Raw genomic sequence first — 416970 nt, 5'->3', positions numbered from 1 at the left:
CCATGATCAAACTCTTCAGTTCAAACATCTTTGGGTTTTTAAGAAACCCTAAACTTGGCTCAGCAATCGTTGGTTATTCTTTGATTTCTCGCGGAGTAACTTGTGATGCTGATAATCTTGTTGACTATCAGTCTGACTCCACAAGCACCCACACGAATTGCTTGATTCAGTTGTTAAAGAGCGGTTGGTTAAGATCTTTCGTCTCAACCGAGGCGCGCATTCTACAGCAGCCTCATTTGCTGTCAAGTGATTATTTTCAGAAGCTTTCGAAGATTTCTTCAACAACTTCAACCACTTGCGCTTCCGATCTCTCGTTAGCGGGAGGCGAATTCTACAGCGTTACACGCTGCTGTCAACACCTCTTTTTCTGCGCTTTCGACCGAGAAGATCGAATCGTTAATAGCGTCAAACAACACGACCCCATCAACTTCTTCTGGGCTTCGATGAACTGAAGCAAGCCGCTGTCTAATCCTGCATAACTCTTTGTTTACCAAGGAGTTTTACGTTTCGACTGCGCCGGAAGTGGGGCGAATTATAGACTTCCAGAATCTGCCGTCAACCTTCTTTTTCACATTTCTGTCATATACCTCAAAAAAGCCCAAAACCGCAAAAGCCGGCCCGAGGGCCGGCTTTCTGCTTACTGAGCTTTACAGGCTAGGGAAAGCGAATTGCGACGCTTCATGGCTGGCCCGCTGCGGCCAACGCTGGGTGATCGCCTTGCGACGGGTGTAAAAACGCACCCCATCCGGCCCATAGGCGTGCAAGTCACCAAACAACGAACGCTTCCAGCCACCAAAGCTGTGATACGCCACCGGCACCGGCAAGGGAACATTCACACCGACCATGCCCACTTCAATTTCGTCACAGAACAACCGCGCCGCTTCACCGTCACGGGTGAAGATACACGTACCGTTTCCATACTCATGATCGTTGATCAGTTGCATCGCCGCTTCCAGGCTGCTCACCCGGACCACGCACAATACCGGCCCGAAGATCTCTTCCTTATAAATGCGCATCTCAGGCGTCACACGGTCAAACAGACTGCCCCCCAGGAAGAAGCCGTCTTCATTCCCGGCAATACTCAGCCCACGACCATCGACCACCAGCTCGGCGCCCGAAGACACACCGTCTTCTATATAACCGCTGACCTTATCCCGCGCCTGGCCCGTCACCAGCGGCCCCATATCCAGTCCACACGTCGTGCCCGCGCCGATCTTCAGCGCCTTGATTTGCGGCACCAGCTTGGCGATCAATGCATCTGCCACCTGGTCACCTACGCACACCGCCACCGAGATCGCCATGCAGCGCTCCCCGCAGGAACCATACGCTGCGCCCATCAAAGCACTGACCGTGTTATCCAAGTCGGCATCCGGCATCAGCACGGCATGGTTCTTTGCCCCACCCAGCGCCTGTACGCGCTTACCACGCTTGGTCGCTTCTGAATAAATGTACTCGGCAATCGGCGTAGACCCCACAAAGCTCAACGCCTTGACTTCCGGCGCTTCGATCAACGCATCCACCGCCCCCTTGTCGCCGTGCACAACACTCAGCACACCTTTAGGAAGACCGGCCTCCTGCAGCAGTTGCGCGATCAACAACGTCGAACTCGGATCACGCTCCGAAGGCTTGAGGATGAAGCAGTTACCGCAAACAATCGCCAGCGGATACATCCACAGCGGCACCATCGCGGGGAAGTTGAACGGGGTAATACCGGCCACCACGCCCAGCGGCTGGAAGTCCGACCAGGCATCAATATTCGGCCCAACATTGCGGCTGTACTCGCCCTTGAGAATCTCCGGCGCCGAGCACGCGTACTCCACGTTCTCGATCCCGCGCTTCAACTCACCCGCCGCATCCTCCAGCGTCTTGCCATGCTCCTCACTGATCAGTTGCGAGATGCGCGCTTCGTTCTGCTCCAGCAATTGCTTGAACCGGAACATTACCTGGGCACGTTTGGCCGCCGGCGTGTTACGCCAGGCCGGGAAGGCCGCCTTGGCCGAGTCGATAGCACTCTGAATGGTTTCGCGGCTGGCCAGAGGCACTTGGTGAATCACCTGGCCGGTAGACGGGTTATACACATCGGCACTGCGACCGCTGTCGTTGACCAACTCACCGTTGATCAAATGCTGGATAAGGCTCATGCAGGGCTCCTGAAAAGTTGTTCTATATAGAAGGAGAAATCAGTCGATCTTGTTCAGCACTTCGCCGACCGCATCGAACAGGCGATCCAGGTCCTGCGGCTTGCTGTTGAAGGTTGGCCCGAACTGCAGAGTGTCACCGCCAAAGCGCACATAGAACCCCGCTTTCCACAGAGCCATGCCGGCCTCGAATGGACGCACGATGGCGTCACCGTCGCGCGGGGCGATCTGGATCGCACCGGCCAAGCCATAGTTACGGATGTCGATCACGTTCTTGCTGCCCTTCAAGCCGTGCAGCGCATTCTCAAAGTGCGGTGCGACTTCAGCCACGCTCTGCACCAGGTTTTCCTTCTGCAACAGGTCCAATGCTGCCAGGCCAGCGGCGCAGGCAACCGGGTGCGCCGAATAGGTGTAGCCGTGGGGGAATTCCACTGCGTACTCCGGCGTGGCCTGGTTCATGAAGGTCTGATAAATCTCGCTGCTGGCAATCACCGCGCCCATTGGGATCGCACCGTTGGTGACTTGCTTGGCGATGCACATCAGGTCCGGGGTCACGCCGAAGCTGTCAGCGCCAAACATCGAACCGGTACGACCGAAGCCCGTGATCACTTCGTCGAACACCAACAGAATGTTGTGCTGGTCGCAGATCTCACGCAGGCGCTTGAGGTAACCCTGTGGCGGCACCAGCACGCCAGCGGAGCCGGCCATTGGCTCGACAAACACAGCAGCGATATTCGACGCGTCGTGCAATTCGATCAGTTTGAGCAACTCATCGGCCAAGGCGATACCGCCCTGCTCCGGCATGCCCCGGGAGAACGCATTGCTCGCCAGGAGGGTGTGCGGAAGATGATCAACATCCATCATCGCCTGACCAAACATCTTACGGTTGCCGTTGACGCCGCCCAGGCTGGTACCGGCGATGTTCACACCGTGATAACCGCGGGCGCGGCCGATCATCTTGGTCTTGGTGGCCTGCCCCTTCAGCCGCCAGTAGGCGCGCACCATCTTCACCGCAGTATCGGCGCACTCGGAACCGGAGTCAGTGAAGAACACGTGGTTCAGGTTACCAGGGGTCAGATCGGTGATCTTTTCCGCGAGTTGGAAGGACAGTGGATGGCCGTACTGGAAGCCTGGGGAGTAGTCCAGCGTGCCCAGTTGCTTGGCGACCGCTTCCTGGATTTCCTTGCGCGTATGCCCGGCGCCGCAGGTCCACAGGCCCGACAACGAGTCGTAGACCCTACGCCCTTTGTCATCGATCAACCAACTGCCTTCAGCACCCACGATCAGGCGCGGGTCACGCTGGAAGTTACGGTTGGCGGTGTAAGGCATCCAGTGGGCGTCCAACTTCAGTTGGCTAGCCAGGGACGAAGGGGCGTTTTCGGGCATGTTCATCAGCAAAACCTCGCAAGGCAAAAGGCAGCGTCGGGATTGGAAAAGCGTAGTTGCAGCTAAATTGCCACGGGGATAAAGTCGGTGAAATCCAACTCTTCTAACCTTCAGTCAGGCTTTCACTAAACTATGAGCAGCCGTCGACCCGATCCCCTGGCCCAAGTCAGCGACTTCGATATTCGCCTGCTGCGCATCTTTCGCAGCGTCGTGGAGTGTGGCGGCTTCTCGGCGGCGGAAACCGTGCTTGCCATCGGCCGTTCCGCCATCAGCCAGCAAATGAGCGATCTTGAGCAGCGGCTCGGATTAAGACTTTGCCAACGCGGCCGTGCCGGTTTCTCGCTGACCGAAGAAGGCCGCGAGGTCTACCAATCGGCCCTGCAACTATTAAGTGCCCTGGAAAGTTTTCGCACCGAGGTCAACGGCCTGCACCAGCACTTGCGCGGCGAGTTGATCATCGGCCTGACCGACAACCTGGTCACCCTGCCCCACATGCGCATCACCCACGCCCTGGCACAGTTGAAGGAACGCGGACCGGACGTACAGATCCAGATCCGCATGATCGCCCCCAATGAAGTCGAACAAGGCGTACTCGACGGCCGCCTGCATGTCGGCGTGGTGCCGCAGGCCAGCGCCCTGTCCGGCCTGGAATACCAGCCGCTGTACAGCGAACGCTCGCTACTTTACTGCGCGGTTGGCCACCCCCTGTTTTATGCCGACGACAAGCAACTGGGCGACGAGCGCATCGACACCCAGGACGCCATCGCCCCCACCTTCCGCCTGCCCGCCGATATCCAGGCCCATTACCAGGCGCTCAACTGCACCGCCAGTGCCTCGGACCGCGAAGGCATGGCATTCCTGATTCTCACCGGTCGCTACATCGGTTACTTGCCCGACCACTACGCCAGCCTGTGGGTGCAACAAGGCCGACTGCGTGCGCTGAAACCGGCTACGCGCTTTTACGATTTAAGCCTCGCATCGGTCACGCGCAAAGGCCGTCGCCCTCATTTGGTGCTGGAAAGCTTCCTGGAAAGCCTGGCGGCAACGCGCTAACTCGGGCCTTGCGTAAAAAGCTGAGCACTTGGACAGCTTTTTGCAAGGCCACAAGGACCTAGAACCGTCCGCCTCGAGTTTGCTTGCCATGCCACCAGAATCCTCCAGCCCCAGCGACCTGATCTACGGTCTCAACGACCGCCCCAAACCCGCGCCTGCATTGCTGGCCGCACTGCAACATGTGCTGGCCGCCTTTGTCGGCATCATCACGCCACCGCTGATCATCGGCTCCACGCTGGGCCTGACCGCCCATTTACCCTACCTGATCAGCATGGCGTTGATGGTGTCCGGCGTCGGCACATTCATTCAAGCACGTAGGCCATTTGGGATCGGCGCCGGGATGATCTGCCTGCAAGGCACCAGCTTTGCGTTTCTCGGCGCGGTGCTGTCGGCCGGGTTTCTGGTCAAGCAACGCGGCGGCAGCCCGGAAGACATCATGGCGATGATCTTCGGCGTGTGCTTTTTCGGCGCTGCAGTGCAGATCATTCTCAGCCGCTTTATTGGTCAGCTGCGCCGCGTGATCACCCCGTTGGTGACCGGGATTGTCATTACCCTGATCGGCATCAGCCTGATCAAGGTCGGTATCACCGACCTGGGCGGCGGTTTCAACGCACCGGACTTCGGCGCACCGACCAACCTTGCGTTGGGCCTCTTCGTGGTGCTGACAATCATCTTGCTCAACCGCTCCAACACACCCTGGGTGCGCCTCTCGGCGATCATCATCGGTCTCGCCCTCGGCAGCCTCGCAGCCTGGTTCAGCGGCAAGCTGGTCCCCCAGGCCCTGGGCGACTTGCCTTTAGTCAGCCTGCCGGTCCCCTTTCGATTCGGCTTCAACTTCGACTGGAGCGCCTTCCTGCCGATCGCGCTGATTTATCTGATCAGCAGCATCGAAACCGTTGGCGACCTCACCGCCAACTGCATGATCGCGCGCCAACCCATCAGCGGCCCTTCTTATATAAGCCGACTCAAAGGCGGCGTCCTCGGCGATGGCGTCAGTTGCATGATCGCCGCCACGTTCAGCGCCTTCCCCAACACCACCTTCGCCCAGAACAACGGCGTAATCCAACTCACCGGCGTAGCCAGCCGCTATGTCGGCCTGTACATCGGCGTGGTGTTGTTCTGCCTGGGTTTGTTCCCGTTGATCGGTGCCGTGCTGCAACAAATCCCCAAGCCCGTGTTGGGCGGCGCGACCCTGGTGATGTTCGGCAGCGTGGCCGCCGCCGGCGTGCGCATCCTCGCCCAGGCACCACTGGACCGTCGCAGCATGCTGATCATCGCCACCTCGTTCGGCGTCGGCCTGGGCATCGCCGCTCAACCGAACCTGATGCACCTGATGCCAACCCTGGTGCAGAACCTGTTCGACTCAGCCATCACCAGCGGCGGCCTGACCGCCATCGTGTTGTGCCTGTTACTGCCGGAATCCAAGGTGCCCGCTCCTGCCGCAAACCACGCGCCGGAAAGCGACACCCTGGAACCGCTTTGACGGTTTTATTGCATCGGGACTTGTCTGAGGCTTGAGGGTGGGTTATCTGTGCATACGTCGTCTCTATCGATCAGCACGGAAACCTCCATGAGCCTCGAAGTTCCTGCCCACAGCAACCACGCCGGTAAGCCCGCCAGCCGCATTCGACAAAAGAACGAACAAGCGATTCTCCAGGCTGCTGAAGATGAGTTCGCGCGCCATGGCTACAAGGGCACCAGCATGAACACCATTGCTGCCAGCGCCGGGCTGCCCAAAGCCAACCTGCACTACTACTTCACGAACAAGCTGGGCCTGTATATCGCGGTGCTCAGCAATATCCTCGAACTGTGGGACAGCACCTTCAACACGCTGACCGCCGAGGACGACCCGGCCGTGGCCCTCTCCCGCTACATTCGCACCAAGATGGAGTTTTCGCGGCGCCAGCCCCAGGCCTCGCGGATTTTCGCCATGGAGATCATCAGCGGCGGCGAATGCCTGACCGAATACTTCAGCCAGGATTACCGCGCTTGGTTCAGTGGTCGGGCGGCGGTGTTCCAGGCCTGGATCGACGCCGGCAAGATGGACCCCATCGACCCCGTGCACCTGATCTTCCTGTTGTGGGGCAGCACTCAGCACTACGCCGACTTCGCCACCCAAATCTGCCGCGTCACCGGTCGCACCAAGCTGACCAAGCAAGATATGGAAGACGCCGGGACCAACCTGATCCACATCATTCTCAAGGGCTGCGGCATCAAGCCGGCCCTCTAGACGAAGCCATTTATGTCTTTCACGCTCATCGGCCTTTGCGAGTTCCGCGAAGAAATTCGCAAAAGCCGCTTCATTACCCTGGCCGCACCGATCACCAGCCCGCAAGAAGCCCAGGCTTTTTTCGAGCAGCACAGCGACCTCAACGCCACGCACAACTGCTGGGCCTGGAAGCTGGCCGATCAATACCGCAGCAGTGACGACGGCGAACCCGGCGGCACCGCAGGGCGGCCGATCCTGGCGGCCATCGAGGCCCAAGGCTTTGATCAGGTCGCGGTGCTGGTAATTCGCTGGTATGGCGGCATACAACTCGGTACCGGCGGCCTGGCCCGCGCCTATGGTGGCGGTGCAAACAAGTGCCTGCAAAATGCCGAGCGCATCGAACTGATCAGCCGCGTGCCTTTGAGTTGCGCCTGCGGATTCTCCGAGCTGAACCTGGTCAAATTGCGTGTCGCCGAGTTGGGCGGGCTGGTGCTGGAAGAAACCTTCACCGCCAATGGCGTGGAGTTACAACTGGCCCTGGGCGAAGCCCACATCGACACCCTGCAAACCCAGCTCGCCGACCTGAGCCGTGGGCGCATCCTGCTGCAACGCTGAAACTGCTACTGTTGTCCGCTGAACACCCTGAACCGCGACTTTTAAAGGAAGCCTGCATGTCTACGCCAAAAACCGCACTGATCATCGGCGCCTCACGCGGGCTGGGCCTTGGCCTGGTCAAGCAATTGCTCCAGGAGGGCTGGGACGTGACCGCCACCGTGCGTGACCCGAACAAGGCCGATGCCCTGAAAGCCGTGGGTCCGGTGCAGATCGAGAAACTCGACATGGACGATCAGCAAGCCGTGATCGCCCTGAACCAACGCCTCAAGGACCGCACCTTCGATCTGCTGTTCGTCAACGCGGGCGTCAAGGGCCCCGCCAATCAAGAACCTGGCCATGCCACCCTGGCGGAAGTCGGGCAGCTGTTCTTCACCAACGCCGTGGCGCCGATCAACCTGGCCCAGCGCTTTGTCGGGCAGATCCGTAAGGACAGCGGCGTGCTGGCGTTCATGAGTTCAGTGCTGGGCAGCGTGACCATCCCCGACGGCTCGGACCTGGCGCTGTACAAGGCCAGCAAGGCCGCACTCAACTCCATGACCAACAGCTTCATTACCCAACTGGGCGATCACAAACTCACCGTGCTGTCGCTGCACCCTGGCTGGGTGAAGACCGACATGGGCGGCGAAAACGCGCACATTGATGTCGACACCAGCGTGCGCGGCCTGGTAGACCAAGTGAACGCCTACAGCGGCAAGGGCGGCCATCACTTCGTGGACTACAAGGGCGACACCATCGCCTGGTAAACCCCGCTGATTGAAATGTGGGAGCAAACTCCCTCCCACATTGATCGCGTTCGTTTTCCTACAGGTAGACCCGATCTCGAACTGCACGTAATCTACCCACCTCGCCCTCACCGGCGACCCTGGATCAGCAGACAGGGCATCACTGAGCTGGCAAACCTGAACCCATTATTCAGAGGAGCCGGCCAATGCCTGCGACCCGTATCTGGTTAAAAAACCCCCTCGCGATTTTCACTGCCAACGGACTCGACGCCCGTGGCGGCCTGGTGCTGCAAGACGGTGTGATCACCGAAGTGCTGGCCCAAGGCCAAGAACCCACACGGCCCTGCACCCAAGTGTTCGATGCGCGTGAGCATGTCGTCCTGCCCGGGCTGATCAACACCCACCATCACTTCTATCAGACCCTGACCCGTGCCTGGGCGCCGGTGGTCAATCAGCCATTGTTTCCGTGGTTGAAAACCCTGTACCCGGTCTGGGCGCGACTGACGACGGAAAAGCTCGCCCTGGCGTCGAAGGTGGCACTCGCGGAGTTGCTGCTTTCGGGCTGCACCACGGCGGCAGACCACCACTATCTGTTCCCCGACGGGCTGGAAAACGCCATCGATGTGCAAGTCGACAGCGTGCGCGAATTAGGCATGCGCGCCATGCTCACCCGCGGTTCCATGAGCCTGGGCGAAGCCGACGGCGGCCTGCCACCGCAGCAGACCGTGCAACAGGGCCAGGTCATCCTCGACGACAGCCAACGCCTGATCCGCGACTACCACCAACGCGGCGACGGTGCGCACATCCAGATTGCCCTGGCGCCCTGCTCACCGTTTTCCGTCACCCCGGAAATCATGCACGCGAGCGCCGAACTGGCCAATAGCCTGGATGTGCGCCTGCACACCCACCTGGCCGAAACCCTCGACGAAGAAGATTTCTGCCTGCAGCGCTTCGGCCTGCGCACCGTGGACTACCTGGACAGCGTCGGCTGGCTCGGCCCGCGCACCTGGCTGGCCCATGGCATTCACTTCAACCCGGATGAAATTGCGCGCCTGGGCGCCGCCGGTACGGGCATCTGTCATTGCCCAAGCTCCAACATGCGCCTGGCCTCCGGCATCTGCCCGACCCTGGACCTGATCGCTGCAGGCGCGCCCATCGGCCTGGGCGTGGACGGCTCTGCGTCCAATGATGCGTCAAATATGATCCTTGAAACCCGCCAGGCCCTGTACATCCAGCGCCTGCGTTACGGCGCCGAAAAGATCACCCCGGAGGGCGTGCTCGGTTGGGCTACCAAAGGTTCGGCGCAGCTACTGGGGCGTACGGATATTGGTGAACTGGCGGTAGGCAAACAGGCCGACCTGGCGCTGTTCAAACTGGATGAACTGCGCTTCTCCGGCAGTCACGACCCAATTTCCGCACTGCTGCTGTGCGGCGCGGATCGGGCGGACCGGGTGATGATCGGCGGCAAATGGCGAGTCATCGATGGGCAGGTGGAAGGCCTGGACCTGAAAGGCTTGATCGCCGATCACAGCCAGGCGGCGCGGCAGTTGATCGCCGGAACCTAAGTCAAACACCGGTCAAAATGTGGGAGGGAGCTTGCTCCCTCCCACATTGGAGTCCGCGGTGCTTACAAGCCCAACAGCGACAACATGATAAAGGTCGCAAACAACACAAAATGGGTCATCCCTTCGATGGCATTGGTTTCGCCATCGTTGAGGTTGATCGCGCTGACAATCAGCGTGATTAACACCATCACCGTTTGCACCGGCGTCATCGCCATCTGGAACGGCTGGCCGGTGTAGAGGGCCATGGCTTCCATCACCGGCACCGTCAGGATCACCGTCGACAACGACGCGCCCAGTGCAATGTTCACCACCGACTGCATACGGTTGGCCAGCGCAGCGCGCAAGGCCGTCAGAATCTCCGGTGCCGCCGAAATAGCCGCGACCACAATCGCCGTAATCACCGGCGGTGCGCCCGTGCCTTCCAGGCCCAGGTCGAGGGTCTTGGACATCACCTCGGCCAACGCACCGATCACAATCACGCCAAACACCAGGGTACCGATGGAAAACGCCAGGTTCACCGGCGGCGACTGCTCTTCATCCGGCAGTTTCTTGCGGCGCTTTTCCGGGTAGCTATAGCTGAAGAAATAACTGTGAGGCCCCACCTGCATGCGCAGGAACAAGGTGTAGAGCACCACCATGGCGCCGATGGTGAAGGCCGAGTAAATTTTCCAGTCGGCTTCGGGGATAAATTCCGGCACCACCATCGACACGCCCATGGCAGTCAGGATCATTACGCTGTAGGTGCGCGCCGAATCATCGTTGTAGGACTGTTCTCCGTGCTTGATGCCGCCCATCAACGCCGCCAGACCGAGGATGCCGTTAATGTCGAGCATCACCGCCGAATAAATGGTGTCGCGCACCAAGGTGGGTGATGGCTCGTTGCTCATCATGATCGCCAGGATCACCACCTCCACCAGCACGGCAGCCAGGGTCAGGATCATGGTGCCGTAGGGGTCGCCGACCTTTTCCGCGAGTTGCTCGGCGTGGTGGGCCACGCGCATCGACGCCACCACGATAAAACCGATCAACACCACGCCAGCCAACAGCGCCACCATTTGCCCGCTGTGCAGCATCCAGTGCTCCAACGGGTAGGCGGCGATGGCGGCAATCAGTGCCAGCAGCATGAATTTTTCTTGCTTGAGGGATGTGAGCATTCCGGGCCTTTTAGTACGGCAAATCAGTCATTGATGGGGTACAGACTGCGCCAAGCCGCTAACGTTTCGTTACACCTTAGTTCACAGGGCCCTTGCGTGAATAAATCGAATACTCTCCTGCTGGTCAGGTTTTGCCGATTATTTCAGCCATGGCCTGTAGAATGCCGCCATTGCACCTGATGAGAATTTAGAAAATGTACGATTGGCTCAACGCCCTGCCCAAGGCTGAATTGCACCTGCACCTGGAAGGCTCGCTGGAGCCTGAGCTGCTGTTCGCCCTGGCCGAGCGCAACAAAATCGCGCTGCCGTGGAACGACGTCGAAACCCTGCGCAAGGCCTACGCCTTCAACAACCTGCAAGAGTTTCTCGACCTGTATTACAAGGGCGCCGACGTCCTGCGTACCTCCCAGGACTTCTACGACCTGACCTGGGCCTACCTGCTGCGCTGCAAAGAGCAGAACGTGATCCACACCGAACCCTTCTTCGACCCGCAAACCCACACCGACCGTGGTGTGCCGTTCGAAGTGGTGCTCAACGGCATCGCCGCTGCGCTCAAAGATGGCGAACAGCAACTGGGTATCACCAGCGGTTTGATCCTCAGTTTCCTGCGCCACCTGAGCGAAGCCGAAGCCGAGAAAACCCTCGACCAGGCGCTGCCGTTCCGCGATGCGTTTGTGGCCGTGGGCCTGGACAGTTCGGAAATGGGTCACCCGCCGAGCAAGTTCCAGCGTGTGTTTGACCGTGCCCGCCATGAAGGCTTCCTCACCGTCGCCCACGCTGGCGAAGAAGGCCCGCCCGAGTACATCTGGGAAGCCATTGACCTGCTGAAAATCCAGCGTATCGACCACGGCGTACGTGCCATCGAAGACGAGCGCCTGATGCAGCGCATCATCGACGAGCAGATCCCGTTGACCGTCTGCCCGCTGTCCAATACCAAGCTGTGCGTGTTCGACGACATGGCCCAGCACAACATCCTCGACATGCTCGAGCGTGGCGTGAAGGTAACGGTGAACTCGGATGACCCGGCGTACTTCGGCGGCTATGTCACCGAGAACTTCCACGCGCTGTACGCCTCACTGGGCATGACCCAGGACCAGGCCAAACGCCTGGCGCAGAACAGCCTGGATGCGCGCCTGGTAAAACCGTAACTGGGCAGGAAGTCATCATCGCCAGGCCCATGGAGTCGAAAAAAGCCAAGGCGATGATGATAACGATCACGCAGCGGTAACCGTCGGCGCTAGGGTTGTTCGGGCATGGCCAATCGGGCGATTTCTGCCCGCCCGCTGTCGTTGAGTTGCACCGCCCGGGATTCGTTGACCAGGCTGATCCAGTTCGATTGCAGGAACAACTGCAACAGCCCCGCACCCAGCGCGCCGCCCAGGTGCGGTTGCCGCTGGCTCCAATCGAAACAGTCGCACACCAGTGGCGACGCAAGCGCCTGAGTGTAAATGCCCAGGCCCGCCAAGTGCTGCCCCCCCCTGACCGTGACCTCTATGCGTTGTTCATGACGCTCGATCCACCCCGCCGCCAACATCCGTTCATACAACCCCGCCGCCAACTCGCCACCGAGGTGGCCCTGGCACAGCCGAGCATGTCGCAATAATGGCGGCGCCACCAATACCGGCGGTGAAGCATGCGGTGCACTGCGTGCTGCGCTGGCCAGGGTGGTACAGGCCAGCGCATCGATGGCGACGCTGACATCCGTAGCCGCCACACGGAACAGCCGCTTGCCACGCCGGCCTTCGATACGCAGCAAGCCACTCCCTGTCAGCCTTGCCAGATGCGCATTGGCCGAGGCGGGTGACAATCCGGCAAGCGTTGCCAGCTCCTCCGAGGACTTGGCCGAACCGTCCATCAGGGACCAGAGCATGGCAGTGCGTTTGGGCTCGGCGAGCAAGCTGGCGATCTGACTGATGCATGGTGCTTCTTCCATCGATTCACTCCCTGTCGAATTATTTTTCTGATGCAGTGGGCGCCAAAGTATAGGTGCGCAAACCAGCGGTTCCGCAGCGTCTGACAGCGCGAATAAGGACAGGACCTGAGTGAAATTTCCTTATGTGATGGAGGCTATTACGTCGAGCCCAATCGCTCCGGCAATTGAGCGCTCAATGTCGCACAACGAGAAACGAGCATTTCCCGCAGCAGGTTGATGGGTTTGCTCAATTGGGCCCGATGGGCGCACAGCAAATTGAGGGGTGTGCGCTCGCCACGTAACTCCGGCAAGATCAGGCGCAAGCGGCCGGCCAGCACATCGGTGCTCACATCCAGCCAGGATTTGTAGGCAATGCCCACACCCGCCACCGCCCAGCGGCGTACCACATCGGCGTCGTCGCTGAAGCGGTCGCCACTGACCGTGAGGCTGATTTCGCGCTTGCCATCGTGAAAGGTCCAGTGGTCGTGTACTCGGCTGCCAAGCATGTACAGCAAGCAATTGTGCTGGGCCAATTGCTCCAGGTGTCGCGGTTCGCCGTAACGGGCGAGGTAGCTGGGGGCCGCGCACAACACGCGAACGTTGTGCGGCGCGACGGGCAGCGCGATCAGGCTCGAGTCTTCGGGCTCGCCATAGCGCAGGGCGATGTCCACCGGCTGGCGGAACAGGTCGGCAATCCGATCGCCCAACAGCAGGCGCACGGTGAGCTGCGGGTACTCGTGCTGAAATTCGTCCAGCCACGGCAGTAATTGGTTGCGGCCGAAATCCGAGGGGGCCGAGAGTTGCAACACCCCGCTGACATGGTCCTGGCCACTGGCCAACAAGCGCCGTCCTTCGTCCAGGGAGCTCAGCGCGGCGCGGGCATATTCCAGGAAGCCTTCACCTTCGGCGGTCAGGCGCAGGCTGCGGGTGGAGCGCGCCAGCAAACGCGTGCCCAGTTGCTGTTCGATACGCTTGAGCGCCGCGCTGGCCACGGCGGGCGACAGGTCCATCACCCGCGCCGCCGCCGACAAACTGCCCAGGTCCGCCGCGCGTACAAACAACTGCAAATCATCAAAACGCAGCATTCACCCACCTATTATCAAAATATTATTGAAACAGAGTGCTGTTTTAGCCGCTTTTATCTTCAGGGGAAATGGCCAATCATCTGTCCATCCCGTTCATAACGTGTCTGGAGTTGAATATGCCCACAGCCTTTAACGTCATCGCCACGCTGATCGCCAAGCCTGGCCAACAAGCCACCCTGGAAACCCTGCTGCGCGGCCTGCTGGAACCCACCCGCCTTGAAGCCGGTTGCGAGCAATACGACCTGCACCAGGACCTGCAACACCCCGAGACCTTCTACATGCTCGAACGCTGGAGCAACGACGCCGCACTGGCCGACCATGACCAGAGCGCACATATCCAACGTTTTCGCGCCAAGGCCGCTGATGTAATCGAACACTTCGAACTCAAGCGCCTGAAGTTTCTCGCCTGATCACCGCCTTTTTCCGGAGCCCCCATGAAAGCCATTGCCTACTACGCGTCACTGCCGATCAACGATGAAAAATCCCTGCAAGACATCCAACTGCCAGAGCCCGTCGCCGGCCCCCGCGACCTGCTGGTGGAAGTCAAAGCCATCTCGGTCAACCCGGTGGACACCAAGGTGCGCCAGAACGTCGCCCCGGAAAACGGCGTGGCCAAAGTGCTGGGCTGGGACGTGGCCGGTGTGGTCAAGGCCGTCGGCAGCGAAGTGAGCCTGTTCAAAGTCGGCGATCACGTGTTCTACGCCGGTTCCCTGATACGTCCAGGCGCTAACAGCGAACTGCACACCGTCGATGAGCGCATTGTCGGCCATATGCCCAAGAGCCTGGGCTTTGCCGAAGCCGCCGCGCTGCCGCTGACCGCCATCACCGCCTGGGAGCTGCTATTCGAACGCCTGCAAGTGCGTGAAGGTAAAGAGGCTGAAGGCCAGAGCCTGCTCATCGTCGGCGCCGCTGGCGGCGTGGGTTCGATCCTGACCCAACTGGCCAGCCAGCTCACCGCATTGAAGGTGATCGGCACCGCCTCGCGCCCGGAAACCCAGGAGTGGGCCAAGGCACTCGGCGCCGACCTGGTGATCGACCATAGCCAGCCGCTGAGCGAAGCCCTGAAACAAGCCGGCCACCCACAGGTGACCCATGTTGCCAGCCTGACCCAAACCGAGCATCACCTGGACCAACTGGTCGAAGCGCTGCAACCCCAAGGCAAGCTGGCGCTGATCGACGACCCCAAGGCGCTGGACGTGAGCAAACTCAAGCGCAAGAGCCTGTCGCTGCATTGGGAGTTCATGTACACGCGCTCGATGTTCGAGACGCCAGACATGATCGAGCAGCACAACCTGCTCAATCGCGTGGCCGAGCTGATCGACGCCGGCACCTTGAAAACCACGCTGGGCGAGCACTTCGGTGTGATCAATGCGGCCAACCTGCGCCGTGCCCATGCGCTGCTGGAAAGCGGCAAGGCCAAGGGCAAGATCGTGCTGGAAGGGTTCTGAAAATAACGTCTGTCAGTGTCGTCCGTTATTCGTGTGAGTGATGGACGACACCGCTAGTCAGAGAGTTGATCTTTGTCATATTTGTGAGCGTATTCAGGTTTATATTGGCCGCCTTTGCCACGATTCTTTTACGTGAGGAAGTCAGCAATGAAGATCCTGATAAAAGCGTTAGCAAAATCTCAAGGCAATAAATGGCAGGTTCGTCTCGACGGCGATGCGTTCACCTTCCGCAGCGAGGCTGAGGCCCGCGCCTTTGCCGATACCCTGCAAGCCCGTATCCAGGCTCCCCACCGTTTCCCGATCAGCCAGCAACGCTCCGCCGCTGGCTGACCTGCATTTCAGTCCTGCGCCTGCATGGCCCTTGCCCGTTGCAGGCGCTGGGTCGACATCGCAATCGTCACCGCCAATACCCCACACAAACTGATGACCATCGCCATCGGCATGGCCGTGCCGTCGTGCAGCACGCCCACCAACGAAGCCGCCCCTGCCGCCACGCCAAACTGAATGCAACCGAGCAAGGCCGACGCACTGCCGGCCCGGGCACCCTGCCCGCTCATGGCGCAGGCCGAGGTGTTGGGCAGAATGCAGCCCAAGCTGGCGATACAGATGAACAGCGGCACCAGCAACGGCCACAACGCATCGGTGCGCAAGGCCGCGATGCCCAGCAGTGACAGCGCCGCCAGCAGATAGACCCACACCGTGCGCGACAGCAGAAACGCCGGGCCACGCTTGGCCAGCAGCCGCGCGTTAACCTGGGCAACCAGGATGAAGCCGGCGGCGTTGGAGCCGAACAGCCAGCCGTAATGCTCAGCGGGTACGCCATAGAGTTTGATAAATACGAACGGGGAGCCGGCGATGTAGGCAAACATCCCGGCAATCGAAATGCCCCCGGTCAGGGCATAACCGAGGTAGACCCGATCCGACAACAGCGCGCCGTAGCGGCGCAGCGACCCGGACAAGGGTTGACGCGGCTGATGGGCCGGAAAGGTCTCCGGCAAACCGACCGCCACGGCAATCGCCGCCATCACGCTGAAGATCGACAGCGCGAGGAAAATCGACTGCCAGCCCCACAACCCGACCATCACACCACCCGCCAATGGCGCCAGGATCGGCGCCAGGCCGGTCACCAGCATTAGTTGCGAGTACACCTTGGCCGAGCCCACCGCATCACATTTGTCACTGACCACTGCGCGGGAAATCACCATGCCTGCGCAACCGCCGAGGGCCTGCACGAAACGTGCGCCAATCAGCCATTCCAGGGACGGCGCGTACGCGCAGGCAAAGGACGCCAGGGTAAACAGGGTCACGCCGCTGAGCAGCGGGCCGCGCCGACCAAAGCGGTCCGCCAGCGGGCCGTAGATCAACTGGCCGATGGCCAGGCCCGCGAAATACACGGCCAGGGTCAGCTGGATATGTTTTTCGTCGGTACCGAAGGCTGTCGCCATCGCCGGAAAGCCCGGCAGGTAAAAATCGATCGCCAGCGGCGCGAAGGCGCTCAAGGCCCCCAGAATCAGAATTATACGAAGGTTCATCAGGCACCCAAGAGAGTCGGCAGCCCGACAGTCTAGCCGGGCCTGGGTGCCTTGAACATTACGATAGCTCGCTAACTATTAAAATCAGACTGCGGCGTAGCCTTCTTCCTTGATCAACCCAATGATCGCCTCACGACTCAGTTGACTCTGCACGCTGACTTGCTTCGCCGCGAGATCCACCTTCACTTCGGCCGTAGGATCCTGGTTCTGCACCGCCTGGGTCACGGCCCGAACACAATGGCCGCAGGTCATTCCTTCAACGCTGAATACTTGCATGACGTGACTCCTTTAATGAGGTTGAACCCAGTCTCGACCTTGCCACGATGGCAAGGTCAAGTTCTGAAACTTTCGGCCGGGCTGGTATTACACGGCGGCGTCGGCCAAGCTTCACCCATCTTTGATTCAAACCACGGAGCATTCGCCATGCGCTGGTCGTTTTTTGGCCTTGTCGGCCTGATGAGCTTGTCTGCCGCTGCGCCTCAGGCCCTCGCCGCAGAAGACTATGCGGTGCTGATCATTTCCCGCGAACGCCTGGAAGTACCGACCAATTGCGAGATCGGCCTGTACATCCAGGACCAGTTGGCCGGACGCCTGTTCCAGGAACAGTCCACCTCGTTCAACCTGCCCGCCGGCAATGTGTCGTTGCGCCTGAAACTGCTGCCGGGCCAGTCACCGGGTTGCTTGCCTGGCCTGCTCGCGCCGCCGGCACAGAACATCACGCTCAAGGCCGGCGACGTACGCAAGCTGCGCATTGCCCAGGGCCCGGAAGGCATGTACCTCAAACCCGCCGCACTGGAATACTGAAGACGCTTGACCTTCCCCACAGGTCAAGGTTGATCCTAGGGGCAACTTCTCTGGAGGACTGCCCCATGAATGGATCCACCACCTTTGACCTGCCCATCGGCGGCATGACCTGCGCCAGCTGTGCCGGGCGTGTCGAGCGCGCGCTGGGCAAAGTGCCGGGGGTGCAAAGCGTCAGCGTCAACCTGGCCAACGAGCGCGCGCACGTCGAAGTGCTGGGCCAGATCGATCCGGCCGTGCTGATCGCCGCCGTCGACAAAGCCGGCTACACCGCCAGCCTGCCGCAAAGCGAAACCAAGACCGAGGCCGATCAGGCCCAACGCCTGCACCGCGAGCGCTGGTCGCTGCTGCTGGCGATTGTGCTGGCACTGCCCCTGGTTCTGCCGATGCTGGTGCAACCCTTCGGCCTGCACTGGATGCTGCCGGCCTGGGTGCAATTCGCCCTGGCCACCCCTGTGCAATTCATCTTCGGTGCGCGCTTCTATATCGCGGCGTGGAAAGCCGTGCGTGCCGGTGCCGGCAATATGGACCTGCTGGTGGCCATCGGCACCAGCGCCGGTTACGGCCTGAGTCTCTATGAATGGCTGACCGCGCCCGTGGGCACCATGCCCCATCTGTACTTCGAAGCGTCGGCCGTGGTGATCGCCCTGGTGTTGCTCGGTAAATACCTGGAGAGCCGCGCCAAACGCCAGACCGCCAGCGCTATCCGCGCCCTGGAAGCCCTGCGCCCTGAACGCGCCATTCGTGTAAAGGATGGCCGCGAGGACGATGTGGCCATCAGCGCGCTCACGCTCGATGACCTGGTGCTGGTCAAACCCGGCGAACGGTTCCCGGTGGACGGTGAAGTGGTAGACGGCCAGAGCCATGCCGATGAAGCGCTGATCAGCGGCGAAAGCCTGCCGGTGCCGAAACAACCTGGCGACGCCGTCACCGGCGGCGCCATCAATGGCGAAGGCCGCCTGCTGGTGCGCACCACCGCGCTCGGCGCCGAAAGCGTACTGGCGCGCATCATCCGCCTGGTGGAAGACGCCCAGGCGGCCAAGGCCCCCATCCAGAAACTGGTGGATAAAGTCAGCCAGGTATTCGTCCCCACCGTACTGGTGCTGGCGCTGATCACCCTGGTGGGCTGGTGGTTATACGGTGCTCCCCTGGAGACCGCGATCATCAACGCCGTGGCGGTGCTGGTGATCGCCTGTCCTTGCGCCCTCGGGCTGGCCACACCGACCGCCATCATGGCCGGCACCGGCGTCGCCGCACGCTACGGCATCCTGATCAAGGACGCCGTAGCGCTGGAGCGCGCCCATGAAGTGAGCACCGTGGTCTTCGACAAAACCGGCACCCTCACTTCCGGCACCCCGAAAATTGCCCATTTGGCGGCGGTGGATGGCGATGAAGCCACATTGCTGCGACAGGCCGGTGCGCTGCAACGTGGCAGCGAACACCCGTTGGCCAAGGCCGTGCTGGATGCGTGCAGCGAGCAAGGGCTGACGGTGGCGGACGTGAGTGCCAGCCAATCCCTGGCCGGACGTGGCATTGCCGGTCGCCTCGACGGCCGCCAACTGGCCCTGGGAAATCGGCGCCTGCTGGAAGAAAGCGGCCTGGACGCGGGTGGGCTGGCCGACTCCGCCACGGCCTGGGAAGCCGAGGGCCGCACGTTGTCCTGGCTGATCGAGCAAGGCGCGCAACCGCGTGTGCTCGGGCTGTTTGCCTTTGGTGACACACTCAAGCCTGGCGCGTTGGAAGCGGTGGCACAGCTCAAGGCCCGAAACATTGGCAGCCACTTGCTCACCGGCGACAATCGCGGCAGCGCGCGCGTAGTCGCCGAAGCGTTGGGCATCGATGACGTACACGCCGAAGTCCTGCCCGCCGATAAAGCCGCCACCGTCGCCGAACTGAAAAAAACCGGCGTGGTGGCGATGGTGGGTGACGGTATCAACGACGCCCCGGCCCTGGCTGCGGCCGATATCGGTATCGCCATGGGCGGCGGCACCGACGTGGCCATGCATGCCGCCGGCATCACCCTGATGCGCGGCGACCCACGCCTGGTCCCGGCCGCCTTGGAGATCAGCCGCAAGACCTACGCCAAAATCCGCCAGAACCTGTTCTGGGCCTTTGTGTATAACTTGATCGGCATTCCCCTGGCCGCATTCGGCCTGCTCAACCCGGTGCTCGCGGGCGCGGCGATGGCCTTGTCCAGCGTCAGCGTCGTGAGCAATGCCTTGCTGTTGAAAACCTGGAAACCCAGCACTTGGAAACAGTCGGATTTGGAGGATCAACGCCCATGAACATCGGCCAAGCCGCCCGGCAAAGCGGGCTGAGCGCGAAGATGATTCGCTACTACGAGTCCATCGGCCTGCTCAAAGCGGCCCATCGCACCGACAGCGGCTACCGCATCTACGGCGACGACGACCTGCACACCCTGGCGTTTATCAAACGCTCGCGGGACCTGGGGTTTTCATTGGAAGAAGTCGGCAAACTGCTGACCCTGTGGCAGGACCGGCAACGGGCCAGCGCCGATGTGAAAGCCTTGGCGCGCCAACATATCGATGAGCTGAACCAGAAGATCCTGGAATTGGGGCAACTGCGCGATACGTTGCAGGACCTGGTAGAGCACTGCCACGGCGATGATCGGCCGGATTGTCCGATACTCAAGGAGTTGGCGTCGGGAAGCTGCTGCGCGTGACGGAATCTATCTGAATACATGCAAAACCAAATGTGGGAGGGGCGGTGCGACGATTCGACTTGCTCCCGATAGCGGTGTATCAGTCTCAATATCTGTAACTGACACACCCTATCGGGAGCAAGTCGAATCGTCGCACCGCCCCTCCCACATTTTGATCTTCATCCAGCCAGGGATCATTGCATCCAAGGCGGCGGCGGTGGTTCTTCCGACGCTTTGCTCGGTGGCGCATCATCCGCCGCCCGAATGGCCTGGCGCCGCTCTTCATCCAGCCGCGCCGCTTCGATCTCACGGATCACACCGCCCACGTCCGCCAGCTCTTCCGGCTCGTCGAACTCGCCGGTCAATACGCTGGCCGGGTGCAAGGTGCCGGCTTCGTAGAGCGCCCACATTTCCTTGGCGTACTTGGTCTTCTTCAATTCCGGGGCAAAACGCCCGAAGTAGGAAGCCATGTTGCCCACATCCCGCTCCAACATGTTGAACGCGTGGTTGTTGCCCGCCGCATCCACTGCCTGGGGCAGGTCGATGATCACCGGGCCCGTAGGCGTGAGCAGCACGTTGAATTCGGACAGGTCACCGTGCACCAGGCCGGTACACAGCATCAGCACGATCTGGGAAATCAGGAAGGCGTGGTATTCACGCGCCTGGTCCGGCTCCAAGGTCACGTCATTCAGGCGTGGCGCAGCATCGCCGTACTCGTCGGCTACCAGTTCCATCAACAACACGCCTTCGAGGAAGTCGTACGGCTTGGGCACGCGAACGCCCGCACCGGCCAGACGGAACAACGCTGCTACTTCAGCGTTCTGCCAGGCATCTTCGGTTTCTTTCTTGCCGAATTTCGAGCCCTTGGCCATGGCCCGGGCCTGCCGGCTGTTACGGACCTTACGGCCCTCCTGGTATTCAGACGCTTGACGAAAACTTCGTTTATTCGCCTCCTTGTAAACCTTGGCGCAACGCAATTCATTGCCGCAGCGCACCACATAAACAGCTGCTTCTTTACCACTCATGAGTGGGCGCAGCACTTCGTCGACCAGACCGTCTTCGATCAGGGGTTCAATGCGTTTAGGAGTCTTCATCAGCTTTTATTGTGGGTCCTTTATTACCAAATACGCGTATGGCACTCGTTATACGGCAATCGGCTCGCTGGTGGGAGGGGCTACCGACCTCTGACCACTCAAGAATGCATCCAATATGCCAATTTCGGTGAATTCAACGTTCGATGATCGCCGTCACGCCCTGCCCGCCGGCGGCGCAGATCGAAATCAGCCCGCGGCCCTTGCCCGCTGCGTCGAGCAATTTGGCCAGGTTGGCGACAATGCGCCCACCGGTGGCGGCAAACGGGTGACCGGCCGCCAGCGAACTGCCTTTGACGTTCAGGCGACTGCGGTCGATGGCCCCTAATGGCGCGTCCAGCCCGAGGCGCGTCTTGCAGTAGTCCGCATCCTCCCACGCCTTGAGCGTGCACAACACCTGGGCAGCGAAGGCTTCGTGGATCTCGTAGTAATCAAAGTCCTGCAGCGTCAGACCATTCCTCGCCAGCAAACGTGGCACCGCATACACCGGCGCCATCAGCAGGCCTTCGGCGCCGTTGACGAAATCCACCGCCGCCGCTTCGCCATCGCGCAGGTAGGCCAGGATCGGCAAACCACGCGCCTGGGCCCAGGCTTCGCTGCCCAACAGCACCAGGGATGCACCATCCGTGAGCGGTGTGGAATTGCCGGCCGTGAGCGTGCCTTTTTCGCTGCGTTCGAACGCCGGCTTGAGCGCGGCGAGTTTTTCCAGGGTCAGGTCGGGGCGCAGATTGTTGTCGCGGGTCAGGCCCAGAAACGGCGTCAGCAGATCGTTATGCCAGCCTTCGGCATAGGCGGCAGCCATTTTCTGGTGGCTCTCAAGGGCGAGTTGGTCCTGCTCGGCGCGGGGAATCTGCCAGGTCTGCGCCATCAATTCGCAATGCTGGCCCATGGACAACCCCGTGCGCGGCTCACCGTTACGCGGCAGCTCAGGCTTGAGGTGATGGGGACGAAGTTGTAACAGGACTTTTAATTTATCCGCCATGGATTTGCTGCGATTGGCTTGCAGCAGGATCTTGCGCAGCCCTTCATTCACGCCGATAGGTGCGTCGGACGTGGTATCCACCCCACCGGCAATCCCGCATTCAATCTGGCCCAGGGCGATCTTGTTGGCCACCAGCAACGCCGCTTCGAGCCCCGTGCCGCAGGCCTGCTGAATGTCATAGGCGGGGGTTTGCGGCGACAGGCGTGAACCCAGCACGCATTCACGGGTGAGGTTGAAGTCGCGGGAATGCTTGAGCACCGCGCCGGCGGCCACCTCGCCCATGCGCAGGCCGTGCAGGTTGTAGCGTTCGATCAGGCCCTCCAAGGCCGCGGTCAGCATCGCCTGGTTGCTCGCCGTGGCGTAGGGGCCATTGGAGCGGGCGAAAGGAATGCGGTTACCGCCAATGATCGCTACACGGCGCAATTGAGTCATGGAAAGCTCCCTGTCGGTTGTGGTCTGGATAACTGAGCCTAGTCGAACGACTGCTACCCTGGGATGGTCAACCCTTTGAACCCCAGCCTTCGGAGAGCGTTCCATGTCTGACCGTTATATCGACTTCGCCAACTCAAGCCTCGGCCATCGCCTGGTCGCCGCCCTTGGCCTGCCGTCACCGGTACGCCTGGAACGCTGGCAGGCCGGGCGCCTGCGTCCGGTGGAAGGTGCATTGCTGCTGGGAGGTGGCGCGCTGGCAAGCAACGTACAGGCGTTTGCCAACAGGCTCACGGACGCCATTTACACCTACGGCGCCGAGGCGTCGACGTGGATTCCCGGCCACGGTCCCAAGCTCAAGGCCGTGGTGTTCGATGCCAGCGACCTGCAACACACCGACCAGCTCAAGCAACTGCGTGAGTTTTTCCAACCGTTGCTGAAAAACCTGGATAACAGTGCCCACCTGGTGATTCTTGGCCGCGCACCCGAGAGCCTCAGCGACCCGTTCGCCGCCAGCGCCCAGCGTGCCCTTGAAGGTTTCAGCCGGTCGCTGGCCAAGGAACTGCGTAACGGCGGCGTGTTGCAATTGCTCTACGTCGGCGACGGTGCCGAAGACCAACTGGAAGGCGCGCTGCGCTTCTTCCTCTCACCGAAAAGCGCCTATATCTCCGGCCAGGTAATTCGCCTGAAGGCCTGTGCCACGCCCGTCGAAGACTGGACCCGCCCCCTCGCCGGGCGCAAGGCGTTGGTCACCGGCGCCGCCCGTGGCATTGGCGCCTCCATCGCTGAAACCCTGGCCCGCGACGGCGCTGACGTGATCCTGCTCGACGTGCCCCAGGCCAAGGCCGACCTCGAGGCCCTCGCCGCACGCCTGGGTGCGCGCACAATCGTGCTGGACATCTGCGCCGAAGACGCCGCCGGCCAGTTGATCGAACACCTGCCCGACGGCCTCGACATCCTGGTGCACAACGCCGGGATCACCCGTGACAAAACCCTGGCCAACATGACCCCGGAATACTGGGACGCGGTGCTGGCGGTCAACCTCAATGCACCGCAAGTGCTGACCAAGGCACTGCTCGACAGCGGCACCCTGCACGACAACGCCCGTGTGGTGGTGCTGGCCTCCATCAGCGGCATCGCCGGCAATCGCGGGCAAACCAACTATGCCGCGAGCAAGGCCGGTTTGATCGGCCTGGTGCAGGCGTGGGCGCCGTTACTGGAAGAACGCGGGATCAGTATCAACGCCGTAGCCCCTGGCTTTATCGAAACCCAGATGACCGCGCATATTCCATTTGCCCTGCGTGAGGCCGGGCGACGCATGAGTTCACTGGGCCAGGGCGGTTTGCCGCAGGATGTCGCCGAAGCGGTGGCCTGGCTGGGCCAGCCGGGTTCCGGTGCGGTCAGCGGGCAAGCGCTGCGGGTGTGTGGGCAAAGTCTGTTAGGAGCATGAGCATGGACTGGCAAACCTTAGGCAGTACGCCGTTTCTGCCGCCGTTGTATTGGCGAGCGGCGCTCAAGCGCAAGATCACCGGCAACACGCTGCCCGAGCAAGGGTTGCGCTGCCGGGTGAGCGTCGACCCCAAGCAGGTGGCGGCGTACCGCAAAGTCTGCGGGTTTACCGAGAGCCCCCTGCTGCCGGCAACTTATCCGCACATCCTCGCGTTCGGTCTGCAAATGCAGTTGCTCACCGACAAAAAGTTTCCCTTCCCGCTGCTGGGGTTGATTCACCTGAGCAACCGCATCCGCATCCATCGCCCGCTGGGCGGTGTCAGCGAATTGTCCATCGGCGTGCACACGCAGAACCTCAAGCCCCACCCAAAGGGCGCGACCTTTGAAGTGGTCACCACGGTTGAAGACTCTCTCGGCCTGCTGTGGGAAGCCGAGAGCCGTATGCTGTGCCGGGGTGTAAAGCTCGAAGGCGAAGCGACCGATGATGCCCGTCCCAGCCCCGCCGAGATCAGCGAATTGACTCGCTGGAAGGCCCCAGCCGATATCGGCCGCCGCTACGCGAGAGTGTCCGGCGACTACAACCCGATCCACCTCAGCGCCCTGACCGCCAGACTGTTCGGCTTCCCCCAGGCCATCGCCCACGGACTGTGGAACAAGGCGCACACCCTCGCCGCCTTGGGCGAACACTTGCCGGCCGCCAATATCGAAATAGACGTCGAATTCAGGAAACCGGTGCGCCTGCCCAGTGAGGTGACATTGCTGGCCAGCGCCGCCGGCTCCAGCGGAGAGCTGTTATTGAAAGGGGCCGGCGATATTGAGCACATGGTAGGCACATGGCAACCGATAGCAGCGCTTGCCGCCCCTGAAGCGGGCGCGGACTGATTGTCAGCGTGGGGGATAGCTGGAGAGAATGTGGGTCACCGTCGTGCGGATCGCGTTATTACGATCCTGCGGGTTCGGCGTGCTGCTCATCATCTGTTCATCACTGCCACGCCACACCAGCTTGCCGTCCTTGCCGTCGAGCAGGTCGATCTGGAGGGTCGCCACCTTGTAGGTAATGTTGCGGGTTTCGTTGTACATCGGCCCGCCCCAGTAGCCGTTCCATGGGCCGCCCCAGGCACCGCCATAGTTGGTGGTGACTTGTTGCTGGCGGTCTTCGACGATCAGGTAAGCCTGCACGTTCAGGTCAGCCTTGGTGCCGACGGCTGCCGGGCGCAGGCCGCGCTGGTCAAGCTGTTCGCCAACGGCCTGGCGGATGCGTTGTTCGGTGAGGTCGCTCTTGATCCGCGGATCATCGGGGCGGTATTGCAGGGCCGGGTCTTTCCAGGCCCAACTGCGGTAAGCGCCGAAGTCGCGGCTGGCATCAAAATCGTGGTTGACCTGGCTGGTCTGGCAACCGCCCAGCAGCACAACAAAAGCGAGCGTAGCGATGCGACGAAACATGGTTGATCTCCAAAGAACGACCCGGGCTTTAGATGAAAATAGCTGTTAACTCGGAGGATAGGCCGTCATCGCCTTTTGCACGGCCTGGCGCAAGGCATCCGCCCGCTCGCTGAGGCTGCCCTGGCTGCCGGTTTCCGCGCTGGCACTCCACACCGGCTGGCCGCTGCGGGCGTCGAACAGGTTGACACGCACCACCACCACTTGAACTTCATAGGTGCGCACGATCGGCACCGAGTTGTACATGCCGTAGCCAGGACCGTAGCGGTTATAGCCGCCGTATCCGTAGCCATAATCGTCTTGGACTTGCTTGAGGCGCTTCTCCAGACGCACATCGGCGCTCACCAGCAGGTCCGCCGGGCGGTTGTCGTGCAAGGGGCGCAGGCCGCGTTGGTCAAGGGCGCCGCTGACCGCTTCGGCGACTTGCGCCGAATCCGCCCAGGCCGTACCGGCCGGCAACTGGCCGTTGCGCCAGGCCCAATTGCGGTAGGCGCCATAGTCGCGCACCGGCGCCGGGTAGGCGCTGGCATCGAAGGTAGTGGCCGCCTGCGCGGGCGCCGGTGGCATGGGGGCAGAAGCCGCCACATAAGGGTTAGGGCTGGAGCAGGCGCCCAGCCCGAGGGATAACAGGATCAAACAGAGACGACGCATTTCGACCTCCGCAGACTGGGCCGCTTAAACCGGACGGCAGATCCAGTGCAAATAACGCCCAAGTCCGGCAAAGCTTGGGTGACGACGGTGAGCGAGTTCCATCTCAATAAGGTCCGGTAAGTTCGCGCGGGCCTGGAATTCCACCGGCATATAGTCGTGGAATACCCGTACGCCACTTTGGCTTTCGACCTGCCAAAGCCCTTCGAGTTGCGCCGCCAATTCACGCGGGTCGAGGGGCTGTTGCGGGGTCAGGCTCTGCTTTTCGCCGGCCATGTCGTTCTTGCGCATCTTGCGGAAGTGGCCTTTGAGCAGGTTGCGATAAATCAACGCATCGCGATTGTAGAACGCCAGCGACAACCAGCCACCGGGCAGCGTCAGTTGGTGCAGCACCGGCAGGATCGCGTGGGGTTCGGCCAGCCATTCCAGCACGGCATGGCACAGCACCAGGTCGTAGGACTCGGTGAGCTGGCCGAGCAGGTCTTGCCACGGCGCGTGGATAAAAGTGGCGCTCTGTCCGGCTTCGGCGAAGCGTTGGCGCGCGCCTTCGAGCATGGGCTCGGCGGGCTCGGCCAGGGTCACCTGATGGCCGCGTTCGGCCAGCCACAGCGACATATGCCCCAGGCCCGCGCCAATATCCAGCACGCGCAACGGGCGCTCCGGCAGCGCCTCAGCCAGGTCGGCCTGGAGCACCGCCAGGCGAATGGCACCTTTTGCACCGCCGTAGATTTTCTCGGCGAAGCGCGTGGCCAATTGGTCGAAATGCCGGTCACTCATGGGCAAACCGCCGCTCGCTGTCGGCCAGTTTGGCGCGCACCACCTCATTCATATCCAGGCCCAGCTCGCTGCACAGCAACAGCAGGTACAGCACGATATCCCCCACTTCCTGGCCGGCATGGGCGAGTTTGTCGGCGGGCAACTGGCGGGACTGGTCTTCGGTGAGCCATTGGAAGATTTCCACCAGTTCGGCCATTTCCACGCTGGCGGCCATGGCCAGGTTTTTCGGGCTGTGGAATTGCTTCCAGTCATTGGTATCGCGGATGCGGTGCAGGCGTTCGGTGAGGTGTTCGAGGTTCATGCGGGGGCTCCTGAAGGTGTATAGCTTCGGGGGGATGAGCCTTGAAGGCAAGTGAATCACTTGTAGCGATTTAATCGACAACGTTGAATTCGAGCCGGGCAGTCTGGCCTGCTTCGTCGAGAACGCTGAGCTGATAGCGGCCCAAGCGTTCGAAGCTGGCATTGATACTGTCCTGATTGGCGCTATCACCCAGCGGTGCGCCATTGAGGAACCACCAACGCCGACCACTGCCGCCCAGCGCGGAGAGTTTCAGGCGCAGGGTTTGCTGGCTGGCGGCGGGCAGGCGCAGTTGGTCGCCTTCGCGCACGCCGACAATCGACAGCGGCGAAGACGCCGCCAGCGCCGGTGGTGGGCAATCGAGGTCGGCGACGGGAATCCGTGCTTCACGGCGTTCGATCCTCGGTAGCCATGGCTCCAGCGGTGCGGGCCACAGGGCGATGTTCCTGGGCACGGCGCCCGGGCAATGAGCATCCACCCTCAACCCCTTGGCGTTGACCCAGACACTTTCCATCAAGCCGACGCTCAACGGTTGGTCCAGCGCCTGCATGGTCGGCGGCGTGGTGTTGTCCAGGGTCCAGGCAAAGCGCTGGCGGCGGCAATTCGGATCGCTGCGGTTCATGGGCTGGCCCAGCGGCCAACAGATCGCCGCCACGCCGACATTGGCCGGCACCGCTAAAACCTGCGCGCTGATACCGCGCTGGCTGTCGCGATTGGTCAGCACGTCATGCACCTGCAACATCAGCGGCGCCGCCGAGGCCAAGCCAAACTGCCCCGGCACCGGCGTGCCGTCGGGACGGCCGATCCACACACCGATCAAGTAACGCGGCCCCACGCCAATCGCCCAGGCATCGCGAAAACCGTAGCTGGTCCCGGTTTTCCAGGCCAGGACCGGGCGCTGCACCAGCTCGGCGCGCGGGTCACGGTCCGGCCGCGCCTGACCGCTGAGGATGCGCCGCACAATCCAGGCAGCCCCTGGCGACAGCAATGGCCGCTCTCTCAGCGTGTCGTCCGGCTGTAATCGAATCGTTGCGCTCCGGCCGTCACGTGCGAAGGCGCTGTAGCCGCTGACCAGATCCTCCAGCCGGCTGCCCGCGCCACCGAGGATCAGCGCCAAGCTGGGTTCGGCCAACGCCGGCAAGGCCAACGGCACGCCGCCGATACGCATCTGCGCGGCAAATCGCTTGGGCCCGTAGGCTTCCAACAGTTGCACCGCCGGCAGGTTCAGCGAACTGGACAGCGCCGTGCTCGCCGGCACCGCGCCGGTAAAGCCCATGGAAAAGTTACCCGGCCGATAATCGCCATAACGCCGCGGCACATCCTGCAACAGCGACTCAGAGTGAATCAGGCCTTCGTCCAGGGCCATGCCATACAGGAAGGGTTTTAAGGTGGAGCCCGGCGAACGCAGCGCGCTGATCATGTCCACATGGCCAAAGCGCTTGGCGTCATTGATGTCCACCGACCCCAGATAAGCCCGCACGGCCATGCTTTCTTCTTCCACCACCAGGATCGCGGCAGAGGTGTGCTCCGGTAACCGCGCACGCCAGCCCAGCAACAGGTCCTCAAGACGGCGTTGCAGGGTGGCGTCCACGGTTGTGCGGATCAGCGGCGGGCTGTCGGGACGGTTCAAGCGGCGGGCAAGCAGAGGCGCCAGGCTGGGCTCCAGGCGCGGGGCGAGTAGCAACGGTTCTTCGAGGGCTTCATCCACCGCCGACTGCGGCCACACCTGGAACTCGGCGAGGCGGCGCAACACTTTGTCGCGGGCTTCCTGGGCGCGCTGGGGGTGGCGATCCGGGCGCAGGCGGCTCGGCGCCTGGGGCAATACCGCGAGCAAGGCCGCTTCGGCGTGGGTCAACTGAGCCGGGGACTTGCCCAGGTACGCCCAACTGGCGGCCGCCACGCCCTGCAACGTGCCGCCAAACGGCGCGCGGTTCAGGTACAGGGTGAGAATCTGTTCCTTGGACAGGTGCCACTCCAACTGCGCCGTGCGCCACAGTTGGCGCAACTTGCCGTGGAAGGTCCGCGAGTGCGGGTCAAGCAGGCGCGCCACCTGCATCGACAACGTACTGCCACCCGACACCACCCGCGCTCCCGTCAGGTTCTGCCACGTCGCCCGCACCAGCGCGAACGGGTTAACACCGGGGTGCTGGTAGAACCAACGGTCTTCGTAGGTGAGCAGTGCATCGAGGTAATACGGCGACACTTCGCGGGTTTGCACCGGGTAACGCCACACGCCGTTGGCATCGGCAAACCGCCACAACGGCGTGCCATCCTCGGCCAGCACCACCCGCGCCAGGTCATCCTGGGGCAACGGCAACGGCCAGATACGATCGGCCAGCCACAGCAGGGCAATCATCAAGACCAGGCTCGCCAGGCTCCAGCGGACAAGTAAACGCAAATTCAAGCGGCGAAACCTCTATGCTTCAAGGGAACTCGCCTTGTGGATAAACGACCAAAGGCTCAGTGCTGGCAATTTCGTCCACTCTTTCATCGAGACACACCTATGCAAGTAGACTTTTTCGGATGGTTGGGTCACACACTCGGTCTGATCATCCACTACATCGTCGAGTTCTTCAGCGGGCTGTTCAATATGCTCTCCAACGCTGGCGGCGACTTTGTCGGTGGCATGTCCCGAGCACTGGGCATGGACACCTCGATCATCAGCATCATCACCCTGATCGTCGGCCTGCTGTTTCTGTATTCGGCGGTACGCGCCTTCATGCGCGCCTCGATCATCATCGGGGTGATCTGGCTGATGCTTGGCTTGTGGCTGCTCAGTTGGGTCGTCCACTAAGCCTGAGAATGTCATCAATACCCTGTGGGAGGGGGCTTGCTCCCGATAGCAGTGTTTCAGTCAATGCATCTGGCAACTGACCCACCGCTATCGGGAGCAAGCCCCCTCCCACATTAGCTCCAATTCCAAGTTCAGAAATCAGCGCCCCTTGATCACCAGGTCCGCCGGCGTCTCCCCCACCGCCTGCCAGTTCGGCCGGTACATCGACTCCACCTGCGGCGGCGGCACGCGGTAAGTGCCCGGTGTCACTGCGCGCGCCAGGTACAGCAAGTGCGTGGTGCCCTCGCCATCCAGGTTCATCGCCGCCACATATCGGTCATCCCTGAACTCCTGATGCTTGAGCGACGCGTTCTGCATCGACTCGCGCCACTCTTTCACCTGGCTGCTGGCGTTTTCCAGGCTGGCAGCACTCTGGGCCAGGTTCTGGTTTTCCAGCTCCAGGCCCGCAGGCAACAGGTCCACCACCAGGGCGTCCGGCACGCGCTGCCTGGCGCTCACCGCCAGGTGCACCAGCACCAGGTCGCCGCTATTGAGGTTGCGCAGGTTCAGCGGCTGGCCATTCATGCCCAGGTATTCACGACGGATGCTCAGGTTGTCGCCACCCGGTGCCGGTGGCACCTGTGGATAACCCGAGATCGTCAGTTGCTGGTAGACCGGCACCTCGCCCTGATTGGTCAGGCTCAGATCGCCAGCAAGCAGCTTGCCTTCCAAGGCCAGCGTCGACTGTTGATTGTTCAGCTCATGCGCCCCGCCGCTGCCATTGAGCAACACCTTCCAGGCCGACTCGGGCTGGGCGAACCCCAGGCGCCCGGCCAGGAACAGCGAATTGCGCTCCTGGGTCGACAGATACGGGCTGGCCGCCAATTGGTCCGACAGGGTAAACAAACGCTCCTCACGCTTGCCCTTGGCCAAGTCATTCTCTTCCAGCAATGCCAGGATCATCGCCTGGTCGCGCAGCGGGCTGCCGTAGTCGGCCAACCATTCCTTGGCGCTGCGTTGCGCCGCCAGGCCGGCCAGCAAGGCTTGATCCGCGCGCGGCTGGTCACCCATCTTCTGCAGGGCGATGGCCAGTTGCACCAACGGCAACCCGGAGCGCGCGTCGCTGCGTCGCTCGAAGATACTGCGCAACGCGCCCAACGGCGCCTGTTGGCTGCGCGCCAATACCATGCCGGCGTAGGCCTGCACGGCAAAGCGCGTGTGGTCGGCGTTGTCGCTGTAGTCGACTTCGATCAGGTTGCGTTCCTGCACATAACGCAGCAGGCGCTCGCTGGCTTTCTTCAACGCTTCGGGCGGTACCGCGAAGCCCTGGTCACGGGCACGCAACAGGAAGTCGGTGACATAGGCCGTCAGCCAATATTCCTCTTCGCCATCCGCGCCCCACAAACCGAAGCTGCCGTTGTAGCGTTGCATGCCCAGCAGGCGCTCGATGCCCAGCTCGATCTTGCGTTTGCGCTCGGCATCCGGCTCGCCCTTGATGCTCAGGCGCTTGAGCAACGCATCGTCGGCGTACAGCGACGGGTACAAACCACTGGCGGTCTGCTCCAGGCACCCATAAGGGTAGGCCTTGAGCGCCGAGATCTGCGCGCCCAGGTTCAACGGCGGCCGGCTCGACAGGCTCACCAGCGCTTCACGCCCGGAGGCATCGAACTGATCAAGTGTGCCGACTGGCAGGCTCCACGGCTCGCTCTTGAGCACCGCGCGGTAATGCTTGAGCAGCGCCGGGTAGGCCGGACGCACACCCAGGGTCCATTCGCGGCTGAACGGCGGCAGGTTCTCACCAGGCAGGTCCAGGCCATTGACCGTGACTTTCACCTTGCCTTGACCCAACCCACCCCAGGCTTTCACCGGGATACGCAGGGTGGTGCGCTGGCCTTGCTTGAGTTCGACGGTTTGAGCGCCGCTGTTGACCAACTCCAACTGCCCTTCGGCACTCAGTTGCACATCGAGTTTCTGCGCCTTGCCCGACAGGTTGGACAGGTCCAGGGCCAGCGTCGTCTGGTCACCGCCGGCGAGGAAGCGCGGCGCCGACAGCTCGGCGATCAGCGGGGCGGCGATCACGGTCTTGCCTTCGGCCATGCCGTAGCGGTCATCGCTCCAGGCCTGGGCCATCAGGCGCAGCTCGCCGTTGAAGTCGGGGATGTTGACGCTGACTTCACCCTCGCCCTGCTCATTCAAGGTCACCGGCGCGCTTTGCAGGGCGACGATAGTCACACTGGTGTCCGGGCGCTTGCCGCCCTTGGCCAGCGCGGCGTCACCCCCAAAGGCCAGGCTGGCCAGGCGGCCCTGCCCGGCCTCGATCAATTGGCCGTAGATGTCGAACTGGTCAACGCCGTAAGCCTTGCGGCCGAACAGGCTGGAGTACGGATCCGGTGTCGGATACTCGGTGATATTGAGGATGCCCACGTCCACCGCCGCCACCAGTACATGCACCTGTTTCGGTACGCTGCCATCGGCATTTTTGGCGGCAATCTTCACCGTCAGCGGTTGTTTGGGGCGCATTTTTTCCGGCGCGGTGAGGGTCACGCCAAGCTTGCGCTGGGTGCGATCCAGCGGCAGATGCAGCAGGCCTACCGCGCGTTTAGGGGTGATATTGGCTTTGCGCTCGCCTGGGCGAATCACCAGGGCGCTGACGTAGAGGTCATGGCGCGACCATTTCGGGTCGAGCTTCACGGCAAAACTCTTGCCCTCGGCCGGCACGTCGATTTCCTGCCACCACAGCGGCCCTTCGGCGGATTCCACCAGCAGGTAGCCTTTACCGGCAGCCGGCGGCGTAACCGTGACGTTAGCGGTATCGCCGTCGCCGTACGCGGGCTTATCCAGCGCCAGCTTGACCTGATCGGGCCGCACGGCGCCGCCTTCGGTGTTGTCCTGGGCCTGGTAGCCGGCCCAGAAACGCAGGCTGCTGACCAGGCCGGTCTGCGGGTCTTCGACCTCGACGCGGTACGGGCCCCACTCCACCTGGAAGCTGACCTTGGCGGTATCGCCAGCCTTGATGTTCAGGGTCTGTTCGTCGAGGTTGAGGAATTTCTCGTTGTAGTGATAGCTCCAGCCATCGCTGTCCGAGTAGTTCCAGTAGTAGTCACGGCGCTCGCGCACCAGGCGGACCTTGAGGTTTGGCGCAGCGAGTTTCTGCCCGTCCTGGTTGGCCACCAGCACTTCAAACTCCGCCGGGCCATCACCGTTGGTTTCCTTGCCGTCAAACAGCCCACGCAGGCCCGGCAGTTGCTCGGCCGGCCAGATCGGCTGCACCAGCCGCCGGGTGATCGGCCGCCCGCCGGACTCTTGCAGACTGGCCTGCACGATCAGTTGCAGAGGGGATTTCGCGTCGGCCCATTTGCTTTCCAGGGTCAGTTCTTCCTGGCCCTTGGCGTCGAGCACACTTTCGTCCAGCTCGAAATCCTGGCTCAGCTCTTCTTCGGTGACGGAGCCGAATTGATAGCCCGGCAGCCCCTTGACCGCTTCGCGCAACGGTCGCACATAGACTTGCCCGCTGACGCGGTTGCCCGACGCCGGCGCACCATAGAGGTAGCGACCATTGACCTTAATCACCGGGTTATCCGCCGGGCTCAATGCCGTGTCGCTGCCCTTGAGTTCCAGCGCCAGGCGCTCGGGCAGGAAGTCTTCGACGAGGAACTCATACAGCTGCGGCTTGCCATCGCCCAGGTCGAACACCAACTGCCAGCGCCCGGTCGGGGCTTCGCCGGCCAGTTGCAGTTGATATTGGTAGAGGCCCGAGGCATCGGCATCCCATACAAACTTGCGGCTCACCTGTTCATCCGGGCGACGCACTTCGACGCTCACCGGTTGCGGCTTGACGGCGTTGCCGTCCTTGTCGCGCAGCAGGGCGTTGAGCAGCACGGTTTCGCCGGGGCGATACAGGTCGCGCGGGCCGAACACAAAGAACTGCAGGGGGTGCGAAGGTTGGCCGCCAATGTCGAACTCCGCCAGATCCAGCGCGGCGCTGTCCAGGCGTAGCATACTGGTCTGCTCGCCCTGTTTGGCCAGCAGCACCTGGGCCTTTTTCGGCAGCGGCAACTCTGCGTGACCGCCCTTCTCGGTCTTGCCCTGGCCCAGCACGCGGCCGTCGGCGTCAAGCACTTCCAGGTCGACACCATCCAAGGCCTTGCCACCTTCCAGCGCCTGGGTAAACACATCCAGGCGATTGGCGTAGCGGTGCACCGAAAGGCCGATATCGCTCAAGGTAAACAGCGTGGCCGGTTGCGAATAGTTGTAGGTGCCCGAAGCGCGCATCACCGCCAGGTACACGCCCGGCTGCTGCAATTGCTTGAGGCCGGCGATCGGCAGTAACAGCGTCTCGCGGGTATTGCGCGCCGGATTCAGGTCGAAACGGCCGCCGTAGACCAGGTCGGCCAGCGGCAGCAATTCACGGGATTCATAACTTTGCAGGCTGGTGTTGCGCCCCCACTGCGCCAGGAACGACGGCAGGGATTCGGGCTTGATCCGGAAGAATTCAACGTCGATCTTGTCGACGTTCAGCGCGATCACCGGCAGGCCTTCGGCCAGGCGCGTCGGCAACAGCGTGCCACGGCTGGCGAAGCCGACGGTGGCTTGCAGGTCGCGGGTTTCCAGGCGCGCAATGTACTCGGCGGCGAGCGTGTTGTCGTTGACCGCCTTCACCCCGGCATCCACCGTCAGCACCAGTTTGCGCTGGGGCTCCAGGTGGCGCAGGCGCAGTTCCATCAGGTTATCGGACAGCTCCCAGGCGCCATCGACCTTGCCGGACTTGCTGTCGACCAGATGGAGTTTGTCGGCAAACTTCTGCTCCGGATCCAACGGAATGGAAAAACTCACCGACAAGGTGCTGGCCCCGTCCAACTGCACCTCGGACACGTCCACCACACTCAACTCACGCCCGGCATAACGCTGCTTCAACGCCGCCACATCCACCGCCGCCTTGGCCGGTTTCGGCGCTGCCGCCACAGTGGGCGCAGATGGTGCAGCCGGTTTATCGGAAGAATCGCAGGCGCTCAGCAGGGCCAGCGCACAGGCCAGGAACAGTCCTTTGTTAAGCATGGGGCACTCGTAGTCAGAGGGAACCGAGGGGTGAACTATATATCAGCGTCGGCGAAGCCGATGTGGCGCTGGTCACATTGACCGACGGAGGGTGGTTTGGTTCTTAATCAGCTCATGCCAAGCCCCTCCCACATTGGCTCTGCGCCATGGTTGGGGGCCAGTTACAATGCCCCTCCCCCAAGGAGCCTGCATGTCCACCTTACTGACCGACTGGCGCGACCGCCCTACTCATCGCCGTGTATGGGCGTTGGCTGCGCCGATGATTCTTTCGAACATCTCCGTGCCGTTGGTCGCACTGGTCGACAGCATGGTCATCGGCCACCTGCCCCATGCCCACCAACTGGGCGCCGTGGCCGTCGGCGCCAGCCTCTATACCTTTCTCGCCTGGGCCATGGGCTTCCTGCGCATGGGTTCCACGGGCTTCGCGGCCCAAGCCGCCGGGCGCAATGATGGCGCGGCACTCCGACAAATCCTGCTGCAAGGCCTGTTGCTGGCGCTGGGGTTGGCGATGTTGCTGGGCACCGTCGGCATTCCGCTGAGCCATTTGGCCCTGGAGTGGATGCAGCCCTCCCCCGAGCTTAACCAACTGACCCGCGAGTTCTTCCACACCCGCCTGTTCGGCCTGCCTGCCGCGCTGGCCAGTTACGCGCTGGTGGGCTGGTTCCTCGGCACGCAAAACGCCCGCGCGCCGCTGGCAATTCTGCTAACCACCAACCTGGTGAATATTGCCCTCAACCTGTGGTTCGTGCTCGGGCTGGACTGGGGAGTGGTCGGCTCCGCCCGTGCGTCGGTGACCGCCGAGTGGACCGGCGCCTTGCTCGGCCTGGCCCTCACGCAAAAAGCCCTGCGCGCCTACCCCGGCCATATCGCCTGGGCCGCCTTGAAGCGCTGGGAAAGCTGGCGCCCGTTGCTGGCGGTAAACCGCGACATTTTTATCCGCAGCCTGGCGTTGCAGTCGGTGTTTTTCATGATCACGGTGCAAGGCGCACGCCTGGGCGATGCCACCGTGGCTGCCAACGCGCTGCTGCTCAACGGCCTGCTGCTCACCGCCCATGCCCTGGACGGTTTGGCCCACGCGGTGGAAGCCCTGTGCGGCCATGCCATCGGCGCTCGTGATCGCCAATCGTTGCGGCGCTCACTGGTGGTTGCTGGCGGCTGGTCACTGATCGCCAGCGTCGGCTTTGCCCTGCTGTTCACCCTCGCCGGCCACCTGTTTATCGCCATGCAAACCGACATCCCCAACGTGCGCGAAACCGCCGACATCTACTTGCCGTACCTGGCGGTACTGCCATTGATTGCGGTGTGGAGCTATTTGTTGGATGGGCTGTTTATCGGCGCAACGCGGGCGCGGGAGATGCGCAACGGGATGCTGCTGACGCTGCTGCTAACACTGCCCGTCGCCTGGGCATTGCAGGGCCAGGGCAATCACGGACTGTGGATAACCTTCCTGCTGTTCATGGCGCTGCGCAGCCTGACCCTGGGAGTCATCGCTTGGCAGCTCAAGCAGCGGGGTGAATGGTTCGGCCCCAGCGCTCACTGAATCTACCTGTTAGTTCTGACAGGTTACAAAGCGGCACTCCAGGCGTTGAATGGCCGTGGGTAAACCCCATTCCCTACATTCAAGGAGAGTCGGATATGAACATCAAAAAAACGCTGTGGGTCACCGCCGCTTGCACACTGGCAACCATCGCCGGATGCACCAATGGGCAAGGGCCGACCACGGTCGCGGGCACATTGCGGGTCACAAACAGCAGCCAGTCCAACCTGACGGTGATCCAAGGGACCGAATTTCATCCCCTCGCTCCAAACGCGCAGATTGAACTGCCCATCAGCAGCAGAAGTGTCACGCTGGCGCGTACCAGCGGCAATGCTGACAAGATTGACCGGGTTGCCCTTGAGTTCAACCCAGGTCAATGCTCGGTCAATCTGTGCTTGGTAGCGCACTGACCCGCAGTAAGCCCTGCGCGTCGTTCAACCAGTGTCAGGAAGACAGGTAGGAAGACCGCGTCAGCCCCAGGCGCAATGCATCCAGAAACTGCGTCCGCTCGCTGGCACTGATCTTCGCACTGGCACACTTGTCACGGTAGTGGGTCATCAACTCCTCCGGCGACAAGTGCACATAGCGCAGCATGTCTTCGATGGTGTCGTGGGTCTCGATACCGGCGCTGTACACCGAACCGTCTTCGCGCTGGTAGATGTTCACCGAGTCGGTGTCACCGAACAGGTTGTGCATGTCGCCGAGGATTTCCTGGTAAGCGCCGACCAGGAAGATACCCAGCAGGTAGTCTTCACCGTCGTTCAAGGCGTGGACCGGCAAGCTGGTCTCGATGCTCTGCTCGTCGACGTATTGCTTGATCTTGCCGTCGGAGTCGCAGGTCAGGTCTTGCAGCACGGCGCGGCGCAGCGGCTCTTCGTCGAGGCGGTGCAGCGGCAGGATCGGCAGTACCTGGCCGATGGCCCAGGTATCCGGCAGGCTCTGGAACACCGAGAAGTTGCAGATGTACTTGTCGGCCAGCTTGTCGTTGAGCTCGTCCAGCACCTGGCGGTGCGAGCGCTGACGGGCTTTGAGCGAGTTATGCAGGCGGCGGCACACGGCGAAGTAGCACTGTTCAGCCAGGGCTTTTTCGGCCAGGGTCAATTTGCCGTCGGCGTACTGGGTGGCCACGTCGCTCATGTAGTGGGTCGCGCGCCAGTAGGTTTCGGTGACCATTTCGATGTCGGTCGGGCCGAGCAGGTCCACCAGCCATTGCACGGTTTCCGGCAGGTTTTCCTTGTTGTCGATGACCGGGATTTCGTCGTTGTGTTTCTCGACGTCAGTCACCTGCACCACCAGCATGGCGTGGTGGGCGGTCAGGGAGCGGCCGCTTTCGGAGAAGATGTTCGGGTGCGGCAGGCTCTGCGCGTCGCAGAATTCCTTGAGCATACCCACGACCACGCCGGCGTAGTCATCCATGTCGTAGTTGATCGAGCTGGCGTTACGCGAGTGAGTCCCGTCGTAGTCCACGCCCAGGCCGCCGCCCACGTCGATGTGGTCTACCGGCAGGCCGAGGTTGCGCAGTTCGCCGTAGTAACGAATGGCTTCCTTGAACCCGTGCTGGTAGTCGGCCAGGTTGGCGATCTGCGAGCCCATGTGGAAGTGCAGCAGGCGGATGCCCTGGTCCAGGCCGGCCGCGCGGAAGCGCTCGACCACCGACAGCAGTTGCGCCGCCGACAAACCGAACTTGGACTTCTCGCCACCGGTGTCCGCCCACTTGCTCGACGCCAGGGACGACAAACGCACGCGCAGGCCAACCTGTGGCTTGACCTTGAGGCTGGCAGCCTCTTCGATCACCAGTTCAACTTCGGATTCTTTCTCGATCACGATAAATACGTTGTGGCCGAGCTTTTGGCCCATCAGCGCCAGGCGGATGAACTCGCGGTCTTTATAACCGTTGCAGACAATGGTGCCGCCCTTCGGCGCCAGGGCCAGCACAGCCAGCAGCTCAGGCTTGGAGCCGGCTTCGAGGCCGATGGACACGTTCTGGGTGGCGATGATGTTCTCGATCACCGCCTCCTGCTGGTTCACCTTGATCGGGTACAGCGCGGTGTACTTGCTCTGGTATTCCAGGCGCTCGATGTTGGCGTCGAAGGCACCGGTCAGTTGGCGTACCCGGTCTTGCAGAATGTCTGGGAAGCGCACCAGCAACGGCAACGACAGGCCGCTCTTGCGCAACTGGTCGACTTGCTCATAGAGGTCGACAGGCGTGCTGTTCGGGCCGTTCGGACGGACTTCAACGCGACCGGCGTCATTGATCGCGAAATACCCGGCCCCCCAATGGCGGATCCCGTAAACACTGCGGCTGTCCGCAACTGTCCATTGGCTGCCATCGTCTTTGCGTGTGCGTCGTACGGACATCGAAGTCCCCTATAAATGAAGGCGAAGGCGCCGCCTCTCGTTCGAGGCTGGCGCAGTCTAAAGAATGAAAATGACGATTTGCCTGTAAGCAAGGTCAGACCTCACTCGCAGGACAGAGTTTAGACACAGGTTGGGAAGAGGCTTTCAGCCGCCGGACTTCTTGGCCTTGTAACCGAGCTTGATCAGCTCGGCCAACAGCAGTTCGACGTGATCACCCTGGATCTCGATGACGCCGTCTTTCAACGCGCCACCGGTGCCACAGCGCTTTTTCAGCGTGGTGGCCAGTTCTTTGAGCGCGTCTTCAGCCAAGGGCACGCCGGTGATGGTGGTCACCGTCTTGCCGCCACGGCCTTTGCTTTCGCGACGCACGCGGGCAATACCGTCGCCTTCGGGAATCAGGGTTTGTTTGCAGGTACACGCATCCACGGGCTGACGACAGTCCGGGCAGTGTCGACCTGCGTCGGTGGAAAATACCAGGCCGCCGAGGGCGGCGAAGGATGCGGCTTTTTTGGCCACCGGCAATCCTCTTGGGAGGACAAAGACTGATCGGCACCCGCAAAGGAGGTCACCGACCGCGAAGCCCCACTCAGGCAGGGGCAGCGCTACCGACCCGCCAAGGCGGTTCGGGTGAAAAGTCGCGCAGTGTAACGGCAAAAAGCTTACTTGCTAAGAGCCAAATGGCGCCAATTTATGCAACTTTAGCGACGTGAGGCCAGATAACGCCGCAGGCCCTCTTGGGCGTCCGGGCAGTAAGGCTTTTGCTGCGCCTCCTGCAGGACAGTTTCGACAGGTAAAAAGCGCGCTTCCATGACTTCTTCAGGCTGCAGGCGCAGGGGTCCGTCCCAGGTCGCCGAGTAGGACTTGCACCAGAGCCGGCTGTTGCCATCTTCGAAGTAGAAATGGTCATGTTCGATCAATTCCACCCCACCAACACCCAGTTCCTCTTCCAGCTCGCGGGCCGCCGACACCGCGTAGGACTCGCCCGCCGCGACCATCCCGCCCGCCGCCGTATCCCAGAAACCCGGGTACAGGGCCTTGCTCAGGGTGCGCCGATGCACGCACAGCTCACCCTTGGAATTGAACAGGAAGATAAACGTGCAACGACCGATCAGGCCGCGCTGGCGCAGGTCGGACCTGACGAGGTGGCCGAGCAGGTTGTCCCGCTCGTCGACCCAGCAGATCAGTTCGGCATCGGAGGCTACGCGGTGCGCAGCCTCCTTTTGAGTCGCGTCCATCATCAACCCTGGTTGAGCAGTTGACGCAAATCGATCACCGCCGCGTTGGCCCGGGAAATGTAGTTGGCCATTACCAGCGAATGGTTAGCCAGCACGCCAAAGCCGCTGCCGTTGAGGATCATCGGGCTCCATACCGGCTCTTGCGAAGCCTCCAGCTCACGAATGATCTGGCGCACGCTGACGGTGGCGTTTTTCTTGGCCAGCACGTCGGCAAAGTCCACTTCGATGGCGCGCAGCAGGTGGGACAGCGCCCAGGCCTGGCCGCGGGCTTCGTAGAACACGTTATCGATCTGCATCCATGGGGTTTCCACCACTTCTTCGTCGACCTGCGGCACTTCACCCGGCGCCAGGGCCTCGGTTTTCAGTGCGGTGTTCAATTTGACCCGGCCTACGCTGGCCGACAGGCGTTGCGACAGCGAACCCAGGCGGGTGGCAACATCGCCCAGCCAGTTGTTCAGGTTGTCGGCGCGGGCATAAAACAAGGCGCCACGCTGATTCGGGTCGGACAGGCGCGCTTCATAGCGGCTCAAGGAGTTGATGCCTTCCTGGTATTCCGACTCACTGGACGGCAGCACCCAGCTCTTATTGTCGAAATTGAAACGCGGCTCGGCCTTGGCCAGATCAGCGTCTTCGGCCGACTGCGACTGGGAGCGGGCGAAGTCTTTACGCAGGGCGCGGGTCAGGTCGCGCACCTGCACCAGCACGCCGTACTCCCAGCTGGGCATGTTGTCCATCCACAGGCCCGGCGGGAAACGGTCGTTGGAAATATAGCCACCGGGCTTGTTCAGCAACGTGCCGACCACGGTCTTGAGGGTTTCGACGGTGGTATAGCCCACCACCATCTGCTTGCCTTCCTTCTCGGCCGCGATTTGCGCGTTTTGCTGGACCGGGAACAGCGCCGGCTCTTCGCTCCAGTACCAACCCAGGGCGCCGGTGACCAATAGATACAGGCCGAGCACGCTGAGCACGGCGCGGCTCATCAGCAGGGTACGAAAATAGCTGCGGTTGGCCGACTTGGGCTCAGGGGCGGGGCCTTTGGCACTGCCCGCACGGTTTTTCCAGTCCAGCATGGCGATATCCTTTCAATCACTTGAGTTCATGCACTTGAATTGAGGGCGTGCGTTCAAACACTCCGACCACAACCCTACCCCATCGTGCCCGCCCATGCGGGGCTTTTCACCAAACGGCGTAGGGGAAGCGTTCGACTATAAAGGATGCACGCTGTTTAAGCTGCGCGACCACCAGGTCATCAACTGAATATCAGTGACACGCAGTTAATTGACATATGACACTCATCCCACTGAAAAGAGGTGCTAGCATAGAGCCATCAGTTCGACCTCAGCATCCACCCTCACTAGTAGTCAGGATATGACCGAGCCAGAAGACCCCAGCCGTGAGCGTCTCAAGCAGCATTTTGCCCAGCGGGTAATTCATCAGGCACGTCAAATTCTTGAGATCTGGCAGCGCCTGCAACGCAGCGAATGGTCAGGCGCCGACCTCTCCGAACTCAGCGAAGCCAACCTGCGCCTGCAGCGCTTCGCCGAGCGCTTCGAACAGCCCGAGCATGGCCAACTGGCGCGGCACATCGGCGAGTCACTCAGGGCGGTGGATGAAAACCGCGGCCGCTTGAGCAGCCAGTTGATCACCGAACTCAACCGCTTGATGCAGCGCCTGTCCCGCACCGGCCTGCGCCAGGGCGACCAGCTGGAACAAACCTTCCTGCCGCCGATGCGCAAGCCGATCTACGTGATGCTGGCCGATCACGACCGCGCCGAGCGCCTGGCCAAGCAGCTGGAATTTTTTGGCATGAGCGCCCAGTCCCTTGACAGCGTGGCAGCGTTTCGCGCCGCGATGAGCGAGCGCCTGCCCTCCGTCATTGTAATGGACGTGGATTTCTGTGGCGCCGGCCTGGGCCTCAAGCTCGCCGCCGAAGCCCAGGAAGGCCTGGAGCATAAGCTGCCGCTGTTATTTTTCAGCCTGCACGAAACCGACACGCCCACCCGCCTGGCCGCCGTACGCGCCGGGGGCCAGGAATTCCTCACCGGCACGCTGGAAGCCTCCAGCCTGCTGGAAAAGATCGAAGTACTGACCTGCGTTGCCCAGTACGAACCGTACAAAGTGCTGATCATTGATGACTCGCGGGCCCAGGCGCTGCACACCGAGCGGTTGCTCAACAGCGCCGGCATCGTCACTCGGACCTTGATCGAGCCGATCCAGGCCATGGCCGAGCTGGCAGACTTCCAGCCCGACCTGATCATCCTCGACATGTACATGCCGGCCTGTACCGGCACCGAGCTGGCCAAGGTGATTCGCCACAATGACCGTTACGTCAGCGTGCCGATCATCTACCTGTCGGCCGAAGACGACTTGGACAAACAGCTGGACGCCATGAGCGAAGGCGGCGACGACTTCCTCACCAAGCCGATCAAGCCGCGCCACCTGATCACCACGGTACGCAACCGCGCTGCCCGTGCGCGCAACCTCAAGGCGCGGATGGTGCGCGACAGCCTGACCGGGCTGTACAACCACACCCATATCCTGCAATTGCTCGAAGACTGCAGCTTCCGCGCGCGCCGCGAGAACAAACCATTGAGCTTTGCCATGCTCGACATCGACCACTTCAAGCGGGTCAATGACAGCCACGGCCACCCCATGGGCGACCGTGTGATCAAGAGCCTGGCGCTGTTTCTCAAGCAACGCCTGCGCAAGACCGACTACATCGGCCGCTATGGCGGTGAAGAGTTCGCGATTGTGATGCCTGACACCGACCTGGAGTCGGCCTGCAAGGTGCTGGATGAGATTCGTGGACGCTTTGCCGAAATTCACTATCCGGCGCAGCCTCAGGACTTGTGGTGCACCTTCAGCGCCGGGCTGGTTGAGCTGGGTGACGGTTCCGACAGCCTGATGATGGCCGCCCAAGCCGACGAGGCGCTTTACCGCGCAAAGCATGCCGGGCGCAACCGCGTGCAAGCTGCGCGCACATCAAAGCAAAGTGCCATCTTTTCATCAGAATCCAGTGATTCCGTCATAACCCTGTAATGAAAACGCAATAACTTCAGGCACTTATCTTTTGCTGCCGGTTGATACCACGCATGCGCCTGAAGCTGCTGACCAATCTCAATACCCTCCTGCTGGTGGCCGTGTGCCTGGCGCTTGGGGCGACGCTGTGGTGGTCGCAACGGGCGCTCGAACGGCCTTATTTGCTGATGGAACGCTACCTCGGTCTGTCACAGACCTTCCAGAACCAGGCCGCGCGTAATATCGACGACTACCTGGGCAGCGGCGATGCATTGCGCTTGAGCAGCGCCAGCCAGAGCCTGGAAAGCCTGTTACAACACCTGGATGAACTGCCCGCCGACCTCGCGCAAAACCTGCGCCCCAGCCTCGCGGACCTGGATGCCTTCAGCAAGACCGACCTGCTGGCGGCCGGTAAGTTGGCGGGTGACCCACAAGCCTTGTTGCTGCAAGCCGAGCGGGAGCTGGGCGCCAACCTGGAGCAGTTGAGCCAGTACGCCATGGGCGTTAACACCGCCGAAGCGGCGCGCTACCTGCCGCCGCTGCTGGCAGCCTCCCAGCACCTGGGCAAGCTGTCCCTGGCCCGCGGCAAACTGGTGAGCAGCGGTCGCGCGGAACTGGCGGACGATGTGGAGCGCGAAGTCGGCAATATGCGCAGCCAGGCCGAGCTGCTGGAGCAACTGCCCTTGCTGGGCGTAAAGGCCAGCGCAGAATCCAACACCGATGACTTTTCAGCCTTGATGGGCCTGGAAAACACAGCAAAAACCGAAGCCCAGGACACCGGCGTCGACCTCAAGCGCGAGCTCAACGGCCTGCTGACACGCTACCCCGCCGAACTCAAGCGTACCCGCACGCAGATCCAGCAGCGTGCCGACCTGGCCGCCGCCACCCATTTGAAAATCGCCGCCGTTCAACAGGCCATCGCCGGCCTGGAGCCAGTGGTGCGTGCGCAACACGGCAAGATCCAGGGGGAAGTGCGCCTGATGCAAGGGGTGATGATCGGCCTGATCTTGCTGATCGCCCTGCTCATCGACACCCTGCAACGGCGCCTGGCGCGGGTGTTGACCAACCTGGCACCGGCCCTGTCGACCTGGGGTGAAGGCAACTTCAGCCAGCCGATCACCTTGGGTAAGACCAACCGCGAACTGCGCGACATCGAAGCATCCCTCAACCGTTTACGCGCCTACCTGGTGGATCTGGTGGGGACCATTCGGGGCAATGCCGAAGAAGTCGCCGGCAGCAGCCGCGCCTTGGCCGAACTGAGCAGCGGCCTGCACGACGGCGCCGAACGCCAGGCCGGGGATACCGCGCAGATTCGTGATTCCCTGGGCGAACTGGAAGCCACCATCCAGCAAGTCGCCGGTGATGCCAGCCAGGCTGCCGGTGCCAGCCGCAGCGCGGGCCAGGCGGTCGAGCAAGGCCAGCGTGTGATCGGTCTGAGCCTGACCGGCCTGCACGCGCTGGTGGGTGAAGTGCAGCAAAATGCGCAGATGATCGAGAAACTCGCCGAAGAGTCCGCCACCATTGGCGGCGTATTGACCGTGATTCGCTCGATTGCCGACCAGACCAACCTGCTGGCGCTCAACGCCGCTATCGAGGCCGCACGCGCCGGTGAGGCCGGGCGAGGTTTTGCCGTGGTCGCCGACGAAGTGCGCACCCTGGCCCAACGCACTGCCGGCGCCACCGCCGAAATCCAGGGCTTGATCACCGGCCTGCAAACCGCTGCGCACCAATCGGTGCAGGGCATGCGCGCCCAGGTCGAACACGCCGAGACCACCGCCCAGCAAGCCCAGGCAGCCGACGGCGCGCTGGATGAAATCGTCGACGCGATCCAGACCATTTCCGACACCGCCGTGCGGATTGCCGATGTGACGGCGCAGCAAAGCGGTGCCGTGAGTGAGATTCGCGATAACAGCGAGCGGATTCATCAGTTGGGTGAGGACAACCTGCTGCGCATCGGCCAGGGCCGCAGCCAGGGCGAGCACCTGTTGGTACTGGGTGGGCAGCTCAATACGGCGGTGCAGGCGTTCCGCGTCTGACCTGCCCCCTGAAGATCCACAATCAATGGAGATCAAAATGTGGGAGGGGGCTTGCCCCCGATAGCGGTGGGTCAGTTACAGATACTGAGACTGAGACTGACACACTGCAATCGGGGGCAAGCCCCCTCCCACATTTGATCTCCATGGGATTCAAGGGCGTATTACCCATGAACGAATCCCAGGCCCCAGTCAAAAATTTTGCGCAATCCTCGCTAATCGTGCCGCCTACTGCATAGAACTGGACAGTCACAAAGGCTTTGCGGCATAGTCGCCGGGTTCTGCCTTGCCCACATCAATAACAAGGAACAGCCGATGGCGACCTTACTGGTTCTTCACGGACCCAACCTGAACCTGCTCGGCACCCGTGAACCGGGCGTCTACGGGGCAGTGACCCTCGATCAGATCAACCTTGACCTGGAACGACGGGCACGTGAAGCCGGCCACCATTTGCTCTACCTGCAAAGCAATGCCGAGTATGAATTGATTGATCGCATCCATGCCGCGCGTGGCGAAGGCGTGGACTTTATCCTGATCAATCCCGCCGCTTTTACGCATACAAGTGTTGCATTACGTGACGCGCTGCTGGCGGTGAGCATCCCATTCATCGAAGTGCATTTATCGAACGTGCACAAACGCGAACCTTTCCGCCATCACTCTTACTTCTCCGACGTTGCGGTAGGAGTGATCTGCGGCCTTGGCGCCAGCGGTTACCGACTGGCCCTGGAGGCCGCCCTGGAACAGCTTGAAGAACAGGCCAAGCGCCCCTGACCGACCCTTGGGAGTTGATGATTCATGGATATCCGTAAAGTTAAGAAACTGATCGAACTGCTGGAAGAATCCGGTATCGACGAGCTGGAAATCAAGGAAGGCGAAGAGTCCGTACGGATCAGCCGCCACAGCAAGACCCCGGCCCAACAGTTCTACGCACCACAGATGCAGGCACCGGCACCCGCTGCTGCTCCGGCCGCCGCGCCTGCTGCCGCCGCTGCACCTGCCGCACCGGCAGCCCCTGCGCTGAACGGTTTCGTGGTCAAGTCGCCAATGGTCGGTACGTTCTACCGCACCCCGGCACCGACCTCGCCAGCCTTCGTTGAAGTGGGCAAGACCGTGAAAGTGGGCGACACCATCTGCATCGTTGAAGCGATGAAGATGATGAACCACATCACGGCCGAAAAAGCCGGCGTCATCGAATCCATCCTGGTAGAAAACGGTCAGCCGGTTGAGTACGACCAGCCGCTGTTCACCATCGTTTGAACCGCGGAGCGCCTTCGATGTTGAAACCTGCGAAGAAACTGCAAAAAGTCCTGATCGCCAACCGCGGCGAGATCGCGCTGCGTATCCTGCGCGCCTGTAAGGAAGAGGGCATCAAGACCGTCGCTGTTTACTCGACGGCCGATACCGAATTGATGCACGTGAAACTGGCGGACGAAAGCATCTGCATCGGCCCGCCACTGGCCACGAACTCGTACCTGAAAGTCTCGAACATCATCGCCGCCGCTGAAGTGACCGGCGCTGATGGCATCCACCCAGGCTACGGCTTCCTCGCGGAAAACGCCGATTTCGCCGAACAGGTGGAAAAATCCGGGTTTGCCTTCATCGGCCCGAAAGCCGACACCATTCGCCTGATGGGCGACAAGGTCTCGGCCAAGGACGCCATGATCGCAGCCGGCGTGCCAACCGTTCCTGGCTCCGACGGCCCACTGCCTGAAGACGAGGAAACCGCTCTGCGCATTGGTCGCGAAGTCGGTTACCCGGTGATCATCAAGGCCGCCGGTGGCGGTGGTGGTCGCGGCATGCGCGTGGTGCACAAGGAAGAAGAGCTGATCGAAGCGGCCAAGCAGACTCGCTCCGAAGCGGGCGCCTGGTTCGGCAACCCGATGGTCTACCTGGAAAAGTACCTGACCAACCCACGTCACGTGGAAGTGCAGGTACTGTCCGACGGCCAGGGCCACGCCATCCACCTGGGCGACCGCGATTGCTCGCTGCAACGTCGTCACCAGAAGGTGTTGGAAGAAGCACCGGCACCGGGCCTGGACGAGAAAGCCCGCCAGGAAGTCCTGGCGCGCTGCGTCAAGGCGTGCATCGACATCAACTACCGTGGCGCCGGTACCTTCGAGTTCCTCTACGAGAACGGCCGCTTCTACTTCATCGAGATGAACACTCGTGTGCAGGTAGAGCACCCGGTTTCGGAGATGGTCACCGGTATCGACATCGTCAAGGAGATGCTGAGCATCGCCGCCGGCAACGTGCTGTCCTTCACCCAGGACGACGTGAAGATCCACGGCCACTCCCTGGAGTGCCGGATCAACGCCGAAGACCCGAAGACCTTTATCCCAAGCCCTGGCCTGGTCAAGCATTTCCACGCGCCCGGCGGCAACGGCGTACGTGTGGATTCGCACCTGTACAGCGGCTACAAGGTCCCGTCCAACTACGACTCGTTGATCGGCAAGCTGATCACCTGGGGCGCCACTCGCGACGAGGCCATGGCCCGTATGCGCAACGCCCTGGACGAAATCGTGGTCGACGGCATCAAGACCAACATCCCGCTGCACCGGGACCTGGTGCGTGATGAAGGCTTCTGCGAAGGTGGTGTAAACATTCACTACCTGGAACACAAGCTGGCCAACCAGTAAGTGCTCCACCCAACAAAGCCGCCTTCGGGCGGCTTTGTTGTTTGTGGGCCCTCTACTTTTTTGAAGATGTACACCGTCAAAATGTGGGAGGGGGCTTGCCCCCGATGGCGGTGGATCGGTTACAGATGCTGAGACTGACATACTGCAATCGGGGGCAAGCCCCCTCCCACATTTGACCGGGGTGCAGTCAGTAGTGTCGTCTTCTGCCCGCCGCTGGCGTAAACTTGCGCGCTTTCGCGACCTCGCTCGTCGCACACTCATTTTTATTCAAAGGTGCCCGCCATGCCTTGGCTGCAAGTCCGTCTCGCCATCAGCCCAGAACAAGCCGAAACCTACGAAGACGCGTTCCTCGAAGTGGGCGCCGTCTCGGTCACCTTCATGGACGCCGAAGACCAACCCATCTTCGAACCCGAGCTGAACACCACGCCGCTGTGGTCCCACACCCATCTGCTGGCCCTGTTCGAAGACGGCACCGACGCCGCCGCCGTGCTGGCGCACATGGAATTGCTCACCGGCAGCCCGTTGCCCGAGCATCACAGCGAAATCATCGAGGACCAGGACTGGGAACGCAGCTGGATGGACAACTTCCAGCCGATGCGTTTCGGCCAGCGCCTGTGGATCGTGCCGAGCTGGCATGCCGCCCCAGAGCCTGATGCGGTCAACCTGCTGCTCGACCCAGGCCTGGCGTTCGGCACCGGCACCCACCCCACCACCGCGCTGTGCCTGGAATGGCTGGACGGCCAGGACCTGACCGACAGCCACGTGCTGGATTTCGGCTGCGGCTCGGGGATCCTGGCGATTGCCGCCCTGTTGCTGGGCGCCAAGGAAGCCGTCGGCACCGACATCGACGTACAGGCCCTGGAAGCGTCCCGCGACAACGCCGGGCGCAACAACATTGCTGAAGGCAAATTCCCCCTCTACCTGCCGCAGGATTTGCCCCAGGTGCAGGCCGACGTGCTGGTCGCCAATATCCTCGCCGGCCCGCTGGTGTCCCTGGCACCGCAACTGTCGAGCCTGGTCAAGCCGGGCGGGCGCCTGGCGCTATCGGGCATCCTCGCCGAGCAAGGTGACGATGTCGCCGCAGCCTACGCCAAGGATTTCGAGCTGGATCCGATCGCTAACCGTGATGGCTGGGTACGCATCAGCGGGCGTCGGCGCTAGAATGAGCGCTTGCCTGAATCGGATGGCCGCATGACCGACAGTTTCGTCACCCAGTGCCCGCATTGCCAAACCCGCTTTCGCGTCAACCACGCTCAATTGAGCGTGGCTCGCGGCGTGGTTCGCTGCGGCTCGTGCCTGCAAGTCTTTAACGCTGCTCGCCAGTTGCTGGAGCAGCGCGCCCACGCGCCTGTGCCGGAGCAGCCGACCGCGATCGAGCCCGCGCGCGAAGCAGCGCCTGAGCCACAGCGGGCAATCAGCCAGAAGCAGTGGACCGCCGAAGAGCTGGACCTGGACAACCTGGACCTGGACGAAGAACTGGCCAAGCTGGAACGCCGCGAGATTCAGCACACACTGCCCGTAGGCGCAGAACGCCGTCAGCCCGGCGCCGACCGTCGACAGAAAGAAGACGCTCTCAGCGCCAGTCGCGAAACCGTCAAGGCCGAAGAAGAAAAATGGGCCGCCAGCCTGTTCAGCGAACCGCCTGAAGAACGCGTCAACACCCCCGCAGACGAACCTGAACCGACCAAAGCCCCTGCGACCAGGCAGCGCACCGAGCCATCCATGTCGTTGCACATCGACGATGAGCCAGCACTGCGCTCAACCCCGGAAGATGAACACACCGACCCGCCGTTCACGCCCCTGACAGCGGCAGCGGATGAAGCGGAGCCCGAAGAGCGCACGCAATCGCGTCGCAAGCGCCCACGCCCCGAGGCCGGCGTCCATGACGACCTGCTCCAGGACCTGGAAGATGACCCGCTGCACCTGTACGCGCAAAAGCGCCCGCAGGGCCTGGGCCGCCGCCTGATCTGGATGCTGCTGGTACTGATCGCCGCCGCAGGCCTGGCCGCTCAGTACATTGCCTATCAATTCGACGATCTGGCCCGCCAGGACGCTTATCGCCCATGGTTCCAGCAACTGTGCCCGACATTGGGCTGCACGGTGCCGTCACGGGTCGATATTGCCCATATCAAGAGCAGTAACCTGGTGGTACGCAGCCACCCGGAATTCGCCGGGGCGCTGGTGGTGGATGCAATCATCTACAATCGCGCGACGTTCTCCCAGCCCTTCCCCCTGCTGGAACTGCGCTTTGCCGACATCAATGGCAACCTGATTGCCAGTCGTCGCTTCAAGCCCGCCGAATACCTCAATGGCGAGCTGGCGGGGGGGATCGAAATGCCATCACAGACCCCGATCCATATCTCCCTGGACATCCTCGATCCCGGCAATAAAGCCGTGAATTACAGCTTGAGCTTCCACTCGCCCGAGTAAATCGGCGCACGCACCGAAGCCTGCCGATGGATTATTGACTTGGCGCCGCCCATCCAAACCGGCGGCGATAAAGAAATAACTGTTCAGATTTTATCCAATTCAGCCTTTATCCAGTCATCGAGAGCGGGTATCATGCCAACCCTTTTTCGAACTCTAATGATCCGGCCCCACAACAGGGAAGTCCTATGTCGGCGGTACGCATCGGCCCATACACATTGCAGAACGGCTTGATTCTCGCCCCGATGGCGGGGGTTACCGACCAGCCCTTTCGTCAGCTGTGCAAGCGTTTGGGCGCGGGTCTAGTAGTCTCGGAAATGGTCACCAGCGACATGAGCTTGTGGAACACCCGCAAATCGCGGATGCGCATGATCCACGAAGGTGATCCCGAGCCTCGCTCGGTACAGATCGCCGGTGGCGATGCACAGATGCTGGCGGATGCGGCCCGGGCCAACGTCGAGTTGGGCGCACAGATCATCGATATCAACATGGGCTGCCCGGCCAAGAAGGTCTGCAACAAGGCCGCCGGTTCCGCGCTATTGAAAGATGAGCAGTTGGTTGCCGAGATCCTGCAGGCCGTTGTCGCCGCAGTGGATGTGCCGGTGACCCTGAAGATTCGTACCGGCTGGGACCGGGACAACAAGAATGGCCTGACGGTGGCGAAGATCGCCGAACAGGCAGGCATTACAGCGTTGGCAGTGCATGGTCGCACCCGCGCCGATCTTTACACCGGTGAAGCCGAGTACGACACCATCGCCGCGATCAAGCAGGCGGTGTCGATGCCGGTATTTGCCAATGGCGACATCGACTCAGCCGAAAAAGCCCGGCGCGTGCTGCATTCCACCGGCGCCGATGGTGTGTTGATTGGCCGGGCCGCACAGGGACGGCCGTGGATTTTTCGTGAGATCGAGCATTTTCTGCGTACGGGTGAAGTCCTGCCGGCGCCGGAGTTGGTCGAGGTGGAACGTATTCTGCTAGAGCATCTGGCTGCACTTCACACCTTCTATGGAGAGGTGATGGGCGTGCGTATTGCTCGCAAGCATGTGGGTTGGTATCTCGCAACCCTGCCGGGCGCCAGGGAGTTTCGCGCCGGGTTCAATCGTTTGGATGAAACGCAAGCACAGGTCACCGCCGTTCGTGAGTTTTTTGCCGAACGAGACAAGAGCCTGAGAGCAGGGGACGGAGAATGGGTGGCCGCATGACGATGATGACCGAGACTTTAGTGAGTGGAACAACACCCGTGAGCGACAACGTCAATTTAAAACAGCACCTCAACACGCCGAGCGAAGAAGGCCAGACCCTTCGCGGGAGTGTCGAGAAGGCGCTGCATAATTATTTCGCCCACCTTGAGGGCGCTTCCGTCACGGACGTGTACAACCTGGTGCTCTCCGAAGTCGAGGCACCCTTGCTCGAAAGCGTGATGAACTACGTCAAGGGCAACCAGACCAAAGCCAGTGAGCTGCTGGGCCTCAACCGTGGCACCTTGCGCAAAAAGCTCAAGCAATACGATTTGCTGTAAGCATTCAATCCAACCAGAAAGGCGCCCGCGTAAAACCGGTCGCCTTTTTTGCTGACTCCTTTGCTTTTGATGGAAATTGAAATGACCGACCAGACTACCCGCCTGCCGATCCGCCGCGCCTTGATCAGTGTCTCCGACAAGACCGGGATCCTCGAATTTGCCCGGGAGCTGGAAGCCCTGGGCGTGGAAATCCTCTCCACGGGCGGGACCTTCAAACTGCTGCAGGACAACGGCGTGGCCGCAGTGGAAGTCGCTGACTACACCGGTTTCGCAGAAATGATGGACGGTCGCGTCAAGACCCTGCACCCGAAAATCCACGGCGGCATCCTCGGCCGTCGCGGCATCGACGACGCCATCATGACCGAGCACGGCATCAAGCCGATCGACCTGGTGGCCGTTAACCTCTACCCGTTCGAAGCCACCATCAACAAGCCAGGCTGCGACCTGCCGACCGCCATCGAAAACATCGATATCGGCGGCCCGACCATGGTTCGCTCCGCAGCCAAGAACCATAAAGACGTGGCCATCGTGGTCAACGCCGGCGACTACGCCCAAGTGCTGGAAAGCCTGAAGGCCGGCGGCCTGACCTACGCCCAGCGTTTCGACCTGATGCTCAAGGCGTTCGAACACACCGCTGCCTATGACGGCATGATCGCCAACTACATGGGCACCGTGAACCAGGCGGCTGAAACCCTGTCGACCTCCGATCGCAGCCAGTTCCCGCGCACCTTCAACAGCCAGTTCATCAAGGCCCAGGAAATGCGCTACGGCGAGAACCCGCACCAGAGCGCGGCGTTCTACGTAGAAGCCAAGCCTGCCGAAGTGGGCATCGCCACCGCGACCCAACTGCAAGGCAAAGAGCTGTCCTACAACAACGTGGCCGACACCGACGCCGCGCTGGAATGTGTGAAGAGCTTCGTCAAGCCGGCCTGCGTGATCGTCAAGCACGCCAACCCGTGCGGCGTGGCCGTGAGCCCGGACGCTGAAGGCGGCATTCGCCAGGCGTACGAACTGGCCTACGCGACCGACACCGAATCGGCCTTCGGCGGCATCATCGCGTTCAACCGTGAACTGGACGCCGAAACCGCCAAGGCCATCGTCGAGCGTCAGTTCGTCGAAGTGATCATCGCCCCTTCCGTGAGCGAAGAAGCCCGCGCCATCGTGGCGGCCAAAGCCAACGTGCGCCTGCTGGCCTGCGGCGAGTGGTCGGCTGAACGTGCCGCTGCCTGGGACTACAAGCGCGTCAACGGCGGCTTGCTGGTACAGAGCCGCGACATCGGCATGATCGGCAGCGCAGACCTGAAAGTGGTGACCAAGCGCGCCCCGACCGAGCAAGAGATCAACGACCTGATCTTCGCCTGGAAAGTGGCCAAGTACGTTAAATCCAACGCCATCGTCTATGCCAAGAACCGCCAGACCATCGGTGTCGGCGCTGGCCAGATGAGCCGCGTGAACTCGGCGCGTATCGCCGCGATCAAGGCTGAGCACGCCGGTTTGCAGGTGGCCGGTTCGGTGATGGCGTCCGATGCATTCTTCCCGTTCCGTGATGGCCTGGACAACGCCGCGAAAGCCGGCGTGACTGCCGTGATCCAACCGGGCGGCTCGATGCGTGATGCAGAAGTCATCGCCGCTGCTGATGAAGCGGGTATCGCCATGGTCTTTACTGGCATGCGCCATTTCCGCCACTAACGTGGAGCTGCAAGTTTCAAGCTGCAAGCGACAAGTAGGAGCAGGACGGTGGTGCTTTTACTTTTGCTTGCAGCCTCTCTAATTCAAAGCTGGATGCTGCACTTCGGAGCGATCGCTTCTAACTTGCAGCTTGCAGCTTGTAACTTCCTCCGAAGGAGTCTGACTTGAACGTCCTCATCATTGGCAGCGGTGGCCGTGAACACGCCCTGGCCTGGAAAGTTGCCCAGGACCCACGCGTCCAGAAAGTCTTCGTCGCCCCCGGCAACGCCGGTACCGCCATCGAAGCCAAGTGCGAAAACGTCGCCATCGACGTACTGGCCCTTGAGCAACTGGCCGACTTCGCCGAGAAAAACGTCTCCCTGACTATCGTTGGCCCGGAAGTGCCCTTGGTTGCCGGTGTCGTAGACCTGTTCCGCAGCCGCGGCCTGGATTGCTTCGGCCCCACTGCCGGCGCTGCCCAACTGGAAGGCTCGAAAGCCTTCACCAAGGATTTCCTGGCGCGCCACAAGATCCCGACTGCCGACTACCAGAACTTCACCGAGATCGAGCCGGCCCTGGCCTACCTGCGTGAAAAAGGTGCGCCGATCGTGATCAAGGCCGACGGCCTGGCCGCCGGTAAAGGCGTGATCGTCGCCATGACCTTGCAGGAAGCCGAAGACGCCGTGCGCGACATGCTCGCCGGAAATGCCTTTGGTGACGCTGGTTCACGTGTGGTCATCGAGGAATTCCTCGACGGCGAAGAAGCCAGCTTTATCGTGATGGTCGATGGCAAGAACGTGCTGCCGATGGCCACCAGCCAGGACCACAAACGCGTCGGCGACGGCGACAGCGGCCCGAACACGGGCGGCATGGGTGCCTACTCCCCTGCCCCGGTGGTTACCGCCGACGTGCACCAGCGCGTGATGGACCTGGTGATCTGGCCGACCGTGCGCGGCATGGCCGACGAAGGCAACGTGTACACCGGTTTCCTGTACGCCGGCCTGATGATCGACAAAGCCGGTAACCCGAAAGTCATCGAGTTCAACTGCCGCTTCGGTGACCCGGAGACCCAACCGGTGATGCTGCGCCTGCAATCGAGCCTGGTGCTGCTGGTGGAAGCCGCACTGGCCCAGGCTCTGGACAAGGTTGAAGCGCAGTGGGATCCACGTCCAAGCGTCGGCATTGTGCTGGCAGCCGGCGGTTACCCTGCCGACTACGCCAAAGGCGATGTAATTGAAGGCCTGGACGCGGCGGCTACGCTGGAAGGCAAGGTGTTCCATGCCGGCACCGCGCTTAAGGATGGCAAGGTTGTGACCGCCGGCGGTCGTGTGCTGTGCGCTACCGCAATGGGTGCCAGTGTCGACGCTGCACAGCAACAGGCGTACAAACTGGCCGCGAAAATCGACTGGAAAGGCTGCTTCTACCGTACGGACATCGGCTACCGCGCCATTGCCCGTGAACGTGGCGAAAGCCAGTAACACAAGCTATCCGTTCGGTTAGGCAAGGGCCTCTGGCCCTTGCCGTATACAGGCCTCCCCGCGCATAGTTAACCGTGCATCAACCTACGAAGGGATTTCGCCGTGCGCTGGCTCAGGATCGCCATAGGTTTCACTGTCAGTCTGCTGACGCTGCTCTGCTTGCTCCCGGCCCAAGCCGCCGCGCAAGGCAGTGGCTGGGCAGTATTGCTTGATGAACAGGCCGACCTGCAACTGAGCGACATCCGCTCCTCACGCTACACCAATCAATTCAGCCCCATCGAACTGGACCGTATTACCGCCGCGGAACCGGACGGTGCGTTGTGGGTACGTTTCAAGCTGCAACCCGGCAAACACGAGCAAGTGCTGCGGGTATTCGCCCCGGACCTGGCGCACCTGAGCCTCTACGTGCTGGACGGCGATACTCTGGTCGAGCAACAAAGCAGCGGCACCCGCCAGCCCCAGGCGGAACGCCCGTTGCCCAGCAGCGACTTCATGCTGCCGATGCCCCAGAGCCAAAAGACCCTCGACGTCTACCTGCGCCTGGTTTCAGAACACGAACTGCGCCCCTATATCACCCTGGAACCGGCCGTGCTGGCCGCCGCCGACCAGACCCAGACGCTGATCTACGGCCTGCTGTTCGGCTGCCTGCTGATGCTGATCCTGCATAACCTCACGCGCTTCGCTTACCACCGCTCGCGCAGCAGCCTGTGGCTGGCGGCCTGCGAACTGCTGTTGATGCTCAGCCTGGCGCTGCTGCTCAACCTGGCAGGCCCATGGCTGCCGAACTGGCACGCAATCCAGACCCCAGGCGCCTACCTGGCCCTGCTGCTGACCGCACCGTGCGGGCTGATGTTTGCCTATCGCTTCTTCATGCCCCTGGGTCCGCACCCGCTGAACAAGCTGTTGATGGCCGACATCCTGTTTATCGTGCTGTGCGGCCTGTTGCTGTTGTTCGTCAGCACCCTGCCGCTGAACATCATCACCTACGCGCTGGTGGCCCTGGCGGGCCTGAGCATGCTGTTTGTCTCCGCTTATCACTGGCAGAAAGGCTACCGCCCGGCGCGTTTGTTCGTGGCGGGCATGGTGGTGTTCAACATCGGCACGCTGATCATTCTCCCGGCCTTGCTGGGGCTGACGATGGTGTCGCCCCAGGGCTTGATCGTCACACTGCTGGCGTTTATCTGTCTGAGCGGCCTGCTGATGAGCCTGGCCCTGGGCGAGCGCCAGCGTGCGATTGTCGAAGCCCGATTCAGCCTCAGCCGCGACCTGGCCGCCAGCAATGCAGAGATCGCCGCCAAGGCCGAATTCCTGGCGAAGATCAGCCACGAAATCCGCACCCCCATGAACGGCGTGCTGGGCATGACCGAACTGCTGCTGGGCACGCCGCTGTCGGTGAAACAGCGCGACTACGTGCAAACCATCCACAGCGCCGGTAACGAGCTGCTGACACTGATCAACGAGATCCTCGACATCTCCAAGCTCGAATCCGGGCAGATCGAGCTGGATGACGTGCAATTCGACCTCAATGCGCTGATCGAAGACTGCCTGAGCATCTTCCGCGCCAAGGCCGAGCAGCAGAACGTCGAGTTGATCAGCTTCATCCAACCCCAGGTACCCCGCGTCATCAGCGGAGATCCGACACGCCTGCGCCAGGCACTGCTGAGCCTGCTGGAAAACGCCCTGCACAAAACCGACGAAGGCGAAGTGCTGATCGTCGTCGCCCTGGACGACCGCAGCACCAAGCCGCGCCTACGCATAGCCGTGCAGGACAGCGGCCTGCCAATGGAAGCCGCCGAACGCGAGGCACTGCTGCACAGCGAGCTGCACAGCAAGAACTTCCTCTCGGCCACCCGTCTGAGCGGCCACCTGGGCCTGGTGATCGCGCGCCAACTGATCCTGTTGATGAACGGTGAGTTCGGCATCAAGAGCGGCAGCCATCAAGGCAGCACGCTATGGCTGACCCTGCCGCTGGACCCGGAGCGCCTGGAACACCCCACTTCCGACCTCGACGGCCCGCTCAAAGGCGCGCGCGTACTGGTCGTGGACGACAACGATACGTGCCGCAAAGTGCTGGTGCAGCAGTGCTCGGCCTGGGGCCTGAATGTCAGCGCCGTGCCGTCCGGTAAAGAGGCCTTGGCATTGCTGCGCACCAAGGCGCACCTGCGCGATTACTTCGACGTAGTGCTGCTGGACCAGAACATGCCCGGCATGACCGGTATGCAACTGGCGGCGAAGATCAAGGAAGACCCGAGCCTGAACCACGACATCCTGCTGATCATGCTCACCGGCATCAGCAATGCGCCGAGCAAGATCATCGCGCGTAACTGCGGGATCAAGCGCATCCTCGCCAAGCCGGTCGCCGGTTACACCCTCAAGACCACCCTGGCTGACGAGTTGACCCAACGCAGCAAAGGTGGCGTGCAGCCCCGCGCGCCCCTCAACGCCCCGGCGGCGGTGACCGTGCCCAGCGACTTCAAGATCCTGGTGGCCGAAGACAACAGCATCTCCACTAAAGTGATTCGCGGCATGCTCGGCAAGCTCAACCTCAACCCGGACACCGCCAGCAATGGTGAAGAAGCGCTGGAGGCGATGAAGGCCCAGCGTTATGACCTGGTGTTGATGGACTGCGAGATGCCGATCCTCGATGGTTTCTCTGCCACCCAGCAACTGCGTGCGTGGGAAGTCAGCCACCAGCGTATCCGCACCCCGGTGGTGGCGCTCACCGCGCATATCCTCTCGGAGCACAAAGAGCGCGCACGCCAGGCGGGGATGGACGGACATATGGCCAAGCCGGTGGAGTTGTCACAGTTGCGTGAGCTGGTGGAGTTCTGGGTGGCGCAGCGTCAACAGCGGCCTGAGCACGCATCCTCTTGACCTGAAATGTTTTCCCATGTGGGAGGGGGCAACCCCCTCCCACATTTGCTCTGTATCGCCTGTTAGACTCTCCACACTTCTACTGCCGCGAGCCACCCCCATGCTCCACGTGTTATTCAGCGTTTACCTGAAGATGCTGGTGCTCTACAGCCCGTTCTTCGTGCTGTCCTGCTTTATCAGCCTGACCCGTGGTTATTCGAGCAAAGAGCGGCGGCGCCTGGCCTGGAAAGTGGCGCTGGCGACCCTGGTGTCGAGCGTGTTGCTCTACCTGTTCGGCAGGGTGATCTTCAGCGTGTTCGGCATCACCGTGGACGCCTTCCGCATCGGCGCCGGCAGTGTGCTGTTTATCTCTGCCCTAGGGATGGCCCAGGGCAAGTCGGCCGTGCAAACCGACAATGTGCAGCAGGACGTGACCATCGTGCCGCTGACCATCCCTCTCACGGTCGGCCCCGGCACCATCGGTGCGCTGCTGGTCATGGGCGTCAGCCAACCGCACTGGGATGACAAGATCACTGCCATCCTCAGCATCGCCCTGGCCAGCTTCACGGTCGGCGTGGTGCTGTACCTGTCCAACCGTATCGAACGGATTCTCGGTGACCAGGGCTTGCAGATTGTCAGTCGGTTGATGGGGTTGTTCGTATGCGCCCTCGCCGCGCAAATCATCTTTACCGGCGTGCGCGGCTACCTGGTGCCTTAGATCCGGTATTTGGCAATCGCCGACTGCACCTTGTCGCCCGCGCTCTCACGCATCAGTCGGATGGTTTTTTCGTTGACCACCGAGGTATTCAGCACCAGGCAGGTCTGCCCGCTGAAGGCCTCGAACGAGGAACTGTCCCACTCCAGAAACGGCAGCCCCACCTGTTTGTTCACGCCCTGGGTGCTGTAAGTCACCAGCACCATCATCAATTCACCGTCTGTTTCGGCGCAGGACGCCAGGCCGAAATCGCCGCCCTGATGCACCGTACTGTTGCGCTTGAACAGTTCGAAAGAGCTCGGTTGCTGCTTCAGCGCCTCCAGCGCATCGGCCGCCAGTTTCGGCAGCGCCGTGATCAGCGGCCCCGAAACCGACACCCCCGCCAGCATCGCGGCGATAATATTCAGCGCCGCCAGTTGCACCGTCAGGCCCTTGCCCGAATGGGAGACCCGCTCGAAACTGCTGCGCACCGGCAGCCAGCCCAGGCTGATCATCACCTTGATAAATTCGTCGTACCAGGCCTCGGTACCTCGGTGGATCTTCAATACATCGCTGACGTAGCTGCTGGCCAGCAGATAGCTTTTGCGGATGTATTCCCGGTTCAGCCCGGACAGCCCCTCGGCAAACGAAATCACACTGTTGTTGACCACCGCCGCGTTGCAGTCGTCCTCCGTGTCGAGCGGCAATGAGGGCTGCCCACCTGGCGCCCTCGGCAATGTGTAGGCGGCAATCAACTTGCGCCGTTTTGTGTTGTTGATCCTTCGGTGGTGTCGCTCCATTTTTGGTTCTCCACAAGCACCCCAACTCGGGGCTTGTGTCCACACTAGTCCAGTCACCGGCGGCTCTTCCATGCCACAAACATCGCTTGTCGGCACGCTGCAAAAAACGCTGCCCAGCAATGACGGGGCGCACCTCGAGGCCTTCCGGTTTTCGTGACTCAAAAAAGAAAAAGCCCCGGGCGACAGCAGGTGATCACCCATTGTCATTCGGAGCTTTCGTGCGCCCCCCAGGTGGTTTTCAGGAGGCGGGTTTTGCACCGTACCAGCGCGGCGTATACACCCATTCACCACCACCGGCACGGGGGAATGTGCAGGTGGTGGATGAGCCGATCAACACCATGGTGCGCATGTCCACTTGGTCTGGCGTAAGTTGCCCCAGGGTGGTGACACGCAGGGTCTGGCCCGGGCGACCAATATCGCGGCCGAGCACCACCGGGGTTTCGGCTGTGCGGTGTTGCGCGACAATTTCCAGGGCGCGCCCCAGCTGCCACGGCCGCGAACGCGAGATCGGGTTGTAGAACGCCAGGGCCAGATCGGCCTGGGACGCGAGCTCCAGGCGCGTTTCGATAATCGACCAAGGCTTGAGGTTGTCCGACAGCGACATCACGCAGAAGTCATGGCCCAACGGCGCACCGGCCTGGGCGGCGGTGGCCAGGGAGGCCGAAACGCCCGGCAGGATTTCCAGGTCGACCTGGTGCCACGCCGGGTCGCTGGACTCGTGCAACGCCTCGATCACCGCCGATGCCATGGCGAAAACGCCCGGGTCGCCGGACGACACCACCACCACCGAACGGCCCTGCGCGGCCAGCTCAAACGCGTGGCGGGCACGTTGCATCTCTTCGCGGTTATCGGTGCAGTGCTGCACCTGATCGTCACGGAACGGCCCAGCCATGCGCACGTAGGTTTCGTAGCCCAACACATCGGTGCAGCGCGCGAGCTCGGCCTTGACCGCCGGCACCATCAACTCGGCGGCGCCAGGGCCCAGGCCGATCACGGCAAGGCGACCACGACGGCGGCCGACCTGCGACAGGTCCAGGGGCTGCTCGGCAACGCTGATAGCGATGTCTGCGCCTGGCGTCACGTCGGCAAAACGCAGCGGCACGCCCAACTGCAACGCGGCTTCATGCAGCGACGCTTCGGCCATCTGCCTGTCGCTGGCCAACAGGCACGCCAGGGATTGCACGGCGATGCCCGCCTCGTGCAACGCCGTGCGGACGCGCTCCGCCAACTGCGCACCCGGCTTGCAGGTCACGCACACATTCTTCGGATAGATCAGCAACTCGTTGGCGGCGGGCACACGCTCGGCACTGCCCACGTGGATGGCTAAATGCGCGTGCCGGTCCTGGGGCAAATTCGCCTGATCCAACCACGGCGCCGCACCTTCGATGCGCACGCTTTCGCCGGCCAGCAGGTCGGACACGAAGCGCTTGCCCAGCTCCAGGTCCGCCAGTTCATAACCCGCAGGCGGGTTGAGCAGGCAGGTACCGAAACGCAGCTCGCCACTGGTGGTGATCGCAGCCGCAACGCCCAGTGCCGCTGCGATGTCCCGCGCCATGACGTTCACACCGCCAAGGCCACCGAGCAACGGCACCACGGCGCTGCCGTCTTCCGCCACGGCCAGCACCGCAGGCTCCTCGCCTTTTTCCAGCAGCAGCGGCGCCAGCGTGCGGATCACGATGCCGGCCGCACAGAGAGCGATCAGCGGCATGCCTTGCTGGTACAGCTGACGCAGGGTCGCGCCAAATTCGTTGTAAGACTGGTCTGCCCCCTCAACTCGCCCGGCCAGACCGTGGATCAAAGCGCCAGGGTAAACCTGCTGAATCGTGCGCGCAGTGGCCAGGCTGCCCTGGCCCAGAATGACAATCGCCGGGTTCATCAACCTTGCCACCTTTCACCCGGCACGATGATCAGCGAGAAGTACGGCGAAGACATCGGCTCCACCTGGTCCAGCGGCACGATTTTCTGGTTGGCCATGGTCGCGCGTTCCACATACAGCGCGCGCTCGGCCAGGCCGAGTTCTTCGAGTACCTGGCGCACCTTGGGGAAGTTGCGCCCCAGCTTCATGATCACCGCCGCATCGGCATCGGCCAGGCGGCGCTTGAGGTCTTCGTGAGGCAGCACGCCCGACAGCACGGAGAGACTCTGGTTGCGATACACCAACGGCGCACCGAGTACCGAGGCGCCGCCGAGCATCGAGCACACGCCCGGAATGACCTGGGCTTCGTAGCGCTCGGCCAAACGGTCATGCAAATACATATAGGAGCCGTAGAAGAACGGGTCGCCCTCGCAGATCACCGCCACATCACGACCGGCGTCCAGGTGCGCGGCCACCTCGACACTGGCGGTGTCGTAGAAGTCGCTGATCACCTGTTCGTAGGACAATGGCGCCGGCAGCGCTTCGGTGGTCACCGGGTACACCAGTGGCATCAGGGTCTGCTGCGGCACCAGGTGGTCCTCGATGATGCCGAAGGCGTTGCCCTTCTTGCCCTTGGCCACGAAGTACGCCACCACCGGCGATTCGCGCAGCAAGCGCAGGGCCTTGAGGGTAATCAGCTCCGGGTCACCGGGGCCGACGCCCAGGCCGATCAAACGTCCGCGTGCCGGCATTATTCGACCTCCGTGGCGAGCGCATTCACCGCCGCGGCGGCCATGGCACTGCCGCCCAGGCGGCCCTGCATGATCACAAACGGTACGCCACGGCTATCCGCCGCCAGCATCGCCTTGGATTCGGCAGCGCCGACAAAGCCGACCGGGAAGCCGAGGATCAACGCCGGTTTCGGCGCGCCGGCATCCAGCATCTCGAGCAGGTAGAACAAGGCCGTCGGCGCATTGCCGATCACCACCACGCTGCCCGCCAGATGCGGGCGCCACAGTTCCAGGGCGGCGGCGGAACGGGTGTTGCCCAGCTCCCGCGCCAACGCCGGCACGCTGTCGTCGCGCAGGGTGCAGATCACTTCGTTATTGGCCGGCAGACGCGCGCGGGTCACGCCTTCGGAGACCATCCGCGCATCACACAGAATCGGCGCGCCAGCGGCCAGCGCAGCGCGCCCGGCCGTGCCCGCACCTTCGGAAAACTGCAGGCCGTCGATGGCCTCGACCATGCCGCACGCATGAATCACCCGCACCGCGAGTTTCTCCAAATCAGCCGGGATACGCTCCAACTTGGCTTCCGCGCGAATAATGGCGAAGGAGTTGCGATAGATCTCCTGACCGTCGCGGATGTAATCAATCATCGGTGTTGCTCCGTGGGCGAGCGCGCAGCAAGGCGCCCGCCGCTTCAATAGAAAGGTTACGCGCGTGCAGCCGGCCGAAACCTGGGTGGGCTGCCTCGCGAAAATAGAGGTCGTAGTGGCCGGGGCTCACCGCCAGCAAGGTGACAGGCGCCACGTGCGCGGCGGCGCAGGAGCGCGAGCAACCGGACAGGTGCACGTCATGGCCGGGATGCAGCGCGGCCAATTGCACGGCGTCGGCCTTGGTGTCGGCCAGGCCTTTGCCGCAACCGCTGGAACCGGTGCAGGCGATCATGTGCGCCAGCGGTTGGTCGACGGTGCAGAGGAACCCCAGTTGCGTCAGGCGTTGGGTCACGACGTGAGGTTTTTCGACATTGGGCAGTAGCACCCCTTGCCAAGGGGTGAAGCGCAATGTGCCGTCGCCATGTTCGTTGGCGAGTTGCGCGACGCCCTTGAGCATCGTCGAATCCAGGCGCCCCAAGGGTGCTATGGCTGCGACGTAGAATTGATTTTTTTGAGCCTGTGGATAACTCCCGAGGTGCAGCAAAGCGCCGCTGGCCGGGCGTTTGAAACCGTCGACCGTCAGCAGCGAGAGGCTGAGGCGGCTCAGCAACTTATCCACAGCCAGGTGGCGCATACGGGTTTGTTCTGGGGTGGCGAGGTCAAGAAACGCCTCCAGCACCGCCACCACCAACGCATGAGCCTGCTCCAGCGGCACGGCGGCTAACGGCGCATCCAGCCCTGGACAACCTGCCAGGCCGAACGCGAGGAGCGTCTCGCCATTGCGCACGAACGCCGACAGCCACAGATCATGATGATGTTCGAGCATCGCCAGGGCCTCGCCGCCATCCAGTTGCACGGCGAACTTGGCCGACAACTCATGGAAACGCGGATGATTTTGCAGGGTGGCGAGGATCTGCTCGGCGAGCGGGCGGGTGTCGAACAGCATCTGCGGATCGATACCGGCGCTGGGGCTGAGCATCAGGTTGCGTACGTCGTCACCGGCGGCATTACTCGGGCCCAGGTCGGCGGCCAACAGCATCGCGATCAACGCGTCTTGCTCGGCACCGATCCCACGTATTTGCAGATTGGCGCGGTTGGTCGCCTCGATCACCCCGCCGGCATAGGCCTGGGCCGCGTTCGCCACGGCATGGGCCTGGGCGACGCTGATCGACCCACCGGCCAATTTGATCCGGCAAATGCCGCCATCCAGCGCCTGGACGATACGCAGCAACCCCGGACAAGCCGAGGGGCGCAAGGTATTCACAGCGGGCGTTGGGTTCACGGGGCTACCGGTTGACGGGTAAAGGCGCGGTATTATGCCTGCTTTGTCCGGCGGCATGAAAAGCCTGCCCGTCGGATGTCGTTCAAGGAATTGATATGTCGCCCTGGCTGACGGTTGTAGGCATCGGTGAAGACGGCTTCAAGGGGCTGGGCAGGAATGCCCGGCATGCCCTGTTGCGCGCCACGCGGATTATAGGTGGTCAGCGCCAGTTGGACCTGTTGCCGGTGTGTATTCGCGGTGAGCGCCAGGTGTGGCCGAGTCCGTTTTCGCTTGAACCGGTGCTGGCGCGGCGCGGCGAGCCTGTGTGCGTGCTGGCCAGTGGCGACCCGATGTTCTATGGCGTGGGCGCCAGCCTGGCGCGTCAGGTGGCGGCTGAAGAACTGCTGATTTTACCGGCGCCGTCGTCGGTGTCGTTGGCGGCGGCGCGGTTGGGCTGGCCGTTGCAGGAGGTGGTGACGTTATCGGTGGTGGCTCGGCCAGCGGCGGCGATCAACGCGCATCTGGCCACGGGTGTGCGTTTATTGGTACTGAGTAATGACGGCGGCAGTCCCGCGTTGATTGCTTCGCTGTTGGCTGAATCCGGGTTTGGGCCCAGCCGACTGACAGTGTTTGAACACCTGGACGGCGCGGATGAGCGGCGCATCGACGGTTTGGCTGAGGATTGGCAACACGCCTCGGTCGCCGATCTGAACCTGGTCGCCATCGACTGCCTGGCCTCCAGCGACACACCACGTCTGTCGCGCCTCGCTGGCTTGCCCGATTCCGCCTTCCAGCACGACGGCCAACTGACCAAGCGCGACGTCCGCGCCATGACCCTCGCCCGCCTCGCCCCGATGCCCGGCGAGCTGCTGTGGGACGTGGGCGCGGGCAGTGGCTCCATCGGTATCGAATGGATGCGCGCCCATCCGAGCTGCCGCGCATTGGCGATTGAAGCAGACGAAGGCCGCCAGGGCCTTATTGAACACAATCGCGACGCCCTCGGCGTGCCCGGTTTGCAGTTGATTCGTGGCAAAGCCCCGGAAGCGTTGCACGGCCTTACAGCACCCGACGCCATTTTCATCGGCGGCGGCGTCACCCGCGACGGCGTGCTCGACACCTGCTGGCAGCACTTGCGGCCCGGTGGCCGGCTGGTCGCCAATGCCGTGACCCTGCAAAGTGAAATGACCCTGATGAACTGGCGCGCTCAACATGGCGGCGAACTGACGCGCATCCACGTCGCCCAGGCCCAGCCGCTGGGTGAATTCGATACGTGGCGGCAGGCGCTTCCGATCACCCTGCTGGAAGTGGTCAAGCCGCAATGAAACGCATCCTGCTGCTGGGCGGTGTGACCGAAGCACTGGCTATCGCGCGCACCTTGGGGCCGGCGCATATCTACAGCCTGGCGGGTGTGGGGCGTGTGCCTACCGATCTCACCTGCCAGGTGCGTGTCGGCGGTTATGGCGGCGCCGAAGGGTTGGCGCAGTTTGTTCGCGACGAACAGATCAGCCTGATCCTCGACGCGACCCACCCGTACGCGGCGCAGATCAGCCGCAACGCCGCCGAGGCTGCACGGTTGAGCGGTGTGCCGTGTTGGGCATTGCGTCGCCCCGCGTGGCAACCGCAGGCCGGCGATGACTGGCGAGAGGTCAGTGACTGGGCTGAATTGATCGAGGCCTTGAAACCCTTCAAGCGCCCATTGTTCACCTTGGGCCGCGAGCCGTTGCAGCACCTTGATGAAATCCCGACCGAGCAGTTCTGGACATTGCGCGCGCTGGATGTGTATCCGGGGAATGAGCGGTGTGAGGTGATCGGCGCGCGTGGTCCGTTTCTGCTTGAAGATGAACGCGCGTTGTTTGAACGGTGTGGGATCGATGTGCTGATCAGCAAGAACAGCGGCAGCACCGCCACCGAACCGAAGCTGGAAGTGGCGCGCGAACGTGGGGTGCCGGTGTTGGTGTTGAAGCGGCCGGTGTTGGCGGCGGTGGATCGGGAGTTCGCCACAGTGGCGGCGGTCTTACAGGCAATCCAATCTCCCTGAACAACGCAGTTCAAATGTGGGAGGGGGCTTGCTCCCGATGCAGTAGATCAGCCAATAAATCAGTGACCGACACACTGCCATCGGGAGCAAGCCCCCTCCCACATTTTGAACTGCGTTGTTAGCTGCTCGCGGCGGACACCTGCCCAACGCCGCTGTGTACCCGATCAGCCAACAACTGCGCCAGTTCGATCAACTGAGCAACGCCAAACAATTCCTCGCGTTTCGAACCTTCCAGGTCAAACGCCAGATCGCAGCTCAGCGCATTGGCCGAGGCAAGTGTTTCGCTGAGGTTGACCAGCAGGTCTTCGGTGCTGATGCCATCGGCCACGGTGAAGAGCCGAACGGGGGGATTTGGGGTGGGTTTGATCATTGTGAAGCTCCTTAGAAAGGTGGAGCTGCCACTGATTCGCCGCGACGCGATAGGGTGGCAGCTGTACGCAGGTTCGCGGACCGGTCTAAGGCATCCCGGCATACCCGAGGGTATCCCGCGCACAGCCACCATTTAGCCGCACAGTAGACGATAAAAAAGCATCAACTGAAAGCAGGCGATAGCGCTTTTGCTCTTAGAAAACCCGGGCCGCGACGCCCGTCCGCTGCGTTGGCAGCGGTGCACGGAGACTAGAGATCAAGCGTCCTAGGGACAACCTCAAAGGCTTGTCGGAAATTTCTTTTTAGACGAATAGCCAACCGGACATCCATCTATCAGGCTTGACCGTCGAAAGGCGAATGCCCCTACAAATACTTCCGAACAAGCTGGCTGGCTCAGCCAAAAGCCCCCGCCCTAACCTCCCCCCTCGCGGTTTCGCGTCAGCCATCCGCGAGGGGGACGCCTGCTTTTTGCAGCGCGTCGAAACTTGCCAACATGTATCCCAAGGGATACGATCCGAGATGATTCACTTCAAGAGATCTGATGAGTTTCAGGAATGGCTTTATTCGCTACGCAGTAAACCCGTCCATGGACGTGTGCTTACAAGATTGGACAACGCAAGAATGGGCAATTTTGGAACTGCGAAAACGTCGGAAATGGCGTATCCGAAATGCGCATCCACTATGGTCCTGGATACCGGGTGTACTTCAAGCGTATAGGTGAGGTGGTTTATCTACTGTTGATAGGTGGCGATAAATCAACGCAAAAACGCGACATCGAGCGGGCTAAAGAAATTGCCGAAGAATTTGAGAAAAAGGAGTGACCCATGACTCAATTTAAAGATTTCGACATAGCCGAGCATCTGACGACTCCTGAGGACATGGCGGAGTATCTCGAAGCTTCTTTCGAAGAGGATTCTGGTGACGGATTGCTGATTCGTTCAGCGCTCAACAACATCGCCCGCGCCCAAGGCATGACCCAAATTGCTCGCGACGCCGGCCTCGGAAGAGAAAGTCTGTACAAAGCCCTCTCCAGCACTGGCAATCCAGAGTTCGCGACTATCATGAAAGTCATGAAGGCGTTGGGCCTCAAGCTTCACGCTACAGCGATCTGATAGCACTGCGACACCAAACCACACCACCGCTTTTTACTTCTCCCCCCCGATCAGGCTAAATACCCGCCTGATCGTTTAACCCTACGGATTGTCCGCCATGGCCCGTCAACGCGTTGCAATTGCCTGGATCGCCTGCCTTGCAGTGCTGTTCAACGCCTTTGCCATGCCAATGGCCAGTGCGATGCAGCAGTCCAAGGACCCTGTGCAGCAATTGCTGTGGGGCAGTTTCTGTTCGTCCAATGGCGCCAGCCTGAAGACCATTGCCCTGGGCAAGCTGGAGATTCCGGCGCCGCAGCAGGACGATCATTCCACCATGCAGCATTGCTGGTGTTGCTCCGGCTCGGCGCCGTTGGTGGCGTTGCCGGGGCATGTGCCGCAGTTGTATCTCACGCGATTTGAGACGGTACAGCGTCAACCACACACCCCATTGCAAACCCCAACCCCGCGCCAGCAATGGCCGAGCCTTAACCCCCGCGCCTCTCCGACGGTCTGATCTTCTTCGCAAGTGAACTGCGTTTAGAACCGTTCTGGAGAACTGCCATGCTTAAATCTTCCCTGCTTCTGGCCGCGTTGCTGCTGCCGGTGTTCAGTGCTGTTAATGCCGATGACTACAAGGCCGGCGACCTGCTGGTCAGCGCCCCCTGGTCCCAGGAGTTGCCGCCGAATGCGCCGACCGTCGCCGCGTATTTCGTGATTCATAACACCGGCGCGACCCCGGACCGCCTGCTCAGTGCCGACACGCCCGTGGCCGACAAGGCCGAGCTGCATGAGCATGTGATGCAAGGCGATTTGATGAAGATGCAGCAAGTCCCCAGCGTTGCCGTACCGGCCAAGGGTGACTTGACCTTCGCGCCCATGGCGTATCACGTGATGTTGCTGGGCCTCAAGGACCGCAGCCTGCTGGCCGATGGCAAACAGTTCCCGCTGACCCTGACCTTCGAAAAAGCCGGCAAGGTTGAAGTGGACGTGTCGGTGCAGAAAACACCGCCGATGGCCGGCCACGAGCATATGCACGCCCAGTAAGCCAACCTTGATGGGCGCCCGTCGCGCCAGGTTATCCCCACACCGCCGCGTGAAGCGCGGCAGTTGGATCAGCCTGTTCGCCATGCTGATGATCTTTATCGGTCCGCTGATTTCCCAAGCGATGCCGATGGATCATCACGCCGGTATGCCGATGAGCATGTCCATGCCGATGGACATGCCAGGCGATCACGGTGAGTCCCATCACCCAAAAGCCCCCGACGAACATCACGCGCTCTGGTCGAAGTGCGGCTATTGCGACCTGCTGTACAGTTGCCCGGCCCTGCCCGGCAGCGTGTCATTCGTGGCCATCGGTACCCCGCCGCCGGCCAATGCCCTCACCCCCAACCCGCGCCTGGGCCATGCCCGGCAGAGCATTTTCCCCGGCGCGCGCAGCCGCGCCCCGCCCATCGCCTCGTAAGCACCTGACACCGTTACTTCACCCCGGCCGACTTTAGACAGACAGCCGCAGGCTGCTGGCCGTGTTGTTTACGCTTGATTGATGGAATTTGTCATGTCCAGGTTTACTGCTGACTCCCGTTTGGGAAGTACTTCTGTGCTCGCTGCCCTATGCGGCGCCCTGCTCGCACCCCACGCTCAGGCCGATGAGCACGCCGAACATGAGCTGGCGCCCACGGTGATCACCGCCATCGCGCCCAGCTCGCCGCTGACCGTGATCACCAACCCCAAGGACCCGCGCCAACCGGTGCCCGCCAGCGACGGCGGCGACTACCTCAAGACCATCCCCGGCTTCGCCCTGGTACGCAACGGCGGCACCAATGGCGACCCGGTGCTGCGCGGCATGTTCGGCTCACGCCTGAACATCCTTACCAACGGCAGCATGATGCTCGGCGCCTGCCCCGGCCGCATGGATGCGCCGACCTCGTACATTTCGCCGGAAACCTACGACAAACTCACCGTGATCAAAGGCCCGCAAACCGTACTATGGGGCCCCGGCGCGTCGGCCGGCACCGTCCTGTTCGAGCGCGAACCGGAGCACTTCGGTGAACTCGGCACACGACTTAATGCCAGCGTATTGGCCGGCTCCAACGGGCGCTTCGATAAGGTCATCGATGCCGCCGCGGGCGGGCCGCTGGGCTATGTGCGGGTGATCGGCAACCAGGCCCATGCCGATGACTACAAGGACGGCAACAACGACACCGTCGCCTCGCGTTACGACAAGTGGAATGGCGACGTCACCGTTGGCTTCACCCCCGATGCCGACACCCTGCTGGAACTCACCGCCGGCCGTGGTGACGGCGAAGCGCGCTACGCCGGGCGTGGCATGGACGGTTCGCAGTTCCTGCGCGAAAGCCTGGGCCTGCGCTTCGAGAAATCGAATATCGGCGAAGTGCTGGATAAGGTCGAAGCCCAGGTCTACTACAACTACGCCGACCACGTGATGGACAACTACAGCCTGCGCACACCCTCGGGCACCGGGATGATGGCCGGCCCCATGGCCTCCAACGTCGACCGCCGCACCCTCGGCGCGCGCATCAAGGCCACCTGGCGCTGGGCCGATGTGCAATTGATCAGCGGCCTGGATGCGCAGACCAACGAGCATCGCCAACGCAGCAGCATGGGCATCGACACCTACAAGGATCTGCCCAAGGTCAAGGACGCCAACTTCCACAACTACGGCGTGTTCGGCGAACTCACCTGGTACGCCGCCGACCGTGACCGCCTGATCACCGGCGCACGCCTGGACCGCGCCTCGGCCAAGGACTTCCGCCAGACCACCGGTTCCGGCATGAGCGCACGCACCAACCCGACCGCCGACGACACCCGCGCCGATACCCTGCCCTCGGGCTTTATGCGCTACGAGCACGACCTGGCTGACAGCCCCACCACGCTCTATGCCGGCCTGGGCCACTCGGAACGCTTCCCGGATTACTGGGAGCTGTTCTCGCCCAACACCGGAGCAGTCGGTTCGGTGAATGCCTTCGACGGCGTGAAGCCGGAGAAAACCACCCAGCTCGACTTCGGCGCGCAATACAAGGCTGACGACCTGGAAGCCTGGGCCTCGGGCTACGTCGGCCAGGTACGTGATTTCATCCTGTTCGACTACCGGGCGGGGATGATGGGCACCACCTCCCAGGCGCGCAATGTGGACGCGCGCATCATGGGCGGCGAACTGGGCGCGGCCTACATGCTGACGCAACACTGGAAAGCCGACGCCACCCTCGCCTACGCCTGGGGCAAGAACAGCAGCGACGGCAAGGCCCTGCCGCAAATGCCGCCGTTGGATGCACGTTTCGGCCTGACCTACAGCGAAGACGACTGGAGCGTCGGCGCCCTGTGGCGGGTGGTGGCGGCGCAAAACCGCATCGACCCGAACAAGGGCAACGTGGTCGGCAAGGACTACGACAAGAGCGGCGGCTTTGGCGTGTTCTCACTGAATGGCGCGTATCGCATCAACAAAAACTTCAAGGTCAGCACCGGCGTCGACAACCTGTTCGGCAAGGCCTACGCCGAGCACCTGAACCTGGCCGGCAACGCCGGGTTCGGCTACCCGGCCAACGACCCGCAGGCCATCAAGGAACCGGGGCGCACGCTCTGGACCAAGGTCGACATGAGCTTCTAAAAGCATCGGGAGCCCCCCCTCCCACATTGGAATGCATTCCACATGTGGGAGGGGGCTTGCCCCCGATGGCGGCTTGACCAACGACAAAAATTTAAGCTTTGCGGAGCATCCCTGATGACCACTCAAAAAATCTCCTTCTACAACCTGGCCTGGCGCTGGCACTTCTACGCCGGCCTCTTCGTCGCCCCTTTCATGGTGCTGCTGGCCCTGACCGGCATGATCTACCTGTTCAAACCCCAGCTCGACCCGCTGATGTACGGCGACCTGCTGACCGTCCCCGCCGCCGAACACGCACTAAGCGCCGACGAACAACTGCAACGCGCCAAGGCCGCTTACCCCCAAGGCGCAATCAGCAAATACCTGCCGCCAGCCGACACCACCAGCAGCGCGCAATTCGTGATGCACCAGGGCGGGCGCGAAGTGACCGTCTTCGTCGACCCCTATCGCGGCACCGTACTCGGTGAGCAGGATGCAAAAAACAACCTGCAAGCCATCGCCCGCGCCCTGCACGGTGAGCTGATGATCGGCACCGTCGGCGATCGCCTGATCGAACTCGCCGCCGGTTGGGGCGTGATGCTGGTGGTGTCCGGCCTGTACCTGTGGTGGCCGCGCGGCAAGTCGTCAGCCGGGGTGTTGTGGCCGCGCTTCACTGCCCGTGGCCGCGTGTTCTGGCGTGATCTGCATACCGTGGCAGGCTTCTGGGGCGCGGCGTTTTTGCTGGTGATGCTGCTCAGCGGCATGACCTGGACTGGCTTCTGGGGCAAGCAATACGCAGATCTGTGGAACACCTTCCCGGCGGCGATGTGGAACAACGTGCCGCAGTCCGATCAGCAGGCGCGGGTGCTCAACACCGCGACACAACAGACCGTGCCCTGGGCCATGGAAAACACGCCGATGCCGATGTCCGGCGACCATGCCGAACACATGAACCACGGCGCCATGCACACCGCTCCCGCTGCGCCCACGGTACGCCTGCAACAGGTGGTGGATATGGCCACGGCACGCAAGGTCGAGCCCGGCTACAGCATCACCTTCCCCACCACTGCCGAGGGTGTGTTCACCGTCGCGGTGTTCGCCAACGACCCACGCAACGACGCCACCCTGCACGTGGACCAGTACACCGGCAAGGTCCTCGCCGATGTGCGTTGGGCGCACTACGGCAATGTGGCGCGGGCCACCGAGACCGCGGTGATGCTGCACGAGGGCAAGATGTTCGGTTGGCTGAACCAACTGATCGTGCTGCTGATCTGCCTGATGATTCTGCTCAGCGCCGTGAGTGGCGTGGTGATCTGGTGGAAGCGTCGGCCCCAGGGCGGGCTGGGGGTTCCGCCGTTGCGCCATGACTTGCCGAAGTGGAAAACCGCGATGGTGATCATGCTGGGCCTGGCGATTATTTTCCCGCTGGTGGGCGTCTCGTTGATCGCCGTGTGGGCATTGGATCGCCTGGTGTTGGCACGTTTCTTCGGCCTGCGCGCGCCTTCCACGGATCAGGCATAAGTCAGGCAGTGCCAATCCCACGCTAACGCACCAGCGCGGTGCCCGTTGCGCACCATCGTCAGATCCAGGCGCCGAATCGGTGCAGGGTCTGGCACGCATCGCGGTGCGCACCGCAGGATTCAAAGGCTGATCCAAGCAGGCACAGCCTTTGCAATCACTCCAGTATCTGACCCACAACAACACTTAGGCACTCGGAGATCGCACCATGAAGCGTCGCAGCTTGATCAAGGCTTTCACTTTGTCGGCATCCATTGCCGCCATGGGCATGACCTGGACTATCCAGGCCGCCGAGACCATCAAGGTCGGCATCCTGCACTCGCTGTCCGGCACCATGGCCATCTCCGAAACGTCGCTCAAAGACATGGCGTTGATGACCATCGACGAGATCAACGCCAAGGGTGGGGTGAATGGCAAGATGCTGGAGCCCGTGGTGGTCGACCCCGCGTCGAACTGGCCGCTCTTCGCTGAAAAGGGCCGCCAGTTGCTGACCCAGGACAAGGTCGCCGTGGTATTCGGCTGCTGGACCTCGGTGTCGCGTAAATCGGTATTGCCGGTGTTCGAAGAACTTAACGGCCTGCTGTTCTACCCCGTGCAATACGAAGGCGAAGAGATGTCGCCAAACGTGTTCTACACCGGTGCGGCACCAAACCAGCAGGCGATCCCGGCGGTGGAATACCTGATGAGCGAAGAAGGCGGCAGCGCCAAACGCTTCTTCCTGCTCGGTACCGACTACGTGTACCCGCGCACCACCAACAAGATCCTGCGCTCGTTCCTGCACTCCAAAGGCGTCGCGGACAAGGACATCGAAGAGGTCTACACCCCGTTCGGCCACGCCGACTACCAGACCATTGTCGCCAACATCAAGAAGTTCTCCGCTGGCGGCAAGACGGCGGTGATCTCCACCGTGAACGGCGACTCCAACGTGCCGTTCTACAAAGAGCTGGCCAACCAGGGTTTGAAGGCGACCGACGTACCGGTGGTAGCGTTCTCCGTGGGTGAAGAAGAACTGCGCGGCATCGACACCAAGCCGTTGGTGGGCAACCTGGCGGCCTGGAACTACTTCCAGTCGGTGGAGAACCCGGTAAACAAAAAGTTCGTCGCCGACTGGAAAGCCTACGCCAAGAAACACAACCTGCCGGGCGCGGACAAAGCCGTGACCAACGACCCGATGGAAGCCACCTACGTGGGCATCCACATGTGGGCGCAGGCGGCGGAGAAAGCCAAGTCCACCGACGTCGACAAAGTGCGTGAAGCGCTGGCCGGCCAGACCTTCGCCGCGCCGTCGGGCTTTACCTTGACCATGGACAAGACCAACCACCACCTGCACAAGCCGGTGATGATCGGCGAGATCCAGTCCGATGGGCAGTTCTCGGTGGTGTGGCAGACCCAGGAGCCGATCCGGGCGCAGCCGTGGAGCCCGTACATTCCTGGCAATGACAAGAAGCCGGACTACGCAGTGAAGAGCAACTAAGTCTCACCACAGGCCAAATGTGGGAGGGGGCTTGCCCCCGATTGCGGTAGATCAGTGACAGATGCACTCCCTGCCACACCGCTATCGGGGGCAAGCCCCCTCCCACACTGTCCGCGCATGACTAGGACATTTGTTTATGCCCACTGCCCTCAATCGCTACTTCCTGGCATTGCTGCTATTGCTGCCTTTGGCGGCACATGCAGGCGACGCCGAAGATTTCCTGGCCGCCAACCCGACGCAACAAGCCAAGCTGCTCCAGGACTGGGCCGCCCAGCCCGACCCGGCGCGCATCGAGTTGGTGGACGCCCTGCAACAAGGCCAGCTCACGCTCAACGGCGAAACCAGGACCGTGCGCCTGAACAACCGCCTGCGCGGCCTGATCGATAACGTGCAAGCCAGCCAGCAACTGCTCGCCGCCGACCCCAAGGTGCGCCTGGCCGCTGCGCAAACCCTGCAAAAAAGCGCGCAACCTGCGCAGCTCAAATTCCTCGACCAGCAGGTCGCCGCCGAGACCGACGAGGACGTACACACCGCCCTCAGCCTGGCCCTGGCCAACCTGCAACTGGTCGACACCGACCCGGTTGTACGCCTGGCAGCCGTGCGTTTGCTCGGCAGCACCGGCGACCCGCTGGCCCGCACACGCCTCGAAGCGCTGCTGGCGCCCGGCGTGGAAACCGATGCGGGCGTGCACACCGCCGCCGAGACCAGCCTGGCCCAGGTCAAACGCAAACTGATGATGGGTGAGATCCTCGGCCAGGCCTTCAGCGGCATGTCCCTGGGATCGATCCTGCTGCTGGCGGCCCTGGGCTTGGCGATCACCTTCGGCCTGCTCGGTGTGATCAACATGGCCCACGGCGAAATGCTAATGCTCGGCGCCTACTCCACCTATGTGGTGCAGTTGCTGATGCAGCGTTATGTGCCACAAGCCATCGAGTTCTACCCGCTGATCGCGCTGCCGGTGGCGTTCTTCGTCACCGCAGCCATCGGCATGGCCCTGGAACGCACGGTGATTCGTCACCTGTACGGGCGGCCATTGGAAACCCTGCTCGCCACCTGGGGCATCAGCCTGATGCTGATCCAACTGGTGCGCCTGGTGTTTGGTGCGCAGAACGTCGAGGTGGCCAACCCGCAGTGGCTGTCCGGCGGCATTCAAGTGCTGCCCAACCTGGTGCTGCCGTACAACCGCATCGTGATCATCGCCTTCGCGCTCTTCGTGGTGGTGCTGACCTGGCTGCTGCTGAACAAGACCCGCCTGGGGCTCAACGTGCGCGCCGTCACCCAGAACCGCAACATGGCCGCCTGCTGCGGCGTGCCCACCGGGCGTGTGGACATGCTCGCGTTTGGCCTGGGCTCCGGCATCGCCGGGCTGGGCGGTGTGGCGCTGAGCCAGATCGGCAACGTCGGCCCGGACCTGGGCCAGAGCTACATCATCGACTCGTTCCTGGTGGTGGTGCTCGGCGGTGTTGGGCAGTTGGCCGGCAGCGTCACGGCGGCCTTCGGTTTAGGCATTGCCAACAAGATTCTGGAACCGCAGATCGGTGCCGTGCTCGGCAAGATCCTGATCCTCGCGCTGATCATTCTGTTTATCCAGAAACGCCCGCAGGGACTCTTCGCACTGAAAGGACGGGTGATCGACTGATGAACCAGCCATTGATGCTCACGGCCGCACAAAAGGCCGGCCCCAAGGTGACGATCGCAGTCGGCGCGGTGGTGCTGTTGTTGCTGCTGGCCCTGCCGTTGTGTTCGCTGCTGTCGCCGGAAAACCCGCTGCATGTATCGGCCTACACCCTGACCCTGGTGGGCAAGATCCTCTGCTACGCCATCGTCGCCCTGGCCCTGGACCTGGTGTGGGGTTACGCGGGGATGTTGTCCCTGGGCCACGGCCTGTTCTTTGCCCTCGGCGGCTACGCCATGGGCATGTACCTGATGCGCCAGGCGTCCGGCGACGAGCTGCCGGCGTTCATGACGTTTTTGTCGTGGACCGAATTGCCCTGGTATTGGGTCGGCACCGAGCACTTCCTCTGGGCCCTGTGCCTGGTGGTGCTGGCGCCGGGCGTGCTGGCGCTGGTGTTCGGTTTTTTCGCGTTCCGCTCGCGGATCAAGGGCGTGTATTTCTCGATCATGACCCAGGCGCTGACCTTTGCCGGGATGCTGTTGTTCTTTCGCAACGAGACCGGGTTCGGTGGCAATAACGGCTTCACCAACTTCCGCAGCATCCTCGGTTTCGGCATTACCGAACCGGGCACACGGGCCGTGCTGTTCGTGGCCACGGTAGTGTTGTTGGTGGCGAGCCTGTACATCGGCTGGCGCCTGGCCCAGAGCAAGTTCGGCCGGGTGCTGACCGCCCTGCGCGATGCCGAGAACCGCCTGATGTTCTGTGGCTACGACCCGCGCGGCTTCAAGCTGTTCGTGTGGGTGTTGAGCGCGGTGCTGTGCGGCTTGGCAGGCGCGTTGTATGTGCCGCAAGTGGGCATCATCAACCCAAGTGAAATGTCGCCGACCAACTCCATCGAAGCCGCCGTATGGGTGGCCCTGGGCGGGCGTGGCACGCTGATCGGGCCGTTGCTCGGCGCGGGCGTGGTCAATGGCATGAAGAGCTGGTTCACCGTGGCCTTCCCGGAGTACTGGCTGTTCTTCCTCGGGGCGCTGTTCATCATCGTCACCCTGTATTTGCCCAAGGGCGTTATCGGCCTGCTGAAGAAATGAGGAACGTCATGCTCGAACCTATTTTTGATGCGGGCAGCGGCCGCGATGCAATCGGCATCGGCCAGGCCGCAGGCACCGGCCTGAACACCCGCCACGGCACCATCCTGACCCTTGAAGACATCAGCGTCAGCTTCGACGGTTTCAAGGCGCTCAACGACTTGAACCTGTACATCGGCGTCGGCGAATTGCGCTGCATCATCGGCCCCAACGGCGCGGGCAAGACCACGCTGATGGACGTGATCACCGGCAAGACCCGGCCCAGCCACGGCAAGGCCTGGTTTGGCGAAACCCTCGATTTGACCAGCATGAGCGAAGTGCAGATCGCCCAGGCCGGCATCGGCCGCAAGTTCCAGAAACCCACGGTGTTCGAAGCCCTGAGCGTGTTCGAAAACCTGGAGCTGGCGCAGAAGACCGACAAGTCGGTGTGGGCCAGCCTGCGTGCGCGCCTGAGCGGTGAGCAAAAGGATCGTATCGATGAAGTGCTCGATACCATCCGCCTGACCACCTCGGTGCATCGGCCCGCCGGGCTGCTCTCCCACGGGCAAAAGCAGTTCCTGGAAATCGGCATGCTGTTGATGCAAGACCCGCAACTGTTGCTGCTGGACGAACCGGTGGCGGGCATGACCGACGCCGAAACCGAATTCACCGCCGAACTGTTCAAGCGCCTGGCGGGCAAGCATTCGTTGATGGTGGTGGAACACGACATGGGCTTTGTCGGCTCGATTGCCGACCACGTGACCGTGTTGCACCAGGGCAGCGTGCTGGCCGAAGGGTCGCTGGAACAGGTGCAGGCCGATGAGCGGGTTATTGAAGTGTATTTGGGACGGTGACACATCGGCCAGCTTCGAGCCAAAAGCTTCAAGCGGCAAGTTAAAGCAAAGCAGGCATCCGCCCGCTCTTACTTGCAGCTTGAAGCTTGCCGCTTGAAGCCCAACTAACGGAGTTCCAATGCTACAAGTACAACACCTGCACCAATACTACGGCGGTAGCCACATCCTGCGCGGGCTGTCCTTTGACGTGAAGATCGGCGAAGTCACCTGCCTGCTCGGCCGTAACGGCGTGGGCAAGACCACCCTGCTCAAGTGCCTGATGGGTTTGCTGCCAGCCAAAGAAGGCGTGGTGAACTGGGAAGGCAAGGCCATCACCGGCTTCAAGCCACACCAACGTGTGCACGCCGGCATCGCCTACGTGCCCCAGGGGCGGGAGATTTTCGGGCGGCTGACGGTGGAAGAAAACCTGCTGATGGGACTGTCGCGTTTTCCCGGTTCCGAAGCCAAGCAGGTGCCCGCATTCATCTACGAGCTGTTCCCGGTCTTGCTGCAAATGAAGCACCGGCGCGGCGGCGATTTGTCCGGCGGCCAGCAGCAACAGTTGGCCATCGGCCGCGCCCTGGCCAGCCGCCCGCGCCTGTTGATCCTCGATGAGCCCACCGAAGGCATCCAGCCGTCGGTGATCAAGGAGATCGGCGCAGTGATCAAGAAGCTCGCGGCGCGCGGCGATATGGCGATCCTGTTGGTGGAGCAGTTCTACGACTTTGCCGCCGAACTGGCGGACCAGTACCTGGTGATGTCGCGCGGGGAAATCGTCCAGCAGGGCCGCGGCGAAAATATGGAAAGCGAGGGTGTGCGCGGTTTGGTTACCATCTAACCTGTAGCGTCCTGACGATAAGCACAAGAAACCATGAACCTGCCCGTTTCCCCTGCCCTGTTCACCCCCAGCTGGCACGCCGAGCTGGAACTCGGCTACGCGCGTTTCGGCGACACCACACGCCCGGTGATGCGCCGCCACCTCGGCCCGCTGCGCGTGCAAAAGCACCTGTACGCCGAAGGTCCCGAGGTGTGCCAACACATCATCGTGCACCCACCTGGCGGGATTGCCGGTGGTGATCGCCTGGACATCCGCGCGCATGTCGCCGAGGGCGCCTGGGCCCAGTTGACCAGCCCCGGCGCCGCCAAGTGGTATCGCGCCAGCGGCCCGGCGTTTCAGCAGCTGGACCTGACCGTGGAAGCCGGCGCGACCCTGGAATGGCTGCCCCAGGAAACCATCGTGTTCAGCGCGGCCCAAGCCGAACTCAGCACGCGCATCGACCTGCACGGCGACGCCCGGCTGTTCTACTGGGACGTGATCGCCCTGGGGCGCCCGGCCAGTGGCGAGCGCTTCGACTTGGGGCACTTTCAATCGCACCTGGATATCCGCCGCGACGGCCAGTTGCTCTGGCACGAGCGCCAGCGCATTGTGGGCGCCGACGGTCTGCTCGACTCGCCCATCGGCCTGGACGGCCAACCGGTATTCGCCACGCTGCTGGTGACCGGCGATATAGAACCCGAATTACTCGAACACTGCCGCGCCCTGCCCCACGCCGTGCGCGGCGACCTGACCCAACTGCCCGGTTTGCTGGTCGCCCGCTGCCTGGCCAGTGAAGCGCTGCAGGCGCGGGGATGGTTGATTGATTTATGGAAATTGTTACGCCCCGCCATGTTTGGGCGAGAGGCGGTCGCACCACGAATCTGGAGCACATGAAGATCAACATGTGGGAGGGGGCTTGCTCCCGATAGCGGTGGGTCAGTGACAGAGGTATTGCCTGACACTGCCCTATCGGGGGCAAGCCCCCTCCCACAGGGGATCTGCGGTGTTTTTATGAATGATGTTTGAAGGACCTTGAACCATGGACCTGACCCCACGGGAAAAAGACAAACTGCTGATCTTCACCGCAGGCTTGGTGGCCGAACGGCGCCTGGCGCGCGGTGTGAAGCTCAACTACCCGGAAACCATCGCCTATATCTCCGCCGCCTTGATGGAAGGCGCCCGCGATGGCCGCACCGTGGCCGACCTGATGCACTACGGCACCACACTGCTCAGCCGTGAACAGGTGATGGAAGGCATCCCGGAAATGATCCCGGATATCCAGGTGGAAGCGACCTTCCCCGACGGCACCAAACTGGTGACCGTCCACCAACCCATCGCGTGAGGCACGCCCATGATTCGTGATGCAACCGAGCAGGACCTGCCGGCGATCCGCGACATCTACAATGACGCGGTACTCAACACCACGGCGATCTGGAACGAACAACTGGTGGATCTCGGCAACCGCCAGACCTGGCTCAGTGCACGCCAGGCCCAGGGCTATCCGATTCTGGTGGCGACCGAAAATGAGCAAGTGATCGGCTATGCCTCGTTTGGCGATTGGCGCGCGTTCGAAGGCTACCGCTACAGCGTCGAACACTCGGTGTATGTACGCAACGATCAGCGCGGCAAAGGCCTTGGCCCACTGCTGATGCAGGCCCTGATCGAACGCGCCAGAACCTGTGGCAAACACGTGATGGTCGCGGCCATCGAAAGCGGCAACCTGGCCTCGATCCGCTTGCATGAGCGGCTGGGTTTCGTCACCACCGGGCAAATGCCCCAAGTGGGCATCAAGTTCGGCCGCTGGCTGGACCTGACCTTTATGCAACTGACATTGAATCCGGGCGCGCAACCGCCCAAGGAGTGAGTTCGATGAATGCCGCACAACTGCGACGAGTCAATGCTGAGAGTTTTGCCCACTACCGTCGGGGCCTGATCGAGCTATTGCTGGATGCGGTCAAGCACGGTGCGTCGGTTGGTTTCATGGCCGACTTCGATGAGGCTCAGGCCCGCGCTTATTTGGAAGGCGTGCAGGCGAGCATTGAAGACGCCAGCCTGTTGCTGTGGGTGGTGGTGCGCGATGAGCAGGTGATCGCCAGCGTGCAGTTGGCGCTGTGCCAGAAAGCCAACGGCCTGAACCGCGCCGAAGTGCAAAAGCTGCTGGTGCACAGCCGCGCGCGGCGCCACGGCCTGGGCCAACAACTGATGAACGCCCTGGAACTCGCCGCACGCCAGCACAAGCGCGGCCTGCTGTACCTGGACACCGAAGCCGGCTCGCCTGCCGAAGCGTTCTACCAGTCGCTGCGCTACACCAAGATCGGTGAACTGCCCGACTACTGCCAAAGCCCGGACGGGCGCTACAGCCCGACCGCCATCTACTTCAAGACCCTGGGGCAACCTGCATGATTCCTGGCGAATATCAGATCCAGCCTGGCGAAATCGAACTCAACGTCGGCCGGCGCACCGTCACCCTCAGCGTGGCCAACAGCGGCGACCGGCCGATCCAGGTGGGTTCGCACTACCATTTTTTCGAGACCAATGACGCGCTGACGTTTGACCGCCCATTGAGCCGTGGCATGCGCCTGAATATTCCGGCGGGCACGGCGGTGCGGTTTGAGCCGGGGCAGAGCCGGGAGATTGAATTGGTGGATTTGAGTGGTGGGCGGCGAGTGTTCGGGTTTGCGGGAAAAGTCATGGGTGATTTGTAGGTCGGCTTTGAGCTGCAAGCTGCAAGCTGCAAGCTGCAAGAAAGAGCAGTTTGCGGCGCCCCATTTGCTTTTACTTGAGGCTTGTAGCTTATAGCTGGAAGCTCATAACCGAGGAACGAGGCTATGAAAATCAATCGTCAGGCATATGCCGACATGTACGGCCCCACCGTCGGTGACAAGGTCCGCCTGGCCGACACCGAGCTGTTCGTCGAAGTCGAGCAGGACTTCACCGTCTATGGCGAAGAAGTCAAATTCGGCGGCGGTAAAGTGATCCGCGACGGCCAGGGCCAGAGCCAATTGCTTGCCCATGAAGTCGTCGACACCCTGATCACCAACGCGCTGATCATCGATCACTGGGGCATCGTCAAGGCCGACGTCGGCTTGAAGAACGGCCGCATTCACGCGATCGGCAAGGCCGGCAACCCGGATATCCAGCCCGGCGTGACCATGGCCATCGGCGCCAGCACCGAAGTGATCGCCGGTGAAGGCATGATCCTCACCGCCGGCGGCATCGACTCCCACGTGCATTTCATCTGCCCGCAGCAAATCGAAGAGGCGCTGACCAGCGGCGTCACCACCATGATCGGCGGCGGCACCGGGCCGGCCACCGGCACCAACGCTACCACCTGTACGTCCGGGCCTTGGCACCTGGCGCGCATGCTGCAGGCCAGCGACTCGTTCCCGATGAACATCGGTTTTACCGGCAAGGGCAACGCGAGCTTGCCCGAGCCGTTGATCGAACAGGTCAAGGCCGGCGCCATCGGCTTGAAGCTGCATGAAGACTGGGGCACCACACCCGCCAGCATCGACAACTGCCTGAGTGTCGCCGACCAGTACGACGTGCAGGTGGCGATCCACAGCGACACCCTCAACGAATCCGGCTTTGTCGAAACCACCCTGGCCGCGCTCAAGGGCCGCACCATCCACACCTACCACACCGAAGGCGCCGGGGGCGGCCACGCGCCGGACATCATCAAGGCCTGTGGCTTCCCCAACGTGCTGCCCAGCTCCACCAACCCGACGCGGCCGTTCACCCGCAACACCATCGACGAGCACCTGGACATGTTGATGGTCTGCCATCACCTGGACCCGAGCATCGCCGAAGACGTGGCCTTCGCCGAAAGCCGCATCCGTCGCGAGACGATCGCCGCCGAAGACATCCTGCATGACCTCGGCGCGTTCTCGATGATCAGCTCCGACAGCCAGGCCATGGGCCGCGTGGGCGAAGTGATCACGCGCACCTGGCAGACCGCCGACAAGATGAAGAAACAGCGCGGCGCCCTGCCCGGCGACGGCCCCGGCAACGACAACTTCCGCGCCAAACGCTACATCGCCAAGTACACCATCAACCCGGCGATCACCCATGGCATCAGCCATATCGTCGGCTCCATCGAGGTGGGTAAATGGGCTGACCTGGTGCTGTGGCGCCCGGCGTTTTTCGGCATCAAGCCGACCCTGATCCTCAAGGGCGGCGCGATTGCCTCCAGCCTGATGGGCGATGCCAATGCGTCGATCCCCACCCCGCAGCCGGTGCACTACCGCCCGATGTTCGCCAGTTTCGGCAGCTCATTGCATGCCACCAGCCTGACCTTTATCAGCCAGGCAGCCCTGGACGCAGGCTTGCCGCAAGCGCTGGGCCTGAAGAAGCAGATTGGGGTGGTGAAGGGGTGTCGCGACGTGCAGAAAACCGACCTGATCCACAACGATTACCTGCCGGACATCGAGGTGGATCCACAGACCTATCAGGTCAAGGCCGATGGTGTGCTGTTGTGGTGTGAGCCGGCGGAGGTGTTGCCGATGGCGCAGCGGTATTTCCTGTTCTGACTTGAAACCTGTGGTGAGGGAGCTTGTGCCCTCACCACAAATCCCCTTAGAACTGCTCGCGCGGGTTAAAAGCGGCTTTTTTCGCCAGCTCCTGCCACAACGCTTTCACGTCGTCATCGCCTGCCGGTGGCATCACCGCCTTGAGCTGCACGTACAGGAAGCCACGCTGCCCGGCCTTGTTCAGCAAGCCATGGCCCTTGGCGCGCATGCGCTGGCCGTTCTGGCTGCCGGCAGGCACCTTGAGGTTGATCTTGCCGGTCAGGGTCGGCACCGCCACTTCCGCGCCCAGCGCCAATTCCCACGGCGCCAGCGGCAGGTTGATGATCAGGTTTTCGCCATCCACTTCGAATTTGGGGTGCGGTGCAAACTTGATGATCAGGTACAGGTCACCATTGGCCCCACCACCAATCCCAGGGGCGCCCTGGCCCTTGAGGCGGATACGCTCACCGTCGGCCACACCGGCCGGGATCTTCACGTTCAGGCTCTTGACGGTATTGCTGACGTGCCGGCCCGAGGGGTCGTATTGCGGCACCTGGAAGGTGACCTGCTTGGACTCGGTGGACAGCGTCTCTTCGAGGAACACCGACAGCTGCATCTCCACGTCCTGGCCTTTACGCCCGGTGGGACGGCGCTGGCCGCCACCAAAGGCATCGCCGCGCGAACCGAAGATCGAGCTGAAAAAGTCGGAAAAGTCCCCTTGGTCCTGACCGCCGCCAAACCCGCCACGGCTCTGCCAACCTGGCGGGCCCTGGAACGGCTGGCCATGCTGGCCGTATTTGCGCAGCTCGTCGTATTCAGCGCGCTTGTCCGCGCTTTTAAGCGCTTCATAGGCTTCGGACGCGTCCTTGAACTTGGCTTCGGCGTCTTTTTCCTTACTCACGTCCGGGTGATATTTGCGCGCGAGCTTGCGATAGGCGGCCTTGATTTCCTTGTCATCGGCGCTCGGCTCGACACCCAGAATCTTGTAGTAGTCTTTAAAATCCATCGGCGGTTCACCATCCTTAATCGAGATCGCACAGCCCGGGGCACAACGTGCGCTGGTTTGCAGCTGTTGAGTCGTGTGGCCTGGGGGTGTGTCAAAGTGTTATCGGCGCTTGCCGTATGCACCAGATGTGGGGGCAAATGCTGAACTTTCAAGCACGATTTAACGGATGGTCGGCCTACGCATCCGCCCTCGACTGGCATACACTGCGCGGCCGTTTTTCAACCGGAACCCGATAGACATGAAAAACCCATCCCCAGCCCGTGCCTGCGGTATCGACTTCGGCACGTCCAACTCCACCGTCGGCTGGATCCGCCCCGGCATGGAAACGCTTATCGCGCTGGAGGACGACAAGATCACCCTGCCGTCGGTGGTGTTCTTCAACTTCGAGGAGCGCCGCCCGGTCTACGGTCGCCTGGCCCTGCACGAATACCTGGAGAACTACGAAGGCCGGCTGATGCGCTCGCTCAAGAGCCTGCTGGGTTCCAAGTTGATCAAGCACGACACCAGCGTATTGGGCACGGCGATGCCATTCACCGACCTGCTGGCGCTATTTATCGGCCAACTCAAGAGCCGTGCCGAAACCACCGCCGGCCGCGAGTTCGAAGAAGTGGTGCTGGGCCGCCCGGTGTTTTTCGTCGATGACGACCCGATGGCCGACCAGGAAGCCGAAAACACCTTGGTCGACGTGGCGCGCAAGATCGGGTTCAAGGACATCTCTTTCCAGTACGAACCGATTGCCGCCGCGTTCGACTACGAGTCCACCATCGAGAAGGAAGAGCTGGTACTGATCGTCGACATCGGCGGTGGTACGTCCGACTTCTCACTGGTGCGCCTCTCTCCGGACCGCCGCCACAACGACAACCGCCAGGACGACATCCTCGCCACCGGCGGCGTGCACATCGGCGGGACCGACTTCGACAAGCAACTGTCCCTGGCCGGCATGATGCCGCTGTTCGGCTACGGCAGCCGCATGAAAAGCGGCGCCTACATGCCCACCAGCCACCACATGAACCTGGCGACCTGGCACACCATCAACTCGGTGTACTCGCAAAAATCCCAGCTGGCCCTGGGCAGCATGCGCTACGACATCGAAGACACCGGCGGCATCGACCGCCTGTTCAAGCTGATCGAACAGCGCGCCGGGCACTGGCTGGCCATGGAAGTGGAAGAAACCAAGATCCAACTCACCCACGACGACAACCGCCACGTGCTGCTGGACCGCGTTGAGCCTGGGTTGAGCGTGGACCTGAGCCGCGCACTGTTCGAGTCGGCCATCGACGGCTTGCTGGAACGCGTGCGTAACAGCGTGACGCAGTTGCTCACCGATGCTTCGGTGGCGGTGGCCCAGGTGGACACGGTGTTCTTTACCGGCGGTTCCAGCGGCATTCCAGCGCTGCGCCACAGCATCTCGGCCATGCTGCCGAATGCCCGGCATGTGGAAGGGAATATCTTCGGCAGTATTGGTAGCGGTTTGGCGATTGAAGCGAGCAAGCGGTACGGATCTTAAGCGGCAAGCTTTGAGCTGCAAGCTGCAAGTAAAAGCAAATCTGCTCCTGCTTGCAGCTTGAAGCTTGTCACTCACAGCTGCTCTTAAACCATCCCGCCGAGCTTCAGCTCACTCTTCAGGTACGCGTAGTAAATCGGCCCCGCCACCACCCCCGGCAAACCAAACGCCGCTTCAAATACCAGCATCGCCAGGAGCAACTCCCACGATTTGGCACTGATCTGCCCGCCGACGATGCGCGCGTTGAGGAAGTACTCGACCTTGTGGATCACGATCAAATAGCCCAACGCTGCCACTGCCACCCACATCGACAGCGACAACGCGACGATGGTGATCAGGGTGTTGGACATCAGGTTGCCGATCACTGGCAACAGGCCGAGCAGGAAGGTCAGCACGATCAGGGTCTTGGTCAGCGGCAGGTGAATGCCGCACAACGGCAGCACCACTGCCAGGAAGATCGCGGTAAAGACAGTGTTGAGCGCGGCGATCTTGATTTGCGCGAAGACGATGTTGCGAAAGGCCTGGACCAGCAGGTGCAGGCGGTCGAACAGCGCGGCCGCCAGGGGTTTGCGCTTGGTCAGGTCGGGCACCCGCTGCAGGGCGATGATCGCGCCGAGCACCATGCCGATCAGCAGGGTGACGAACATGTGGGCGGCGTCCTTGCCGACCAGTTGCAGTTCGCTCAGGTGCTTGCTCAGCCAGTCGCCGATGGCCACGCGGAACTCGGCGGCACTGGCGGGCAGGTAGGCATCGAGGAACGGCGGCAACTGGCCGCGCGCGCGGTCGACCACCCCCATGAACTTGTCGAGGGAGGCCCCGGGATTTTCCGCTTCGTGGAGCAGGAAGCTGATGGCGCCGGCGAAGATCAGGGCGAGCACGCTGACGATCAGGGTGCCGAGCAAGGCCACCGCCAGCCAGCGCGCGCGGCGGCCTTCGATCAGCCGTTGCAGTTGGGGGGTGAGCATGTTGACCAGTTCATAGACCAACAGGCCGGCCAGCAGGCTGGGCAGCAATTTCAGCGGCAATACCAGCAACAACCCGCCGAAAATGATGATGTAGCTGGACAGCAACAACACATGACGCTGAGAAAACGTTGGCATACAGCCTCAAAACGAACGGCGTTAAAGGATGTGTAGGAGCGAGCTTGCTCGCGAAGGTCGCCAACGATAACGCGTTTATTCTGAATAAACGCGGGTAATTGCGTTCTTCGCGAGCAAGAACTAGGCGTCCCCCTCGCTCCTACAGGTGGGCTGCGTGCGAGTGTCGCAGCCTTCTAGGGCCGGGGGCTATCAATTCTTCAGGCAGGTACTCATGAACGTTTTGCGCGCATCGCCGGTCAGCGCCTTGGTTTTCGCCGACGCATTGCAATCCTTCATCTTCTGCTGCTGCGGCGTAAGCGTCTTCGCATCATTGGCCGCCGGAGCCGACAGGCAGGTTTTCATGAAAGCCTTGCGCTCGTCGCCCTTGAGCGTCTTGGTGGTGGCTTCGGCATTGCAGGTGGTCATCTTGTTTTGCTGGGCGGTAGCGGCGAAGCCCTGGGAACACAGCAGCAGGCCCATCATCAACAGCGGAATACGCAGCATCTTCATGGAGTTTTCTCCCTGTTACCGTGCCGGAAGGCACGGCCTCCCCAGCAGTGTAGCCAAACCTTGTTACATCTTCATCGGCCGCGAATATTCGTCCGCCGGTACTGCTCCGGCGTACAGCCGGCCTGGCGCTGGAACATCGCGATAAACGCCGAGGCGCTGCTGTAGCCGAGGTCAAACGCCACATTTTGCACACTGCGCTCGCTGTCGAGGGCTTCGATTGAGGCGAGGTAGCGCAAGCGCTGGCGCCATTCGCCGAAGCTCATGCCCAGTTCGCGCACAAATTGTCGCGCCAGGGTGCGCTCGCTTACATGCACCTGCTCGGCCCAGTGCGCCAAGGGGCGATTGTCGCCGGGGTCGGCCTGCATGCCTTCCAACACGCCGAGCAACCCCGGGTGGCGGGCGTAGGGCAAGAAACACTCGTGGATCGGCGCCTGCTTGAGTTGATCGACCAGCACCTGGGCCAGGCGAATATCGGCATCGGTGTGTGGGATGTTGACGTCTCGCTGGGCGAAGTCGCTGAGAATGGCCTTGAGGATTTCGCTGATCGCCAGGGTGCAAGGCTGCTTGGGCAATTGCTCGCAGAGCTGCGGCGAAAGGCCCACCGAACGGTAGACAATCGCCTGGGCGTTGTAGGAGCTGTGTTCGGTATTGGGTGGGATCCACACCGCGTACTGCGGCGGCGACATAAAGCGGTTGCCGGCCACTTCCATGCGCATCACGCCACTGGCGGAGTAGTCCAGCGAGCCCCAGACATGCTGGTGCGGGGTGCACTCAGTGTCGGGGGCAAAATCGGAGTAACGGAAGTACACGGGGCTGGGCAGGCGGCCAAAATCCGCGAGGCGTACGGTGTGTCTGGCCATATTGTCTGGATACAGAGGTCGTTTGTCTGGGTCGCAGTATAGGCTTCGATCCAGACAAGGGATAATCCTTCCTCATCAACACACTTGGTTTCTTTCGATGCAATACGCGTATCCCCTGCTGGCCATCTTTATCTGGGCCGGCAATACCGTGGTCAACAAACTGGCCGTGGGTTCGATCTTCCCCGCTGAAATCGGCTTTTACCGCTGGTTGCTGGCAGCACTGCTGTTTACACCGTTCATGCTCAAGCCCGTCATCGCCAACTGGCCGCTGATCCGCCCGAACCTGGGCAAGATCTGCGTCCTTGGCGTGCTGGGCATGGCGGTGTACCAAAGCCTGGCGTACTACGCCGCCTCGCTGACCAGCGCCACCAATATGGGCATCATCCTGTCGTTGATGCCGTTGATGGCCTTGACGGCGGCGATCATCAGCCTGGGCCAGCGCCTGACCTTTGGCGCGCTGACGGGTGCGGTGCTGTCGTTCGCTGGGGTTGTGGTGGTGGTGTCGGCCGGCAGCCTCGACGCGTTGCTGCAGCACGGCGTGAACCTCGGCGACGCGATGATGCTGGTCGCCACCCTGGCGTACGCGGTCTACAGCACCCTGTTGAAAAAATGGCAACTGCGCCTGCCGCCGCTGGTGCTCCTGTATTTGCAAGTACTGGTGGCAGTGCTGGTGCTGTTTCCGCTGTTTCTGTTCTCGACAAAAGCCGGCCTGGGCTGGGCGAATATTCCACTGGTGCTCTATGCGTGCTTGCTGGCTTCGATGCTCGCGCCACTGGCGTGGATGCATTCGGTGAAGACCCTGGGGCCAAGCCGCACGACGCTGTTTTTCAACCTGCTGCCGTTGATTACCGCGTTGATTGCCGCCGTGGTGTTGAAGGAAGAGTTGGCGCTGTATCACCTGGTGGGGGGCTTGCTGACCTTGGGCGGGGTGATTTTGTCCGAGCGTTGGACCACACCGGTGCGTCGCCAGGTTTAAACCCCGGCCGCCTTCAGGCGCTGGGCATGCTCGACGAACAGCCGGATTGGCTCGGCGCCCTTGCCTACCAGGCCCATGGACTGGTTGACGATGTCGAAGTGGTCGAGGGCGTAGTCATCGCCGATCACCCGCCCCAGGTGCGAGCTGTAGCGTCCGACCATGCCGTCGCACTGGCCCTTCTCGCGCACGAAGCTGCGGGCGAACAATCGGCAACTTCGATTCGTCCCGTCCAGCAGGTTGCGCCCGCGATCGGTCTTGCCCGGTTGCAAGGTGCCGGACCATGAGTAATAGCGTACGCCATTGACCAACTCCGCCCCATGGCCACCCCAGGTTTGCGGCAACCCTTGGGGATACTCGCGGTTGAACAGCGCCACGCCTGCGCTGGTCAGGGAATGGTGGGAGGCGTGTAAATCCGCCTTGAAGCGCGGGCCGCGATAGCCGGTCTCCAATAGGCTCATCACCCTGGCAACCAGATGAAACAGCGCGCTCATGAGCCGGCCCTTCACGCTGTCGGCCGGATGATGGGCGTGGATATGGTCCGCCAGTTCCGAACCGTGGTTGGGCCCGGCCACCGACGTCACCGACGCCACCCACTCCGGGCGCTTGGCCGCAGCATAACGGGCGGTCAGGGCGCCCTGGCTATGGCCGATGAGGTTGACCTTGTCGGCGCCGGTTTCAAGGCGAATCCGCTCGATCTGCGTCAACAACTGCTCGCCACGCACCTCGCTGGAATCCAAAGGCGCCACCTGGATAGGAAACACCTGCGCCCCGCCCGCCCGCAGCGCCGGGACAATGCCGTACCAGTAGGGAAACAACCCCAGGCGCACGAACCCGAGCATGCCGGGCACCAGCACCAAGGGGTAACGCGTGGCTAACGACTGCGACATGAAGCGAACGTCCTTGATCAAGAAAGGATGATGGCAGGCTAGCGCAATTCCGGCGACGCGCTGATGACACTCCAGGCAAATCCAATAAAACTTTTTGCTGCGCCCGTGACTCACAACTTGGAGCGATCACGCCGACAGAGCGTGGCGTAAAACCGGATTAGCCCCAGGAGATTGAGATGACTGAAGCAAACTTGACTGACGTTGCGACCCTGCGCAGCCGCGCGCGCCAGAACGTCGAAAACGGTGCCGTGACCGAGGGCTATGACGCCGACCGCGAAGAAATCATCCGCCTGCTCAACGGCTCGCTGGCCACTGAGCTGGTGTGTGTGCTGCGCTACAAGCGCCACTACTTCATGGCCAGCGGCGTCAAAGCTGCCGTCGCCGCGCAGGAATTCCTCGAACACGCCACCCAGGAAGCCGAGCACGCCGACAAACTCGCCGAGCGCATCGTGCAGCTGGGCGGCGAGCCGGAATTCAACCCGGACCTGCTGTCGAAGAACTCCCACGCCCAATACGTGGCCGGTAACAGCTTGAAGGAAATGGTCTACGAAGACCTGGTGGCCGAGCGGATCGCGGTGGACAGCTACCGTGAAATCATCCAGTACATCGGTGATAAGGATCCAACCACGCGCCGTCTGTTTGAAGAGATCCTGGCTCAGGAAGAAGAGCATGCGGACGATATGGCCGACATCCTCGAAAGCCTGTAGTCCGAAGCATAAAAATAGGGGGAGCCGGTTAACCGGCTCCCCCTATTTTTACCTGCGATGACCGTTACTCAGTCAGAAACCAAGACAGGGCCATTCCAGCGAAGGAAGACATAGTGAGCAGGTAGGGAACTACTATCCAAAGTTTGAGACTTCTTGGAATACGTTTCACATCCTCAACGAGTACGAGGTATCTCCATTGAAAAAGCCTCGGCATAAGGATTACAGGGGCAATAGCGAAGAGACGTTTCAACTTCCCACCAAACGCTCCGAATCCAAACCTGTATTTGAACGTCACTATGAATGAGCTGAACTTGAGATAGTCTTCAGCCTCTTCAAGCCTTGTATAGATGACATATAAATTTAAGGGAAAGCTCAGCAACATCAACACACCCGACCACATACCGATGGACTCTGGCATCATTCCCCCCCTGAAACTTCATAAAGGCGGGTTCCTATTTGCTCACCCGTGTGGCTTCCTAAAGCACCCACGGCAAGGCCCCCAATGGCCCCACCCACTATGGCGCAGCCTAGCGCACTCGCTCCGGCGGTAGGGATGGCAAAAACCGCTGCACATATGGCAACCCCTGATGCCATGCCTGCGTATCCCCCGTAAGCCGCGCCACCGACTCCGAACACCAACTTCCCTCCCTCAACAAACTTCGCCCGAGTACATTCCTGCTCCCGCCCGGTTGAACACGCCTCCGTTATTTCCAACGCCGTCGCTCCAACATCCAGCGCGATACCGATATAAGTGCCCTTTTTCAACATCTGTGATGCCTTGGCGATGCGCTTGACTGTCTCTTCGTACTTGCGAATTTCACCGTGATGCCAATAGCTTTTAGTCGAAATACCCAACATCTTTTTGATCGACCCTTCATTTTTCAAGCCCGTACCCAAACGAGCCATCCCCGAAAGCTGCCCCTCCAGCTTTGCAAACAACACCCTGCGCTTAGCCAGAAACTCATCCCTCGCGGCCGTTGTGCCCTTGCTCAAGTGCTGCTTATGCAAAGCGTCGATTTCCTGAAGTGTGCTCTCGACAGCCGCAAGATGCTTACTCCAGGCACTGCTGGCACTCCCGACACCGATCGAAGCGTTGGTCATGATGACCTGTAGTAGATCGTAGTTTTTGATCAAAAACTGATCGGTTGCGGAATGCGCCAGCAACGCCTGTTTTATGTTCTGCGCTGAGCGCATCAGTTGCGCTTCTTCAGCGGTGCAAGACGCCGTGCGCGCATCAGGAATGATCACCAACTGCCCTGGCAGTACCACGACATTGCGGATGTGCTGGTTGACGATGTCGAACTTTGTTTGTGTATGGGGGTTAAGAGAAAGGCTGAGCTTGAGCAGTGGATAAGGCTGCGGCCGCTCATTGATAAATGCGTAGGCTCCCTGCATGGATTACACCTCCAAGTGACTGTGGCGGCCGACTATAGGAAGGCAACCCAGGAGGCGTAAGGGGAATCAGGGGCGGTTTTAGCGCTTCAGAAATGAGCTACACAAGACCAGGATCATACTTACGGCACCGTGATAAAAAAGGCGACCCGAGGGTCGCTCTTTCTGACAATTTCGACGATCAACCTTTCACCGTCTTCGGCGCCTTGCCTTCCCTCATCTGCTGCAACAACGGTGCACACTGGTTCGGCGCATCGGCGCTCGGTGCCACCAGCGCCAGCAGGCCCGCTGCCGGGCCGGCGATCACGCCCAGTGCCACCATGCCCGCGCCACGCAGGGCCAGGGGGATGGCTTTCACCCCCGCATTCGGTTTGATAAACGGGCCGTTGACGTACAACGGCGAACGCAGGGAAAACAGGCGGAAGCCCTTGGACTCGGGGGTGATGGTCAGGTCGAGCTGTTCGGTGGCCATGTTGGCGGTGCCATCGATATAGATGATCGCGTTCTCGGTATCGAACACAAACAAGCGCGTGGTCGCCAGGCCGGTCTTGATCCCGAAATCCGCCGCCGCGCAGTTGATCTTCACTTCCTTGTCGCCAAACAGGCGGCCCACCACATAGTTGCCGACGTTGAGCCCGGCAATTTCCATCAGGCCACGGCTGATGGCGCCGTCGTTGATCAGCATCTTCAGGTCACCGTTGGAGGTGCCGAGCAGCGCCGCGACGGAGTTACCGCGCCCGGAAATATCGGCATCGCCGTTGAGTTCACCAAAGCTGGTTTTCATCGGCTCGAAGGTCGGGAACAACTGCTTGAGCTTGAAGTTGCGCGCCGTGAGTTTGGCGCGACCTTCCATCGGCGTGGTACGGCCGTTCAAGCGGATCTGCGCATCCAGCTTGCCGCCGGCTACGCCGAATCGCAGCGGTTCCAGGCTCAGTTCGCCGTCGTTGAGCACCAGGTGGGTGTACAGGTCGTTGAAAGGCAACTCGGCACTGTGCACGATGCGTTTACCGGTGAATTCCACATCGGCATCCATGTCGCGCCAGCGCTCGGTGCGGAACTCTTCCACCGGCAGTACTTTGGTCGCCGGTTGTTTGCTCTCACCGCCACGGGCTTTTTGCTTGGCGTTGGAGTCGGCACCGATCAGGGGGGCGAGGTCGGCCATCAGCAATTGGTTGGACACCAACGCACCGCTGAGCTTGGGACGTGGCTGGCTGGCGACATAGGCGAGGTTGCCGTGAATATCGCTGTTGCCGATCTTGCCGTTGAAGTTTTCGTAGCTGAACGACGCGCCGCTGGCCTCGTGCAACTTGGCGATCAAGTGGCCGTCAGTGGAGTAGGCCGGTGAATCCGGCAGGGTGACGCCGGTCAGCGGGTAGAGGTTACCCAGGCTGCTGCCGGACAGTTTCAGGCGCAGGTCCAGGGCGCCGAGGTTCAAGGGGTCGGTCAAGGTGCCTGCCAGCGCGATGCTGGTATCGGCGATCTTGACCTGGGCTTGCAGCGGAAACGGCTTGGCCGCGTCCTGCAAGGCCAGCAGGCCACCGATCTTGCCGCTGCCGTCGAGCTTCTGGCCGTGGTACTGGCCTTTAACCTTGAGGGCGAACGCATAATCCTGGGGCGCGGAGCCTTTTTCCAGGGCCTTTTTGGCATCGGCGTCGCCGACGATTTCGCCGAACGGGATCGGCTTGCCCAAGGGGTCGATGATCACGTCCAACTGAGTCTTGAGAGTCTGGTCGTCGAGGGTCACGTGGCCCTTGTCGAAACCAATGGCGCCGATGTCCACCACCCAGCTGGAGGGCTCGGCGTCAGGATCCTTGGGGTCGAACTTGAACGTCCAGTTGGCGCGGCCATCGGCCAGGCGCTGCAACTCGGCACTCGGCTCGGTGAGGTCGATACGCGGGATCACCACACGCTGCACCAGCAACGCCAACGGCGAAATGCGCAGCTCGACCTTTTTCAGCGTGACCATCTGCGGTTTTTTCGACCAGTCGGGGTTGCCCAGGGTCAGGTCCTCGGCAATCACATGGGGCCACGGCACCCAGGCGCGCCAACCGCCTTCATCGGGCTCACGCGCCCACACCACCGCCAGGTTGCCGTTGATGGCAAACGGACGATGCAGCTCTTCGGAGACTTTGGCATTGAGCGGGGGCTTGATGCGGTTCCAGTCAAAGAACACCAGGACCAGTACCACCAAAGCGATTAACACAACGAAGCTGGCGCAGCTCCAAGTGACGATTTTACGAGTGCGCGTCATTGCACAGAACTCCTGAATACGACCGGCTGAACCAACACCTGTAGGACAGCTTATAAAACTACGACTGGCAAACCGCCCATGGGTTTAACCCAAACTCCGATTTACCCGTAAAAACCCACTTTCCTGACCGACTCGACAGATTCGATCATCCACGGCGCACCATTGTTACCCAGGTTCGTGTCGAAAATACCCACCTCGGTGCAAAAGCGCGTGCTTGAGAGGCCCGAGCTAGAGCCTCTCTCACGAACAATCAATTCTGTTGATTATTACCATTGTGTTTATGAACTTTTATATCGACTTATCGAGAGTAGCATTAGCTCCGTACCCACTTTATCGCCCTCCCAAGGAGCAACCCATCATGAAACGCCAAGTACTCGCTACCGTCCTGTTATCCATCCTGGCTTCCAGCGCCTTTGCCCTGCCAGCCGCCGAACAGGTCACCCCACAAGTCAAAGCCGACGCCGCTCACTTCAACCAGACCCTGGCCCGCAGCGGTTCGCAAGAAGATGAGAACCGTGACTACGCCAAAGGCGCTGTTGCTGAGAATGGTTCGGAACACGCCAACAAACGCGCCTACACCGAAGGCCTGACCGAAAACGGCCGTGATCGCCTGGAACAGAAAGGCCTGGTTGAAGGTGGTGCGGAACAAGTCAACGAACGTGCCTACACTGAAGGTGTTGCCGAAGGTGGCCGTGATCGTCTGGAACAGAAAGGCCTGGTTGAAGGCGGTGCGGAACAAGCCAACGAACGTGCCTACACTGAAGGTGTTGCCGAAGGTGGTGCCGATCGCCTGCAAGAACTGCATCAAGCTCAGAGCTAACCCGTGGTGGCCCAGAAAAAAGCCCGATCTGCCGATCGGGCTTTTGACTTTTTGTAGAGCCTGTCACGCAACACTCCCCCATATCCCCCGCCAAGTTCGACGTCAGCGAAGCTGTTTTGCTAGAGTGCGTCGCTGTACTTGCCGACAAAGCCCGCCCGCCCATGCTGCCCCGCGCCGAACAGAAGCAACAGACCCGCCTCGCCCTGATGGACGCCGCCCGCCATCTGATGGAGTGTGGCCGTGGGTTTGGCAGCCTGAGCCTGCGTGAAGTGGCCAAAACCGCAGGCATTGTCCCCACCGGTTTCTATCGCCACTTTGCCGATATGGACCAGCTAGGGCTTGTATTGGTGAGTGAGGTGGGCCAGACCTTTCGCGCCACCATTCGCCTGGTGCGCCACAACGAATTCGTGATGGGCGGCATTATCGATGCCTCAGTGCGGATTTTTCTCGATGTGGTTTCGGCCAACCGCTCGCAATTCCTGTTCCTGGCGCGCGAGCAATACGGCGGTTGCCTGGCCGTACGCCAAGCCATCGGCGCCTTGCGCGAAGACATCACGCGCGACCTGGCCGCCGACCTGACCCTGATGCCCAAGTTGCAGCACCTGGACGCCGAAGGCCTGCACGTAATGGCCGACCTGATCGTCAAAAGCGTGTTCGCCACCCTTCCCGATATCATCGACCCACCGGCCCAGGCCTTGCCTGCCCACCTCACGCCCCAGGCGAAAATCACCCAGCAACTGCGCTTTATCTTTATTGGCCTCAAGCATTGGCAAGGTCTGGGCAGTACGGAGTAAGCCGGTCAACCCGCAGAGTGAAAGCGCTTGGCGGTGTTGTAGTTTTTGTTCCAATAGCGATTGCTCAGTGAATCGATTCGCACCTTCTTGCCGGAACGTGGGGAATGAATGAACTTACCCTCGCCTATATAAAGGCCGACATGGCTGACCTGACCGCGCCCGTTACCGTTGAAGAACACCGCATCCCCAGGTTTGAGCGCACTACGCTTGATCGTCTTGGCGTTTGAACGGTGCATTGCCGCCGTGGTGCGGGGTATACGGATATTGGCTTCGGTCTTGAACAGGTAGACCAGCAAGCTGCTGCAGTCGAAGCCCTGCTCCACGGTGCTCCCACCCCATTTATACGAGGTGCCCAGCAATTCATGGGCACGGTCAATCACATTGTCGATTGCTGGCCGCTGTTCCAGCAATTGCAGGGGCGTCGCGATTGCAATAGGGGCTGTCGCGCGCTGTTGGATATTGGCCGATGAGGAGGGAGTGACCAGGTAAAGACTGATAATGAATAAACACACAATTGATTTAAACATAATGGAACTCGCCGTGGTTTTTTAGCACAGGGCGAATCCTAATGATCCGTCACGTAAGCAGGTGAACTCCAAATCCTGAGATCCGGTAGGACAAATCTGAAATTTCACCGTACGAAAAGGATGGAAGGCACTTCATGCAATAAACATCACCCCCCTCAACTAAAAACGCCCCATTTCAGCGCTGCAAACAAGACATCGCACCAACTTGAATCACTCAAACCACTCGCGAACGCCCCATTCGGTGGCACATCCACGCGCGCCGACAGAGAATTCCTACGCCTATACGTGATTGGCAAGCCCCTTGCTCTAGCACTTCCATCGCTCATAGCTGGAAGCTTCCTGATGCTGGTGATCCACCGCCGAATCGCCCCCCAAGCCCTCTGGGCCGCTGAGCTGCTGCTGAACTTCGAAGCACGCAGCAAGAGCCGCCTGCGCTGTTTCAGTGCCGAGGGTGAAGACGTCGGCCTGTTCCTGGAGCGCGGCCAGCCGCCGTTGCACGATGGCGAATTCCTACAAGCTGAAGACGGACGTGTCGTACGCGTGTGCGCCCGGCCTGAACAGCTGCTGCACGTCACCTGCAGCAATGCCTTTGAACTGACCCGTGCCGCCTATCACCTCGGCAACCGCCATGTGGCCTTGCAAGTGGGGGATGGCTGGTTGCGCCTGCTCGATGACTACGTGCTCAAGGCCATGCTTGAGCAACTGGGTGCCCACACCGAAACCATCGAGGCGCCGTTCCAACCGGAACACGGCGCCTATGGCGGCGGCCACCATCACTCCCGTCATGGCGATGAAGATTTCAACTACCCGCCCAAGCTGCATCAATTCGGCGTGCGTCTATGAACCCAGCCTGGGCGCTGCTGCGTCTGGCCAGTCCGCAATTGCCGATTGGCGGCTACAGCTATTCCCAAGGCTTGGAAATGGCCGTGGAGAACGGCCGCGTCAACGATGCCGCCAGCGCTCGCCGCTGGATCAGCGACCAATTGCTGCTGAACCTCGCGCGCTTCGAAGCCCCACTGTTGCTCGCCCACTGTCGCGCCGCCGCCGAGCAGGAGTGGTCAGCGTTGGCACAACTGTGCGACGCCCATCAAGCCAGCCGCGAAACCCGAGAGCTGTATCAGGAGAGCCGGCAGATGGGCTATTCCCTGCAACAGCTGCTCAATGGCCTGCCGGAACTGGACAACGTCGCCCGCGCCTTTCTTGAGCAACGCCGCGAACCGCACTTGGCCCTGGGTTGGGCACTGGCCGCACGTGCCTGGGCCATCAGCGCCGACGACGCCCTCGCCGCCTGGCTCTGGAGCTGGCTGGAGAACCAATTGGCGGTGCTGATGAAAACCCTGCCCTTGGGCCAGCAAGCCGCGCAACGCCTGACCAGCGAGCTGCTGCCACTGCTGCAACAAGCCCAGCAGGACGCCGTCCGCATCGACCCCCACCATTTCGGCAGCGCCGCCTTTGGCCTGTCCCTGGCGAGCATGGCCCACGAGCGCCAGTACAGCCGCCTGTTCCGTTCCTAGGGCTTTAAATTTTGGGCCTTTTATTTTGGAGAGTCAGATGAACACACAACCCCTGCGCGTCGGTATCGGCGGCCCGGTCGGCTCCGGCAAGACCGCCCTGACCCTGGCCCTGTGCCTCGCGCTGCGCGATCGCTACAACCTGGCGGTGGTCACCAACGACATCTACACCCGCGAAGATGCCGACTTCCTGGTGCGCAACCAAGCCCTGGCGCCGGAGCGCATCATTGGCGTGGAAACCGGCGGCTGCCCGCACACGGCGATTCGCGAAGACGCCTCGATCAACCTGGAAGCGGTGGACCAACTCAACCGCCGCTTTCCCGGCCTGGACCTGATTCTGGTGGAGTCCGGCGGCGACAACCTCTCGGCCACCTTCAGCCCGGAGCTGTCGGACCTGACCATCTATGTGATCGATGTGTCCGCCGGCGACAAGCTGCCGCGCAAGGGTGGGCCTGGTATTTGCAAATCCGACCTGCTGGTGATCAACAAGATCGACCTCGCGCCGCTGGTGGGCGCCTCGCTGGAGCTGATGAACAGCGACACCCAGCGCATGCGCAACGGCAAACCCTTTGTGTTCAGCAACCAGAAAACCGGGGTCGGCCTGGAAGAAATCGTCGCCTTTATCGAACGCCAAGGCCTGCTGACCGCCGCCTGATCAACCCATAAGGAACCTGTTTATGAGCCTCAATAAACTCCTCGCAGCCGCCGCCCTGCTGCTCGCACCTGCCCTGGCCTTCGCTCACCCTGGCCACGGCGACAACGGCCTGGTGGCCGGTATCAGCCACCCGCTGGGCGGCCTCGACCACCTGCTGGCCATGGTTGCGGTCGGCCTGTGGGCCGCCCAACAAAAGGGCGCCGCGCGCTGGGCCCTGCCGTGCACCTTTGTCGGCACCATGCTGATGGGCGGCGTGCTGGGTTTTGAAGGGCTGCAATTGCCCGCGCTGGAAAGCGGGATTGCCGCCTCGGTGCTGGCCCTGGGCCTGGCGGTAGCTCTGGCGGTGCGTCCGCCGTTGTTCATGGCCATGGGTGCGACGGCGTTGTTTGCGTTGTTCCACGGTGTGGCCCATGGCTTGGAGCTGCCGGACATGTCGAGCCCTTGGGCGTATGCCGCAGGGTTTGTCGGCGCGACCGCAGCACTGCACGCTGCCGGCTATGCGCTGGTGCGCTGGCTGCCGGCCGCGGCGGCGCCGTTGGTACGGATTGCCGGGGCGGCTTCGGCGGCGACTGGGGTGTGGCTGCTCGCCAGCTAAACGTCGCAAGCTACAAGCGGCAAGTAAAAGCCGAACCGCTCTTACTTGCAGCTTGCAGCTCACAACTTAACGCTGCCCCTCTGCTACCATGCGCGCCTACGCCCCTGCCGTGACGACGCCAGCCGATGCCCATCGCTCCAAGCTCCGCCCCTCAGCCTTCATTGAATGCCGTGCTCACGCACTTCCACACCCTGATCGTGCCGCTCTGGCAGGGCACTGGCTGGAATGCCGAATTGGCGTTGCCCTATGAGGCGCTGGACGCCGATCACCGCCCACTGCCCCCGCAACGCTACCGCGCCATGGCCTGCGCGCGGCAGTTGTACCTGTTCGCCAGCCTGATCGGCGAACCAGGAGCGGCCTTCGCTGAAGAGCGCGCAGCAGTGCTGTTCCGCTCCCTGCAACGGCATTTCCACGATGCCGAACACGGCGGCTGGTTCTACAGCATCGACCCCGCCGGCCAGCCGCTGGACAAGCGCAAAGACCTCTACACCCACGCGTTCATCATCTTTGCCTGCGCCCATTACTGGGCCAAGGTGCGTGAGCCGCTGGTGGAATCGGTGCTCAACGCCGCGCTGGAAGTGGTCGCCCAACGCTTCGCCACCGAGGATGGCCTGTACGAGGCCGTGCTGGAACGCAACTGGTCATCCCTCACGTCCGGCCCGCTGCAAAACCCGTTGATGCACCTGGCCGAAGGTTTCCTCGCCACCCTCGCGGTGCGCGAGGATGCCCCTGTGCAAGCGGCCCTGCTGGCCTTGGCGACGGCCATGCAGCAGCGTTTCATCGACCGCCCGCACGGCGTGATGATGGAAAAACCGCTGGGCGCTGTGGATAACTGGTTTGAGCCGGGGCACCAGTTCGAGTGGTTCTTTTTGCTCGAATCGTCGCCTGTGCTGCGCGGCACGCCGCTGCATGCGTCGCTGACGCGGGCGTTTGCCTACGCAGAACTCAAGGGAGTGGATAACGCGACCGGGGCGGTCAGCGGCATGTTGGCACTCGACGGTACCGTGCGCGACGGCACGCAGCGTATCTGGGCCCAGGCGGAATACCTGCGGGCACTGACCTTGCGGCCTGACAGCGAAGCAGTATTGCAACGCCAATTGCTGGCGCTGCAAAATAATTTCCTGCACGACAAAGGCTGGCACGAATGCCTGGACGCCAACGGCGCCGTGAGCCGACGGGATATGCCGTCGACCACGCCTTATCATTTAGCGACGTGCTATCAAGGTCTGATCCAGCATCTCGGGTGACCTTCAGGGACTGATCGGGGGCAAGCCTTACCTGGCCCCACGCTCAATCGCAAACCCAGCCCAGGTCTGGCTCACCGGCATCAACTCCAAACGGTTGATGTTGACGTGCGCCGGTGTGTTGAGCACCCAGAAGATGGTGTCGGCAATGTCCTGCGGCTGGATCGGCTCGGCGCCGGCGTAGGTGGCGTCGTAGCGCGCCTGGTCACCGCCGAAGCGCACCAGGGAGAACTCGCTTTCGCACAGGCCCGGCTCGATGTTGGTCACACGTACGCCTGTGCCCTGCAGGTCGCAGCGCAGGTTCAGGGAGAACTGCTTCACGAATGCCTTGGAACCGCCATACACATGGCTGCCCGGGTACGGGTAGCTGCCGGCGATGGACCCCAGGTTGATGATCCCGGCGCCACGGCCGTGAGCGATCAGGCGCGGCAGCAGCAGGCTGGTGGTGGTCAGCAGGCCTTTGATGTTGGTGTCGACCATGGTTTCCCAATCGTCGAGGTCGCACTTGGGCGCAGGGTCGGTGCCCACGGCCAGGCCGGCGTTGTTGATCAGCCCGCGCAAGGTGGCGAACGATGGCGGCAGGTTGGCGATCGCCTCTTCCATGCCTTTGCGATCCCGTACGTCCACCACCAGCCCGTGCACTTCGGTCTGCTTGGAAAGCTCTTCGACCAGCGCATTCAAACGCTCGGCACGACGACCGGTGAGCACCAGTTTCCAGCCGGCTTCGGCAAACCGACGGGCGCAGGCTTCGCCGAAACCTGAGGTGGCGCCAGTAATAAACAGCGTGTTGGACATGGTGTTCTCCTTGCGGGCATCGGGAAAAAAATCAGCCAGCAGAATGCCCTTACGCCGCAGTTGCGGCAACCGCTATGCACATAACTTCACGCACGCCTGGTCATTTTTTAACCACCACGAACAACGCCTTATAAACCGTGGCTTGCAGCTATGTGCGCGCAGGTTATCCACAGCTGCGCCCACAGTCTTTGGGGGCAAGTGCAAAACGCTTCAGACCACTGTGTACAAGGCTTCCAGGCGATTTTAGAAAGTTTTTTGCTTGACCTTGGTCAGGCCGTATGTAGGCCTATCGGCAGTGAGGAAATCAGGACGATGGCTCCAGGCCAGTCATTACGGCCTCTGCGGACGTCTTTCCAGAGTTTAGTCACAGACTTATCCACAGGCAGAAGAGACATGTTTCGGTCACATACCTGTGTCTTTAAACAGGTTGACAAACCCCTCGACAGGTCACCAAAAAGCAGCTGCTCAAAAAACAACCGCAACGCTGAAAGCCACGGAATTAAAGGCTTTCAGCCAGCTACTCCCACGTTACCCACAGCCGGTTCCACAGTGGATGGGGACAAGTCAAAACTGTGACAAAACAGGGATTTGCGGCGGCTATATGTCGCGCTTTGGAGGGTGGCTGGATTTGTTTTCCACAATTTGGTGGAGAGCTTGTGGACAGTACAAAACCAAATGTGGGAGGGGCGGTGCGACGACTCGACTTGCCCCCGATGGCGGTGGGTCAGCATCAGATGTACTGACTGACACTCCGCTATCGGGGGCAAGTCGAGTCGTCGCACCGCCCCTCCCACAGGGGTACTGCGTCGTTATTTAGATCAGTGGCCGCCGAGGTAGGCGTTGCGCACTTCCTCGTTCACCAGCAGCTCCTTGCCGGTGCCTGTGAGGCGAATCTCACCGTTGACCATCACATACGCCCGGTCCGACAAACGCAGCGCGTGGTTGGCGTTCTGCTCGACCAGGAAGATGGTCATCCCGGTGGAGGCCAGCTCGCGCAGGGTAGAAAAGATCTGCTTCACCACAATCGGCGCCAACCCCAGGCTCGGCTCATCCAACAGCAACAGCTTGGGCCGGCTCATCAGCGCGCGGGCGATGGCGAGCATTTGCTGCTCGCCACCCGACATGGTCATGGCGCGCTGGTTACGCCGCTCCTTAAGCCGTGGGAACAGCTCGAACATGCGCTGCATGTCCTCGCTGGCGAACTTGTCACCAATCGGGATGGTGCCCATCAGCAGGTTTTCCTCGACGGTCATGTCGGGGAACACCCGCCGCCCTTCCGGCGACTGCGCAATGCCGTTGGAGGCGATGTAGTGGGACGACTTGTGGGTAATGTCGACGCCGTTGTAGAGGATCTGCCCCGACTCGGCCCGTGGCTGGCCGAAGATCGACATCAGCAGCGTGGATTTACCCGCGCCGTTGGAGCCGATCAGGCTGACGGTTTCGCCTTCATTGATGTGCAGCGAGACTTTTTTCAGGGCCTGGATCGGGCCGTAGAACACGTCCAGGTCCTTCATTTCGAGGATAGGTGCACTCATACCAGCTCCTCTTCGTCCGCGCCCAGGTAGGCGGCAATCACTTTCGGGTCGTTGCGGATCGCTTCCGGCCCGCCTTCGGCGATCACGTTGCCGTGGTCCAGCACCACAATGTGGTCGGAAATACTCATCACCATGCCCATGTCGTGTTCGATCAGCACCACCGTCAGGTCGTGTTCGTCGCGCAACAGGCGAATCATCGCGCTGAGGGCTTCGGTTTCCTGGGGATTGAGGCCGGCAGCGGGCTCGTCCAGGCAGATGATCTGCGGCCGCGTGCACATGGCGCGGGCGATTTCCAGGCGGCGCTGTTGGCCGTAGGAAAGCTCGCCGGCCAGGCGGTTGGCGCAGTCCACCAGGTCCACCACTTCGAGCCAGTAGAACGCGTGGTCGAGCGCATCGCTTTCGGCCTTGCGGTAGCCCTTGGTGTTGAGGATGCCCGCCAACATGTTGCGGTTGACCCACATGTGCTGGGCCACCAGCAGGTTTTCCAGCACCGACATTTCCTTGAACAGGCGAATGTTCTGGAAAGTTCGCGCCAGGCCGGCGCGGTTAACCAGGTGGGTGCCGCCGAACATCTTGTAGTACACCCGGCTCAAGAAGCTTTTTGGCGACACGAAATCGATCGCCTTGAAGCGCTCGCCAAGCAGCTGGATCACGTTGGTCTGCTTGCCGCGAATGTTCAGTTCGATCTTGCCGCCGCTGGCTTTGTAGAAGCCGGTGAGGCAGTTGAACACGGTGGTCTTGCCCGCGCCGTTGGGGCCGATCAGGGCGAAGATCGAGTTGCGTTCGACCTTGAGGCTCACATCGCTCAAGGCCTTGATGCCACCGAAGTGCATCATCAGGTGTTCTACGCAGAGGACGACTTCCTTGCTCATGGCGCCACTCCTTTACGTGGGGTCACACCGGTACGGCTGATCCGGATCAGGCCGCGCGGTCGCCAGATCATCATCACCACCATCAACACGCCAAACAGCAGCACGCGGTATTCGCTGAAGCTGCGCAGCAGTTCAGGCGCGACGGTCAATACAAACGCCGCGATCACCACGCCGACCGTCGAGCCCATGCCGCCCAACACCACGATGGCCAGGATCAGCGCCGACTCGAAGAAGGTGAACGACGACGGGTTGACGAAGCCTTGATAACTGGCAAAGAACACCCCGGCCAAACCGGCAGTTGACGCGCCGATAGTGAAGGCCGAGAGCTTGACCAGCACGTGGTTCAGGCCCATGGAGCGGCAGGCGATCTCATCTTCGCGCAACGCTTCCCAGGCCCGGCCGACCGGCATGCGAGTCAGGCGGTGCTTGATGTACAGCACGGCCAGCACCACCAGGAACAGCACGATGTAGATGAACATGAACTTGATGTTGGGGTTGTAATCGATGCCGAAGAACTCGTGGAACGGAATCCCACCCTCCTTTGCCTTGCGCCCGAACTCCAGGCCCAGGAACGTTGGCGAAGGCACCGGCATACCGTTCGGGCCGCCGGTGAACGACAGCCAGTTATTGAGGACCAGGCGAATGATTTCACCGAAGCCGAGGGTCACGATGGCCAGGTAGTCACCGTGCATTCGCAGTACCGGGAAGCCGAGTATGCACCCCGCCAGCGCCGCCGCGATGGCTGCCAGCGGCAACACGCTCCAGAAGCCCAGGCCGAGGTATTGATAACCCAGCGCCAGGCCGTAGGCACCGATGGCGTAGAACGCCACGTAACCCAGGTCGAGCAGCCCGGCCAGGCCGACCACGATGTTCAGGCCCAGGCCCAGCAACACGTAGATCAGCCCGAGGATCACCACGGTCAGCAGGTACTTGTTGGCGAAGATCGGGAACACGATGGCGATCACGATCAGTGCCGGGATGATCCAGCGCAGCCGCGACTTGTAGTCCGGTGGCAGCACATGCACGCCGGAGCCGCTGCTTTCGAAGCCCTGCAGAATCTTCAGGCCCTTGGGGGTTTGCAGGAACAGGCTGAGGGCAAAGCGCCCGGCCATCACGATGGCGACCAACGTGGCGACGCGCGCAGGCTCCAGGTTGAAGCTGTAGCCGTCAAGGACTACGCCGACGATCGGACCGAACACGATCAGCGAAATAAGGCCGGCGAGGACCGTATCGACCACACTTTTCTTGATATCGATGGGTTTGGCAGCAGACATGTTTACACCTTCGCCACAAGTGGGCGACCAAGCAGGCCCTGAGGACGGAAAATCAGAATCACCACCAGCAGGGAGAAACTGAACACGTCTTTGTAGTCAGAGTTGATCAACCCCGAGAACAACGACTCGGAAATACCCAGGATGATCCCGCCCAGCATCGCCCCAGGCAGGGAGCCGATGCCGCCGAGTACCGCTGCGGTAAACGCCTTGATGCCGATGATGAAGCCGGCGTAGAAGTCGAACGTGCCGTAGTTGAGGGTAATCAGCACGCCGGCCAGGGCCGCCATGGCGGCACCGATGACAAACACGTAGGAGATGACGCGGTCGGTGTTGATCCCCAGGATCGAGGCCATCTTGCGGTCTTGCTGGGTGGCGCGGCACATGCGGCCGAGCTTGGTGTACTTGATGATGTAGGTGAGCAACGCCATGCCGGCAAACGCCGCCACGAGGATGAAGATCTTGGTGTACGTGAGCTGGACGAACCCACTGCCGATATCGACGCGCCAGGCGCCGGCCAGCAGGGTTGGAATGCCTTGTTGTTTCGCGCCCTGGGCGATCTGCGCGTAGTTCTGCAGGATCAGGGAGATCCCGATGGCGCTGATCAGCGGAGCCAGTCGGGTGGAGTTGCGCAGCGGTTTGTAGGCGACCCGTTCGATAACCCAACCGTACACGCCGGTGACGACCACGGTGAAGATCAGGGTGCCGAGAATGAGCAGCGGGAAGGATTCGATGCCGAAGTAAGCCAGCAGTGCCAGACTGATCGCCGCGAGGTAAGCGGAAATCATATAAACCTCGCCGTGGGCGAAGTTGATCATGCCAATGATGCCATAGACCATTGTGTAGCCGATGGCGATCAGGCCATAGACCGACCCGAGGGTCAGGCCATTGACCAGTTGCTGCAGGAAAATACCATCCATAACGCAATCTCACGCGGTGAGCACCTGCACACCAGTAGGTGTGCGGCGCTTCTGGAGGAAAAGACAGATCTCAATAACAACACGGGTCCCAATGTGGGAGGGGGCTTGCCCCCGATAGCGGTGTGTCAGTCAACAATTGTTCATCTGACCCACCGCATCGGGAGCAAGCCCCCTCCCACATGGATTACTTCTGCTTTTCCAACTGGTGGTATTTGCCGTCTTTATCCCACTGGTAAACCACGTAGTCGGAGACTTTCAGGTCGCCTTTCGCGTCCCAGGTCTTCTCGCCCATCACGGTTTTGACCGGGTGCGCTTTCAGCCATTTGGCTGCGTCTTCGCCCTTGTTGGACTTGGCGCCGTTGAAGCCGGCGGCCAGGGCCTGCAGCGAGGCGTAGGCGTACAGGGTGTAGCCTTCTGGTTCATAGCCGGCCTTGCGGAACTCCTCCACCACGGCCTTGCTGTCTGGCAGCAGGCGTGGGTCGGCGCCGAAGGTCATGTACACGCCGTCGACGTATTGCGCGCCGCCAGCGGTGGCCACCAGTTCATCGGTCACCACGCCGTCATCGGACATGAACTTCACGTCTTTGAGACCAGCTTCACGAATCTGGCGAACCAGCGGACCGGCTTCCGGGTGCAGGCCGCCGAAGTACACCACGTCGGCGCCCAGGGAGCGGATTTTGGTGACCAAGGCGCTGAAGTCTTTCTCGCCACGGGTCAGGCCTTCTTCCAGCACCGGCTTGACGCCGCGCTTGGTCAACTGGGCGGAGGTGGCATCGGCCAGGCCTTTGCCGTAGGTGTCCTTGTCGTTGATGACGGCGACTTTCTTGCCCTTGAGCACGTCGACGATGTAATCGCCGGCGACGATGCCTTGCTGGTCGTCACGGCCGCACATACGGAACATGGCGCCCAGGCCACGCTCGGTCACTGCTGGGTTAGTGGAGCCTGGGGTGATCGCGATAATGCCCGCTTCGTCGTAGACCTCGGAGGCCGGGATGGTGTTCGACGAGCAGAAGTGCCCGACCACGCCGATCACTTTGTCCTGATCCGCCAAGCGGTTGGCCACGGCCACGGCCTGCTTGGGTTCGCAGGCGTCGTCGCCGGCCACCAGTACGACTTTCTCGCCGTTAATCCCGCCGGCCTTGTTGATCACCTCGGCTGCCGCCTGGGCACCCTTCATGTACTGCTCACCGAAAGAGGCGTTGGCGCCCGTCATGGGCCCCGCTACGCCAATCTTCACATCAGCTTGAACAAACGTAGAAACACCCAGCGCCGTTGCAACGGCGAGGGCCAGAAAACCTTTCTTGTAAAACGTCTGGGACATGAGTGGTGCTCCGATATTTTTGATTTTTGGCACGACAACTTGCATTCAAACCTTTCACTGAAAGCTCAGAGCAAGCGTCGTGCCAGTACGTTTTTATTCTTCAAAAAGACACGGTGTCATTGTTATTACAGGCCTTTCGACTCCGCTCGCCAGGACGTGCAACCCCCTGGCATCAATAGGTGCAACCCAATGACCAAAAAAGTACAACCCTGGCGGGTCGCACCTGCAACCAAAGCAATAAACGATAGTTCCTACAGCTGTAACAGACTGCGTAACGGAACTGCACATTTACAGTGCGCGACTGCTACGACCTGCACCAATACAGATTAGTAGCCGGCGAAGAAAATGCAGGCTTCTGAGCGGTATTTCGCTGATCAGATCACGATCCTCAGGCATTGCCCGGCGTGATAGAGCGAAAATCCGGCTTCATACAGGCAACTGCGCAGCCCAACCCCCGCCAGCGGTTGCATGGGTGCAAACGGAATCGGCAACGCCTGGGGATTCTGGTGACACAAATAGTCGGCAAACGCCTTGCCGACCACGCTGCCGGTGGTCACGCCACGCCCGTTATAGCCGGTTACCGCAACCAGGCCGGGGGCTGGCTCGAACAGGCGCATCAGGTGATCGGGGGTGAAGGCGATGCAGCCGGTCCAGGTGAACTCCCATTGCACCGACTTGAGGTACGGGAAGTAGTGCTGCTGCACCCGATCAGCCCACGCCTTGAGGAACCACGCCGGTTTCTGGTTGCCGTTGCCCAGGCTGCCGAGCAGCAGGCGGCCATCGGCATCGCGGCGGATGCTGCTCAACACTTGGCGTGTGTCCCATGAGCCTTGGCCGCCGGGCAGAATCTGCTCGGCGGCGGCGTCGGCCAGCGGCGCGGAGGCGACCTGGTAGTAGTAGCCGGGGAAAAAATTGCGCCGCAGCTCGGTCCACTCACCTTCGGTGTAGGCATTGGAGGCGATCACCACCTGTGCAGCCTGCACAGCGCCCTGGGCGGACTGTACCGACCAGTGTGACCCCTGGCGTTCAAGCCGGGTGACCGGGGAATGGTCGAACAACTGCCCACCAAGGCCTACGGCGGCATTCGCCAGACCACTGGTGTAGGCCATCGGGTTCAAGGTGCCGGCACGCCGATCCAGCAAGGCGGCGGCGATTTTCTTCGTGCCGGTGGCGTGCTCGCAGGCTTGGCCGGTGAGCAATTGCACCGGCGCGCCGCGGCGCTTCCACTGTTCTTCACGACTGCGCAAATCCGCCTCGCCACGGGCGTTATGCGCCATGTGCAGGGTGCCCTCGCGGCGTAATTGGCAATCGATGTTGTATTTGTCGATCAGGCTGAACACCAGCGACGGTGCCGCGCCGAGCATGCGGTTGAGCTGGCTGCCCACCGCTTCGCCGAAACCGGCTTCGATCTCGTCCGGGGGGATCCACAGGCCGGCATTCACCAACCCGACATTGCGCCCCGAACCACCGTGGCCGGTGTGATGGGCCTCCAGGACGGCAACGCTTTTACCCTGTTCCAGCAAATGAATGGCGGCCGACAATCCGGTGATGCCGGCGCCGATCACGCACACATCCACCTTGACCTCGCCCTTGAGCGCGGCGCGATCGGGCCGGCCAGGGGTGAGGTGTTCCCACAAACATGTTTCGCGTAGTGCCATTGCCAGACTCCGGTGAGACCCAACAAACATCTGTTCCGAACAGCAAAGAGGTCATCTGTGGGAGGGGGCTTGCTCCCGATAGCGGTGAATCAGGTTCAAATGTGTTAACTGACACATCGCTATCGGGAGCAAGCCCCCTCCCACAGGTTTAATGGTGTTTCGACAGGAAATCAGTCGAAGGTAATGCCCTGGGCCAGCGGCAACTCCAGCGAGTAGTTCACGGTGTTGGTCTGGCGGCGCATATACCCGCGCCATGCATCCGAACCCGACTCACGACCGCCACCGGTCTCTTTCTCACCGCCAAACGCGCCGCCAATCTCCGCGCCGCTCGGGCCGATGTTGACGTTGGCGATCCCGCAATCACTGCCCACCGCCGACATGAACTGCTCGGCTTCACGCACATCAGTGGTGAAGATGCACGAGGACAGGCCTTGGGGCACGGCGTTGTTCAGGCGCAGGGCTTCGGCGAAGTCCTTGTAGCCGACGACATACAGAATCGGTGCGAAGGTTTCGGTGCACACCACATCGCTCTGCTCAGGCATTTCGACAATGGCCGGCGACACGTAGTAGGCGTTGGGGAACTTGTCTTCCAGCTGGCGCTTGCCGCCGAACACCTTGCCGCCTTCGCTCAAGGCCTGCTCCAGGGCGTCCTGCATGTTGTCGAAGCCCTGCTTGTCGATCAGCGGGCCGATCAGGTTGCCTTCCAGCGGGTGGCCGATGCGCACTTTGGAATAGGCGGCCTTGAGGCGGGTGACGATTTCTTCCTTGACCGACTCGTGGGCAATCAGCCGGCGCAGGGTGGTGCAGCGCTGGCCGGCGGTGCCGACGGCGCTGAACAGGATGGCGCGTACGGCCATGTCCAGGTCGGCGCTCGGGCCGAGGATCATCGCATTGTTGCCGCCCAGTTCGAGGATGCTGCGGGCGAAACGCGCGGCAACTTTCGGCGCTACTTCGCGGCCCATGCGGGTGCTGCCGGTGGCGCTGATCAGCGCCACGCGTGGGTCATCCACCAGCGCAGCGCCGGCATCGCGGCCGCCGATGATCACCTGGCTCAGGTACTCGGGGGCGCCGTCGAATTTCTTCAGCACGCGCTCGAACAGCGCCTGGCAGGCCAGGGCCGTGAGTGGGGTCTTTTCCGACGGTTTCCAGATCACCGCATTACCGCACACCAGGGCCAGGGTGGTGTTCCACGCCCACACCGCCACCGGGAAGTTAAAGGCGCTGATCACCCCGACCACGCCCAGCGGGTGCCAGGTTTCACGCATATGGTGGCCCGGACGCTCGGAGGCGATGGTCAAGCCGTACAGCTGGCGGGACAGGCCCACGGCGAAGTCGCAGATGTCGATCATTTCCTGCACTTCACCCAAGCCTTCCTGGGTGATCTTGCCGGCTTCCCAGGACACCAGCTCGCCCAGATCAACCTTGTATTCGCGCAGTACATCACCCAACTGGCGCACCAACTCGCCGCGACGCGGTGCCGGCACTTTGCGCCAAGCCTCGAATGCATGCTCGGCGCGACTGACCTGTTGCTCCACCTCGGCGGCACCCTCCCAGTGCACACTGCCGATACGGCTGCCATCAATCGGCGAATGCACGGGTTGTTTACCCGCCTGGTATAGCGCAGGGTTTACCCCGAGACGATCAAGCAATGCGGCAACCATGGGTCACTCCTTCAATCTGCAAACAAAAAATCGCACCGTGTCACGCACGGCGATCCAGGCCTTATTTGTAGCTGGCCCAAGACTTGCCAACAAACGACGATTAGGCGAGATATCATTCCGTTTATTCATGCAAAGAATAAAAAGAGGCGTGCCGTGCTGAACAAAAGACATTTGCCCTCGATCACCGCCTTGCAGTGTTTCGAGGCCGCCACCCGCCACCTGAGCTTCACCCGCGCCGCCGAGGAGCTGAACCTCACGCAAAGCGCCGTGAGCAAACAGGTCGCGCAGCTGGAAGAACTGCTCCAGCACCTGCTGTTCCGCCGCGTACGCCGGCGCTTGCAGATGACACCGGCGGGCGACCTGTACCTGGTGGAAGTGCGCAAGATTCTCACGCAGGTGGAGATGTCGACCCACTACCTGCGCTCCTACGGCGGCGAGACCGAAGTGTTGCGCGTGTCCACGCCCTACACGTTTGGCGCGCGCTGGCTGGTGCCACGCCTCAAGGGCTGGCGCCTGCGCCACCCGCAGATCCACTTGGACCTGTGCAACGAACAGGAGCCGGACGAACTGCTGCAAGGCAAGGCCGACATGGCCTTCTACTTCGGCCAGGGCTCGCGCCCCGGCACCGAGAGCCTGAAGCTGTTCAGCGAAGAGCTGGTGCCGGTATGCGCCCCAGAAAGCCTGCCGGCGCAGCCGTTCACCGACCCCACGCAACTGAGCGACCTGGTGCTGCTGCAAAACGCCTCGCGCCCCCAGGGCTGGCACGACTGGTTTGCCGACCAGGGTTATCACACCGAGCACAGCTACCACGGGCCACGTTTCGACACCTTTTATATGTGCATTCGTGCGGCGCAGGTGGGGTGTGGTGTGGCACTGCTGCCGCGCTTCCTGGTGGAGGAGGAACTGGCCGACGGCAAGCTGGTGATCCCGTGGCAGCATGCGATGCCGAGCCAGGATGCGTATTACCTGGCGTATCCCGAGCATTCGGCAGAGGTGCCCAAGGTGCGGGAGTTTGTGAAGTGGATGATGGAGCAGGTTCTTTAGTGCCTGGAATACCGCTATCGGGAGCAAGCCCCCTCCCACATTTGAAATGCATTCCACGTGTGGGAGGGGGCTTGCTCCCGATGAGGCCAGTGGCCTAACCGAAAAAAATCACTGGCAAAACCCCACAGGTCTATGCGCCACTAGCCCCCTTCCTTAATTGTGCGTAAAGGTCGGCACCCATCGCCGACCCGTCTGGAGATTCCCGTTATGAGCGAGAGTGTGTTTGCCGATCGCATCGTGCAGAACTTGCTCGACACCGACTTCTACAAGCTGACCATGATGCAGGCGGTGCTGCACAACTACCCCAATGTGGAAGTTGAATGGGAGTTTCGTTGCCGTAACAGCGAAGACCTGCGCCCGTACCTGGCGGAGATCCGCTACCAGATCGAGCGCCTTGCCGAACTGAGCCTGAGCCCGGACCAACTGGGGTTCCTGGAACGCATCAGCTTTATGAAGCCGGACTTCCTGCGCTTCCTCGGGCTGTTTCGCTTCAACCTGCGCTATGTGCAGACCGGCATCGAGAACGGCGAGCTGTTTATCCGCCTGCGCGGGCCGTGGCTGCATGTGATCCTGTTTGAGGTGCCGATGCTGGCCATCGTCAGCGAAGTGCGTAACCGCTACCGCTACCAGACCGTGATCCTCGAACAGGCCCGCGAGCAGCTGTACCGCAAGTTCGACTGGCTGACGGCCAACGCCAGCAGCGAAGAGCTGTCCGAGCTGCAAGTGGCCGACTTCGGCACGCGCCGACGCTTCTCATACCGCGTGCAGGAAGAAGTGGTCAGCGTGCTCAAGCATGACTTCCCCGGACGCTTTGTCGGCACCAGCAACGTGCACCTGGCGCGCGAGTTCGATATGAAACCGCTGGGCACCATGGCCCATGAATGGATCATGGCCCACCAGCAACTCGGCCCGCGCCTGATCGACAGCCAGATCGCCGCCCTCGACTGCTGGGTCCGCGAATACCGTGGCCTGCTCGGTATTGCCCTGACCGACTGCATCACCACCGACGCCTTCCTCGGCGACTTCGACTTGTACTTCGCCAAGCTGTTCGACGGCCTGCGCCATGACTCCGGCGACCCGGTGCAGTGGGCCGAAAAAGCCATCGCCCACTACCACAAGCTGGGCATCGAGCCGATGAGCAAGACCTTGGTGTTCTCCGACAGCCTGTCGTTGCCCAAGGCCCTGGAAATATTCCGCGCGCTGCGTGGTCGCATTAATGTGAGCTTCGGCATCGGCACTAACCTGACTTGCGATATTCCAGGGGTGGAACCGATGAGCATCGTGCTTAAAATGACTGCCTGCAATGGCCAGCCCGTCGCGAAGATCTCCGATGAAGCGGGCAAGACCCACTGCACCGACCCGAACTTTGTCGCCTATTTGCGTCACGTTTTCAAAGTACCTGCCATCTCTAGCAAGGAGTGAATCATGCAAGCCGTACAGCGTGAGATTGCTGAACAGCTCAAGGTCCAAGCGCCGTTCAAGGACCAGGCCGCCCTCGAGGCCGAGGTTGCCCGGCGTGTGGCGTTCATCCAGGACTGCCTGCGCAATTCCGGGCTCAAGACATTGGTGCTGGGCATCAGCGGCGGCGTCGACTCCCTGACCGCCGGCCTGCTGGCCCAACGCGCGATGCAGGAACTGCGCTCCAGCACCGGTGACGAGGCCTACCGCTTTATCGCCGTGCGCCTGCCCTACGAAACCCAGTTCGATGAAATCGATGCCCAGGCGTCGGTGGACTTTATCGAACCGGACGAACGCCACACCGTGAACATCGGCCCGGCGGTGAAATCCCTGGCCAATGAAGTGGCGGCGTTTGAAGGCAAGGCGGCGGTGTCCCGCGACTTCGTGCTCGGCAACACCAAGGCACGCATGCGCATGGTGGCGCAGTACACCATCGCTGGCGCGGCCAGCGGCCTGGTGATCGGTACCGATCATGCGGCGGAAGCGGTGATGGGCTTTTTCACCAAGTTCGGTGATGGCGCCTGCGACCTCGCGCCGTTGAGCGGCCTGGTGAAAAACCAGGTACGCGCGATTGCGCGGTTCTTTGGTGCGCCGGAGTCGTTGGTGGAGAAGGTTCCTACGGCCGACCTTGAAGACCTGTCGCCAGGTAAGCCGGATGAAGCGTCACATGGCGTGACGTATGCCGAGATCGATGCGTTCCTGCACGGTGAGCCGGTGCGGGAAGAGGCGTTTCGGATTATTTGCGAGACGTACCGCAAGACCGAGCACAAGCGGGTGATGCCGTTTGCGCCGTGAGGTGAGCCAGATAGTGTTGTGCTGATTGGCAGGCCGCCATCGGGGGCAAGCCCCCTCCCACATTTGAATGTGTTCACAACTCAAGTGTGGGAGGGGGCTTGCTCCCGATGAACGATAACGCGGTCTTACTTGACGACCACAGTGCCTTTCATCATCGAGATGTGGCCTGGGAACGAGCAGAAGAACGCGTAATCCGTACCGGCGGCCAGTTTCGACACATCGAAGGTCACCGAATCTTTCTCGCCGGCACCAATGATCTTGGTGTGGGCGATGATGCGATCGTCACCCTCTTTCAGGTAGTTCTTGTCGATGCCAGCGGCCATGCCATCAGTGGCAACCGGCTGCATGTTGGCGGCGCTGGTCAGCACCCAGTTATGACCCATGACGTTTTTCGGCAAGCTGCCGGAGTGAGTCAGCTCGACGGTGAACGTCTTGCAGCTCTTGTCGATCGTGATTTCCTTGGTGTTGAAGGACATCTGGTCAGTGGAGTCGACGGTGACCTTGCACTCTGCAGCAAGCAACTGACCGCTAGCCAGAGTCAGCAGGGAAACAGCAACGAGTTTGGCAAACATGTGAATCTCCAAGGCAGGGTTTAAACAACGCGTAATGCGACAAGGGTGCCTGAGGCAGGCAGAAATTCTTATGACCTGAATCAACAGATTGTATACAACTTTAGGCTATCAGACTTATCGACACAATCAACCAGCCAAAGTGCCGCACGTTGCCTATGATCGGCCCATCACCCACTGGAGTCCGAGCCATGCACCTCAACCAACTGTTCAATGGCCTTCTGGCCGCATACGCCTGCGGTAAGTGAAGGCCAAGCGCCCCTTGAAGCTGCTACCATGTCGTCCCAAGGCAGCTGCGCGCCGCCACCCTCACCTTCGACCCTAGAGGATCGCCCATGGCCAAACCTAATTACTCCTTCGCCAAACGTCAGAGAGACTTGGCCAAGGAACAGAAGAAAGAGGAAAAACTGCAACGCAAGAAAGCCGCTGTCGATGAAGAAGCGGGCGCACTGAACCCGGACGCGGAAGGTGAAGTGGCAGCAGACGAGACTGAAACCCCGAAAGACCCGGCTGAATAAATTCTGTTGTGGTGAGCAGGCCCCCCTGTCTCACCACAATCCACCGTTATTCCAGCGGCATCACCGTCACCCGCACCTCCGGGTCATGGCTCCCTCCCCCCAGAATCACCCCGCGCAACGGCGATACATCGGAGAAATCCCGGCCCCAGGCCAAGGTGATGTGCTCCAGCGCCGGCTGCACATTGTTTGTCGGATCGAAATCCACCCAGCCCGATACGGGGCAATACACCGAGACCCAGGCGTGGGAGGCATCGGCGCCGATCAGCCGTGGCTGGCCGGGCGGTGGCTGGGTGAGCAGGTAGCCGCTGATGTAACGCGCCGCCAGGCCGCGCGAGCGCAGGCAGGCGAGCATCAGATGGGCGAAGTCCTGGCACACGCCGCGTCGGCGCTCCAGCACTTCCACCAGCGGCGTGGCGACCTGGGTGGCTTCGGCATCGAAGGTGAATTCACTGAAGATCTTTTCCATCAACGCCTGCACACCCAATAGCAATGGCGCGCCAGGGGGGAAACAGCTTTCCGAGAACTCGACGAAGGTTTTCTTCAGGTGCACGTAGGGCGATTCGAAGCGATAGCGACAGGCTTCGATCAACTCGGGCGACAGCGGCTGGCTGCTGTAGGTCAGGCTGTCGCGGGTCTGGTCCCAGGCTGGCGACTGTCGGAAATCCAGCACAGGCCGCGCCAGCACTTCCACGGTCAGCCCGGCATTGACCAACAGTTCATCGTGGGGCCGTTCGAACGCCAGGCGGGTGATCGGGTTGCCGAACACGTCCAGCTCGTCCCGGCGTGAAGACGGCTGCGGGCTGATATCCAGTTGCTGGTCGCTGCAACGCTGCCAGGCGCACGGCCGCGGCCATAAATGCGCCAGCTGCTGGGCCAGGGACACCGGGCTGTCGTAGTGGTAATGGGTATCGTGGAAAATCTGGTAGCGCGCACTCATCACACCGACACCGTTTGCTGGCTGACATCATCCACATGGGCAAAGTGGCGCAAGGCCAAACGATCCGACACTTGCCCACTCTCATCGGCGACCGCTTGCAGCAGGTCGGCCAGGCCCTCCAGTGCGGCACGCACGCTGGATTCGCCAAACAACGGGTTCTCCAGGCAAGCCAGGTCGAAACGCGCCAGGCGCTCCACCAACGGCGCCAACCCGGTCTCCCGTGGCACAGCAAAATCATCATTAAGACGGCGCAGGGTACGGCTCACCAGTTTCAGCTGGAACAGCACCGCGTGGGGGTTCTGTTCGTCCAGCAACAACAAATCCAGGACCGGGATCAACTGCGGCACCGCCAGGTAGCGCGAGCGGTAGGTGATGCTGCTGTTGCCGAGCTCCAGCAACCACTCCAGTCCCGCTTGGTCGAACACCGCCACGCCGCGCAGGAATGCCGCCAGGCTGCTGCTGAGAAATTGCAGACGCTCGATGCGCCGGCCCATCATCAGGAAACGCCAGCCTTCGTCGCGGGTCATGTCGTCCAGGGCAAACCCGGACAACGCGGCCAGGGACATCACCAGGCGGTTGAGGAAATCCAGCAACTCGCCAAAATCCGGGCTTTCACTTTCCAGCTCCAGGGCTTCGCGTTGCAGCTCCACCAGGGCCTGCCAGTTCTCACGGGACAACTTGCCGCGCACCTGGGACGCCGCCCACTGCAAGCGTTGCAGGTTGGCGCGCAGGCTCGACGGCCAATCATCGCCGAGCAAGGCCGCCTGCAAACGCTCGGGCAACTCGCCCTCCTCCGGCAGCAGCCGCAGGTTTTCACCCAACTCGATTGCCGCCTGCAACGCCAGGGGGTCGTCGCCGTCGACATAGCGCGCCAGCACGATCCGCAGCCAGCGTGCACTGTCGTCGCAGCGTTCGCAGTAACGGCCGAACCAGAACAGGTTTTCCACCACGCGGGACGGTAGATAAGGGTCGCGGCGCACCAGGTCGTGTGCGCCAATCGCGCGCTGGGCGCGCCAATGCTCGCCACTGCTGGCGCGCTCACCCAGCACCCAGGTGTCCTTGCTGGCGCCGCCGCGCTGCATCGACACCACTTCGGCATCGGCATCGGCCGCCACGCGGGTCAGGCCGCCGGGCAGTACACGGTAGCCCTCCGCGCTGGCCACGGCATACACCCGCATGCCGATGGCACGGTGTTGCAAGTGATCTTCCACGGTGTGCCACACCGGTGCCTGGGACAGTTGCGCCAGCTCCTGGGCGACGTAGGCGTACGGCCGTGCACGCATGCGTTCGGCCAGGGCCTGGCGTTGTTCGTCGTTCAAGTCGCGACCGAATACCGGGGTAAAACTTTGCGATGGAAACGCCGGTTTGATCAGCAGCTCCGGCAGTTTCTCCAGGGCTTCGGCGAGCACCGGCGCCTCACCGCACCACCAGGTGGCGATGGACGGCAGGATCAATTCTTCGCCAAACAGGAACTGGTTGATCTTCGGTAGAAAGCCCAGCAACCCGGGGGATTCCAGCACGCCGCTGCCCAAGGCATTGGCCACCAGCACATTGCCCTGGCGCGCAGCGTCGAGCAGGCCGGGTACGCCGAGGGCGGAGTCAGTGCGCAGCTCCAGCGGGTCGCAGAAGTCGTCGTCGAGGCGACGCATGATCGCGTGCACCCGGCGCAGGCCGCTGAGGGTTTTCAGGAACACCGTGCTGTCGCGCACCGTGAGGTCGCCGCCTTCCACCAACGGGTAGCCGAGCTGGCGCGCGAGGTATAGGTGTTCGAAATAGCTCTCGTTGAAACGCCCAGGGGTGAGCAGCACGATCAGCGGCGGCTGGTCATCGCTCGGTGCCTGGCGGGCCAGGGTTTCCTGGAGCGTGCGGAAGAAACCGGTGAGGTGCTGCACCTGCAGATCACGGTACAGGTCGGGGAAGGCGCGGGACACGATGGTGCGGTTTTCCAGCGCATAACCTGCGCCCGAAGGCGCCTGAGTACGGTCGGCGGTGACCCACCAGCGACCATCCGGGGTACGCGCCAGGTCCACGGCATACAGGTGCAGAAACGCACCGTCAGGCGGTTGGATACCCTGGCACGGCCACAGGAAATTGTTATGCCCGAACACCAGCTCGGCCGGCAACAGGCCTTCCTTGATCAAGCGTTGCGGCCCGTAGAGGTCCGCCAGTACGGCGTTGAGCAAGCGCGCACGCTGGGCGATACCGGCTGACAGCTGCTGCCATTCATCGGCCGCCAGCACATGGGGCAGCAGGTCCAGTTCCCACGGGCGATCGGCGCCCTTGGGGTCGGCGTAGACGTTATAGGTCACGCCGTTTTCCTGGATCTGCCGGGTCAGCAGCGCCTGACGCTGGGCCAGTTGCGCGGGTGTGCTGCGTTGCAGGTGATCAAGCAGGCGCTGCCAATGGGCGCGCACCGCGCCACTGTCGTCCAGCAGTTCGTGATAAGTACCCGCAGTCAGCGGGTATTGGTCGAGCAAGTCGGGCATGGAACGCTCGGCAGAGGCAAAGGGGCTCAGATTAACCTAACAAACACTGCAAATCCCCTGTGGGAGGGGGCTTGCTCCCGATCGCGGTGGGTCAGTCAACCTATGTATCGGCTGATTCACCGTAATCGGGAGCAAGCCCCCTCCCACATTCTGATCGCATTTAGTCATTCTTATTGGGGTGACGCCGCAGATCCAAGGTCATCGGGAATTCGTCATTGATCACAACACTCGGCACGGTGAGCTTCCCAGGCGTGTGGCCGAGACGGAAAAACCGCGCCATGCGCCGACTCTCAGCCTCATTGGCGTTCACCGGCAAGCTGTCGTAGTTACGCCCACCCGGATGCGCAACATGGTACTGGCAGCCGCCCAGCGAGCGTTGCATCCAAGTGTCCAGCAGGTCGAACACCAGCGGCGCATGCACCGGGATGGTCGGTTGCAGGCAGTTGGCCGGTTGCCAGGCGCGGTAACGCACGCCGGCGACGAACTCACCGATGCGCCCGGTCGGTTGCAGCGGCACCGGGATGCCATTGCAGGTCAGCAGGTAACGTTGCGGCGGCAGCCCGCTCAACTTCACCTGCAAACGCTCCAGGGACGAATCCACATAGCGCACCGTGCCACCCACCGCGCCCTCTTCGCCCAGTACATGCCAAGGCTCCAGGGCCTGGCGCAGTTCCAGCTCGATCCCGCTGACGGCGTAATCGCCAACCTTGGGGAAGCGGAACTCCAGGTGCGCGGCAAACCATTCGGCCCGCAACGGGTAACCGGCGGCGTTCAACTCGACGATCACGTCGGCAAAATCCTGCTCGATAAAGTGCGGCAACAGGAAGCGGTCATGCAGCTCGGTGCCCCAGCGCGCCAGTTTCGGCGGCGCATAGGGTTCGCGCCAGAAGCGCGCCACCAAGGCCCGCAGCAGCAATTGCTGGGTCAGGCTCATGCGTGCGTGGGGCGGCATTTCAAAGGCACGCAACTCGAGCAAGCCCAGGCGGCCAGTGGCACCGTCGGGCGAGTAGAGTTTGTCGATACAGAATTCGGCGCGGTGGGTGTTGCCCGTCACGTCGATCAACAGGTTGCGCAGCAGGCGATCCACCAACCACGGCGGGCATTCTTCACCCGGCTGCGGCATTTGGGCAAAGGCGATTTCCAGCTCGTACAGCGCATCGTTGCGGGCTTCGTCCACCCGTGGTGCCTGGGAGGTCGGGCCGATAAACAGGCCGGAAAACAGGTACGACAGCGACGGGTGGTTGTGCCAATAGCTGATCAGGCTGCGCAGCAGGTCGGGCCGGCGCAGGAACGGTGAATCCTTGGGCGTCGCGCCCCCCAGCACAAAGTGGTTACCCCCGCCGGTGCCGGTGTGACGCCCGTCGATCATAAACTTCTCGGTGGTCAGCCGGGTTTGCCGCGCCTCCTCGTAGAGGAATTCGGTGCGCTCCACCAACTCGTCCCAGGTCGCGGACGGCTGCACGTTGACCTCGATCACACCCGGATCCGGCGTGACGCGGAAGTTGCTCAAGCGCATATCGAACGGTGGTTCGTAGCCTTCCAGCAGCACCGGGCAGTGCAGTTCCTCGGCGGTGGCTTCAATGGCGGCCACCAGCTCCAGGTAATCCTCGACGCGCTCCAGTGGCGGCATAAACAGGTACAGGCGGCCTTCCCGCGCTTCGGCACACAGGGCGGTGCGGGTCAGCCAGTCGGCGGACTCGTCGACCTCGGGCACACGCTCGTCGCTCGGCGCGGGCTCGCCATGGCTTTGCAGTTGGGTGCTGGTCGGCAGCTCCGGCTGATCCTGGTTAGGGTCGGTCGGGTGCACAAACGGATACTCCGCCGCCGTCACCCACGGCTGCGAGGCCAACGGCAGGCGATAGCCCAGCGGTGAATCCCCCGGCACCAGGCGGCAATGGTTATCGCGCAGGTACCAGCGCCCGCTCTGCCAGCGATCATTGGCGGCGGTGCGTGCCAGCGGCAGCACCTGGCCGATGACTTTATCCAGGCCTTGGCTGAACACTTTGCGCAGGCGTTCGCGCTCCAGGTCGTCGCTCAGGCGCGGGTCCTGGGCGGTGACGTTTTGCGGCAGCGCACCTTCGCGCCACAGGTAGTAGAAATTATCTTCGAAGGCCGGGAACACAAAGCGCGCCGGCAACTTCAGACGCTCGGCGACGCTGGCCAGGAAACGCCCGGCCATTACGCCATCGGCGCCGTAGTCCTGTTGTTCATCGGCGATCAGCGCGCTGTTGTGCCAGATGGGCACGCCGTCACGGCGCCAGTAGCAGTTAAGCGACCAGCGCGGCAATTGCTCGCCGGGGTACCACTTGCCCTGGCCGAAGTGCACCAGGCCCTTGGGTGCGTAGTGCTTGCGCATGCGCTGGAACAGTTCGGCGGACAAGCGACGCTTATCCGGCCCGAGGGCTGCGGTGTTCCACTCGGCGCCATCAGGGTCGTCGATGGAGACGAAGGTCGGCTCGCCGCCCATGGTCAGGCGCACATCATCCTTGAGCAGGTCGCCATCGATCTGCCGGCCCAGGGCCTGGATCGCCAGCCATTGCTCTTCGGTGTAGGGCTTGGTCACTCGTGGCGCTTCCCAGATGCGCTCAACCGACATCTCGTGGGTAAATTCGCACTCGCACGGTTCCACCAGCCCACTGATCGGCGCGGCTGAGGATGGATCAGGACTACAGGCCAACGGGATATGCCCTTCACCGGCGAACAGCCCGGAAGTGGCATCCAGACCGATCCAGCCGGCACCGGGCAAATACACTTCGCACCAAGCGTGCAGGTCGGTGAAGTCGACTTCGGTGCCGGAGGGGCCGTCGAGAGCTTTGACGTCGGCGGTCAGCTGGATCAGATAGCCGGACACAAACCGCGCCGCCAACCCGAGGTTGCGCAGCAATTGCACCAGCAACCAGGCCGAATCACGGCAGGAGCCGGAAGCGTTTTCCAGGGTGAATTCCGGGGTTTGCACGCCCGGTTCCATGCGGATCAGGTAGCCGATGTCGGCGGCCAGGCGCTGGTTGAGGCCCACCAGGAAATCCACGGCCGGCAGCGGCGTACGGTCGATGCCCGCCAGGTAGGCGGCAAACTTCGGCGTCAGCGGCAGGGTTTCCAGGTACGGGGCCAGCTCGCGCTGCTCATCGGCGGCGTAGCTGAAGGGGATTTTTTCGGCGTAGGGCTCGAGGAAAAAGTCGAACGGGTTGAACACCGCCATCTCGGCGACCAGGTCGACCTCGATGCGCAGTTCATCGGTCTTTTCCGGGAACACCAGACGCGCCAGGTAATTGCCCTGGGGGTCTTGCTGCCAATTGATGAAATGCTGCTCGGGCAGCACTTTGAGTGCGTAGGACAAAATCCGCGTGCGGCTATGGGCAGCCGGGCGCAGACGCACGATCTGTGGGCCGAGTTCGACCGCGCGGTCGTAGCGGTAATGCGTAACGTGGTGCAACGCGACATGAATCGACACGGCGGCCTCCTGCGAGCCAGGGCATGGACACAAAGCGCGCAAGACTTATGCCAGAGCGGCGGTCATTGCGCTTTATCGTAAGACCCGGTGCAGTACAGCACCAAAACGGCGCCAACGGCGGTGTCGTGGTGCAGGCGCCGCACATATTTGTGGCGTTAATGTGAGGATGGGTTGCGAATCTACCCAATCAACGGGTTTTGCGCTTTGCGATTACGGCTTGGCGCAGGTGGCGTATCTCGGACAGTTTTTTGCGCATTTCGCGGTGGCGTTTGCTATTGAGCAGCAGTAACCCCAACAGCGGAAAGAGGACAGCCGAGCCAGAGACCAGCTTGTTGAGATCATATTGAATCATTGGCAGTACGAACAACAGACAAGCGCCCAAGTAAGCCGCCACCAGCCGCGTAGCCCAGGGATAGCCGCGTGCGATCATGACGTTGCCAAAGACCAGCACCGCCACTAGCACCAGGATCGCGCCTACTGAATAGTTGGCCTTGAGCGCGGGATCAAGACCGCGCAAATAGGTCACGCCAGCCATGGAAACCGAGGCTGAGCCGGAGAAGATCGCCATGAAAATCGTCCCCATGAAGACCGGGAAATAGCGCGCGAGGAAACCGTTTATCGAAGGCGGCTCCTTCACATGCGACTACTCGATCTGACGGTTGATTTAACCGCCTGCCGAATGCGACGGATTCCCACGAGTTTCGTGCGCATCTCTCGTTGAACCTTGCTGTTAAGTGTCAATAATCCGAGCAATGGGAATAACAGCGCCAACCCATAAAGGACTTTGTGAGGCTGGAATTGAACCATCGGAACTACAAACAGTAGACAGGCGACATAGATACCGACCATTACCCACACCCAGGAGGGTCGGCCCCGCAAAATCATAAAGTTGCTATGGACCGTCAACAGAATGAGCAGCGCCCCGGCAGACATGATCTTGAGCCCCACTTGAGCCATCGGCGCATCACGAAAATAGGTGATGAACGCCAGCGCCACAGCCAACGCCAAAGAAAAACACGCAGCAAATACGCCACCCATAAACGTCAGAAAGTATTGTCTGAAAAAGTCGCGTAGCGTCATCAATTCGCTCATTCGCTTACCTCCTCGTACAGTCCAATCGCGATGGTGTTGACGTTTCCGGAGTAGGCACTCCCGCCAAACCCAACGCTTGCGCCCAGGACGTCTTTGATCTGGGTAGTGGTGCTGTGCTTGAGCTGCGTAGGGGTGAAACGCTTGGTGAGTTCGCCCGACGCCTGCCTCAATTTGATCATCTTCGCGGTCAAGCTGGGATGGTTGATGCTCAGCAGCTCTTTCGTCAGCTTGGCTCTTTCCTGGCGATTCAAACCGCGAAGCACATCACGCAGGCTCTTGCCCGTCGATGCTTTGGCGGCCCTGACCAGCTTGACCGTCGTCAGGGCCGAAGCGCCCACGCCTGCCAGTGATACGGCGTCCAGCACGATGGACGCATTCTGGTACCAGCCTTCACTGTCGAGCGCATCCTTGACCTCAGGTTTGGCGACTTCCAGCGCTGTTCGGGCAATGCCGTTGAAACACTGAAGCGTACTTGCGCCGGCAGCCGCATACCCCACTACAACGATGACGGAACTGGCGCCAGCGCTGAAAGGCACCAGAATTGTTCCACTGGCGATCGCAGCCCAACTGATGACCGCCCCCAAGCAGGAGATTCCGGTATTCACGGCTTCGCCAATCAGTCGCGATTCTCGAGGATTGCTCACGACATGTTGAGCAAACTGTGTTGGCGCAATGTACTTCTGCGCTTCACGCAAAATGATGCGCTTGGGCTTGATGCTGCAGATGGGCTTGAATTCGCGCAGGGTAATGACATTGAAGTCAGCGTCGATATACACCACCCCCGCGCCGACGATGCCGGGGTCGGCGTCGATGGCCGCGAACAGCCGTGGCAAGTTGATCTGGCTTTCGATGCGCTGGCGCGCCATGAACTGGGAGCGGTTGGAGTCCATGCCGAGCAGGGGGTTGCCCATGGGGGTGTTCTTCCTTGAAGGGGTGATGACTGGACTGACGCTATCGGGGGCAAGCCCCCTCCCACACTTGATGTGTGAATACATTCAAAATGTGGGAGGGGGCTTGCCCCCGATAGCGATTTAATGGCGGCCACCTTAACAAACAGACGCCCCAGCGCCTAGAAAGCAAAACGCCAGCACGAGGCTGGCGTTTTGCATATTCAGGCTGCGATCAACGCGGCACGACCGGCTTGCGGGCGGGCTTGCCGCCCTTGCCCTTGGCCGCATCGCTACGTTCTTTAGCAGCCTGCTTGTTACGTGCCTGCGCCGCAGCCTTGGCTTGCTCACGCTTGTCCCACGGGTTGCTGCCGTCGCTGCCACGGGGTGGCAAACCGGTGTGCTGGGTGAGGATCTTCGTAGTAGTTTCCTTGGCGACCTTGTGGCTGCCGGCCGGCGTCGAGTTCTTGCGACGGGCGCTCTGGTAGCTGTCGGTGGACGGCTGATGCAGCGGGATCAGTTGGTCCTTGCCCGGCCCGATCAGGTCGGCACGGCCCATGCGGATCAACGCTTCACGCAGCATCGGCCAGCCTTTCGGGTCGTGGTAGCGCAGGAACGCCTTGTGCAGGCGGCGCTGCTCCTCGCTCTTGACGATGGTCACTGCGTCGCTCTTGTAGGTGACCTTGCGCAGCGGGTTCTTGCCCGAGTGGTACATCGCTGTGGCGGTGGCCATCGGCGACGGGTAGAACGCCTGCACCTGATCGGCGCGGAAGCCGTTGCCCTTGAGCCACAGGGCCAGGTTCATCATGTCTTCATCGGTGGTGCCAGGGTGGGCCGCGATGAAGTACGGGATCAGGTACTGCTCCTTGCCCGCTTCCTTGGTGTACTTCTCGAACATGCGCTTGAACTTGTCATAGCTGCCAATGCCCGGCTTCATCATCTGGTTGAGCGGACCTTCCTCGGTGTGTTCCGGGGCGATCTTCAGGTAGCCACCGACGTGATGGGTCACCAGCTCCTTGACGTATTCCGGCGACTCGACCGCGAGGTCGTAGCGCAGGCCGGAAGCGATCAGGATCTTCTTCACACCCGGCAATGCACGGGCGCTGCGGTACAGCTGGATCAACGACGAATGGTCGGTGTTCAGGTTCGGGCAGATGCCGGGGAACACGCACGACGGCTTGCGGCACGCGGATTCGATTTCCGGGCTCTTGCACGCAATGCGGTACATGTTTGCGGTCGGGCCGCCGAGGTCGGAGATCACACCGGTGAAGCCTGGAACCTTGTCGCGGATCTCTTCGATTTCGCGAATGATCGACTCTTCGGAACGGTTCTGGATGATCCGGCCTTCGTGCTCGGTGATCGAGCAGAAGGTGCAGCCGCCGAAGCAGCCACGCATGATGTTCACCGAGAAGCGGATCATGTCGTAGGCCGGGATCTTCTCCTTGCCGTACGCCGGGTGCGGGACACGGGCGTACGGCATGCCGAACACGTAGTCCATTTCTTCGGTGGTCATCGGGATGGGCGGCGGGTTGAACCACACGTCCACTTCACCGTGCTTCTGCACCAGGGCGCGGGCGTTGCCTGGGTTGGTTTCCAGGTGGAGTACGCGGTTGGCGTGGGCATACAGCACCGAATCGCCACGGACTTTTTCCACGGACGGCAGACGAATGACCGTCTTGTCGCGAGTCATGCGCGGGCTGGCCAGGATCTGTACGACCTTGGCTTCTTCCGGGTCTTCAACCGGGCCCTTTTCCTGCTCGATGGCGCAGGCCTGGGTATCCTGGGTATTCACGTACGGGTTGATGATCTTGTCGATCTTGCCCGGACGGTCGATACGGGTGGAGTCCACCTCGTACCAGCCTTCGGGTGTGTCACGGCGAATGAACGCGGTACCGCGCACATCGGTGATGTCTTCGATCTTGTGGCCCCACGACAGGCGCTGGGCGACTTCGACGATGGCCCGCTCGGCGTTGCCGTACAGCAGGATATCGGCGGTAGCGTCGATCAGGATCGAGTTGCGCACGCGGTCCTGCCAGTAGTCGTAGTGGGCGATGCGGCGCAGGGACGCTTCGATGCCGCCGAGTACGATCGGCACGTTCTTGTAGGCTTCCTTGCAACGCTGGCTGTACACCAGGCTGGCGCGGTCCGGACGTTTGCCGGCCATGCCGCCTGGGGTGTAGGCGTCGTCGGAACGGATTTTCTTGTCGGCGGTGTAGCGGTTGATCATCGAGTCCATGTTGCCGGCCGCGACGCCGAAGAACAGGTTCGGCTCGCCGAGCTTCATGAAGTCGTCTTTGGACTGCCAGTTCGGCTGCGCAATGATCCCGACGCGGAAACCCTGGGACTCCAGCAACCGGCCGATGATGGCCATGCCGAACGACGGATGGTCCACGTAGGCATCACCGGTGACGATGATGATGTCGCAGGAATCCCAGCCAAGCTGATCCATCTCCTCCCTGCTCATCGGCAGGAATGGCGCAGGACCGAAACATTCGGCCCAGTACTTGGGATAGTCAAATAACGGCTTGGCTGTTTGCATGACGGTGACCGGTGTTGAGATGAAAAATCGCGGGCGCGGAATATAGCACAAATTTTGACCAATTCCGACGGTAATGGTCGGCTTTTAACCTGAGAGCCTGTCGTAGCCACTTGCGCCCCCGATTGGCCGCGCTCACAGGGGCTATTCCGTTAGCCGATAGTCAAAAAAATCATGGGTAAGCTGCCTTCCATCAACCACAGCCCTTGATGGCCTATCCAATGAATACACGCTCCACCCCATCGTCCAGCAACCATCCGCCAGCGTCTTCCCTTCCTGCACACCACGCCTTCATCAAGCCGAAATTACCGTCTTGGCTGAGCCAGGCGCCTGCGTCAGCGCTCACGGATTTTCGCGACAGTTTGATTAGCAGCAATCAGGCCAGGCATGACCTCAAAGCGCTTCTGGACGAGCTTAAAAGCCCTGAAGATTTTGCCCGACCGCTGTTGCGCGAGGCGCTCAGTTCAAGGTTTTTCGGCCTGGTTAACGATGAAAACGCCATTCTGGTGCGCGAATGGAAAAACCACCACCTGCTAGGGCTCATCAAAACCCATGCCCGAACCACTCGACAGACCTTGCTGGAAGCGGCCCTGCAAAACTTCGAGGCCTCAGAAGCAGAAGACGGAGGCATGGAAACCGGCACGACCCTCTACAACGTCACGCGGGATCGCGAGGTGGAAAGCCTTGCATCTGCCACCTCATTTGCAGAGCTTTGCCGCACTCAAGACCTGGGAGGCAAGTACCTTGCGCATATCAGCAGTGTCCTTGAACCAACCTCCGAGACCACCCCCTCTCGCAATGCCACTGAGGTAATCCGTTTGTTCCGCGCCCAGGCACAACACGCCTTCGGGGTCGCATTGCATATCGCCTACATGCGCCAGCAGTTCACCCCCAAACAGCACCTGCAGTTGAACAGCCTCCAGCGCTCAGGATCGCATCTGGATATTCAAATCAATCACCTGACAATCAACTGTGTCGTACTGCCCGGGGTCCTGGTGATTCAGGCTCCTACGATCAGTATCTCATTCATCCTCTATACCCCCGAAGACCCAGACGAGCCACTGCGCCAATACACCTCCATGGCCAACCTCCAGCGGGATTTGGCTGAACGTCTGCTAACCGAAAGTTATCGGGAATTCTTCAATCGCCTTGTACCCTTGCAACATCAGTTCAACCTATTGGAAGTGTCTGCTACTCAATCGGGTTCACCTGCGCTTGCCATGGGCGGAAGAATCTATACTGACCCAGCCCATCTGAAACAACCGATCAGTCTTACCCCGATCACCACCGACGTGTTCCGGGCCATCGCACAGCATAAAATCGACCAGATCAAGAGCGACGCCCGCACTCTGGTCGTCCCCACCGCCGACGCGGACCTATTGAGCAGGCAGAAGCGCCTCCAGAGCTACATCGACCTGGGTAAATCCTTGCTGTTCTTTGCCGCGTCGTTCATTCCGGTTGTCGGCGAGGTGCTCCTGGTCGTCACCGCCGCTCAGCTGATCGGCACGGTTTATGAAGGTTTTGCTGCCTGGAGCCGTAACGACAGCGACGAGGCCCTGAACGACTTGATGGACGTGGTTGACAGTGTTGCCCTGGCTGCGGCGACAGCCGGCGCCATCAAGACGGCGGGCTTCACCGCCAACCTGATAAAGGTCCAGGTGCGCAACAAAGGCTGGCGCTTGTGGCACTCAGACATGAAGCCTTACCGCCACACCAAGGAGTTGCCCGAACACCTTGTCGCCAACAAACAAGGTTTATATCAGTACGAGCAACGTAGCTATCTGAAGCAGGATGATCACGTCCATGTTGTCAAACGTGCTCCCGATGGCAAGCAATGGGAGCTGTCGCACCCCACCGACCCGCTTGCTTATGCCCCCCCTTTGCTCAGCAATGAAGTGGGAGGCTATCGGCACTTGCACGAAACACCAAAGGACTGGGACGACCTGAAACTGATCAAGCGCCTGGGGCCCGATGCAACCAATATCAAGCAACCTGCGGTCGAGCCTATCCTGCTGCTCAGCGGCGTGGATAAAACTGCCCTGCGCCAGCTCCACCAGGAGATGGTGCGCCCTCCTCCCTTGCTGCTCGACACCGTCAAACACTTCAATCTGGAGCAGGAAATAAACGACTTCAACCTGGCTCGCGCCGAAGGCACTTCGGTCACCCCTCACTCGCCACTCATTCAGTTCCATCTGTTGGTTTCGTTGCCCGAATGGCCTGCAAACCGGGCATTGAAGATTGTTGATGAGCAACAGCAAATCGTGATGACTCATGATACGGGTACTGCTGAAATCAAGATAAGCGAGGCGCGATTCAGAAAAGGGGAATTGTTGCATGCTGTAGAGGAGCAACTGCCACAAGCTGAGTTCAACAGACTGATGCCCACCCTGAGCATCGACTATTTCACCAAAGTTGAAAATCTTGCCATGCGCTTGGAAACAGAAGCGGAGCAGCAAAAACAGCGGCTGCTTTCCTTGCTCAACGAACCCGGTGAACGAGCCATCACTTCAGCCGAGAAAAGCATTCGCGCGATCATCCCGGAACTCTCCAAGCGCCACCTGGAAGAAATGGAGTCCACGCTTTCCGGGCAAGAACGCCAACGCCTGCAAGAGGAAAAGACCTTGCCGCCCGTGCAGCAATGGGAAGCAGGCCATTATCGCGATGCAATACAGATGACGCGCTTGAAAGAAGGCCTCTTTCTCCACGCCGCAAGCAGCCGCAAGAGCGTGCCTTTGGTTCTGTACATCCTGGAGCAGACTCCCGGCTGGCCGGCGTCGCGAAAGCTCGATGTATATGACGGCAGTCACGAAGGCCCTCTACTGGGCAGCATTGGCGAGGCAAATGCCAGCAACCAACATGTAGTGATCCGGCAAGGAGAGCTGTATGCAATCTACGATGCCCAGAACGGGCACACGAGCTCACTCACTGATCTTCCGGGCGCCATCGAGCGCACGCTTTCCGAATCTGAGCGCAGCACCATCCTTAGCCAATCGGGCACCAACTCCCTTGAGCAATCACTGCAAAAAACCGGCCTGTCGCTGATGGGTGAGCGCCGCGCGCCTGTTCGTGCCATGCCCCCTTCAACGCAGGCAGCAGGCACGACAGGCTTACCACTCGACCCAGCATTCTGTGAAACAACATCTCCCACGGGGCTGACAGTACGTGCCGACGGCACCTACCAATCCGCGCCTCTTCCCGATGGGAGTTATCGTTATTACATACAGGACAACCAGAAATACTATCAGGTCAAATCCGATGCCATAGGTTGGCGACTGATCGACGCCCGTAGCCGCTTCAGAGCCTATCAGCCCTATGTGCGACCAAAGGCCGAAGGCGGCTGGGAAATTGATCAGGCCAAGGGAGCATTACCGGGTGGAAGAGGCTCGCCCCTCTTGTCACTTGAAGGCATGGATTCCAGTGATGAGTTTGAGTCGGCTCACTCTTCCAGCGAATACGAGTCGGCCGAAGAAGGTAGCGTGAGACCTCAATACACCGTTCAGGAATTGAGCTACATGCGTACCCAACGAAGCTTTCAACACAGCCAAAACTACCGTGGTATTTATGACCGAGCCAACAATGGCCGCTATCCGCTACGCGACATTGAGGGGCGCCCCATGCGAATCAGGCACATACAGAGCCAGGGGAAGTCGTTAACGTCCGACACCTGGTTCAGAAACAGCGCGCTTCGCCCTTACATTCAATGGGAGGGTTATGAAAATGTCGCCCGTTTGTATGAGGACAAGCTTGAGGTTACCACCTTCACCCAAGCCCATCTGAAGTTCCCCCAAGAGGCTTCACTGATCGGCCAAGCCACGGTCATCACCCGGCGCCCCGTTTTAAAAGGCGAAGCACTGGGTGTCTACGGTGGAGAACTATTACATTTCTACGTTGCCAGGGCTCGACTAGACCCCTATCTGATACCGATCAAAGACTTCAGGCCGACCTCACGGTATGCCGTAAACATGCAGCTGGTATTGTCCGGAGACAATGCGCTGTCGAGAGTAAACACGGTTTTTGAATATGACGGGGAGTTCCCGGTCAGGCAGGCCAGCACAGGCTACAACGTGGAAGCCACACAGTTCCGGGTGCAAACAAAAACAGACGACAACCCACCGGAGCAACTCATACTCACTGGACTCTTTGCCAGCGAGGACATTCCAGCAGGCACCGAGTTACGCTGGAATTACCAATACGACGAATCGACCATCCGCAGCCTGTTTCCCAGGCCCTAGGAGCGACTATTCGTCGTCGTCGAAGTTGTAGCTGCCCGGCGCAAGGTTCTCGAAGCGCGTGTATTTGCCGATGAACGCCAGTCGAATAAAGCCGATCGGCCCGTTACGCTGCTTGCCGATGATGATTTCGGCAATGCCTTTGTGCTCGGTCTCGGGGTGATACACCTCGTCGCGGTACACGAACATGATCACGTCCGCATCCTGCTCGATCGCTCCGGATTCCCGCAAGTCGGAGTTCACCGGGCGCTTGTTGGGGCGTTGTTCCAGGGAACGGTTGAGCTGGGACAGGGCGACTACCGGGCAGTTGAATTCCTTGGCCAGGGCTTTGAGGGACCGGGAGATTTCGGAAATCTCGTTGGTCCGGTTATCGCCGCTGGAGCCTGGGATCTGCATCAACTGCAGGTAGTCGATCATGATCAGGGCGATGTCACCATGCTCACGCACCAGGCGGCGGGTACGCGCACGCATCTCGGACGGGCTGATACCGGCGGTGTCATCGATAAACAGCTTGCGATCATTGAGCAGGTTGACCGCCGAAGTGAGGCGCGGCCAGTCGTCGTCTTCCAGGCGGCCGGCACGGACCTTGGTCTGGTCGATACGGCCCAGGGACGACAGCATACGCATGATCAGCGATTCGCCTGGCATCTCGAGGGAGTACACCAGCACAGTCTTGTCGCTGCGCAACACGGCGTTTTCCACCAGGTTCATCGCAAAGGTGGTCTTACCCATGGATGGACGGCCGGCGACGATGATCAGGTCGGACGGCTGCAGGCCGCTGGTCTTCTCGTCGAGGTCGGTGTAGCCGGTGGAAATGCCGGTGATGGCGTTATCGGTGTTGAACAAGGTGTCGATGCGGTCGATGGCCTTGGTCAGCAGGTCGTTGACGCTGACCGGGCCGCCTGTTTTCGGGCGCGCTTCGGCGATCTGGAAGATCTGGCGCTCGGCTTCGTCAAGGATTTCGGCGGCGGTGCGGCCTTCGGGGTTGAAAGCGCTGTCGGCGATTTCGGTGCTGATGCCGATCAGCTGGCGCAGGGTGGCGCGTTCGCGAACGATCTGGGCATAGGCCTTGATGTTGGCGACAGACGGCGTGTTTTTTGCCAGTTCACCCAGGTAGCCCAGGCCACCGACCTGGGAAGTCTGGCCTTCCTTGTCCAGCTGTTCCGCCAGGGTCACCACGTCGATTGGCGAGTTCTGGTCGGCCAGCTTGGCGATGGCGCGGAAGATCAGGCGGTGGTCATGACGATAGAAATCACCGTCCGAGACTTGATCCAGCACGCGTTCCCAGGCGTTGTTGTCCAGCATCAGGCCACCGAGCACGGCCTGTTCGGCCTCGATGGAATGCGGCGGCACCTTCAGGGCAGCGGTTTGCAGATCGTATTGCTCAGGAGCTGAAATATCGTTCATGGCCACTTGGAATTAGGGGATTGTAGAAAAACAAAAGGCACGACCTGTAAACAGGATCGTGCCCGATGTTAACTGTCTGACACGCGAGGTGCCAGTCAGTTAGGTGCTGCTTAAGCTGCTACCACGACAACGCGTACGGTGGCTTCAACTTCGGCGTGCAGGTGCACGGCTACGTCGAATTCGCCTACGTTGCGGATGGTGCCGTTCGGCAGACGAACTTCGCTCTTCTGCACTTCAACGCCGGAGGCGGTCAGTGCATCAGCGATGTCGTGGGTGCCGATCGAACCGAACAGCTTGCCTTCGTCACCGGCGGTGGCAGTGATAGTCACTTCCAGCTCAGCCAGTTGGGCAGCGCGAGTTTCGGCCGAAGCTTTCTTGTCTGCTGCTGCTTTTTCCAGCTCAGCACGACGCTCTTCAAACGCAGCCAGGTTGGCAGCGGTTGCAGCGGTGGCTTTGCCGTATGGCAGCAGGTAGTTACGACCGTAGCCGGCCTTAACGTTCACTTTGTCGCCCAGGTTGCCCAGGTTGGCGACTTTTTCCAGAAGGATCAGTTGCATGTGAAAATCCTCTAACTTTTAACCTTCACCGTTCGCGTTATCGGCGTCTTTCGGCGCAGAACGTCCGCGAAAATCAATCAGGCTGTCGACAATGGCCAAGACCACGAGTAACGGACCGATCAAGTGCATGAGCGGCAGGACGGTAACGTAGATCCCCACCAGCCAGAAACTGGCCAGTCTTTTCTGCGCGACCAGCCCGTGAATCAGGGACAAGCCAGCGAAGAACAGCGGCACACCGCACAACGGCAACAAGATCAAGGTGTGCCACCCGATAAACGGAGCAACACACATGACGGCCAGCAGTGACAGCGCAACGCGCTTGGGGATCCGGATTGCGCGAAACTCGCTTCCGAAACCGCCGGGGTTATACAACAACGCCTGCCAATAGCGCCCAAGAATCAGGCACAACACACTAAAGATCTGCACCGAAACCGCTGTCGAAATGATCAACATCGGAACTGCCAATGAAGCGAGCGCTGCTTTCTGGTCTGCCGAGAACTTCTCGTAAGACTCACCCATCACCAGCGGCAAGACGTGTTGAAACGTCTGCGCCAAGGATTCGATGAAGGAACCGAAGACGGTCCCCAGGCTCACTGCACACAACAATCCCACGGCCGTGCTGACCAGCAGCACGCGATTCCAGGAATGCCCAGCGCGCAAAACCAACGCCAGGCTGCAACTCCCGAGCAGCACCAGAAGCGCTGTCGGATCCTGCAGGAAATGCCAGCTCACCAACACTGACAAGAATCCCAGACCCAGGACGCTCAAGGCGTCCGAACCGCGCCGCAGGAGCACAAGGCAACCCGCGGCGGCACCTAACCAGAACAACAACGGCAACACTGCACATCCAGCCACTACCAGAGTGGCCTGCACACGACCGCGCATGATGAACTCAGCTAAGGCGCGCATGCATTCAATCCCTTACTACTTGTCGACTGCCCGGTCTCAGCGGCCGTGGCTGTCGGTGTAGGCCAGCAGGGCCAGGAAGCGGGCGCGCTTGATAGCGGTGGCCAGCTGACGCTGATAACGTGCTTTGGTACCGGTGATACGGCTTGGAACAATTTTGCCGGTCTCGGATACGTAGGCTTTCAGAGTGTTGAGATCTTTGTAGTCGATCTCCTTCACTTCTTCAGCGGTGAAGCGGCAAAACTTACGACGACGGAAGAAACGTGCCATTTGATAGGCTCCTTAATAAGGTCCGTGGATTACTCGTCAGCGTTATCGCTGCTGTCGCTGTCATCACTATCAGCGCTATCAGCGCCTTCGTGCTCAGGACGGTCGCGACGCTCACGGCGCTCACTGCGGTTTTCTTCAGCCTTGAGCATCTCGGATTGGCCAGTGACGGCTTCTTCGCGACGGATGACCAGGTTACGGATCACTGCATCGTTGTAGCGGAAGTTGTCTTCCAGCTCGGCCAGGGCCTTGCCAGTGCACTCAACGTTCAGCATCACGTAGTGAGCCTTGTGAACATTGTTGATTGCGTAGGCCAGTTGACGACGACCCCAATCTTCCAGACGGTGGATTTTGCCGCCGTCTTCTTCGATCAGCTTGGTGTAACGCTCAACCATGCCGCCGACTTGCTCGCTTTGATCCGGGTGGACCAAAAAGATGATTTCGTAATGACGCATGAATGCTCCTTACGGGTTGTAGCCTGCCGCTCAAAAACGGTCAGACAAGGAGTGAATGACACTTATGGATCTTGCCGCAGGGAGGCACATCGGTGCCTGCCAGGAAGGCAAGGGGCGCAATAGTAGAGGAGCAGGGGGGAAGCTGCAAGCTACAAGCTACAAGTGGTCAACCACCGTGCTTTTAACTTGCAGCTTGAAGCTTAAGACTTGCGCGAAGCGACTGCCTTTTTAGCCCCACGCTGACGCTGGGCCTCAAACAGGCACACGCCGGTCGCGACCGACACGTTCAGGCTGCTGACGCTACCGGCCATCGGCAGGTGCACCAGGTAATCACAATGCTCACGGGTCAGGCGACGCATGCCCTTGCCTTCGGCCCCCATGATCAGGATGGTCGGGCCGGTGAGGTCCTGGTCATAAATACTGACCTCGGCTTCGCCAGCCGTGCCCACGACCCACAAGCCGCGCTGCTGGAGTTTCTCCAGGGTGCGCGCCAGGTTGGTCACGGCCACCAGCGGAATCACTTCCGCCGCGCCACAGGCGACTTTACGCACAACCGGCGTCAAGGTAGCCGACTTGTCTTTAGGCACAATCACCGCCAGCGCACCGGCAGCATCTGCCGAACGCAGGCATGCGCCGAGGTTGTGCGGGTCGGTCACGCCATCCAGCACCAGCAACAGCGGCGCACCTTCGGTACGGTCGAGCAGCTCGTCGAGCATCGCTTCACCCCAGACCTGACTCGGACTCACGTCCGCAACCACACCCTGGTGAACACCCTCGACCCACACGTCCATTTCACGACGCTCGGCCTGACCGATAGCGACTTTGTTTTGGTTGGCCAGCTCGACCAACGCTTGTACGCGTGGCTCGCTGCGGCCTTCGGCCAGCCACACTTGCTTGACGCGTTTAGGGTGGTGACGCAGCAGTGCTTCTACAGCGTGTACGCCGTAGATTTTTTCCAGACTCATGACTTGGCCTTAGGTTTGCGCGACCCGCCGCTTTTCGCGGGGGCCGAACCCGCTTTTGGCGGGCCTTTACGGTGTTTACTTGGCTTGCTCGACGGCGTTTCCGTCCCGTGGGACTTTCCCCCAGACGCCGCTTTACCACCGCTTTTGGCTTCGTTGAGCAACTGCTGCTTCAACTCACGGCTTTTGCGCAGCTCGGCGTTTTTCGCCGCCGCGTCGCTTGGGCGGTAGGCTTCGGGAGCCTTGTCCTTGGCAGCAGGACGACGCCCGGCCTTGGCTGGAGCGGGCTCTGCAACTGCCGCTTTCGCGGGAGCGCCTTTGCCTTTGCTTGCAGGCGCAGTCGTTTCGCTGCCACGCTTTTTACGGCCCGCCGGTTCGGCAGGTTTATCAGGCATACCGAAGTCGATCTTGCGCTCGTCGAGATCGACGCGCATGACCTGCACTTCCACGGTATCGCCCAAACGGAAGCTGCGACCGGTACGCTCACCCGCCAGGCGGTGGTGCACAGGATCGAAGTGGTAGTAGTCACCCGGCAAGGCGGTGACGTGCACCAGACCTTCGACGTAAATGTCGGTCAACTCGACGAACAGGCCAAAGCCGGTCACGGCAGTGATCACGCCAGGGAACGACTCGCCCACACGGTCCTTCATGAACTCGCACTTGAGCCAGTTGACGACGTCGCGGGTGGCTTCGTCGGCACGGCGTTCGCTCATGGAGCACTGCTCGCCCAACTGTTCCAGGGCCGTTTCGTCGTACGGATAGATCCGTGCCTTCGGAATGGTCATGGCACCGGCGCGCTTGACGTGCGGGGTGTTCTGCTTGGAATGGATCACGCTGCGGATTGCGCGGTGCGTGAGCAAGTCCGGGTAACGGCGAATCGGCGAGGTGAAGTGGGTGTACGCCTCGTAATTCAGGCCGAAGTGGCCCTGGTTATCGGCGCTGTACACCGCCTGGCTCAGGGAGCGCAGCATCACGGTCTGGATCACGTGGTAATCCGGACGGTCCTTGATGCTGGCCAGCAGTGCCTGGTAATCCTTCGGTGTCGGGCCGTCCTTGCCTTTGTGCAGGGACAGGCCCAACTCGCCGAGGAACGCACGCAGTTTTTCCAGGCGCTCCGGCGGCGGACCATCGTGCACGCGGTAGAGCGCAGGAATTTCGTGCTTTTTCAGGAATTCAGCGGTGGCCACGTTGGCCGCCAACATGCATTCCTCGATCAGCTTGTGCGCATCGTTACGGGTCGTCGGAGTGATCGCGGCGATCTTGCGCTCGGAGCCGAAGACAATCCGGGTTTCCTGGGTTTCAAAATCGATTGCGCCTCGCACGTGACGTGCGCCCAGCAGCACCTTGTACAACGCGTAAAGTTGCTTGAGATGCGGCACGACATGCCCGTACTCACCACGCAACGCCTTGGCTTCGCTGGTTTTCGGCTGCTCCAGGATGGTACTGACCTTGTTGTAGGTCAGGCGCGCCTGGGAGTGGATCACCGCTTCGTAGAACTGGTAATCAGTCATTTCGCCGGTTTTCGAGATAGTCATCTCGCATACCATGGCCAAACGGTCGACTTTCGGGTTCAGGGAGCACAGTCCATTGGACAGCTGCTCAGGCAGCATCGGGATCACACGCTCAGGGAAATACACGGAGTTGCCGCGTACCTGGGCTTCGTTATCCAAGGCCGAACCGATCTTCACATAGCTGGAGACGTCGGCAATCGCGACGAACAACTTCCAGCCGCCGGAAAACAGGCGCAGCTTGCCGGGCTTGGCTTCGCAGTAGACCGCATCGTCGAAGTCGCGGGCATCTTCACCGTCAATGGTGACGAACGGCAGATGGCGCAGGTCGATGCGTTTTTCTTTGTCTTTCTCTTCGACTTCCGGCTTGAGCTTGGCGGCTTCCTTGAGCACTGCCTCAGGCCAGACATGAGGAATATCGTAGGTGCGCAGCGCAACGTCGATTTCCATGCCCGGCGCCATGTAGTTGCCGACCACTTCAACAATATCGCCCTGGGGCTGGAAGCGCGCAGTTGGCCAGTGAGTGATTTTCACCTCGACGAACTGGCCGACCTTGGCCGCGCCATTGCGGCCCGGGGTAATCAGCACTTCCTGCTGGACCTTCGGGTTATCCGGCACAACAAAGCCGATGCCGCCTTCTTCGAAGTAACGGCCGACGATGGACTCGTGGGCACGGGACACCACTTCGACGATCACGCCTTCACGGCGACCGCGACGGTCCAGGCCGGAAACGCGCGCCAGGGCACGGTCGCCATCGAACACCAAGCGCATTTGCGCCGGGCTCATGAACAGGTCATCACTGCCGTCATCCGGGATCAGGAAGCCGAAACCATCACGGTGGCCGGCAATGCGGCCGAGAATGAGATCAAGCTTATCCACTGGCGCATAAGTGCCACGGCGGGTGTAGATCAGTTGAGCATCGCGCTCCATGGCACGCAGGCGGCGGCGCAGGGCTTCGAGCTGGTCTTCGGTAGTCAGACCGAACTCTTCAACCAGCTGCTCGCGGCTAGCAGGCGAACCCCGATCGGCGAGATGCGCCAGGATCAGTTCGCGGCTAGGAATAGGGTTTTCATATTTTTCCGCTTCACGAGCGGCCTCGGGATCGAGGGACTGCCAATCGGCCATTAGAGAATTTTCACCTTGTCTATATGCGGGTTAGTTTGGCATACGCGTATTGAAACGGGAAATTTCAGGCAGCAACAAGTGTTTAAAAGCCCTTTATAGCCCCCGCCACGCACCTTGCACGACCATTGGCGAATTTTTCCAGGTTTTTTTCATACCGGGGGTTTACAGCTAAAAATCCGCTCCGTATAGTGCGCGCCATCGACGACGGCAACGTTGTTGATGCTGCCCAGGTGGTGAAATTGGTAGACACGCCAGCTTCAGGTGCTGGTGATCGCAAGGTCGTGGAAGTTCGAGTCTTCTCCTGGGCACCAAATTCAGATCAAACCCGCGAAAGCGGGTTTTTTCGTTTCCGGGGTTTAAAAACTCCGCCTGCAATTTCCTTCCCGCGCCGCACTTGAGAAGGTTTATCGTTTATCCTTGCAATGATTTGTTGCACTCAAGCGAGGAAACCTCCGGATGATGATCCGCGATACCCGTCTCAAGACATCCCTTCTGCGCGGCCTGACCCTTACCCTGCTCGGCCTGACCCTACTCTCCCCCGCCGCCCATTCCGCCGACAAGGTCTCCCTGACCCTGTACAACGGCCAACACAAAGAAGTCGGCGACGAACTCGCCAAGGCCTTCGAAGCCAAGACCGGAATTCACGTCAACGTGCGAAAAGGCAGCAGCAACCAACTGGCCAGCCAAGTCGTGGAGGAAGGCGACCGCTCCCCTGCCGACGTGATCTACACCGAAGAATCGCCGCCGCTGAACAAACTTGGCGAGCAAGGCCTGCTGGCCAAGATCGATGCCGGCACGCTCGACGTGTTGCCCAAGGATTACGTCGGCCGTAACGGCGACTGGATGGGCGTGACCGCACGCACCCGCGTCGTGGCCTTCAACCCGAAATTGATCGCCGAGAAAGACCTGCCCAAGTCGGTACTGGATTTCGCCGGCCCCGAGTGGCAAGGCAAGGTCGGCTTCGTACCCACCAGCGGCGCCTTCCAGGAACAAGCCGTGGCGATCATCAAGCTGCATGGCCGCGAAGCCGCCGAAGAATGGCTGACCGGCCTGCGCGCCTTCGGCAAGGTGTACAGCAACAATATGGTCGCCCTGAAGGCTGTGGAAAACGGCGAAGTAGCCACCGTACTGGTGAACAACTACTACTGGTTTGCCCTGAAAAAGGAAAAAACCAACCTCGATTCCCAATTGCACTACTTCACCGATGGCGATGCCGGCGGCCTGATCACCGTGTCTTCGGCGGCCGCGTTGAAATCCAGCAAGCATCCAAAAGAAGCCCAGCAACTGCTGGCGTTCATGGCCAGCGAAGAAGGCCAGCGCGTGATTACCAATACCTCGGCCGAGTACCCGCTGCGCAAAGGCATGCAATCCAACCGCGGCCTCAAGCCTTTCAACGAACTGCAACCACCGAAAGTCACCCCCGCCGACCTGGGCAACGCGGAAGAAGCCTTGGACCTGGAACGTGAGGTTGGCTTGAACTGATGAACCCATCGCGCCCCACCCCCGCCCTGCGCGGGGGTTTCAGCCCACGCCGCAAGCGCCCTTCGATCTGGCTACTGCTCCCTGTCCTGTTACTGGTTGGCCTGAGCCTGCTGCCGCTGGTGTACGTCGGGCTGAAGGCCTGGCAGGCGGGCTGGGCGCAAGCGGTGCATCTGCTCTGGCGGCCTTATGTGTTCGGGTTGCTGCGCAACACCTTGGCGCTGATGGTCGGCGTGACGGTGGCGTGCGGCGTGATCGGCCTGTCCCTGGCCTGGCTGCTGGAACGCAGCAATCTGCCAGGGCGCCGCATCTGGGGCGTAGTCCTGTGCCTGCCGTTCGCGGTACCGGCGTTTGTCAGCAGCTTCACCTGGGTATCGCTGAGCGCCAACTTCGAAGGGCTCGGCGGAGCGATCCTGGTGATGACCCTGTCCAAATACCCACTGGTGTTTTTGCCGGTGGCGGCGACGCTGCGCAATCTTGACCCCTCCCTGGAAGAGTCGGCCCGCACCCTGGGACTGAATCGCTGGGGCGTATTCTTTCGCATCACATTACCGTTGCTGTGGCCATCACTGTTGGCCGGCGCACTGCTGATTGCCCTGCATATGTTGGTGGAGTTCGGCGCGCTGTCGATCATCGGCCTGCAAACCTTTACCACCGCGATCTACCAGCAATTCGAACTGGAATTCAGCAATGCCAACGCCGCGATGCTTTCGGCAGTGTTGCTGGTGATGTGCCTGACCCTGCTGTGGCTGGAACTGCGCGTGCGCGGCAAGAGCCGGCACGTGCGCATCGGGCAGGGCGCGGCGCGGCATGCGGCGCAGGTGCGACTGGGCCAGTGGGCGCCACTGGGCCAGGTGTATTGCCTGGCGCTGGCGATCATCGGCAGCGGCATTCCGCTGGGCATGCTCGGCTATTGGTTGGCGGTAGGCTCCTCGGCGGCGTTTCCGGCGGCCGAGATTGGTGAGGCGTTGTTGTCCTCCCTGGCACTGTCACTGGGTGGCGCCGCACTGTGTCTGGTGCTGGCGGTACCGGTGGGACTGCTGGTGGTGCGCTACAAGGGCCAACTGGCGATCTGGGCCGAGCGCCTGCCGTATCTGCTGCACGCCCTGCCCGGCCTGGTGATTGCGTTGACGCTGGTGTATTTCGCCCTGCATTACGTGCCGGCGCTGTATCAGACCTCGGCGCTTTTGCTGATCGCCTATGCATTGTTGTTTCTGCCATTGGCCCAGGCGCCGATCCGCACGGCCTTGAACAAGGCGGCACCGCAGCTGGAAGAGGCTGCGCGCACGCTGGGGGCGTCGTCGTTCAGTGCGTTTTGCCGGGTGACGCTGCCGATTATTTTTCCGGCACTGGGGGCGGCATTTGCGCTGGTGTTTCTGGATGCGATGAAGGAGTTGACGGCGACGTTGCTGCTTAGCCCAACCGGGCTGAATACCTTGGCGACTGCCGTGTGGGCACATACCTCGAATGTGGAATTTGCGGCGGCGGCGCCTTATGCGGCGTTGTTGATATTGGTGTCGGGGCTGCCGGTCTATCTGTTAACAACTCGGATGTACTTGAGCCGCTGAGATCGCCATCGTGGGCAAGCCCCCTCCGACATTTTGAATGCATTTCATCCCGAGGGAGGGCGCTTGCTCCCAATAGCGTCGGTCCAGGCGACGCTAAGCCCGGAACTGCCCCAGACTCGCCTTCAACTGCGCCGCCAACCCGTCCAGCACCTTGCCACTGGCGGTAGTCTCCACCACCGCCTGCGCCGCACGTTCGGCCTGGGCATGGATCACCTCGACCCGGCCTCGTACCGCATGGGCGCCCTGGGCTTGGTGCTCGGCTGCGCGGGTAGCCAGGCCAATCGCCGCATGCACCTGCTCCACTGAGGCCTGCACCGTCTGCTGCAAGCGCACGCTGTCGCGCAGCACCAGCAAGCCTTCGTTAGCCTGACGCCCGGCCTTGCCGATGGTTTCCACCGCTTCGCGCGCGCCCTGCTGCAATGCGACGATATGCGCCTGAATATCGCCCGTAGAGCTTTGGGTCTTGCTGGCCAACGCACGCACTTCGTCCGCCACCACCGCAAAGCCACGCCCGGTCTCGCCAGCACGTGCCGCTTCAATGGCTGCGTTGAGCGCCAACAGGTTGGTCTGCTCGGCGATGCCGTGGATGACCGTCAGCACCACCTCGATCTGCTCGCTTTGCTGGGCCAGACGCTCGATGACCTGGGAACCGGCCTGCACCTGCCCCGCCAGCGCCTCGATCAAACTGCCGACCTCAGCCGAAGTGCGCGAGTTCTCATCCGTGGCCTGGCGAATATCCACTACTTGCTGCAACGCTGCCTGCATGGCGTGGCTTTCGGCCTGGGCCTCGTCGGCCATTTGCGAGAGTGCGCGCAAACTCTCCGCCACCTCATCACGCTGCAAGCCGGCTGCCGCATCGGCGCCGGCATTGCGCAAGGTCATAGCACCGATTTCCACGCCGGTACGCTGCGCCACATCGCCCGCCTCGCGCACGATGGGTTGCAACTTATCCACAAAGCGATTGACCGCCGAGGCCATGTCGCCGATTTCGTCCTTGCTGTTGATTTGAACGCGCTTGGTGAGGTCGCCCTCGCCTGCCGCCAGGTCATCCATGGCCGCGATGAGCAGCTTCAGGCGGTTGACCACGCGGCGACCGAGGACCACGGCGATCAGCAGCAACACGCCGAAACCCACCACCGCCAGCCCCATGCCGATGCGCCAACGCAAGGTGCCGGCAGCCTCCTGCACGGCGCTGGTGGTATTGACGGTCATCTGGGTCGCAGTGGCTTGCGCCGACTGCAGGCGAGCGCCCATGGCCGCCGCGCTATCCGCCGCGGCACCTTTGAGGCTGTCCCCGACCAACTGATCACCACTGGCAATCAGTGCGGCAAAACGTTTGTCCAGCGCTTGCAGGTCGGCCTCGACCGACGCGGTCGACACCCCCATGAGCACCTTGCCAATCTCCACGCCGTTAGGGCTGATGGAAGCCTCGACGTAGAACACTGAAGGATCGTTCTTCGCAGCGTTCAGGACTTTGTCCAAGGCGCGATCGCCCTGGCCTTTTTCCAGCAACGCTTTGTTGATCGGATTCTCGCGATTCAGGTAACGAGTCAGGTGCTCACCCGCGGCATCGTCATAGACCACAAACAGCACGTTGGGATTGCGCTGAGCGCGCCGGGCAAACTCGGACAGCGTCGGCACATCGCTGTCCCACATGGCACGGGGCGCCACCGAAGCCAGTAGCTGCGCCATATCATTGGCGGAGTCTTGCAGATCTTTTTCCAGGGTCGCACGCAATTGCTTCTGCTCTGCCTGCAGGCGCTCGGAAAGCCCAGCGGTCAGACGCTGACGTGTGCTGCTGGACAAGCTGTCCAGACTCGAGGTGACCTCTTTGCCGGCCTGAGCCAATTCACCGGACAGCTTCTGGCTGTCGATGCCCAGGCGACTGCCTAAATCGGCCTCCAGCGCCGTAACGGTGCTCCGAGTGAGAGCGACCGCCACCAGCACTTGCACCAAAAGAGCGATACCGAGGGTAACGAACACCGGCCGCAACAGACGGCTTTGTAACAATGAGAGAACGGCAGACATCGGGAATCCCTCCACCACGGGTGCCATTAATTTGATAGCACCGCGAAAGAGAGAAACATAGCAAGGGTCGTGCCGCTTGGCATGCAGATACGACAAAGGGCTCCCGAAGGAGCCCTTTGCTTTTTACATCAACAGCTTATTAAGCGAACGGGTGACGCAGAACGATGGTCTCGTTGCGGTCCGGGCCCGTCGAAATAATGTCAATCGGCGCGCCGATCAGCTCTTCTACACGCTTGATGTAGGCGCGGGCATTAGCAGGCAGCTCTTCCAGGGTCTTGGCGCCCACGGTCGATTCGCTCCAGCCAGGCACTTCCTCGTACACAGGCTGCAGGCCCACGTAGCTGTCGGCATCAACCGGGGCAACGTCCTTGCCTTCGGCATCTTTGTAGCCGACGCAGATGTTGATGGTTTCCAGGCCGTCAAGCACGTCCAGCTTGGTGAAGCAGATGCCCGAGATGCTGTTCACATCGATAGCGCGACGCAGGATAACGGCGTCGAACCAGCCACAACGGCGAGCACGGCCGGTGGTCGCGCCGAATTCGTGACCTTGCTTGGCCAGGTGCGCACCGACTTCATCGAACAGCTCAGTCGGGAATGGGCCCGAACCTACACGGGTGGTGTAGGCCTTGGTGATGCCGAGAATGTAGTCCAGGAACATAGGGCCAACACCCGAACCGGTAGCAACGCCGCCAGCGGTGGTGTTGGAGCTGGTCACGTACGGGTAGGTACCGTGGTCGATGTCCAGCAACGAACCCTGGGCGCCTTCGAACATGATGTCCTTGCCAGCGCGACGCAGGTCGTGCAGCTCGGCAGTCACGTCCAGCATCAGCGGCTTGAGCAGCTCAGCGTATTCCTTGCACTCGGCCAGGGTCTTGTCGAATTCGATGGCTGGCTCTTTGTAGTAACCCACCAGCATGAAGTTGTGGTAATCCACCAGCTCACGCAGCTTGTCTTCAAAGCGCGGCATGTTGAGCAGGTCGCCCACACGCAGGCCACGCCGCGCGACCTTGTCTTCGTAGGCCGGGCCGATGCCGCGACCGGTGGTACCGATCTTCAGCTCGCCACGGGCCTTTTCACGGGCCTGGTCCAGCGCAACGTGGAAGGACAGGATCAGCGGGCAGGATGGGCTGATACGCAGGCGCTCGCGCACCGGTACGCCCTTCTCTTCCAGCTTGGTGATCTCGCGCAGCAGGGCATCCGGTGCAACCACGACGCCGTTGCCGATCAGGCACTGCACGCCTTCGCGCAGGACGCCCGACGGGATCAGGTGCAAGACGGTTTTTTCGCCATCGATGACCAGGGTGTGGCCAGCGTTGTGGCCGCCTTGGTAGCGCACTACGGCGGCAGCATGTTCGGTCAGCAGATCAACGATCTTGCCTTTGCCCTCATCACCCCATTGGGTGCCCAGGACTACGACATTCTTACCCATAACACTTGTCCTCATTCGCGCAAACTTGGTGCCGGCGATGGCCGGCAGGAAAACTCAAGAAGCCAGTGGCGATACTTGCCAAAGCCCGTTCTGCAGAATCAATTGCCGGTCGCAGTCCGCTTCACGGGCGGCGCCCAATGGCTGCCCAGGCAACGCCTGGACAACACGCTGACCCTCACTGCGCAACTGGCAAACCTGATGCCAGAGTGCTGCGTCCGTACTGTCAGGCATCCAGATGCCACCAGACGGCAGCTCGACCTCAGCACGCCCCAGGGTCACCAGGGTTTTCAAATCGGTGGAAAAGCCGGTGGCCGGACGCGCACGACCGAAGTCGGCGCCGATGTCGTCGTAACGACCACCTTGGGCGATGGCCTGGCCAACACCCGGTACAAACACCGCGAACACCACACCGGTGTGGTAGTGGTAGCCGCGCAACTCGCCCAGATCAAAATACAGCGGCAACTGCGGGAACCGCGCCGACAACCGCTCGGCAATCGCCAGCACGTCATCCAGTGCAGCCAATACCGGCGCCGGCGCATTGGCCAGGCGTTCACGTGCAGCCACCAGCACTTCACGACCGCCACACAGGTTGACCAGCGAGCGCAGCATGTCGGCCAGATCCGCAGGCACGCTGGCGGTCAGGGCGATGACTTCATCGATCGCCTTACGTTGCAGGGCATCGAATAGCTGCTGCTCGACTTCACCGGACAAACCGGCCGCACGGGCCAGGCCACGGTAGATACCAACGTGACCGAGGTCCATGTGGACATCTGGCACATCAGCCAGTTGCAGCATGGCCAGCATCAAGCTGATCACTTCAACGTCGCTGCTCGGACTGGCATCACCGTACAACTCCGCGCCCAACTGAATCGGGCTGCGAGAAGACGACAAGGCACGCGGCTGAGCGTGCAGCACGCTACCGGCGTAGCACAGGCGGCTCGGGCCTTCGCGGCGCAGGGTGTGCGCATCGATGCGCGCCACTTGCGGCGTGATGTCGGCACGGAACCCCATTTGCCGGCCCGATTGCGGGTCGATGACCTTGAAGGTGCGCAGATCCAGGTCCTGGCCCGCGCCGGTCAGCAGGGATTCCAGGTACTCGATATGGGGGGTCACGACAAACTCGTAACCCCAGCTCTGGAACAGATCCAACACCTGGCGACGCGCTACTTCGATGCGCGCAGCTTCTGGTGGCAGTACTTCTTCGATGCCATCTGGCAGCAGCCAGCGGTCTACCGTTGCCATTACGCCATTCCCCTATGATCCGGGCGGCCAGCCCTCGGCCGAGCCTTGAGTGAAGCAGAAAATACCCGCCCCCTGCATAAACCACGCGCAAGAGCGACGTGACGAACGACCTGTTAACGGCCTCGTCGGGCACTTTCCTCGAAAAACCTGTCACGCCTGCCGAATCAAACATGCAGACGCAAAAAAGCCGGGAATTTCCCGGCTGCCGCATCATACACCCGTTTTCTGAAAGGATCACCCCGCCAGGCGTTTTAGCCGCCCGACGGAGTGCGTCCTACAAAATCACGAGCTGGTTACTTGGACTTTTCCAGGTAGCGGAAGAAGTCGCTGCTTGGGTCCAGCACCATGACGTCGGTTTTGTTCGCGAAGCTTTCACGGTAGGCACGAAGGCTACGGTAGAACGCGTAGAACTCCTGGTCCTGGCCGTAAGCCTTGGCGTAGATCGCCGCGGCTTGGGCATCACCATCACCACGGGCCTCTTCAGACTCGCGATAGGCTTCTGCCAGCAGTACACGGCGCTGACGGTCGGCATCCGCACGGATACCTTCAGCCAGCTCGTTACCCTTGGCGCGATGCTCACGAGCCTCACGCTCACGCTCGGTGCTCATACGCTCGAACACGCTGCGGTTCACTTCCTTCGGCAAATCGATGGCCTTGACCCGAACATCGACAACTTCGATGCCCAGTTCTTTTTCCGCCATCGTGTTCAACGAACGAGTGATATCCGCCATCAGCGCATCACGTTCACCGGACACCACCTCGTGCAGGGTGCGCTTACCAAACTGGTCACGCAGGCCCGATTCCAGGCGGCGCGACAAACGCTCGTCGGCAATCTGCTTGAGGCCGGAGGTCGCAGTATAGAAGCGCTCGGCATCCTTGACGCGCCACTTGGCGTAGGCGTCAACCATCACGGCTTTCTTTTCCAGGGTCAGGAAGCGCTGTGTCGGTGCATCCAGGGTCATCAGGCGAGCGTCGAACTTGCGCACCTGGTTGACGTAGGGGACTTTCACATGCAGGCCCGGCTGGACATCCGCCTGGACCACACGACCGAATTGCAGCAGCACCGCACGCTCGGTCTGAGCCACGATGTAGAAGCAGTTCCAGGCAGCGATGACCACGACGACGCCCACAATCAGGGCGGTCAGCGATTTATTGCTCATCAACGACTCTCCCTGGTACGTGTTTGCTGTTGCAACAAGTCAGCGGCCGCACGGGCGCTCGCTTCGTTGGCAGCGGCATTGGAACCGGTGGACGGTGCACTGGAGCTGCTACGACCACCTTCGATCATCTTGTCCAGCGGCAGGTACAGCAGGTTGTTCTGCCCACCCTTGCTGCCGGTCACGAGGACCTTGCTGGTGTTGCTGAAGACTTCCTGCATGGTGTCCAGGTACAGACGCTCACGAGTCACTTCAGGTGCCTTGCGGTACTCGGCGACCAGCTTGGTAAAGCGATCCGCTTCACCCTTGGCGCGGGAGACCACTTCGTCACGGTAACCGTTGGCATCCTCGAGGATACGCTGGGCCTGACCACGGGCTTCCGGCACGACGCCGTTGGCGTAGGTCTCAGCCTGGTTGCGCGAACGCTGCTCGTCTTCACGGGCGCGGATCACGTCGTCGAAGGCTTCCTGCACTTCACGCGGTGCCGCTGCGCTCTGTACGTTCACCTGGGTGACGGTGATACCGGTGCGATAGGTATCGAGGAACCGTTGCAGGCGCTCCTTGATTTCGCTGGCCATCAACTCACGACCTTCGGTCAGCACCTGGTCCATGGCGGTGGAACCCACCACGTGGCGCAGGGCGCTTTCGGTTGCGTGTTGCAGGCTGATTTCCGGCTGATCAACGTTCAGCACGAAGTCCTGCAGGTTGCTGATCTTGTACTGCACGGTCAGCGGCACTTCGACGATGTTCTCGTCTTCGGTCAGCATCTGGCCCTGCTTGGTATAGGCACGCTCACGCGTGACGTTCTCCATGTACTTCTTGTCGATCGGCGGGAAGTAGATGTTCAGGCCAGGACCGACAGTCTCGTAGTACTTGCCGAAGCGCAGTACCACGGCTTGCTCCTGCTCGTCCACGACGTATACGGCGCTGTACAGCCATACGGCCGCCAGCACGACAAGACCCAGGCCCAGCAGGCCGTAGCCACCGCCCTTGCTTGTGCGACCGCCTTCGTCACCACCACGTTTTTTTCCACCACCGAACAACCCATTCAGGCTTTCCTGCAGCTTTCGGAAGGCCTCGTCGAGATCTGGTGGCCCCTTGCGGTCGCCATTATTGCGGCGCTTACCACCCCAAGGATCCTGATTATTCGAGTTGCCACCCGGCTCATTCCAAGCCATAGCGCTCTCCATCTGATAAAGCAAAGACGCACCCACGGCGCGCCGACCAATGCTACAGAATGCCTGCTACTGCGGCACAACCGCTTTCGGAGGCTTTTATTGCAAAGTGTGTTGTTCGATGAACTCTGTCGGAACTACGCCTTCACGGCTGACCAGCCGATTGAGCTCCGAGCGCGGCAATCGAACGGCCAGCAAGCTGACACCTTCTTCGTCGTGTTCTTCTTTCTGTACCGCGCCCAGCTCGAAAAACTGTGCACGCAGTCGAGCAAAACGCTGAGGCAAGCGCAAGGTGCCGACGAACAAATCGCTGCCAAGCAACTCGGCAATAGCTTGTTCAAGCAGCTCCAAACCACTGCCATCGCGCGCCGACAGCCAGACCCGCTGGGGCTTACCGTTCTCGTCGCGCTGGATTTGTGGCTCAACGCCTTCAAGCAAATCGAGTTTGTTATAGACCTCGAGGATCGGCAAGTCCTGGGCACCAATCTCACCCAGCACGACCATCACCTGTTCAATCTGCAGCATGCGATCCGGTTCGGCCGCATCGATCACGTGCAACAACAGGTCGGAATTGCTCGACTCTTCGAGCGTAGACCGAAACGCCTCGACCAGCTTGTGGGGCAGGTGACGAATGAAACCCACGGTGTCGGCCAGGACAATCGGCCCCAGGTCGTCAATATCCAGACGGCGCAAGGTCGGGTCGAGGGTAGCGAACAGTTGGTCAGCCGCGTACACGTCCGATTTCGTCACGTTGTTGAACAGCGTGGACTTGCCGGCGTTGGTATAGCCCACCAGGGACACGGTGGGAATATCGGCACGCGAACGGCCACGTCGCGATTGCTCGCGCTGGCTACGCACCTTCTCCAGGCGGCCCTTGATCTGGCGCAGGCGAACCCGCAGCAGGCGCCGGTCGGTTTCCAACTGGGTTTCACCCGGCCCCCGCATGCCGATACCGCCACCCTGACGCTCAAGGTGAGTCCAGCCGCGCACCAGCCGGGTGCTCATGTGGTCAAGCTGGGCCAGTTCGACCTGGAGCTTGCCCTCATGGGTACGGGCGCGTTGGGCGAAAATATCGAGAATCAGACCGGTGCGGTCGATCACGCGACACTCGAATACACGTTCGAGGTTACGTTCCTGACTGGGCGTGAGGGTGTGATTGAAGATCACCAGATCGGCCTCTTCGGCATGGACCAGATCGCGCAGTTCCTCGACCTTGCCACTGCCAATCAGGAATTTGGCGGTTGGCCGATGACGCGGCACGTTAAAAAACGCAACGGTCTCGGCGCCGGCCGAATTTGCCAACTCCTGAAACTCCTGCGGATCTTCGCGCGCCTCAGGGTCCTGTCCATCCAAGTGAACGAGGATTACTCGCTCACCACCACCGTGGCGCTCAAAGAACAAAGGAGACTCCTATCAGGCGTTACCTGGCTCAGCGTCAGCTGCATCATCACCTGCTGCACTAGGCAGACGGATTGGACGAACTGGAACCACTGTCGAGATAGCGTGCTTGTAAACCATCTGGCTGACGGTGTTTTTCAGCAGGATCACGAACTGGTCGAACGACTCGATCGTGCCTTGCAGCTTGATACCGTTGACCAGGTAGATGGAAACCCCCACTTTCTCTTTACGTAAAGTATTCAAGTAAGGGTCTTGTAGCGAATGCCCTTTTGACATGTGCCGCACTCCTTTAAGGATCAATAATAAAAAATCGGAAAATAGATAGCTTATGGCCGTCACACCCCCAAGGATAGACGGCAATTGCAAGGACTCAGCTCAATATGGAGACCGTTCCCAAGTATTTCAAGGCGCGTGACAGATTGTCGCTGTCCAGGCTGTCCAACCAGTGCAAATCGCTCCAGCTGCGCAGCCAGGTAAACTGGCGCTTCGCCAATTGGCGCGTGGCAATGATGCCGCGCTCCTGCATTTCGGCTGACGTCAGCTTGCCATCCAGATGATCCCAGACTTGGCGGTAGCCTACAGCACGTATCGAAGGTAGCCCTGGATGCAGGTCACCTCTTGAACGCAGTGCTACGACCTCGTCCACAAACCCCTGTTCCAACATAATTGTGAATCTTTGTGCAATTCGTTCATGCAGCACCTGGCGATTTGCCGGAGCGATGGCCAGATTCGCCACAGTATAGGGCAATTGTGGCTGCCCAGATGCGCCTGCGTCAGCACTTTGCGCAGTTTGTTTCAGCCGCAGTTCAGTCATGGTCTGACCGCTCACACGCCAGACTTCCAAGGCACGACTGAGGCGCTGAGGGTCATTTGGGTGAATGCGCGCTGCGGACACCGGATCGACCGCTGCCAGTTGATCGTGCAGGGCCTGCCAGCCAAGGCGTGCAGCCTCTTCTTCGAGTTCGGCACGCACTTGGGCATCGGCGGGCGGCATGTCGGCCAGCCCTTCCTGCAAAGCCTTGTAGTAGAGCATCGTGCCGCCTACCAGCAACGGGATGTTACCCCGCGCGGTGATCTCGGCCATGGCGGCCAGGGCGTCGGTGCGGAAATCCGCCGCGGAATAGCTCTCGGCCGGGTCGATGATATCGATCAAACGGTGTGGATACTGCGCCAACAGCTCTTTTGAGGGCTTGGCGGTGCCGATGTCCATGTCCCGGTAAACCAGGGCAGAGTCGACACTGATCAGCTCGCACGGCAGCACCTTGGTCAGCTCGATGGCCAGGTCGGTCTTGCCAGCGGCCGTGGGGCCCATCAGGAAGATCGCGGGGGGCAAGGCACTCATCAACGGCCGCGCAAGAACAGTTTGTCCAGATCGTCCAGGCCCATCTGGGTCCAGGTCGGTCGGCCATGGTTGCATTGGCCGCTACGTTCGGTGTTTTCCATGTCGCGCAGCAAGCCGTTCATTTCCGGCAAGGCCAGGCGGCGATTGGCACGGATGGCGCCGTGGCAGGCCATGGTGCCGAGCAGTTCGTTGATGTGCGCCTGGATGCGGTCGCTGGTGCCGTACTCCATGAGGTCGGCCAGCACGTCGGCCACCAGCCGGTTGGCTTCGGCCTGCTTCAGCAGTGCGGGAATCTGGCGGATCGCCAGCGTTTCCGGGCCCAGGCGCTGCAATTCAAAGCCCAGCTTCTGGAACACGCCGTGGTGCTCTTCGGCGCAATCGGCCTCACGCTGGCTGACAGCAAGGGATTCGGGTACCAGCAACGGCTGGCCACTCAGGCCTTCGCTGGCCATGGCGATCTTCAGGCGCTCGTACATGATCCGCTCGTGAGCGGCGTGCATGTCCACCAGCACCAGGCCATGGGCATTTTCCGCGAGGATGTAGATCCCCTTGAGCTGCGCCAACGCGTAGCCCAGCGGTGGGATATCACCGCCACCTTCCGGCAAGGCCACCGCGCCCGGCTCTGCACCTGGCAACGGCGCAAAGAATTCACGATAGGCGGCCTGCGCCTCGGCCACCGGTACAGCCGATTGCGGACGCGGGGTGTATTGGTACTGATAACCCGCACCCGAGCCGGAGCCCGGCGCCGTGTAGCTCGGCTGGGGTTGCGGCGATTGCAGCAGGTTTGCCGCCAGGCTCATTTCACCTTGAGGGCCAAACTCCCCCGCTTCGGGGCCGCTCGGGCGAACCACCGCCGTCACGATGGGCGCGGACAACTGGTCATCCGGGCGCACATCGCCCAGGGCACGGTGCAAGGTGCCATAGAGGAAGTCATGCACCATGCGCCCATCGCGGAAGCGCACTTCGTGCTTGGTCGGGTGCACGTTGACGTCGACCACCGAAGGATCGACCTCAAAAAACAGCACAAAAGTCGGATGCCGCCCGTTGAACAGCACATCGCGATAGGCCTGGCGCACCGCGTGGGCCACTAGCTTGTCGCGTACCGCCCGGCCATTCACAAAGAAATACTGCAAGTCCGCCTGGCTGCGGGAGAAGGTCGGCAAGCCCACCCATCCCCACAGGCGCAGGCCATTGCGCTCGATTTCAATCGGCAGCGCCTGCTCCAGGAAACCCGCGCCGCAGATAGCCGATACCCGGCGAGCGCGCGCCGCATCGTCATGGGCTTCGTGCAGGCTGAGGATGGTCTTGCCGTTGTGGCGCAGGTGAAACGCCACATCGAAACGCGCCAGGGCCAGGCGCTTGATGACTTCTTGCAGGTGATCGAATTCGGTTTTTTCGGCCTTGAGGAATTTGCGTCGCGCCGGGGTGTTGAAGAACAGGTCGCGCACTTCCACCGAGGTGCCCACCGGGTGTGCGGCCGGTTGGACCCGAGGCGCCATGTCGCGGCCTTCGGTTTCCACCTGCCAGGCCTGCTCGGCATCACGGGTGCGCGACGTCAGGGTCAGGCGCGCCACGGAGCTGATGGAGGCCAATGCCTCACCGCGAAAGCCCAGGCTCATCACGCGTTCAAGGTCTTCCAGGTCGCGGATCTTGCTGGTGGCGTGACGGGCCAGGGCCAGCGGCAGGTCATCGGAGGAGATCCCGCTGCCATCGTCACGTACGCGCAGCAGCTTGACGCCGCCCTGTTCCACATCGACATCGATGCGCCTGGCACCGGAGTCGATGCTGTTCTCCAGCAACTCCTTGATCACCGATGCCGGCCGCTCAACGACCTCGCCCGCCGCAATCTGGTTGGCGAGGCGCGGGCTGAGCAATTCAATGCGCGACCCGCTGTTCAAGACTGATTCGCTCATTACTGTGCCGCCAATTCAGTGCCAGGGATGGTCAACACCTGGCCGACCTTCAACTCGTCGGTCTTCAGGTTGTTGGCGCTGCGCAAGGTCGCGGCCGAAACCTGGAATCGCACCGCCAGCATGGCCAGGGTATCACCCGGCTGCACGCGATGATCACGCGGGCCCTGGGCGATTTTCCCGGAGTCACGCAGCCAGGCGATATAAGTGCCCGGCGGCGGGTTCTGTTGGAAGAACTGGCGCACACCGGCGCTGATGGAGCGCGCCAATGCCTGCTGATGGCTGGCACTGGCCAGCTTCGACGCCTCGTTCGAGTTGGAGATAAACCCGGTTTCCACCAGGATCGATGGGATGTCCGGCGACTTCAACACCATGAACCCGGCTTGCTCCACACGCTGTTTGTGCAGCGAGGTCACCCGGCCGATGTTGCTCAGCACCTTCTGGCCGACGTTCAAGCTGGAGGTCAGCGAGGCCGTCATCGACAGGTCAAGCAGTACACCGGCGAGCATCTTGTCCTTGTCATCGAGGGACACGTTGCCGGCCCCGCCGATCAAGTCGGAACGGTTTTCACTGTCGGCCAGCCAGCGGGCGGTCTCGGATGTGGCGCCGCGATCCGACAAGGCAAACACCGAAGCCCCGAAGGCGGCGGCCGAAGGTGCGGCGTCGGCATGGATCGAGACGAACAGGTCGGCGCCCTTCTTGCGCGCGATTTCGGTACGGCCGCGCAACGGAATGAAGTAGTCGCCGGTACGGGTCAGTTCGGCGCGGTAGCCTTTCATGCCGTTGACCTGGCGTTGCAGCTCACGGGCGATGGCGAGCACCACGTCTTTCTCATGCTGGCCGCGCGAACCGGACGCGCCCGGGTCTTCACCGCCGTGGCCGGCGTCGATCACCACGATAATATCGCGCTTGCCGGCGGGAGCTGGCGGCGGCGGTGGCAACTTGACCTGGGGTTGCGACGGGTTGACCGGCACGGCCGGCACTGTCGCCACGGCAGGGGTTGGCGCCGGTGGCGGCGCGGCATCGGCGGCGTTGTCGAACAGATCGACCACCAGCCGGTTGCCGTATTGGGCATTGGGCGCCAGGGAGAAGCTTTTCGGCGTCACGACTTTTTTCAAGTCGATCACCACGCGAAGGTCGGTCGGCGTGCGCTGCGCCGAGCGCATGGCGGTGATCGGCGTGTTGGCGGTGGACACTTTCAACGGCGCGGCCAGGGTCGCACCATTAATGTCGATCACCAGGCGATCAGGCGCCGTGAGGGTAAAGACACTGTGCTGGACCGGGCCAGACAGGTCGAACACCAGTCGCGTGTTATCCGGCGCTCGCCACAGGCGAACACTCTTCACCTGTGAAGCAGCCAGAGCATTGACAGTCATTGCCGCAAGCAACACCCCTACGACAGCAACCAACGCGCGAAAGCGCATACCTAACCCCACCAATTATTTGAATTCCAAAGCCAGAGCGGCACACCACGACTCACCGCGCGCGCCCTGGGGCAACAACTTCAGCTGACGTCCGTGATCATGCGGCGTAATGGTAATGGTCAGGTCCGGCTTTGGCAAAAAGCCTGTGCCTTTATCTGGCCACTCAATAAGACACAACGCCTCTTCATCGAAGTAATCACGGATGCCCATGAACTCGAGCTCTTCGGGGTCCACCAGGCGGTAGAGGTCGAAGTGGAAAGCCCGCACTGCGCCGATCTCGTAGGGCTCAACCAGAGTGAACGTGGGACTCTTTACCGCCCCCGTATGGCCCAATCCCCGAATGATGCCCCGGGACAGCGTGGTCTTGCCCGCCCCCAGGTCGCCTTCAAGAAAGATCAGGCCTGACCCGGCCGTGACCTGGGCAATACGCTGACCTAACGCCACCATGGCCTCTTCATCGGCCAGGAAAAGGATTACTTCAGACACGGCGACTGTTCCTCCAGCAATTGACGAATGGCGGGTATCAGGTCGCTGGCGGCCAATCCGCGACCAAAGCGGCCCTGGCGATCCCCTGCGGTGGCGTGCAACCAGACACCCAGGCAGCTTGCTTCATAAGCCGGCATGCCCTGGGCCAGCAGCGCGCCCACCAGGCCAGCCAAAACGTCACCGAGGCCTGCCGTCGCCATCGCCGGATGGCCTTGATCGCAGCGCGAAACGCGCCCGTCGGGACTGGCAATCAAACTGCCAGCACCCTTGAGGATAGCCACTGCATTAAATTTCTGGCTCAACGCGCGCGCCACCTTAAGACGGTCGGCCTGAACCTCGGCTGTCGAAATCCCCAACAAGCGCGCGGCCTCCCCCGGATGCGGGGTGATCACGCACTGGGCCGGCAGGCTCACGCTGCCAGTTGCCAGTTGATTGAGCGCGTCGGCGTCCCAGACTTGCGGCAGCCGGGCATTGGCCGCGACAGACAACAGGCTTTTACCCCAGGAGGCTCCGCCCAGGCCGGGGCCAATCACAATCACCGAGATTTTTTCCAGCAAGCCCATCAACTGGTTGGCCGAACTCAGGCCGACGGTCATGACTTCCGGCAAGCGGGCCAGCGCAGCCGGCACATGCTCAAGGCGAGTGACCAGGGACACCAGGCCCGCGCCACTGCGCAAGGCGCTTTCGGCACAGAGCAGCGCGGCGCCGCCAAAGCCCCGGTCGCCGCCGATCATCAGCAGGTGGCCGAACTGGCCCTTATGGGCGTCCGGGGCACGCGCAGCCAGTTGCGGCAAATGGCCGGGCAACAATGACTGAACGTCGGTTATTTCGTGTTTTGTCTGCGGCATGCGTCTTCAAGCTCCGATGTCTGGCAGAATTATACCCATCTAACCTGTGGTTTCCCGTGTCTCATGCCCGCTATTACCTCCGATCTGCCCGCCCTCGCCCAATCGATCAAAGACTGGGGCCGCGAGCTGGGCTTTCAACAAGTCGGCATCAGCGGCCTGGACCTGGCTGAGCATGAACAACATCTGCAACGCTGGCTCGACGCGGGCTACCACGGCGAGATGGAATACATGGGCGCCCATGGCAGCAAACGCTCGCACCCGGACGAACTGGTGCCAGGCACTCTGCGCGTGGTGTCGCTGCGCATGGATTACCTGCCCGGCGATACGCAGATGGCGCTACTGCTGGCAAAACCGGAAAAAGCCTACATCTCGCGCTACGCCCTGGGCCGCGATTACCACAAGCTGATCCGCAAGCGCGTGCAGCAGTTGGCCGACCGTATCCAGGCGCAGATCGGGCCTTTCGGCTTTCGCGCCTTTGTCGACAGCGCGCCCGTGTTGGAAAAAGCCATTGCCGAACAAGCCGGTCTTGGCTGGATCGGTAAAAACACCCTGGTGCTCAATCGCAAGGCCGGCAGTTATTTCTTCCTGAGCGAGCTATTTGTGGATTTGCCGCTGCCGGTCGATCCGCCGCACAGTACCGAACACTGCGGCCGCTGCACCGCCTGCCTGGACATCTGCCCTACCAATGCGTTCGTCGGCCCCTATGTACTGGACGCCCGGCGCTGCATTTCCTACCTGACCATCGAACTCAAGAGCGCGATTCCTGAAGACCTGCGCCCACTGATCGGCAACCGGGTATTCGGCTGCGATGACTGTCAGATCGTTTGTCCCTGGAATCGTTTCGCGCGACCCACTGCCGAAAGTGATTTCAAGCCACGGCACAATCTGGATAACGCAGAACTGGCGGAGCTGTTCATGTGGGATGAGGATAAATTCCTCAGCAGTACCGAAGGCTCGCCTTTGCGCCGTGCCGGTTATGAGCGCTGGCTGCGCAACCTGGCGGTGGGCCTGGGCAACGCGCCGTCGAGCATCCCGGTGCTGGAAGCCTTGAAGGCGCGTCGGGATTACCCGTCGGAGCTGGTGCGCGAGCATGTGGAATGGGCGCTGAACCAGCACGCAGCGCGTTAGTGCACGTCGTCGTTATAGACGAATTTGGGCATTTCCCAGTGAAAGCGGATCGCCAGCAGGCGCAATAGAAAACCGCTGAACAGGGTCAGTAGAATTGCCTGCTCGCTGGGCAGTTCCAGGTAGAGGCACAGCAGGTAGAACCAGGCGGCGAGGAACGACACGCTGGCGTACAGTTCACGGCGAAAGATCAGCGGAATATCGTTGCAGAAAATATCCCGCAGAATGCCGCCGAAGACGCCGGTGATCACCCCGCTGACCGACGCCACCAGCATGCCGTGGCCCATTTCCAGGGCGGTCATGCAGCCAATCAACGTAAACGCGACCAGGCCCACGGCATCCAGCGCGAGGAACAGCGAGCGCAGGTGGCGCATCAACGGTGCGATAAAGATCGTCACCAGCGCCGCGACGGAGGTAAGCACCAGGTATTCGGGATGCTTGACCCACGTCAGCGGGTAATGCCCCAACAGCACATCGCGCACCGAGCCGCCGCCCAGCGCCGTCACGCAGGCGATCAGCACCACACCAAACCAGTCCATGCCGCGCCGGCCGGCAGACAAGGCGCCAGTCATGGCTTCGGCGGTGATGGCGATGAGGTAGAGCATCAGCAGCATGATGGCGATCCTTGCAAAGAGGCCGGCAGTCTAATCATTTGCTGATGGCACCAAAAGGGGGCGCCTGGCGATAAATCGAGTTGCCCGCGAAGGCGCCGGTTCTTCAAGCCTTGATGAAATGCTTGCGGTAATGCTGCAGCTCGGCGATCGACTCGCGAATATCATCCAGCGCCAGGTGGGTGCTGCCTTTATGGAAGCTGTCTTTGACTTCCGGCGCCCAGCGCGCAGCCAGTTCCTTGAGCGTGGACACGTCCAGGTTGCGGTAGTGGAAGTAGCTTTCCAGCGCCTTCATGTGGGTATAAAGGAAGCGACGGTCCTGGCAAATGCTGTTGCCGCAGATTGGCGACTTGCCTTTGGGCACCCACTTTTCCAGGAAGGCAATGGTTTCGGCTTCGGCTTCGGCCATGCTGATGCGGCTGTCACGCACGCGCTGGGTCAGGCCGGAGTTGCCGTGGGTGCGGGTGTTCCACTCGTCCATGGTGGCGAGCACGGCGTCGCTGTGGTGGATGGCGATCACCGGACCTTCGGCCAAGGTGTTGAGGTTGCTGTCGGTGACAATGGTCGCCATCTCGATGATGACGTCGGTGTCGGGGTTCAGACCGGTCATTTCCAGATCGATCCAAATCAGGTTCTGTGGGTTTTGCATGGCTTGATTCTCTTGGCACCTTGGCGTAGCTGCGCAGTTTAGCAGGCGGGGCCGTGCTAGACTCGCGACCGTTTTACCTAACCTTTGCATTATCGACACGGAACACCAATGGCCAAACGCCAGCTCAATCGTCGCCAAAACTGGCGCATCGAAAAGATTCAAGGTGAACGCGCCGCACGCGCCGCCAAACGTGAATCCTCCGCCGTGGACGCGCTCGAGGGCGGCGACCTGGGGCCCGAACAGACGGGCCTGGTGATCGCGCACTTTGGTGTGCAGGTCGAAGTCGAGGCGCTGGAAGGCGAACTCGCGGGCCAGGTGTTCCGCTGCCACTTGCGCGCCAACCTGCCTGCGCTGGTGACCGGCGACAAGGTGGTCTGGCGCGCCGGCAACCAGGGCATCGGCGTGATCGTCGCCCAACTGCCGCGCACCACCGAACTGCGCCGCCCCGACAGCCGCGGCCAGCTCAAGCCGGTAGCGGCCAACGTCGACATGATCGTGATCGTGTTCGCGCCGCTGCCCGAGCCCCATGCCAACCTGATCGACCGCTACCTGGTGGCGGCCGAGCATGCCGGCATTCGCCCACTGTTGCTGCTGAACAAATTCGACCTGATTGACGAGCAGAATGCCCCCGCGCTCAACGCGCTGCTGGCGGTCTACCGCACCCTGGGCTATCCGGTGCTGGAAGTCTCGGCCCATCACGGCAACGGCATGGAACAGCTGCAACAGCAATTGGACGGGCGTATCAGCGTGTTTGTCGGCCAGTCGGGCGTAGGCAAATCCTCGCTGGTCAACAGCCTGCTCCCGGAAGTCGATACCCGCGTGGGTCCGCTGTCGGAGCTGTCCGGCCAGGGCACTCACACCACTACCACGGCGCGGCTGTTCCACTTCCCGGGCGGCGGTGAGTTGATCGACTCCCCTGGTATTCGTGAATTCGGCCTCGGCCACGTCAGCCGCAGCGATGTGGAAGCGGGCTTTATCGAATTCAACGACCTGATCGGCACCTGCCGCTTCCGCGATTGCAAACACGATCGCGAGCCGGGCTGCGCCCTGCTCAAGGCCCTGGAAGACGGCCGCGTGCAGCAGCAGCGCATGAACAGCTATCGGTCGATTATTGCGAGCCTGCCGGAAAGCAGTTACTAAACTTGCGAAACAATAAGGCCGCGATCATCGCGGCCTTATTGTAGGTGACTTAGGAACCCGTCCCAGGCACCGCAGGGGCTTTCACCCCACCCTCATCAAACAGGTTCAGCTTCTGCCGCAGCTCATGGGCCGGCAATGGCTCCTGGCCGGGCGGAATGGCGTTCGGATCGGCCGGCACTTCACCTGGCGCGCCCGCTCCCGGCGTTGGGCCCGGTGGTGGTGCGGGTTGATCACCTTCAATCGCGCGCTGGGCCTTTTTGGTCAACACCACGATGTCGATACGGCGGTTGATCGGATTGAACGGATCCTTGGGATCAAACAGCTGTGAAGAGGCAAAACCCACCACCCGCGCCACTTGCGGGTCCGGATAGCTGCCGGCAACCAGTGCCCGACGCGCCGCGTTGGCACGGTTGGCCGAAAGCTCCCAGTTGCCAAAATCACCCTGGCCCGCGTAGGGCTTGGCGTCGGTGTGGCCACTGATGCTGATTTTGTTCGGCACTGCCTTGATGGTGTCGGCCATGGCCAACAGGATGTCTTCAAAGTATGGTTTCAGGCGCGCGCTGCCAGAGTCGAACATCGGCCGGTTGGCGGCGTCGGTGATCTGGATGCGCAAGCCATCCGGGGTGATTTCGAACGAAATCTGATCCTTGAACTTCAGCAGTTGCGGATTTTCCTCAACCTTGTTCTGCAACTCTTGCAGCAGCAGCTCAAGACGTTCCTGCTCGACCTGCTCAGCCATGGCCTCGACGGTGTCGCGCTCGATCGGGATTTTTTCCTGCGGTGCTTCGGTTTTGACTTCCGGGTTGATGGTGCGCTCAGGCGCCAATTGCGGTGAACCGCCGAGGTCGATCACGAAGGGCGTACCGCTTTCCGAGAAGCCAATCGGGTCTTTGAAGTAGCCGGCGATGGCGATCTTCTGTTCGGGTGTCGCGGTGGACATCAGCCACAGCACCAGGAAGAACGCCATCATCGCCGTCGCAAAGTCGGCAAAAGCGATTTTCCAGGCGCCACCGTGGTGCCCCGCAGCGAAGCGCTTGACGCGCTTGATGATTATCGGCTGGTTGTTTTCCATGGCTTAGCGACCGCGAACCGCTTGTTCCAGCTCGGCGAAGCTTGGGCGATGCTTGGGGTACAGCACCTTGCGACCGAACTCCACCGCCAACGAAGGCGGCATGCCGGAAGCGGAGGCTACCAGGCTGGCCTTGATCGATTCGTACAGGTTGATTTCTTCCTTGGCGTCGTGGGCCAGGGAGGTCGCCAGCGGGCCGAAGAAACCGTAGGCCGCGAGAATACCGAAGAAGGTCCCCACCAGCGCCGCACCTACGTGCATGCCGATAGCCGCCTGGTCACCTTCGCCCAGGGAGGCCATGGTCACCACGATACCCAGTACCGCCGCGACGATACCGAAGCCGGGCATGCCGTCGGCCACACCGGTAACGGCATGGGAAGGATGCTCCAGCTCTTCCTTGAGGCTGAACAATTCCATGTCGAACAGGCCTTCCAGCTCATGGGGAGCCATGTTGCCGGAGGACATGATGCGCAGGTAGTCGCAGATGTAGGCGGTCATGCGCTCATCTTTGAGCACGGCCGGGTACTTGGCGAAAATCGGGCTGGCCGCGGCGTCTTCGATGTCGGCCTCGATGGCCATCATGCCTTCGCGGCGGCTCTTGTTGAGGATCTCGTAAACCAGGCCCAACACTTCCAGGTAGAAGGTGTGGGTGAAGCGCGAACCGAACATGCCCAGCGACTTCTTGATCACGTGCATGGTCATGTAGCCGGGGTTCGCCTGCAGAAAGGCACCCAGTGCCGCACCACCAATAATCATCACCTCGAAAGGCTGGATCAGTGCCGCAATTTTACCGTGGGACAGGACGTACCCGCCGAGCACGCTCGCGAAGACGACGATAATGCCGATAATTTTAGCCATAGGAGATGAGTACTTGCGCCGTCGGGTTCATGGACATATTTGGGGGAACTGAAAAACTCTTGTTCTACTTATCGGCAAAACTGCGCCAGACTATAGCCCGTTAAGGCGAAAAGCCAGTTCGGCCCGCTCCGGGTGTGTTGACCGCAAGTGATGATCGCGCCCCAATCATGGCTAATGAAACGACAGTCCCAACTGCAAAACCTACTTCTCTAGCCGCTTGGATCAAGCGCCTGGACGAAGTGCTGCTGCCTGTCCCACAGGCCAGCCATGACCGCGTGTGCAAAGCCATACGCGATAGCCGCAGTTCGTTGCGAGATATTGCCGAGCTGATGCAAAACAGCCCGGCCCTGGTGCTCAGCGTGATGCGCGAGGCCAACAGCCACACCCATGGCAGCCTGACGGCGCCGGCGGAAAACCTCGAAGTGGCGCTTAACCGCCTGGGCCTCAAACGCGCCGAGGAACTGCTGGCACGCCTGCCGTCGGTGCCCGCCCCTGACATTCCCGTCGCGCTGCGCCAGCTGTTGCTGGTCAGCCAACACGCCTCGCAACAAGCCAACGGATTATTCGGCAGCCGCCTGGCGCGGCTGTGGCAGGACATTCACTGGGGCAGCCTGCTGTTTCTTTCACCGCTGTGGCCTATGGCCGTTGCCTATCCCAAGCTCCTGGAGGAATGGGAACTGCGGGTCATCCACAAAGGCGAGTCGGCACGCAAGGTCGAACAGGAATTGTTCGGCGTGCGCCTGCTGGACCTGTGCCTGGGCTTGACCGAGACATGGCACCTGCCGATCTGGGTGTCCCAGGGTTATACCCTGTTGCGGACCGAGCAGCGCCTGCTGGTCAAGGCCCTGCATATCGCCCGTGAAGACGACCCCCTGCGCCACCAGCAATTGCTCGACGCCGCCCCCAACCTGCGCCGCTGGCTAAACCAGCCGGCCAACACGGTGCTGCTGGCCAACGGCTTGGCGATGTCGGCCCAGGAGTCCTGGACCTGCCCGCATACCCAGCGCTGGCAATACCTCACAGCACTGTACCTGCAGCAGCCCCTGAGCGAAGTGCAGCAACAGGTCCACCAGCAAGCCGTCACCAGTGCCCGCGACACCTTGATGCCCGACCTCTGGCACCCGGCGCTGTCGCTGATCTGGCCGTGGCATGTGCACAAGATTCATCGCGGCCTGCTGCCCGCGCCACCGCCTACCGCCGAAGCCCTGGCTGTCTGGCGCAAGCGCTGTACCGAACTGCTGGTGGAGCCGAGCCGCTTTGCCAACGCCATGCATTTGACTACGTGCGCCAAGGAAGCCCTGGTGGCCAGTGGCATGCAGCGCGTCCTGTTGTTTATGGCCGATCGTGCCCTGAGCACCTTGCGCGTACATCAGGCCGACGGCCTGCCGAAGGATGCCGCCAACCTGAGCCTGGATGTGGTCAACAGCACGCTGCTGCAGCGCCTGCTGGAAAAGTCCGCCCAGGTGCGCCTCACGCCGGAAAACCACGCGCAGTTCTCGGCACTGCTGCCGCCGATCCTGCGCCGCCTGTTCACCGGCGAGCACCTGTTGTTGCGCTCCATGAGCTGCAACGGTCGCGTGGTGATGGTGATGGTCGCCGACCAGGGCGGCGGGCCGTTCTCGGAAACCACCGTGCAGGCCTTCGGTAAAACCGCCCAATGCATCGAGAAAGCCCTGCACAGCTTTACCAACCGCAGCGCCTGATGCTTGCGCTACAATCGCCGTCCTTTAATCGCCAACATTTGTGCCCAGGAGACCTCACATGCCTGACTTCTCTGGCTTGCCGCTGGTGATCGAATCCAGTGACCTGCTCGGTCTACTGGATGCCGAGCACCTGATTCTGGTGGACCTCACCAGTGCCGCCCGCTACGCCGAAGGGCACATCCCCGGCGCGCATTTCGTTGACCCCAAGCGCACCCAACTGGGCCAGGCACCGGCACCCGGCCTGCTGCCCGGCAAGGCTGATCTCGAGAAACTGTTCGGCGAACTGGGCCACACGCCCGACGCTACCTACGTGGTCTATGACGACGAAGGCGGTGGTTGGGCCGGGCGTTTTATCTGGATGCTCGACGTGATCGGCCACCAGAAATACCACTATCTGGATGGCGGCCTGCTCGCGTGGCTGGAGGGCAAATACCCGCTCTCCACCGACGTGCCCGCCGCGGCCGGCGGTCCAGTCAGCCTCACGCTGCATGACGGCCCCACCGCTACCCGCGAATACCTGCAAAGCCGTCTTGGGGCTGCCGACCTGGGCGTCTGGGATGCGCGTGGGCCGCTGGAATATTCCGGCGAGAAAGTGCTCGCAGCCAAAGGCGGGCATATCCCCGGCGCGGTGAATTTCGAATGGACGGCCGGCATGGACAAAGAGCGCAACCTGCGCATCCGCCGCGACATGCCGCAGATCCTCGAAAGCCTCGGGCTGACCAAAGACAAAGAAATCATCACCCACTGCCAGACTCACCACCGCTCTGGCTTCACCTACCTGGTGGCCAAGGCGCTCGGTTATCCGCGAGTCAAAGGTTATGCCGGTTCCTGGGGCGAATGGGGCAACCACCCCGACACTCCCGTCGAGATTTAAGGTTTAAGGACAGTAAATGAAAAAGCAGTTGTTTATCCTCAGCCAGTACCTGCTGCCGCACCACCTGCTGTCGCGGTTGGCCGGCTGCATCGCCGAGTGCCGCGTGCGCTGGTTCAAGAATGCCTTCACCACCTGGTTCGCCAAGCGCTATCAAGTGGATATGTCCCAGGCCCTGGTAGAAGACGTGACCGCTTACGAGCACTTCAACGCTTTCTTCACCCGCGCCCTGAAAGACGGCGCCCGCCCACTGGACCAGACCCCTGGCGCAGTACTAAGCCCAGCCGATGGCGCGGTCAGCCAGCTTGGCCCTATCGAACATGGCCGCGTGTTCCAGGCCAAAGGCCACAGCTTCAGCGTGCTGGAGCTGTTGGGCGGTGATGCGGCGGTCGCTGCGCCGTTCATGGGCGGCGATTTCGCCACCATTTACCTGTCGCCGAAGGACTACCACCGAGTGCATATGCCTCTGGCCGGTACCCTGCGCGAAATGGTCTACGTGCCTGGGCGGATTTTCTCGGTAAACCAGACCACCGCCGAAAACGTGCCGGAGTTGTTTGCGCGTAACGAGCGTGTTGTCTGCCTGTTCGACACCGAACGCGGCCCGATGGCCGTGGTATTGGTGGGTGCGATGATTGTGGCGTCGATTGAAACCGTCTGGGCCGGCCTGGTTACTCCGCCGAAGCGCGAGCTGAAAACTTTCCGCTATGACGAAGCTGCGCGCGCGCCGATTCACCTGGAGAAGGGTGCGGAGCTGGGTCGCTTCAAGTTGGGCTCCACCGCGATCGTGCTGTTCGGGCCGGATCAGGTGAAGTGGGCAGAGGAACTGGTGGCGGGTTCGCCGGTGCAGATGGGCCAGGGTATCGCTTTACCTAAAGCCTGACACCGAACCCAATATGGGAGGGGGCTTGCTCCCGATAGCGGGGTATCAGTCAACACATCAGTGACTGAACCACTGCCATCGGGGGCAAGCCCCCTCCTACATTTAGTCAGTTACAGCTGACCGTCGCGGTCGCGAAAGCCCAGCAGATAGAGCACGCCATCCAACCCCAAGGTCGAAATCGCCTGCTTGGCCGATTGCTTGACCAATGGCTTGGCGCGGAACGCCACACCCAAACCGGCGATTGCCAGCATCGGCAAGTCGTTGGCGCCGTCGCCGACCGCAATGGTCTGTTCCAGACGCAAACCTTCCTTGTGGGCCAGTTCCTTCAGCAGATCCGCCTTGCGCTGCGCATCGACAATCGGCTCGACCGCGACGCCGGTCACCTTGCCATCCACCACTTCCAATTCGTTGGCGAACACATAGTCGATGCCCAGCTTGGCCTGCAATTGCTTGGCGAAGTAAGTGAAACCACCCGACAGGATCGCCGTCTTGTAGCCCAGGCGCTTGAGTTCGGCGAACAGGGTTTCGGCGCCTTCGGTCAGGCGCAGCGACGCGCCGATGGAGTCCAGCACGCTCACATCCAGGCCCTTGAGCAAGGCCAGGCGTTCCTTGAAGCTGGCGCGGAAATCCAATTCCCCGGCCATGGCGCGCTCGGTGATTTCGGAAACCTGCTCACCCACGCCGGCCGCCTTGGCCAGCTCGTCGATGACTTCGGCTTCGATCAGCGTGGAGTCCATGTCGAACACCGCCAGGCGACGGTTGCGGCGGAACAGCGAATCTTCCTGGAAGGCGATATCGACATTCAGCTCCTGGGCCACGCTGAGGAATTCGGCGCGCAGGGCTTGCGGGTCGGCCGGCTCACCGCGCACGGAGAACTCGATGCAGCCCTTGCCCTTGTCGGCCGGAGTGTCCAACGGCATGCGACCCGACAGACGGTCGATATGGTCAATGTTCAAACCATACTGCGCGGTAATCGAGCTGACGCGCTGCAGCTGTTCGGCGGTGACCTTGCGGGTCAGCAGCGTCACGATATGGCGCTTCTTGCCCTGGCCGGCCACCCACTGCTGGTAATCCTCTTCGGATACCGGGGTGAAACGCACCTGCTGATCCAGCTTATACGCCGTAAACAGGATGTCCTTGAGCACCGATGAGGCCTGCTCGGTGCTGGGAATTTCCACCAGGATGCCGAACGACAGCGTGTCGTGGATCACCGCCTGGCCGATGTCGAGAATGTTCACACCACCCTGGGCCAGAACGCCGGTAATGGCTGCGGTAAGACCTGGGCGGTCTTCCCCAGTGATGTTAATCAGGACAATTTCGCGCAAGGCGCACCCCCAGGCTGGAAAAAAACCGCATTCTACCCACTTTCAGTGACCATCGGGCACAGCCAGCGCTTTGCCGGTCTTGGGCCTGTCGCTATACTGCGCGTCAACTTCACGGACCAAGAGCCGAGCTCAAGTGAACCGGCCCACGCCAGTAAAAACCGACAACTTCTTCCTGCTGATCTTCCGGGCACTGCGCCACCGCCGTGTACCGATCGCATTACGCATCGCCAGCCATAACGTGATCCTGGTCGCCCTGGCCTTGGTGATCTACGCCTGCGTGATGGGTTTGCAATTCAAGCAGGCCATGCACGAGCAAGCCGACGCCCTGGGCGAGAGCCTGACCACTCAGACCGCCACTTCGGCGACTGAGCTGCTGGTGTCCAACGACATCCTCAGCCTCAACGTGCTGCTCAACAACCTGACCAAGAACCCGCTCGTGGCCCATGCCGCCATCTACAGCGTGGACAACCGCATCATGGCCGAAGCCGGGCAGCGCCCGAAAAACGGCCTGCTGGGCGAAGCCGAAGGCCTGTACCAGAGCAATATCACGTTTCAGGATGTGAAGGCCGGCCAACTGCGTATCAGCCTCGACATGCAGCAGTTCCAGCAGCCGATGACCATCAGCCTGCAAAGCATGGGTATCCTCAGCGCCATCCTGCTGGCATTGGCCCTGGCCCTGAGCCTGCGCCTGGGGCGGCATATCTCCACGCCGCTGATGCAATTGCGCATCTGGCTGCGGGACATCGACGAGCACACCCCGGCGACCGACCGCCAGGATGAAATCGGCGACCTTGCCCGCCAGCTGCATGCCAGCTTCGCCCCGGAACCTGTGGTGCCCGAAGTCGAACCTGAGCCTGAATACGACGACACCGATTACGACGCCGAACCCGAGTTCGAAGTACGCAACCTGCGTGACCCGGGCTTCGACGAGCGCCCTCCGGTGGCGGGCCTCAAGCCTGCACCGCGCCATGCATTCAAGGCCGAGGAAGACGAGCTGGACGATGAAGACCCCTTCGCCGACCTGCGCGATACGTCATCTGACAGCGCCGCAATCGCCCCCAAGGCCGCGCCGGCACGCAGCAGCGAGCCGCAGTACAGCGCTGTGCTCGCCGTGCAACTGGGTGCCCAGGACCAATTGCGTCGCCTGCCCCGTGCGCGCCTGACCGAACTGCTGGAACGCTACCGCGACTGCCTCGACCAGGCAGCCTCGTTGTACCAGAGCGAACTGCACACCCTGAACGATGGCAGCACGCTTATGCTGTTCCACAGCGAAGACAGCGGCGAAGACTACCTGACCAACGCGATTTGCTGCGGTGAGTTGCTGCGCGCCCTGGGCCATGAATTGCAGATCGAAGTCGCCGACAGTGGCATCACCCTGCAACTGCAACTGGGCCTCACCGTGGGCGACGACCTGTTTGGCATGAGCCAGATCGACTTGCTGCTCACTGAAAACGCCCAGGATGCACTGGCCTTGTCCCAACACAGCCGCAACCTGCTGCTGGTGGAGCGCAAGATCAGTGAAGACACGCTGATCCGACAACGCGCGCGTATTCGCCCGATTGCCAGCCCTGAGGGGGCAAGCTGCGTGGAACGGTTGATGGAGCCGTACCCATCGATGCTGGAGCGGCAGCTGGCGCGGATGCATGAGACTCGCTCCAAGCCCTGAAGAACATGTGAGAGGGGGCTTGCCCCCGATTGCGGAGTACCAGTTAGCACATTATTAACTGAACCACCGTTATCGGGGGCAAGCCCCCTCCCACATTTGGATCTCCACAAACCTCAAGTAAATTGCACACAAACAAAAGGCCCGCTGAATCAGCGGGCCTTTTGTTTGGCATTCAGATCAGATCAGAACCTGAATACTTCCATATCCGTACGGATCGGCGTTGCCATCGGCATCTTCGGCTTTTGCGGCTCTGCAGGCTTAGCCTGTACCGGGGCCGACTTGCGGGGCGCCTCGGCGATGGGTGGCTGGTTGGCCAATGGCTTGAGGGCCACCGACAACTGCTGCGCCAATTGCTGGAGCAGCACGCCCTGGGCCTGAACCTGGGACGCGGTGGTGCCGGCGTGCTCTTCCTGCAGGTGCACGATGCGGTTATCACGCACCTGGCCGCGACGATCGATCAAGCGCCATTGCGCATCGAGGATCGCCGGTTGCGACTTACCGGAATCGAGCCGTGTAATGGTCAGCAAGACCTGCACATCGGGGCTGAAGCCGGTTGGCGCAGGCGCCAGGACCACACGCTGGCTGTCCAACTGACCGGCCACCTGACGCAACATCAACTGGTTGATATCAGAAGACAAACTGCCCGCCCAACGACCATCAGTGGAACCTTGCAGGCTTCCATCGTTCTGACGTTGCAGCAAGGTTTCGCGTTGCAGGTAATCGGCCACGACTACCGGTCCCAGCAAAACGGACATGCCAGCGGTTTGGGCTGGCTGAGCCGGACTTCCGCTGTCCAGCTGGTACAGCGACACAGGCTGGTGTGTGCTGCAACCCGCCAGCCCCAGAAGGCCAGCGAGCATGAAAAATAGAGGAACGCGTGGAGCAGTCATCATCCCATCCAGGTGGCTGCCACAAGGCGAACCACAATGTAATACTAAAAATAACCTAAACACGCTCGGCCACGCCGGCGCTGGAAAGGCCATATCATCCGTGAATATGCGCCATGACTCCAGCGCCAAAGCGTCGATCTACGCTTTAAATCGTAGATCGAGGGCTCTAATACGCCTTAAACCGGTGTTTCCACCAGCAAAGCATCCACACGCTGGAAGCCGCGAGGCAGTTTATTACCGCGACGACCACGCTCGCCCTTGTAGTGTTCCAGGTCGTCAGGGCGCAATGACAGCGTGCGCTTGCCGGCCTGGAGCACCAGGGTAGAACCTTCCGGGATCACCGCGATGTCGGTCACGTACTCTTCGCGACTGGCCACCCGCTCGCCGGGAATCCCAATAATCTTGTTGCCCTTGCCTTTGCCCAACTGCGGCAGGTCGCTGATCTTGAACACCAGCAGGCGCCCTTCGGTGGTCACCGACGCCAGCCAGTTGCCCTCGCGGTCTTCCACCGGACGCGGCAGGATGACCTTGGCGTTGTTCGGCAGGCTCAACAACGCCTTGCCCGCCTTGTTCTTGGCCTGCAGGTCTTCACCCTTGACCACGAACCCATAACCCGCGTCGGAGGCGATCACATACAGCGAATCGTCATCCGGCAGCAGCACACATTCAAAATTCGCCCCCGGCGGCGGTGTCAGGCGACCGGTCAACGGCTCGCCCTGCCCCCGCGCCGATGGCAAGGTGTGCGCCGGCACCGAATAACTACGCCCGGTGGAGTCAATAAACACCGCAAACTGATTGGAGCGACCGGCTGCGGCAGTCTTGAAGCCATCACCCGCCTTGTACGACAAGCCAGTGGCGTCAATATCATGCCCTTTGGCTGAGCGAACCCAACCCTTTTCCGACAGAACGACGGTAATTTTCTCGTTCGGCAGCAGTTCGGTCTCTGTGAGCGCCTTGGCTTCGGCACGCTGCACGATTGGCGAACGGCGGTCGTCGCCATAGGTTTCGGCGTCTTTGATCAGCTCGGTGCGCACCAGCTTCTTCAGCTTGGCTTCGCTGCCCAGCAGGGCTTGCAGCTTGGCCTGCTCCTTGAGCAGCGCGTCTTGTTCGTCGCGCAGCTTCATTTCTTCCAGGCGTGCCAACTGGCGCAAACGGGTGTCGAGGATGTAGTCGGCCTGGATCTCGCTCAGCTCGAAACGTGCGATCAGCTCGGCTTTCGGATGCTCGGCGGTACGGATGATGTGGATCACTTCATCCAGGTTGAGGTAGGCAATCAGCAAACCGTCCAACAGGTGCAGGCGGCGCTCGACCTTGTCGAGGCGGAACCGCAGGCGGCGACGTACGGTTTGTATCCGGAACTCCAGCCACTCGACCAGCAGGTTGCGCAGGTTTTTCAACTGCGGCTTGCCGTCCAGGCCGATGATGTTGACGTTGACCCGGTAGCTGGACTCCAGCTCCGTGCTGGCAAACAGATGCTGCATCAGCACTTCGTGGTCGACCCGGCTGTTGGTCGGGATGATCACGATGCGGCAGGGGTTTTCGTGGTCGGACTCGTCACGCAGGTCGGCGACCTGCGGCAATTTCGACGGTTTGGCCTGCATCAGCGCGGCAATCTGCTCCAGCACCTTGGCACCGGACACCTGGTGCGGCAGGGCGGTGACGATAATGTCGCCGTCTTCGATGTGATACACGGCGCGCATGCGCACCGAGCCCTTGCCGGTTTCGTACATCTTCAGCAGGTCGGCGCGTGGCGTGATGATTTCCGCTTCGGTCGGGTAATCCGGGCCCTGGATGTGCTCGCAAAGCTGCTCGACCGTGGCCTTTGGCTCATCCAGCAAGCGCACGCAGGCGGCGGCGACTTCGCGCAGGTTGTGCGGCGGTACGTCGGTGGCCATGCCGACCGCGATACCGGTGGTGCCATTGAGCAGGATATTCGGCAAACGTGCGGGCAACACCAGCGGCTCGTCGAGAGTACCGTCAAAGTTCGGCCCCCAGTTCGCGGTACCCTGGCCCAACTCGCTGAGCAGCACTTCCGAATACCGCGACAAGCGCGCTTCGGTGTAACGCATGGCCGCGAAGGACTTGGGATCATCCGGCGCCCCCCAGTTACCCTGGCCGTCGACGAGGGTGTAGCGGTAGCTGAACGGCTGTGCCATCAGCACCATGGCTTCGTAGCACGCCGAATCGCCGTGGGGGTGGAATTTACCGAGCACGTCACCGACGGTACGCGCCGACTTCTTGTGCTTGGAGTCGGCGTCCAGGCCCAACTCACTCATGGCGTAGATGATGCGCCGCTGTACGGGCTTCAGGCCGTCGCCGATATGCGGCAAGGCACGGTCCATGATCACGTACATGGAGTAGTTGAGGTAGGCATTTTCGGTGAAGTCAGCCAGCGACCGGCGTTCTACGCCGTCTAAGCTGTCTGCGAGGATGTCACTCATGCGGGCCTCATCATTGTTTGGTAAAGCGCAGCGGAAATGCCGCCGCGCCGGATCGATTCAGAAAAGTAGCGACTCATGGCTGCGCGCTCCAGCCACCGGCGGGGGCGGCGAAACGATAGACCATGGGGCGTTTTTCACCATCGGCGCGGGGGCCGAAATTATTGTCGATGCCCAGCCAGGCACCGTCTGCGTCCACCACCAGGGCTTCGGCCAGGCCATAGGGCTGGGCGTAACGCCGCTCGGGCGTCAGGGTTTCGTCGGCGAACGACCAGCACAACTCGACCTTGGCCGTGACCGCATCGCGCCGGCAAATCCGGAACGCGTTGCGCTCCAGGGTAAACAGCTTGCCGTTGAACAGTGACAGATCGGCGAAATCCTTGGACACCGCCTTGGCACCGGTGAACTTGGCCGGCTGCATCTCCTGGCCGGCCTCACTCAACAACACGCAGGGGCCATCGCAATCCCAAAGGCTTTGCGGGCGCTTGATGGAGATGAGGCCGCGCCGCTCACGCTCCGCAGCCAGCCAGATCTGATTACCCTCGGGGTTGATCGCCAGGCCTTCGAACAAGGCATTGAAGTGCAGCAACATGCCACTAGCCCGGGCTTCGCGCACCATGCTCGGAGCGATCTTCAACCATTCAGGCGCACCGTTCACCGGCACTTGCAGCACCGCCGCATGGGCTTCGCTGACAATGTAGCGGTTGCCGGCGGCATCGCAGGTGATGCCTTCAAAGTCCAGGTCGCCGCCGCGAATGAACGACGCGGCCTTGGTGCGCGAACGCAGCCCCCAGGGCAACCCGGATTCCGGCACCGGCGGTACATCGATCCTTACCGCCTCGGCTTGCCAGGTCGGCGCACTGATATCGAGACGATAGATCTGGTCATCATCGCGGTCGGAAACTGTCCACAGATCCTTGCCACACTGCACCAGGCCCGACAGGTTGCCACCCCGCATGCCATCCACCGGATGTTCGGACACCAACTTGAGCTCAGCCACGGGCGCGGCGGCGACCTGAGTCGCTACCAGCCCGCTCAACATCAGGATCGCCAGGGCGAAACCTGTGCGCATCAGCCCAGGACCTCGGCCAGGTTGCCTTTGGATTCCAACCAGGACTTGCGATCCGGCGCGCGTTTCTTCGCCAGCAGCATGTCCATCATTTCCGAGGTGGCGGCGAAGTCTTCCAGGGTCAACTGCACCAGGCGCCGGGTGTTCGGGTCCATGGTGGTTTCACGCAGTTGCGGCGGGTTCATTTCGCCCAGGCCCTTGAATCGCGTGACCTGCGGCTTGCCGCGTTTCTTCTCGGCTACCAGGCGGTCGAGAATGCCATCGCGTTCCGCTTCGTCCAGGGCGTAGAAAATCTCCTTGCCCAGGTCGATACGGTACAGCGGCGGCATGGCGACGTAGACGTGACCGGCATCCACCAACGGGCGGAAGTGCTGCACGAACAACGCGCACAGCAGGGTCGCGATGTGCAGGCCGTCGGAGTCGGCGTCGGCGAGGATGCAGATCTTGCCGTAGCGCAACTGGCTCATGTCCGCTGCGCCTGGGTCGACGCCGATGGCCACGGCGATGTTGTGCACTTCCTGGCTGGCGAGGACTTCGCTGCCATCGACTTCCCAGGTATTGAGGATCTTGCCGCGCAACGGCAGGATCGCCTGGAATTCCTTGTCCCGCGCTTGCTTGGCGGACCCACCGGCGGAGTCACCTTCGACCAGGAACAGCTCGGAGCGCATCGGGTCCTGCCCGGCGCAATCGGCCAGCTTGCCGGGCAATGCCGGGCCCTGGGTGATGCGCTTGCGCTCGACTTTCTTGCTGGCCTTGAGGCGACGGCCGGCGTTGTTGATCGCCAGTTCCGCCAGGGCCAGGCCCAGTTCCGGGTGCTCGTTGAGCCACAGGCTGAAAGCATCCTTGACCACACCGGAGACAAACGCTGCCGCTTCGCGCGACGACAGGCGCTCCTTGGTCTGGCCGGAGAACTGCGGCTCCTGCATTTTCATCGACAGCACGAACGCGATGCGCTCCCACACGTCTTCCGGCGCCAGCTTCACGCCGCGCGGCAGCAGGCTGCGGTATTCGCAGAATTCGCGCATGGCATCCAGCAAGCCCTGGCGCAAACCGTTGACGTGGGTGCCGCCCTGGGCGGTGGGGATCAGGTTGACGTAGCTTTCCTGAACGCTGTCGCCGCCTTCGGGCAACCACAGCAGCGCCCAGTCGACCGCTTCCTTGTTTCCGGCCAGGCTGCCGCAGAACGGCTCGTTGGGCAGGCGCTCGAAATCGCTGACGGAGTCTTCCAGGTAGGAACGCAGGCCGTCTTCGTAATGCCACTCGACTTTCTCGCCTGTGCCTTTGTCTTCAAAGGTCACCAACAGGCCGGGGCACAACACGGCCTTGGCCTTGAGTACGTGCTTGAGGCGGCTGATGGAGAATTTCGGCGAGTCGAAGTATTTAGGGTCCGGCGCAAAGTACACGCTGGTACCGGTGTTGCGCTTGCCAACGGTGCCGATCACCTGCAGGTCGGTGGCTTTGTAGCCATCGGCGAAGGTCATCTCGTACTCATTGCCGTCGCGCTTGACCTTGACCCGCACCAACGTAGACAGGGCGTTGACCACGGAAATACCCACACCGTGCAAGCCACCGGAGAACTGATAGTTCTTGTTCGAGAACTTGCCGCCGGCGTGCAGCTTGGTAAGGATCAGCTCGACGCCCGACACGCCCTCTTCCGGGTGAATGTCCACGGGCATGCCGCGACCATCGTCGGACACTTCCAGGGAGTGGTCAGCATGAAGAATGACGTGCACCGACTTGGCGTGCCCGGCCAAGGCTTCGTCGACGCTGTTGTCGATGACTTCCTGGGCAAGGTGGTTCGGCCGACTGGTGTCGGTGTACATGCCGGGACGTTTGCGCACCGGGTCGAGGCCCGATAGGACTTCGATGGCATCGGCGTTATAAGAGCTAGCGCTGGGAGTGGCCATGGGGTCTCGTCGTGAGTCGTTCGATTAAAAAGTAACCTGCGATTTCCAAGGCAATTACAGTGCCGAGAAATCGAAGGATTGATACTGATCTGCGCCAATGCCGGCAAAACTCAACAGCGCCGGCAATTGCTGGGCGAACCCCTGGTAACCATGGTCGCCACCGGCCTGGATGCGCAAGGCACAGGCCCGGTAATACTGCTGGGCGAGGCGATAATCCAGTGTTTCATCACCGGTCTGCAACCACACCTGATAACGCGCGGCGTCCTGGGGAGCCGGCACTTCCAGCTCGGCCAGCGCCGTGACGTGGTCGTGGGTCAATTCCCAGGTTTCATCGGTGTAGAGGTTTTTCTGGGTACCCAGGTAACCGTCGAACATCCGATGGGGGCTGACGGCCGGGTTGACCAGCAGCGCCCTGAGGCCATGGCGCTCGGCAAGATGGGTTGCATAGTAGCCGCCGAGTGAGCTGCCGACCAGCAGCGGCCGCCCCAGTTCGGCAATGGCTTGCTCCAACTGGGGAATTGCCTGACGGGGATGGTGATGCAGCGCCGGCACGCGCAGTTGGTCGGCCAGGCCGAGTGTGTCCATCACGGTCACCAGCTGGCAGGCCTTGTTGGACGCAGGCGCGCTGTTGAAGCCGTGGATATACAGGATCGAAGCGGACATGCCGGGGTCTCCGTGCTTGCGCCAAAAGGGCGCAGTTTACAGGGATCGGGGTGGTGTGAGCACCCGATCATCCAGCCACCACATCTCTGATCAGTGTTTGCAGCTTTTAATAGCCGTTGCTGCCGTAGTCCACGGTAAAAGCGAAGCCTTTGACCCGCTCCACCCCTGTCTCCAGCCGTCCGTCGGCATGCAAACGCAACCAACGATAGCCCGGCGCGTGCTCGCTGACCTGGAAATCCTCGCTGCCCGGCGTGAACTGGATGCAGGTGGACGGCGAAGCCAGCAGGCGCACGCCGTTGCGCTCGCGGTCGATCTCCTGGTGCACGTGGCCCCAGAGCACTGCTTTCACCTGCGGAAAACGGTCCAGCACAGCAAACAGCGCATCGGGGTTGCGCAAGCCGATGGGGTCCATCCACGCACAGCCGATGGGCACCGGGTGATGGTGGAAACACACCAGGTGATGGCGGTTCGGGGCTTCGCTCAAGGCTTGAGCCAGCAATTGCAACTGCGAATCCTGCAGGTAGCCCGGCACGGAGCCTGGCACGGCGGAGTCGAGCAGGGTGATGCGCCAGTTGCCGAGGTCCACCACGGGCTCCAGCAGGTCACTGTGCGCGGCGGCGTGCAGCATAATCCGGGGCTCGTCGTGATTACCGGGAATCCAGCGCGCCGGGGCCTTGATCTGCTGAGTCAGGTCACGAAATGCCTGGTAAGACTCCAGCGTACCGTCCTGGGATAAGTCCCCCGTGGCCATTACCAGGTCGATGTGCGGCTGTTGCTGGCGCACCAGTTCGATCACCCGCTGCAGACTCTCACGGGTGTTCATGCCCAACAGCGTACCGTCGGCCTCGGCAAACAGGTGGCTGTCGGAGAGCTGCACCAGCAGCGCAGCGTTGGGGTTCAAGGTGGATACGCTCGGCAAGGCGCTCTCCCAAAGCAATCACAGAAATGGACAGTTGGGGCGATTATGCTGGGGCAGGACGCAAAGAGGAAACCCAGGAAGCAGACGCAGTTCACATCTACCGCACGACTTCGAACTCATGGCCCAGGGCCAGGCAATGACTCAACCATTCACCGAGGAACACATTGAGCTGTGCTTTCTCATCGGGCTGGTGCATGAACACATTCGGGTAAGGATAGATGCTGCGAAAGCGCCGCGCATGTTCGGCGCTGATGACTTCGGCCATCCGCGCATCGTGGTACACCTGCACTTCCAGTTGCGGCACCGGCAGCCACGGCAGGCTGTGTTCCTGGCGCACCCGCAGGGTGGTGGTGTACGGGCAGTTGACGATCACGTCCAGGGCCAGCACGCCCAGCATCTGGTCGCCATGGGTCACGCCGATGCGGCGCGCTTGCGGGGTGTGGCGCATGTCGGGCAGCAGACGCATCAGCCGCGCATAGTTGGCTTCGCAGGCGGCTTGCAGCCCGATCAGGTCGACTCGATAACGTTCCCGTGCCTTTACTGCCATAACCCCCTCACTTCCGCGCGATTAAGCGCAAGCCATTGCAGGGCGATAATGCTGGCTGCGTTGGAAATTTTACCGTCGCGAACGGCTTGCAGGGCGTCTTCAAATGCCCAGACCGTGACGCGGATGTCTTCTGCTTCTTCTTCCAGTCCATGGACGCCACCCGCCCCCGAGCTGTCGCAGCGGCCCAGGTACAAGTGGACAAATTCGGTACTGCCACCGGGCGACGGGAAATACTTGGTGATCGGCCACAGTGCGGAGAACGTCAGCCCAGCTTCCTCCTCGGCCTCGCGGTGTGCAACCTCCTCCGGCTCTTCGTCCTTGTCGATCAGCCCCGCAACCATTTCCACCAGCCAAGGGTTATTGCTGCGGCCCATGGCGCCCACGCGAAACTGCTCGATCAGCACCACTTCATCGCGCTGCGGGTCGTAGGGCAACACGCACACCGCGTCATGGCGCACGAACACTTCGCGATTGATCACGCGGCTCATGCCGCCGTCGAACTTTTCATGGCGCAGTTGCACGCGATCGAGCTGGTAGAAGCCCTTGTAGGCATTGTCGCGCTGAACAATCTCGATCGTACTCGGCGTCGATTTCGCAATGTCCGTCATACCCTTCCTCATCATGTCCCGTGCAATTCGCGCCATCCTAACGCGCTCCTGCCCATTGGTGCAGCCCCTTTGCGGTTGCCGGGCCAGACGGAGAAGGTCAAACTCACGCTCAATCAGCTTAGTGGCGAACTGACTGCCCTGCCGGTAGTCGAAGCTCCACAAATTTCGCTCTTATCGATAGACGAAGGACATCCATGTCGCTTTTAAAAATCGCATCCGTGGCCTGCATCGCCTTGACCCTCGGCGCCTGCCAAAGCCTGTTCCAACCCAGCTATCGCACTCCGCTGGAAGCCACCCGCGACGCCAGCGAGCAGAGCAAGCCGGGCTGCGCCGCCAGCGATTGCCCTTTGGTGAATATCGACACTGTGCACTTTGCCAAGGAACCCAAGCTGGATGCCTTGATCGAGCAACGCCTGCTGGAAATGACTCGCACCAACGCGGCCGACCCGCTGCCGTCGAGCCTTGAGTCTTATCGCGAGCAATTCCTCAGCACCGCAGCCCCACGCAACAGCATGTACTTGCAGGCCAAGGTACGTGAGCAGCATGACGGTTTGGTAATCATCGAGTTATCCAGCTACCTGGATCAAGGCGCCACCCACGGCGAGCCAGGCCGCGCCTTCATCAACTATTCACGCCAGCAGCAAAAGGCCCTGTGGCTGACCGATATGCTGCTGCCAGGCAAGGAAGATGCGTTCTGGAAAGCCGCCCAGGTGGCGCACAACAGCTGGCTGATCAGCACCCGTCTGAGCCTGGAACCGGAGTTCGTGAAAACCTACCCGTTCCAGAAAACCCCGAACGTGGCGCTGACCTATGGCGGCGTGATCCTCAAGTACCCCACCAGCACCATCGCGCCTTACGCCCTGGGCCATGTCGAGTTGCAGATTCCCTATTCGCGCCTGGAAGGCATCCTCAAGCCTGAGTGGGTGCCCGCGCGCCGCTGAAGGCCCGCCCCAGGATGAACTGCAACAGCCCTGCCAGCACCAATGCCGGCAGGGTTGCGCCGATGTCCGGGTACAGGTTGGCCAACAGGTGATACGTAGCAATGCCACCCAGCCAGGCCAACAGTGCCGGCCAACGCAGGCTGGCGACCGCGCCATGACCACGACGGCGCAGGATGAAATGATCCACCAGCACCACGCCGAACAACGGCGCAAACACAGAACCGATCAGCAACAGGAAGTTCTGGTACTGCGCCAACGGTGCAAAACAGGCGATCAGGGTGCAGATCACACCAATGGCCAGTGCCAGGTGCTCGACCTTCAAGCGCAACAGCATCCCACTGGACACCGCCGCCGAGTGAATATCGGCAAAGGCGTTTTCCGACTCATCCAACAGGATCAGCAGCAGCGGAATCCCCAGGCCGGCCCCAGCCAGCGCCAGCAGCAGCGCATTCACTTCACCGCTGGGCGCAAACGCCAGGGTGTAGGCCACGCCCAGGCTCATCAGCCAGAAATTACCAATAAAGAAACCCAGCGCCGTACCGCCAAACACGCTTTGGGCACGCTTGCCGAAGCGTGAGTAATCGGCAATCAGCGGCAGCCACGAAAGCGGCATGGCGATGGCGATATCAAAGCCGACCGCAAACGGCATCGAACCGTCACCGGCCTGGGCCCAGAGTGTGCCGAGGTCGGCCTTGGCGAAGAGGTTCCAGGTCAGCCACAGGCAGGCCGCCAGCAGCAGCCAGATACCCCATTTGCGCAAAATCTGCCGCACAAACGTCAGCGGACCGCTGACCGCCAGCAGGGTCGCCAGGCCACCGAAGAACAGTGTCCACAACAACGGGCTGGCCAATAGGCTGCCATCGCTGAACGCCCGCGCACCCAACAGGCTGGCGGCATCGCGCATCACGATAATTTCGAACGAGCCCCAGCCGACCAGTTGCAGCAGGTTCAGCAACGCCGGCAGGCTCGCGCCTTTGGCTCCGAGGCTGAGCTTGAGGGCGGCCATGGCGGACAGGCCGGTGTCGCTGCCGATCACGCCGACGGCCGCCAGCAACAGCACGCCCACCAGGGTGCCGAGGAAAATGGCCAGCAATGAACCGGACAACCCCAGGCCCGGCGCGAGCAATGCACCGGTCTGCAGGACCATCAGGCCGATGCCAAGGGAGAACCACAGGGAGAACAGGTCGCGCGCGCCGAAGACGCGTTTGTCGGAGGTGACCGCGATGCCAGGGGAATAAGTGTTCAAATCAGAAGTCTCAAGAGAACATGGTTACGAGCCGCAAGCCGCAAGAAAAAGCAGATTCAGCTTTTAACTTGTGGCTTGCCGCTTGCCGCTTAAACTTTCTTGTACAGCTGACTACCTTCCTGCTTGAACCGCTCCGCCTGCTCCGCCAGGCCCTTGGCGACGTCCACATCCACCGCTTCAATGCGCTGGTTGGCCGCGTACTCACGCACTTCCTGGGTGATTTTCATCGAGCAGAACTTCGGCCCGCACATCGAGCAGAAGTGCGCGACCTTGGCCGAGTCCTTCGGCAGGGTTTCGTCGTGGTAGGAGCGCGCGGTATCCGGGTCCAGGCCGAGGTTGAACTGGTCTTCCCAACGGAACTCGAAGCGCGCCTTGCTCAAGGCGTTATCGCGGATCTGCGCGCCCGGATGCCCCTTGGCCAAGTCCGCCGCATGGGCGGCGATCTTGTAGGTGATGATCCCGGTCTTCACGTCATCCTTGTTCGGCAGGCCCAGGTGCTCCTTCGGCGTGACGTAACAGAGCATGGCGCAACCGAACCAGCCGATCATCGCCGCGCCGATGCCGGAGGTGATGTGGTCGTAGCCCGGCGCGATGTCGGTGGTCAGCGGGCCGAGGGTGTAGAACGGCGCCTCGTCGCAGCACTCGAGCTGCTTGTCCATGTTCTCCTTGATCAACTGCATCGGCACGTGACCCGGCCCTTCGATCATGGTTTGCACGTCGTGCTTCCAGGCGATCTTGGTCAGTTCGCCGAGGGTTTCCAATTCGCCGAATTGTGCGGCGTCGTTGGCGTCGGCAATCGAGCCGGGGCGCAGGCCGTCGCCGAGGGAGAAGCTGACGTCATAGGCCTTCATGATTTCGCAGATTTCGTCGAAATGCGTGTAGGTGAAGTTCTCTTTGTGGTGCGCCAGGCACCACTTGGCCATGATCGAACCGCCACGGGAGACGATACCGGTGACGCGCTTGGCGGTCAGCGGTACGTAGCGCAGCAACACGCCGGCGTGGATGGTGAAATAGTCGACGCCCTGCTCCGCCTGTTCGATCAGGGTGTCGCGGAACAGCTCCCAGGTCAGGTCTTCGGCAGCGCCGCCGACTTTTTCCAGGGCCTGGTAGATCGGTACGGTACCGATCGGCACCGGCGAGTTGCGGATGATCCACTCGCGGGTTTCGTGGATGTGCTTGCCGGTGGACAGGTCCATCACCGTGTCCGAACCCCAGCGAATGCCCCAGGTGAGTTTCGCCACTTCTTCTTCGATGGAAGAACCCAGGGCGCTGTTGCCGATGTTGCCGTTGATCTTCACCAGGAAGTTGCGGCCGATGATCATCGGTTCCAGTTCGGTGTGGTTGATGTTGGCCGGGATGATCGCGCGGCCACGGGCGATTTCTTCGCGCACGAATTCAGGGGTGATGATTTTCGGCACGCTGGCGCCGAAGCTGTGGCCGGCGTGTTGCTGGTCCAGCAGGCCGCTGGCGCGGGCTTCTTCCAGCTTCATGTTTTCGCGGATGGCGACGTATTCCATCTCGGCGGTGATGATGCCTTTGCGGGCGTAGTGCATTTGGGTGACGTTGGCCCCGGCCTTGGCGCGGCGCGGGTTTTTCACGTGGGCGAAACGCAGCGCAGTCAGCTCGGCATCGCTGAGGCGCTGTTGGCCGAAGTGCGAGCTCAAGCCTGACAGGCGCTCGGTGTCGCCGCGGGATTCGATCCACGGCGAGCGCACATCGCCCAAGCCTTTGCGCACGTCGATGATGACGTTGGGGTCGGTGTAGGGGCCGGAGGTGTCATAAACCACCACCGGCGCGTTAATTTCACCGCCGAAATCGGTGGGGGTCACGTCCAGGCTAATCTCACGCATCGGCACACGAATGTCCGGGCGAGTGCCTTGCACATAGATTTTTTGCGAGCGGGTAAACGGTTGCACTGAGCCGGAGTCGACCTTGGCCGATTCACTCAAGTGCACGGTGTTTTTTAGTTTTGTAGTCATCACGGGCTCCAACTTATCCAGGCGGTGGATTTTTGTCGGAGCGAACCTGTGACGGATGGACGCACTGAAACCAGTGCTGTGCTTGGCGCACAAGAGCTGTTCGATTGTCGAACAACATCCCGGACGAAGCACAAGAGGACTCGCCGGGTGACGAGAAATCTTGTTCCCTACGCAGGCGTTAACCTGATCAGGTTCAACGGGATCCGGTATTTACCGATCTCAGCCTTCCAACAAGGCACCCCGACAAGAACGAGGCCAGTCTAGACCATGCCGTGGGCAAATTGCCAATAGCGGTGCATTCAGCGTGATGAATGGCGTGATTGCGGGATTGTTGCGCCGCTGCCGCGCCACTACACTCGGGAGCCGCCTCACTGCTTGACGCCAGGATTGGCCAACCGTAGCCTTGAGCGCTAAATTATCACCATAATATTCACACTAGGGATCGCCTCATGCTGCGCAAACTTTCACTGGCTCTCGCCGTGTCTTGTGCGACCAACGGAATGGTCTGGGCAGCTGAAGCGCCCTTGTCCGCAAAAACCGACCTGGTCAGCGTCTATCAGGAAGCAGTGGATAACAACGCCGACCTGGCGGCCGCCCGCGCCCAATACGGCGCGCAGAAAGAAGTCGTGCCCCAGGCTCGCGCCGGGTTGCTGCCGAACCTGTCGGGCGGTGCCGACATCAATAACGTGCGCACCCAGATCGACACGCCGGCGGCCACTGCCAACCGCGACGCCCACTCCTGGCGCGCGACCCTGAGCCAGCCGCTGTTCCGCGCCGATCGCTGGTTCCAACTGCAAGCCGCCGAGGCCACCAACGAACAGGCGGCGCTGCAACTTTCGGCCACTGAACAGAACCTGATCCTGCAAAGCGCCGAAAGCTACTTCGCCGTGCTGCGCGCCCAGGACAACCTGGCCTCGACCAAGGCCGAGGAAAATGCGTTCAAGCGCCAGCTGGATCAATCCAACGAGCGCTTCGACGTGGGCCTGTCGGACAAGACCGATGTGCTGCAATCCCAGGCCAGCTATGACACTGCACGGGCTAACCGGATCGTCGCGCAACGCCAGGTGGATGATGCATTCGAAGCGCTGATTACCCTGACCAACCGCCAGTACAACTCGATCCAGGGCATTGTCCACACGCTGCCGGTGTTGCCGCCGCTGCCCAACGACGCCAAGGCCTGGGTCGAGACGGCCGGCCGCCAGAACCTGAACCTGCTGGCCAGCAACTACGCCGTGACTGCCGCCGAGGAAACCCTCAAGCAGCGCAAGGCCGGCCACGCCCCCACCCTGGACGCCGTAGCGCAGTACGAAAAAGGTGACAACGACGCCCTTGGCTTCAGCAACCCGAATGCCTTTGGCACGCCCTACCGGGGCGACGTGGAGCAGCGCACCATCGGTTTGCGCCTGAATATCCCCCTCTACAGCGGCGGGCTGACCAGTTCGCAAGTGCGTGAGTCGTACTCGCGCCTGGGCCAGACCGAGCAGCAACGCGAAGGCCTGCGTCGCCAGGTGGTGGAGAACACGCGCAACCTGCACCGTGCGGTGAACACCGATGTGGAACAGGTACAGGCGCGCCGCCAGTCGATCATCTCCAACCAGAGCGCGGTGGAAGCCACCGAAATCGGCTACCAGGTGGGTACCCGCAACATCGTCGACGTGCTGGATTCACAGCGCCAGCTGTACTCGTCGGTGCGCAACTACAACAACAGCCGCTACGACTACATCCTCGATAACCTGCGCTTGAAGCAGGCGGCGGGCACCTTGAACCCAGGGGATCTGCAAGACCTGACGCGCTACCTCAAGGCCGACTACAACCCGGATCGCGACTTCCTGCCGCCGGACCTGGCCAAGGCCGCCGCCGAGCAACTCAAGGCCCGCCCAGGCTACTGAACACACCCTAAAACCAATGTGGGAAGGGGCAAGCCCCCTCCCACATTTGGATCGGTGTCGGATCAGTGAGAGATCAATCGGCCCAACCCATCCAGCAGACGCTTCAGCGCCCCCTGATTGGCCTGCATCACCTTGAGCCCCGCCTGCGCCATCCTGCGTGCATCCTGCGGCAGCTCGAATAGCTGCCGGACCGCCTCGGCCAACCCTTCTGCGTCCTCCACCTCTCGCAACGCACCCGCTTCGCGCATCATCGCGGTGATTTCGAGGAAGTTGAACACGTGAGGGCCCATCATCACCGGCTTGGCCAGCGCGGCCGGTTCCAGCGGGTTATGCCCACCGGTCGCCACCAGGCTGCCGCCGACAAAAGCGCTGTCGGCCAGGGCATAGAGAAACAGCAGCTCGCCCATGGTATCGCCGAGCAGTACCGAGGTTTGCGTGGTAACGGGCTCACCGCTTGAGCGACGCACCGTGGTAAACCCTTGTTGCGCGCACAACTCGAACATCGGGCCGAAGCGCTCTTGATGACGCGGCACCAGAATCAGCAGCGCATTGGGATAGCTTTCGAGCAGTTGCCGGTGGGCCGCAAGCACTACTTCATCTTCGCCTTCGTGGGTACTGGCGGCGATCCATACCGGACGTTCAGAAGCGCCCCATTGCTCGCGCAGGGCGGCGGCGCGCAGCGGCAGCTCGGGGTCGATGGTCAGGTCGAACTTGATGGAGCCGGTGACCTCGACGGTTTCCGGGCGCGCGCCCAGGCTCAGGAAACGCTGGGCCTCGGTTTCGGTCTGTACCGCGAACAGGCTCATTTGCGCCAGCATCGGCCCCGTCAGTTTGGCGAAACGCGCATAGCCCTTGGCCGAACGCGCCGACAGCCGCGCATTGGCCAAGGCCACCGGAATACCGCGCTGGGCACAGGCGTGAATATGGTTGGGCCACAACTCGGTCTCCATGATCACCGCCAGCCTGGGCTGTACACGATCAAGAAAACGCTTGGCCGCACAGGGCAAATCGTAAGGCAGGTAGCAATGCTGGATGCGCGGCTCGTTGGCGAACAACGCCTGGATGCGCTCGGAACCGGTGGGCGTCATGCAGGTGACGGTGATCGGCAGTTGTGGATAACGCTCCAGCAAGCCGCGAATCATCGGCGCAGCGGCAATGCTTTCGCCCACCGACACGGCGTGCACCCAGATCCCGCCCGGTCGCATCACCGGCAAGCCATAGGAAAACCGCTCGCCGACGCGCTGGGCATAGGCCGGTGCCTTGCGTGCGCGCAACCATAGACGTAAGGCCACCAACGGCAGCGCCAGGTAAAACAGACAGCTGTAGAGAGTTCTATTCATGGCGGCGGAGTTTATCGGCTTTTTCAGTCGATCGCCCGCAGGCACTCGGTAAAACGTTCGGCAAGAAAGCGCGCAGCCGGGCCCAGCGGTTCGTCACGGCGCCACACCAACTCAACCACCAGGGCCGGCGGGGTCCATTCGCTGTCGAGTTCGACCATGTGGTTTTGATAGGCGGGGTACTGCACCACGTGCCGGGGCAACCAAGCCCAGCCCAGGCCACGGATCAGCCATTCGGCCAGCACATAGAAGCTGTCGGCTCGCCACACCTGCGGGCTGGCGGCCTCGCTGCCGGGGTAAACACTGGTTTGGGTCGACATCAGCAACTGGCGAAATTGCGCCAGGCGCTGGCAATCCACGAAATTCTGCGTGGCCAAAGGGTGATTGCGCCCGCAGACGGTGACCATCTCGACACTGCCGACCACCCGCCGCTCCAGCGCCTCGGGGATCTGGTCGTGATAAAACAGCATGCCCAGGTCAGCCTTGCGCTCTACCAGCTTGCGGGCAACATCGCCTTGGGCAGCGCTCGAAAGCTGCACTTCCAGGTTCGGAAACTTCCCAGCCAGGGCATCGAGGCTGTCGAGTACCGGCTGGTACAGCATTGCCTCGTCCTGGGCCAGGCGCAGGCGGGCTTCTTCACCGCGCATCAACGACAGTGCACGCCCATTGAGGCGCTCGCATTGACGCAACACTTCCCTGGCCTCTTCGAGCAACACCGCGCCGGCCTCGGTCAGACGCGGCTGGCGGCCACTGCTGCGCTCAAACAGGCTCACGCCGAGGTCTGCTTCCAGCATGGCAATGCCGTTGCTGACCGCCGACTGCGCCTTGCGCTGCCCACGCGCCACCGCCGAAAACGAACGCTGCTCGGCGACGCTGACAAACAGGCGCATCTGCTCCAGATTCCACTGCACGCTCATGGCTTAACCCATCTTTATTTCGGATAGGTAATGACTTTACCCCATCTGATAAAACTCTAGAATGCCGGCCTTATCAGATTGCTTTACACCGAGGACTCACCCATGAACGCCGCTTACTGCTACCTGGCCATTGCCATCTGCTCGGAAGTGATCGCCACCGTTTCCATGAAGGCCATCAAGGGCTGGAGCACCCCAATCCCGCTGTTGCTGGTGATCGTCGGCTACGGCGTGGCGTTCTGGATGCTGACACTGGTGGTGCGTACCGTGCCGGTCGGCGTGGCCTACGCAGTATGGGCCGGGATGGGCATCGTAATGGTGAGCATTGCCGCGCTGTTCATCTATGGGCAGAAACTGGACGTCCCGGCCATGCTGGGGATGGGCCTGATTGTGCTGGGCGTGGTGGTCATCCAGTTGTTCTCGAAAACCGCAGGGCATTAAAAGCAGCAGTAAGTTGCGAGCTACAAGCGGCAAGAAAGAGCGCCGCGAATCGCTTCTAACTTGCCGCTTGCAGCCGATAACTTGTCGCTGCGCGCTATACTGGGCTCCCTTTTCTATCCACGAGGTCTCGCGCGCATGCCTATTTCCACCGACGTGTTGATTGTCGGCGCCGGGGTTGCCGGCCTCTGGCTGAATGCGCGCCTGCGCCGCCAGGGTTTTTCCACGGTTGTGGTGGAAAGTGCCACGCTGGGTGGCGGGCAAAGCGTGAAATCCCAGGGGATCATTCACGGCGGTGCGAAATATGCGCTGCACGGCGCCCTTACCGGCGCCTCCGAAGCCATTGCAGACATGCCGCGCCGCTGGCGTGAAGCCCTGGCCGGCGACGGCGAACTGGACCTGTCCGGCGTACGCGTGCTCTCACAGGCCCATTACCTGTGGTCCCCTGGCACGATCGCCGGCAACCTCACCAGCTTTTTCGCCAGCAAGGCCGTGCGCGGCCGTGTCGACCAGGTCAAGGGCGACGATCTGCCGCCTGCCCTGCAAGACCGTCGCTTCAAGGGCAAGGTCTATCGCCTGGCCGAACTGGTGGTGGACGTCCCTAGCGTGATCGAACGCCTGGCACGGTTGGCCGGTGATGGGTTGCTCGCCGGGCAACATATCGAACCGCTGCGCGAAGGTGACAGCCTGGTGGGCTTGAAGGTCGATGGCCGCGAAATCCGCGCCCAGCGCATCGTCTTGAGCGCCGGCGGCGGTACCGCTGAGCTGCTGGCCGCCCTCGGCCTGAGCCAGCCGGCCATGCAAAAACGCCCCCTGCACATGATCATCGCCAAAGGCCCGGGCCTGAAGCCGCTGTACGCGCACTGCCTGGGCGGCGGTACCAAGCCACGCCTCACCGTCACCACCCATCCCGCCGCCGACGGCAATTGGGTCTGGTACATGGGCGGTGACATTGCCGAGGCCGACGGCGTGGCACGTACGCCGGAAGAACAGATCGCCACCGCACAGAAAGAGCTGGCCCAATTGCTGCCCTGGATCGATATGAGCCAGACCCAGTGGGCGACACTGCGCGTCGAGCGTGCCGAGCCATTGCAATCGGGCCTGAGCCGGCCTGACAACGCCTTCGTCGCCGAAGACGGCCGCTTGCTGGTGGGTTGGCCGACCAAGCTGGCTTTAGCACCAGACTTCGCCGACCGAGTGATCAACAGCCTCGAACGCGACGGCATCCGCCCCAGCGTATCGGAGCCTCTGCCCGACCTGCCAAAACCCGCCATCGGCGTACCGGCCTGGGAGCAACTGTTGCCATGAGCCTGCCGACCTTGCACGACCTGCACCGCCCCTTGGGCAGCACCGGCCTGCTGGTCTCGCCACTCGGCCTGGGCACCGTCAAGCTGGGCCGCGACCAGGGCGTGAAATACCCCAACGGCTTCCAGATCCCGGATGACGATGAAGCCCGGATGTTGCTGCGCCAGGCCCGCCAGTTGGGCATCAACCTGATCGATACCGCACCGGCCTATGGCCGTAGCGAAGAACGCCTGGGGCCGCTGTTGCGCGGGCAGCGCAAAGATTGGGTGATCGTCAGCAAAGTCGGCGAGGAGTTCGAAAATGGTGTGTCCCGGCACGATTTCAGTGCCGCCCACACGCGCATGTCCATTGAGCGCAGCTTGAAACGACTTGAAACGGATTTTATCGATCTGGTGCTGGTGCACTCCGATGGCAACGACCTGCACATCCTCAACGACTGTGAGGTTTACCAGACCCTGGCGCAGTTGAAGCAAGAGGGCAAAATTCGCGGTTTCGGCTTCTCCGGCAAAACCATCGAAGGTGGCGTGAAGGCTCTGGAACAAGGTGATTGCGCGATGGTCACCTACAATCTGAACGAACAGGCGGAAAAAGCCGTCATTGATTATGCGGCGGCCCATGGCAAGGGCATCCTGGTCAAAAAGGCGCTGGCCAGCGGCCATGTGTGCCTGGAACCGGGAATGGATCCAATACACGCCAGTTTCATGCTGTTGTTTGCGCAAACGGGCGTCGCCAGTGCTATTGTCGGGACCATTAATCCGCTGCACCTGGCCCACAACGTGGCGACCGCTGCCAAGGTCATTCGTCAACTCTGATGCCGCCGACGCGGCCGACCCCGTCGCAAGAAGGAGCCGACATGCCGCGAACGCTCATAAGAAAAAACCCCAGCAACTTCAAAACACTGCCGCTGCACGTCGAAGCCACGCCAGAAGGCCTGAGTTACCAGAGCGTGGGCATGCCGCTCAATTTCGCCCAGACCCTGCAACGGCGCAAGCCGGTAGACGTGCCGGACGCCGAACGCTTCGCCCTGGAACTGGCCAACCTCGGCGTCTCGGTGCGCCTGACCCTGCACTGGCAAAACAAGGATTACTGGGTGTTGGTGCGCCAGCGTCGCCAAGACCGTGGCGATGTGGTGCTCAAGCTGATCTCCGGCTACGTCCCGGCAAACGAATTGAACCTGCCGCTGCACACCGCCATCCAGGAAATTGCCGAAGAATGCCTGCTGGAAACCCCTGAAGGCTGGCTCAGCGGGCGCTTCAACGACACGTGGCTGCCGGCCCCCTACTCCGCCGCGCTGCATTACCGCGAAGCCTTGCCGTTTCGCTTGAGCCCTTTGTCTGGCGCCGCGCGCCCGGTACGTTGCTCGACTACCCAACTGATCGAGCGCCCGCGGGCCTACGTGCATCTGCCGACCGCGTCGCTGCAACTGATTTATGACCTGCGTCTGGAAGTGCCGAAGGAAGCCAAATCCCTGAGCCTGTTTCACGTGGATGAGAGACTGGAAGGCGATCAGTTGGTCGCGCGCCTGGACCGCAAGCGTCCGGACCTGTACCTGATGCCGCTCAAGGACGGCCAGCCCCTTCCCGAGCTGTACACCGTAAAAAAAGACCAACTGTATCCGGCCAGTACACGGGGCCTGTACCTGGCGGAAAGCTTCGCCCGGCAGGAGGGCTGGCTGGTGCGGGATGAGCGCATTCGCTGGAAGGATTGGCTGAGGCAGCAAGGCCTGGCAGAGCCTGAGAAAGAGTCGAAACTCAAGCGCCTGACCGGCAAGGCCAAACAAATGCTACGCAAGATCGTGCCCAAGAAAAAAGCCAGCCGCTAAGGGCTGGCTTCGATGACTGTAGGAGCGAGCTTGCTCGCGAAAAACGCAAGGGCACCGCTTTAAATCAGGATACCCGCGTTATCGTTGACGAGCTTCGCGAGCAAGCTCGCTCCTACAGGTGAACAGTCAGCCTTTGAGCAACCGCGCCAGGCCAACCGCCAATGGGGTCGGCTCAGGCAACTTGAAGCTGGCCAGCAAACGCTGGTTATTCGCCCGCGAATGCCGAATGTCTCCCGAGCGTGCCGGCCCGTAAGTCACGGCGGGCAACGTACCAATTGCCTCTTCCAGTGCCTGCAGCACCTGCTTGAGGGTAGTAGTGCGGTTCCAGCCGACGTTGATCGCACCCAAAGGCGGCTCCGGGGCTTCGATGGCCTGCACCAGCACGTCCACCAGGTCTTCCACATACATGAAGTCGCGGGTCTGCTCGCCATCGCCGAATACGGCAATCGGCCTACCCTGTTGTGCACGCTCGCAGAAGATACTGATCACACCGGAATACGGCGATGACGGATCCTGGCGCGGGCCGAAGATATTGAAGAAGCGGAAAATCACCGGTTCCAGGCCATGTTGGCGACGGTAGAAGTCGAAGTAATGCTCGCCGGCCAACTTGTCGGACGCATAGGGCGTCAACGGCGCCTTGGTGGTCTCTTCGTCAATCGAAGCGCCCTCGCCGTTGTTGCCATACACCGCCGCACTGGAGGCGAATACCACACGCTTCACACCGGCCTTGCGCATGGCTTCGCAGACATTCAGGGTGCCGACGAAATTGCTCTGGTGCGTACTGACCGGGTCATCCACCGAAGCCTGCACGGAAGCCACCGCTGCCAGGTGCACCACCGCCGTCGCGCCGACAGCGGCACGCGCCACCAGCCCCGCATCGGCGACATCGCCCTCGAGCAGCTCGACGCGCGGGTTGTCCAGCGGCAGGTTGCTGCGCTTGCCTGTGGACAGGTTATCCAGCACACGCACTGCGTAGCCCTTGGCAAGCAGTGCATCGACCAGGTGCGAGCCAATAAAGCCCGCGCCACCGGTGATCAGGACCAACGGATCAGCCTTACTCATTGTTGCGGATCTTCTCGACAATGGCGGTGGTCGAGCTGTTCTCAACCAGGCCCAGCACTTTGACCTTACCGCCGTAGGCGCTGACGATATCGGCACCGACCACCTGGTCGACGGAGTAGTCGCCGCCCTTGACCAGCACGTCCGGCTTGACCTGGGCCAGCAGGTTCTCCGGGGTCGCTTCAGGGAAGCTGATCACCCAGTCCACCGCGCCCAACCCCGCCAGTACCGCCATGCGCCGGTCGACACTGTTGATCGGACGGCCCGGGCCTTTAAGGCGGCTGACCGAAGCGTCATCGTTGACCGCGACGATCAGGCGATCACCTTGGGCGCGAGCCTGCTCCAGGTAGGTCACATGGCCGGCGTGCAGGATGTCGAAACAGCCATTGGTGAACACAATGCTTTCGTTGTGGGCACGGGCATCGTCAATCGCCAGCAGCAATTGCTCGATGCTCAGGACACCACGCTCCGAACCTTCGGAGCGCTGGATCGCGCGACGCAGTTCAGGCGCGCTGATCGCGGCCGTGCCCAGCTTGCCGACCACAATGCCCGCCGCCAGGTTGGCCAGGGCCACGGCGTGGGGCAGTTCTTCGCCGGCTGCAATGGAGGCAGCCAGGGTGGAAATCACGGTGTCACCGGCGCCGGTGACGTCGAACACTTCACGGGCACGCGCCGGCAGGTGCATCGCCGGGTGACCGGGACGCAGCAGGGTCATGCCGTGCTCGCCACGGGTCACCAGCAAGGCGCCCAGGTCAAGGTCGGCCATGAGTGCCGCGCCTTTGCTCACCAGTTCGTGCTCATCGGCGCAACCGCCGACGATGGCTTCGAACTCGCTGAGGTTCGGCGTGATCAGGCTGGCGCCTCGATAAATCGAGAAGTCCTTGCCCTTGGGATCGGCCAGTACCGGGATGTTTCGCGCCTTGGCGGCCTGGATCAGCTCCTGGTGGTTCTTCAGGGCGCCTTTGCCGTAGTCGGACAACACCAGCACCTTGATACCTTCAAGCAGCGCGTCGACCTGGCCACTGAGGGCCAGGGCGTCGGTGGCGAAAGGTTCTTCGAAATCGATACGCAGCAATTGCTGGTGACGGCTCATTACCCGCAGCTTGACGATGGTCGGCTGGTGAGCAATGCGCTGGAACTGCGCGCGTACGCCGGCACCGCGCAGGCTGTTGGCCAGGCTGTCGGCGGCTTCGTCGTCACCGGTCACCCCAACCAGGGAGGCCGGGGCGCCGAGTGCGGCAATATTGAGGGCAACGTTGGCAGCGCCACCTGGACGGTCTTCGATTTGCTCGACCTTGACTACCGGTACCGGCGCCTCAGGGGAAATCCGTGAGGTACCGCCATGCCAGTAACGGTCGAGCATGACATCGCCGACCACCAAGACAGGGGCTTGATCGAATCGCGGCATGGACAACTTCATGGAGCAACCCACATACAAAATGAACAGGGGCGCGATATTAGCACAGGGTGAGCGCCGCCTAGTTCGAGAGCTTTATCCGCGATGCATCAGGCACATAAACTGATCACTTTTTAAACAAAACCGCCAGGATCTGCTCCACGGCGGCAGCCAGCTCGACCTCATCGGTATTGATCTCGCAGTCGGCCGCAAGCGGCGCCTCATAGGGGCTGTCCAACCCGGTGAAGGCCTTGATGCGCCCGTCCAGTGCCGCACGGTACAAGCCCTTGGGATCACGCCGGGCACATACGTCAAAGGGGGTGCTGATATAAACCTCAAAGAATTGTCCCGGCCCGAACAGTGCCCTGGCGGTCGCCCGATCGACGCTGAATGGCGAGATCGCCGAAACAATGACAATCAATCCTGCGTCCACCATCAGCCGCGCCACTTCGCCGATACGCCGGATATTTTCTTTGCGCGCCGTATCGCTCATGCCCAGGTCATTGCACAGGCCCGTACGCAAATTATCGCCATCAAGCACGAAGGTGTGCCGCCCCTGCTCGTTGAGATGTACTTCCAAGGCATTGGCCAGGGTCGACTTGCCGGACCCGGACAGCCCCGTCAGCCATAGGCAGCACGGCTGCTGGTGCTTGAGCGCCGCCCGTGCCGCCGCCGACAACGATAGGCCAAAGGGACGGACGGCAGCGCAACCGCCGGCAAGCAACTGGCTACTCATAACCCAACACCTCGTAATCACGTTGATAGGCACGCCTGACCAGGCGCCGCGTACGCGAGTTGCAAAAGTCCCTGACCGGCTCGTTGCGACGCCCCAGTGAAACATTCAGATGTGGCAGGGATGAGTCCACGCCGAGGCGTTCACACAGGTGCTGGAAGTCTTGCTGCAAAGACTCCTGGCGCCCGAGGAAGTCCATGGCCATTTGGCCCATGTGATCGACCAGGAAGTCGGTCTGCGGAGCAAAGTGCAATTGGCGTCGCAGGTTGTCCGGGTGCAGCCAGCCGGCAATGAAATGGTCGAAGTCACGGAAGCTGGAAACCAGCGCCTGGGCTTGCAGGTCGCGAGCGCCCATAGGGTTGCCGCGCAAGTAGGTGTAGGCCGAGTAGGCGCGCTCCAGCGGGTCACGTACGAAGGCAAACTTGAAGCTGCGCTCGCAGTGTTGGGGAAATTGCTGCTCATACCAGTAATACGGCAAATGCCCCGGCCAGCGCCCCTCGAGAAGTGCCGAGCACACACTGCTGCCGGCGCATTTGGGCACATGGATAAACACGCATTGGTGTCGCTCGAAGGCCGGGTTAAGCGTTGCCACCCCAGACAGGGATTTGTTCACCGCCTGGCGATCCACCACCGACAAACGCCCCAGCAGAAACACCCTCTGGTGTTTGGGAAGCAGTTTCCACAACAGACGTTGCAACATTCCAATACCCACGCAAGAAGGTTAGCCCTCTCGTTCGTCATTCGAATCGAGAAGGCCAACATAACAAACGATAGGCGGTGGATTATTTGGCTTTGGTCAAGCCCTGTAACGGGCCTGATACAAACACCGAGGCGCATTGCGCGCCCCGGTTTGTCAGGTGATGTTCGCCGTCGCCGGCTCGTCCAGCCCCATGGCGTGCAGGCGCGAGTAATAGCCGCCCTTGGCCAGCAGTTCGACATGCGTACCACGTTCGACAATTTCACCGTGGTCCATCACCAGAATCAGGTCGGCTTTCTCGATGGTGGACAAACGGTGCGCAATCACCAGGGTGGTGCGGCCCTTCATGACCTTGTCCAGTGCAGCCTGGATGTGCCGCTCGGATTCGGTATCCAGCGCCGAAGTCGCCTCATCCAGAATCAGCAGCGGGGCATTTTTCAGCAGGGCCCGGGCAATCGCCAGACGCTGGCGTTGACCACCGGAAAGCAACACGCCGTTTTCACCGACTTCGGTGTCCAGGCCTTTTGGCAGTTCCGCAATGAAGTCCATGGCGTAGGCGTCGGCGGCGGCTTTCTCGATGTCGGCACGCGGCGCATCGGCCAGGTCACCGTAGGCGATGTTGTTGGCCACGGTGTCGTTGAACAAGGTCACATGCTGGGTCACCTGGGCCACATGCCGACGCAGGTTACGCAAGCGATAGTCCTCGATCTCGACCTCGTCCAGCAGGATTTCCCCGGTTTCGTGATGGTAGAAACGCGGGATCAGGCTGGCCAGGGTCGACTTGCCGCTGCCCGAACGCCCGACCAGGGCGATCATCTGCCCAGGCGCTGCGCTGAAGCTGATGTTCTTGAGCACCTCACGCTCCGCGCCGGGGTAGGTGAAGCTCAGGTTGCGCACGTCGAGGCGACCGCTGACGCGATCGCGCTCCACAGTGCCCAGGTCGACTTCAGGTTCTTCATCCAGCTGCTCGAAGATGCTCTCGGCACCGGCCACGCCTTTCTGGATCGTCGAGCTGACTTCCGACAGCTGGCGAATCGGCTTGGGCAGCAGGCCCGCCGCGGTAATGTAGGCCACCAGGTCACCCGCCGTGGCTTCACCGCGCAACAGCAGCACCAGGAACATCAACGCGGCCATGGCCGTGTAGATCACCAGTTGCAGCATCGGCGTATAGACCGCACCGGTCTTGTTCATGCGCAGCTGCTTGTCGGTGTTGCCCTGGCTGGCGGCGGCAAAGCGACGCTCCTCGTAGCCTTCGCCACCGAAGCTGCGCACCACGCGGTAGCCCTGGATGGTCTCGGAGGCGACGTGGGTCACGTCGCCCATTGCAACCTGGATCTTCTTGCTCTGCTTGCGGAATTTCTTGCTGGTGCTGCCGACCATGATTGCGATCAGCGGCAGGATTGCCAGCATTACCAAGGTCAGCTTCCAGTTCATCCACAGCAGGTAGCCGAACAGGAACACCACCGTCAGGCCTTCGCGAATCACGACCTTGATTGCGTCCGTGGCAGCACCGGTGACCATGGTCACGTTGAAGGTGATACGGGAAATCAGGTGCCCGGAGTTGTGGGTATCAAAATAGCGGTTAGGCAACACCAACAGCTTGTTGAACAGCTGGACCCGCAGGTCATGCACCAACCCCAGGGAAACCTTGGCCAGGTAGTAGTTGCCCAGGAAAGACCCCAGCCCCTGCCACGCGGCGATCAGGATGATCAGCAGCGGCACGGCCATCAGCAGCTTCAGGTCCTTGAACAACGGGATCTTGGGCAGGAACACCACATCGGGGTTGCTCAAGCCATCGACGAAATACTTGAGAATCCCGGCGAGCATTGGCTGGGTCGAAGCAAAGATCACGAAGCCCACGATACTCAGCAGGAACATGCCGAGGTACGGTTTCACATAGCCCAGCAGCCGGAAATAAATTTTCAGGCTGGATTCCTGGTCCGCTTTGGGCGGTGCGTCACTCATGTGTCGAGCTCACTGATTGGGTAGGACGCGAACTTTATCACACGCGTCGGGTTTGGCCCGAGCCCAGACCAAAACACTGGCCAGCGCAATCGGCAGCCAGGAGATAAACCACTCGGCCCGCGGCGTGCCGGTCAGGCTGGCGGCATCGAACTGCATGGCCAGGAACGAAAACACCCACATGCCGATGATGCCCTTGCCGTAGAGGGTGTCGCGGGCCTTCCAGGCTTGCCACAGCACACCGAACCACAGGCCGCACCAGAGCAGCAGGCCCGGCAGGCCCAATTCGATCGCCACGTGGGAGAACAGGTTGTGGGCGTGATCGAAATAGAGGTTGTCGGCAAAGACCTTGTAATCCCCGCCCAGGCCCAGGCCGGTCCACGGGCGCTCAGCAATCATCTGCATGGCTGCCATGAATATCTGTGGTCGGTAAGAAACACCCCGCGACAACATCAGCGATTGCATGGCAAAGAACACAGCCAGCGCAGCCACGACCGCCCCAATAGCGATGACGGCAGTACGGCGGTCACGGCACCAGGCCGGCATGGCTACAACCGTCAGCAGCAATGCCAATGCGGCGCCGCGGCTTTGACTCAGCACCACGAACAGCCCAAGCAATGCGATGGACACTGCCCATGCCACCTGCATCCAGCGACCACGCGGCAGCCAGTGCAACAACCAGACGGCCGCCAGGCCAATCACATAGGCGCCCAGGATCGGATGACTCAACTGGCCCAAGCCTTCGAGGCGTGCATACCAGGCGTTATGCTCAAAGCCATAGAATTTGATGATCGCCAGGAGCGACGACAGGGCCAGGCCGAAACCGCCCCATTGCATCACACGGATCACCTGCTCGGTCCGGCCACAGGCGAGTACGGGGAAAAACAACAGGAACACGCCGATGTACAGCAGACGCTTGGCTTCGCGCGAAGGGTCCTCGGCATTGGTCCACGACAGGCTGATCGCCCCCCAAGCTGCCAGCAACCCAACCATCAGGCAAATCCAGCGCTGTTCGCGCCAGACTTCCATGAGACGCTCACGCGCCGACCAGGCAAACACCATGGCCGGCAACCACAGGAACAGTGTCAAACCCTGTTGATAAATCTTGTTGGTTGGCGCGAAGGCAATAGCCAACAAAAACCAAAGTAACCCGAAAATCATCCATACCTGCGCCCAACGACTTGCTTGCATCACCCGCTCCTGAATACGTTCAACCCGCCAACCCGGCATGGTTAAAACCCAAAACTTTCGGCATTATTACCGATCACTGTGCCCGCGACTCCCACAAGGCTTTCCGACGATGCAATGTTCAAGGCTTTCCCAAGCCGATTTAACCGCGATGATTGAAGGTGCCAAAATCCTGGAACAGGACAGCTATGGCCCCAAAGTCTACCTGCTGACCGACGGGAATATCCTCAAACTGTTTCGCCGCAAGCGCCTGCTTTCGTCCGCGCTGTTTCGCCCGTACTCCAAGCGCTTCATCGACAATGTGGCGCAGTTGCAACAGCGCGGCATCCCGACCATGACCGTGCTCGCGTTCTTTCAACTGACGGCGCCCGGCATGACCGCCGTACTCTACCGTCCTTTGCCGGGCGAAACGCTGCGCCAGATTTCCAACCGTGAAGGTTTTGACTGGCACACGAACCTCGGCCCGCTGGTAGCCCTTATTCGCCGCCTGCATGGCGCGGGTATCTACTTCCGTTCGTTGCACCTGGGCAATATTGTCGTGACACCGGACAATGAAATGGGCCTGATCGACGTGGCCGACATGCGCTTCCTGCGCGCGCCTTTGAACCCGGAACTGGCAAGGCGCAACCTGCAACACTTCGCGCGCTATATTGCGCGCGAGAAGCTGAACGAACGCTTTCCAATGCAGGCACTGGAGCAAGCGCTGCTAGCGGCATGAGAACAGCCGCCGGGTGGTTTCAGTGAAATCGTTCCAGGCTTGCTCCGGCGCCAACGCCCGCGACTGAGCCTCGACAACCTGTTCGCCGGAACTCACGAACGCGCGCGTCAGCAGCTGGCTCCAGGACGCGGCGCTGTCTGCGGGCGCGTACCAGCCGGCATCACCCAGCTGTTCGCGAAACACCGCCAGCTCGCTGGTCAGTACGGGCACGCCGGCCATCACCGCCTCTTGCAGGATCAACCCCAAGCCCTCTTCCGTCGACGGAATGGCGACCCAGTCAAACGCCCGATATAGAGTCGCCGCCTCCGGAAGATGCCCCGGCAGGGACACCTTCTCGCGCAAGCCAAGCGCCTCGATATGCGCCTCAAGTCTGGGCCGCGCAGGCCCCTCGCCGATGATCACCAGGCGTGCATGCGGCTGATCGGCCGTCGCACTGGCGAAGGCCTCCAGCAAACAGCCAAACCCCTTGCCGTCTACCAGTCGACCTACCGCACCCACTGCCGGCGAGCCGTCCAACGGCAGTCCCAGGCGCGATCGAGCCTGCTCACGGGAAAGCGCTGCGGCACGAAAAACAGCAGGGTCGAAGGCACTGCGCAACACCGCCACGGGCCGTTGCAGGTAACGCTCAAGGGAGCTGGCGAGGGTTTGCGACACGGCCGCCAGCGTCAGTTGCGACGCTGGGAGCTGCTCGAAGAGCTTCTGATCAGCTTTGCGCAAGCGCGTGACACCATGAAAAATCACCACGGCGCGCACCTGCGGCAGGTGTTTGAGCATCGGCAAAAGCACCCGTGCGACACCGATGCCATCAAGCAGCACAACCTGCACGTCCTCAGGCAGGGCCTTCTTGAAGCGCGCGCGCATCCAGGGCATCAGGCACTTCCACAGGTGCCGCCCCTTGAGCCTGGCAGATGAGAGGTTCCACTCGACGGCCCGTTCGACCAGGCCATCGCTACCGACCGCACTGCCCTGAAGCAACCAGGTGTGCACCGGTACGTCGCTGTCGACATGGGACAAGATTTGCTGATGAACCTTCTGCACCGAAGCAAATGCAGAGCCACCAGCCCACATGATGTTGAGAATACTCATCGAAAAAACCTTATTGCGGCGTTGGTGTGGCTCGTCGTATTTACGGGTGAATCAACCAGCCGATGCCGACCCCCAGGATCAGCATGAGTACCAGCTTGATCCGCTCTCGCCGCTTGCGCCGTGCCTTGGTCAAGCGCTCTTCCGCCGTCGCCACATGCAAACCGAAACCGGTGTGCAAGACCGCATCGCCTTCCAGGGTAACGGCGGCCAGGTTCAACTGCGCGTAACGCCTGGAAAGCCCCTTTTCACCCTCGAACCCGGCATAGGGCGCACATAACCAGTACTCTTTGATACGCCGCAGGCCCGGGTTCAACGAGAACCCTTGCCACTCAGGCTTATCGGATAGCAAGGGATAACAAGGCACCCCGCCAATCACCTCGCGCGGCCCTAGATGGATATAGGGGCTGTGTACCTGCAAGTCATAAACGTAATTGCGCAACCAGACCTGGAGAATATCGGGACGCTGCTCCAGCACCGTCTTCGAATCCTCGACAAAACCGGGTCGATAAAACGCCCAGTCATCTTCGCAATGGAATATGTACGGGGTCTTGACCGACCCGTAGGCCAAATCGATGGATGCCAATTGCCCCAGCTTCGGGCGGTTGATCAAGAACGTGCAATGACTGAGCCAGTGCTCAGGAATCGCCAGGCGTACCGCGTCATCGCCAGCGTCTTCGGTAATGAAGACTTCGCGGATCTGCGCTGTATTGAACAGATCGAAGCTCGCGAGCGTGCGCTTCAACAAATCGAAGCGACCGCAACTGGTCACGACGAGCGTTATGTCGCTTTGAGCGGAAAATTGCATTCGAGCCTCGATAATATCATATAGCCACTATTCAGGGCCAGCCGGCATATATCAAACGCCCAGTTTCAAGCGCAACCTTTCCAGCAAACTCAACGGCGCTCGGGGCCGCAGCGGCGGCTTGAGTACCTCGACAATGCGCTGGCCGATGCGCGCAAAGCTGAACTGGCTGACGGCGAGGTCCTGCCCGTTTTGCGCAATTTCTGCCGCCAGCTGCGGATTTGATCGCAATAAGGCGAGCTTTTCCTGCAACTGGGGAATGTCTTTGTAGAACACCACATTGACCATGTCCTTGAAGCCAAGGGCTTCGTTCTCCGCAGCGCCTTGGTCAAACGCCAGCAGCACGCAACCACAGGCCATGGCCTCGAAGTTCTTGATCATGTACTCGCCCATGCCCACATCGGCACTGACGAAAAAACGAATCCGGTTGAGGGTAGCGCAGTATTCCTCACCCGACTTGGTACGCGTGACCACCAACGGCTCAACGCGGGCCAACTCATCGAGCAACGCCTTGCGACCACTGTAGGCCACGCTGTTGGTGCTGCCGACAAATGCCAGCTCAATGTCGCGCTCGAGCCCCTGGGTCCGTAACAGTGCCTGATCGTAGCCCTTGGGCACGAACACCGCATCAAAGCCTTCCGCACGCAGGCGCTCGGTCACCATATGGCCCGAGCTGATCACCCGCGCCCACGGCAAGCGGCGGTAATGCGCGCTGAACTTGCCGGTGTATTTGCATGGAATGTAATTCTGGTAGGCATCGTGCTCGAGGATCACCAGGTTCGGGATCGTGCGGATAAACCCGGCCTGGCGAATTTCCTGCTTGAACCGCAGGAAGAACACGATGCGGTCATAACGGGTCACGTCGACTTCGCGCTTGAAGTAACCGCGCAGGTTGCGCTGATCAGCGCTGCTCAGCCAGCGGGTATCACACTCGCAGTGCTCGGCGATGCCTTCGTACAGGCGATCCAGAATCGCGCGCTGTTCTTTCTGTACCAGAAACAAAACTTTCATGACCTTTCCTTTCACAAACGCCAGAACAACTCATGCCGTCGCACGGCCTTGCGGAAAAACTCGTTCTCACCATAAGGCGACCGCGCCCGGCCCGCCAAGGCCCGCTGCAGCCAGCGCCGCACACGGCGCTTGAACGGCGGTGAAGGTTGCAGGTCATGCATCATGCCCAGCGCCATGGCTTTGTCGCGCTGCAGGGCCTGCGACAGCGGCAGGCTGCACGGCCACAGTTCCAACGAGTCATCGAACAGCGGCGGCAGGGCAATACCGGCGCCCGCGTCACCCATGGGCCAGCGGTCGTTGTCATGCAGGTGGTTGGCGTAACCGAGCACGGTGCTCGGCTGCCATTCCAAGCCTTGCAAGGCCTCGATCACCGCCTGCTGCGCGCAGATGTGGTCCGGATGGGGATCCAGGACCGGATGCGGCAAGACGATCACTTCAGGGCGCGCGGTCAGCAGTAACTGACGCAGATCGGCGAGCAGGTTCTGCCAGGTCGGCAGACCATCGGCATCCGCCGGCAGCGGGAAAGGGTTGAATTGGCGAAACAGGCGAATGTCCGACAGCTCAGCTTCGCGCGAAGCCACAGGCTGATCCGGTGTAGCGCGCATCGCCGGCAATTGCAGGCAGAAGTAACCCAGCTGTACGCAGTGCGCCTGTGGCACACCGGCCCAAAGCGGCACCGCAATGCTGTCCCAGGCGCGCAGGCGCCCTTTGATCCGCGAGGCCTCGACCGGATCCAAGCCCATGTGCTGATAGTGCTCGGCTTCGATTTCACCGGCGGTGAGGGTCACGATCCACGGCTTGTCGGCCTGACTGTAAAGGCCGAAGGCAGCTAATTCGGCATCGTCGGCATGAGGCGCGATGACCATGACCCGCTGTGTCGAATAGTCCGGCGTGCCCCAGGCCCACAGCCGAGGGGCGCCCTGCACGGCGCAAAAGCGCCCGCGCAAACGCAGCTCACCAGACATCAGGGCCGGGGCCCAGCCACTGAGGTTCAGATAACGGACACCGTTCACCCCACGCTCGAAGGCCTGCCGGTCCGTGTTGTCGCCAGCCGAAATCTCAACCACAGGGTCGAGAAAACGTCCCAGCCAACCGCTCTTGACCTCGATAGCCAACACCAGCGTCGCCTCGGCTTGCAGCGGCGAATCCACCCGCAGCCGGTTACCTTCGAAGCGGACTCGAGCCACCTCGGCATCCGCCGAAAAACGGTATTGGTAGTCTTCGTTGGGCGCATAAAACAGATGGTCGGCGAACCATGCCTCATGGGCGACCCAGGCCAGCACACCAAGCACCAGCGGCAACCACCAGGCCCCCCAGATACCAATCACCACCAGCAACAGCAGGCCAATCAGCAGGCCAACCCGTTTATTGCGCCGATGACGCTTGAGCAATTGCTGTTTGCGGCTCATACGGTCAGCACCGGCACAGGGTTGCACCAACGGTCCTTGTACTCGCGGTCGGCACGCCCGAAGGAGAACCGCAGCGGCTTGCCGACTTCACGCGCCTGTTCCCAGGCGCTCTGGGTATTAAGGAAGCTCAGGACGCTGCCCGGACTGAACGCACGGGTTTCAGGGTCGACGCCGCCATTGACGTACTCCACGCTGATCCACTCCGGCGACTCGACCCGATACACCAACTGGATAGCGATGGGCGCGTCATTGAGGAAAATCACCGATCCGATCAGCCATTCGCGCAACAGCTCGATCACCTCGGCCATACGTTCGGCGCCCGTGGCGACAAAGCCCCAGCGACGCAGGAACAGATCGCAGTAGATCGCGGCCAGTTCCTCGCTGGAAAACTCGCTCACCGGCCGCACCACACCTCCGGCCTCTTCGAGCAAACGCAGCTCGCGGCGCTGGTTGTAGCGGAACTTCTTCGACAGTTCTTCCGGGGTGCGGGCCATGGCCAATTGTTCGGCCTGGGGCTTGAGGCCGCTGAAACGACCTTCATTCAGGGCCGACAAGTAACGTGCGCGGTGCCGCAAGGGCGCCTGGGCTTGAGGCGCGGCGGGCAGGATCAACTCGGCGTTACCCAGGTCGAACAGGCCTTTTTTGCCGCGCTGCTTGAGCACGTCCTTGGACAAGGCCAGGTCTCGCCCCCAGGTCGCAATGCACGCCTGAAGCTCGCCATCCGGTGCCCAGGCCAGGTAACGCACCGGGATGTCGGCCAGCCCGGCCAAACGTTCGATCACTTGTGGGTGGGTCGCGACACTGCCGCCAAAACGTTGCCAGGCATCGCTGTAGACCGGCGCGTCGACGACGGACCAGCCGCGCTCGCGCCAGCCTTGGAATCGATTGAGCATCAAGCCCCCGCGGTCAGTTCAATAACGTGCGGCAATTGCCAGAAGGTATCGCGTACCGCCTGATCCGAGAAACGCTCGCGCAGGCGCTCCAGCATCATCTCGGCGCACTGCCGTTGCTGGTGTTGATCCATCGCTGCCAGGTGCCGCAGCCCCTGGGCAAGGTGTTCGGCATCGCCGAAGGGAAACAGGATACCCACGCCCTCGACCACTTCCTTCGCGCCGCCACAGGCCGTAGCCAGCAACGGTACGCCGGCCGCCATGGCTTCCAGCAGCACCATGCCAAAGGGTTCGTGATCGGAGCTCAGGGCAAACACATCGAATGCCCGGAAGTACCGACGCGCATCCGGCACCTGGCCGAGGAACAGTACCTTGTCGGCAATGCCCAGCTCCCGCGCGAGTTCCTTGAGGTCTTGTTCCAGGCGCCCGCTGCCGAGGATGGCCAGGCGGCTCTCCACCGGCAAGTGCGCCAGCGCCAAGGCAAAGCCCTTGAGCAACGTGGCTTGGTCTTTGTCCGGGTGCAGGCGGCCGACGTTGCCGACCACCCATTCGTCCGGCGACAGCCCCAACGCATCGCGTGCCTCCTGAACAGGCACCTGAGTGGCCTGCAAGGCGTCAACGTCGATGCGGTTGTACAACGTCTGGATGCGTGCCGCCGGCCAGGTCGGCAGGCAGTGGCGCATGTCATCACGCACAGCGTCGGAAACCCCCAACAGGCTCAAGCGCCTGCGAAAGATCCCGGCAAACAGCTTGCGGCTGCGGCGCTGGTAATCACCAAAGGCGTGGTGCACGCCAATCACCGGCAGCCGTGTGCCGAGCAAGGCGATGTAGATCGGCTTGAAACGGTGGGCGATACAAAATCTGAAGTTGCGCGACGCGGCGATCTTGCGCAGTTCACGGATGGCACCCAGCTTCAGGCCACGAATGGCCTTGGAGCTGAATTCCATGAACAACACTTCATCGGATGCACAACCGGCGGCCACTTGCGGGTCGGCGACCCCGGTGAGAAACACCGTGGTCACCTTGTAGCCGGAGCCTGCGAACAAACTGGCGTACTGCCGCGCGCAGTCCAGGAACGGCCCGTCATAGCCATGGCAGAACTGCAGGACGTGGCGTTCAGCCGAGCGCGTCATAAGGGTCCACGCCGTCTTTGACGACCAGGATGTCTTCCATGATCAGGTACTGCAGGTCGGAGCCGAAGAACATGTTCAGCGCGTCGGTCGGCGAGCAGATCATCGCTTCGCCACGACGGTTGAGCGAGGTGTTCAGGGACACGCCATTGCCGGTCAGTACTTCCAGTTCTTTCATCATGTCGTAGTAGCGCGGGTTGTATTCGCGCTTGAGCACCTGGGCGCGGGAGGTGCCATCTTCATGGACCACTTCCGGCACGCGGGTCTTCCACTCTTCCGACACTTCAAAGGTGAAGGTCATGAACGGCGCCGGGTGATCGACCTTGATCATCTGCGGGGCCACGGTGTCGAGCATCGACGGGCAGAAAGGCCTCCAGCGCTCGCGGAACTTGATCTGATGGTTGATGCGGTCAGCCACGCCGGTCGCGCTTGGGCAACCGATGATCGAACGACCGCCCAGGGCGCGCGGACCAAACTCCATGCGGCCCTGGAACCAGGCCACCGGGTTGCCGTCGACCATGATCTTGGCGATGCGCGCAGGCATGTTCTCGATCTTGCGCCAGTTCGGCTTGCTCTCGTGCTTGGCGCACGCGGCGATCACGTCTTCGTTGCTGTAGGACGGGCCGAGGTAGACGTGTTCCATCTTCTCTACCGGTACACCACGGGCGTGGGACACGTAAGCGGCGGCACCGACAGCGGTGCCGGCATCGCCGGACGCCGGCTGCACGAACAGCTCTTTCACGTCGTCACGGGCAATGATCTTCTGGTTCAGCTTGACGTTCAGCGCACAGCCGCCGGCGAAGGCCAGCTTGCCGGTGTCCTTGAGGATGTCGCCCAGGTAATGGTCGATCATCTGCAAGGCCAGCTTTTCAAACAGCGCCTGCATGCTGGCGGCGTAGTGGATGTAAGGCTCGTCGGCGATGTCGCCTTCGCGCTTGGGACCCAGCCACTCGATCAGTTTCGGCGAGAAGTAGAAGCCCTTGCCCTTCTCTTTATAACGGCGCAGGCCGATGACGTTGGCGTAGTCGGTGTTGATCACCAGTTCGCCATTTTCAAACGAGGCCAGGCGCGAGAAGTCGTACTTGCTGGCGTCGCCGTACGGCGCCATGCCCATGACCTTGAACTCGCCGTCGAGCATCTCGAAACCGAGGAACTCGGTGATCGCGCCGTACAGGCCGCCGAGGGAGTCCGGATCGTAGAATTCCTTGATCTTGTGGATCTTGCCGTTCTCGCCGTAGCCGAAGAACGTGGTGGCGTACTCACCCTTGCCGTCGATCCCGAGGATCGCAGTCTTCTCCTGGAAGCCGGAGCAGTGGTAGGCGCTGGAAGCGTGGGCCAGGTGGTGCTCAACCGGTTCGATCTTGATTTTCTTCGGATCGAAGCCCAGTTGCTCCAGGCACCAGACGATCTTGTTGCGATAGCGCTTGTAGCGACGGTTGCCCATCAGGATCGCGTCGAGTGCGCGGTCCGGGGCGTACCAGTAACGCTTGGCGTAGTGCCAGCGCGCCTCGCCGAACAGGCTGATCGGGGCGAACGGGATCGCCACCACATCAACGTCGGAAGGCTTGATGCCGGCCTGTTCCAGGCAGAACTTCGCCGACTCGTAGGGCATGCGGTTCTTTGCATGTTTGTCGCGTACGAAGCGCTCTTCTTCGGCGGCCGCGATCAGCTTGCCGTCGATATACAAGGCTGCGGAAGGATCATGGCTAAGGGCGCCGGACAGGCCAAGAATCGTCAATGCCACAGGGGTCTAGCCTCTTTTAGTCTGCATGCAGGCGGGTTGCGCCTGAAAAAAGTGTGCTTCCCGCCTGGGCAGGAAACAGCTAAAGGGCGGGATTATAGCTTAAAAGTGATGGGAAGCTGTTAGCTGGACGGGTTAGCGAAGCTCAACGCTGCCGTCAACACTTTGCAGGTAGACCGTGTAGGGCAAGATAAGCGTATCGAGCACACCGGAGACCGGCACATCCAGGACGGCCCAGGGAATCCCGTTCAACGAAAACCCACCTGCGGAATTCGGCGGCCCATGCAGGACACACAGGTCATAAGCCACGCCGCTGTAGACACGCGGGACAGTCTGGCAATAGGTTTTCTTCTCCTTAAGTTCCCTCACGGTGACGCCATCACCACGCAAAACCGTGGTCACCGTACCGCAACCGCCCATACTCAAAGACATTCCCACCAACACCAGCAGCCGCACGATAAGGTTGCGCATATTTATTCTTCTTTCTTCAGTTAATGCAGGGACCGAAAACCTAGCACCACGAAACCCGCGACTCAGGCATCCTGGGTCGATGAATAGCGTAGGAAGCTTCCTGTTCCGACCTGCTGCAAGGAACTCGGCAGAACAAGAGGCTATGCCGGCGCCGGCGCGGCGTACCAGTTCTAACCAGTACGCCGCCCTCAAGAAGCACAGGGTTCAGCCGAAAACCGTTGATCATCATGAAACCCTTTATCCGCAAGGAACCCCCATGAAACGCATCGTGGTTGTCATCGGCCTCGGCTTGCTCAGTGGTTGCAGCCTTCAAGCCATGAGGGGCGGGGCCAAGGCCGAGCCGGCGTTTGGCGAAGTGCTCAAGCAACCCCCACTGGCCGATTCGATCCTGCGCGATGGCGACAAACTCAGCTACCAGGTTCAGGTAACACCGCGCAAAGGCTCCAGCGTGCCGGACATCGCACAGGTCCGCGCATCGTGCGCCTCACCGGAAGCCAGCCTGCTGTTCCTGGAATCCCCAGGTACCTTGGCCGCCAACGGCCAGCCCACGCGCTTTACCGTGATGCGTGACCTGACGCCAGTCGTGATCGCCAATCTCAAGCAGAACACCGGATTTATCGACGCCTGCGCCCACACGCCACGCGCAGACTGGCGGGTTATCAGCGGCACAGGGACTCAACGGCAGTTGCTGATCGACCGCGCCAGCGTAAAGCGCACGGGTGATAGCGTGAAGTTCTGGGGGGCCGTTGATGAGCCGTTCATCCTCACCAACAAACTCAAGAAGGTGCACTACGCCCAAACACGCATGCTTTTGCAGACCGATTGCAGCCGCCAGACCTACCGCCCCCTGGCAACGTTCGGCCTGAATCAGAACAACGTGGTCACTTTCGGCAATATCGAAACCGCGCCTCAGGACGCGCCCTTCAGCTCGGCCGAAGCCAATACCCAGGCCCTGCTCAAGGCGGCCTGCGCACCATCGCTCGAACAGCTGCCGGTTGCGACCGCCCGCACCAAGGGCCGGGAAATACTAACCCCCGCGCCACTATCGGCAGACGTGGTGAGCGCAATCAACGCACTGGGCATGCCCACTCCCGCCAAGTCCTTGCGCCATCTGGTGGAAAAGAGCGAAAGCTCGACCACCCTGCTGCACGACCTGTTTATCGAGCCGAGCGATGATAGCGGCCAGTTACACATCCGCAACGTCTCCGATTACTCAACCTCTGTCACCACATCCTTCCGAGGCCTTTTCAGCCTGACCTACCAGTCTCAATTTGAATGGCAGGGGCTGTCCCGCTCAGCCGCCAGCCACGTTCAACAACTGAGTTTCAGCGGCGACTGGAAACAGATGCCGGTCGGTGCAACGCTAGGGTTCAGCTTCAAAGACCTCAACCGCGATACCGCCGAAGACGACCGGGTACTCGGGCGCACCTATACCTGCTTGGTGGCGCGTGAACTCTCGGCCAGCAAAATCAACGCGGCCCTGAGCGGCAACGCCACGGAACTGAATTGCACGGTGATTGGCGAGAGGTACAACGCCACCAGCACCGAGATGTACTTGCAAGATTACGGGTACTTCTTCACCCGCCAGAGTGTGGTCAACGGTGACTATAAAACCCGCACCACCCTGGTAAAGGCTGAATAGCGCCGGCTAGTTGCGCTCCAACATTCGCCGGCTGGCAAAACTGAAGCTCAACACGATAAAGATCAGCACCCCAGTCGCCACCTGCTGCCAGTAGAAATTCCAGCCGATCAGCAACAGGCCGTTGGCGATCACGTTGATAAACAACACGCCCAGCAGCGTCCCCGGAATATTCGCCCGGCCCTGCCGACTCAAGGTGGTGCCGATAAATACCGCGCCAATCGCATTGAGCAAAAACGCGTTACCCGACAGCGGCACATAGGCGCTGACTGTCGAGCTGAGCAACACGCCCGCCACCCCACAGGCCAGGGCGGTAGCCAGGGCCACGACGCTGACGATGCGCCGCACCGACAACCCCGAGTAATACGCCAGCAGCGGCTGCGTGCCCTGGGCCAGCAACTCGCGGCCCAGACGCCCGCGCGCCAGGGCCAGGCCGTAGAACAGCGCCAGCCCCAATACGATCAGCAGCGGTGTCAGCCCCGTGACCTCAGGCTTCAAGCCTTGGCCGATATAGATAGGCTGGCCGCCGTCCGAAAGCAGTTGCTGGGCGCTGGTGCCGATAAACAAGGTGCCCAGGGTGGCCAGGAACGGGCTGATCCGCAGCCCGGCAATCAGACCGGCATTGACCAACCCCACCAGCAGCGCCGCCGCCAGCGCACCCGCGGCCGCCACCGCCCAGCCATGACCGCCGTTGAGCAGGATCACAAAGCTGAAACTGGCGAAGTCCAGCGCCGTGCCCACCGACAGGTCGATACCACCGGCCGCTACCGCATAGGTCATGCCGATGGCGACAATCGCCAGCAGCACGAAGTTGTTCAACACCAGGCTTTGCAGGTTGCCTGCACTGAGGAAACCCGGCGCTTGCAGCGCAAACACCACGACAATCAGCGTGAACACCAGTGGCAATGTCAGCGGTAATAATGCGCGTGCGTTCATGCCGTCGCCCCTCGACTCAATGCACTGGACGCCGCCACGACCAGCAAGATCAACACGCCCTGCACACCATTGACCCAGAAGCTGGAGAGGTTAAGCAGCTGAAAACCATTGATCAAAAAACCGATCAACAGCGCCGCCAGCAAAGTCCCCGGAATGCTCGCCACCAGCCTGCGGGAAAACACCACTCCGAGGAAGGCGATCGCTACCACCGACAGCAGCATGTCGCCGGAGCCGGTGGTACTGCCGCTGAAGAACGCAGCCGAACACAACGCAGCTACGGCGGCGCACAGACCGGACAGCACATAGCTCGACAGCACGTAGACGGGCACGCCAATGCCAGCCGCTTCGGCCGCCTGGGGATATTCGCCCACCGCATGCAGGCGCAGCCCATAGGCCGAATGCTGGATCAGCATCGTCAGCCCCGCCGCCGTAAGCAGCAACACCCAGGCCAGGGCCGGTACGCCCAACCAGGCGCCACCACTGAGCAGGTCCAGTAACGGCGAGTCCGTGGAGACCACCGTATTTTCCGTCAGCACCAACTCCAGCCCGGACAGCACGTTCATGCTCGCCAGGGTCGCCAGCAACGGCGGCAAACGCAGCACCACCACGGCCAGCCCATTGAGCAAGCCAACCGCCAGGCCGCAGCCCAGGGTCAGCAGCACCGTCAACCAGAGATCCAGGCCGGCATTATTGAGACGGCTGAACACCGCCGCGCACAACCCCAGGTTGGCCGCCAGCGACAAATCCAGTCCTCCGGCCACTACGTTCGAGCCGCCGCCGATAATCACGCAGGTGAGCCCGAAGGCCAGCACGCCGAGAATCGCCGACTGGCTGAACACATTGGCCAGATTGCCCACTGACAAAAAGTTCGGCGCAGCCACGGCAAACCCCAACAGGATCGCCACAAACACCCCCACCGAACCTCGGCGCAGTATTAATTCAAGCATGCTCGACCTCCCGCGCCTGCGCAGCGGTGGCCGGCACCGCGCCGGTGGCACACGCCAGCAACTGGTCGCTGTCGGCCTCGCCCGCCCGGAACTCACCGGCAATCTCACCGCGATGCAGCACCAGGATTCGGTCACTGATCCCCAACAACTCCGGCAAATCCGAAGACAACACCAGCACCGCCGCGCCCTCTTCCACCAACCGCCCGATCAAGCGGTAGATCTCCACCTTGGCCCCCACATCCACCCCCACACAGGGCTCGTCCAGCAGGTACACCGCCGAGCGGCGGCTCAGCCATTTTCCCAGGGCGACCTTCTGCTGGTTGCCGCCACTGAGCTGGCTGACGGCCGCTTGGGGCCCAGGCGTCTTGATCGCCAGTTCATCGATCAAGCGCAGGCTTTCCACCTGCTCCTTGCGGCGGCTCAACAAGCCCCAGCGGCTAAACCTCCCGAGCCCGGCCAGCGTGAGGTTTTCCAGCACCGAAAGCACTGGCGAAATCCCATGGCTGCGCCGCTCTTCCGGCACCAGCGCAATGCCCTCGGCAATCGCCTGGCCCGGCGAACGCAGGCGCAGTAAACGCCCGTCCAGATGCACACTGCCGCTGTCGGCACGCTCGACACCGAAGAGTGTCTTGAACAATTCCTTGGCTCCCGAGCCGACCAGCCCGGTCAGGCCGACGATTTCTCCGCGCCGCACGTCCAGGTCGATCTGCCGATAGCGCCGGGCCAGGCTCAACCCGCGCACCTGCAACAACGGCGCCCCCAGTGCAACCTTGGCCTTGGGGTACATCTCCTGCACTTCGCGGTTAACCATCAGCCGCGCAATCTCGGCACTGGACGTATGCCGTGGCTGCACCACCGCCACGTCCCGGCCATTGCGCAGCACCGTGACTTCATCGCAGAGGCTGTCGACTTCCTGCAGATAATGGGAGATGTACAGGATGGATAAACCCTGGTCGCGCAGGCGTTTGACGATGCGCAGCAACTGGTCGACTTCGCGCTTGACCAGCGCCACGCTGGGCTCGTCGAACACCAGGATCTTGGGCTGACGAATCAGCGCCCGAGTGATTTGCAGCACCTGGCGTTCGGCACTGCTGAGTTCACTCACCAACGCGCCGGCGGGCAATTGCAGATCAAAATATTCCGCCAGCAAGCGCGTGGCTTCACGTTGCTGCCGGCGTCGATCCACAAAGGGCCCGCGCCGCAATTCGTGCCCGAAAAACAGCGCCTCGCCCACGGTAAAACTGGCGGGCAACAGGCGCTCCTGATGGATAAACTGCACACCCAGCGCATCCACCTGGCGCGGTGACAACGCGGCGTAGGACTGACCGTCGATACTCACCTGCCCCGCGTCCGCCTTGTGGATGCCGGCCAGGATCTTGATCAAGGTCGACTTGCCCGCACCGTTCTCCCCGACCAGGCCGTGGATGCTGCCGCGCTCGACCTTAAGGCTCGCGCCATCCAGCGCCAGGGTGGCGCCAAAGCGTTTATGCAGGTGTTGCAGGTGCAATGCCGCCATCAGTCACCCCGCAGTTGCTGAACCTGCGCCAGGTTGCCGGCAGTGGTCAGCAGCGTGGCCACATGGGTTTCCTTGGGCAGGTCACGTTGCCCGGCCAGGTAGCGCGCCACGTTCTGCACGGCGGTCTTGCCGATCAACGCCGGTTGCTGAGCCACCACCGCCCCCACCGGCGAATTCGCCTGGCCGAGCAGCGCCAGCACTTCCGGCGTGCCATCGACGCCGTAAGTCTTGATCTCGGTGCGCTTGGCATCGATCAGCGCCTTGCTCGCGCCCAACTGCGGAATATCCCACGCCGACCAGATCGCCGAGACGCTGCCCGCCGGGTATTTGTTGAGCAGCGCCGACACTTGGGAATAAGCGTCCTGCACAGTATTTGGGATCACATCGCGCAGCTCTGGCTGGATGATTTCCAGCTGGGGATGATCCTTGAGCGCCAGCTTCAACTGGTCATAACGGATCGCACACACCGGCACGCCGTAGAAACCGTTGAACACCAGGATCTTGCCTTTGCCGCCGGCGTCCTTGATCAATTGATCGGCCAACGCCTTGCCGGTGGCGACGTTGTCGGAGGTGGTGTTGTTGAGGCTGTATTGCGACGGCGCATCGATGGTGAACAGCGGGATGCCGGCCTTGCTGATGCGCTTGAGCCAGGGGTCGATCACGCTGAGGGTGCCGAGGGTCTGGATCACGGCGTCGGGTTTCTGGGTGACCACGGTTTGCAGCTGGGTCACCAGGTTCTTGTCGTTACGCCCGGCATCGAGGGTGATCGGCGTGCCGCCCAGGCGCTTGATCTCATCGACCTGGGCCTGGAACGCCTTGATATCGAAATAGTGACTGGTGCCGGTCATGCTCACCGCAATGCGCTTGCCGGCCAGGGACGGCACGGCATCATCGCCCTCGGCGGCCAGGGCATTGACGGCATGACCCAACAACAGAGCGGCGCCAAGGCAGATCAAACGGGAAAACGAGGAAAAGCTGGAAGGCATACAGGGCTCCGCTGCGACCGGTGAAAGGGTTCACCAGAAGGTATTGCAGAGCCCGTGCCAGGATTTTTATTACATAAAATCAAGGGGATAACGTTTTCTGGTTAAGGCGGGCTGTCGTTCTGGGCCAACAACTGTCCGATAACTGTTGCTCAGGCAACAGCTCTTGATCGTGCACCCTGCGTGGGAACGATCAAGTCGGTTGCTTCGGCAAACGCTGATCAATCACCTGATACAACGCACTACTCTCAGGCCAATTTCGCATAAACCGCGCACGGTCCCTGGCATACGCCGGGGCGAAACTGGCGGCGGAGCTGTGTTGGCACATCGCGTCGAGGTCGATCAGCGACCAGCGATCCTTATCCCAGAACAGGTTATGGCCTTTGAAATCGCCATGGCTGATGCGCTCGCGAATCAGCTCGGCAAACAAATGGTCCAGCGCCAGCAGTTCATCTTCCGGCGCGTCACCGTGTTCGATATAGGGCGCGAAACGCTCGATGATGTCCGGGCCCGGCAAGTATTCGGTGACCAGGTAAGCGCGGCTGCGCAGCCAAAAAAAGCGCTTTTCCAGTACAGCCAGCGGCTTGGGCGTGGCGATGCCGAGGAAGGCCAGGCGATTGCCTTCGCGCCAGGAATGCCAGGCGCGGCTCGGGCGCCAGAAGCGCTTGAGCCAATGGGCGAAGCCCTTGATGTTGTAGCGCTTGATCACCAGCGGCCGGCCGTCCACGTCGACCTTGGCCACACTGGCTGCACCACCGGTCTTATACAGGTGGCCCTGGTCGAGCAACGCATCCGCCCGCGCCAGCACCGGCAGCATCGCGGACTCTTCTTCACGACGAATCGCGCGCAAGGCAAAGGCGCCACGCACCACGCTGAACAGCGTGCAGTCGCGACCCACCTTGTTCAAAAAATCCTTCAGGCGCCAGGCGCTGACCTTGCGCACCTGCTTTTCCAGGGCTTCCAGGGGCAAAGCATGCTCGCCGTTACCCAGCAGGTAGTACACCAGCAGTTCTTCGGTAAACGGCTCGAGGTTTTTCGGCAACTGGGCGAAAAACACCCCGAGGTTTTCCAGCACGCGGTTGCGCGACAGTGGCTTGCCGGCCTCTTCGACGCGAATGCCGGCGCCATCGATCAAGTACAGCTTGCCGTCCTGGCGCAGCAGGTTGTCCAGGTGCAGGTCTTCCTGCCACAACCCTTTGCTGTGCATTTGGGCAATCGCACCCAGCGCCTCGGCCAGCACAGCAGTTTGCTCGTCGGCCAGCGGCGGCAGGGCTTCGACGGCCTGCCAGGCATCGGCCAGGCTCTCGGCACCTTCGATAAACTCGAACAGCAGCCAGCCGCCCTCGCCTTCCTGCAAGCCATCGGCGAGCAACAACGGGGTGGTGAGGCCTTGCTCGGCCAGCAGGCGTACACCGCTGAGTTCACGCTGGAAATGCCGCGCGGCCTTGCCGCCCACTAATAATTTGGCCAGCACCGGACGCCCACGCCATACCGCCGCGCCCACGTAACGCTCGCCCGGCAACACCCGCAACAGGCTCAGCAGTTGCAGTTGGCCAGGGCCGGCGGCATCCGCCAGGTCGATGCTGAGGGGTAGGCTCGGCGTGCGGCCGGCGTTCTTCAACTCGGACAAACGCATCAACGGTTCTCCTTGTGGCTACGCCGCTTCGTCAGGCGTTGCAGCCAGGTGGCGACGAGTGCGCTGTCTTCAGGCTCATCGAGGTAAGCCGCCAGCAGTTGACGCACCTGTGCGTCCGACCACTGCGGCGCACGGCGCAACAACGGCTCCAGGTCCTTGACCCGGTCACGCCAGCCGAACAGCAGCGGGCGGGTTTTCTCCAGGTCGATCAACTGCGCGGCGTAGCCGTCACCGGTGGCCTGCAGGAAAATATGCTTGGGATAAAAACAGCCATGCACCTGGCCGACACTGTGCAACCGGCGCGCCAACAGGCCGCAGGCCAGCAGGATCGCACGGTGCTGGGCATCGCTCAGTTGCGCCCACTGCTCCAGCAGCGAATCCAGGTCATTCCAGCCGTCCAGGGCACGGGTCAGCAGCATCGCGCGGTGTTCACCGGCGACTTTGCGCTCGCCGTAGAACGCCGCCTGCAACGCCGGGATCCCGAGCCTGCGGTAACGGCTGATGTTGCGGAACTCGCGGGAAAAGCTTGGCTCGCCCAACGGCCGGTGCAAGCTGCGCGTGAGGTAGTTGCTCTGGCGCTTGAGGTAATAACCGTGGCCGTCGAGCTCCAGGCGAAACACGCTGCTCCAGCCGCCACGGCTGGTGTTCGGCTCGTCCACCGCGTCCAGTTGCTTGGCCCACAGGGCGTCGAAGGTCGCAAGGCCGTGGCGCTCCAGCAGGGCGCGATCTTCAGCCGCCAGGAAATCACTCATTCACGTCCCTCGAAAAACTTCACTACGTGGCGAATCCGCCGTTTGTCCGATTCACTCAGGTGCCGACACTGACGGTACTGCATGTAGAAGCGCAGGCGCTGGGTGGCCGACAAGTGATACTTGGCCACCTTGTCCAGGCAGGCCAGGTCCTTGGTAATACGGTACTTGAGCCAGAAACCGCGCCAGAAATCGCCGTTGGGGCAATCGATCAGGTACAGGGTGGCCTGGTCGTCGATCAGCAGGTTGCGCCACTTCAAGTCGTTATGGGTAAAGCGATGATCGTGCATGGTGCGCGTGTATTCGGCGAGCTGGCGGCTGACCGCGCTGACCCACTTTGGGTCGCACAGGCGCGCATCTTTACGCTCGGCCAGTACCGAGAGGTCTTCGGTCCTCGGCAACTCGCGGGTGATCATTGCGCCACGATCGTAGGCCAGGCCGCTACGCTCCAGGCCCCAGGCCACCACGTCGGCAGTAGGAATGCCCCACTTGGCGAAGCGCTTGAGGTTCTGCCATTCGGACTTGACCCGCGGCTTGCCCAGATAACGCCGCAGGCCCTTGCCGGCGCCCGTGTAGCGCTTGACGTAATAGTTGACCCCGTCACGCTCTACCCGGATCACTTCCGACAACGGGTCGCGGGTCAGGCGTTCACCTTGCAGGGCAAACACTGCTTCGAGGCTTCCAAAATCATCCGCCAGGGCGGCGTAGGCAGGTTCCAGGTTCCAACCCGCCATCAGATCGCATCCCCGTAACGTTGCTTGCGGGCGTACAGCTTGTCGGCCTTGCGTTGCATCAGGCTCAGGGACGCCGATTGTTCGGCCAGGATCTGACGCAGCGGCTGACGGAAATAGCCCTTGAGGAAGCGCAGTTTATCGCGCCGGGTCAGGCCGATTTCCAGCGCCGAGTAATACAGCGCGGACAGGTCCTTGTCGCGCCAGCGCAGCGGCAGATGGGCACGCATTTGCGCCCGATGCAGGTCGATCACCGAGAGTTTGATGTTGCGTGCGTCAATCGGTTTGGACGTGTCCAGCAGGAAGTGGCACAGGTAGCAGTCGCGGTGATTCACGCCGCCCCGGTGCATGTCGCCGACCATGCGTGCCAGTTCGGCCGTGAGCGCATGGCGCAATGCAGGTGCGGGCGGTTCGGCGACCCAGTTGACGGTGAGGTCTTCAAGGCTGACGGTCGGCGCCAGTTCTTCGGTGATGATGAACGAGTGCTGGTCCGCCGGGTTGCTGCCCTTTTCGCCGAAGGCCACGCCGGTCATGGTCGGTACGCCGATCTCCTGCAAGCGGTGAATGGCATCCCATTCCAGGCCGGCGCCGAGCACCGGCAGCTTGGCGGTGATCAGGTTCTTGAAGATTTCCGCCCAGCCGATGCCGCGGTGGATTTTCACGAAATACGGGCGGCCATCCACCTCGGTGCGCAGCGTGCGACGCGCCGCCAGTTCACGGAATACCTGGCCTTGCAGTTTCTCGACTTCGGCGAAGGCGTCACGCCCGGCCCATAACGTCTTGAACGGTTCGGCAAGAATCAACTTCATCGTTTTGGCTCCGCCAGAATCACATCCGCAGCGTGCTGCGGCATGCTGTAGAGGTCGGCCGTCTCGGCGAAGGCCAACCCATTGCGGCCCCAGGCCGCGCGCTGTGCAGAATCGGTCAACATCTGCGCCAGGTACTGGTTCAACTGAGCCTGTTCAAACGGCTCGTCCAGCACCAGTCCGCTGTCGGCTTCGGCAATGTAGTGGGCATAACCACACACGGCCGAGACCAGCACCGGCAACCCGGCCACCAGGGCTTCGAGCAACACGGTGCCGGTGTTTTCGTTGTACGCCGGGTGGATCAACAGGTCGGCGCCCAGCAGGAAACGCGGAATATCGCTGCGCCCCTTGAGGAATTGCACGTTATCGCCCAGCCCGAGGGTGGCGCTTTGCAGTTGGAATACCTTGGGGTCGTCCTGGCCGATTACAAACAGGCGCGTGCGTTTTTTCAGCTCGGCCGGCAACGCGGCCACCGCTTTCAGGCTGCGGTCGACGCCCTTGGTCTTGAAGCCGGAACCGATTTGCACCAGCAACAGGTCGTCATCGCCCAAGTTGAATTCCTTGCGGAAACCCTCACGAATCTCAGCCGCATTCGACGGTGCGCGGCGGTCCTGGGCAATGCCCGGCGGCAGCAAATGGAAGCGTTCCAGCGGCGTGTCGTAATGCTTGATGAACAGCGGCTGCTGCACTTCGGAAATCATCAAGACTTCGGTCTTGGCGTCCTTGGCAAACACCGCGCGCTCGTACTCGGCAAAGTGGCGATAGCGGCCAAAACTGCGGTACAGCGAATGGCGCAGGTTTTGCGCCTTGTCTTCAAAGCAGCCGTCGGCGGCGTAGTACACGTCCAGGCCGGGCATCTTGTTGAAGCCGATCAGGCGGTCCACCGGGCGCTTGGCCAGGTCGGCCTCCATCCAGGCGCTGAGTTTCTCATTGCGCCGATGGTTGAAGAACGCCTTGACCGGCGCCACCAGCACTTCGAAACCGGGCGGGATGTCACCCTCCCAGATCAGCGTGTAGACACGAATCTGATGGCCGCGCTGCTGACACTCCAGGGCGATGCGCATGAAGTCGCGCTGCAGGCCACCGAAGGGGAAGTATTTGTACAGAACAAAAGCCAGTTGCATCAGTGCAGCTCCTCAGCCAGTAACAACGTGCTCAGCCGGGTTGCCACACGCTCAGGGTTCAGGCGCGTGAAGCACAGGGGCGACTCGCGCTTGATGTCGAACCGACGCAGGTCGTCGGCCGTCGGTTGATAAGTACATTGTTTTTGCAAGCACGGCGCACACGGAAAGTCGCTGGCCAAGTGAATCTGGCCTTTGCCGTAGGCGCCGGTCAGGCCGGGGTTGGTGGGGCCGAACAGGGAAATGGTCGGCACATCCAGCGCCGCCGCCAAATGCCCCAGTCCGGTGTCCACCGCCACACAGGCGCGGGCGCCGGCCAATACACGGGCGACGCCGGCCAGGTTCAGCTTGGGCAGCACTTCGGCGTTGTTCAGGCCTTGGGCCAGGCGCTCCGCCCGAGCCTTTTCGGCGGCGTTGCCCCAGGGCAACTTCACGTCCACGCCCAGGCGGCCCATGCGTTCGGCCAACTCGCGCCAGTAGGCTTCGGGCCAATGCTTGGTGTCCCAGGTGGTGCCGTGCAGCAGCAATACAAAAGGTTTCTTCGGCGGCAGGCCGAGCAGCTTTTCGGTGCTGAGGCCGTAGTCGCCCAAGCCTTTGGGCAAGTCATAGCCGAGGGCCACGGCGAACAGTTGGCGCAAACGCTCCACCGCATGTTGCCCACGGGCCACGGCCAGGCGCCGCGAGTAAAAGCGCGCCGCAATCGGCTCACGGGCCGAGTGTTTGTCGAAACCGGCCACCGGAGCACGCACGTAGCGGGTCAGCCAGGCGCTTTTGAACAGGCCCTGGGCATCGATCACCAGGTCGTATTTGGTCGACTGGACTTGCTGCTTGAAACGCCGCCACTCGCCGCTCTTGACGGTTTGCCAGAGGTTCTTGCGCCAGCGGCGGATCGCCACCGGGATCACCTTGTCGACGGCCGGGTGCCAGGTGGGGATTTCGGCGAAGCCTTCTTCCACCACCCAGTCGAAACGAATGCAGGGGATCGCGCGCGCTGCGTCGGTCAGCGCCGGCAAGGCGTGGATCACGTCGCCCAGGGATGAGGTCTTGATTACCAGTACCCGCAACTCAGTGAACCTCGACCACGTCGCCCTGCAACCGCTGCAAGGCATCGGTTACCGGCTGCGGCAGCAATTGGCGCAGGCAGTTGTAATGGCCGAAACGGCAGGTGCGATCAAAACACGGGCTGCAATCCAGCCCCAGGCGCACCACTTCGACCTGATCGGCCAACGGCGGGGTGAAGCCCGGCGAGGTGGAACCGTACACCGCCACTAACGGGCGGTTCAGCGCAGCGGCCACATGCATCAGGCCTGAGTCGTTGGACACCACGGCGTCAGCACAGGACAGCAAGTCGATGGCCTCGGCCAGGGACGTGTCGCCACTGAGGTTCACCGCCTCTTCGCGCAGGCCCGGGATCAGGCGTTGGCGAATGTCCTCGCCCACCGAGTGATCGTTTTTCGAGCCGAACAACCACACCTGCCAGCCTTCACGAATCTTCATCTCGGCGACTTTGGCGTAGTGGTCCGACGGCCAGCGCTTGGACTCGCCAAACTCCGCACCGGGGCACAGGGCCAACACCGGGCGATCAAGGGCCAGGCCGAACTTGGCCAGTGCCGCATCGCGGGTCACCGGGTCGATCTGCAGGCTGGGGCGCGGGTACGGCTTGGGCAACTCGGCGCCCGGCGCATAGGCCAGGGCCATGAAGCGTTCGATCATCAGCGGGTAGCGCGCCTTGTCCAGCGTGCGCACGTCGTTGAGCAAGACGTAGCGAAATTCGCCGCGCCAGCCAGTACGCTTGGGGATCCCGGCAAAATACGGCACCAGCGCCGACTTCAGCGAGTTGGGCAGCAGGATCGCCTGGTCGTACTGGCCCGCCAGGGATTTGCCGATGCGACGGCGGGTCGCAAGCTCCAGGGCGCCATGGCCGAGCGGAAAGCTCAAGGCCTTGCGCACTTCGGGCATGCGCTCGAGGATCGGCCGGCTCCACTCGGGGGCGAGCACGTCGATCTGGCAGTCTGGATAGCGCACGCGCAGGCTCTGGAACAGTGTCTGCGCCATCACCATGTCACCGACCCAACTGGGCCCAACGATCAGAATATTCATGTAGTTTCCACAAACGATGCGGGGAGGCTTATGCCTCCCCGCCCTAATAGTGTTTCAACTCAACCCCAGCGCCTGCCAGATTCGCATCACCTGGCGCCGTTCGTCAGCGAACTGATCACCGGGCACCGTACCGGCCTCGTTTTGCAAGGCCTGGCGATGCGCGGCGGAACGGTAGGCCTTATACACCTCACGCAGCAGATGGGCATCGGCAGCGGGCATCAACCCCACCTGCTCGAGGCCTTCCAGAATGCGGATATTGTCGGTATAGCGCAGCAACGATGGATGTTGCGCAGACCACGCCAAAGCCGCGTATTGCACCATAAATTCAATATCGACGATACCTCCGGCGTCCTGCTTGAGGTCGAACAGCGCCGTGGCGTCGAAGGCATTGGCGCCGGTGCCGGCCGCCGTGGCCTTGGTACCCAGGTTGTCACGCATCTTGGCGCGCATCTCGCTGACCTCCTGGCGCAACTTCGCCAAGTCGCGCTCACGCCCTAGCACTTTAGCCCGTACCTGCTCGAATGCCTGGCCCACATCCTGGCTGCCCACCAGCACCCGCGCGCGGATCAGGGCCTGATGCTCCCAGGTCCATGCTTCATTTTGTTGATAGCGGTCAAACGCCCCGAGGGAACTGACCAACAACCCGGATGCGCCGGAAGGTCGCAGGCGCATATCCACTTCATAAAGCTGGCCGGAGTTGGTCTGGGTGGTCAGCAGGTGAATGATCCGCTGGCCCAGGCGCGTGAAGAACTGCGCGCCGTCGATCGGCTTGGCACCGTCGGTCTCGGCCTGCGGGTCGCCATCGTGGATAAACACCAGGTCCAGGTCCGAACCATGCCCCAGTTCGATGCCGCCGACTTTCCCATAACCGACAATGATGAACCCAGGATCGCACAACGTGCCGTCCAGCCGCTGCGGCGAGCCGTGCCGTGCGACCGTTTGGCGCCAGGCCAGGGCCAGCACTTGTTCGAGGATGGCTTCGGCGAGCCAGGTCAGGTAGTCGCTGACTTTCATCAACGGCAGGCTGCCGGCGATTTCCGAAGCGGCCACGCGCAGGCGGTGGGCCAGCTTGAAGTGCCGCAGGGCTTCCATCTGCTGCTCCAGGTCATCCTCGGGGATGCGTGTGAGGCGCTCGCGCAACTCGGCGGCGAGTTCCGGCGCCAGCGGTGGCTTGAACAGGCGACCTTCGTTGAGCAGTTCATCCAGCAGCAGCGGGAAGCGCGTGATCTGTTCGGCGATCCATGGACTGGCGGCGCACAAGGTCAGCAGGCGGCGCAGGGCGTCGGGGTTTTCCGTCAGCAGCACCAGATAAGCCGAACGCCGCGCGACGGCCTCCACCAATGGCAGTACGCGTTCCAGCACCAGGTCCGGGTTGGCGTGCTCGACGGCCTGGGCCAGCAGGCGCGGAATAAATGCATCCAAGCGTTCGCGCCCCAGGCGCTGCATGGCGCGCAATTGCGGGCTGTTGCGCAGACCGGCCAAGGCTTTGAGGGCCTTGGTTGCATCAGTAAAGCCGCCTTCGGCCAATTGACGGCAGGCGGCCTCTTCGTCCTGGGACTCTTCCCACAACGGCAACCATTCCCCGCCTACGACCAACTCGCTTTCCGCACCTTCTTCTTCATCAGGATCCGCAATCACCTGGCGGAAGTGCCAGTCCACGCGACCACGCCAGTACATCAGGCGCTCATGGAACGCCGCCCAGTCGACAAAACCGAGCATAAAGGCAATGCGCGCCTGGTCTTCAGGGCTGTCCGGAAGCATTTGGGTCTGGCGATCGGCAATCGCCTGGATCGCATGTTCGGTGTAACGCAGGAACTCATAGCCATTGCGCAATTCGGCGATCACCGCCGGCGGCAGGTAGCCCTGGCCTTCCAGGGTGCCGAGCACGTTGAGCAGCGGCCGTTGTTGCAGGCTGAGGTCGCGGCCGCCATGGATCAGCTGGAACGCCTGGGCGATAAATTCCACTTCGCGGATGCCGCCCGAGCCCAGCTTGATATTGTCGGCCATGCCTTTACGCCGCACTTCCTGCTGGATCAGCTGCTTCATGGTGCGCAGCGCTTCGATGGCGGAAAAGTCCAGGTAGCGGCGGTACACGAACGGTCGCAGCATATCGAGTAACTGCGCACCGGCCACCTGGTCACCGGCGACCACGCGCGCCTTGATCATGGCGTAGCGCTCCCAGTCGCGACCCTGGTCTTGGTAGTACTGCTCCAGCGCGTTGAAGCTGAGCACCAGCGCACCCGCCGAACCGTAAGGGCGCAGGCGCATGTCTACCCGAAACACAAAGCCGTCGACGGTCATCGGATCAAGGGCCTTGATCAATTTTTGACCAAGACGAATAAAGAATTCCTGGTTATCCAGGGAGCGCTTCACGCCCAGGGTTTCGCCGCCCTCGGGGTAGGCGAAGATCAGGTCGATATCCGACGACAGGTTCAGCTCCACCGCACCGAGCTTGCCCATGCCGAGGATGACCATGTGCTGCGGCTCACCGCTGCGCCGCCCGGTCGGCGTGCCGAACTGCACGCAGTGGCGCTGGTACAGCCATTGGTAGGCCTGGTCGATGCTGGCGTCAGCCATGTCGGAGAGGTCGCGACAGGTGTGCACCAGATCGGCCTGACGGGTCAGGTCGCGCCAGATGATGCGCACTTGCTGGCGCGTACGCTGGCGACGCAGCACACGGCCCAGCTCATCTTCTGTTTCGGCCTGTTGCACGGCGCCGGCAATCTGCCCGCACAGCTCGCCCGGCGCAAAGCCGCGGTCCAGCTCGCCCCAGGCGGCCAACTCGAGCAACATCAAAGGGTCACGAACACTCTGTTCAATGACGAAATCACTGGCGGCGCACACACGGGCGAAGTCGGCCCACCGTTGCGGCGTCCACGCAGAAAGGCCATGATCGTCGTCCAGCGCGGCCACCGCGTCACGAAATGACTGCTCGGCCCGCTGGGCTTTTGGCAACAGAATGGCCGGCAGTTCGGCCAGCGTTGGAAGGCTCATGGTCTATCCTTGGTCGGCGTGTAAATGGCTTGCTGCTGTGAGCGCAGGCACCACACTCGATGAAGGACTGTCGAACAAAGGTTATAAATAGCTGAAAATATATAATTTTTGGCAGGCAACATTAAACTTCTACCTTTTCTTGTTCGCAAAAGATCAACAATAACGATTATGCTCACCAGCCAGACCGAGCAATCCGCTCAGTCTTGTGTAGTTTTACTACTCGTATATACATTCGAAAGGCTGAAATGGCCGACGATTTGTAGTAAAACTACAGGACGCCGAAGCAAACTTCGGCCATCCAAGAATTTATGTCGTCTGCCCACAAGGCCAGTCGCAAACTTCAGGCAACCGATTCTGGTAGCCTTTCCGCCCTGGAGCAAGCCATGCAAGACCTCGATCCCGTCGAAACCCAGGAATGGCTGGACGCCCTGGAATCGGTTCTCGACAAAGAAGGCGAAGACCGTGCTCACTACCTGATGACCCGTATGGGCGAACTCGCGACCCGCAGCGGCTCGCAACTGCCCTACGCCATCACCACGCCATACCGCAACACCATCCCCGTTACCCACGAAGCACGCATGCCTGGCGACCTGTTCATGGAACGCCGCATTCGCTCGCTGGTACGTTGGAACGCCATGGCGATGGTAATGCGCACGAACTTGAAAGATTCTGACCTGGGCGGTCACATCTCCAGCTTCGCTTCCAGCGCAACCCTGTATGACATCGGCTTCAACTACTTCTTCCAGGCCCCGACCGAAGAACACGGCGGCGACCTGATCTACTTCCAGGGCCACACCTCGCCAGGTGTCTACGCCCGTGCGTTCATGGAAGGCCGCATCAGCGAAGAACACATGAACAACTTCCGCCAGGAAGTGGACGGTAACGGCCTGTCGTCGTACCCGCACCCTTGGCTGATGCCTGATTTCTGGCAGTTCCCGACTGTATCCATGGGCCTTGGCCCGATCCAGGCGATCTACCAGGCACGCTTCATGAAGTACCTGGAAGCCCGTGGCTTCATCCCGGAAGGCAAGCAGAAAGTCTGGTGCTTCCTGGGCGACGGCGAGTGCGACGAGCCTGAATCCCTGGGCGCCATCTCCCTGGCCGGCCGCGAGAAGCTGGACAACCTGATCTTCGTCATCAACTGCAACCTGCAGCGCCTCGACGGCCCGGTTCGCGGCAACGGCAAGATCATCCAGGAACTCGAAGGCGTGTTCCGTGGTGCCCAATGGAACGTGACCAAAGTCATCTGGGGCCGTTTCTGGGACCCACTGCTGGCCAAGGACGTCGACGGTATCCTGCAACGTCGCATGGACGCAGTCATCGACGGCGAGTACCAGAACTACAAGGCCAAAGACGGCGCGTTCGTGCGTGAACACTTCTTCAACACGCCTGAACTCAAGGCGATGGTTGCCGACCTGTCCGACGACGAGATCTGGAAACTCAACCGTGGCGGCCACGACCCGTACAAGGTCTATGCGGCGTACCACGAAGCGGTCAACCACAAAGAACAACCCACCGTCATCCTGGCCAAGACCATCAAGGGTTATGGCACCGGTGCCGGCGAAGCGAAAAACACTGCGCACAACACCAAGAAGGTTGATGTTGAAAGCCTGAAGCTGTTCCGCGACCGCTTCGACATCCCGGTCAAGGACGAAGAGCTGGAGAACCTGCCGTTCTTCAAGCCTGAGCCGAACAGCGCCGAAGCCCGCTACCTGAGCGAGCGTCGTAGCGCACTCGGCGGTTTCGTGCCACAGCGCCGCGCCAAGAGCTTCAACATCCCGACACCACCGCTGGATACCCTCAAGGCGATCCTGGACGGCTCGGGCGACCGTGAAATCTCCACCACCATGGCCTTCGTGCGGATCCTCGCGCAGCTGGTCAAGGACAAGGAAATCGGTTCGCGCATCGTCCCGATCATCCCGGACGAAGCCCGTACCTTCGGTATGGAAGGCATGTTCCGTCAGTTGGGCATCTACTCCTCCGTCGGCCAGCTCTACGAGCCAGTCGATAAAGACCAGGTGATGTTCTACAAGGAAGACAAGAAGGGCCAGATCCTCGAAGAAGGCATCAACGAAGCGGGCGCCATGAGCTCCTTCATCGCTGCCGGTACTTCGTACTCCAGCCACAACCAGCCGATGCTGCCGTTCTACATCTTCTACTCGATGTTCGGTTTCCAGCGTATCGGCGACCTGGCGTGGGCAGCAGGCGACAGCCGTACCCGTGGTTTCCTGATCGGCGGTACCGCCGGCCGTACCACACTGAACGGCGAAGGCCTGCAACACGAAGACGGTCACAGCCACATCCTGGCTGCCACCATCCCGAACTGCCGCACCTTTGATCCAACCTACGGCTATGAGCTGGCGGTGATCATCCAGGACGGCATGCGGAAGATGACCGAAGAGCAGCAGGACGTTTTCTACTACATCACCGTGATGAACGAGTCCTACCAGCAGCCAGCCATGCCGGCCGGCGTGGAAGAAGGCATCATCAAGGGCATGTACCTGCTCGAAGAAGACACCAAGGAAGCGGCGCACCACGTGCAGCTGATGGGCTCCGGCACCATCCTGCGTGAAGTCCGTGAAGCGGCGAAGATCCTGCGTGAAGAGTTCAACGTCGGCGCCGACGTGTGGAGCGTTACCAGCTTCAACGAGCTGCGTCGTGACGGCCTGGCCGTTGAGCGCAACAACCGCCTGCACCCGGGTCAGAAGCCTGCGCAGAGCTATGTCGAAGAGTGCCTGGCCGGCCGTAAAGGTCCAGTCATTGCCTCTACCGACTACATGAAACTGTTTGCTGAACAAATTCGCCAGTGGGTCCCGTCCAAGGAATTCAAAGTCCTGGGCACCGACGGTTTCGGCCGCAGTGACAGCCGCAAGAAGCTGCGTCACTTCTTCGAAGTCGACCGTCACTTCGTGGTGTTGGCAGCCCTGGAAGCCTTGGCTGACCGTGGTGAGATCGAACCTAAGGTGGTAGCTGACGCTATCGTCAAGTTCGGGATCAACCCGGAAAAACGCAACCCACTGGACTGCTGAGGAGACTTTTTGTGAGCGAACTCATTCGCGTACCTGACATCGGCAGCGGTGAAGGTGAAGTAATCGAGCTGTTTGTGAAGGTCGGCGACACCGTCGAAGCCGACCAGAGCATCCTGACCCTGGAATCGGACAAGGCGAGCATGGAAATCCCTGCTCCCAAGGCCGGCGTGGTCAAGAGCCTGAAAGTGAAGCTGGGCGACCGCCTGAAAGAAGGCGACGAACTGCTGGAACTGGAAATCGAAGGTGCCGCTGATGCGGCTCCTGCTGCCGCTGCTGCACCGGCGCCTGCTGCTGAAAAACCTGCCGCAGCTGCCGAGGCTCCTGCAGCCCCGGCTGCTGCTCCGGCCGCAGCGACCGTCCAGGACATTCATGTTCCGGACATCGGTTCGTCGGGCAAGGCCAAGATCATCGAGCTGCTGGTCAAGGTCGGCGACACCGTCGAAGCCGACCAGTCGCTGATCACCCTGGAGTCCGACAAGGCCTCCATGGAAATCCCATCGCCGGCTGCCGGCGTAGTGGAAAGCATCGCGGTCAAGCTGGAAGACGAAGTCGGCACTGGCGACTTCATCCTCAAGCTGAAAGTACAAGGCGCTGCGCCTGCTGCTGCTCCTGCACCGGCTGCTGCTCCGGCGGCCAAGGCTGAAGCGGCTCCGGCCGCTGCCGCCCCTGCACCCGCCGCAAAAGCCGAGGCCACTCCAGCCCCTGTTGCTGCCGCACCTGCGCCAAGCGGTGCCAAGGTTCACGCAGGCCCGGCGGTTCGCCAACTGGCGCGTGAATTCGGCGTCGAGCTGAACGCTGTGTCGGCCACCGGCCCGCACGGTCGCGTGCTGAAGGAAGACGTGCAGGTCTACGTCAAGGCCATGATGCAGAAAGCCAAGGAAGCTCCGGCTGCTGGCACTGCCACTGGCGGCGCGGGCATTCCACCGATCCCGGTCGTGGACTTCAGCCGCTTCGGCGAGACCGAAGAAGTGCCGATGACCCGCCTGATGCAAATCGGTGCGTCGAGCCTGCATCGCAGCTGGCTGAACATTCCGCACGTGACCCAGTTCGACCAGGCCGACATTACCGACCTCGAAGCTTTCCGCGTTGCGCAGAAAGCCGTGGCCGAGAAAGCCGGCGTGAAACTGACCGTGCTGCCACTGCTGCTCAAGGCCTGTGCGCACCTGCTCAAGGAGCTGCCGGACTTCAACAGTTCGCTGGCGCCAAGCGGCAAGGCGATCATTCGCAAGAAGTACGTGCACGTTGGCTTTGCCGTCGACACTCCAGATGGCCTGCTGGTACCGGTCATCAAGAACGTCGACCAGAAGAGCCTGCTGCAACTCGCTGCCGAAGCGGCTGCGCTGGCTGCCAAGGCCCGCGACAAGAAGCTCACCGCAGACGACATGCAAGGCGCCTGCTTCACCATCTCCAGCCTCGGTCACATTGGCGGTACGGGCTTCACGCCAATCGTCAACGCGCCGGAAGTGGCGATCCTGGGTGTTTCCAAGGCCACCATCCAGCCAGTCTGGGACGGTAAAGCGTTCCAGCCGAAGCTGATGCTGCCACTGTCGTTGTCCTACGATCACCGTGTGATCAATGGCGCGGCCGCTGCACGCTTCACCCAGCGTTTGAGCCAGCTGCTGAACGACATCCGCACTATCTTGCTGTAAACCTGAACAGGCCTCCCCAGCACCGGGGAGGCTTGGTTACACCGATTTCCGAGCGCCACGCTCGTACCTCAACCCCGTCAATTTGGCGGGGCTTTTTTTTGCTTTTCTCTACAGACAGAACAGGGTTGTACACCTTCTGTCATCCTGACTGAAGAATTCCCCCACCCGGCCGATAACCCCCTTATAGCACTTAGCCTTCATCCTCTCTTGTCAGCCCGCGCCGCATGATGCAACCTTGCCGCAGGCAACAGTAAAGAGGGCGTGAGCCCGGCGCCGTGCGCGTTATTTGAAGTGAGTTCCCCCCCATGAAAAGCCAACCCGATGTCGCCCGTATGGCGGCCGAGGTAGTGACGCAATTACCGGTGCCTTCGCGCCTCGGTATGCTGCGTTTCGAGCGGCTTAATGAGGCAAGCTGGACCCTTCTGTACCTCGACCCTAACTGCGAGCGCCAATTCGGCCTGTCTGCGGTCGAGCTGTGTGCGCTGCTCGGCACCCCCTTCGCCAGCCTGATGGAGCCTCAGGCGCGCTATCAGCTGCACGACACCATCCAACAGCAACTCAGCGAGAGTCCTCACTACCTGGTGCGCTACACCCTGCACACCAACGATGGGCCCCTGAGCCTGCTGGAAATGGGCGAAGCCTACAAACAACACAACCGCCATCTGCTGCGCGGCTACCTGATGGTGGTCGACGGCCTGTTCAGCGAAATCGCCTTGCCCGCCCCGACGGAGGACCTGGAAAGCCAGAACAGCCGCCTGCAGATCGCCCTGGAACTCAACCAGCGCGCCCAGCAGGAACAACTGCAGCACCTGGAGCGGGTGCGTGCCCAGCAGGAGCTGATCCTGTTATTGGCCCGCCAGCGCTACACCGTCAACAATTCGCTGCAGGAAGCGGCAGAGCTGATCACCCGCAGCGCCTGTGACATCTACCAGATCGACTGCGCCAGCATCTGGAACCTCGAAGGCCAGCGCCTGGTGCCGATCTCGGCCTACCACCGCGACGACCAACGACACCACCTGCCTGAGCCCATCGATGCCAGTTGCTTCCCGGACTACCTGGAAGCCCTGCACACCAGCCGGGCAATCGACGCGACCAACGCGATGCGCGACCCGCGCACCCGGGAAATGGCCGAAAACCTGCGCGCCAAGGACGTCCACGCCATGCTCGACGCGAGTATCCGTGTCGACGGCCAGGTGGTGGGCGTGCTGTGCCTGGAACAAGGAGGCAGCGCCCGCGCCTGGCAGGCCGATGAGATTGCCTTTGCCGGTGAACTGGCCGACCAATTCGCGCAAGTGATCAACAACCACAACCGCCGTACCGCTACCAGCGCCCTGCACCTGTTCCAGCGTGCCGTGGAGCAAAGCGCCAATGCCTTTCTGCTGGTCAACTGCGACGGCGTGGTGGAGTACGTCAACCCAAGCTTTACCGCGATCACCCAATACAGCGCCGAAGAAGTCCACGGCCACCGCCTGGCTCAACTGCCGGCCCTGGAAAACCTCAGCGAACTGCTGTTCGACGCACCGTCGAGCCTGGCCAAAAGCAACAGCTGGCAGGGCGAGTTCAAGAGCCGACGCAAAAACCTCGAGCCCTACTGGGGCCAGCTGTCGATTTCCAAGGTGTATGGCGACAACCGTGAGCTGACCCACTACATCGGCATCTACGAAGACATCACCCAGAATAAGCTGGCCCAGCAGCGTATCGAGCGCCTGGCCTACACCGATAACCTGACCAACCTGGGCAACCGTCCGGCATTTATCCGCAACCTGGATGAACGCTTTGCGCGCGACAGCGACAGCCCGATCAGCCTGTTGCTGGTGGACATCGACAACTTCAAGCGCATCAACGACAGCCTCGGCCACCAGACCGGCGACAAGCTGCTGATCAGCCTGGCCCGCCGCCTGCGCAACAGCCTGAGTACCAGCGGCAGCCTGGCGCGCTTTGCCAGTAACGAGTTTGCAGTGTTGCTGGACGACACCGACCTCGAAAGCGGCCAGCAGGTTGCCAGCCAGCTGCTGACGACCCTCGACAAACCGATGTTCGTCGACAACCAATTGATCAGCGTCACCGGCTCCGTAGGCCTGGCCTGCGCGCCGTTGCACGGGCGTGATCCCCAGACCCTGATGCGCAACGCCGGCCTGGCGCTGCACAAGGCCAAGGCCAACGGCAAACACCAGGTACAGGTGTTCACCGAAGCCTTGAACGCCGAGGCCAGCTACAAACTGTTCGTGGAGAACAACCTGCGTCGTGCCCTGACCCAGAACGAACTGGATGTGTTCTATCAGCCCAAGCTATGCCTGCGCAGCGGCCGCTTGCTGGGCATGGAAGCGCTGCTGCGCTGGAACCATCCGGAGAAGGGCATGATCCGCCCCGATCAGTTCATCAGCGTGGCCGAAGAAACCGGGCTGATCATCCCAATCGGCAAATGGATCGCGCGCCAGGCCTGCCGCATGAGCAAGCAACTGAGCGCCAACGGCATGGGTAACCTGCAAGTGGCAATCAACCTGTCACCCAAACAGTTCTCCGACCCGGACCTGGTAGCCTCGATCGCCACGATCCTCAAGGAAGAACAGCTGCCGGCCAACCTGCTGGAGCTTGAGTTAACGGAAGGCCTGCTGCTGGAGGCCACGGAAGACACACGCCTGCAACTGGACCAATTGAAGAGCTTTGGCCTGACCCTGGCCATGGACGACTTCGGCACCGGTTACTCGTCGCTGAGCTACCTGAAAAAATTCCCCATCGACATCATCAAGATCGATCGCAGCTTTATCCACGAAATCCCGGACAACCAGGACGACATGGAAATCACCTCGGCCGTGATCGCCATGGCCCACAACCTCAAGCTCAAGGTGGTTGCCGAAGGCATCGAGACCGCCGAGCAACTGGCGTTCCTGCGTCGACACCGCTGCGACGTTGGCCAGGGCTACCTGTTCGACAGGCCGATCCCCGGTGCAGAGCTGCTCGAGAAGCTTAAACGCTACCCGCGCGGGCCAATCGCCTGACAGCGCTGTAACACTCGGGCACACTGGCTGTCTGAAATTTACCGCTAACTCAACCTGACGAGAGGACTGCTCATGGTCTTGCGCTCGGAAATTCTGGTGAACAAAAACGTGCTTCCTACTGCAGAACAAGCTTTGCCTGGCCGTGAAACCCCGATGAACCTGCCGCAGACGCACTTCGTCAACGGCAACCCGCTGCTGGGCCCGTTCGTCGACGACGTCGGCTTCGCGATCTTCGGCCTGGGTTGTTTCTGGGGCGCCGAGCGCAAGTTCTGGCAGCGCGATGGCGTGGTCAGCACCGTGGTCGGCTACGCCGGCGGTTTCACGCCGAACCCGACTTATGAAGAAGTCTGCTCGGGCCTGACCGGCCACAGCGAAGTGGTGCTGGTGGTGTATGACCAGGCCAAGGTGAAATACGAAGACCTGCTGAAGATGTTCTGGGAACTGCACAACCCGACCCAAGGCATGCGCCAGGGCAACGACATCGGCACCCAGTACCGCTCGGTGATCTATGCGACCACGCCTGAGCAATTGGCGGCGGCGCAGGCCAGTGCCGAGGCCTATCAAGCCGAACTGTCCAAAGCCAGCCTGGGCACCATCACCACGGAAATCGAAGAAGCGCCGACGGTGTACTTCGCCGAGGCGTATCACCAGCAGTACCTGGCGAAGAACCCGCAGGGCTACTGCGGGATCGGCGGCACCGGGGTGACTTGCCCGATCTGAAGATCGGAGCTGCAAGCTGCAAGCTGCAAGTGGTGTTTTCTGCTCTCACTTGCAGCTTGAAGCTTGCAACTTACAACTACTCAGCTATGAGCCAATCCATCTGCCACCCACCCTGGGTCTGGCCAAGTTTCCTGGACAGCCACGGCAGCAGCTCACGCAATTCCTCTTCCAGGCCCCACGGCGGGTTGGCAATCGCCAGGCCCGAGCCGGTCAGGGTGTTGGGCGTGTCCAGCGGATGCACCAGCAATTCCACCCGCAGCAACTTCGGCGCACCGGTGCCGGCCAGGTCCTGGTAGAAGCGGCGCAGCATGCGTTGGTCCTTCACCGGGTACCAGATCGCCGCGACAGTCTGGCGCATACGGCTGACGGCTTCCTTGAGGGAGGCGGCGCAGCGCTGCATTTCGTCGAGCTTTTCAAACGGCGGATCAATCAGCATCAGCGCACGTTTTTCCGGCACCGGTAACAGCGCGCGCGGCACATGCCAGCCTTCACCCAAATGAACCTTGACCCGACGATCGCCCTTCATGTTGTCCTTGAGCAGTACGCCGTCTTCCGGATGCTTTTCATTGAGCAACACGCGGTCCTGGGGGCGCGTCAGGCGGCGCGCAAGCTCCGGCGAGCCTGGGTAGTAGCGCAACTGGCCATCCGGGTTCATCTCATGCAGCACACGCATGTAATCGGCGCTCAGCGGCGGTAGATCGTCGGCGCCCCACAAGCGCGCGATACCTTCCAGGTACTCACCCGTGCGATTGGCCTGATCACCTTGCAGGTCGTACAGACCAATCCCGGCGTGAGTGTCGAGGTAGGCGAACGGCTGCTCCTTGCGCGACATCAGGGCGATGAGGCGAGTCAAGGTCAGGTGTTTGAAGACATCGGCGTGGTTGCCGGCGTGAAAGGCGTGACGATAATTCATGGTTGCTCCTGCGCAGGGGGCGAAGTTTACCTTCTACGGGCGCAAAGGTGCAGGGCCGCATGCCGGGCGGTGCTTATGTCGCAAAGGCAGGCAGCCGGTTGAAAAAAATCTAAATGCCGACGGCGAGGCGGATTTATTGTGGCGATCCACTACTCCATGGAGGTCAATAACAATCATGAAAGACGCCACCATCGCGCTGCACCACGGTTTCAAGTCGGACCCCACCACCAAGGCCGTAGCGGTGCCGATCTACCAGAACGTCGCCTTCGAATTCGATAACGCCCAGCACGGCGCCGACCTGTTCAACCTGGACGTGCCCGGCAATATCTACACGCGCATCATGAACCCCACCAACGATGTGCTGGAGCAGCGTATCGCTGCCCTTGAAGGCGGTATTGCGGCGCTGGCCGTCTCGGCCGGCAGCGCGGCGATCCACTATGCAATCCAGACGCTGACCCGTGCGGGCGACAATATCGTCACCACCCCGCAGCTCTACGGCGGCACCTACACGCTGTTCGCCCACCTGCTGCCGAGCTTTGGCGTGGACGTGCGTTTCGCCCGGGACGACTCCGCCGCAGCCATCGCCGAACTGATCGACGACAACACCAAGCTGGTGTACTGCGAAAGCATCGGCAACCCGGCGGGCAATATCATCGACATCGAAGCCCTGGCTAACGTCGCCCATGCCCGTGGCGTGCCGCTGATGGTGGACAACACCGTGGCCACGCCGATCCTGTGCAAGCCGATCCAGTTCGGCGCCGACATCGTGGTGCACTCGGTGACCAAATACGTCGGCGGCCATGGCAACTCCCTGGGCGGTGTAATTGTCGACAGCGGCACGTTCCCGTGGACGAAATACGCAGATAAATTCCCCGGTCTCAACCAGCCCGAGCCGGCCTATCACGGCGTGATCTATACCGAAAAATTCGGCCCCGCCGCCTTCATCGCTCGTGCCCGTACCGTGCCGCTGCGCAACACTGGCGCAGCATTGGCACCGATGAATGCCTTCTTGCTGCTGCAAGGCCTGGAGACGCTGGCCTTGCGCATGGAGCGTCACACCGAAAACGCCCTGAAAATCGCGCAATTCCTGCAAGGCCATGCCGAGGTTGAATGGGTGAGCTACGCCGGCCTGCCGGACCACCCGCACCACGCATTGGCGCAGAAATACATGCAGGGCAAACCGTCGGCGATCCTGTCCTTCGGTTTGAAGGGCGGTTATGAAGCCGGTGTACGCTTCTACGACGCGCTGCAAATCTTCAAGCGCCTGGTCAACATCGGCGACGCCAAGTCCCTGGCCTGCCACCCGGCCTCCACCACTCACCGACAAATGAACGAGCAGGAACAGGCCAAGGCCGGCGTGAAGCCGGAGATGATTCGCCTGTCGGTGGGCATCGAAGCAATTGAAGACCTGGTCGACGACCTGCAACAGGCACTGGCCTCAACTCAACTCTGAGCCCAGGTAATCAGCCAGCGCTTCAGCGCTGATGTCCGCACTGCGCACGAAGTAGGCGACCTTGTGCTGCAAGGTCGCTGGCGTGAAAGCGGCATACAGGTCGGGGCGCTGCTCTTCAAGCCACTGCAGCAGGTTGTCGATCAGGGTCTGTGGCGACTGCGCGGCCAGGTGTTCCAATAACGATTCAGGCACTCGCCACCAGGGACTGGCTTTGGCCGCCGTTACCGACGCCGTCGCAACGCCCAGCGACTGGCCATTGATCAGATACCGCTGGAACACCGGCAACACCGCGCCGATTTCATCGCCCAGTTTCTGCACAATCGGCAGGAATTGAGCGCCGTCCCAGAAGCGCAGGAATACGCTCCGCTCATCCGGAAGCAGTATCTTGGTCAGGCTTTGCAGATGAGCCACTACCACTTCCAACGGACTGGACGAAACCGCCAGCCAACCCCAATCCGTCGCTTCAGTGGTTGCAATCCAATCGAGGAAGGCACTGTCGGGTTCGACGATGCCTGCGTGGGGCATCACCTCACCCCACTCGGCATAGGCCGTGCCTGCCCAGATTGCTTGAGGCAGCATGCCGGTTGCCGAGGCTTGCCAGGCAGCCAGCGGTTTCGCGTCACTGGCGCTGCTCAGCACCACGTAGAGCCGCTCGTTGGGGAGTAGAGGGCATTGTGCAAGCCAGTCATCGGGGGTCAAGGGTTGAGACATCAGGATAAATTCCTTTTAAGGTTGAATGGGCTGGGAGACACCGCACTGCCCGGCACTGCAGCGTTGGCACTCTTCGCAAAACGGCGCGTTTCGTTTCAGGCTGGCGACCTGTATCCGGCTTAGGGGTGCGGGAATAACCGCCAGCAATGCCGCCTTCACCCCAGGCATCAATGGCGAAGCCGCCGGAGCAGAGGCGCCTCCCAGCTGAATCGGCGCGCTGCTGAAAATCCCGCCTGCCGACAGCGTAATCGACTGCCCACCGGCCTGAATTGTCACGCTCGCGCCCGCCTCTATGACGACCTTCTGCCCGGCGCCAATCTGGATGGTCCGCCCGGCCCGCATCTGCTGCGAACCACCGACCACCAGATGATCGTCCTGCTTGAGTTCCGTCAAACGATTGCCATGGGTGATGCGCTGCTCTTCGCCGTGCAGTTCATGGTGCGATTCACCGCCCACCCGGATGCGGCGTTGATTGTCGATCTGCACCTGCTGGTCATGCAGCACATGTTGGGTCCAATCCCGCTGGGCGCGCAGGTAGATTTCCTCGGCGCCCTTGCGGTCTTCGATGCGCAGTTCGTTGTAGCCACCCCCACCGGGGCTGCTTTGGCTACGGAAGATGCTGCGGGTCTTGTCTGCCGGCAGGTCGAGGGGAACCGGCGTCGCCGCGTTGGGCAGGCAGCCCATCACCAGCGGCATGTCCATATCCCCATTGACGAACCCCACCAGCACCTCCATGCCCACTCGCGGGATAAGTACCGAACCATAACGGTCATGGGCCCAGCCGCTGGCCACCCGCAGCCAGCAACTGGAATGATCGTTATGCTCGCCAACGCGATCCCAGGCCAGTTGCACCTTGACCCGGCCGTATTCGTCGCAATGGATTTCACTGTCGACGGGGCCGGTGACCACGGCGTTTTGATAACCCGACAAGGTCGGCCGCGACTGCTCAGGCGAGGGTGGGCGGAAGATCACATCCCACGGAGCCGCCACAAATTCATTGCGATAACCCTGAAGAAAATCTCCACCGGCAACCTCGGTTACGGCCTCCTCCAAAACCTGGGGTTGCCTGCCTTCGTGGGTGACTTGCGTCACCAGCCACAAGTCATTCCATTCGTCCCGCGGGTGCCCGGTCAATGTGAGGAACCGGCCGCTGGTCAATGCGAGGTCATCGCCGTTACCGCTGGCTATTCGATAGTCGCTACGGTGCCGTTCCAAGCCACGTTGCGCGAGGTACTTGCCGTAGGGGCGATCGGAAAAATAACCGGGGTAGGCCTGCTCTTCAAACCGTGGAAGCTGTTCGCCGACTGCGCCACTCTCCAGCACCAGGCTCGGCTTAAGAAAGTCGTAGTCACGCAGGCTGACTGCTGTGGTGCGGGTTTCCAACCGCACCGCAAACCGCTTGATGGCCGGCGTATCCGCCACCATCCCGGAGCCCGGCATGTAGGGCGTAGGTTGATCGGACTGGGCGAAAACCGTCTGGTCGTCGCCAAATACCAGCAGGTGGCTCTCGGGCGAGTGCTGGAAGTGATAGTGAATGCCCTGCTCGGCACACAGCCGCTGAATGAAGGCCAGGTCGCTCTCGCCAAACTGCACGCAATACTCGCGCTCAGGATAAGCACCACTGAGGTGAAATTCGAATTGGTCGGCATGGACCCGCTGCTCCGCCAGCACCTGCGCAATGATCTGCGGCACCGTCTTGTGCTGGAAGATCCGCTGGTGACTGCTGTGCTGCAAATACGCAAGCTGCGGCACAAGACTGAGCTGATAACGTGTCAGGCGCCGCCCGGAGTCGCCCTGCGCCACCCGATAAACCAGGCCGTGGACGCCATGACCATGGTCGTCGAAACCCAGGTACACCTGGCGATGCAGCAGGCTTTCCAGATCCAGGTCAGGCTGTTCGCTGACCAGTTCAAGATCAAAGCGATACGGTTGGCTGATGGCTTCGCTGCCCTGGAACTCGAACACCTTGAGTTCACTCGGCGCACCGTCAAGGGTGAGGGTAAAAGCACTTTGATTGGCAGGAGCGAACATCCGATGTTTCTCTGCGAGGAGTGGGCGGAAGATTCTGCACCACCGCTTCTCCCTGCTGAGCACAGCCCAAACAAATCAGTAAAACCCTACGCTCGTGCGTAGGAGTCCTACTCAATCCAGCTCAAATCGCACGCAAAAAAAGGCCCGCCATCCGTAGGACGCGGGCCTTCTTTTAATTCATCGAGCGCTCAGCGCCCGGCGAATCACTTGTTGAGGTTGTAGTCTTTTTCCGCCGCATCAAAGCGCTCGACCATACCGGCGGTCGGTGCGCCCAGCTTGCTCACGAAGTAGATCGCCAGGCTGGCGAAGATGAAGCCTGGGATGATTTCGTACAGGCCCAGCAGTTCGAAGTGCTTCCACACGATCACGGTGATCGCGCCGACCAGGATGCCGGCCAGTGCGCCGTTGCGGGTCATGTTTTTCCAGATCACCGAGATCAGCACCACAGGGCCGAACGCAGCGCCGAAACCGGCCCAGGCGTAGCTCACCAGACCCAGGACGCGGTTGTTCGGGTTGGCAGCCATGGCGATGGCGATCAAGGCCACCAGCAGCACCATGGCGCGGCCGATCCAGACCAGTTCAAGCTGGGAAGCATTCTTGCGCAGGAACGCTTTGTAGAAGTCTTCGGTCAGGGCGCTGGAGCACACCAGCAGTTGGCAGCTCAAGGTACTCATCACGGCCGCCAGAATGGCCGACAGCAGGACACCGGCAATCCATGGGTTGAACAGGATTTTTGCCAGTTCGATGAACACGCGCTCAGGGTTTTCCGTTACCGGGCCTGCCACTTCAGGATGTGCCGAGAAGTAAGCGATGCCGAAGAAGCCCACCGCCACGGTACCGGCCAGGCAGAGGATCATCCAGGTCATGGAGATGCGACGCGCCTTGGCGATCGACTTCACCGAATCCGCCGCCATGAAGCGCGCGAGGATGTGCGGTTGGCCGAAGTAGCCCAGGCCCCAGCCCATCAACGAGATAACACCAATGAAGGTGGTGTTTTTCAGCATGTCGAAGTTGGTCGGGTCCTTGGCTTCAATCGCCAGGAAGGTGGTGTCCACACCACCGGTCGCCAGCAGGACGATGATCGGCGTAAGGATCAACGCGAAGATCATCAACGTGGCTTGCACGGTATCGGTCCAACTGACCGCCAGGAAACCACCAATAAAGGTGTAGGCAATGGTCGCTGCAGCACCCGCCCACAGCGCGGTCTCGTAGGACATGCCGAAGGTGCTTTCGAACAGGCGGGCACCGGCGACGATGCCGGAAGCGCAGTAGATGGTGAAGAACACCAGGATCACTACCGCCGAGATGATCCGCAGCAGGCCGCTTTTATCTTCGAAACGGCTGGAGAAATAGTCCGGCAGGGTCAGGGCGTCGCCGTTGTGCTCGGTCTGTACCCGCAGGCGACCGGCCACGAACAGCCAGTTGAGGTAGGCACCGACGATCAGGCCGATGGCGATCCAGCTTTCCGACAGGCCGGACATGTAGATTGCGCCCGGCAAGCCCATCAACAACCAGCCGCTCATGTCGGAAGCACCGGCGGACAAGGCCGTCACCACGCTACCGAGGCTGCGACCGCCCAGGATGTAATCGGAAAGGTTGTTGGTGGAGCGATAAGCCATCAGGCCGATCAATACCATTGCTGCGATGTAGATCACGAACGTGATCAGGGTTGGATTACTAACGCTCATATGAGTGACGCCCTGGCTTTGTTTTTATGTAGCGGCGGTCTGTCAGACGGCCACCCACTGGTCAGTGAGTAAACGTAGCTGCGTGCCGCGCATTTATGACTGACGTTTCCCCAGGAAAGCCGCCAGCCGATGAACCAAACCCTAAAGTCGGTTGCACCTTGGGCGCGAATGCTATTCAACAAAGCAAATAAGGTGCAACCAGTTTCTGGGGAATAAGTTGCACCTAGGTGTAAAACACAGAAAATACCGGGTTTTTGCTCCTTTTCGGAGCAAGAACAGCCGATCTCAGAAGCAAATGCACCAAGCCGAAGCGGATTCTGTCGAAGGCCAATTTTTTTCCGATCAAGCGTCGAAAAAATCATGCATAAAATGGGTTGCACCCGGTTGCACCTCTCCCTGAGCAAAGCTAATCTTGCCGCCAGCTGATGCCACTCGGTAGTGGCACCCATGAGGATAAGAAAATGGCTACGACCACCCTTGGGGTCAAACTCGACGACCCGACCCGCGAACGCCTCAAGGCGGCCGCGACCTCCATTGATCGCACGCCGCACTGGCTGATCAAGCAGGCGATTTTCAATTACCTGGAGAAACTCGAGGGTGGTGCAACCCTGACCGAGCTCAATGGCTTGAGCAGCAAGGACGCTGAAGACGCAGGCGAAGTCCAGACCGACCACGCCCACCAGTGCTTCCTTGAGTTCGCCGAGAGCATCCTGCCGCAATCCGTACTGCGCGCGTCGATCACCGCCGCTTACCGTCGCCCCGAGCCGGAAGTGGTGCCGATGCTGATCGAGCAGGCCCGCCTGCCGGTGCAAATGGCCGAAGCCACCAACAAGCTCGCCGCTTCGATTGCCGAAAAACTGCGCAATCAGAAGAGTGCCGGCGGCCGCGCCGGTATTGTCCAGGGCCTGCTGCAAGAATTCTCCCTGTCGTCCCAGGAAGGCGTGGCCCTGATGTGCCTGGCCGAAGCGCTGCTGCGCATCCCGGACAAAGGCACCCGCGACGCGCTGATCCGCGACAAGATCAGCACCGGCAACTGGCATCCGCACCTGGGTAACAGCCCGTCGCTGTTCGTCAACGCCGCCACCTGGGGCCTGCTGCTGACCGGCAAACTGGTCGCCACCCATAACGAAGCCGGCCTCACCTCGTCCCTGAGCCGCATCATCGGTAAAAGCGGCGAGCCGATGATCCGCAAGGGCGTCGACATGGCCATGCGCCTGATGGGTGAGCAGTTCGTGACCGGCGAAACTATCGCCGAAGCCCTGGCCAATGCGAGCAAATTCGAAGCCAAGGGTTTCCGCTATTCCTACGACATGCTCGGTGAAGCCGCACTCACCGAACACGACGCGCAGAAGTACCTGGCCTCGTACGAACAAGCCATTCACTCCATCGGCAAAGCCTCCCACGGCCGTGGGATTTATGAAGGCCCGGGCATCTCCATCAAGCTGTCGGCACTGCACCCGCGTTACAGCCGTGCGCAGTACGAACGTGTGATGGATGAGCTGTACCCGCGCCTGCTGTCCCTGACCCTGTTGGCCAAGCAATACGACATCGGCCTGAACATCGACGCCGAGGAAGCCGACCGCCTGGAGCTGTCGCTGGACCTGCTCGAACGCCTGTGCTTCGAACCGCAATTGACCGGTTGGAACGGCATTGGCTTCGTGATCCAGGCTTACCAGAAGCGTTGCCCGTATGTGATCGACTACGTCATCGACCTGGCACGCCGCAGCCGCCATCGCCTGATGATCCGCCTGGTAAAAGGCGCGTACTGGGACAGCGAAATCAAACGCGCCCAGGTCGAAGGCCTGGAAGGCTACCCGGTGTATACCCGCAAGGTGTACACCGACGTTTCCTACATTGCCTGTGCACGCAAGCTGCTGTCGGTACCGGAAGTCATCTACCCGCAATTCGCTACGCACAACGCCCACACCCTGTCCGCCATTTACCATATCGCCGGTCAGAACTATTACCCCGGCCAGTACGAGTTCCAATGCCTGCATGGCATGGGTGAGCCGCTGTACGAGCAAGTAGTAGGCAAAGTTTCCGAAGGCAAGCTGAACCGTCCGTGCCGCGTGTACGCACCGGTCGGCACTCACGAAACACTGCTGGCCTACCTGGTACGTCGCCTGCTGGAAAACGGCGCCAACACTTCGTTCGTCAACCGCATCGCCGACCAGTCCATTTCGATTCAGGAGCTGGTGGCCGATCCAGTGGCCAGCATCGAGCAGATGGCTACGCTGGAAGGCGGCTTCGGCCTGCCACACCCGCGTATCCCGCTGCCGCGTGACCTGTACGGCAGCGACCGCGCCAACTCGGCCGGTATCGACTTGGCCAACGAACACCGCCTGGCATCGCTGTCATGTGCCCTGCTGGCCACCGCGCACAACAACTGGAAGGCCGCGCCGATGCTCGGTTGCGCCGCCAGCGATCAAGCGGCGGCACCGGTATTGAACCCGTCCGACCTGCGTGATGTGGTCGGTCACGTGCAAGAAGCCACCGTCGAAGACGTCGACAACGCGATCCAGTGTGCCATCAGCGCTGGCCCGATCTGGCAGGCCACCCCGCCCGCCGAACGCGCCGCGATCCTGGAACGAGCCGCCGACCTGATGGAAGGCGAGATCCAGCCACTGATGGGCCTGCTGGCTCGTGAAGCCGGCAAGACCTTCGCCAACGCCATCGCCGAAGTGCGTGAGGCCGTGGACTTCCTGCGCTACTACGCGGTGCAGGCCCGTAACGACTTCACCAATGATGCCCACCGCCCACTGGGCCCAGTGGTGTGCATCAGCCCGTGGAACTTCCCGCTGGCGATTTTCAGTGGGCAAGTGGCTGCCGCGCTGGCCGCCGGTAACCCGGTCTTGGCCAAACCTGCCGAACAAACCCCGCTGGTGGCCGCACAAGCCGTGCGCATCCTGCTCGAAGCCGGTATTCCGGAAGGCGTGCTGCAATTGCTGCCGGGCCAGGGTGAAAGCGTCGGTGCCCGCCTGGTGGGTGATGATCGCGTCAAAGGCGTGATGTTCACCGGCTCCACCGAAGTCGCGCGCCTGCTGCAACGCAATGTCGCCGGTCGCCTGGATGCCCAGGGCCGTCCGATCCCGCTGATCGCCGAAACCGGTGGCCAGAACGCGATGATCGTCGATTCCTCGGCTCTCACCGAGCAAGTGGTCATTGACGTGGTGTCCTCGGCCTTCGACAGCGCCGGTCAGCGTTGCTCGGCCCTGCGCGTCCTGTGCCTGCAGGAAGATTCTGCAGACCGTGTGATCGAAATGCTCAAGGGCGCCATGGCTGAATGCCGACTGGGCAACCCGGAGCGCCTGTCGGTGGACATCGGCCCGGTGATCGACGCCGAAGCCAAGGCCGGCATCGAGAAACACATCCAGGCCATGCGCGACAAAGGCCGCAATGTGTACCAGGTGGCGATTGCCGACGGTGAAGAAATCAAGCGTGGCACCTTCGTGATGCCCACCTTGATCGAACTGGAAAGCTTCGACGAACTGCAACGCGAAATCTTCGGCCCGGTACTGCACGTGGTGCGCTACAAGCGCAAAGAGATCGACCAGCTCATCGGCCAGATCAACGCCTCCGGCTACGGCCTGACCCTGGGCGTGCACACCCGCATCGACGAGACCATCGCCAAGGTGATCGACAACGTCAATGCCGGTAACGTCTACGTCAACCGCAACATTGTCGGTGCCGTGGTCGGCGTGCAGCCGTTCGGCGGCGAAGGCCTGTCGGGCACCGGTCCGAAAGCCGGTGGTCCGCTGTACCTGTACCGACTGCTGTCGACCCGTCCTACTGATGCGATCGAGCAATCCTTCGTACGTGGCGACAAACTGGCGGCACCGGATGTACGTCTGCGCGATGCCATGAGCCAACCGCTGACCGCCCTGAAAACCTGGGCCGACAGTAATAAGTTCAGCGAGCTGAGTGCTCTGTGCAGCCAATTCGCCGCGCAATCGCAAAGCGGTATCACCCGTCAGTTGGCTGGCCCGACCGGCGAGCGCAACAGCTACGCCATCCTGCCTCGCGAGCACGTCCTGTGCCTGGCGGAAGTGGAAGGCGACCTGCTGACTCAACTGGCAGCGGTATTGGCAGTCGGCGGTTCGGCGGTATGGCCGGAAACCGACCTGACCAAGGCCGTATTCCCACGCTTGCCGAAGGAGATTCAGGCGAAGATCAAGCGCGTGGCCGATTGGACCAAGGATGAGGTGGTGTTTGACGCGGTCCTGCATCACGGTGATTCCGACCAGCTGCGTGCGGTGTGCCAGCAAGTGGCGCAGCGTGGCGGGGCGATTGTCGGGGTGCATGGCTTGTCGCAAGGCGAGACCACCATTGCGCTGGAGCGCCTGGTGATCGAGCGTGCGTTGAGCGTTAACACCGCTGCAGCCGGCGGTAACGCCAGCTTGATGACTATCGGCTAACTGACTGTGGGAGGGGGCTTGCTCCCGATAGCGGTAGATCCGTCACTGTCTCGGGTGACTGACACACCGCTATCGCGGGCAAGCCCCCTCCCACATTTGATCGCATTTCAATTCCCCTCCCCGCGTTCTGCCTCTTCATCACCCAGATCAATCTTGCTATCCAGTCTTTATTCGCACACTTAGACTCAGGCCAATTCCCCCAAAGGTAAGCCGCCATGTCCGAGACGCTGCTCAGTTCCCGCAATCTGGCTTTCGAGCTGTACGAAGTCCTCGATGCCGAGGGCCTGACCCAGCGCGAGCGGTTTGCCGAGCACAATCGCGAAACCTTCGATGCGGCCATCAGCACGGCCCGCAACATTGCCGAGAAGTACTTCGCGCCACACAACCGCAAGAACGACGAAAACGAACCGCGCTACGAAAACGGCGCAGCCATCCTGATTCCGGAAGTGAAACCGGCCGTGGATGCGTTCCTGGAAGCCGGTTTCCTCAACGCCGCCCGCAGCTTCGAAGCCGGTGGCATGCAACTGCCGACCTTGCTGTCCCAGGCCTGCTTCGCTCACTTCCAATCCGCCAACGCGGCCTCGACGTCCTACCCGTTCCTGACCATGGGCGCCGCCAACCTGATCGAAAGCTTCGGCACCGAGGAGCAAAAACAGCGCTTTCTGCAACCGATGATCGAAGGTCGCTTCTTCGGCACCATGGCGCTGACCGAGCCCCATGCCGGCTCATCCCTGTCGGATATTCGTACACGCGCCGAGCCTGCAGCTGACGGCAGTTATCGGCTCAAGGGCAACAAGATCTTCATTTCCGGCGGCGACCACCCACTGTCGGAAAACATCGTGCACATGGTGCTGGCCAAGCTGCCGGACGCACCGGCCGGGGTGAAGGGTATTTCGCTGTTTATCGTGCCCAAATTCCTGGTCAACGATGACGGCAGCCTGGGTGCGCGCAACGATGTGCTGCTGGCCGGGCTGTTTCACAAGATGGGCTGGCGTGGCACCACGTCCACGGCACTGAATTTCGGCGATAACGGTAACTGCGTCGGCTATCTGGTGGGCAAGCCGCACCAGGGCCTGAGCTGCATGTTCCAGATGATGAACGAGGCGCGCATCGGGGTCGGCATGGGTGCGGTGATGCTCGGCTACGCCGGCTACCTGTATTCCCTGGAATACGCCCGCGAACGCCCGCAAGGCCGCCTGCCCGACAGCAAAGACCCAAGCACCGCGCCGGTCTCGATCATCCAGCACGCCGACATCAAGCGCATGCTGCTGACCCAGAAAGCCTATGTGGAAGGCGCCTTCGACCTGGGCCTGTACGCCGCGCGCCTGTTCGATGACACCACGACGCTGGAAACCGAGACCGAGCGCAAACAGGCCCACGAACTGCTGGACCTGCTCACGCCCATCGTCAAATCCTGGCCGTCGGAGTTTTGCCTCAAGGCCAACGAACTGGCGATCCAGATTCTCGGCGGCCACGGCTACACCCGCGAATACCCGGTGGAGCAGTACTACCGTGACAACCGCCTGAACCCGATCCACGAAGGCACCCATGGCATCCAGTCCCTGGACTTGCTGGGGCGCAAGCTGGCGCAGAACGGCGGTGCTGGCCTCAAGCAACTGATTCGGCTGATCGCCGACACGGGTGCGCGGGCACAGGAATATCCAGGCCTGACGGCACTAAGAGAACCGCTGGAACACCTGGTCACCCGCCTGCAAAGCGTGACCATTGGCCTGCTGACGGATCTCGCCCAGGGCAAGGTCAACAGCAGCCTGGCGAACTCGGCGCTGTACCTGAAGGTGTTCGGGCATACGGTGATTGGCTGGCGCTGGCTGGAACAGGCGATTCGCGCCGAGGAAGGGCTGGCCAAGGGCAATGTGGCCGATGTCGCCTTCTATAAAGGCAAGCTCCAGGCCGCCCGTTACTTCCTGACCTGGGAAGTACCGGGCTGCCATCATGAACTGGCGATTCTGGAGGCACGGGATGATACGTGCCTGGGGATGCAGGATGAGTGGTTCTAAGGCTGTATCGCCTTGGAAATCACCTCGACCGTGGCGCTGACTTGCTCTTGGTAACGGTCGAGTTCCTGTTGGTGGGCCTGCTGCATTTCGATCTGCTCGGCGCACAGGTTCAGCGCCGCCAGCACCAGTAATTTGTCACCGATCAGGGTCGGGTACTTTTTCTTGGTGGTGGCCAGGGAGGCCTTGAGCATGGTCACGGCGTGCATCAGGGTCTTGTCTTCCCCGGCTGGCGCCTTGATCGAGTAATCCTCTCCGAGAATCGAAACGACCTTTATCCCTTCATTCATGCGCTGACAGGCCCTGGGCTCACACGCTCAACCAACGCCTGGATACGCGCGGCGGTGGCGGCGTGCTTTTCTTCCTGTTCCATCAGGTTCAATTGCAGGCTGTCGTTCTCATCCTTGGCGGTGGCCAGTTCGGCCTTGAGGGACTCATTGGCGCCCAACAGGTCTTGATTCTGCTGTACCAGGTCACTGACCAGTTGTTCCAGTTGGCTGAGGGATGCTTCTAACATTTTGATTTCTCGGGCTTTTTCAAAGGGCGGTGACGATAAAGAAAATTCACCTCGGATGCCAGGGTTATCCCCGGCGCGCAGCCCGATTTTTAAGGGCCGGGCCGCACTTTCGAGCCTTAGTGACTGCATTTCCCTCATCTGGTTCCTGAATCCGCGCAACCCCTCGTCAGATGCGAAAAAAACGCACAGCCCCCTCTAGACTTTAGTCGTACGACCGATAGAGAGGCACACCCCGTCTCATGACCGCATGGATCGCGCTCCGCCCCAGGATTCAAGCATGTCACTTCGTAATATGAATATCGCTCCGAGGGCTTTCCTCGGCTTCGCTCTTATTGGCGCGCTGATGTTGTTTCTAGGCGTGTTCGCCCTGAACCAGATGAGCAAGATCCGTGGCGCCACCCAAGACATTACCCTGTCCAGCGTGCCAAGCATTCGCGCCCTCGATGAGTTCACCCAGCTGACCCTGCGCCTGCGCGTGCTGTCGTACCGCTTGCTGACCAACCGCGAGCCGGACGTACAGCAAAAGACCCTCGAAGCCTTCGAACTGCGCAACCAGCAGATCCGCGCAGCCCAGGGCATTTACGAAAAACTGATCGACAGCTGCGAAGAACGCTCGATCTACGACGAATACATGCGCCTGCTTACCCAGTATCAGCAGATTGAAGCGCGTATGAAGAGCCTGTCGCGCGCCAACCAGATCGATGAGCTGCGCACCCTTCTCAACACAGAACTGTTGAACAACTCCGAGCAGGTCAACGTGGTGCTCAACCGCCTGCTGGACTACAACAACAAGGCCGCCCTGGCCACCAATCAACAGGCCGAAGACCAGTACAACATGGCCTTTGACTGGGTGATTGGCTTGCTGGTAATCGCCACCGCGCTGACGATGTTGTTCGCCTGGCTGCTAACCCGCAGCATCACCCTGCCGATTTCCCAAGCGCTCGAAGCGGCGGAAGAAGTCGCCGAAGGCAACCTGACGCGGCCGATCAAGATCGACGGCAACGACGAAGCCGGACGCCTGTTGGCGGCCATGGCCAAGATGCAGGACAAGCTGCGCGACACCCTGCAACGCATCGCCGGCTCCGCCACCCAACTGGCCTCCGCCGCCGAGGAGTTGAACGCCGTCACCGACGAAAGCGCCCGCGGCCTGACCCGGCAAAACAACGAAATCGAACAAGCGGCCACCGCCGTCAACGAGATGACCAGCGCCGTCGAAGAAGTCGCGCGCAACGCGGTCAGCACCTCCGAAGCCTCACGCAACGCCACCACCTCTGCCGGCGACGGCCGTGACCTGGTACAGGAAACCGTCAGCGCCATCGAGCGCATGAGCGGCGACGTGCAGGCCACCGCCACGCTGATTGGCGAGCTGGCGAATGAATCGCGCGATATTGGCAAAGTGCTGGACGTGATTCGCGGCCTGGCCGACCAGACCAACCTGCTGGCCCTGAACGCGGCGATTGAAGCGGCACGCGCCGGTGAAGCCGGTCGCGGGTTTGCGGTGGTTGCCGATGAAGTGCGGGCATTGGCCCATCGTACCCAGCAGTCCACCAGCGAGATCGAGCGGATGATCGGCAGTATCCAGGCCGGCACCGAGCACGCGGTGGATTCGATGCGTAACAGCACCGAGCGCGCGGAATCGACGCTGAACATCGCCAAAGGCGCAGGGATGTCGCTGGATACCATCAACACGGCGATTGTCGAGATCAACGAGCGCAACCTGGTGATCGCCAGCGCGGCGGAAGAACAGGCGCAGGTGGCGCGGGAAGTGGATCGCAACCTGGTGAACATTCGTGATCTGTCGGTGCAGTCGGCTACCGGCGCCAGCCAGACCAGTGCGGCGAGCAGTGAGTTGTCGCGCCTGGCGGTGGATTTGAATGGGATGGTCGCTCGCTTCCGCCTCTGACTGACTGTACGCGGTTAAAAATGTGGGAGGGGGCTTGCCCCCGATAGCGGTGGGTCAGCGATAGATTAAGCTGACTGACAAATCGCCATCGGGGGCAAGCCCCCTCCTACATTTAGTTATGCGTAAATCAGAAAAAGCTTTTTGACAGCACAGCAATTCAACAGGTTAGAATCCCTGGCACGCAGACTGCATGGTCAGTTTGCGCCCCGTCTTATTTGCTCATGGAGTACTGCCTTTGAATGCGACGACCATCAACAGCCTGTTCTTGATCGGCGCGTTGCTGGTGAGTGCGAGCATTCTGGTGAGTTCTCTTTCCTCGCGCCTGGGTATCCCGATCCTGGTGATCATCCTGGCCGTGGGCATGGTCGCCGGCGTCGATGGCGGCGGCATCATCTTCGATAACTACCCGACCGCCTACCTGGTGGGCAACCTCGCGCTGGCGGTGATCCTGCTTGACGGCGGTTTGCGCACGCGGGTGGCGAGTTTCCGCGTGGCACTGTGGCCGGCATTGTCCCTGGCCACGGTGGGGGTGTTGATTACCACCGGCCTCACGGGCATGGCGGCAGCCTGGCTGTTTGACCTCAATATTATTCAAGGCTTGCTGATCGGCGCGATTGTCGGCTCCACCGACGCCGCAGCGGTGTTCTCGCTGCTGGGCGGCAAGGGCCTGAACGAGCGGGTCACCGCCAGCCTGGAAATCGAATCCGGCAGCAACGACCCGATGGCGGTGTTCCTCACCGTCACCCTGATCGACATGCTCGCCAGCGGCCAGACCGGCCTGCACTGGAGCCTGCTGACCCACCTGGTGCGCGAGTTCGGCATCGGTGGCATCGTCGGTCTCGGCGGCGGCTGGTTGATGCTGCAGATGGTCAACCGCATCAACCTGGCCACCGGCCTGTACCCGATCCTAGTGATCGCCGGCGGCCTGTTCGTGTTCGCCCTGACCAACGCCTTGCACGGCAGCGGCTTCCTCGCCGTGTACCTGTGCGGCCTGGTGATCGGCAATCGCCCGGTGCGTAGCCGTCATGGCATTTTGCATATGCTCGACGGCATGGCCTGGCTGGCACAGATCGGTATGTTCCTGGTACTGGGCCTGCTGGTCACACCCCATGATTTACTGCCGATTGCCCTGCCGGCACTGGGCCTGGCGCTGTGGATGATCCTGTTTGCGCGGCCACTGTCGGTGATGGTCGGCTTGCTGCCGTTCAAGGCGTTCCATGGCCGCGAAAAAGCCTTTATCGCCTGGGTCGGCCTGCGTGGCGCGGTCCCCATCATCCTGGCGGTGTTCCCGCTGATGGCGGGCCTGCCCCATGCTCAGCTGTACTTCAACCTGGCGTTCTTTATCGTGCTGGTGTCGCTGCTGGTGCAGGGCACAAGCCTGCCGTGGGTGGCCAAGCTGCTGAAAGTGACCGTTCCGCCGGACCCGGCGCCGATCTCCCGCGCGGCCCTGGAAGTGCACGTCACCAGCGAGTGGGAGCTGTTCGTCTACCGCCTCGGCGCAGAAAAATGGTGCATCGGCGCGGCCCTGCGTGAGCTGAAAATGCCCGAAGGCACGCGCATCGCTGCCCTGTTTCGTGGCCAGCAACTGCTCCATCCGTCGGGTAGTACGGTGCTGGAAGTCGGCGATTTGCTCTGCGTGATCGGCCACGAACACAACCTGCCGGCCCTGGGCAAACTGTTCAGCCAGGCACCGCAGCGCGGCCTCGATTTGCGTTTCTTCGGCGACTTCGTGCTCGAAGGCGACGCCCAGCTGGGCGCGGTTTCGGCGCTGTATGGCCTCAAGCTGGAGGGGATCGACCCGGACATGCCGCTGAGCCGCTTCATCACCCAGAAAGTCGGCGGCGCGCCGGTGGTGGGCGACCAGGTGGAGTGGAACAACACCATCTGGACCGTCGCGGTCATGGACGGGAACAAGATTGGCAAAGTCGGCGTCAGATTCCCCGAAGGAAGTCGCCCGGGCCCCGGACTCTTCCTCTAAACTGCGGGGCGACAGCACGCCCCCGATTCTTCACCTTGCTCGATCGGTCTCTATGCCAACCCTGCGCACTTTTCTCGCCACCGCCCTGCTGGGCCTGACCCTCTGTGTCGGCAGCGTCTACGCCGCCGACCCGCCCAGCGCCGACGCCATCCAGCAAACCCTGGACAAGCTGCCGGATCGCAAACTGCCCGACGCCGACATGAAGGCGCTGCAGTCGATCCTGCAACAGACCCTGACCTACCTGGGCAACAAGCAGGATTATGAACAGCGCCTGGTCGACCTCAAGCGCCAGCTGGAAGACGCGCCGCGCCAGACCAGCGAGAACCAGCGCGAACTGACCCGGCTCAAGGCCACCAAGATCATCCCGGTAGCCCAGCGCTACGCCACCCTGCCGGTACCGCAGCTCGAGCAACTGCTGGTGCAGCGCACCACCCAGCAAGGCGACCTGCAAAAAGACCTGGCCGAAGCCAACAGCCTGACCATCGCGGCCCAGACCCGCCCCGAGCGCGCCCAGACCGAAATCAGCAGCAGCCAGACGCGCATCCAGCAGATCAATTCGACCCTCAAGGCCGGCAAGGACAATGGCAAAGCCCTCAGCGGCGACCAGCGCAACCAGCTGAATGCCGAACTCGCGGCGCTCAATGCCCTGATCCCCCTGCGCCGCCAGGAACTGGCCGGCAACAGCCAACTGCAAGACCTGGGCAACAGCCAGCACGACCTGGTGGTGGAAAAGACCGCGCGCCTGGAACAAGAGATCCAGGACCTGCAAACCCTGATCAACCAGAAACGCCTGGCCCAGTCCCAGCAGACGGTTACCCAACAGTCCATCGAAGCGCAAAAGGCCGGCGGCAGCAGCTTGCTGGCCACGGAAAGCGCGGCCAACCTGAAGCTCTCCGACTACCTGCTCAAGAGCACCGACCGCCTCAACGACCTGACCCAGAAGAACCTGCAGACCAAGCAGCAACTGGACACCGTGACCCAGAGCGATTCGGCCCTGGACGAGCAGATCAACGTGCTCAAGGGCAGCCTGCTCCTGTCGAAGATTCTGTATAAGCAAAAACAGGCGCTGCCACGCCTGACGGTAGACCGCGACCTGGCGGACGACATCGCCAACATTCGCCTGTACCAGTTTGAGGTCAACCAACAGCGCGAGTTGATCAGCTCCCCCAGCACTTATGTGGACAACCTGCTGGCCAACCAGCCGCCGACCGACGTCACCCCACAACTGCGGCGCACCCTGCTGGAACTGGCGATCACCCGCAGCGACCTGCTGGAGCGCCTGAGCCGTGAGTTGAGCTCGCTGCTTAACGAATCCATCACCCTGCAACTGAACCAGAAACAACTGCTCAGCACCGCCACCACCTTGCGCGCGACGCTGGATGAACAGATGTTCTGGATCCCCAGCAACAAGCCGCTGGACACCGAGTGGCTGGAAACCGTGCCGGCGCACCTGAGCAAGCAGGTCACCACCCTGCCTTGGGCCTCCAGCGTCAGTGAGTTGTACGACGGCCTGACCCAACGCCCACTGCTGTTCCTGCCGCTGCTGCTGTTGATCGGTGCCCTGCTGTGGCGACGCAAAGCCCTGTATGAGCGCTTGAAAAAGGTCCACCTGGACATCGGTCACTTCAAGCGCGACAGCCAGTGGCACACCCCACAGGCGATCCTGGTGAATATCCTGCTGGCGATGCCGGTGGCCCTGGGCCTGGCGCTGTGCGGCTACGCGCTGCAGATCGACGCACGGGGGCAGAACGCCAACCTGGGTGCGGCGCTGTTGCAGATCGCCCAGGCATGGCTGGTGTTCTACACCGCCTACCGCATCCTCGCGCCGGGTGGCGTGGCGGAACTGCACTTCCGCTGGGAAAAGCCCCAGGTCGAATTCCTCCAAGGCTGGGTGCGCAAGCTCGGGCTGGTGGTGCTGGCCCTGGTGGCCGTGGTTGCCATCGCCGAGCACCAACCGGCCGCGCTGGCCGACGATGTACTGGGCATTGGCGTGGTCCTGACCTGCTATGCCCTGATGGCCTGGTTGCTGGGGCGCCTGCTGCTGCATAGCCCGACCCATGAGAAAGCCTCGCTGTTCCGCAAAGCCGTGGGCCTGGTGTTCACCGCGCTGCCTATCGCACTGTTTATCGCCGTGTGCTTTGGCTACTACTACACCGCGCTCAAGCTCAGCGACCGGTTGATCAATACCCTGTACCTGCTGATGTTCTGGCTGGTGATCGAAGCCACCTTCGTCCGCGGCCTCGGCGTTGCCGCCCGGCGCCTGGCCTATTCCCGTGCCCTGGCCAAGCGCCAGGCGGCCAAGGAAGCGGGTGACGGTGAAGCGGTGATCGAAGAGCCGACCCTGGACATCGAGCAGGTCAACGAACAGTCCATGCGCCTGATTCGCCTGGCCCTGCTCGGCGGTTTTATCGCCGCGCTGTACTGGGTGTGGTCGGACCTGATCTCGGTGTTTTCCTACCTGGATAACGTCACGCTGTACGAATACACCAGCGGTACTGGTGCGAATATCAGCATGGTTCCCATCAGCATCGGCGACTTGCTCGGCGCGCTGATCATCATCGGCATCACCTTCGCACTGGCGCGCAACCTGCCAGGTTTACTGGAAGTGCTGGTGCTGTCCAAGCTGGAGTTGGCCCAGGGCAGTGCCTATGCCACGACCACATTGCTGTCTTATGTGATTGCCGGCGTGGGCTTTGTCTCGACCCTGTCCACCCTCGGCGTGAGCTGGGACAAGTTGCAGTGGCTGGTCGCCGCGCTGTCGGTGGGCTTGGGCTTCGGCATGCAGGAGATCTTCGCCAACTTCATCTCCGGCATCATGATCCTGTTCGAACGCCCGGTGCGTATCGGCGACACCATCACCATCGGCAACCTATCGGGTACGGTGAGCAAGATCCGTATCCGCGCCACCACCATCACCGACTTCGACCGCAAGGACATCATTGTCCCGAACAAGACCTTCATCACCGGGCAACTGATCAACTGGTCGCTGACCGACACCATCACCCGCGTCACCCTCAAGCTGGGCGTAGACTACGGCTCCGACCTGGACCTGGTGAAGGAATTGTTACTCAAGGCTGCGCGGGAAAACCCAAGGGTGTTGAAGGAACCGGAACCCCATGTGTACTTCCTCAACTTCGGCGAAAGTACGCTGGACCACGAACTGCGCATGCACGTACGCGACCTCGGCGACCGTAACCCGGTGATCGACGAAGTGAACCGCTTTATCAACCGCGAGTTCAAGAACCACCACATCAACATCTCGTTCCGGCAGATGGAGGTGTACCTCAAAAACCTCCACGGGCAGGAATACAAGCTGGTGCCGGTGGAAGACGAGAAGAGAACCATCGTCGGGCCGACCGAGGCGCAAGATGTGCCGGAGCCGCCAACGGGCAAAGTGGCGGATGCACCCGAGCCACCACCCAGCAAACTCGACTAAACGCCCTATCCCCAGCAGAATGCTCGGACATTCTGCTGGAGATGGCCGGTGAAAGCCCTCGACGAACTGACCTTCGACAACCGCTTCGCACGCCTGGGCGACGCGTTCTCAACTCACGTATTACCCGAGCCCCTCGACGAACCGCGCCTGGTGGTGGCAAGCAATGCCGCCATGGCCCTGCTCGACCTCGACCCAGCCGTGGCCGAAACGCCGGTGTTTGCCGAGCTGTTCAGCGGCCACACGCTGTGGGCCGAAGCCGAGCCGCGGGCGATGGTCTATTCCGGGCACCAGTTCGGCGGCTACACCCCCCAACTGGGCGACGGCCGGGGGTTGCTGCTGGGCGAGGTGTACAACGCGGCCGGCGAACATTGGGACCTGCACCTGAAAGGCGCCGGGATGACGCCCTACTCACGTATGGGCGATGGCCGCGCAGTGCTGCGTTCATCGATCCGGGAGTTTCTGGCGTCAGAAGCGCTGCATGCACTGGGCATCCCCAGTAGCCGCGCGTTGTGCGTGATCGGCTCCAGCACCCCGGTCTGGCGGGAAAAGCAGGAGCGTGGGGCGATGGTCCTGCGTTTGGCGCCCAGCCATATCCGCTTCGGTCATTTCGAATATTTCTACTACACCAAGAAGCCCGACCAGCAGGCTGAGCTGGCCGAACACGTGCTGAACCTGCACTACCCCAAGTGCCGTGAACAGCCCGAGCCGTACCTGGCGATGTTCCGCGAAATCGTCGAACGCAATGCCGAGATGATCGCCAAATGGCAGGCCTATGGTTTCTGCCACGGGGTGATGAACACCGACAACATGTCGATCCTCGGCATTACCTTCGACTTCGGGCCGTTTGCGTTTCTGGATGACTTTGATGCGCACTTCATCTGCAACCATTCGGACCATGAAGGACGCTACTCCTTCAGCAACCAGGTGCCGATCGGGCAGTGGAACCTCAGTGCGCTGGCCCAGGCGCTCACGCCATTTATCAGCGTCGATGCCTTGAAAGAAGCCCTTGGCCTGTACCTGCCGCTGTACCAGGCCCACTACCTGGATTTGATGCGTCGCCGTTTGGGGCTGACCACCGCCGAAGACGACGACCAGACGCTGGTGGAGCGGTTGCTGAAGCTGATGCAGAACAGCGGCGTGGATTACACGCTGTTTTTCCGGCGGCTTGGGGATGAATCGGCAGCGCTGGCGGTGGCGAAGCTGCGCGATGATTTTGTCGACCTCGCCGGGTTTGATGCCTGGGCCGAGTTGTACACAGCCCGTGTTGCGCGGGATGGGGATTACACCGAAGAGCAGCGCCAGGCGCGGATGCACGCGGTGAACCCGCTGTACATCCTGCGTAACTACCTCGCACAGAACGCTATCTCTGCCGCCGAATCAGGCGATTACAGCGAAGTGCGGCGGTTGCATGAGGTGCTTTCCAAACCGTTCGAGGAGCAGGCGGGGATGGAACAGTACGCGCAACGACCGCCGGATTGGGGCAAGCATTTGGAGATCAGTTGTTCGTCGTGATACACGCCATGCTCGCGATTAGATGAACAGGTCGACCGGCACCTTGAAAAAATCCGCCAGCCAACGAATCTGTCGCACGTTCAGCTGGCGTTTTCCACTGAGGATTTCCGAGACCACCGATTGAGCACCAACACCCGGCAAATCACTCTGAGTCAGGCCATGCTCCTGCATCATTGATCTCAATACGTCGACACCGCTCGCCTCAGGCATTGGCCAATGCTCCAGATCATAAGCCTCGACCCAGTCACCGATGATATCGACCACGCCCATCAACGGATGGGCTTCGTCCTCCCCTACGATATCCAGCAATTCGTCGAGCGCCTCCACCAGCACATCGTAGTCAGCCTCGGTTTTCGGCTTGCGCAACAGCGGTGATACGAATTGCCAGTGCTCGGCGACTTGCTCGATCAATACACTCATTTTCCAGTCACTCCTTCCATTTACCCTTGTCGTATTCCCGATGGTCCAGCACATGTCGAATATAGAGCCGCTGCATTCGGTAGCGCACAATCGCGATGAGTCGTAGTTTGTGACCACCGATGTTGAAGACGTGTAACGCCCCCACTTTATCCACGGTAGGAAAAATCGATTTCAACGCCGCGAAGTCCTCAGGATTGAGGACTTTGGCTTTCCGATACCACTCATCCAAAGCACTGGCTGAATGAGGCCACTTCAACTTGGCATTTCGGATTTGTTTCGCACTGATTACGCGCATGCAACATCCCTATCGCATATTGCTATGAAGGTTAAACCCGAACGCCGACTATCGCAATTTGCTATGGCGTCGAACGGACCGGCGGTGCTATTTCGAACAAGCACTTCCAGCCTAGATAGGCATGCGCCAATCTGTTAGCACATGCGTCGTCGCCCCCGAGCTTGATAAAGCTGATACCCGACTCCAGATAGGATGCATTGGCCACATCCACGGAGCCCACCATGTCCGACCCTCTCGTTATCCCCTGCCCCCATTGCAACGGCCTCAACCGCATCCCCGGAGAGCGGCTGGGTGATACGCCCAAGTGCGGGCGTTGCAAGCAACCGGTTCTACTGAGCAAGCCTTTCGAGCTGAAGCAAGGTGATTACGCCAGCCAGATTAAGGGCGACCTGCCGCTGCTGGTGGACGTGTGGGCCGACTGGTGTGGGCCATGCAAGTCGTTTGCGCCGGTGTTTGAACAGGCGGCCGGGCAGTTGGAGGGCAAGTGCAGGCTGGCCAAGCTGGACAGCGAGGCCAATCAGCAGTTGTCGGCGCAGTTGGGGATTCGTTCGATCCCCAGCTTGATTCTGTTCAAGAACGGCCGCGAAGTGGCGCGCCAGAGCGGGGCGTTCCCGTTGCCGCAGTTGATGAGCTGGTTGCATAGCCAGGGGGTGTAGCCGGACCTGGAGAACAATGCTCGACAGTGTGGGAGGGGGCTTGCCCCCGATGGCAGTGGGTCAGCACCAGATGAGCTGGCTGACATACCGCTATCGGGGGCAAGCCCCCTCCCACCTTTGACCGAGTTTTACCTTCAGGCCACGGGGACTTCGCGGTCCATCACCTGGCCGACCAGCAATACGCCCAGCTCGCTCAATTGGTGGATAGCCAGGGCCACGTCGCGGTGTTCGCCGGTGAGGTCATTGGAAAGGTTGAGCAATAGGGTGCGGACGGAGGAGAAGGTTTCGTAGCTGTTGAGGATGAGGGTTTCGGTGGGGAGGTTGGGCGTAGCGGTATAAAGGTTAACCATGGATCGTCTCCGAGTAGGGGAGCCACAACCAGCCGCTACTAAACGGAGGGTGGCAGCTGTACGCAGGTTAGTAGACCGGGGAGACGCAACCGGCGCGCTCGAAAGCGCCCTCCGTACAGCCACCATCAAATTCAGGAAGCTCCTGATCGACGAATTGCCGTACGTCTCACCTCGGGCTACTAAACCCGATCACTGAATATTCAGTGACCGCAGAACCTTAGAGATGCCCATCCAGACGCACAAGCCGGCGGATTCTGGCGTAGCTGTAGGCAGCGATACAAGGCCAAGCCCCTGCTGCCAGACCCTTCCTACAACCTCTGTGGGACAAATCCAATCCCCAACTGAAATGCAATTCAAATGTGGAAGGGAGCAAGCCCCTCCCACAGATCAGGCGTTTTCCAGCAGGTTATGCAGCTCCACAAATTGCAGAGTGAGCTTGTGCCGGGGATCCAGGTGAATCAGCGGCTTGTTCTCCTGGTGCGATTCGCGCATGCGCACCGAGCTGGCCAGGTACACCGGCAACACCGGCAAGCCCTCTGCGATCAGTTCATCCAACATCTGCTGCGGCAGGCTCGCCCGCGCCTGGAACTGGTTGACCACGATGCCTTCGACTTCGAGGCCTTCGTTGTGGTCTTCCTTCAACTCTTCGATTTCAGCCAGCAGGCCATACAGGGCCTGGCGCGAGAAACTGTCGCAATCGAAGGGGATCAGCACGCGATCAGCGGCGATCAATGCCGAAACCGCATAAAAATTCAATGCGGGTGGCGTATCCAGGTAAATACGGTCGTAATCTTCGCTCAACTCATCGAGCAGCTTTCGCAACTTGTTGATCTTGTGCTTGGCCTCAAGCTTGGGCTGCAAGTCCGCGAGTTCGGCGGTCGCGGTGATCACGTGCAGGTTGTCAAAGGGTGTTTCGTAGATATCGACCTTGTTCTTCTTCGAAAACGGCCCGGAAGACAGGGTTTGCTTGAAAAAGTCCGCGATCCCCATGGGAATGTCGTCGCCGGTCAGCCCGGTGAGGTACTGGGTCGAGTTGGCTTGTGCATCGAGGTCCACCAACAGGGTTCGATAGCCTTCACTGGCGCTGACCGCCGCCAGGTTGCAGGCGATGCTGGACTTGCCCACGCCGCCTTTCTGATTGAACACCACGCGCCGCATGGAAAAACCTCCGTGTATCAATGAATGTCCGAGTGTAGAGGGCAAAAGCGCCTGTTAGCTACCTCGTTCATCCATGCATGGCTGCATTAACAGCAGGTTGTAGTAACTCGCGTACAAATGAATAGGAACGGTCCGACAATCCAACTCAGCGTCCGGTGAAGGACAATCCGTAAATCTTTCCCACCCATGTGTAATCAGCCGTGAACAATTCTTTACCAAAGTTTGCTAGAACCCCACAGCACCGGGATAATGCGCGCCACTCGGCGATTGCTCCCTGTCCCGGTATTCGGGGCCAAAAGCCGCACACGGAAGCCCGCAGGGGCGGGATAACTTCTCAGTGATCAACTTCAACATCGCCCAATGGCGCGCCTGGGCTCCTGGCCTGGAAAGCGTGGACGACTGGCTCGCCTGGAGCCAGGCCCCGGTGTTGCTGCCTGCCAGCGATGCCTCGCCCGACGTGTCGTTCCTGCCGGCCATGCAGCGCCGCCGCCTGAGCCGCCTGGCGCGCATGGCGTTCAGCGTGGGCTGGCCGCTGGCCGACGGCCTGCAAGCGCTGCCGCTGGTGTTTGTTTCCCGGCACGGCGAAACCCCGCGCACCCTGGACATCCTCAGCGACCTGGCCAACGACCAGCCGCTGTCGCCGACCCAATTCAGCCTGTCGGTGCATAACGCAGTGATTGGCCTGTGGTCGATCCTGCGCAATGAAACCAGCGAAATGACGGCCCTCGCCGCCGCCGGCGATGGCCTGGAGCACGGCATGCTCGAAGCCGCCGCCCTGCTCAACGAAGGCGCTCCGGCGGTATTGCTGGTGATCACCGAAGAACAGCCGCCCGAGGCCTACGCCAGTTGGATCGTTGACGTGCCCTTTCCCTACGCCCTCGGCCTGCTGCTGACACCAGGCGACGAGTGGCAACTGGAACTCACCACCGGCACTGTCCAACCCACTCAAACCCAGTGGCCCCACGCCCTGAACCTGCTGCGCACCCTGCTTACCAAACAGGGCGCCTGCCAACATGCCTGGAAGAACCGTGTATGGAACTGGCAACGCAAGTCGTGAACGATAAGCCACGGGATGCCTACTACTGGCGCCTGTTCGCCACTGCCGCCAGCTTCTTCCTGTTTGGCGTGGGCGGGTTGTGCCTGCGCTTGCTGGTGTTTCCACTGCTCAGTTGCCTGCCGGGGGATGCCAAGCAGCACCAGCGGCGCGCCCGCCACACCATCAGTTGCCTCTTCTGGTTCTTTATTCGCATGATGCAGCGCCTGGGCATCCTTACTTTCAGCGTCGATGGCGCCGACAAGCTCGGCCGCCCCGGTCAGATGATCGTCGCCAACCATCCGTCGCTGATCGACGTGGTGTTCCTCATCGGCCTGATGCGCCAGACCAATTGCGTGGTCAAGCAAAGCCTGTTTCAAAACCCGTTCATGCGTGGCCCGGTTCGCGACGCGGGCTACATCAGCAATGACGGCAGTGCCGATATGCTCGATGCCGCTGCCGACGCCCTGCGCGCAGGCCAGACGCTGATCATCTTTCCAGAAGGCACCCGCACCCGTCCCGGCATGGCGCCCGCCTTTCATCGCGGGGCCGCCGCCATTGCGCTGCGCGGTGCGACAATCATCACCCCGGTGGTGATCAAGGTCAGCCCCACCACCCTGACCAAGGCCGAACCCTGGTATCGCATCCCGAAATGCCGTTTTCACTTCAGTTTGCGGGTGGGGGCCGATATAGAACCACAGGCATTCGCAACACTGGGGCCCGCGCCCCAGGCCTCACGCAAGCTCAACGATTACCTGCACCATTATTTTATTAAGGAGCTCGCCGAAGATGAGCGACCAACACAGCCTTGAGTGCGAAATAAAGGCGCTGATCATCGAGGCCCTGGGCCTGGAAGACATCAGCGTCGACGATATCGGTAGCGACCAAACCCTGTTCGGCGAAGGCCTGGGCCTGGATTCGGTAGACGCCCTGGAATTGGGCCTGGCGATCCAGAAAACGTACGGTATCAAGATCGATGCCGACGCCAAGGACACCCGCAATCACTTCACCAACGTGGCCAGCCTTGCGGCGTTCGTCACGGCCAGACAGGCAGCTTGAGACCGGACCATGCAAACTCGTGACGATATTTTCAACACCCTGCGCGATGCCTTGGTGGAACTGTTTGAACTGCCCCCGGAGCGCGTCACCCTCGACGCCAACCTGTATCAGGACCTGGAAATCGACAGCATCGATGCCGTGGACCTGATCGACCATATCAAGCGCCAGACCGGCAAGAAGATCGCCGCCGAAGAGTTCAAGGCCGTGCGCACCGTCAACGACGTGGTTGAGGCGGTGTACCGTCTGGTCCAGCCTGCCGCATGAGCCGGCTGATCGGCCTTGGCCTGTTGCTGGCGGGGCTGCTGTACCCCTTTGCGGTGTATTACGGCACCGAGCACTTTGCGCCGTGGCAATTCGGCCTGCTGCTGGGCAGCCTGTGGCTGTTGCGCGCGGTCACTGGTGCTTCGCGCCCCGGCAGCCGCTGGATGGCGCTGGCGGTGATCGTGTTTTGCCTGGCCCTGGCCTGGTTCGATAACCCGCGCCTGTTGCGTTGGTACCCGAGCCTGGTCAGTGCGTTCATGTTGGCGCTGTTCGGCCTGAGCCTGAAATACGGCCCGCCGATGGTGGAGCGTCTGGCACGCATGACCGACCCGGTACTGCCGCCGCACGCGATTGTGTATACGCGCCAGGTCACCGTGGTGTGGTGCGTGTTTTTTCTGTGTAATGGCCTGCTCGCCGCCGCCCTCACCCTGTGGGCGCCGTTGAGCTGGTGGACGTTGTACAACGGCTTGATCGCCTACGGGCTGATGGGGCTGTTGTTTGCCGTGGAATGGCTGGTACGACAAAGGGTTCGAGGCCGCGTATGAATGGGTTGAATCTTGAGCACCTGTTGCTCGAGCCGCTGGAACAGCGTTGGGTGACCACCGAACCTGCGATGAATCACGCCCAGCTGTGGGAGCACTCCCTGAGCCTGGCGGCCGGGTTGCAAGCGCGTGGTATCCAGCGCCTGGCCCTGCACCTGGAAGACGCAGGCCTGCTGGCGATTGCACTGCTGGGCGCCTGGCGCGCCGGGGCCAGCGTGCTGCTGCCCGCCGATCTGCAACCCCAGACCCGCCAACGCTGGGACGCGGTTGTCGACACCTGGCTGACTGAAGCGGCAGACCTGGACGCGTTGTATCAAGCGCCCTTGAGCCCTGCTGCCCTCGACCTGGACACCTGCCAACTGAGCCTGTGCACCTCCGGCTCCAGCGGCGAACCCAAGCGCATCGACAAGACCCTGCGCCAGTTGGCCAATGAGGTCCGGGCCTTGGAGGCCCTGTGGGGTGCAGACCTGAAAGACGCCTGCATCATCGGCAGTGTCGCCACCCAGCACATCTACGGTTTGCTGTTCCGCGTGCTGTGGCCGCTGTGCGCCGGTCGCACCTTTGTGCGCCGCCAGCTGGCCTTTCCGGAAGACATGCAGCGCGCCAGCCGCGAACACCCGCAATTCGCCTGGGTCGCCAGCCCGGCGCTGCTCAAGCGCATGGGCGACAACCTCGACTGGCCGGCGCTGAGCCAAGTATCGCGGGTATTTTCGTCAGGCGGTGCCTTGCCCATCGAGGCGGCCAGCAGTCTTTACGAGCGCTTGCAGCAATGGCCGACAGAGATTCTCGGCAGCTCGGAAACCGGCGGCATCGCCTGGCGCCAGGGCGCGCAACCCTGGCAGCCGTTCGCCGACGTACACCTGAGCCAGGACGCCGACGGTGCACTGCGCATCGTCTCGCCTTACTTGCCCGTCGGGCATATAGAACAAACCGCTGACGCGGCACGCATTCACGCCGATGGTCGCTTCGAGCTGCTCGGGCGCCTGGACCGTATCGTCAAGCTGGAAGAAAAACGCATCTCCCTGCCGATGTTGGAGCAAGCGCTGATGGCCCACCCGTGGGTCGCCGAAACGCGCCTGGGGGTGGTGCAGGAAAACCGCGCATCCCTCGGCGCCCTGGTGGTGTTGAGCGCCGATGGCTTGCATGCCTTGCGCAATCAGGGCCGACGCAATCTCACCCAAACCCTGCGCCAACATTTGAGCCAGCATTGCGAAGCCCTGGCCTTGCCGCGCCGCTGGCGCCTGCTGCGCCAACTGCCGCTGAATGCCCAAGGCAAACTGCCCCAGGCCGATGTGGCCGCGCTGCTGCTGGCGCCCCGGCCCAAGGCGCCGGAAGTGCTGGAGCAGGTAGAAGCCAACGGCGAATGGACCGTGCAACTCAGCGTCCCGCCGGACCTGGCCTACTTCAGCGGGCACTTCCCGGTAACCCCAGTATTGCCGGGTGTGGTCCAAGTGGAATGGGCATTCAACCTGGGCCAGCAACTGCTCGACCTGCCGTCGACCTTTGCCGGCATGGAAGTGCTCAAGTTCCAGCAACTGGTGCGCCCCGGCGACCGTATCGAACTGCACCTGCGCTTCGACCAGGAACGCGGCAAGTTGTATTTCGCCTACCGCAACGGCGTCGCCGCCTGCTCCAGCGGCCGGATCCAATTGGAAGCCGCCCATGCATAACCCTTGCGCCCTGATCCCGGTCTACAACCACGAAGCCGCAGTGCCCGCCGTGGTCCACAGCCTGTTGAGCAGCGGCCTGCCGTGCCTGTTGGTCGACGACGGCAGCAGCCCGGCCTGCGCAGCGGTACTGGCGCAATTGGCGGACCTGGATAACGTCACCCTGCTGACCCTGCCGAACAATCAAGGCAAGGGCGGCGCGGTGATGGCAGGCTTTCGCGAAGCGGCGCGCCTGGGCTTCAGCCACGCCTTGCAGGTCGACGCCGACGGACAGCACGACCTGCGCGAAGTCGAGACATTTATCGACGCATCCCGCAGGCAGCCCAACGCGATCATCTGCGGCTACCCGGAATACGACGAAAGCGTGCCCAAGGGCCGTTTGTACGCGCGTTACCTGACCCACGTGTGGGTGTGGATCAACACCCTGTCGCTGCAGATCCGCGACTCGATGTGCGGCTTTCGCGTGTATCCGCTGGCACCCGTGCTAGCCCTGATGGACTCGGCCTACATTGGCACGCACATGGACTTCGACTCCGACATCCTGGTGCGCCTGGCCTGGCGTAACCAGCCGATGCGCTGGCTGCCGACCCAGGTGCATTACCCTGCCGACGGCCTGTCGCACTTCCGCCTGTTCCGCGACAACGTACGCATCAGCGCCATGCACACCCGACTGTTCTTCGGCATGTTGGTGCGTGCACCGCTGATCCTGTGGCGACGGTGGCAGGCATGAGCGACAGCACCAAGCATTGGGCCGACCGCGAAGAGCGCGGCAGCTACTGGCTGATGAAATTCACCGCCCTCGCCGCCAAGGTCCTCGGCCGCCGCCTGCTGAGCCCGGTGCTGTATGGCATCGTGTTGTACTTCTTCCTGTTCAGCCGCACCGCGCGCCAGAGCACCTGGCAATACCAACAGCGCCTGGCCGACTGGAGCGGGCGCGATGAACTGCGCCCCAGCCAGCGCAAAGTCTTCGCCCAGTTCATGGCCTTTGCCGACGCCCTGCTCGACAAGCTCGACGTGTGGAACGGCAAGCTGCGCCTGGAACAGATCGAGATCAACGACCCGGCGAAACTGCGCGGGCGACTGCGTGGCGGGCGCGGGCAGATGCTGGTCGGCGCACATTTGGGCAACCTCGAAGTGTGCCGCGCGCTGGCGGAAATCGGCGAACAGGTCACCATGAACGTGCTGGTGCACACCAAGCACGCCGAACGCTTCAACCGCCTGCTGGGCGAAGCCGGGGCCACCCACTTGCGCCTGATCCAGGTCAGCGAGCTGGACCCGGCCACCATGCTGTTGCTCAGCCAGCGCCTGGACGACGGCGAATGGCTGGCGATTGCCGGCGACCGTGTGCCGTTGCATGGCGGGCGCACGGTGCGCGTGGATTTCCTCGGCCATGACGCTGCCTTCCCCCAAGGCCCGTGGCTGCTGGCGGGCCTGCTGAAATGCCCGGTCAACCTGCTGATGTGCCTGAAACACCAGGGCCGCTATCGCCTGACCATCGAGCCCTTCGCGCAATTGATCGAATGGAAACGCAGCACCCGCGAGCAGGTCATTGCCCTGTGGACCGCGCGCTACGCCGCACGCCTGGGCCAGTTCTGCCTGGAAGCGCCCCAACAATGGTTCAACTTTTACCCTTTCTGGAAGACCGATGACGACGCATCTTGAGCCGGTAACCTTTGGCGAACGCCCCCTGCGCATCGAAGACGTGCTGGCCCTGGCCAACCGTCAGGTGCCTACCCAGCTGCAAAGCGATGCCGCGTATCGCCAGCGCATTGCCAAGGGCGCGCAGTTCCTTGACTCGCTGCTGGACAAAGAAGGCGTGATCTACGGCGTAACCACCGGCTACGGTGACTCCTGCGTGGTCGCGGTGCCGTTGCAACACGTCGAGGCCCTGCCGCGTCACCTGTACACCTTCCACGGTTGCGGCCTGGGCAAGTTGCTCGACGCCCAAGCTACCCGTGCCGTGCTGGCGGCGCGCTTGCAGTCGCTGTGCCACGGTGTCTCCGGGGTGCGCGTGGAACTGCTGGAGCGCCTGCATGCGTTCCTCGAACACGACGTGCTGCCGCTGATCCCGGAAGAAGGCTCGGTGGGCGCCAGCGGTGACCTGACGCCGCTGTCCTACGTGGCCGCGACCCTGTCCGGCGAGCGCGACGTGCTGTTCCGTGGCGAGCGTCGCCAGGCGGCCGACGTGCACCGCGAACTCGGCTGGGAGCCGCTGGTACTGCGCCCCAAGGAGGCCCTGGCGCTGATGAACGGCACCGCCGTGATGACCGGCATCGCTTGCCTGGCCTTCGCCCGCGCCGACTACCTGCTGCAACTGGCCACGCGCATCACCGCACTGAACGTGGTGGCGCTGCAAGGCAACCCGGAACACTTCGACGAGCGCCTGTTCGCCGCCAAGCCACATCCGGGGCAGATGCAAGTCGCCGCCTGGCTGCGCAAGGACCTGGCGATCGACGCGCCGACCGCGCCGCTGCATCGCCTGCAGGACCGCTACTCACTGCGCTGCGCGCCGCACGTGCTCGGTGTGTTGGCGGACAGCCTGAACTGGCTGCGTTCGTTTATCGAGATCGAACTGAACAGCGCCAACGACAACCCGATCATCGACGCCGAAGAAGAACGCGTGCTGCATGGCGGGCATTTCTACGGCGGGCATATCGCCTTTGCCATGGACAGCCTCAAGACCCTGGTGGCCAACGTCGCCGACCTGCTCGACCGCCAGCTCGCGCTGCTGGTAGACGTGCGCTACAACCACGGCCTGCCGAGCAACCTGTCCGGCGCACCGGCTGACCGCGCGATGATCAACCATGGCTTCAAGGCCGTGCAGATCGGCACCAGCGCCTGGACCGCCGAAGCCCTGAAAAACACCATGCCGGCCAGCGTGTTCTCGCGCTCCACCGAATGCCACAACCAGGACAAGGTGAGCATGGGCACCATCGCCGCCCGCGATGCGATCCGTGTGCTGGAGCTGACCGAACAGGTCGCCGCCGCCACCCTGCTCGCCGCCAACCAGGGCGTGTGGCTGCGCGCCCAGGCCAACGACGCACGCCCGTTGCCGCCGGCTCTGGCGGCCATGCATGCAGAGCTGGCCCAGGACTTCCCGCCGGTCATCGAAGACCGCGCCCTCGAAGGCGAACTGCGCCTGTGCCTGCAACGCATCGCCGAGCAACACTGGAGGCTGCATGCGTAGCCCTGGCGTATTACACAGCGACACCGAAATCCTCGTGCCGTTTTTTGACGTCGACACCATGAACGTCGTCTGGCACGGGCATTACGTGAAGTACCTGGAAGTCGCACGCTGCGCGCTGCTGGACAAGATCGGCCATAACTACACGGCGATGCTCGAAGCCGGCTACGCCTGGCCGGTGATCGACATGCAACTGCGCTATGTGCGCGGCGCGATGTTCGGCCAGACGATCAACGTGCGCGCCAGTCTGGTGGAGTGGGAGAACCGCTTGAAGGTCAATTACCTGATCACCGACCTGGCCAGCGGCGAGCGCCTGACCCGCGCCAGCACTGTGCAAGTGGCGGTGGAAATCGCCAGTCGCGAGATGCAGCTGGCCTCGCCCAAAGTATTCACCGACGCCGTCGACAGGGCCTTGTCATGAAACTGATCACCTTCCTCGGCGCGTTGCTGCTGTCGCTTCAAGCCCAGGCCTTCGACCTGCAACAACTCAGCGACCAGTTGGCCAAACCTTCAGTGATCCACGGCAGCTTCATCCAGGAAAAACACCTGCGGGCGCTACCGCAACCGCTGGTCAGCAAGGGCACCTTCGTCCTGGCCAAGGACCACGGCCTGCTGTGGCTGCTGAAAACCCCGCTGCAACAGGACTACCGCATCAGCGCCCAGGGCATCGCCCGACGTGACGCGAATGGCTGGCAGCTGCTGCCGAACAAGAGCGCCGGTGCCGAACAGAACCGTCTGTTCCTCGCCGTGCTCCAGGGCGACAGCAGCGGCTTGCAGCGTGACTTCGAGCTGCAACTGCAAGGCGAAGCCCAGCAATGGAAACTCACGCTGATCCCGCGCTCGCTACTGCTCAAGCAGGTATTCACCCAGATCAATATCGACGGCGGTGAGCTGGTACACACCATCGAACTGCTGGAAACCCAGGGCGACAGCACCTTGCTGCGCATGCAGGACAGTACGGCCAGCCAGCCGTTGAGCGACGCGGAGCAACATGACTTTGCCCAGTGAGCGCCTGCTGCCCCGCCTGTTCCTGATCCTGCTGGTGGCCGTGCTGGCCCTGGCCGGCTGGCAATGGCGCCACGGTGCACCGCTGTCGGCCAACCTGATGGAGCTGGTCCCGGGCAGTACGCCGGATGCCTTGGAGTTGCAGGCCGAACAGCGCATGCAGGAGCCGCTCAACCGCGAAATGCTGGTATTGGTGGGGCACGCCGATCGCCAACAAGCGGTGGCCGTGGCGCAGCAATTGGGCGAGCGTTGGCAGGCCAGCGGCCTGTTCGAGAAGGTCCAATGGAACCTGCAAGCCGACCTGCCGGCGCTGCGTGAGCAGTTGCTGCGCGGGCGGCTGGCGATGCTCTCGGCCAAGGACCGCGAACAACTGATCGACCACCCCGACGCGTTCATCCAGCAACGGGTGCAGTCGCTGTTCGACCCCTTCACCGGCTTCAGCCTGGTGCCGAGCCAGGACGACTGGCTCGGCCTGACCGGACGCATCCAGAACAGCCAGCCGCAACACGGCTCGGTGCAACTGGACATCGGCAGCGGCGCCTTGATCGCCGACGCCGACGGCAAGAGCTGGGTGCTGCTGCGCGCACGTACCACCGGCAATGCCTTCGACATGAAACTGCCGCTGCAAGTGGCGGATTTGCTCCAGGCCAGCCGCACGCAGGCCGGCGAACACGGCGCGCAATTGCTCGCCGCCAGCGGTTTGCTCTACGCCGCCAATGGCCAGCAGCAGGCCACGCGGGAAATCACCTGGGTTGGCGGCGGCGCCACCGTCGGCATCCTGCTGTTGCTGTTGCTGGCGTTCCGCCGCTGGCGAGTGCTGCTGGCGTTCGTACCGGTGCTGGTGGGCATGCTGTTTGGCGCCGTCACCTGCGTGGCGCTGTTCGGCCATATGCATGTGATGACCTTGGTGCTCGGCTCCAGCCTGATCGGCGTCGCGGTGGATTACCCGCTGCACTACCTGTCGAAAAGCTGGAGCATGACCCCCTGGCGCAGTTGGCCGGCATTGCGCCTGACGCTGCCAGGGCTGAGCCTGAGCCTGGCCACCAGTTGCATCGGCTACCTGGCGCTGGCCTGGACGCCGTTTCCGGCCTTGACGCAAATCGCGGTGTTCTCCGCTGCGGGGCTGGTCGGCGCTTACCTGTCAGCGGTATGCCTGCTGCCGGCTTTGCTCAAGGGTGTCGAACTGCGCCCGGCACAATGGCCGCTGCGCATCGCCGAGTGCCTGTGGCTGGTGCGGGCCTCCTTGCTCAAGCGCGTGCCGAGCCCATTTTTGCTGGCGTGGGTGCTGCTGTTCTGCGCCGGTGGCCTGTGGCAGCTGAACAGCAAAAACGATATTCGCCAGTGGATCGGCGCGCCGCCGCAATTGCTGCAAGAGGCGCAGGCGGTGGCACGCATTACCGGCTTCCAGCCCACCAGCCAGTTTTTCCTGATCCGGGCGGATAACCAGCCGCAGTTGCTGGAGCGGCAAGCCGCCCTGGGCCAACGCCTGGACCAACTGGTGAATATGGACAAGCTTCAGGGTTACCTGGCGCTCAACCAACTGGTCAGCCTACCCGCCGAGCAGCAACAACTGCGCGATGCCCTGAACACACTCCCACACCATTGGCAGCCGCTGTTGGACCTCGGCGTGCCCGCCAGTGCCCTGCAAGCCGAAGTCGCGCAACTGCAAGCGCTGCCCACCGAAGACATCGACGCTGCGCTGGCGGGCCCCTTGGCCGAACCCTGGCGCACGCTGTGGCTCGGCCCGGTGGACGGCGGTGTCGCGGCAATGGTCAGTCTGCAGGGCTTGAACAACCCGGCGCTGCTGCGGGTGCAAGCCGTGGACCTACCCGGCGTGCAGTTGGTGGATCGCCTCGGTGATTTGAACCGTGTGTTCGCCGACACGCAGATCAGCGCCGCCGAATTGAAGTTGATGTCGTGCGTATTGATCGTGCTGTTGCTGATCCTGCCGTTCGGCTTTGGCGGGGCCTTGCGCATCGTCGCCCTGCCGCTGCTGGCGGCGCTGTGCAGCCTGGCCAGCCTGGGTTGGCTGGGCCAGCCGTTGACCCTGTTCAGCCTGTTCGGGCTGCTGCTGGTCACGGCCATCAGTGTTGATTATGCGATTTTGATGCGCGAACAGATCGGCGGTCCTGCTGTCAGCCTTTTAGGGACGCTGCTGGCAGCGCTGACGACCTGGTTGTCGTTCGGCCTGCTGGCCGTGTCCAGCACACCAGCAGTGAGTAATTTCGGCCTGTCGGTCAGCCTGGGCCTGGCATTCAGCTTTATGCTGGCGCCCTGGGCCGGCCAACGGAAACATGCCTCATGAATGTGATTATCGCCAAAGCGGCAAGGAGCCCTCGTGCCCATAGTTGAAATGGAACGTCGCCAGGTCGTGGTGATTGGTGCCGGGCCCTCCGGCGCGATTGCTGCCGCACTGCTCAAACGCAAAGGGCATGATGTATTGATCATCGAGCGCCAGCATTTTCCGCGCTTTTCGATCGGTGAAAGCCTGCTGTCGCACTGCATCGATTTCATCGAAGAAGCCGGCATGCTCGACGCCGTGCAGGCCGCGGGTTTCCAGGTAAAAACCGGTGCCGCGTTTGCCTGGGGCGAGCGTTACAGCGCATTTGATTTCGGTGACACCTTCAGCAACGGCAAGCCGACCACCTTCCAGGTGCAGCGCGGCGAGTTCGACAAGTTGCTGGCCGATCAGGCCGCACAGCAAGGCGTCGACATCCGCTACGGCGAAACCATCGTCGGCGTGGATTTCTCCGGTGAGTGCCGCTACCTGCATGTGCGCCGCGAGAACGGCAGCGAGTACCACATCAAGGCCAAGTTCGTGCTCGATGCCAGCGGCTACGGCCGCGTACTGCCGCGCCTGCTCGACCTGGAGGCGCCGTCGAATTTCCCGCTGCGCCAGGCAGTGTTCACCCACGTTGAAGACCGCATCGAACACCCAGGCTTCGACCGCACCAAGATTCTGATAACCACTCACCCTACCAAGCGCGATATCTGGTTCTGGACCATCCCGTTCAGCAACGGTCGCTGCTCGGTGGGCGTGGTCGCGGCCAAGGAGCATTTCGACGGTCGCGACGCTGACCTCGACGCCTGCCTGCGCGGCTTTATCGACGAAACCCCGAGCCTGTCCGGCGTGCTGCATAACGCCGTATGGGACACGCCAGCGCGCACCATCGGCGGCTACTCGGCCAACGTCAAAACCCTGCACGGCCCAGGCTTTGCGCTGCTGGGCAATGCGGCGGAATTCCTCGACCCGGTGTTCTCCTCCGGCGTGACCATCGCCATGCGCTCGGCGAGCATGGCCGCTGGCGTGCTGCATCGTCAGCTCAAAGGCGAGACCGTGGATTGGCAAACCGAGTTTGCCGAGCCGCTCAAGCGCGGTGTCGACACCTTCCGCTGCTACGTCGAAGGCTGGTATGCGGGGACGTTCCAGGATGTGATTTTCCACCCCGACAGTTCGCCGGAGATTCGCCGGATGATCAGTTCAATCCTCGCGGGTTACGCGTGGGACGAACGCAACCCGTTTGTCAGCGAGCCCAAGCGGCGGTTGCGGATGTTGTCGGAAATTTGTGCGAGTGAACCGGTATGACGTCTCAATACCTGAGTAAAAACTACGTCGAAGAAACCAAGTTCGGCTTCTGGTTCCTGCGCAGCCACACCTGGCAGCACCATGTATTGCGTGTGGCAATCAACGACCTGCGCAGCCTGTTCACCGATCCCCTGCCCGAGGCGCCGGTGCTGCTGGACGCTGGTTGCGGCCAGGGCAAGTCGTTCCAATACCTGCAGCAGGTGTTTACCCCTGAACGCCTGATCGGCCTGGATGCCGACCCCCACAGCCTGGAACTGAGCAAGGTCGAAGCCGCGCGCCAGGGCCTGGCCGTCGAATTGATCGGCAGCGACTGCGCCACCCTCGATGTGCCGGATGCCAGCGTCGACATCCTGTTCTGCCACCAGACCTTCCATCACCTGGTTGAACAGCATCGCGCACTCAAGGAGTTTTACCGGGTGCTCAAGCCGGGCGGTTACTTGCTGTTTGCCGAATCCACCGAAGCCTATATCGACACCTGGGTCATTCGTTGGCTGTTCCGCCACCCCATGCATGTGCAGAAAAGCGCCGAAGAGTACCTGGAGATGCTCCGCGAGCAGGGCTTTGAGTTCGGCCCGCAGAACGTTTCGTACCCATACCTGTGGTGGAGCCGTTCCAGCGACTTCGGTCTGCTGGAGCGCTGGGGCCTGCGTACTCCGCCACCGGTGGGTCAGCGTGAAGAAACCCTGGTCAACTGCGTAGCACGCAAACCCCTGGCGAGCGCCGCACCATGATGCGCGCCCTGTTGATCGGTTGCCTGTTGCTGCTGAGCGCCTGCGCCAGCCAGCCGCCGCTGCCTGAAAAAAACCCGGCCCTGGCCTTGCCGATACAACTGCACGTGCAGCGCCTGGCAGACGGCCAGAGCCAGGACTGGCTGCTGGTGATCCAACGCGAAGGTGGCGCAATCCGTTGGTCGATGATGGACCCGCTGGGCATTCCCCAGGCCCGGCAAAAACTGATCGATGGCCAATGGCAGGCCGACGGTCTGCTGCCGCCCAATCCCCAGGCGCGCGAGCTGTTTGCCGCACTGTTGTTTGCCTTGACCTCGGCGGATGACGTGCGTGCGCTCTATCCCGGCGCCCAGGCGATGGACCTTACGCGTACCCTTCCGGGCCATTGGCAGATCGTGTATCAGTCCTCCGAAGTGTTCAGCGTGAACATGGCCGGTCAGCCGTTGAGCTACCGCATCACACCACTGGGTACCGCGCGATGACCGCCTACCTCAACGCCCTGGGCGTAATCTGCGCCCTCGGCCGGGGCCAGGCCGAGGTGAGCCGCAGCCTGTTTGCCGGCGACTGCTCGGGGATGCGCGCCGAAAGCGGCTGGGTGCCGGAGCGCACGCTGCCGGTAGGCAGTGTGCACGGCGAGCTGGCGACCATCCCGACGGAACTCGGCCAGCAAAGCAGCCGCAATAACCAACTGCTGCTGGAAGCGGCGCTGCAGATCGAGGGCGAGATTCGCCAGGCGATCCACCGTTATGGCGCCTCGCGGGTCGGGATTGTGCTCGGCACCAGCACCTCGGGCATCGACGAAGCCAGCCGCGGTATCGCCCAATACCTGCGCGACAGGCACTTCCCCAGCGACTACGACTACCAGCAACAGGAACTCAGCGCCCCGGCGAACTTCCTCGCCGACTGGCTGCAACTGAGCGGCCCGACCTATGTGATTTCCACCGCCTGCACCTCCAGCGCCCGGGCCTTGATGAGCGCACAACGCCTGCTCGACCTGGGGGTGTGCGACGCGGTGCTCTGCGGCGGCGTCGACAGCCTGTGCAAGCTGACCCTCAACGGGTTCGGCGCGTTGGAAGCGGTGTCCAACGCGCGCTGCAATCCGTTCTCGGTGAACCGCAACGGCATCAATATCGGCGAAGCGGCGGTGCTGTTCCTGATGACTAAAACGCCGGCGGCGATCGCCCTGCTGGGCAGCGGTGCGAGTTGCGATGCGCACCATATTTCCGCGCCGGAACCCACCGGCAAAGGCGCGTTGCAGGCGATGCGCAAGGCACTGGCCAGCGCGAAAGTGCAGCCCGGGCAGATCGGCTACCTGAACCTGCACGGCACCGCCACCCAACACAACGACGCCATGGAAAGCCTCGCCGTCGCCAGCCTGTTCCCCGAAGGCGTGGCCTGCTCGTCGACCAAACCCATGAGCGGCCACACCCTGGGCGCGGCCGGTGCGCTGGAAGCCGCGTTCTGCTGGCTGAGCCTGGCCCACGGCCGGGTGCCGCCGCATGTGTGGGACGGCCAGGCCGACCCCACGCTGCCCGCCTTGCGATGGGCACTCAGCGGCGAAACCCTGGAAAAACCCTGCCTGATGAGCAACTCGTTTGCCTTCGGTGGCAACAACGTCAGCCTGATAATTGCAGAGGCCCCATGACCGATTGGCCACTTGCCGAACTGCTGCCCCACGCGGGCGACATGATCCTGATCGACCAGGTGCTGTCGTTCGATGAAGAGCAGATTCGCACCCGCCTCACCGTCAAGCCCGACGGCCTGTTCAACCGCCCTGACGGCAGCCTGCCGGCCTGGGTCGGCATCGAGTTGATGGCGCAGAGCGTCGCCGCCTACGCCGGCTGCCGCGCCCGTCAAAAGGGTGAAGCGGTGGAACTGGGCTTCCTGCTCGGTACACGTAAGTTCGAGTGCAACGTGGAACACTTCCCGGCCGGCACCGAGCTGAGCATCCACGGCCTGCGTTCCCTGGAAGACGACAACGGCATGGGTGTGTTCGAATGCCACCTTACCGGTAGCGGTATCCAGGCCAGCGCGCGCCTGAATGTATTTAGACCGCCCCAGGCGGCCAACTATTTAGATGAATCGAAGGACGAAACGCCATGACTGAACCCGTACTGGTCACCGGCTCCAGCCGTGGTATCGGCCGCGCCATTGCCCTGCGCCTGGCCCAGGCCGGGCATGACATCGTGCTGCATTGCCGCAGTGGCCGGGCCGAAGCCGACGCGGTGCAGCTCGAGATCGAGTCCCTGGGCCGCCAGGCGCGGGTGCTGCAATTCGACGTGGCGGACCGCGCCGCGTGCAAGGAAATCCTTGAAGCCGACGTGGAGCAACACGGTGCTTATTACGGCGTGGTGCTCAACGCCGGCCTGACCCGCGACGGCGCCTTCCCGGCCTTGTCGGAAGACGATTGGGACGTGGTGCTGCGCACCAACCTCGATGGCTTCTACAACGTGCTGCACCCGGTGATGATGCCGATGATTCGTCGGCGCGCCGCCGGGCGCATTGTGTGCATCACCTCGGTCTCCGGGCTGATCGGCAACCGTGGCCAGGTCAACTACAGCGCCTCCAAGGCCGGCCTGATCGGTGCGGCCAAGGCCTTGGCCATCGAACTGGGCAAGCGCAAGATCACCGTCAACTGCGTTGCGCCCGGCTTGATCGATACCGCCATGCTGGATGAGAACGTACCGGTGGAAGAACTGATGAAGATGATCCCGGCGCAACGCATGGGCACCCCGGAAGAAGTCGCCGGCGCGGTGAATTTCCTGATGTCGGCCGAAGCCGGCTATATCACGCGCCAGGTCCTGGCCGTGAATGGAGGCCTGTGCTGATGAAACGTGTAGTCGTCACCGGCATGGCCGGCATAACCTCCCTGGGCGGCGATTGGGAGACGATCTCGGCCAACTTCCGCGCCAACCGCAGCGGCATCCGGCGCATGGATGAGTGGGAGCGCTTTACCGAATTGAACACGCGCCTGGCCGGGCCGGTCGATGATTTCGTCGTGCCCGCCCACTGGACGCGCAAGCAGCTGCGCAGCATGGGCCGCGTCTCGCGCCTGGCGGTGTGGGCGGCAGAGCAGGCGCTGAAGGACGCTGGTTTGCTCGGTGACGAGTCGATCAAGGACGGGCGCATGGGTGTGGCCTGTGGCTCGTCCACCGGCAGTACCGATGAGATCAAGGCCTTCGGCAATATGCTGCTGAACTCGGTGGCCGAGGGGCTGAATGCCAACTCCTACGTGCGCATGATGCCCCACACCACGGCGGCGAATATCAGCATCTTCTTTGGCCTCACCGGGCGGCTGATCCCCACGTCCAGCGCGTGCACCAGCGGCAGCCAGGGCATCGGCTATGCCTATGAAGCGATCAAGTTCGGCCGCCTGCCGTTGATGCTCGCCGGCGGCGCTGAGGAGCTGTGCCCCACCGAGGCCATGGTGTTTGACGCACTGTATGCCACCAGCCTGAAGAACGATGCGCCACAGACCAGCCCACGCCCCTACGACAGCGGCCGCGATGGTTTGGTGATCGGCGAAGGCGCCGGCATGCTGGTGCTCGAAGAGCTGGAACACGCACTGGCGCGGGGTGCGCATATCCATGCCGAGATCGTCGGTTTCGGCAGCAATGCCGATGGCCAGCACACCACTCGCCCGGAACAGAAAACCATGCGCCGCGCCATGGAGCTGGCCCTGGAAGACGCCGGGCTCACCCCGGACGCCATCGGCTACGTCAACGGCCATGGCACCGCCACCGACCAGGGTGACATCGCCGAAACCCAGGCCACCAGCAGCCTGTTCGGCAGCCACATGCCCATCAGCTCGCAGAAAAGTTTCCTCGGTCACACCTTGGGCGCCTGCGGTGCGCTGGAGTCATGGTTCAGCATCGAGATGATGAACCGCGACCAGTACGTGCACACCTTCAACCTGGACTCAGTCGACCCGCAATGCGGCGAGCTGGATTACCTGCAGGGTGAATTTCGCGAGATGCACCACAACTACGTGATGAACAACAACTTTGCCTTTGGCGGCGTCAACACGTCGCTGATCTTCCGCCGCTGGTCCTGACTTTTTAATCGATTGGAGAATACGGAATGTCTTCCTTGCTACGCGCTACGCTGATCACCCTGGCCCTGCTGACCACCGCCGGTTGCACCAGCAAACCGATCCTCAACACCCAGCACGACCTGCCGGCCAACGCCCAGGTCAGCGAAGAGAAAATGAAAACGGTGATCGTCAACGCCCTGCAAAAACGCGAATGGAACGTGCAGCGCCTGAGCCCGCAACTGGTACAGGCCGAGATCACCGTGCGTAACCAGTATTACGCGGCCATCGACATCCGCTACACGCGCAACAGCTACGCCATCACCTACCGCGACAGCCGCGAGCTGGGCTACAAGGACGGCAAGATCCATCGCAACTACAACCGTTGGGTAAACAACCTGGACAACGACATCATGGCGGGATTGCGCAGCAATGGCGTGAGTGGTGAGGCAGGGTCGGCGGCGCAGTTGTTTGAGCAGACGGGAACGTCTAAGTAAAACCAAAGCCAGGCACATCCTCTGTGGCGAGCGGGCTTGTCGAATCGTCGCACCGCCCGCTCGCCACCAACAACTCCACAAACGCCTTCGCCATCGGCGTTTGTGCGCCTTTGCGTTGCACCAGCCATACCGCCGTCACCGCCTCCTGATCCAGCAACGTGCGATAGACCACGCCATCGATCCGTATCCGTTGGTATGACGCCGGCAACACCGACACGCCCAAGCCCGCCGCCACCAAACCGATAATGGTCATCGCCTCCCCCGCTTCCTGGGCGAAGTGCGGGCTGAAGCCGGCATCGCGGGCCAGGTTGAGCAGTTGGGCATACAGGCCGCTGCCGTAGGTGCGCGGGAAAAACACAAACGGCTCCTGCGCCAGTTGCGCCAGATAGAGGCCGCGCTCGCTGCCCTCCACCAACGGATGACCGGCGTTCAATACGGCCACCAGCGGTTCACGCATCAGCTCGATCACACTCAACGAGTCCGGCAGCGGCAATGGGCGCATCAGCCCAACCTGAATCGACTCATCCACCAACGATTCGGCCACTTCGGTGCTGCTCATTTCCTGCAGGTTCAGGTGCACGGCCGGGAAGGCCTGGCGAAACGCAAAGATCGCCTGCGGGATGCTGGAGTTGAACGGTGCCGAAGAGGTGAAGCCGATCTTCAGCTCGCCCAGCTGCCCCAACTGTGCACGGCGGGCCACATCCGCCGCCTTGTCGACCTGGGCCAGAACCAGCCGCGCCTCGTGCAGGAACAAACGCCCGGCCTCGCTCAGTTCAACCCGACGATTGGTACGCTCGAATAACCGCGCGCCCACCTCCTGCTCGAGCGCCTGGATCTGCTGGCTCAGCGGCGGTTGCGAGATGCCCAGCACCTGCGCGGCGCGGCCAAAGTGCAGCTCTTCGGCGACGGCAATGAAGTACCGCAGGTGACGTAATTCCATGCAAACCTCATTAGGTCGTAAAAGCTATCAAACAGGTCGAACAATATATTGGAAAGAATCATTAGCCAGCTATATTCTTTTTTGCATTGCCAGTCCTGGCAGGCTTTTCCTCCCCGAGGTCTCCGTGAAATCTGCTGTCGCTCCATTCGCTCAAGAAGTCCCACCTACCGCCCTGGATGAGGTGGTGGCGCAGCTCAATGACGCGTACATCGAAAAAGGCACGCCGATGTTCATGCGCACGGTGCTCGCGCTGTTCTCCGGCGGCTTCGCCACGTTCGCCCTGTTGTATTGCGTGCAGCCGATGATGCCGGCGCTGTCCCACGAGTTCTCGATCAATGCGGCGCAGAGCAGCCTGATCCTGTCAGTGGCCACGGCGATGCTGGCGCTGGGCTTGCTGATTACCGGGCCGATTTCCGACACCTTGGGGCGCAAGCCGGTGATGGTCGCCGCGTTGTTTTGCGCAGCGCTGGCGACCATCGCCAGCGGCCTGATGCCGTCCTGGGAAGGGATTTTGTTGATGCGCGCGCTGGTGGGCCTGTCCTTGAGCGGCCTGGCCGCCGTGGCGATGACGTACCTGAGCGAAGAGATCCACCCCCAGCACATCGGCCTGGCGATGGGCCTGTACATTGGCGGCAACGCCATCGGGGGCATGAGCGGGCGCCTGATCATCGGCGTGCTGATCGACTTCGTCAGCTGGCACACCGCAATGCTGATCATCGGCGCCCTGGCGCTGATCGCCGCCACGGTGTTCTGGAAGATCCTCCCCGAATCGCGCAACTTCCGCGCCAGCAGCCTCAAGCCGCGCAGCCTGGTGGACGGCTTTGTCATGCACTTCAAGGACGCCGGCCTGCCGTGGCTGTTCCTCGAAGCCTTCCTGCTGATGGGCGCGTTCGTGACGATGTTCAACTACATCGGCTACCGCCTGCTGGCCGCCCCGTATGACCTGAGCCAGGCCGTGGTGGGCCTGCTGTCGCTGGTGTACCTCTCGGGCATCTACAGCTCGGCAAAGATCGGCTCCCTGGCCGACCGCCTTGGCCGCCGTCGCGTGTTGTGGGCCACCATCGTGCTGATGCTTGGCGGTATGGCCCTGACCCTGTTCACCCCGCTATGGCTGGTGGTGCCGGGCATGTTGATCTTCACCTTCGGCTTCTTCGGTGCCCACTCGGTAGCGAGCAGCTGGATCGGCCGCCGCGCGGTCAAGGCCAAGGGGCAGGCGTCATCGCTGTACCTGTTCTGCTATTACGTAGGCTCAAGCATCGCCGGGACAGCGGGCGGATTCTTCTGGCACTTTGCTGGGTGGAACGGCATTGGCGCCTTCATCGTGGCGCTGTTGGTCGGCGCGTTGCTGGTGGCGTTGAAGCTGGCGAAGTTGCCGCCGCTGGCCGCGGCTTGAAAAACCGGCGCCTTGAACGACTACAGCGCCGTAGCGACTGAAAAATAGCCAGAGCTGAGCGGCATTCTAAAGCTCAAGACGAGCTTCCAGACGGTCATCGCGTTTCTCCAGCGTGAGCATGTGGAAGCCCCCCGTGTCCCGTTCCAGTGCCGCCAACCAGTTGAGCAACGCCACTGCCTCGCCGCTGAGGATCAAGCGCAGCCGCTCGCTTTGTACCTCGATCTGATTGACCTCGAGCCCCGCCGCTTCGGCGCTGTCGTGGATGGTTGACGCCGGGGGCAGGGTTGCCGCCTGCCGGGCTTGCAGTGGCTGGGCACGCTGCACTTGCTGCGCCAATACGTGTTGTTGCTGGTAATACCGTTCGGCACCGACCAGCCGCTGCCGGCCGGGTTGCCACACCCCCTGGAACAGCAGCACACCGAGCAAAAACGCCGCCAGTCCTTTGAGTAAAAAGCGATCACGAGGTGACAGCGCCTTCCAGGCTTGCAGAGCTTTCACGACGCGTCCTCCAACACCAACACGGCATGTACGCGATTGCCTTCCTTGCTGGCGTTTTCCACACGCACCGGCATGCCGCTCTGCCGCCCCTGCGCTTGCAATTGCTCCAGCGCACTGAAGCCGTGAGCCGCCAACTCAATTTTCCAGCCGTCGCCGCGTCGAAATTCCATGCGGCGTACCTCCACATCGGCCGCGCCGATTACCTGCTCAGTCAGGCCGACCAGGCGCGCCATCGCTGTCTCGGGCGCGCGCGCGCTTTGCCCGTGCTGCATCACCTTCAGTTGCGCAGCCAGGTCAACAATACGCGTCTGTTCCGGGTACAGCGCCTGGAAGCGCTCCACACTCTGCGCGTGGAGACTACGGGCGTGCCCTTCAAAATACTGAATACGCACCTGCATGAATCCCCAATCGATGACGAATACCAAGGCTGCTGCCAGTGCTGCGGCGGCCCAGGGCCAGGGTTGTCGGGCGCGGTCGAATTCACCCCCCAGCAAATTGATCGGCTGGCCCTGGCCGCCCCACAAGGCGCGCGCTATATACGCCCGGCTCTCGTCTTCGTCCAGCCACTGCAAGGGTTCATCCAGCAACGGTTCCAGCGCCTTGAGTGCCGGAGCAGACATCGCCAGCCGTACGGGCCCGCCCACGACCCGACGGCCATACCAGTCCACGGCGACAGCACAATCATCGGGGAGCAGATCGGCGTCGACATGCACACTGCGCACCTGGATACCAAGCGTCGCCAGCTCATGCAGCAGCGTCTTGAAACGCGCCTTGTGGGTCACCAGTACCGGAAAGCAACCGGCTGCGTCCCGCTGACCGACACTCACATGCACGGCCTCCAGTTCTTCACCCAACTGGTCCTCGATGGCAAAGGCAACAGCCTGGGGTTTGGGCCGACGCTGGGTGGGCCACACCCCGCTGCGCAAGACACTGCACATTTCCATAGGCAACAGCAGTTCAACCGCCTGTCCCTCTAGGTCGTGTGCGGCCTCAATCAGGCGCAGGGGCCGACTGTCATCCGCCGCCCGCCAGACACAACAGGGCCATTCGCTTATGGGGGCCGCCAGGCCTTCGGCACTTAAATGAAGCCAGGTTTTCATAATGCGTTCTCGCTCAGTGTCGGCGTAGGAAAGCGGCGCTGTACGACGCGCCAACGCCCGGTTTTGCGCTCACGCTCAACCTCGCTGGCCAGGCGCAAGCGGCTGGTGCCCAGGCGAACATCAACGTTGATACGGAACCATCGACTGCTGATGCCAAGTCCGTGGCCGGTCACACCCAACCCGGCGATCAAAGGGTCGTGGATGAATGCCTGGACACTTCCATAGCCGGTGGTTGGCCGTTGGTTGACCAAGGCTTCGGCCGTGGGCGGCGACATACCCTCAAGGGTCGCCAACACCTGTGGCAGGGCGGTGTTGATGTTCAAGCTGGCGTCCTTGGGCAGCAGCGCTACCCAGGGCTCCAGTTGCCTCAAGGTCGCGCCGTCGATACCTGGCAGCAGCCGTAACTGGCTGAGTTCACGCTGCTCCGCCACCGGGCCTGCGGCTCGCAAGTCCAGTGGCGGCAGGCCCAGTGCCGCAAGCAGACGCAACCAGCGCTGCTCAATGAGCCGATCCACTTGCCCCTCGCCGAGCAGCGCGTTGACATTAAAACGTGCGGACAGGTCTTCGATCTCAAGCGTGATGCGCGCGCCTTGCGTCTCAAAGGGCCAGGTCGCCCGTGCCCACGCCTGGCCCTGATGCACCCGTGAGTTCTCATCGTCAGCTGTCGCTTGCAGTATCTCCAGGGCCCATGCCTCTGCCGACAGCGCCCATTGGCGCAGCTGCACCTGATGGATCTGGCGCGCACTGCTCTGCACCATTAGCTGATGGCTGCGCAACATGCCCGCTGTCAGCAACAACGCCAGGCTCATCACCAGCAACACGCTGAGTAGCGCGACACCCCGCTGGCGGCGTCTCATGGCGGCCCCTGTGGCAGTGGCAGCACACGGCGCACCTGCTCAAAGCGCCCCACCGACAGCACCAGCTCCAGCGCTTGAGGGGGTGCCTGGGCAGCGCCCTTGCCCACCGGCCATTCACTGTGCCATCCGCTGTCGCGGTGAAATAGACGCCAGTTCAACACACGTACATCGTCGAGCAGTTTCTGGCGTTCGACTGTCGACGATTCCAAGCTTCGGCTTTCACGCCACAACACTTGATTGTCCAGGCGGTAGAGCACTTGCTGACGCTCGCTGCGCGGCAAATCCTGCGGGTTGCGCCAGTGACTGCGCAGCAACCGCAGGGTCGTGGGGCTGAGGACCAGCACCGAGGAAGCCAACTGCAGCGCATCCCGTTCGATGACGCCAATGGCCCGTTGCAGGCGGCGCAACTCTTGTTCGTGATTGGCCGTGCCCTGTTGCGCGCGCACCACGGTGTCGAACAGGCGCCCACTGGCAAGCCCAAGCAAGGCGAAGATGGCCAGCGCAATCACACATTCGAGCAGCGTGAAGCCTGCCTGCTTATTCATTCCTGGCGGGTATCCAGCCCTGTGTGCGATAGACCGGCTGATCACTGCCCGCAGGGCTAACGCTGATGTCGACCTGAAGCAGGCGCGGATCAGTGGCCGGTACGATTGTCTGGTCGATCACCCAATCACGCCCATCAAAGCGTCGCAGCAGCTGCTGACGTCCGGGCGAGCTCGGGTGCAAGCGCAGCTCGCTCAATTGGTTGTCCGCTACCCAGGCGCACTGTATCTGCGCTTGCAGTCGCGCACTCTGGCGCAATGAGTAGTGACTGGCAGTGATCACCGCGCCCGCGAGCGTGGCGAAAATCACCAACGCGATCATGACTTCCAATAAGGTAAAACCACGGGCGTTGGCCTGGCGCCTTTGGCGGCGCCGGTACTTAGCTTTCAATCGACAACTCTCCGACACCGTCACTGACAACGCGCGCCCATACCTGGTCCTCGGACGCAAAAGTCCAGACAAACGCGCTGACTTCATCGCTGCTGAGCATCAGTAATTGCGGCGCGATGCGTTCAAGGCTCACGCGTCGGCCTTCCTGTTCAAGGTGCAATTGCACACCCTCTGCCAAGCGCTGCTCCTCACCCATCGGCCGCCAACCCTGAGGGTCGAGGCGGTAGAGCTGGTACCCGTCACGCCGCACACGCACGCCGTATTCGCGCCCTTCGATCACCGCCTGCTCGCGCACGTGCTGAATCAGTTGCACCACCTCGCCAGCCGCCTGCCGCGCCTGACGGCCAGGGGTGTTGCCGGCCGTCAGACCAACCACGCTCAACACGATGCCGATCAGCGCAATCACCACCATCAATTCCAGCAAGGTAAAACCGCGGCTGTGCCTGGGCACTGACTCAATCTCCCCAGTTGCCGATATCAGCGGCATGGCCCTCGCCACCCACCACGCCATCGGCGCCGAAGGAATACAGGTCATAGCCACCGTTGGCGGAACGCACACCCGGGTTCAAGTATTGATAGGGCGTCCCCCACGGGTCGACCGGCGTGCTTTTCAGGTAGCCCTGAGGGTTCCAGTTCCTCGGCGCCGGGGTGCCGGCCGGTCGTTTGTTCAAGGCTTCGAGGCCTTGCAAGGTCGACGGGTAGTGGCCGTTGTCGAGACGGTACATCTCCAGGCTGGTCGCGACCGCCTGGACATCGGTTTTGGCTGCTGTCACCTTGGCCTGGTCGGGTCGACCCATGAACTGCGGTACCACAATGGCCCCCAGCACGCCGATGATCACGACCACCACCATGATTTCGATCAGGGTAAAACCCCGTTGGCCCTTAGGCATGTTCACCATTCAATTCACCAGTTGGTTAAGGCTGAGGATCGGCAACAGAATGGCCATGACGATCAGCAGCACCACACCGCCCATCACCACCAGCATTGCCGGCTCAAACAAACTCACCACCAATGTGATGCGGGCAGTGAGGCTTTTTTCCTGCTGTTCGGCGGCGCGCGCCAACATCCCGTCGAGTTCACCAGCGCGTTCGCCGCTGGCGATCATGTGCAGCATCAACGGCGGTATATCCCTGCTGGCTTCGAGGCCCCGGGTCAGCGTGCCGCCCTCTCGAACCGAGCGCGCGACATCGTTCATGCGTGCGCGGATGGTCACGTTGCCGATCACCGCTGCGGCAATTTCCAGGGCGTCCACCAGGGGCACGGCACTTTTACCGAGGATCGCCAGGGTGCTGGCGAACCGCGCCGCCTCCATCTCACGAAACACACTGCCCAACAGCGGCAGGTGCAGCACCAGGCTGTGCCACTGCCAGCGCCCGCGCGGTTGATGCAAGCGCCAGCGCAACAGCACACCCACGCCCGTCACCAGTAGCGCCAGCACCAGGCCATACGCACGCAAGCCGTGGCTGACGGTGATCATGGCGTGGGTCAGCCAGGGCAATGGCTGGCCACTGTCGACGAAGATCTTCACCACATCCGGCACCACATAACCAAGCAGAAAACCGACGATGGCCATGCAGGCGAACATCAGCAGGGCCGGATACACCAATGCCAGCTGGATCTTTTGCCGGGACGCCTGGCGGGCTTCGGTATAGGTTGCCAACTGCTCAAGCACATGTCCCAAGTGCCCGGAACGCTCGCCGGCAGCGATGGTGGCGCGGAACACGTCGGGAAACGCCCGGGGATAGGCACCCAGGGCCGAGGCCAGGGATTGCCCTTCCATCACTCGCTCACGTACCTGTGAAAGCAGGCTGCTGACCCGCCGCTTCCGGCTTTGCTGAACCACCGCCTGCAGTGCCTGCTCCAGCGGCAACCCGGCCTGAACCAGGGTCGACAGCTGCAACGTCAGCAGCGCCAAGTCACCGGCACCCAGCCCAACCGCTCCCGACCAAGTCGGGCCAACTCGCTCGCGCGCCAGATGCATCTGGCTCGGCAGCAGCCCGCGCTCACGCAACAACTGCCGGGCATGGCGCGGGCTGTCGGCCTCTTGCCGGCCCTTGTACGGGCGACCGTGGCGATCCTGGGCCCGATAGTCATAGCTGGGCATGGCTAGTCCTCCTGGATAACCCGCAACAGTTCATCGACGCTGGTCACGCCTTCAAGCACCCGCCGGCGGCCGTCCTCGAACAAGCTGCACGTACCTCGACGCGCCTCAGCGAGCAACGCTTGTTCACTGGCACCCTGATGAATCTGCGCGGACAGCGTCGGCGTTACCACGACCAACTCGTAGAGGCCGATACGCCCGCAATAGCCTTGGCGGCACTGTTCGCAGCCAACGGACTTGAACACGCGAGGCGCCTTCGCGGGGTCCAGCCCCAGCCGGCGACAGACCTCGGCGTCCGCCACGACGGCGACCTTGCAGGCCGGGCAAAGCCTGCGTACCAAGCGCTGCGCCAGCACGCCCACCAGCGACGACGCCAGCAGATAGGCATCCACGCCCATGTCCACCAGCCGAGTGACGGCGCCGATGGCACTGTTGGTATGCAGCGTCGACAACACCAAATGCCCGGTGAGAGAGGCCTGAACCGCAATTTCGGCGGTCTCACTGTCACGAATCTCACCCACCATCACCACATCCGGGTCCTGGCGCAGGATCGCCCGCAGGCCTCGCGCAAACGTCATCTCGACCTTGGGGTTGACCGGTGTCTGGCCGATGCCCGGCAGGTGATATTCAATCGGGTCTTCGACCGTGAGGATGTTGCGCGTCTGGTCATTGAGATGGGCCAATGCAGCATACAGACTGGTGGTCTTGCCCGACCCGGTCGGGCCGGTCACCAGGAGGATCCCGTGGGGTTTACCCAACAGTTGCTGCAAGTGACCAAGCGTGGTCGGCGCCATGCCCAGGCGGGCCAACTGCAGGCGCCCGGCCTGTTTGTCGAGCAGGCGCAGCACCACACGTTCGCCATGCGCGGAAGGCAGCGTGGAGACGCGTACATCGACTTCGTGCCCTGCCAGGCGCAACGCGATACGACCGTCTTGGGGAATGCGTTTTTCGGCAATGTCCAGGCACGCCATAACCTTGATTCGCGACACCAACAACGTTGCCAGCTCGCGCCGGGGTCGCAGCATTTCACGCAGTTGCCCATCGACGCGCATGCGCACCACCAGCGTGTGTTCAAAGGTTTCAAGGTGAATATCCGAGGCCTTTTCGCGCACCGCCTCACTGAGCAATGCGTTGATCAGCCGGATGATCGGCGCGTCACCTTGCTGCTCCAACAGATCGGCAGTCTGCGGCACCTGGTCCACCAGACTGAGCAGGTCCAGCTCCTCGTCCAACCCTTGGGCGACATGTTCGGCGGCCGTTTGCCCCTCGCTGTAAATCTTGGCCAATGCCAGGGCGAAGGCTTCATGGGTCAGCAGACGCAGCGGCAATTCGTCATCGCCCAGGCGACGAGCCTCGGCAATCGCGCTCAATGGCGTATCACTGCGCACGCTCAAATACCCATCGTCAATCAGCACGCCAAAACGCCGCGCAAACCCGAAGGGCAACGGCTTCATTGAGCGATCTCCGTCGGCCGGCGCAGGTCGAACAGTTGCTCCGCTTCATCGGGCAGTTGCAAGGCGGTATTGCGTTGCGGACCTGGCTGGCGCTCATCACGCAGGTCTTGATAACGCGCCTGGCTGATCCCGGAAAGCTGCTGGCCACTGCGCACAATGGTCGGGCGCAGGAACACCATCAGGTTGCTCTTGACCTGGGTATCACGGCGCCAGCGAAACAATGCGCCCAGATACGGAATATCGCGCAACAGCGGCACGCCGCTGGCCTGTGTGCGCACGCTGTCTTTGATCAGGCCTCCGATCACAATGATCTCGCCATCATCCGCGAGGATCGTGCTTTTCAGCGCACGCTTGTTGGTGATCAGGTCAGAGGAGTCGACCCCGGCGACCGCAGGGGCGATATCGGAGACCTCTTGCGCCACTTCCAGGCGCAGGGTCGAGCCTTCGTTGATGTAGGGCTTGATCTTGAGGCTGATCCCGACGTCCTTGCGCTCCACCGTGGTGAAGGGGTTATCCGCACCGCTGCTGTTGGTGGCGTAGGAACCAGTCTTGAACGGCACGTTTTGGCCGACGATAATTTCAGCCTCCTGGTTGTCCAGGGTCAGCAGGCTCGGTGTCGATAACAGGTTACTGCGCGTGTTGCTGGCCAGGGCGGACACCAGCGCACCGAAACGATCGCCGCCCAGCTTGAGCAGCGCCCCTTCCGGCAGCACGGTTTTATCATCGAAGTTGAGGGCGCCAAGGATCGGAATGCCGGTGCCGGGGAAGTTTAAAATCCCTTGCGCACTGCCGCGATTGAGCGCCCATTGCACACCGAGCGCCTCGCTGATGTCACCACTGACTTCTACGATCGCGGCATGAATCAACACCTGGGCCCGAGGTTGGTCCAGCTCTCGCACGATGCCTTCAAGGGTTGTCAGTTGTGCCGCTTCAGCGACAACGACCAAGGCATTCTGGCTTTCGTCAGCCCTGACCATGAATGGCGCGGCGGTCGTTGCGTCTTTCAGGGCAACGGCCGCAGGCTGGGATTTCATCCCCTGGCCCATGGAATCCAGCACCTCGGCCAATTGCTTGGCGTCGCTATAGCGCAAGCGGATGACCCGGGCATTGTCCAGGCGAGCGGGCGTGACCGTATCCAGGCTGCGTGCCAGTTGCACCAGACGTTGGCGCACAGCCGCCGTGCCCACGATCACCAACCGGTTGCTTCGCGGGTCGGCCAGGACCTGGATGGCATTGTCGACATTTTGCTTGCCGATAGACGCTTCCATCAGCCGCGCAATATCCGCCGCCACGCCATGGCGCAGCTCCACCAGCTCATGGGCATTTTTTGCCCCGGAATCCAGTTGCCTGACAACGTCGCCAATACGTCGCACGTTGCGTGCGGTATCTGTAATCACCAAGGCATTGGCTGAGACCGAGGGGCCGACGTAGCCATTGGCTGAAACCAGTGGCCGCACCAGCCCCGCCAGATCGGCTGCACTGCTGGCACCCAGGGCGATGACTTGCGTGACGAACTGCTGCTCAGCCGAGGTTCGCTCATCGGCATTGCCGGCCTGGGTCTTGGCCTGGGTCGCGGGGACAATCAGGAGCTGATCGCCCTGGTCGATAACACTGAAATCATGAGCGTCGAGCACGCTGTAAAACAGCCGTCGCACGCCCTCGCGATCCAATGCTTGGCGCGAGACCACGGTAATGCGTCCCTGGATGTTCGGGGCGAGGATCACGGTCGTGTCGAGGATGGTCGACATTTCCTCGACCACATCGCGCAGTTCGGCGTTGTTCATCGCCAGCTGCCAATGCTGTTCTGCGCCCGATGATTGCCCGGTATACAGCAGCACACCCAACATGAGCGCCCCCAAAACGCCTTTGCGGGTACGCCGGCTGATGGAACTGTTCATGGACCTGATCACTCCTCGGTTATTCACCGGTAGGCCGTAAATGTACGGCGGCAGCCGCCTGGCTGTGCGCGCGGGCAAGCGGCAGGAAGCGGCCGCCTGCGGCATGCAGGCTCAACAGCTCCTCACGACCTTGGCGCCACAACAGCACCTGCGCGGTTTCGACTCGGCGCAGCAGACTGCCTCCGGGCAAACGCTCCCCGGTGCGATAAAAACGTGCGCCATCGGCGCCCGCCAGTAAGGCCCGTGATTCGCTGTCCCTGGCGACCACAGTGGCCAGCAGCGTCAGCGGTTCGGCACTGTTCATGACGCCGCCTTGCGCGGTCATGCCAAACACCGTCGCCACTGCCCAGGTGTTGAGCGCTGCGCCTTGCGCTACAGCGACCACTGGAGCGGGCACCGCCTGCACAGCCTGGATCTGCACCTGGCGAAACTGCCACTCCTGCCACCCCAGCGTCAGTCCATAACCCAAGGGCAGCATCAGGAACAACACCTGCAATACCGCCGGCCTCATAACGCCCTCACTGGCAGCGCCTTAGTGGAAATAAGCTTCTGAAAATAAAGTGCACCACACGACATGGCAGCGGCCCTGGATTGGCCAGACGAATACCGCCCACCTGCAACTAAGTCGATACATTCAAATAAGAAAAAACACCCAGGCAAGTTTGAAAAAACTTGCCTGGGTTTATACCGCTACGAGGTCAAAGTTGATCCCAGGCCGTTTGCCAGTGATGGCCTACACCCGGCTCGAAACCGTTAGCCGTTGGCAGGTATTGTTTGCAGTAACCCGATACAGGGAACGGTTTGCACTCGTAAACTTCACCGGTTTGCGTATGCAATACACGCGTGCCCGCTTCGTAACTTGCCAACCCCTCAGGAAACACGAAGTGATAGTCCTTCGCGCCACCTTCGCCAGTCAGGTTGACAGGCTGGGTGTCCTGGCGCGTTGTACGCCCATCCACCGTGGTACCGAGCAACGTCATGTGATGCGTGCCCGGCTCACTGCGCACATCCATTTCCAACCAGGTACTGTCGCCCTGCGCGAGCGTCTTGAGGGTACCGACTGGCTTGTTGCCGGCGTCGAACAGAGTGGCCTCGATGTTCATGTCGCGGTTGGCGATCATGGCCAGACGCACTTTCGCCCGTCCCTTGTCCAGCACGTACTCAGGGGCAATTGCCGACAGCGCCATACGCACTTGCACATCTTCCTTGACGTCCAGCGTCAGCTCATAGCGAATCACACCACTGTCTTTCTGGGCGTACAGATTGTTCTTGCCTTTGACCGGCGCAATAGCGCCCTGCTCATCGCGAATACCTGCCTGAATCAGGCTCTGGGACTGGTTGATTTTTTCCGCCAGCTTGAACGCCCAGTTTTGCGGTTGCCCCTCATCGGCGCTGTCGATCATGACTTCAACAGAGTAAGCCGCACTTTCGCCAGCGGCGGTGAAGGCTCGGGCCTTGACCTTGTCACCCACCAGCAGGGTGGCGGAAGGCGTGATGCTGCCTACGGCACTCCAACCGCCCGGCAACTCGGGTTCGGCCAGGATGTTTACATCGACCACGTTGTAGAACGCCGCATCGGTATCACCGACCGTCCAGATACCCAGGATCACATGTGATCCGTTCTTGTCCTGGGGGATCACACAAGCATGCTTCTGACCACTGATCGGCAGCACGTTGCCGCCGTCCACGGTACAGAACGGCGTGCCCTCGAACGATGCGCGCTTGAGCGGCTCGTTAGGGTTCCAGCCATTACGGGTAATGAAGTACTCATGCTTGGTGGCCGGATGTGCCGCCGTATATGTCCAGTCGAAACTGATGTTTCTGTCCTTGATTTCGGTCTGGTGCCAACGGTTGGCGGACTGGGCGTCCATGGCCGAGAACAGGCCGATACCACCACTGGCGATCTTGCCGTCAACCGGCCCCTGCAACGGCGCACCGCCGACACCGGCGGGAAACCCCTTGAACGTTTCACCGACACTTTGCGGTTCGTATTGTGCGCCGCCACACTCTTTGTTCAGGCCTTTCTGGCACAGAAAAGCGCGTGAAGGTGGATCATTCAAGTAACCATGAGCCTGCGCGCTCTGAGCAGGTATCAACAATGCACTTAGCAACGCCAACGAGGAGACACCACCCCAACGTGACAGGTCTTTTTTAATCATTAAATTCAGGGCCTACTTAACCAGATGATAAAAACCCATATCATTTGAAAATATGGAAAACGTTTTCAAAGGTTTCTGTAATACAAGCAGGACTGAATTTTACGGCTCTAGAAATTATTTAATGTAGGAATAATTGAATATTCTCAATCGAACTTTCCAAAAAAATAAAAACTCTACCTGTATGTAAGAAGACTCCTACATATCAAAGAGAACTAAATGATAGATGGCCAGGCGGCAAGAAGGATCCACCCAGCACTACATAACTGATTCAGGTTATTCATTCCGAGTCCCCCCTCTTAGTGAAAGAGGGGGGCTAAGGCAGGGAAACTACACGTGATATTGCGCGGACAATTCATGCACCGCTTGCAGGAACGCGCCGGCATGGTCCGGGTTCACTTCCGGGGTAATGCCATGACCGAGGTTGAACACATGGCCGCTGCCTTTGCCGTAGCTGGCCAGGATGCGACCGACTTCGGCGCGGATCGCTTCCGGCTTGGCGTAAAGCACGGTCGGGTCCATGTTGCCTTGCAGGGCGACTTTGTCACCGACACGACGACGGGCATCGCCAATGTCGCAGGTCCAGTCCAGGCCCAATGCATCGGCACCCGCATCGGCGATGCTTTCCAGCCACAGGCCACCGCCCTTGGTGAACATGATGACCGGCACTTTACGGCCTTCGTGTTCACGGATCAGGCCGCTGACGATCTTGCGCATGTAGGCCAGGGAGAATTCCTGGTACGCCGCCGCGGACAGGTTGCCGCCCCAGGTATCGAAGATCTGTACCGCTTGCGCACCGGCCATGATCTGGCCGTTGAGGTAGGAGGTGACCGACTGGGCCAGCTTGTCCAGCAACAGGTGCATGGCTTGCGGGTTGTCGTAGAGCATGGCCTTGGTCTTGCGGAAGTCTTTCGACGAGCCACCTTCGACCATGTAGGTGGCCAGGGTCCATGGGCTGCCGGAGAAGCCGATCAGCGGCACGCGGCCGTTAAGCTCGCGGCGGATGGTGCTGACGGCGTCCATCACGTAGCCGAGGTCTTTTTGTGGGTCGGGGATCGGCAGGGCTTCGATATCGGCGAGGGTGCTGACGACTTTCTTGAAACGCGGGCCTTCGCCGGTCTCAAAATACAGGCCTTGGCCCATGGCGTCAGGGATGGTGAGGATGTCGGAGAAGAGGATGGCCGCGTCCAGTTGCGGGTAGCGGTCCAGCGGCTGCATCGTGACTTCGCAGGCGAACTCCGGGTTCATGCACAGGCTCATGAAGTCGCCGGCGTGGGCGCGGCTGGCGCGGTATTCCGGCAGGTAGCGACCGGCTTGACGCATCATCCACACAGGGGTGACGTCCACGGGTTGCTTGAGCAGGGCACGAAGGAAACGGTCGTTCTTGAGGGCAGTCATGTCGGCATCCGCAAAAAAAGTGCGGGCATTTTCTCAGAGCGAGACGGAGAAAGACAGTGACTAGCGACAAGCTACAAGCTGCAAGTGAAAAGCGCTGTTGCTTCAACTTGCCGCTTGCAGCTTATAGCTCGAAGCTGGCGTCGTCAGACGCCCAGGTAATCCAGGATGCCTTCGGCGGCATTGCGGCCTTCGAAGATCGCCGTCACCACCAGGTCGGACCCGCGCACCATGTCGCCACCGGCGAAGATTTTCGGGTTGCTGGTCTGGTGCTTGTACTGGCCTTGTTCCGGGGCCACGACACGGCCCTGGCTGTCGGTCTGGATCTCGAACTGCTCGAACCACGGCGCCGGGCTTGGACGGAAACCGAAGGCGATGACCACGGCGTCGGCCGGGATGATCTCTTCGGAGCCCGGGATCGGCTCGGGGCTGCGACGGCCGCGGGCGTCCGGTTCGCCGAGACGGGTCTCGACCACCTTCACGCCTTCGACGCGGTCTTCACCGACAATGGCGATCGGCTGGCGGTTGTAGAGGAATTTCACGCCTTCTTCCTTGGCGTTCTTCACCTCTTTGCGCGAGCCGGGCATGTTGGCTTCGTCACGGCGATACGCACAGGTCACCGACTTGGCGCCCTGGCGGATCGAAGTACGGTTGCAGTCCATTGCGGTGTCGCCACCGCCCAGCACCACGACCTTCTTGCCTTTCATGTCGACGAAATCTTCCGGCGACTTTTCAAAGCCCAGGTTGCGGTTGACGTTGGCAATCAGGAAATCCAGCGCGTCATACACGCCCGGCAGGTCTTCACCGGCAAAGCCGCCCTTCATGTAGGTGTAGGTGCCCATGCCCATGAACACGGCATCGTATTCGGCGAGCAGTTGCTCCATGGTCACGTCTTTGCCAATCTCGGTGTTCAGGCGGAACTCGATGCCCATGCCGGTGAACACTTCGCGACGGTTGCTCAGTACGGTTTTTTCCAGCTTGAACTCGGGGATTCCGAAGGTCAGCAGGCCGCCGATTTCCGGGTTCTTGTCGAACACCACCGGGGTCACGCCGCCACGCACCAGCACGTCGGCACAGCCCAGGCCCGCCGGGCCCGCACCGATGATCGCCACGCGCTTGCCGGTCGGCTTGACCTTGGACATGTCCGGACGCCAGCCCATGGCGAACGCGGTGTCGGTGATGTACTTCTCCACCGAACCGATGGTCACCGCGCCGAAGCCGTCGTTAAGGGTGCAGGCACCCTCGCACAGACGGTCCTGCGGGCACACCCGGCCGCAGACTTCCGGCAGGGTGTTGGTCTGGTGCGACAGCTCGGCGGCGGCGAGGATGTTGCCCTCGGCCACCAGCTTGAGCCAGTTGGGAATGAAGTTGTGCACCGGGCACTTCCATTCGCAATACGGGTTACCGCAACCCAGGCAACGGTGGGCCTGGTCGGCCGAGTGCTGGGGTTTGAAGGGTTCGTAGATTTCCACGAACTCTTTCTTGCGTTGACGCAACAGTTTCTTCTTCGGATCTTTGCGCCCGACATCGATGAACTGGAAGTCGTTATTCAGACGTTCAGCCATGTTAAAACCTCATCAAACTCTTCAGGCGCATATCACTGCGGGTTGGCACGGATGCTGGAAAGCAACGATTTCAGGTTGGCAGCCTTGGGCTTGACCAGCCAGAAACGACGCAGGTAATCATCGAGGTTTTCGGCGAGGTTACGACCCCATTCGCTGCCGGTCTCCTCGACGTACTCGTCCAGCACGTGCTGCAAGTGGTTCCGGTAGGACTCCATGGCTTCGCCGCTGATCCGCTGGATCTCGACCAACTCGTGGTTGACCCGGTCGACGAAGGTGTTGTCCTGGTCAAGCACGTAGGCGAACCCGCCGGTCATGCCCGAACCGAAGTTGTAACCGGTCTTGCCCAGTACCGCGACAAAGCCCCCGGTCATGTACTCGCAGCAGTGATCGCCAGTGCCTTCGACCACGGTGTGGGCACCGGAGTTACGCACGGCGAAACGCTCACCGGCCGTGCCGGCGGCGAACAGCTTGCCGCCGGTGGCGCCGTACAAGCAGGTGTTGCCGATGATGGCACTGTCCTGGGTCTTGTAGACGCTGCCTTTAGGCGGAACGATGACCAGCTTGCCGCCGGTCATGCCCTTGCCCACGTAGTCGTTGGCGTCGCCTTCCAGGTACATGTGCAGGCCGCCGGCGTTCCACACGCCGAAGCTCTGGCCCGCAGTGCCCTTGAAGCGGAAGGTGATCGGCGCTTTCGCCATACCCTGGTTGCCGTGCTTGCGCGCGATTTCGCCGGAGATGCGGGCGCCGATCGAACGGTCGCAGTTGCAGATGTCGAGGACGAACTCACCACCGCTGGCATCGTTGATCGAGGAGCCGGCCATTTCGACCATTTTCTCGGCCAGCAGGCCTTTGTCGAACGGCGGGTTGCGATCCACCTGGCAGAATTGTGGCTTGTCTGCCGGGATGTGATCGCTGCCCAACAGCGGCGTCAGGTCCAGGTGCTGTTGCTTGGCGGTCTGGCCTTCGAGGATGTCCAGCAGATCGGTGCGACCGATCAGCTCTTCCAGCGAACGCACGCCCAGCTTGGCCAGCCACTCACGGGTTTCTTCGGCGACGTAGGTGAAGAAGTTCACCACCATGTCGACGGTGCCGATGTAGTGATCCTTGCGCAGCTTCTCGTTCTGAGTCGCGACGCCGGTGGCGCAGTTGTTCAGGTGGCAGATGCGCAGGTATTTGCAGCCCAGGGCGATCATCGGCGCGGTGCCGAAGCCGAAGCTCTCGGCGCCGAGGATGGCGGCCTTGATCACGTCGAGGCCGGTTTTCAGGCCACCGTCGGTCTGCACCCGCACTTTGCCGCGCAGGTCGTTGCCGCGCAGGGTCTGGTGGGTTTCAGCCAGGCCCAGTTCCCACGGTGCACCGGCGTACTTGATCGAGGTCAGCGGCGATGCGCCCGTACCGCCGTCGTAGCCGGAGATGGTGATCAGGTCGGCATAGGCCTTGGCCACGCCGGCGGCGATGGTGCCCACGCCCGCTTCTGCTACCAGTTTCACCGAGACCAGGGCCTGCGGGTTGACTTGTTTCAGGTCGAAAATCAGCTGCGACAAATCTTCAATCGAGTAGATGTCGTGGTGCGGCGGTGGCGAGATCAGGGTCACGCCCGGCACTGCATAACGCAGCTTGGCGATCAGGCCGTTGACCTTGCCGCCCGGCAGCTGGCCGCCCTCACCGGGCTTGGCGCCCTGGGCAACCTTGATCTGCAGCACTTCGGCGTTGACCAGGTATTCCGGGGTCACGCCGAAACGGCCAGTCGCAACCTGCTTGATTTTCGAGCTCTTGATCGTGCCGTAGCGCGCCGGGTCTTCACCGCCTTCACCGGAGTTGGAACGCGCACCCAGGCGGTTCATGGCTTCGGCCAGGGCTTCGTGGGCCTCAGGCGACAAGGCGCCCAGGGAAATACCGGCAGAGTCGAAGCGCTTGAGGATCGATTCCAGCGGTTCGATTTCGCTGATGGCCAGCGGCGTGTCCAGGGTCTTCACCTTGAACAGGTCACGGATCATCGACACCGGGCGGTTATCCACCAGCGCGGTGTATTCCTTGAACTTGGCGTAGTCGCCCTGCTGCACGGCGGCTTGCAGGGTGCTGACCACGTCCGGGTTGTAGGCGTGATATTCGCCACCGTGCACGAACTTGAGCAGGCCACCTTGCTGGATCGGCTTGCGCGCGCTCCAGGCTTCGGCGGCCAGGGCTTTCTGTTCGGCCTCGATGTCGACGAAACGCGCACCCTTGATGCGGCTCGGCACGCCACGGAAGCTCAGGTCGCAGACCTCTTCCGACAAGCCGATGGCTTCGAACAGCTGCGCACCACGGTAGGAGGTGACGGTGGAGATGCCCATCTTCGACAGGATCTTCAGCAGGCCTTTGGTGATGCCCTTGCGGTAGTTCTTGAACACCTCGTAGAGGTCGCCCAGTACTTCACCGGTACGGATCAGGTCACCCAGCACTTCATAAGCGAGGAACGGGTACACCGCCGAGGCGCCGAAGCCGATCAGCACCGCAAAGTGATGCGGGTCGCGGGCGGTGGCGGTTTCGACAAGGATGTTGGAATCGCAGCGCAGGCCTTTTTCGGTCAGGCGGTGGTGCACCGCGCCGGTCGCCAGCGAAGCGTGGATCGGCAACTTGCCTGGAGCGATATGACGGTCGGTCAGCACGATCTGGGTACGACCGGCGCGCACAGCTTCTTCGGCCTGGTCGGCGACGTTACGCACGGCGGCTTCAAGGCCGAGGCTCTCGTCGTAGTTCAGGTCGATGATCTGGCGGTCGAAACCTGGGCGTTCCAGGGTCATCAGCGAGCGCCACTTGGCCGGGGACACGACCGGCGAGCTGAGGATCACCCGGGAGGCGTGCTCTGGCGACTCCTGGAAGATGTTGCGCTCGGCACCGAGGCAGACTTCCAGGGACATCACGATGGCTTCGCGCAGCGGGTCGATCGGTGGGTTGGTCACCTGGGCGAACTGCTGGCGGAAATAGTCGTACGGCGTGCGCACGCGCTGGGACAGCACGGCCATCGGCGTGTCATCGCCCATGGAGCCGACGGCCTCGTAGCCTTGCTCGCCGAGCGGGCGCAGCACCTGGTCGCGCTCTTCGAACGTGACCTGGTACATCTTCATGTACTGCTTGAGCTGGTCGATGTCGTAGAACGCCGAACCGTGGTCGTTGTCTTCCATGGTCGCCTGGATGCGCAGGGCGTTCTTGCGCAGCCATTGCTTGTACGGGTGACGGGACTTCAAGCGGTTGTCGATCGCATCGGTGTCGAGGATCTGCCCGGTTTCGGTGTCCACGGCGAGGATCTGGCCGGGGCCTACACGGCCTTTGGCGATAACGTCTTCAGGCTTGTAGTCCCACACGCCGATTTCCGACGCGAGGGTGATGAAACCGTTGGTGGTCGTGACCCAACGTGCCGGGCGCAGACCGTTACGGTCGAGCAGGCACACCGCGTAGCGACCGTCGGTCATGACCACGCCGGCCGGGCCGTCCCACGGCTCCATGTGCATCGAGTTGTACTCATAGAACGCCCGCAGATCGGGGTCCATGGTCTCGACGTTCTGCCACGCAGGCGGAATGATCATGCGCACGCCACGGAACAGGTCGATGCCGCCGGTGACCATCAGTTCGAGCATGTTGTCCATGCTGGAGGAGTCGGAACCCACGCGGTTGACCAGCGGGCCGAGCTCTTCGAGATCCATCAAATCGTTGGCGAACTTGGTGCGACGGGCCACGGCCCAGTTGCGGTTGCCGGTGATGGTGTTGATCTCGCCGTTGTGGGCGAGGAAGCGGAATGGCTGGGCCAACGGCCATTTCGGCAGGGTGTTGGTGGAGAAGCGCTGGTGGAACACGCAAATGGCGGTTTGCAGGCGCTCATCGCTCAGGTCTGGATAGAAGGCGGTCAAGTCCGCCGGCATCATCAGGCCTTTATAAATGATGGTCTTGTGGGAAAAGCTGCAGATGTAGTGGTCGACATCCGCCGCGTTGGACACGGACGAGCGACGACGGGAGGTGAACAGCTTGATCGCCATGTCCTGGTCGCTCAGGCCGTCACCTGCGATGAACACTTGTTCGATCTGCGGCAGGCGCTCCAGAGCCAGGCGGCCGAGCACACTGGTGTCGATCGGCACTTTGCGCCAGCCGACAAGTTGCAGGCCGGCAGCAACGATCTCGCGGTTCATGTTCTCGCGAGCGGCTTCGGCTTTGACCGGGTCCTGGTTGAAAAACACCATGCCCACGGCGTACTGCTTGGGCAGGTCGACAGCGAAATGCTCTTTGGCGACCGCGCGCAGGAACAGGTCGGGCTTTTGAATCAGCAAGCCGCAGCCGTCACCGGTCTTGCCGTCGGCGTTGATCCCACCGCGGTGGGTCATGCAGGTCAGGGCCTCGATGGCCGTTTGCAAAAGGGTATGACTGGGCTCGCCCTGCATATGGGCTATCAGGCCGAAACCGCAGTTATCCTTGAATTCATCGGGTTGGTACAGACCTGCTTTCATAGACACTTTCTCACCAGGCTGCCTCTTATATCGAGGCAAATTTCTTTTCAATTCAACCGGTTACCTTCCACGCCGAACGTACGCCGACTTAGCGGGGGCAAAAGGGAGGTCATTGTACACACCGACACAGACGCTCACAAATTTAGCGACGAAATGTCGCAAATCTATGTCGCATTTATGAAAGGTTTAAAGCGATATGCTGTGCTAGTCAAAACTTTTTTAATTCTGACCGCTACGACTCAAAAGCTACTATGACGCAGACACCACAAAGCGCGCGGCCTGGAGGGGCTGCACGCCTTGCGATCTTCTTTGAGGTGCCGGGAGGGCGGCCTGGGTAAGGCCGCCGGATCTTCAGCGAGTTGCTGCCAGTTCTTGTTGAACGCTGGCGACAGTGCGAGGCCAAGGTTTACCAGCCTGAACCTTCGCTGGCAAGGCCTTGATGGCGGAATCAGCTGCGGCACGGCTTGGGAAACTGCCGTACGTGATCACGTAGAGAGGCTTGCCGTTGAGCACTTTCTTGAAATAACGGTACTCGCCGCCCTGCTCTTTCACGAACGCCTGGGCGTTGGCTTCGGAGCTGGTGCCGAGGATCTGCACCACGAAGTTGCCGGTAGGCTGGCTGCTGTACCAGCTGCTGCCGGCCTTGGCGACAGTGGCCGCCGGTTTTTCAGCCGGCTTGGCGGCTGGCGCTGGAGCCGGCTTCGCCACTGGCGCCGCAGGCTTGGCAGTCGCGACGGTCGGCGCCGGGGTCGGCTTGGCGACTGGCGCAACAGGGGTCGCTGGCGTACCCGCGGGGACGCCCGCAGGTGGCGCAGTAGTGGTCACGGTCGGCGGCGTGGCGCTGGAGCCTTCCACCGGCACGCCGTCGTCGCCTTCGGAGATACCACCGGCTTCTTCGGCGAGCGGGCCACGCATCACCGGTTGGCCGACCATCGGCAGGTTGGTCGGCTGGCCAGAATTGGCGAACTCAACATTCGGCGTGGGCTTACCCAGTGGCAACTGCGCCTGTTCGGTTGGCGCACCGGCGGTGGTCGGTGCCTTGCTGCGACCCGGAATCAACCAGGCGGCGGCAACAGCAACCACGACAACGGCGGAAATTGCCAATACGTGCTTCTTAGGCATAGTGAACCCCATCTTTGGACGCTTGACCGCAGAGCGGCTGGCAATCATGGCTTCGATCATGGCATCGCGGGCAACCTGGTTGATGGTGCCAGGCCAGCCGTCGGAGCTTTCGTGAATATCAGAGATCTGCGCAGCGGAGAAAAGTTCGATACCGGCCCCGGCACCTTCGAGGCGTTGAGCCAGGTATTCGCGGGTTTCTTCCTCTTCATACGGCTGCAGTTCGATGACGTGGAACAGCTCCTGATCACCGCTGATCTGCTCCAGATCGGCGATCAACGACGATTCACCGAACAGGAACACATGGGGGCGGCCTTCCGGCGTACCCGCCGCCAGCGCCAACAGCGCTTCCAGGGCCGATTCGTCGAGCTGCTCGGCGTCATCCACCAGCAAGTAGACTTCCTGGCCGGTCAGGCCCAGTTGCACGATCTGCTTGAGAATTGCGCTCGGTTCAGCGGTGGACACATCCAGGGCCTGGGCCACCTGGCGCAGCACGCCCGCCGCATCACCGGCACCACGGGCAGACACCACCACGCTCTGTACGGACTGTTTGTTGGTGCTGGCCACCAGGGCCTGGCGCAGCAGGGTCTTGCCGCTGCCCAGCGGGCCAGTGACTACCAGCAGCAGTTGGCTGTAGCGCGCGAGATGGTGCAGTTGCCCGAGCACCGGCTTGCGCTGGGCCGGGAAAAATTTGAAACCAGGCACCCGTGGAGCAAAAGGGTCGTGGCTTAACTGGTAATGGCCGAGGAACGCCTCGTCGGCATGCAAACTAGTCATCGGGATCTTATTAACCTTTCAGCTGAGCCAGGGCGCGGTAATCCGCTCCCAGCGTGGCCTGTAAAATCTCTTTCGGATAATCGTCGGTCACTACCGCTTCGCCCATATGGCGCAACAGCACCAGTCGCAGTCGACCGTCGATCACTTTCTTGTCTATCGCCATATGTTCGAGGAAGTCCGCCTCGGTCATCTCTTCAGGCGGAATAACCGGCAAACCGGCACGCTGGAACAGGCGGATACCGCGATCACGCTCCTGGATGCTGATCCAGCCCAGGCGTTGCGACATCTCCAGTGCCATTACTGTGCCAGCCGCTACGGCCTCTCCATGCAACCACACACCATAGCCCATGTGCGTTTCGATCGCATGGCCGAAGGTGTGGCCGAGGTTCAGGGTGGCCCGCACACCGGACTCCCGTTCGTCGGCATTCACGACCAACGCCTTGGCGGCGCAGGAGCGGGAAATCGCTTCGGTGAGCGCCACCTGGTCGAGGCCGCGCAGGGCGTCCACATGTTCTTCCAGCCAGGTGAGGAAGGGTTCGTCGCAGATCAACCCGTACTTGATGACTTCCGCCAGGCCCGCCGACAGTTCGCGCGGCGGCAAGGTGTTGAGGGTGGCGGTGTCGATCAGCACGGCCTGGGGCTGGTAGAACGCGCCGACCATATTTTTGCCCAGCGGGTGGTTGATACCGGTCTTGCCACCCACCGACGAATCGACCTGGGACAGCAGGGTGGTCGGCACCTGGATAAAGTCCACGCCGCGCTGGTAGCAGGCCGCTGCAAAGCCGGCCATGTCGCCGATCACACCGCCGCCCAGGGCAATCACGGTGGTTCGGCGGTCATGGCGTGCGGTCAGCAGGCCATCAAAGATCAGTTGCAGGGTTTCCCAGTTCTTGTGGGCTTCGCCATCGGGCAGAATCACGGAAATCACTGAGTATGCCGCCAGGCTGCGGCTCAGACGCTCAAGATACAGCGGCGCGACCGTCTCGTTGGAGATGATCGCCACTTGCCGCCCGGCAATGTGCGGGGCCAGCAATTCGGGCTGGTCCAACAGACCTTCGCCAATATGGATCGGGTAGCTGCGCTCGCCTAGATCGACCTTAAGTGTCTGCATGTGTCCCCGCGTTGAAGATGTATTGACGACCGGTAACGTCGAGATCTGACGTTGCCTGATGGCTCTACGCCACACCCCGCAGGGTGATAGCGCGCCGCCGAGAATAGCGCATTTCGGGCCTGGCTTTAACGGGGTGGCAGCCGTTGCAGGCGCTCAAGAATGTCGAGAACCACCATCCGAGGCGGCCGCTCATCGGTTTCCACCACCAAATCGGCGATTTCCCGATACAGCGGGTCGCGCAGCGTGAGCAAGTCCCGCAAGGTTTTTTCCGGGTTGGCCGTACGCAACAAAGGACGATTGCGATCGCGGGCGGTACGACCCACCTGCTGCTCGACCGACGCATGCAGATAGACTACCCGACCACCGGCATGCAGCGCCCGACGATTCTCATCGCGCATCACGGCGCCGCCGCCGGTTGCCAATACCACGCCATCGCAGCCGCACAGCTCGGCGATCATCGCCTGCTCGCGGTCACGAAAGCCCAACTCGCCTTCCTTATCGAAGATCCATGGGATATTGGCACCCGTGCGCAATTCAATTTCCTTGTCGGAATCTTTGAATGGCAGGCGCAGCTCTTTGGCCAGCAAACGGCCGATGGTGCTTTTTCCAGCCCCCATCGGTCCTACAAGAATCAAATTTCGCACAGAATCAACGACTCACAGCAATCGCCTGGTTATTCATAATACGCGGAGTCAGGAATACCAGCAGCTCGGATTTTTTCTCCGCCAGCACATCGCGCCGGAAAAGGCGGCCAAGATACGGCACATCGCCCAAAAATGGCACTTTATCTACCACTTTGCTTTGAGTATTGGAGAAAACTCCGCCGATGACGATGGTCTCGCCATCCTTGACCAGCACCTTGGCATTCACCTCGTTTTTCTTGATCGGCGGTACGTCGTTGAGTTTGTTGAGGTAGTCGGGCTCATCCTTGGTGACCTTGACCACCATGATCACATGGTCATCGGGGGTGATTTGCGGCGTGACCTCCAATGACAGGGAGGCTTCCTTGAACGACACCGACGTAGCCCCCTGGGAGGTGGATTCCTGATAGGGAATTTCGGTGCCCTTTAGAATGCGCGCGGTTTCCTTGTCGGAAGTGACCACCTTGGGCTGCGAGACGATTTCACCATTGCCGGTTTTCTCCATGGCGGTCAGTTCAAGGTCCAACAGGAGATTATCGGTGATGAAGGCGATGCCCAGGCCTGACGTACCCGTGAGCGAACCCAGGTCGACAAATGGCGAGCTGGGCAAGTTTTCCGGCGCCTGAGTACCGTCCGGCGAAGGCTTCTGGATACCACCGGCGGCCCAATTCCCTCGATTGAGCTGCCCACCCCAGCGCGCGCCCAGGCTTTTGTCGTAGTCGACGTTGGCCTCGACAATCCGCGCTTCGATCATCACTTGGCGCACCGGCACATCCAGTTGCGCCACGATCCGCCGCAACTCTTCCAGGCGCTCGCCGGTCTGGTAGGCAATGATGTTATTGGTGCGGTCATCCACTGCCACTGAACCGCGCTCATCGGTCGTGCCTTCAAAGCCACTCACCGACTGAAACAGCTTTGCCAGGTCTGCCGCCTTGGCGTAGTTGACCTGCAGTAGCTCACGGCGCAGCGGCGCCAGGTCGGCCATCTGCTTGCGTGATTCCAGCGTCAGCAGTTCGCGAGCGGCCAACTCCTCGGCAGGCGCCACCAGCAAGACGCCAGCCTTTATCCGCTTATCCAAGCCTTTGGTTTGCAGCACCAGGTCCAGCGCCTGATCCCAGGGCACGCCTTTGAGCCGCAGGGTGATAGAGCCCTGTACGTCATCGCCGACCACCAGATTGAGGCCCGCCACGTCGGCGATTTGCTGCAAGGCAGCGCGCAGACCGATGTCCTGGAAGTTGAGGTTCAATTTATCACCGCTATACGCGCCCGAAACCGCACTGCCGGGGGGCGGTAGCTGGATCAGGTCCACACGATTGGGCACAGCAGCAGCCATCGGTGCCGTGAACGCTATCCATAGCGCCACACCGAAGGACGAGAAAGTCCTTTTCATTGTTTGATTCCGTTATGAGTTGACGTTTAGCACGAGGGTCCGAGGGCGCTCCAACCATGCCCCCTGTTCACCGGGAAATAACTCGACCAGTTCGATATGGCCGTCATGAATCGCGGTGACTCGACCATGATCCGGCCCCAGATAGTCGCCGACGGCCAGGCGATACACGGTTGAGGCTTGGCGCAGCAGGGCGAAGGTCCGCGCCCCACGGGACAACGTGCCGACCATTTCGAACTGATCCAACGGGTGGCCTTCCAAGGCTTCACGCGGTCGCGCGAGATCCGGCGCAGCGACCGTCCGCCCTGGCGGACGCTCGACTTGCAGGGCAATTGGCTGGAACGGATCGCGAATACCTGAGGCGCCGTATACAAAGGGCTGCCCCTGCATGACAGCCGCGCCCCGTTTGACGCCCTGCCGCTCATGCCAATAAGTCTTGGCCAGCAGATCAAGGTGCAACAGTTTGCCGTCACGTCGCAGGGCAACATCATGCACCGTAGCGATTCGCGAAAGGCCACCCAGGGCACTCACAAACATCGCCAGGTCGTGGTAGGTGCCGGTGGCGCCGATGTGAACGGGCTGTTCGTTATAGAACGGCCGAGACAGCTTATCCAACGGAGCGACGTTCTCAATCACCAAACCGTTGGCCAGCGCCATCCTGGCGATGTCTTCAAGAAAGCCGGGCATTTCGGACTCGCCTGGCATTTGCTGCAACAGCCCGCCAACCTTCTCCTGCGTAAGCTGGAACTGGCGAGTCCGCCCTTCAAGGTCGGCAGCCAAGAGCGTTTTTTCCGCGAGTTGCTGCTGCAAGCTCACTTCCTGCACCTCGACCTCGCGCAACCGCTCCCGCGAGGAACTGAGGTACACAAGGTCGCCCACCAGCAGCACCACGCCGGCCAGCGCGCAGCCCAGCAAGACCTTGCCGGGTAAGGGCCATTTGGCAGCAGTGTGAGTCAGCGCGGAAAATTCGAGCCTGGGCCGGCTCATGGCTGGGCCTCGGAAGATTCTCCCTGGCGCACCATCAACTGGAATTCATTGTTGCCGTGAGTGCCTTCGGTTCGTACGTGCTGCAGGCGAGTGGCATGGGCGCCTTCGGACGCCTCCAGGCGACGCATCAACTGCGCAATATCCTGGCTGGATTCGGCACTGCCGCTGATGCTCACCGTATCGCCTTTCGCCACTACCTCGTGCAAATGCACACCGTCAGGCACCGCACGGGCCAACTGATCCAGCAGTTGCGCACCGGCAGAGCGATTATCGTGCAGGTCCTGCACGACTTTCATACGCTCCGCCAGCTGCTGGCTTTGCACCTGGAGGTCATCAATGGTCTTGATACGCGAGTCCTGAACAGCGACGCCCTTACGCACATGATCGTTTCGCGTCACCTGCCGGTCGATCGCCTGGTCGATCACCTGGTCCGCCAGCCACAGCGTCGCGAGCGCCAGGCAAGCAAACGCCACCAGCACTATCAGGAAATATTTACGCCGCCGCTCAGCCAGCGCCTGGCGCCAAGGCAAAAGATTGATTCGTGTCATCCAGCGAAACTCCTCAGGGCCAACCCGCAAGCGACTCCCATCCCAGGGGCGTCCACAATCCAGTGTGCACCATCGACCCGATGGCCCGGTGTGAAGCTGGCGAAATCCTGACGGCAAGCGCGCGCCAATGCAAACCCTTCGACATCCACCACTCTGGGCACCAGCCCCGCCAGGGCCAAAACAGCTTCACGAACCTCGACGTGCTCCTTGAGGCACGCCGCCAACACTACCTCGACCCGCGCAGGATCCTGCGCCGACGGCCCCTGAACCTGAAAGTCCAGCGCCACCTCGTCCAGCGGGTAAGGAATGTATTGATCTGCCTCCATCTGGATCCTCCGGGCCATTTCGTCGTCGCTGAGCCCCGCCTGCATTTCAATGACCCGTGTAATAACCGAAGGACCCGCCACGGCAATTGCCGCCTGCCTGGCCGACGTACGCAGTCGGCTCAGTGCCATGTACAACGCATGGCCTATGCCTTCCAGGTCCAGCCAGACTCCGTCGACTACCGCTCGCGCCGGCAGCGCCTGCGTGGCGTAGCCTTGCACGGTGTAACGGTTGGCTGAACGGCTCAGCTCTACCAGCTTGATTCCTGCCTCATTGATGTCGACGCCAAGGACGGTGTCGACTTTTCGCCTGAAAAATCCCTTTCCCATAAAACTCCCCAAAGCTTTCCCTGTCTTAACGCCTGATTGCCGCTGGACGCCCTGCATTCGGTCGACTTGTTGAGCAGGCGCGAATGACGCCCCAAGGCGAAAAATGCTTTAATGCCCAGCGTTTTTCCCCGCTTTTTATCTGCAGCTCGGGTCGATCCATCGTTAGCCATGCATGCCCCGACGCGTAACCCATTCTTTTCTCTGGAAATCCAAAAGCCTTGATCCGTCTGCTGAAGTTTTTCGGGTACTCCATTGTCGCGATCGTCTGCGGGCTGCTGCTCGTACTCAGCGGGGCCTACCTCTACCTTAGTCCGGGTTTACCCTCGGTAGAGGCTCTCAGAAGTATCCAGTTGCAGATTCCTTTGCGGGTCTACAGCAGCGATGAAAAGCTGATCGCGGAGTTCGGCGAAATGCGCCGCACACCGATCCGTTTTGCCGACATTCCACCTAATTTCATCAGCGCGTTGCTGTCGGCCGAAGACGATAATTTTGCCAACCACTATGGCGTCGACCCCAGCAGCCTGGTACGTGCGGCCACACAACTGGTAAAAAGCGGCCACATTCAATCCGGCGGCAGCACCATCACCATGCAGGTGGCGAAGAACTTCTTCCTAACCAGCGAGCGCAGTTTTTCGCGTAAAGCCACCGAGATCCTGCTGGCATTGCAGATCGAACGCCAGCTGACCAAGGACGAGATCCTCGAGCTGTACGTCAACAAGATCTATCTGGGCAACCGTGCCTACGGGATCGAGGCGGCCTCGCAGGTCTACTACGGAAAGTCGATTCGTGACGCCAGCCTGGCGCAGATGGCCATGATTGCCGGCCTGCCCAAGGCCCCTTCGCGCTTCAACCCCCTGGCCAATCCGGCACGCAGCAAAGAACGCCGCGACTGGATCCTGGGGCGCATGTACAAGCTGGGCAAGATCGACCAGGCCGCCTATGAAAGTGCGGTGGCCGAGCCATTGAACGCCAGCTACCACGTGCCGACGCCGGAAGTGAATGCTCCCTATATCGCTGAAATGGCGCGTGCCGAGATGGTCGGCCGTTACGGCAGCGAGGCCTACACCGAAGGCTTCCGCGTGACCACGACGGTTCCGAGCGACTTGCAGGACATCGCCAATGACTCCGTGCATTCCGGCCTGATCACCTACGATCAACGCCACGGCTACCGTGGCCCTGAGTCGCGCCTGCCGGGCAAGACCCTGAGCGCCTGGACTGCCGAGTTGGGCAAACAGCGCGCGATCAGCGGCCTGGAACCGGCCATCGTCACCCAGGTGAAGAAAGATGGCGTGCAGGTGCTGACCCGCACCGGCGAAGCGCATGTGGCCTGGGACAGCATGAAATGGGCGCGCCCGTTCCTGAATACCAACAGCATGGGCCCGATGCCGAAGCAGCCATCGGATGTCGCGCAAGTGGGCGACCTGATCCGCGTACAACGCCAGAAGGACGACAGCCTGAAATTCAGCCAGGTGCCGCTGGCCCAGGGCGCGCTGGTATCGCTGGACCCACAGAACGGTGCAATCCGCGCCCTGGTGGGTGGCTTCGCTTTCGAGCAGAGCAACTACAACCGTGCCACCCAGGCCAAACGCCAACCGGGCTCGAGCTTCAAGCCGTTCATCTACAGCGCCGCCCTGGATAACGGCTACACCGCCGCCAGCCTGGTCAACGACGCGCCGATCGTGTTTGTCGACGAGTACCTGGACAAAGTCTGGCGCCCGAAGAACGACACCAACACCTTCCTCGGCCCGATCCGCATCCGCGAGGCGCTGTACAAGTCGCGTAACCTGGTATCGATCCGCTTGTTGCAGGCGATGGGGGTAGGCAAGACCATCGACTACATCACGCGCTTTGGCTTCAACAAGTCGGACCTGCCGCCGAACCTGTCCCTGGCTCTGGGCACCGCGACCCTCACGCCGATGGAAATCGCCACCGGCTGGAGCACCTTTGCCAACGGCGGCTACAAGATCACGCCGTACCTGATCGACAAGATCGAAAGCCGCAATGGCGACACCCTGTTCACCGCCAACCCACCCCGGGTACCGGGTGATGTGGTCAACGGCGTGGCGGCCACTGATGGGCTGGCAGCGCCGAGCAATGGCGGCATCACCATCGAGCCGACCCCAGGTGCCGCGCCAGCCGTCAACGCGCCTGCAACCGAACCGCAAGCTCCCGCCGTGGCCGAACGCATTGTGGATGGGCGTACAACTTATATCCTCAACAGCATCCTCGAAGACGTAATCAAGAAAGGTACCGGCCGGCGCGCCCTGGCCCTGGGCCGCGCGGACATCGCGGGCAAGACCGGTACCACCAACGAATCCAAGGATGCCTGGTTCTCCGGCTATAACGCCGACTACGTGACCACCGTCTGGACCGGCTACGACCAGCCGGAAAGCCTCGGCCGCCGCGAGTTCGGCGGCACCGTCGCGCTGCCGATCTGGATGAGCTACATGGGTGCCGCCCTGAAGGACAAGCCGCTGCACACCCAGCCGGAGCCGGAAGGCATCCTCAGCCTGCGGATCGACCCGGTCAGTGGCCGTGCGGCTTCGCCAAGCACGCCGAATGCGTACTTCGAACTGTTCAAGAGCGAAGACACGCCGCCGTCGGTCAATGAGCTGGGCAACGGCGTCGTACCGGGCAGCCCGTTGCCGGCGGATGAGGCGGCGCCGATCGATCTCTTTTAGAGAGCGGCAAGCTGTCAGCTACAAGCGGCAAGTTAAGAACTGCGATGTGCCGCTCTTGAACTTGCCGCTTGCAGCTTGAAACTTCCCCATAAAAAAACCCGGCGTTCTGAGCCGGGTTTTTTTATGGGTCTACGGCTTAGCCGTTGAACACATCATCCACGCTTTGCAGCGGGTAGTTTTTCGGATACGGCAGGGTGGCCACACCGGTCTCGATCGCGGCTTTGGCCACGGCATCGGAGATCAGGGTGATCAGGCGCTTATCCATTGGTTTCGGGATGATGTACTCACGACCGAATTCCAGCTTGGCGCCACCGTAGGCGTCGCACACGTCCTGAGGCACCGGCAGCTTGGCCAGTTCACGCAGGGCGTTGGCAGCTGCCACTTTCATCTCTTCGTTGATGCGCTTGGCGCGAACGTCCAGGGCGCCACGGAAGATGAACGGGAAGCCCAGCACGTTGTTGACCTGGTTCGGGTAGTCCGAACGACCGGTCGCCATGATCACGTCGTCGCGGGTGGCGTGAGCCAGTTCCGGAGCGATTTCCGGATCAGGGTTGGAGCAGGCGAACACGATCGGGTTGGCCGCCATGGACTTCAGGCCTTCAGCGCTCAGCAGGTTCGGGCCAGACAGGCCAACGAACACGTCGGCACCGTTCAGGGCGTCAGCCAGGGTGCGCTTGGAGGACGGGTGGGCAAACATCGCCTTGTACTGGTTCAGGTCGGTACGCTCGGACTGGATCACGCCCTTGCTGTCGACCATGTAGATGTTTTCCAGCTTGGCGCCCATGCTGACAATCAGCTTCATGCAGGAGATGGCCGCAGCGCCAGCGCCCAGGCAGACGATCTTGGCATCAGCCAGGGTCTTGCCGGCGATTTCCAGGGCGTTGATCATGCCGGCCGCGGTGACGATCGCAGTACCGTGCTGGTCATCGTGGAATACCGGAATGTCGCACTGCTCGATCAGGGCCTTTTCGATCTCGAAGCACTCAGGTGCCTTGATGTCTTCCAGGTTGATGCCACCGAAGGTGATGGAAATGCGCTTTACGGTGTCGATGAAAGCCTGCGGGCTCTCGGAATCAACTTCGATGTCGAAAACGTCGATGCCGGCGAAGCGCTTGAACAGCACGCCTTTACCTTCCATGACCGGCTTGGAGGCCAATGGGCCGAGGTTACCCAGGCCCAGAATCGCGGTGCCATCGGAAATCACTGCAACCAGGTTGCCTTTGCCGGTGTACTTGTACGCCAGTTCAGGGTCGCGGGCGATTTCACGTACGGGCTCGGCCACGCCAGGGCTGTAGGCCAGCGACAGGTCGCGGGCGGTGGCGGTGGCTTTGGTGAGCTCTACACTCAGCTTTCCTGGACGAGGATGGGCATGATATTCGAGAGCGGCAGTTTTCAAATCAGACATATCGGCATTCCGCTTTTACTGTTGGTCGACGGACCGCCGAGGATACTCGTGTCGCAAAGTCCCCACAAGACTGGGCAGTCACAGGTGTCAAGGGCCCTGCGCTAAGACTTTCGGCCAAGAGCCACGGGATACAAGGGCTTAACTGTTCACAATCAAACCGAAAAATGTCTACAATTTTTTCTTAATCAGTCGATTTGAGCATGCCCGGATCAGTCAACGGCAGCAGCCAGCGCGCCTGGCCGTTTTTCAGGCCGCCCCGCCGAGCGCGATCCTGTACCCAGCCGCGCGCCTCGACGGTGCGGCCTTGCAGACCATTGAGGCGGTCAGCATCGAATTGACTGATCAGGTCGGGCGTAATGCGTAATACCAGTGCCCCCTGCAATTCAATCCAGATTCCGCCGCGATTGCGCTCGACTTTACTGACTTGGCCGCTGACCAGTGCAAACCCGGAGCGCCCGAGCTGCTCCACGGACTGCACCGGCGATTGGCGCCACAGCCCCAGCCGCGCGTTACGGGCACTGTTCTCAGCCGCCTGCTGACAGCTGACGAGATCGACATTCGGCGCCACGCCCACCTGGAATCCCAGGCCCTCGGCCAGCAGTTGCGCCTCCAGATTCTCACCATTGGCACCATAGAGGTGAGCCAGGGTTCGACCGTAATGATCCTTGCCCTCGCGCCCCGGCACCAGGCCGACACGCCCATCGCTGGCCTGCACCAACGCCTGTAGACGCTGACGCGCCGCGACGGCAAATGGCTCGTCGGCGCGGCCCTTCCTGCCGGTTTCCGGGGTATTGATACCGATCATCCGTACACTGCGGCCATCCTTGAGGCGCACCGTGTCGCCATCCACCACCCGCTGCACTTCCACGCGGGCCAGGGCCGCTGGCGCCGGGCAAAACACCTGTGCCTGGGCCGCCGACAACCAAATCGCAGGCACAAAAAAGGCGCCCGCAAGGGACGCCTTTTTCAACAGCTGGCAAAAGCCCATAAGGCTTTTGAGCCTTACTCTGCTGGAGTAGCAGCAGGCTTCTTGCCGAAAGCACCAAAGCGATCTGCGAAGCGCTGTACACGGCCGCCGGTGTCCAGAGTTTTCTGCTTACCGGTGTAGAACGGGTGGCACTCGTTGCATACGTCAGTACCCAGTGGCTTGCACAGGTTCGAGCGAGTTTCGAACTTGTTGCCGCAGCTGCAGGTAACTTCGATGGTTTCGTACGCTGGATGGATATCGGCTTTCATGGTGACTTCCTCGGGCTAGCGTGCCGCCACTCGACACTATTGTCGAATACCGCACGTAATTAGGCCGCGGATTCTACCAGACCTTTTTAAACGCGCAAGCGGCGACACCCATCGAGCGTAAACATAAAAGCACCTTTCATCAGAAAACTGGCGGCTACCCCAAGCCTCCCCCGGTCTGCTAGGCTCGCGCCCCTGCGCCACCGCCTGCCTTTATAGATGAGACCCCTCGCGTGCCCGACGCCATTTTGCGCCTAGCCCTGCCCTCGCCCCTGCGCCGCCTGTTCGACTACCGGGCCCCGGCCGGCGTGCTGCGCGCGCAATTGCAGCCGGGCATGCGCGTGCGCGTGCCGTTTGGCCGCCGGGAGATGATCGGCATCCTGGTGGAAGTCGCCGACCACAGCGAAGTGCCGGCCGAGAAGCTCAAACCGGCCATCGCCCTGCTCGATGCCACGCCACCGCTGCCGCCCGCCTTGTTCAAGCTGTGCCTGTGGACCGCCCAGTATTACCAGCACAGCCTCGGCGACACGTTGAGCTGGGCACTGCCGGTGCTGTTGCGCCAGGGCGAGTTGGCCGAAGCGCGCCAGGAGCGCTTCTGGTCGACGGTGCCCGGCGCGCGCCTTGACGACCCGCGCATCGCCCGCGCCCCGCGCCAGCGTGAAGCCCTGGCGACCCTGGCCCAGCATCCCCATGGCGTCGCCCATCAGCTATTGAGCAAGCTGATGCTGAGCAAAGACAGCCTCGACCTGTTGCTGGCCAAGGGGTTGGTGCAGGTGGAAATCCGCAAGCACGCCCCCGACCCGCGCCACGAACACTGGCTGGCCCAGCCCGAACTGCCGCTGAACCCCGAACAGCGCGCCGCCTATGAAGCGATTCGCGCGGGTTTCGACAGCTTCCATGCGTTCCTGCTGGCCGGCGTCACCGGCAGCGGCAAGACCGAAGTCTATTTGCAGCTGATCCGCGAAACCCTGCAGGCCGGCAAACAGGCACTGGTGCTGATCCCCGAGATCAACCTGGGCCCGCAAACACTGGCGCGCTTCGAACAGCGTTTCAATGCGCGCATCGCCCTGGTGCACTCGGCGGTCAATGACCGTGAGCGCCTGGAGTCGTGGCTGGCGGCGCGGGACGGCGAAGCCGACATTATTATCGGCACCCGTTCGGCGCTGTTCACGCCAATGAAGAATCCCGGGCTGATCATCATCGACGAGGAGCACGACGGCTCCTATAAGCAACAGGAAGGCCTGCGCTACCACGCCCGCGACCTGGCGCTGGTGCGGGCGCGCCAGGAAGACATCCCGATTGTGCTGGGTTCGGCTACACCGTCCCTGGAAAGCCTGCACAACGCCTACACCGGTCGTTACGGGCTCCTACGCTTGAACGAGCGGGCCGGCGGTGCCAAGCAGCCACGCTTCCTGCGCCTGGATGTAAAAAGCCGGCCACTGGACAGCGGCATTTCAGGGCCGATGCAACAAGCTATCGGCCAGACCCTGGCGGCCGGCCAGCAGGTCTTGGTGTTTCTCAACCGTCGAGGCTTTGCGCCGACGCTGCTGTGCCATGACTGCGGCTGGATGTCCGAGTGCGAGCGTTGCGATGCACGCATGACCGTGCACCAGCGCCATGGCGAGCTGCGTTGCCACCATTGCGGCCATGTAGAGCGTGTACCGCGCCACTGCCCGCAGTGCGGCAAGGTCGACCTGCGTCCGGTGGGCGCAGGCACCGAGCGCGCCGAGGAGCGGCTGGGCATTCTGTTCCCGGACTACCCGGTGCTGCGGGTCGACCGCGACAGCACGTCGCGCAAGGACGCGATGAACCAGTTGTTCGCCACCATCCAGAAGGGCCAGCCATGCATCCTGGTGGGTACGCAGATGCTCGCCAAAGGGCATCACTTCCCACGGGTGACCCTGGTGTCGATCCTGGATGCCGACGGCGGCTTATTCTCCGGCGACTTCCGCGCCAGCGAACGCATGGCGCAGTTGATCGTGCAGGTCGCCGGCCGCGCCGGGCGTGCCGAAGAGCCGGGCAAGGTGATTATCCAGACGCACCTGGCCGACCATCCGCTGCTGATTCAACTGACAGAACAAGGCTACTTTGCCTTCGCCGAACAGGCGCTGAGCGAACGCCGCTCCGCCGGCCTGCCGCCCTTTGCGCACCTCGCGCTGCTGCGCGCCGAAGCCCATAAACCGGGGCAGGCCGAGGGTTTTCTGGATGAAGCCTGCAGCGCAGCCGAACGCTTGCTCGGCGAGCTGGGGCTGAGCGGCATCGAACTGCTCGGCCCGGTACCCGCGCCCATGGAACGTCGCGCCGGGCGTTATCGTGCTCAGCTACTCTTGCAAGCGACCTCCCGTGCACCGCTGCATCGGTTATTAAGTAGCTGGTTACTTGCGCTGGAGCAAATGCCGAGTGGCCGACAGGTGCGATGGTCGCTGGATGTAGACCCGGTAGATTTGTATTAAGCCTGGCCACAGGTCCCGCGAAGGTTGGCAAGCCCGCCCTCGCCACGGATAATGCCCAGCTTTTCCACCTGCGCATCGCGCGCCGCCGCTTGCGGTCGAAAGAGAACACCATGAAAGACACCATTCGCCAGCTTATCCAACAAGCCCTCACCCAACTCGTCAACGAAGGTGTGTTGCCTGAAGGCCTGACGCCGGCGATCCAGGTGGAAAACACCCGCGACAAGACCCACGGCGACTTCGCCAGCAACATTGCGATGATGCTGTCCAAGCCGGCCGGCATGAAGCCGCGCGACCTGGCGGAAAAAATCATCGCCGCGCTGCCCGCCGACGAGAGTGTTACCAAGGCCGAAATCGCCGGCCCGGGCTTTATCAACTTCTTCCAGAACACCCAGGCCCTGGCTTCACGCCTGGATGCAGCCCTGGCCGATGCCAGGATCGGCGTGCGCAAGGCCGGCCCGGCTCAGCGCGTGGCCATTGACCTGTCGGCGCCCAACCTGGCCAAGGAGATGCACGTCGGCCACCTGCGCTCGACCATCATCGGCGACGGCGTGGCCCGGGTGCTGGAGTTTCTCGGCGACACCGTGATCCGCCAGAACCACGTAGGCGACTGGGGCACCCAGTTCGGCATGCTGATGGCCTATCTGCAGGAAAACCCGATCACCAGCAACGAGCTGTCGGACCTGGAGAACTTCTACCGCGCCGCCAAGAAGCGTTTCGACGAATCCGAAGAGTTCGCCGACCGCGCCCGTGGCCTGGTGGTCAAGCTGCAAGCCGGCGACAAGGAATGCCTGGAACTCTGGGGCCGCTTCCGCGAGATCTCGCTGTCCCACTGCCAGGAAATCTACGAGCTGCTCAACGTCAAGCTGACCATGGCCGACGTCATGGGCGAAAGCGCCTACAACGACGACCTGATCAACGTGGTCAACGACCTCAAGGCCAAAGGCCTGCTGGTCGAGAGTAACGGCGCGCAGTGCGTGTTCCTCGAAGAATTCAAGACCGCCGACGGCGAGCCGCTGCCGGTGATCATCGTCAAGGCCGATGGCGGCTACCTCTATGCCACCACCGACCTGGCGGCCGTGCGCTACCGCAGCGGCGTGCTCAAGGCCGACCGTGCGCTGTATTTCGTCGACCAACGCCAGGCGCTGCACTTCCAGCAGGTGTTCGAAGTGGCACGTCGCGCCGGCTTCGTCACCCACCCGATGCACATGGAACACATGGGCTTCGGCACCATGAACGGCGCCGATGGCCGCCCGTTCAAGACCCGCGACGGCGGCACCGTGAAGTTGATCGACCTGCTCAACGAAGCCCAGGAGCGTGCCTACAACCTGGTGAAGGAAAAGAACCCGGAGCTGGCCGAAGCCGACCTGCGCAACATCGCCCGCGTGGTGGGGATTGGCGCGGTGAAATACGCCGACCTGTCCAAGCACCGCACCAGCGACTACAGCTTCAACTTCGAACTGATGCTCAACTTCGAAGGCAACACCGCGCCATACCTGCTGTACGCCTACACCCGCGTGGCCGGTGTGTTCCGCAAGCTGGGCAAGGACTTCAGCGAAGTCGAAGGCCAGATCGTGCTGGACGCGCCCCATGAACAGGAACTGGCCGCCAAGCTGGCGCAATTCGGCGAAGTGCTGAACAGCGTCGGCGAGAAAGGTACGCCGCATATCCTCTGCACCTACCTGTACGAAGTCGCCGGGTTGTTCTCCAGCTTCTACGAGAACTGCCCGATCCTCACCGCCGACGACGAAGCCCAGAAGCAAAGTCGCCTGCGCCTCGCCGCACTGGCTGGACGGACCCTCAAGCAAGGCCTGGAACTGTTGGGCCTGGAAACTCTGGAGCGTATGTAAGTTGGCTGCCAAGAAAAAACCTGCACCCAAGCGCGGCGCCAGCCGCTACCAGGCCCCGGCGAAGAAGCCGATCCCGGGCTGGTTGTGGATGGCCATCGGCCTCACGGTCGGCGCGTTTATCGTGTTCCTGATGAAGCTGGACCCAGGCCAGGGCGATGACGTCAAACGCGTCAAGCAGGAACAGCAGAAGGCCACGAAAATGGCTGAAGCCAACAAGACCGCACCGAGCCCAACGGCACCGGTAAAGCCGAAGTACGACTTCTATACGCTGCTGCCGGAATCGGAAGTGATCGTGCCACCTGACGCCGTGCCGGAGAAAACCCTGCCGACACCGCAAGTGCCGACCACCCCGGTAACCCCGGCAGAAGCTGCGAAAATCGACACCGCGCGGGCCCAGGCCGCACTGGCCGGGATTACTCCGCCACCAGCACCACCGGTTGCGGAGACCAAAGCCGCCCCTGTGACCAAGTTCTTCCTGCAAGCGGGCTCCTTCCCGAAACAGGCGGACGCGGATCGCGTGCGTGCGCAGATCATTCTGCTGGGCCAGACGGTGACGGTGGAGTCCGGCACGGTGAAGGACGCGACCTGGTATCGCGTACTGGTGGGGCCGTTCAGCAACCGCGAACAGCTGACCGTGGCACAGAAACAATTGGCCGGCGCCGGGTTTAGCAACCTGTTGTTACAACAGCGCCAGAGCCGCTGATTTCGAGACACACCAGCATGAATGTGGGAGGGGGCTTGCCCCCGATAGCGGTAGTTCAGTCAATATTTTCGGCGACTGATACACCGCTATCGGGGGCAAGCCCTCTCCCACATTTGGTTTTGCAGCGCCCTGGAATGTGTGTCAGACCGATAAACACCACTCGTCCGCCATAAACCCCTATGGTTGAAATCCCCCCTGCCACCCCCATATGAGTTTCCATCAGGGCATTTTCGCCCCGCTGCGTGGAGACTCTCCCCTTGACCACCATCGTTTCAGTACGTCGCCACGGCAAAGTCGTCATGGGTGGCGACGGCCAGGTTTCCCTGGGCAATACCGTGATGAAAGGCAATGCGAAAAAAGTGCGTCGCCTGTATCACGGCCAGGTCCTCGCCGGTTTTGCCGGTGCCACCGCCGACGCCTTCACCCTCTTCGAGCGCTTCGAAGGCCAGCTGGAAAAACACCAGGGCCACCTCGTACGCGCCGCTGTCGAACTTGCCAAAGAATGGCGCACCGACCGCTCCCTCAGCCGCCTGGAAGCCATGCTGGCCGTCGCCAACAAAGATGCATCCCTCATCATTACCGGTAACGGCGATGTGGTTGAGCCTGAACATGGCCTGATCGCCATGGGCTCCGGCGGTGGTTATGCACAAGCCGCAGCCAGCGCACTGTTGAAGAAAACCGACCTGTCGGCCCGCGAAATCGTCGAGACTGCCCTGGGCATCGCCGGCGATATCTGCGTGTTCACCAACCACAACTTCACCATTGAGGAGCAGGACCTCGCCGAGTAAGCCGTAGGCTTATTCCCGCTTGAGGCCGCCAAACACTATGTCCATGACTCCCCGCGAAATCGTCCATGAACTCAATCGCCATATCATCGGCCAGGACGATGCCAAGCGCGCCGTTGCCATCGCGCTGCGTAACCGCTGGCGCCGGATGCAACTGCCGGAAGAATTGCGTGTTGAAGTAACACCGAAGAACATCCTGATGATCGGCCCGACCGGCGTCGGTAAAACCGAGATCGCCCGACGCCTGGCCAAGCTGGCCAACGCGCCGTTCATCAAGGTCGAAGCCACCAAGTTCACCGAAGTCGGCTATGTGGGCCGCGATGTGGAGTCGATCATTCGTGACCTGGCCGACGCTGCCCTCAAGCTGCTGCGCGAACAGGAAATGACCAAGGTCAGCCACCGCGCCGAAGACGCCGCCGAAGAACGCATCCTCGACGCCTTGCTGCCACCGGCACGCATGGGTTTCAACGAAGACGCCGCACCAGCCTCGGATTCCAACACCCGCCAGCTGTTCCGCAAGCGCCTGCGTGAAGGCCAGCTGGACGACAAGGAAATCGAGATCGAAGTCGCTGAAGTCTCTGGCGTAGACATCTCCGCACCGCCAGGCATGGAAGAGATGACCAGCCAGTTGCAGAACCTGTTCGCCAACATGGGCAAGGGCAAGAAGAAAAGCCGCAAGCTCAAGGTGAAGGAAGCGCTGAAACTGGTGCGCGACGAAGAAGCCGGGCGCCTGGTGAACGAGGAAGAACTCAAGGCCAAGGCCTTGGAAGCCGTTGAGCAGCACGGCATCGTGTTTATCGACGAGATCGACAAGGTCGCCAAACGCGGCAACTCCGGCGGCGTCGATGTATCCCGCGAAGGTGTGCAGCGTGACCTGCTGCCGCTGATCGAAGGCTGCACCGTCAATACCAAGCTGGGCATGGTCAAGACCGACCACATCCTGTTTATCGCTTCGGGTGCGTTCCACCTGAGCAAGCCAAGCGACCTGGTGCCCGAGCTGCAAGGCCGCCTGCCGATTCGAGTAGAGCTGAAGGCGCTGACCCCAGGCGACTTCGAGCGCATTCTCAGCGAACCGCACGCGTCGCTCACCGAGCAATACCGTGAGCTGCTGAAAACCGAAGGGCTGGGCATCGAGTTCCTGCCGGACGGTATCAAGCGCCTGGCGGAGATTGCCTGGCAGGTCAACGAGAAAACCGAGAACATCGGTGCGCGTCGCCTGCACACCTTGCTTGAGCGCCTGCTTGAGGAAGTGTCCTTCAGCGCCGGCGACCTGGCCGGGGCGCAGAATGGCGAAACGATCAAGATCGATGCCGACTACGTCAACAGCCACCTGGGCGAATTGGCGCAGAACGAGGACTTGTCGCGGTACATTCTGTAAGCCGCAAGCTGTAAGCTACAAGCCGCAAGTTGAGCACGTTCAACTTGCAGCTTGTAGCTTGCAGCCCAAGGTGTCCCCAATGCCGAAATTCCCCACCGCTGTTAATTTGCACAAAACCTCCAACACCCTCGGCCTCACCTACGGGCCCGACGAGGTTTATCAATTGCCCGCCGAACTGCTTCGGGTGCACTCGCCTTCCGCCGAGGTCCAGGGCCACGGCAAACCTATCCTGCAATTCGGCAAGCTCAACGTGCGCTTGACCAAGATCGAACCGGCGGGCCAGTACGCACTGAAATTGACCTTCGACGACGGGCATGACAGCGGACTGTTCACCTGGGACTACCTCTACCAATTGGCCGTGCGTCAGGACGCGTTGTGGGCCGATTATCTTGCCGAGCTCAAGGCGGCCGGCAAAACCCGCGATCCGAGCGAATCCGTCGTGCGGCTGATGCTCTAGTCCAGGCCTCTTGCTCTTTAGAGAGCATTTTCTAATTTCATCTGCTTGAATGCCCTGTCGCGTGGTCAACGATTGGCCCGCTTGCGAAAAAAATTAAACTCGGGTAACCAATGGAACTGGCAAGTTCCCTGCATTTGACGATGCGGTATCAACGGTCACCCGAGTCGCAGTACCTGGCTTGTGTTGTGTATCGAAACCTGGTGCGCAGCGGTACCCGGTACTCGTCTTTCGGACAATGGAGCGTCGTAGATGAGTAACAAGAACAACGATGACTTGAAACGCCAGGCCTCGGAAAACACCCTGGGGCTCAACCCGATCATCGCGTTACGAAAAAAGGATTTACTGGCCTCGGCCAAGATGGTGCTGACCCAAGCCATCAAGCAGCCGTTGCACAGCGTCAAGCACGTCGCCCACTTTGGCGTTGAATTGAAGAACGTGATGTTCGGCAAATCGCAGTTGCAACCCGAAAGCGATGACCGTCGCTTCCACGACCCCGCCTGGAGCCAGAACCCGCTCTACAAACGCTACCTGCAAACCTACCTGGCGTGGCGCAAGGAACTGCACGACTGGATCGGCGACAGTAACCTGTCGGACCAGGACATCAGCCGCGGCCACTTCGTGATCAACCTGATGACCGAAGCCATGGCCCCCACCAACAGCGCGGCCAACCCGGCGGCGGTCAAACGCTTCTTTGAAACCGGTGGCAAGAGCCTGCTCGACGGCCTGTCGCACCTGGCCAAGGACATGGTGCACAACGGCGGCATGCCGAGCCAGGTCAACATGGGCGCATTTGAAGTGGGCAAGACCCTGGGCATCACCGAGGGTGCGGTGGTATTTCGCAACGACGTGCTGGAGCTGATCCAGTACCAGCCGATCACCGAACAGGTGCACGAACGTCCCTTGCTGGTGGTACCGCCGCAGATCAACAAATTCTATGTATTCGACCTGAGCCCGGAGAAGAGCCTGGCGCGCTTCTGCCTGCGCAACGGCCAGCAGACCTTTATCGTCAGTTGGCGCAACCCGACCAAGGCCCAGCGCGAGTGGGGCCTGTCGACCTATATCGAAGCGCTCAAGGAAGCGGTCGATGTGGTCACCGCGATCACCGGCAGCAAAGACGTGAATATGCTCGGTGCCTGCTCCGGCGGCATCACCTGCACCGCCCTGCTGGGCCACTACGCGGCGCTGGGCGAGAAGAAGGTCAACGCCCTGACCTTGCTGGTGAGTGTGCTGGACACCACCCTGGACACCCAGGTGGCGCTGTTTGTGGATGAGCAGACCCTGGAAGCGGCCAAGCGCCACTCCTACCAGGCCGGCGTGTTGGAAGGCCGCGACATGGCCAAGGTATTTGCCTGGATGCGCCCCAACGATTTGATCTGGAACTACTGGGTGAACAATTACCTGCTGGGCAATGAGCCGCCGGTATTCGACATCCTGTTCTGGAACAACGACACCACGCGTTTGCCGGCGGCGTTCCACGGTGACCTGATCGAGCTATTCAAAAACAACCCACTCGTACGCGCCAATGCCCTGGAAGTGTGCGGTACGCCGATCGACCTCAAGCAGGTCACGGCCGATATTTACTCACTGGCCGGCACCAACGACCACATCACGCCATGGCAGTCGTGCTACAAGTCGGCACAGCTGTTTGGCGGCAAGGTGGAGTTCGTACTGTCCAGCAGCGGGCATATCCAGAGCATCCTCAACCCGCCCGGCAACCCCAAGGCGCGCTACCAGACCAGCGATAGCCTGGCGGGCAAGCCACTGGAGTGGCAGGAGAATGCGACCAAGCACACGGATTCGTGGTGGTTGCATTGGCAGGTGTGGCAAGCGGAGCGAGCGGGCAAGCTGAAGAAGGCACCGACGACTTTGGGTAACAAGACCTATGCCGCAGCGGAAGCCGCCCCAGGGACTTACGTACACGAACGCTAAATTGAAATGCGTTCAAATGTGGGAGGGGGCTTGCTCCCGATTGTGGCGTGTCAGGCACAACATCTGAAACTGGCACACGGCTATCGGGAGCAAGCCCCCTCCCACACTGACTGCATTCCAGCTGTAACACTTCACAGGGCTTGAGCATGCCGCAACCGTTCATCTTCCGTACCATCGACCTGGATGGCCAGACCATCCGCACGGCGGTACGCCCGGGCAAGCCCCACTTGACGCCGTTGCTGATCTTCAACGGCATCGGCGCCAACCTTGAGCTGGTGTTTCCGTTCGTCCAGGCCCTGGACCCGGACCTGGAAGTGATCGCCTTCGATGTACCAGGCGTGGGCGGTTCCTCGACGCCCAACCGGCCCTATCGCTTTCCCGGCCTGGCCAAGCTCACCGCACGCATGCTGGACTACCTGGACTATGGCCAGGTGAACGCGGTAGGCGTGTCCTGGGGCGGCGCTTTGGCGCAGCAGTTTGCTTACGACTACCCGGAGCGCTGCAAGAAGCTGATCCTGGCGGCGACCGCTGCCGGTGCCTTTATGGTGCCAGGCAAGCCAAAGGTGCTGTGGCTGATGGCCAGCCCCCGGCGCTACATCCAACCGTCCCACGTGGTGCGCATCGCACCAATGATTTATGGCGGCTCGTTCCGCCGCGATTCGAAACTGGCGGCCGAGCACGCGAGCAAAGTGCGCTCGGCCGGCAAGCTCGGCTACTACTGGCAACTGTTCGCGGGGCTGGGCTGGACCAGCATCCACTGGCTGCACAAGATCCGCCAGCCCACCCTGGTGCTGGCCGGGGACGACGACCCGCTGATCCCGCTGATCAACATGCGCATGCTGGCCTGGCGCATTCCCAACGCACAGTTGCACATCATCGATGACGGCCACCTGTTCCTGATCACCCGGGCTGAAGCCGTGGCGCCGATCATCATGAAGTTTCTCGAGGAGGAGCGCATGCGGGCCGTGATTCACCCGCGACCAGCGGTGTAAGGACCACACCGCCGCGCAACTTGCCGAGAACCGACTATGGTTCTGAATTGGCGTGCCTGTTGATGGCTTGACGAAGGAGTGTTGGCTCATGCGAGAAAGACCCGTGACGAACCCGGCGCCCACCCCCGCCGCGTTCATCAATGCGCAAAACGCGATCACCGGCCTGCGCGGTCGGGATTTGCTGTCGACCCTGCGCAGCGTTGCCGCCCACGGCTGGCGCAACCCGGTGCATACCGCCCGTCACGCCCTGGCCCTCGGCGGTCAACTGGGTCGCGTGCTGTTGGGTGAGACCGTGCACGAGCCCAACCCACGGGACAGCCGTTTCATCGACCCGACCTGGACGCTCAACCCGTTCTACCGACGCAGTCTGCAAGCCTATTTGAGCTGGCAGAAACAGACCCGCCACTGGATCGACGACAGCTCCCTGAGTGCCGACGACCGTGCCCGCGCGCACTTTGCCTTCGCCTTGCTCAACGACGCCGTCTCACCGTCCAACACCCTGCTCAACCCGCTGGCCATCAAGGAGTTGCTCAACTCCGGCGGCAGCAGTGTGGTGCGCGGCGTGAGCAACCTGTTCGACGACCTGCTGCACAACAACGGCCTGCCACGCCAGGTGAGCAAACAGGCCTTTGAAGTCGGCAAGACCGTGGCCACCACCCCAGGCTCGGTGGTGTTTCGCAATGAGCTGCTGGAGTTGATCCAGTACAAGCCCATGAGCGAAAAACAGTACGCCAAGCCGCTGCTGATCGTGCCGCCGCAAATCAACAAGTACTACATTTTCGACCTGAGCCCGGCCAACAGTTTTGTGCAGTACGCCCTCAAGAATGGCCTGCAGACCTTCATGGTCAGCTGGCGCAACCCGGACGTGCGCCACCGCGAATGGGGACTGTCCACCTATGTGGCGGCGCTGGAGGAAGCGCTCAACGTCTGCCGGGCCATCACCGGCGCCCGCGAGGTCAACCTGATGGGCGCCTGCGCCGGTGGCCTGACCATCGCCGCCCTGCAAGGCCACTTGCAAGCCAAGCGCCAGCTGCGCCGCATCTCCAGCGCCAGCTACCTGGTGAGCCTGCTGGACAGCCAGATCGACAGCCCCGCCATGCTGTTCGCCGATGAGCAAACCCTCGAAGCCGCCAAACGTCGTTCCTACCAGCAAGGCGTGCTCGACGGCCGCGACATGGCCAAGGTGTTCGCCTGGATGCGCCCCAACGACCTGATCTGGAATTACTGGATCAACAATTACTTGCTGGGCAAGGAACCGCCCGCGTTCGACATCCTGTACTGGAACAACGACAACACGCGCCTGCCCGCCGCGTTGCATGGTGACTTGCTGGACTTCTTCAAACACAACCCACTGAGCCATCCCGGCGGCCTGGAGGTGTGCGGCACGCCCATCGACTTGCAGAAAGTCACGGTGGACAGCTTCAGCGTGGCCGGGATCAACGACCACATCACGCCGTGGGACGCGGTGTATCGCTCCACGCAATTGCTGGGGGGTGAGCGGCGCTTCGTGCTGTCCAACAGCGGGCATATCCAGAGCATCCTCAACCCACCGGGCAACCCCAAGGCCAACTACGTCGAAAACCCCAAGCTGAGCAGCGACCCACGCGCCTGGTACTACGACGCCAGCCATGTCGAGGGCAGCTGGTGGCCGCAGTGGCTGGCGTGGATCCAGCAGCGCTCGGGCGTACAGCGCGAAACCCTCACCGCCCTGGGCAACCAGAATTACCCACCGATGGAAGCGGCACCGGGCACCTACGTGCGAGTGCGCTGAGCTCAACGACCCCATTAAGAAGACTGGATGAAGACCCGCGACCGTATCCTTGAATGTGCCCTGCAGTTGTTCAATCAGAAGGGCGAGCCAAATGTATCGACCATGGAGGTGGCCAATGAAATGGGGATCAGCCCCGGCAACCTCTACTACCACTTCCATGGCAAGGAGCCACTGGTCATTGGCCTGTTCGAGCGTTTCCAAGGTGAGCTGGCGCCGTTGCTCGACCCGCCGGCGGATGCGCAACTGAAGGCCGAGGACTATTGGTTGTTCCTGCACCTGATCGTCGAGCGCATGGCCCACTATCGGTTCCTGTTCCAGGACTTGTCCAACCTGGCCGGACGCCTGCCGAAACTGGCCAAAGGTATTCGCAACCTGCTCACGGCGCTCAAGCGCACCCTGGCATCCTTGCTGGCGCGATTGCAGGCGGCGGGGCAAGTGGTCAGTGACACCCAGGCGCTGGGGCAACTGGTGGAACAGATCACCATGACCTTACTGTTCTCCCTGGACTACCAGCGGATCCTTGATCGTGAAGGCGAGGTGCGGGTGGTGGTGTACCAGATCATGATGCTGGTCGCGCCGCACTTGTTATTACCGGCACGGCTGGCGACAGAGCGATTGGCATTGCGCTATCTGGATGAACACGTTTGACGTCCCATCCCCCACGCTAGCCAAACTGGTGACTGAACTTGAATAGTTCGCTGTCACTGCTAATGCCCAGCTTCCGGTAAGCCGATTGTTTTTGCGTACTGATCGTACTTGCACTTCGCGAGAACTTGGCGGCAATTGAATTTACTGACATTCCATCAAGAAAACACCGCAACACCTCCTGCTCTTTGGGCGTAAGGCAGGCGTTCAATTCCAACGAACTTGATAAGTCCACTTTCTTCTTTACATTCGCGACATCAAGTACTGAATGCATGCCCTGAAGCGCAGGCACCATACAAGGCTGCAGGTAAATCCGGCCTTGGGCGACGGTTCGAATAGCTGTAATCAATTCAGACAGGTTTTGGGTTTTCCCCAGAATTCCCCAACATCCGGCTTTCAACGACAGTGACACGGTGGCAGGCGTGTAGTGCGAACACACAATCAAAGGCCTGCATTTACCGAAGCGCCTGTTCAGTGCCTGAAGCAGGCTAAGGCCATCGCTGTCCGACGGCGCCAGGATAAAGTCCATCACTACAACATCCGCAGGCCGCCTGGAGAGCGCTTCCAGCAAATCCCTGCCCGTGCCAAAGGAACCGATCACATCGAAGTCGCCCTCTTTGCAATCAGTTGCAACTCGCCTTCCGGACCCGGATCAAGCTGTTTTTTCGTCCGTCGAATCTACCGTACGCGGCCGAGGCCGCGCCCGAAAAATTGCAATGGCGTCGAGACTCAACCGAGCATGGTCAGGCACTGGAAGTCTATAACCCGAGCCCGTATCACGTGACCTTCGAACACATCGAATTGCAGGACTCCGGGCAGCGTCATCCCCGTGAACCGGCAGCATCAGGCGCCGGGAACATGGTGGTACCTGGAGGTCGTAATAGCTTTGAGCTACCTACGCTCAAAACACCGGCGAGGACTGCCGCAACCGTCGAGTTCCAGACGCTTGACGACTTTGGGGTAAAAGTCTCCCACAGCGCCGAGGTATCCCCATGACTGCCCGGACTCGCCGCCCACCGTAGCGTCCAGACATCCAGCCATCGGCTGGCCACACAGACCACGTCATCACACACATTTGGATGCCCATTTATTCGGGCAGGAACTCCCTATGCCTAAATTCGGGCAGCAACTACCTCCGGGAACGGTAAACATAAGTTTGAGCACACCCAGAGGCGTAAGCAGCAGCTCCCTGGAACGTCACCGCTCAGCGCTTGCGATACACAGCGTGCTGGCGGTATGTGGCGTTTATGCAGCAACCGCCCAGAGTGCCGAACGTGTTGAGTTCAACCCGGCTTTCTTTCCTGACGGCGCAGCCGGCTTGCAGGTGGATATTTCAAAATTCAGCCAGGGCAACGTCGTACTGCCCGGCAACTACCGCTCCGATATCCACCTGAACGGCCAATGGATCGGACGCGAAACCCTGGCCTTCACTGCGGTCGCAGGCCAGTCGTCGGCGCAATTGTGCCTGGAGCGTGAGGCACTGCTCCGATTTGGCATCAACGTGGATGCAGAACCCACACAACCCACCGACTCGAGTACGCCGCCTGCATCGGCGTTCTCCAGTTGCGCCGACATCGCGACTTACCTGCCGGGCGCCAGCAGCCAATTTGACTCGGGTGAAAACCGCCTGGACTTGCAGGTACCCCAGATTTACCTGGCACGCAAGGCGCGGGGTTACGTCGACCCGCAGCACTGGGACAGCGGCATCAATGCCGCCTTCGTGCGTTACAACGCCAATAGATTTGCCTCCCTGGCCAATGGAAGTTCGCTCAGCGCCAACTACCTGGGCCTGAATGCCGGCCTCAATCTGGGAGATTGGCACTGGCGCCATAACGGCAGCTACAGCCAAACCAATATCGGTTCTGGCTATCAGAGCAGCGCCACTTATGTGCAGCGCGAAGTGAGCACGCTGCAATCACAACTGATGATGGGCGAGATCTATACCTCAGGGGAGCTGTTTGACAGCGTGCGCCTGAAGGGCGCCAGCCTGTTCAGCGATGACCGGATGCTGCCTGACTCCCTGACGGGCTTTGCCCCGGTGGTGCGCGGTGTTGCCGAGACCAATGCGCGCGTCACCGTGCGCCAACGCGGTGTGTTACTGGACGAAGTGTCTGTAGCGCCTGGCCCGTTTGTCCTCAACGATTTGTTTCCCACCGGCTACGGGGGTGACCTGAACGTCACCATCACCGAGGCCGATGGCCGCACGCGGGAGTTCATCGTGCCGTTCGCCGCCAACGCCAACCTCCTGCGTCCAGGTCACAGCCGTTACTCGTTGAGCATTGGTCAGCTGGATGAAATCGGCCTACGGCACCCTCCCACGCTGATGCAAGCCACTTACCAGCATGGCCTGAGCAATCTGCTGACCGGGTACACCGGCGCGGTGTTTGCCGACAACTACCGATCGCAATTGCTCGGCGCGGCATTCAATACGCGGCTCGGCGCGCTGTCCCTTGACCTGACCCACTCCAACGCGTACCTGCCGGGCCACGGTTCACGTGAGGGGCAAAGCCTGCAATTGCGCTACAGCAAAAACTTCGCCGACACTGGAACCCACTTCGCTCTCGGCGCGTACCGCTACTCCACCGAAGGCTTCCTGGCCCTGAGCGATGCCGCACGCGTGCGCAACCTCGCCATTGACGGGCTGAGCCTGGACAACGTGTCACGGCTACGCGACAGGATGGACATCAGCCTCAGCCAAAGCATGGGTAACGGCTCGGTGTATCTGACCGGCTCTTCGCAAAATTATTGGAACCGCAAAAGCGGCAACCTGACGTTCACCACAGGTTACAGCGGCACCTGGAAGAACCTTCACTACACCGTCAGTGCGCAGCGCACCCGCGACTTGCTGAGTGACCGGGTCGACAAGCAAGTGGACCTCACCGTCAGCCTGCCACTGGGCAGCGACGCACGCTCGCCAACCTTGACCACCACGGCCTATCGCGGCGATCAAAGCAGCGGCGAGCGAGTCAGCCTGGGCGGCAGTCTCGGCGAGCGCAGTGAGTTCAGCTACGGCGTGGGGGCCAGCCGGACGCTCGGCGGCGGTAACGCAACCAGTGCAGACGTGAAATACCAGACAAGCCATGGCCTGCTATCCGCCGGTTATGGCCAGAGCAATGCATATCGCGCGACATCGTTTGGCATGACCGGAGGTATTGTCGCCCACGCTGACGGTGTGACCTTCGCTCCAGAATTGGGTGACACCATCGGCATCGTCCAGGCGCCCGACGCCTTGGGCGCGCGGATCAATGGCAACCACCGTTCACAAGTCGGAAAAAGCGGTTTTGCCGTGGTGCCTCACCTCACACCCTACCGTCAGAACGTCGTCGAACTCGACCCTAAAGACCTGTCCGTCGATGTGGAACTCAAGACCGCCGCGCAAAACGTGGCCCCACGCGCCGGGTCGGTGGTGAAGTTGCAATTCGAGACCGTAAGCGGCCAGGCCTTGTTGATTAACGCACCGCGCGAGGATGGCAGCCCGCTGCCATTCGGCTCGGATGTGTTCGATGAAGACGGCGCGAGTGTCGGCGTGGTCGGGCAGGGCGGTAAGGCGTTCGTGCGCGTATCTCGCACGCAGGGGCAGTTGACGGTCAAGTGGGGGGCTGATGCCAGCGCCACATGCCGACTGCGCTACGACCTCGGCTCGCAACCGGATGCTGAGGGTGCCAGCCGTTTGCGGCAATTGGACTCGGGCACCTGCCAGGTCGAGTCGGCCAATTTTTCACTGAGGGAGTGACGATGAAACACTCAATACAATTTATCTCTACGCTGCTGGCCCTTGGTCTGCCGATCGCAGCTCAAGCAAGTTGTGAACGGTATATGAACAGCACGCTCATCCTTAACCTTCCCGCTACCGTCACCGTGCCGGACAACCTTCCTGTGGGAGGGGAAATCATCAGCGGTGCATTCAGCGGAACAGCTCCCGCTTTTTTCACGAACTGCTACGCCCCGTATGTAGCGGTGACAGGTCGGTACCAGACAAGAGATCCGATCGACACGCTCGTCTTTCGCACCGAGGTGCCAGGGGTTGGTGTACGCCTGCGCATCACGGATGCCAGGGGAACAACCCATTTCTTTGCAATGCATAATCGACAAGGAACCTCTCTCACGGCCAGAGTAAGCCCCAGCTTCACAGCCGCAGAGTTGAAGTTCTACAAGATCGGGCCGGTAACGGACGGGGTGGTAACAGCCGGAGACATTTGGCAGGAGAGAAGGGACAGACGCCCGGAAAGTTTTACCCTGCGGCTCGGCAATGCGGTGCGCTTTATCAGACCCGCCGCCACCTGCAACCTGGCGACCGGTGACGTAAACCGCATGATCTCGCTTGACCCCATAAAGGTCAGCACACTTCAAAACGCAACCCATACCGGCGAACGCAATTTCGAGCTCACCGCCAACTGCACCAACGCATCCAATGTCACCTTTCGTTTTTCCGGCACGCCCGCGCCAGGCAATGACCAGTTGCTCGCCAATACCGGCACTGCCGGCGGCGTCGCGGTGTGGCTTTATTCACGTCTCAACGGAAGGGTCCAGAACCTTCTTCCCAGCGGTCCCGAGAGTACCCGCACCGTCGCGGTTTCGGGCAATAGAGCGGTCCTGCCGCTCGGCGCGGCTTACCACAGAAACGGCACGGTCAGCCAAGGCACGCTGGTCAGTACCGCCACCGTCAACATTACCTATAACTGAAAACCTGAGAGCTATTTGATGAGCTTGCGAACACTCCCCCTGCTTTTGGCAATCACTTCAAGTCTGGCCGCCAATGCGGTCCAGGCCGCGACCACAGGCACCTTGCGCTTTACCGGCCAAGTCAATGCCGGTACGTGTAACCTGGCGGCCGGCGACGAAAACCGTACCATCACCCTGCCAACTATCAAGATTTCGGACTTGGACGCGACGTCCAGCGCGGGCGCGTTTGATTTCGAGATATCTGCCGAGTGCGAATCGGATCTTCGCAACGTGATTTTCCTGTTCGCGGGCACAGCCTCCGCCGGGAACGCCACGCTGTTTTCCAACACGGGAACCTCCAAGGGTACAGCCCTTCGGCTACTGCACCGGGTCTCTCCCGCTTATGCCATCCCTGCCAACGGGAACGCCGCCCAGCGCAGTCGTACCATTGCAAGCAGCAGCAACAAGGCCGTGATCCCCCTCACAGCGACGTACCACAAAACCGGCGCAGTGATCACTCAAGGCACCCTGGCCAGCGCGGTGACCGTTTCGATCACTTACAACTGACCGAGCCTGGAGCCACGGTCACAATGCAGGCGAGCAAAAAAATGCCCGACCTTTGCAGGCCGGGCATTTTTTGTGTCCCGGAAAAATCAGGACTGACTGGTTGGCGTCGTGGGTACCGGCGTTGCAGTCGGGCTCACGGCAGCGGGCGTCGGCGCGGAAACCGAGTTGGCTGATGAAGCAGTGGTTGCCGGTGCAGTGGCAGGCTTGGCCGCTGCAGCTGGCTTGGGTGCTGCTGGTTTTTTCGCTACAGCCGGCTTTTTCGCGGCAGCGGGTTTTGCAGCCGGCTTCGCGGCGGCTGGCTTGGCTGCAGGCTTTGCCACAGCCGGTTTGGCGGCTGCGGTTTTAGCTGCTGGTTTTGCTGCGGCCTTGGTTGCCGGTTTGGCGGCAGGCTTGGCAGCGGCTTTAGCAGCTACGGGTTTAGCCGCAGGCTTGGCGGCCGGTTTGGCAGCGGCGGTTTTGGCCGCCGGCTTGGCGGCAGCTTTTGCCGGTGCCTTGGCCGCTGGTTTCGCAGCAGGCTTGGCAGCAGCTTTCACCAGAGGCTTGGCGGCGGTTTTCGCGGCCGGTTTGGCAGCAGCAGTTTTCGCAGCAGGCTTGGCAGCCGGCTTAGCAGCTGCAGTTTTCACCGGAGTCACTTTGGCGCCGGTGAGTTTTTCGATTTGCTTGGTCAGGGTATCGACCTTGGTGTGCAGCGCCTTGACTTCAGTACGGCTCGGCACGCCCAGTCGCGAAATGGCCTTGTTGAGACGTGTGTCCAAGGCCCCTTCAAGTTCACTCCAAGTACCCAATACCTGTTTCTTCGCATCACTGATACGCGAACCGGCAGTCGCCTTGGCAGCAGTAACTTTCTTGCCCACTGCGCTGTTGGCTACTTTCTCGGCCTTCTCGCCGTCTTTAACCAACGTCTCGAAGAGTTTGCTGCCGTCACTGTCGATCTTCGAGTAAACGCCTAAACCAGCCAGCCAGATCTTGCGGGAATATTCTTCAACTTTCCCGACCCACGAGCTGCCTTCTTTCTGAGTAGTCTTTTTAACAGCCATCCCGATGTCTCCTTAGTGTTTACGCGCGACACGTTCGAGCAATGCCGTCAGCTCTTCGAGCTTAGCAGAGAGTGTCTCCACGTCATGTTTAGACGCAATGCCAATTCGATTCAAGGCACTGGCAACGCGAGTATCAAAAGCTTTTTCAACTTTATCCAGCTGAACTTCTACCAGACCTTTGACCGCGGAGACATTACTCTTTACTTGGTCCATCTGACTGTTGGCAGCATCAAGTTGTTCCACTGCAACTTTTTTGCCTTTACTTTCAACATGTTGACCCGCTTTAACGAGTTCCTTGAAGTACTCGCTGCCCTCGCTTCCAACCTTGGCGTAGGCACCAAGACCCGCCAGCCAGATCTTGCGGGCATAGGTTTTAACGTCGCTCAGGGCGGTGGTCTGGGCGTCGATTTTTTTCTTCAGGATAACTTTGGCCATGGTGCACCTCACGCAGAAAAGGGGGGAGGAACGGCCCACAGGAGTTGAGGGCTTGGGCACAAAGTAGGCTGGAAAATTAGAATCGGCACCCTAAGTACTGCCGGATCAGGCCAGGGCCTTATCCAGGGCTTTCTCGATTTCGGACTTGATGGTGCCACTCATGGCCGACATCAACAGGCCCAGTTCCACATCAATGCGCAGCGAATCATCCCCCACTACTACTGTGCCTTTAACCCCTGACCGCTTGAGGTTCAAGGTATCGCCGGACCACGAAGGTTCCAGGCCATATTGTTCCTTGAGTGTGTGCGCCAACTTCTCGGCCTTTGCGCGTGCCCCTTCTTTACCCAGGGAATGTGCACGCTCAACGGTTATACGGGCCATTGCAATGACTCCTCTTTATAAGGCTTGGAAAACCTTCGATGCGGCAAAAGGTCTCGGTAGCCGCCTATCTTACCTGCAGCCTTGCCAAGACAAAGCAGGCCTTGGGGATTATCATGTGCCGCATTCTCTTTTGGTGACAGCGATATGACTGATCAGCGCAAAGGCAGCGATGCCGAACCCACCACTCACTTCGGCTTCAAGAACGTCCCGGAAAGCCAGAAAGCGGAAAAAGTCGCTGAGGTGTTCCACTCCGTGGCGGCCAAGTACGACCTGATGAACGATGTGCTCTCCGGCGGCATGCACCGCCTGTGGAAACGCTTCACCATTGAGCTGTCGGGCGTACGCACCGGCAACCGTGTGCTGGACATCGCCGGCGGTACGGGTGACCTGGCAGCGAAGTTCTCCAAGCTCGTCGGCCCTACCGGCCAGGTGGTGCTGGCGGACATCAATGGCTCGATGCTCAAGGTCGGCCGCGATCGCCTGCTCGACAAGGGCGTGGCCGGCAATATCGAATTCGTCCAGGCCGACGCTGAAAAGCTGCCGTTCCCCGACAACCATTTCGACTGTGTGACCATCGCCTTCGGCCTGCGCAACGTGACCCACAAGGAAGACGCGATCCGCTCGATGCTGCGCGTACTCAAGCCGGGTGGCCGCCTGTTGGTCCTGGAGTTCTCCAAACCGACCAATGCGCTGATGTCCAAGGTCTACGACACCTACTCCTTCGCCTTCATGCCGTTGATGGGCAAGCTGATCACCAATGACGCCGAGAGCTACCGCTACCTGGCCGAATCGATCCGCATGCACCCCGACCAGGAGACCCTGAAGTCGATGATGGTAGAAGCCGGTTTCGACCGCGTGACCTACCACAACATGACCTCGGGTATCGTCGCCCTGCACCGTGGCATCAAGCCCTGATGCTGCTCAAAGGCCTTCTCGCCAGCGTCGAACACGGCGTCAACCGTGTACTGCGTCTGGACAGCACCGCCCTGGCGCGGCTCGCGCATTTGAACGGCAAGGTCATCGCCGTGGACTGCACCAGCCCCGCCTTGCAGCTGTTTATCCTGCCCAGCGATGAAGGCCTGCTGCTCGCCACTCAATGGGCCGCCGACGCCGACTGCACCCTGCGTGCACCGGCGACGAGCCTGCTGCACCTGGCGCTGAGCCGCAACAAGACCGCCATTCTCCACGGCCCTGAAGTGCACCTGGAAGGCGACAGCGCGGTGCTGATGGACCTGGCCGCAGTGCTGCAAGACCTGGAGCTGGACTGGGAATACGAGCTGTCCCGCTGGATCGGCCCCGTCGCCACCCAACTGATCAGCGGGCACCTGCGCAGTCGCACGCGTTGGTACCAGCAGGGGTTCGCCAGCCTCAACCAGAACCTCGCCGAATACCTGAGCGAAGAATCGCGCACCCTGGTCGGAGAACGCGAAGCGCAAGCGCGCTTTCGTGAACTCGACAAGGCCAAAATCGACCTGGAACGCCTCGAGGCCCGCTTCGAGCGCCTGAGCCGTTCCCTTGATCCAAGCGATAACGCATGAAGCTGCTCGCCGTCCGCCGTTTGTTCCGTATCCAGCGCGTCGTAATCCGCTACCGCCTCGATGACCTGCTGTTCGCCCTGCCTTTGCCATGGTTCCTGCTGGCGGTGCGCTATGTGCTGCCGTGGCGCTGGTTCCCGCGCAAACAGCTGGAGCTGAGCCGGGGCGCGCGCCTGCGCCTGGCGCTGCAGGACCTGGGACCGATCTTTATCAAGTTCGGGCAGATCCTCTCCACGCGCCGCGACCTGCTGCCCGAAGACATCGCCGACGAACTGATGCTGCTGCAGGATCGCGTGCCGCCGTTCGATTCGCAGCAGTCGATGAAGCTGATCGAAGAACAACTGGGCAAGAAGATCAGCGAGGTGTTCAGTCGCTTCGACGTCGAGCCGCTGGCTTCGGCCTCGGTTGCGCAGGTTCACGCCGCACAGCTCAAGACCGGCGAAGAAGTGGTGGTGAAGGTGATCCGCCCGGGCCTCAAGCCAATCATCGGCCAGGACCTGGCGTGGCTGTTTATCCTCGCCCGCGCCGCCGAACGGTTCTCTGCCGATGCGCGCCTGCTGCACCCGGTGGACGTGGTCGCCGACTACGAAAAAACCATCTACGACGAACTCGACCTGCTGCGCGAAGCGGCGAACGCCAGCCAACTCAAGCGCAACTTCGAAGGCTCGCCGTTGCTGTATGTGCCGCAGGTGTATTGGGACTGGTGCCGCCCGAAAGTGCTGGTAATGGAGCGCATCTACGGCGTGCAGGTCACCGACCTCGCCACTCTGGCCGACCAGCGCACCGATATGAAGATGCTCGCCGAGCGCGGCGTAGAGATCTTCTTCACCCAAGTGTTCCGCGACAGTTTCTTCCACGCCGACATGCACCCCGGCAATATCTTCGTCAGCACCGTCAACCCGTGGAGCCCGCAGTACATTGCAATCGACTGCGGCATCGTCGGCAGCCTGACCCCGGAAGACCAGGACTACCTGGCGCGCAACCTGTTCGCCTTTTTCAAGCGCGACTACCGCCGCGTGGCGCAGTTGCACATCGATTCGGGCTGGGTGCCGGCGGAAACCAAGCTCAACGAATTCGAAGCGGCGATCCGCACCGTCTGCGAGCCGATCTTCGAAAAACCATTAAAAGATATTTCCTTCGGCCAGGTGCTGATGCGCCTGTTCCAGACCGCGCGGCGCTTCAATATGGAAGTGCAGCCGCAGTTGGTGCTGCTGCAAAAAACCCTGCTCAACATCGAAGGCCTGGGCCGTCAGCTGTACCCGGACCTCGACCTGTGGAACACCGCGCAGCCGTTCCTGGAACGCTGGATGCGCGAGCGGGTCAGCCCGAAAACCCTGCTGGGCAACCTGCACAGCCAGTTCGAACAGTTGCCGCACCTGGCCAACATGACCCGTGACCTGCTGGAGCGCATGTCCCAGCCCCACGCCAAAGACCCCGCGCCGCCGTGGCAGAAGCGCAAGGACGACTGGTTCCTGCGCCTGCTGGGCGCCGCGCACCTGGTCGGTGGCGTGATGCTGGCCATTGGCGGGCCGCTGAACCAACTGGGCCACTGGCCGGCCGGCATCATGGTCGCCGTGGGTGTTTATCTGATCGTGCGTCGATAGCCAATCCGGTTATACACTGTCGCAAATTGCCGGAGCCGAACATGAAAGACTGGCTGGACGAGATCAAGTGGGACAGTGACGGCCTGGTGCCGGCCATTGCCCAGGACTACAAGACCGGGCGCGTGCTGATGATGGCCTGGATGAACCGCGAGGCCCTGAGCCTCACCGCCACTGAGCAGCGCGCCATTTACTGGTCACGTTCCCGTGGCAAACTGTGGCGCAAGGGCGAAGAGTCCGGGCACGTACAAACCCTGCACGAGATGCGCATCGACTGCGACGCCGACGTGGTGATCCTCAAGGTCGAGCAGATCGGCGACATCGCCTGCCACACCGGCCGTCACAGCTGCTTCTATCGCGTGTTCGAGAACGGCGAATGGAAGGTTGTAGAGCCGGTGCTCAAAGACCCGCACGCCATCTACTGCGCAGGACACTGAACATGAGCGATACCCTGAACCGTGTGGCCCAGGTGCTGGAGGACCGCAAAGGTGCGGACGCCGACAGCTCCTACGTCGCCAGCCTGTACCACAAGGGCCTGAACAAGATCCTGGAAAAACTCGGCGAAGAGTCCATCGAGACCATCATCGCTGCCAAGGACGCACAAATCAGCGGCGATTGCAGCGATGTAATCTACGAGACCGCCGACTTGTGGTTCCATAGCATGGTCATGCTCGCCCAACTGGGGCAGCATCCACAGGCCGTGCTGGATGAACTGGACCGTCGCTTCGGCTTGTCCGGGCATGCCGAGAAGGCCTCGCGCCCGTCCGCTTGAATAACTAAGACTAGAGGATTTGCAGCATGGGCATTTTTGACTGGAAACACTGGATCGTCATTCTGGTGGTGGTGGTACTGGTATTCGGCACCAAGAAACTCAAAAACCTCGGTACCGACGTGGGCGAGTCGATCAAGGGCTTTCGCAAAGCCATGAACGACGATGAAAAACCGGCCGACCCTGCCGCCAACCCCGTGCCACCGGCCCAGCCTGTGCACCCTCAGGCCACCCAGCCGATCACCGAGCGTCGTACCTTCGACGTGCAGGCTGAAAAAGTCGAAGAGCCGACCCGCAAAGACTCGTGAGCACTGACTAATGTTTGGTATCAGCTTCTCTGAACTGCTCCTCGTCGGCCTCGTGGCCTTGCTGGTACTGGGGCCGGAACGCCTGCCCGGTGCCGCGCGCACGGCCGGCCTGTGGATCGGGCGCCTGAAACGCAGTTTCAACGCCATCAAACAGGAAGTTGAACGGGAAATCGGCGCCGACGAAATCCGCCGCCAACTGCACAACGAACATATTCTGTCGTTGGAACAGGAAACACGGAAGATTCTGTCGCCCGTGCAAGAGCCGGCCAAGCCGGTTGAGCCCGTGGCCGAGCACAGCATCGCGCCGACACCCGTCGCCGATGCCACGCCCGCCGCTCCCGCCCCGACAGAGCCAGCGCCGACGCCCGTTGCGTCGCCCGCTCCCCATGACCCTACATTGCCGCCGCGAGCCCCATGAGCGCTGATAAACCGGAAAACGACCAGCATATGCCGCTGGTCTCGCACCTCACCGAGCTGCGGACCCGCCTGCTGCGTTGCGTGGCGGCGATCTTCGTGATCTTTGCCGGGCTGTTCGCCTTCACCCAGCAGATCTACACCTTCGTCTCCACGCCACTGCGCCAGTACCTGCCGGCCGGTGCGACGATGATTGCCACCGATGTGTCATCGCCCTTCCTCACGCCGTTGAAGCTGACGATGATGGTCTCGCTGTTCCTGGCGATCCCGGTGATCCTGCATCAGATCTGGGGCTTTATCGCGCCGGGCCTGTACAAGCATGAGAAGCGCATCGCGGTGCCTTTGCTGGTGTCGAGCATCCTGCTGTTCTACACCGGCATGGCCTTCGCCTACTTCCTGGTGTTCCCGTTGATCTTCAAGTTCTTCGCTGCCGCCACCCCGGCCGGCGTGGAAATGATGACCGACATCACCAGCTACCTCGACTTCGTGATGACGCTGTTCTTCGCCTTCGGCGTCGCCTTCGAAATCCCCGTGGCCGTGGTGCTGCTGGTGTGGATCGGCGTGGTCAACGTGCAGTATCTGAAGAAGATCCGCCCGTACGTGATCATCGGTTGCTTTGTGGTCGGCATGATCCTCACGCCGCCGGACATCTTCTCCCAGACCCTGCTGGCGGTGCCGATGTGGATGCTGTTCGAGATCGGCATCCTGTTCAGCGGCCTGATCAGCAAACGTGGCGAACACCCGGATGACCAACCCGCCGACGACGACCAGCCGCCAGCGACCCAGCCGTGAACCTGCTGCTGTTGTTCGATGCCGACTTTATCGCGGCCGACCGGGTGATCCTGCGTGATCGGCGCCTGGTGCATATGCAGGAAGTCCACCGCGCCGCCGTAGGCGATAGCCTGCGGGTCGGGCGCATCGGTGGGTTGATGGGCAACGCGCAATTACTGCGCCTGGAAGCCCTCGAAGCCGAACTGCAAGTGAGCTTCGACCAACCACCACCGGCCAAACTGCCCCTGACCCTGCTGCTGGCCCTGCCGCGCCCGAAAATGCTGCGCCGGGTGCTGCAAACCGTGGCGGCCATGGGCGTGCCAAAGGTGGTGCTGGTCAACAGCTACCGGGTGGAAAAAAGCTTCTGGCAAACCCCCTTCCTGGAGCCCGAGGCCATTCGCGAACAACTGATCCTCGGCCTCGAACAGGCGCGGGACACGGTGTTGCCGGAAATCGTTATCGAAAAGCGTTTCAAGCCCTTCGTCGAAGACCGCCTGCCGGCCCTGACCGAAGGTACCCTTGGCCTCATCGGCCATCCCGGCGATTACCCACCCTGCCCCCGTGGGCTGGATGAGCCGGTCACCCTGGCCATCGGCCCGGAAGGCGGCTGGATCCCCTATGAGGTGGACCTGCTGACCAAGGCCGGCTTGCAGCCGGTGCAATTGGGCGCCCGCATCCTGCGCGTCGAAACGGCCGTCACCGCCCTGCTCGCCCGTCTTTTCTAACCACACCGCACAACCCTGTGGGAGGGGGCTTGCTCCCGATGGCGGTGGTCCAGTATCAGAAATGCTGACTGACCCACAGCTATCGGGAGCAAGCCCCCTCCCACAGGGTAGAGCGTCGCTACAGAATCCCGTATGCAGGCCGATAACCCGTGAATAAGTCAAAGCCTGGTTCCAGGGGAGTTCGCAGCATGTATCGTTGGTTAGCCGAAAAACTAGGGAATGTGAGCGTCAAAACCAAACTGGCCATGGGCTTTGGCCTGGTATTGATCCTGACGCTGGTGACCACCTTCACCGGCTGGACCGGCCTGGGCAGCGTGATCAGCCGGGGCGACAAGCTGGGCTATATCTCCAGCCTCAATGAGCTGACCAAGGACCTGCGCCTGGCGCGCCTGGACTACGAAATGCGCCGGGGCGAGCAAGGCACGGCGGCGGTCAACGAGCTGATGAGCAAACTTGAAAGCGGCCTGAAAACCGCCGACACCTTGATCGATCAACCTGCCGACAATCTGCTGGTGGACGAGCAATTGGCCGCGGTCGCCCAATACAAGCGTGCGTTCGATGACATGGCCCAGGCCGGCGCCAACCGCGAAAACGCTCGCAGCAAGCTGGGCGATACTGCCGACAACGCAGTGCTCAAGATCGGCGAGATCGAAAAGTCCCTGCTGCAAGGCGACAGCGTCATCCAGTTCAACAGCGTGGTCGAGCTGAGCAAGCTGATCCAACAGGCGCGCTTCCAGGTGCGCGGCTACACCTACAGCGGCAAGGTTGAAGCAGAACAGCCGGCCCTGGACGCCATTGATAACGCCTTGAAGAAAATCGCCACCCTCAACGGCACGCTGCCTGAGCAGTATGCAACCAACCTGCAACAGGCCAGCGTTTCGCTGCAAGCCTATCGCGCCGCAGTCAGCCAATACCGCGACTCCCAGGTCGCAAGTGCCGCCGCCATGAAAAAGATGGGCGAGCAGGGCGACATCTTGCTCGAACACAGTAAAAAACTGACCCTCTCCCAGACCGTCGTGCGCGATACCGACGCCGCCCATGCCAAGAACCTGTTGTTGCTGGCCACCGTGCTTGCCCTCGTCTTCGGGCTGGTAGCGGCCTGGGCCATCACGCGGCAGATCATTCTCCCGTTGAACCAGACCCTCGAAGTTGCCAAGCGCGTTGCCTCAGGTGATCTGAGTCACAACCTCATTTCACTGCGCCAGGATGAATTGGGCCAACTGCAACGCGCCATGCAAAGCATGACCGTCGGCCTGCGCGAGTTGATCGGCGGCATCAGCGAAGGCGTCACCCAGATCGCCAGCGCCGCCGAGCAACTGTCGGCCGTCACCGAGCAGACCAGCGCCGGGGTCAACAGCCAGAAGGTCGAGACCGACCAGGTGGCCACCGCCATGAACGAAATGGCCGCGACCGTGCAGGAAGTGGCGCGCAACGCCGAGGAAGCGTCCGAAGCCGCCGCAGCGGCTGACCAGCAGGCCCGCGAAGGCGACAGGGTGGTCGGTGAAGCCATCGCCCAGATCGAGCGCCTGGCCACCGAGGTCGGTAACTCCACAATCGCCATGGGCGACCTGAAACGCGAAAGCGACAAGATCGGCAGCGTGCTCGATGTGATCAAGTCCGTAGCCCAGCAAACCAACCTGCTGGCTCTCAACGCTGCGATTGAAGCCGCCCGCGCCGGTGAAGCCGGACGTGGTTTCGCGGTGGTAGCCGACGAAGTGCGCAGCCTGGCCCAGCGCACCCAGAAGTCCACCGAAGAGATCGAAGAGCTGATCGTAGGCCTGCAACAAGGCACCCAGCAGGTGGCGTCCATCATGGACAACAGCCGCAGCCTTACCGACAGCAGCGTCGAGCTGACCCGCCGCGCCGGCAGCGCCCTGGAGAACATCACCCGCACGGTCTCGACCATCCAGGCGATGAACTCGCAAATCGCCACCGCTGCCGAACAGCAAAGTGCCGTGGCGGAAGAGATCAACCGCAGCGTGTTGAACGTACGCGATGTGTCGGAACAGACGGCTGCCGCCAGCGAAGAGACCGCCACGTCGAGCACCGAACTGGCACGCCTGGGCACACACCTTCAAGCATTGGTCGGTCGCTTTCAGGTCTGACATCCCTCCCCGCGCGGCGACCTGTCCTGGGTCGTCGCCGCAATCTGTGAAATTTCCTACACGCTTATCAGCCCCACCTCTGCACCAAGAGAACTAGCGTTCAACTCAGCTCAACGTGCCCATGCACCTTGAGAACGCCTGTTGTTCACGTGTCGGAGGTTCATCATGCTTCGTCGAATGACTCATCTGCTGGGTGACACCAGTGTCACCCTTAAACTCGCCCTGGGTTTTTCCCTGGTACTGGCCCTGAGCTTCGTGATTGCCGTGACCGGCTGGCAAGCCCTGTCCGCGTCCCTTTATCGCTCGCAAACGCTGTCGGTACTCGCGCAACTGGCCGTGGCTGGCGAGGAACTACGGGCAGACAGGATCGTTTACCGCACCCTCGACGATACCTCCAGCTTCAATCGCTTGAGTGTGAGCACGGTAAAAATCGACGGGCTCCTGGTGGAGCTTTCCAGCCGACTCAAAGCGCCAAAACCCACTGCATATCTGAAGGAGATGGCCCGCATCAACGCGACGTTCAAAACCACCCTCAAGGACGTACCCTCACTGGTGGAGAAACGCGAAAATGCGCGGGAACAGCTCAAGCAGAACACCACGCGAACCGGCGATTTCCTGGCACAACTGGCGAGCGATCTGCCGGACCAGGACGATGCAAAAGCCCTGGATACCATCGAAGACCTGCGCCAGGCCATCGAACAGGCCGAAGATAGCGTCCAGAGCCCCGCCTGGGCCGCCAGTTCGCTGGACGCCTATACCCAGGCCGTCAGCGACGCCGAGCGTAACCTCGAACTCGCCCAGGCGGCCGTGGCAAAACTGCCGGTCGATAGCGGCGCGCTGAAAAACACCGTGCTCGGCATTCGCACCCATCTGACACGTCTCAAGGAAACCCAACTTGCCACCGAGAACACGCAAAACCAGCTGGAGATGCAGTTGGATCAGTTGCTCGGGCAGAGCGATCTCTTGAGCCAGGACCAGACCCAACGACGCGACCGCGAAGCCGAGCAAGCGCGAACCCAGACCCTGGGCGTTACTGCCGCCGCATTGCTCTTCGGTGCCCTGGCCGCCTGGGTGATTGCCGGGCAAATCGTTAAGCCGCTGCGCAAGGCGCTGACAGTGGCCAACCACATTGCCCAGGGCGACCTGAGCCACGATCTGCAAACCCGACGCCGGGATGAGCTGGGCCAGCTGCAAAGCAGCATGACCCAAATGACACTTAACCTGCGGGTGCTGATTGGCAACATCAGCGACAACGCACGGCAAATCGCCAGCGCTGCCGAAGAGCTTTCTGCCGTGACCGAACAAACGCGTACAGGGGTGAATAATCAGCGCGATGAAACCGAGCAGGTCGCCGCCGCCATGAACCAGATGCTCGCCACCGCCCAGGAGGTTGCGCGCCACGCCGAGCAGGCTTCGCTCGCTGCCGGCCAGGCCAATCAACAGACTGAGCTGGGCGATCAGGTGGTGACGGATGCCGTGGCGCAAATCGAGCACCTTGCCCATGAAATGGCGCGCGCGGGCCAGGCCATGCTCGGGTTGCAACGGGAAAGCCAGAAAATCAGCAGTGTGCTGGATGTGATCAAGTCAGTGTCACAGCAGACCAACCTGCTGGCGCTCAACGCCGCGATAGAAGCCGCACGGGCTGGCGAGGCCGGTCAAGGGTTTGCAGTGGTCGCCGATGAGGTGCGCGGTCTCGCCCAACGAACCCAGCAGTCCGCCGAGGAAATCGAAGAGCTGATTGGCGGCCTGCACAGCGGTACGCAACAGGTGGCCGACATCATGGACTACAGCCGTACACTCACCGACAACAGCGTCGGCCTGGCCCGCAACGCCGGAGACTCCCTGACGGAGATCGCCCGTACGGTGTCGGTCATCCAGGAAATGAATCCGCAGATCGCCGCAGCCGCCGAAGAGCAAAGCGCGGTGGCCGAAGAGATCAATCGCAGCGTATTGAAAGTCCGCGACGCCTCGGAGCAAACCGCCGCTGCCAGTGAACAGACGGCGGCGGCCAGTATCGAACTGGCGCGGCTGGGAACGAATTTGCAGGAGTGTGTGGGGAGGTTCAAGGTATGAACGCCCTGCTCCCTATAGCACTTGGCGCAGGAACGCCTGGGCGCGCGGGTCTTTGGGCGCCGCGAAGAACTCGGCCGGGGCCGCATCTTCCAGCAACTTGCCATGATCGAAGAACAGCACTCGGTCCGCCACTTCACGGGCAAAGCCCATTTCGTGGGTGACGCAGACCATGGTCATGCCTTCAAGGGCCAGGGTCTTCATGACATCCAGCACTTCACCGACCATTTCCGGGTCGAGGGCCGAGGTGGGCTCGTCGAACAGCATCACCTTGGGTTCCATCGCCAACGCCCGGGCAATCGCCACGCGCTGTTGCTGGCCGCCGGAAAGCCGTGAGGGAAACTCGTTGGCTTTCTGCGCAATGCCGACCTTTTCCAGCAGTGCCAAGGCCTTGGCTTCGCGTTCCTTTTTGCCGCGCTTGCGCACGACTTTTTGCGCCAGGCACAGGTTCTCCAACACCGTCATGTGCGGGAACAGGTTGAAGTGCTGGAACACCATGCCGACTTCACGGCGATAGGCGTTCACGTCGGTTTTTGGATCGGCCAGTTGCAGGCCATCGATGCTCACCGAGCCCGAGTCGAACTCTTCCAGGCCATTGAGGCAACGCAGGAACGTGGACTTGCCGGAGCCGGACGGGCCGATCACCACCAGCACTTCGCCCTTGGCCACCTGGGTGGTCACATGGTCCACCGCGCGCACCACATGCCCGCGGGTATCGAAGACTTTTACCAGATCGCGGACTTCAATCACTTTGGGCGAGCCTCCGCTCAAGCCGGCTGGCCATTTTCGACAGCGGCAGGTTGATCAGCAGGTACAACCCTGCGACACAGAACAGGATTTCAAACGGCGAGAACGAGGTAGTGATCACTTCGCGGCCGCTTTTGAGCAGCTCGGTAATCGCGATCACCGAGACCAGCGAGGTGTCTTTCACCAGGCTGATAAATTGCCCGGCCAGCGGCGGCAGCACGCGCTTGAAGGCCTGTGGCAGCACCACATGGCGCATCGACTGGCTGGCGCTCAGCCCCAGGGAGCGAGCCGCCTCGTTCTGGCCACGGGTGATGGACTGCACGCCGGCACGGACGATTTCCGCCACATAAGCGCCGGTGAACAGCGACAACGCGGCGATCCCGGCGAATTCCCGGGACAGGTTGAGCACCGTACCGATAAAGAAATAGAAAATGAAGATCTGCACCAAGAGTGGCGTTCCGCGCACCAGTTCGACGTAGATCGTCGACAGATCCCGAAGGGTCGGGTTATTGGACAGTCGGCATAACCCGGTGGCAAGGCCAATCGCCAAGCCTAGAATCCCGGACACCACCGACAGCCACAACGTGGTCCACAAGCCCCACATCAACGGGCCCAATGCCCAATGGCGGTTCACACCGATGACATCGCCTTCGGCCACATCATCGCCGCGCGCCACTTGCAGGCTGTTGTCGGCGACAGTCACCTTTTGTTCGGCACCTGCGTCGTTACGCAGGGTCACTTCGGCGACGTCGCCGTTGCGCACCAACTCGATGACGGTGGAGATATCCGCTGCCCTTTGGGCCTCTTCAGCCTGATAGGCGAAGTATTGCGGTACGCGGTTCCAGCGCCACTCGTAGGACATCAACGAGGTGGCGTAATACAACGCGCCAGCCAGGCCGACCAGCACGACCACGGTCAGCAGGTGCCAGGGCCATTGGGCTTTTTTCTGTTTCATTTACTCAGCATCCAAAAGAATCGTGGCCCGCACACCTGAGGTGGCGAGCGGGCTTGCCACATCAAGCCCCCTCACAACAAAAACGGTCCCACTTTATTCCATGTCCTTGAGCCACTCGGAGCTCTTGAACCACTTGTCATGGATGCGATCGTAGGTGCCGTCGTGCTTGATCTGGTGCAGGAAGTTGTTGATGAAGTTGATGCTGTCGTAGTCACCCTTCTTCAAGCCGAACGCCAGCGGTTCAAAGGTGAAGGGCTCGTCGAGGAACACCAGCTTGCCGTTACCGACTTTTTTCTCGGCGACCACGTTGTACGGCGCGTCATACACGAAGGCATCGGCCTTGCCGTTGACCACGTCCAGCACACCTTCCTGCTCGTTGTCATAGCCGTGGTACTTGGCTTTGGAGATCAGCTTCTTGGCGACCATCTCACCGGTGGTGCCGAGCTTGGAGGTCAGGCGGTACTTCTCGTCGTTCAGGTCTTTGTAGGACTTGATGGTGCCTTCCAGGTCCTTGCGGATCAGCAGGGTCTGGCCCACCACGATGAACGGTTCGCTGAAGTTCAGGCGCAAGTTGCGTTCCTGGGTCAGGGTCATGCCACTGCCGATCATGTCGAACTTACCGGTCAGGAACGCCGGGATGATGCCGTCATAGCCGGTAGACACCAGCTCCAGCTTGACGCCCATGGACTTGGCCATGGCCTTGAGGATGTCAACTTCGAAGCCGATGATTTCACCGCGTTTGTCAGTCATTTCGAACGGCATGTACGTCGGGTCCATGCCGACTTTCAGCGTACCGCGCTTGACCGCATCATCGATGGCACCGGCCTGGGCCGCATTGGCCGCGACCAGCGCGGTGATGCCAAGCAGCAGCATCGAAAGATACTTTTTCATCATCAAGTCCCCTGAACGATTCTTATAAGGTCGGCGCGCAAATGGGCTGCACCAATTCGGGGTGCGATCCTAACCCACTCGTTGCCCGTCACAAAGGTTTCGCGGGTAATTGTTGTCGGCGTATGTCGGAAAAACCTCACAGCGCTGCGGCGAACCGCAGGGGTAGACGCACGCGCAAGCTGAGCCGGCAACGGATTGATGTGTAAGCAGTTATGACCCTCAGTCGATTTCTGCCATCCACGCAGCGTCCTTGAACCACTTGTCATGCAAGCGATCATAGGTGCCGTCCTGGGCCACCTGATTCAGGAAATGATTGATCCAGTTAATGCTGTCGAAATCGCCCTTCTTTACCCCAAACGCGAGGGGTTCAAAGGTAAAAGGTTGTTGCAGTGCCAGCAGTGCGCTGTTCTCCGCCCGGCTGACCGCGATCAGGTTGTAGGGCGCGTCATGGATAAAGGCATCGGCCTTGCCTTCGACTACCTGGCGAACCCCCTCCTCCGGCGTGGTAAAACTGCTCAGGCGGGCCGCCCCCAGAAACCGTCGCGCCGCGGCTTCACCGGTAGTGCCTACGGCGGTCGCGATTCGATAATTTGCATCGTCCAGGTCTTCAACGCTACCGACCTTGTCGACCAGACTGGGATGCAGCAGCACGGTCTGGCCCACCACGATAAAGGAGTCGCTGAAGTTCAGCTTCAAGTTACGCTCCTGGGTGACGGTCATGCCGCTGCCGATAAGGTCGAACTTTTTTGCCAGCAGCCCCGGCAGCAGCTCGGTATAGGGCACAGCGACCAGTTCAAGTTCCACACCCAGGGCCTGGGTCATCACGGTCAGCAAGTCAATTTCAAAGCCGACAATGCGCCCGTGTTTATCGATCATTTCGAAGGGAACGTAAGTCGGTGTGGTGCCCACCTTGAGTACGCCGCGCCGGACGGCGTCGTCAATCGCCCCCGCGTGTATCTGGCTGATTTGAATCAGTGCAGCAGCGCCAATCAGCAATGCCGAACAATACTTTCCGAGCATGAATCCCCCAGCGGTCAAGAAAATCTGGGGGGCGATCCTAACCCAGTCGCAGGCACGCAAATACGCCGCGAACAAAGGTCTTTTGTTTCGAAATAACAAGGCGTTAGGAAAACAAGGAAGAAGCAGGAAACACTGTAGGACCAGCGCTTCGAACACCCCCGAAGTGAACCTTCGGGGGTGTCTGAATCAGGCCGTTTGGGCCTGGGACGACAGCGGCTGCAGCGGCAGTAAAGGCGCGTGCGGGTCAGCCTTGATCGAATCACGCCAGGCAGCGAGCCACTCGGCATGGCCTTCGCTCCAGATCTGCTCGTGCAAGCGCGCCAGTGCCACCGGATCACTGAGCAACGCCAGGCGTTCGCCGTTATTGAGGCCGGCAGGGCCGACTTTCAACGCGTGGCGCACACGTTCGGCACGCAGGTACTCGATCGGCTCGGCCTGACCGTGACGCGAGGTCGCCAGGGCACAGGCCAGGGCGTTCTGCTGCGGGTCGACCACCGAGCGCACAAAGCCGTCTTTCAGCGCGTGCCAACGGTTTTCATGGGTGTACTTGTCGGTGGACAGCAACGCTTGCGGCGGATTGTATTCCTCAGGGATCAGGAACAGGCTCTCATCGCGGGACTTCAGACCGAGGTTGACCCGACTGGAGATCACCGACACCGGGATCGACAACATCAGCGAACCCACGATCGGTACCAGCCACCACAGGAAGCTCGGGTTCAACCACACCACCAGCAGCGCCCAGAAGAAGCCGAGCAAGGTCTGCGTACCGTGACGCTTGATCGCTTCGCCCCACGGGGTGGAGTCGTCATCACGCTGCGGCGAGTTCCAGGTCGCGGCCCAGCCGAGGAACGCGGCGAGCACGAAACGGGTGTGGAAAATCATCCGCACCGGCGCCAGCAGCATGGAGAACAGCATCTCCAGCAGCATCGACATCGTCACCTTGAACTTGCCACCGAACTCTTTCGCGCCCTTGGCCCAGATCAGGATGATGCTCAGCAACTTTGGCAGGAACAGCAGCACGATAGTGGTGGAGAACAGCGCCACCGCCTTGTCCGGATGCCATTGCGGCCACAGTGGGTACAGCTGGCGTGGCGCCATGAAGTACTGCGGCTCCATCAGGGTGTTGACCGCCAGCAAGGCCGTCGACAGCACCAGGAACAAGAACCACAACGGTGCCGACAGGTAGGACATCACGCCGGTCAGGAACACCGCGCGGTGCACCGGGTGCATGCCCTTGACCAGGAACAGGCGGAAGTTCATCAGGTTGCCGTGGCACCAGCGACGGTCACGCTTGAGTTCATCCAGCAGGTTCGGCGGCAGTTCTTCGTAGCTGCCCGGCAGGTCGTAGGCAATCCACACGCCCCAGCCGGCACGGCGCATCAGCGCGGCTTCAACGAAGTCGTGAGACAGAATCGAACCTGCGAACGCGCCTTTACCCGGCAATGGCGCCAGGGCGCAGTGCTCGATAAACGGTTTCATGCGGATGATCGCGTTGTGACCCCAGTAGTGGGATTCACCCAGTTGCCAGAAGTGCAGGCCGGCGGTGAACAGTGGGCCGTAGACGCGGGTGGCGAACTGCTGCATGCGCGCATACAGGGTGTCCATGCCCGACGCACGCGGCGCGGTCTGGATAATCCCCGCATCCGGCGTGGCTTCCATCAGGCGCACCAGACTGGTCAGGCATTCGCCGCTCATCACGGAGTCGGCGTCGAGAACGACCATGTATTTATAGTCACCGCCCCAACGACGGCAGAAGTCGTCGAGGTTGCCGCTTTTACGCTTAACGCGACGGCGACGGCGGCGATAGAAGATCTTGCCGAAGCCACCCGCCTCACGGCACACGTCGAGCCAGGCTTGCTGCTCGGCGATACAGATGTCGGCCTCGTTACTGTCGCTGAGCACGAAGAAGTCGAAACGATCGAGGTCACCGGTCGCGGCCACCGATTCGAACGTCGCACGCAAACCGGCGAATACTCGCGGCACGTCTTCGTTGCAGATCGGCATGACCAGCGCGGTACGCGCGTCTTTCGGGATCGGCTCATCGCCGGCACTTTTACCGGAAATCCGGTATTTATCGTGGCCGGTGAGCAGTTCGAGGAAGCCCATCAATGCGGTCCAGAAACCGGCCGAGACCCAGCAGAACAAGATCCCGAACATGATCAGGATGCTGGTTTGCAGGGCGTAAGGCAGCACCTGGGTGGCGGTTTGCAGCAGGGTCTGGTTGCGGATCTCGTCGAAGTCGACCAGCGACCAGCCCTGGTACGGCATGATGCCTTTCATGTACCAGCCGGCCACGATGGTCTGGCCGAGCATCAGCACCAGCAGGATGTAACGACGGATCGAACCCACGGTACGCCAGCGGGCCGCCGGCAATACGCGCTCGTCCTTCGGCGGGGTCGGCGGGTTGCTGCGGCCGGTGATCCGACGCCAGCCGCGCACCAGGATATTGGTGCGCCAGGGCTCAGGCACCACGCGGGTACGCCGAATCGGCGGCGTGGCCTTGAGGCACACGCGCCCACTGGCGTCGAGCCCCAGCATTTCAGCGTCTTGCAGCTCTTCGGCCGTGTTGAGGGTCAACCGGCGGCCAACCGACGCCTGGGCGGCGTCGACTGGCGCATCGAACACTTTGGACGACAAGCGCTCGTGCAACTCGGTGAAGGATGTGCAGCCCGCCAACTCGGCGCGCTGCTCAGCGGTCATCGGAAGATGCGCCAGGTACTCGGACAGAGTCTCGGGCGTTACTTGAGAATTACTCATCGGCAGGCAACTGATAGCTCCAGGTTTCGGTCAGGACTTGCTCGGTCTTGATCGGCTCCGGTGTGGCTGGGGCAGCTTCTGGCTGCTTGGCTTCCTTGTCTTTCGCGTCTTTCTTGGCCTGTTTCTCGTGTTGCTTGGCCAGGACCTTGTCGGCCTTGAGCACTTGGGTCGAAACCTGCTCAGGCTCAGGCTGCACGATGTCCTGCACCAGCGACGCACGCATTTCGGTCGGTTTGCCTGCGTCCTTGATCTTCATGCGCAGGGTCAGGCGCCAGCCTTTGGTGTGCTCGTTGTAACGCACGCTGTTTTCTACCAGTTCAGCGTTGTCACCTACGCTCACCTGGCTACGCACCGGGGCGTCCGGCAGCAGTTTCTTCAGGGCCGGGCCCTCGAAGTCGACCAGGTACGCCACGCTGCCGTCCGGCTGACGGATCAGGTTGGATTGCTTCACGTCACCGGTGGAACGCAGGGTCTGCTTGACCCAGGCACTGTCCGGCGAGTGGAACGCGGCATCGTCGAGGGTCCAGTGCAGGCGATAGGCTATGTCCAGCGGCTTGCCGACTTCCGGCAATTGGGCCGGGCTCCAGAACGCAACGATGTTGTCGTTGGTTTCATCGGCAGTCGGGATCTCGACGAGGTCGACGGAACCCTTGCCCCAGTCGCCTTCAGGCTCGATCCAGGCGCTTGGGCGCTTGTCGTAGTTGTCGTCGAGGTCTTCGTAGTGGCTGAAGTTGCGGCCGCGTTGCAGCAGGCCGAACCCACGCGGGTTCTCCACGGTGAAGTTGCTGACCGACAGGTGTTTAGGGTTGTTCAGAGGGCGCCAGATCCACTCGCCGTTGCCGGCATGGATCGACAGACCGCTGGAATCGTGCAGCTCGCGACGGTAGTTGAGCACCTTGGACGGCTGGTTGGCGCCGAACAGGAACATGCTGGTCAACGGGGCAACGCCCAGCTTGCTGACCTTGTCGCGCAGGAACATCTGGGACTTCACATCGACAACCGTGTCGGTGCCCGGACGCAGGATCAGGCGATAGGCGCCGGTCGCACGTGGGGAATCGAGCAGGGCAAAGATCACCAGGTGCTTGTCACCCGGCTTTGGACGTTCGATCCAGAACTCGGTGAAACGCGGGAATTCTTCGCCGGACGGCAGCGCGGTATCGATTGCCATGCCACGGGCGGACAGGCCATAGACCTGATCCTTGCCGACGACGCGGAAATAGCTGGCGCCGAGCATGGTCATGATTTCGTCTTGCTTGTCGCCCTTGTTGATCGGGTACAGCACACGGAAACCGGCATAACCCAGCTGTTCGGTGGCTTTAGGATCAAATTTGACGTCACCGAAATCGAAGCGCGTCGGGTCGTACTTGATTTCCTGGACGCTGTCGGCGGTCACTTCGTTGATTTTCACCGGTGTATCGAAATGCATACCCTGGTGATAGAAGGACAGCTTGAACGGGGTGTTCTGATCGGCCCATTCGGCTTTTTCGTTGCGGAAACGAATCTTCTGGTAATCCGCGAATTTCATTTCGCGGAATTCGTTCGGCAGATTGCTGCGCGGAGCTTCGTATTTCTGCCCGGCCAGCTCTTTTGCCTTGGCCGACACATCATCCAGACTGAATGCCCACAGTTGACCCGCGCCGAACAGGCAAAACAGGGCGGAGCCCGTCACCAGTGCGTTTCGTAACCGTTTGGCAGACAATTTTGGTGCATTACAGGGACTAACAATCACGAGCAACCCTCGCCGAAAACAGATCAAAAAACCAACGGCCAGCTATCTATATGCCAGGTTGGCGAGCATTGTTCCGACTCCCCTGGGGCAAAATGATTCCCCTGAGGCTATCGGGCAAGTCTCTACCTAAGTCAAAAATGGACCAAACAACGCTGATCCCCGTAGCGCGCGATTATCTAGTAGCCCGCGAGACAACGCATCAGGGACAACGAAGTATTTGTAGCGAAACCCTACGTTTTTAGGCATTAAAGTCGTTTTTAATACATTCATGTCTGTAAGAGAAAGGTCACAGGGCCATCATTGACCAAATGCACCTGCATATCTGCGCCAAAACGCCCCGAGGCCACCTTGCCATGCAATTGTTGCGCTTGTAACAGCAAGTGATCAAAAAGCGCCGCTCCCAGGGCCGGCGGCGCAGCGGTGGAGAAGCTCGGCCGCAGGCCGCTCTTGGTATCCGCCGCCAGGGTGAACTGCGACACCAGCAGCAATCCCCCATCGATATCCTTCAACGACAGGTTCATCTTGCCCTCGTCGTCGCTGAACACCCGGTAGTTAAGCAGCTTGTGCAGCAGTTTGTCGGCGCTCTCGGGCGTATCTGAAGGTTCGACGGCCACCAGCACCAGTAAACCCTGGTCGACCGCCCCGACAATTTCGCCCGCCACTTCGACACGGGCGCCACGCACCCGTTGCAGCAAGCCCTTCATGCTTCTTCTGGCGGCAGATCAAGCAGGCGCCGTGCCATTTCGCCGGTCGCGCGTACCAGCGCATCGGTAATACCGGGCTCGGACGCCGCATGGCCCGCTTCGCGGATGACCTGCAGTTCGCTGTTGGGCCATGCCTGATGCAGTTCCCAGGCGTTATCCAGAGGGCAGATCATATCGTAGCGGCCATGGATGATTACGCCAGGCAGATGGGCGATCTTGTGCATGTCGCGAATCAGCTGGTTGGGCTCCAGGAAGGAGTTGTTGGTGAAGTAGTGGCATTCGATACGCGCGATGGACAGCGCGCGCTGAGGCTCGGAAAAACGCTCCACATGCTGCGGGCTCGGGCACAGGCCCAGCATGCGCCCTTCCCAGCCGGACCAGGCCTTGGCCGCGTGCATCTGGGCGATCTGGTCGTTGCCGGTCAGGCGCTTGTGGTAGGCGGCGATCATGTCGTGACGTTCATCGGCAGGGATCGGCGCGATGTAGTCCTGCCAGTAATCCGGGAACAGGCGGCTCGCACCGGCCTGGTAAAACCATTCGATGTCCTGTGGGCGCGCGAGGAAAATGCCGCGCACGATCAGGCCATGCACACGCTCAGGGTGGGTTTGCGCGTAGGCCAGGGCCAGCGTCGAACCCCAGGAGCCGCCGAACAGTACCCATTTGTCGATGCCAAGATGTTCGCGGATGCGCTCAAGGTCGGCGACCAGGTCCCAGGTGGTGTTGTTTTCGAGGCTGGCGCGCGGGGTGGAACGGCCGCAGCCACGCTGGTCGAACGTGACGATGCGATACAGGTTGGGATCGAAATAGCAGCGGCTCTGGGCATCGCAACCGGCGCCAGGGCCACCGTGAATGAATACGACAGGCAAGCCTTCGGGGGAGCCACTTTCATCGACGTAGAGCGTGTGGGTGTCATCGACGGCCAGATCGTGCCGGGCGTAGGGTTTGATCTGCGGGTACCAAGTCTGCATTGCGCGCTCCGTAGGGGGTCGGGTTCATCCCTGGGGGGACGTCTTTTATTTTGCCGTCTGGCACTATAAACCCGAATTGTGCAATGAGCATGTCCTTGAGCGCTTAGAGCTGTGTCAGCAACTGGCCATGCAGGTAATCCCGCAGATAGCCAGACAGTTGCAAATCCTCGGAAGGCTCGCGCAGCCATTGCCTGACGACACCCTGTGGCGACTCGCGCTCCGTGGTCGGCACCCTCCACTGGCTTTCCTGGGCTGCGGTGAAGGTCAAGCTTTGCAGCGTTCGATTGGCATTCGGGCGACGCTCGGTAAAGCCCGGCACCGCTTTCGGTAGACGAGATGTGGCGACAGGGATTTGCACGGTGGCGGCCCACGCGGCAAATAGCCGAAGTCAAATTAATCAACCTGCACATAGAGCAAAACAATATACAAACCTGTGAAAACTAACAGTAGACGTGCATTTCGCCGTCACGGCCTACTGTGTCAGGCAGCATTCATAAACTGTTTGATGGAGGCACCCATGAACACTCCAAATAGCCAACAACTTTCGGGAGAGGAATTTAAAGCTATTGTCAGGTACGAAACTCGAAATGAGCCATTTAAAGCCGAGAAAGTAACCATTAAAGAAGCCATTGATAAAAACGGCATCGAATGCTGGTCAATCATTGCCTTTCAAGAGGTCGTCAATGAACAAACCGGCAGCCTCGAACTGTATGGCATCCACCTGTATATTTCTAAGGACCTCTCAGTCCCACCCCGTAAGATAGGGGGCGCGTTGCAGCCGCCCAGTGCCTTGATAAACACCGCGATCTACTTCAAGGTCCTAGATAAAATACCTGACCCCGATCAAGATCTGGACACTCAGGAACTACACCTGAGCCTTGACGGATTGCTGGTGGACTTTTGGGAAGTCGACAACCGCAGAGTTCAAGGATATTTTTACTTCTCATCTCTTGATATTTATAAAAAACCGCTCCACATAGTTGGCCACTTTAATATCCTCAACAAAGAAAGCCACGCAATTTGATACTCAGCAATGGCAACAGTGCGATCTTTAAAAGTTTAAAGATCGCACTGACTTATCAACGGTAACGTGAGTTACCCCATGACATTAATCCTTCCAGTAGCTCTCTGAGCACACGACGCGTCGGCTCAGCCAAATCCTCGCGGTAACGGAACGGCTCGAACTCTTCCATATAGGTGCTCTGGCATAACTCCAGCTGCACGGCGTGGATATGCTGCGCCGGGGCGCCGTAGTGCCGGGTGATATGGCCGCCCTTGAAGCGCCCGTTCAAGACGTGAGTGTACTGAGGGTGGGTGGCGCAGATGGCCTCGAGCTGGCTGGCCAGTTCCGGATCACAGGCGGTGCCGTTGAAGGTGCCCAGGTTGAAGTCCGGCAGTTTGCCGTCGAACAGGTGCGGGATCACCGAGCGGATGGAGTGCGCATCGAACAGCAGCGCATAACCGAACTCGGCCTTAAGACGGGCGAGTTCCTCTTGCAGCGTGCGGTGATACGGGCCCCAGATCTTTTGCAGGTAACTGGCGCGTTCGGTCTCGTTCGGTTCCAGCCCCTCGCGGAACAACGGCACGCCGTCGAACAGGGTGGCCGGGTACAAGCCGGTGGTGGCGCCCGCGTACAAAGGTTTGTCGTCAGAAGGCCGGTTCAGGTCGACGACAAACCGCGAATACTCGGCCGCCAGGGTGCTGGCGCCCAGCTCTTCGGCAAAGTCATACAGTGCGGGTATGTGCCAATCGGTGTCCGGCAGGCTTTGCGCTTCAGGGATCAACCCGGCTTCCACCGCAGGCGTCAGGCGCAGGCCGGCGTGGGGCATGCTGATCAGCAGCGGCACACGGCCTTGTTTGAAGTTCAGAACCTTATCCACAGCAATGCTCCTTACACAGTGACGTCGACGCCGTGGCGCACGACGCGTTTATCCAGCTCGCCGCCCAGCCAATAGGCGAGGTCGGCGGGGCGATCAATCTGCCAGGCGACAAAGTCGGCAACCTTGCCCACTTCCAGGGACCCATGGGTGTCGCCCATGCCAAGGGCGGTGGCCGCATGTTGCGTGGCACCGGCCAGGGCTTCTTCGGGGGTCATACGGAACAGGGTGCAGGCCATGTTCAGCATCAGGCGCACCGACAAAGCCGGCGAGGTGCCGGGGTTGAGGTCGCTGGCGATGGCGATCTTCACGCCGTGTTTGCGCAGGGCGTCCATCGGCGGCAGTTGGGTTTCGCGCAGGAAGTAGAACGCGCCCGGCAGCAAGACGGCGACGGTGCCCGCAGCGGCCATGGCGATGGCATCTTCTTCGGTCATGAATTCCAGATGATCCGCCGACAAGGCGTGGTAACGCGCCGCCAGGCTGGAGCCGTGCAGCGACGATAGTTGCTCGGCGTGCAGCTTCACCGGCAGGCCGAGTTGCTGGGCGACCTTGAACACGCGCTCAACCTGCTCGGTGGAAAACGCCAGGTATTCGCAGAACGCATCCACCGCATCCACCAGCCCTTGCGCCGCCAAGGCCGGCAGCATCTCGGCGCAGATGTGCTCGATGTAATCGTCGGCGCGATCCTTGTACTCCGGCGGCAATGCATGGGCGGCCAGGCAGGTGGCACGCACGCTTACGGGCAACGCTTCGCCAAGGCGACGGGCCACGCGCAGCATTTTGCGTTCATTGGCCAGGTCCAGGCCGTAGCCGGATTTGATCTCCACCGTGGTCACGCCGTCACGCAGCAAACTGCGCAGGCGCCTTTCGGCACTGGCAAACAGTTCATCTTCCGTCGCAGCACGGGTAGCGCGTACGGTGCTGGCAATACCGCCGCCCTGGGCTGCGATATCGGCATAGCTCACGCCCTCGAGGCGCTGCTCGAATTCGCCGCTGCGATTGCCGCCAAACACCGTGTGAGTGTGGCAGTCGATCAGCCCGGGGGTGACCCACGCGCCTTGCAGGTCATGTACCTGGGCGTAATCCGCCGTCGGTACTTCGCTGCGGGGGCCGATCCACTCGATGAGCGAGCCGGCAGTCACCATGGCGGCATCCTCGATGATCGAGTATTTGCCCTGGGCCATGGTTGCGACGTGGCAGTGTTGCCAAAGGGTTTTCATCGATGCCTCCTCGGGTTACAGGCTCGGCAGCAACTTGGCCGGCACCAGCTCATTCAGGCAGCGGCTGGCGAGCAGTTCGCTGGCGGCGATGATGTCCGGGGCAAAGAAGCGGTCCTTGTCGTAGAACGCCACCTTGGTGCGCAGGATGCCACGGGCCTTTTCCAGTTTCGGCGAGGTTTTCAGGCCTTCACGCAGGTCCAGGCCCTGGCACGCGGCCAGCCATTCCACCGCAAGGATGCCGCGCGTGTTCTCGGCCATTTCCCACAGGCGCTTGCCGGCGGCCGGGGCCATCGACACGTGGTCTTCCTGGTTGGCGGACGTCGGGATGCTGTCGACGCTATGGGGATGGGACAGCGCCTTGTTCTCGCTGGCGAGTGCGGCAGCGGTCACCTGGGCGATCATGAAACCGGAGTTCACCCCGCCATTGCCCACCAGGAACGGCGGCAGTTGCGACATGTGCTTGTCCATCATCAGCGAGATACGACGCTCGCTCAGGGAGCCGATTTCAGCGATGGCGAGGGCCATGTTGTCAGCGGCCATGGCCACCGGTTCGGCGTGGAAGTTGCCACCGGAGATCACGTCACCCTCAGCGGCAAATACCAACGGGTTGTCGGACACGGCGTTGGCTTCGACCACCAGCACCTCTGCCGCCTGGCGCAACTGAGTCAGGCAGGCACCCATGACTTGTGGCTGGCAGCGCAGGGAATACGGATCCTGCACCTTGTCGCAGTTCTGGTGCGACTGCGACACCTGGCTGCTCTCACCCAGCAGGTCACGGTAGGCCGCCGCCGAATCGATCTGCCCACGTTGACCGCGAGCCGCATGAATACGTGCGTCGAACGGCGAGCGCGAGCCCAACACCGCTTCCACGGTGAGGCCACCGCACGCCAGGGCACCGGCGAACAGGTCTTCGCCTTCGAACAGGCCACGCAAGGCATAGGCGGTGGACACCTGGGTGCCGTTGAGCAGCGCCAGGCCCTCCTTGGCGGCGAGGGTCAGCGGCGTCAGGCCGGCGACTTTCAGCGCGTCGGTGGCCTCCAGCCATTCACCCTTGTAGCGCGCCTTGCCTTCACCCAGCAGCACCAGGGACATGTGGGCCAGCGGCGCCAGGTCACCGGAAGCGCCCACCGAACCTTTCAACGGAATATGCGGGTACACCTCGGCGTTGATCAGCGCGATCAGCGCGTCGATCACCTGCCGACGAATCCCGGAGAACCCACGACTGAGGCTATTGACCTTGAGCACCATGACCAACCGCACCAGCGCATCGCTGATCGGCTCACCGACGCCGGCGGCGTGGGACAACACCAGGGAACGCTGGAGGTTTTCCAGGTCTTCGCTGGCGATACGGGTCGAGGCCAGCAGGCCGAAACCCGTGTTGATACCGTAGGCGGTGCGGTTCTCGGCGAGGATCTGTTCCACGCAGGCCACACTGGCTTCGATCTGGGCCGAGGCACTGTCATCCAGACTGAGGGTTACCGGCTGCTGGTAGATAGCCCGCAGCTGGGCGAGGCTCAGTTGGCCTGGAATCAGGTTTAGCGCAGTCACATTCATACTCCTTGTGAATTATTCTTTTGAAATAAGTGTTCAGTGCAGATTCGGTAATGCGGTGTCTTTGAGCACCTTGGCGGCGCTCGCAATATCCGGCGCCAGCCAACGGTCCTGCTCATAGGCCGGCACCACTTCACGCAACAGGCGCCAGGCCCTGTCGGTGCCCGCGCCGAAGCGTTGGTCTTTCAAAAATTCGAAGGCCTGGGCCGCCAGCAGGTACTCGATGGCGAGGATCTGGGTGACATTGGCCAATACCTGATGCAGCTTGAGCGCGGCGTTGGTGCCCATGCTCAGGTGGTCTTCCTGCAGCCCCGAGGTGACGAAGTTGTCGAGCACCGCCGGTTGCGCCAACTGGCGGTTCTGTCCGCACAGTGAGGCGGCGACGTACTGCACGATCATCATCCCGGAGTTGACCCCGGGGTTGCTCACCAGGAACGCCGGCAGGCCGCTGACGTGCGGGTTGATCAGGCGGTCGAGGCGGCGTTCGGCGACCGAGCCGATTTCGGCCATGGCAATCGCCAGCATGTCGGCGGCCAGGGCGACGGACTGGCCGTGAGGGTTGGCCTGGGACACCACGCGGTAGTGGTCCGGCGTGCCGAGCACCAGCGGGTTGTCGGTGGCGCTGTTGAGTTCGGTCTCGATCTGGCGAGTGGCGTGTTCCACCTGGTCGCGCGCCGCGCCGTGGATCTGCGGGATCGAACGGATGCTGAGGGCGTCCTGGGTGCGGATGCCTTTGCTGCTGGCGATCACTTCACTGCCATCGAGCAACGCACGCAGGTTGCTGCCGACATGCTGCATGCCCGGGTGCGGCTTGAGGGCGATGATTTCTTCGTCGAAGGCGTCGATCTGGCCGCGCTGGGCCTCGAAGCTCATGGCGCCGATCACGTCGGCCCATTGCAGCAAATGATGGGCGTCGGCCAGGGCCAGGCAGCTCAGGCCGGTCATGCACGGCGTGCCGTTGACCAGGCACAGGCCATCCTTCGCGCCGAGCACCACCGGCCGCAAACCTTCTTCGTCCAGGGCCTGTTGCGCCGCGACGATCTGGCCGCGATAGCTCACATTACCAACACCCAGCAACGCCACGCCGACATGGGCCATATGGGTCAGGTAACCCACCGAGCCCTGGGACGGTACTTGCGGCGTGATGCCGTGATTGAGCAGCGCCAGCAGCGAATGCACCACCTGCGGATGCAGACCGGATTTGCCGTGGCTGTAGTTGATGACCGCCGCGCAGATGATCGCGCGGGTCTGCTCGTCGCTGAGTACCGGGCCGACGCCACAGGCGTGGCTCAACAGGGTATTGCGCGACAGCTGGCTCAGTTGCTCGCCCTCAAGCGACACGTTGCACAACGCGCCCAGCCCGGTGTTCACGCCGTAGGCGCGTTCGCCGCTGGTAACGATGCGCTGCACGATGGCCTGGGCATTGTCGATACGCGCCCAGGCCTGGCCCGAGAGTTCAAGCACCGCGCCGTGACGGGCCACGGCGACCACGTCCTGCCAGCGCAAGGGAGTGTCGGCGATGATGATTTTTGCTGCCTGGGACATTGTTGACCTCTTCATATTCTCTACAGCTTTACCGGCCTCATCGGGGCCAGCCCCCTCCCACGGGGGAATGCATTCCAAATGTGGGAGGGAGCTTGAGCCTCACCACAGAACCTGGGTCAGACCACCGCCGCGCGCCGCTGAACAAACCGATCCACATACTCATCCGCTGGCGAGTGCAGGATCTCTCGCGGCGTGCCGACCTGAATCAGCCTGCCGTCCTTGAGGATCGCAATGCGGTTGCCGATACGCACGGCCTCGTCGAGGTCGTGGGTGATGAACACGATGGTCTTGTGCAGGGTCTTTTGCAGCTCGAGCAACTGGTCTTGCATCTCGGCACGGATCAGCGGGTCGAGGGCGCTGAAGGCTTCGTCCATCAGGATGATGTCGGTGTCAGCGGCCAGCGCGCGGGCCAGGCCGACACGCTGGCGCATGCCGCCGGAGAGCTGGTGCGGGTATTTGTTTTCGTAGCCCTTGAGGCCCACGGTTTCGATCCAGTGCAGCGCGCGCTCGGCACAGACCTGCTTGGTTTCGCCACGCACCTTGAGACCGTAGGCGACGTTGTCGAGCACGCTCTTGTGGGGCAACAGGCCGAAGCTCTGGAACACCATGCTGATCTTGTGGCGACGGAATTGACGCAGGCCGTCCATGTCCAGCTGCAGGATGTCTTCGCCGTCCACGAGGATCGCGCCGCTGGTGGGGTCGATCAGGCGGTTGAAGTGGCGTACCAGCGTGGATTTGCCCGAGCCTGACAGGCCCATGATCACGAAGATCTCACCGGTGCCGATGCTCAGGGACAAATCGTTCACACCGACCACGCAGCCGGTCTCGGCCAGCACCTGGTCCTTGGTCTTGCCCTGGCCGACCATCGCCAGCGCCTCCTTGGAGCGGGCGCCGAAGATCTTGAAGACGTTTTTAACTTCGATTTTGCTGACAGTAGTCATTTGCTCGCCTCATGCCGTGGACGACCATAGGCCTGGGTAATGCGGTCGATGACCACTGCGAGAATCACGATCGCCAGCCCGGCTTCGAGGCCACGGCCGACGTTGAGGGTCTGGATGCCGACCAATACGTCTTCACCCAAGCCACGGGCGCCGATCATCGAGGCGATCACCACCATCGACAACGCCATCATGGTGGTCTGGTTGATACCGGCCATGATGCTCGGCAGCGCCAGCGGCAATTGCACGCCAAACAGCTGTTGCCAGCGGTTGGCGCCGAAGGCGTTAATGGCCTCCATGACTTCGCCGTCGACTTGGCGAATGCCCAGGTCGGTGAGGCGAATCAGCGGCGGCGCGGCGTAGATCACCGTGGCGAAGATCGCCGGCACCTTGCCCAGGCCAAACAGCATCAGCACCGGGATCAGGTACACGAAGCTGGGCATGGTTTGCATGATGTCGAGCAACGGCATCAGCACCGAGCGCAGGCGATTGCTGCGCGCCGACAGGATGCCCAACGGGATGCCGATCAGCACCGAGATCACCGTGGCGACCATCATCAGCGCGAGGGTCTGCATCAGCTTGTCCCACAGGCCGACCGCGCCGACCAGGAACAGCAAACCGACGATCACCGCCGTGGTCAGCACCTTGCGGGTGGCATGCCAGGCAATTGCGCCGACGATGGCCAGCATCAGCCACCAAGGGGCGGCACGCAGCAACCCTTCCAGGTTGACGATGGCCCACAGCAGGGTGTCGGAGATTTGCCGGAACACATCGCCGTAGTTGGTGACCAGTGAATCCACCCAACCATTGACCCAGTCGGCGATGGAAAACGTAAAACTCTCAGGAAACATAGCGTGCTCTCGATCCAGTGGGTTGTGGCCAGGCGCCCGGCTACCCATGAGGGTAGCCGTGCACACTTGACCTACAAGGCCGCGTCGATTTTCTTGGCTGCCTCGTCGCTCACCCAGGCGTGCCAGACTTCAGGATGTTCCTTGAGGAAAATTTTCGCCAGTTTCGGCGACTCAATCCGCTCTTTGGCCATGCGACCCAGGTTCTGGTTCAGCAGGTCGATAGGCAGGTTGACTTTTTCCAGCACGGCCACCAATTCCGGGGCTTGTTCGTGGAAGGTCTTGGACAGGCCGACCTTGATGCTCACGGTCTTATCCACACCGGGTTTTTCTTCCAGCTTGACCAGGTCGACCTGGCCCATCAGCGGGGTTGGCGACCAGTAGTAGAACAGGATCGGCTCGCCGCGCTTGTAGCTCGACAGCACTGCCGCATCCAGCGCCGGGCCGGTACCTGGGCGGAAGTTGGTGTAGGTGCTTTCCAGGCCGTAGCTCTTGAGCATTTCGCTGTTGTCCAGCTCGCAGGTCCAGCCGGCCGGGCAGTTGTAGAAACGGCCCTTGGACGGTTCTTCCTGGTCCTTGAACACCGAGGCGTACTTGGACAGGTCGGCGATGTTTTTCAGGCCCGGCGCCTTGGGTTCAAGCTTGCGCTTGGCGTCGCCTTCGATCACGTAGCGCGGTACGTACCAGCCTTCGATAGCGCCCACTACAGGGGCACCGACACCGACGACTTTGCCGGCCTTCTCGGCCTTGTTCCAGACTTCGCTGCGGCCGACCCATTCTTCGGCAAACACTTGGATGTCGTTGCTGCTCAGGGCGTTTTCCATGGTGATGGAGTTGCCTGGCAGACTGTCGGTTTTGCAGTCGTAGCCTTTTTCCAGCACGGTTTGCAGGATGTCGGTGAGCAACATGCCGCTTTCCCAGTTCAGGCCGGCGAATTTCACCGGTTTGCCGGATTCACACCAACCGGCCGCCTGGGCACCGGCAGTGGCCAGCAAACCCGCAGAGAATACGGTGGCCAACAGGGTCTTATGCATTTTCATTGTTGTGACGCTCCCAATCATGAAATGGATTACGGCAGTCAGTAGGCATCCAGCCCTGTCCACGTCCCCTCAGGCCTGTGTAACCAGCCCGTTTGTCGTCGTTGGTACAGCGCCCTGCTCTTTCGGCAGGATCAGGTGTTCAGGGTGTGCGGCGGGCCACTTTTTCGCAGCCCAGTAGTACAGCGCGGCGGGAAGCACCAGGCCGATGATCCAGGAAATATCCACATCGCCCAGGGCCGCCACCAGCGGGCCGGTGTAGAACTTGGTGGAGATGAACGGCAATTGCACCAGCACGCCAACGACATACACGCTGATACCGAGCAGGTTCCAACGGCCATAGCGCCCGTTCGGATCAGCCAGCGCAGGTACGTCGTAGCGATCGCGGGTGATGCAGTAGTAGTCGACCAGGTTGATCGCGCTCCATGGCGTAAAAAACGCCAGCAGGAACAAGATGAAAGACTTGAACGCCCCCAGGAACGAGTGCTGCCCGAGCAAGGCGATCAGGGTCGCCGTACCGACGATGGCCAGCACGAACACCAGACGCTGCACGCGCGTGACCTCCAGGCGACCCCGAAAGCCGCTGATGATGGTGGCAATGCACATGAAGCTGCCGTAGGAGTTCAGCGTGGAGATGGTGACCTTGCCGAATGCGATGCTGAAATACAGCAGTGCGGCAGTCGCCCCAGTCCCGCCCAGGCCCACGATGTAGGCCACTTCGTGACCGGCAAATTGCCCGTTGGACATGGCCGCGGCAAACACGCCGAGGATCATCGCCACCTGTGCGCCAACCACCGAACCTGCGCCTGCGGCAAAAAAGGTTTTCAGCGAGGACGTCTGGCTCGGCAGGTAGCGTGAATAGTCCGCCACGTAAGGGCCGAAGGCGATTTGCCAGGAGGCCGCGAGCGACACCGCCAGCAGAAAACTGCTCCAACTGAAGTGGCGGATTTGCAGGAGCGCGCCAACGTCGGCCTGGCTCATCAGACGGCTGAACAGGTAGACAAAGGCAATCACGCCAATGACGCTGGCAACCCGACCGATAAAGTGGATCACCCGGTAGCCAAGCACCGTGACCAGCACGATGACACTGGCGAAGATCAAGATCCCGACGCTGTCGCTGACGCCAAACAACTGGCCCAGCGCCTGGCCGGAAAGCACCGTGCCCGTTGCGGTGAAACCCAGGTACATCAAGCACACCAGTACGATTGGGATCGCCGCGCCATAAACCCCGAACTGCACCCGGCTGGAGATCATCTGCGGCAGGCCCAGCTTGGGCCCTTGCGCCGCATGCAACGCCATCACGCCGCCGCCCAGCAGTTGACCGATCAACAGACCGATCAACGACCAGAACACATCACCGCCCAGCACCACGGCCAAGGCCCCGGTGACGATCGCGGTGATCTGCAGGTTGGCACCCAGCCACAGGGTAAACTGGCTCAATAGACGACCGTGTCTTTCCGCTTCCGGGATGTAGTCGATCGAACGTTTCTCGATCAACGGGGTGGTGCTTGCACGCGCGTCATTTGCAGCCATCGGTGTTCAACCTCTGATGGATTGTGTTTGGGGGTCGCCGCCACTCAACTGTGGGAGGGGGCTTGCTCCCGATAGCAGTGGGTCAGTCACCAGACCTATTGGCTGATACACCGCCATCGGGAGCAAGCCCCCTCCCACATGGGTTACTTGATCATCGGAAGATTGAGACCCTGCTCCTTGGCACAATCGATCGCGATCTGGTAACCCGCGTCCGCATGGCGCATCACACCCGTGGCCGGGTCGTTGTGCAGCACGCGGGCAATGCGCTCGGCCGCTTCGTCGGTGCCATCACAGACGATCACCATGCCGGAGTGCTGGGAGAAGCCCATGCCGACGCCGCCGCCGTGGTGCAGCGAAACCCAGGTCGCGCCGCTGGCGGTGTTGAGCAAGGCGTTGAGCAGTGGCCAGTCGGACACGGCGTCGGAACCGTCCTGCATGGATTCGGTTTCGCGGTTGGGGCTGGCAACCGAGCCGGAGTCGAGGTGGTCACGGCCGATCACCACCGGTGCCGACAGCTCGCCGCTGCGCACCATCTCGTTGAACGCCAGGCCGAGCTTGGCGCGCTGGCCCAGGCCAACCCAGCAGATACGCGCCGGCAGGCCCTGGAAGCTGATGCGTTCGCGCGCCATGTCCAGCCAGTTGTGCAGGTGGGCGTCGTCGGGGATCAGCTCTTTGACTTTGGCGTCGGTCTTGTAGATGTCCTGCGGGTCGCCCGACAGCGCAGCCCAACGGAACGGGCCGATGCCACGGCAGAACAGCGGGCGGATGTACGCCGGTACAAAGCCTGGGAAGTCAAAGGCGTTTTCCACCCCTTCTTCCTGCGCCATCTGGCGGATGTTGTTGCCGTAGTCGAAGGTCGGAATACCTTGTTTCTGGAATTCCAGCATGGCTTTGACGTGCACGGCCATCGACTGCTTGGCGGCCTTGATCACGGCAGCCGGTTCGGTCTTGGCGCGGGCGCGGTATTCGTCCCAGGTCCAGCCGGCCGGCAGGTAACCGTTGAGCGGGTCGTGAGCGCTGGTCTGGTCGGTGACCATGTCCGGGCGCACGCCACGCTTGACCAGTTCCGGCAGGATTTCAGCGGCGTTACCCAGCAGCGCAATGGAGATGGCCTTGCCTTCCTTTGTGTACTTGGCGATGCGGGCCAGGGCGTCGTCGAGGTCGGTGGCTTGTTCGTCGACATAGCGGCTGTTGAGGCGGAAATCGATGCTGACCTGCTGGCATTCAATGTTCAGCGAGCATGCGCCGGCCAGTGTCGCGGCCAAAGGCTGGGCACCGCCCATGCCGCCGAGGCCGGCGGTGAGGACCCAACGGCCCTTCAAGTTGCTGTCGTAATGCTGGCGACCGGCTTCGACGAAGGTTTCGTAGGTGCCCTGGACGATGCCCTGGCTGCCGATGTAGATCCAGCTGCCGGCGGTCATCTGGCCGTACATGGCCAGGCCCTTGGCATCCAGTTCGTTGAAGTGTTCCCAACTGGCCCAGTGCGGCACCAGGTTGGAGTTGGCGATCAGCACGCGCGGGGCGTTGCTGTGGGTCTTGAACACGCCGACCGGCTTGCCGGATTGCACCAGCAGGGTTTCGTCGTCATTCAGGTTGGTGAGGCTCTCGACGATCTGGTCGTAGCACTCCCAGTTGCGCGCTGCACGGCCAATACCACCGTACACCACCAGTTCTTTGGGGTTCTCGGCCACTTGCGGGTCGAGGTTGTTCATCAGCATGCGCAGCGGCGCTTCAGTCAGCCAGCTTTTGGCGGTGAGCTTGTTACCGCGGGCGGCGCGGATTTCGACGTCACGGTATTTTGTAGGCTTGGTCACAACAAGAACTCCTCGGCGATCGATGCGCGAACATGGATGGTGCGAAGGAGAGTCTTACGCACACATCTTTACTTGTACATACAAGCATATGCAATCAAGCGGCCAACTTTCTCAGCGAGGTGTTGGGATTTTTTTGGAAAGCGCGTGCGAGCCTTGGAAATTAAGGCTTCGAGGGATGATGAAATTTCTTATGAAGGCGTTTTATAGCGAGGGAGGTTTGTCACGACAGCGCGGTTTTGCGCCACGCTGGGGCATTCGGTAACAAATTGGTGCGGGGGTTGGAAACAGATTCTATAAGCGACACAAAAACAAATGTGGGAGAGGGCTTGCTCCCGATTGCGGTGTGTCAGCCCAGGATATACCGACTGATCCACCGCTATCGGGGGCAAGCCCCCTCCCACATTTTTAACCCCGCGGGGTCAGTTCGATGATGCAGCAGCGCCCCGTGACGGAAATATCCAGCAGACCGTTGTTCCCGTCCACCTGCAGGCAATCATGCTGACCCAACACCTGCTCCAGCACCTTCACTTCATCCGCCACGCTGAACACCAGCACCGTCTGTGCCGTGCTGAAAAACCGCTGCACACCATCCACCCACTGCAACCGCGCGTGGTAACGCTGGGGCGAATAGATCAGGTTGAAGTCGCGGATCGGCCCGGTAATCAGGCGGCATGACACCTGGCTGTCACCCTTGAAGGCGAACGGTTGCAGCGGTAACAGGCCGCGCTGTTCCTCGCCATCCACGGTCAACACCATGCCGGCGCCTTTGATCACCGTGATCACACGCTGGTAGCCGGCGAAGGTGGAAAATCCGCCTGACTCGCCGATATCGGCAATCGACAGGCGCCAGCCGAAGCCTTCCAGGCCCTCGCCGGCATCACGGGTGATTTCTTCGGTACTGCCGCCGCCGTTTTTCCACGGCATGCGTACGTAATCGGCGGCGCGCCAGACTTTCACTGCGCTCATTTACTGAACCGTCCTTCCAGGCTGTGGCGGGAACCGGGGTGGATCAAACGCGCGGCGGTCACCGGCTGACGGCCGGACCAGGTGCGTCGACGAATCAACAGGCACGGCTCGCTCGGCTCGATCTGCAGCAACTTGCACTCGGCGGCGTCGGCGAGAATCGCTTCGACCACGTGCTCGCCTTCGGTCAGCGGCGCCACTTGGTTGAGATAGGCATAGGGGGTTTGCAGGGTGAAGTCCTGTTGCAGGTATTCCGGCGCGACCAGGGCGTTGACGAAACGGTCCTCGATTTGCACGGCAATATCGTTTTCGTAATGCACGATCAACGAGTGGAACACCCGCCCGCCTTCACGCATTTCCAGGGCGACGGCGCGTTCGGAACCGGCGGCCTCTTCACCCAGGTGGATGACCTGGCAGGTATGCCGATGACCGCGGGAGGCGATCTCATCGGCAATGTTGTGCACTTCAAACAGCGCCGACTGGCTCTTGGGCTCGGCGACGAACGTGCCGACGCCTTGCATGCGCACCAGCAAACCTTCGGCGGTGAGCTCACGCAGGGCGCGGTTGATGGTCATGCGGCTGAAGCCCAACTGGCTGACCAGCTCGCTTTCCGACGGTACGCGGTAATGGGGCGGCCAGTTGCCGTTGAGGATCTGCTGGCTGATCATCTGTTTGACACGGGCATACAAGGGCGCCGGACTTTCGTCCATGTGGGCAGCCAGTGAAGACTTGGCGGGCGGAGTCGGCACAGGGAATCCTTGCAGGGGGAAAAGATGCATAGATTGCCGGAGTTTACCGAGCAGGCAAACGTCTGTATATGTATATACAAATAAACACACGACCGGGGTGCTCTAATCATGTCCGCTTTCTTTGCCGAACGCGCGCTGCTGCCTAATGGATGGGCCAACGATGTACGTCTTGAAGTCAGCGCCGATGGCCTGCTGACACAGGTTGAGGCCAACGCCAGCGCAGACGGTGCCGAACGGCTCAGGGGCCCGGTGTTGGCGGGCATGCCGAATCTGCACTCGCACGCCTTTCAGCGCGCCATGGCGGGGTTGGCCGAAGTGGCCGGCAATCCGAATGACAGTTTCTGGACCTGGCGCGAGCTGATGTACCGCATGGTCGGCAAGATCAGCCCGGAGCAACTGCAGGTGATCGCCCGCCAGTTGTATATCGAGATGCTCAAGGCCGGCTACACCTCGGTGGCTGAATTCCACTACGTGCATCACGACGTCAGCGGCCAGCCGTATGCCGACCGTACGGAACTGTCGCGGCAGATCAGCCAGGCCGCAGCGAGCAGCGGCATCGGCCTGACGTTGGTGCCGGTGCTCTATACCCACTCCGGGTTTGGTGGCCAGGCACCCAATGAGGGGCAGCGACGGTTTATCAACAGCACCGAACATTACCTGGACCTGCAAGCGCGCCTCAAACCGATTCTGGCGGCGCAACCGGCGCAGCAACTGGGGCTGTGCTTCCACTCGCTGCGTGCGGTTACGCCGCAGCAGATCAATGAGGTATTGGCCGCCAGCGACAAGACGTGCCCGGTGCATATCCATATCGCTGAACAGCAAAAAGAAGTCGACGACTGCCTGGCCTGGAGCGGCAAACGCCCGCTGCAATGGCTGTACGACAACATTGAGGTTGATGAGCGCTGGTGCCTGGTACACGCGACCCACGCCAACCCGGAAGAAGTGACGCGCATGGCCAAGAGCCGGGCGATTGCCGGCTTGTGCCTGACCACCGAAGCCAACCTGGGCGACGGGATTTTCCCGGCCGTGGATTTCCTCGCCCAGGGCGGGCGCATGGGCATCGGTTCCGATAGCCATGTGTCACTGAGCGTGGTGGAAGAACTTCGCTGGCTGGAATACGGCCAACGCCTGCGCGATCAACGGCGCAACCGCTTGTATCGCAGCGACCAGCCGATGGTCGGCCGTACGTTGTTCGACGCGGCGCTGGACGGTGGCGCACAGGCGCTGGGGCAGCCGATAGGTCGGCTGGAAGTGGGCAAGCGTGCGGATTGGATCGTGCTGGACGGTAACGACCCGTACCTGGCGACAGCGACAGAAGACGGCATTCTCAATCGCTGGCTGTTTGCCGGCGGTGATCGCCAGGTGCGCGATGTACTGGTCAACGGGAAATGGGCAGTGCGCGATGGGCGGCATGCCGGCGAGGAAGAGAGTCGCCGGGCGTTTACACAGGTGTTGAGAGATTTACTCGGTTAAAAAATGTGGGAGGGGGCTTGCCCCCGATAGCGATGTATCAGTATCAGATGTGCTGACTGACACACTCTATCGGGAGCAAGCCCCCTCCCACATTTTGATCACGGGTGATCCTGGGTTACTGCGAAGTCTTCGCCATCTGCTTATCCGACGTACGCCAGATCAAACGCGTGGTGTCATACCCTTGCTGTCGTGCCCTGCTCAACAGGTCTTCGCGAGTATCCGCACTGACCGTCGGCGTGCGCGACAGGATCCACATATAGCGCCGACTCGGGCTGCCGACGATGGCGGTCTTGTAGTCATCGCTGACGTACAACACCCAGTAATCGCCCTTAGCCACGCCTGGCAGCAGTGACGTAAACCAGTTGTTGAATTCCACCCAGAGCTTGTCGGTCTTGCCGGGCACCTGCGGCGTGGCCGTGCCCTTGGCTTCTTCCCACTTCCACTCGGTGGTGAGGCAGCGGTTGAATACCGACATATCGCCATCCGGCAGCAGTGTGTAGCGGGCTTCGGACTGCGCGCAGTTGCGCTGGAAGTACATCGGCAATCGAGCCAACTCATACCAGGTGCCCTGGTAACGCTTGAGATTGACGTTGCTCGCTGTCTTGGGTTGCAGATCATCGCCAGAATGGCTGGCGCAGCCCGCCAAAAACAGGCTGGCACAAAGGAACAAAACAAAACGCATCATTCTTCTTCTCCCGCAGGCTCTCGCCCCGGTTTACTTCAGGCCTTGCCCGGAAAACATCAGAACTTTGTCACCGGCATATTGAACGCTGATAAAGCTGTCTTTATCGCCCCACGTGCAGCTGGACATGCCCAGTGCGCCGGAGCAGTCGGTCGGCTTACCCAGCAACGACTCCACTTCTGTCTTGGCCATGCCAGCCGACAATTTTTCGTAGTTTTCTTGGTTGACCTTGCTGCAAGCGGCCAACAGTACGCAAAAAGCCAGCAAAGCGAGACGGCGTAACGACATGGAATAACTCCTGGAGGGGCGAAGCAGCTTGGGTATCTGCCAGAAGCTTAGAAGGGAAAAGAGGTGTCTGGTTCCCGACGAACGAAAACAAAAAAGCCCCGAAAACGCTGAAACGTTTCGGGGCTTCTTTAAGGGTGAACCGGCTCACAACAACGCCGTTCACTTATCGCCGCAGCTTACTTCTTGTGGTAAGCGGTCACACGCTCAACTTCTTCCTTGGAACCCAGGAACACCGCCACACGCTGGTGCAGGCCGTCGGGCTGGATGTCGAGGATGCGCTGGTGGCCGTCGGTGGACGCACCGCCCGCCTGCTCGACCAGGAAGGACATCGGGTTGGCTTCGTACATCAGGCGCAGTTTGCCCGGCTTGGACGGCTCACGGCTGTCACGTGGGTACATGAACAGGCCACCACGGGTCAGGATACGGTGCACGTCGGCCACCATCGCGGCGACCCAGCGCATGTTGAAGTTCTTCTTCAACGGGCCTTCTTCGCCTTCCATCAACTCGTTCACATAGCGCTTGACCGGTTCTTCCCAGTGGCGCTGGTTGGACATGTTGATTGCGAATTCCTGGGTGGAAGCCGGAATGGTGATGTCTTCGTGGGTGAGGACGAAACTGCCCATTTCACGGTCCAGGGTGAAGCCTTTGACGCCATCGCCCAAGGTCAGCACCAGCATGGTCTGTGGGCCGTAGATCGCGTAGCCGGCAGCGACCTGCTCGGTGCCTGGCTGCAGGAAGGCCTTTTCGTTCAGGGCTTCGTTTTGGCTCAGGTATTCGTTCGGGCAACGCAGTACCGAGAAGATGGTGCCAACCGGGGCGTTGATGTCGATGTTGGACGAACCGTCCAGTGGGTCGAATACCAGCAGGTAGGCGCCTTTCGGGTATTTGCCCGGGATCTGGTAGGCATTGTCCATTTCTTCGGACGCCATGCCGGCCAGGTGACCGCCCCATTCGTTGGCTTCGAGCAGGATTTCGTTGGAGATCACGTCGAGCTTCTTCTGCACTTCGCCCTGCACGTTTTCAGTGCCCATGCTGCCCAGGACACCACCCAGTGCGCCTTTGGACACGGCGTGGCTGATTTCCTTGCAAGCACGCGCCACCACTTCGATAAGGAAGCGCAGATCGGCAGGCGTGTTGTTGCTGCGGGTCTGCTCAATCAAATAGCGACTCAAGGTAACGCGGGACATGGAAGGCTCCGATGAATGGGGGGGCTAAAAACCCGCGCAGTTTAACGCGAGTCGGGGTGTATTTCCTCCTATCAGAGGATTTAAACCCAATAGAGTTCATGGACTTTATTTAACGTGCCGCCGGTGGCTTGCGCAGCAAACTGTAGGCCATGCCTCCCAGCGCCGCCACACCGAGCAATAACACGGCCCAGAGCCCGAACTTTTTCCAGTTCGGCCCACTGTCGACAGCCACCGGGACCACCGGCGAAGTGACCGTGACAGCCCCGGCCACCTTGGCCTGCCCCAACGTGTTGAGGCGCTCGGCGCTGTAATCGGGGATCAGCGTCGACAGCGGCAGGTTCGCCGCCTTCACTGAGGCATTCCCCAGCGCCAACGTGAACGGTGGCTCGCCCCGCGCCAGGAACACCAACTGCGTGGCGCGCACCGCAAAGTGCAGGGCCGGCGCTTCGACCCCCAGGCCGCCGCCGCGCTCGTCGACCTGCAACTTGAGTTCGGCGACCGTCTGGCCGGGCAGCTGCAATTCGTCCTGCACCACATCCTGGCCATTCTGGGTCAGGCGATACAGCAGACCATTGCTCAACGGCTGCCAGGCTTGACTGCCATCGCGTCGCCCCGCCAGGGTCACCGGCGCCAGCGTATTGGGCTGCTTCAACTCGATACGCAAGCGCTCGACACCCAGCCCTGTGGGCAACTTCCAACTGTACTCACCGGCCTTGAGGCGCGTGCCCGAAAGCGGCGGCGACCACACCAGCGGCATCGGCAGGCTGCTGCTGGTTGCACTGGCCAGCTTGGCCGAGGTCAACAACGGCGCCGCTTGCCCCTTCCACACCAGGCGCAGGTAACGCGCGGATTGGCCCGGCAAACTGACGTCATGCTGCTCGACGCGCTCGTCGGCAAACGACAATCGCGCGACTTGCCCATCCCCCCAGGATTGCCAGTGCTGCAAGTCATCACTGGCTTCAATGCTGAAACGCTGGAAGCCCTCTTGCTCGCGGCTCCAGTCCAGGCTCAGTTGCTGCAACGGCGCCTTGATCTTACTGGCGTCGAGCACCCAGCCGCGCAGCACCTGCTTGCCGGGCTTCGGCGCGGTGGACGGGTTGATTTCCACCAGAGTGCCTTCGGCCGTGGTTTTCATCACCACACCGGGCAAGGTTGTCTGGGTGTCGGCCGCGTACAGCGGGAACCACTTCACGTCGCTGACATCACGACTTTCGGTGCGTTGCGACGCTTGACGCGACAGCGCGTAGGCCTGGGGTTCGCCGGCGGCGTTAAACACGCGCACATCGCTGAGGTCAGCCTGGCGGGCATTCAGTTGCACGGCCAAGGGCAACTCAAGCCGGTACCACGGGCCGCTGCCGCTGACGCTCAGCGGCACCTGGCTGCTGAAGTCGGCCGGCGTTTCCTGCGCCCACACCGACAACGTCGTACACATGCCCAGCACGACCACGCTCAACTTACCGATCAAGAGGATGCTCCTTCAGTTTCCAACACAGGTTCGGCACGCTTGGGCGGCAGCGGCGCAAAGTAGCCCACCACCAGCAACAACCCGCCCACACCGATAAACGACACGATCCGCGCCAGGCCGCCACGGTTGCTCAGCTCGACAAAGAACAGCTTGGCCACCACCACCGCGATCAGCGCCGCGCCGATCAGCCACACTTCGCGGCGATGGCGCAGATGGCCGCCGATCATCAGGCCGAGGGCGATCAGGGTCCAGACAATCGACAGGCCGGCTTGCACCAACATCGATTCCAGCAACGCATCCAGATGGAACGGCACGCCGCCCCAGTGGTGTGCGGTGCGCATCACCAATGCGGTAAAGAACGCGAACAGCGAAATACCAGCAACGCCTTGGGCGATCAATTCAACTCGCGGCCCTCGCTGCGGCGCCACGCTGCGCGACCACAGGTACACGCCCAGCAGCGCAAACAGCAAACCCAGGTCCAGCGGGTTGAGCAACGGCACATAGGGCAACGGCTTGGCCGTGCCGTCACTGAAGGTATTCGCCAGCCAGAACCAGCCCAGCATCAGTACCGCCAAGGGCAGTGCCGCCAACACTCGATATTCCCGTGGGTACGCCGACACCGGCCACGGCCAACTGCGCGGCGCGGCAGCCAGCACCAGGTACAGGCTTGGCAGGATCGCCCAGCCCAGCCAGCGCCACGCGTTGTATTCGCTCGACAGCAACAACAGGCCGTAGCGCAGTTCCAGCGCCAATACACCGATCAACATCCAGCCACCCAACACGTGAGCAACGCTCAGGACGGTGGCCGGCACCACCGCCGCCAAACGCCGCAGCGCGATGAAATGCACGCCAAATACCGCCAACCAGGCCAGCCAGCCGTACTGCGCCGCCGGGTGGTAATAGTGATGCGCGGACACCAGCAGCACCAGGCCCGCCGCCGGCATCAACACGGTGCACAACACGCCCAGCGATGCCCAGCGCAGCCGCGTCGCGAGCAGCGCCCAGAGCGCCACGCTGACCGCCGCGATGCCCAGCAGGAACGAGCCCTGGAGCTCGTCGGGAATAAACCGCAGCACTTCAGCGATCAGCGCCAATGCCCACCACGCCGCGCCCCACACCAGCAGCAGGTCAGACAGGCGTTGCAGCTTGAGGACGGCAAACACCGGCGCATGGGGCTCACGTTGCAAGCGCCAGGCGCCGATCAAGGCGGCCAGGCCCAGTACCATCGGCGTCCAGAAACCGCTGTGTCCCAGCGGACGCAAACCTTCGCTGCTCAGCGGCCCGAGCAGCTCCGGCACCGCCAGCAGAAACGACGCGCCGCCGATCACTTGCAGCAGTAACCCAAATACAAAACTGACGCGCTGTTGCAGGTACAGGCTCAACCAGATGATCAACAACCCACTGGCCGCCCACACACCACTGGCGCTTTCCCAGGGCAGTACAAACAACACGGCGAGGTTGATCAGCACCAACCCGGCCAGCAGCACCACGGACAGCCCGCGCAACAGCCGCACATCGCTGCGCACCATGTCGTCGCGCGCCGCCAGCAGCATGCCGCCGATCAACGCCAGGCCGATCAACGACGCGGTGAGCAGGCCGTTCCAGCCGGTGTTGAATACCGCTGCCGAGTCGCCGCCCTGCAAGCGCAGCAGGAACAACGCACCGCCCAGCAGTTGCACGGCAAACGCCGTGAACAGGAAGGTGCGCGAGCCAATCCGCAAACCGATAAACAGTGTTGCCAGACCGGCGAGCGCCCAACTGATGGCGGTGCCTTGAGTCAGCAACAGCAGCGGCGCGAGCAGGTACACAAAGGTCAGGCCGAGGCTGGCCAGAACCGGCAGGCCCTTGCGCTCCCAGTCTACCGCTTGCTCCATCGCGGCCTTGCGCAGTTGGTCAAAGCTGAACAGCAACGCCGCGCCCAGCAACAGCGCCCCCAAAGGCGCCCCCTCCAGCAGCGTGTGTTCGCCGATGCGCAGTTCACTGAGAAACGCCAGCGCCGAGCCCAATTGCAGCAACAGGCCAAATGCCCGCGCCAACGGCCGCTGCTGGCGCAAGCCGAGCCAGAAGATCCCGGCGCCCTCCACGGCCCAGGCGGCTGCGGTCCAGCGCGCGTCGAGGCCCAGGGGAATCGCCAGGCTGGCAAAGATCACCCCCAGGGCCAGGCAGGTTTCCGCCAGCAGCAACGCGCGCCCGCCACTGAGCACGCGGGCCAGGCCCATGTAGAGGATGCCCAGGCCCAGCGCGCTGAACGCAGCGGCGAACTCAAGGTGCTGCACCAGCGCGAACTGCAAGCCAAACCCCACCAGCGGCGGGCCGAACAGCATGCTGCCGTCGACGTAATCGCCCTTGGCCGCCGACCAGCGCAACAACGCATCACGGCCTTCGGGCGCGTCGCCCATCTCCCGCAATTTGCGCCGGGCGAACAACAGGCCGATGGCCAGGTACATCAGGAAAAACAGGATCAGGAACGGCTCGGTACTCCACAGCAGTTCCGGCGTGTAGGAACGCATGCCCCAGGCAAAGCCGATGCCGAAGGTGCCGACAAAGCCAATCAGGTTGAGCAAGCGCCAGGCCTTGAACCAGGCGATGGCGAGGATACCGGCGTTGAGCAGGGCAAAATAACTGAACAGCGCCACATGGTTGCCGGCGCCGGTCGACGTAAGAATCGGCGCCGCGAAGCCACCGAGCGCTGCCGCACAGGCCAGCCCCAACGCATCCTGGGTAATCGCCAGGATCGCCGAGAACACCGTGACCGCCACCAGCAGGCCCAGCGCCGCGCTCGGGTCGATCAACGGGTGCAGGCGCATCGCGGCAAACACCGTCAGGTACAGCACCGCGATCCCGGTGCCTTGCAGCATCAAGCCGTAGTTGCTGTTGCGCAGTCTCAGCCACCAGCCCAGGCCCAGCAGACCAAGGGCCGCCGCAGCAACGCCGGCATAACGCAGTTCGATCGGCACCACCATGCCTTCGGTGGCGTAGCGCAGCAGAAAGGCCAGGCCGAGGAACAACAGCACGACGCCGACACGCAGCACGGTGTTGCCACCAAACAGCCAATTGCGTGCGCCGTGGAGGGCGCGTTCGATCAGGTTGGGGCCACGGGGAGCGGTTGGTTCTTGAGGCGGGCGCGGCGTCGGGGCAGGCGTCCAGACGTCATCCGGCAAGGGTTGGCTCGGTTCGGCGACCATGGCGACAGGTGCCAATTCAGCCGGTAGCTCCCACACCAGTTCGGGCGCCTTGGCGACAGGTACCGGCTCAGGGACAGGCGTCTCGACGCTGACATGGCTCGCCGGCGTGGGCACTTCCAGTTGCCGCAAGCGCTCACCCAGGGCGATCAGCGCCTTCTGCGTGGTTTCCAACTGAGCAGCCTGCTGCTGCGCCTGGGTCGCCAGCTTCGAGAGGCGAATCGCCTGGCCAATGCCTAACCCCAACAGCGCACCGATGCCCGCATCGTAGAACGACTCATCGAGCGTCCAGCCGAGCACCAGGCCAATCAGCATGAAAATCCATTGCATGGTCGATATTCCCTAAGCAAACCGGCGCTCAGTATATCGACGCGCAATCAATGTGGGAGGGGCGGTGCGACGATTCGACTTGCTCCCGATAGCGGTGTACCAGTCGACATATCTGCAAACTGACACTCTGCTATCGGGAGCAAGCCCCCTCCCACATTTGCTATCGCAGTGTTTAGTCCAAGGCTTTCCATATCTCGGTTGCGTACTCGCGGATCGTCCGGTCCGAGGAGAACCAGCCCATCCGTGCGGTATTGAGCACCGCCGAACGCCACCACGCCTTGGAATCATGCCAATGCGCTTCAACCCGCGCCTGGGCGTCCCAATAGGAATCGAAGTCGGCGCAGACCAGGAAGCGGTCGTAGTCGATCAACCCGTCGATCAAGCCCACATAGCGGCCCGGATCATCCGGCGAGAACACTCCACCCCGAATCGCTTGCAGCACATCGTTCAGACGGTGGGACGCAGCAATGTCGGGCCCGGCGTTGAATTCACCGGCCTGTTTACGTGCCTCGACCTGCTGCGCGCTGAGGCCGAAGATAAACATGTGATCGGCCCCCACACGCTCGTGCATCTCCACGTTGGCGCCGTCCATGGTGCCGATGGTCAGCGCGCCGTTGAGGCCGAACTTCATGTTACTGGTGCCCGACGCTTCAAAGCCGGCGGTGGAGATCTGCTCCGACAAGTCCGCCGCCGGGATGATGCTTTCCGCCAGGCTGACGTTGTAGTTGGGCAGGAACACCACCTTGAGCAAGCCACGTACGGTCGGATCGTTGTTGACGGTGCGCGCAATGTCGTTGGTCAGCTTGATGATCAACTTGGCCTGGTGATAACTGGCCGCCGCCTTGCCCGCGAAGATCTTCACCCGTGGCACCCAGTCGGTGCCCGGCTCGGCACGGATCGCCTGGTACAGCGCCACGGTGTGCAGCAGGTTGAGCAACTGGCGCTTGTATTCGTGGATACGCTTGACCTGCACGTCGAACATCGCCGCCGGGTTCACCGAAATGCCCAGGCGCTCGTGGATGATCTCGGCCAGTGCACGCTTACTGTGCAGGCGCTGGTCGGCGAAGGCTTTGCGGAAGGCCTGTTTCTCGGCGAAGGTTTCCAACTCGCCCAAGCGGGTTTCCATGTTGTCGAGAATGTCCGGGCCCAAGGCTTCCACCAGCATATCGGTGAGCTTGGGGTTGGCCTGGTACAGCCAGCGGCGGAAGGTAATGCCGTTGGTTTTGTTGTTGATGCGCTCCGGGTAGAGCTTGTGCAGTTCGGAGAACACGGTGCTGCGCATCAGTTGGGTGTGCAGCCCGGACACGCCGTTGACGCTGTGGGAGCCAAGGAACGCCAGGTTCCCCATGCGCACACGGCGGCCGTTGTCTTCTTCGATCAGGGACACGGCACGCAGCACGTCGAAGTCATGGATACCCTTGGCTCGCAGCGCATCGATGTGCTGGGCGTTGATCAGGTAGATGATCTGCATGTGCCGGGGCAGCATGCGTTCCATCAGGCCGACCGGCCAGGTTTCCAGGGCCTCGGGCAACAGGGTGTGGTTGGTGTACGACAGGGTTTCGACGGTGACATCCCACGCGGCCTCCCACGGAATGTCGTGCAGGTCGACCAACTGGCGCATCAACTCGGCCACGGCGATCGACGGGTGGGTGTCGTTGAGCTGGATCGCCGCGTGTTCGCCCAGGCTCAGGACCGAGCCGTGCATGTTCTTGTGGCGACGCAACAGGTCTTGCAGGGAGGCGGCGACGAAGAAGTATTCCTGGCGCAGGCGCAGCTCCTGCCCCGCTTCGGTGCTGTCCGCCGGGTAAAGCACTCGAGAGATGCTCTCGGCGCGGGCCACTTCGGCGACGGCGCCCAGGTGGTCACCGGCGTTGAAGCGCTCCAGGTGCAGGTCTTCCACCGCACGGGCACGCCACAGGCGCAAGGTATTCACGCTGGCGCCGCGCCAACCGACCACTGGGGTGTCGTAGGCAACCGCGCGCACGGTTTCGTTGGGCGTCCACACCTGGATCTGCTTGCCGGAGGCATCCGGCAGGGTCTCGACGCTGCCGCCAAAGCCAATCGGGTAAATCACCTCGGCCCGTTCGAATTCCCACGGGTTGCCGAAATCCAGCCAGCGTTCGGTCTGCTCCTGCTGCCAGCCATCGACAATCGCCTGGCGGAACAAGCCGTGTTCATAACGAATGCCATAGCCGTGGCCGGCGATGCCCAAGGTCGACATGCTTTCCATAAAGCACGCCGCCAGACGGCCCAAGCCGCCGTTGCCGAGCGCCGCATCGGGCTCCAGCAGGCGAATGCGCTCGAGGTCCACGCCGAGCTCAGACAGCGCTTCGCGAGCGATCTCCAGCACCCCAAGGTTGCTCAGGCTGTCGTAGAGCAGGCGGCCGATAAGGAATTCCAGGGAGAGGTAATAAACCCGCTTCTGGCCTTTGCGGTAGATACGCCGCGTATGGTCCATCCAGTGGTCGACCATCTGGTCGCGGGCGGCCAGGGCAATGGCTTCGAACCAGTCATGGTCGAAGGCATGGTCCGGGTCTTTGCCCACCGCGTAGGTGAGTTTGGTCAAGACAGCATCGCGGAATGCGGCTACCTCTGCTTCTCGTGCAAGCGGTTCCTGAGACATCGGTGCGACCTCGGGCGAGATTGAAGGAGTTGCTAGAGCCTAGTCGGTCTGACAGACGGTAGACGCTCTGGTTCGGCAGTTTTTTAACTCATTCACCTTTACAGGCATTTGATGCAGGGGTCGTGCCCGATCGGCCCATGTGCACGCCTTTGAGCTGAAATCCGCAAAATATTGTTCAAAAAACCACCAATCCCGGTATGATCGCGCGCCCGGATACAGCCCCACCTTTGGAACCCTGATGAAGCCTCAACTGATCGCCGCCGCGGAACTCGACCGTCTCGAGACTTGGCAGAAATACTCCGCCCACATGTGCGGCGGCTGCGTGTCCAGCTGCTGCACGCTGCCGGTTGAGGTGAAGATCAAGGACCTGATCCGCATTGGCATCGTCGATGAGTTCGAGCGCGGCGACCCGCCGAAGAACATCGCCAAGCGGTTGCAGAAGGAAGGCATCGTCGAGCGCTACAACAACAAATCCGAGATTTTTACCCTGCAGCGCATGAGCAACAACGATTGCCTGTACCTGGATCGTAAGACGCGCTTCTGCACTATTTATGACAAGCGCCCGGATACCTGCCGCAACCACCCGAAAATCGGGCCGCGCCCGGGGTATTGCGCGTACAAGCCGAAAGAAGTGGTGCGCGAGACCAAGTTTAAGACGCTCGACAAGTTCTGATCCGGGTTTTGTGGGGCTCTCAAGGGCCCCATCGGGGGCAAGCCCCCTCCCACATTGGAATGCATTTCAAATATGGGAGGGGGCTTGCCCCCGATGAGGCCGGTAAAGCCACCACCAAACCTGCAGACATAAAAAAACGCCCCCGGCCTTTCGACCGGGGGCGTTTTTCATTCAGCCTGAGTTAACTCAGTTCTTGGATTTCTTGGCAGCGCGGGTACGCTCGCCTTCGTCCAGGATCTTCTTACGCAGGCGGATCGACTTAGGCGTCACTTCGCACAGCTCGTCGTCCTGGATGAATTCCAGGGCCTGTTCCAGGGTGAAGCGAACAGGTGGAACCAGAGCGATGGTTTCGTCTTTACCCGAAGCACGCATGTTGTCGAGCTTCTTGCCTTTGGTTGGGTTGACGCCCATGTCGTTGTCACGGCTGTTCAGGCCAACGATCTGACCGTTGTAGATCTCTTGACCGTGTTCAACGAACAGCTTGCCACGCGCCTGGAGGGTTTCCAGGGAGTAGGTCAGTGCCTTGCCGGTTTCTACCGATACCAGAACACCGTTCTGACGACCGGACATGTCGCCGGACTTCATGGTGTCGTAGCGATCGAAGATCGAGGTCAGGATGCCAGCGCCGTTGGTCAGGGTCAGGAACTGGTTACGGAAACCGATCAGACCACGAGCAGGGATGTTGTATTCCAGACGCACACGGCCTTTGCCATCCGGCACCATGTTGGTCAGGTCGCCCTTACGCAGGCCCATCTCTTCCATGACCTTGCCCTGGGATTCTTCAGGGGTGTCGATGGTGACGTTTTCGAACGGTTCCTGCTTCACGCCGTCAACAGTACGGATGATCACTTCAGGACGACCAACGCCCATTTCGAAGCCTTCGCGACGCATGGTTTCGATCAGTACAGAGAGGTGCAGCTCACCACGGCCGGAAACCTTGAATTTGTCAGCCGAGTCGCCTTCTTCAACGCGCAGTGCAACGTTGTACAGCAGCTCTTTGTCCAGACGTTCCTTGATGTTACGGGAAGTCACGAACTTGCCTTCTTTACCGCAGAAAGGCGAGTCGTTTACCTGGAAGGTCATGGAAACGGTTGGCTCGTCAACGGTCAGAGGCTTCATCGCCTCGACAGTGTCCGGCTGGCACAGGGTGTCGGAGATGAACAGCGAGTCCATACCGCTGACGCACACGATGTCGCCGGCGAAGGCTTCTTCAACGTCGATACGGTGCAGGCCGTGGTGACCCATCAGCTTCAGGATACGACCGTTACGCTTCTTGCCGTCGGCGCCGATAGCGACAACCGGGGTGTTCGGCTTGACGCTACCACGGGCGATACGGCCAACGCCGATAACACCCAGGAAGCTGTTGTAGTCCAGTGCCGAGATTTGCATCTGGAACGGACCGTCACGGTCAACCTTCGGTGGTGGAACGTGGTCAACGATCGCCTGGTACAGCGGGGTCATGTCTTCCGCCATGGCGGTGTGTTCCAGACCGGCAATACCGTTCAGGGCCGATGCGTAGATCACTTGGAAATCAAGTTGCTCTTCGGTGGCGCCCAGGTTGTCGAACAGGTCGAAGATCTGGTCCAGAACCCAGTCCGGACGTGCGCCTGGACGGTCAACCTTGTTGATGCACACGATCGGACGCAGGCCGGCTTCGAAAGCCTTCTTGGTCACGAAACGGGTTTGCGGCATAGGGCCGTCTTGAGCGTCAACCAGCAGCAGAACGGAGTCAACCATCGACATTACGCGTTCTACTTCGCCGCCGAAGTCGGCGTGGCCCGGGGTGTCCACGATGTTGATGTGGTAGCCGTTCCAGTTGATAGCGGTGTTTTTTGCCAGGATGGTAATACCGCGCTCTTTTTCCTGGTCGTTGGAGTCCATCACGCGCTCGTCGTTGAGCTCGTTGCGCTCCAGGGTGCCGGATTGACGCAGGAGTTTGTCTACCAGGGTGGTTTTACCATGGTCAACGTGAGCAATGATGGCGATGTTACGTAGATTTTCGATCACTTGTGTATCTCGATCAGAGGATTCGGTGTGCTGACAGGTCGTGGCAGCGATTAACAGTAGAGTCAGGCCTTGCCGTTACAGCTTGACGGCAGAGTCGGGGGGCCGGTGACGCAGGCCACAGGCAAACAGCCCCGGGCTCTTAGCTCGGTCGATAAACGCGCACATTGGCATGCCCCTCACTGAGCAAATGGTGGGCATGCAGGCGACTCATCACGCCTTTGTCGCAATACAGCAGGTACTGACGGCTGTTATCCAGTTCCTTGAAACGCGCGTTCAATGCATAGAACGGCAGCGTTTGTACGTCGATGCCGGCGACTTCCAGCGGCTCATCTTCAGCGGCATCCGGGTGACGGATGTCGATGACGATTTGTCCGGCCAGGGCTTCGCCAACTTCTTCGATCTGCACATCCTGGCCCAACTCGTCGATAACACGATCGATCGGGACCAGCTTGGCGTTCTGGAGCGCACGCTCCAGAACCGCCATGTCAAACTGTTGTTCTTCGTACTCCACGCGGTTGCGCTTGGCGTGGGTCTTGGGGTTCACCGAAATGACCCCGCAGTATTCAGGCATGTGCCTGGCAAAGTCGGCGGTGCCGATTTCTTCTGCCAAGTCGATGATGTCCTGCTTGTGGCTGGCGATCAGCGGGCGCAGTACCAGCTTTTCAGTCACGCAGTCGATCAGTGACAGGTTCGGCAGCGTCTGGCTGGAAACCTGGGAAATCGCTTCGCCGGTCACCAGCGCGTCGATCTGCAACTGATCGGCGATTTGGGACGCAGCGCGCAACATCATACGCTTCAATACTACGCCCATATGACTGTTATCGACTTTACCGAGAATTTCGCCCAGCACTTCCTCGAACGGTACGCTCACAAATAACACGCGCTGGGAGCTGCCGTACTTCTTCCAGATAAAGTGCGCAACTTCCATCACGCCCAATTCGTGTGCACGCCCGCCCAGGTTAAAGAAGCAGAAGTGGCTCATCAGGCCGCGGCGCATGATCTGGTAGGCCGCCACCGTGGAATCGAAACCGCCGGACATGAGGACCAGGGTCTGTTCCAGGGCGCCCAGCGGGTAGCCACCGATGCTGTCGTGCTGGCTGTGAATCACAAACAACCGTTGGTCGCGAATTTCCATGCGCACTTCAATTTGCGGCGCCTTGAGGGAAATTCCGGCGGCGCCGCACTCGCGACGCAGCTTGCTGCCAACGTATTTCTCGACGTCCATGGAGCTGAACGGGTGCTTGCCGGCACGCTTGCAGCGCACCGAAAAAATCTTGCCTTCAAGGCTGTCGCCGAAGTGCCGTTTGCATTTTTCGGTGATGTCGTCGAAGTCGCCCAGCGGGTACTCATCCACCTGCAGGAAATGCGCGATACCCGGCATGCAGCTCAGGCGCTCGGTCATGTCCTTCAAGGCTTTGGCGTCGGTCAGGCGGGTTTCCAGCTCGAGGTTGTCCCACACACCATTCACCACCACAGCCGGGTCCAGATCGCGGAGCACGGCACGGATGTTCTTGGCCAACTGACGGATGAAACGCATCCGTACCGGTCGGCTCTTGATGGTGATCTCGGGGAAGACTTTAACGATTAATTTCATGGAAACAGCGCGCGCAGGGCCTGCCGAAAAAGGGGGGCGCGGATTATAGCGGAAATCGCTCAAGGTTTAACCAGTTAATATGCACAACACTTGACGCGCACTAAAGAGGTGCATTTACAACTCATTTCGCCACATTGCAGTGCACTGATTTTGGGCTTTTGTCGCAATGTTCCTTTTATAGGGCGTTTTTGGAGCAAAAAACCCATGTTGGCGCACTGGCATGCAATTTGCTCTCTTGTGAGGCAGGTTGCCATGGCGGACTATCCGCGCCGGCATCACCCACATTCTAAGGGCTAACTCCACTACCCCAGCCCGAAGCCACCCGGAGGACACTATGTCGAAGTCGGTTCAACTCATCAAAGATCATGACGTTAAATGGATTGATCTGCGCTTCACGGACACCAAAGGCACTCAGCACCACGTGACCATGCCGGCTCGCGACGCGCTGGATGATGCTTTCTTCGAAGAAGGCAAAATGTTCGACGGTTCCTCCATCGCTGGCTGGAAAGGCATCGAAGCCTCCGACATGATCCTGATGCCGGACGACAGCACTGCCGTCCTCGACCCGTTCACCGAAGACCCAACCCTGATCATCGTCTGCGACGTGATCGAGCCTTCGACCATGCAAGGCTACGACCGCGACCCACGTGCGATCGCCAAGCGTGCCGAGGAATACCTGAAGTCGACCGGTATCGGTGACACCGTATTCGTAGGCCCGGAACCAGAATTCTTCATCTTCGATTCGGTCAAGTTCAAGTCCGACATCTCCGGCTCCATGTTCAAGATCTTCTCCGAACAAGGTTCGTGGATGTCCGACCAGGACGTGGAAGGCGGCAACAAAGGCCACCGTCCAGGCATCAAAGGCGGCTACTTCCCAGTTCCGCCGTTCGACCACGACCACGAAATCCGTACCTCCATGTGCAACGCCATGGAAGAAATGGGCCTGGTCATCGAAGTTCACCACCATGAAGTGGCGACTGCCGGCCAGAACGAAATCGGTGTGAAATTCAACACCCTGGTTGCCAAGGCTGACGAAGTCCAGACCCTGAAGTACTGCGTACACAACGTGGCTGATGCCTACGGCCGTACCGCTACCTTCATGCCTAAGCCGCTGTACGGCGATAACGGTTCGGGTATGCACGTTCACCTGTCCATCGCCAAAGATGGCAAGAACACCTTCGCTGGCGAAGGTTATGCCGGCCTGTCCGATACCGCCCTGTACTTCATCGGCGGCATCATCAAGCACGGTAAGGCCCTGAACGGCTTCACCAACCCGTCGACCAACTCCTACAAGCGTCTGGTCCCAGGCTTCGAAGCTCCGGTAATGCTGGCCTACTCGGCTCGCAACCGTTCCGCCTCGATCCGTATTCCTTACGTGTCCAGCCCACGCGCTCGCCGTATCGAAGCTCGCTTCCCGGACCCGGCAGCCAACCCATACCTGGCCTTCGCTGCACTGGTCATGGCCGGCCTGGACGGTATCCAGAACAAGATCCACCCTGGCGACGCCGCCGACAAAAACTTGTACGACCTGCCGCCTGAAGAGGCCAAAGAGATCCCACAGGTGTGCGGCAGCCTGAAAGAAGCCCTGGAAGAGCTGGACAAGGGCCGTGCGTTCCTGACCAAAGGCGGCGTATTCAGCGACGACTTCATCGATGCCTACATCGAGCTGAAAAGCGAAGAAGAAATCAAAGTACGCACCTTCGTACACCCACTGGAATACGAGCTGTACTACAGCTGCTGATCCGGTAGCGCTGCTTGACGCAGCGTGATTAAAAAGGCCTCCTTCGGGAGGTCTTTTTTTGCCCGAAGATCACGCATATACCGATCTACAACCCCCTCCCACAAGGAGATCTGCGTTGAAATATAGAATTGCATTCACCCTACTCTTCGTCAGCGCCTGCGCATCCGCCGCACCACCCTCTCTTGAACCGCTGCTCAATAGCATCGCCGAACGCCTGGCCATCGCCGATCAGGTAGCCCTGAGCAAATGGGACAGCAAAAAACCCGTAGAAGATAAGAAGCGCGAACAAGAGGTGATCGCCAGCGTTGTCGCCCAGGCGCCGAGCTACAAACTGGCCCCCGCCGCCGCCGAGCAATTTTTCTCGGCACAGATCGAGGCAAACAAGCTGGTGCAGTACACCCACCTGTCCGACTGGCAGTTCCAGGGCAAGGCACCCGACGATCCGCGCCCGGACCTGGTGAAGCAGATTCGCCCGCAGCTGGATCAATTGCAAAAACACCTACTGCAACAACTGGCGGACTTCACCCCGCAACGTACCGACCCGCAGTGCCCTCACTGGCTGGCCGAAGCAGTGCATGAGCCGCTGAACGACCCGCTGCGGCAACTGGCAATGATCCGCGCTACGGCCGAGCTGTGTATCCGCACAGGCGAATAACGGATGACACCCACAGCATTTTAGGCACCTTCCGGCATCCCTCCCCGAACAGCGATCGTAGCCTGACCGGCCACTCAGCGAACGGGATGAAACCAAACCATGGAAGCCCTCAAATGCTTGATCGCGACAGCGGCCTGCCTGTCTGTCCTAGGCTGCAGCAGCCAGCCGAAAGACGTCGTGCAAATCGACAAGGAAATCCTGCTGCAGAGCAGCGCATCATGGGACGGAACACCTTACAAGGCTTACCCCTCCGGCCCGCCGGAACTCACGCTGTTGCGACTCAAGATCCCCGCGAATACGCAGTTACCCTGGCACAGCCACCCCATGCCGAACGCAGCGTATATCCTCTCGGGCGAGCTGATCGTTGAAGCCCGTAAAGGCGGGCAAGTCATCACCCTGACACAAGGGCAAACCCTGGCCGAGATGGTAAGCACAGTCCATCGCGGCAGAACCGGAAGCACACCGGTGGAGCTGCTGGTCTTTTACGCCGGCAGCGCGGGCATGCCACTCTCCCAGCCACATTGATAAAGCCCCACCACTGAGATCGCTCTTGCACAGCCGCCGAGAGCGATCTCTCATCACTTCCTGAACAACCTTCACAAAACCGCACTATATTGGTGCGACTACCTGCACCCTTCCCACTGGCTCACCCCATTTTGGTTCGAAACTTCCCGACCAAGCTGGCAGAACGCCACAGTTTCGCGCCTTAAACCCCTATTTCAGGGGATTAACGCTTCTTTTCGGAGCCTTGGTTTGGTTTTTGCATTTTCCTTGTATCAGCGCGTGCCTCAAGCCCGCGCCTTGCTCCAAAAGAGGTCCCGATGACCATCAGCGATGCACTGCACCGTTTGTTACTCGACAACCTGACTACCGCGACCATCCTGCTCAATGACGACCTGCGCCTTGAGTACATGAACCCGGCGGCGGAGATGCTCCTGGCCATCAGCGGCCAGCGCAGCCATGGGCAGTTCATCAGCGAATTGTTCACCGAGTCGGCCGAGGCCTTGAGTTCATTACGCCAGGCGGTGGAGCAGGCACATCCGTTCACCAAGCGTGAAGCGATGCTCACGGCACTGACCGGCCAGACGCTGACCGTCGACTACGCCGTAACCCCGATCCTGAGCAACGGCGCGACCCTGCTGCTGCTCGAAGTGCACCCCCGCGACCGCCTGTTGCGCATCACCAAGGAAGAAGCCCAGCTATCCAAGCAGGAGACCAGCAAGATGCTGGTGCGCGGCCTGGCCCATGAGATCAAGAACCCACTGGGCGGCATTCGCGGCGCGGCGCAGTTGCTGGCCCGCGAGCTGCCGGACGAGCACCTCAAGGACTACACCAACGTCATCATCGAAGAGGCTGACCGCCTGCGTAACCTGGTGGACCGCATGCTCGGCTCCAACAAGCTGCCGTCGCTGGCGATGACCAACGTGCACGAAGTACTTGAGCGCGTCTGTCAGTTGGTAGAGGCCGAAAGCCAGGGCTGCATCACCTTGGTGCGCGACTACGACCCAAGCATTCCCGACGTATTGATCGACCGCGAGCAGATGATCCAGGCGGTACTCAATATCGTGCGCAACGCCATGCAGGCCATCAGCAGCCAGAACGAGTTGCGCCTGGGCCGCATCAGCCTGCGCACCCGTGCGCTGCGCCAGTTCACCATCGGCCACGTGCGCCATCGCCTGGTGACCAAGGTCGAGATCATCGACAACGGCCCAGGCATCCCTGCGGAACTTCAGGAAACCATCTTCTTTCCCATGGTCAGCGGCCGCCCGGACGGTACCGGGTTGGGCCTGGCCATTACCCAGAACATCATCAGCCAGCACCAGGGTTTGATCGAATGTGAAAGCCATCCCGGCCACACCACGTTCTCGATCTTTCTGCCTCTGGAACAAGGAGCCCCATCGACATGAGCCGTAGTGAAACTGTGTGGATCGTCGATGACGACCGTTCTATCCGCTGGGTCCTCGAGAAAGCCTTGCAACAGGAAGGCATGACCACCCAGAGCTTCGACAGCGCCGACGGGGTGATGAGCCGCCTGGCGCGTCAGCAGCCCGACGTGATCATCTCCGACATCCGCATGCCCGGCGCCAGTGGCCTGGACCTGCTGGCGCGGATTCGCGAGCAGCACCCGCGCCTGCCGGTGATTATCATGACTGCGCACTCCGACCTGGACAGCGCTGTCGCGTCCTATCAGGGCGGCGCCTTCGAGTACCTGCCCAAGCCATTTGACGTGGACGAGGCCGTGGCGCTGGTCAAGCGCGCCAACCAGCACGCCCAGGAACAGCAGAACCAGGAAGCCCCGCCGACCCTGACCCGCACCCCGGAAATCATCGGTGAAGCGCCGGCGATGCAGGAAGTGTTTCGCGCCATCGGGCGCTTGAGCCATTCCAACATCACCGTGCTGATCAACGGCGAGTCGGGTACCGGTAAAGAGCTGGTGGCGCACGCCCTGCATCGTCACAGCCCGCGGGCGGCCTCGCCGTTTATCGCACTGAACATGGCGGCGATTCCCAAGGATCTGATGGAGTCCGAGCTGTTCGGCCATGAGAAAGGCGCGTTCACCGGTGCGGCCAACCTGCGTCGCGGGCGCTTCGAACAAGCGGACGGCGGCACGCTGTTCCTCGATGAAATCGGCGACATGCCGGCCGACACCCAGACCCGCTTGCTGCGCGTACTGGCGGACGGCGAGTTTTACCGCGTGGGCGGGCACACACCGGTCAAGGTCGATGTGCGCATCATCGCCGCGACTCACCAGAACCTGGAAACCCTGGTGCACGCAGGCAAGTTCCGTGAGGACTTGTTCCACCGTCTCAACGTGATCCGCATCCATATCCCACGGATGTCGGACCGCCGCGAAGATATTCCGACCCTCGCCCGCCACTTCCTCAGCCGCGCCGCCCAGGAACTGGCCGTCGAGCCGAAGCTGCTGAAAAGCGAGACCGAGGAATACCTGAAAAACCTGCCGTGGCCCGGCAACGTGCGCCAGCTGGAGAACACCTGCCGCTGGATCACCGTAATGGCGTCCGGCCGCGAAGTGCACATCGGCGACCTGCCGCCTGAACTGCTGAGCCTGCCGCAGGATTCGGCCCCCGTGACCAACTGGGAGCAGGCCTTGCGCCAATGGGCCGACCAGGCCCTGGCACGCGGCCAGTCGAACCTGTTGGACAGCGCCGTACCGGCCTTCGAGCGGATCATGATCGAAACGGCCCTCAAGCACACCGCCGGCCGCCGTCGCGATGCCGCCGTGTTGCTGGGTTGGGGTCGCAATACCCTGACGCGCAAGATCAAGGAGTTGGGAATGAAGGTGGATGGTGGTGATGACGATGAGGGCGACGACGCCTGATCGCTAATCTACCGAGGTCCAAATGTGGGAGGGGGCTTGCTCCCGATAGCAGTAGGTCAGTCACAACATCTGTGCCTGATACACCGCCATCGGGGGCAAGCCCCCTCCCACATTTGGACCTTCAAAAAGCTTCAGGATCGTGCACCGCTTCAATGCACCATGAACCGGCATCGGGCATGGATCCAATGCCTGGAACCTCAGCTGCGCTGAAAAAAACCTGAAAGCTGAAAACACCAAAGCTCCGTATTCCGGGGCTTTGCGCTTTCTGAAGAAATTTTTTGGCACAACTTAGCCACTCTGGCACGCGCCCTGCAATAACCCCAGTACAACCCAGTTTCGGGGACCTTGGTACAGGCAGGCCGAGAATCCCCTCTTTACACCCGGGGTGCTTGATGCGAACCGCGTCGCGCTCCACACCGCTTTCGGGAACCTCGGTACAGGCAGGCCGAGGACTCCCTCTTTAACACCGAAGCCTCTGGCTTCACCCCGTTTTGGGAGCCCTGGTACAGGCAGGCCGGGAACTCCCTTCTTTACACCCGGGGCTTATGTGGCTCAGCGCCCATAGCTCCAGCCCGTTTTGGGGACCTTGGTACAGGCAGGCCGGGGATTCCCTCTTTTATTGCTCTTGGAGATGGATCTCCAGCCGCCAGCGGTCATCGACCTCCTCGCCCTTCCACTCCCCGCGCAACGGCCGAGCCGCCACCAGGTTCAGCAGCAAGCCCGCATCGGTCTTGCGCACGCGCCAGTTCACATCCTTGTCGTTGACCTTGAGTTGCCCACTGGCGGCCTTGCCTTGCGCGTCGAACAACAGCGCCACGGTGCCGTCGATGTGCTCGCCGTGCAGCTTGGGTTCGCTGTTGAACCACACCACCACACCGTCTACCGCCGTCTCTATCTGCTGCAACTCGACAGGGTCAGGGGTGGTCAGGCGGCCGATCATCAGGCCCACCATCAGGCCGACAATCGCCAATGAGCCCATGACCCTCGGCATTAGCTTCGGCCTTGGGTCTTCTTCAGGGGTAGAATGCAGCGCATCTTTGCCTTCGGAGCCGTGCATGTTTCACGTCATCCTTTTTCAACCAGAAATTCCGCCGAATACCGGCAACGTTATCAGGCTGTGCGCCAACAGTGGCTGCCACCTGCATTTGATCGAGCCCCTGGGCTTCGACATGGACGACAAACGCCTGCGCCGTGCCGGGCTCGACTACCACGAGTACGCCACCCTCCAGCGCCATGCCGACCTGGCCAGCTGCCTGGAAAGCCTGGGACACCCGCGGCTGTTCGCGTTCACCACCAAGGGGTCGCGACCGTTCCATGATGCCAGCTTTGCCGAAGGCGACGCCTTCCTGTTCGGCCCGGAAAGCCGGGGCCTGCCGGCTGACGTACTCGACGCCCTGCCTGACGGGCATCGCCTGCGCCTGCCGATGCGCGAAGGCTGCCGCAGCCTGAACCTGTCGAACACCGTCGCCGTAGCCGTCTACGAAGGCTGGCGCCAACTCGGTTTCAAGTAACACACATAGCAAATGTGGGAGGGGGCTTGCCCCCGATGGCGGAGTGTCAGTCAACATCTATCTGACTGATCCACCGCTATCGGGAGCAAGCCCCCTCCCACATTGGGTTCTGCGTCGGGTTCGAGATTACTGAACCGTCGGAGTGCCTTCCTGTTGCATGCGCTGCAGCTCTTGAGCATACAGGGCATCGAAATTCACCGGAGCCAGCATCAGCGCAGGGAACGAACCACGGGTGACCAGGCTGTCCAGGGTTTCGCGGGCATACGGGAACAGGATGTTCGGGCAGAACGCACCCAGGGTGTGGCTCATGGACGCTTCGTCCAGGCCCTGGATCAGGAAGATACCGGCCTGTTGCACTTCAGCGATGAAGGCCACTTCTTCGCCATTCTTAACGGTGACCGACAAGGTCAGCACAACTTCGTGGAAGTCGCCTTCCAGTGCCTTTTGACGGGTGTTCAGGTCCAGGGCAACACTTGGGGTCCATTCCTGGCGGAAGATAGCCGGGCTTTTCGGCGCTTCAAACGACAGGTCACGCACATAGATACGCTGCAGCGAAAATTGTGGGCCTTGGGCTTCTGCTGCTTCGGTGTTCTGTTGGTCAGTCATCGCAGATCCTTCTTGATCTTGGGGTCTTTAGGGGTTGGGAGTCAGACAAGCAGCAGCGCATCGAGTTTACCGGCGCGCTCCAGGGCAAACAGGTCGTCGCAACCACCGATGTGCCTGGCGCCGATCCAGATCTGCGGCACGGACGTGCGCCCCGCCTTCTGGGCCATTTCGGCACGCACCTGGGGCTTGCCATCGACCTTGATCTCTTCGAAGGCAACGCCCTTCTTCTCCAGCAAGGCCTTGGCCCGCATGCAGTAAGGGCACCAATCGCTGGAATACACGACGACCTGGCTCATATCACTTCACCAGCGGCAGGTTATCGGCGCGCCAGCTGCTGATGCCACCGGACAGCTTGGCGGCGATGAAGCCGGTCTTGAGCATTTCGCGGGCGTGGGTGCCGGCGTGCTGGCCTTGGGCGTCGACCAGGATGATGGTCTTGGCCTTGTGCTTTTCCAGCTCGGGCAGGCGCGCGATCAGCTTGTCCTGGGGGATGTTCAGGGCACCGACGATGTGGCCGGTGGCAAAATCCTTGGCCGGGCGAATATCCACCACAACGGCCTCGTCCTTGTTGACCAGCGCGGTCAGTTCCGCGGTGCTGAGGCTGCGGCCACCACGGCTCAATTCGTGAGCGATCAGCAGCGCCAGCAAGATGACGAAGGCACCCACGAGCAGATAGTGGGCAGTGGCAAATGCAATCAGGTGATCAACCATCAAGGAGGTTCCAGGGCGTTAAAATGGCGGTAAGTATACACAGCCGTCAGGGGGGGCCAACCCCCGTAAAGCGGTGACGTGGTCGGAACTTCGCTTTAAACTGCCACTCCCTTTTCAATTGCCTTCCTTTATTACCGCCGCGAGAGGATCTATGACTACCACGCCTAAACCTTTGGTCCTGATAATTCTCGATGGCTTCGGACACAGTGAAAGCCACCACGACAACGCCGTGTACGCGGCCAAGAAGCCCGTACTCGACCGTCTGACCGCAACGGTACCCAACGGCCTGATCTCCGGCTCGGGCATGGACGTGGGCCTGCCGGATGGCCAGATGGGCAACTCGGAAGTCGGCCACATGAACCTCGGCGCCGGACGAGTGGTATATCAAGACTTCACCCGCGTGACCAAATCGATTCGCGATGGCGAGTTCTTCGAGAACCCGACCCTCTGCGCAGCGGTAGATAAAGCAGTGGCGGCCGGCAAGGCCGTGCACTTCATGGGCCTGCTGTCCGACGGCGGCGTTCACAGTCACCAGGACCATCTGGTCGCCATGGCCGAGCTGGCCTTCAAGCGCGGCGCCGACAAGATCTACCTGCACGCCTTCCTCGACGGCCGCGACACCCCACCGAAAAGCGCGCAATCCTCCATCGAGCTGCTGGACGCCACCTTCGCCGCCCTGGGCAAGGGCCGCATCGCCAGCCTGGTGGGCCGCTACTTCGCCATGGACCGCGACAACCGTTGGGACCGCGTGTCCCAGGCCTACAACCTGATCGTCGACGGCCAGGCCGAATTCCACGCTGCCACCGCCCAGGAAGGCCTCGAAGCCGCCTACGCCCGTGGCGAGAGCGATGAGTTCGTCAAGGCCACCACCATCGGCGAGCCGGTAAAAGTCGAGGACGGCGACGCCGTGGTGTTCATGAACTTCCGCGCCGACCGTGCCCGCGAGCTGAGCCGTGTGTTTGTCGAGGACGGCTTCAAGGAATTCGAGCGTGCCCGCCAGCCAAAAGTCCAATACGTCGGCCTGACCCAATACGCCGCCAGCATCCCGGCGCCCGCAGCCTTTGCCGCCGGCAGCCTGGACAACGTGCTGGGCGACTATCTGGCGAAAAACGGCAAGACCCAGCTGCGTATTGCCGAAACCGAAAAATACGCCCACGTAACCTTCTTCTTCTCCGGCGGACGTGAAGAACCGTTCCCTGGCGAAGAGCGCATCCTGATCCCTTCGCCAAAAGTCGCCACCTACGACCTGCAGCCGGAAATGAGCGCGCCGGAAGTGACCGACAAGATCGTCGACGCCATCGACCACCAGCGTTACGACGTGATCGTGGTCAACTACGCCAACGGTGACATGGTTGGCCACAGCGGCAACCTGGAAGCTGCGACCAAGGCCGTGGAATGCCTGGACCTGTGCGTCGGCCGCATTGTAGAGGCCCTGGAAAAAGTCGGTGGCGAGGCGCTGATCACCGCCGACCACGGCAACTGCGAGCAGATGTCCGACGAATCCACCGGCCAGGCCCACACCGCCCACACGACCGAGCCGGTGCCGTTCATCTATGTCGGCAAGCGCGACTTCAAAGTGCGTGATGGCGGCGTGCTGGCGGATGTGGCACCGACCATGCTGATGCTGATGGGGTTGGAGAAGCCGAAAGAAATGACTGGTACCTCAATCCTGGTCTGATCCAAACAACTATGTGGGAGGGGGCTTGCCCCCGATAGCAGTGGATCAGCCAGCACATATTCAGCTGACACATCGCAATCGGGGGCAAGTCGAATCGTCGCACCGCCCCTCCCACATTAGCTTCGCGGTGTTTGGCAGATGTCTTTTTGCCATACCACCGCCACTCGGCACCTATCTTGCGTTCCAGTCCGAATTGGGCGTTTTTTTTGCGGCGCTTGGCGGGCATACTAGGCCGTCCCTTTCCCTGGTGTCGCCCGCCTCTATGCTTCGCGCCTTGATTACCCTTGCTCTTGTCTGCCTGCTCCAACCGGCATTTGCCGATGAGCGCGCACAAACTCAACAACAGTTGGACGCTACGCGTCAGGACATTACCGAGCTGAAAAAACTGCTCGGCAAGCTCCAGGAAGAAAAATCCGGGGTGCAGAAAGACCTGCGCGGCACGGAAACCGAAATGGGCAAGCTGGAGAAGCAGGTCCAGGAGCTGCAAAAAGAACTAAAGAAGAGCGAGTCGGAACTGGAGCGACTCGACGCTGAGAAAAAAAAACTCCAGAGCGCACGCGTTGAACAGCAGCGTTTGATCGCAATCCAGGCCCGCGCCGCCTACCAGAGCGGCCGCCAGGAATACCTCAAGTTGCTGCTCAACCAGCAGAACCCGGAGAAATTCGCGCGCACCCTGACCTACTACGACTACCTGAGCAAGGCCCGCCTGGAGCAACTGAAAAGCTTCAACGAGACCCTGCGCCAGTTGGCCAACGTCGAACAGGAAATCGCCAACCAGCAGTCGCAGCTGGAGGACCAGAAAGCCAGCCTCAGCGCCCAGCGCGACGAGCTGGACAAGGTCCGCAAGGAGCGCCAGCTGGCCCTGGCCAAGCTCAATGACGACGTGAAGGCCCGCGACGCCAAGCTGCAGGCCCGCGAGCAGGACCAGGCCGACCTGGCCAAAGTGCTCAAGACCATCGAAGAAACCCTGGCACGCCAGGCACGCGAGGCCGAAGAGGCGCGACAGAAAGCGCTGATCGCCCAGCAGGAAGCGGAAAAAAAGCGCCAGCGTGAGGCCGAACTGGCAGCCACCACCGATGCCCCGGCGCCGCGCAAACCGGTACATGCCGCCCCTGGCCCGCTGGTTTCCAGTGCCGGCGAGTCGTTCGGCGGCCCTTTTGCTTCAGCCCGCGGCAAACTTCCATGGCCAGTTGATGGTCGACTACTGGCACGCTTTGGCGAAACCCGTGGCGATGACACCCGCGCCAAGTGGGACGGGGTGATGATCAGCGCCTCCGCCGGCAGCCAGGTCCACGCCGTACATGGTGGGCGCGTGGTGTTTGCCGATTGGCTGCGCGGCGCCGGTTTATTGGTGATTCTCGACCACGGTAATGGCTATTTGAGCCTTTATGGCCACAATCAGACGTTACTCAAGTCGGCAGGTGATGTTGTAAAAGCCGGTGAATCCATCTCCACTGTCGGTAACAGTGGCGGCCAGGACACCCCAGCGCTGTACTTCGCTATTCGTCAGCAGGGTCGCCCGAGCGATCCCGCACAATGGTGCCGGTCCCAAGGATAGGGTCGCATCTACATTAGGAGTTCGTTCGACATGCTGCATTTGTCCCGCCTCACTTCGCTGGCCCTGACGATCGCCCTGGTGATCGGCGCGCCTCTGGCTTTTGCCGACCAGGCCGCCCCGGCTGCACCCGCCGCCACGGCCGCGACCTCCGCCGCGACCACTAGGGCGCCGTTGCCGCTGGACGAGCTGCGCACCTTCGCCGAGGTCATGGACCGGATCAAGGCAGCCTATGTCGAACCTGTAGACGACAAGACCCTGCTGGAAAATGCCATCAAGGGCATGCTCAGCAACCTCGATCCGCACTCCGCCTACCTCGGTCCGGAAGATTTCGCCGAACTGCAGGAAAGCACCAGCGGTGAATTCGGCGGCCTGGGCATTGAAGTCGGCGCCGAAGACGGCAATATCAAGGTGGTCTCGCCAATCGATGACACCCCGGCGTCCAAGGCCGGCATCCAGGCCGGTGACTTTATCGTCAAGATCAACGGCCAGCCGACCCGCGGCCAGACCATGACCGAAGCCGTCGACAAGATGCGCGGCAAGATCGGCCAGAAAATCACCCTGACCCTGGTGCGCGACGGCGGCAACCCGTTTGACGTGACACTCACCCGCGCGACCATCGTGGTCAAGAGCGTGAAGAGCCAGTTGCTGGAGTCGGGCTACGGTTACATCCGCATCACCCAATTCCAGGTCAAGACCGGCGACGAAGTGGCCAAGGCCCTGGCCAAGCTGCGCAAGGACAACGGCAAGAAACTCAGCGGCATCGTGCTCGATCTGCGTAACAACCCAGGCGGCGTGCTGCAGTCGGCGGTGGAAGTGGTCGACCACTTCATCACCAAGGGCCTGATCGTCTACACCAAGGGCCGTATCGCTAATTCCGAGCTACGCTTCTCGGCCACCGGCAACGACCTCAGCGAGAACGTGCCATTGGCCGTGCTGATCAACGGCGGCAGCGCCTCGGCCTCGGAAATCGTCGCCGGCGCCCTGCAAGACCAGAAGCGCGGCGTGCTGATGGGCACCACCAGCTTCGGCAAAGGCTCGGTACAAACCGTGTTGCCACTGAACAACGAGCGTGCGCTGAAGATCACCACCGCGTTGTACTACACGCCGAACGGCCGCTCGATCCAGGCCCAGGGCATCGTGCCGGACATCGAAGTGCGCAAGGCCAAGATCACCAACGAAATCGACAGCGAGTACTACAAGGAAGCGGACCTGCAAGGTCACCTGGGCAATGGCAACGGCGGTGCCGACCAGCCAACCGGCAGCAGCAAGAAAGCCAAGCCGATGCCGCAGGACGATGATTACCAGCTGGCCCAGGCGCTAAGCCTGCTCAAGGGCTTGAGCATTACACGCAGCCGTTGATATGCGTGTTGCCCTGATCCTCGCTGCGCTGTGCAGCCTGGCAGGGGTCGCCCAAGCGGCCCCTGCCAGCGAATCCCACAAAGCCTACCTGAGCCTCATCATCGACGACCTCGGGCAAAACCTTACCCGGGATCGTCGCGTGCTGGCCCTGCCTGGGCCGGTGACCACGGCGATCATGCCCGACACGCCCCACGCCGCCGAATTCGCCCGCGAAGCGCACAAGGCCGGCAAGATCGTGATCCTGCACATGCCCATGGACCCGGCCACCGGCCCATTCGCCTGGCACCCCGAGTTGCCCATCGAAGAGCTCGGCAAACGCCTGGACGCTGCCTTCAACGCCGTGCCCTACACCGCCGGTATCAACAACCACATGGGCAGCCGCATGACCGCGCAACCGGCCGCCATGGCCTGGCTGATGGCCGAGCTGCAACGGCGCAACAAATTCTTCGTCGACAGCCGCACCAGCGCGCAGACCGTGGCCGCTGCCGAGGCGCAGAAGATCGGCCTGGCCAGCGTCTCGCGGGATGTGTTCCTCGATGACGAACGCACCGAAGCGGCGATCACCACGCAACTGCAAACCGCGATCAAACTGGCCCACAAACAAGGCTCGGCGGTGATGATCGGCCACCCCTACCCGCAAACCCTGGCAGTGCTGGAGCGCGAACTGCCCAAGCTCAAGGCCCAGGGCATCGAGTGGATTGATATCAAGCTGATGATCAGCGTGCGCAGTAATCAAGCCATGGCTGGGCACGGCAAGAACGGTACCTATCGCTACAAATAGTTCGCCATGATCTGGTCCACAAGCCCTTCCGAGCGCAACTGATCCAACGCCGCCTGCAATTTGGCCACCGCCTCATCGGGCACGTTCTTGTTCAGCGCCAGGTACAACTGGGCACTGTTGAACCGCAGCACGGTCTTGAGCCCCGTCACACCGACCTGACGCGCAAGATAACGCCCGGCCGGGTCGCCCGTGGCCCACAGGTCGATCTGGCCATCCACGAGCTTTTGCGCGTTGTCCTGGTCGCGTAATACCACCACCGGGTTAAGGCCCTGCTTCTCGAGGGTCTCGGCGATGGCATCGCCTTTATAGGCGCCGATCTTGTAGCGCCGCGCCTGCTCAAGGTCGGCAAGCTGGATCTCGCTGTCGGCTTTGGCCAACAGTACCCAATCATCCGGGCCGATGGGGCCGACCCACTTGAACAGCGCTTCACGGTCCGGCAGACGCGCCATCACGAACACGCCATAGCCGGGTTTCTCCAGGGCGAGTTTGTAGATTCGCTCCCAAGGAAAACGCAGGGTGAGATTGTAGGAAATACCAGCACGCTTGAAGGTTTCGCGCACGATGTCCACGGCGATGCCTTCGATGTTCTCGTCCTTGGCAAAGTTCTTACCGTTCTTGGCCATGTTGTAGGGCGGGAAATTTTCCGTCAGCAACACCAGGGAGGCGTCAGACGGCTCTTCGGCGTGTGCCGCACTCACCATAAAGATGGAGGTGCTGGCGAGGGCAAGCAGCAGGGTCTTGAACATGAAGGCTACCGGAATCCATGGCAAGCGCAGAGAGTGCCGCGCGCCTGCCATGGTGTCCAGCAACGTTTAGCGAACGACGATACCGCGCGCCGCCATGTAGGCCTTGGCCTCAGGAACGGTGTATTCGCCAAAGTGAAAAATACTCGCCGCCAGCACCGCGCTGGCATGGCCTTCGATCACGCCGTCGGCCAGGTGTTGCAGGTTACCGACGCCGCCGGAGGCGATCACCGGAATCCCCAGCGCATCGCTGATGGCGCGGGTCACGCCCAGGTCGAAGCCGTTTTTCATGCCGTCCTGGTCCATGCTGGTCAGCAGGATTTCCCCGGCGCCCAGGCCTTCCATCTTCATCGCCCACTCCACCGCGTCCAGGCCGGTCGGCTTGCGACCGCCGTGGGTGAAGATCTCCCAGCGCGGGGTTTCGCCCGGGCCGGAGACTTTCTTGGCGTCGATAGCGACCACGATGCATTGCGAGCCGAAGTGCTGCGCGGCTTCGCCGACGAACTCCGGGTTGAACACCGCTGCGGTGTTGATCGAGACCTTGTCGGCACCGGCATTGAGCAGGTTGCGGATGTCTTGCACGGTGCGCACGCCACCGCCCACGGTCAGCGGGATAAACACCTGGCTGGCCATGCGCTCGACGGTATGCAACGTGGTGTCGCGGCCGTCGACGCTGGCGGTGATGTCGAGAAAGGTAATCTCGTCGGCACCTTGCTCATCGTAGCGGCGAGCGATTTCCACCGGGTCGCCGGCGTCACGGATGTTCTCGAACTTGACGCCCTTGACCACGCGACCGTTGTCGACGTCCAGGCAAGGGATGATGCGTTTGGCCAGCGCCATGGTCAGTCCTCAGCCGTTGTAGGCATCGCAGTAAGCCTGGGCTTCGGCGACGTCCAGGGTACCTTCGTAGATAGCGCGGCCGGTGATGGCGCCGATGATCCCTGGGGCCTTGGCGTCCAGCAGCGACTTGATGTCGCCCAGATTGTGGATACCGCCGGAAGCGATCACCGGGATCCTGGTGGCAGCGGCCAGCGCAGCGGTGAACGGCACGTTGCAGCCCTGCATCATGCCGTCTTTGGCGATGTCGGTATAAACGATGGCGGACACGCCGTCGGCTTCGAACTGCTTGGCCAGGTCGATGACTTGCACGGTGCTGATTTCAGCCCAGCCGTCGGTGGCGACGAAACCGTCTTTAGCGTCCAGGCCCACGATCACTTTGCCAGGGAACGCGCGGCAGGCTTCGGCGACGAAGGCCGGGTCTTTCACGGCCTTGGTGCCGATGATCACGTAGCTCACGCCGGCTTTGACATAGTGCTCAATGGTTTCCAGGGAACGGATACCACCGCCGATCTGGATCGGCAGGTTCGGGTAGCGCCTGGCGATCGCGGTGACCACTTCGCCGTTGACCGGCTGGCCTTCAAAGGCGCCGTTCAAGTCCACCAGATGCAGACGACGGCAGCCCCCTTCCACCCATTTGGCAGCCATGCTCACCGGGTCATCGGAGAACACGGTGGAGTCTTCCATACGGCCTTGGCGCAGACGTACGCAGGCGCCGTCCTTGAGATCGATAGCGGGGATAATTAGCATGCTTTTCCTTCGTCAAAGAGTTGCAAGCTGCAAGCTATAAGCTGCAAGCAAGCACGCGTATCAATTCTTGCAGCTTGGGGCTTGAAGCTTTCAGCTGCTCTTTTCAAGCGACCACAGGTCGCTTTCGATGCTTTCGAACCTTTCTTTAAGGAGCGTCTGCGTATCGAAAATCGCCCTGTTGTAATAATGCGGAGCCACTTCGATGGTGAACAGCTCAAGAATCTCGGCGACTTCGAACGAGCCCAGCTTGAGCTCGAAGCGGTCCTCCATGAAGCGCTTGATCTTGAGGGTAGCCTCACTTTCCTGCTCAGGCGTGAGGGTCAAGATCGGCGGCTTCGGCTTCCTGGCCATTTACCAGCGCCCATCCCAGGCGGCGAAGTTCTGCAACAATTGCAGGCCATGGGTATGGCTCTTCTCCGGGTGGAACTGCACGGCAAAACGCGAACCGTCGGCCAGCGCGGCGGCGAAGTCGACGCCGTAGTGCCCGCCACCCACCACCTGGCGCGGGTTACCGGCGGCGATGTAGTAGCTGTGCACGAAGTAGAAACGCGCCATGTCCGGGATGTCGTGCCACAGCGGGTGATCCACTGCCTGGCTGACCTCGTTCCAACCCATGTGCGGGACTTTCAGGTGGGCGCCGTCTTCGTGCAGGTCCTTGCCGAAGAACTTCACCTGGCCGGGGAACACGCCGATGCAGTCAACGCCGTCGTTCTCTTCACTGCGATCGAGCAAGGCTTGCATGCCCACGCAGATGCCGAGGAACGGGCGATCCTGGCTGACTTCGCGCACCAGGCTGTCAAAGCCCAGGCGGCGAATTTCGGCCATGCAATCGCGAATCGCCCCCACACCGGGGAACACCACGCGGTCGGCTTCGCGAATCACCTTGGCATCGCTGGTGATCAGTACCTTGCCGGCCCCTACGTGCTCGAGGGCCTTGGCCACCGAGTGCAGGTTACCCATGCCGTAGTCGATAACCGCGACCGTCTGCATTACAGGACGCCCTTGGTCGAGGGCATTTGCCCGGCCATGCGGTCATCGAGCTCCACGGCCATGCGCAACGCGCGGCCGAATGCCTTGAACACGGTTTCGATCTGGTGGTGGGTATTGGTGCCGCGCAGGTTGTCGATGTGCAGGCTGACGAGTGCGTGGTTGACGAAGCCCTGGAAGAATTCCTGGAACAGGTCGACGTCGAAGCCGCCCACGGTGGCGCGGGTGTACGGCACGTGCATCTGCAGGCCTGGGCGGCCGGAGAAGTCGATGACCACACGCGACAGCGCTTCGTCCAACGGGACATAGGCGTGGCCGTAGCGACGGATGCCTTTTTTGTCGCCGATGGCCTTGGCAAACGCCTGGCCGAGGGTGATGCCTACGTCTTCCACCGTGTGGTGGTCGTCGATATGCAGGTCGCCCTTGCTGACGATATCCAGGTCGATCAGCCCGTGACGGGCGATCTGGTCCAGCATGTGCTCAAGAAAAGGTACACCGATATCAAATCGGGCCTTTCCGGTGCCATCCAGGTTGATCGAGGCTTTGATCTGGGTTTCCAGAGTGTCGCGCTCGACGGACGCCTTACGTTCGGCCATCACCAGCTCCGCAAAATCATTGGGCGAAAAAGGCAGCCATTATAGGGGCGCGGACGCTAAACAGAAACATCGAAGGGGATAAGACTGACGAGTTGAGGCGGGGAATGTCGGGGATAGACATGTGCATACAAGCGGGCGCTCCAGGATGGTGCGCCCGCTTGCAGTCAACTTAGTGGAACAGTACCGCCGTCTTCTGCAGGGTCACCCACACACCCCAGGCCAACGGAATACCCACTACCAGCCAGGCAGCGATCGCCAACGGCACAGTGCCGGGCGCCGCTTTCCATTCCAGGGAGGTGCTGGCATCAGCCCCTTTGTCATGCCCCAGCGCTTGCTCGGCGGCGAGTTCCGCGTCGGTCATGAAGTACTTGTCGGCCACCGGGCGGACCAGCAGGTTGCAGATAAAGCCCAGTACCAGCAGGCCGGCGAGGATGTACAAGGTGATGTCATAGGCCGCAGCGCGTTCAACGCCGATGCTCAGTTGATATTCACGCAGGTAGTTCACCAACACCGGGCCCAATACGCCCGCGGCGGCCCAAGCGGTCAGCAGGCGACCGTGGATCGCGCCGACCATCTGGGTACCGAACAGGTCGGCCAGGTAGGCCGGGACAGTCGCAAAACCACCGCCGTACATCGACAGGATGATGCAGAACGCCGCGACGAACAGCGCCACGTTGCCCAGGTGCCCCAGGTTCGGGATCAGCGCGTACAGGGCAAAGCCCAGGGCGAAGAACACGAAGTAGGTATTTTTACGGCCCAGGTAGTCGGAGAACGACGCCCAAAAGAACCGGCCACCGATGTTGAACAGGCTCAACAAACCGGTGAAGCCCGCAGCGATGGCAGCAATCGACGCCAATTGCCCGGCGTCCAGCTGGCCAAACGGCACATCAACACCCAGCAGCTTGCCACCGAACACTTCCTGCAGCAGCGGCGAAGCCATGCCGAGGATGCCGATACCCGCCGACACGTTCAGGCACAGCACCAGCCATACCAGACGGAACTGCGGGGTTTTCCAAGCCACGTTCACGTGCACGTGACGGTGGGTGATCATCGCATTGGCGGCTTTTTTCACCGGCGCGGTCCAGCCCTCAGGCTTCCAGCCGGTCGGTGGAACACGGTAGGACAGCGCGCCGCCGATCATGAACACGAAGTAGATCGCGGCCATCACCAGGAAGCTCTGCCATACGCCCACGCTGGTCGGCGAAGCGAAGTGCCCCATCAGCGCAGCTGCCAACGGAGCGCCAACCATTGCGCCGCCGCCGAAGCCCATGATCGCCATGCCGGTGGCCATGCCGCGCTTGTCCGGGAACCACTTGATCAGGGTCGAGACGGGCGAGATATAACCCAGGCCCAGGCCGATACCGCCAATGACCCCGGAGCCGATCCACATCAGCCAGATCTGGTGGGTATAGATACCCAGCGCCGAGATCAGCAGGCCGCCGCACCAGCACAACGCCGAAACAACACCGGCCTTGCGTGGCCCGGCATGTTCCAGCCAGCCGCCCCAGATCGCTGCCGAGCAGCCCAGGAAGATGAAGAACAGGGTGTAGATCCAGCCCAGCATGGAGATGGGCCAGTCGCATTGGGACGAGAAGACTTGCGCGATGAAGCTCATGTCCGGCGCACAAGCAACCGGTTTGGTGATACCCAGCGCCTTGGACAACGGCAACCAGAACACCGAGAAGCCATAGGCCATGCCGATGCACAGGTGGATGGCCAGGGCGGCCGGTGGAACCAGCCAGCGGTTGAACCCGGGCTTGGCGATAATGCGCTCCTTGGACAGGAACGCAGGCTGTGCGGCGGTAGTGCCGGCCACAGTGCTAGTGCTCATTGATGTATCCCCCAGTTATTAGTATGCGTCCGTCAGGCGCTCTCTCCCTCGGCCTTGCACGCAAAGCGTGGCCGTTTTTGTAGAGTGAAGCTCCATTTTGGCGCGACGATAAGTCGCAGAAGGCGAACGAACGGCCGAAGATTAGCATTAGCGGATGACAGAAAAACCAAAATGACATCATCTTTTTGCGATTTTTCGGTTTTATTGGCGTCAAAATCCCGTTCTCCTAGGGCTGGATACAATGTAACGATCCGTGAACTGACGCAGGCCGTCGGGCGTTATACTCTGCGGCTAAATTTTGAAATCGACATACAAGGACTCGCCCATGAAAGCGTTCGGCAAAATCCTGGGCCTGGTACTTCTCGGGCTGTTGCTGATCATTGTGGCTCTGGGCTTTGCCCTGACCCATCTCTTCGATCCCAACGACTATAAAGACGAGATTCGCCAGATTGCCCGCGACAAGGCCCACATCGAGCTGACGCTCAATGGCGATATCGGCTGGAGCCTGTTCCCCTGGCTCGGCCTTGAACTGCACGAAGCCAGCGTGGCGACCCTGACCACGCCGACCCAACCCTTCGCCGACCTGCAAATGCTTGGCCTGTCGGTGCGCGTGCTGCCGCTGCTGCGTCGCGAAGTACAGATGAGCGATGTGCGTGTCGAAGGCCTGAACCTACGCCTCAACCGTGACAAGCAAGGCCATGGCAACTGGGAAGACATCGGCAAGAACGCGCCGGTAGCCACCACCGAAACGCCCGCCCCCGCTCAGCCGTCACCCGAGGTAAAACCGGAAAAACCGGCCCAGCCCATCCGCCTGGACATCGATAGCCTGACGATCAACAACGCCCGCGTCGAATACAACGATGAGCTAACCGGTAAGCAATTCAGTGCCGAAAGCATCCAGTTGAGCGCCGGCGCCGTGCACGAAGGTGCGAGCATCCCGGTGAAGCTCACCGCCTTCTTCGGCAGCAACCAGCCGGTGATGCGCGTCAAGACCGAGCTCAACGGCAACCTGCGTATCGAGCGCGCGCTCAAGCGCTATCAGTTCGAAGACATGAAAATCACCGGCGAAGCCACGGGCGAGCCGCTGCAAGGCAAGACCGTGACCTTCTCCACCCAGGGCCAGTTGCTGGTGGACCAGGCGGCCAATATCGCCGAATGGACCAACCTGAAACTTTCGGCCAACCAGCTGCGCGCCCTGGGCGAGCTGAAGGTCAACGACCTGGACAAGACCCCGCAGCTCAGCGGCGCGCTGTCCATCGCCCAGTTTGACCTGGCCAAGTTCCTCGACAGCGTCGGTAACCCATTGCCACCGATGGCCGAGGGCAGCCTGAGCAAGGTCGAGCTGGTCAGCCGTCTCAAAGGCACACCGAACAGCCTGGCGCTGGAAGACCTGAACCTGAAACTCGACGGCAGCACCTTCACCGGTCGCGTCGCCGTGGACGACTTCGCCAAGCAGGCGCTGCGCGTACAGCTCAAGGGCGATACCTTCAACGCCGACAACTACCTGCCGGCCAAGTCCGAATCCGCCAAGGGCGCGACCGCTGCCCGCCAGGCCGAAGTGCAGAACAGCGAAGCCGGCGCCATAGCGGCCGGTGGCACCACTCCACTGCCGCAAGCACCGACCAAAGGCGCCTGGAGCACGGACAAACTCCTGCCATTGACCCGCCTGCGCACGCTGGACATAGACGCCGACCTCGCCTTCGACCAACTGACCCTGAGCAAATTGCCGATCCAGAATGCCGTGCTCAAAGCCTCCGGCAGCGATGGCCAGCTCAAGCTCGGCACCCTCAGCGGCGGCCTCTACAACGGGACCTTCCAGGCCAACGGCACGCTCGATGTGCGCCAGGATATTCCGCTGCTGGCCCTGCAAAGCCGGATCAAGCAAGTGCCGGTCGAACGCATCCTGCAGGCCCAAGGGCAGACGCCGCCCGTGAAGGGCCAGATCACGCTGGACAGTAATCTCAGCGGCCGCGGCAACAGCCAGAAAGCCCTGATCGACAGCCTCAACGGCACCGCCAGCTTTGTGATCAACAACGGCGTGCTGCTCAACGCCAACCTCGAGCAGCAACTGTGCACCGGCATCGCCCTGCTCAACCGCAAGACCCTGAGCGGCGAACAACGCGGCAAGGACACACCGTTCCAGGAGCTGAAGGGCAACCTGACTTTCCGTAACGGCGTGGCCAACAATCCCGACCTGAAAGTGCGCATCCCAGGGCTGACGGTCAACGGCAACGGTGACGTCGACCTGCGCGTGCTGGGCATGGATTATCGCGTCGGCATCATCGTCGAAGGCGACCAGCGCGAAGTACCGGACCCGGCCTGCGAAGTCGGCTCCAACTTCCAGGGTATCGAAGTGCCGCTGCGCTGCCGTGGCCCGCTGGAACTCGGCGCCAAGGCCTGCCGCCTGGACAAGGACGGCCTGAGCCAGGTCGCGATCAAGGCGGCCGGCAACAAGCTCGGCGAGAAGCTGGAAGAGAAGCTCGACAAGGTTAACCCGCAGCTCAAAGATGCTTTGAAAGGCCTGTTCAAACGATGAGAGACGAGCAGTTTTCAACGGCGGTGCTGGACTGGTACGACCGCCACGGCCGCCATGACCTGCCCTGGCAACAGGGCATTACGCCTTACCGGGTGTGGGTTTCGGAGATCATGCTGCAGCAGACCCAGGTCAGCACGGTGCTCAATTACTTCGACCGCTTCATGGCGTCCCTGCCAACGGTCGAAGCCCTGGCCGCCGCACCGGAAGACGAAGTGCTGCACCTGTGGACCGGCCTGGGCTACTACACCCGGGCGCGCAACCTGCAAAAGACCGCGAAAATCGTGGTGGCCGAGTACGGCGGCGAGTTTCCCAGGGATGTGGAAAAGCTCACTGAGTTGCCCGGCATCGGCCTGTCCACCGCCGGCGCGATTGCCAGCCTGAGCATGGGCCTGCGCGCGCCGATCCTCGACGGCAACGTCAAACGCGTGCTGGCGCGCTTCACCGCACAAGAGGGCTACCCAGGCGAACCCAAGGTGGCCAAGCAGCTGTGGGCCACCGCAGAGCGCTTTACACCCCATGATCGCGTCAACGCCTACACCCAGGCGATGATGGACATGGGTGCCACCCTGTGCACGCGCAGCAAACCCCGCTGCCTGCTGTGCCCGCTGGAAAAAAACTGCGAAGCCCACATGCTCGGCCTGGAGACACGCTACCCGATCCCCAAGCCGCGCAAGACCATCCCGCAAAAGCGCACACTGATGCCGATGCTGGCCAATGCCGAAGGCGCGATTCTGCTTTACCGTCGCCCTTCCACGGGCCTGTGGGGCGGCTTGTGGAGCCTGCCCGAACTGGACGACCTGCAAGACCTCGAACACCTGGCCAACCAGCACACGCTCGAACTGGGCAAACACCAGGCACTGCCGGGGCTGATCCACACCTTCAGCCACTTCCAGCTGGCCATCGAACCCTGGCTGGTTCAGGTCAAGGAATCCGCCCATCACGTCGCCGAGGCCGACTGGCTCTGGTATAACCTCGCCACCCCGCCGCGCCTGGGCCTTGCCGCCCCGGTCAAGAAACTGCTGAAGCGCGCGGCCGATGTATTGAACGCAGGAGAGTCGTCATGACCCGCACCGTAATGTGCCGCAAGTACAAAGAAGAATTGCCCGCCCTGGAGCGCCCTCCGTACCCAGGTATCAAGGGCCAGGACATTTACGACCACGTCTCAGCCAAAGCCTGGGCCGACTGGCTGAAACACCAAACCCTGCTGATCAACGAAAAACGCCTGAACATGATGAATGCCGACGACCGTAAATACCTGGCGGGCGAGATGGACAAGTTCTTTTCCGGCGAGGATTACGCCAAGGCCGACGGCTACGTACCACCTGCTCAATAATTGATCAAAAACTGGGGTCGGCACGTAAGCGACGGTAATAATTAAATATTTTTTGAAAACTTGCTTGACGACCCCCTGAAAAACCCGTTTAATGCGCCCCGTTGCCCAGATAGCTCAGTCGGTAGAGCAGGGGATTGAAAATCCCCGTGTCGGCGGTTCGATTCCGTCTCTGGGCACCACTCATTAGTTTCAGGTGGTGCAAATGTCATCTGAAACACACAAGAAACCCGCCTAGTGCGGGTTTTTTGTTGTCCCGGCTTTATAGCGCTCCCCACTGCACCTCGCAGTAGTAGCGCTATGATATGATTCAAAATATGCCAAGGCCGGCGAGCAACATTATGCGGATGCATTCCCTCCTGTAACCGTCAGCCATCGCCCGTCAACACACGAGCAAGCCACGACGACGGATTAACTCCCCGCGCTCGCTCCCATAACCGCATGACACCCCTTACTGCTATTCGACTTTGAAGCACCTCCCCTTCGGTCGACATGGAAGAGTTATGCCAACAAGGAGCCCGAAATGACCCGCCCCCTCACCCGCATCAACCTTGCGCTGGCGCTCACCGCAACGCTTTGCTTCGGTAACGCTCACGCGGCCAACGAGGAGCTTGCCCAAGAGGTGAAGGAGAGCATCCAGGAGCAGTGGGACAAAGACACCTCGCCCGGCGAAAACACCGTCAAGGAAGTGACCCTGATCAAAAAAGGGCACAACAAGTATCGCGGACTGCTTGAGGTCGATGGCCCGGATGGTCACGAGACCCTGAGCGTGGACGTCATGGTCGACGAGGACAACATGATCTGGGAAATCGTTGACTGACCCCGCCACACATCACACCCGACACATCACACCCAGGCGATACGCAGCCCAACGTATCGCTTAATCCCTTGGGCACATGGAGAAACAAATGGCATACACATCGATCATTTTCAAAAACCCGAACACGGGCGCGATGAAGGAAGCTCCTGTCGGCTTTTCGTGGACCACCTTCTTTTTCGGTTGCTTCCCGGCCCTGTTTCGCGGCGACGTGAAATACGGCCTGATTCAATTCGTCATCGCCATGATCACAATGGGCGTGAGCAACATCGTCTTCGCATTCATCTACAACAAGTTTTATATCAAGGACCTGATCGGCCAAGGCTTCAAGGCGCAGTCCATTGCCAGCGGCGATATGAACTTCGCCTCGGCCAAGATCGGCATGCAGATCCCCTTGCTGGAAGCTGCCTGATCCGCAGTCGCACGCGCTAACAACAAGAAGCCTGCGATGAGCAGGCTTTTTGTTGGGTGATCGGTCCGTAACGACGACTACAAAAACGGCACAGCACGGTGCCGGTTCATTTCAGCAAGAACACCATCAGTGGGTTGTCGTTCAACCGCCCTTCAAAGCTTGGCGCCAGGCGCTCCAGAGGCGTGCCCTTGAGCAGCGCGGTCTCCTTGCGCGCCACAATGACCCACGACGGACGGGGCAACGCACCCAAGCGCTCAACCTCTGCTGCACCGACAAACAGCGGTTGCTCGTCATGGTCCAGATTCATCATGTAGCGCACCGCCCAGGTGTCCCTGCCGAGGTTCAGGAATACCAGTTGCCCGGGCTGCGATACGCGAAGCGCTTCCACCTGGCCGACAAACTGCCGGGTGTCGAACTGCAGGTCCTTGGCAGGCTCCACGACCGTCACCAGCACCAGCCATTGCGCGCTCAGCGCGAACGCGCTGAGCCACACCAGCCGCCCCGCTCGCCGCCAGGCAAGCACGGCCGCCACTTGCAGGAGCAACAGCCCACCCACCAACAGCGGCAATGAGACGTCAGGCCAGTAACCGTGCTTCTGCCACCCATGCCGACAGACAAACACGGCAACCACGCACAGCGCCGGCAGCGCGGCGACAAGCCCCTCGTAGCCTCTGCGCACGCCCAGGAGCCAGCCTTGCGCCTGAAGCAGCCCATAGGCCGCGACAGCCGCAAACATCGGCACCATGGGCAGGATGTAATAGGCGCGCTTGAAGTGCGGTACCGACAGGCCAAGCAAGATCATCAAACCACAGGCGCCGAGCCGCATGACCAACTGCACCGGGTTATCAAACCGCTCTGCCCAGCGATGACGCAGCGCAACCAATGTGAGCAACGCCAGCGGCACCACGGGGAAATAACGGTACAGGCTCAACTGGAAGTAGAAATAGAACGGCTCGCCGCTTTCATCAAGGCGCCCGCCCACTTGCATCTTGAACACCTCATCGGCAAACGCATCGCCACCGCTGATGCGCGCCAGCTTCACCAACAGCCACCAACAGGCCGCCAGCAACACCAGGCCGACGATGCCGTGGACCAACACCTGCCTGACCCGCTCCCCAGGGCTGCCCAGCGCCCAATACACGCACACCACACCGCAGACTTCGATCAATCCCAGCGGCCCGCGTATCGCAAACCCCAGGATGAACAGCGGGAACACCGCAAGCTGCCTGAGCCGCGAACCCAGGCGCTCACCACTGTGCAGCAGGTAGAAACTGCCGACACACAGCAACGCCACCATCTGGTCCAGGCATACCGAACGGGACTTCTCGAGCAACTGGGTGGTGAGCAACGTCAACAGCACCGTGAGCAACGCCCACGGACGACTCGCCGGGACCAGCAAGCGATAGATCAAGGCCACGACCCCGGCGGACGCAAGGGCAGTGGGCAGCACATTGGCCAGGTGGTTGGGCGCCTCGAACAGCCGGGCAAATACGTAACTGAAGAAGGTCGCGGTACCGGGATAGTCCGCGTAGGGCTGCCCATAGGTGGTGGGGAAAAGACTCGCACCATGGCGAAACATTTCCTGCAGGAACAGCGCCCAGCGCCCGTCAAAACCCTGGGGTTGCTGGTCCCAGATACCCAGCGTGAACAGCAACAGCGCGAACAGGAAAATGCCCAGGGACTCCAGGCGGAAACGGTTGCGGTGATCCATGAAAGGGCCTGTCAGGTAGGGAACGCCGACCTATGGTGCCGAACGTATCCCCAATAGCGCCTGAACAAACCTGAACATTCACATTTCACCCACCTATGGGCCATACCAGCCTCGGGATCAGGCGCACGTAGATCAACTCGCCCACCAATTCGACCAGGGTTTGCAGGATCACCGCCGTCGCCGCCAAGCCGCGCACGTCTTCTGGCAACGCCAAGGCCAGCGGCAACACCACCAACGAGTTACGCGTCGATGCGCTGAACGTCACCGCCCGTGCCGCCATCGCCGGCAGCGCGAACAGCCTCGCGGCCAACGCCCCGATCACCGGCGCCAGCAACAGGAAGGCCACGTACACCGGAATCACCGGCAGCAACAGGTTGATGTCGCGCACCACCGAAGTGATTTGCGAACCGATCACCACCACCAACACCAGCGCCATCGCCGGCACCGGCAACCACGCCCAAGCGTCGTTCCAGGCGCTGACGCCCGATGAGCGCCGCGCCAGGGACGTGGTGATCACCGCCAACACCATCGGCAGCACGATCAACCACAGGAACGCCTCGATAAACGGCCCCGCCTGCACCACCACCCCGGACTGCGCCCCCAGCATCAACCCCAGGTACACCGGCAACAGCAGCAACTGCAGCAACAACAGCACCGGTGTCGCCGCCAGCATCAAGCGTGAATCGCCTTTACCGATATGGGTAAACACCACCACGTAGTCGATACACGGCGTCAGCAACACCAGCAATGCGCCCACCAGCAACGCCGGGCGCTCCACCAGGCCACGGGTCAACACCCACACCAGCAACGGCACGAGGATGAAATTGGCCAGCAACAGCGCCGACAGAAAGCGCTTGTGACTCAAGCTCTGGCGCAGCTCCAGAAAAGGGATTTGCAGGAACATCGCGTACATCAACACCGCGATGGCGGGTGTGACCAGCACGCCGAGGCCATGGGCCAACGAAGGCGCGAGCAGACCGAAAGCGGCGGCCAGGAGGACAGCGGCGAAGTAGAGGGGGATCTGGTTGTGTTCGAGGGTGTCGCGGGTCATGGTCGAGCTCAGATCAATCGAAAGATCGTCAGCCTATGCACCCAAAGGGCCAAGGTCGAGCGCCATGACCACCTTCACACCCATGGCGCGCTAAATTTGTTAATTTCGGTTCCCTATAAAAAGCGCGTGAGCCTCCAAGCACCACAAAAAAGCGCACGGATCGAGCGGACCTATGAACCTGCCAACCCGCCCCACCCAAGCAGCATTCCTCGAATCCGCCGCAGACGGCCATCCCCTCGGCGGCTTCACCTGGCGCCACCTGCGCACCGACCTTGAACGCCCGGTCGTCATCATCAACGCCGCCACGTCCGTGCGCTGCCGCCACTACTCACGTTTCGCCGACTACCTGTTCGCCAACGGCTTCGACGTGATCACCTACGATTATCGCGGCATCGGCGAGTCGCGCACCGGTTCGTTGCGCTGCTTCAAGGCGTCGTGGTCGGATTGGGGCACGCTGGATTTCGAAGCGATCCTGCTGCGGGCACAGCGCGAGTTTCCAGGCCAACCGATTGATGTGGTCGGCCACAGTTTCGGTGGCTGTGCGGCGGGGCTGGGTGCGTCCGGCGCGGTGATCCGGCGAATCGTGACCGTGGGCGCGCAGTTCGCCTACTGGCGCGATTACGCAGCCGTCGGGCGCTGGCAGATGTTTGCCAAATGGCATGTGGTGATGCCACTGGTAACGGCACTCTGTGGGTATTTCCCCGGCAAGCGCTTGGGTTGGCTCGAGGATACGCCGAGAGGCGTGGTACGCGACTGGAGCACGCCAACGCCCAGGTATGAGACACGACCCAGCGGGCGTGCCCTGGCCGACCTGCCATTCAGTCGCGTGAAGGCGCAGATGCTGGCGATCAGCATCACCGACGACCCGTTCGGCACCGTGGCGGCGATTGAGCGACTGCTGGGCTATTTCGCAAACAGCGAGCGCAGCCATCTGCGCATCGCACCGGAAGACATCGGCGAAAAACAGGTCGGACATTTCGCGTTCTTTCGCAGCGAGTACCAGGATCGGTTGTGGCCGATTGCATTGGCATGGCTTCAACACGGCCAATTAACTGCGGATACCCTTGGGATTTCCCTCAACCTGCGCTTCAATACCCCACCCAGATCCTGACCCAAGGACGTGAGCCCATGGCCTCGCCGAACAAGCAGCAAAAACGTGCCCACCGGGCCAAGGCCAAGGCCAAGCAGAATCGCACCCAACGCGCTGTCGCGAGCAAGCCGGATGCGTTTTCCGGCGATGACGACCGGATTGACCTTGAGTCGGTGGACTTGACCGAGCTGTTCGTGGAGATGCGCACCGCCGGCGAGACCAGCCAGCAGGCCCTCTGCGCGGTATTCCTGGCCCACCCACTGCTCGCACTGGTGCTGGAGCAGGAAGGCGAAGAAGAAGCCACCGACTTTATCCTGGCGGCACTGATCGAGTATCGGCAGTGGGCCACGGACAGCGACGATGAAGCCGCCGCACTGGCGTGGATCGAATCGCCGCAGTTCCAGGCCGATTACGTCGCCGCCTCCCAGGCGCTCACCAACGCCCAAGACTGACGCAAAACAAAATGTGGGAGGGGGCTTGCCCGCGATAGCGTGGTATCAGTCAATTAGATGTCGACTGACGCACCGCTATCGGGGGCAAGCCCCCTCCCACATTTGAACTGCGGCGCAATCAAGCACCGCATTCCATCACATCAATTCAGCACCGCAGCGCCTACTCTCTGCGCCTTGCGACGGCTCGACACAAACAACCCCGCCACCACTACCAGCAAGCTCAAGACCCCAGTCGCAATGATCTCGACCCGGTGCGCTTCCTGGAACAGCATGATGGTCAACGTGCCCACGATGAACACCATCACCGCGTAGGTCAGGCCTGGGAACAGCCACATCTTGAAGACAATTTTCTCGCCCGCTGCCATGCGCTTCTGGCGCATGCGCAGTTGCGACACCGCGATCACCAGATACACCAGCAGCGCGATGGCGCCGGAGCTGGCCAGCAGGAATTCGAACACCGCTGCAGGTGCCACATAGTTGGCAAATACCGCCAGGAACGCCGCGCCGGTGGACAGCAACACCGCCCAGTAAGGCGTGCCGCTCTTGTTGGTGCGCTTGGCCACGGCCGGTGCATCGCCGCGACGGCCCAGGGAGAACAGCATGCGCGACGCGGTGTACAGCGCCGAGTTCAGGCAGCTGGTCACGGCAACCAAGACCACCAGGTCGACGATCAGCTTGGCGTTCGGGATGCCCATGCGTTCCAGCACGGTCTGGTAGGAACCTACGGCCGCCAGGGTCGGATCATTCCAAGGCACCAGGGACACGACGATGAAGATCGACAACAGGTAGAACAAGCCAATCCGCCAGATCACCGAGTTGGTGGCCTTGGTGATTTGCTGGCCTGGGTTCTTCGATTCGGCCGCTGCAATGGTGACGATCTCGGTGCCCATGAAGGAGAACATGGTGGTCAGGATCGCGGCCAATACCGCGCCCATGCCGTTGGGCATAAAGCCTTGGGTGTCAAACAGGTGCGACACGCCGCTGACCTGACTGGTCGGCAGGAAGCCGAAAATCGCCGCCAGGCCGAGGATCACAAAGCCCACGATCGCCACGACCTTGATCAACGCAAACCAGAACTCGAACTCACCGTAGTTCTTCACACTGAACAGGTTGGTCGCCGTCAGCAGCAAGGTGATGATCAGCGTAAAGGCCCAGATGGCCACATCCGGGAACCAGGCGTGGAGAATGGTCGCGGCGGCGTTGGCTTCCAACGGAATCACCAGCACCCAGAACCACCAGTACAGCCAGCCGATGGTAAAACCGGCCCAGTGACCGATCGCACGGTCGGCGTAGGTGGAGAACGAACCGGTGTCCGGCGACGCCACGGCCATTTCGGCCAGCATGCGCATCACCAATACCACCAGCGTACCCGCTGCGGCATACGCCAGCAGGACCGCAGGGCCGGCGGCAGCAATCGCGTGGCCGGAGCCGACAAACAAACCGGCACCAATAACGCCGGCAATCGACAGCATGGTGACGTGACGCGGTTTGAGCCCCTGTTCGAGGTCATTGGAGCTTTGCGTACTACTCATTGACACACCTTTGCGAGGAATTGCGAAAACGGTCCGCCCGGCCTGGGCTCTTCCTCGTGAAAAGAAACCAACAGGGCGTTCTTTATTTTTTACGCAAGATTTGCGCCAAAATGTTACAAGACCGCGATTGACGCGGCCTGTAGGACGATTCAACAGTCGTCGCAAGTCATTGAGAACAATGGCATTTAGCTATAGCGTTACCGTGCGACTCACTTTCAAGACGAACAAGCGCACCAAAAACACACACAAGAAGTACGCGGCGCGCCATAAAAGGGCCTATAGGTACCGTTTGCCCGTTTAACCCTTCCAACACCCGGCCAAAGCTGGCACCATCGCGCCCTTTTTTACGCGAAGCCTGCGGTATTCATGGGTTCAAACGGTTGTTCGGTTGTTGATGGCGCGACACGCTGCTGTGCCGATGCGACACCCTGCCGCACACCGCCCGTTTACCGCCCGCCGCGCTGTTGGCCGCCATCAAGACGCTATGCTAGCTTGGCGCCTCGCCAGGAAGGCGGCCCAACAGCGAAGATCGCAATGAACACAATGAGGACCCCACATGGCCGAGGCCACGCCCGCGCTTGAAATCCGCAACTTGCATAAACGCTATGGTGAGCTGGAGGTACTCAAAGGTATCTCGCTGACCGCTCGCGACGGCGATGTGATCTCGATCCTGGGTTCCTCCGGTTCCGGCAAGTCCACGTTCCTACGCTGCATCAACCTGCTGGAAAACCCGCATCAGGGCCAGATCCTGGTGGCCGGCGAAGAGCTCAAGCTCAAGGCCGCGAAAAACGGCGAGCTGATGGCCGCCGACGGCAAGCAGATCAACCGTCTGCGCAGCGAAATCGGTTTTGTGTTTCAAAATTTTAACCTGTGGCCACACATGAGCATCCTCGACAACATCATCGAGGCTCCTCGTCGCGTGCTCGGCCAGAGCAAGGCCGAGGCAATCGAAGTGGCCGAAGCCCTGCTGGACAAGGTCGGCATCGCCGACAAGCGCCACGCCTACCCCGCGCAATTGTCCGGCGGCCAGCAACAACGGGCAGCCATCGCACGCACCCTGGCGATGCAGCCCAAAGTCATCCTCTTCGACGAACCCACTTCAGCCCTTGACCCGGAAATGGTCCAGGAAGTACTTAATGTGATCCGCGCGCTGGCCGAAGAAGGCCGCACCATGCTGCTAGTCACCCATGAAATGGGCTTCGCCCGTCAGGTGTCCAGTGAAGTGGTGTTCCTCCACCAGGGCCTGATCGAAGAGCAAGGATCGCCACAGCAGGTGTTTGAAAACCCGCTTTCGGCGCGCTGCAAACAATTCATGTCCAGCAACCGCTAACGGAGCAACATGCATGCAGAACTATAAAAAATTCCTTCTGGCCGCGGCCGTCTCGATGGCGTTCAGCGCCACGGCCATGGCAGAAACCTTGAAAATGGGGATCGAAGCGGCCTACCCGCCGTTCAACAATAAAGACGCCAGCGGTAACGTTGTCGGCTTCGACAAAGACATCGGCGACGCCCTGTGCGCCAAGATGAAAGTCGAGAAGTGCGAAGTGTATGTGTCCGACTGGGACGGCATCATCCCGGCCCTGAATGCCAAGAAGTTCGACTTCCTGGTGTCCTCGCTGTCGATCACCGACGAGCGCAAGCAAGCCGTCGACTTCACCGACCCGTACTACTCCAACAAGCTGCAGTTCATCGCGCCTAAAGCCACTGCCGACTTCAAGACCGACGCCGCTTACCTGAAAGGCAAAGTCATCGGTGCACAGCGCGCGACGCTGGCCGGTACCTACCTGGAAGACAAGCTGCCGGAAACCGAAGCCAAGCTCTACGACACCCAGGAAAACGCCTACCTCGACCTGACGTCCGGCCGCCTCGACGGGATCCTCGCCGACAAGTACGTGCAGTACGAATGGCTCAAGAGCAAAGACGGCCTGGCCTACGAGTTCAAGGGCGACCCGGTTGTAGAGAGCGACAAGATCGGTATCGCCGTACGCAAGGGCGACCCACTGCGCGAGCGCCTGAACAAAGCCCTGGCAGAGATCAAGGCAGACGGCACCTACAAGAAAATCAACGACAAGTACTTCCCGTTCAGCATCGAATGATCTGAACGGCCTGACCGGCGCGCTCCTTTGGGCGCGTCGGCTTTCAGCAATGCCTGCCGCGATATGAAAACACCATGAATTTCGATCTCTACGGATTCGGTCCGGCGCTCGCTGCCGGCGCGCTGATGACTGTCAAACTGGCGCTCACGGCGTTATGCCTGGGGCTGGTACTCGGCCTCGCCGGTGCCCTGGCCAAGACTTCCCCGTACAAGCCGCTGCAATGGCTGGGCGGTACTTACTCGACAATCGTTCGCGGTGTGCCGGAACTGCTGTGGGTGCTGCTGATTTACTTCGGCACGATCAACGCCATGCGCTCACTGGGTGAGCTGCTCGACATTCCCGACCTGTCCCTCAGCGCGTTTGCCGCTGGCGTGATCGCGCTGGGCCTGTGCTTCGGCGCCTACGCCACGGAGGTGCTGCGTGGCGCAATCATCTCCATTCCCAAGGGCCACCGCGAAGCGGGTGTGGCGCTGGGCCTGTCGAAGTTTCGTATCTTTACCCGGTTGATCATGCCGCAGATGTGGCGCATCGCCCTGCCAGGGCTGGGCAATCTGTTCCTGATCCTGATGAAAGATACCGCGCTGGTCACGGTCATCGGCCTCGAAGAAATCATGCGCCATGCGCAGATCGCCGTAACCGTCACCAAACAGCCTTTCACCTTCTATATGGTCGCCGCGCTCATCTACCTGGGCCTGACGTCGCTGTCGATGGTGGCTATGCACTTCCTGGAACAACGCGCCGCCCGCGGCTTCGTGAGGACGACGTAATGGAATGGGAAGTCATCATCAAGTGGCTGCCGAAGTTTATCCAGGGCGCGATCCTGACCCTGGAACTGGTGAGCATCGCCGTGATCCTCGGCCTGATCCTGGCCATCCCGCTGGGTATCGCGCGCTCATCCAGGCACCTGTCTGTGCGCGCCCTGCCCTACGCCTACATCTTTTTCTTTCGCGGCACGCCGCTGCTGGTGCAATTGTTCCTGGTCTATTACGGCCTGGCTCAATTCGAAAGCATCCGCTCAAGCTTCATGTGGACGTACCTGCGCGACCCGTTCTGGTGTGCCACCGCCACCATGACGCTGCACACCGCCGCGTATATCGCCGAGATTCTGCGTGGCGCCATCCAGGCCATTCCGCCCGGGGAAATCGAAGCGGCCCGTGCGTTGGGCATGTCCAGGCCGAAGACGCTGTTCTACATCATCCTGCCGCGGGCCGCGCGCATCGGGCTGCCGGCCTACAGCAACGAAGTGATCCTGATGCTCAAGGCCAGCTCGCTGGCGAGCACCGTGACCCTGCTGGAGCTGACCGGCATGGCCAGGACGATCATCGCGCGCAACTACCTGACGGTGGAGATGTTCTTCACCGCCGGCGTGTTCTACTTGTTGATCTCCTACCTCCTGGTACGCGGCTTCAAGCTGCTGGAACGCTGGCTGCGCGTCGATGCCTGCCAGGGACGTTGAAGCACGCTTTGAGGCGCTGGATGCGTTTCTGATCGAGCACCAAGGGCTGTGGCGACCACGGCCCTTTACTCATCGGCAGTTGCCTTGGGAAACCGAGCATCCGGAACTGGCCCGGTGGCTGCGCCAACGCTCGTTGTCCGACGCAGAAACCAGTCATAACCACCCCCACACACTGCCGGCGCCAGCGCCTTTTCCCACACTGGCCTGCGAAGCCTTGCGCCTCAGCACTGTGGATAAGTTACCGACGCGCCCCCTGCCCCCCGCTGCGCACCGGCTGAATGTCGACGTACCCGGGCGCAAATGGCAGCAAATCGAAGCCTTCGGTGCCGCGCTGCACTTTGCGCAAACACCCCGGCATTGGCTGGATTGGTGCGCCGGCAAGGGCCACCTCGGCCGCCGCCTGTTGCACGCCGGCCAACAGCTGACTTGCATGGAGTACAACCCGGCCCTGATCGCTTCCGGCCAGGCCTTGAGCGACCGCCACGGCCTGCCCGTCACCCATCGCCTGCAAGATGTCATGGCGGACGTCCCCCTCAGCCCCGAACACACCCCCATCGCCCTGCATGCCTGCGGCGACCTGCACGTGCGCCTGCTGCAACTGGCCAGTGCCGCCGGCTGCAAACAACTGGCAGTGGCGCCGTGCTGCTACAACCGCATCACCGCGAACGCCTACCAGCCGCTGTCCGAAGCGGGCCGCGCTTCAAGCTTGCAGTTGTCGGTCGACGACCTTGGCCTGCCCCTCAGCGAAACCGTCACGGCCGGCAAACGCGTACGTCTGCAGCGGGACACCTCAATGGCGCGCCGCCTGGGTTTCGATCAGTTACAACGCCAGTTACGCAACTGCGACGAGTACCTGCCCACACCCTCCCTGCCCGCCAGTTGGCTGGACAAACCCTTCGCCGACTACTGCCAGGCGTTGGCAAGCCTCAAAGGGTTGTCCACAGGTGAACAGGATTGGGCGGCGCTGGAGGCGCACGGCTGGCAACGTTTGGCCGAGGTCAGGAACCTGGAGTTGGTGCGCGGGCTGTTTCGGCGCCCGCTGGAGCTGTGGCTGGTCCTGGATAGGGCACTGTATCTTGGTGAACGTGGCTACAGGGTCGAAGTGGGCAGCTTCTGCGAAACGGCACTGACACCGCGCAACTTGATGGTGCTTGCCGAGCGCGATTAAGGGGCAAGATTGTCGCACCCCAATCTGTGGATAACTCTGTTGATGGAATCTTCACTGAGCCTGTATCCATCTGCCCTACAGGCAAAAAGCCGCGCTGTTCATTTTTTGTTCACAGAATAAAACGCACGTAAAACAGGCAGTTGCAGCGTGTTGAGAACGACTGCACAAAACGGCAGTTTTGTGACACCCGTACCCCACCGATTGTGCATAAGCATCTGGCGTTAAGCGTATAAACCACGCTTTACAGGCGCTTTTTGCGGGCGATCAATAACCGGCAAAGTTCGCTGATATCGTCAACGGCCAGGCTCTGGACCGAACTGTCCAGCGGGTCGGCTGCAAAGGCCAGGGCTTCGCTGATCGCCGGATCACGGTGAACGACTTCCAACGGGTATTCGCCTCGACGCAGCCTGAAGGCATCGAGCATCTCCAGGTTGAACGCCGAGTTTTCGTCCAGCTGATTGATCACAAGGTGACAACGGGGTGGGCGTTCACGCTCAAGATGGGGCGCCAGCAGTGCGTCCAATTGATCCAGCGTGCCGAGGCATGCGGCATTTGGTTGGGCGACGACCAGCACAATGTCGGCCACGCTCAACGCCTGATGGAGATAAACATTGTTCCCAGCAGGGGTATCGACGACCACCATATGCGCCTCACTCAGCCCCAGTGCCGACAAGCGCTGAGCCAGCCACGTCGGTTCACGGGTCAACCAGCGTTGCAGGTTGTCCTTCTGCTGGGTGTCGGTGTCGCCAAAGGGGATTACCTGACATCCGGCGAAACCCGATTGCAGGATGCTCTGCCATGGCGTGTTGAGCAGGCTGCTACGCCCCACGCCGGGTAGCTCGTGATCGACGCCGAAGTGCTGGCGCAAGGCGTTCTGGGGGTCCAGGTCCACCGCCACGACCGACTCGCCAAGACGCTGCAGGCCGCTGCTCAGGGCCGTAGCCAAGGTGCTGCGGCCCACGCCACCATTGACCGACACCAACGCCACTACCGTCGGGCGCAGCGGGCTCAAGGGTGCGCTTTGCGGATGTTCATGGGCGCCGGTTCCATGGGCACTTATGCGCGAACCGTCTTTGAGGTTTACCCGAGTGCCATCATCGAACGGAATGCTGCCGAAAAAGTGCAAACGCGCATTTCTTCCCGTGGGATCCCGGGAAACGCTCTTGCCGAACAAGGCGAATAGATCATCAGTGCGGCTCATAGCGGGAGCTCCTTCACGGCACCCTGTAAAGACGTGAAAGGTCGGCAAGACAAGGCTTCACCGAAGGTCTTTTTGTAGGCGTTTTCATTGCCACATTCTGTGACAGCACTGAGGAAGTGTCATTATTTTGATGAAATCACCCCCACCCTTTCAGACGAGCGGAAAACAGCCAATTTACTGACGTATATTTACTGCAATTCAATGGCGGTGATTTCATCGTGCCATTGTTTTTTGGCGAGTATCACCGCACCATTGCCGCACCTTCAATGCTGCAAGCTTGGGTAATCGCAGTGGCGATACGCTTTAAACTCCCTCGGATTCTGTACGGTCTTGCCATTGCGCTGTTGCTGGGTGGCGGCCTGCTGGGCGATTTGCTCGCCGATTGGGATTTCAGCCAAATCAGCCGCCGCGCCGAGTCGCTGTACGGGCCACTGGGCGCCGGGCGCCAGCGCATCGATGCCTGGCAACAATTGCTGTCGACGCAAAAACAGGTGAGTGAGACCGAGCAGCTCAAAGTGGTGAATTTGTTCTTCAACCGCCAGTTGCATTACGAGGAAGACATCGACCTGTGGCGCGAGATTGATTATTGGGCGACTCCCATTCAATCCCTGTGGAAAGGCGCCGGCGACTGTGAAGACTACGCCATCGCCAAATACTTCAGCCTGCGGCACTTGGGCGTGCCGGCCGAGAAGCTGCGCATAACCTACGTCAAGGCCTTGCGCCAGAATCGGGCGCATATGGTGCTGACATACTATGCAAGCCCCGAAGCCATGCCCTTGGTACTGGACAGCCTGATGGACCCCATCCTGCCTGCCAGCCAACGTCCGGACCTGCTGCCCGTTTATGCGTTCAACGGCGAAGGGCTGTGGCTGACCGGCGCGGCGGGCAATAAAAAAGTCGGTGATACCAAGCGCCTGTCACGCTGGCAGGACGTCTTGAAGAAAATGACCGCAGAAGGGTTTCCGGCCAGTCCGGATAATTAACAGGAGCTACGATGTCACTGTTCAAACAATTGCTGATCGCTATCTGCGTGTTCCTGGTGGTCGCGTTCAGCGGTAGCTTCATCGTCAGCCTGGAGAGTTCGCGTACCCAGTACGTCAACCAACTGCGCTCCCACGCCCAGGACGCGGCCACCGCGCTGGCCCTGTCGCTGACGCCGAACATCGACGACCCGGCGATGACCGAACTGATGGTCAGCTCGATCTTTGACAGTGGCTACTACGCAAGCATCCGCGTGGTGGACCTGAGCAATAACCAGGTGCTGGTGGAGCGTGCCGCCGAACCGGATGCCAGCAGCGTGCCGGCCTGGTTCGTGAAGATGATCGGCCTGGCGCCGGCCGGCGGCGATGCCATCGTCAGCCGTGGCTGGCAGCAGGCAGCACGGGTTGAAGTGGTCAGTCACCCGATGTTTGCCCTGGCAAAACTCTGGCAAAGCGCGCTGGGCAGCCTGGGCTGGCTGCTGATCTGCGGTGCCGTGAGTGCGGTACTCGGCGCGCTGTTGCTGCGCCGCCAGCTCAAACCGTTGGACTATATGGTGGAGCAGTCCCACGCCATCGCGCGTCGCGAGTTCCTGAGCTTGCCCGATCTGCCCCGCACCCCCGAATTGCGCCGTGTAGTACAGGCCATGAACCAGATGGTGGAGAAGCTCAAGGCGTTATTCCACGAGCAGACCGAGCGCAGCGAGAAGCTGCGGGTGGAGTCCTATCAGGACAGCCTGACCGGGCTGGCCAACCGTCGCTACTTCGAGATGCAGCTCCAATCCCGGGTCAGCAACCTCGAGGAGTCCAGTTCGGGCTACCTGCTGATGTTGCGGGTCAACGATTTGAGCGGCCTTAACCAACGCCTTGGCGGGCAACGTACCGACCAACTGTTGCAGGCTGTCAGCCAGCAGTTGGTGCGTACCTGTGCCAAATACCCGGAAACCCAAAACCTGATCACGCGCAGCCGGGGTGGCGAGTTCGCAGTGCTTGCCCCGGGCCTGGTGCGTGACGAAGCGCTGCAACTGGCCCAGGCGCTGGAAAGCACCCTGCAAAGCCTGCACGACACAGGCGCCACCGACATGCCGATCGTGGCCTTCATCGGGCTGGCGCCGTACAACCCCGGCGATGCGTCGGCAGACCTGCTGATGCTGGCCGACCAAGCGCTGACCCAGGCTGAAGCCAGTGTTGGCCAAAGCTGGGTGTGCCTGGAGCACCAGGTCACGGGCACCGCCAGCGACGATCCGCACAGCTGGCACACGTTGCTCGATGACGCGTTGAATCAAGGGCGCTTCCGGTTGTTTTTCCAACCCGTAGTGAGCAGCCGCGACACGCAACAGGTGCTGCATTACAAGGTGCTGTCACGCCTGCTCGATCACCAGGACCAGACCATCGCGGCCGGCCACTTCCTGCCCTGGCTGGAACGCTTCGGCTGGACCGCGCGCCTCGATCAACTGATGCTCGACCTGGTGATCAAGCACCTGACGCAGCACAGCCCATCGGTGGCGCTGAACCTCTCGGCCGCGACCTTGAATGACCCGCAGGCACTGGAGCGGGTGTTCGAACGCCTGGCCCAGCACCCGGCACTGGGGCCGCGCTTGACGCTGGAAATCGGCGAAGAACAAGTGCCCGAGCAAACCCAGTTGGAGCGCCTTACCCGACGCATGCGCAGCCTGGGGTACAGCCTCGGCCTGCAGCGTTTCGGCGGCCGCTTCAGCATGATCGGCAACCTGGCGAACCTGGGCCTGGCGTACCTCAAGATCGACGGCAGCTACATCCGAACCATCGACCAGGAAAGCCATAAGCGATTCTTTATCGAAGCGATCCAGCGCGCCGCCCACAGCATTGACCTGCCGTTGATTGCCGAGCGAGTAGAGACCGAGGGTGAGTTGCGGGTGATTCGCGAGATGGGCATTGAAGGGGTGCAAGGCCAACTGGTCGGTGAACCGGCGCCCTGGAAGTGAAGCGCTGACGCATGGTGCCTCCTTGACGGGTAGACCGTGAAGGAGGGGCGCAGGCGTCAGATCAAACCGGTTTCATCGTCATTGATCAGCTCACTCAAGCCGCCCAACGCCGCCCGGGCTTGGGTACGCTCCAAAAACTTGGCCTGGGCCGCCGGCGGCAAGTCAGTAATGCTCATCACGTTCTTGGTGATCAGTACCTGGATCAAGTCATCCAGCACTCGAATCATCTCAAGGTCACTTTGCTTGAGCTGTTTGAGGCTGTTGTCGACCAGATCATCGGCAAACCACGCCAGAATCTCATGATGGTCAGCCGGTAGTGTCTCGGTGGCTTCGGCGTAGGCCTGCGCTTCGACGCGAATCAAAGCGTTGTGTTGATCGCGTTGCACGTAGAACATCAACGTTCTCCCAATAAAAAAATCCCTGCAGGCGCCGCGCACGGCCCCACAGAGATTACACGCATTTTTCCGAGGCTGATGCCAACGGGGCGCCAATCTCGAAAGATTGACGCCCCGTGGGTGATCAGTCGTGGTGCTTGACGGTCAAGTCGCCACCCGCGATCAGGTTGTTGATCGCGGAGCTGCCGGCACCCCAGTTAGCACCATCAACCTTGATGGTGACATCCGCCGTGCCGCCACCCGATGCGGTGAACGACCCGGTGCTGCTGACGCTGAGCGTCGAGGTCCCCGACGAGTCGGTGGTCAGCTGCAGGTACTTGGACAAGTTGTTGTCGTTGTTGCCTTGCAGCAAGTCGGACAGGTCCAGCTTGTCGCCTTCGCCGTGCTTGAAGTCAGTGATGCGATCAAAACCTCCGCTGGTGTTGGTGTCACCCTTGAGCCAGACGAAGGTATCGGCACCCGCGCCGCCAGTCAGGATGTCGTTGCCCTTGCCGCCCACCAGGATGTCGTTGCCGGCACCGCCGGAGAGGGTGTCGTTGCCGCCCTGGCCGAACAGGATGTCGTTGCCGGCATTGCCGATCAGGGTGTCACCGCCATCCTTGGTGCCGTAGATGTTCGACGCGCTGGCCAAGGCACCGAGGTCCTGCACATGCTCAGTGATGTACTGATGCAAGGTGCGGTCATCGATGTGGTCGACGGTGGTCGACAGCTTCTCGGCGGCGAACGCCTTGAGTGCAGCACTGCCTTCCTGACCGTTGTAGCTGATCAGGTCACCGAAGATGATGTCGTTGCCCGAACCGCCGGAAATGTTGTCGGCACCCGTATCGGCGGTGTGGCCGGTAATGGTATCCGCCAGCTTCGCGGTGTCGATCGTGCTGACCGTCTTGTCGGTATCGAAGTACTTCTGAAGCATGTCCTTATCGACGCTGTTGCCCAGGCCGATGGCTTGTACTTCAACCCCACCCGCAACCGCAGTCGTCAGCGCCGAGTAAGCAGCTTTGGCGTATTCCAACGCATAATTGGTCCAGCCATAACTGCTCGCAGCCCCGGCTACGTCGAACCCGCCGTGGCCATCGGACACGACATAACCTTGAAAGCTCTTGGTGCCGGACGAGTCGTACGAGTAAACCTTGCCGTCAGTGTCAACGATGACCCGCGTCTGTCCGTAGACCGTGGCGGTGACCGCAGTGGTCTGGCCCAGGGTGTAGGTGGAGGCGTTGACCTTATTGTCGAAGGTAACCTCAGTGCCCCGCCAAGTGTTGTTGGTATACCCCAGACTGACGTTGTCATACGTCGCGTTGAAAACATTCGGCTCACCGTCGGTAATGAAATACGTCAGGTTTTTTGCACCGGCGTTGCTGGTGGCGTCGTTGCTCTTGAACCAGGCCGTTGCCGCGTTAAAGGCATCCTGATAGTTGGTCGCTTCGCCCGAAGACATGCTGTTCAACACCGCCTGCAGCGCGGCCTTGGCGGCAGCCTGGTCGGCCAGGTTGACCGACACCTGCGATTCAACCTTGGTATCGAAATCGACCAGCAGCACCTTCACCACACCCGACCCCGTCAGCTTGGCGTTGGCGATCAAGGTATCGAAGATGGTCGAGAGCTGAGTCTTGATCGACGTCATCGCACTGTCCTCAATACTGCCCGAGGTGTCGACGATAAACGCGATGTTGTAGTTGCTGCCCGGATTGACGATACCGCCTTTGTCGCCGACCACCATGTTGTTGGCCGAGGAGCTGCTCAGGTCGATGACATCGGCAGCGCCGCCGCCTTCAGTCACCACATAAGCCTGTGGCGCAACAGTAATGGTGCTGGTCGCCACCGACGAACTCAGGCTGTCAGAACCTTCGTTGTCCTTCACCGAGATCTCGACGGTGCGATCACCCGTAGTCGGATACTTGCTGGTGCTGGAGTACTGGAACGACTCAAGCAGCGACTTGTAGGTGGCCGAGTCAGCCGCACCCGACAGGGTCAGGACGATTTTGCCACTGACGTCAGTACCGACGCTGGTCAGGGTGACGCCTTTGTAAGTACCGCCCACTGTCACCAGGTTCGAGCTGAGTTGGTCGCCCGCGCTGGCGTTTTTCAAGGTGATGGTCGCGCTTTGCATCTGGGTGCTGTCGACGTCACCAATGGCTACTTTGCCAGTGATCGCTACGCCACCGGTACCGCGCTCGGTGTAGGCCGCGCTGTAGCCGGTGAGGACGGAGCCGTCTGCGGTGCTCAGGTCCAGGGTCGGTGCGTCGTTGACCGAGGTCACGGTGATGGTGCCGTTAGCCGGGGCCGAGGTCAGCGGATTGCTGCCGTTAGCGTTGCCGCTGTCGGTCGCGGTGTAGGTAAAGTTCGCCGTGCCGTTGAAGTTCGCGTTTGGCTTGAAGTACACGGTGGCTTCGCCGTTGACCGCGTTAATAGCGCCGGTCACCGCTTTGGTCATGGCCGCGTCGGTGTAGAAGGTGCCATTGGTTG

361 protein-coding genes, 2 tRNA genes, 4 pseudogenes and 1 riboswitch are annotated in these 416970 nt (G+C 61.4%); of the genes and pseudogenes, 171 read left to right on the top strand and 196 right to left on the bottom strand.

Features of this window, described 5'->3' with window-relative positions:
* A partial coding sequence (locus AB1462_RS04660; protein ID WP_367246263.1) for a hypothetical protein occupies positions 1 to 452 on the top strand: 452 nt, incomplete at its 5' end.
* A gap of 195 nt (positions 453 to 647) precedes the next feature.
* On the opposite strand, the gene AB1462_RS04655 is transcribed toward AB1462_RS04660, so the two are convergent.
* Together AB1462_RS04655 and AB1462_RS04650 are read right to left on the bottom strand one after the other, a co-directional pair.
* The gene (locus AB1462_RS04655) at positions 648 to 2141 is read right to left on the bottom strand and encodes a CoA-acylating methylmalonate-semialdehyde dehydrogenase (protein ID WP_259194415.1); all 1494 of its coding nucleotides are present in this window, start codon (positions 2139 to 2141) and stop codon (positions 648 to 650) included.
* A 39-nt stretch (positions 2142 to 2180) separates the two neighbouring features.
* On the bottom strand, positions 2181 to 3530 hold the full coding sequence (locus tag AB1462_RS04650; protein WP_090400771.1) for an aspartate aminotransferase family protein: 1350 nt from the start codon (positions 3528 to 3530) through the stop codon (positions 2181 to 2183).
* 126 nt (positions 3531 to 3656) lie between these two features.
* Between AB1462_RS04650 and AB1462_RS04645 the strand changes: the two genes are divergently transcribed.
* The 6 genes from AB1462_RS04645 to AB1462_RS04620 all read left to right on the top strand — a co-directional run bounded on the left by AB1462_RS04645 (position 3657) and on the right by AB1462_RS04620 (position 9688).
* Entirely contained in the window at positions 3657 to 4577 is a 921-nt protein-coding gene (locus AB1462_RS04645; RefSeq protein WP_367246261.1) for a LysR family transcriptional regulator, read from the top strand.
* A gap of 88 nt (positions 4578 to 4665) precedes the next feature.
* Positions 4666 to 6060, top strand: a complete 1395-nt coding sequence (locus tag AB1462_RS04640) for a uracil-xanthine permease family protein (protein ID WP_367246259.1) — start codon at positions 4666 to 4668, stop codon at positions 6058 to 6060.
* Between the two features lie 87 nt (positions 6061 to 6147).
* Positions 6148 to 6807, top strand: a complete 660-nt coding sequence (locus AB1462_RS04635; protein ID WP_027607945.1) for a TetR/AcrR family transcriptional regulator — start codon at positions 6148 to 6150, stop codon at positions 6805 to 6807.
* Positions 6808 to 6819: 12 nt separating this feature from the next.
* Positions 6820 to 7401 (top strand): YigZ family protein, encoded by a 582-nt coding sequence (locus AB1462_RS04630; RefSeq protein ID WP_090400774.1) that lies wholly within the window; start codon positions 6820 to 6822, stop codon positions 7399 to 7401.
* Positions 7402 to 7457: 56 nt separating this feature from the next.
* Positions 7458 to 8144 (top strand): SDR family oxidoreductase, encoded by a 687-nt coding sequence (locus AB1462_RS04625; RefSeq protein WP_259194416.1) that lies wholly within the window; start codon positions 7458 to 7460, stop codon positions 8142 to 8144.
* A 185-nt stretch (positions 8145 to 8329) separates the two neighbouring features.
* Positions 8330 to 9688 (top strand): 8-oxoguanine deaminase, encoded by a 1359-nt coding sequence (locus tag AB1462_RS04620; RefSeq protein WP_367246258.1) that lies wholly within the window; start codon positions 8330 to 8332, stop codon positions 9686 to 9688.
* A 62-nt stretch (positions 9689 to 9750) separates the two neighbouring features.
* Here the strand turns inward: AB1462_RS04620 and AB1462_RS04615 are convergent, their stop codons facing one another.
* A complete protein-coding gene (locus AB1462_RS04615; RefSeq protein ID WP_367246257.1) occupies positions 9751 to 10842 on the bottom strand; it encodes a calcium:proton antiporter in 1092 nt (363 codons plus the stop codon).
* Positions 10843 to 11036: 194 nt separating this feature from the next.
* Between AB1462_RS04615 and AB1462_RS04610 the strand changes: the two genes are divergently transcribed.
* Positions 11037 to 11990, top strand: a complete 954-nt coding sequence (locus AB1462_RS04610; protein WP_367246256.1) for an adenosine deaminase — start codon at positions 11037 to 11039, stop codon at positions 11988 to 11990.
* An 89-nt stretch (positions 11991 to 12079) separates the two neighbouring features.
* On the opposite strand, the gene AB1462_RS04605 is transcribed toward AB1462_RS04610, so the two are convergent.
* Both AB1462_RS04605 and AB1462_RS04600 read right to left on the bottom strand, forming a co-directional pair.
* Complete coding sequence (locus AB1462_RS04605) at positions 12080 to 12775, bottom strand: helix-turn-helix transcriptional regulator (protein WP_090400777.1); 696 nt, start codon at positions 12773 to 12775, stop codon at positions 12080 to 12082.
* Between the two features lie 137 nt (positions 12776 to 12912).
* Positions 12913 to 13839, bottom strand: coding sequence for a LysR family transcriptional regulator (locus AB1462_RS04600; RefSeq protein WP_090400778.1), 927 nt, complete (start codon positions 13837 to 13839; stop codon positions 12913 to 12915).
* 116 nt (positions 13840 to 13955) lie between these two features.
* Here AB1462_RS04600 and AB1462_RS04595 point away from each other — a divergent pair, with 116 nt between their 5' ends.
* The 3 genes from AB1462_RS04595 (at position 13956) to AB1462_RS04585 (ending at position 15617) form a co-directional block, all read left to right on the top strand.
* On the top strand, positions 13956 to 14249 hold the full coding sequence (locus AB1462_RS04595) for a putative quinol monooxygenase (protein ID WP_090400779.1): 294 nt from the start codon (positions 13956 to 13958) through the stop codon (positions 14247 to 14249).
* 24 nt (positions 14250 to 14273) lie between these two features.
* Complete coding sequence (locus AB1462_RS04590; RefSeq protein WP_367246255.1) at positions 14274 to 15287, top strand: zinc-binding alcohol dehydrogenase family protein; 1014 nt, start codon at positions 14274 to 14276, stop codon at positions 15285 to 15287.
* A gap of 147 nt (positions 15288 to 15434) precedes the next feature.
* Positions 15435 to 15617 carry a hypothetical protein gene (locus tag AB1462_RS04585; RefSeq protein WP_090400781.1) on the top strand — a complete coding sequence of 61 codons (183 nt, stop codon included), beginning with the start codon at positions 15435 to 15437 and terminating at the stop codon, positions 15615 to 15617.
* 8 nt (positions 15618 to 15625) lie between these two features.
* Here AB1462_RS04585 and AB1462_RS04580 read toward each other — a convergent pair whose 3' ends face one another.
* A complete protein-coding gene (locus AB1462_RS04580; RefSeq protein ID WP_146371491.1) occupies positions 15626 to 16819 on the bottom strand; it encodes a multidrug effflux MFS transporter in 1194 nt (397 codons plus the stop codon).
* An 84-nt stretch (positions 16820 to 16903) separates the two neighbouring features.
* Positions 16904 to 17095, bottom strand: a complete 192-nt coding sequence (locus AB1462_RS04575; protein WP_090400782.1) for a heavy-metal-associated domain-containing protein — start codon at positions 17093 to 17095, stop codon at positions 16904 to 16906.
* A 147-nt stretch (positions 17096 to 17242) separates the two neighbouring features.
* On the opposite strand from AB1462_RS04575, the gene AB1462_RS04570 reads away from it, so the two are divergent.
* The 3 genes from AB1462_RS04570 (at position 17243) to cueR (ending at position 20303) form a co-directional block, all read left to right on the top strand.
* Positions 17243 to 17623 (top strand): hypothetical protein, encoded by a 381-nt coding sequence (locus AB1462_RS04570; RefSeq protein WP_027607958.1) that lies wholly within the window; start codon positions 17243 to 17245, stop codon positions 17621 to 17623.
* A gap of 65 nt (positions 17624 to 17688) precedes the next feature.
* Positions 17689 to 19905: a heavy metal translocating P-type ATPase gene (locus AB1462_RS04565; RefSeq protein WP_315339105.1), complete on the top strand. Its 2217-nt coding sequence runs from the start codon at positions 17689 to 17691 to the stop codon at positions 19903 to 19905.
* Complete coding sequence (gene cueR / locus AB1462_RS04560; protein WP_090400784.1) at positions 19902 to 20303, top strand: Cu(I)-responsive transcriptional regulator; 402 nt, start codon at positions 19902 to 19904, stop codon at positions 20301 to 20303. The genes AB1462_RS04565 and cueR overlap by 4 nt, the downstream gene beginning before the upstream one ends.
* 173 nt (positions 20304 to 20476) lie before the next feature.
* Here cueR and AB1462_RS04555 read toward each other — a convergent pair whose 3' ends face one another.
* Both AB1462_RS04555 and AB1462_RS04550 read right to left on the bottom strand, forming a co-directional pair.
* Positions 20477 to 21376, bottom strand: a complete 900-nt coding sequence (locus AB1462_RS04555; RefSeq protein WP_027607961.1) for a PA4780 family RIO1-like protein kinase — start codon at positions 21374 to 21376, stop codon at positions 20477 to 20479.
* A 133-nt stretch (positions 21377 to 21509) separates the two neighbouring features.
* Positions 21510 to 22787, bottom strand: coding sequence for an acetyl-CoA C-acetyltransferase (locus tag AB1462_RS04550; RefSeq protein WP_090400785.1), 1278 nt, complete (start codon positions 22785 to 22787; stop codon positions 21510 to 21512).
* A 103-nt stretch (positions 22788 to 22890) separates the two neighbouring features.
* Here AB1462_RS04550 and AB1462_RS04545 point away from each other — a divergent pair, with 103 nt between their 5' ends.
* Positions 22891 to 24234, top strand: a complete 1344-nt coding sequence (locus AB1462_RS04545) for a 3-oxoacyl-ACP reductase (RefSeq protein WP_259194422.1) — start codon at positions 22891 to 22893, stop codon at positions 24232 to 24234.
* 2 nt (positions 24235 to 24236) lie between these two features.
* Positions 24237 to 25115 (top strand): MaoC/PaaZ C-terminal domain-containing protein, encoded by an 879-nt coding sequence (locus AB1462_RS04540; RefSeq protein WP_145336093.1) that lies wholly within the window; start codon positions 24237 to 24239, stop codon positions 25113 to 25115.
* 3 nt (positions 25116 to 25118) lie between these two features.
* Here AB1462_RS04540 and AB1462_RS04535 read toward each other — a convergent pair whose 3' ends face one another.
* From AB1462_RS04535 to pbpC, 5 genes are all read right to left on the bottom strand, one after another.
* A complete protein-coding gene (locus AB1462_RS04535; RefSeq protein ID WP_090400788.1) occupies positions 25119 to 25676 on the bottom strand; it encodes a DUF4136 domain-containing protein in 558 nt (185 codons plus the stop codon).
* 45 nt (positions 25677 to 25721) lie between these two features.
* Positions 25722 to 26324: a DUF4136 domain-containing protein gene (locus tag AB1462_RS04530; protein WP_027607983.1), complete on the bottom strand. Its 603-nt coding sequence runs from the start codon at positions 26322 to 26324 to the stop codon at positions 25722 to 25724.
* Positions 26325 to 26348: 24 nt separating this feature from the next.
* Entirely contained in the window at positions 26349 to 27098 is a 750-nt protein-coding gene (locus tag AB1462_RS04525) for a methyltransferase domain-containing protein (RefSeq protein WP_090400789.1), read from the bottom strand.
* Positions 27091 to 27399 (bottom strand): MazG-like family protein, encoded by a 309-nt coding sequence (locus AB1462_RS04520; protein WP_003188211.1) that lies wholly within the window; start codon positions 27397 to 27399, stop codon positions 27091 to 27093. Before AB1462_RS04520 ends, AB1462_RS04525 begins: the two co-directional genes overlap by 8 nt.
* Positions 27400 to 27469: 70 nt before the next feature.
* Positions 27470 to 29800 carry a peptidoglycan glycosyltransferase PbpC gene (gene pbpC, locus AB1462_RS04515; protein WP_367246252.1) on the bottom strand — a complete coding sequence of 777 codons (2331 nt, stop codon included), beginning with the start codon at positions 29798 to 29800 and terminating at the stop codon, positions 27470 to 27472.
* Between the two features lie 99 nt (positions 29801 to 29899).
* On the opposite strand from pbpC, the gene AB1462_RS04510 reads away from it, so the two are divergent.
* Positions 29900 to 30190 (top strand): hypothetical protein, encoded by a 291-nt coding sequence (locus AB1462_RS04510; RefSeq protein WP_065940946.1) that lies wholly within the window; start codon positions 29900 to 29902, stop codon positions 30188 to 30190.
* Positions 30191 to 30328: 138 nt separating this feature from the next.
* Here the strand turns inward: AB1462_RS04510 and AB1462_RS04505 are convergent, their stop codons facing one another.
* The gene (locus tag AB1462_RS04505) at positions 30329 to 35224 is read right to left on the bottom strand and encodes an alpha-2-macroglobulin (RefSeq protein WP_367246251.1); all 4896 of its coding nucleotides are present in this window, start codon (positions 35222 to 35224) and stop codon (positions 30329 to 30331) included.
* A gap of 190 nt (positions 35225 to 35414) precedes the next feature.
* Here AB1462_RS04505 and AB1462_RS04500 point away from each other — a divergent pair, with 190 nt between their 5' ends.
* The gene (locus AB1462_RS04500; RefSeq protein ID WP_367246250.1) at positions 35415 to 36764 is read left to right on the top strand and encodes an MATE family efflux transporter; all 1350 of its coding nucleotides are present in this window, start codon (positions 35415 to 35417) and stop codon (positions 36762 to 36764) included.
* Between the two features lie 95 nt (positions 36765 to 36859).
* Positions 36860 to 37171 carry a hypothetical protein gene (locus AB1462_RS04495; RefSeq protein ID WP_367246249.1) on the top strand — a complete coding sequence of 104 codons (312 nt, stop codon included), beginning with the start codon at positions 36860 to 36862 and terminating at the stop codon, positions 37169 to 37171.
* A 34-nt stretch (positions 37172 to 37205) separates the two neighbouring features.
* On the opposite strand, the gene speA is transcribed toward AB1462_RS04495, so the two are convergent.
* The 4 genes from speA to AB1462_RS04475 form a co-directional block, all read right to left on the bottom strand.
* Positions 37206 to 39119: an arginine decarboxylase gene (gene speA, locus AB1462_RS04490; RefSeq protein ID WP_259194428.1), complete on the bottom strand. Its 1914-nt coding sequence runs from the start codon at positions 39117 to 39119 to the stop codon at positions 37206 to 37208.
* Between the two features lie 144 nt (positions 39120 to 39263).
* Positions 39264 to 39635, bottom strand: coding sequence for a translation initiation factor Sui1 (locus AB1462_RS04485; protein WP_017849660.1), 372 nt, complete (start codon positions 39633 to 39635; stop codon positions 39264 to 39266).
* A 182-nt stretch (positions 39636 to 39817) separates the two neighbouring features.
* Positions 39818 to 40354, bottom strand: a complete 537-nt coding sequence (locus tag AB1462_RS04480; protein ID WP_090400796.1) for an NUDIX hydrolase — start codon at positions 40352 to 40354, stop codon at positions 39818 to 39820.
* Between the two features lie 2 nt (positions 40355 to 40356).
* Entirely contained in the window at positions 40357 to 41424 is a 1068-nt protein-coding gene (locus tag AB1462_RS04475) for a DUF2333 family protein (RefSeq protein ID WP_090400797.1), read from the bottom strand.
* A gap of 298 nt (positions 41425 to 41722) precedes the next feature.
* Here AB1462_RS04475 and AB1462_RS04470 point away from each other — a divergent pair, with 298 nt between their 5' ends.
* The 13 genes from AB1462_RS04470 to AB1462_RS04410 all read left to right on the top strand — a co-directional run bounded on the left by AB1462_RS04470 (position 41723) and on the right by AB1462_RS04410 (position 58704).
* Positions 41723 to 43393 carry a PleD family two-component system response regulator gene (locus AB1462_RS04470; protein WP_259194429.1) on the top strand — a complete coding sequence of 557 codons (1671 nt, stop codon included), beginning with the start codon at positions 41723 to 41725 and terminating at the stop codon, positions 43391 to 43393.
* A 53-nt stretch (positions 43394 to 43446) separates the two neighbouring features.
* Positions 43447 to 45408: a methyl-accepting chemotaxis protein gene (locus tag AB1462_RS04465; protein WP_315335600.1), complete on the top strand. Its 1962-nt coding sequence runs from the start codon at positions 43447 to 43449 to the stop codon at positions 45406 to 45408.
* Between the two features lie 312 nt (positions 45409 to 45720).
* Complete coding sequence (gene aroQ / locus AB1462_RS04460) at positions 45721 to 46176, top strand: type II 3-dehydroquinate dehydratase (RefSeq protein ID WP_003171482.1); 456 nt, start codon at positions 45721 to 45723, stop codon at positions 46174 to 46176.
* A 24-nt stretch (positions 46177 to 46200) separates the two neighbouring features.
* Positions 46201 to 46662 (top strand): acetyl-CoA carboxylase biotin carboxyl carrier protein, encoded by a 462-nt coding sequence (accB, locus tag AB1462_RS04455; RefSeq protein ID WP_027607997.1) that lies wholly within the window; start codon positions 46201 to 46203, stop codon positions 46660 to 46662.
* A gap of 17 nt (positions 46663 to 46679) precedes the next feature.
* Positions 46680 to 48041: an acetyl-CoA carboxylase biotin carboxylase subunit gene (gene accC, locus AB1462_RS04450; protein ID WP_090400800.1), complete on the top strand. Its 1362-nt coding sequence runs from the start codon at positions 46680 to 46682 to the stop codon at positions 48039 to 48041.
* A gap of 282 nt (positions 48042 to 48323) precedes the next feature.
* Positions 48324 to 49202 carry a 50S ribosomal protein L11 methyltransferase gene (gene prmA, locus AB1462_RS04445; protein WP_090400801.1) on the top strand — a complete coding sequence of 293 codons (879 nt, stop codon included), beginning with the start codon at positions 48324 to 48326 and terminating at the stop codon, positions 49200 to 49202.
* Between the two features lie 30 nt (positions 49203 to 49232).
* On the top strand, positions 49233 to 50471 hold the full coding sequence (locus AB1462_RS04440) for a DUF3426 domain-containing protein (RefSeq protein ID WP_367246247.1): 1239 nt from the start codon (positions 49233 to 49235) through the stop codon (positions 50469 to 50471).
* A gap of 185 nt (positions 50472 to 50656) precedes the next feature.
* Entirely contained in the window at positions 50657 to 51670 is a 1014-nt protein-coding gene (gene dusB / locus AB1462_RS04435; protein WP_090400803.1) for a tRNA dihydrouridine synthase DusB, read from the top strand.
* Positions 51667 to 51987: a DNA-binding transcriptional regulator Fis gene (fis, locus tag AB1462_RS04430; RefSeq protein ID WP_002555375.1), complete on the top strand. Its 321-nt coding sequence runs from the start codon at positions 51667 to 51669 to the stop codon at positions 51985 to 51987. Before dusB ends, fis begins: the two co-directional genes overlap by 4 nt.
* An 81-nt stretch (positions 51988 to 52068) precedes the next feature.
* Entirely contained in the window at positions 52069 to 53676 is a 1608-nt protein-coding gene (gene purH / locus AB1462_RS04425) for a bifunctional phosphoribosylaminoimidazolecarboxamide formyltransferase/IMP cyclohydrolase (RefSeq protein ID WP_090400804.1), read from the top strand.
* A 164-nt stretch (positions 53677 to 53840) separates the two neighbouring features.
* Entirely contained in the window at positions 53841 to 55133 is a 1293-nt protein-coding gene (gene purD, locus AB1462_RS04420; protein WP_053134606.1) for a phosphoribosylamine--glycine ligase, read from the top strand.
* 102 nt (positions 55134 to 55235) lie between these two features.
* Entirely contained in the window at positions 55236 to 58007 is a 2772-nt protein-coding gene (locus AB1462_RS04415) for a hybrid sensor histidine kinase/response regulator (protein WP_259194433.1), read from the top strand.
* 100 nt (positions 58008 to 58107) lie between these two features.
* On the top strand, positions 58108 to 58704 hold the full coding sequence (locus AB1462_RS04410) for a MarC family protein (RefSeq protein WP_032890615.1): 597 nt from the start codon (positions 58108 to 58110) through the stop codon (positions 58702 to 58704).
* Here the strand turns inward: AB1462_RS04410 and AB1462_RS04405 are convergent.
* The 5 genes from AB1462_RS04405 to cobG form a co-directional block, all read right to left on the bottom strand.
* A complete protein-coding gene (locus tag AB1462_RS04405; protein ID WP_090400806.1) occupies positions 58701 to 59480 on the bottom strand; it encodes a hypothetical protein in 780 nt (259 codons plus the stop codon). The two genes, AB1462_RS04410 and AB1462_RS04405, sit on opposite strands and share 4 nt — an antisense overlap.
* Positions 59481 to 59718: 238 nt before the next feature.
* Positions 59719 to 61356 (bottom strand): precorrin-3B C(17)-methyltransferase, encoded by a 1638-nt coding sequence (cobJ, locus tag AB1462_RS04400; protein WP_367246245.1) that lies wholly within the window; start codon positions 61354 to 61356, stop codon positions 59719 to 59721.
* Entirely contained in the window at positions 61356 to 62087 is a 732-nt protein-coding gene (locus AB1462_RS04395; RefSeq protein ID WP_090400808.1) for a precorrin-2 C(20)-methyltransferase, read from the bottom strand. The genes cobJ and AB1462_RS04395 overlap by 1 nt, the downstream gene beginning before the upstream one ends.
* Positions 62087 to 62713 (bottom strand): precorrin-8X methylmutase, encoded by a 627-nt coding sequence (locus tag AB1462_RS04390; RefSeq protein ID WP_090400809.1) that lies wholly within the window; start codon positions 62711 to 62713, stop codon positions 62087 to 62089. The genes AB1462_RS04395 and AB1462_RS04390 overlap by 1 nt, the downstream gene beginning before the upstream one ends.
* Entirely contained in the window at positions 62706 to 64052 is a 1347-nt protein-coding gene (gene cobG, locus AB1462_RS04385; protein ID WP_367246243.1) for a precorrin-3B synthase, read from the bottom strand. The genes AB1462_RS04390 and cobG overlap by 8 nt, the downstream gene beginning before the upstream one ends.
* 38 nt (positions 64053 to 64090) lie before the next feature.
* Here cobG and cbiE point away from each other — a divergent pair, with 38 nt between their 5' ends.
* Together cbiE and AB1462_RS04375 are read left to right on the top strand one after the other, a co-directional pair.
* Positions 64091 to 65296: a precorrin-6y C5,15-methyltransferase (decarboxylating) subunit CbiE gene (gene cbiE / locus AB1462_RS04380; RefSeq protein ID WP_367246241.1), complete on the top strand. Its 1206-nt coding sequence runs from the start codon at positions 64091 to 64093 to the stop codon at positions 65294 to 65296.
* Positions 65293 to 66012 (top strand): cobalt-precorrin-6A reductase, encoded by a 720-nt coding sequence (locus AB1462_RS04375; RefSeq protein ID WP_367246239.1) that lies wholly within the window; start codon positions 65293 to 65295, stop codon positions 66010 to 66012. Before cbiE ends, AB1462_RS04375 begins: the two co-directional genes overlap by 4 nt.
* Positions 66013 to 66130: 118 nt before the next feature.
* Here AB1462_RS04375 and AB1462_RS04370 read toward each other — a convergent pair whose 3' ends face one another.
* Positions 66131 to 66382: a DUF6124 family protein gene (locus tag AB1462_RS04370; RefSeq protein ID WP_259194440.1), complete on the bottom strand. Its 252-nt coding sequence runs from the start codon at positions 66380 to 66382 to the stop codon at positions 66131 to 66133.
* Between the two features lie 518 nt (positions 66383 to 66900).
* On the opposite strand from AB1462_RS04370, the pseudogene AB1462_RS04365 reads away from it, so the two are divergent.
* From AB1462_RS04365 to ureC, 18 genes and pseudogenes are all read left to right on the top strand, one after another.
* Positions 66901 to 67202: pseudogene (locus AB1462_RS04365) on the top strand (type II toxin-antitoxin system RelE/ParE family toxin).
* 3 nt (positions 67203 to 67205) lie between these two features.
* Positions 67206 to 67493, top strand: a complete 288-nt coding sequence (locus tag AB1462_RS04360) for an addiction module antidote protein (protein ID WP_074848640.1) — start codon at positions 67206 to 67208, stop codon at positions 67491 to 67493.
* Positions 67494 to 67590: 97 nt separating this feature from the next.
* A complete protein-coding gene (locus tag AB1462_RS04355) occupies positions 67591 to 67986 on the top strand; it encodes a DUF2946 domain-containing protein (RefSeq protein WP_315335623.1) in 396 nt (131 codons plus the stop codon).
* Positions 67987 to 68033: 47 nt separating this feature from the next.
* A complete protein-coding gene (locus AB1462_RS04350) occupies positions 68034 to 68516 on the top strand; it encodes a copper chaperone PCu(A)C (protein ID WP_367246238.1) in 483 nt (160 codons plus the stop codon).
* A 10-nt stretch (positions 68517 to 68526) separates the two neighbouring features.
* Positions 68527 to 68934 (top strand): DUF2946 domain-containing protein, encoded by a 408-nt coding sequence (locus tag AB1462_RS04345; protein WP_090400816.1) that lies wholly within the window; start codon positions 68527 to 68529, stop codon positions 68932 to 68934.
* A gap of 93 nt (positions 68935 to 69027) precedes the next feature.
* Entirely contained in the window at positions 69028 to 71097 is a 2070-nt protein-coding gene (locus tag AB1462_RS04340) for a TonB-dependent copper receptor (protein WP_315335629.1), read from the top strand.
* A 114-nt stretch (positions 71098 to 71211) separates the two neighbouring features.
* Entirely contained in the window at positions 71212 to 72594 is a 1383-nt protein-coding gene (locus AB1462_RS04335) for a PepSY-associated TM helix domain-containing protein (RefSeq protein WP_367246236.1), read from the top strand.
* Between the two features lie 205 nt (positions 72595 to 72799).
* Positions 72800 to 74065, top strand: coding sequence for an urea ABC transporter substrate-binding protein (gene urtA / locus AB1462_RS04330; RefSeq protein WP_090400819.1), 1266 nt, complete (start codon positions 72800 to 72802; stop codon positions 74063 to 74065).
* 136 nt (positions 74066 to 74201) lie between these two features.
* Positions 74202 to 75704, top strand: coding sequence for an urea ABC transporter permease subunit UrtB (gene urtB / locus AB1462_RS04325; RefSeq protein ID WP_090400820.1), 1503 nt, complete (start codon positions 74202 to 74204; stop codon positions 75702 to 75704).
* Entirely contained in the window at positions 75704 to 76771 is a 1068-nt protein-coding gene (gene urtC / locus AB1462_RS04320; RefSeq protein ID WP_053134562.1) for an urea ABC transporter permease subunit UrtC, read from the top strand. Before urtB ends, urtC begins: the two co-directional genes overlap by 1 nt.
* A complete protein-coding gene (urtD, locus tag AB1462_RS04315; protein ID WP_315335633.1) occupies positions 76768 to 77601 on the top strand; it encodes an urea ABC transporter ATP-binding protein UrtD in 834 nt (277 codons plus the stop codon). Before urtC ends, urtD begins: the two co-directional genes overlap by 4 nt.
* A gap of 118 nt (positions 77602 to 77719) precedes the next feature.
* Positions 77720 to 78418, top strand: a complete 699-nt coding sequence (urtE, locus tag AB1462_RS04310; RefSeq protein WP_090400822.1) for an urea ABC transporter ATP-binding subunit UrtE — start codon at positions 77720 to 77722, stop codon at positions 78416 to 78418.
* Positions 78419 to 78451: 33 nt separating this feature from the next.
* Complete coding sequence (locus tag AB1462_RS04305) at positions 78452 to 79291, top strand: urease accessory protein UreD (RefSeq protein ID WP_090400823.1); 840 nt, start codon at positions 78452 to 78454, stop codon at positions 79289 to 79291.
* A 145-nt stretch (positions 79292 to 79436) separates the two neighbouring features.
* Positions 79437 to 79739, top strand: a complete 303-nt coding sequence (gene ureA / locus AB1462_RS04300) for an urease subunit gamma (RefSeq protein WP_003171437.1) — start codon at positions 79437 to 79439, stop codon at positions 79737 to 79739.
* Between the two features lie 9 nt (positions 79740 to 79748).
* Positions 79749 to 80261 (top strand): N-acetyltransferase family protein, encoded by a 513-nt coding sequence (locus tag AB1462_RS04295; protein WP_367246233.1) that lies wholly within the window; start codon positions 79749 to 79751, stop codon positions 80259 to 80261.
* A 5-nt stretch (positions 80262 to 80266) separates the two neighbouring features.
* On the top strand, positions 80267 to 80800 hold the full coding sequence (locus AB1462_RS04290; RefSeq protein ID WP_090400825.1) for a GNAT family N-acetyltransferase: 534 nt from the start codon (positions 80267 to 80269) through the stop codon (positions 80798 to 80800).
* The gene (locus AB1462_RS04285) at positions 80797 to 81102 is read left to right on the top strand and encodes an urease subunit beta (RefSeq protein ID WP_090400826.1); all 306 of its coding nucleotides are present in this window, start codon (positions 80797 to 80799) and stop codon (positions 81100 to 81102) included. The genes AB1462_RS04290 and AB1462_RS04285 overlap by 4 nt, the downstream gene beginning before the upstream one ends.
* Positions 81103 to 81225: 123 nt before the next feature.
* Complete coding sequence (gene ureC / locus AB1462_RS04280) at positions 81226 to 82926, top strand: urease subunit alpha (protein ID WP_090400827.1); 1701 nt, start codon at positions 81226 to 81228, stop codon at positions 82924 to 82926.
* A 46-nt stretch (positions 82927 to 82972) separates the two neighbouring features.
* Here ureC and AB1462_RS04275 read toward each other — a convergent pair whose 3' ends face one another.
* Positions 82973 to 83911: a DnaJ C-terminal domain-containing protein gene (locus AB1462_RS04275; protein WP_090400828.1), complete on the bottom strand. Its 939-nt coding sequence runs from the start codon at positions 83909 to 83911 to the stop codon at positions 82973 to 82975.
* A gap of 238 nt (positions 83912 to 84149) precedes the next feature.
* Here AB1462_RS04275 and AB1462_RS04270 point away from each other — a divergent pair, with 238 nt between their 5' ends.
* Positions 84150 to 85418 carry an Hsp70 family protein gene (locus AB1462_RS04270; protein WP_090400829.1) on the top strand — a complete coding sequence of 423 codons (1269 nt, stop codon included), beginning with the start codon at positions 84150 to 84152 and terminating at the stop codon, positions 85416 to 85418.
* Between the two features lie 83 nt (positions 85419 to 85501).
* Here AB1462_RS04270 and AB1462_RS04265 read toward each other — a convergent pair whose 3' ends face one another.
* The 3 genes from AB1462_RS04265 to AB1462_RS04255 form a co-directional block, all read right to left on the bottom strand.
* A complete protein-coding gene (locus AB1462_RS04265; RefSeq protein WP_259194449.1) occupies positions 85502 to 86515 on the bottom strand; it encodes an AI-2E family transporter in 1014 nt (337 codons plus the stop codon).
* Positions 86516 to 86704: 189 nt separating this feature from the next.
* Positions 86705 to 87004 (bottom strand): PsiF family protein, encoded by a 300-nt coding sequence (locus tag AB1462_RS04260; protein ID WP_027607719.1) that lies wholly within the window; start codon positions 87002 to 87004, stop codon positions 86705 to 86707.
* Positions 87005 to 87075: 71 nt separating this feature from the next.
* Positions 87076 to 87864, bottom strand: a complete 789-nt coding sequence (locus tag AB1462_RS04255) for a helix-turn-helix transcriptional regulator (RefSeq protein WP_367246231.1) — start codon at positions 87862 to 87864, stop codon at positions 87076 to 87078.
* Between the two features lie 97 nt (positions 87865 to 87961).
* Here AB1462_RS04255 and AB1462_RS04250 point away from each other — a divergent pair, with 97 nt between their 5' ends.
* Positions 87962 to 88840, top strand: a complete 879-nt coding sequence (locus AB1462_RS04250) for a DMT family transporter (RefSeq protein ID WP_259194450.1) — start codon at positions 87962 to 87964, stop codon at positions 88838 to 88840.
* Here the strand turns inward: AB1462_RS04250 and AB1462_RS04245 are convergent.
* Positions 88837 to 89727, bottom strand: a complete 891-nt coding sequence (locus tag AB1462_RS04245) for a triacylglycerol lipase (protein ID WP_090400833.1) — start codon at positions 89725 to 89727, stop codon at positions 88837 to 88839. The two genes, AB1462_RS04250 and AB1462_RS04245, sit on opposite strands and share 4 nt — an antisense overlap.
* 176 nt (positions 89728 to 89903) lie before the next feature.
* Between AB1462_RS04245 and AB1462_RS04240 the strand changes: the two genes are divergently transcribed.
* On the top strand, positions 89904 to 90434 hold the full coding sequence (locus tag AB1462_RS04240; RefSeq protein WP_027607715.1) for a bacterioferritin: 531 nt from the start codon (positions 89904 to 89906) through the stop codon (positions 90432 to 90434).
* A gap of 417 nt (positions 90435 to 90851) precedes the next feature.
* On the opposite strand, the gene AB1462_RS04235 is transcribed toward AB1462_RS04240, so the two are convergent.
* Entirely contained in the window at positions 90852 to 91829 is a 978-nt protein-coding gene (locus AB1462_RS04235; protein ID WP_367246230.1) for a hypothetical protein, read from the bottom strand.
* A gap of 178 nt (positions 91830 to 92007) precedes the next feature.
* Entirely contained in the window at positions 92008 to 94077 is a 2070-nt protein-coding gene (locus tag AB1462_RS04230) for an AsmA family protein (protein WP_090400836.1), read from the bottom strand.
* A 358-nt stretch (positions 94078 to 94435) separates the two neighbouring features.
* On the opposite strand from AB1462_RS04230, the gene AB1462_RS04225 reads away from it, so the two are divergent.
* Both AB1462_RS04225 and AB1462_RS04220 read left to right on the top strand, forming a co-directional pair.
* Complete coding sequence (locus AB1462_RS04225) at positions 94436 to 94897, top strand: hypothetical protein (RefSeq protein WP_090400837.1); 462 nt, start codon at positions 94436 to 94438, stop codon at positions 94895 to 94897.
* Positions 94898 to 95058: 161 nt separating this feature from the next.
* Positions 95059 to 95691 carry a TetR family transcriptional regulator gene (locus tag AB1462_RS04220; RefSeq protein WP_065900186.1) on the top strand — a complete coding sequence of 211 codons (633 nt, stop codon included), beginning with the start codon at positions 95059 to 95061 and terminating at the stop codon, positions 95689 to 95691.
* A gap of 5 nt (positions 95692 to 95696) precedes the next feature.
* Here the strand turns inward: AB1462_RS04220 and AB1462_RS04215 are convergent, their stop codons facing one another.
* Positions 95697 to 96218, bottom strand: coding sequence for a C40 family peptidase (locus AB1462_RS04215; RefSeq protein ID WP_090400838.1), 522 nt, complete (start codon positions 96216 to 96218; stop codon positions 95697 to 95699).
* Positions 96219 to 96560: 342 nt separating this feature from the next.
* On the opposite strand from AB1462_RS04215, the gene ureE reads away from it, so the two are divergent.
* The 5 genes from ureE (at position 96561) to AB1462_RS04190 (ending at position 100226) form a co-directional block, all read left to right on the top strand.
* Positions 96561 to 97061 carry an urease accessory protein UreE gene (ureE, locus tag AB1462_RS04210; RefSeq protein ID WP_367246229.1) on the top strand — a complete coding sequence of 167 codons (501 nt, stop codon included), beginning with the start codon at positions 96561 to 96563 and terminating at the stop codon, positions 97059 to 97061.
* Positions 97058 to 97732 carry an urease accessory protein UreF gene (locus AB1462_RS04205; RefSeq protein ID WP_367246228.1) on the top strand — a complete coding sequence of 225 codons (675 nt, stop codon included), beginning with the start codon at positions 97058 to 97060 and terminating at the stop codon, positions 97730 to 97732. The genes ureE and AB1462_RS04205 overlap by 4 nt, the downstream gene beginning before the upstream one ends.
* Before the next feature lie 37 nt (positions 97733 to 97769).
* Positions 97770 to 98384, top strand: coding sequence for an urease accessory protein UreG (gene ureG / locus AB1462_RS04200; RefSeq protein WP_012721947.1), 615 nt, complete (start codon positions 97770 to 97772; stop codon positions 98382 to 98384).
* A gap of 22 nt (positions 98385 to 98406) precedes the next feature.
* On the top strand, positions 98407 to 98979 hold the full coding sequence (locus tag AB1462_RS04195; RefSeq protein ID WP_090400841.1) for a HupE/UreJ family protein: 573 nt from the start codon (positions 98407 to 98409) through the stop codon (positions 98977 to 98979).
* Between the two features lie 125 nt (positions 98980 to 99104).
* Positions 99105 to 100226, top strand: coding sequence for an AGE family epimerase/isomerase (locus AB1462_RS04190; RefSeq protein WP_367246226.1), 1122 nt, complete (start codon positions 99105 to 99107; stop codon positions 100224 to 100226).
* Between the two features lie 27 nt (positions 100227 to 100253).
* On the opposite strand, the gene AB1462_RS04185 is transcribed toward AB1462_RS04190, so the two are convergent.
* From AB1462_RS04185 to AB1462_RS04150, 8 genes are all read right to left on the bottom strand, one after another.
* Positions 100254 to 101018, bottom strand: coding sequence for an SDR family oxidoreductase (locus AB1462_RS04185; RefSeq protein ID WP_367246224.1), 765 nt, complete (start codon positions 101016 to 101018; stop codon positions 100254 to 100256).
* Positions 101019 to 101836: 818 nt separating this feature from the next.
* Positions 101837 to 102553: an ABC transporter ATP-binding protein gene (locus AB1462_RS04180; RefSeq protein ID WP_005784287.1), complete on the bottom strand. Its 717-nt coding sequence runs from the start codon at positions 102551 to 102553 to the stop codon at positions 101837 to 101839.
* Entirely contained in the window at positions 102550 to 103425 is an 876-nt protein-coding gene (locus tag AB1462_RS04175; RefSeq protein WP_090400843.1) for an ABC transporter ATP-binding protein, read from the bottom strand. Before AB1462_RS04175 ends, AB1462_RS04180 begins: the two co-directional genes overlap by 4 nt.
* The gene (gene livM, locus AB1462_RS04170; protein ID WP_053134492.1) at positions 103422 to 104699 is read right to left on the bottom strand and encodes a high-affinity branched-chain amino acid ABC transporter permease LivM; all 1278 of its coding nucleotides are present in this window, start codon (positions 104697 to 104699) and stop codon (positions 103422 to 103424) included. The genes AB1462_RS04175 and livM overlap by 4 nt, the downstream gene beginning before the upstream one ends.
* A gap of 2 nt (positions 104700 to 104701) precedes the next feature.
* Positions 104702 to 105616 carry a branched-chain amino acid ABC transporter permease LivH gene (locus tag AB1462_RS04165; RefSeq protein ID WP_090400844.1) on the bottom strand — a complete coding sequence of 305 codons (915 nt, stop codon included), beginning with the start codon at positions 105614 to 105616 and terminating at the stop codon, positions 104702 to 104704.
* A gap of 184 nt (positions 105617 to 105800) precedes the next feature.
* Complete coding sequence (locus AB1462_RS04160) at positions 105801 to 106937, bottom strand: branched-chain amino acid ABC transporter substrate-binding protein (RefSeq protein ID WP_090400845.1); 1137 nt, start codon at positions 106935 to 106937, stop codon at positions 105801 to 105803.
* Between the two features lie 374 nt (positions 106938 to 107311).
* A complete protein-coding gene (locus AB1462_RS04155; RefSeq protein ID WP_367246222.1) occupies positions 107312 to 108595 on the bottom strand; it encodes an NAD(P)/FAD-dependent oxidoreductase in 1284 nt (427 codons plus the stop codon).
* A 170-nt stretch (positions 108596 to 108765) separates the two neighbouring features.
* The gene (locus AB1462_RS04150) at positions 108766 to 110256 is read right to left on the bottom strand and encodes an aldehyde dehydrogenase family protein (protein ID WP_259194456.1); all 1491 of its coding nucleotides are present in this window, start codon (positions 110254 to 110256) and stop codon (positions 108766 to 108768) included.
* Positions 110257 to 110409: 153 nt separating this feature from the next.
* On the opposite strand from AB1462_RS04150, the gene AB1462_RS04145 reads away from it, so the two are divergent.
* The 3 genes from AB1462_RS04145 (at position 110410) to nadE (ending at position 113553) form a co-directional block, all read left to right on the top strand.
* On the top strand, positions 110410 to 111300 hold the full coding sequence (locus AB1462_RS04145; protein ID WP_090400848.1) for a LysR family transcriptional regulator: 891 nt from the start codon (positions 110410 to 110412) through the stop codon (positions 111298 to 111300).
* 207 nt (positions 111301 to 111507) lie between these two features.
* The gene (gene pncB / locus AB1462_RS04140; protein WP_053134484.1) at positions 111508 to 112722 is read left to right on the top strand and encodes a nicotinate phosphoribosyltransferase; all 1215 of its coding nucleotides are present in this window, start codon (positions 111508 to 111510) and stop codon (positions 112720 to 112722) included.
* Between the two features lie 3 nt (positions 112723 to 112725).
* Positions 112726 to 113553 (top strand): ammonia-dependent NAD(+) synthetase, encoded by an 828-nt coding sequence (gene nadE / locus AB1462_RS04135; RefSeq protein ID WP_259194457.1) that lies wholly within the window; start codon positions 112726 to 112728, stop codon positions 113551 to 113553.
* 125 nt (positions 113554 to 113678) lie between these two features.
* Here nadE and azu read toward each other — a convergent pair whose 3' ends face one another.
* Positions 113679 to 114125: an azurin gene (gene azu, locus AB1462_RS04130; protein WP_090400850.1), complete on the bottom strand. Its 447-nt coding sequence runs from the start codon at positions 114123 to 114125 to the stop codon at positions 113679 to 113681.
* A 332-nt stretch (positions 114126 to 114457) separates the two neighbouring features.
* Between azu and AB1462_RS04125 the strand changes: the two genes are divergently transcribed.
* The gene (locus AB1462_RS04125; RefSeq protein ID WP_032890516.1) at positions 114458 to 114640 is read left to right on the top strand and encodes a hypothetical protein; all 183 of its coding nucleotides are present in this window, start codon (positions 114458 to 114460) and stop codon (positions 114638 to 114640) included.
* Between the two features lie 46 nt (positions 114641 to 114686).
* Here the strand turns inward: AB1462_RS04125 and AB1462_RS04120 are convergent, their stop codons facing one another.
* The 7 genes from AB1462_RS04120 to AB1462_RS04090 all read right to left on the bottom strand — a co-directional run bounded on the left by AB1462_RS04120 (position 114687) and on the right by AB1462_RS04090 (position 126032).
* Entirely contained in the window at positions 114687 to 115577 is an 891-nt protein-coding gene (locus AB1462_RS04120; protein ID WP_090400851.1) for a transglutaminase family protein, read from the bottom strand.
* Entirely contained in the window at positions 115577 to 118063 is a 2487-nt protein-coding gene (locus tag AB1462_RS04115; protein WP_090400852.1) for a circularly permuted type 2 ATP-grasp protein, read from the bottom strand. The genes AB1462_RS04120 and AB1462_RS04115 overlap by 1 nt, the downstream gene beginning before the upstream one ends.
* 160 nt (positions 118064 to 118223) lie before the next feature.
* A complete protein-coding gene (locus AB1462_RS04110) occupies positions 118224 to 121514 on the bottom strand; it encodes a transglutaminase family protein (RefSeq protein ID WP_315335668.1) in 3291 nt (1096 codons plus the stop codon).
* Positions 121515 to 121701: 187 nt separating this feature from the next.
* A complete protein-coding gene (locus AB1462_RS04105) occupies positions 121702 to 122097 on the bottom strand; it encodes a hypothetical protein (RefSeq protein WP_090409801.1) in 396 nt (131 codons plus the stop codon).
* A 50-nt stretch (positions 122098 to 122147) separates the two neighbouring features.
* Positions 122148 to 122606, bottom strand: coding sequence for a hypothetical protein (locus AB1462_RS04100; protein ID WP_024073094.1), 459 nt, complete (start codon positions 122604 to 122606; stop codon positions 122148 to 122150).
* On the bottom strand, positions 122603 to 123517 hold the full coding sequence (locus AB1462_RS04095; RefSeq protein ID WP_090400854.1) for an NAD synthetase: 915 nt from the start codon (positions 123515 to 123517) through the stop codon (positions 122603 to 122605). Before AB1462_RS04095 ends, AB1462_RS04100 begins: the two co-directional genes overlap by 4 nt.
* A gap of 211 nt (positions 123518 to 123728) precedes the next feature.
* Entirely contained in the window at positions 123729 to 126032 is a 2304-nt protein-coding gene (locus AB1462_RS04090) for a YgiQ family radical SAM protein (protein WP_090400855.1), read from the bottom strand.
* Between the two features lie 218 nt (positions 126033 to 126250).
* Here AB1462_RS04090 and AB1462_RS04085 point away from each other — a divergent pair, with 218 nt between their 5' ends.
* Positions 126251 to 130261 (top strand): DUF6543 domain-containing protein, encoded by a 4011-nt coding sequence (locus AB1462_RS04085; RefSeq protein ID WP_367246220.1) that lies wholly within the window; start codon positions 126251 to 126253, stop codon positions 130259 to 130261.
* A gap of 6 nt (positions 130262 to 130267) precedes the next feature.
* On the opposite strand, the gene dnaB is transcribed toward AB1462_RS04085, so the two are convergent.
* From dnaB to rnr, 7 genes are all read right to left on the bottom strand, one after another.
* Complete coding sequence (dnaB, locus tag AB1462_RS04080) at positions 130268 to 131665, bottom strand: replicative DNA helicase (RefSeq protein ID WP_017526410.1); 1398 nt, start codon at positions 131663 to 131665, stop codon at positions 130268 to 130270.
* Between the two features lie 110 nt (positions 131666 to 131775).
* Entirely contained in the window at positions 131776 to 132222 is a 447-nt protein-coding gene (rplI, locus tag AB1462_RS04075; RefSeq protein ID WP_003171376.1) for a 50S ribosomal protein L9, read from the bottom strand.
* An 18-nt stretch (positions 132223 to 132240) separates the two neighbouring features.
* Positions 132241 to 133131 carry a hypothetical protein gene (locus tag AB1462_RS04070; RefSeq protein ID WP_090400857.1) on the bottom strand — a complete coding sequence of 297 codons (891 nt, stop codon included), beginning with the start codon at positions 133129 to 133131 and terminating at the stop codon, positions 132241 to 132243.
* Positions 133132 to 133167: 36 nt separating this feature from the next.
* Positions 133168 to 133398, bottom strand: a complete 231-nt coding sequence (gene rpsR, locus AB1462_RS04065) for a 30S ribosomal protein S18 (RefSeq protein ID WP_003171373.1) — start codon at positions 133396 to 133398, stop codon at positions 133168 to 133170.
* 29 nt (positions 133399 to 133427) lie between these two features.
* Positions 133428 to 133850 (bottom strand): 30S ribosomal protein S6, encoded by a 423-nt coding sequence (gene rpsF / locus AB1462_RS04060; RefSeq protein WP_003171371.1) that lies wholly within the window; start codon positions 133848 to 133850, stop codon positions 133428 to 133430.
* Positions 133851 to 134050: 200 nt separating this feature from the next.
* Positions 134051 to 134815 carry a 23S rRNA (guanosine(2251)-2'-O)-methyltransferase RlmB gene (gene rlmB, locus AB1462_RS04055; protein ID WP_090400858.1) on the bottom strand — a complete coding sequence of 255 codons (765 nt, stop codon included), beginning with the start codon at positions 134813 to 134815 and terminating at the stop codon, positions 134051 to 134053.
* Positions 134812 to 137445, bottom strand: a complete 2634-nt coding sequence (gene rnr / locus AB1462_RS04050; RefSeq protein WP_367246218.1) for a ribonuclease R — start codon at positions 137443 to 137445, stop codon at positions 134812 to 134814. Before rnr ends, rlmB begins: the two co-directional genes overlap by 4 nt.
* Positions 137446 to 137669: 224 nt before the next feature.
* On the opposite strand from rnr, the gene AB1462_RS04045 reads away from it, so the two are divergent.
* From AB1462_RS04045 to AB1462_RS04035, 3 genes are all read left to right on the top strand, one after another.
* Positions 137670 to 137756: transfer RNA gene (locus AB1462_RS04045), tRNA-Leu, on the top strand.
* A 145-nt stretch (positions 137757 to 137901) separates the two neighbouring features.
* Positions 137902 to 138927, top strand: a complete 1026-nt coding sequence (locus AB1462_RS04040; RefSeq protein WP_259193355.1) for an iron ABC transporter substrate-binding protein — start codon at positions 137902 to 137904, stop codon at positions 138925 to 138927.
* Positions 138927 to 140492 carry an iron ABC transporter permease gene (locus AB1462_RS04035; protein ID WP_259193356.1) on the top strand — a complete coding sequence of 522 codons (1566 nt, stop codon included), beginning with the start codon at positions 138927 to 138929 and terminating at the stop codon, positions 140490 to 140492. Before AB1462_RS04040 ends, AB1462_RS04035 begins: the two co-directional genes overlap by 1 nt.
* A gap of 93 nt (positions 140493 to 140585) precedes the next feature.
* Here the strand turns inward: AB1462_RS04035 and AB1462_RS04030 are convergent, their stop codons facing one another.
* The 12 genes from AB1462_RS04030 to AB1462_RS03975 all read right to left on the bottom strand — a co-directional run bounded on the left by AB1462_RS04030 (position 140586) and on the right by AB1462_RS03975 (position 154931).
* Entirely contained in the window at positions 140586 to 142520 is a 1935-nt protein-coding gene (locus AB1462_RS04030) for a methyl-accepting chemotaxis protein (RefSeq protein WP_090400862.1), read from the bottom strand.
* A 139-nt stretch (positions 142521 to 142659) separates the two neighbouring features.
* A complete protein-coding gene (locus tag AB1462_RS04025) occupies positions 142660 to 143949 on the bottom strand; it encodes an adenylosuccinate synthase (RefSeq protein ID WP_027604896.1) in 1290 nt (429 codons plus the stop codon).
* Positions 143950 to 144003: 54 nt separating this feature from the next.
* The gene (locus tag AB1462_RS04020; RefSeq protein ID WP_367246216.1) at positions 144004 to 145191 is read right to left on the bottom strand and encodes an ATP phosphoribosyltransferase regulatory subunit; all 1188 of its coding nucleotides are present in this window, start codon (positions 145189 to 145191) and stop codon (positions 144004 to 144006) included.
* A gap of 293 nt (positions 145192 to 145484) precedes the next feature.
* Positions 145485 to 146351 carry a protease modulator HflC gene (gene hflC, locus AB1462_RS04015; protein WP_010213607.1) on the bottom strand — a complete coding sequence of 289 codons (867 nt, stop codon included), beginning with the start codon at positions 146349 to 146351 and terminating at the stop codon, positions 145485 to 145487.
* Entirely contained in the window at positions 146351 to 147526 is a 1176-nt protein-coding gene (hflK, locus tag AB1462_RS04010) for an FtsH protease activity modulator HflK (protein ID WP_065925625.1), read from the bottom strand. The genes hflC and hflK overlap by 1 nt, the downstream gene beginning before the upstream one ends.
* A gap of 96 nt (positions 147527 to 147622) precedes the next feature.
* Entirely contained in the window at positions 147623 to 148924 is a 1302-nt protein-coding gene (gene hflX, locus AB1462_RS04005) for a ribosome rescue GTPase HflX (protein ID WP_027604899.1), read from the bottom strand.
* Positions 148925 to 148936: 12 nt separating this feature from the next.
* Complete coding sequence (gene hfq, locus AB1462_RS04000; protein WP_003171355.1) at positions 148937 to 149197, bottom strand: RNA chaperone Hfq; 261 nt, start codon at positions 149195 to 149197, stop codon at positions 148937 to 148939.
* 94 nt (positions 149198 to 149291) lie between these two features.
* Positions 149292 to 150263 (bottom strand): tRNA (adenosine(37)-N6)-dimethylallyltransferase MiaA, encoded by a 972-nt coding sequence (gene miaA, locus AB1462_RS03995; RefSeq protein WP_259193359.1) that lies wholly within the window; start codon positions 150261 to 150263, stop codon positions 149292 to 149294.
* The gene (mutL, locus tag AB1462_RS03990; RefSeq protein WP_259193496.1) at positions 150263 to 152161 is read right to left on the bottom strand and encodes a DNA mismatch repair endonuclease MutL; all 1899 of its coding nucleotides are present in this window, start codon (positions 152159 to 152161) and stop codon (positions 150263 to 150265) included. Before mutL ends, miaA begins: the two co-directional genes overlap by 1 nt.
* A gap of 14 nt (positions 152162 to 152175) precedes the next feature.
* Positions 152176 to 153597, bottom strand: coding sequence for an N-acetylmuramoyl-L-alanine amidase (locus AB1462_RS03985; RefSeq protein ID WP_090400867.1), 1422 nt, complete (start codon positions 153595 to 153597; stop codon positions 152176 to 152178).
* Positions 153598 to 153612: 15 nt separating this feature from the next.
* Positions 153613 to 154083, bottom strand: coding sequence for a tRNA (adenosine(37)-N6)-threonylcarbamoyltransferase complex ATPase subunit type 1 TsaE (tsaE, locus tag AB1462_RS03980; RefSeq protein WP_090400868.1), 471 nt, complete (start codon positions 154081 to 154083; stop codon positions 153613 to 153615).
* Positions 154071 to 154931, bottom strand: coding sequence for an NAD(P)H-hydrate dehydratase (locus AB1462_RS03975; protein WP_367246215.1), 861 nt, complete (start codon positions 154929 to 154931; stop codon positions 154071 to 154073). Before AB1462_RS03975 ends, tsaE begins: the two co-directional genes overlap by 13 nt.
* A 63-nt stretch (positions 154932 to 154994) precedes the next feature.
* Between AB1462_RS03975 and queG the strand changes: the two genes are divergently transcribed.
* A complete protein-coding gene (queG, locus tag AB1462_RS03970) occupies positions 154995 to 156059 on the top strand; it encodes a tRNA epoxyqueuosine(34) reductase QueG (RefSeq protein WP_090400870.1) in 1065 nt (354 codons plus the stop codon).
* On the opposite strand, the gene AB1462_RS03965 is transcribed toward queG, so the two are convergent.
* Both AB1462_RS03965 and orn read right to left on the bottom strand, forming a co-directional pair.
* Entirely contained in the window at positions 156056 to 156673 is a 618-nt protein-coding gene (locus AB1462_RS03965; RefSeq protein ID WP_172681530.1) for a trimeric intracellular cation channel family protein, read from the bottom strand. The two genes, queG and AB1462_RS03965, sit on opposite strands and share 4 nt — an antisense overlap.
* A gap of 100 nt (positions 156674 to 156773) precedes the next feature.
* The gene (gene orn, locus AB1462_RS03960) at positions 156774 to 157316 is read right to left on the bottom strand and encodes an oligoribonuclease (protein ID WP_010213620.1); all 543 of its coding nucleotides are present in this window, start codon (positions 157314 to 157316) and stop codon (positions 156774 to 156776) included.
* A gap of 108 nt (positions 157317 to 157424) precedes the next feature.
* Here orn and rsgA point away from each other — a divergent pair, with 108 nt between their 5' ends.
* Positions 157425 to 158456 (top strand): small ribosomal subunit biogenesis GTPase RsgA, encoded by a 1032-nt coding sequence (rsgA, locus tag AB1462_RS03955; RefSeq protein ID WP_053139368.1) that lies wholly within the window; start codon positions 157425 to 157427, stop codon positions 158454 to 158456.
* Positions 158457 to 158505: 49 nt separating this feature from the next.
* On the opposite strand, the gene motB is transcribed toward rsgA, so the two are convergent.
* Positions 158506 to 159528, bottom strand: coding sequence for a flagellar motor protein MotB (motB, locus tag AB1462_RS03950; protein ID WP_090400871.1), 1023 nt, complete (start codon positions 159526 to 159528; stop codon positions 158506 to 158508).
* Positions 159529 to 159531: 3 nt separating this feature from the next.
* A complete protein-coding gene (gene motA / locus AB1462_RS03945; protein ID WP_053139364.1) occupies positions 159532 to 160383 on the bottom strand; it encodes a flagellar motor stator protein MotA in 852 nt (283 codons plus the stop codon).
* Positions 160384 to 160550: 167 nt separating this feature from the next.
* On the opposite strand from motA, the gene AB1462_RS03940 reads away from it, so the two are divergent.
* From AB1462_RS03940 to asd, 3 genes are read left to right on the top strand one after another with little or no spacing between them, the layout of a single operon-like run.
* Positions 160551 to 162086 carry an HDOD domain-containing protein gene (locus tag AB1462_RS03940; protein WP_259193363.1) on the top strand — a complete coding sequence of 512 codons (1536 nt, stop codon included), beginning with the start codon at positions 160551 to 160553 and terminating at the stop codon, positions 162084 to 162086.
* A gap of 58 nt (positions 162087 to 162144) precedes the next feature.
* Positions 162145 to 162960, top strand: coding sequence for a rhodanese-like domain-containing protein (locus tag AB1462_RS03935; protein WP_367246213.1), 816 nt, complete (start codon positions 162145 to 162147; stop codon positions 162958 to 162960).
* A gap of 16 nt (positions 162961 to 162976) precedes the next feature.
* A complete protein-coding gene (gene asd, locus AB1462_RS03930; protein ID WP_003171334.1) occupies positions 162977 to 163837 on the top strand; it encodes an archaetidylserine decarboxylase in 861 nt (286 codons plus the stop codon).
* 110 nt (positions 163838 to 163947) lie between these two features.
* Here the strand turns inward: asd and serB are convergent, their stop codons facing one another.
* A complete protein-coding gene (gene serB / locus AB1462_RS03925) occupies positions 163948 to 165162 on the bottom strand; it encodes a phosphoserine phosphatase SerB (RefSeq protein WP_028615502.1) in 1215 nt (404 codons plus the stop codon).
* 133 nt (positions 165163 to 165295) lie between these two features.
* Between serB and AB1462_RS03920 the strand changes: the two genes are divergently transcribed.
* Complete coding sequence (locus AB1462_RS03920) at positions 165296 to 166828, top strand: AhpA/YtjB family protein (protein ID WP_259193365.1); 1533 nt, start codon at positions 165296 to 165298, stop codon at positions 166826 to 166828.
* A 182-nt stretch (positions 166829 to 167010) separates the two neighbouring features.
* Here the strand turns inward: AB1462_RS03920 and AB1462_RS03915 are convergent, their stop codons facing one another.
* The 8 genes from AB1462_RS03915 to AB1462_RS03880 form a co-directional block, all read right to left on the bottom strand.
* Positions 167011 to 167721: a membrane integrity-associated transporter subunit PqiC gene (locus AB1462_RS03915; protein ID WP_090400875.1), complete on the bottom strand. Its 711-nt coding sequence runs from the start codon at positions 167719 to 167721 to the stop codon at positions 167011 to 167013.
* Positions 167722 to 167894: 173 nt separating this feature from the next.
* A complete protein-coding gene (parC, locus tag AB1462_RS03910; protein ID WP_367246210.1) occupies positions 167895 to 170159 on the bottom strand; it encodes a DNA topoisomerase IV subunit A in 2265 nt (754 codons plus the stop codon).
* A gap of 73 nt (positions 170160 to 170232) precedes the next feature.
* Positions 170233 to 171228 (bottom strand): esterase-like activity of phytase family protein, encoded by a 996-nt coding sequence (locus AB1462_RS03905; protein ID WP_090400877.1) that lies wholly within the window; start codon positions 171226 to 171228, stop codon positions 170233 to 170235.
* Complete coding sequence (gene parE / locus AB1462_RS03900) at positions 171228 to 173132, bottom strand: DNA topoisomerase IV subunit B (protein WP_027604917.1); 1905 nt, start codon at positions 173130 to 173132, stop codon at positions 171228 to 171230. The genes AB1462_RS03905 and parE overlap by 1 nt, the downstream gene beginning before the upstream one ends.
* A 54-nt stretch (positions 173133 to 173186) precedes the next feature.
* Positions 173187 to 173795 (bottom strand): YqiA/YcfP family alpha/beta fold hydrolase, encoded by a 609-nt coding sequence (locus AB1462_RS03895; protein ID WP_259193370.1) that lies wholly within the window; start codon positions 173793 to 173795, stop codon positions 173187 to 173189.
* Between the two features lie 106 nt (positions 173796 to 173901).
* Complete coding sequence (cpdA, locus tag AB1462_RS03890; protein WP_315335710.1) at positions 173902 to 174714, bottom strand: 3',5'-cyclic-AMP phosphodiesterase; 813 nt, start codon at positions 174712 to 174714, stop codon at positions 173902 to 173904.
* A gap of 97 nt (positions 174715 to 174811) precedes the next feature.
* Positions 174812 to 175261 (bottom strand): DUF1249 domain-containing protein, encoded by a 450-nt coding sequence (locus AB1462_RS03885; RefSeq protein WP_090400880.1) that lies wholly within the window; start codon positions 175259 to 175261, stop codon positions 174812 to 174814.
* Positions 175252 to 175869 (bottom strand): NUDIX domain-containing protein, encoded by a 618-nt coding sequence (locus AB1462_RS03880; RefSeq protein WP_090400881.1) that lies wholly within the window; start codon positions 175867 to 175869, stop codon positions 175252 to 175254. The genes AB1462_RS03885 and AB1462_RS03880 overlap by 10 nt, the downstream gene beginning before the upstream one ends.
* A 194-nt stretch (positions 175870 to 176063) precedes the next feature.
* Here AB1462_RS03880 and AB1462_RS03875 point away from each other — a divergent pair, with 194 nt between their 5' ends.
* Entirely contained in the window at positions 176064 to 176810 is a 747-nt protein-coding gene (locus AB1462_RS03875) for an RsiV family protein (protein ID WP_259193373.1), read from the top strand.
* Here the strand turns inward: AB1462_RS03875 and cytX are convergent.
* On the bottom strand, positions 176779 to 178056 hold the full coding sequence (gene cytX / locus AB1462_RS03870) for a putative hydroxymethylpyrimidine transporter CytX (RefSeq protein ID WP_367246207.1): 1278 nt from the start codon (positions 178054 to 178056) through the stop codon (positions 176779 to 176781). The two genes, AB1462_RS03875 and cytX, sit on opposite strands and share 32 nt — an antisense overlap.
* 89 nt (positions 178057 to 178145) lie before the next feature.
* Positions 178146 to 180035: a phosphomethylpyrimidine synthase ThiC gene (gene thiC, locus AB1462_RS03865; RefSeq protein ID WP_090400884.1), complete on the bottom strand. Its 1890-nt coding sequence runs from the start codon at positions 180033 to 180035 to the stop codon at positions 178146 to 178148.
* 147 nt (positions 180036 to 180182) lie between these two features.
* A riboswitch (TPP riboswitch) is annotated at positions 180183 to 180288 on the bottom strand.
* A gap of 196 nt (positions 180289 to 180484) precedes the next feature.
* Between thiC and AB1462_RS03860 the strand changes: the two genes are divergently transcribed.
* Entirely contained in the window at positions 180485 to 181924 is a 1440-nt protein-coding gene (locus tag AB1462_RS03860; protein WP_259193375.1) for a TolC family outer membrane protein, read from the top strand.
* Positions 181925 to 181986: 62 nt separating this feature from the next.
* Here AB1462_RS03860 and waaA read toward each other — a convergent pair whose 3' ends face one another.
* A complete protein-coding gene (waaA, locus tag AB1462_RS03855) occupies positions 181987 to 183264 on the bottom strand; it encodes a lipid IV(A) 3-deoxy-D-manno-octulosonic acid transferase (protein ID WP_367246205.1) in 1278 nt (425 codons plus the stop codon).
* A 23-nt stretch (positions 183265 to 183287) separates the two neighbouring features.
* Positions 183288 to 184178 carry a LysR family transcriptional regulator gene (locus AB1462_RS03850; protein ID WP_090400887.1) on the bottom strand — a complete coding sequence of 297 codons (891 nt, stop codon included), beginning with the start codon at positions 184176 to 184178 and terminating at the stop codon, positions 183288 to 183290.
* 102 nt (positions 184179 to 184280) lie between these two features.
* Here AB1462_RS03850 and AB1462_RS03845 point away from each other — a divergent pair, with 102 nt between their 5' ends.
* The 4 genes from AB1462_RS03845 to AB1462_RS03830 all read left to right on the top strand — a co-directional run bounded on the left by AB1462_RS03845 (position 184281) and on the right by AB1462_RS03830 (position 187740).
* Complete coding sequence (locus AB1462_RS03845) at positions 184281 to 184616, top strand: multidrug efflux SMR transporter (protein WP_027604927.1); 336 nt, start codon at positions 184281 to 184283, stop codon at positions 184614 to 184616.
* Between the two features lie 135 nt (positions 184617 to 184751).
* On the top strand, positions 184752 to 185921 hold the full coding sequence (locus AB1462_RS03840) for an FAD-binding oxidoreductase (protein WP_090400888.1): 1170 nt from the start codon (positions 184752 to 184754) through the stop codon (positions 185919 to 185921).
* Entirely contained in the window at positions 185918 to 186730 is an 813-nt protein-coding gene (locus tag AB1462_RS03835) for an aldo/keto reductase (RefSeq protein WP_090400889.1), read from the top strand. Before AB1462_RS03840 ends, AB1462_RS03835 begins: the two co-directional genes overlap by 4 nt.
* 41 nt (positions 186731 to 186771) lie before the next feature.
* Positions 186772 to 187740 carry a metal ABC transporter ATPase gene (locus AB1462_RS03830; RefSeq protein WP_090400890.1) on the top strand — a complete coding sequence of 323 codons (969 nt, stop codon included), beginning with the start codon at positions 186772 to 186774 and terminating at the stop codon, positions 187738 to 187740.
* 126 nt (positions 187741 to 187866) lie between these two features.
* Here AB1462_RS03830 and AB1462_RS03825 read toward each other — a convergent pair whose 3' ends face one another.
* The 6 genes from AB1462_RS03825 to AB1462_RS03800 all read right to left on the bottom strand — a co-directional run bounded on the left by AB1462_RS03825 (position 187867) and on the right by AB1462_RS03800 (position 194778).
* A complete protein-coding gene (locus AB1462_RS03825) occupies positions 187867 to 188802 on the bottom strand; it encodes an NAD-dependent epimerase/dehydratase family protein (RefSeq protein WP_090400891.1) in 936 nt (311 codons plus the stop codon).
* The gene (gene hldE, locus AB1462_RS03820; RefSeq protein WP_090400892.1) at positions 188795 to 190219 is read right to left on the bottom strand and encodes a bifunctional D-glycero-beta-D-manno-heptose-7-phosphate kinase/D-glycero-beta-D-manno-heptose 1-phosphate adenylyltransferase HldE; all 1425 of its coding nucleotides are present in this window, start codon (positions 190217 to 190219) and stop codon (positions 188795 to 188797) included. The genes AB1462_RS03825 and hldE overlap by 8 nt, the downstream gene beginning before the upstream one ends.
* A gap of 103 nt (positions 190220 to 190322) precedes the next feature.
* Positions 190323 to 190931 carry an adenylyl-sulfate kinase gene (gene cysC, locus AB1462_RS03815; RefSeq protein ID WP_090400893.1) on the bottom strand — a complete coding sequence of 203 codons (609 nt, stop codon included), beginning with the start codon at positions 190929 to 190931 and terminating at the stop codon, positions 190323 to 190325.
* A complete protein-coding gene (locus AB1462_RS03810) occupies positions 190924 to 191628 on the bottom strand; it encodes a sulfotransferase family 2 domain-containing protein (RefSeq protein WP_090400894.1) in 705 nt (234 codons plus the stop codon). The genes cysC and AB1462_RS03810 overlap by 8 nt, the downstream gene beginning before the upstream one ends.
* A gap of 153 nt (positions 191629 to 191781) precedes the next feature.
* On the bottom strand, positions 191782 to 193590 hold the full coding sequence (msbA, locus tag AB1462_RS03805) for a lipid A export permease/ATP-binding protein MsbA (RefSeq protein WP_090400895.1): 1809 nt from the start codon (positions 193588 to 193590) through the stop codon (positions 191782 to 191784).
* A 9-nt stretch (positions 193591 to 193599) separates the two neighbouring features.
* Positions 193600 to 194778 carry an O-antigen ligase family protein gene (locus AB1462_RS03800; RefSeq protein WP_367246202.1) on the bottom strand — a complete coding sequence of 393 codons (1179 nt, stop codon included), beginning with the start codon at positions 194776 to 194778 and terminating at the stop codon, positions 193600 to 193602.
* 148 nt (positions 194779 to 194926) lie between these two features.
* On the opposite strand from AB1462_RS03800, the gene AB1462_RS03795 reads away from it, so the two are divergent.
* Complete coding sequence (locus AB1462_RS03795; protein ID WP_186731505.1) at positions 194927 to 195493, top strand: toluene tolerance protein; 567 nt, start codon at positions 194927 to 194929, stop codon at positions 195491 to 195493.
* Here AB1462_RS03795 and AB1462_RS03790 read toward each other — a convergent pair.
* The 8 genes from AB1462_RS03790 to AB1462_RS03755 form a co-directional block, all read right to left on the bottom strand.
* Positions 195482 to 196579, bottom strand: coding sequence for a glycosyltransferase (locus AB1462_RS03790; RefSeq protein WP_090400898.1), 1098 nt, complete (start codon positions 196577 to 196579; stop codon positions 195482 to 195484). The two genes, AB1462_RS03795 and AB1462_RS03790, sit on opposite strands and share 12 nt — an antisense overlap.
* 40 nt (positions 196580 to 196619) lie before the next feature.
* Positions 196620 to 197384 (bottom strand): glycosyltransferase family 2 protein, encoded by a 765-nt coding sequence (locus tag AB1462_RS03785; protein ID WP_259193382.1) that lies wholly within the window; start codon positions 197382 to 197384, stop codon positions 196620 to 196622.
* 51 nt (positions 197385 to 197435) lie between these two features.
* The gene (locus tag AB1462_RS03780) at positions 197436 to 198392 is read right to left on the bottom strand and encodes a glycosyltransferase (RefSeq protein WP_090400900.1); all 957 of its coding nucleotides are present in this window, start codon (positions 198390 to 198392) and stop codon (positions 197436 to 197438) included.
* 11 nt (positions 198393 to 198403) lie between these two features.
* Complete coding sequence (locus AB1462_RS03775) at positions 198404 to 199801, bottom strand: PIG-L deacetylase family protein (RefSeq protein ID WP_367246199.1); 1398 nt, start codon at positions 199799 to 199801, stop codon at positions 198404 to 198406.
* Positions 199798 to 200694, bottom strand: coding sequence for an antimicrobial resistance protein Mig-14 (locus tag AB1462_RS03770; RefSeq protein ID WP_090400902.1), 897 nt, complete (start codon positions 200692 to 200694; stop codon positions 199798 to 199800). The genes AB1462_RS03775 and AB1462_RS03770 overlap by 4 nt, the downstream gene beginning before the upstream one ends.
* The gene (locus tag AB1462_RS03765) at positions 200694 to 201824 is read right to left on the bottom strand and encodes a glycosyltransferase (RefSeq protein WP_090400903.1); all 1131 of its coding nucleotides are present in this window, start codon (positions 201822 to 201824) and stop codon (positions 200694 to 200696) included. The genes AB1462_RS03770 and AB1462_RS03765 overlap by 1 nt, the downstream gene beginning before the upstream one ends.
* Positions 201808 to 203565, bottom strand: coding sequence for a carbamoyltransferase (locus tag AB1462_RS03760; RefSeq protein WP_053139287.1), 1758 nt, complete (start codon positions 203563 to 203565; stop codon positions 201808 to 201810). Before AB1462_RS03760 ends, AB1462_RS03765 begins: the two co-directional genes overlap by 17 nt.
* A gap of 132 nt (positions 203566 to 203697) precedes the next feature.
* The gene (locus tag AB1462_RS03755; protein ID WP_090400904.1) at positions 203698 to 204033 is read right to left on the bottom strand and encodes a YceK/YidQ family lipoprotein; all 336 of its coding nucleotides are present in this window, start codon (positions 204031 to 204033) and stop codon (positions 203698 to 203700) included.
* Between the two features lie 256 nt (positions 204034 to 204289).
* Between AB1462_RS03755 and AB1462_RS03750 the strand changes: the two genes are divergently transcribed.
* Complete coding sequence (locus AB1462_RS03750; RefSeq protein WP_259193385.1) at positions 204290 to 205675, top strand: surface-adhesin E family protein; 1386 nt, start codon at positions 204290 to 204292, stop codon at positions 205673 to 205675.
* 6 nt (positions 205676 to 205681) lie between these two features.
* Here AB1462_RS03750 and AB1462_RS03745 read toward each other — a convergent pair whose 3' ends face one another.
* From AB1462_RS03745 to glnE, 12 genes are all read right to left on the bottom strand, one after another.
* Complete coding sequence (locus tag AB1462_RS03745; RefSeq protein WP_259193386.1) at positions 205682 to 206608, bottom strand: ABC transporter permease; 927 nt, start codon at positions 206606 to 206608, stop codon at positions 205682 to 205684.
* Positions 206605 to 207555 (bottom strand): ABC transporter permease, encoded by a 951-nt coding sequence (locus AB1462_RS03740; protein WP_367246196.1) that lies wholly within the window; start codon positions 207553 to 207555, stop codon positions 206605 to 206607. Before AB1462_RS03740 ends, AB1462_RS03745 begins: the two co-directional genes overlap by 4 nt.
* A complete protein-coding gene (locus AB1462_RS03735; RefSeq protein ID WP_367246194.1) occupies positions 207548 to 209071 on the bottom strand; it encodes a sugar ABC transporter ATP-binding protein in 1524 nt (507 codons plus the stop codon). The genes AB1462_RS03740 and AB1462_RS03735 overlap by 8 nt, the downstream gene beginning before the upstream one ends.
* Positions 209071 to 210057 (bottom strand): sugar ABC transporter substrate-binding protein, encoded by a 987-nt coding sequence (locus AB1462_RS03730; RefSeq protein WP_090400909.1) that lies wholly within the window; start codon positions 210055 to 210057, stop codon positions 209071 to 209073. The genes AB1462_RS03735 and AB1462_RS03730 overlap by 1 nt, the downstream gene beginning before the upstream one ends.
* Before the next feature lie 190 nt (positions 210058 to 210247).
* On the bottom strand, positions 210248 to 211690 hold the full coding sequence (locus AB1462_RS03725) for a lipopolysaccharide kinase InaA family protein (protein WP_259193388.1): 1443 nt from the start codon (positions 211688 to 211690) through the stop codon (positions 210248 to 210250).
* Complete coding sequence (locus AB1462_RS03720) at positions 211690 to 212442, bottom strand: lipopolysaccharide kinase InaA family protein (protein ID WP_259193389.1); 753 nt, start codon at positions 212440 to 212442, stop codon at positions 211690 to 211692. The genes AB1462_RS03725 and AB1462_RS03720 overlap by 1 nt, the downstream gene beginning before the upstream one ends.
* Positions 212439 to 213173 (bottom strand): lipopolysaccharide kinase InaA family protein, encoded by a 735-nt coding sequence (locus AB1462_RS03715; RefSeq protein WP_090400912.1) that lies wholly within the window; start codon positions 213171 to 213173, stop codon positions 212439 to 212441. Before AB1462_RS03715 ends, AB1462_RS03720 begins: the two co-directional genes overlap by 4 nt.
* Entirely contained in the window at positions 213173 to 213979 is an 807-nt protein-coding gene (gene rfaP / locus AB1462_RS03710) for a lipopolysaccharide core heptose(I) kinase RfaP (RefSeq protein WP_090400913.1), read from the bottom strand. Before rfaP ends, AB1462_RS03715 begins: the two co-directional genes overlap by 1 nt.
* Positions 213976 to 215100, bottom strand: coding sequence for a glycosyltransferase family 4 protein (locus AB1462_RS03705; RefSeq protein ID WP_090400914.1), 1125 nt, complete (start codon positions 215098 to 215100; stop codon positions 213976 to 213978). The genes rfaP and AB1462_RS03705 overlap by 4 nt, the downstream gene beginning before the upstream one ends.
* Positions 215100 to 216161 (bottom strand): lipopolysaccharide heptosyltransferase I, encoded by a 1062-nt coding sequence (waaC, locus tag AB1462_RS03700; RefSeq protein ID WP_367246193.1) that lies wholly within the window; start codon positions 216159 to 216161, stop codon positions 215100 to 215102. Before waaC ends, AB1462_RS03705 begins: the two co-directional genes overlap by 1 nt.
* A gap of 1 nt (position 216162) precedes the next feature.
* Positions 216163 to 217197 (bottom strand): lipopolysaccharide heptosyltransferase II, encoded by a 1035-nt coding sequence (waaF, locus tag AB1462_RS03695; protein WP_090400916.1) that lies wholly within the window; start codon positions 217195 to 217197, stop codon positions 216163 to 216165.
* A 54-nt stretch (positions 217198 to 217251) separates the two neighbouring features.
* Positions 217252 to 220191 carry a bifunctional [glutamate--ammonia ligase]-adenylyl-L-tyrosine phosphorylase/[glutamate--ammonia-ligase] adenylyltransferase gene (gene glnE / locus AB1462_RS03690; RefSeq protein WP_315335749.1) on the bottom strand — a complete coding sequence of 980 codons (2940 nt, stop codon included), beginning with the start codon at positions 220189 to 220191 and terminating at the stop codon, positions 217252 to 217254.
* Positions 220192 to 220574: 383 nt separating this feature from the next.
* Between glnE and aceE the strand changes: the two genes are divergently transcribed.
* From aceE to msrA, 4 genes are all read left to right on the top strand, one after another.
* On the top strand, positions 220575 to 223220 hold the full coding sequence (aceE, locus tag AB1462_RS03685) for a pyruvate dehydrogenase (acetyl-transferring), homodimeric type (protein WP_259193393.1): 2646 nt from the start codon (positions 220575 to 220577) through the stop codon (positions 223218 to 223220).
* Between the two features lie 11 nt (positions 223221 to 223231).
* A complete protein-coding gene (aceF, locus tag AB1462_RS03680) occupies positions 223232 to 224869 on the top strand; it encodes a dihydrolipoyllysine-residue acetyltransferase (RefSeq protein ID WP_367246191.1) in 1638 nt (545 codons plus the stop codon).
* Positions 224870 to 225174: 305 nt separating this feature from the next.
* The gene (locus tag AB1462_RS03675) at positions 225175 to 227868 is read left to right on the top strand and encodes a bifunctional diguanylate cyclase/phosphodiesterase (RefSeq protein WP_259193395.1); all 2694 of its coding nucleotides are present in this window, start codon (positions 225175 to 225177) and stop codon (positions 227866 to 227868) included.
* A 72-nt stretch (positions 227869 to 227940) separates the two neighbouring features.
* Positions 227941 to 228588: a peptide-methionine (S)-S-oxide reductase MsrA gene (gene msrA / locus AB1462_RS03670; protein WP_090400921.1), complete on the top strand. Its 648-nt coding sequence runs from the start codon at positions 227941 to 227943 to the stop codon at positions 228586 to 228588.
* A gap of 76 nt (positions 228589 to 228664) precedes the next feature.
* On the opposite strand, the gene AB1462_RS03665 is transcribed toward msrA, so the two are convergent.
* Positions 228665 to 229501 (bottom strand): 23S rRNA (adenine(2030)-N(6))-methyltransferase RlmJ, encoded by an 837-nt coding sequence (locus AB1462_RS03665; protein ID WP_090400922.1) that lies wholly within the window; start codon positions 229499 to 229501, stop codon positions 228665 to 228667.
* A gap of 175 nt (positions 229502 to 229676) precedes the next feature.
* Between AB1462_RS03665 and AB1462_RS03660 the strand changes: the two genes are divergently transcribed.
* Positions 229677 to 230954, top strand: a complete 1278-nt coding sequence (locus AB1462_RS03660; RefSeq protein ID WP_315335754.1) for an O-acetylhomoserine aminocarboxypropyltransferase/cysteine synthase family protein — start codon at positions 229677 to 229679, stop codon at positions 230952 to 230954.
* On the opposite strand, the gene AB1462_RS03655 is transcribed toward AB1462_RS03660, so the two are convergent.
* The 3 genes from AB1462_RS03655 to putP all read right to left on the bottom strand — a co-directional run bounded on the left by AB1462_RS03655 (position 230940) and on the right by putP (position 235384).
* Entirely contained in the window at positions 230940 to 231665 is a 726-nt protein-coding gene (locus tag AB1462_RS03655; protein WP_090400924.1) for a DUF4123 domain-containing protein, read from the bottom strand. The two genes, AB1462_RS03660 and AB1462_RS03655, sit on opposite strands and share 15 nt — an antisense overlap.
* Before the next feature lie 15 nt (positions 231666 to 231680).
* Positions 231681 to 233696: a type VI secretion system tip protein VgrG gene (locus AB1462_RS03650; protein ID WP_367246189.1), complete on the bottom strand. Its 2016-nt coding sequence runs from the start codon at positions 233694 to 233696 to the stop codon at positions 231681 to 231683.
* 203 nt (positions 233697 to 233899) lie between these two features.
* The gene (gene putP, locus AB1462_RS03645; RefSeq protein ID WP_090400926.1) at positions 233900 to 235384 is read right to left on the bottom strand and encodes a sodium/proline symporter PutP; all 1485 of its coding nucleotides are present in this window, start codon (positions 235382 to 235384) and stop codon (positions 233900 to 233902) included.
* A gap of 461 nt (positions 235385 to 235845) precedes the next feature.
* Between putP and putA the strand changes: the two genes are divergently transcribed.
* The gene (gene putA / locus AB1462_RS03640; protein WP_090400927.1) at positions 235846 to 239799 is read left to right on the top strand and encodes a trifunctional transcriptional regulator/proline dehydrogenase/L-glutamate gamma-semialdehyde dehydrogenase; all 3954 of its coding nucleotides are present in this window, start codon (positions 235846 to 235848) and stop codon (positions 239797 to 239799) included.
* A gap of 215 nt (positions 239800 to 240014) precedes the next feature.
* On the top strand, positions 240015 to 241817 hold the full coding sequence (locus tag AB1462_RS03635; RefSeq protein WP_315335765.1) for an acyl-CoA dehydrogenase: 1803 nt from the start codon (positions 240015 to 240017) through the stop codon (positions 241815 to 241817).
* Here AB1462_RS03635 and AB1462_RS03630 read toward each other — a convergent pair.
* Entirely contained in the window at positions 241814 to 242104 is a 291-nt protein-coding gene (locus AB1462_RS03630; protein ID WP_017526490.1) for a cell division protein ZapA, read from the bottom strand. The genes AB1462_RS03635 and AB1462_RS03630 overlap by 4 nt on opposite strands.
* Positions 242101 to 242331 (bottom strand): hypothetical protein, encoded by a 231-nt coding sequence (locus AB1462_RS03625; protein WP_090400929.1) that lies wholly within the window; start codon positions 242329 to 242331, stop codon positions 242101 to 242103. The genes AB1462_RS03630 and AB1462_RS03625 overlap by 4 nt, the downstream gene beginning before the upstream one ends.
* Before the next feature lie 277 nt (positions 242332 to 242608).
* Here AB1462_RS03625 and AB1462_RS03620 point away from each other — a divergent pair, with 277 nt between their 5' ends.
* The 4 genes from AB1462_RS03620 (at position 242609) to selO (ending at position 251160) form a co-directional block, all read left to right on the top strand.
* A complete protein-coding gene (locus AB1462_RS03620; RefSeq protein ID WP_367246188.1) occupies positions 242609 to 244234 on the top strand; it encodes a methyl-accepting chemotaxis protein in 1626 nt (541 codons plus the stop codon).
* A 235-nt stretch (positions 244235 to 244469) separates the two neighbouring features.
* The gene (locus tag AB1462_RS03615) at positions 244470 to 246212 is read left to right on the top strand and encodes a potassium/proton antiporter (RefSeq protein WP_090400931.1); all 1743 of its coding nucleotides are present in this window, start codon (positions 244470 to 244472) and stop codon (positions 246210 to 246212) included.
* A gap of 52 nt (positions 246213 to 246264) precedes the next feature.
* Entirely contained in the window at positions 246265 to 249648 is a 3384-nt protein-coding gene (gene mscK, locus AB1462_RS03610; RefSeq protein ID WP_090400932.1) for a mechanosensitive channel MscK, read from the top strand.
* A 48-nt stretch (positions 249649 to 249696) separates the two neighbouring features.
* A complete protein-coding gene (gene selO, locus AB1462_RS03605; protein WP_315335771.1) occupies positions 249697 to 251160 on the top strand; it encodes a protein adenylyltransferase SelO in 1464 nt (487 codons plus the stop codon).
* Between the two features lie 18 nt (positions 251161 to 251178).
* Here selO and AB1462_RS03600 read toward each other — a convergent pair whose 3' ends face one another.
* Together AB1462_RS03600 and AB1462_RS03595 are read right to left on the bottom strand one after the other, a co-directional pair.
* A complete protein-coding gene (locus AB1462_RS03600; RefSeq protein ID WP_074848511.1) occupies positions 251179 to 251580 on the bottom strand; it encodes a type II toxin-antitoxin system HigA family antitoxin in 402 nt (133 codons plus the stop codon).
* Between the two features lie 7 nt (positions 251581 to 251587).
* Positions 251588 to 251875, bottom strand: coding sequence for a type II toxin-antitoxin system HigB family toxin (locus tag AB1462_RS03595; protein WP_090400934.1), 288 nt, complete (start codon positions 251873 to 251875; stop codon positions 251588 to 251590).
* A 221-nt stretch (positions 251876 to 252096) separates the two neighbouring features.
* Between AB1462_RS03595 and trxC the strand changes: the two genes are divergently transcribed.
* Positions 252097 to 252531, top strand: a complete 435-nt coding sequence (gene trxC, locus AB1462_RS03590; protein ID WP_090400935.1) for a thioredoxin TrxC — start codon at positions 252097 to 252099, stop codon at positions 252529 to 252531.
* Positions 252532 to 252665: 134 nt separating this feature from the next.
* Here trxC and AB1462_RS03585 read toward each other — a convergent pair whose 3' ends face one another.
* Together AB1462_RS03585 and AB1462_RS03580 are read right to left on the bottom strand one after the other, a co-directional pair.
* Positions 252666 to 252881, bottom strand: a complete 216-nt coding sequence (locus AB1462_RS03585) for a DUF6124 family protein (RefSeq protein WP_367246183.1) — start codon at positions 252879 to 252881, stop codon at positions 252666 to 252668.
* Between the two features lie 387 nt (positions 252882 to 253268).
* Positions 253269 to 254039: a ParA family protein gene (locus AB1462_RS03580; RefSeq protein ID WP_053139210.1), complete on the bottom strand. Its 771-nt coding sequence runs from the start codon at positions 254037 to 254039 to the stop codon at positions 253269 to 253271.
* Positions 254040 to 254376: 337 nt separating this feature from the next.
* Between AB1462_RS03580 and AB1462_RS03575 the strand changes: the two genes are divergently transcribed.
* From AB1462_RS03575 to AB1462_RS03480, 20 genes are read left to right on the top strand one after another with little or no spacing between them, the layout of a single operon-like run.
* Positions 254377 to 255096, top strand: a complete 720-nt coding sequence (locus tag AB1462_RS03575) for a beta-ketoacyl synthase chain length factor (RefSeq protein WP_090400937.1) — start codon at positions 254377 to 254379, stop codon at positions 255094 to 255096.
* Positions 255072 to 255884 (top strand): 1-acyl-sn-glycerol-3-phosphate acyltransferase, encoded by an 813-nt coding sequence (locus AB1462_RS03570; RefSeq protein ID WP_090400938.1) that lies wholly within the window; start codon positions 255072 to 255074, stop codon positions 255882 to 255884. Before AB1462_RS03575 ends, AB1462_RS03570 begins: the two co-directional genes overlap by 25 nt.
* On the top strand, positions 255862 to 256131 hold the full coding sequence (locus AB1462_RS03565; RefSeq protein ID WP_090400939.1) for a phosphopantetheine-binding protein: 270 nt from the start codon (positions 255862 to 255864) through the stop codon (positions 256129 to 256131). The genes AB1462_RS03570 and AB1462_RS03565 overlap by 23 nt, the downstream gene beginning before the upstream one ends.
* 9 nt (positions 256132 to 256140) lie before the next feature.
* Positions 256141 to 256395 (top strand): acyl carrier protein, encoded by a 255-nt coding sequence (locus AB1462_RS03560; RefSeq protein WP_003187949.1) that lies wholly within the window; start codon positions 256141 to 256143, stop codon positions 256393 to 256395.
* Complete coding sequence (locus AB1462_RS03555) at positions 256392 to 256937, top strand: hypothetical protein (protein WP_090400940.1); 546 nt, start codon at positions 256392 to 256394, stop codon at positions 256935 to 256937. The genes AB1462_RS03560 and AB1462_RS03555 overlap by 4 nt, the downstream gene beginning before the upstream one ends.
* Complete coding sequence (locus tag AB1462_RS03550) at positions 256934 to 258604, top strand: AMP-binding protein (RefSeq protein ID WP_367246181.1); 1671 nt, start codon at positions 256934 to 256936, stop codon at positions 258602 to 258604. The genes AB1462_RS03555 and AB1462_RS03550 overlap by 4 nt, the downstream gene beginning before the upstream one ends.
* Positions 258597 to 259331 carry a glycosyltransferase family 2 protein gene (locus tag AB1462_RS03545; RefSeq protein WP_131696843.1) on the top strand — a complete coding sequence of 245 codons (735 nt, stop codon included), beginning with the start codon at positions 258597 to 258599 and terminating at the stop codon, positions 259329 to 259331. Before AB1462_RS03550 ends, AB1462_RS03545 begins: the two co-directional genes overlap by 8 nt.
* Positions 259328 to 260263: a glycosyl transferase gene (locus AB1462_RS03540; RefSeq protein WP_090400943.1), complete on the top strand. Its 936-nt coding sequence runs from the start codon at positions 259328 to 259330 to the stop codon at positions 260261 to 260263. Before AB1462_RS03545 ends, AB1462_RS03540 begins: the two co-directional genes overlap by 4 nt.
* A complete protein-coding gene (locus tag AB1462_RS03535) occupies positions 260247 to 261788 on the top strand; it encodes an aromatic amino acid ammonia-lyase (RefSeq protein WP_315335784.1) in 1542 nt (513 codons plus the stop codon). Before AB1462_RS03540 ends, AB1462_RS03535 begins: the two co-directional genes overlap by 17 nt.
* Positions 261781 to 262206, top strand: coding sequence for a thioesterase family protein (locus AB1462_RS03530; protein WP_090400945.1), 426 nt, complete (start codon positions 261781 to 261783; stop codon positions 262204 to 262206). Before AB1462_RS03535 ends, AB1462_RS03530 begins: the two co-directional genes overlap by 8 nt.
* Positions 262203 to 262793, top strand: coding sequence for an outer membrane lipoprotein carrier protein LolA (locus tag AB1462_RS03525; protein WP_090400946.1), 591 nt, complete (start codon positions 262203 to 262205; stop codon positions 262791 to 262793). The genes AB1462_RS03530 and AB1462_RS03525 overlap by 4 nt, the downstream gene beginning before the upstream one ends.
* Entirely contained in the window at positions 262783 to 265095 is a 2313-nt protein-coding gene (locus tag AB1462_RS03520) for an MMPL family transporter (RefSeq protein ID WP_367246267.1), read from the top strand. The genes AB1462_RS03525 and AB1462_RS03520 overlap by 11 nt, the downstream gene beginning before the upstream one ends.
* Before the next feature lie 33 nt (positions 265096 to 265128).
* Positions 265129 to 266376, top strand: a complete 1248-nt coding sequence (locus AB1462_RS03515) for an NAD(P)/FAD-dependent oxidoreductase (protein WP_259193407.1) — start codon at positions 265129 to 265131, stop codon at positions 266374 to 266376.
* Complete coding sequence (locus AB1462_RS03510; RefSeq protein ID WP_367246178.1) at positions 266373 to 267107, top strand: class I SAM-dependent methyltransferase; 735 nt, start codon at positions 266373 to 266375, stop codon at positions 267105 to 267107. Before AB1462_RS03515 ends, AB1462_RS03510 begins: the two co-directional genes overlap by 4 nt.
* Entirely contained in the window at positions 267104 to 267586 is a 483-nt protein-coding gene (locus AB1462_RS03505; protein ID WP_259193408.1) for a hypothetical protein, read from the top strand. Before AB1462_RS03510 ends, AB1462_RS03505 begins: the two co-directional genes overlap by 4 nt.
* Positions 267583 to 268749, top strand: coding sequence for a beta-ketoacyl-[acyl-carrier-protein] synthase family protein (locus AB1462_RS03500; RefSeq protein WP_259193409.1), 1167 nt, complete (start codon positions 267583 to 267585; stop codon positions 268747 to 268749). Before AB1462_RS03505 ends, AB1462_RS03500 begins: the two co-directional genes overlap by 4 nt.
* Complete coding sequence (locus tag AB1462_RS03495; protein WP_090400952.1) at positions 268746 to 269207, top strand: hotdog family protein; 462 nt, start codon at positions 268746 to 268748, stop codon at positions 269205 to 269207. The genes AB1462_RS03500 and AB1462_RS03495 overlap by 4 nt, the downstream gene beginning before the upstream one ends.
* Positions 269204 to 269932, top strand: coding sequence for a 3-oxoacyl-ACP reductase FabG (fabG, locus tag AB1462_RS03490; RefSeq protein WP_090400953.1), 729 nt, complete (start codon positions 269204 to 269206; stop codon positions 269930 to 269932). The genes AB1462_RS03495 and fabG overlap by 4 nt, the downstream gene beginning before the upstream one ends.
* The gene (locus tag AB1462_RS03485) at positions 269932 to 271158 is read left to right on the top strand and encodes a beta-ketoacyl-ACP synthase (protein WP_259193410.1); all 1227 of its coding nucleotides are present in this window, start codon (positions 269932 to 269934) and stop codon (positions 271156 to 271158) included. Before fabG ends, AB1462_RS03485 begins: the two co-directional genes overlap by 1 nt.
* A 26-nt stretch (positions 271159 to 271184) precedes the next feature.
* Positions 271185 to 271631 (top strand): hypothetical protein, encoded by a 447-nt coding sequence (locus tag AB1462_RS03480; protein WP_259193411.1) that lies wholly within the window; start codon positions 271185 to 271187, stop codon positions 271629 to 271631.
* Here the strand turns inward: AB1462_RS03480 and AB1462_RS03475 are convergent.
* Entirely contained in the window at positions 271624 to 272571 is a 948-nt protein-coding gene (locus AB1462_RS03475; RefSeq protein ID WP_090400956.1) for a LysR family transcriptional regulator, read from the bottom strand. The two genes, AB1462_RS03480 and AB1462_RS03475, sit on opposite strands and share 8 nt — an antisense overlap.
* 124 nt (positions 272572 to 272695) lie before the next feature.
* Between AB1462_RS03475 and AB1462_RS03470 the strand changes: the two genes are divergently transcribed.
* The gene (locus AB1462_RS03470; protein ID WP_090400957.1) at positions 272696 to 273964 is read left to right on the top strand and encodes an MFS transporter; all 1269 of its coding nucleotides are present in this window, start codon (positions 272696 to 272698) and stop codon (positions 273962 to 273964) included.
* 66 nt (positions 273965 to 274030) lie between these two features.
* On the opposite strand, the gene gspM is transcribed toward AB1462_RS03470, so the two are convergent.
* The 22 genes from gspM to pilM all read right to left on the bottom strand — a co-directional run bounded on the left by gspM (position 274031) and on the right by pilM (position 299623).
* Positions 274031 to 274462 (bottom strand): type II secretion system protein GspM, encoded by a 432-nt coding sequence (gene gspM / locus AB1462_RS03465; RefSeq protein WP_244176231.1) that lies wholly within the window; start codon positions 274460 to 274462, stop codon positions 274031 to 274033.
* Positions 274459 to 275562: a type II secretion system protein GspL gene (gene gspL, locus AB1462_RS03460; protein WP_367246175.1), complete on the bottom strand. Its 1104-nt coding sequence runs from the start codon at positions 275560 to 275562 to the stop codon at positions 274459 to 274461. The genes gspM and gspL overlap by 4 nt, the downstream gene beginning before the upstream one ends.
* On the bottom strand, positions 275559 to 276419 hold the full coding sequence (locus AB1462_RS03455; protein WP_367246173.1) for a type II secretion system protein GspK: 861 nt from the start codon (positions 276417 to 276419) through the stop codon (positions 275559 to 275561). The genes gspL and AB1462_RS03455 overlap by 4 nt, the downstream gene beginning before the upstream one ends.
* Complete coding sequence (locus AB1462_RS03450; protein WP_090400960.1) at positions 276416 to 276964, bottom strand: type II secretion system protein GspJ; 549 nt, start codon at positions 276962 to 276964, stop codon at positions 276416 to 276418. The genes AB1462_RS03455 and AB1462_RS03450 overlap by 4 nt, the downstream gene beginning before the upstream one ends.
* A complete protein-coding gene (gene gspI, locus AB1462_RS03445; protein WP_259193414.1) occupies positions 276957 to 277352 on the bottom strand; it encodes a type II secretion system minor pseudopilin GspI in 396 nt (131 codons plus the stop codon). The genes AB1462_RS03450 and gspI overlap by 8 nt, the downstream gene beginning before the upstream one ends.
* A complete protein-coding gene (gene gspH, locus AB1462_RS03440) occupies positions 277342 to 277803 on the bottom strand; it encodes a type II secretion system minor pseudopilin GspH (RefSeq protein ID WP_159440114.1) in 462 nt (153 codons plus the stop codon). The genes gspI and gspH overlap by 11 nt, the downstream gene beginning before the upstream one ends.
* 4 nt (positions 277804 to 277807) lie before the next feature.
* Positions 277808 to 278251 carry a type II secretion system major pseudopilin GspG gene (gspG, locus tag AB1462_RS03435; protein ID WP_259193415.1) on the bottom strand — a complete coding sequence of 148 codons (444 nt, stop codon included), beginning with the start codon at positions 278249 to 278251 and terminating at the stop codon, positions 277808 to 277810.
* A complete protein-coding gene (gene gspF / locus AB1462_RS03430) occupies positions 278252 to 279457 on the bottom strand; it encodes a type II secretion system inner membrane protein GspF (protein WP_367246171.1) in 1206 nt (401 codons plus the stop codon).
* 2 nt (positions 279458 to 279459) lie between these two features.
* Positions 279460 to 280908, bottom strand: coding sequence for a type II secretion system ATPase GspE (gspE, locus tag AB1462_RS03425; RefSeq protein ID WP_367246169.1), 1449 nt, complete (start codon positions 280906 to 280908; stop codon positions 279460 to 279462).
* A complete protein-coding gene (gspD, locus tag AB1462_RS03420; RefSeq protein ID WP_367246265.1) occupies positions 280905 to 282755 on the bottom strand; it encodes a type II secretion system secretin GspD in 1851 nt (616 codons plus the stop codon). Before gspD ends, gspE begins: the two co-directional genes overlap by 4 nt.
* Positions 282756 to 282825: 70 nt before the next feature.
* A complete protein-coding gene (locus AB1462_RS03415) occupies positions 282826 to 283317 on the bottom strand; it encodes a type II secretion system protein N (RefSeq protein WP_367246168.1) in 492 nt (163 codons plus the stop codon).
* 187 nt (positions 283318 to 283504) lie between these two features.
* On the bottom strand, positions 283505 to 284965 hold the full coding sequence (gbpA, locus tag AB1462_RS03410) for an N-acetylglucosamine-binding protein GbpA (protein WP_367246166.1): 1461 nt from the start codon (positions 284963 to 284965) through the stop codon (positions 283505 to 283507).
* Positions 284966 to 285292: 327 nt separating this feature from the next.
* Entirely contained in the window at positions 285293 to 286360 is a 1068-nt protein-coding gene (gene hemE / locus AB1462_RS03405) for a uroporphyrinogen decarboxylase (RefSeq protein ID WP_090400968.1), read from the bottom strand.
* Between the two features lie 143 nt (positions 286361 to 286503).
* Positions 286504 to 287922 (bottom strand): FAD-dependent oxidoreductase, encoded by a 1419-nt coding sequence (locus tag AB1462_RS03400; RefSeq protein WP_090400969.1) that lies wholly within the window; start codon positions 287920 to 287922, stop codon positions 286504 to 286506.
* 32 nt (positions 287923 to 287954) lie between these two features.
* A complete protein-coding gene (gene gltB, locus AB1462_RS03395) occupies positions 287955 to 292400 on the bottom strand; it encodes a glutamate synthase large subunit (protein ID WP_090400970.1) in 4446 nt (1481 codons plus the stop codon).
* 351 nt (positions 292401 to 292751) lie between these two features.
* Complete coding sequence (locus tag AB1462_RS03390) at positions 292752 to 294296, bottom strand: AAA family ATPase (protein WP_090400971.1); 1545 nt, start codon at positions 294294 to 294296, stop codon at positions 292752 to 292754.
* Between the two features lie 10 nt (positions 294297 to 294306).
* A complete protein-coding gene (gene aroB, locus AB1462_RS03385; RefSeq protein WP_367246163.1) occupies positions 294307 to 295407 on the bottom strand; it encodes a 3-dehydroquinate synthase in 1101 nt (366 codons plus the stop codon).
* Between the two features lie 125 nt (positions 295408 to 295532).
* The gene (gene aroK / locus AB1462_RS03380) at positions 295533 to 296051 is read right to left on the bottom strand and encodes a shikimate kinase AroK (protein ID WP_010213757.1); all 519 of its coding nucleotides are present in this window, start codon (positions 296049 to 296051) and stop codon (positions 295533 to 295535) included.
* Between the two features lie 4 nt (positions 296052 to 296055).
* The gene (locus AB1462_RS03375) at positions 296056 to 297381 is read right to left on the bottom strand and encodes a type IV pilus secretin PilQ (protein ID WP_259193499.1); all 1326 of its coding nucleotides are present in this window, start codon (positions 297379 to 297381) and stop codon (positions 296056 to 296058) included.
* A gap of 69 nt (positions 297382 to 297450) precedes the next feature.
* Positions 297451 to 298422 carry a pilus assembly protein PilP gene (locus AB1462_RS03370; protein ID WP_367246161.1) on the bottom strand — a complete coding sequence of 324 codons (972 nt, stop codon included), beginning with the start codon at positions 298420 to 298422 and terminating at the stop codon, positions 297451 to 297453.
* The gene (locus AB1462_RS03365) at positions 298419 to 298970 is read right to left on the bottom strand and encodes a PilN domain-containing protein (protein WP_090400975.1); all 552 of its coding nucleotides are present in this window, start codon (positions 298968 to 298970) and stop codon (positions 298419 to 298421) included. Before AB1462_RS03365 ends, AB1462_RS03370 begins: the two co-directional genes overlap by 4 nt.
* Positions 298967 to 299623 carry a type IV pilus biogenesis protein PilM gene (pilM, locus tag AB1462_RS03360; protein ID WP_367246159.1) on the bottom strand — a complete coding sequence of 219 codons (657 nt, stop codon included), beginning with the start codon at positions 299621 to 299623 and terminating at the stop codon, positions 298967 to 298969. The genes AB1462_RS03365 and pilM overlap by 4 nt, the downstream gene beginning before the upstream one ends.
* A 218-nt stretch (positions 299624 to 299841) precedes the next feature.
* Between pilM and AB1462_RS03355 the strand changes: the two genes are divergently transcribed.
* Positions 299842 to 302304 (top strand): penicillin-binding protein 1A, encoded by a 2463-nt coding sequence (locus AB1462_RS03355; RefSeq protein WP_367246157.1) that lies wholly within the window; start codon positions 299842 to 299844, stop codon positions 302302 to 302304.
* A 136-nt stretch (positions 302305 to 302440) separates the two neighbouring features.
* On the opposite strand, the gene AB1462_RS03350 is transcribed toward AB1462_RS03355, so the two are convergent.
* From AB1462_RS03350 to rpmE, 3 genes are all read right to left on the bottom strand, one after another.
* A complete protein-coding gene (locus tag AB1462_RS03350; protein WP_027605010.1) occupies positions 302441 to 303709 on the bottom strand; it encodes a malic enzyme-like NAD(P)-binding protein in 1269 nt (422 codons plus the stop codon).
* Between the two features lie 181 nt (positions 303710 to 303890).
* Positions 303891 to 304697, bottom strand: coding sequence for a thermonuclease family protein (locus AB1462_RS03345; protein WP_090400977.1), 807 nt, complete (start codon positions 304695 to 304697; stop codon positions 303891 to 303893).
* Positions 304698 to 304711: 14 nt separating this feature from the next.
* Positions 304712 to 304945, bottom strand: coding sequence for a 50S ribosomal protein L31 (rpmE, locus tag AB1462_RS03340; protein ID WP_005784030.1), 234 nt, complete (start codon positions 304943 to 304945; stop codon positions 304712 to 304714).
* A gap of 230 nt (positions 304946 to 305175) precedes the next feature.
* Between rpmE and AB1462_RS03335 the strand changes: the two genes are divergently transcribed.
* The 10 genes from AB1462_RS03335 to AB1462_RS03290 all read left to right on the top strand — a co-directional run bounded on the left by AB1462_RS03335 (position 305176) and on the right by AB1462_RS03290 (position 317905).
* A complete protein-coding gene (locus AB1462_RS03335; protein WP_090400978.1) occupies positions 305176 to 307395 on the top strand; it encodes a primosomal protein N' in 2220 nt (739 codons plus the stop codon).
* Positions 307396 to 307505: 110 nt separating this feature from the next.
* A complete protein-coding gene (gene argS / locus AB1462_RS03330; RefSeq protein WP_367246155.1) occupies positions 307506 to 309242 on the top strand; it encodes an arginine--tRNA ligase in 1737 nt (578 codons plus the stop codon).
* A 1-nt stretch (position 309243) separates the two neighbouring features.
* A complete protein-coding gene (locus AB1462_RS03325; protein WP_027605014.1) occupies positions 309244 to 309945 on the top strand; it encodes an SPOR domain-containing protein in 702 nt (233 codons plus the stop codon).
* Between the two features lie 257 nt (positions 309946 to 310202).
* Positions 310203 to 310733 (top strand): ATP-dependent protease subunit HslV, encoded by a 531-nt coding sequence (gene hslV / locus AB1462_RS03320; RefSeq protein ID WP_010563201.1) that lies wholly within the window; start codon positions 310203 to 310205, stop codon positions 310731 to 310733.
* Between the two features lie 37 nt (positions 310734 to 310770).
* Positions 310771 to 312108 (top strand): ATP-dependent protease ATPase subunit HslU, encoded by a 1338-nt coding sequence (gene hslU / locus AB1462_RS03315; protein ID WP_090400980.1) that lies wholly within the window; start codon positions 310771 to 310773, stop codon positions 312106 to 312108.
* Between the two features lie 79 nt (positions 312109 to 312187).
* Complete coding sequence (locus tag AB1462_RS03310) at positions 312188 to 312565, top strand: gamma-butyrobetaine hydroxylase-like domain-containing protein (RefSeq protein ID WP_065925716.1); 378 nt, start codon at positions 312188 to 312190, stop codon at positions 312563 to 312565.
* A gap of 249 nt (positions 312566 to 312814) precedes the next feature.
* Entirely contained in the window at positions 312815 to 314494 is a 1680-nt protein-coding gene (gene phaC, locus AB1462_RS03305) for a class II poly(R)-hydroxyalkanoic acid synthase (protein ID WP_090400981.1), read from the top strand.
* Between the two features lie 146 nt (positions 314495 to 314640).
* Positions 314641 to 315486, top strand: coding sequence for a poly(3-hydroxyalkanoate) depolymerase (gene phaZ, locus AB1462_RS03300; RefSeq protein ID WP_053140530.1), 846 nt, complete (start codon positions 314641 to 314643; stop codon positions 315484 to 315486).
* 88 nt (positions 315487 to 315574) lie between these two features.
* Positions 315575 to 317257: a class II poly(R)-hydroxyalkanoic acid synthase gene (phaC, locus tag AB1462_RS03295; RefSeq protein ID WP_259193438.1), complete on the top strand. Its 1683-nt coding sequence runs from the start codon at positions 315575 to 315577 to the stop codon at positions 317255 to 317257.
* Positions 317258 to 317284: 27 nt separating this feature from the next.
* Positions 317285 to 317905, top strand: a complete 621-nt coding sequence (locus AB1462_RS03290; RefSeq protein WP_090400983.1) for a TetR/AcrR family transcriptional regulator — start codon at positions 317285 to 317287, stop codon at positions 317903 to 317905.
* 16 nt (positions 317906 to 317921) lie between these two features.
* On the opposite strand, the pseudogene AB1462_RS03285 reads toward AB1462_RS03290, so the two are convergent.
* Positions 317922 to 318518 (bottom strand): annotated as a pseudogene (locus AB1462_RS03285) (LuxR C-terminal-related transcriptional regulator); the annotation flags it as partial.
* A gap of 11 nt (positions 318519 to 318529) precedes the next feature.
* Between AB1462_RS03285 and AB1462_RS03280 the strand changes: the two are divergent.
* From AB1462_RS03280 to AB1462_RS03265, 4 genes are all read left to right on the top strand, one after another.
* Positions 318530 to 318898, top strand: a complete 369-nt coding sequence (locus AB1462_RS03280) for a molecular chaperone (RefSeq protein WP_367246153.1) — start codon at positions 318530 to 318532, stop codon at positions 318896 to 318898.
* A gap of 112 nt (positions 318899 to 319010) precedes the next feature.
* On the top strand, positions 319011 to 321635 hold the full coding sequence (locus AB1462_RS03275) for a fimbria/pilus outer membrane usher protein (RefSeq protein WP_367246152.1): 2625 nt from the start codon (positions 319011 to 319013) through the stop codon (positions 321633 to 321635).
* Between the two features lie 2 nt (positions 321636 to 321637).
* Positions 321638 to 322585 (top strand): fimbrial protein, encoded by a 948-nt coding sequence (locus AB1462_RS03270; protein ID WP_367246150.1) that lies wholly within the window; start codon positions 321638 to 321640, stop codon positions 322583 to 322585.
* Positions 322586 to 322603: 18 nt separating this feature from the next.
* The gene (locus tag AB1462_RS03265) at positions 322604 to 323131 is read left to right on the top strand and encodes a fimbrial protein (protein WP_259193447.1); all 528 of its coding nucleotides are present in this window, start codon (positions 322604 to 322606) and stop codon (positions 323129 to 323131) included.
* Positions 323132 to 323217: 86 nt separating this feature from the next.
* Here the strand turns inward: AB1462_RS03265 and AB1462_RS03260 are convergent, their stop codons facing one another.
* The 3 genes from AB1462_RS03260 to AB1462_RS03250 all read right to left on the bottom strand — a co-directional run bounded on the left by AB1462_RS03260 (position 323218) and on the right by AB1462_RS03250 (position 324984).
* Positions 323218 to 324168, bottom strand: coding sequence for a phasin family protein (locus AB1462_RS03260; protein WP_367246148.1), 951 nt, complete (start codon positions 324166 to 324168; stop codon positions 323218 to 323220).
* Between the two features lie 12 nt (positions 324169 to 324180).
* Positions 324181 to 324603 (bottom strand): phasin family protein, encoded by a 423-nt coding sequence (locus AB1462_RS03255; RefSeq protein ID WP_090400991.1) that lies wholly within the window; start codon positions 324601 to 324603, stop codon positions 324181 to 324183.
* A gap of 105 nt (positions 324604 to 324708) precedes the next feature.
* Positions 324709 to 324984 carry a polyhydroxyalkanoic acid system family protein gene (locus AB1462_RS03250; RefSeq protein WP_090400992.1) on the bottom strand — a complete coding sequence of 92 codons (276 nt, stop codon included), beginning with the start codon at positions 324982 to 324984 and terminating at the stop codon, positions 324709 to 324711.
* Positions 324985 to 325128: 144 nt separating this feature from the next.
* On the opposite strand from AB1462_RS03250, the gene ubiE reads away from it, so the two are divergent.
* The 11 genes from ubiE to AB1462_RS03195 all read left to right on the top strand — a co-directional run bounded on the left by ubiE (position 325129) and on the right by AB1462_RS03195 (position 335285).
* Positions 325129 to 325899, top strand: coding sequence for a bifunctional demethylmenaquinone methyltransferase/2-methoxy-6-polyprenyl-1,4-benzoquinol methylase UbiE (ubiE, locus tag AB1462_RS03245; protein WP_003171186.1), 771 nt, complete (start codon positions 325129 to 325131; stop codon positions 325897 to 325899).
* Positions 325899 to 326522, top strand: coding sequence for an SCP2 sterol-binding domain-containing protein (locus tag AB1462_RS03240; RefSeq protein WP_315335859.1), 624 nt, complete (start codon positions 325899 to 325901; stop codon positions 326520 to 326522). The genes ubiE and AB1462_RS03240 overlap by 1 nt, the downstream gene beginning before the upstream one ends.
* A complete protein-coding gene (gene ubiB / locus AB1462_RS03235) occupies positions 326519 to 328123 on the top strand; it encodes a ubiquinone biosynthesis regulatory protein kinase UbiB (RefSeq protein WP_090400994.1) in 1605 nt (534 codons plus the stop codon). Before AB1462_RS03240 ends, ubiB begins: the two co-directional genes overlap by 4 nt.
* Positions 328124 to 328164: 41 nt before the next feature.
* On the top strand, positions 328165 to 328557 hold the full coding sequence (gene hisI / locus AB1462_RS03230) for a phosphoribosyl-AMP cyclohydrolase (RefSeq protein WP_056860632.1): 393 nt from the start codon (positions 328165 to 328167) through the stop codon (positions 328555 to 328557).
* Between the two features lie 2 nt (positions 328558 to 328559).
* A complete protein-coding gene (locus tag AB1462_RS03225; protein ID WP_090400995.1) occupies positions 328560 to 328892 on the top strand; it encodes a phosphoribosyl-ATP diphosphatase in 333 nt (110 codons plus the stop codon).
* Positions 328893 to 328918: 26 nt separating this feature from the next.
* On the top strand, positions 328919 to 329197 hold the full coding sequence (locus AB1462_RS03220; RefSeq protein WP_003171180.1) for a twin-arginine translocase TatA/TatE family subunit: 279 nt from the start codon (positions 328919 to 328921) through the stop codon (positions 329195 to 329197).
* A gap of 10 nt (positions 329198 to 329207) precedes the next feature.
* Positions 329208 to 329615 carry a Sec-independent protein translocase protein TatB gene (tatB, locus tag AB1462_RS03215; protein WP_090400996.1) on the top strand — a complete coding sequence of 136 codons (408 nt, stop codon included), beginning with the start codon at positions 329208 to 329210 and terminating at the stop codon, positions 329613 to 329615.
* Positions 329612 to 330403, top strand: a complete 792-nt coding sequence (gene tatC, locus AB1462_RS03210; RefSeq protein ID WP_090400997.1) for a twin-arginine translocase subunit TatC — start codon at positions 329612 to 329614, stop codon at positions 330401 to 330403. Before tatB ends, tatC begins: the two co-directional genes overlap by 4 nt.
* Complete coding sequence (locus AB1462_RS03205; protein ID WP_090400998.1) at positions 330400 to 331107, top strand: 16S rRNA (uracil(1498)-N(3))-methyltransferase; 708 nt, start codon at positions 330400 to 330402, stop codon at positions 331105 to 331107. Before tatC ends, AB1462_RS03205 begins: the two co-directional genes overlap by 4 nt.
* A 188-nt stretch (positions 331108 to 331295) precedes the next feature.
* On the top strand, positions 331296 to 333212 hold the full coding sequence (locus AB1462_RS03200) for a methyl-accepting chemotaxis protein (protein ID WP_367246144.1): 1917 nt from the start codon (positions 331296 to 331298) through the stop codon (positions 333210 to 333212).
* 165 nt (positions 333213 to 333377) lie between these two features.
* Positions 333378 to 335285, top strand: coding sequence for a methyl-accepting chemotaxis protein (locus tag AB1462_RS03195; RefSeq protein WP_167361091.1), 1908 nt, complete (start codon positions 333378 to 333380; stop codon positions 335283 to 335285).
* A gap of 12 nt (positions 335286 to 335297) precedes the next feature.
* On the opposite strand, the gene AB1462_RS03190 is transcribed toward AB1462_RS03195, so the two are convergent.
* From AB1462_RS03190 to AB1462_RS03150, 9 genes and pseudogenes are all read right to left on the bottom strand, one after another.
* Positions 335298 to 336032: an amino acid ABC transporter ATP-binding protein gene (locus AB1462_RS03190; protein WP_027605038.1), complete on the bottom strand. Its 735-nt coding sequence runs from the start codon at positions 336030 to 336032 to the stop codon at positions 335298 to 335300.
* Complete coding sequence (locus AB1462_RS03185) at positions 336025 to 336984, bottom strand: amino acid ABC transporter permease (protein WP_090401001.1); 960 nt, start codon at positions 336982 to 336984, stop codon at positions 336025 to 336027. Before AB1462_RS03185 ends, AB1462_RS03190 begins: the two co-directional genes overlap by 8 nt.
* 93 nt (positions 336985 to 337077) lie before the next feature.
* Positions 337078 to 337875, bottom strand: coding sequence for a transporter substrate-binding domain-containing protein (locus AB1462_RS03180; RefSeq protein WP_259193455.1), 798 nt, complete (start codon positions 337873 to 337875; stop codon positions 337078 to 337080).
* 219 nt (positions 337876 to 338094) lie between these two features.
* A complete protein-coding gene (locus tag AB1462_RS03175; RefSeq protein ID WP_090401003.1) occupies positions 338095 to 338895 on the bottom strand; it encodes a transporter substrate-binding domain-containing protein in 801 nt (266 codons plus the stop codon).
* A 184-nt stretch (positions 338896 to 339079) separates the two neighbouring features.
* Positions 339080 to 341652 (bottom strand): annotated as a pseudogene (gene mdoH, locus AB1462_RS03170) (glucans biosynthesis glucosyltransferase MdoH); the annotation flags it as partial.
* Complete coding sequence (locus tag AB1462_RS03165; RefSeq protein WP_090409810.1) at positions 341645 to 343381, bottom strand: glucan biosynthesis protein G; 1737 nt, start codon at positions 343379 to 343381, stop codon at positions 341645 to 341647. The pseudogene mdoH and the gene AB1462_RS03165, both read right to left, overlap by 8 nt.
* A 266-nt stretch (positions 343382 to 343647) precedes the next feature.
* Positions 343648 to 344085 (bottom strand): D-aminoacyl-tRNA deacylase, encoded by a 438-nt coding sequence (dtd, locus tag AB1462_RS03160; RefSeq protein ID WP_012721783.1) that lies wholly within the window; start codon positions 344083 to 344085, stop codon positions 343648 to 343650.
* Complete coding sequence (pip, locus tag AB1462_RS03155; RefSeq protein ID WP_027605045.1) at positions 344082 to 345053, bottom strand: prolyl aminopeptidase; 972 nt, start codon at positions 345051 to 345053, stop codon at positions 344082 to 344084. Before pip ends, dtd begins: the two co-directional genes overlap by 4 nt.
* A gap of 103 nt (positions 345054 to 345156) precedes the next feature.
* Positions 345157 to 345369: pseudogene (locus AB1462_RS03150) on the bottom strand (hypothetical protein); the annotation flags it as partial.
* A gap of 201 nt (positions 345370 to 345570) precedes the next feature.
* Between AB1462_RS03150 and AB1462_RS03145 the strand changes: the two are divergent.
* The gene (locus tag AB1462_RS03145) at positions 345571 to 346077 is read left to right on the top strand and encodes a hypothetical protein (RefSeq protein ID WP_367246141.1); all 507 of its coding nucleotides are present in this window, start codon (positions 345571 to 345573) and stop codon (positions 346075 to 346077) included.
* A 55-nt stretch (positions 346078 to 346132) separates the two neighbouring features.
* Here the strand turns inward: AB1462_RS03145 and hutG are convergent, their stop codons facing one another.
* From hutG to hutC, 11 genes are all read right to left on the bottom strand, one after another.
* Entirely contained in the window at positions 346133 to 346933 is an 801-nt protein-coding gene (gene hutG / locus AB1462_RS03140; protein WP_367246140.1) for an N-formylglutamate deformylase, read from the bottom strand.
* A gap of 11 nt (positions 346934 to 346944) precedes the next feature.
* Entirely contained in the window at positions 346945 to 348150 is a 1206-nt protein-coding gene (gene hutI, locus AB1462_RS03135; protein WP_090401008.1) for an imidazolonepropionase, read from the bottom strand.
* 15 nt (positions 348151 to 348165) lie between these two features.
* Complete coding sequence (hutH, locus tag AB1462_RS03130) at positions 348166 to 349704, bottom strand: histidine ammonia-lyase (protein WP_259193458.1); 1539 nt, start codon at positions 349702 to 349704, stop codon at positions 348166 to 348168.
* A 33-nt stretch (positions 349705 to 349737) separates the two neighbouring features.
* Positions 349738 to 351246: a histidine ammonia-lyase gene (gene hutH / locus AB1462_RS03125; RefSeq protein WP_259193459.1), complete on the bottom strand. Its 1509-nt coding sequence runs from the start codon at positions 351244 to 351246 to the stop codon at positions 349738 to 349740.
* A 116-nt stretch (positions 351247 to 351362) separates the two neighbouring features.
* The gene (locus AB1462_RS03120; protein ID WP_090401011.1) at positions 351363 to 352187 is read right to left on the bottom strand and encodes a glycine betaine/L-proline ABC transporter ATP-binding protein; all 825 of its coding nucleotides are present in this window, start codon (positions 352185 to 352187) and stop codon (positions 351363 to 351365) included.
* Positions 352184 to 353035 (bottom strand): proline/glycine betaine ABC transporter permease, encoded by an 852-nt coding sequence (locus AB1462_RS03115; protein ID WP_090401012.1) that lies wholly within the window; start codon positions 353033 to 353035, stop codon positions 352184 to 352186. The genes AB1462_RS03120 and AB1462_RS03115 overlap by 4 nt, the downstream gene beginning before the upstream one ends.
* 71 nt (positions 353036 to 353106) lie before the next feature.
* Positions 353107 to 354072, bottom strand: coding sequence for an ABC transporter substrate-binding protein (locus tag AB1462_RS03110; RefSeq protein WP_259193460.1), 966 nt, complete (start codon positions 354070 to 354072; stop codon positions 353107 to 353109).
* Between the two features lie 69 nt (positions 354073 to 354141).
* Complete coding sequence (locus AB1462_RS03105) at positions 354142 to 355602, bottom strand: cytosine permease (protein WP_090401014.1); 1461 nt, start codon at positions 355600 to 355602, stop codon at positions 354142 to 354144.
* A 143-nt stretch (positions 355603 to 355745) separates the two neighbouring features.
* The gene (gene hutU / locus AB1462_RS03100) at positions 355746 to 357416 is read right to left on the bottom strand and encodes a urocanate hydratase (protein WP_053140434.1); all 1671 of its coding nucleotides are present in this window, start codon (positions 357414 to 357416) and stop codon (positions 355746 to 355748) included.
* Between the two features lie 405 nt (positions 357417 to 357821).
* A complete protein-coding gene (locus tag AB1462_RS03095) occupies positions 357822 to 358382 on the bottom strand; it encodes a HutD family protein (RefSeq protein WP_090401015.1) in 561 nt (186 codons plus the stop codon).
* Complete coding sequence (hutC, locus tag AB1462_RS03090; protein ID WP_186731504.1) at positions 358379 to 359158, bottom strand: histidine utilization repressor; 780 nt, start codon at positions 359156 to 359158, stop codon at positions 358379 to 358381. Before hutC ends, AB1462_RS03095 begins: the two co-directional genes overlap by 4 nt.
* A gap of 78 nt (positions 359159 to 359236) precedes the next feature.
* On the opposite strand from hutC, the gene AB1462_RS03085 reads away from it, so the two are divergent.
* Positions 359237 to 360601, top strand: a complete 1365-nt coding sequence (locus AB1462_RS03085) for a formimidoylglutamate deiminase (protein ID WP_367246137.1) — start codon at positions 359237 to 359239, stop codon at positions 360599 to 360601.
* A gap of 115 nt (positions 360602 to 360716) precedes the next feature.
* On the opposite strand, the gene AB1462_RS03080 is transcribed toward AB1462_RS03085, so the two are convergent.
* The 6 genes from AB1462_RS03080 to AB1462_RS03055 all read right to left on the bottom strand — a co-directional run bounded on the left by AB1462_RS03080 (position 360717) and on the right by AB1462_RS03055 (position 370358).
* Positions 360717 to 361286, bottom strand: a complete 570-nt coding sequence (locus tag AB1462_RS03080; protein ID WP_027605060.1) for a lipocalin family protein — start codon at positions 361284 to 361286, stop codon at positions 360717 to 360719.
* 30 nt (positions 361287 to 361316) lie between these two features.
* Positions 361317 to 361571 carry a hypothetical protein gene (locus AB1462_RS03075; RefSeq protein ID WP_090401018.1) on the bottom strand — a complete coding sequence of 85 codons (255 nt, stop codon included), beginning with the start codon at positions 361569 to 361571 and terminating at the stop codon, positions 361317 to 361319.
* A 176-nt stretch (positions 361572 to 361747) separates the two neighbouring features.
* Positions 361748 to 362758, bottom strand: a complete 1011-nt coding sequence (locus AB1462_RS03070) for a class 1 fructose-bisphosphatase (protein ID WP_027605062.1) — start codon at positions 362756 to 362758, stop codon at positions 361748 to 361750.
* 109 nt (positions 362759 to 362867) lie between these two features.
* The gene (locus AB1462_RS03065; protein ID WP_259193500.1) at positions 362868 to 364220 is read right to left on the bottom strand and encodes a DUF3999 domain-containing protein; all 1353 of its coding nucleotides are present in this window, start codon (positions 364218 to 364220) and stop codon (positions 362868 to 362870) included.
* Positions 364220 to 367735, bottom strand: coding sequence for a DUF2339 domain-containing protein (locus tag AB1462_RS03060; protein ID WP_259193468.1), 3516 nt, complete (start codon positions 367733 to 367735; stop codon positions 364220 to 364222). The genes AB1462_RS03065 and AB1462_RS03060 overlap by 1 nt, the downstream gene beginning before the upstream one ends.
* A 172-nt stretch (positions 367736 to 367907) precedes the next feature.
* The gene (locus AB1462_RS03055; protein ID WP_090401020.1) at positions 367908 to 370358 is read right to left on the bottom strand and encodes a glycogen/starch/alpha-glucan phosphorylase; all 2451 of its coding nucleotides are present in this window, start codon (positions 370356 to 370358) and stop codon (positions 367908 to 367910) included.
* A gap of 238 nt (positions 370359 to 370596) precedes the next feature.
* Here AB1462_RS03055 and AB1462_RS03050 point away from each other — a divergent pair, with 238 nt between their 5' ends.
* On the top strand, positions 370597 to 371031 hold the full coding sequence (locus tag AB1462_RS03050; protein ID WP_024072902.1) for a YkgJ family cysteine cluster protein: 435 nt from the start codon (positions 370597 to 370599) through the stop codon (positions 371029 to 371031).
* 186 nt (positions 371032 to 371217) lie between these two features.
* On the opposite strand, the gene typA is transcribed toward AB1462_RS03050, so the two are convergent.
* Positions 371218 to 373038 (bottom strand): translational GTPase TypA, encoded by a 1821-nt coding sequence (gene typA / locus AB1462_RS03045; protein ID WP_090401021.1) that lies wholly within the window; start codon positions 373036 to 373038, stop codon positions 371218 to 371220.
* Between the two features lie 139 nt (positions 373039 to 373177).
* Entirely contained in the window at positions 373178 to 374632 is a 1455-nt protein-coding gene (gene thiI / locus AB1462_RS03040; protein WP_090401022.1) for a tRNA uracil 4-sulfurtransferase ThiI, read from the bottom strand.
* Between the two features lie 334 nt (positions 374633 to 374966).
* On the opposite strand from thiI, the gene glnA reads away from it, so the two are divergent.
* From glnA to ntrC, 5 genes are all read left to right on the top strand, one after another.
* A complete protein-coding gene (gene glnA, locus AB1462_RS03035) occupies positions 374967 to 376373 on the top strand; it encodes a glutamate--ammonia ligase (RefSeq protein WP_090401023.1) in 1407 nt (468 codons plus the stop codon).
* Between the two features lie 115 nt (positions 376374 to 376488).
* Positions 376489 to 377028 (top strand): chorismate mutase, encoded by a 540-nt coding sequence (locus AB1462_RS03030; RefSeq protein ID WP_259193470.1) that lies wholly within the window; start codon positions 376489 to 376491, stop codon positions 377026 to 377028.
* Between the two features lie 99 nt (positions 377029 to 377127).
* Positions 377128 to 377553, top strand: coding sequence for a cupin domain-containing protein (locus AB1462_RS03025; RefSeq protein WP_090401025.1), 426 nt, complete (start codon positions 377128 to 377130; stop codon positions 377551 to 377553).
* 296 nt (positions 377554 to 377849) lie between these two features.
* Positions 377850 to 378935 (top strand): nitrogen regulation protein NR(II), encoded by a 1086-nt coding sequence (glnL, locus tag AB1462_RS03020; protein ID WP_024072896.1) that lies wholly within the window; start codon positions 377850 to 377852, stop codon positions 378933 to 378935.
* Positions 378932 to 380368: a nitrogen regulation protein NR(I) gene (gene ntrC, locus AB1462_RS03015; protein WP_027605069.1), complete on the top strand. Its 1437-nt coding sequence runs from the start codon at positions 378932 to 378934 to the stop codon at positions 380366 to 380368. The genes glnL and ntrC overlap by 4 nt, the downstream gene beginning before the upstream one ends.
* A 616-nt stretch (positions 380369 to 380984) precedes the next feature.
* Here ntrC and AB1462_RS03010 read toward each other — a convergent pair.
* Positions 380985 to 381425 carry a hypothetical protein gene (locus AB1462_RS03010; RefSeq protein WP_090401026.1) on the bottom strand — a complete coding sequence of 147 codons (441 nt, stop codon included), beginning with the start codon at positions 381423 to 381425 and terminating at the stop codon, positions 380985 to 380987.
* Between AB1462_RS03010 and AB1462_RS03005 the strand changes: the two genes are divergently transcribed.
* Positions 381424 to 381879: a tRNA (cytidine(34)-2'-O)-methyltransferase gene (locus AB1462_RS03005; protein ID WP_046070509.1), complete on the top strand. Its 456-nt coding sequence runs from the start codon at positions 381424 to 381426 to the stop codon at positions 381877 to 381879. The two genes, AB1462_RS03010 and AB1462_RS03005, sit on opposite strands and share 2 nt — an antisense overlap.
* A gap of 126 nt (positions 381880 to 382005) precedes the next feature.
* Here the strand turns inward: AB1462_RS03005 and secB are convergent, their stop codons facing one another.
* The 3 genes from secB to AB1462_RS02990 are packed head-to-tail and all read right to left on the bottom strand — an operon-like array spanning position 382006 to position 383196.
* Positions 382006 to 382485 carry a protein-export chaperone SecB gene (secB, locus tag AB1462_RS03000; RefSeq protein ID WP_090401027.1) on the bottom strand — a complete coding sequence of 160 codons (480 nt, stop codon included), beginning with the start codon at positions 382483 to 382485 and terminating at the stop codon, positions 382006 to 382008.
* Positions 382486 to 382526: 41 nt separating this feature from the next.
* Positions 382527 to 382781, bottom strand: a complete 255-nt coding sequence (grxC, locus tag AB1462_RS02995) for a glutaredoxin 3 (protein WP_033896917.1) — start codon at positions 382779 to 382781, stop codon at positions 382527 to 382529.
* Between the two features lies 1 nt (position 382782).
* Complete coding sequence (locus AB1462_RS02990) at positions 382783 to 383196, bottom strand: rhodanese-like domain-containing protein (protein WP_090401028.1); 414 nt, start codon at positions 383194 to 383196, stop codon at positions 382783 to 382785.
* Positions 383197 to 383347: 151 nt separating this feature from the next.
* Here AB1462_RS02990 and gpmI point away from each other — a divergent pair, with 151 nt between their 5' ends.
* From gpmI to AB1462_RS02970, 4 genes are all read left to right on the top strand, one after another.
* Complete coding sequence (gene gpmI, locus AB1462_RS02985; RefSeq protein ID WP_090401029.1) at positions 383348 to 384874, top strand: 2,3-bisphosphoglycerate-independent phosphoglycerate mutase; 1527 nt, start codon at positions 383348 to 383350, stop codon at positions 384872 to 384874.
* Between the two features lie 262 nt (positions 384875 to 385136).
* Positions 385137 to 386432 carry a murein hydrolase activator EnvC gene (locus AB1462_RS02980; protein ID WP_074848448.1) on the top strand — a complete coding sequence of 432 codons (1296 nt, stop codon included), beginning with the start codon at positions 385137 to 385139 and terminating at the stop codon, positions 386430 to 386432.
* Positions 386433 to 386462: 30 nt separating this feature from the next.
* Complete coding sequence (locus tag AB1462_RS02975; RefSeq protein ID WP_259193476.1) at positions 386463 to 387791, top strand: S41 family peptidase; 1329 nt, start codon at positions 386463 to 386465, stop codon at positions 387789 to 387791.
* A gap of 1 nt (position 387792) precedes the next feature.
* The gene (locus tag AB1462_RS02970; RefSeq protein ID WP_259193477.1) at positions 387793 to 388572 is read left to right on the top strand and encodes a divergent polysaccharide deacetylase family protein; all 780 of its coding nucleotides are present in this window, start codon (positions 387793 to 387795) and stop codon (positions 388570 to 388572) included.
* On the opposite strand, the gene AB1462_RS02965 is transcribed toward AB1462_RS02970, so the two are convergent.
* From AB1462_RS02965 to AB1462_RS02935, 7 genes are all read right to left on the bottom strand, one after another.
* A complete protein-coding gene (locus AB1462_RS02965; RefSeq protein WP_315335898.1) occupies positions 388563 to 389318 on the bottom strand; it encodes an ABC transporter substrate-binding protein in 756 nt (251 codons plus the stop codon). The two genes, AB1462_RS02970 and AB1462_RS02965, sit on opposite strands and share 10 nt — an antisense overlap.
* A gap of 66 nt (positions 389319 to 389384) precedes the next feature.
* Positions 389385 to 390155: an imidazole glycerol phosphate synthase subunit HisF gene (gene hisF / locus AB1462_RS02960; protein ID WP_003171107.1), complete on the bottom strand. Its 771-nt coding sequence runs from the start codon at positions 390153 to 390155 to the stop codon at positions 389385 to 389387.
* A 9-nt stretch (positions 390156 to 390164) separates the two neighbouring features.
* Positions 390165 to 390902 (bottom strand): 1-(5-phosphoribosyl)-5-[(5-phosphoribosylamino)methylideneamino]imidazole-4-carboxamide isomerase, encoded by a 738-nt coding sequence (gene hisA / locus AB1462_RS02955; RefSeq protein ID WP_057010603.1) that lies wholly within the window; start codon positions 390900 to 390902, stop codon positions 390165 to 390167.
* Between the two features lie 90 nt (positions 390903 to 390992).
* Positions 390993 to 391253, bottom strand: coding sequence for a DUF2164 domain-containing protein (locus AB1462_RS02950; protein WP_367246133.1), 261 nt, complete (start codon positions 391251 to 391253; stop codon positions 390993 to 390995).
* Entirely contained in the window at positions 391254 to 391892 is a 639-nt protein-coding gene (hisH, locus tag AB1462_RS02945; protein ID WP_367246131.1) for an imidazole glycerol phosphate synthase subunit HisH, read from the bottom strand.
* Positions 391892 to 392485 carry an imidazoleglycerol-phosphate dehydratase HisB gene (hisB, locus tag AB1462_RS02940; protein ID WP_003218037.1) on the bottom strand — a complete coding sequence of 198 codons (594 nt, stop codon included), beginning with the start codon at positions 392483 to 392485 and terminating at the stop codon, positions 391892 to 391894. The genes hisH and hisB overlap by 1 nt, the downstream gene beginning before the upstream one ends.
* A gap of 169 nt (positions 392486 to 392654) precedes the next feature.
* Complete coding sequence (locus tag AB1462_RS02935) at positions 392655 to 394316, bottom strand: OFA family MFS transporter (RefSeq protein WP_090401035.1); 1662 nt, start codon at positions 394314 to 394316, stop codon at positions 392655 to 392657.
* A gap of 325 nt (positions 394317 to 394641) precedes the next feature.
* On the opposite strand from AB1462_RS02935, the gene AB1462_RS02930 reads away from it, so the two are divergent.
* The 6 genes from AB1462_RS02930 to AB1462_RS02905 all read left to right on the top strand — a co-directional run bounded on the left by AB1462_RS02930 (position 394642) and on the right by AB1462_RS02905 (position 399411).
* Complete coding sequence (locus tag AB1462_RS02930; protein ID WP_367246129.1) at positions 394642 to 396852, top strand: AsmA family protein; 2211 nt, start codon at positions 394642 to 394644, stop codon at positions 396850 to 396852.
* Positions 396849 to 397916 (top strand): A/G-specific adenine glycosylase, encoded by a 1068-nt coding sequence (gene mutY / locus AB1462_RS02925; protein WP_259193484.1) that lies wholly within the window; start codon positions 396849 to 396851, stop codon positions 397914 to 397916. Before AB1462_RS02930 ends, mutY begins: the two co-directional genes overlap by 4 nt.
* A complete protein-coding gene (locus AB1462_RS02920) occupies positions 397913 to 398185 on the top strand; it encodes an oxidative damage protection protein (protein WP_259193485.1) in 273 nt (90 codons plus the stop codon). Before mutY ends, AB1462_RS02920 begins: the two co-directional genes overlap by 4 nt.
* Positions 398186 to 398288: 103 nt before the next feature.
* A tRNA-Phe gene (locus tag AB1462_RS02915) sits at positions 398289 to 398364 on the top strand.
* A gap of 341 nt (positions 398365 to 398705) precedes the next feature.
* Entirely contained in the window at positions 398706 to 399002 is a 297-nt protein-coding gene (locus AB1462_RS02910; RefSeq protein WP_367246128.1) for a hypothetical protein, read from the top strand.
* An 88-nt stretch (positions 399003 to 399090) separates the two neighbouring features.
* Positions 399091 to 399411 (top strand): hypothetical protein, encoded by a 321-nt coding sequence (locus AB1462_RS02905; protein ID WP_090401040.1) that lies wholly within the window; start codon positions 399091 to 399093, stop codon positions 399409 to 399411.
* Positions 399412 to 399517: 106 nt separating this feature from the next.
* Here the strand turns inward: AB1462_RS02905 and AB1462_RS02900 are convergent, their stop codons facing one another.
* A complete protein-coding gene (locus tag AB1462_RS02900; protein WP_367246126.1) occupies positions 399518 to 401122 on the bottom strand; it encodes a hypothetical protein in 1605 nt (534 codons plus the stop codon).
* Positions 401123 to 401207: 85 nt separating this feature from the next.
* On the bottom strand, positions 401208 to 402173 hold the full coding sequence (locus AB1462_RS02895; RefSeq protein WP_367246125.1) for an arsenic resistance protein: 966 nt from the start codon (positions 402171 to 402173) through the stop codon (positions 401208 to 401210).
* 172 nt (positions 402174 to 402345) lie between these two features.
* Here AB1462_RS02895 and AB1462_RS02890 point away from each other — a divergent pair, with 172 nt between their 5' ends.
* Both AB1462_RS02890 and AB1462_RS02885 read left to right on the top strand, forming a co-directional pair.
* Positions 402346 to 403284: an alpha/beta fold hydrolase gene (locus tag AB1462_RS02890; RefSeq protein WP_367246124.1), complete on the top strand. Its 939-nt coding sequence runs from the start codon at positions 402346 to 402348 to the stop codon at positions 403282 to 403284.
* Positions 403285 to 403301: 17 nt separating this feature from the next.
* Positions 403302 to 403715: a hypothetical protein gene (locus AB1462_RS02885; protein ID WP_315335915.1), complete on the top strand. Its 414-nt coding sequence runs from the start codon at positions 403302 to 403304 to the stop codon at positions 403713 to 403715.
* Positions 403716 to 403855: 140 nt separating this feature from the next.
* On the opposite strand, the gene gabP is transcribed toward AB1462_RS02885, so the two are convergent.
* Positions 403856 to 405247 (bottom strand): GABA permease, encoded by a 1392-nt coding sequence (gene gabP, locus AB1462_RS02880; protein ID WP_259193490.1) that lies wholly within the window; start codon positions 405245 to 405247, stop codon positions 403856 to 403858.
* Between the two features lie 556 nt (positions 405248 to 405803).
* On the opposite strand from gabP, the gene AB1462_RS02875 reads away from it, so the two are divergent.
* The 5 genes from AB1462_RS02875 (at position 405804) to AB1462_RS02855 (ending at position 409967) form a co-directional block, all read left to right on the top strand.
* On the top strand, positions 405804 to 406577 hold the full coding sequence (locus tag AB1462_RS02875; protein ID WP_065925764.1) for an ABC transporter ATP-binding protein: 774 nt from the start codon (positions 405804 to 405806) through the stop codon (positions 406575 to 406577).
* Positions 406578 to 406590: 13 nt separating this feature from the next.
* Entirely contained in the window at positions 406591 to 407343 is a 753-nt protein-coding gene (locus tag AB1462_RS02870) for an ABC transporter substrate-binding protein (RefSeq protein WP_090401046.1), read from the top strand.
* 74 nt (positions 407344 to 407417) lie between these two features.
* Positions 407418 to 408110 (top strand): ABC transporter permease, encoded by a 693-nt coding sequence (locus AB1462_RS02865; RefSeq protein WP_090401047.1) that lies wholly within the window; start codon positions 407418 to 407420, stop codon positions 408108 to 408110.
* The gene (locus AB1462_RS02860) at positions 408110 to 408799 is read left to right on the top strand and encodes an ABC transporter permease (RefSeq protein ID WP_090401048.1); all 690 of its coding nucleotides are present in this window, start codon (positions 408110 to 408112) and stop codon (positions 408797 to 408799) included. The genes AB1462_RS02865 and AB1462_RS02860 overlap by 1 nt, the downstream gene beginning before the upstream one ends.
* The gene (locus AB1462_RS02855; protein WP_315335923.1) at positions 408780 to 409967 is read left to right on the top strand and encodes a methyltransferase; all 1188 of its coding nucleotides are present in this window, start codon (positions 408780 to 408782) and stop codon (positions 409965 to 409967) included. The genes AB1462_RS02860 and AB1462_RS02855 overlap by 20 nt, the downstream gene beginning before the upstream one ends.
* A 241-nt stretch (positions 409968 to 410208) precedes the next feature.
* Here the strand turns inward: AB1462_RS02855 and bcsQ are convergent, their stop codons facing one another.
* Positions 410209 to 411168: a cellulose biosynthesis protein BcsQ gene (gene bcsQ, locus AB1462_RS02850; protein ID WP_367246122.1), complete on the bottom strand. Its 960-nt coding sequence runs from the start codon at positions 411166 to 411168 to the stop codon at positions 410209 to 410211.
* A gap of 266 nt (positions 411169 to 411434) precedes the next feature.
* Here bcsQ and lapG point away from each other — a divergent pair, with 266 nt between their 5' ends.
* Together lapG and lapD are read left to right on the top strand one after the other, a co-directional pair.
* A complete protein-coding gene (gene lapG / locus AB1462_RS02845; RefSeq protein ID WP_259193501.1) occupies positions 411435 to 412151 on the top strand; it encodes a cysteine protease LapG in 717 nt (238 codons plus the stop codon).
* Positions 412152 to 412162: 11 nt separating this feature from the next.
* On the top strand, positions 412163 to 414109 hold the full coding sequence (gene lapD, locus AB1462_RS02840; RefSeq protein WP_259193493.1) for a cyclic di-GMP receptor LapD: 1947 nt from the start codon (positions 412163 to 412165) through the stop codon (positions 414107 to 414109).
* A gap of 56 nt (positions 414110 to 414165) precedes the next feature.
* Here the strand turns inward: lapD and AB1462_RS02835 are convergent, their stop codons facing one another.
* On the bottom strand, positions 414166 to 414504 hold the full coding sequence (locus AB1462_RS02835; protein ID WP_259193494.1) for a tryptophan synthase subunit beta: 339 nt from the start codon (positions 414502 to 414504) through the stop codon (positions 414166 to 414168).
* A 124-nt stretch (positions 414505 to 414628) separates the two neighbouring features.
* On the bottom strand, positions 414629 to 416970 hold a 2342-nt coding region (locus AB1462_RS02830), incomplete at its 5' end, for a type I secretion C-terminal target domain-containing protein (RefSeq protein WP_367246121.1).

The sequence above is a fragment of the Pseudomonas sp. SB113 genome, assembly GCF_040754745.1.
GTDB classification, from domain to species: Bacteria; Pseudomonadota; Gammaproteobacteria; order Pseudomonadales; family Pseudomonadaceae; genus Aquipseudomonas; species Aquipseudomonas grimontii.
This window is presented reverse-complemented; position numbering and strand designations above follow the sequence as displayed.

Coding starts and splice junctions, on each gene's coding strand:
- AB1462_RS03655 (WP_090400924.1), bottom strand. CDS start 231,665: ATGTCTCAACCCTTGACCCCCGATGACTGGCTTGCACAATGCCCTCTA.
- AB1462_RS03010 (WP_090401026.1), bottom strand. CDS start 381,425: ATGCACGGCTCCGAAGGCAAAGATGCGCTGCATTCTACCCCTGAAGAA.
- AB1462_RS04085 (WP_367246220.1), top strand. CDS start 126,251: ATGAATACACGCTCCACCCCATCGTCCAGCAACCATCCGCCAGCGTCT.
- livM (WP_053134492.1), bottom strand. CDS start 104,699: ATGTCTGCTGCCAAACCCATCGATATCAAGAAAAGTGTGGTCGATACG.
- AB1462_RS03915 (WP_090400875.1), bottom strand. CDS start 167,721: ATGATGACTGCTCCACGCGTTCCTCTATTTTTCATGCTCGCTGGCCTT.
- cobJ (WP_367246245.1), bottom strand. CDS start 61,356: ATGAACCCGGCGATTGTCATTCTGGGCCAGGGCAGCCTGGCCACTGCG.
- AB1462_RS04645 (WP_367246261.1), top strand. CDS start 3,657: ATGAGCAGCCGTCGACCCGATCCCCTGGCCCAAGTCAGCGACTTCGAT.
- AB1462_RS03660 (WP_315335754.1), top strand. CDS start 229,677: ATGAAAGACGCCACCATCGCGCTGCACCACGGTTTCAAGTCGGACCCC.
- AB1462_RS04390 (WP_090400809.1), bottom strand. CDS start 62,713: ATGATTGATTACATCCGCGACGGTCAGGAGATCTATCGCAACTCCTTC.
- AB1462_RS02890 (WP_367246124.1), top strand. CDS start 402,346: ATGAACCTGCCAACCCGCCCCACCCAAGCAGCATTCCTCGAATCCGCC.
- AB1462_RS03450 (WP_090400960.1), bottom strand. CDS start 276,964: ATGAATAAGCAGGCAGGCTTCACGCTGCTCGAATGTGTGATTGCGCTG.
- AB1462_RS03145 (WP_367246141.1), top strand. CDS start 345,571: ATGAACACTCCAAATAGCCAACAACTTTCGGGAGAGGAATTTAAAGCT.
- AB1462_RS04650 (WP_090400771.1), bottom strand. CDS start 3,530: ATGAACATGCCCGAAAACGCCCCTTCGTCCCTGGCTAGCCAACTGAAG.
- asd (WP_003171334.1), top strand. CDS start 162,977: ATGAAAAAGCAGTTGTTTATCCTCAGCCAGTACCTGCTGCCGCACCAC.
- AB1462_RS04175 (WP_090400843.1), bottom strand. CDS start 103,425: ATGAGCAAGGAAGTCGTCCTCTGCGTAGAACACCTGATGATGCACTTC.
- AB1462_RS03345 (WP_090400977.1), bottom strand. CDS start 304,697: ATGGGCTTTTGCCAGCTGTTGAAAAAGGCGTCCCTTGCGGGCGCCTTT.
- AB1462_RS04550 (WP_090400785.1), bottom strand. CDS start 22,787: ATGACTCAATTGCGCCGTGTAGCGATCATTGGCGGTAACCGCATTCCT.
- AB1462_RS04370 (WP_259194440.1), bottom strand. CDS start 66,382: ATGATCAAACCCACCCCAAATCCCCCCGTTCGGCTCTTCACCGTGGCC.
- AB1462_RS04585 (WP_090400781.1), top strand. CDS start 15,435: ATGAAGATCCTGATAAAAGCGTTAGCAAAATCTCAAGGCAATAAATGG.
- phaC (WP_259193438.1), top strand. CDS start 315,575: ATGCGAGAAAGACCCGTGACGAACCCGGCGCCCACCCCCGCCGCGTTC.
- AB1462_RS04120 (WP_090400851.1), bottom strand. CDS start 115,577: ATGAGTGCGCGCTACCAGATTTTCCACGATACCCATTACCACTACGAC.
- lapG (WP_259193501.1), top strand. CDS start 411,435: ATGCTGCAAGCTTGGGTAATCGCAGTGGCGATACGCTTTAAACTCCCT.
- AB1462_RS04535 (WP_090400788.1), bottom strand. CDS start 25,676: ATGTTTCGTCGCATCGCTACGCTCGCTTTTGTTGTGCTGCTGGGCGGT.
- miaA (WP_259193359.1), bottom strand. CDS start 150,263: ATGAGTGCCTTGCCCCCCGCGATCTTCCTGATGGGCCCCACGGCCGCT.
- trxC (WP_090400935.1), top strand. CDS start 252,097: ATGTCCGACCCTCTCGTTATCCCCTGCCCCCATTGCAACGGCCTCAAC.
- AB1462_RS03545 (WP_131696843.1), top strand. CDS start 258,597: ATGCATAACCCTTGCGCCCTGATCCCGGTCTACAACCACGAAGCCGCA.
- AB1462_RS03265 (WP_259193447.1), top strand. CDS start 322,604: ATGAGCTTGCGAACACTCCCCCTGCTTTTGGCAATCACTTCAAGTCTG.
- hutC (WP_186731504.1), bottom strand. CDS start 359,158: ATGCATCTTTTCCCCCTGCAAGGATTCCCTGTGCCGACTCCGCCCGCC.
- speA (WP_259194428.1), bottom strand. CDS start 39,119: ATGTCCGTACGACGCACACGCAAAGACGATGGCAGCCAATGGACAGTT.
- AB1462_RS04655 (WP_259194415.1), bottom strand. CDS start 2,141: ATGAGCCTTATCCAGCATTTGATCAACGGTGAGTTGGTCAACGACAGC.
- orn (WP_010213620.1), bottom strand. CDS start 157,316: ATGCAAAACCCACAGAACCTGATTTGGATCGATCTGGAAATGACCGGT.
- AB1462_RS03105 (WP_090401014.1), bottom strand. CDS start 355,602: ATGGCTGCAAATGACGCGCGTGCAAGCACCACCCCGTTGATCGAGAAA.
- AB1462_RS04305 (WP_090400823.1), top strand. CDS start 78,452: ATGAACCTGCCCGTTTCCCCTGCCCTGTTCACCCCCAGCTGGCACGCC.
- AB1462_RS04125 (WP_032890516.1), top strand. CDS start 114,458: ATGGCCAAACCTAATTACTCCTTCGCCAAACGTCAGAGAGACTTGGCC.
- AB1462_RS02905 (WP_090401040.1), top strand. CDS start 399,091: ATGGCATACACATCGATCATTTTCAAAAACCCGAACACGGGCGCGATG.
- AB1462_RS03175 (WP_090401003.1), bottom strand. CDS start 338,895: ATGCTCGGAAAGTATTGTTCGGCATTGCTGATTGGCGCTGCTGCACTG.
- AB1462_RS03370 (WP_367246161.1), bottom strand. CDS start 298,422: ATGAGCCGGCCCAGGCTCGAATTTTCCGCGCTGACTCACACTGCTGCC.
- nadE (WP_259194457.1), top strand. CDS start 112,726: ATGCAAGCCGTACAGCGTGAGATTGCTGAACAGCTCAAGGTCCAAGCG.
- motB (WP_090400871.1), bottom strand. CDS start 159,528: ATGGAAAACAACCAGCCGATAATCATCAAGCGCGTCAAGCGCTTCGCT.
- aroQ (WP_003171482.1), top strand. CDS start 45,721: ATGGCGACCTTACTGGTTCTTCACGGACCCAACCTGAACCTGCTCGGC.
- AB1462_RS04475 (WP_090400797.1), bottom strand. CDS start 41,424: ATGCTGGACTGGAAAAACCGTGCGGGCAGTGCCAAAGGCCCCGCCCCT.
- rpsR (WP_003171373.1), bottom strand. CDS start 133,398: ATGGCACGTTTCTTCCGTCGTCGTAAGTTTTGCCGCTTCACCGCTGAA.
- AB1462_RS03225 (WP_090400995.1), top strand. CDS start 328,560: ATGAGCGATACCCTGAACCGTGTGGCCCAGGTGCTGGAGGACCGCAAA.
- hslU (WP_090400980.1), top strand. CDS start 310,771: ATGTCCATGACTCCCCGCGAAATCGTCCATGAACTCAATCGCCATATC.
- thiC (WP_090400884.1), bottom strand. CDS start 180,035: ATGACTACAAAACTAAAAAACACCGTGCACTTGAGTGAATCGGCCAAG.
- AB1462_RS04345 (WP_090400816.1), top strand. CDS start 68,527: ATGGGCGCCCGTCGCGCCAGGTTATCCCCACACCGCCGCGTGAAGCGC.
- AB1462_RS03750 (WP_259193385.1), top strand. CDS start 204,290: ATGAAACGCATCGTGGTTGTCATCGGCCTCGGCTTGCTCAGTGGTTGC.
- AB1462_RS03775 (WP_367246199.1), bottom strand. CDS start 199,801: ATGAGCCGCAAACAGCAATTGCTCAAGCGTCATCGGCGCAATAAACGG.
- AB1462_RS02885 (WP_315335915.1), top strand. CDS start 403,302: ATGGCCTCGCCGAACAAGCAGCAAAAACGTGCCCACCGGGCCAAGGCC.
- dusB (WP_090400803.1), top strand. CDS start 50,657: ATGTCGGCGGTACGCATCGGCCCATACACATTGCAGAACGGCTTGATT.
- aroB (WP_367246163.1), bottom strand. CDS start 295,407: ATGCAGACACTTAAGGTCGATCTAGGCGAGCGCAGCTACCCGATCCAT.
- AB1462_RS04500 (WP_367246250.1), top strand. CDS start 35,415: ATGTCCACCTTACTGACCGACTGGCGCGACCGCCCTACTCATCGCCGT.
- AB1462_RS04595 (WP_090400779.1), top strand. CDS start 13,956: ATGCCCACAGCCTTTAACGTCATCGCCACGCTGATCGCCAAGCCTGGC.
- AB1462_RS03885 (WP_090400880.1), bottom strand. CDS start 175,261: ATGGCAGTAAAGGCACGGGAACGTTATCGAGTCGACCTGATCGGGCTG.
- AB1462_RS03200 (WP_367246144.1), top strand. CDS start 331,296: ATGTATCGTTGGTTAGCCGAAAAACTAGGGAATGTGAGCGTCAAAACC.
- AB1462_RS04020 (WP_367246216.1), bottom strand. CDS start 145,191: ATGGCAACGGTAGACCGCTGGCTGCTGCCAGATGGCATCGAAGAAGTA.
- hutI (WP_090401008.1), bottom strand. CDS start 348,150: ATGAAAACCCTTTGGCAACACTGCCACGTCGCAACCATGGCCCAGGGC.
- hutH (WP_259193458.1), bottom strand. CDS start 349,704: ATGAATGTGACTGCGCTAAACCTGATTCCAGGCCAACTGAGCCTCGCC.
- AB1462_RS04180 (WP_005784287.1), bottom strand. CDS start 102,553: ATGAGTGCACCTATCCTCGAAATGAAGGACCTGGACGTGTTCTACGGC.
- AB1462_RS02855 (WP_315335923.1), top strand. CDS start 408,780: ATGCCTGCCAGGGACGTTGAAGCACGCTTTGAGGCGCTGGATGCGTTT.
- ureA (WP_003171437.1), top strand. CDS start 79,437: ATGGACCTGACCCCACGGGAAAAAGACAAACTGCTGATCTTCACCGCA.
- hutH (WP_259193459.1), bottom strand. CDS start 351,246: ATGTCCCAGGCAGCAAAAATCATCATCGCCGACACTCCCTTGCGCTGG.
- waaA (WP_367246205.1), bottom strand. CDS start 183,264: ATGAATAGAACTCTCTACAGCTGTCTGTTTTACCTGGCGCTGCCGTTG.
- AB1462_RS04215 (WP_090400838.1), bottom strand. CDS start 96,218: ATGTTTAAATCAATTGTGTGTTTATTCATTATCAGTCTTTACCTGGTC.
- rpsF (WP_003171371.1), bottom strand. CDS start 133,850: ATGCGTCATTACGAAATCATCTTTTTGGTCCACCCGGATCAAAGCGAG.
- hflK (WP_065925625.1), bottom strand. CDS start 147,526: ATGGCTTGGAATGAGCCGGGTGGCAACTCGAATAATCAGGATCCTTGG.
- phaZ (WP_053140530.1), top strand. CDS start 314,641: ATGCCGCAACCGTTCATCTTCCGTACCATCGACCTGGATGGCCAGACC.
- AB1462_RS03055 (WP_090401020.1), bottom strand. CDS start 370,358: ATGTCTCAGGAACCGCTTGCACGAGAAGCAGAGGTAGCCGCATTCCGC.
- AB1462_RS03290 (WP_090400983.1), top strand. CDS start 317,285: ATGAAGACCCGCGACCGTATCCTTGAATGTGCCCTGCAGTTGTTCAAT.
- AB1462_RS02975 (WP_259193476.1), top strand. CDS start 386,463: ATGCTGCATTTGTCCCGCCTCACTTCGCTGGCCCTGACGATCGCCCTG.
- AB1462_RS03780 (WP_090400900.1), bottom strand. CDS start 198,392: ATGAAAGTTTTGTTTCTGGTACAGAAAGAACAGCGCGCGATTCTGGAT.
- AB1462_RS03255 (WP_090400991.1), bottom strand. CDS start 324,603: ATGGCCAAAGTTATCCTGAAGAAAAAAATCGACGCCCAGACCACCGCC.
- AB1462_RS02870 (WP_090401046.1), top strand. CDS start 406,591: ATGCAGAACTATAAAAAATTCCTTCTGGCCGCGGCCGTCTCGATGGCG.
- AB1462_RS04565 (WP_315339105.1), top strand. CDS start 17,689: ATGAATGGATCCACCACCTTTGACCTGCCCATCGGCGGCATGACCTGC.
- AB1462_RS03730 (WP_090400909.1), bottom strand. CDS start 210,057: ATGCCTTCCAGCTTTTCCTCGTTTTCCCGTTTGATCTGCCTTGGCGCC.
- AB1462_RS03060 (WP_259193468.1), bottom strand. CDS start 367,735: ATGCAATGGATTTTCATGCTGATTGGCCTGGTGCTCGGCTGGACGCTC.
- AB1462_RS04040 (WP_259193355.1), top strand. CDS start 137,902: ATGATGATCCGCGATACCCGTCTCAAGACATCCCTTCTGCGCGGCCTG.
- pncB (WP_053134484.1), top strand. CDS start 111,508: ATGAGCGAGAGTGTGTTTGCCGATCGCATCGTGCAGAACTTGCTCGAC.
- gltB (WP_090400970.1), bottom strand. CDS start 292,400: ATGAAAGCAGGTCTGTACCAACCCGATGAATTCAAGGATAACTGCGGT.
- AB1462_RS04580 (WP_146371491.1), bottom strand. CDS start 16,819: ATGAACCTTCGTATAATTCTGATTCTGGGGGCCTTGAGCGCCTTCGCG.
- AB1462_RS04610 (WP_367246256.1), top strand. CDS start 11,037: ATGTACGATTGGCTCAACGCCCTGCCCAAGGCTGAATTGCACCTGCAC.
- gspE (WP_367246169.1), bottom strand. CDS start 280,908: ATGAAGCCGTTGCCCTTCGGGTTTGCGCGGCGTTTTGGCGTGCTGATT.
- tatC (WP_090400997.1), top strand. CDS start 329,612: ATGAGCGCTGATAAACCGGAAAACGACCAGCATATGCCGCTGGTCTCG.
- AB1462_RS04615 (WP_367246257.1), bottom strand. CDS start 10,842: ATGCTCACATCCCTCAAGCAAGAAAAATTCATGCTGCTGGCACTGATT.
- AB1462_RS04220 (WP_065900186.1), top strand. CDS start 95,059: ATGCTGCCCCGCGCCGAACAGAAGCAACAGACCCGCCTCGCCCTGATG.
- AB1462_RS03740 (WP_367246196.1), bottom strand. CDS start 207,555: ATGCTTGAATTAATACTGCGCCGAGGTTCGGTGGGGGTGTTTGTGGCG.
- AB1462_RS04395 (WP_090400808.1), bottom strand. CDS start 62,087: ATGCCGGCACGCGGACGTTTGATCGGCCTGGGCGTCGGCCCCGGTGAC.
- AB1462_RS04205 (WP_367246228.1), top strand. CDS start 97,058: ATGAACCCAGCCTGGGCGCTGCTGCGTCTGGCCAGTCCGCAATTGCCG.
- gspD (WP_367246265.1), bottom strand. CDS start 282,755: ATGTTGGGTGTGCTGCTGTATACCGGGCAATCATCGGGCGCAGAACAG.
- AB1462_RS02835 (WP_259193494.1), bottom strand. CDS start 414,504: ATGTTCTACGTGCAACGCGATCAACACAACGCTTTGATTCGCGTCGAA.
- ntrC (WP_027605069.1), top strand. CDS start 378,932: ATGAGCCGTAGTGAAACTGTGTGGATCGTCGATGACGACCGTTCTATC.
- AB1462_RS04495 (WP_367246249.1), top strand. CDS start 36,860: ATGAACATCAAAAAAACGCTGTGGGTCACCGCCGCTTGCACACTGGCA.
- ureC (WP_090400827.1), top strand. CDS start 81,226: ATGAAAATCAATCGTCAGGCATATGCCGACATGTACGGCCCCACCGTC.
- AB1462_RS04355 (WP_315335623.1), top strand. CDS start 67,591: ATGGCCCGTCAACGCGTTGCAATTGCCTGGATCGCCTGCCTTGCAGTG.
- fis (WP_002555375.1), top strand. CDS start 51,667: ATGACGATGATGACCGAGACTTTAGTGAGTGGAACAACACCCGTGAGC.
- hflC (WP_010213607.1), bottom strand. CDS start 146,351: ATGAGCAATAAATCGCTGACCGCCCTGATTGTGGGCGTCGTCGTGGTC.
- parC (WP_367246210.1), bottom strand. CDS start 170,159: ATGAGTGACATCCTCGCAGACAGCTTAGACGGCGTAGAACGCCGGTCG.
- grxC (WP_033896917.1), bottom strand. CDS start 382,781: ATGAGCCAGGTCGTCGTGTATTCCAGCGATTGGTGCCCTTACTGCATG.
- AB1462_RS03600 (WP_074848511.1), bottom strand. CDS start 251,580: ATGAGTGTATTGATCGAGCAAGTCGCCGAGCACTGGCAATTCGTATCA.
- AB1462_RS03650 (WP_367246189.1), bottom strand. CDS start 233,696: ATGTTCGCTCCTGCCAATCAAAGTGCTTTTACCCTCACCCTTGACGGT.
- AB1462_RS03795 (WP_186731505.1), top strand. CDS start 194,927: ATGATTGAAGGTGCCAAAATCCTGGAACAGGACAGCTATGGCCCCAAA.
- AB1462_RS03250 (WP_090400992.1), bottom strand. CDS start 324,984: ATGGCCCGTATAACCGTTGAGCGTGCACATTCCCTGGGTAAAGAAGGG.
- aceE (WP_259193393.1), top strand. CDS start 220,575: ATGCAAGACCTCGATCCCGTCGAAACCCAGGAATGGCTGGACGCCCTG.
- hisA (WP_057010603.1), bottom strand. CDS start 390,902: ATGCTAATTATCCCCGCTATCGATCTCAAGGACGGCGCCTGCGTACGT.
- ubiB (WP_090400994.1), top strand. CDS start 326,519: ATGAAGCTGCTCGCCGTCCGCCGTTTGTTCCGTATCCAGCGCGTCGTA.
- AB1462_RS03310 (WP_065925716.1), top strand. CDS start 312,188: ATGCCGAAATTCCCCACCGCTGTTAATTTGCACAAAACCTCCAACACC.
- AB1462_RS03585 (WP_367246183.1), bottom strand. CDS start 252,881: ATGGTTAACCTTTATACCGCTACGCCCAACCTCCCCACCGAAACCCTC.
- AB1462_RS04025 (WP_027604896.1), bottom strand. CDS start 143,949: ATGGGTAAGAATGTCGTAGTCCTGGGCACCCAATGGGGTGATGAGGGC.
- pilM (WP_367246159.1), bottom strand. CDS start 299,623: ATGGGAAAGGGATTTTTCAGGCGAAAAGTCGACACCGTCCTTGGCGTC.
- AB1462_RS04100 (WP_024073094.1), bottom strand. CDS start 122,606: ATGAGCGAATTGATGACGCTACGCGACTTTTTCAGACAATACTTTCTG.
- queG (WP_090400870.1), top strand. CDS start 154,995: ATGCCCGCTATTACCTCCGATCTGCCCGCCCTCGCCCAATCGATCAAA.
- AB1462_RS04185 (WP_367246224.1), bottom strand. CDS start 101,018: ATGTCCAACACGCTGTTTATTACTGGCGCCACCTCAGGTTTCGGCGAA.
- AB1462_RS03085 (WP_367246137.1), top strand. CDS start 359,237: ATGTCCGCTTTCTTTGCCGAACGCGCGCTGCTGCCTAATGGATGGGCC.
- pip (WP_027605045.1), bottom strand. CDS start 345,053: ATGCAGACTTGGTACCCGCAGATCAAACCCTACGCCCGGCACGATCTG.
- AB1462_RS03840 (WP_090400888.1), top strand. CDS start 184,752: ATGCCTATTTCCACCGACGTGTTGATTGTCGGCGCCGGGGTTGCCGGC.
- rpmE (WP_005784030.1), bottom strand. CDS start 304,945: ATGAAAGCCGATATCCATCCAGCGTACGAAACCATCGAAGTTACCTGC.
- AB1462_RS03375 (WP_259193499.1), bottom strand. CDS start 297,381: ATGGCTGCTGCTGTGCCCAATCGTGTGGACCTGATCCAGCTACCGCCC.
- mscK (WP_090400932.1), top strand. CDS start 246,265: ATGCCAACCCTGCGCACTTTTCTCGCCACCGCCCTGCTGGGCCTGACC.
- AB1462_RS03505 (WP_259193408.1), top strand. CDS start 267,104: ATGATGCGCGCCCTGTTGATCGGTTGCCTGTTGCTGCTGAGCGCCTGC.
- msrA (WP_090400921.1), top strand. CDS start 227,941: ATGGTCTTGCGCTCGGAAATTCTGGTGAACAAAAACGTGCTTCCTACT.
- AB1462_RS03070 (WP_027605062.1), bottom strand. CDS start 362,758: ATGTCCCGCGTTACCTTGAGTCGCTATTTGATTGAGCAGACCCGCAGC.
- AB1462_RS04095 (WP_090400854.1), bottom strand. CDS start 123,517: ATGGGCAACCCCCTGCTCGGCATGGACTCCAACCGCTCCCAGTTCATG.
- AB1462_RS04530 (WP_027607983.1), bottom strand. CDS start 26,324: ATGCGTCGTCTCTGTTTGATCCTGTTATCCCTCGGGCTGGGCGCCTGC.
- AB1462_RS04115 (WP_090400852.1), bottom strand. CDS start 118,063: ATGCCCGACTTGCTCGACCAATACCCGCTGACTGCGGGTACTTATCAC.
- AB1462_RS03580 (WP_053139210.1), bottom strand. CDS start 254,039: ATGCGGCGCGTGGTGTTCAATCAGAAAGGCGGCGTGGGCAAGTCCAGC.
- rsgA (WP_053139368.1), top strand. CDS start 157,425: ATGGCCAAACGCCAGCTCAATCGTCGCCAAAACTGGCGCATCGAAAAG.
- AB1462_RS04570 (WP_027607958.1), top strand. CDS start 17,243: ATGCGCTGGTCGTTTTTTGGCCTTGTCGGCCTGATGAGCTTGTCTGCC.
- cobG (WP_367246243.1), bottom strand. CDS start 64,052: ATGCCGCCGGACAAAGCAGGCATAATACCGCGCCTTTACCCGTCAACC.
- AB1462_RS03825 (WP_090400891.1), bottom strand. CDS start 188,802: ATGAGTAAGGCTGATCCGTTGGTCCTGATCACCGGTGGCGCGGGCTTT.
- AB1462_RS03110 (WP_259193460.1), bottom strand. CDS start 354,072: ATGAAAATGCATAAGACCCTGTTGGCCACCGTATTCTCTGCGGGTTTG.
- AB1462_RS03810 (WP_090400894.1), bottom strand. CDS start 191,628: ATGTTGCAACGTCTGTTGTGGAAACTGCTTCCCAAACACCAGAGGGTG.
- AB1462_RS03530 (WP_090400945.1), top strand. CDS start 261,781: ATGCGTAGCCCTGGCGTATTACACAGCGACACCGAAATCCTCGTGCCG.
- secB (WP_090401027.1), bottom strand. CDS start 382,485: ATGACTGACCAACAGAACACCGAAGCAGCAGAAGCCCAAGGCCCACAA.
- AB1462_RS04150 (WP_259194456.1), bottom strand. CDS start 110,256: ATGGTTGCCGCATTGCTTGATCGTCTCGGGGTAAACCCTGCGCTATAC.
- urtB (WP_090400820.1), top strand. CDS start 74,202: ATGCCCACTGCCCTCAATCGCTACTTCCTGGCATTGCTGCTATTGCTG.
- AB1462_RS03785 (WP_259193382.1), bottom strand. CDS start 197,384: ATGCAATTTTCCGCTCAAAGCGACATAACGCTCGTCGTGACCAGTTGC.
- urtE (WP_090400822.1), top strand. CDS start 77,720: ATGCTACAAGTACAACACCTGCACCAATACTACGGCGGTAGCCACATC.
- rfaP (WP_090400913.1), bottom strand. CDS start 213,979: ATGAAGTTGATTCTTGCCGAACCGTTCAAGACGTTATGGGCCGGGCGT.
- motA (WP_053139364.1), bottom strand. CDS start 160,383: ATGGCTAAAATTATCGGCATTATCGTCGTCTTCGCGAGCGTGCTCGGC.
- AB1462_RS03875 (WP_259193373.1), top strand. CDS start 176,064: ATGTCGCTTTTAAAAATCGCATCCGTGGCCTGCATCGCCTTGACCCTC.
- AB1462_RS04165 (WP_090400844.1), bottom strand. CDS start 105,616: ATGGATGGTATTTTCCTGCAGCAACTGGTCAATGGCCTGACCCTCGGG.
- AB1462_RS03755 (WP_090400904.1), bottom strand. CDS start 204,033: ATGCGCAACCTTATCGTGCGGCTGCTGGTGTTGGTGGGAATGTCTTTG.
- AB1462_RS04465 (WP_315335600.1), top strand. CDS start 43,447: ATGCGCCTGAAGCTGCTGACCAATCTCAATACCCTCCTGCTGGTGGCC.
- AB1462_RS03895 (WP_259193370.1), bottom strand. CDS start 173,795: ATGTCCGCTTCGATCCTGTATATCCACGGCTTCAACAGCGCGCCTGCG.
- AB1462_RS03050 (WP_024072902.1), top strand. CDS start 370,597: ATGAAGCCTCAACTGATCGCCGCCGCGGAACTCGACCGTCTCGAGACT.
- AB1462_RS03665 (WP_090400922.1), bottom strand. CDS start 229,501: ATGAATTATCGTCACGCCTTTCACGCCGGCAACCACGCCGATGTCTTC.
- AB1462_RS03510 (WP_367246178.1), top strand. CDS start 266,373: ATGACGTCTCAATACCTGAGTAAAAACTACGTCGAAGAAACCAAGTTC.
- AB1462_RS04540 (WP_145336093.1), top strand. CDS start 24,237: ATGGACTGGCAAACCTTAGGCAGTACGCCGTTTCTGCCGCCGTTGTAT.
- cbiE (WP_367246241.1), top strand. CDS start 64,091: ATGTCGCCCTGGCTGACGGTTGTAGGCATCGGTGAAGACGGCTTCAAG.
- azu (WP_090400850.1), bottom strand. CDS start 114,125: ATGTTTGCCAAACTCGTTGCTGTTTCCCTGCTGACTCTGGCTAGCGGT.
- AB1462_RS04155 (WP_367246222.1), bottom strand. CDS start 108,595: ATGGCACTACGCGAAACATGTTTGTGGGAACACCTCACCCCTGGCCGG.
- gspF (WP_367246171.1), bottom strand. CDS start 279,457: ATGCCCAGCTATGACTATCGGGCCCAGGATCGCCACGGTCGCCCGTAC.
- argS (WP_367246155.1), top strand. CDS start 307,506: ATGAAAGACACCATTCGCCAGCTTATCCAACAAGCCCTCACCCAACTC.
- AB1462_RS02865 (WP_090401047.1), top strand. CDS start 407,418: ATGAATTTCGATCTCTACGGATTCGGTCCGGCGCTCGCTGCCGGCGCG.
- AB1462_RS03535 (WP_315335784.1), top strand. CDS start 260,247: ATGACGACGCATCTTGAGCCGGTAACCTTTGGCGAACGCCCCCTGCGC.
- AB1462_RS03270 (WP_367246150.1), top strand. CDS start 321,638: ATGAAACACTCAATACAATTTATCTCTACGCTGCTGGCCCTTGGTCTG.
- AB1462_RS03365 (WP_090400975.1), bottom strand. CDS start 298,970: ATGACACGAATCAATCTTTTGCCTTGGCGCCAGGCGCTGGCTGAGCGG.
- hldE (WP_090400892.1), bottom strand. CDS start 190,219: ATGAAGTTGTCCATGCCGCGATTCGATCAAGCCCCTGTCTTGGTGGTC.
- AB1462_RS04270 (WP_090400829.1), top strand. CDS start 84,150: ATGAAAAACCCATCCCCAGCCCGTGCCTGCGGTATCGACTTCGGCACG.
- AB1462_RS03560 (WP_003187949.1), top strand. CDS start 256,141: ATGCAAACTCGTGACGATATTTTCAACACCCTGCGCGATGCCTTGGTG.
- AB1462_RS03790 (WP_090400898.1), bottom strand. CDS start 196,579: ATGAGTATTCTCAACATCATGTGGGCTGGTGGCTCTGCATTTGCTTCG.
- AB1462_RS04545 (WP_259194422.1), top strand. CDS start 22,891: ATGTCTGACCGTTATATCGACTTCGCCAACTCAAGCCTCGGCCATCGC.
- AB1462_RS03845 (WP_027604927.1), top strand. CDS start 184,281: ATGAACGCCGCTTACTGCTACCTGGCCATTGCCATCTGCTCGGAAGTG.
- AB1462_RS03985 (WP_090400867.1), bottom strand. CDS start 153,597: ATGCGCTTTCGCGCGTTGGTTGCTGTCGTAGGGGTGTTGCTTGCGGCA.
- AB1462_RS03540 (WP_090400943.1), top strand. CDS start 259,328: ATGAGCGACAGCACCAAGCATTGGGCCGACCGCGAAGAGCGCGGCAGC.
- prmA (WP_090400801.1), top strand. CDS start 48,324: ATGCCTTGGCTGCAAGTCCGTCTCGCCATCAGCCCAGAACAAGCCGAA.
- bcsQ (WP_367246122.1), bottom strand. CDS start 411,168: ATGAGCCGCACTGATGATCTATTCGCCTTGTTCGGCAAGAGCGTTTCC.
- AB1462_RS03935 (WP_367246213.1), top strand. CDS start 162,145: ATGCCTGACTTCTCTGGCTTGCCGCTGGTGATCGAATCCAGTGACCTG.
- AB1462_RS04245 (WP_090400833.1), bottom strand. CDS start 89,727: ATGTCGCAGTCGTTAGCCACGCGTTACCCCTTGGTGCTGGTGCCCGGC.
- AB1462_RS03550 (WP_367246181.1), top strand. CDS start 256,934: ATGAATGGGTTGAATCTTGAGCACCTGTTGCTCGAGCCGCTGGAACAG.
- AB1462_RS02980 (WP_074848448.1), top strand. CDS start 385,137: ATGCTTCGCGCCTTGATTACCCTTGCTCTTGTCTGCCTGCTCCAACCG.
- AB1462_RS03715 (WP_090400912.1), bottom strand. CDS start 213,173: ATGGCGGGTTGGAACCTGGAACCTGCCTACGCCGCCCTGGCGGATGAT.
- AB1462_RS03905 (WP_090400877.1), bottom strand. CDS start 171,228: ATGCGCACAGGTTTCGCCCTGGCGATCCTGATGTTGAGCGGGCTGGTA.
- hisB (WP_003218037.1), bottom strand. CDS start 392,485: ATGGCCGAACGTAAGGCGTCCGTCGAGCGCGACACTCTGGAAACCCAG.
- AB1462_RS03705 (WP_090400914.1), bottom strand. CDS start 215,100: ATGCAACTGGCTTTTGTTCTGTACAAATACTTCCCCTTCGGTGGCCTG.
- AB1462_RS03080 (WP_027605060.1), bottom strand. CDS start 361,286: ATGATGCGTTTTGTTTTGTTCCTTTGTGCCAGCCTGTTTTTGGCGGGC.
- msbA (WP_090400895.1), bottom strand. CDS start 193,590: ATGAGTGACGCACCGCCCAAAGCGGACCAGGAATCCAGCCTGAAAATT.
- gpmI (WP_090401029.1), top strand. CDS start 383,348: ATGACTACCACGCCTAAACCTTTGGTCCTGATAATTCTCGATGGCTTC.
- AB1462_RS04620 (WP_367246258.1), top strand. CDS start 8,330: ATGCCTGCGACCCGTATCTGGTTAAAAAACCCCCTCGCGATTTTCACT.
- AB1462_RS04195 (WP_090400841.1), top strand. CDS start 98,407: ATGAGCCTCAATAAACTCCTCGCAGCCGCCGCCCTGCTGCTCGCACCT.
- AB1462_RS04590 (WP_367246255.1), top strand. CDS start 14,274: ATGAAAGCCATTGCCTACTACGCGTCACTGCCGATCAACGATGAAAAA.
- AB1462_RS02900 (WP_367246126.1), bottom strand. CDS start 401,122: ATGGATCACCGCAACCGTTTCCGCCTGGAGTCCCTGGGCATTTTCCTG.
- AB1462_RS04480 (WP_090400796.1), bottom strand. CDS start 40,354: ATGGACGCGACTCAAAAGGAGGCTGCGCACCGCGTAGCCTCCGATGCC.
- AB1462_RS03565 (WP_090400939.1), top strand. CDS start 255,862: ATGAGCGACCAACACAGCCTTGAGTGCGAAATAAAGGCGCTGATCATC.
- accC (WP_090400800.1), top strand. CDS start 46,680: ATGTTGAAACCTGCGAAGAAACTGCAAAAAGTCCTGATCGCCAACCGC.
- AB1462_RS04255 (WP_367246231.1), bottom strand. CDS start 87,864: ATGGCCAGACACACCGTACGCCTCGCGGATTTTGGCCGCCTGCCCAGC.
- hfq (WP_003171355.1), bottom strand. CDS start 149,197: ATGTCAAAAGGGCATTCGCTACAAGACCCTTACTTGAATACTTTACGT.
- parE (WP_027604917.1), bottom strand. CDS start 173,132: ATGGCCACTCCCAGCGCTAGCTCTTATAACGCCGATGCCATCGAAGTC.
- glnE (WP_315335749.1), bottom strand. CDS start 220,191: ATGAGCCTTCCAACGCTGGCCGAACTGCCGGCCATTCTGTTGCCAAAA.
- AB1462_RS04600 (WP_090400778.1), bottom strand. CDS start 13,839: ATGCTGCGTTTTGATGATTTGCAGTTGTTTGTACGCGCGGCGGACCTG.
- AB1462_RS03595 (WP_090400934.1), bottom strand. CDS start 251,875: ATGCGCGTAATCAGTGCGAAACAAATCCGAAATGCCAAGTTGAAGTGG.
- AB1462_RS04190 (WP_367246226.1), top strand. CDS start 99,105: ATGCCCATCGCTCCAAGCTCCGCCCCTCAGCCTTCATTGAATGCCGTG.
- AB1462_RS03675 (WP_259193395.1), top strand. CDS start 225,175: ATGAAAAGCCAACCCGATGTCGCCCGTATGGCGGCCGAGGTAGTGACG.
- rlmB (WP_090400858.1), bottom strand. CDS start 134,815: ATGAGTCTGGAAAAAATCTACGGCGTACACGCTGTAGAAGCACTGCTG.
- dtd (WP_012721783.1), bottom strand. CDS start 344,085: ATGAAGGGCTTGCTGCAACGGGTGCGTGGCGCCCGTGTCGAAGTGGCG.
- AB1462_RS03095 (WP_090401015.1), bottom strand. CDS start 358,382: ATGAGCGCAGTGAAAGTCTGGCGCGCCGCCGATTACGTACGCATGCCG.
- AB1462_RS03195 (WP_167361091.1), top strand. CDS start 333,378: ATGCTTCGTCGAATGACTCATCTGCTGGGTGACACCAGTGTCACCCTT.
- AB1462_RS04105 (WP_090409801.1), bottom strand. CDS start 122,097: ATGGGGACGATTTTCATGGCGATCTTCTCCGGCTCAGCCTCGGTTTCC.
- AB1462_RS03005 (WP_046070509.1), top strand. CDS start 381,424: ATGTTTCACGTCATCCTTTTTCAACCAGAAATTCCGCCGAATACCGGC.
- AB1462_RS03475 (WP_090400956.1), bottom strand. CDS start 272,571: ATGGAATTACGTCACCTGCGGTACTTCATTGCCGTCGCCGAAGAGCTG.
- AB1462_RS03480 (WP_259193411.1), top strand. CDS start 271,185: ATGTCTTCCTTGCTACGCGCTACGCTGATCACCCTGGCCCTGCTGACC.
- AB1462_RS04410 (WP_032890615.1), top strand. CDS start 58,108: ATGCTCCACGTGTTATTCAGCGTTTACCTGAAGATGCTGGTGCTCTAC.
- purH (WP_090400804.1), top strand. CDS start 52,069: ATGACCGACCAGACTACCCGCCTGCCGATCCGCCGCGCCTTGATCAGT.
- hisI (WP_056860632.1), top strand. CDS start 328,165: ATGAAAGACTGGCTGGACGAGATCAAGTGGGACAGTGACGGCCTGGTG.
- AB1462_RS04525 (WP_090400789.1), bottom strand. CDS start 27,098: ATGAGTGACCGGCATTTCGACCAATTGGCCACGCGCTTCGCCGAGAAA.
- AB1462_RS03630 (WP_017526490.1), bottom strand. CDS start 242,104: ATGAATGAAGGGATAAAGGTCGTTTCGATTCTCGGAGAGGATTACTCG.
- mutY (WP_259193484.1), top strand. CDS start 396,849: ATGAGAGACGAGCAGTTTTCAACGGCGGTGCTGGACTGGTACGACCGC.
- lapD (WP_259193493.1), top strand. CDS start 412,163: ATGTCACTGTTCAAACAATTGCTGATCGCTATCTGCGTGTTCCTGGTG.
- AB1462_RS03400 (WP_090400969.1), bottom strand. CDS start 287,922: ATGGCTGAACGTCTGAATAACGACTTCCAGTTCATCGATGTCGGGCGC.
- AB1462_RS03720 (WP_259193389.1), bottom strand. CDS start 212,442: ATGAGTGATTTCCTGGCGGCTGAAGATCGCGCCCTGCTGGAGCGCCAC.
- AB1462_RS04510 (WP_065940946.1), top strand. CDS start 29,900: ATGCAAGTAGACTTTTTCGGATGGTTGGGTCACACACTCGGTCTGATC.
- ureG (WP_012721947.1), top strand. CDS start 97,770: ATGAACACACAACCCCTGCGCGTCGGTATCGGCGGCCCGGTCGGCTCC.
- AB1462_RS03115 (WP_090401012.1), bottom strand. CDS start 353,035: ATGTTTCCTGAGAGTTTTACGTTTTCCATCGCCGACTGGGTCAATGGT.
- AB1462_RS03725 (WP_259193388.1), bottom strand. CDS start 211,690: ATGCGTTTGTCCGAGTTGAAGAACGCCGGCCGCACGCCGAGCCTACCC.
- AB1462_RS02930 (WP_367246129.1), top strand. CDS start 394,642: ATGAAAGCGTTCGGCAAAATCCTGGGCCTGGTACTTCTCGGGCTGTTG.
- AB1462_RS04405 (WP_090400806.1), bottom strand. CDS start 59,480: ATGGAGCGACACCACCGAAGGATCAACAACACAAAACGGCGCAAGTTG.
- AB1462_RS03880 (WP_090400881.1), bottom strand. CDS start 175,869: ATGACGGACATTGCGAAATCGACGCCGAGTACGATCGAGATTGTTCAG.
- AB1462_RS03625 (WP_090400929.1), bottom strand. CDS start 242,331: ATGTTAGAAGCATCCCTCAGCCAACTGGAACAACTGGTCAGTGACCTG.
- AB1462_RS04225 (WP_090400837.1), top strand. CDS start 94,436: ATGAAACGCCAAGTACTCGCTACCGTCCTGTTATCCATCCTGGCTTCC.
- AB1462_RS03570 (WP_090400938.1), top strand. CDS start 255,072: ATGGAACTGGCAACGCAAGTCGTGAACGATAAGCCACGGGATGCCTAC.
- AB1462_RS02895 (WP_367246125.1), bottom strand. CDS start 402,173: ATGACCCGCGACACCCTCGAACACAACCAGATCCCCCTCTACTTCGCC.
- fabG (WP_090400953.1), top strand. CDS start 269,204: ATGACTGAACCCGTACTGGTCACCGGCTCCAGCCGTGGTATCGGCCGC.
- AB1462_RS04375 (WP_367246239.1), top strand. CDS start 65,293: ATGAAACGCATCCTGCTGCTGGGCGGTGTGACCGAAGCACTGGCTATC.
- putA (WP_090400927.1), top strand. CDS start 235,846: ATGGCTACGACCACCCTTGGGGTCAAACTCGACGACCCGACCCGCGAA.
- AB1462_RS03735 (WP_367246194.1), bottom strand. CDS start 209,071: ATGGCGGCATTGCACCTGCAACACCTGCATAAACGCTTTGGCGCCACC.
- tatB (WP_090400996.1), top strand. CDS start 329,208: ATGTTTGGTATCAGCTTCTCTGAACTGCTCCTCGTCGGCCTCGTGGCC.
- AB1462_RS02970 (WP_259193477.1), top strand. CDS start 387,793: ATGCGTGTTGCCCTGATCCTCGCTGCGCTGTGCAGCCTGGCAGGGGTC.
- AB1462_RS03240 (WP_315335859.1), top strand. CDS start 325,899: ATGCTGCTCAAAGGCCTTCTCGCCAGCGTCGAACACGGCGTCAACCGT.
- gspL (WP_367246175.1), bottom strand. CDS start 275,562: ATGAAAACCTGGCTTCATTTAAGTGCCGAAGGCCTGGCGGCCCCCATA.
- AB1462_RS04285 (WP_090400826.1), top strand. CDS start 80,797: ATGATTCCTGGCGAATATCAGATCCAGCCTGGCGAAATCGAACTCAAC.
- AB1462_RS03495 (WP_090400952.1), top strand. CDS start 268,746: ATGACCGATTGGCCACTTGCCGAACTGCTGCCCCACGCGGGCGACATG.
- AB1462_RS03835 (WP_090400889.1), top strand. CDS start 185,918: ATGAGCCTGCCGACCTTGCACGACCTGCACCGCCCCTTGGGCAGCACC.
- urtC (WP_053134562.1), top strand. CDS start 75,704: ATGAACCAGCCATTGATGCTCACGGCCGCACAAAAGGCCGGCCCCAAG.
- AB1462_RS04230 (WP_090400836.1), bottom strand. CDS start 94,077: ATGACGCGCACTCGTAAAATCGTCACTTGGAGCTGCGCCAGCTTCGTT.
- AB1462_RS04265 (WP_259194449.1), bottom strand. CDS start 86,515: ATGCCAACGTTTTCTCAGCGTCATGTGTTGTTGCTGTCCAGCTACATC.
- hisH (WP_367246131.1), bottom strand. CDS start 391,892: ATGCAGACGGTCGCGGTTATCGACTACGGCATGGGTAACCTGCACTCG.
- AB1462_RS04520 (WP_003188211.1), bottom strand. CDS start 27,399: ATGAACCTCGAACACCTCACCGAACGCCTGCACCGCATCCGCGATACC.
- AB1462_RS02990 (WP_090401028.1), bottom strand. CDS start 383,196: ATGGTTGATCACCTGATTGCATTTGCCACTGCCCACTATCTGCTCGTG.
- AB1462_RS03120 (WP_090401011.1), bottom strand. CDS start 352,187: ATGACTACTGTCAGCAAAATCGAAGTTAAAAACGTCTTCAAGATCTTC.
- hemE (WP_090400968.1), bottom strand. CDS start 286,360: ATGACTGCCCTCAAGAACGACCGTTTCCTTCGTGCCCTGCTCAAGCAA.
- AB1462_RS02965 (WP_315335898.1), bottom strand. CDS start 389,318: ATGTTCAAGACCCTGCTGCTTGCCCTCGCCAGCACCTCCATCTTTATG.
- AB1462_RS02910 (WP_367246128.1), top strand. CDS start 398,706: ATGACCCGCCCCCTCACCCGCATCAACCTTGCGCTGGCGCTCACCGCA.
- AB1462_RS03025 (WP_090401025.1), top strand. CDS start 377,128: ATGGAAGCCCTCAAATGCTTGATCGCGACAGCGGCCTGCCTGTCTGTC.
- AB1462_RS04240 (WP_027607715.1), top strand. CDS start 89,904: ATGACTGAAGCAAACTTGACTGACGTTGCGACCCTGCGCAGCCGCGCG.
- ureE (WP_367246229.1), top strand. CDS start 96,561: ATGCTGGTGATCCACCGCCGAATCGCCCCCCAAGCCCTCTGGGCCGCT.
- AB1462_RS03260 (WP_367246148.1), bottom strand. CDS start 324,168: ATGGCTGTTAAAAAGACTACTCAGAAAGAAGGCAGCTCGTGGGTCGGG.
- rnr (WP_367246218.1), bottom strand. CDS start 137,445: ATGGCCGATTGGCAGTCCCTCGATCCCGAGGCCGCTCGTGAAGCGGAA.
- AB1462_RS03415 (WP_367246168.1), bottom strand. CDS start 283,317: ATGAGGCCGGCGGTATTGCAGGTGTTGTTCCTGATGCTGCCCTTGGGT.
- AB1462_RS03850 (WP_090400887.1), bottom strand. CDS start 184,178: ATGAGCGTGCAGTGGAATCTGGAGCAGATGCGCCTGTTTGTCAGCGTC.
- AB1462_RS03455 (WP_367246173.1), bottom strand. CDS start 276,419: ATGAGACGCCGCCAGCGGGGTGTCGCGCTACTCAGCGTGTTGCTGGTG.
- AB1462_RS04605 (WP_090400777.1), bottom strand. CDS start 12,775: ATGGAAGAAGCACCATGCATCAGTCAGATCGCCAGCTTGCTCGCCGAG.
- AB1462_RS03350 (WP_027605010.1), bottom strand. CDS start 303,709: ATGTCTGATTTGAAAACTGCCGCTCTCGAATATCATGCCCATCCTCGT.
- gbpA (WP_367246166.1), bottom strand. CDS start 284,965: ATGATTAAAAAAGACCTGTCACGTTGGGGTGGTGTCTCCTCGTTGGCG.
- AB1462_RS04275 (WP_090400828.1), bottom strand. CDS start 83,911: ATGGATTTTAAAGACTACTACAAGATTCTGGGTGTCGAGCCGAGCGCC.
- AB1462_RS04360 (WP_074848640.1), top strand. CDS start 67,206: ATGACTCAATTTAAAGATTTCGACATAGCCGAGCATCTGACGACTCCT.
- hisF (WP_003171107.1), bottom strand. CDS start 390,155: ATGGCGCTGGCCAAACGCATCATCCCTTGCCTGGACGTCGACAACGGT.
- AB1462_RS03975 (WP_367246215.1), bottom strand. CDS start 154,931: ATGCCGCAGACAAAACACGAAATAACCGACGTTCAGTCATTGTTGCCC.
- gspG (WP_259193415.1), bottom strand. CDS start 278,251: ATGGTGAACATGCCTAAGGGCCAACGGGGTTTTACCCTGATCGAAATC.
- AB1462_RS04630 (WP_090400774.1), top strand. CDS start 6,820: ATGTCTTTCACGCTCATCGGCCTTTGCGAGTTCCGCGAAGAAATTCGC.
- urtD (WP_315335633.1), top strand. CDS start 76,768: ATGAGGAACGTCATGCTCGAACCTATTTTTGATGCGGGCAGCGGCCGC.
- phaC (WP_090400981.1), top strand. CDS start 312,815: ATGAGTAACAAGAACAACGATGACTTGAAACGCCAGGCCTCGGAAAAC.
- putP (WP_090400926.1), bottom strand. CDS start 235,384: ATGAGCGTTAGTAATCCAACCCTGATCACGTTCGTGATCTACATCGCA.
- AB1462_RS04235 (WP_367246230.1), bottom strand. CDS start 91,829: ATGCAGGGAGCCTACGCATTTATCAATGAGCGGCCGCAGCCTTATCCA.
- AB1462_RS04350 (WP_367246238.1), top strand. CDS start 68,034: ATGCTTAAATCTTCCCTGCTTCTGGCCGCGTTGCTGCTGCCGGTGTTC.
- AB1462_RS03180 (WP_259193455.1), bottom strand. CDS start 337,875: ATGAAAAAGTATCTTTCGATGCTGCTGCTTGGCATCACCGCGCTGGTC.
- AB1462_RS03765 (WP_090400903.1), bottom strand. CDS start 201,824: ATGACGCGCTCGGCTGAACGCCACGTCCTGCAGTTCTGCCATGGCTAT.
- AB1462_RS04635 (WP_027607945.1), top strand. CDS start 6,148: ATGAGCCTCGAAGTTCCTGCCCACAGCAACCACGCCGGTAAGCCCGCC.
- AB1462_RS03860 (WP_259193375.1), top strand. CDS start 180,485: ATGCTGCGCAAACTTTCACTGGCTCTCGCCGTGTCTTGTGCGACCAAC.
- AB1462_RS02920 (WP_259193485.1), top strand. CDS start 397,913: ATGACCCGCACCGTAATGTGCCGCAAGTACAAAGAAGAATTGCCCGCC.
- AB1462_RS04340 (WP_315335629.1), top strand. CDS start 69,028: ATGTCCAGGTTTACTGCTGACTCCCGTTTGGGAAGTACTTCTGTGCTC.
- AB1462_RS04160 (WP_090400845.1), bottom strand. CDS start 106,937: ATGTCCCAGACGTTTTACAAGAAAGGTTTTCTGGCCCTCGCCGTTGCA.
- AB1462_RS03940 (WP_259193363.1), top strand. CDS start 160,551: ATGGCTAATGAAACGACAGTCCCAACTGCAAAACCTACTTCTCTAGCC.
- AB1462_RS03800 (WP_367246202.1), bottom strand. CDS start 194,778: ATGCAAGCAAGTCGTTGGGCGCAGGTATGGATGATTTTCGGGTTACTT.
- AB1462_RS04035 (WP_259193356.1), top strand. CDS start 138,927: ATGAACCCATCGCGCCCCACCCCCGCCCTGCGCGGGGGTTTCAGCCCA.
- dnaB (WP_017526410.1), bottom strand. CDS start 131,665: ATGAACGATATTTCAGCTCCTGAGCAATACGATCTGCAAACCGCTGCC.
- AB1462_RS02875 (WP_065925764.1), top strand. CDS start 405,804: ATGGCCGAGGCCACGCCCGCGCTTGAAATCCGCAACTTGCATAAACGC.
- AB1462_RS04070 (WP_090400857.1), bottom strand. CDS start 133,131: ATGCGCGCCTTAGCTGAGTTCATCATGCGCGGTCGTGTGCAGGCCACT.
- cysC (WP_090400893.1), bottom strand. CDS start 190,931: ATGAGTAGCCAGTTGCTTGCCGGCGGTTGCGCTGCCGTCCGTCCCTTT.
- AB1462_RS03555 (WP_090400940.1), top strand. CDS start 256,392: ATGAGCCGGCTGATCGGCCTTGGCCTGTTGCTGGCGGGGCTGCTGTAC.
- AB1462_RS04260 (WP_027607719.1), bottom strand. CDS start 87,004: ATGAAGATGCTGCGTATTCCGCTGTTGATGATGGGCCTGCTGCTGTGT.
- AB1462_RS03745 (WP_259193386.1), bottom strand. CDS start 206,608: ATGAACGCACGCGCATTATTACCGCTGACATTGCCACTGGTGTTCACG.
- AB1462_RS02860 (WP_090401048.1), top strand. CDS start 408,110: ATGGAATGGGAAGTCATCATCAAGTGGCTGCCGAAGTTTATCCAGGGC.
- urtA (WP_090400819.1), top strand. CDS start 72,800: ATGAAGCGTCGCAGCTTGATCAAGGCTTTCACTTTGTCGGCATCCATT.
- waaF (WP_090400916.1), bottom strand. CDS start 217,197: ATGAATATTCTGATCGTTGGGCCCAGTTGGGTCGGTGACATGGTGATG.
- glnL (WP_024072896.1), top strand. CDS start 377,850: ATGACCATCAGCGATGCACTGCACCGTTTGTTACTCGACAACCTGACT.
- AB1462_RS04030 (WP_090400862.1), bottom strand. CDS start 142,520: ATGTCTGCCGTTCTCTCATTGTTACAAAGCCGTCTGTTGCGGCCGGTG.
- AB1462_RS02950 (WP_367246133.1), bottom strand. CDS start 391,253: ATGGCCAGGAAGCCGAAGCCGCCGATCTTGACCCTCACGCCTGAGCAG.
- AB1462_RS04555 (WP_027607961.1), bottom strand. CDS start 21,376: ATGAAGACTCCTAAACGCATTGAACCCCTGATCGAAGACGGTCTGGTC.
- AB1462_RS04625 (WP_259194416.1), top strand. CDS start 7,458: ATGTCTACGCCAAAAACCGCACTGATCATCGGCGCCTCACGCGGGCTG.
- AB1462_RS03075 (WP_090401018.1), bottom strand. CDS start 361,571: ATGTCGTTACGCCGTCTCGCTTTGCTGGCTTTTTGCGTACTGTTGGCC.
- AB1462_RS04640 (WP_367246259.1), top strand. CDS start 4,666: ATGCCACCAGAATCCTCCAGCCCCAGCGACCTGATCTACGGTCTCAAC.
- rplI (WP_003171376.1), bottom strand. CDS start 132,222: ATGCAACTGATCCTTCTGGAAAAAGTCGCCAACCTGGGCAACCTGGGC.
- AB1462_RS03390 (WP_090400971.1), bottom strand. CDS start 294,296: ATGACTAGTTTGCATGCCGACGAGGCGTTCCTCGGCCATTACCAGTTA.
- AB1462_RS03275 (WP_367246152.1), top strand. CDS start 319,011: ATGCCTAAATTCGGGCAGCAACTACCTCCGGGAACGGTAAACATAAGT.
- AB1462_RS04250 (WP_259194450.1), top strand. CDS start 87,962: ATGCAATACGCGTATCCCCTGCTGGCCATCTTTATCTGGGCCGGCAAT.
- AB1462_RS04575 (WP_090400782.1), bottom strand. CDS start 17,095: ATGCAAGTATTCAGCGTTGAAGGAATGACCTGCGGCCATTGTGTTCGG.
- AB1462_RS04295 (WP_367246233.1), top strand. CDS start 79,749: ATGATTCGTGATGCAACCGAGCAGGACCTGCCGGCGATCCGCGACATC.
- AB1462_RS03620 (WP_367246188.1), top strand. CDS start 242,609: ATGTCACTTCGTAATATGAATATCGCTCCGAGGGCTTTCCTCGGCTTC.
- AB1462_RS03500 (WP_259193409.1), top strand. CDS start 267,583: ATGACCGCCTACCTCAACGCCCTGGGCGTAATCTGCGCCCTCGGCCGG.
- thiI (WP_090401022.1), bottom strand. CDS start 374,632: ATGAAATTAATCGTTAAAGTCTTCCCCGAGATCACCATCAAGAGCCGA.
- AB1462_RS04290 (WP_090400825.1), top strand. CDS start 80,267: ATGAATGCCGCACAACTGCGACGAGTCAATGCTGAGAGTTTTGCCCAC.
- AB1462_RS02935 (WP_090401035.1), bottom strand. CDS start 394,316: ATGAGCACTAGCACTGTGGCCGGCACTACCGCCGCACAGCCTGCGTTC.
- AB1462_RS03770 (WP_090400902.1), bottom strand. CDS start 200,694: ATGCTCAATCGATTCCAAGGCTGGCGCGAGCGCGGCTGGTCCGTCGTC.
- AB1462_RS03485 (WP_259193410.1), top strand. CDS start 269,932: ATGAAACGTGTAGTCGTCACCGGCATGGCCGGCATAACCTCCCTGGGC.
- glnA (WP_090401023.1), top strand. CDS start 374,967: ATGTCGAAGTCGGTTCAACTCATCAAAGATCATGACGTTAAATGGATT.
- AB1462_RS04440 (WP_367246247.1), top strand. CDS start 49,233: ATGACCGACAGTTTCGTCACCCAGTGCCCGCATTGCCAAACCCGCTTT.
- AB1462_RS04470 (WP_259194429.1), top strand. CDS start 41,723: ATGACCGAGCCAGAAGACCCCAGCCGTGAGCGTCTCAAGCAGCATTTT.
- ubiE (WP_003171186.1), top strand. CDS start 325,129: ATGACTGATCAGCGCAAAGGCAGCGATGCCGAACCCACCACTCACTTC.
- AB1462_RS04090 (WP_090400855.1), bottom strand. CDS start 126,032: ATGCAAACAGCCAAGCCGTTATTTGACTATCCCAAGTACTGGGCCGAA.
- AB1462_RS03220 (WP_003171180.1), top strand. CDS start 328,919: ATGGGCATTTTTGACTGGAAACACTGGATCGTCATTCTGGTGGTGGTG.
- accB (WP_027607997.1), top strand. CDS start 46,201: ATGGATATCCGTAAAGTTAAGAAACTGATCGAACTGCTGGAAGAATCC.
- AB1462_RS03830 (WP_090400890.1), top strand. CDS start 186,772: ATGCCGCGAACGCTCATAAGAAAAAACCCCAGCAACTTCAAAACACTG.
- gabP (WP_259193490.1), bottom strand. CDS start 405,247: ATGAGTAGTACGCAAAGCTCCAATGACCTCGAACAGGGGCTCAAACCG.
- AB1462_RS04505 (WP_367246251.1), bottom strand. CDS start 35,224: ATGCTTAACAAAGGACTGTTCCTGGCCTGTGCGCTGGCCCTGCTGAGC.
- cueR (WP_090400784.1), top strand. CDS start 19,902: ATGAACATCGGCCAAGCCGCCCGGCAAAGCGGGCTGAGCGCGAAGATG.
- AB1462_RS03635 (WP_315335765.1), top strand. CDS start 240,015: ATGTCCGAGACGCTGCTCAGTTCCCGCAATCTGGCTTTCGAGCTGTAC.
- AB1462_RS03185 (WP_090401001.1), bottom strand. CDS start 336,984: ATGAAACAGAAAAAAGCCCAATGGCCCTGGCACCTGCTGACCGTGGTC.
- AB1462_RS04335 (WP_367246236.1), top strand. CDS start 71,212: ATGACCACTCAAAAAATCTCCTTCTACAACCTGGCCTGGCGCTGGCAC.
- AB1462_RS03525 (WP_090400946.1), top strand. CDS start 262,203: ATGAAACTGATCACCTTCCTCGGCGCGTTGCTGCTGTCGCTTCAAGCC.